Raw genomic sequence first — 461,373 nt, forward strand, 5'->3', positions numbered from 1 at the left:
ACACTCCCGAACGAAGACGTACCGCTGTCAGCGGCTCTGCTGGTAGCTCCGAACCTATCCGCATTGGAAGCCCAATTGCAATGGAGCCGCCTCAGCGGTCCGTGCCACTCCGTCCGCCGTTACCCTGCGGCCGCCAGCTCCCGTCCGGTCTGCAGGGCGGCTTCCCGCAGCTTCTGCGGATCGGGTCCGGCCCGCAGGATTCCACGGCTGGAGGTGGCCAGCACATTGGGATAGGCGGCCCCGAAGGTCACGGCCAGATCTGCTGCCGTGGCCCCCTGCGCACCCAGGCCGGGCGCCAGCAGCGGCGCGCGCGTGGCAGCGAGGTCAATTCCCAGATCCGTGAGCGCGGTACCCACCGTAGCCCCCACCACCAGGCCCACGGAGCCCAGGCCGCCGTCCGCGGTGCACTCAGTGCCAGTGCCGTTCTCTGCCGCTGCGGCGGCCGCAATCCCGGCGGCTACGGAGCGCCCCGCGCCGCCGCCGGCATGCTGCACGGAGGCGCCTTCGGGGTTGGAGGTCAGGGCGAGGACGAACACTCCCCGCCCCGTCCCGGCGGCAAGGTCCAGGGCCGGGCGCAGGGATTCAAAGCCCAGGTACGGGCTGAGCGTCACAGCATCGGCGGCCAGCGCCGAACCGTCCCGCAGCCAGGCATCGGCATATGCGGCCATGGTGGATCCGATGTCCCCGCGCTTGGCGTCGGCGATGCTCAGCACGCCGGCATCCGCGCAGGCGGCCAGGAGTTTCTCCAGCACTGCCAGCCCGGCGGAGCCATGCCGTTCGTACAGGGCCACCTGCGGTTTCAGTGCTGCAGCGTGCTCCCCCACCGCGTCCAACACGGTGAGGGAGAAGCGCTCCAGCCCGGCGGCGTCGTCGTTCAGTTCCCAGCCAGCCAGCAGCGCCGGGTGCGGATCGATCCCGACACACAGCGCTCCGCGGCTGTCCATGGCCGCCCGCAGGCGCGCCCCGAAAGGCTGTACCGGCTCAGGCACTGGCAGCTGCCTTGAGTTTGGCGGCGTGTTCCTGCAGCGACGTGACATCCCATTCGTAGGAGCGCATGGCCTCGATGGCCTGCACGGCGGCCCCGAACTCGGACACGGTGGTCACTACCGGGCAGCCGATGGAGGTGGCTGCGGCACGGATTTCGTAGCCGTCCCCGCGGGCCTGGCCGCCCGAGGGCGTATTGACCACCAGGTTGATTTCCCCGGCAGTAATCAGGTCCGCCACGGTGCCTTCCCCGTTGGGCCCGACGCCCTCACCCACCTTGCGGACCACGGTGGCAGTGATGCCGTTGCGGCGCAGGACATCCGCCGTGCCGCCGGTGGAAAGGATCTCGAACCCGAGATCGCTCATCAGCTTCACGGGCATGATGATGGAGCGCTTGTCCCGGTTGGCTACGGAGACAAAGACCTTGCCCGCGGTGGGAAGCGCACTGTTGGCCGCTGCCTGGGACTTGGCGAAGGCCGTGTCGAAGTACTTGTCGATGCCCATGACCTCGCCGGTGGAGCGCATTTCGGGGCCGAGGAGGGAATCCACCACGGTGCCTTCGGGGGTCCGGAACCGGCTGAACGGCAGCACGGCTTCCTTCACGGCTACCGGTGCGTCCAGCGGCAGGGTGGATCCGTCGCCGGTTTCGGACAGCCGGCCGGCCGCGCGCAGCTCGGCGATGGTGACGCCGGTACCGATCAGGGCCGCTGCCTTGGCCAGCTGGACACCCGTGGCCTTGGACACGAAGGGCACGGTGCGGGAGGCCCGCGGATTGGCTTCGATGACGTAGAGGATGTCCGAGGCGAGGGCGAACTGGATGTTGATCAGGCCGCGGACGCCGACGCCGGCGGCAATCACCTGCGTGGCCTTCCGTACCCGGTCGATCACGTCGGTGCCCAGGGTGATGGGCGGCAGCACGCAGGCGGAGTCGCCGGAGTGGATGCCGGCCTCCTCGATGTGTTCCATGATCCCGCCCACGTACAGGTCGGTGCCGTCATAGAGCGCGTCGACGTCGATCTCGATCGCGTCTTCCAGGAACCGGTCCACCAGCACGGGGTGGTCAGGGGTGATCTCGGTGGCGTTGGTGATGTACCGGGAAAGGTTCTCCTCGTCATAGACAATTTCCATGCCGCGGCCGCCGAGCACATAGGAGGGGCGGACCAGCACCGGGTAGCCGATCTCGTCTGCCACCTTCTTGGCGTCTTCGAAGGACACTGCGGTGCCGTTCTTCGGGGCGGTCAGCCCGCCCTGGTCCAGCACCCGCTGGAAGGCGCCGCGGTGTTCGGCCAGGTCGATGGCCTCCGGGGAGGTGCCCAGGATCGGCACGCCGGCGTCCGCCAGGGCCTGCGCCAGCTTCAGCGGGGTCTGCCCGCCGAGCTGCACGAAAACTCCCAGCACGCCGCCGGTGCGCTGCTCGGCAGCGATCACCTCGAGGACGTCCTCCAGGGTCAGCGGTTCAAAGTAGAGCCGGTCGGAGATGTCGTAGTCGGTGGAGACCGTTTCCGGGTTGCAGTTGATCATCACGGTTTCGTGCCCGGCTTCGCGCAGGGCCATGGTGGCGTGCACGCAGGAGTAATCGAACTCGATGCCCTGCCCGATCCGGTTCGGCCCGGAGCCCAGGATGATGATGGACGGCTTGGCGTGTTCGGCCACCTCGTCCTCCTCGTCGTAGGAGGAGTAGTGGTACGGGGTGTAGGCGGCGAATTCGGCGGCGCAGGTGTCCACGGTTTTGTACACCGGGCGGACATTCAGCGCATGCCGGACACCGCGGATCACCGCTTCGGGGGTGTTGGTCAGCTTGCCGATCTGCTCGTCGGAGAAACCGTGCCGCTTGGCCAGGCGCAGGATGTCCTCGTTGACCGAGGGCGTGGCACGGATCTGTTCTGCGGTTTCATTGATCAGGGCCAGCTGGTCCAGGTACCAGGGGTCGATGCCGGTGGCTTCGTAGAGCTGTTCCACGGAGGCCCCGCCGAGCAGTGCCTGCTGGACCTGCTTCAGCCGGTCGGTGGTGGGCCGTTTTGCGGCTTCCACGAGCGCGGGCACCCCTGCCGGATCCACCGGATCGAAGGAGAGCGTGGCGCCCTTCTGCTCCAGGGAGCGCAGCGCTTTTTGCAGGGCCTCGGTGAAGTTGCGCCCAATGGCCATGGCCTCGCCCACCGACTTCATGGTGGTGGTCAGGGTCGGGTCCGCCGCCGGGAACTTCTCGAACGCGAAGCGCGGCACCTTGACCACAACGTAGTCCAGCGTCGGCTCGAAGGACGCCGGGGTCTTTTTGGTGATGTCGTTGGGAATTTCGTCCAGCGTGTAGCCCAGCGAGAGCTTGGTGGCGATCTTGGCGATGGCGAAGCCGGTGGCCTTGGACGCCAGCGCCGAGGACCGGGAGACGCGCGGGTTCATTTCGATGACGACAACGCGTCCGGTGTCCGGTTCGATGGCGAACTGGATGTTGCAGCCGCCGGTGTCCACGCCCACTTCCCGGATGACGGCGATCGCGATGTTGCGCAGTTTCTGGTACTCGCGGTCGGTCAGCGTCATGGCCGGTGCCACGGTGATGGAGTCGCCGGTGTGCACACCTACCGGGTCGAAGTTCTCGATGGAGCAGACCACCACGACGTTGTCGTTTTTGTCCCGCATCATCTCCAGCTCGTATTCCTTCCAGCCGAGGATGCTCTCTTCGAGCAGCACCTCGGAGGTGGGGCTGTACTGGATGCCGGCCCCGGCGATGCGGCGCAGGTCCTCGGCGTTGTAGGCCAGGCCGGAACCCAGCCCGCCCATGGTGAAGGAGGGACGGACCACCATCGGGTAGCCGAGCTGCTCCGCGGCGGCGAAGGCCTCGTCCATGCTGTGCACAATGATGGACTTGGCGGATTCGGCGCCGCAGCGCTCGACGACGCCCTTGAACTTCTCCCGGTCCTCACCGAGTTCGATGGCGGCGATGTTGGCGCCGATCAGCTCCACGTTGTACTTCTCCAGCACGCCGTTTTTATCCAGGGCGATGGCGGTGTTCAGCGCGGTCTGCCCGCCCAGGGTGGGCAGGACGGCGTCGGGGCGTTCCTTGGCGATGATCTTTTCGACCACCTCGGGGGTGATGGGTTCCACGTAGGTGGCGTCGGCGAACTCGGGGTCGGTCATGATGGTGGCCGGGTTGGAGTTCACGAGGATGACCCGCAGGCCCTCCTCCTTCAGGACCCGCAGGGCCTGCGTGCCGGAGTAGTCGAATTCCGCGGCCTGGCCGATCACGATGGGGCCGGAGCCGATGACCAGGACGGACTGAAGGTCGGTTCTGCGGGGCATTAGATGCTCTCCTTGTTCTTGCTGGAGGCCATAAGCTCCACGAAACGGTCAAAGAGGTAGGCGGAGTCGTGCGGTCCGGCAGCGGCTTCGGGGTGGTACTGCACGGAGAAGGCCGGGATATCCAGGCAGGCGAGGCCTTCCACCACGTTGTCGTTCAGGGACACGTGGCTCACCTCCACCCGCCCGTAGCGCTCTTCCGGTGCGGTGACGGGTCCGTCCAGCGGCGCGTCAACGGCGAAGCCGTGGTTCTGGCTGGTGATCTCCACCTTGCCGGTCCGGCGGTCGAGCACCGGCTGGTTGATGCCGCGGTGTCCGTAGCGCAGCTTGTAGGTGCCGAAGCCCAGGGCACGGCCGAGGATCTGGTTGCCGAAGCAGATGCCGAAGAACGGGATCCGGTGGTCCAGCACCTCGCGCAGCATGGCGACCTGCACGTCCGCGGTCGCCGGGTCGCCGGGTCCGTTGGACATAAACACGCCGTCCGGGTCCAGGGCCCGCAGGTCCTCGAAGGTGGTGGCGGCGGGCAGCACATGGGTGCGGATGCCCCGCTCGGCGAGGCGTACCGGGGTCATGGACTTGATGCCCAGGTCAATGGCGGCGACGGTGCCCAGCGGTTCGCCGGCCCAGCCGTGGTCGGCGGGGTCAATCACATAGGCTTCGTCCACGCTGACCTCTTCGGCCAGCCGCGCCCCTGCCATGCCCTGCTGCGCGCGGACCTCGGCAAGCAGCTCGGCGTCCGGACGCCCGGCGTCGGCACCGGAGAAAATGCCGGCCTTCATGGCGCCGCGTTCACGCAGGTGGCGGGTGACGGCGCGGGTGTCGACGCCGGAGATTCCGACCACGCCCTGTTCCGCCAGCTGTTCGTCCAGGGTGGATTCGGACCGCCAGTTGGAGGGGCGCCGGGCGGCGTCGCGCACAATGTAGCCGGCCACCCAGATGCGCCGGGACTCGGCGTCGTCGGCGTTGACGCCGGTGTTGCCGATGTGGGGTGCCGTCTGCACCACCAGCTGACGGGCGTAGGAAGGATCCGTGATGGTTTCCTGGTAGCCGGTCATGCCGGTGGCGAAGACCGCTTCACCCAGGGCTGTTCCCTGCGCGCCGTAGGCACGGCCGCGGAAGGTGCGCCCGTCCTCCAGCATCAGGACGGCGGGCGTGGGGTTGATGATCTCGTGCACTGTCACAGTTGTTCCTCGCTAGGGGTCGCCGATGCCGGCAGAAGTTTCGTGATTGCGTTTACCAGGGGTGTCTTCTCATCGGCGGCGCGGGTGCGGAAACCGGTGTCCACGCGTTTGGGGCCCAGCTGCCATGTCACGGTGACGAGTCCGTCCTTTTCAACGAACTTGCCGGCCATGCCGCGTTCCAGGCGGACGCCGATCAGGTCCCCGCGCGGGATCCACAGATCCTCCGCGCCGGAGCGGGCGAAGAGCACGCCTTCGGGGAAGACGGCGGCGGTGGCGTTGGACTTTACGCCGAGCCCGTAGAGGGCCACGCGGTCCAGCCAGTCCCCCGCACTGGTGGTCACCACGTACTGGCCCAGGGCCTGGAACGTCGGCTCCTCCAGTTCCGCGGGCAGGGCCCTGGGCCGGGGAATGTCCTGCTGCCGGCGTCGTCGGCCCCTCCAGCCCAGGGCGAACAGGCCCAGGACAAGGATGAGGAGGGCGGCCAGGCCCAGGAAGAAGTACAACAGTTCCATCAGGATTCCTTTGCGGCAACAGGGTGGGGCGTATTGAGTCTGCCGTCGCGGACCGTGGGGTGTCCGTTATAGAAGACGGTCTGCACCACTCCGGGCAGTTCCAGCCCGGCGAACGGACTGTTGCGCCCCTTGGTAGCCATCTTAGAAGGGTCCACCGTCCGCGACGCAGTCGGGTCCACCAATATGACGTTGGCCGGTTCGCCCGCTGCAATGGGCCGTCCCTGGCCGGGGACGTCACCGATCAGCGCGGGCGTAAAGGACGTGATCCGGGCGAAGTCCGCCCAGCTCATCAGTCCGGTGTCGATCATGGTGTGCTGCACTACGGACAGGGCGGTTTCCAGTCCGGTCATGCCCATGGCGGCCTGCGCCCATTCGCATTCCTTGTGCTCGCTCGGATGCGGGGCGTGGTCGGTGCCGACAATGTCGATGGTCCCGTCCGCCAGTCCGCGCCGGACGGCGTCGACGTCGGCCGCGGTGCGCAGCGGCGGGTTCACCTTGTAGACCGGGTCGTAGCTGCGCACCATCTCGTCGGTCAGGAGCAGGTGGTGCGGGGTGACTTCGGCCGTGACGCGAATGCCCTGTGCCTTGGCCCAGCGGAGGATGTCCACGGATCCTGCGGTGGAGACGTGGCAGACGTGCAGGCGCGAGCCGGTGTGGCGGGCCAGCAGTACGTCGCGGGCAATGATGGCTTCCTCGGCGACGGCGGGCCAGCCGGCCAGGCCGAGGACCGCGCTGACGTCACCCTCGTTCATCTGGGCGCCTTCGGTCAGCCGGGGCTCCTGCGCATGCTGGGCGATGACGCCGCCGAAGGCCTTGACGTATTCAAGGGCCCGGCGCATCAGCACCGGGTCCGAGACGCACATGCCGTCATCGGAGAAGACCCGGACCCGGGCCCGGGAATCCGCCATCGCGCCGAGTTCGGCCAGGCGTTCGCCGGCCAGCCCGACCGTGACGGCGCCTACGGGGCGGACATCCACCCAGCCGGCGCGTTCGCCGAGGCTCAGGACCTGTTCCACCACGCCGGCGGTGTCCGCCACCGGCATGCTGTTGGCCATGGCGTGGACGGCGGTGAAACCGCCCAGGGCTGCGGCGCGGCTGCCGGTTTCCACGGTTTCAGCGTCTTCCCTGCCGGGTTCACGCAGGTGGGTGTGCAGGTCCACCATGCCGGGCAGGGCGATCAGGCCGCTGGCGTCGATCACCTCGGCGCCGTCCGGTGCCTGTGTCTCAGCTTCCGGGCCGACGGCGGTGATGGTCCCGTTTTCCAGCAGGATGTCCGCGGTTTCGAGCCCGAGGATGGTCGCGCCGCGGATCAGGTAGGAACCGGTCGGGGACGGGTTTCCGGGGTTGCTCATCGCTTCTGCTCCTGCAGTGTACGTTCGGAGCTGCTCTCGCCGGAGAGCAGCAGGTAGAGGGCGGCCATACGGACGGAAACGCCGTTGCTGACCTGGTCCAGGATGGTGGACCGCGGGGAATCGGCGGCACGGGCTGAAATTTCCAGCCCGCGGTTCATCGGCCCCGGGTGCATGATGATCGTGTCCTCCAAGCCCAGGGTGTCGAGACGGTCCAGGCGGACGTCGTCCAGGCCCCAGCGGCGGGAGTATTCGCGGACGGACGGGAAGAAGGCGGAGTGCATGCGTTCGCCCTGCACCCGCAGCATCATCACGGCATCCGGCCGGGCGGCCAGCGCTTCATCCAGGTCATAGCTGACCGTGCACGGCCAGGACTCGACGCCGAACGGCAGCAGCGTGGGCGGGGCCACCAGGGTGACTTCCGCACCGAGGGTGCGCAGCAGCCAGAGGTCCGAACGGGCTACCCGGGAATGCAGCACGTCCCCGACAATCACCACCTTCATGCCGGCCAGGTCGGTGCCCGCCGAGTCGGTGCCGTGCAGCCTGGCCCAGTGCCGGCGCATGGTGAAGGCGTCCAGCAGGGCCTGGGTGGGGTGTTCGTGCGTACCGTCTCCGGCGTTCAGGACGGCGGCATCAATCCAGCCCGAGGTTGCCAGGCGCGCCGGTGCCCCGGAGGAACCGTGCCGGATCACCACGGCGTCGGCGCCGATGGCGGCGAGGGTCTGGGCGGTGTCCTTCAGCGATTCGCCCTTGGAGACCGAGGACCCCTTGGCGGAGAAGTTGATGACGTCTGCGGACAGGCGTTTGGCGGCGGCCTCGAAGGAGATCCGGGTGCGGGTGGAATCTTCGAAGAACAGGTTCACCACGGTGCGTCCGCGCAGGGCGGGGAGCTTTTTGACCTCCCGCTCCCCCACCGCCGCCATCTGCTCCGCTGTGTCCAGAATCGCCAGGGCGTCGGCCCGGCTCAGGTCCAGTGTGGAAAGCAGATGCCTCATGCAGTGCCCTCGATAACCACTTCGTCGACGGCGGGAAGGTCGCTTTCGACCAGGCGGACGCGTACCTGTTCGCGGGAGGCGGTGGGCAGGTTCTTGCCTACATGGTCGGCGCGGATGGGCAGCTCACGGTGGCCCCGGTCCACCAGAACGGCCAGCCGGACGATGCGGGGGCGGCCGAGGTCCACCAGGGCATCCAGGGCGGCGCGGATGGTGCGGCCGGAGAACAGGACATCGTCCACCAGCACCACGACTTTGTCGTCAATCCCGGAGACCGGTTCACGGGTGGCATACGGCGGCCGGGTGGGGCGGCGCGAGAGGTCGTCACGAAACATCGTGACATCAAGCTGGCCGGTAATGGCTGCGGGGTCAACGCCCGGTGCCGCCGCAGCGATTTTCGCTGCCAGGCGTTGTGCCAGCGGATATCCGCGGCGGGGAATGCCCATCAGGACCAGATCTTCCGGGCCCTTGTTGGCCTCGAGGATCTCGTGGGCAATGCGCGTCAGCGCGCGGTCAATGTCAGCTGAAGACAGAACGGTACGGCTGGGTACCTGGACGGCATCTGTGCCAGTCATTTCCGCTTCCTCCTTCCCCGCCTCACAGGACGGAATTTAAAGGTTGAATGCGTGCAAGACGCTATCACAGGACGCGCGGCGGTCCCCTGCCGGCGGCCGTGTGCGACCTTGTGTGACTATTCTGACTGCTATGGACAGCCCTCCTTCGCCGACCGGCCAACAGCACCCCGTTCAGCCGGCCCCTGCACCCCTTGGCCACGGGCCGGCCGGCAGTGCTGCCGGCCCGCCCCACGGGGCCCGGAGCCACGGTACTGCGGTTGCACCGGCCTGGGCCCGCCCGGCACCGCGCCGGGACAGGGGCCTGACGGCCACGGTGGTGATGATTGTGGCCTCCTCGGCCGTGCTGGCGTGGGTTGGCATGTTCCTGCTCGACCGGCTTGGCCCGCCGGCCTTTATTATCTGCGGGATCCTCGCCCTGGTTCCGCTGGGCATTTGTGTCCTGGGCATCTGGTGGGTGGACCGGTGGGAGCCGGAGCCGCGCAGCACCCTGGTGTTCTGCTTCCTGTGGGGCGCCGGAGTATCCGTGGGCATCGCCCTGCTGGTGGGGCCCTATTTCACCCTGGCACTGCTGGAGCTGGTGCCCTCCGGTTCGGCGGACCTGCTGGGCATGGTGATCCAGGCGCCGGTGGTGGAGGAGATTGCCAAGGGCATGGGTATCCTGCTGCTCCTGCTGGTCCGCCGGCGGATCTTCGACGGGCCGGTGGACGGCATTGTCTTCGCCGCCGCGGTGGCTGCGGGATTCGCCTTTACCGAGAACATCCTCTACTTCGGATCAGCGCTCCTGACCGCGGGCGGGGCCACGGTCTATCAGCTGGGCTTCACCTTCATCCTGCGCGGTCTGCTCTCCCCCTTTGCACATGTGCTGTTCACTGCCTGCACCGGCCTGGCCCTGGGCCTGGCCGCCCGGCGGGCGGGCAACGCCTGGATCGCTCCGGCGTTTGTGCTGGGACTGGTTCCGGCCATCCTGGGCCACATGCTGTGGAACGGCGGGCCGGCGCTTCTGTTCGGGGATTTCTTCGTTTTCTATTTCCTGCTCCAGGTGCCCTTTTTCGTCCTGGCGGTCACCGGCGTCTGGTTCCTCCGCCGCAGTGAGCAGCGCCTGACGCAGCGCCGGCTGGGTGAATACGCCGGGGCAGGCTGGTTCAGCGACGCCGAGGTGCAGATGCTGGCCACCGGCGCGGGCCGGCGCAGGGCCATGGCCTGGGCACGGGCACATCACACGGCGGCGCCCATGAAGGAGCTGATCCGGCGTTCCACGCGCCTGGCCCTGACCCGCCAGCAGATTGTCGCAGGACGGGAGGTGGAGGCCAACCGGGAATACGAGCGGACCCTGCTGGGTGAAGTCTCCGCCATCCGCTCCGCCCTGCTGGCTGGAACCGCCTAGCGGCAGGACGCACGAAAGGACCGGCCCCGAGGGGCCGGTCCTTTCAACATTGAGGCGTACGGATCAGGCGAGCAGCGAGGGCTTCAGTTCCTGCAGCCGTCCAAGCAGTCCGTTGATAAAGGCCGGGGACTCGTCCGTGGACAGGGTCTTGGCCATTTCCACGGCTTCGCTGATGGCAACCTTGTCCGGAACGTCGTCGTTGTAGAGCAGTTCCCAGGCGCCCAGGCGGAGGATGATGCGGTCCACCGAAGGCATGCGTTCAAGCGTCCAGCCCTGCGAATACGTGCTCAGGAACTCGTCAATCTGTTCCTGCATCGCAACCACGCCTTCCACCAGGTCCATGGTGTAGGGGTTGATGGTCTGGTCGGTCCGTTCGCGGCGGGCCCGGATCACATCGAAGGCTGAAGCCGAACGCTGTTCGGCTTCGAAAAGGACCTCCAGTGCGCGGGTCCGTGCTTTACTGCGTGCACTCACTCGTTAACGCGTCCCAGGTAGTCGCCGGTGCGGGTGTCAACCTTGACCTTGGTGCCCTGTTCCAGGAACAGCGGCACCTGGATCTCGTAGCCGGTCTCGATGGTGGCGGGCTTGGTGCCACCGGTGGACCGGTCACCCTGCAGGCCGGGCTCGGTGTAGGTGATTTCCATGGTCACGGACGGCGGCAGCTCGATGTAGAGCGGGGAGCCTTCGTGGATGGCGATGGTGACCATCATGGATTCGAGCATGAAGTTGGCGTTATCGCCAACGATCTTGCCCGGAACCGTGAGCTGGTCGAAATCGGAGGTATCCATGAAGACGTAGTCTTCGCCGTCCTGGTACAGGTACTGGTAGTCGCGGCGGTCCACCGTGGCGGTCTCGACCTTGATGCCGGCGTTGAACGTCTTGTCCACAACCTTGCCCGAGGTCACGTTGCGCATCTTGGTACGGACGAACGCACCACCCTTGCCCGGCTTCACGTGCTGGAACTCAATGATGCTCCAGAGGTTGCCTTCAAGCTTCAGCACGGTGCCGTTCTTGATGTCGTTGGTCGTCGCCACAGTTTCTCTTCCGTTGTCCGTCTATATGTTGTTCGTCAAAGTACGTTTAATTCAAGTCCGTCGACTATTCTACCCGCTTCGGAGAACTACAGGCTGAGCCGGATCCCGCCCTGCGGCTCGGAGGCGATTTCCTGGTACGCGGCGAACAGCAGCGAGGTGTCCGGGACCTCCAGCATGGACGGCTTCGCCAGCCCGTCCAGCACCACGAAACGCAGCAGGTCACCGCGGGATTTTTTGTCCCGGCGCATGCCGTCCAGCAGGGCGGACCAGCGGTCCTTGCGGTAGCTCACGGGCAGGCCCAGTGAGGTGAGAATCTCCTTGTGCCGGTCCGCTGTGGCATCATCAAGCCGGCCAACCATACGGGCCAGTTCGGCAGCGAATACCAGCCCCACGGATACGGCAGCGCCGTGGCGCCACTGGTAGCGCTCTGCCAGTTCAATGGAGTGGCCCAGTGTGTGGCCGTAGTTCAGGAACTCCCGGCGTCCGGCTTCCCGCAGGTCGGTGGAGACTATTTCGGCCTTGACTCCGATGGAGCGTTCCACGAGTTCGCGGACGACGGCGGAACCGCCGTCCGCCACTGCCTCGGGATTGGCTTCCACCAGGTCCAGGATTGCCGGATCGGCAATGAAACCGCACTTGATGACTTCGGCCATACCGCTGAGCAGTTCGTTCTTCGGCAGGGTGCCCAGTGCGTCCAGGTCCGCCAGCACTCCGGCCGGCGGGTGGAAGGCGCCCACCAGGTTCTTGCCCTCCGCGGTGTTGATGCCGGTTTTCCCGCCGACCGCTGCATCCACCATGCCCAGCAGGGACGTGGGGATGTGCACCACCTTGATGCCGCGCAGCCAGGTTGCGGCAACAAAGCCCGCAACGTCGGTGACGGCGCCGCCGCCCACGGCCACAATGGCATCGGAACGGGTGAAGTCATTCTGTCCCAGCACCTGCCAGCAGAAGGAGGCCACCTGGATGTGCTTGCCTTCTTCGGCATCCGGGATTTCCGCGGTGACAGCAGTGAGCCCGGTCGCGGCGAGTTCGTCCCGCACCGTGTCACCGGTGGTGCGCAGTGCGCGGGGGTGGATCACCAGCACGCGCCGTACGCGCTCCCCGAGCATTGCCGGCAGCCGGCCCAGCAGGCCGTGGCCCACCACGACGTCGTAGTTTTCTGCAGGGTTGGAGCCGGTCACCGGGATGATCGTCGGTTCGGAGGGCATCTAGTCTTCTCCTTTGGTGAGGACGGAAGTCAGCCGGTCAATAATGGCCGGAACAGTGAGTCCCCTGGTGTCAATGGTGATGTCGGCCAGGGATTCGTAAACGGGACGGCGTGCCGTGGCCAGCTCCTGCCAGCGCCGGACGGGGTCCGGGGCGAGCATTGGACGGTGTCCGGAACGGCTGATGCGTGGAAGCACTGTGGCAAGGTCCGTATCCAGAAACACTACAGTGGTCCCGGCCAGGAGTTGCTGTGTGCCGGAGTCCAGCACCGCTCCCCCGCCCAGGGAAATGACTGCCGGAACCGGTGATTCCAGTGCTGCCGCGACGGTCCGCGCTTCCACTTCCCGGAAATACCGTTCGCCCCTCGCGGTGAACAGGTCCGCGATGGACCCATGGCGTTCCACCACCAATTCGTCAGTGTCCACAAACGGCAGTCCTGCCCGGGCTGCATAGCTGCGCCCGACCACGGATTTGCCGGCGGCCATAAACCCGATCAGGACCAGGTGCCGGCGGATGCTGTGTGGTTCGGGAAGGTGCGGGTCAGGACTGCGGGACATCGGTACCAGCGGATTCCAGCGACTGCGGAATTGCCTCCAGGTAGGCACGGAGGTTCCGGGCCGTTTCGGGCACCGAATCGCCGCCGAACTTCTCGATCACGGCTTCGGCCAAAACCAGGGCGACCATTGCCTCTGCGACCACACCGGCGGCGGGTACGGCACAGACGTCGGAGCGCTGGTGATGGGCGCGGGCAGGCTGGGACGTGCTGACGTCCACGGTGCGCAGGGCGCGGGGCACCGTGGCGATCGGCTTCATGGCCGCACGCACGCGCAGCAGTTCGCCAATGCTCATACCGCCCTCGATGCCTCCGGCACGGTTACCCGAACGGATCACGCGTCCGGAGGCGTCCTGCAGGATTTCGTCATGTGCTGCGGATCCGCGGCGGGTGGCGGTGAGGAAGCCGTCCCCCACTTCCACGCCCTTGATCGCCTGGATACCCATCAGGGCACCGGCAATCCGTGCATCGAGGCGGCGGTCCCAGTGCACGTAGCTGCCCAGTCCCGGCGGAAGGCCGTAGGCCAATACCTCAACCACTCCGCCGAGGGTTTCGCCCTCCTTGTGGGCGGCGTCGACTTCGGCCACCATGGCCGCGGAAACCTCCGGATCGAAGCAGCGCATCGGATCGGCGTCCAGCGCGTCGACGTCGGCAGGCAGCGGCAGCGCTGCGGTCTCGGGGGCCATCACGCCGGCAATTCCGACGGTGTGGCTGACAAGTTCAATACCGAGCTGGTTCAGGAAGGCGGAGGCAACCGCGCCGAGGGCTACCCGGGTGGCGGTTTCCCGGGCGCTGGCACGTTCCAGGACGGGCCGGGCCTCATCGAACCCGTACTTCTGCATACCGGTGAAGTCGGCGTGGCCGGGCCGCGGCCGGGTGAGCGGCGCGTTGCGGGCGGAATCGGCCAGCGTGGCCGGGTCCACGGGATCGGCGGCCATGACCTGTTCCCATTTGGGCCATTCCGTGTTGCCGATCTCGATGGCCACCGGCCCGCCCTGAGTGAGGCCGTGGCGGACCCCGCCGAGGATGCGGACGGCATCCTGTTCGAACTTCATCCGGGCGCCGCGGCCATAACCAAGCCGGCGGCGGGCCAGGGCAGCCTGAATGGCGGCGCTGTCCACTTCGATTCCTGCAGGGACACCTTCAACAATTCCAACCAGTGCAGGTCCATGGGACTCACCGGCGGTCAACCAACGCAACATGGTTTCAATACTGCCATGACCGGCGCGGCCGTTCAGCGCCGCGGGATACCCACAGCGTCACACATTGCATTTGTGACGCCGGCTTCGTCATGGAAGGCGTCCCCGGTGAACAGCCGAACCTGTTCCACCGCCTGGTACAGGAGCATTTCGACGCCGGCCACGACGGTGCCTCCGGCGCCGGACCAGGCTGCGGCGATACGGCTGGGCCAGGGGTCGTAGGCAACGTCCAGCAGGACGCCGCCCGGCACCACGCGGGCGAGCTCCCCGGCCAGCCCGTCCGCCGCGCGGGGCGGCAGGGTGGATATCACGACGTCGGCCTTCGAGCAGGCCTGCGCAGCATCCTCCCAGTGCCGTGACTGAACCCGGATGCCCGTGCGCTCCCCGGCCGCATGTACGCCCGCGGTGCCGGGCGCAGGATCGGGGAACCGGCGGGCGCAGACCTCCACGCCGGCGGCACCAAGCTCGGCCAGGGCCGCCACCGCGGCGCAGGCGGTACCGCCGGCGCCAAGCACCACGGCGCGCGGACGTTCGCGGACACCGGCATGGCGCAGGGCCCGGACAATCCCGTCCACGTCGGTGTTGTGACCGGTCAGGACGGTGCCGGAGCCCGCACGCGAAAACGTCACGGTGTTGAGTACGCCCAGGGCCTGGACGCGACGGTCCAACCGGTCCATTTCGCCGACCATTACTGCCTTCAGCGGCATGGTGACCGACAGGCCGGCCCAGCCCCCGCCGTCGTGCAGCGAGGCTGCGAAGGCGGGGGCTTCGGCGGCGGTGAGGTCGATCGCCGCATAGTCGCAGGGGTAGCCCAGGTGGTCATACGCTGCCTGGTGGAGCAGCGGCGACTTGGAGTGGCTGATCGGGTGCCCCAGGACGGCTGCGCGCAGCCGGGTCCGGTCCACCTATCCGCACCGCCCCGGCTTCTGGGTGCCGCACCAGTCCTGGTATTCCTGCACGTACTTGGCGTGTTCAGCCAGGGTGGAGGAGAACTTGGTCTCGCCGCTGTCCAGGTTCACCGTGACCCAGTAGAAGTACGGGACATCCGCCGGGTTGGCAGCTGCATCAATGGCCTCGCGGCTGGGTGAGCCGATCGGGCCTACCGGCAGGCCCGGGTTGGCGTACGTGTTGTACGGGTTGGACTTGTCCGCCTTCTCCTCGGGCGTCAGCTCATAGCTCTTCCGGTCCAGGCCGTAGGTTACCGTTGCATCGGACTGGATCAGGCCGTTGGTTTCGGTGTTGTTCGGGCCCAGCCGGTTTTCGATGGAACCGGCAACCGTGGCGTAGTCAGCCTCCCCCGCCTCGGCCTGGATGATGCTGGCCTTGGTCAGGATCCGGTACTGCTCCGCCGGATCGGTGATGCCTGCCTCCTCGAGCTGCGCGAAGGTGTTGGCGGTCATCTCCTTGACGATCTCCTCGGCCGTCATTTCGACGTCGAACCGGTATTCGCCCGGGTGCAGGTAACCCTCCAGGGATACGGCCTGCTCCGGCAGTCCGAACTGCTGCGGGTTCGCGGCCAGCGCCTGGAATTCGGAGAGCGGGATACGCGTGGAGGTGTTAAGGATTTCGAAGACCTCGCCCTGTCGGAGGTCGCGTGCAACGGCGGCATAGTGCACCTGGCCGCTGCCGTCACCCAGCAGGGCATCCACCGCTGCGGAGGAGGACATCTGGTACTTCATTTCGTAGGTGCCGGGCTGGATCTCCCGGCCGTCGGACTGCGCGGTGAACGCGTTCACGAATTCCTTCGAGGTGGCCACGATGTCTTCGGCCTCAAGTTTGCCGCCGATCAGCAGCGGGCCGTCGCCCTCGGCCACCGTGAAGGCCACGGAACCGTTACCGGCACCTTCGTAGTCCTTGATTTCGTTCATGCCCAACAGATCCCGCAGGAACATGGTCAATCCGAAAACGACGCCGGCGAAGAGTGCCAGCACCACCACCATCACAATGGTGCGGCGCCGGCGCCGGCGCTGCTTTTCCCGCGAAGGCCGCTGGCTCCGGCGGGTGGGAGCTTCAGCGGGTTCGGTGAAGAACTGTCCTACGGGAAGCTCCTCTGCCTGGCGCTGCCCCGGTTCATATTCCGGTTCGGCCATGGCAGGGTACTCGGGATACCTGTGGCTCATGGCGTGTTACCGCCGTCGCGCTCGATGTCCTGCGAAATTGTGAACTCCTCATTCGGGGCCGGCAGCGTTCCGCAGGTGCGGTGCGGCCGGCGCGGTGTAACCAGCTCCCCCACGTCCCTGTTCAGGGATCGTTGTGTGTCAATAGACTGCTGCAGAATAGCTACAGCTGCCGCTTGATCAACCACTGTACGGTGGTTTCGGCTGTTCATTCCAGCTTCGTGCAGTGAACGGTGTGCGGAAACCGTTGTGAGACGCTCGTCCACAAGCCGTACCTGCTGGGTCTGCCCGGCATCTGCCAGGGCCTGTGCCAGGGCCTGCGCGTAGTCCCGGGCCATTTGCGTGGAGGCGGTTTCTCCCCCGCGCATACTGCGCGGGAGGCCCACAAATACCTCCACTGCATTCCGCTCGGCGGCCTCACGGACCACCACGCGGATGTCGCTGTTTTTCTTTGCGTCCCGCTTCAGCGTCCTGACCGGCATGGCCAGGACGCTGTCGGGATCACTGGCTGCCAGGCCGACCCGTACCAGGCCGACATCAACACCCAATTTGACCCCTGCGGGGGGCGCAGCACCGGACAAGTCAGCTTCGCCCGGCCACGGCCCCGCGGATCGCCGTGAGGGCCTCCGCGATCTTGCCTGCATCGGAGCCGCCGCCCTGGGCGACGTCATCCTTGCCCCCGCCGCCGCCGCCAAGCACGCCGGCAGCGGTCTTGACGAGGGCTCCGGCCTTCACGCCGGCAGCGCGTGCGCCTTCGTTGGTGGCCACAATGACCACCGGCCGGTTGTTGGACACCCCGGCCACGGCAACGGCAGCGGGTTCGCTGCCGAGCCGGGAACGAAGATCCAGGGCCAGGGTGCGCAGGTCATCGGCGCCGCCAACTTCGCCGGCGTTGTGGGCCAGCAGGCGGACCCCGTCCACGTCTGCCGCGGTGCCGACCAGCGCCGCTGCGGAGGCGGCCAGCTGCTCACGGCGCAGCTTCTCGAGCTCCTTCTCCGTCGCCTTCAGCTTGGCCAGGGTGGCGGCCAGGCGGTCCGGCAGCTGCACGGAGGGAACCTTGAGCATTTCGGAGAGTTCGTTCACCAGTGCCCGCTCGGCGGCCAGGTGGCGGAACGCGTCCATGCCCACGAAGGCCTCGACCCGGCGGTTGCCTGATCCCACGGACTGTTCGCCCAGGAGTGTCAGGCTGCCGATGCGGGAGGTGGACGCCACGTGCGTGCCGCCGCAGAGTTCCCGGGACCAGTCGCCGTTCATCTCCACCACACGCACGGTGTCGCCGTAGGCTTCCCCGAACAGTGCGGTGGCGCCCAGTGCCTTGGCTTCGTCGAGCGACATGATCTTGGTCTCGACCTGGTAGTTGCTGCGGATCGCGAGGTTGGAGACCTCTTCGATCTCGGACTTCGCGGCGTCGGAGAGTCCCTCGCCCCAGGAGAAGTCAAAGCGCAGGTAGCCGGCCTTGTTGAAGGAACCGCGCTGCAGCGCCTCCGGGCCGAGGATCTGGTGCAGGGCGGCGTGCACAATGTGCGTGCCGGAGTGTGCCTGCTCCGCCTCGTGGCGGCGCTGGGCGTCGACGGCGGCCAGCACGTTGGCGCCGGCGGCGATTTCGCCTTCACGGACAATCGCCTTGTGCACGCTCAAACCCTTGACCGGACGCTGGACGTCCTGCACTTCCAGCACAAAACCGTCACCGGTGATCAGGCCCGTGTCAGCCGCCTGGCCGCCGGCTTCGGCGTAGAACGGGGTTTCGTCCAGGACCAGGGAGATTTCCGATCCCTGGCCGGCGTATTCCACGCGGGAACCGCCGGAGATGATGCCGCGCACCTTGGACTCGGTGCTCAGCTCGTCGTACCCGGTGAAGACGGTGTTTCCGGCCGCGAGCATTTCGTTGAAGACGGAGAGGTCCGCGTGGCCGTGCTTTTTGCCGCGGGCATCGGCCTGGGCGCGCTTGCGCTGCTCGGACATCAGCGACCGGAAGCCGGCCTCGTCAACCTTCAGCCCGGCTTCCTCCGCCATTTCAAGGGTGAGGTCGATCGGGAATCCGTAGGTGTCGTGCAGGGCGAAGGCCTCTTCGCCGCTGAGCGGGGTGCCGGCGGCCTTGGAGACCTTTACGGCTTCCTCCAGGCGTTCGGTGCCGGAGGCAATGGTGCGCAGGAACGCTTTTTCCTCGGCATAGGCAATGCGGCTGATCCGGGCGAAGTCGGCTTCCACCTGGGGGTAGACACCCTTCATGGCGTCCCGGGAGACGGGCAGCAGTTCAGGCAGGACGGCCGTTTCCACACCCAGCAGGCGCATGGCGCGCACCGCACGGCGGATCAGGCGGCGCAGCACATAGCCGCGGCCTTCGTTGGACGGGCTGACACCGTCGGAGATGAGCATCAGGGCCGAACGGATGTGGTCGGCCACCACGCGCATGCGCACGTCATCGGTGTGGTGCGGATCCGAGGGGTCTTCGGCGCTGGTGTAGGTCCTGCCGGAAAGCTCGGCGGCCTTGTCCAGGACCGGACGGACCTGATCCGTCTCGTACATGTTCTCCACGCCCTGGAGGATCATGGCGAGGCGCTCGAGGCCGAGGCCGGTGTCGATGTTCTTCTGCGGCAGTTCGCCGGCCACGTCGAAGTCGGTCTTGGACCGGACGGCGGAGAGCTGGTACTGCATAAAGACCAGGTTCCAGATTTCGATGTAGCGGGTCTCATCGACGGCGGGGCCGCCTTCCTGCCCGTACGCCGGTCCGCGGTCGTAGTAGATCTCCGAGCAGGGGCCGCCGGGGCCGGCCTGGCCGGTGTTCCAATAGTTGTCCGCCTTGCCGGTGCCGATGATGCGTTCGTTCGGGACACCGATCTTGTCGCGCCAGATCGAACGCGCCTCGTCGTCGCGCTCCTCGCCGTCTTCGTAGACAGTGACCCAGAGACGCTCGGGGTCCAGGCCGAAACCGCCCTTTTCGACGTCGGAGGTCAGCAGCTCCCACGCGTAGGTGATGGCTTCTTCCTTGAAGTAGTCGCCAAAGGAGAAGTTGCCGGCCATCTGGAAGAACGTGCCGTGGCGGGCGGTCTTGCCCACTTCCTCGATATCCGCGGTGCGGATGCATTTCTGCACGCTGGTAGCGCGGCTGTAGGGCGCCTTTTCCCGGGCCGTGAGGTAAGGGATGAAGGGCACCATGCCTGCCACGGTGAACAGCAGCGAGGGATCGTTGGAGACTAGTGACGCCGAGGGCACCACCGTATGCCCCTTGGAGCTGAAGTAATCCAGCCAGCGGCGTGCAATCTCGTGGGACTTCATGGTGCTTCTATACCCTTCCGGTAATTCTGGTTTCGCACGGCAGATGGGGCGTCGTGCGGTACTGCTGGTGCCGCGGCTTAGCGGCGGACGGTCCGCATGCTGTCAACGGCCGAGTCGGGGGTGTCCAGGCCCAGGGCGGCGCGCAGGTCTCCCTCGCGCTGGCTCATGCCTTCGCGCAGGGCCTCGGCAAAGCTCTGCACCGCATCCGCGGCAGTGTCCACGGCACGGTTGATCCCGGCCTGCTTCAGGTTGGTCTTGGTTTCCGAAACCCGGCGCACGGCGATCACACCGATAGCGACGCCGATGGACATCCAAAATACGCGCTTAATCATGGCTGGCTCCTGATCTGTGGGGATGTGCTTGCGTGCTAGCGGCTGCGGCGGCCGCGGCCGCTGCTCCGGCGGGAGGCGATGGCGGAACGCACGCCGTAGCTGAACGCCGAGACCTTGATCAGCGGCGATCCTACGGTGGCTGCCACCAGGGAGGACAGGGCGGAGAGGTTGGCCGAGGCATCGGAGACATTCGAGGAAATGCCGTCCACCTTCTGCAGCTGCAGGTTGGTGGTGGACACCGTGGTGGTGACCTCGTCAATCAGCGGGGTGGTCTCCTCGCTGAGGGTTCGGATGGCACCGCGCATCTCATCGAAAACCTTCCCGAGTTTCCAGACGGGCACGGCCAGCAACGCAACCAGCACGGCAAACACGCCCGCTGCAATCAGACCGGCTATATCTCCACCCGACATGGGACTCCTTCGGAAAAAACTTTCATGATTTACAGAACTCGGCTGGTTCCGCCATAAGTACCTTACCTACTGCAGCGCTGCGGCACTTACTTTTGCCGCATGCGCCACGGCGTGCAAGGGGTCCGGATAACGGAACAGCCCGCGGCACGGGGCCGCGGGCTGTTCAGTAAACGGGGATAGTCCCGTTATTAGCGTGCGTAGTATTCCACCACGAGCTGCTCTTCGCAGGTCACGGGGACTTCCGAACGCTTCGGGCGACGCACAAGGCGTGCCTGCAGCTTGTCCAGGGAAACATCGAGGTAACCCGGAACGGCGGGCAGGACGTCGCGGTGGGCGCCGGCTGCGGCAACCTGGAACGGCGTCATGGTCTCGCTGCGCTGGTGCACGTGGATGAGCTGGCCTTCGGAAACGCGGAAGGACGGGCGGTCCACGCGGGCACCGTCAACCAGGATGTGGCGGTGCACAACCAGCTGGCGGGCCTGGGCGATCGTGCGGGCGAAGCCTGCACGCAGCACGAGTGCGTCGAGACGCATTTCGAGCAGTTCGATCAGGTTTTCACCGGTCAGGCCTGCGGTGCGGCGGGCTTCTTCGAAGACACGGGTCATCTGTGCTTCGCGGATGCCGTACTGGGCGCGCAGACGCTGCTTTTCGCGCAGACGTACGGCGTAGTCGCTGTCCTGCTTGCGACGGGCGCGGCCGTGCTCACCCGGGGGGTAAGGCCGACGCTCGAAGTACTTTGCTGCCTTGGGGGTCAAAGCAATGCCGAGGGCGCGCGAAGCGCGGGCCTGACGGCGTGCACGTGTGTTGTTAGCCACGTTCACCTTTCACTGTTTGGCGGTTTGGCCACGGCAGAAATAAATCCCTGCTGTGACTGCTGCGAAATATGCTGGCCTCCATGTGGGAGAGCTCCGGCCAACCGCTGCCGTCTGCTACAGACCCGGACTCCGGACGCACCGCTGCCGCCATAATTTTCACTACGGGGAAGAGGGGGCCGGCGTTTGGGCTTGCCAGTCAACCATCAATGCTAACACGGCCGTACCGCCGTCCCGGTCAGGGCTTTTCGCCCCGGATGATTCCGCGCAGCCGTTCCAGCCGTGCCGAGATGTCGCGTTCCACGCCGTTGCCGGTGGGCTCGTAGTAATTCCGTCCCACCAGGTCATCCGGCGCGTACTGCTGCCGGGCCACACCGTGCGGGGCGTCGTGGGAGTATTTGTAGCCCTTGCCGTGGCCCAGCTGCTTGGCGCCGGGATAGTGGGCGTCCCGCAGGTGAGACGGGACCCCCTGGCCGCGCCCGGCCCGCACATCGGCGATTGCCGCGTTGATGCCGTTGTAGGCGGCGTTGGATTTGGGGGCGGTGGCAATGTGTACCACGGCCTCCGCCAGGATGATCCGGCCTTCGGGCATGCCGATCAGCTGAACCGCCTGTGCCGCGGCGACGGCGGTCTGCAGCGCCGTTGGATCCGCCATGCCAACATCCTCGGAGGCTGAGATGATCAGGCGCCGGGAAATGAACCGGGGGTCCTCCCCCGATTCCAGCATCCGGGCCAGATAGTGCAGCGCGGCATCGACGTCCGAGCCCCGCAGGGACTTGATGAACGCGCTGGTGATGTCATAGTGCTGGTCACCGGCACGGTCATAGCGCAGTGCCGCGACGTCCAGGGCCTCTTCCGCGTGCTTGAGCGTAACTTCGGGAACCTCTGTGTCCTGGTCGCGCTCCGAGTAGGCGACACCTGCCGCGGCCTCCAGTGCGGTCAGCCCGCGCCGGGCGTCGCCCGCTGCCAGCCGGACCAGGTGCTCCAGTGCCTCTCCGCTGAGGGTCACCCGCCCGGCGAGTCCGCGTTCATCCTCCACGGCACGCAGAAGCAGGGCGGAAATATCCGCCTCGGTCAGCGGCTTCAGGGTCAGCAGCAGGGAACGGGAGAGAAGCGGTGACACCACGGAGAAGGACGGGTTTTCCGTAGTGGCCGCCATCAGGACCACCCAGCGGTTTTCCACGGCCGGCAGCAGTGCGTCCTGCTGGGCCTTGTTGAAGCGGTGAATCTCGTCCAGGAAGAGGATGGTGGTGACACCGTGCAGGTCCCGGTCTGTCAGGGCCTGGTCCATCACCCGGCGCACGTCCTTGACTCCGGCCGTAATGGCAGAGAGTTCCACGAATTTGCGTCCCGTGCCGCGTGCAACCACATGGGCCAGCGTGGTCTTTCCGGTCCCCGGCGGGCCCCAGAGCATCACCGAAGACGGTCCGGCCGGGTTGCGTTCGTCTGCGGACTGCGCCAGCGTCCGCAGCGGCGAGCCTGGTCCGAGCAGGTGCTGCTGTCCCACCACCTCGTCCACCGTGCGCGGGCGCATCCGCACGGCCAGCGGGCTGCGCGGCCGCAGCCGGACAGCTCCCGGGGACCCGGCGTCGTCGTACTCTTCGTCGTCCCCGTCAGCGCTGAACAAATCATTCCCCGGCAAACCATTCACGCTTCAAGGCTACTCGTGCCGTAACCTGAGCTGGTCCACCCCCCGCCGGCTGAAAGCAGACTCCGCCATGCCTGGCTCGCGCACCGTTTATGTCACCGCCGAACGGCTGGCCGGCTGGGTGGAGCGGTTCGGGGCGGCCCAGGGCGGGATCGGCCTCGTGCCGGAACACGACGGTTTCTCCCTGCAGGCTGCCTCCGGCGCGCGGGCCCGGTTGTACGCGCCGTGGCCCGCGGACGGGCGTCCGGGGCGGGGAGCCGACGACGTCGAACGCCTGGTCTCCCTGGCTGCACAGGCACGGACCGTGGGCCTGGTGCTGGTGCGCCGCGGCGGTTATGCCGTGGGCGTGGCCCGCGAGGGCAGGCTGACGGCTTCGAAAACCGGTTCCCCCAATGCCCGGCGCGCCAATGCCGCCGAAGCCCTGGCCGGCACTGCGGCGGAGCAGGCGGGGCTCATTTTTGCAGGCACACAGCCTGAGTACGTGGTGACCGGCGGGGACCGGACACTGGCCGATCTGGTGGCCAGGCAACGGGCGTTTTCCCGCTGGGCCGGGCTCCCCCGGCTGCGCCCCCTGGACGTTCCCGACCCGAAGGCCGCCGTCCTGGCCCGGGCTGCCCGGGACGCCTGCTCGGTACTGGTCAGGATCACCCTGCCCTAGCCGGGGCTCCCCTTACGTCAGGAGTTCCCGCCGAGCCGTTGCACCACTGCTGCCGCGGGTTCGGCGGCCGCGCTCCGCCAGCCGGTTCCGGCCCAAAGGCTGGTCCCGTGCGGATCCCCGGCGGCGGCCGAGCGGGCCCGGATGGTCCTGGTGATCTGGTTGACCAGCGGGTAGGCGGCCGGGGCATGGGGATACGCGGCCATGAAGTTATTCGCCAGCCCGCGGGCAGTGCGGCCGGAAAAGGACCGGCTCAGCGCCGTCGTGGCAAACTGCGGGTCCTGCAGGGCCGCCCGGTGCACGGCAGCGGTGCCCGCTTCGGGGCTAAGCAACAGGGCGGTGCCAATCTGGACGGCGTCCGCTCCGGCATCGCGCAGCATCCGGGCATCCCGGGCCGTGCTGATGCCTCCGGCAGCGATCAGTTCCGTCCGGGCCCCCGTATGTCCGCTGTCCAGCTGCGCACTGTCCCGCTGTGCACCGTCCAGATGTCCACTGTCCCGCTGTGCACCGTCCAGATGTCCACTGTCCCGCTGTGCACCGTCCAGCTGCGCACTCCCCCGTTGTCCACTGTCCAACAGTCCGCGGACAGTCCGGACCAGCTCGAGCAACGGCTGGTCCCCGGGCTCCGCAGCAGCGTCGAAGCTCCCGCGGTGGCCGCCGGCGTCCGGGCCCTGCAGGCAGAGGATGCGTGCTCCGGACGCGACGGCAAGCTCGGCTTCGGCGGCTGTGGTCACAGTGACCGCCACGGCCGTGCCGGCGTCGGCCAGTGACGCGATGATGTCCCGGCCCGGCAGCCCGAACGTGAAGGAGACCACCGGGACCTGCAGCCTGCGGACCAGGTCCAGCTTGGCCTCCCAGCCGTCGGTATCCGCGGGGTCCGGCATCGGCAGCAGGTCCGCAGGGTACCTGCCGGCCAGCTCCGTCCGGTAAGCCAGCGCTGCGGCCAGGTTTCCGGCGGTGCCGGCGGCAGCCGTGTTAGCCGTATCCGGCACAAACAAATTGACGCCGTAGGCGCCGCCGCCTCCGGTGAGCTCCCGTACGGCGTTGATTTCAGCAGCCGTCGCCTCCGCGCTTTTATACCCGGCGGCAAGGAAACCCAGGCCGCCCGCGTTGCTGACGGCGGCGGCCAGCGCGGGCGTGGACGGTCCGCCCGCCATCGGGGCACCGACGACGGCGTGCTGCAGTGAACCGAGAGTGAACATATGGCGGCTAGATCCGGACGGTACCGTCGATGCAGGTTGCGGTTTCCCCGCCAATCCAGATTTTCCGGTCCCTGGAGAAGATTCGGATCAGCCCGTCGCGTCCCAGCACGGTTCCCTGTGTAACGGTGTACCGGTCCGGGGCCAGGCCCGCGCCAATAAGCCACTGCGCCAGCCCGGCATTGAGGCTTCCAGTGACCGGGTCTTCGGGAACTCCGTGGCCGGGGGCAAAGGCACGGACTTCGAAGTCCGTGTCACCGCCGTCGCGCTGCGGACCGATCACTCCCACCGCGAGGGAGCCCAAGGCTGCGGCGTCCGGTTTGAGGGACAGGACAGTCTCGGCGTCGGACAGCAGCAGGCCGAGCCAGCCGGGACCGTTATCTATCCAGTTCGAAGCCTTCACCTGTTCCGGCTTGAGCCCGAGCGCCTTTGTGGCCTGGGCCAGCACGGAGTCCTCCAGGTCTCCGGAGCGGATCAGCGGAGGTGCACCGAAGGCTGCCATCCCCGCCGAGGCGTGCAGCGTCACCAGTCCCACGCCGCACTCCTGGATAACCACGCCCGGGTAGTGCGGGGTGTTGCCGGCTTCCAGCCATGCGTGGCAGCTGCCCAGGGTGGGGTGGCCGGCAAAGGGAATCTCTCCGCCCGGGGTGAAGATCCGCACCCGGTAGTCCGCCTCACTCTGGGTGGGCGGCAGCAGGAACGTTGTCTCGGACAGATTGGTCCACCGAGCGAACGCGGCCATGGCGGACTCGGAGAGCCCGTCCGCGTCCAGCACCACGGCCACCGGGTTACCCAGATAGGGCCGGGTGCCAAATACATCCACCTGCTTGAACCAGCGATCTCTCATGTGCAAACTCTAGCGGTTACCCCGGTCCGGCACCGGGCAAGGACCCGCTGGCGGCCGGCAGTGCAGTGCCGGCAGTGCAGTGCACGGGAGAACGCGTACAAAAAAGAAGTGCCCGGCCCGCCAATGGCGGGCCGGGCACGTACGCAGTGCTGCGTCCTACTTCTTTTCGTCGGCCTTCTTTTCGTCAGCCTTCTTCTCCTCGGCCTTCTTGGCCTCCGGCTTGAAGTCCACACCGGCTTCCTTGCGCTGCTGGGCGGTGATCGGTGCCGGAGCGGCGGTCAGCGGATCGTAGCCGCCGCCGGACTTCGGGAACGCGATCACGTCGCGGATGGAGTCGGTACCGGCCAGCAGGGCCACCACGCGGTCCCATCCGAAGGCGATACCGCCGTGCGGCGGGGCACCGTACTTGAAGCCCTCGAGCAGGAAGCCGAACTTCTCCTGGGCATCTTCCTGGCTCAGGCCCATCACCTTGAAGACACGCTCCTGCACGTCCCGCTGGTGGATACGGATGGAACCGCCGCCAATCTCGTTGCCGTTGCAGACAATGTCGTAGGCGTAGGCCAGGGCGGACTCAGGATCCGTGTCGAAGGTATCCATGAACTCGGGCTTGGGCGAGGTGAAGGCGTGGTGCACGGCCGTCCAGGCCCCGCCGCCCACGGCTACGTCGCCGGCAGCTACTGCTGCCGAGGCAGGCTCGAACATGGGGGCGTCAACAACCCAAACAAACGCCCAGTCCTTGGGATCGATCAGACCGGTGCGGTGGCCGATCTCCACGCGGGCGGCGCCCAGCAGGGCACGTGCCTCGCTCTTGTCGCCGGCAGCGAAGAAGATGCAGTCGCCCGGGTTGGCGCCCACCTTTTCCGCCAGGTTCTCCCGCTCGAAGTCGGTGAGGTTCTTGGCGACGGGGCCGGTCAGCGTACCGTCTTCCTGGACCAGCACGTAGGCCAGGCCCTTCGCGCCGCGCTGCTTGGCCCATTCCTGCCAGGCATCCAGCGTGCGGCGGGCCTGGGAGGCGCCACCCGGCATCACCACGGCACCCACGTACGGGGCCTGGAAGACGCGGAAGGTGGTGTCCTTGAAGAACTCGGTGAGTTCGGTCAGCTCCAGGCCGAACCGCAGGTCCGGCTTATCCGAGCCGTAGCGGGCCATGGCATCGGCGTAGGTCATGCGCGGGATCGGCGTCGTGATCTCGACGCCGATCAGCTTCCACAGCGACTTCACGATCTGCTCGCCGAGGGCAATGATGTCGTCTTCCTCAACGAAGCTGGCCTCGATGTCCAGCTGCGTGAACTCCGGCTGGCGGTCCGCGCGGAAGTCCTCATCCCGGTAGCAGCGGGCAATCTGGTAGTACTTTTCGAAACCGCCCACCTGCAGCAGCTGTTTGAACAGCTGCGGGGACTGCGGCAGGGCATACCAGGAACCCGGGGCCAGGCGTGCCGGGACCACAAAGTCACGGGCGCCTTCCGGGGTGGAACGCGTCAGCGTGGGGGTTTCGATTTCCACGAAACCTTCATCATGCAGCAGTTCGCGGGCAACCCGGTTGGCTTCGGAGCGCAGGCGCATGGCTGCGGCGGGTGCCGGGCGGCGCAGGTCGAGGTAGCGGTGGCGCAGGCGCGCCTCTTCGCCAACTTCCACGTGCTCATCGATCTGGAAGGGCAGCGGATCCGAGGTGTTCAGGATGACGGTCTTGTCCGCAATGACTTCAATCTCTCCGGTGGCCAGCGCCGGGTTCTCGTTGCCCTCGGGCCGCTTCTGCACGGTGCCGGTGATCTGCAGGACGTACTCGTTGCGCAGTCCGTGGAAGACATCCTCTTCACGCACCACTACCTGGGCCACGCCGGAGGCGTCGCGCAGGTCAAGGAAGGCGACACCGCCGTGGTCGCGCCGCCGGGCGACCCAGCCTGCAAGAGTAACGGTCTGTCCAATATGCTCGGCCCTCAGGGAACCAAGGGCATGAGTGCGCAGCACAGCTGTCCTTTCGAAAAACTTGCGGAAACCATTGTTTCCGCCCATTGTGAATACACTGTCTCCTTCAGAGTTTACCGGTGAACCACCCCCCACCCTGCCAAGTCCCTACCGATTGGAAGGTCATTTGTCCGGCAACACCCAGCCGCGCGTTCCCCTCGGCGGCTTTGATGCCACCACTGCCGGCATTGGATCCATCGTAGGTGCAGGTGCATTTGTCGCCTTCTCCCCCGCAGCAGCCGCCGCGGGGCCGGCCCTCGCGCTCTCGCTAGGCATCGCCGCTTTCGTGGCGCTGCTATGCGCCATGTCCACGTTCCAGCTCAGCCGGGCGGTGTCCCGCCGGCTCCCCGAAGACCGGGGCGGGGACGCAACGGCCCGCACGGCCGCGAGGATTCTGCTGGGCCCTTACAGCGGTTTCTTCTCCGGCTTCACCCTGCTGTGGGGGCTGCTGCTTTCCACCGCCGTCCTTGCCCTGGCGTTCGGCGCCTATATTGTCCCCGAGCATCCGGTTGCCGGGGCCGTGGGCGCCGTCGTCCTGATGTCCGCGGTGAACCTGGCAGGCGTGAGCCGGGGGAACTGGGCCACCCGTTTTATCCTGGCGTTCGTTTTCGCCGTCCTTGCCTTTACGGTGGTGGTTCTCTTCAACGAGGCGCCCAACCAGCCGGTCCGGGTCGGTGCGGAAATTGAGCCGTCCGCGGCAGGGATGCTGCAGGGCGCCGGCCTGCTGTTCTTCCTCTTCTCCGGCTACACCAAGCTCGCCACCCTGGGCAAGGGTGTGCGCAATCCCTCCCGCAACCTCCCGCTGGCCATCCCGGCTGCCATTGCCGTCTCGTTTGCCCTGTATCTGCTGATGGGGCAGTCTCTGCTGGCCTACTACGGGGCGGCGGCGCTGGCAGCGGAACCCGCCCCGCTGCTGGAGCCCCTGCAAAGCGTTGGCGCAAACGTCGGGACCGGGGCCCTTGTCCTGGCCGCTGCGGCCGCGGCGCTGGGCGGGATCTGGGTACTGCTGGAATCGGCGGGCCGGACTGCTGCCGCCATGGCAGCGGACCGTGACCTCCCCTCCCTGTTCGGCCGGAGCCGGCCGGGCCGCGCCGGGTCGGATATCCCCTGGGCTGCGGAGATTTCGGGCGCCGCCGTAGTGATTGTGCTGGTGCTGATCGGGGACCTGGACGGCCTGATCGGGATGGCCTCGTTCGCCCTGCTGTTTTATGCCGCCATCACCACGGTGTGCGCTTTTATGCTCAAGGACCGGAGCCGGTACGCTCCCCGTGCGCTGAACGTTGCGGGCACGGCCGGGGCACTCCTGCTGGCGCTGGCGCTTCCGCCGCTGTCCATTTCGCTGATGCTGATCATCCTCGTGGCCGGCCTGGTGGTGCGGCTCAGCTTCCGCCGGCCGCGTTCCACCAAGCCGGACCCGACCCTCTAGGCGCCTGCGGCCTCCCAGCGGCGCACTTCGTGCAGCAGTTCCGCCCGGCGTCCCGGCGGGGCGAAGGACGCCTCGATGGAATTCGCCGCCAGCAGGCCCAGCTGCGCCCGGTCCAGCCCGAAGGCTTCCTGCACGGCCCGGAAGTTGTCATCCGCGTAGCCGCCGAAGTACGCCGGATCATCGGAGTTCACGGAAATGTTCAACCCGTGTTCCAGCATCTGCGGCAGGGGATGCGCAGCAAGGCTGTCCACCGCCTGCAGCCGCACATTCGACAGCGGGCAGATGGTCAGCGGGATCTTCTCATGCACCAGGCGCTGCACCAGCTCCGGATCGTCAAGGCAGCGGATGCCATGGTCGATCCGGTCCACCAGCAACAGGTCCAGGGCCTGCTCAATGTAGTGCGAAGGCCCTTCCTCCCCGGCGTGTGCAACGGTCCGCAGGCCGGCCTCCCGGGCCCGCCGGTACAGCCCGATGAAGGCTTCGGGCGGGTTGCCCACCTCCGCGGAGTCCAGCCCGATGCCGATGATGGGTGCCTCCATGGCGAGCAGGTCCTCCAGAACATCCAGCGCCTCTTCTGCCGGGCGGTCCCGCAGGAACGCGGCGATGAGGGCGGTGGAGATCCCGAACTCCTCCTCACTGGCGGCCAGGGCGGCACAAACGCCCCGTACGGAGGTTTCCAGCGGTATGCCACGGACCAGATGCGCTTGGGGGTCCATCATCATTTCCACGTGCCGCACACCGGCAGCTGCCGCGCGGCGAAGGTACGCGCGGGTCATATCGGCAAAGTCGGCCTCTGTACGGAGCACATCCATGTTTGCGTAGTAGAGGTCCAGGAAGGACTGCAGATCAGTGAACCGGTAGCGTGCCCTCAGCTCGTCCAGTGATGCATACGGCAGGGTGATGCCGTTGCGCCCGGCCAGCTCGAAAATCAGTTCCGGTTCAAGGGTTCCCTCAATGTGCAGATGCAGCTCGGCGCAGGGCGGGGTGGAGGAAAGTGCGGGAGTGGTAGGCATGCTTTAAGCCTAGGCTTCCCGCCCGGCTGCAGCTAAACCGCGCGGCTAAACTCCGCGGTTAAACCCGGCGGCTAAACCCCGCGGCTGCGCCCAAGATGCGGGGCGTCTCCCAGGGTGCGGGCGGCCATTACCTACCGGAACGGCCGCCCGTCCTTCGGGCCGCTGACGCTAGGCCGGGGCAACCGTCACGGTCAGGTCCTCGGCCGGCGGGGTCCACAGCGCCGGATCGGCGGGGACCTGCTCGCCGGAGCGGATGTCCTTCACCTCATGGCTTCCGTCTTCGGCAGTGAACCAGACAAACGGGATGCCGCGGCGGTCCGCGTACTTGATCTGCTTGCCGAACTTCTCCGCCTTGGGCGCAACCTCCACGGAAATTCCCCTGCCGCGCAGCTGCGCAGCTGTGTCCTGGGCTGCGGACCAGGACTCGTCAGTGGCCAGGGTCATCAGCACTGCGGTGGGTACGCTGCGTGAGGCCTGCGCGAAGTCCTGGCTGAGGATCCGCATGACCAGCCGGGTGACACCGATGGACAGGCCCACGCCGGGGAAGGTCCTGCTGCCTTTGCTGGCCAGCGCGTCATAGCGGCCGCCGGAGCAGATGGAGCCCAGCGCCTCGTGCCCCACCAGGACAGTTTCGTACACGGTACCTGTGTAGTAATCCAGGCCGCGGGCAATACTCAGGTCTGCCAGCACCCGGCCCGGTGCCCGCCGGGATGCTTCCCTGATGACTTCCGCCAGCTCGCCGAGTCCCTCTTCGAGCAGCTCGTTGCTGACGCCGAGGGCACGGACCTCATCCACGAAGGAGACGTCTTCGGCGCGGATGGAGGCCAGTTTCAGGGCAGCGGCTGCCTGCTCCGGGGTGGCCCCGAGTTCCTCCTGCAGCAGTTCGGCAACCCTTTCGGCGCCGATTTTCTCCAGCTTGTCGATGCTGCGCAGCACCCCGGCGGTGTCTTCCAGCCCGATGCCGCGGTAGAAGCCTTCGGCAAGCTTGCGGTTGTTGACCCGGATCTTGAATTCGGGGATGGGCAGGGCACCAAGCGCCTCAGCGATGACCAGCGCCAGCTCGACGTCGTACCGGAACGGCAGCGCGCCGTCGCCCACCACGTCAATATCCGCCTGGGTGAACTCGCGGGCCCGGCCTTCCTGCGGGCGCTCCCCGCGCCAGACCTTCTGGATCTGGTAGCGGCGGAACGGGAAGGAGAGGTGGCCGGCGTTTTCCACCACGTACCGGGCAAAGGGCACGGTCAGGTCAAAGTGCAGGGCCAGCTGGTTCGGATCCTCCTTGCCGGAGGCCTCCCCCTCTTCTGCCTGCAGCCGGCTCAGTGCGTAGACTTCCTTGTCGATTTCGCCCTTGCGCAGCAGCTGGCCCACCGTCTCCACCGCGCGCGTTTCAATGTTGGAGAAGCCGTGCAGTTCAAAGGTGCGGCGCAGCACGTCCAGGACATGGAGTTCAACCAGGCGCTCCTGCGGTAGCCATTCGGGGAAACCGGACAGTGAGGCCTTGCGTGCCATGGTGGCGAACTCCTTAGCTGGGCGATGGCACGGGCAGCAGCGCTCCCGGCCGAAACAGAAATGCACACGCTGACGTGCGTAAACTATGTGCGGCACTCATTTTAGCCTCTTGGATGCAGACCGCGTTTCTGCCAGGGCGCGGACCCGGGAGGCCCGACCCTGCTCAAGGAGGCAACGGTGGCGGCAAACCGCACCAACCGCGAAGACAGGCGCCGGGTGGCCCGGATCCAGGCCCGCCGGGCGTTCGACGCATCGCGGACCCAGCGCCGGAAACGGGACAACCTGTTCGCGGGTGCCGCTGCGGCCGTGGTCCTGGCCCTGGCCGTCTCCCTGCAGATCAGCTGGTTCAGTTCCAACCCCACGGCCGAGGAACTGGCGCTGGTGAAGGAACAGGCCGCGTCGGGGCTGCCGAGGGAGATCCCGGATAAGTCGCTGGCAGAGGGCAGGACCTTCACCGGGTCACTGGCATTGGGCCAGGGCGAGGTGGGAGTGGAGCTGGACGGTAATGCAGCCCCGCAGGCTGCAGCAGTGTTCAAGACCCTCGCGGATGACGGGTACTTCGACGGCAAGGACTGCCACCGCCTGACGGCCACCGAGCAAATGGGTGTGCTGCAGTGCGGTTCCGAGAACGGTGACGGCAAGGCCGATCAGGACTTCCTTTGGGGGCCGGTGGAGAACACGCCGGAGGATGGTTTCTACCCGGCAGGCAGCATCGCCGTGGCCCGCGGAGCTGACGGCGACAGCCACGGCACACAGTTCTTCATCGTTTACAAGGATTCGGTGATAACGCAGGAAACCGGCGGCTACACGATAATGGGTAAGGTAACGTCAGGTCTTGACGTAGTGGAGTCCATCGCATCCCGGGGCATTGCTTCCGGGGCGGACGATGGGCAACCGAATGACCGGGTGACGATCAATTCGTTCACCCTGAATTAAGTGGCGGCGCGGGCTTCGCAAACTGCCATCCATCGAGTGAAAGACTTTTAGCGGTGACAGACAGTCAGAAATCCGACGAAACAGCAGGCCAGACCGCTCCGGAGACGAGCCGGCCTGCCGCTCCCAGCCCGGCAGCCCTCGCAGGTCGCCGCCCCACCCCTGCCGCCGCGGGCCCCCGGCCCGCCGCTGCCGCACAGCCGGTGGTAGCGGCTCCCGCAGCCCACTCCACGCCGCTGGCGGAAGCAGCCCGGTTTGCCCGCGTCGAAGAGGACGGCCACGTCTTCCTCCTGGTTGACGGCGAGGAATTCCCCGTTGGCCAGTTCCCCGATGCGTCCAAGGACGAAGCGCTGGCCTACTTCGTCCGCAAGTACGACGACGCCGCCAGCCAGCTGCTGCTGCTGGAACAGCGGATCCAGGTCAAGGCCCCGGCCGCCGATATCCGCAAGACCCTCAAGCACCTGGCCCAGCAGATCGCCGAGCGCAAAATGGTGGGTGACGTGCTGGCACTGGACGCCCGGGTCGAGTCGCTGGAAACCGCCCTGAAGGAGGCCGAGGCCGCCGAGCGCGCCGAAGCCGAAGCCATCAAGGCCCGGGAGCTTGCCGCCCGCGAAGCCATTGTTGCCGAAGCTGAAGAGATTGCTGCCAAGGACCCGGCGAGCATCCAGTGGAAAACCAGCAGCAACCGGATGAACGAGCTCTTCGACGCCTGGAAGTCCGCGCAGAAGAACGGTCCGCGGCTGGGCCGCAGCGCCGAGGATTCCCTCTGGAAGCGTTTCCGCTCCGCCCGGACGGTGTTCGACCGGCACCGCCGCGCCTACTTCTCCCAGCTGGACAGTGAAAACGCCTCCGCCAAGTCCGCGAAGGAAGCACTGATTGCCCGTGCGGAAGAGCTGTCCACCTCCACGGACTGGGGCAACACCGCCGCTGAGTACCGGCAGCTGATGGACGAGTGGAAGGCCTCCAAGCGGGCCAGCCGCAAGGACGACGACGCCCTGTGGGCTCGTTTCCGTGCTGCCCAGGACAAGTTCTTTGCCGCCCGCCAGGCCGCGAATGAAGTCATCGATGAGGAGTTCGCCGCCAACCTGGTGGTCAAGGAAGAACTGCTTGCCGAAGCCCAGGGGCTGCTGCCGGTCACTGACCTGGCCGCCGCCCGGAAGGCTCTTCAGTCCATCCGTGAGCGCTGGGAGGACGCCGGTAAGGTGCCCCGCGCCGACATGGGGCGAATGGAAGCCGGAATCCGCAAGGTGGAAGAGGCAGTAAAGGCCGCCGAAGACGAGCACTGGCAGCGAAGCAACCCCGAGACGAAGGCACGCACCAACTCTGCGCTGTCCCAGCTCGAGGCGACCATCGCGTCCCTGGAGCAGGATCTTGCCGATGCCGAGAAGGCCGGCAACGCCAAGAAGATCGCCGACGCACGCGAGGCCCTCGAGGCCCGTCAGCAGTGGCTGGCCATGCTGCAGAAGTCCGCACAGGACTTCGCCTAGCAGCTACCTCCGAAGCATCCGGCCCCGCCTCTCCGTTATCCACAACGGAGGGGCGGGGCTTTCGCATTGCCGGGCCACGGACCACGCTGGTGTCCATGCCGGTCCAGCTTTTCCCTTCGCCGGGAGCACTCCCCCAGGTCACGTCCACGGGCGGGGCCCTGTTTACCGCGGGTGTGCCGTTCGGCCACGCCGAACTGCAGGCAATGGCCATGGATGGCTTGCTGCGGCATGTGTACGCCGAGACCTACGTTCGCTGGGATGTCCGGCCGGACCCGGTGATTCGCGCTTTGGCCGCTTCCCGGGTACTGCCCGCCGGACTGCGGCCGCGGCTGACCATGGGCAGGATGACGGCGGCATGGATCTTCGGATGCGCCCCGCGGCCGCTGCGGCTGGATGTGATGGCGGACCGGCGCAGCCGCACGGGTGCGCTGCGCCCCTTCAGCACGGCGGTCCTGCACGAAGTGCTCCTCGGTCCGGCGGACCGTGTCCTGGTGGGAACGGTGCCGGTGACGTCTCCGTTGCGAACCGCCGTCGACATAGCCCTGCATGCGCGCACCGTGGACGCTGTCCCGGCACTGCGCCGGCTCGCTGCCCACCCCGCGCTGGGCTGCCGGCTGGAACTGGTCCGGCGGGCGCTGGACGCAGGCCGGCGGGTGCCGGGCAAAGCCGCCGCGCTGGAACGCATCGATGCCGCGTCGGCGCCGGGCGGATAAGCCGGCACCGTCATCCGGCGGCTAGACCCGGCGCTGGGACCCCGTGGTGCGGTAGACGTCGAACACGCCGTCGATCTTCCGGACGGCGCTGAGGATGTGGCTGAGGTATTTCGGATCGCCCATCTCGAACACGAACTTCGACATGGCCACCCGGTCACTGGAGGTATTCACGCTCGCAGAGAGGATATTCACGTGGTTCTCGGACAGCACCCGCGTGACGTCCGAGAGCAGGCTCTTGCGGTCCAGCGCCTCGACTTGGATTTCGACCAGGAAAACACTGGACTGGGTCGGAGCCCATTCCACCGGCACAATGCGGTCCGGCACGGCCCGCAGTTCCTGGACGTTGCGGCAGTCGCTGCGGTGCACCGAGACGCCGGAGCCCCGGGTCACGAACCCGATGATCGGATCCGGCGGCACCGGGGTACAGCAGCGGGCCAGCTTGATCCACACATCGCCGGCACCGCGCACCGTAACGCCGGAGTCGGTGAACTTGGGACGCCGGGCGGCCGTGGACACCGGCGTTTCGGCCAGGTCCTCTTCGGCGCCCTGGTGCCCGCCCATCAGGTTGACCAGATGCTCAATGACATTCTGGGCCGAGGTGTGCCCGTCGCCGACGGCTGCGTAAAGCGCGGAAATGTCCTGATGGTGCAGTTCCTCCGCCACAGCCACCAGCGCGTCATGGGTCATCAGGCGCTGCAGCGGCAGGTTCTGCTTGCGCATACCGCGGGTGAGCAGGTCCTTGCCCTTTTCGATCGCCTCTTCACGGCGTTCCTTGGTGAACCACTGGCGGATCTTGTTGCGTGCCCGCGGGCTCTTGACGAAGCCCTGCCAGTCCTGGCTGGGACCGGCACCTTCAGCCTTGGACGTGAAGATCTCCACCCAGTCGCCGTGCTGGAGTTCGCTGTTCAGCGGAACCAGCTTCCCGTTGACCCGTGCGCCAATGGTCCGGTGACCCACCTCGGTGTGCACCGCGTACGCAAAGTCCACCGGCGTCGACCCGGCAGGCAGGGCCATAACCTCGCCCTTGGGGGTAAAAACAAACACTTCACGGGCATTGATTTCGAACCGCAGGGAGTCCAGGAACTCGTCCGGATCCGAAGTTTCCTGCTGCCAGTCCACCAGGCTGCGCAGCCAGCCCATGTCATCAGCGGTTTCGGGCGCCTTGTTCCCGTCCTTGTACTTCCAGTGCGCGGCCACACCGTACTCGGCACGGCGGTGCATGTCATGCGTACGGATCTGGATTTCCACCGGCTTGCCGCCGGGCCCGATCACCGTGGTGTGCAGCGACTGGTACATGTTGAACTTCGGCATCGCGATGTAATCCTTGAACCGCCCGGGCAGCGGATTCCATCGCGCGTGCAGGGCACCCAGGGTCGCATAGCAGTCACGCACCGAGTCCACCAGGACGCGCACGCCCATCAGGTCATGGATATCGTCGAAGTCTTTGCCCCGCACAATCATCTTTTGGTAGATGGAGTAATAGTGCTTGGGCCGGCCCGTAATGGTGGCCTTGATCTTCACCGCGTGCAGGTCATCGGCAATCTGGGACCGCACGGTGCTTAGGTACTTCTCCCGCTCGGGGGTCCGGTCGCCGACCATTCGCACAATTTCGTCATACACCTTGGGGTGCAGCGCTGCGAAGGAGAGATCCTCCAGCTCCCATTTGATGGTGTTCATACCCAGGCGGTGTGCCAGCGGGGCGAAGATTTCGAGGGTTTCGCGGGCCTTTTTGGCGGAGGACTCCGGGGAAACGAAACGCCAGGTCCGGGCGTTGTGCAGTCTGTCGGCGAGCTTAATAACCAGGACGCGGATGTCCTTGGCCATGGCGACCACCATTTTGCGGACGGTCTCGGACTGCGCGGCGTCGCCGAAGGTGACCTTGTCCAGCTTGGTCACGCCGTCCACCAGCATGGCCACTTCGGGGCCGAACTCGCGGCGGAGCTCTTCCAGCGTGTAGCTGGTGTCCTCCACGGTGTCATGCAGCAGGGCGGCGGCCAGTGTTGTACCCGTCATCCCCAGTTCAGCGAGGATGGTGGCTACGGCAACGGGGTGGGTGATGTAGGGATCGCCGCTCTTGCGTTTCTGGCCCTCGTGGCTGCGCTCGGCCACCACGTACGCCCGCTGGATCAGGTCCAGGTCTTCCCTCGGGTTATTGACCCGGACAGTGCGCAGCAGCGGCTCCAGCATCGGCGAGTAGCCGGGGTTGCCGCGGCCGGCCAGGCGGGCAAGGCGCGCCCGGGTGGAGTGGCGCCGGCCTGCTGCCGGCCTGGGAGCAGGCTCCACCGCCGCAGCCTCAGTACCTGCGGCGCTCTCCGTGCCACTGGCAATCCCGGTGGTACGGCCGTTTCCTGCCTCATTGGCAGGCGTTGCACTGTTGGCCACTGCCGACCTTTCTTCCATGCTTTAAAAGCTGGTGCTCAACGTTCACGTGACGGCTGCACAAAAATGCCCTGTCCACCAGTCTAAGCCTGCCTGTGCCGCACTTAAACCGCAGGTTCCGTACTCCTTGGGCGGAGTACGGAACCTGGCAGGTGGATTGATGCTCCCGGGCTAGGCGTTGACCGTCTCGGTCTTTGCTTCCAGGGCCCGGCGTTCGGCTACCCGCTTGGCCTGCTTGCGGATATCCGGCTCGTTCCGGCGCAGCCATGCATACATGGGCGCCGCAACGTAGATGGTGGCAATGGTGCCCAGGATGATCCCGACAAACAGTGCCAGGGACAGGTCCTTCAGGGTGCCGGCGCCCAGCAGCAGGGCACCGATGAACAGGATGGATGCCACCGGTAGTACCGCCACCACGGAGGTGTTGATGGACCGGACCAGGGTCTGGTTGACGGCCAGGTTCACCTCCTCGGCGAAGGTGCGCTTGGTTCGCTTGTCCAGGTCCTTGGTGTTTTCCCGGACCTTGTCGAAGACCACCACCGTGTCATAGAGCGAGTAGCTCAGCACCGTCAGGAAACCGATAATGGCGGACGGCGTGACTTCAAAGCCGATCAGCGCGTACACCCCGGCGGTCACCACCATCACCACCAGCAGTCCGGTAACGGCAGCCAGGGACATTTTCCAGGTCCGGAAATACAGCGCCATCAGCACCGCGGCCAGGGCCACGAAAACAATCAGGCCCACCAGTGCCTGCCGGCTCACATCACTGCCCCAGGTGGGGCCGATGAAGGTCGAGGTCACCTCGTCCTGGCTGACATCGTAGGTGTCCGCCAGCGATTCCTTGACCTGGATGGTCTGGTCATCGCTGAGCTTTTCGGTCTGGATCCGCATGGTGCCCGGGGCGATGTTCGTGACCTTGGGGTCGGAGCTCCCGGCCACTTCGGCGACGGCTTCCTCACCGCGGCTGACGTCCGTATTGCTGACGTTGGAGACGGTGAACTCGGAACCGCCGCGGAATTCGATACCGAGGTTGAATCCACCCTTGGCTACCGGGATCAGGATGGAAAGCAGTACCGCGGCAGCCGCGATCAGGAACCACAGCTTCGCTTTGCCAACGAAGTTGTAGGAACGCTTTCCGGTGTACAGATCATTGCCGAATGCGGCGAAACTGGGGAGCTTGCTCATTACTCGCCGTCCTTTTCGGAGCTGCGGCCGCTGCCGGCCATGGAGTTCTGCTTCTCGGCAAGCCGCCGCTCTGCGATGGTCAGGCGCCGTTCAGCTTCCTTCGCGGCGGCCTTGTTCTTGCCGCGCAGTGCCGGAGAATCTCCTGGCTCACGCAGGCGTCCGGCACCCCGGTACAGCGGCACCGCGCCGAGTTTGGTGGTATCCAGGCCGGAGAACCGGTGCCCTTCGCCGAAGAACCTGGTCCGGGCCAGCAGCACCATGGTCGGGTGGGTAAACATAAACACCACAATGAGGTCGGCAATAGCCGTCAGCCCCAGGGTGAACGCGAACCCGCGGACATTGCCAACGGCCACGAAGTAGAGCACGACGGCGGCAAGAATGTTTACTGCCTTGGACGCCAGCACGGTGCGCTTGGCGCGCTTCCAGCCGTTGTCCACTGCCGAGACCAGGCTGCGTCCGTCACGGAGCTCATCACGGATGCGTTCAAAGTAGACGATGAACGAGTCAGCGGTCTGGCCGATGGCGACAATCAGACCGGCCACCCCGGCCAGCGAGAGCCGGTAGTTCTGGCTCCAGCCCAGGATGGCGATGGCCAGGTAGGTCAGCACACCGGCGACCACCAGCGAGGCGATGGTCACCAGCCCGAGGGCCCGGTACTGGAACAGGGAGTAGACGGCCACCAGAATCAGGCCGATCAGGCCGGCAATGATGCCCATCCGCAGCTGGTCGGCACCGAGGGTGGCGGAGACCTGCTGTTCGCTCTGGATTTCGAAGCTGATGGGCAGTGCGCCGTACTTCAGCTGCTCGGACAGCGCCTCGGCGCTTTCCTGCGTGAAGTTGCCGGTGATCTGCGGCTTGCCGTCGGTGATGACGGCGTTGACCGTGGGGGCCGAGATGATCTGCCCGTCCAGGACAATCGCGAACTGGTTCCGCGGATCGCCCTGCGGGAACGCGAACAGCCGCTCGGTGACCTGGCGGAAGGTGTCCGTACCTTCACGGTTGAACTCGATGTTGACGGCCCACTGGTTGGTGGAGATGCCGTTGTTTCCCTGCGCCATACCGAAGCTGGCCGTGGAAATCTCGGCACCGGGAACTTCCACCGGGCCGAGGATGTACTTGCCGGCGGTGCCGGGCTCGCAGGCGACCATGGGCTGGTCGGCAGCGGCCTGTTCAGCATTGGCCAGGGTGTCCGGGTTCAGGCAGTCCGTGGTTTCGAACTCGGTCTGCAGTTCCGGGGAGATCCAGTTCGGATCGGATCCGTCCGTGGGCTCCGCCGTGGGCGTGGGCAACTGCTCCGCCGGTGTCGGATCGGTGACTGCCGCACCCTGCCCGCCGCCGCCGGCCAGGACCGGGCGGAACTCCATCTGCGCCGAGGCCTGGATCAGCTCACGTGTCTCTGCATCGGGAACACCCGGCAGGGAGACCACCACGTTGCGGTTGGACTGCGTGCTGATCTCGGCTTCGGAGACACCGCTGCCGTCCACACGCTGGCGGATGATCTCCACCGCCTGCTCCAGCTGTTCGGCGTTGATATCGGAGCTGGCTCCCTGAACCTTGGGAGCAAGGATCATCTGGGTGCCGCCCTCGAGGTCGAGGGCAAGTTTTGGGGTCCAGCTGGCGTTGCTCCACATGGAGCCGCCACCAAGCAGGAGGGCCAGGGCAGCAAAAATGACGCCCAGCCAAATGAGCGTCTTTTTCGCGGCCGAGCCGGGGCCGGTACGGGGCATAGGGAATTTTCCTTTGGGGCGAAGATCACCGGCGCCGAGCGGGCTCCGGTGAGGCAAGCAGGGCGGCAATGCCCTGCTTAGCTCGTGGAGAGTCTAGTTCTCTTTTGTATCGTCGCGGCTCAGGCGCTTGAGTGTTTCTTCAGGCGTCTCATTCCGGGCGGAGGCATCCTGATTGGCGTCGGCATCCCGTGCCGCACCCTTGCCCAGGGTCAGGGAGGACGCATCGTCGGGAACCTGCGGGGTTTCCTCGGCCTCTGCCTCTTCAGCGGGCTGCTGCACAACTACCTTGGTCAGCGCCTGCAGGTGCACGGTGGCGGTGTTGCCCGGGGAAAGTTCCAGGACTGCCTTGTTTTCCTCCTGGTCCACGGAAACGATCCGTCCGAAAAGCCCGAACTGGGTCATGACCTCGGTGCCCGGAACCATCTGGGAGCGCTGCTGGGCCACCGACTGCGTCGTCTTCTTCTGCTTGCGGAACATCATGATGACGAAGACCGCCAGAAGCAGGGGAATGAAGAGATCAGCGATATTCACGTGGGGAAATCCGTTTCTTTTGAGGAAGGTTGTGGCAGATCCGGGCATCCGGGCCGAGACCGTGCCTAGGGCCAGTCTAAGGGGAAAACGTGAAAGGCTCCTGTTAAGTTTCCGGGACCAGTCCGTCGCCGGGCGAAGAGGACGTGTTTATCCCCGGTCCGGAGAACATGTTTGCCGGCATTGCCGCAGCGACGTGTTCAGGCATCTGCAGCCCCAGGTGCTCCCAGGCGGCACGGGTGGCAATCCGTCCGCGCGGGGTCCTGCCCAGCAGGCCTTCGCGGACCAGATACGGTTCGGCGACGGTTTCCACGGTCTCGGGTTCCTCGCCGACGGCAATGGCCAGCGTGGACAGCCCCACCGGTCCCCCGTTGAACTTGGTGATCAGCGCCGTCAGCACAGCCCGGTCCAACCGGTCCAGGCCCAGCACATCCACTTCATACATATCCAGGGCGGCACCGGCCGAACGGGCGTCAATCTGTTCGACCCCGTGCACCAGGGCCCAGTCCCGGACGCGGCGCAGGAGCCGGTTCGCGATTCGGGGCGTACCGCGGGAGCGGCCGGCCACTTCGGCAAAGCCGGCCGAGTTGACCTTCATATCCATCAGCATGGCCGAGCGGCGCAGTACCAGTTCCAGCTCGTCGGTGGAGTAGAACTCCAGGTGACCGGTGAAACCGAAGCGGTCCCGCAGCGGGCCCGGCAGCAGGCCGGCCCGCGTGGTGGCACCGACCAGGGTGAACGGGGGAAGCTCCAGCGGGATGGCAGTGGCTCCTGCTCCCTTGCCCACCACAATGTCCACCCGGAAATCCTCCATGGCCATGTAGAGCATTTCCTCGGCCGGGCGGGACATCCGGTGGATTTCATCCAGGAACAGCACCTCCCCCTCGGTCAGGGAGGACAGAATCGCGGCGAGGTCGCCGGCATGCTGGATAGCGGGGCCGGAACTGATCCGCAGAGGTGCGTTCATTTCCGCGGCAATGATCATGGAGAGCGTGGTCTTGCCCAGGCCGGGAGGGCCGGAGAGCAGGACGTGGTCTGCGCTGCGGCCGCGCAGGCGGGATGCTTCCAGGACCAGGGAGAGCTGTTCGCGGACGCGTTTCTGCCCCACGAAATCATCAAGATTCTTGGGCCGAAGGGCCGCTTCAATGGCTTTGTCGTCCGGATCCGGGCCGGGGGCAACCAGGGAATCAGCGGTAGGCACGTCAGCCGGCCTTCCGGCGCGAAGCGGTCCGGGCGCCGTCGGTACCCAGCCGGCGCAGGGTCAGTTTCAGGATTTCCCCGACGTTCCCGGCGGCCGCGATGTCCGGGTATTCAGCGGCGGTGTCCTCGATGGCGGCGGTGGCATCCTTCTCGGACCAGCCCAGTCCGGTCATGGCGGCAAGGACCTGCTCCTGCCAGCGCGGGGCGGCCGGGTTCTCCACGGTGCCGTGGGGCACCAGCTTGTCCGCCAGTTCCAGGACAATCCGGCGGGCTCCCTTGGGCCCGATGCCGGAGACCTTGCTGAAGGCTTTGTCATCCCCGCTGGACGCCGCCACCCGGATGGCTTCGGGGGTATGCACGGCCAGGACGGCCAGCGCGATCCGCGGTCCGACGCCACTGACGCCCAGGAGGATTTCGAAGACCTCCCGCTGGTCCGCGTCGGTGAACCCGTAGAGCGTCATGGAGTCCTCACGGACAATCATGGCGGTGTGGATGAACGCTTCATTGCCCGTGCGCAGGGTTGCCAGGGTCTGCGGGGTGGCCTGGATCAGCATCCCGAGCCCGTGCACATCAATGACGGCGGAGGTGAGGCCGACGTGCGAAACGACCCCGCGGAGGGAACTGATCATGAAGGAACTCCAGAGGCTGTATAGAACATATCTACGAATACCCTACTTGCTGGCGCCCGCATTGCCGTGCTGATCAGTAGCTTCCGCGTTTTGCCCGGGCTTCCGCCTCGGCCCACAGCCGCTGGGCCGGGGTCTGTCCCGATGCCGGCGCGGCACCCCTGGAGGCCGAACCTGCCGTAGGTCCGGGGCCGGCGACGCCGCGGCGCCAGGCGTGGGTGATGGCCAGGGCCAGGGCGTCGGCGGCGTCGGCCGGTTTGGGCATTTCATCCAGCCGGAGGATCTTGGTGACCATCTTGCCCACCGCGTCCTTATTCGCCGAGCCGGACCCCGTGACCGCGGCCTTCACCTCGGTGGGGGTGTGCAGCGCCACGGGGATCCCGCGCCGTGCCGCGGCGGCAATAACGACGCCCGAGGCCTGGGCGGTGCCCATGACGGTGCTGACGTTGAGCTGGCTGAACACCCGTTCCACGGCGAGGACATCAGGCCGGTGGGTGTCCAGCCACAGTTCGATCGCTTCGGAAATCACCAGCAGGCGGGCGTCCAGCGCCGTTCCTGCCACTGTGCCGACAACTCCCACGGCCACAAGGGTGGCCCGGCGGTTCCCTTCGACCTCTACTACTCCGAGGCCGCAGCGGGTCAGGCCGGGGTCCACCCCCAGGACGCGTAAAGACACTGAGCGGGCTGCTTAGTCGTCTTCTTCAAGCTCGGCCATCACGGCGGCCGGGATGTCTGCGTTGGAGTACACGTTCTGGACGTCGTCGAGGTCTTCGAGCGCGTCAACCAGCTTCAGGAACTTCCGGGCTGCATCGGCATCCAGGGACACGTGCATGGACGGAACGAACTCCGCTTCATCCGTTTCGTAGTCGATGCCGGCTTCCTCCAGGGCACCCACGACGGCGCGCAGGTCCTGCGGCTCGGAAATGATCTCGAAGTTCTCCCCGGATTCCTTGACCTCATCGGCTCCGGCGTCCAGGACGGCCATCAGCAGATCATCCTCGGTCAGGCCGTTCTTGGGCAGGTTGACCACACCCTTGCGGGTGAACATGTAGGCCACGGATCCGGGATCGCCCATGTTGCCGCCGTTGCGGGTAACCGCCAGGCGCACCTCGGAGGCGGCACGGTTTTTGTTGTCCGTGAGGCACTCGATCAGCAGGGCCGAGCCCTGGGGTCCGTAGCCTTCGTACATGATGGTCTGGTAGTCGACGGCCTCGCCGAGCAGGCCGGCGCCGCGCTTGACGGCACGGTTGATGTTGTCGATCGGCACGGACGTCTTCTTGGCCTTGGACACGGCCAGTTCAAGGGCCGGGTTGCCCGCCATGTCGGCTCCGCCGGCACGTGCTGCAACTTCGATGTTCTTGATCAGCTTGGCGAAGGACTTGGCGCGCTTGGCATCAATTACGGCCTTCTTGTGCTTGGTGGTTGCCCATTTAGAGTGGCCCGACATGCTCTACGCTTCTCCTCTGATCATCTGGATAAATAGTTCATGGATGCGGAGCTCCCCCGTTATTTCCGGATGGAAAGAGGTTGCCAGCAGATTCCCTGAACGCACTGCCACAATTCTAGCGACCGAATCCGGTTCCGGCGCCGAAACCATGCCCGGATCCGCTGACCGGTTCATGGAAGGGAGCGGAACGGGACCAGGCTGCGCATCCCGGACCCGGGCCAGGACGCGCACCGAGTCGCCTGCCTTCTCCACTTCGGGTGCCCGGATAAACACTGCCTGGACCGGGGGCGGCTCTGCGCCGGGAGGCAGTGAAGGAAGGGAATCCAGGCCGTCGAACACAAGCTGTGTTTCAAAGGACTCGCGCTGGCGCCCGAAGGCGTTTCGGCGCACCAGGATATCCAGTCCCCCAAGGGTTTCCTGTGGACGCCCGTCACGATCAGTGGCCGGATCCACCAGATGGTCCGCCAGCAGAATCAGCCCGGCACAGGATCCGTATACCGGGAACCCTCCGGAGATGGCATCTTCGAGCGGGTCCGCCAGACCGTAGGCGCGCAGCAGCTTGCCTATGGTGGTGGATTCCCCGCCCGGCAGCACCAGCCCGGACAACCCCTCCAGGTCGCCGGGACGGCGGACGGGAACAGCGGCTGCCCCCGTCGCCGCGATGGCCGCCGCATGTTCACGCACGCCGCCCTGCAGTGCCAGGACCCCCACCAGCAGGCCTGTGCCGGGGGAACCTGTGAAGTTGGTCATTGCCTTATTCTAGGCAGCCCGGCGCACGCCCACGGTACCCCGGCCGGGCAACGGCCCGCAGCGTCCGGAGATATGGCCGTGCGCTATATTCAGTAACCATGAGTTCTTTCTCCATCCTGGTCGGAAAACTGGTCCGCAGTGCCTCCAAACTGCGCGGCGGCGGTTCCGCCCTGCCGGGCCTGGTGGTGGAGAAAATCGATCCCGACTTCATCCGCCGCACCCTCGCGGACCTGCCGCTCGGCGTCGCCGTCGTCTCCGGAACCAACGGCAAAACCACCACCACCAAAATGGTGGTGGAGCTGCTCGAAAGCCAGGGCCTGAAGGTCTTTACCAACCGCACCGGCAGCAACTTCACCCGCGGTGTGGCGGCCGCCCTGCTGGGAGAGGTGAACCTCCGCGGCCGGCTCGATGCCGATATTGCCGTCCTGGAACTGGATGAGGCACATGCGGTGCACTTCGTGAAGCTGATCCGGCCCCGCTACAGCCTGCTGCTGAACGTACTGCGGGACCAGCTGGACCGGTTCGGCGAAATCGATAAGACCACCCGGCTGCTGGAGCAGATTGCCCGCGCCACCACCGAGACCGTGGTGCTGAACCGCGAAGACCCCCGGGTGGCCGGCATTGCAGAGTCCCTGAACGGACAGCGCGCCGTGTACTTCGGACTGGACGCATCACTGCGCAGCACCTTCCCCAACGACGACGAGATGCGCGGCAGCCTGGCCGAGGCCCTCGCGGCCACCCAGGAGGCCGACGTCGTCCTGCAGCGCGTGGGCGAGGCCGACGCCGACTTCCTGGTGGACGGCCAGGTGCGGTCCTCGGGACTGAAGCTGCGCGGGGTCTACAACATCTTTAATGCCGCAGCCGCACTGGCCTTTGCACGGACCATCAAGGGCGCCGACCTGGATTCCGACGCCCTGTTCGAGGCACTGGCCAATGTTGAGCCGGCCTTCGGGCGCGGGGAATCCCTGACCGTCAACGGCCAGCCGCTGGAACTGGTGCTGGTGAAGAACCCCAGCGGCTTCCGCCTTGGCCTGAAGTCCTTCGCGGCGCACGGGTACTCGACCATGATCGCTATCAATGACAACTACGCCGACGGCCGGGACATGTCCTGGCTGTGGGACGTGGACTTCGAATCGCTGGCCGACGGCGGCGTCGACGTGGTGAGCGGCGTGCGGGCCTACGACATGGCGCTGCGCCTGAAGTATGACGACGTGCCCGTCCGCACCATCGAGCCGGACATTACCGATGGCCTGAAACGTTTTATCAAGGACTCCCCCGGGGTCCCCATGCGGATCTTCTGCACGTACACCGCCATGCTGGCCGTGCGTCGGGAGCTCTCCAAGATCACGAAGGTGGAGGTGGTCTCATGAGTGCGGACCGTACGATCAGGATCCTGCAGCTGTACCCGCGGGAAATGAACATTTACGGGGACTGGGGCAATGTCCTGGTGCTCAAGCAGCGGCTGAAGTGGTACGGCTACTCCCCAGTCGTCGAGGAATACAACGCCGGCGACGAGTTCCCGTCCGACGTCGACATCATTGTGGGCGGCGGCGGCCAGGACAGCGGACAGGTAGTGATCCAGCAGGACCTCCAGCAGCTTGCCCCCACCCTCCGTAAGCTGGCCGACGACGGCCTGCCGATGCTGGTGATCTGCGGGCTCTACCAGCTCTTCGGAAAGTTCTTCAAGACCCACGAAGGGACGCTGATTCCGGGGATCGGGATCCTGGATCTGGAAACCCACGGCGGGGATGTCCGGCTGATCGGCAACGTCCTCTCGGTCAGCAGCGAGTTCGGCGAGATCCATGGCTACGAGAACCACAGCGGCCAGACCTTCCTCGGTCCCGGCGTCGAGCCGTTGGCCGAAGTCCGCAAGGGCGAAGGCAACAACACCAAGGACAGCACCGAGGGCGCCCGGTATAAGAACGTGGTGGCCAGCTACCTGCACGGTTCACTGCTGCCGAAGAATCCGGCCATTGCGGATTTCCTGATCGAGCAGGCAGCGGTCCGGAAGTTCGGCAGCTTTGCGCCGGTGCCGCGGTCCGAAGAGGATCTTGCTGACCTGTCCAAGCTTTCCGACCTGGCCCGCCAGCACGCCGGGCAGCGTCCGCGCTAGCGTCCGGGGCGCCTTCGGGACTCCGTCCGGGCAGCGTCCGCGCTAGCGTCCGGGCAGCGACCGCGGTAGGGTCCGGGGCGCCTCGAGCCGGCGTCGCGGCTTTCCTAGTCCGTGCCGGTTCCCGGGCCCATGCGTCGGCTCCGCGAGGCGGCGACCGCGAAACAGAGTGCACCGGCAGTCAGGACCAGGACTGTGACGAGCCGGACGGACCCGAAGTTCTCGAACAACCCCGGTGTCAGGATCACGGCCAGCGCCCCCAGCAACGCTGCACCGATAATGAAGAAAGCCGGGCGGTACTCGCGGGTCGTGTTCATGCCCGCAGCCTATCCGCCCATGGTGGAGCCGGCGAATCTCCTGCCCCCGGTCCGGGCACGCACCGGGCGCTCGTGCTGGCGCACGTGCCCGCGGCCGCCCCTGCCGCCGCGTCAGTAGCCGCCCCTGCCGCCGCGTCAGTACCCGTCGGAAGTTCTGCGCTTCAGATACCTGCCGGCATAACCCGCCAGGAGCGCCGTCGTGATTCCGCTCAGAAGGCTGAGCCCGATACCGATGAAAAGGAGTGCGAGAGCCGATCCCCCGCCCGGACGCACCAGGGCGGCTGCGGCGGCGGTGAACATACCGGCTCCCATTCCGGCCGCCGAAGCCGGAGACCTTCGCGAATGTCCCGGGCGTACCGTGTCCTGCACCAGCAGTCCTATGGCTGCGCCAAGAAAGCTGACCAGTGCGGCGCCCGCACCAACAAGCGCGCCCGTGACCGCATAGACCACCGCCACTCCCGGCCACGACGTCCCGGAACTCCAGCCCGCAAACGAGGGGTGGGAACGTGCCTGGAATTCGGACGCTATGCTCACCGCTGCTCCCGCCAGGCCGCCTGATACGGTTCCGCACAGCAGCATCGCGAGACCGAGCAGGCCTAAGAGCTTCCCCACCCTCATATCTCCGCCTTCCCCCGGGTGCCAATACTAGCCGCGTACGCAGCCGGGACCCGATGCGTGCCGTTCCGAAAACTGTCAGACATTCCAGCACCCCACCGAGTCAGACCAAGGCAGCAGTCATGGCGGCGTGGGCCCGTTTGCCGGGATCCCGGCGCGTTTCCACCTCAAGCACCTCGAACCCCGCTTCGGCTAGTAACTGTCCCATCGCTTCGACGGACCAGTAGTAAGCCGTGCTCACGGCATGCGGAAAAGGTGTCCCGGGAGGTCCGTCGAAGAATCCGATGAGAATCCGTCCGCCCCGGACCAGGGCGCGCCCCATCTCCGCGAACACCAAAGAGAGCTCGTCAGGCGGGACATGAATGAGCGAATACCAGGCCAGCACGCCGTGCAATGAATCATCAGGTACGCCCATCTGGCGGAACGAGGCGACGCGAAAAGGCACACCGGGAAAGCGCAGGCGGGCACTCTGAATGAATTCGGGGACAAAATCGATCCCCTGGACCATCGTTCCGCCCCGGTGGAGGAAGTCGGTCCACTGGCCGGGCCCGCACCCGGCGTCCACTACCCGGCCCTCAATATCTGCTGCCCAATCGCCGATGCGCTGCCGATCCAGCTCGTGCGTATCCTCGATGGATCCCAGCAGGCTGGTGTATTCGGCCGCCCGCGCCCCATACGCCGATCGGGTGGATTCATCACTGCCCATGCCGTTGAGCCTAGCGGGCAGCTGACGGCGCGCCCCGGAACTCAGGAGAGCCGCTCCGAAACCGATACGACGACGTCGTCGCCGATGTCCTTCCCGATCTTCTTCCGCAGCTTGGCGCTGACCGAGAGCATGTGGCCTCCGGTGCCGGTAGGCATCAGGGCCGCGCGTACCGGTTCCCCGTCCACCGTTGCAGCGACCTTGACGGCTTTGCCCGTGCCGAACAGATTCTTCGAGTCCGGGATTTCGACGCAGGACCAGACATCACCCTTGATGTGCATGCCGATCGGAGCTGTGAAGTGCAGATCCATCGGTCCTGTCTCAGTGCTCATAAGCCCCCCTGCAGTTGGAACCGCCGCCTGTAAGCGCCGTGGCGGCGCCCCGGCGTCGGCCGACGTTTCTGATGTGCTAGCCCAACAGTGCTGCTGTCCATATCTTCTGATGGACATGAACATAGTCCGTGGCAGCCCGCCAGTGTTCCCCGTGGCCCTGAACGTACATGGATCCCCAGGGTTCACGGCCCGTGGCGTGCGAAGACTCCAGCAGGTGGTGCATGGCCGCAGCGCGCTGGTGCATTGCTTCCGGCAACTGCTCCCGAAGGCCCCGTTCCGCCCCGTAACCGTCAACGAACGCAACCAGATTTCCCGCCGCCCGCTCCGGTGCCAACGTCGTGTCTGAGAGCGTAAACGCCTGGGCAGCATAGGCGAGATCCCATAGTCGCGTGCTGGGTGCGGCAGCATCCCAGTCAATGAACACCCAGCGGTCACCGATAAGGAGGTTCCAAGGAGCCAGATCGTTATGACAGACCAGGTTGTTTCCCGGGGACGGGATTGCTCCGGCCCATTTCGCTTCAGGGGAGGGCACGAACGTTTCGCTCGCATCATGGATGGCACGGACTATTGCTCCAACCCGGCGAAGCTCCGCATGCGTGAGCGGAGGCGATTCGAGGGCAAGCCGTCCGGGTATGAATTCGGTGATTTGCCGGCCCTGCTCATCCCTGCCCAGGACCGCGGGGACGTCTACGCCGGCCTTCCGGACCGCGGTCATCAGTTCGAATACGTGTGGCGTCGATTCTGTCCACGGCTTTCGGACCGTATCCCCAATCCGCACAACGGCGGCCGCGACGTTGCCGCCTTCGAGTAGCTGCTCCCCATCCATCACCCGATGCTAGCCGTCACTCCTCCAGGGAATGCCCTGGACACACGGCGTTCAGCACCGTGCCTCCGGCAGAGCCATAGCCGTGCGCCGCACGTAATCCAGCCGTTCGTGGAATCCCTTCGGAAGCTGGGCCGGCAATTCGCTGACCGGGAACCAGCGGTTGGCCTCGCTTTCATCGCTCACAGTGGTTACGGCATCCGGGCTGATGACCGCAGCGAACCCCACGTCCCAATGTGCTGAACAGGTGAAACCGCCCTGCAACTCGTGCCGGTCGAGATCAATGATTGCTGGCGAGAGCAGGGCAAGAGCGCCAAGTCCGGATTCCTCGCGGGCCTCCCTTTGGGCGGCTTCGGCCACCGTTGCGTCTTCCGGCTCGATATGGCCGCCGAACTGCACCCAGAAGCGGCCCTTGCGGTGGAAACACAGGAGAACGTGCTCGAATCCGGGTGAAAAGACGAAGCAGGACCCGGTGACATGTTCCGGGCCGCCATCCTTGCGTAGCGCGGCGTCTCCCATTGCATTCAGGAAGCGCAGATACGCTTCTTTCTGCTTTGAATCGGGAAGGGTCCGCAGATGGGTAAGTAGATCTTCGAGGGGCATACTGTCATTTTGCCGCACACGGCAATGAGTCACTGAGCAGCAGAGTTTCGGCTCAACCGCTCCGAAGCGGATACAGGGACGTCGCCGATCACCCGATAGGTCATGCAGGGAGGGGCGGGGCCATGGAACGGTAGCTGTGCCCCGTTGGCGTAGTGATTTCCACAGTATGCCGTTCCGGAAAACGGCCGATCGGCGGACGGGCAGTGGACTCCATCACCGCCGCTGTCCAACCTGGGGATTCTTTCGCCTGATTGCAGGCTTCGCACAAACCCTGCAGATTAGCTGTATCCGTGCTTCCGCCGGACCTGTGCGCCCTGACGTGGTCGCGGTGGCGGATAGGTGCACTGCACCACGGTGTCCGGCAGAACTGATCCCGTGTTTCAATAAACCGGGCAAGGGATTCCGGAGCATAACGCGCCTTGGAATCCATTGCCACGAGGTCACCGGAACCGGGCGCGGTGTACAGCCGCCGGAGCCAAAGACCTGCCGGACCGGCAACTTCCGCGGCGACGTCCCGCGGGTGAGATGCCGTATTGTCCGGCAGTGACGGTGCGGCTCTGTCTCCCAGAGGCGCTGCGGAACTGCCTCCCAGAGGCGCTGCGGAACTGCCTCCCAGAGGCGCTGCGGAACTGCCTCCCGGCATGACTCCCGGATTGCTGTCTCCACTGGATGCCGCCAAGGCTGCGGCAGCCCGTGCCGATCCGGCAGGAACGATCCCGTATCCCTGCAGATGCGCAGGCTCGCCGGATCCGCTGAGCAGCGTGCGGTCGGTCATCACCAACTGGACTTCCAGCGGAACGCGGTCAGCCCTGGCCTGCCCGGTGATCCGTTCCACCATGGTGTCGGCCATGATCTGTCCGCGGCCCCTCGTATCACCACGCGCCCGCAGCGAATCTGCGGCACGGCTTAGCGCGGCGTAGACGGCGACGCCTTGGGCGACAGGCAGCAGGCCGGTCAGATACGTCATCGTGTCCGGTGCGGGCCGGCAGGAGACATACCGGTCCGCCGCTGCTTTGGCCGCCCGGCGCACCAAGGCCTGCTGGTCGATGCGGTAGGTGAGTTTACGGATCCGGGCAATCAGGCGCCTGTCGCCAAGTCCTTCCAGCAGGGCCGGGTCCCCGGCCACTTCCCGGTCCACGGTGCTGCGGTCTTCCACCGACAGGCAGGCGGTTTCGCGCACGATCAGGGTGGCCCGCCATTCACTGATGATCCCCTCGGACAATGCCCGCAGCGTGCAGGGCATTTCCTTCCCGAGGGCATTGGCGAAGCCCAGGATCCGCCCGCCCCGCGCCGGTGATTCCCGCCGGGCCAGCGCAAGCTGGGCGGCAACTCCCCTGCCCTGATGCTCCGGCGGAATCCCGGCCTGCGCATGCGCACCGCGCACGGAGGCGTCAAGCGCGACGGCGATCCGGGCCTGTGCGGCGCTGGCGGCCGCCTTAAGTTCTTCCAGGAGGCGAAGGCGATCCACCAGCCCTGCATCAGTCTCCTCGGCGACAGCCGTGAGGAAAGCGCGATTCGACAATCTGCCGATCCATGCCGAAACAGTGGCCGGAGACGCCTCAGCATCGGTCAGGGGCCTGGCATTTGGTGCTCGGAACGGGGCACGGGGTGGCTGAGGAACTTCCGCGGCGTGTGTCGATAATTCGAACATGTGTTCGAGTTTATGGTTTGATCACGACGCCTGGAACACGAAACTGTCCCCTGTTGGTAAGTCGTGGCCGCCGCGCGCCTGTGGAGGACGGGCCGCACCTTGGAGCGGCCACGCCACCCGGATCGCCCCTACTCCCCCGCCCGCGACACCCGGCTCCGCCAGCCCGGCACCCGACACCCGGCCCCGCCAGCCCGGCACCCGGCACCCTACACCCGCCGGCGCCTACTGCGGATCCTGCGTCACCAGCCATTCTTGTGCCCCGGCCCCGGCAGCACCCATGGACTCGACCACCGGAATGGTCCGCGCCCGCACTGCTTCCCGCTGCGCCGACGACGCACACTCGCCCTGCGGCAGATCGGCGGCCACGGAACACCAGCGGTACGGGTCGCGCACAATGACCGACGGGGCCCAGGCCAGATCGCTCACGGTCCATGCGCCGTCGTCGTCGCGGGCAAACTGGGCCCGCACGATCAGGCCTTCGTTGTTCACGTCGTACCAGGGCGAAAGCTCCGTGACGGCATTGCCCAGCCCGTACACAATCCACGTGCCGTTGTAGTTCTCGATCGGCAGCACCGAATGCGTGTGGTGGCCGTAGATAAAGTCGAACTCCCCGCTGTCCGCCAGGGCATGCGCCGTTTCCACCTGCTGGGTGTTGGGCGCGGAGGCATATTCGTCTCCGGCGTGGATGGCACCCACAACGACGTCGGCGCCCTGGTCGCGTGCGGTACGCGCCTTGGCGATCATCATGCCGGCGTCGAGCATATCCACCTGCCAGGGATACTCGGCCTGAAGTCCGTTCAACCCATAGGTGGCCTCGATGACGGCCACGCTGCCGCCTTCCGTTGGAAGGATCATTGGTTTGCCCGCATCGGCCTCCGATGCGTAGGACCCGGTGTGCTCCATGCCCAGCGAATCAAGCACCCCCAGCGTCCGGTTCAGTCCCGCCGTGCCGGCATCCATTGTGTGGTTGCTCGCCGTAGTACAGGCCTGATACCCCGCAGAGGCGGCAGCGGTGAGGATCTGTGGCGGAACGTTGAACATGGGGTAGCCGGCGTAGGGCCCGTCCGGTTCCGCCACCGGGGTCTCCATATGGCACACCGCCAGATCGGACGCCGCAATATAGGCTTCCTGCCCGGCCAGCAGCGGTTCATAATCCAGCGGACCCTTGCCGGTGGCCGCAGCGTCCGCCGCTGCCTGGTCCCACAGCTGCGGGTGGACCAGCAGATCCCCGGCCAGCATCAGCGAAAAGCAGTTTGCCGTCGGGCACGCCGGTCCCTTGCCGGGAATGGACGGATCAGCGGTAGGCGAGGGTGGGGTCGGGGCAACCGACGACGACGGCGCCCTGCCGGATGGCTCTCCCGCACCGTCGGGCTCCGGCGCTCCCATGCAGCCGGCCAGCACCAGTGCCAGCAGGAGCGTTCCTGTCACCGTTGATCTGACCGAACGGCCCGGTACCCCCGTACCCAACCTACGTTTCATGTCTTCCCCCACGGAATCAGCCCCAGGCCTGCGACTGCCGGCGGCGGGGAATCGGACTGATCCTACGCCACGGTCACATTGGTTTGGGCCGGCCCGCTGTGCCAGTCTTGGGGCTTATGGACAACCCTTTCCTTTCCGCCAGCAGCCTCCCCTATCAGCTTCCCCCGTTTGAGCAGGTCTCCGAAGATGATTTCCTGCCTGCATTCGACGCCGGCATCCGGGAACACGCTGAACAGATCCGGGCCATAGCGGGCAACCCCCAGGCCCCTGATTTCGACAACACCATCGCAGCACTCGAGTCCTCCGGGCAGGCACTTGGACGCACCGCCGTCGTGTTCTTCACTCTGTGCGCCGCCCATGCCACCGACGGAGTGCAGCGCATCCAGCAGGAGATCAGCCCGAAGCTCGCCGCCCACGAGGACGCCATCTACCTCAACCGCGCCCTCTTCGAGCGCGTACAGGCGGTTGCCGGGCAGGAGACGGGCTTGAACGAGGAACAGGCACGCCTGGTCTCCGAGTACCGCCGCCGCTTCGTCCGCGCCGGGGCGGAGCTCGACGACGCCGGGCAGGCGCGTATGCGCGAACTGAACGCACGGCTGTCGGAGCTCTCCACGGACTTTTCCCAGCGGCTGCTCAGGGACACCAACGATTCGGCCCTGGTGGTGGAGTCCGCCGCCGAGCTGGACGGCCTGCCGGATGACGACATCGCCGCAGCAGCGGCGGCCGCCGACGCCGCAGGGCACCCGGGCAAGTACCTGCTGTCCCTGGTGCTTCCCACCCCGCAGCCGGCGCTTTCCGCACTAACCAACCGGGAAACCCGCCGCCGCCTGCACACCGCTTCACTCCAGCGCGGATTCCGGGACAACGGCAACAACACCCTGTCCATCGCCGCGGAAATGGCGGCTCTTCGGGCGGAGAAGGCAGCCCTGCTTGGGTTTGCGAACCACGCGGAGTACGCCACGGATGACCAGACCGCACCGTCCCTCGCCGCCATCCACGAGATGCTGGACAAGCTGGCGCCGGCCGCGGTGCGCAACGCGAAAGCCGAGGCGGAGGAGCTGCGCGAGGCTGCCCGCCGCGACGGGAACGAGCTGGAAGCCTGGGACTGGGCGTACTACTCCGGGCAGGTGCGGAAGGAGAAGTTCGACGTCGACCTCGCCGCCCTGCGCCCTTATTTCGAGCTCGAGCGTGTGCTGCAGGAGGGTGTTTTCTACGCCGCCAACCGTCTGTACGGGCTGAGCTTCACCGAGCGCACCGACCTGCCCGGCTACCACCCGGACGTGCGGGTTTGGGAAGTAAAGAATGCCGACGGCACCGGACTGGGCCTGTTCCTGGGTGACTACTACACGCGCGACACCAAAAACGGCGGCGCGTGGATGAATTCCCTGGTGCACCAGTCGCGCCTGCTGGATGAACCGCCAGTGGTCATCAACAACCTGAACATCCCGAAACCGTCGGCCGGGGAACCCACCCTGCTCACCTTCGACGAGGTGGTTACCGCATTCCACGAGTTCGGCCACGCACTGCACGGACTCTTCTCCGATGTCACCTATCCGCAGTTCTCCGGCACCGCCGTACCGCGGGACTTTGTGGAATACCCTTCCCAGGTCAACGAAATGTGGATGCTTTGGCCGGAGGTCGTCGCCAACTTCGCCCGGCACCACGTCACCGGCGAGCCGCTGCCGCAGGACGTCATCGACAAGGTTCTGGCTGCCGCCGTGTGGGGCGAGGGCTTCGCCACCACGGAGTACCTTGGTGCCACCCTCCTGGACCTGGCCTGGCATGAACTAACTCCCGGGGAGACGGTTGCGGACCCGGAAGCGTTCGAGGCCCGGGCCCTCGCGGACGCCGGGGTGGACCTGGAACTGGTTCCGCCGCGTTACCGCACCGGCTACTTCAAGCACATTTTCGCCGGCGGGTACGCAGCGGCGTACTACGCCTACATCTGGAGCGAAGTACTCGACGCCGACACGGTGGAGTGGTTCAAGGAGAACGGTGGCCTGACCCGGGAGAACGGGGACCGGTTCCGCACCGAACTGCTCTCGAAGGGCAACAGCATTGACCCGCTGCAGGCCTTCCGGAACTTCCGCGGCCGGGATGCAGACATCCAGCCGCTGCTTGAACGCCGCGGACTGGCCTAGTCCCCGGCAGGTCCGCAAAAACGTGCAGGCGGGAACCGCATCCGGTTCCCGCCTGCGCGTTTATGCACCCGGGTGACGCCGGACCGCTGCTACCAGCCGCGCTCCGCCAGGCGGTGCGGCTGTGGAAGCTCGTCCACGTTGATGCCCACCATGGCTTCGCCCAGTCCGCGCGAGGCTTTGGCTATTTCATCCGGATCGTCGTAGAAGGTAGTGGCCTTCACGATCGCGGCAGCCCGCTGTTCCGGGTTTCCGGATTTGAAGATGCCCGAGCCCACAAACACCCCGTCGGCGCCAAGCTGCATCATCATGGCCGCATCGGCGGGGGTGGCGATTCCACCGGCGGTGAAGAGCACCACGGGAAGTTTGCCCGCGGCGGCCACTTCCTTCACCAGCTCGTAGGGCGCTGCCAGTTCCTTGGCAGCCACATACAGTTCGTCCTCCGGCAGCGAGGAGAGCCGGGCGATCTCCGAGCGGATGACCCGCATGTGCATCGTGGCATTGGAAACGTCTCCGGTGCCGGCTTCGCCCTTCGAACGGATCATCGCGGCGCCCTCGTTGATGCGCCGGAGCGCCTCGCCCAGGTTGGTGGCACCGCAGACAAAGGGAACCGTGAACTTCCACTTGTCGATGTGGTTGGCATAGTCGGCCGGGGTCAGGACCTCGGACTCGTCAATGTAGTCGACGCCCAGGGACTGCAGCACCTGCGCTTCCACGAAATGCCCAATCCGGGCCTTGGCCATCACCGGGATACTGACGGCACTGATAATGCTGTCGATCATGTCCGGATCACTCATCCGGGATACCCCGCCCTGGGCACGGATATCGGCCGGAACCCGTTCCAGCGCCATCACGGCCACGGCACCGGCATCTTCGGCAATCCGGGCCTGTTCAGCGGTGACGACGTCCATAATGACGCCGCCCTTCAGCATTTCGGCCATCCCGCGTTTAACGCGGGTGCCGCCGGTGAGGACGGAGGACTGGGGCTGGCCGGCTTCGTTTGGCATCTGGTTCTCTTCACATAGAGGGCGTTCTGGGACTATGGGATAGATTACGCGGCACGCTTCGGGACCCCGTGTCCCGTGACTTCCCGTGACAGGCAGCCGGGCGGGATTTGACGACCGGTGGCACAGCGTGATCCGCGGCACAGCTGACGCCCGGCATAAAAAATGTGCCGCGGCCGGTCCGGCCGCGGCACATCTCAGCGGGATTCCCGCAGGTTTGTGGAACTGATTAAGCAGGGTTTCCCAGGCGCGCCTGTTTGCGCACCGCATGCATGCGCTGGCCGATGGTCACGCAGCTGGCCAGCGTCAGCAGCACCAGGACCACCAGCAGCAGGACCTCGGGCACCCCCAGCCCCACCAGCCCGGTGGCCACGAGCAGCGACACCAGCCGTTCGGCCCGCTCGGCAATACCCACGTTGGCGTTGAAGCCCAGCGATTCGGCCTTCGCGCGGATGTAGGAGACCAGCATGCCGACCACCAGGCACAGGACGGCGGCGATGCCGATCGCGTCGTTGTCGCCACCCGTGAAGAACCAGATGGCTACGCCGGCAAACAGTGCGCCGTCGGCAAACCGGTCCAGCGTTGAGTCGAGGAACCCGCCCCAGCTGCCCTTGCGCTGCTGCTGCCGGGCCATGATCCCGTCAATGACGTCGGAGAAGATGAACACCGTAATGAAGATGGTGCCCCAGAACAGTTCACCCAGCGGGTAGAAGACCAGCCCGCCGATCATCACTCCAAGTGTGCCGGCGATGGTGACCATGTCCGGGGTGACCCGGTGCCGGAGCAACCAGGTGGCCAGCGGGGTGAAAACGGCAGTGAAGAATCCCCGTGCGTATTTGTTGAGCACGGCTCAGTCCTCGCTGTCCCGGCCGGAGCCGTCCGGCCAGGCCTCGGCAACCTGGCGGCGGACGTCACCCAGGGTCTGGGTGATGGCCTTGGTCTGCGCAATGATCGGCAGGAAGTTCCCGTCTCCGCCCCACCGCGGCACAATGTGCTGGTGCAGGTGCGCGGCAATCCCGGCCCCGCCCGTCTCCCCCTGGTTCATGCCCAGGTTGAAGCCGGAGGGACCCGATACCTTCCGCAGCACGCGCATGGCGGTCTGTGTCAGCGCCGCGATTTCCGCGGTTTCCTCCGGGTCAATGTCCGTGTAGTCCGGCACGTGCCGGTACGGGCAGACCAGCAGGTGGCCGGCGTTGTACGGAAAGAGATTCAGGATGACGAAGGCGTATTTGCCGCGATGGACTATCAGCGATTCCTCGTCCGTCCGCCCGGGGGCAGCGCAGAACGGGCAGGTCTCCTCCGAGGACACCTGCTTCTGCCCGCCCTTGATGTAGGCCAGGCGGTGCGGCGTCCACAGACGCTGGAAGGCGTCGGGAACACCGGGAAGTTCAAACGTGTCCGTTATGTCCGTGTCGTCTGTTTCTGCCATGGTGTCCCGCTGCCCCTACTTGTCCCGGTTCCGGACGGCTTCGACAATCCGCTTGACGGCCTCTTCAACGGGAACGCCGTTGTCCTGGCTGCCGTCGCGGAAGCGGAAGGACACCGCGCCCGCCTCGGCGTCGTCGCCTCCGGCAATGAGGACAAACGGGATCTTGTCCTTGGAGGCGGTGCGGATCTTCTTCGGGAAACGGTCGGTGCCGGTATCCACCTGGGCACGGATGCCGTGCGCCTTGAGCTTGTCGACGACGTCGAACATGTAGTCGTTGAACGCTTCGGCTACGGGGATGCCCACCACCTGGACCGGTGCCAGCCAGGCGGGGAACGCTCCGGCGTAGTGCTCGGTGAGCACTGCCATAAACCGTTCCACGGAGCCGAACAGCGCCCGGTGGATCATGACCGGGCGCTGGCGGGTGCCGTCGGCGGCCTGGTATTCAAGTTCGAAGCGTTCAGGCAGGTTGAAGTCCAGCTGGATGGTGGACATCTGCCAGGTGCGGCCAATGGCGTCGCGGGCCTGGACGGAGATCTTCGGGCCGTAGAACGCGGCGCCGCCCGGATCCGGCACCAGGTCCAGGCCGGAGGCTTCGGCTACCTCGGCGAGGGTGCGGGTGGCTTCCTCCCAGACCTCATCCGAGCCGACGTACTTCTCGGGGTCCTTGGTGGAGAGCTCCAGGTAGAAGTCATCCAGGCCGTAGTCCTTGAGCAGGTCCAGCACAAAGTTCAGGGTGGTGGTCAGTTCGTCCTTCATCTGCTCGCGGGTGCAGTAGATGTGGGCGTCGTCCTGGGTCATGCCCCGTACGCGGGTCAGGCCGTGGATCACGCCGGACTTCTCGTAGCGGTATACGGAACCGAATTCGAACAGGCGCAGCGGCAGTTCGCGGTAGGACCGTCCGCGCGAGCGGAAGATCAGGTTGTGCATGGGGCAGTTCATCGGCTTCAGGTAGTAGTCCTGGCCGGGCTTGGTGACCTCGCCGGTCTCCGGGTCGGTGACCTCGTCAACGTGCATGGGAGGGAACATGCCGTCGCGGTACCAGTCCAGGTGGCCGGAAACCTCGTACAGGTGGCCCTTGGTGATGTGCGGGGTGTAGACGAATTCGTAGCCCGCTTCGGTGTGGCGCTGGCGGGAGTAGTCCTCCATGGCCTTGCGGATGATGCCGCCCTTGGGGTGGAACACCGGCAGGCCGGAGCCAAGCTCGTCCGGGAAGGAGAACAGGTCCAGTTCGGTACCCAGCTTGCGGTGGTCGCGGCGCTCGGCCTCGGCCAGGCGCTCCTGGTAGGCCTTCAGCGCGTCCTTGGTGGGCCAGGCCGTGCCGTAGATGCGCTGCAGCTGCTGGTTGTTCTGGTTGCCCAGCCAGTAGGCGGCGGCGGAGCGGGTCAGCGCGAAGGCGTTGGAGATCAGCTTGGTGTTCGGCAGGTGCGGGCCGCGGCAGAGATCACACCAGACGACGTCGCCGGACTTGCGGTCCACGTTGTCGTAGATGGTGATTTCCCCGGCGCCGACCTCGATGTTCGCGCCTTCGCCGGCTTCCTCGGCGCCGTCCTTGGTGCCCAGCAGTTCGAGCTTGTACGGCTCGTTGGCCATGGCTTCGCGGGCTTCGTCTTCGGACACCACGCGGCGGACGAATTTCTGGTTCGAGTTGACGATCTTCTGCATCATCTTCTCGAGGGTCTTCAGGTCCTCGGGGGTGAACGGCTCGGCGACGTCGAAGTCGAAGTAGAAGCCGTCCTTGATGTACGGGCCAATGCCCAGCTTGGCGTCGGGGCGCAGCTGCTGCACGGCCTGGGCCATCACGTGGGCGGTGGAGTGGCGCAGGACGTTCAGGCCATCCTCGGAATCGATGGTGACCGATTCCACGACGTCGCCCTGCTCCAGCGGGGTGTCCAGGTCCTTCAGGACCGAGTTCACACGCATCACGACGACGTCGCGGCGTTCGAAGAAGAGCTGCGCACCGGTGGTGCCAGTATCCACCGTGGTCTCTTCGCCGTCGACGATGAGGGTGAACTTCTCTGGCACTGACACGGTTGTCTCCTAGATTTCGTTGTACGGCGTCTTCTGCACGGCCGAACCCGGCCGGCTCCTTCTTTGCGCCCGTACCGATGTTATCCGCTGCGCTTGTGCCCCACCAACATGCCGCGCTGACTGCCCGGCAGGGGAAGCGAGGCAGTGTCCGCCAAATTCCAGGCTTCGAGGGCCTGCAGGCTGATGCCCCGGGGCCCGGTGCGGCGGGTCAGCCCGCGGACAAGCAGCAGCTCGGTGCCGAAGAGCAGCGGACCGGATTTTTCCTGCGCCTCATGGAAGAACGTGCAGTCCACGCAGCCGGTGCCGTCATCAAGGCTGATGAACACCACCCGGCGGCCGCCGCGCATGGGCGGGGTCTGGGTGGCAACCCGGATCCCGGCCACCAGCACTTCGGAGCCGTTGCGCAGATCCATCAGCGCTTCGGCAGGTGTCACCCCCAGACTGCGCAGCAGCGGCCCGTAGCTTTCCATCAGGTGTGCACTCACGTCCACGGAGAGCAGATCCAGTTCGGTGCGGACCTTCTCCCGCAGCCCCGGTTCGGGCAGCTCCCGGTGCAGGTTCGCCAGTTCGGTGTCCCCCAGTGGCAGGGCCAGCTGCCCGGGGATCGGCTCGTACTTCCGGGATGACGAGCGGGCCGGGGCGGCGTCGAGGTAATGGATCAGATCCGCACGGCTGCCCCCGGAGCCGGTTTTTTGACTCAGGGAATCGAAGGCCCCCAGCTGGGCGAGGCGGCGCAGCGTGGGCCGGGAAACCCGTGCCCGGGCACGCAGATCGGCCAGGGAGTCATAGGGCTGCCCGGCGGCAATGCGCCGGAGCTCGACGGCGGAGAGCCCGTAGATCCCGGCCAGGGACAGCCGAATGCCCAGCTTGCCCTGCTCGGTGCGTTCCACCCGGTACTGCTCGCCGCTGCGGTTGATGTCCAGGGGCAGGATGGGAATGCCCATCCGCCGGGCCTCGGCCACCAGCAGCCGGCGCGGATACATCCCCGGATCGTGTTCGAAAATCCCGGCCAGGAACGCTTCGGGATGGTGTGCCTTCAGCCAGGCCGACTGATAGGTGGGCACCGCGAAGGCCGCCCCGTGGGCCTTGCAGAAACCGAAGCTGCCAAAAGCCTTCAGGGTGTCCCACACCTTATTGATGGTCTCAGGCGTGTAACCGCGCTCTGCAGCCTTGCTGCGGAAGTACTCCTCCACCCCCGGCTCCGCTGCTTCATTGCCCAGCAGCCGGCGCAGTTCATCAGCCTTGGCCAGCCCGCAACCGGTAAAAACGTTCAGGGTCCGCAGCACCTGTTCGTGGAAGACGGTGACGCCGTGCGTTTCCGCCAGCACCGGGCGCAGCGCCTCGTGCGGGTACACCTCGGGCGAGAACCCGTGCCGGTATTCCAGGAACGGCCGGACCATGTCGGATTTCATCGGTCCGGGCCGGAACAGGGAAATGTCGATAATCAGGTCGTTGAATTCCCGCGGTGCCATCTTTCCCACCAGTTCGCGCTGGCCAGGGGATTCAATCTGGAAGCAGCCCAGGGTGTGCGTACTACGGATGAGCTCATAGGTGGGTTCGTCGTCGAACGGCACCGCGTCCAGGTTGATCCGGCCGTCGGCTTCGATGAACTCAGGATCCGGGCTGCCGGGACCCTCCCGGTGTGCGCCGGCGGCAATGACTTCCTCCCGGGAGGAATGCACCCGGACCACTTCGCGGACGGCGAAGGCCATGGCACTTTGCATCCGCACCCCGAGGACGTCCAGCTTGAGCATGCCCATCGGGTCCATGTCGTGCTTGTCGAACTGGGACATGGGCAGGCCCAGCCCGCTGGGCTGCACGGGGGTACGGTCCAGCAGGGACTTATCCCCCAGGATCACCCCGCACGGATGCATGGAGATGTGCCGGGGAAGGCGGTCCAGGCGTTCGGTGAGATCCACCAGCAGGTCCAGCTGCCGGTTCTTTTCCACCTGCCCGGAGAATTCACGCAGTTCCGGCTTTTCGGCGAGCGCCTCACGGAAGTTGCGCGCCGAGAAGCGCCACAGCTGCTTGGCCACGGCACCGATGTCCTCTTCGTGCATGCCCAGCGCCAGTCCGGCGTCGCGCACGGCGCCGCGTGCCCGGTACCCGTTCTGCATGCTCATCAGGGTTACCCGTTCGGAGCCAAAGCGTTCAAAGATGCGGTGGTAGACGTTATGCCGTTCGGCGCTCTCCACGTCAATGTCGATGTCCGGCAGGGTGGAGCGGTCCCGGGACAGGAAACGTTCAAAGATCAGGTCATGGTCCAGCGGATTCACATGGCTGACGCCCAGCAGATAGTTCACCAGCGACGAGGCTCCCGAACCGCGTGCCGCCGCGCGCACCCCCATGCCGGTGATCATGGCCGAGACTTCGGCAACCGTCAGGAAGTAGGAGGCGAAACCCAGGCGGTCAATAATGCCCAGCTCATGGTCAAGCCGGTGCCGCATCTCCGCTTCGGCAACCGAGTCCCGTGACCTCAGCCGGCGGGTGATCCCGGCTTCGCACCGCTGGCGCAGTTCCTGCATGGGTTCTATGTCTATGCCGATGACCGAGGCTTCGGGTACTACGGGCTGCTTCCAGCCCATATCCCCCACCGGGTCCATCCGGCAGCGGTCCGCGAGCGCCGCAGTGTCGGCGAGCATCCGTGCCGCCGAGCCGCAGCCTGCCTCGGAGCTGATCTCCCGGGCCAGCGCCGTCATCTCACGTGTCCCCTTGAGCCAGCCCTGCCCGTTGGGCTGTCGGTCCGGCAGCCGGGACAGCGAGGTCAGCGAGCGCGCGGCGTCGAGCACGTCGGCGGTGGCGGCGCCGTCTTCATCCACGTAGCGCACGGCGTTGGTGAGGATGGCCGGTATCCGCATCTCATCGGCCAGACGGAACATCCGTACCGCGTGGGCAAGGCTGAGGTTCTCCCCCGGCGGAGCCAGATGGGTGACTACTTCCACGGCGAGCGCCCCGGCAGGAATGGCCGCACGCCAGTGTCCGAACAGGGTACGCGCGACGGCGTAGCTGCGGCTGCGCATGGCCAGGCCGACGTCGGACTGCGGGCCCACCAGGACGGTGAGCAGGGGTTCGCCCTCCTGCCCGGAAGCTGCAGGCGCCGTCCGGGAGTCACTGTCTCCGGTATCCGGGCTGCCGCTGACGTACCGGGCCAGCTGTTCCATAGTGACTCCCACGGGTTTGCCGGTCCGTGCCCGGGACGCCGAGGTGGAGGCATGCGCGGCGGAAATCAGCCGGCACAGGGCGCTGTAGCCGGCTCCCCCGTTATGCCCGTGGGCAAGGATCACTACCCTGCCCGTGACAGCGTTCCCACTGTCCAGGACGGCAAGGTCCACCCCGACAATGGGATCTATGCCCGCCTCCATGCAGGCACGCAGGTGCTTGACCGTTCCATACAGCCCGTCCCTGTCGGTGCAGGCCAGGGCGTCGGCGCCGTCCGCTGCCGCGGCGGCTGCCATCTCCTCGGGCCAGGAGACCCCGTAATGCGCGCTGAAGGCCGTAGCCGCGTGCAGATGGATAAAGCTCATGGGCGCATCAGGCACCGTTCTTCATCAGGCACCGTCCTCATCAGGCGCTGTCCTTCAGGGCGTCGTGAATCCGGATCAGGCGCCAGCGGTCAGTGTTGACATGGTGCGAGAGGTCCAGGGTGCGCAGGTCGGAGCGGTCGCTGACCCTCGCCTGGACGCGCCAGATCTCGGTATCCACCAGGCCGGCGCCGCGGCCGCGTTCTGCCCGCATTTCCTCTTCCCACCAGTTGCGGCGTTCATACCAGCGCACGGGGTCAGCTCCCACCTTGTAGGTGCGCCCGCCCCATACCAGCCGCAGTGGCTTACCCGCAGGCGAACACACCACCTCTATGCCTTCGCTGAAGACACCCATTTCAGCTCCCTTCCCCGACGGACCCGCGCACACCGCAGGCGAATCCGCGCCCGTGGCCTCCCACAGGGGACCAACTGGTTATCAACTGCCAACTAATTCGAACATATATTCGAACACTTCCTTTTCAGTGTACGGCTGGCTGCTGACAATCGGCACCGCGTAGTGCCGATCCGATGGCCGGCCCACCCCTACGGCCCGTTCATCCGCCACAGGTGAAGAGGTTCCGGCAGAAGCGCGCCATCCTGGTGCACACTGGTTCCAGATTCCCGCCCACCGATGGAGCACACCTTGGATCCCGATATCCCGTACCGGAACCCGTACGCCACCCCCGCGGAAACCGGGGCCCCGAAAACCGACCCCACGGAAACCGAAACCCCGGACCGGTCCGGAACCCAAACGGCGCGGCAGCGCTTCAGCAAGCCGGCCATCACCGGCATGGTCATCGTCACGCTCGGCTGGGCCCTGGCACTGATGCCCTTCTACTTTTGGATCCGCAGCTTAGGCAGTGTCAGCGCCGGCGTGGGCGGCGTTCTAAATCTCATCGGCTTCCTCGGTATTACCGCCCTGATTGCCTCAGTGGCAGGCTTCACTGCCTCGCTCCGGGCCGGCAATAAGAAGCTGGCCGCCCGGCTGTACATCATTCCCTCCCTGCTGTGGCAGCTGCCCATGGCTGCGCTGATCGGCTGGGTCCTTTTCCTTCTGTCCACTTACGACGCAACCTAGGCCTCCTCTGCAGCCTCACTGCGCACCGTGGTGGACAGCGGTACTTCCCGGATAAACAGGCACAGCACCAGGGCGACTGCCACCACGGGCACACTCAGCAGGAAAATCGGCGGCAGGGCGTTGCCGAAAGCAGCAGCAATGAAGTCCTGCGCCGGTGCGGGCAGCCCGCGCAGCATCGCCGGACTGAGCGAGTTGATGTCCCCGCCCACCGCTGCTCCGGCACCGGCCGGCGCCCCGGCCAGCTCGTTGCCCAGCCGGTGGATAAAGATCGAGCCGAACAGGGCAATACCAAAGGACGCGCCAATCTGGCGGAAATAGTTCGCCGCGGAGATCGCTGCTCCCATGTCCCGCCCGGGCACACTGTTCTGCACTATCAGCACCAGGTTCTGCATCAGCATGCCGATGCCCAGTCCCATCACCAGCATCCCGAGCGCCGTGAAGCTGTAGGGGGTGGTGTCAGAAATCCGCGAGAGCAGCACCAGCCCGGCAATGATCACCGCGCAGCCTAGCACGGGGTAGATCTTGTACCGGCCGGTCCGGGAGATCAGCTGCCCGGTGCCAATGGAGGTCAGCAGCAGGCCGCCCATCATCGGCAGCATCATCAGCCCGGACTGGGTGGCGGTGGCCCGGTTGACCATCTGCAGGAAGGTGGGCAGGTAGGAGATGGTGGAGAACATCGCGATTCCGACGGCGATCCCCACCAGCACGGGCAGCAGGAAGTTCCGGCGCCGGAACAGGGCCGGCGGGAGGATGGGTTCGGGAGCACGCCGCTCCACCGGGATAAACGCTCCGACGGCCGCCAGGGTCACGGCGGCCAGGACAAGGATCTGCGGACTGGACCAGGCATACGTGGTCCCGGCCCAGGTGGTCAGCATGATCAGGGCAGCGCTCGCGAGCGCCAGCAGCCCCGCGCCGGCGTAGTCCAGCTTCGGGCGCCTCCCCTTGGGCTTGGGCAGGTGCAGTGAGGTGATGACGACGGCGAGCGCCACCGCTCCGATGGGCAGGTTGATGTAGAACACCCACCGCCAGGACCAGGCATCGGTGATCCAGCCGCCCAGCAGCGGACCGCCCACGGAGGCCAGTCCGAAGGCGGCACCGATCAGGCCCATGTACTTCCCACGTTCGCGCGGAGAGACCAGATCCCCCAGGATGGCCTGCGCCCCGATCATCAGTCCGCCGCCGCCGATGCCCTGCAGGGCACGGAAGCCGATCAGCTGGCCCATGTTCTGCGCCAGCCCGGACAGGACCGATCCGGTGAGGAAGACCGCAATGGCGAAGATGAAGATGCTCTTGCGGCCAAACAGGTCACCGAGCTTGCCGTAGATCGGCAGGCCTATGGTCGCAGCCAGAATGTAGGCGGTAACCACCCAGGACAGGTGCTCCAGGCCGTTGAGGTCCCCCACTATGGTGGGCAGCGCAGTTGCCACGATGGTCTGGTCCAGGGCAGCCAGCAGCACCGAGAGCAGCAGCCCGGTCAGGACCAGGGCGAGATTGCGCTTGGGCCCGGCCTCTTCCGCTGCCTCCACCCGGTGTTTGGGCACTGCGGGTACCGGACGGTCGGGGATCGCCGCGATACGCGGCGTTAACGCTCTATGCGACATAGGGGGTTGGTGCTCCTCGCTGATTTGCGTCCTATTCCACTTCCGCTTCCACCCGGGCGGTTCTGGACAGCGGCTGCTGCACAATAAAAAACGTCAGGATGAAGGCTGCGGCCAGAAAGGGAACGCCCAGCAGGAAAATGGGCGGCAGGGCTTCCCCGAAGGCGGACTTGACGAAGTTCTGGGCAGCGGCGGGAAGTGCCTTGATCGCGTCCGGACTGATTGAGTTCGCCCCGCCGGACGCCGCATCCCCGGCTCCGGGAGGCGCCGAGGCCAGCTGATTGTTGAGCCGCTTGATGAACAGCGACCCGAACACCGCAATACCCAGCGACGCGCCCAGCTGCCGGAAGTAGTTGGCGGTGGACACCCCGGTGCCCATGTCATTGGGCGGAACACTGTTCTGCACAATGAGTACGGTGTTCTGCATCAGCGCGCCGATGCCGAGTCCAAGGACCAGCATGCCTGCGGCAGTGAACGAATACGGCGTCGTACTGGAAATCCGCGAGAGCATAACCAGCCCGAGGATCATGATTGCCGACCCGAGGATCGGATAGATCTTGTACTTGCCGGTGCGCGAAATCAGCTGCCCGGTACCGATGGACGTGATCAGCAGGCCGGCCGTCATGGGCAGCATCATCAGCCCGGATACAGTGGGGGACGCGCCGTTGACTATCTGCAGGAACGTCGGCAGGTAGGCAATGGAGCCGAACATCGCCACGCCGACAGCCAGTCCTACCAGTGTGCAGATCAGGAAATTGCGGATGGCGAAGAGCCGCAGCGGAAGGATGGGCTCCCGGGCCCGCAGCTCCACGGGGATGAACACCGCCACGCTGACCACAAACACTGCGGCCAGGGTCAGGATGGTGGGCGAGGTCCAGGCGTAGTTGTTCCCGCCCCAGCTGGTCAGCAGCACCAGCGCCGCGCTGCCGATGGCCAGCAGGGCGGCGCCGGCGTAATCCAGTGAAATGCCCTTCGCGCTGTTCCGGGGCAGGTGCAGGGCGCCGATGATGACGGCGAGCGCAAGGACCCCGATGGGCAGGTTGATGTAAAACACCCAGCGCCAGGACCAGTTGTCCGTCAGGTACCCGCCCAGCAGCGGCCCGCTGACAGAGGCGATGCCGAAGGCCGCCCCGATCAGACCCATGTACTTGCCGCGCTCGCGGGCGGACACAATGTCTCCGATAATCGCCTGTGCGCCGATGATGAGCCCGCCGCCGCCCACGCCCTGGATGGCGCGGTAAGTGATCAGCTCGGCCATGCTGTGCGACTGTCCGGACAGTGCCGAGCCGGCCAGGAACACCACAATGGCGAAAATGAAGATGTTCTTGCGTCCCAGCAGGTCACCCAGCTTGCCGTAGACGGGCAGCCCGATGGTGGAGGTCAGCAGATACGCGGTAATCACCCAGGACAGATGGTCCAGTCCGTGCAGGTCCCCCACGATGGTGGGCAGGGCTGTGGACACGATGGTCTGGTCCAGGGCGGCAATCAGCACGGCCAGGATCAGTCCGGTGAAAATGAGGGCGACCCGGCGGCTGGAGTGCTCAGGGGCGCCCTGCCGCCCGGAGGGCAGGTCCGGGGACGCAGGACCGCCTGTCGAAGCACCCGGGGGCGCCGGAGCAGCGGCGGGACGTGCCAGCGTCGCGCCGGAGTGGGCAGCCAGCGATACGGTATTGACCGGGGCGCCCATGGCGCCGGTCATCCCTGCGGCGGGGTGGGCTGCTACTGTTCCGCGGGCGGTAAACCTCTCTGCCATACGCATCTCCTAGGAAATTTCCGCCGGAAGGTGGCAGTCCGGGTTGCCCTTTCCATTCGACGCCCGCGGTGCCGCCAAGTCAACGGTCCGCGGCGGCGTCACCGCTGCGGAAAACGAAGCCGCACGGAGACGGAGCGGCTCCCCGCTGACAGCCTTGTTCCGCGCGCACAGCAAGTGCACACTGGGCCTCAATACGGACCGTCATGATGCCGAAGCCCGCACGATCCACGATGTCTTTCGGGGTACGCCATGAACCGCACCATCAGTATTGTTTTTCGCGCGATACCGCTTCTGATGGGCGCTGTCTGCCTGTCCTATGGCCTCTACATTCTGGCCGGGCCCGACGATGCCAGCCATTTTGTCGCCGGACACGTCAACGTCGGGCTGACCGCCATCTGCTATGCACTGTTCACGACGGCCGCCACCATCATCCGGCAGCTCATCAACCGTTACGGGCGCGTGTGGGGGATCATTCTGCCGCTCTCCGGCTATATGGCTGCTGCCGCCGCCATTATCTGGGGCATCATCCTTGCCAACCGGGAGAACACCGCAGCGCACCTGACGGCGGGCTTCGTAGTAATCGGTGTCGGCTTCGTCGCCGCATGCGTCAGCACCGTCGCGGCTGCATCCACGAAATTCACCCTGATCCAATCTGCACAGTTGCTCGATCCGCTGGGCGGACCGCCGGAGGGTGCCCACTCCCGTGCCGCCGGCGCCGCACTGATCGCGGTTCCGGCTGCCGCCGCCATCACCGGTTTTTCCCTGGCTGCCGGCCTGCTGATGCGCGGAGACATTCCCGGATTCGTGGCCGGCCACGTCATGATCGGACTGTCGGTGATCTGCACCGCACTGATCGCCCTGGTGGCGAGCATCGTGCGCCAGATACGCAATGCCTTCAACGACAGCGAGCGTTTGGCCTGGCCCTGGCTTGTGGCTGCCGCGGGAGCCGTCAACCTGCTGCTCGGATTCTTCGTGCTGTTCAGCTCAGGTGAACCCGCCAGGCTGGCCCCGGGATGTGTGCTGATCGGCCTAGGGTTGATCTGCTTCAGTATCCTGTCCAAGGTGCTGCTGCTCGCCCTCGTCTGGCGCCGCTCGTTTGCCCTGGCCAACCGCATCCCGCTGATGCCCATCGGAACAGCGCTCACCTGCCTGTTTTTCGCGGCATTCCTTTTTGAAGCCGCCGGCACGGACCCGGCGTTCTTTGTCCCCGCGCACGTGCTGGTGGGACTCGGAGCCGTCTGTTTTACGCTGTTCTCCATCGTCTCGATCCTCGAGGCGGGAACGGAGTAGCGGCGGCTGTTCGTCCGGCGGCCGGGCCCGCTGCCTCGGGTCCGGCAGAGGAGAGGCGGTCAGGCAAAGTCCATTCCTTCGGCCGGGCGGGGGCGGGTGAGCCAGTACCGGGTGCCGGCCGGATCGCGGGCCACAATGCCCTCGTCCACCAGATAGCGGCGGATGGCCGCGGGATCGGCGGTGTACCCGGCCAGTCGGGCCGTCAGGTCCTTTTCGGACAGCACCGGCCGAAGGCCCGGCTCCGGCGGTACAGCGTGTTCAAAAACCTCCCCGGCCACCAGATGCAGCAGTTCGAGCCGGTCGGAGCGTTTGCGCGGGTACGCCTCGATCCTGCCGTTCACCAGGAACCGGCGGGCGGAGGAGTCCGGCGGCTGGACGCCGGCGGCGAGCAGGTCGCGGAAGAGGGACGGCGAGGGCTCCACCCGGTTCTCCCGCACGGTCAGCAGTCCCGCTTTTTGCAGCACCGCCAGCGACTTGGCTTCGGCGGAGGTGAGGTGTGCCGGGTCCAGCGGGGCCCCGTCGTCGGCCGCCAGCACGGCGCGGGCGTACAGGTGCAGCCGGCGCGGGTCCGCGAGCGCCGCGGCAACGGGACGCCAGGCGTTTCCGGCGGCCGGGGTGGTCTGGTTCATGCGCCACAACATACCGCACGCGGCTCAGCCGCCCCGGCCGGAGCTCCTAGCTGCGGCTGAACGCGTCCAGCTTGCGCTGGGTTTCCATCTGCTGGCGTACCTTGAGTTCGTAGTCCACGAAGGCCTCGATCATGGCCTTGTACGTGCGTTCAACCACGTTGCAGTCGCTGTCCTGGTCCTCGGCAGCCTGCCGGACGTGGGCAATCACTTCCTCCATGCGCTTGGGTGACCGTACGGCGTCGTCGTTTTCCTTGAGCCCCCCGGCGAGACGGACCAGCCGTTCCCGCCGCCAGATCAGCGCAACGATTTCCTCATCGATTTCGTCAATTGCTGTCCGGACATCATCTAGCTGTCCCGAAACGGATTTCTGCTCAGCTGTTTCCATGGTTTAAGAGTATCCAGTACCCGCCGGCACCTTGGGCGCAATTGCCGCCCCGCGGCGGGGCTTACCCGTTTTCCGCGCCACAATGCGCATTCCACCGCGTTCAATGGCAGGATCAAAACGTGAACCCCCATGTATCCGTGGTGACCGTAGGCGTACGGGACCTCGAAGTAACTTACGCGTTCTATGCTGCCCGGCTGGGTTGGACGCCGCTGCAGTACGTTCCGGAGGAAGTGCTGTTTTTCCAGGTGAACCACGGCCTGGTGCTGTCCTTCTTCCGCGCCGACCATCTGGCAGCGGAGGCCGGGCCGTTGGGCGATATCCGCGACGCCCCCTTCACCCTGGGCCACAATGTGGAGTCTCCGGCCGATGTGGACGCCGTGCTGGCCAAGGCCGCCGGCGCCGGCGGGCAGATCACCGCGCCGGGAAGCCAGATGAGCTGGGGCGGGTACTCCGGCTACTTCACCGATCCGGACGGCGTGCGCTGGGAGGTCTGTTGTAACCCCGGGCTGACCGTGGGCACCTCCGGGCAGGTCACCCTGGCAGTCCTCGGGCCGGATATGAGCGGCTAGAAGAGCACCTCTTCCACCGTGCCGGCCGGTTCCCCGGGGTGCAGCAGGTATTCCCCGTCGTTGCGGACGTTGCCGACGGCGGGGTGGGCCGGGTGCAGGGCCCAGTCCGACGCCGCCGCATACGCCTGTGACACAACCGCGCCCACCAGCTCCGGGGCATCCCGGCGGGAGGGATCCAGCCAGGCGGCCATCGCGGCCGGCGAGAGCGGCAGCGGCAGCCGGTCATGCAGGTCCGCCAGGTCCCGAAGCACCGGTTCGGTGTGCTCCGCCGGGGGTGAGGCAACGGTCAGGATGGACGTGGAGAGCAGCCACCGCTGGGGATCGGCCTGTCCCCTGGCCGGATCGCGCCACCATTCATAGAGTCCGGCAAAGAAGATGGGCCGCCCGTCCGGCCGCGAGACATAAAACGGGCGGCGGGTTTTACCGGGCCCGGTTTTCCATTCGTAGTATCCGTCCACCGGGACAGCGCAGCGGCGGGCGGCGACGGCGTCGCGGAAGGTCGGTTTCTCCAGCACCGTCTCGGTCCTCGCATTGAAGGCCCGCACCCCCACCGATGCGTCCCTGGCCCAGCCCGGCACCAGACCCCACTTCGCCACGTGCACCTGACGGACCCGCCGGCCCTCCACGAAGCGTTCAAGCACCACGGGCACGTCCGACGTCGGTGCAACGTTCCAGGAGGCACGCAGCTCAAGGTTCGCATCGGCTTCGGCCTCCGCCTCGGCGACCAGGTCCGCTGAAGCCCGGGCCATCACGTATCGTCCGCACATGCCACCAGTCTGCCACCGGGAATGGAGCCGCCCCGAATACTGTTGGAGTAGGCAACCCGATCATTTCAACCGTCAAAAGGAGCACCCCCGTGGCCGCCACAGCCGAAGCCTTCACCCCCGCCGCCGGAACCATCACCATGTTCTCCACCTCCTGGTGCGGATACTGCCGCCGCCTGAAGTCCCAGCTGGACAGCCAGGGCATCGGCTACACCGAGGTGAACATCGAGGACGTCGAGGGAACCGCGGATCTGGTCGAAGCACTGAACGGCGGCAACCAGACGGTCCCGACCGTCATCTTCCCGGACGGCTCCTCCGCCACCAACCCCTCCGCCTCCGAGGTCAAGTCCCGCCTGGGCCTCTAGCGCTCCGCCGCCGCGTTTGGCCCGGTCCCGCGCCGGGCCAGCCGCGAGGGCCACCAGATCCGCTGCCCGATGTCATAGGACAGGGCCGGCACCAGCAGCGAGCGCACCACCAAGGTGTCCAGCAGCACGCCAAAGGCGACGATAAACGCCAGCTGCGCCAGGAACAGTACCGGGATCACGCCCAGCGCCGCGAAGGTTGCCGCCAGCACAATACCGGCGCTGGTAATCACGCTGCCGGTGATCATCAGCCCGCGGATCACCCCTTCCCGGGTGCCGTGGCCAATGCTTTCCTCCCGCACCCGGGTCATCAGGAAGATGTTGTAGTCAACGCCCAGGGCCACCAGGAAGATGAACCCGTACAGGGGCACCGCCGGATCCGCCCCCGGGAAGTGGAAGACGTGGTTGAACACCACGGCGGAAACACCCATGGTCGCCCCGAAGGACAGCAGCACCGTCAGGATCAGCAGGAACGGTGCCAGCAGCGACCGCAGCAGCAGCATCAGCAGGAACAGGATCACCACCAGGACCACCGGGATGATCAGGTTCCGGTCATGGGCGGCCGAGGCATTGGTATCGATAGTGGTCGCCGTGACCCCGCCGATCAGCACATCCCCGATGCCGGCCGTTTTGTCCCGCATCTCGGTCACCGTCTGCTCGGCGGAGTCCGATTCCGCCGATTCGGTCAGTGTCGCCTCCAGCAGGACCTTCCCCTCCACCACCTTCGGCGCGCCTGAGGTACCGGGCACGGGCGAGGCCTGCACGCCGTCGGCCGTCACCGGCAGCGTTCCGGCCGGAGTACCCGTGGCGTTCACCGCCAGTGCATCGACGCCGGGCACCGACAGGACGGTCCGGGCAACGGCGTCCAGTTCACCTTCCGGGGCGACAATCAGCGCGGGGCTGCCGGAGCCGGAGGGAAAGTGCTCACCCAGGACCTGCTGGCCTTCCTTGGCCGCGGTCTCGCCCAGCACAAAGTCGCTCTGCGGCACCCCGGAGGCACGCAGCTGCAGCAGGCCGCCTGCCGCAATCAGCAGCACCAGGGTAGGCACCACCCAGACCCGGCGCGGATGGCCCTTGACCGTGCGGGCCACCCGTGGCCAGAACCCCTTGGCCGAGTTGCCGTCCCGGTCCGGGTGTTCCGAACCGAACGCCGGCCGCCGCGGCCAGAACGCCGCCCGGCCGGTCAGCATCAGCAGTGCCGGCAGCAGCGTCATGGCGGCCAGGAACGCGAAGCCGATGCCGATGGCTGCCACCGGTCCGAGCGCCTTGTTGGAGTTGAGGTCGCTGAGCAGCAGGCACAGCAGGCCGGCCACTACGGTGGCGGCGGAGGCGAGTACCGGCTCGAAGGTTCCCTTCAGGGCCGCCTTGGTAGCATCCCAGCGCCCCTCATGGTCGCGCAGGGATTCCCGGTACCGGGAGACATAAAGCAGTGAATAGTCCGTTGCGGCGCCGATGCCCAGGATGAACAGAATCCCCTGTACCTGCCCGTTCAGGGTCAGCGCCCCGGCCTTGGCCAGGTAAAACACCACCAGGATGGCTGCCGAGAGGGCCAGGATCGAGGTCAGCAGGACCAGGAACGGCAGCAGCGGGGAACGGTAGACCACCACCAGGATCACCAGCACCGCCAGCGCTGCCACCAGCACCAGTGAGGTGTCGATGCCGCCGAAGGCTTCGGTGATGTCCGCCAGCTGCCCGGCCGGCCCGGTCACGTAGCCGTCCAGGCCGGGCGGAATGCCGTCCTTCACCACACTGTTCAGGTTCTCCACGGTGGCCGCAGCGCCGTCGTTATCCTCCACGGGCACAAAGAGTTCTGCTGCCTTGCCGTCCTCAGAGAACTGCGGCGGGGAGACCTTGCCTGCGACGCCGTCAACCTCCGCCAGGGCGGATGCCCGGCCGGTGACGAACGTCCGGTCCGCTTCGTTCAGGCCGCCGTCGTTGACGTACACCACCACGGCGGGGATGGCGTTGCTGTCCGTGAACTTCTCCTGCAGCTCCGCCACCTGCGTGGATTCGGAGCTGGCCGGCAGGTAGGAGGTCTGGTTGTTATCCGCCACTTCACTGATCTTGCCGAAGTACGGGCCTCCGACGCCGCCGACCGCCAGCCAGGCCAGCACCAGCAGCACCGGCAGCAAGAAGACGCGCCAGCCGGTGCGCGGCCTGCTTCCGGGAGAGTGGCGGGTGCTGCCGGATGCTGAGGCGTTCATGGGCCGTCCTAGGGCTAGGTGGCACTCCGGGAATATCAGCCGCGGCATGTACACGCTGCAGACCCTTTTCCGCCTTCCATCGTAGGACTGCGCCGTCGACGGCGGCAGTCCCTGCACGGTTGCGCCGGAAGCGGAAGCGTAATTCCCGGCTTCGCTCCGGGCCGGATCGCTTCATAGGATGGAAACCGGGACGCCGGACGTCGGCGCCCCGCCGAACATCGCAGGAGGCAGCACCCCATGGTCCATAAGGTTCAGGCCGTAGTCGTCAAGGAAAAGAACGCCCCCGTCTCGCTGGAGACCATCCTGGTGCCGGATCCCGGCCCCGGGGAAGCGCTCGTGGACATCCTCACCTGCGGTGTCTGCCATACCGATCTGCACTACAAGCAGGGCGCTATCAATGACGACTACCCCTTCCTGCTTGGCCACGAGGCCACCGGCGTGGTTTCCGCCGTCGGCCCCGATGTCACCGAGGTGGCCCCCGGGGACCGCGTGGTGCTGAACTGGCGCGCCGTCTGTGGCGAGTGCCGCGCCTGCCGCAAGGGCGAGCCGCAGTACTGCTTCAACACCGCCAATGCCACCCAGAAGATGACCCTGGAGGACGGCACCGAACTGACGCCGGCCCTGGGTATCGGCGCGTTCGCTGAAAAGACCCTCGTGGCCGCCGGCCAGTGCACCAAGGTGGACGACGACGTCGATCCCGCCGCCGTGGGCCTGCTCGGCTGCGGTGTGATGGCCGGCATCGGCGCAGCCATCAACACCGGCGAGGTGCAGCGCGGTGAGTCCGTGGCCGTCATCGGCTGCGGCGGTGTGGGCATTGCCGCGGTCGCCGGAGCCAAGCTGGCCGGAGCCACCACCATCATCGCGGTGGATATCGACCCCGCCAAGGTGGAGATGGCCAAGGCGCAGGGCGCCACCCACGGGATCAATTCCAAGGAAGAGGACCCGGTCGAAGCCATCCGCGCGCTCACCGGCGGTTTCGGCGCCGACGTCGTCATTGACGCTGTCGGCCGTCCGGAAACCTACAAGCAGGCCTTCTACGCCCGTGACCTCGCCGGCCGCGTGGTGCTGGTGGGCGTACCCAACCCGGACATGAAGATCGAACTGCCACTGGCGGACGTCTTCGGCCGCGGCGGCTCGCTGAAGTCCTCCTGGTACGGCGACTGCCTGCCGTCCCGGGACTTCCCCATGCTGGTGGAGCAGTACAAGCTCGGCCGGCTGGACCTGGATGCCTTCGTCACCGAGCGCATCGGCCTGGGCGACATTGAGGAAGCCTTCGCCAAGATGCACGACGGCAAGGTCCTGCGTTCGGTGGTGGAACTCTAATGTTCCGCATCGACAACGTAGTCACCTCCGGCACCTTCTCGCTCGACGGCGGGACATGGGACGTGGATAACAACGTCTGGATTGTCGGTGACGACGCCGAAGTGATCGTCATCGATCCCGCGCACAACATTGACGCGATTGCCGACGCCGTTGGCGACCGTGAGGTCATGGCCATCCTGCTCACGCACGGCCACGATGACCATATCCGCGCGGTGGAACGGGCCCGGGACCGCTTCAGCGCCCCGGTGTTCCTGCATGCCGCGGACCGGATGCTCTGGGACGCGGTGTTCCCGGACGAGGGCCCGGATGACGTGATTGAGGACGGCGACACCTTTGAGGTCGCCGGGCACACCCTGCGCGCCCTGCACACCCCGGGGCACTCCCCCGGATCGGTCTGCTTCTCGCTGGCCGCCAGCGAGGACGTCCCGGAGCCGGTGGTGTTCAGCGGTGACACGCTGTTTAACGGAGGCCCCGGAGCCACCGGACGCTCCTACAGCGACTTCCCCACCATCATCGAGTCCATCAGGGAACGCCTGCTGACGCTCCCGGCGGAAACCAAGGTGCTCACCGGGCACGGCGATGCGACGTCGATCGCCGCCGAGGGGCCGCACCTGCAGGAATGGATCGACCGGGGGCACTAGGAATGGTGTCCCGCCTGTTGCACCGCTGCTGACCGCCCGGAGTTAGGCTTGGGCAATTGAACAGCCTGGCTCGCGAGCAGAATCGAGGCAAAGCGATGGATCGCAAAGTGATTAATCGGATAGGCCCGCCGGTATTGTTCCTTGCCGCAGTTTTCATTTATGCGGTGATCCTGGGCGGCCCCGTCAGCCTCGCACAGCTGCTCATTACCGCTCTGATCATCCTTGCCGCCTGGGCAGTCGCTGCACGTCTCATCACACCGAAGCAGCAGCGGGATCCGTAAATACCGGATCCGGAGTGGAAGCACACCGAAGGCCCGTGCACACCGCACGGGCCTTCGGCATGTCCCGGCCGTGTCCGGGACTTGATCAAATCCGCAACCCCTTGTATCCGCTTTCACCCCGCAAGAGACTGGTTTCATGGCACTGCAGATCAGCCCCGCATTCTGGAACTTCCTCCCCGAGCTGCGTTTCGAGCCCACGCCGCGGCGCATCCGTGCACAATTGGGCGACAACACCGTGGTGGATTCCAGCAGTGCGGTACTGGCGTACGAGCCCAGACGGGTCACGCCGCTCTATGCTGTCCCTGCCCGCGACATTACCGCTGAGCTGACCGCCGCCGATCCCCCGGACCGGGACCCGCTGGATGCTGTCCCGCCTGCGGCATTGATGGATCCGCGCTATCCCTTCGCCGCACATACCGCGCCCGGCCAGCGACTGGATCTGCGTGCCGGATCCCATGACCTGCCGGGCGCAGGCTTCCGTCCGGATGACCTGGATCTTGCCGGCTACGTGCTGCTGGACTTCGACGCCTTCGACCGCTGGCTGGAAGAGGACGAGGAAATCAAGGGGCACCCCCGCGATCCCTTCCACCGGGTGGACGCCCGGCAGTCCTCGCGGAACGTGCGGGTGCACCTGGGCGGACAGTTGCTGGCGGAAACCCGCAAACCGGTCTTCGTGTACGAAACGATGCTGCCGGTGCGCACCTACTTTCCCCGGAGCGACGTGGACTGGGATGCCCTGCAACCGTCACTCAAGCAGTCGGTCTGTCCCTACAAGGGAACTGCGACCTACTGGTCCGTGGCCGGGCAGCCGAACGGCACCGACCTCGCCTGGTCCTATGAGACCGTGTTACCGGATTCGGCGCAGCTCAAGGACCGGGTCTCGTTCTTCGACGAACGCACCGACGTGTACGTGGACGACGCCAAACAGGACATCAATTCCCTGTTCCGCTTCTGAGCCGCGCTACTGCTCCGGTATCAGCCAGGCTGTTCGTTCAACGATGGTGAACCCCAGCCTGGCAAGGTTTCGGATACTTGGCGCTCCAGGAGCTGCGGTAGCAGTCGCCAAGGGGATACCGAGAGCTCTTGTCTGTCGAAGGCGGTGTGCCAGGAGGGCGGCTTGGGCACCAGCACCTCGAGCAGCTGAAAGGGTGGAAGCACCGCCAAATACCGCCCCCGTGGGGTGCACTGACATGGCAGCTGCGGCGAGGGGCTCGTCGTTGCGGGAGGCGATGAAACCACGGACCATCGGGTGGGCGTGCTCCGCCCGGATCAACTCCCCGACCTCCCTTGACGCGGCGTACCCGGCGTCAAGAAGGTCCAGAAAGAGGCTCGTATCCCTCTTTGTGGAGACCTGGTGGATTTGCCACTCGTCACTAGCGGTGCCGTCCAACCGGTTGTTTGAGCTCGGGCATACGTAGGCAATCGGCCGGGTAGGTGCCGGCGTGTATCCGTCCTCTAGCAGTCGGTCGGTGAGGCTTAGCGATGGCGTTGTCGCGATGAGGGTTGGTTGATGCGGGGCCGGGAACTGTCCGAGGACGTCAGGCAGAGCCAGAACAGACTGATCGTCCAGACCCTCGACAGTGTTAAGGAACCCATATTGGTCCCCGGTGGCCATGCTCGCCCGCAGTCCACCATGTAAAAATGATTCGAATCTACCCACCAGTCCTGCGGCCGCGGCTGCAGCCAGCGATAGCGATTTACGCTGGAATATAGCCAACTCCGCAGCTTGAATAGACTCTTCGACGGTATCGGGCATACCCGAAGCCTAACTTCAGCTGATCAACCACGTGGAGTGAACCGCAGCGGTAAACGGCATAGTTCCTGTAGCTGTTTGTGGCCGACCAGTCTCGTACGCTCATCGTTCAACGGACCCACGCCGACCGGCTGGACCACCGCCAATTCACCGCCACTCAGGCGACCAAGGACGACAGCGGTTTATATAACTTCGAACACCAGCCGCTACGAACATATATGGGGTGCATTCAGGAGGTAGTCCGACTAAGTTCGCACAATGCGAGATGATGTGCAGCATGGTTTACATGCCCCACGCCACACAGGCTGACCTGCAACTTCTGGTGTCTATCGTTAATCAGGTTCGGCGCTGGACGGACGACAAACAGCAGCCCATGGAGGTATGGCCCGGCAGCGAAATGGAAGCGGACGAAGCAGCCTGTGCACCCGATTGTTCTCCGGCACACCTGGTTCTGTGGACTATCAATAGCGCCACGGACAGTCTGCATGCCATCACGGAAATGATTTGGACCCGCGGTAAGTACATCCCTACTGCTTTCTATCCGCTGATGCGTACTGCGTTGGTCAGCGTAACGAGGGCTCTCTGGATTCTTCTGCCGGACGATCCTGGGGAACGTCGTAAACGAGCATTCGGGGAGGCGCTTAAGGAGGCGACCAGTGAACGTCAAGCACTTGTCGAGTTCAACACGTTGCCAAGCGTAAGCCGGATGTTAGAGACGCCGCCGGGCGAACTCATCGCGGACTTGGACATACGGATAAAGAAGTTGTCGGCAAGGCTGGAAGGTGAGAAGCCGAAGGGCGATACCCGCATGATTAAAGCGCTTGCTGAGCAAGTCTCACTTCAGTCTGATCTCCCCGATGCCGACGAACTAGTCGGTAGATACATGCTTATGTGGCATGCATTTAGCGGCACTGTGCACGGTTTTACTTGGCAGGACCAGTTCGCTGCAGTTGTCGATGAAGATCCTGGCACCGAGATAATAGGTGACTTCCTCCAAAACTTGCTTCACGTTGCGTCGGCGGTCGAGGAGGCCCTCGACCTTTACATGCGACGGGCCGGTCAGGCGAGACTGTTGCCCTCGTGAGTAAGGACCAGCTTTACAACCGCGCAGTCCATCTCTCTACAAGATCCACCACCCCTACGGTTCCAGAGCACCCACCGACGCCTGAAACTCGCCAAATCGGCCGCATGGATTCCAGTAAGACTCGCCCACAATAGCGCCCGGTGAGGGCGGGCTAAAACGCTACAGCCCTACAGCCGCATGGGTCTTGCTGCCTCCACACGCGCGGGCCCTTAGCGGCATGGCCGCTGTCAGCCGCGGAGGAAGGTCAGCCGTCGCTTTCGGCAATCTGGATAAGGTTGCCCACGGTGTCGGAGAAAACCGCCGTCGTCACCGGTCCCATCCGGGTGGGCGGCTGCGTGAAAGCCACGCCCAGGTCCGACAGCCGCTGATATTCATCCTGCACACTGTCCACGGCGAACGACGTGAACGGGATCCCGTCCGCTGCGAGGGCCTCCATGAACGGCGCGACGGCGGGATGCCCGGCCGGCTCGAGCAGCAGTTCCACCCCGCCGTCCTCCCCCGGCACCCCCACGGTCAGCCAGCGCGCCCCGCCCGCCGGCACGTCCTGCCGCGGTTCGAAGCCCAGCACACGGGTGTAAAAATCCAATGCCCTGTCCTGGTCGTCTACAAAAATGCTGGTCACTACAATCCTCATGTATGTTCCCTGCCTGTTCGGGTTTTCGGGGCCGGCTGGCCGGCGGATCCGGGTGTGCACGGCCAGTATCCGGCTTCACACGCGAAGGCGGGAGGGTGGAAGGCAGGTAATATAGTTCGGCGCAGCTTAGTCCAACCCCTCGAAAACATCACCGAGCACCGGCGCCCCCGGTGGCCGCGGCGGCCATGCGATGACCAGCGGCTCTGCCCCCGACGTCCGCGACCACCCCGCGTCCTCCTGCGCGTCCGAAGGCACACCCGGGGACACCGCGTAGCGTTGGGTGCGGTGTTCCATCAGCCCTGCCACCACCCGCCCCGCGACGCTTCGGACGTCCACCTCGATCCCGATCAGCTCGTCCGGGACCGGACGCAGGTCATACACGCGGGCCTCGTTCCAGGGCTCCAGGCCGTGCCGGATACGGCCGCGGTTCCAGCGTTCCCAAGTGGAGCGCCGCATGGCGCCGTGCAGCAACCGCCGCAGCCCCGGTCCGCCGTCGGTACGCAACAGCTCGAAGGCTGCGTCGGTGGCAGCGCCGACGGCAATGTGATCGGGATGACCGGTGATCCCATCCGGACCAAAGGTAGCCACGACGTCGGGCCGTTCCTGCGCCAGGATCCCGCCGATGCGTTCCACCAGCTCGGTGCGCGGGACATCGCTGAGCGTCCCGTCGTCGTAATCCAGCCATTCGTGGCGGTCCGGAGGGCGGCCGTGCGCGGTCCACGCGGCCTCCATTTCCCGGCGCCGGACCTGGCCAAGCGGCTCATTCAGGGGAGGATAGGCAGGGTCTACTCCTCCTGCACCGCCGTCGGTCGCGTGGATGAGGACAAACCGGAAACCCGGATCGCGTTCATGCAGCGCCACCGTTCCAGCGAGTCCGTACGCGTCATCGTCGGGATGGGCGACGACGAGGGCAAGAACATGGGAACCACCCATGCCGGCACCTCCTGCAGTCCGCGGTTCCGCCACCGTTCCAGCCTAGGACTTCCTCCGCAGTCCGGCAGGGGTTTCCCGAAACCGGTTCGGGTATTCCGTTGCGTCGGGAGCTAGGCTGGACTGCCATGGAGTGGTTCAGCGCCGGGGGCGATGAATTCGCGCGGCAGGTGCTGCAGCGCGGAATCGCCGCCGTCTTCCTGATCGGGTTCCTGAACGCGGCCTTCCAGTTTCCGGCCCTGCTGGGGGAACGCGGCCTGCTGCCCGCTCCCCTGTACCTGGACCGGATCAGGGGCCGCGGTATTCCCACACTTTTCCATTGGCGCTACTCGGACCGTCTCCTGCTGACCGTGGCCTGGTCCGGGGCTGCGGTCTCCGCCCTGCTGGTGGCCGGAGTGCCGCAGTCCGGGCCGTGGTGGCTGCCGATGGCGGCTTTCCTGCTGATCTGGGGGCTCTACCTGTCCATTGTGAACATCGGCCAGACGTTCTACGGGTTCGGCTGGGAATCACTGCTGCTGGAGGCAGGCTTCCTGGCCGCGTTCCTCGGGTCAAACGACGTCGCAGCACCGGTGACGGTGCTCTGGCTGTTCCGCTGGCTGGTGTTCCGGCTGGAATTCGGCGCCGGGCTGATCAAAGTGCGCGGCGATCGTGCCTGGCGGGACCTTACCGCCCTGTACTACCACCACGAGACCCAGCCCATGCCGAACCCGGCCAGCTGGTTCTTCCACCACCTGCCCAGGCCGCTGCACCGGGTCGAAGTGCTCGGCAACCACTTCGCCCAGCTGGTGGTGCCCTTCTTCCTGTTCTTCCCGCAGCCGATCGCGTCGGTGGCGGCGGCCATCATCATCATTACGCAGCTGTGGCTGGTGGTCTCCGGCAACTTCGCGTGGCTGAACGTGCTGACCATCCTGCTGGCCTTTACGGCGGTCAGCGATTCCGCCATCCAGGCAGTACTGCCGTGGGCGCAGTTCGGTTCACCGGACCCCGCAGCCACACCGGCGGTGTTCGTCGTCGTGGTGCTCGCCGCCACTGCAGCGGTGCTTTACTGGGCCTGGGCACCGCTGAAGAATCTCTTCAGCCGCAACCAGCTGATGAATGCCAGTTTTAACCGCTGGCACCTTTCCAATGCCTATGGTGCCTTCGGCAGTATCACCCGGCACCGCAACGAGGTGGTCATTGAGGGTACCAATGACCCGCCGGGACCCGGCGCCCGCTGGCGCGAGTATGAGTTTCGGGGCAAGCCCGGGGATCCGCGCCGGCTGCCCCGCCAGTTCGCGCCCTATCACCTGCGCCTGGACTGGATGATGTGGTTCCTGGCCCTGGGCTCCTACGGCGCCTGGTTTCCCGAACTTCTCCGGAAGCTGCTCGCCGGGGACGCACGGACCCTGCGCCTGTTGCGCAGGGACCCGTTCAACGGCGAACCGCCCCGCTGGATCCGGGCGCAGATGTACCGCTACCGTTACTCCACTGCCGCTGAACGCCGCAGCGAGGGTGTCTGGTGGGTGCGCGAACCGGCCGGGATCCTGGTGGATCCGATCGAGGGGCCGGGGCCGGTCAGGCGCCGACCTCCGGCTTGGTAAGAACCGTGTGCGTGGCGTGGTCGTAGAGGAAGCTCAGCGGACCGCCGGCATGCTCAATCTGGATGTTCCCGCCGTCGCGGTGTGCTCCGAATCCGTAGTTTTCCGCCCAGGAACCGTTCAACGCCACCTTGTACTCGTAGCTGCCGGCAGGCAGGTCCAGGGTCAGCTTCCACAGTTCGTCATGACGGTCAAAGCTGAACGTTGCTCCGGCCGGATCCCAGTCACTGATACCCAGGGCGCTGCCGAAGCTGCCGGCAAGGGCAACGGATTCGGGCTGCGGGAAGGACGGTTCGTAGCCGTTGCCGCTGTCCTGATGTGAACCGTTCGGCTCAGCGGGCACGGTGGGAACGGAAACTGCGTCCCGCACCACTTCCTCCAGCACTTCCGCAGCGCGCGGGGTCTTCCGCGCTGCCGACGGGGCGGCACCGTTGCCCTGCAGAGCGGCGGCGAGCCGGGTGGGTTCGGGGAAGTCCACCAGCGCCTGGCGTCCTCCGCTGGTGATGCTCCAGCCGGACCGGCCTTCCTTGAGGATCCAGCCGGCTTTGACGAGCTTGGTGGTGGCGTTGACCAGGGCACGTTCCCCGCGGGTGGTGCCGCTGGCCAGTTCTTCGGCTTCCCGCCCGGTCAGCGGGACGCGGTGCAGGGCGGCGGAGATGACCGTTCCCCGGCTGACCTTGCCGGACGGGTCCTCTGCAGCGAGGATCTCGAGGACCGCCCGAAGCCGCAGTGCTGTGTTTTCAACGGTGTCTGAACCCAATGGAAATCCTTTGTGACGTGTGTACTGATCAGCCTGCTGTCAGTTTCCTACCCTAGTCCGGGCACTTCCAGGCGGGAAGCACCGCCGGGCCGGTGTTGCGTCACACCACCTGCCGCAGCGCCTCGAAATCCCCGCCCGCCAGGCGGGCGTACCCGCCGTAGGCCTGCAGGACCGCGTCTTCCACGTCCGCCACCGACAGGCCGGGCACCAGGTCCCGGGCGGCGCCGGCGGTCCGCGGATCCCAGCCCAGTCCCAGTTCGGCATAGCAGTCGGTCAGCACCCTGCGCAGCGGGGTCCCGTTGCCTACCACCAGCACCGTGGAGAACAGCCAGGCGCCGGCCACCACCCGCTGGGCGGTGCCGGCGAGCTTAATACGCTCCCCCGCCGGGCCCTCGCCGTACACGGTGAACTCGCCCGGACAATACTCACCGGGGATTTCGCCGACGCCGGTCTTCAGCCCGGCCTTCTCCAGTGCCCCGGCCAGCAGGACGCCGAAGTCCGCAAACCGGCCGCGCGAGCCGGTGAGGGCGTCGGCGTCGGGTTCCACATGGTCCAGGACCAGACAGTCGGAGTGGTAGGCGGCGGCCCGCCCTCCGGCTTTGCGAACCAGGGGCTCAAAGCCGTGACGCCGGCAGGCAGCCTGGGCGGCGGCGAACCCGGGCAGTTTCGCGTCCCGCTGCCCCAGCGCCACCGTGGGGCGGGGCCGGTAGATCCGCAGGGTGGGTTCCAGCGCCCCGCGGCGGGCGGCATCGAGCATCGCCAGCGCGAAGTCCAAATCCGCGGCGGCGCCCAGCGATTTCTGCTGGCGGACCACCGTCAGGGCGCCGGACACTGTCTAGGCTCCGCCGAGCGGCCGGACGGTGAGGATCTGCTCGCTGCGGCCGAACGGGCCGTGCTCGTCATGCAGGATGGCCGAGGTCAGCCCGATGCCGTCGGTGCCGAAGGTAACCTGCGTGTCCAGACCCAGCCATTCGCCCACCGGGTCGCGGTGCAGGTGCAGCTGCAGGTCCACGTTGGGGAACATGTAACTGTCCCCGCCCGGCGGCACACGGGTGGAAATGCCGTTGGCGGTGTCCGCCATGCCGATCAGCCGGACCAGGTCGGAGGTGGGCATACCCTCCACCATCTCGTGCGGGGTCCGGAGCCAGGCCCGTCCGCGGCCGGGGCGGAGCCCGGGCAGGGCACGCATCTCCACCGATTCGATGAAGGCGCCCGGCCATGCGGTCAGGCCCTCGCGGGTGCCCGCCTCGGCGGGGCCGGGCATGGTCCCGTCCTCCACCGCGGCCACCTCCGACGTCGTGCCCCGGGCCAGCCGCCATGCCGTCGCCCGGACCGCGGTGCGGCCGTCCGCGACCATTTCGGCCTGCAGCAGTTCGATGGTGCGGCCGGGGCGCAGGAGCGAGGTCTTCACCTCGAACGTGCTGCGCGGAATCAAACCCAGGATGTCATAGCTGATGCGGGCCATCCGCAGGTCCGGCCGCGGCTGGAACTGCTCCAGGCAGTGCGCCAGCAGACCCGAAATGGGCGCCATGTGCTGCTCCTGCGGGTTCCAGGCACCCTGGGTGTGGATGGTTGCTTCATAGACGCCGTTGCCCAGTGAGCGGTAATACGATTCAGCCACGTGCTTTGCTTCTCCCTGCCGTTCGGAATGGGCTTTCAGGCTACCCCAGCACAGTGACCGGTCTGGCCTGGGGTTGCGGTGCGGGTCACAATGGCCCGATGGAATACACCCATCTCGGCCGCTCCGGCCTGTCCGTTTCCCGCTTCTGCCTGGGCACCATGAACTTCGGCCCCAAAACCGACGAGGCGGACGCGCACGCCATCATGGATTCCGCCCGGGACACCGGCATCAATTTTTTCGACACCGCCAACGTTTACGGCTGGGAGCGCAAGGGCTGGACGGAGGAGATTGTCGGCCGCTGGTTCGCCAAGGGCGGCGGCCGCCGCGAGGACACCGTTATTGCCACCAAGCTCTACGGCTCCATGAGTGAGCGCCCCAATGACACGTTCCTGTCCGCCCTGAACATCCGCCGCGCCCTGGACGCCAGCCTGAAGCGTCTGCAGACGGACTACATAGACCTCTACCAGTTCCATCACATCGACCGAAACACTCCCTGGGACGAGATCTGGCAGGCCATGGAAGTGGCCGTGACCCAGGGCAAGATCATCTACAACGGCAGCAGCAATTTCGCCGGCTGGCACATTGCCCGGGCACAGGAGAACGCCGGGCGGCGGAACTTTGCCGGCCTGGTCAGTGAACAAAGCATCTACAACCTGATCAACCGGACCGTGGAGCTGGAAGTTATTCCCGCCGCCCGCCAGTACGGGCTGGGCCTGCTGGCCTGGTCACCGCTGCAGGGGGGGCTGCTGGGCGGGATCCTGCAGAAGGAGGCCGACGCCGGCGGGCGCCGGGCCGAGGGCAGGGTACGTGACCTGCTGGAGAAGCACCGGGGGCAGATCCGGCAGTACGAGGATCTGGCCGCCGAACTGGAGATCCCTCCGGGGGTCCTGGCCCTGGCCTGGCTGCTGCATCAGCCTGCGGTCACGGCTCCGCTGGTGGGACCGCGTACCCAGGAACAGCTGGATGAGGCGCTCCTGGCCCTGGACGTGACCCTGGACCAAAAGACCCTGGACCGGCTGGACGAAATCTTCCCCGGCCACCGCACAGCACCGGAGGACTACGCCTGGTAGCCGGCCGGCTCAGGCGCTCGCAGGCACGCGCTCACCCTCAGGCGCTCGCAGGCTCAATCAGTTCCGGGCCGTTGTTCCGCACGGAGTTGACCTGACTGGAGACCACCCGCGGGGTCAGGACGGGTTCGGGCACGGCGTCGAGCAGCTGCGCAACGTCGCTGCCCCCGGTCAGCTTCGGGTCGAGCCAGTCCGCGTAGAGGTCCGGCGCGATGATCAGCGGCGTCCGGTCGTGGATGTGGCCCAGGGCGTCGGTGGCCTGCGTGGTGATGATGGTGACGCTCAGCAGCCACTTGTGCTCGTGGTCTTCGGGCAGTGCCGGGTCGGGCCAGAACTCGTAGAGACCGGCAAAGGCCAGCGGATCCTGTTTCTCCGAGTACAGGTACGTGGGGATCTTCCCGTCGGCGGTTTTCTCCCACTCGTAGTAGCCGTCCGCGGGCACCAGGGCCCGGCGCTTAACGGCGGCTTTGCGGAAGGCGGGTTTCTCCAGGATGGTTTCCCGCCGGGCGTTAATCATCCGTGCTCCGATTTTGGGATCCTTGGCCCAGACCGGCACCAGGCCCCATTTCGCCGTCGCCAGCCGGCGGACCGGCTCCTCCTGCCGGAACCGTTCAGTGACAATCCGCACGTCATCCGTGGGCGCCACATTCCAGGACGGCAGCACATCCGGGCCCACCGACTGTTCGACGGCGAACGCTGACACGAGGTCCGACGTCGCCCTGGCCATGACATAGCGTCCGCACATGGCACCCATTGTGCACCATGGTCCGCCCCGGCCAGGAGCGGCAGCCCTCCCCCGCACGGCAGGAACGGTTACTTTCTTTCGAACATATGTTCTATTTTTAAAGCATGAACCAAAACGCTGCCGAGCGGCTCGCTTCCCGCTTGGTCCGGCGGGCAGAGCCCATCGGCCTGACGCCGGAGGAGCTGGACTTCGAGCACAATCCGGTCACCACGTCGGTGCCCGGTGTGCCGGTGTGGGCCTGGATCAGGTTTCCCGGAGCGGCCGAACGGGTAAAGGGTGAGGCCTGCAGCTGGTCCTCCCGGGCAGTGCAGGTGCTGTGGGAGGACGCCGGGCTGCGGCGGGCCACCTGGGTGTGGGCCTCTGCCGTGACCCGGCGGGAAAACAACAGCCGCAAACAGGCGCTGGGCGACAGGACGGCCCGGGACCGGATGCAGGGCTGAAGGACGCAGGGCTGAAGAACGCAGTGCTGAACGACCCAGCGGTGAAGGACGCAAACCGCTAAGGTGCCGCCGGGCAATTGATTTCATGCAAACCCGGCCAGACTGGATCACCGTTGCTGTGAAGGAGGAGCGAACCGCCGTCGGAGTGCCACTTGAGCTCATAATTTCGACTGCTAACCGGCTCGTACCCGTCATCGGCTGTCCAGGAACTGACCTTCCAGCCGATGCCGGCGGCGTTGACGACGTAGACCGTACCGCTGCCGGCAAACAGGAACGAGACTTCGCGCACTGCCACACGGCAACCATCGCTGTTGGCCGGTGAGAGGACGTGATACTTGGCGCTGGAAACATCATCCAGTGCGCCCAGCCCGCTGAAGAGGACCGAGACAACCGCCGGCAGAGTCACGAACCAAGGCCACCGGTTGCGCCGGTTCCGGCCCCTGAAGGTAATTGATGATCGCCGTCTGGACGAATCCACTTTCAGCAACACCATGGCGGTCAGGAAGAGAACACCGCCGACGGCCCACCCGGGCACCGCCTGCTGACCAAGGACGAACAGAAATCCGGCCCAGCCCATAACACTGCACAGTGGGGCGAGCACGAGCAAAATAACTGAAGCCCGGAAGAGCCTGGACGAAGGCTCCGCCCCAACCCCGACTGGTCCCGCGGCCCCGGCTGTTGCGGAAGCCCCGTCTAGTCCTGAAGCCCCGGCTCCACGGGCATCACCTGGTCCCACAATCCTCCTTCATCAGCGGTGGCAGATTCCCGACCCCGGACACGTATGCCGGGCGCCGTCCCTCAGTATTGGCTGAAATCGGCCGTCGCCGGGTCCGCACCCAGCCGGCTGCCCTCGTCCAGGCCGTCCAGGACGTCCAGGTCCTCCTGCGCCAGGTCCAGCTGTGCGGCGGCCAGGTTTTCCCGCATCCGCGCTGAATCCGCCGACTTGGGAATGACGATCCTGCCCAACCCCAGATGCCAGGCCAGCACCACCTGGGCCGGTGTGGCAGCGTATTTATCCGCGAGCGCGGCAACTTCGGGCGCGTCGAGGCCGGTGCCCTGCCCCAGCGGCGAGTACGCCTGCACCGCTATCCCCCGCGCCGCTGTCTCGGCGGCGAGCGCTGCCTGGCGGAAACCGGGATGAAGTTCAATCTGGTTCACGGCCGGCAGTATCCGGCTCTGCTCGGCCAGGGCGTCAAGATGCTCCACCAGGAAATTGGAGACGCCGATGGCCCGCATGAACCCGTCCTGATAGAGGCCCTCAAGTTCCTTCCAGGCCTGGACGAAGCGGCCCTGCGACGGGACCGGCCAGTGGATCAGGTAGAGGTCCACGACGTCGAGGTTCAGAGTATGCCGGCTCTCCAGGAACGCCGACCGGGCCCGGCCCTGGTCCCCGTTGCGCAGTTTGGTGGTCACAAAGATCTCCGAGCGCGGAATGCCCGACGCCGCGATGGCCGCCCCCACTCCGGCTTCATTGCCGTAGGCTGCCGCGGTATCGATGTGCCGGTATCCGGCGGCGAGCGCGTCCTCGACCACTTCCTGCGTCCGCTCCGGCGGAACCTGGAAGACACCGAACCCAAGCTGCGGAATGGGCACTGAATTGCCCAGTGTCAGATCCGGGACAGGGATGCCTGGGCTGTCGGTCATTGCGTCGCCCTTCCTGGGAGTCCGCCCCGGCCTGTGGCTTAGGCTGGGTGCAGTTGGGTGCCGGGAACCTCCACCTAAGCCCGGCTTCCCGACCCCGTCAAGGAGCGGGCCGGAGGAACTTCGGTCATGGAACTCTCGAGTAAGGCATCGCGTGGCATTGAATCTGCTCTTCATCGGCGGGACCGGCGTGATCAGTTCCGCCGCCGTCGCCCGCGCTCGCAGCCTGGGGCACCGCGTGGCCGTACTGAACCGGGGCGTCTCCGGGGCGCGCCCGGCACCGGCCGGCGTCGAGCATCTCAGCGCCGATGTGCGGGATCCCGCCGCCGTCCGCGCCGCCGTGGGGAACCGGGAGTTCGACGCCGTGGCGGACTTCGTTTCCTACACTGCCGACCATGTGGCCGCTGCCGTGGAGCTGTACCGCGGGCGTACCGGGCAGTACGTCTACATCAGTTCCGCCTCGGCGTACCAGAAGCCGCCGTCGCAGTTGCCTGTCCGGGAGTCCACCCCGCTGCGTAATCCGTTCTGGCAGTACTCCCGGGACAAGATCGCCGGTGAGGATGTCCTGGTGGAGGCTTACCGTGCGGAGGGGTTCCCGGGAACCATCGTGCGCCCTTCACATACCTATGACGCGACCAAGGTGCCGCTGATCGGCGGCTGGACCGATATCCACCGGATGCGGGCGGGGCTGCCGGTTCTGGTGCACGGTGACGGCACGTCCCTGTGGACGCTGACGCACAGCCGGGACTTTGCCACGGGGTTCGTCGGACTGTTGGGCCGGCCGGCCGCCGTCGGGGAGAGCTTCACCATCACCTCCGACGAGTTCCTGCCGTGGGATGCCGTCTACCGCACCCTGGCCTCAGCGGCGGGGGTGCCGGAACCGCAGCTGGTGCACGTGGCGTCCGAGACCATCGCGGCCCATGATCCGGGGCGCGGCCCGGGACTGCTGGGAGACAAAAGCCATTCCTCCGTCTTCGACAACACCAAGATCAAGGCCCTGGTTCCCCAGTACTGTGCGGCCATTCCCTTTGCTGCCGGCGCCCGCGAAATCCTGGGCTGGTATGACGCCCATCCGCAGGCGCAGGTTCCGGACGCGGGCTGGATGGATGTCAGCGACCGCCTGGCTGCGTGGGCCGGCGCCGGCGCGGCCGACGGCAAGCGGCGAAAGAAGTCGCCGGCACCCGGTGTTTGACTGTTAGAGTGCCTGCAAGAGGCCAAATGAAAGGCAACAGCATGTCGGATAAAAACCCGTTTGCGGGACTGGGTGACGGAGCACGTTCCAATTCCGGTCCCGACGGCGACCAGTACGCCTACCCGCAGTCCAACGAACCGCGGCCGGCACCGCGGCCTCCGGAGTCCCCGGCCCCGCAGCAGGCACCGTATCAGCAGTACCCGAACCAGCAGCAGGGCCAGTATCCGGCCCAGCAGTACCCGGGCCAGCAGCAGGGCCATGCCTACCCCGGCCAGCACCAGACGCCGCCGCAGTACCCCGGCTATCCCGGCGGCCAGCCCCCGCAGGCCTACCCGAACCAGGTCCAGAACTACCCCGGCCCCGGGCAGCACCACCCGCAGCCCGGATACGGCCAGAACCAGTTCGGTCCCGCCCCGTACGGGCAGGGACCCTATGCACAGGGTTACCCGTCCCAGAAGTCCCGGGTGGTTGCCGGTCTGCTGGGCGTATTCCTCGGCGCCTTCGGGGTGCACCGCTTTTACCTGGGCAACTCCGGCATCGGCGCAGCCCAGGTGGTGGCGACCGTGTTCACCGGCGGCTTTGCCGGCGTCTGGGGATTTGTGGAAGGCATCATGATCCTCTGCAACGCCCAGCCCTTCCGCACGGATGCACGCGGCATCCCGCTCAAGGGATAACGCGACGCAGGACTGTCCCGTCCGACGACGGCGGGACAGTCAGCCCTGCATGTTACGGCGGTAGCGGTGCTCCAGCAGCAGGCGGGCTCCGTTGACCACCAGCGTTTCGACCGGCACCCCCTGTTCCTCGGCCAGTTCCTCCAGTTCCCGTCCCAGCTTCGGCGGGATCTGTACCTCAATGATCATGGCTTAAATCGTATAGCCGCCGCTGGCCCCTTCCTGACGGAACGTCCGTCAGCTGCGTCACCCGGCAGTGTGCTCCGGCCGGATATGCCTGCCAGTCAGCGGCACGGATACCCGAAGACGGACCCGCCCGGCTGCCGGACCGCCACCGCTGCCCCCGCCCCGACGTCGGCGGTGCTAGTCTGGACATTCGAACGTTTGTTCTAGTGCAGCCCGGCGGGAAGGCGGATACATGGCGGTGTTTTCAGCAGACCGTTCCCGCAGGACAACACCGCCGGCGGAGTCCGACGCCGCAACGGCAGCCGGCTTCCCCAGCCCCGCCCGCGACTATTTCGACGGCCGGATAGACCTCAACCGGCACCTCATTCGCGACCCCACTTCCACCTACGTGGTGCGGGTGGACGGCGATTCAATGGCGGGCACCGGTATCTGCAGCGGCGATGAACTGATCGTGGACCGTTCACTCACTCCGCGGGACGGCGCCGTCGTGGTTGCCGTGGTGAACGGCGAGCTGGCGGTACGCCGGCTGCTGCTGGACGGCGGCCGGATCCTGCTGCGGGCGGACAGCCCGGGGTATGCGGACATCGAGGTGGCGGAACCGTCCGAACTCTCGGTATGGGGCGTTGTGACGCGCTGCCTGCACCATGTCTGACGCGCCCGGGACGGCCGCTTCCGGCGAACGGATTGCCCTGGTGGACGTGAACAGTTTCTACGTCTCCTGCGAGCGCGCCTTCGACCCGAAGCTTGCCGGTGTGCCCGTGGTGGTGCTCTCCAACAATGACGGCTGCGTGGTGGCCCGCTCGGATGAAGCCAAGGCCCTGGGCATCAAGACCGGGACCCCCTGGTTCCAGCTCGCCGAATCCGCCCCGCAGGTGGGCCTGATCCAGCGCTCCAGCAATTACGAGCTCTATGGCGACCTGAGCTCGCGGGTGATGGAACTGCTGGGCCGTTATGCCCTCTGGCAGGAGGTCTACTCCATTGACGAGTCCTTCCTTGGACTGGCCGGCACCCCAGCCGAACTGGACGCCCAGGGTGCGACCATCCGCGCCGCCGTCGCCCGGCACACCGGCCTGCCCGTCTGCGTGGGCATCGGCAGCACCAAAACCCTGGCCAAGTTCGCCAACCGGATCGCCAAACAGAACCGGCACCTGCAGGGCGTGTGCAACCTGGACACCATGGACCCCGTCGTCGTGGACACCATCATGTCCCGGGTACCGGTGACCGGCCTGTGGGGTGTGGGCTCCCGGCTGGGGGTCAGGCTCGCGGCACTGGGAATCGAGTCCGTGGCGGACCTGCGGGCGGCAGACCCGGCAATGATCCGGCGCAAATTCTCGGTGATCCTGCAGCGCACGGTGCTCGAACTCAACGGGACCTCCTGCATCCCGCTCGACGACGAACGCGCGGACCGCAAGCAGCTCATCTTCTCCCGCAGCTTTTCCACGCCCGTGACCACCCTGGCGGATATGCGCCAGGTAATGAGTATCTACGCGCAGCAGGCCGCAGCGCGGCTGGAGCGGGAAGGCCAGCAGGCCTCCGTTCTGACCGCCTATGCGGGAACCTCGCACTTCAGCACCTCCGCTGCGTCCTTCCCGTCCGCCACCGTCCGGCTGGCCGCCCCGACGTCGGACCCGGTCCTGCTCAGCCGGGCCGCGGTCAACGCTCTGGACGCCCAGGTGGTCGAAGGCGTGCCGTACACCAAGGCCGGGGTGATGCTCAGCGGGTTGGAGGCCGCCGGAGCGCAGCCGCTCTTCGAGGAATTCGTCTCCGCCCAGGAACGCCGGAACCTGGGCGAGCTGCTGGGCCGGGTCACGGACAAATACGGGGCGGCGAGCATCGGCCTGGGCATCGCCGGGATGGCAACCGCCAAACCCGAGTGGACCATGTCCCGCAAATACTCCTCCCCGCGCTACACCACCGAGTGGAGCGAGCTGCCGGTAGTGAAGGCGAACTGAGCGGATACCTGCACCCTCCCGCCCGCATAGGTAGTTCCTGACTGAGTGCCGCTGACAGCCCATGGCCCGGCGGGGTAGCCTGCCGACTCAGGAGCAGGGCGGACTCCATCCGCCCGCCGGCTCCTGTCTCGCAGCCGTCCCGGGGGTTCACATGGAAGTATTCTGGCCCGGCGCCGTCATCGGCCCGGTAGTTATGCTGCTCTGCTTCATCGGCTTCAGGAAACGCGAGGCGCTGGCCCGGGGTTTCTTTGCGGGGCAGGAAGCCCTCCACGGAACGCAGCGGGCCAACCGCATCATGGGCGAACCCGCGGCACGGCCGGGCAGGCTCACGGCTCCCCTGCTGGGCGGCATGGCGCTGGGCGCAGTGTTCTTTGTCCTCTCGGTCACCGGAGTCCTGGCGAGGGACAGTCCGGCGGCCCCGGCCCCTCCCCCGGGCTTTTTCCTTCTCGCGGCTGCGGGCATCGGCTTTGGCGCGTCCGCCATGGTGTATGTGCTGACCCGGAAAGGACGCAAACCCGTCAGGGCGCTGCTGTGGGGACTGGTCCTCGCCGGGATGGCCTGCATCCTCCTCGCCGGGGTGCTGTTCCTGCGCCAATGATGCTGCCGGCCGCTTGATATCCCGGGACGGCTGATATCCGGGTACGGCCGGTTCCATGCGAGGCTGTAACCATGGATCTGGTGGTATCGCCTGCGCTCACAATCCCGGCAGCGGAGCTCACCTGGCGCTTCTCCCGCTCCTCGGGTCCGGGCGGCCAGCACGTGAACACCTCCGACAGCCGGGTTGAGCTGTTGTGGAATGTTGCCGGGTCGGCGGTGCTTACGGAGGAACAGCGCGGGATGCTGCTCGGGCGCCTGCAGAACCGGCTGGTTGCCGGCGTACTCACCGTGACGGCGTCGGAACAGCGCTCGCAGCTGCGCAACCGCGAGACCGCCCTGGCCAGGCTCGCAGCCCTGGTCGCAGACGGGCTCGCCCCCGCACCGCCGAAGCGGCGCAGGACCAAACCCACCCGGGGCTCGAACTACCGGCGGTTGGATGCCAAGAAACAGCGCTCAGCGACCAAGCAGCAACGGCGGCGTCCCCCACGGGATTAGCATCATCGCCAGGCCAGGTCCGCGCTGCCATAGCGCGGCGGAAGCCAGGGATACTCAAGCTGGTGACCGTTGATCTGCAGCGGCGGCGGTACGTAGGTCAGCGACCCATAGTCTGCAAACCCGCTGCGCAGCACCGGACCGGGCAGCGCCGCAGGCTCTGTCCCCGGCGGCGGACCGGGCAGCGCCAGCAGTTCCTGCGCCGTCCGGGCCAGCGAGAGGTGCGCTGAACCCGCGGCCCCCTGCCGGCGGGCCGCCACCAGGGCGAGCGCGGCAGCGGACATTCCCAGTCCGGTCGCGTAGTCCAGGGCCTGCACCGGGAGCGCGCCGGGCCGCCAGCCGCCGTCGTCCCCGGCACCGCCGTACAGGTACGAGATACCGGTGGCAGCCTGCACGATACTGTCAAAACCCCGCCGCCCGGCCCACGGTCCCCGGTCGCCCCAGGCGTCCAGGGACACCACGGCCAGCTGCGGGTACTCCGCCCGCAGCGAGCCGGCATCCAGGCCCAGCCGGGCCATCGATCCGCCGCGGTAGGCGGTCAGGACGACGTCGGCCTGCGCCAGCAGGGCACGCAGCCGGCGGCAGGCCTCCGCACCGCCGAGGTCCGCAACGGCGCTGCGCTTGGCGAATCCGGTGTCCACGTACTGGTCCTCCAGTTCCGGAATGGCCGGCGGATCCACGCGCAGCACATCGGCGCCGAGTGCGCCCAGAAGGCGGCTCCCCGAAGGGCCGGCGATGACCCGGGTCAGGTCCAGCACGCGCAGCCCGTCCAGGGGCCCGGCGTTTCCGGGGCGGGGCAGAGCAGGATCCACTGCGTCGAGCTCCAGCCGCAGCCAGGGTTCGGCCTGCAGGACACGCCCCTGCTCCGAGTCCGCCCATGCCTGCGGTGTCCGCACCTCGGCTGCCAGCCCGCCGTGCGCTGTTACCACCGCTTCCACCTCCGCCGAGGTACGGCCCCGGACCGCGGCGTCCACCTCCCCGGGGCGCTCCGCCCCGAGTGCCGTGAACAGGGCCCGTTCATGGTGTGGATAGTTCGCATGCAGCCGCACCCAGCCGTCGGCGGTGGGCCGGAATCCGGAGAGCGGAGCGAACCCCTGGACGGGCCTGTTGTTGATCCGCAGGTGCGCGTAGGAAGCGAAGGCGGCAGCAGCGCCGTCGGACGTAAAACTGATCCGCGTCCCGCCACCAGTTGACGACGCGTAGGCGGCGACGGCGGCGGCCAGCATCTGCAGGGAACCCAGCGCGAGCCCTTCAACGTCCAGCCGGCCCGCCCACCACCAGCGCCGCCCGGACCAGGACACGGCTTCCCGGGCCTGCTCCGGCAGCAGGCGGGCCAGGCTGTGCAGCAGCGGCGGTACTCTCCCGGGCAGGGTCATAAAAGGATTATGCACCCGGCACAGCTTCCGGAAACCACCGGGTTTAGGCTTGGCACATCGGGGCGGTTCCCGACCCTCTAAAAGGCATTCCCGGACAAAGGAGCATCATGGCAGCGGATGTACTGGTAATCATTGGCGTGGGCGGCATGGGACTGGCCGTGCTGCGCCGGTCCGGGGCCGGCCGGAAGGTCCTCCTGGCCGATTTCAACGAGGACCTGCTCGAAGTGGTGCATGCCGCAGCGCTCGGCGAGGGGTTCGACGTCGTCTCCGCCCAGGTGGATGTCTCCTCCCGCGACTCGGTGGCGTCCCTTGCCGCCACTGCGCGCGAGCTGGGCACCGTGACGGGCGTGGTGCACACGGCCGGGCTCTCCCCCGTCCAGGCCCCGGTGGAGGCCATCTGGAAGGTGGACCTGTTCGGTGTGGCCGTGGTGCTGGAGGAATTCGAGAAAGTGATCGCTCCGGGAGGTTCCGGCGTCGTGATTTCGAGTATGGCCGGATACCTGGGCGGCGGCGGGCTTTCCGCAGAGGATCTGGCCAGCCTCGCGGCCAAGACCGCCGATGATCTCCTGCAGCTTCCGCTGGTTGCCGGCATCGATAACCCGGGATATGCCTACAGCGTGGCCAAGCGGGCCAACCAGGTCCGGGTCCAGGCCGCCAGCCCGCGCTGGGGTGCCCGCGGGGCACGGGTGAACAGCATCAGCCCCGGGGTCATTGCCACCCCGATGGGCCAGCAGGAACTTGCCGGAGAATCCGGCGCGCAGATGCGCGCCATGATCGAGGGGTCCGGCACCAAGCGGGTAGGCACCCCGGCAGACATCGCCAATGCGGCTGCCTTCCTGCTCAGCCGCGACTCCAGCTTCATCACCGGCACCGACCTGCTGGTTGACGGCGGCGTTGTGGCCGCCGTCGAAACCGGCGGGCGCAGCAGGCTGGCCGGCTAGGTGTACTGAGGCGGCCAGGAAGGCGGCTCCATGACTGAGCAGCAGGGACCGGATGCGGAGCACACCCCGTATCTGGTCCTGCTGCGCGGCATCAACGTTGGCGGCCGCAACAAGGTGCCCATGAAGGCCCTGAAGGGACACCTCGAGGACCTGGGCTACCGGGACGTTTCCACGTACATTGCCAGCGGCAACGTCCTGCTCTCCTCGGATCAGGACGCTGCCACGGTGGGGCGGGGCATCGAGGCAGCGCTGACCCGGCACTTCGACCTTGACGATGAACTGATCAGGGTCCTTGTCCTGACCCGGGATCAGCTGCAGGCGGTGGTGGACCGGAAGCCGGAGAACTTCGGCGAACGTCCGGACCTGTACCACTCCGATGCGGTCTTCCTCATGGATATCGACGCCGGAACCGCCATGGGTGCCTTCCGCCCGCGGGAGGGCGTGGACACGGTCTGGCCGGGCGACGGCGTGATCTACTCCCAGCGGCTCAGCGCCGAGCGTACGAAGAGCCGGCTGAGCGCGATTGTTGCGTCCCCGCTGTACAAGTCCATGACCATCCGCAGCTGGAACACCACCATGAAGCTCAGGGACCTGTTCTAACCGCTCAGTGCTAGGGTCCATGCATGGATCCGATGCCGACCGAGAATACTTTTGACCACAGGCGCAGCTGGGACGGCGAACACGTCGGGTACATCCATGTCACCGAGGACGGAAGGTTCGTGCCTTTCGACCTCCTGCACCGCATGCGTACCGGCCCCGGGGATCTGGATGCTGCCGAAACCCTGCTCGATGATCTGGGGCTGCAGATGTTCACCGAGGACTGGTGGCTGGACGTCGACGGCGGACAACGGCTCCCCGTGCTGATCCAGGAAGTCCACCGGGACCGGATCACGGTGGCGCCCACAGCGGAAGGCGCCATTGCGAAGGCAGTCGATATGACTGCCGCCACGGTCCTCCTGCTCCCAACCGACCGGCTGCATCAGGCCGGGCGCTAGGACCGTTTTTACGGGATCACGTTGCCGGAGATCCGGGCGCGAAGCTGCTCATTTTCCGCATCCCACTGTCGAAGCCCCGCGATAATCTTCTGCAGGAAGTCGTCCACTTCGTCCTGGTCATAACCCTCCCGGAATTTTGTGGGCGAGAACTTCTGGTTAATGACCTGATCTGCGCTCATGCCCGGGTTCGCGGTGAACACCGGCTGGCTGAGCGGATTGATGATGTGCCGTTGAAGCAGCTCATTTTCTTCCTGGAGCCGGCGCAGTTCCCCGACAATCGTGTCCAGGAACCTGTCCACTTCATCCTGGTCATATCCTTCCCTGAATTTGGTCGGCTGGAACCGCTGCGCCACCACGTCCTCGGCCGTCATTGCCGAGTTGCCCTGCGCCGCTTTTTGCCCTCCCGGCTGCTTATCCGCCGCTGTCTTGGACTTTTTGACCAGTGAAAACACGAAGTAAATCAGCAGGGCAATTCCCAGAGCCCACCAAAGGATTACGGAGCCGCCGTCGTCGCTGCTTTCCTGGGCCATTGCCGCAATATTCGCCAGGAACATGATGTGCTGCCTCTCCTCGGTCTGCCAAAACAATTCGCCCTGAATACTACCGGCAATACCGGATTCCTTTCAGCAATCCCACAGGTTTTATTTTAGCTATTCCGTGCCGCCGTTAGTGACGAACCTGCCGCCCATCGCGTCAGCAAGTTCGGAGACTTCGTTGCTGCCCGGAACTGTACCGTCGCGGCCCGGAAGGACCAGCACATGCCAATTGTTCCCTTCGGCAAAATAGCCGGGCCCGTTCTCCGCACCCTCGATCAGTTCCGTGGCCTCCATCCGGTCCGCCTCGTTGTCGTAGCGGATGATCTCGACCGTTTCAGTGCACATACGGTACTGGGGCAAATAGCCGTCAATCTCCACGGTCACAGGCTCGGCCGTGGTGGCTGGATCGCAGTCCAGGGTCGCGGCAACGGCGTCGTAGGCTTCATCAACGGAGGCGAAGGAGGACAGGGCCGGTTCCGTGGAGGAAGCAGCGGTGCAGGCAGCCAACAGGAACGCCGCAGGCAGCAGCACCAGCGCAGAAGCAGTCCTTTTCATTCCATGTCCCCCGTCCGCGGCAATTTCGCATATCCTCGCACGCTTCGGCGCGTATGCCCACCACCTTCTGCCCGCCGGCGAGGCCTGCCGGGACGGCCGGCGCACCGGAAGAAACGGATAGCGTAGAGACATGAGCTACGCGTACGACGTCGAGATCCTGCACTTGCTCGTCTCGGGCGGACACGCCTACTTCGGCCGCGCCAAGGACGGTCCCGCCGATGTTGAGACCGCCGACGCAGATCGGGCAGAGGTAGTGGCGGGCAAGGGCATTGTGGGTGACCGGTTCTTCGGCAAGGCAGCCCACATGGACGCCGCCGTGACCCTGTTTGCCGTCGAGTCCCTGGAAGCCATCGCGGCCGATCTTGGTGCCGGCCCCTTCGATCCGCTGCTGACCCGCCGCAACGTGGTTCTTCGCGGCGCCGAACTGGTGCCGCTCATCGGACAGGACTTCACCCTGCGGACCCCCGGCGGCAGCGTGGACTTCCACGGCGGCCGGCACGCGCACCCCTGTGCGTGGATGGATACCGTCCTGGCTCCCGGCGCACACAAGGCGATGCGGGGCCGGGGCGGGCTGCGCTGCCGGCCCGTGAGCAGCGGCCTGCTGCAGCGGGGACCTGCGGTGCTGATCAGCCCGGTCCCGCTAGACCCTGCCCGGGCGGGAGACCCCTCGCTGCTGCGCCCCGGCCGGCTGCCCTAGGTGCCCTCCTGGTTTGTGGACGGGGCCCGCAAGTGATTGAATCCCCCGGCTTCGAGCACGGCGGCAAGACGCTGACGGGTGCGTGCAACGTCCCCCATCACAGCCTGACCATAGCTGGGTTAAAGCAACGCGCCGCAGCAGGCCTCGAAGGCCCGCCGCGGCAGTGCTTATGAGATTCCGCATTACTTAGCCATATCCCGAGATAGATGGTCAGCCTCCAGTGTCGTTGGCCAACCGTTCTGCCGGGAGTCCATCTGGGCTGCCGCCGACCAGCCTCCTGATTACGAGGAGGTAATCGCTGATCGGACGCGAAGCCCCCGCAACGAGTGCGCCGGCAATAAGGGCGCTGCACAGGTCCAGCAGAGGAAAGACAGGCGAACGCGTTAGGATGGCGCCCACGCCGAAAAATTACACAATGGGGGAAGCATGATTTCGGAAAGCCAATTCTCGACACTTATGACAGAGGACGTCTTCGGCAAAATCGAAGCTCCCGACTGGCTTGTCTCAGAACCGGGCGGCCCTTTCAGCCAGCACGCGAGCTGGGCCGTCTGGAGCAAGCGCACAGATGTAGGCCCCGTAAAGGCATCCCAGGACATGACGGTGGTGGAATCCTACGACGCCCTCAAGGACATCATCCATAACAACGTCATCCTGCTTGGCTTCAACAGCGGGACGCACGCACCCGGTGCGGGTGCCGGACAGCCCTGGGCAAACTTCCACTGCGGCAGCCGTGACTACCTGACGGCCTACGGCACTGCTGGAACGCCCTTGGAGGGTGCCTACATCACCGACTTTTACAAGGGACTTCCAACCAGAAACTCGAAGGAGCTTAAAGACAAGCTCAAGGCGGGCGGTCCGGAATACGAAGCCGGTATCAACAAGCTGATGACGGCTGTCTTTGATCGGGAAATGGAGATCATCGGCGCCGCTCCCGAAGTCCCCGTTATTTGCCTCGGTTTCGATACCTACCAGGCATTCAGCAAGGCGTTCGGCGACAGCCGACCGGCTTTCCGTGCACCCCACGCCGGCCATGTTGCGCTCAACAAAGCGGACTTTGCCGACGAAATGCGCCCGGTCATCGCTGCCGCCGGCCTGTAGATCCCACTGCACCCCAGGCCGCCGAAGGGAAACGGAACTCTGCACAGGCGTCCGCCCCATCGCCCCGCCCCGCCCGGAGCCTTCTGGGACCGAGCGGGGCGGTCGTGCGTCTAGGCACACCCGGGAGATGCCCCTGGTTCAGGCTCGTCGCCTGGGCATCCGAATCCCGCCGCGTTTCATTGACTGTGCCGCACACATGTAGACACAAAGAGCAGCCGCGACTGCAAGCGCTGAATATTCAGAGTCTCCAGAAACATCAATATTTTAGGGCTGGCACTCCTTGAGGGAATCAAGCATCGCCTTTATTGAGTCCCCGCACCGGAAGATTGCATTGAAAACCTTCACTAAGTTCCTACTCCTCATCGCCACGGTCAGCGCTGTGATTACTGTCGCTATACTTTTCTCCGATCAAACCCGTGCGGTTGATGAACGGCTCCCTGTCCCCGCAGAGTTCGCCACCTCAGAGCACAGGGTCAGGGAAGTCGCACCAGACAGCGGAAGGAAGAGAGATTGGGAGTACGAGGATTCTTCAGGCAATAGCATGAAAATGTCGAAATGTGATGATTCCGGCTTTCTCTCGTCGTCCAAGACCTGCTTTGTAACTGAAGATAAAATGGTGTGGTTCGAATATATAGACACCAGAGGCCAATCCCAGGAAGTAATCACTTACGACGGAGTTGAGTACAAGGCAGAATGTATCCGGAACGGCAGTTTCTGGGACTGGAATGTCAAAATGTACTGCGGATCAGAGCCGCGCTGAATCTCCCCTCCCGCGGTGGTGGACACTGGGCCTGGCCGTCACCCGGCAGCTCCGAGACGGCCGCGATGATCACCGCCACCCGGCCGCCGGGCTTCAGTAAGTTGCCTGACACTGGCCAACTAAGTTGTCAGCTCATAGTAAAAACCCGCGGCACCGGACCTTTCGATCCGGTGCCGCGGGTTTTTACTGCGGATTTTTTAGTTCTTCAGCAGCCAACCACCCGGGTGCTGAAAAACGGAACTAGAAGTCCCAGTCGTCGTCTTCCGTGTTCACGGCCTTGCCGATCACGTAGGAGGAACCGGAGCCGGAGAAGAAGTCGTGGTTCTCGTCGGCGTTCGGGGACAGGGCGGAAAGGATGGCCGGGTTCACGTCCGTCAGGGTGGACGGGAACATGGCCTCGTACCCAAGGTTCATCAGCGCCTTGTTGGCGTTGTAGTGCAGGAACTTCTTGACGTCCTCGGCCAGGCCGACGCCGTCGTAAAGATCGTGCGTGTACTGGACTTCGTTTTCGTACAGCTCGAAGAGCAGCTCGTACGTGTAGTCCTTCAGTTCCTGCCGGCGTTCCTCCGGCAGGGTCTCCAGTCCGCGCTGGAACTTGTAGCCGATGTAGTAGCCGTGCACGGCCTCATCGCGGATGATCAGGCGGATCAGGTCTGCAGTGTTTGTCAGCTTGGCCCGGGAGGACCAGTACATCGGCAGGTAGAAGCCGGAGTAGAACAGGAAGGACTCCAGCAGGGTGGAGGCAATCTTGCGCTTCAGGGGATCATCACCGCGGTAGTACTCGGTGACAATCTGCGCCTTCTTCTGCAGGTTCTCGTTCTCGGTGGACCAGCGGAACGCCTCGTCAATCTCCTTGGTGGAAGCCAGGGTGGAGAAGATCGAGGAGTAGCTCTTGGCGTGCACGGACTCCATGAACGCGATGTTCGTGTAGACCGCTTCCTCGTGCGGGGTGAGCGCATCGGGGATCAGGGACACGGCGCCAACCGTGGCCTGGACGGTGTCCAGCAGCGTCAGTCCGGTGAACACGCGCATGGTCAGCTGCTGCTCTTCCGGGGTGAGCGTGTTCCAGGACTGGACGTCGTTGGACAGCGGCACCTTCTCGGGGAGCCAGAAGTTGTTGACCAGACGGTTCCAGACTTCTACGTCCTTCTCGTCCTGGATGCGGTTCCAGTTGATCGCCTGCACGTGGTCGATCAGCTTCAGCTTCTCGGTCATGAATGATTCCTTGTCTTCAAAAGTTCCGGGGAGGGAGTGCGGTTGGTGCAGGCCTTACAGCATGCAGGAAACGCAGCCCTCAACCTCGGTGCCTTCCAGGGCGAGCTGGCGCAGGCGGATGTAGTAGATGGTCTTGATGCCCTTGCGCCAGGCGTAGATCTGCGCCTTGTTGATGTCGCGGGTGGTGGCGGTGTCCTTGAAGAACAACGTCAGGGACAGGCCCTGGTCCACGTGCTGCGTGGCAGCGGCGTAGGTGTCGATGATCTTCTCGTAGCCGATTTCGTAAGCATCCTGGTAGTACTCCAGGTTGTCATTGGTCAGGTACGGGGCCGGGTAGTAGACACGTCCCAGCTTGCCTTCCTTGCGGATCTCGATCTTCGACGCCACCGGGTGGATGGAGGAGGTGGAGTTGTTGATGTAGGAGATCGAGCCGGTGGGCGGCACGGCCTGCAGGTTCTGGTTGTAGATGCCGTGGGCCATCACCGAATCCCGCAGCTCGGCCCAGTCAGCCTGGGTCGGGATCTTCACGCCGGCGAACAGTTCGCGCACCCGCTCGGTCTGCGGTACCCATTCGGAGTTGATGTACTTCTCGAAGTACTCACCCGTGGCGTACTTGGACCGCTCAAAGCCGGCGAACTTGCGGCCGGTCTCGATGGAGAGCAGGTTTGAGGCCCGCACGGCGTGGTAGACCACCGTGTAGAAGTAGATGTTGGTGAAGTCGATGCCCTCTTCGGAACCGTAGTGGACCCGCTCGCGGGCCAGGTAGCCGTGCAGGTTCATCTGGCCCAGGCCAATGGCGTGGGACTGGTCGTTGCCCTTGGCAATGGACGGAACGGAGCCGATGTGGCTCATGTCCGAGACAGCGGTCAGCGCACGGATGGCTGTTTCAATGGTCCGGCCGAAGTCCGGGGAGTCCATGGTCTTGGCGATGTTCAGCGAGCCAAGGTTGCAGGAGATGTCCTTGCCGGTCTCGTCGTAGGACAGGTCATCCTTGTACGTGGTGGGCTCGGAGACCTGGAGGATTTCCGAGCACAGGTTGGACATGATGATCTTGCCGTCGATCGGGTTGGCACGGTTTACCGTGTCCTCGAACATGATGTACGGGTAGCCGGACTCGAACTGGATCTCGGCAAGGGTCTGGAAGAACTCGCGGGCACGGATCTTGGTCTTCTTGATCCGGGCGTCGTCCACCATCTCGTAGTACTTCTCGGTGACCGAGATGTCGGAGAACGGCATGCCGTAGACCTTCTCGACGTCGTACGGGGAGAACAGGTACATGTCCTCGTCGCGCTTGGCCAGTTCGAAGGTGATGTCCGGAACGACGACGCCGAGGGAGAGGGTCTTGATGCGGATCTTCTCGTCCGCGTTCTCACGCTTGGTGTCCAGGAACCGGTTGATGTCCGGGTGGTGGGCGTGCAGGTACACGGCACCGGCGCCCTGGCGGGCACCGAGCTGGTTGGCGTAGGAGAAGCTGTCTTCGAGGAGCTTCATCACGGGGATCACGCCGGAGGACTGGTTCTCGATCTGCTTGATCGGCGCGCCGACCTCGCGGATGTTGGTCAGCGCGAAGGCCACGCCGCCGCCGCGCTTGGAGAGCTGCAGTGCGGAGTTGATGGAGCGGCCAATGGACTCCATGTTGTCTTCGATGCGCAGCAGGAAGCAGGAGACCAGCTCGCCGCGCTGGGCCTTGCCGGCGTTCAGGAAGGTGGGGGTGGCGGGCTGGAAGCGGCCCTCGATGATTTCATCCACCATCTGCACGGCCAGCTTCTCGTCGCCGCGGGCAAGGTGCAGCGCAACCATGCACACGCGGTCCTCGTAGCGCTCCAGGTAACGCTTGCCGTCGAAGGTCTTCAGCGTGTAGGAGGTGTAGAACTTGAACGCGCCCAGGAAGGTCTCGAAACGGAACTTCTTCTTGTAGGCACGCTGGTAAAGGTCCTTGATGAAGTTCATGGAGTACTGGTCGAGCGTTTCGCGCTCGTAGTACTCATTCTTCACCAGGTATTCCAGCTTCTCTTCCAGGTCGTGGAAGAACACCGTGTTGTTGTTAACGTGCTGGAGGAAGTACTGGCGCGCAGCAGCGCGGTCGGCGTCGAACTGGATCTCGCCGTTCTTGCCGTACAGGTTCAGCATGGCGTTGAGCTCGTGATAGCCCAGGTCCTTGTAAGCCTCGGGGAGCTCCTTGGAGGCTGTCATGCCGGCTTCTGCGACTGATGTGTCCAAAACTTTTCCAATCCTTCGTTAACCTTGGCGACGTCCTCGGACGTGCCCATGAGTTCAAATCGATACAGCACGGGGACCTGGCATTTCACGGCGATGATGTCCGCCGCGAGGCAATAGGAGTCCCCGAAGTTTGTGTTGCCCGCCCCAATCACTCCCCGGATCAAGGAGCGGTTGCGCTCGTTGTTCAGGAACTTGATGACCTGTTTGGGCACGGCGCCCTTGGCCGCGGCCCCCGGCTGTGCTGCGGTTCCCCCGTAGGTGGGGAGCAGCAGCACATAGGGCCGGCGGGCCAGCAGGGTGGGCCGGGGAGTGTGGAGCGGGAGCTGGGCCGCGGGGACCCCGAGCTTTTGTACAAAGCGTCGGGTGTACCCGGAGGCCGATGAGAAGTAAATCAGGGACGCGTCCGTTTCCGGGTGCCTCTCTTCTGCGGATGCCTCTGCCGGAATGCCGGCCTGGTCTGCCATCCCCAGTGTCATGGTTGCTGCGCTCCTGACGGGTTCTGCGCGGGTGGTGCGTGGTGCATGGTGCGGTGATGCGAGGTGCTGCTAAGGGAAACCGTGGGCCGCAGGGCCCGTGGGATTCTTAGGCGACGGAGGAGACCTGCGCCTGGGCCAGCTCTTCGATCTTGTCGGGACGGAAGCCGGACCAGGAGTCCTGCTCGGTGACGACAACGGGGGCCTGCATGTAGCCCATGGAACGGACGCGCTCAAGGGCCTCGGGGTCCTGGGACATGTCCACGCTCTGGTACACAATGCCCTTCTTGTCGAGGGCGCGGTAGGTGGCGTTGCACTGAACGCAGGCGGGCTTGGTGTAAACCGTAACGGTCATGGTCTGGTCTCCCCTAGTGAAGCTGTGAAAGCTGTTCTGTTGCTGGGTTTTGGTTGCTGGTTGTAGCCGGGTGAAGTCTGTTGCTGCGGTGATGCGGGAGCTTTCTGTGAAGCTCGAAGTCTGTTCCTAGATACTACATCCAGTTACCTGCCCAGACACTACATCTAGTGCGCACCTCTAGGGGGAACCCCCACATGATGTATTACAAGTATGTCATTACAGGGGGTCTTCGTCCACAGTTTGTGCACAGGGATTACCGCGGTATTCGTGAGGTTTACGCGGTTCCGGCAGGGTTCTCCACAGCCTGTGCAGAACCGAATGCACATGTGACGAGATCGGCAAGATGCTTGCGTGTCGCGTACCGTGGGCGTGTCGCCTCTAGTACCCCCGAACACTAGATATTGTGGTCGACGCCCCGGGGCAACGAAGAAGGAGCTGGCATGGTGAACCCGATCCATTTGAAGACCCTCCTTGAGGTGCTCCGTACCGGCTCCTTCGCCGCCGCAGCCCTGCGCCTGGGGTACACCGCCTCCGCCGTGTCGCAGCAGATGTCCGCCCTCGAGCGGGACACGGGCACCCAGCTGTTTGTCCGCTCTGCCCGCACGGCCTCCCCCACTGAGGCCGCCGTTGTGATGGCCCGGCACGCCGCGAAGGTGCTGACGGACATGGACGCACTTCTGGCCGCAGCTGCGCGGACCGGCCAGGACACCGGACACGAACTGCGGTTGGGTATCTTTCCCAGCCTCGCCACGTTCGCCCTGCCGGAGCTGCTCTCCTCCCCCGGCTGGCAGGAGCTGGGCATCAGCCTGAAGCTCTCCGTTGCCGAGCCTGCCCAAACCATCCAGGGACTGCGCACCGGCGGGGACCTGGACGTCGCACTGGTGTACCAGGTGGGTCAGGGCGGACTTGCCTGGCCGTCCACGATCAGCCGCCAGTGGCTCGGGGATGACAATTTCAGGGTGGTGCTGCCGGAGTCCTGGGGAATCCGCGACGGCGCGGAAGTCACTGCCGAGCAGCTCGCCGGCATGCCCTGGATCATGCATCATCCCGGCACGCCGGATGCACTGGTGATTGAGCGGCTGTTTGCCAGCTGCAGCCTGCACCCCCGGGTCTCTGCATGGTGCGATGACTTCAACGCCAGCCTGGCCATGGCCGCGGCAGGCCTGGGCGCGGCCCTGGTGCCGGAACTGGCCATGCTGAACCGGCCCGCGGGGACGGTGGTGCTGGACGTGCCGGAGATCCGGCTGGCCCGCAGCATTTTCGCCCTTCTTATTCACGAACAGAACGTGCAGGTGCGCCTGTTCCTGGACCGGCTGGCGGACGTTTTGGGCAGTCGGAGCATTGTGCCGCTGCCCACATCCGGCAGCCGGGACGGCTGAAAAATCGTCGTCCCGGCACCGCCGGGGCAATACTGGCCTAATGACCACCGGCGAACAGTCCCTCTACAAACGGTCATTCAGTGCCGTCACCAACCGGGTTACCGGCTTCCTGCGCTACACGCGCCTTCAGCTCGCACTGAAGGCTGCCATCGCCGTCGGCATTGCCTGGACCCTGGCCCCGCACGTCCCCGGGGTGGCATCACAGTACCCGTACTACGCACCGCTGGGCGCGCTGGTGAGCATGTATCCCACCGTCTTCGGTTCCCTGCGAACCGGCCTGCAGACCCTGGCCGGTCTCGTGGTGGGCATGGCCCTGGCCCTGGGCGCGCTGCTCTTCGGTGCCCCGAATGTCCTGACCATTTCCCTGATTGTGGGACTCGGCGTCCTGCTGGCCGGCCTGCCCCATCTGGGCGCCTCGGGCCGGGATTACGTGCCTGTCGCCGCACTGTTTGTACTGGTACTAGGCGGTGATGATCCGGACGGGTATTCCTTCGGCTATATGGTGCAGATGCTGGTCGGAGTCGTCGTCGGGCTGGTCGTCAACGCCACCGTGTTCCCGCCGCTGCACCTGAACGGCGTCGTGAACGGACTCGTGGCCCTGCGCCAGTCACTTGCCAGGCAGCTGCGGGACATGGGCAGCGCCCTAGGAGAAACCTGGCCGCCGGAGCATGAGGAATGGTCCCGTCGCGAAAGCGAGCTGGACGGGCTTACCGGCGAGGTTCGGGAGGCCGTGGAACTGGCTGACAGCAGCCGCCACGGAAATATCCGCAGCCGCAAGTACCGGCGCGACTTCGACGCCGACTACCGGGCCCTGCGGGCGATGGAGCGCGCAACGGCACACGTTAAGGACATGACAGACGTGCTCACGGACGCCATCTGGCGCAACCCGGAGAACGTGGCAGTCCCGGCGCCGCTGGCCGAGCCGCTGGCCAGGGCCGTGGCGGCGTGCGCTGAAGCCGTGGAGGTTTGGGATCCGGAAAGCGACGAGCATGCGGCGGCCACCGAGTCCCTGGTCGAGCTGGTGCGCCTGGTGAACACCTCGGGTTCCGCCGACAGTCCGGTAGATGCCACCGCGGCAATGGCCATGGACCTTCGCCGCATCCTGCGCACCGTTAGTACGGTGGCCGAACAGTAGTTGCAGGACATCGGGAACAATTCTTTCCAATGTCTGAATGCCGCAGCAGCGCTGGGAAGGGCGGCCCTCAGGGAACCCTGCACCCGCAGGCAACGGTTGACACTTTTCCGCACAGTGGCAGACTCGCACTACATAGTGGAAAGTTGACGCACCATCCGTTGGGGTCGGCCGCCCGTGAATCCGGGCAGACATTTATGGTGGGCCTCCCGAGTACAGGGGGAACCAAATGCCAGCGAAAATGCACAGGAGTACAGGCACGATATTCGCTGCCATGGCGGTGACCGTCATGGCCGCCTCCGGATGTTCCGGAATGGAGACAGACGGCGGTTCCACGGACACCGCCGCCACTGAAGTCCCGGTGACAGAGCAAACCCGATCGGTGACCGGTACGCCTGCCGCTGAACCCCGGGACAGGGGCCCGCTCGTCACGCGGATCAAGACCAACGACGACGGCGCGCCCGGCTCCATGACGGTCGAAGGACTCACCACGGATTCGGAGGCCCTTGAGTTCGAGGTGGCCTGCGACCGGGAGGACACCATCAGGGTAGAGGTTGCGCGGATCGGTTTTGTGCAGATGACCTGCCCCATGACCGAGGGCCTGACCCATACCACCACCATGGACATCAGCGGCTTGGAACAGGACATAACGACGGGTGAGCGTGAACTGCAGATCACGGCCACCGGGACCGAAGGCACGGTTTGGGAAGTAGCGGTCACCAAGGCGGACCGGGCCTGACTCCGCGGCGGACCCGCGGCGCGGCCCCTCCCCCTATTCGGCCTCGGTGAGCAGGCCCAGCTCGGCCAGCTGCCGTGACATTCCCGCCCCGTCAGGTGCATAGATCCACGGCACGTCAACCGGTGTCTGGCCGGGACGGCCCGTCCGTCCGCCAGCCAGGACGGCTTCGCCGGCGGAGAGCTGGCGGATGGCAATAGCCCGCACCTTGTCGGGGTGTTCCTGCGCGAAGGCGGCATAGATCTCTTCATCATGTTGGCCGTCGTCGCCGATCAGCAGCCACTGGATGTCCGGGAATTCCTCCGTCAGGCGGGCCAGCTGGGTGCGCTTGTGTGCCTGGCCGCTGCGGAACCAGCGGTCGGTGGTGGGGCCCCAGTCGGTGAGCAGCAGGGGGCCGGCAGGGTAAAGGTTCCGCGTGATGAAACGGGTCAGTGTTGCTGCCACGTTCCATGCTCCGGTGGAGAGGTAAAAGACCGGGCCTACCGGATTCTGGCGGGCGAGCCTGTCCATCATCACGGCCATGCCGGGGGTGGGGGTGCGTGCGTGTTCATCCAGCACAAAGGTGTTCCAGGCTGCCAGCATCGGCCGCGGCAGGGCGGTGACCATGATGGTGTCGTCAATGTCTGAAACCACACCCACCCTGGCCGCAGGATCCACCACATAGACCGGGGCCACCGTTTCTTCCCCGTCCTCGGAATGCAGGGTCACGGTGGTCCAGCCGGGCTCCATCTGCGCTGGCAGGCGAACATCAATCACGCCGCCGCGGTCCGCGGTGACTACGTGTTTGCTGTCCCCCACCTGAACAGTGATGGTGGCCTTGTTGACCGGGGGGCTGATGAAGTTGCGCCAGCCGCGGATGCCGTCGGCAATGGCCTTGGACGCCAGGGACTTTTCGTTTCCGCGGAAGTATCCGGGCTTGGCCAGGACGACGCGGCCCAGCACCCGCACCCAGGTGGTGGAACCGTACCCGGTGAACGGCAGGACAGTCTGAACGTCTCCCCGCTTTCGGGCATGTTCCTCACGCCACGCATGCAGGGAATCCTCCAGGCGCATACCGAGGTGGGCAACCGGGGTTTTCCCGGCGGGACGGTCCGTCGTGTTGTGTGCCATTTTCCCAGTCTGTCAGAAACGGGCGGCCGCCGTTTCCGGCGGCCGCATCGGCTTCCCTGCGTTAGACCCGGTATTTCGTTGTCACCGGGCAGTCGAACGGATCGCGGGCGGCAAGGCCCACCTTGTTCAGATACTTCACCACAATCCCGTAGGACTGCAGCAGGGTGGTTTCCGTATAGGGGATGGAGTGCTTGGCGCAGTGTTCCTTGACCAGTTCGCTGGCCCGGGCCAGGTGCGGCCGGGGCATGCTGGGGAAGAGGTGGTGCTCCACCTGGTAGTTCAGCCCGCCCATCAGGGTGTTCATGCCGCGGCCCACGATGTTGCGTGAGGTCAGCACCTGCCGGCTGAGGAAGTCCACCTTGGAGTCCTTCGGAATGATCGGCATGCCCTTGTGGTTCGGGGCAAAGGAAGCGCCCATGTACACGCCGAACACTGCCATCTGGACACCGATAAACGCGAACGCCATACCCACGGGAAGGAAGAAGAAGACAGCTGCCAGGTAGAGGCTCAGCCGCAGCAGGACAACGGTGATTTCCCAGGCCCGGCCCTTGACCGCGTTCTTGGAAAACAGGTGCCGGATGGAGGTGACGTGCAGGTTGATGCCTTCAAACATCAGAATCGGGAAGAACAGCCATCCCTGCCGGCGTGCAAACCATGCCATAAAACCCTTTTGCCGCGCGGCCTGTTCCGGCAGGAAGGAGATGGTGTCCATCTCGATGTCCGGGTCCTTGCCCACGGTGTTCGGGTTGGCGTGGTGCCTGCTGTGCTTGTTCATCCACCACTGGTAGCTGATGCCCACCACTGCGTTGGCCAGGAAACGGCCTGCCCGGTCATTTGCCGGACCGGATTCGAACACCTGGCGGTGCGAAGCCTCGTGTGAAATGAAAGCGAGCTGGGTCAGCAGCACCCCCAGTGCGGCGGCGATCAGCAGCTGGAACCAGCTTTCCCCAATAAAGAATGATCCCGTTGCAGCGGCAATAAGTCCGGCGAACAGGAATGCGGCGGTGGTGATGTAGAAAGACCGCCGGCGCTTCAGCAGGCCCTCGTCACGGACGGCCTTAAGCAGTCCGGAGTAGGTGCTGGTGATACTGGCCCGGCGGGGCTTCTTTTCACTCGGCTCATCATTTACGGGTGCAGTGGGGGGTGCGGTTATGCTCATTCGGCCTTCTGGTCGTCTGCGACTTCCCAGCCGAGGTGGTGAACGGATTCGTTCTGTAGATGTGACCACCCTAACCCGGAATGCTGGTATTTCGCTGTGACCGTTCCGTAATCTGCGCCGCCGTATTGACTCCCGGGGTGTCCGCGCGCCTGTCTCCGCACCGCTGGACACTGCGTTTAGGCTGTTCCAAACGGAGGAGGGCATATGGCCGGCGACGTCAGCGGCGGAAGCCGGAAAGGCGGACTGCAGTTCTTTCCGCAGTCCGCGCAGGAAAGCAGCAGTGCCCCGCCCCGCCCCTGGCTGACTCCCGCGGCGTACTGGCCTTCCCTGTCCGATGCGACAGCCGGGCTTCCGGCGCCCGTGGCAGTGCTGGGCATGGAGGCCCTGCGCTTCAACGCGGCTGACCTGGTTCGGCGTGCCGACGGCGTCCCGCTGAGGATCGCCAGCAAATCACTGCGTGTCCGCGGCATTATTGAGTCCCTGCTGCGGGCTCCGGGGTTCCGCGGCGTTTTCGCCTACACACTGGCGGAGGCCTTATGGCTGGCGGAGACTTGTGCTGACGTCCTGGTGGGCTATCCCAGCACGGACCGTGCGTCCCTGAGCCGCCTGCTGGGTGACGACCGGCTCGCTGCACGGGTAACCCTGATGGTGGATGAGGAATCCCAGTTGGACCTGGTGGATTCCCTGGCTCCCCCCGGCCGGCGCGCGCCTGTGCGGATCTGCCTGGATGTGGACGCGTCCTGGCAGGCGCCGGTCCTGGGTTTTATTGGAACCCGCCGCTCTCCCCTGCACCGTCCGGACGACGCCGTGGGGCTGGGCGCCCGGATAGCCGCCCGCCCGGGGTTTCAACTGGTGGGCCTGATGATGTACGAAGCGCAGGTCGCCGGCGTGGGCGATGCCGTTCCCGGCGCCCGGGCGGGAAATGCCCTGATGCGCCGCATCCAGTCCCGGTCCATGGCGGAGCTCCGCGCGCGGCGGGGCAGGATTGCCCGGGAGCTGCGGAACCTGGCGGATCTTGAATTCGTCAACGGCGGCGGCACCGGCTCCGTGGAGGCAACCCGCGAAGATGCCTCCGTGACCGAGATCACCGCGGGGTCCGGCCTTTTTGCCGGGCACCTCTTTGATACCTACCGTTCCTTCTCCCCCGCCCCCGCGGCGGCCTTCGCGTTCGACGTCGTGCGCCGGCCCGCACCGGATACCGCCACCATACTGGGCGGAGGGTGGATCGGTTCCGGACCCCCGGGAGCATCCCGCGTCCCGCAGCCTGTCTGGCCGCCGGGACTGAGCCTGCTGCCGCGGGAAGGAGCCGGTGAAGTGCAGACCCCTTTGCGCGGCGGTGAAGCACGTCGGCTGCGCCCCGGGGACCGGGTCTGGTTCCGCCACCCCAAGAGCGGTGAGCCGGCCGAACACGTCAATGAATACCATCTGGTGGAGTCCGGGGAGGTAGTCGGAGTGCTGCCCACCTACCGTGGCGAAGGGAAGGCGTTCCTGTGAGCGTGGATAACGTGTGGCGGAACTGGGGGCGGAACGTCACCGCTGTACCGCTGCGGAGCGAACGTCCCGCCGGAATGGCAGATCTGCAACGCAGCGTGGCCCGGGCGTCAGCTGCCGGACTGAGGGTGAAGGCGGTGGGCGCCGGACACAGCTTTACGGCTGCTGCCGCCACCGACGGAGTCCAGCTGAACCTGGACGGCCTGCAGGGGCTGGTCAGTGCAGACACCGAAACGGGCAGGGTACGGCTGCTGGCCGGCACCCGGCTGTACCAGGTCCCGGCGCTGCTGGCACCCTATGGGCTGGCCATGCCCAATCTCGGGGATATCGACCGGCAGTCACTCGCCGGCGCCATCTCCACCGGCACTCACGGTACCGGTGCGGCGTTCGGCGGGCTCTCAACGCAGGTCCGCGGCCTGACCCTGGTCCAGCCTGACGGCGGGCTTCTGGACCTGACCCACGATGATCCGCTGCTTCCGGCCGCCGCACTGGGCTTGGGTGCGCTCGGGGTGATTGCCGATGTGACCCTTCAATGTGTACCTGCCTTTGTCCTCCGCGCCGAAGAACGGTCCGAACCGCTGGGGGAGGTCCTTGCCGGACTCACGGACCGGGTGAAGGCGGCGGATCATTTCGAGTTCTACTGGTTTCCCCACACAGACCGCGCCGCCACTAAAACCAATACCCGCCTGCCGGGCACGGCACAGCGCAGGCCGCTGTCCCCTGCGGGGCGGTGGCTGGACGAGACCGTACTGTCCAACACCGTCTTCCGTGCCACCTGCGCCGCAGGCCGGGCAGCGCCGGCAGTCATTCCGGCAGTGAACCGCGCAGCCGCCCGGATGCTGGGTGGCCGGGAGTACGCTGACGCCTCTGAGCGGGTATTTGCGCAGCGGCGCACGGTGCGGTTTCGGGAAATGGAGTACGCCCTGCCGGCGGCACGGCTGGAGTCCGCCTTCACGGCCCTGCGACAGCTGGTCCGGGAGCGCCGGTGGCGGATTTCGTTTCCGGTGGAAGTGCGTTGGGCGGCGGCCGACGGACTCTGGCTATCCACTGCCCACGGACGGGACACCGCCTACATTGCCGTACACCGGTATTACCGGGAGGAGTACCGGGACTACTTCGACGCCGTCGAAGAGGTGATGCTGGCACACGGCGGGCGGCCCCACTGGGGGAAGCTGCATACCCTTACCGCGGCGGACCTGGCCGGCCGGTATCCGCACTTCACGGATTTCCTGGCGGTTCGGGACCGGTTGGATCCGGACCGGGTTTTTGCCAACGCCTATCTCGACCGGGTGCTGGGGCCATGACGACGCAGCATGCGGCTCCACTCCGCCTGCCCGTTATCCAGCCGGCCGCACCCTAGGATGGGGGCAGCCCGAGCCAAAGGAACCTTCGTGACATCAATGCCCGCCCATGATCGGACCCCTTCCCTCCCCCGGAGATGGTGGTGGGGCTTCGTGCCCTTTATTGCGCTCTCCGTGATCCATGTGGGTGCCAGGTTCGCCGGTGCTGCCGACATAGCGGATCCGACAAAGCTGACCCTGATGCCGCTGCTGGCGGTCGGCGCAGTCTGGGCATTCCGGGGAGCCGGTCCCCGGACCGGGCGCTCCCTCGCGGTGCCGGCAGTGCTGCTGCTGGCAGCCCTGCTGTTCTCCTGGTTCGGTGACGGGGCAGCAACCCTGTTTCCCTTTGCACCGGAACTGCCGGTAATGCTGGCATCCTTCGGGATCGCCCATATCTGCTACATCTGGCTCATGACCCGACACATCGCGGACCGGCCCTTTCCCCGCTGGGCACTGGTATTTCCACTGTGGTGGATAGCCATGCTGGTGGCGCTGTGGCCGGCCCTCGGCTCCCTCGCCCCGGCGGTGGCAGCGTACGGAATTGTGCTGGCCGGAACGGCGGCGACGGCGGCCCGCTGCGGCAAGGCAGTGGCTTCGGGCGGCCTGCTGTTCCTCGCCTCGGACACCATCCTCTCCTTCCGGATCTTTATGCCGGAGGCCATGCCGGACTGGACAAGCGGCATGGTGATGCTGACGTACTGCGCCGGGCAGGGCCTGCTCGTAGCGGGAATTGCACTGCACCGTACTTCGCCCCGCACCGCGGAGGGGAAGCAGGCCGGTCTGGCAGCGCGGCCGGCGAGGCCGCTGGCATCCTAACCGGCCGCTAATACCCAAGCCGTTCACGGAACAGACCGGCACTCATGACCGAAGCGCCCGCCCGGCGGCTGCGTTCGGCCAGTTCCCGGTCACTGGTGGCCACCGTGACACGGTGTCCGCTCCCGGCCAGCTGATTGGCCAGGAGGGCGACGGCGTCGTCCCCGGATCCGTCCGCCCGGACCAGGCGGAGCGGCGGTTCCGGTTCGGCGACCGCGCGGGCCGCCCCTTCCACAACAACCACGAACCCGGGAAACCAGAGCCCTTCCGGCAGATCAAGCACCGGACCCGGCATCCCGCGCGCTTGCAGGTCCCCGACCGCGGCCAGCAGCCGGGCAGCGGCACCTGCACGGTCTTTCCACCATCCGTCAGGGACGGAGCCGATAACGTTGGCTGCGTCCACCACTACCACCGGCCGGATCTGGAGCAGTGCGGCAAGACGCGGCCAGGAGCGCGCGAACGCAGGGTGCAGGGGGAAGGACTCCACCTCCCCCACCGGCACCCACTCCAGCGCCAGGCTCTCGGGATCGCTGATGACCGGCTCGAAGGCCTGCACCACGTCCCCCAGCAGGGTGGAATACGTCCAGACACCAAGGTCCAGGACGCTCATCATCCGCGGACGGATCGACGCCTGCGGTACCCCTGCCTCCTCCGCGGCTTCACGCAGGGCAGCGGCCTGCGCCGATTCATTCCGGTGCCTGGCTCCCCCGGGCAGCGCCCAGGTCCCGCCGTGGTGGCTCCAGCCCGCCCGGTGCTGGAGCAGGATTCCGCGCTGCGGATCAAAAGCGAGGAGCCCCGCCGCACCGAACCGGCCCCAGTAACGCCGGCCATCCGGCGCCGTCGTCCAGGCGTCTCCTGAATCGCGCGGCGGCCGGCCCGCTCCGCCCGGCGCAGAAGGTCCAGTACTCATGCGCCCAGCCTGCCATAACCGGCCGGAAACAGCTGCCGCGCAGCCCCGCCCGGACAGCGGGCTGCGCCTAGTCCCTTCGTGCGGGCCGGACCAGGGGCGGGCTCAGGTGCTCGTCCGCAACCGTGTAGACGGTGGCCGGTGCACCCTTGGCCCGGCCGGCCTTACGGCCCGTATCGTGCAGCGCGCCCGCCATTTTCCGGGTGAAGTTCCCGGGATCAAGCCGGGGAACGTTCCACACGGCCTGATAGACACGGCGCAGCTGATTCAGCGTGAATTCCTCCGGGAGCAGCTTTGCACCGGTAAGTGTGTACTCGATTTTGCCCGCGAGCCGTTCAACGGCAGCCGTGAGGATGTCCCGGTGGTCGAAGGCCGGCTTCTCATTGGCCAGGACGTCGTACGCCGGCATCCACTGCGCCGTTGCGGTCCCTGTGCCGGCGCTCAGGACCGGCAGTGCCCTGCCGTCGGTTTCCAGCAGCGCCAGGTGCGCCACAGATACCACGCGCATGCGCGGGTCCCGCCGGGGGGAGCTGAAGGTCGCGAGCTGCTCAACGTGGGCGCGGTGCTCCCCCAGCTCCAGGCCGGTCTTTTCCCGCAGCACACGCCAGGCTGCCTCGAGGGCGTCCTCCTCCGGTCCCACAAAGCCACCGGGCAGGGCCAGGGCCCCCTCCCAGGGCCGGTCGCGGCGGCGCACCATTGCCGTGTACAGCGTTCCGGCCGAGACGGCGAAAACCACCAGGTCCGCTGCCAGGGCAACCGACGGGTAGGCCCGCGGGTCATAGTCCCTGAGGAAGCGGTATTCATCGTCAGACATCAGACTCCTGCCAGTACCGTGCGCGTGGCCCAGGGCGGGGACGAAAAGCGGAACCGGTCCTCGATGATCAGATCAGTGATCCGGGTGGCCGTGGCCAGGCGTTCGGCGTGGTCCCCCGACATCAGGATCCATGAGTGTCCGGCCGTGGTGAGCTCTTCCTTGAACCACTCCGTCATCTCTTCCCGGGGGTGCCCGGCTTCCCGCCACCCGTCGTCCTCGAAGGCAACGCCGTCGTGGTCCGTAACGAGGTAGAGATCGCGTCGGGGCAATTGCTCGACGGCGCGGTAGGACCCGTAGCTCTGTTCACCGATGTAGACGCGTTCGAAGAGTGCGGTGGTGATGACGTCGGTGTCGGCTATGACCAGGGGGCACCGGGCCGCTGCATCGTTTTCCAGCTGATTCTGCCGTTCACCGATGTGGGCAAAGTCCGCGGCGGTCCAGATCATGTCGGAGAGCGCGGACCCCGGACTGGCAGCCTGCGCCGCAGCGAACTTCTCGTAGGTGTACTGCCGGCCGTATTCCGGAACGTCGGCAAGCTCCGGATAGCGGGAGCGGTAGTGCGCTGTCAGGGCACGGGCAAGGGTGGTGGTGCCGGTGGACTGTGCGCCCACCACAATGATCCGGACGGCCAGATCCTGCCGGGCCGCTTCAATAATGTTGGGCCAGGCCGCGGCAAGGTCATCGCGGCACAGAGTGCCACTGACCGGGTGGGTCACGCGGGAAGGATCCACCGGCACATGGGCCGCACCGAAGTCGCCGGCGAGCTGCCAGCCGTACTCCTCCGAGCTGAAGACCGCGTCCACTGAGGTGATGCCATGCATCTTCAGGGCCAGGCGGAGCGACTCGTTGTGGGCCTTCCACATGGCCGCCGAGGAATAGTCCACGGGGGCATCATTGGGCATGCCGACGACGCTGACGTTCCCCTGCCCGAATTCCGCGGTAAGCCACTTCACCCGGTCCTCCAAGGTGATGCTTTCAAACCGGCTGCCCAGCACTACCACTGCCAGCCGGTCCGACTGCTCCGCTGCACGGGCGATCAGGTGCCGGTGGCCGGCGTGGGGCGGGTAGAACTTGCCGATGATGACGCCCTGGCCATAGCGGTTCATGCCGGGACCTTTCCTGCCGCGGCGGCGGGGGCCGCAGCATTGCGTGTGCGCTTCCAATCAACGAGCCCGTAGATACAGAGGGCCAGGAATCCCATGTACAGGATTGCGGTGAGGTTCAGGCCCCGGGAGAAGTACAGCGGAATGCTGACCAGATCAATGACAATCCAGGCGTACCAGTGCTGGAAAATCTTCCGGGCCTGTCCGTAGGTGGCCAGGAGCGATGCGGCAAGGACAAAGGCATCAGGCCAGGGAACCTCGGAGTCGGTTCCATGGGTGAGGATCATGGCTATGGCCACCGTGGCCAGGGCTACGGCCCCCACCCCGCACGCAAGCTCCCTGGGGCCTGCGTCCCGGATCGGCAGGTCCCCGGTGGAGTTGGTCTCCCTGGCTCCGCGGACCCAGTTGTACCACCCATATACGGAGACGGCTGCGAACACAGCCTGCAGCAGGGTCTCCCCGTAGAGGCCGGCCCCGAAGAACAGGATCATAAAGGCTACGTTGTTGATGATGCCGATTGGCCAGTTCCATGCCCGCTGCCGGGCGACGCCGTAGACACAGGCCGCACCGGTAACAAACCCGATAACTTCTATCCAGCTGACGGGCGCTCCGAGCAGATCTGCTGCCGGGGCATTCATCCAGTCCAGTATTGCGTCCATGGCGTCCACGTCCTTATTTATTGTCACTATGACAATTAGTAGCCTAGACCGGCTGGACAGGAAGGGATAGGCCCCAGGTGAACCGGATGTGTGACCTCAGCCACCATCCGGACCAGCGGCCGCGCATGGGGCCGGGGCATTCCGGCAATAAAAAAGCCCCGCCCGAAGGCGAGGCACTTTCCATGAATATTTGGTGGAGCTGAGGGGACTCGAACCCCTGACCCCCTGCATGCCATGCAGGTGCGCTACCAGCTGCGCCACAGCCCCAAATATTTCAGTGTTGTAGTAATCCAGAGGATTTCTTTCCACCGCAAACCCTTCGGTTTCCCGAAGGTTTTGGTGGAGCTGAGGGGACTCGAACCCCTGACCCCCTGCATGCCATGCAGGTGCGCTACCAGCTGCGCCACAGCCCCAAAACTTGAGTTGTTCGCCTCACTTTTCCGGTGACCGGGGCGAAGCAACTCCTCTACCTTAGTACAAATCGGCAGGAGCGCAAAATCCAGCCCGGGCCCGGTTTAACGGGCCGTGCGGCGGGGTTTTCAGCCCTCTACCGGTCCGGTGGGGAGGGAGTCCAGGCCCACGTTGTGCTGGGTCAGATGCCAGGCCGGACGGCCATGCCGGTCCGGGGTTTCCTGCAGCACTGACCAGTGACAGTTGGAGACACCGGAGATGACTGCCCAGGATTCAGTGGGCAGCCCGAGCAGGGCACAGATCCCCGCGCGGATCGCTCCCCCGTGGCTCACGGCCACCAGGGTTCCACCGGCCGGCACGTCCTGCACGGCCTCGTTCACCGCTTCTGCAACGCGCATGCCGACGTCGACACGTGTTTCGCCGCCGCCGGCGCGGACGCTGCCGACACCGGCAGACCAAGCTGCCAGCATCGCAGCGTCCTGCTCGGCTATTTGGGCGAAGGTTTTCCCTTCCCACTGCCCGGCGTAGGTCTCCCGCAGCCGTTTGTCCTGAACTACCGCCGGTGCCGTATGCGCGGCCAGGGCCAGGGCCGTGTTCAGGGCACGTCCCAGGTCGGAGGAGATGATGGCATCGGGCTGCAGATGGCGCAGCACCTGCGCGGCGTGGGCCGCCTGCCTTTCACCGCCCGCGTCCAGGGCAATGTCCTGCTGGCCCTGGAACCGTCCCACCCGGTTCCACTCGGTACGCCCGTGCCGCCAGAACACCAGCCGGCGGGAAGCGGACCCGGGATCCCAGGGGGCAGGGGCACTCATGCTCTGTGCTTACTCGCCGCCCGCAGGGGCGTCTTCCAGCTGAAGGTCAACCGCCGGGCAGTCCTTCCACAGGCGCTCCAGTGCGTAAAACACCCGGTCCTCCTCATGCTGGACGTGCACTACAACAGTTGCGTAGTCCAGGAGCACCCAGCGGCCCTCGCTGCGTCCTTCGCGGCGGACCGGCTTGAGGTCCATCTTGGACAGTTCCTCTTCGATGCCGTCAACGATGGAGTTGACCTGGCGTTCGTTCGAGGCTGAGGCGATGAGGAAAACGTCGGTGATGGCAAGCCGTTCACTGACGTCGATAGCAACAATGTCATCGGCAATCTTGGCAGACGCCGCTTTGGCCGCCGCCCGTGCAATGGCGATGGATGATTCGGTGGCGCTCAAAGTGGTTCTCCTTGGTGTAATCGGTCAGCCGCCAAGGCCGCCGACGATCATTAGTACTCCGACGATCAGGGCAAGTGTGCCCAGACCTGCAACACCGAAAACGGCAAAACGCAGTTTCCGGGTACGGCCGAGTCCGGCCGTCATAACATCAAGTGGGTCCAGGCCGAAGGCGTTGCGGGCACCGACGGGCCGTGCGGCCTCTTCGGACGCCAGGGGCGGATTCACCAGCGCATCGGCGCGGGCCAGTATCCGGGAATGCCGCACATCCGCGGCGTCCGCAGTGCGGCGCGGGGCGCCCGCAGGCTGCCTGGTCGGCGCCTTGCCCGGGACCACGGGAAGGGACCGCGCCGGCGGGGCATCCGCCTTGGGAGTGGATGACGTCACAATCGGCACATGGGAGGTGGGTGGTGCCTTCATGACGGGATGTTCCATCCCGGGCACCTTCACAAACTCCAGCGGTGTGACCATGGCCAGATTGTGCGCCGTCGACGGATCGTTGGAGGAAGGCCTGCGCTCCTCGTTTTCCCGGGAGAGTTTCTGCATGGCCTCCGTGCGGCGGTTCAGGACCTTTGCACGCTCAGCCAGGGCTTTCTGCTGCGCCAGCAGTTCAAGGTCAACCGCGTGCGGATCATCCGCCTGCATGGCTTCCATGGCGGCGATCTGGTTACGGGCCTGGCCCTCGAGTGCCTCGCGGGCGGCCAGTGCCTGCTCAACGGTCATGCCGGCAATGTCGGCGTTGGGATCACCGGCGGTCTCACCACCCGCGGCACCCTTGGCCGGCTTGGCGGTTCCGGGCCGGCCCTTGCCTTCCCGGGCTGAGCGGGTCTGGGCTTCAGGGGTCTGAGCTTCGGGGGTCTGGGCTTCAGGGGTCTGGGCTTCGGCGGTTGGCGCCGCCGGGCTTTCCGTTTCGGGGCCGTCCGCTGCCGGGGCAGCAGAACCCGCACCGGCATTACGGGCCCGACGCCGGGACTCGACTCCGTGCGCCGGCTTCCCGGGGGTCTTCGGCGAGTCGGTCTTCTCCCCGGCATGCACGGGCTTTGCCGATACAGCCTCTTGCGCTGAACCACCGCGGGCGGATGCATCGGGTCCGGTTTCAGCCCTGGTCCGGCCCTCGGAAGCCTGTTCCCTGGCAGCATCGGCAGCCGGCTGGCGGCGGCGTTCACGGCGCAGGGGCGCCGCGTCAGCGGAGGTAGCAGCGGCCGCCGGTTTCGACGGTTCCGGGACGGAGGTCGCTTCCGGAACCGGTGCTACGGCGTCATTCCCGCCCAGCGCCGCCGGTGCTGAGGACCTGGTGTTCGCCGCTGCAGCCCGCTGCTGCTGCTGCAGCCGAAGCTGGCGGCGGGTGGGAGGAGCGGTTCCGGAGTCACTGCGTTCCGGCGTTTCGGCCAGCGCCTTGTAGGCACGCAGTGCTTCGCGGTCGCGGGCACGCTGCTGGGATTCACGTTCCCGCGGGCCGGCCGGCGAATCCACCGGTGCGTCAGCCGCCCTACGGCTGCGCCTCGGCGCTTCTGCAGACTCTGGACCGTTAGTCATTTCCTACCCATCCGGTATGTGTGTTTACGCTACTGGTTCTGTTTTGGTTTCCACGTGGTTTGCCGCCTGGCCGGCGGGGGCATAGAGGCGGTGCTTAGCTATGTACTGAACCACGCCGTCCGGTACCAGGTACCAGACCGGCTTCCCCTCAGCCACCCGCCGTCGGCAGTCCGTGGAGGAGATGGCCATGGCCGGCACCTCCATCAGCGAGACATCCTCGCGGCCGACGTCTTCAAGCACATGCCCGGGACGGGTCACGCCTACAAAATGCGCCAGGGACCACAGTTCCTGGATGTCCTTCCAGGACAGGATCTGGGCCATGGCATCGGCACCGGTGATAAAGAACAGTTCGGCATCCGGCCGGGCCGCCTTTAAGTCACGCAGCGTATCGATTGTGTAGGTGGGGCCGGGCCTGTCGATGTCCACCCGGCTGACCGTGAAGCGGGGATTGGAGGCGGTGGCTACCACGGTCATAAGGTACCGGTGCTCAGCAGGGCTGACCTGCTGGGCGGCCGGCTTGTGCCACGGTTCGCCCGTGGGCACAAAAACGACTTCGTCCAAGTTGAACATGGACGCCACTTCGCTGGCCGCTACCAGGTGGCCGTGATGGATCGGGTCAAAGGTTCCACCCATCACGCCCAGGCGAACCCTGGGTGTACCGTTCCTATCGGTGCTCTGCGGTTCACCCATGGGGAAGAACGCCTCCGCTGACTCCACGTGTCAGGTCAGTCCTGAATGGCCTGGCCGTGATCGTGCTTGTTGGGGAACTGCCGCTGCGGATCTACGTGCTCTGCCTCTGCCTCATGCCGGTTGCCGACGTTGGTGAAGGACACCGTGATCAGCATCATCAGCAGGAACGCCGCGAAGATCACTCCGCCGTAGACGTACGGTGACGCCGGCAGTTCGACGTGGTGTTCCTCGGCCATTTCCGCAGCAGTAAGCACGGCGCCCGTAAGCTGGATCAGCATGTATCTCCCCTAGAGAGCAGTAGTCGCCGGGTAGCCGGCGGGGTCGGTTTCTAAGTCAATGGTACGCGTAACGCGCTGCACATCGCAGCCGGACGCCACCGGGGGCGGCCGGAGAGCATCTGCGGGTCCGTCAGGCGCGGGTGTGCCCGTCGCCCTGGATGATCCATTTCGTGGTGGTGAGCTCCTTCAGCCCCATGGGTCCGCGCGCGTGCATCTTCTGCGTGGAGATGCCTACCTCCGCGCCCAGGCCCAGTTCACCGCCGTCGGTGAAGCGTGTGGAGGCGTTGACGATGACGGCGGCCGAGTCAATATCGGCGATGAACCGTTCCGCGTTGGCCAGGTCATTGGTGATGATGGCCTCAGTGTGTCCCGTGGTCCACCGGCGGATGTGTTCCACTGCCTCGTCCATGGTCCCGACCACGGCCACGGCCAGGTCCATATCCATGTATTCGCGCCCCCAGTCGCCGTCGTCGGCAGGCTCGGCGGTGACTCCCGCCGGCAGCAGTGCCATGGCGCGCGGATCGGCATGGAGGCGCACCCCGGCCCCGGCCAGTGCGGCCAGCACATCGGCCGCTGCCGGGGCGTCCTGGTGGATGAGCAGGGTTTCGACCGTGTTGCAGACGCTGGGCCGCTGCGTTTTGGCGTTGAGGAGGATGTCCACGGCCATCTCCACCGGCGCGCTGCGGTCCAGGTAGATGTGGACGTTGCCCTCCCCTGTTTCGATCACGGGGACCGTGGCGTTGGTGACCACTGACTGGATCAGTGACCGCCCGCCGCGCGGGATCAGTACATCCACCCGCCCGCGGGCCTTCATCAGGATGTTCGCTCCCTCACGGCCGAACCGGTCAACGCTCTGTACCGCGTCCGCGGGCAGTCCCTCGGCCTCGAGTGCGTCGCGGATAATGTCCACGAGCACGCCGTTTGTCGCAGCTGCAGCAGAGCCGCCGCGAAGAATCACGGCGTTGCCGCTCTTTAGCGCGAGTCCGGCAATGTCCAGGGTGACGTTGGGGCGTGCCTCGTAGATGGCGGCCACCACGCCCATGGGCACGTGCACCTGGCGCAGCCTCAGGCCGTTGGGCAGGGTCTGCCCGCGGGCCACGGACCCCACGGGATCCGGCAGCCCGGCAAGGTTCTCCAAGGCGCCAACCAGCGCCGTGATCCGTTCCGGGGTGAGCGACAGCCGGTCCAGCAGCGCCTGGGAGGTGCCGTTCTCCCGGCCCGCGGCAACATCCTTGGCGTTGGCTGCCAGGATGGCTTCCTGCTTTTCCTCCACGGTCCGGGCGATCCGCACCAGGGCACGGTCCTTCCAGGCCCGGTTGGCACGGGCCAGGTACCTGGCCGCGCTGCGTGACCTGTCGGCCAGGGCATTTACCTGTGCCTCGACGCCGGTGTCACCGGATTCCGGAAGGCCGGTATCCGCGCTGCTGCCGGCGGTCGGCGTTTCCAGGTTCGCTGTGTTCACTTCAGATGTGTTCACGGAAGTCATTCCCCCAGTGTAGGTCCAGTACCGGCGTCCGTCTCGGGGGCCGGTGCCTGCTGCTGGCGCAGCAGAACGAGGTCGTTGACGTGTACTACGGCGCGCTCGTAGCCGCGTCCCAACTCGCGGGAGAGCTCCCGGGTGGACCGGCCCAGCATGGAAGGCAGCTCGTCCGATCCGTAGTTGGTCAGCCCGTGGGCGATCACGCGTCCCGCGGCGTCCTGCAGGGCCACCGCGTCACCGGGCTCAAAGGAGCCCTTGACGGCAACAATTCCGGCGGCGAGCAGTGAGCGGTGCCGGTCCCCCACGGCCCGGGCGGCGCCGTCGTCCAGCACCAGGGTTCCCTGGATCCGGGCGAGGTGGGCCAGCCACAGCAGCCGGATGGACTGGCGGCGGCCGCGGGTGGTGAACCAGGTGCCCACGTCCTCTCCGGCCAGGGCAGCGGCGGCGTTGGCCGTGGACGTGACGAGCGCCGGGATGCCCGACTCCGCGGCAATGGTTGCGGCTTCGACCTTGGTGGCCATGCCGCCGGTTCCCACGCCGGCCTTGCCCACGCGGCCAATGCGGACATCGGCAAGGTCCCTGGGACCGGTCACTTCGGGAATGCGGCGGGCACCTTCGGCAGGCGGGCCGTCATAGAGTGCGTCGACGTCGGAAAGCAGGATAAGGGCATCGGCCTTGACCAGGTGAGCCACGAGGGCGGCGAGCCGGTCATTATCGCCGAACCGGATTTCGTGGCTGGCAACCGCGTCGTTTTCGTTGACAATGGGCAGCACGCCGAAGTTCAGCAGCCGCTCCATGGCCCGGTGGGCGTTGGCATGGTGGGCACGGCGCATCAGGTCCTCGATGGTGAGCAGCACCTGGCTTACGGTGACACCATGCTCGCCGAAAGCTGCGGTGTAGCGGGCCATCAGCAGTCCCTGGCCCACGCTGGCGGCAGCCTGCTGGGAGGACAGCTGGGTGGGGCGTTTGCTCAGCCCCAGCGGGGCCAGTCCGGCACTGATGGCCCCGGACGAGACGAGGATAATCTCCGTTCCCTGGGCGTGCCGGGCGGAGAGCACATCGGCCAGGGAACGCAGCGCCGTATCGGAGATTCCCCCCACCACGGAGGTCAGGGAGGAAGAGCCGACCTTGACGACAATGCGGCGGGCACGTGCCAGTCCGGACCGGGAGGTAAGCGCACGGCGGGCAGGAGCGGCGAATTCGGTGTGTTCACTCATATCCTGCCCAGCCTATGCGTTAGTTCCGGCCGCCTGCCGGTGTGTGAAGCCTTTAGTCCGCTTCATTACCCTCGGTGTCGGCCGGCCGGGACGAGTGCTTGTAGTTGACCGATTCCGTCCAGATACCGGCCCGGCGCTCGTTTTCCAGCTCCTCGCGGGCAGCAGCCCGGGCATCCCTGCGCTTCTGGTGGTCTTCGCGCTTCTCCTCGCGGGTGGGGCGGGAGAATTCCTCAATGCGGATATCGCTGCCACGCGGCGAGGCTGCGAGCAGTTCCGCGCCGCCGATCATCGTCGGCTCCCAGTCAAAGACCACGCCGTCGCCCTCGCCAATCACTACGGCGTCGCCGGGCTTGGCGCCTTCCTTGAACAGCCGTTCCTCCACCCCGAGCTTGGCCAGGCGGTCTGCCAGGTAGCCCACGGCCTCGTCGTTGGTGAAGTCGGTCTGCTGCACCCAGCGGACCGGCTTTTCACCGAGGACACGAAAGAGGGGCTCCAGGTTCCGCTCCTCGCGGCGGATGCTGAATCCGCCCTTGCCGTTGACCGATCGCGGCTTCAGGACCGGCGGCTGGACGCGCGGCGGAGCCTGCTCGACCGAGTCGCGGGCTTCCTGCACAATCGCGGCCATGGCGAAACCGAGCTCGCGCAGGCCTTCGTGGCTGGCTGCGGATACTTCAAACACGCGGTAACCGCGCTCTTCCAGTTCGGGGCGCACGAATTCGGCCATGTCGCGGCCGTCCGGCACATCCACCTTATTCAGCGCGACCAGGCGCGGACGGCGGTTCAGCGGTACGACGTCGCCGTCAGCGCCCGCGTAGCTCATGTCCACTTCGTACTTCTCGAGTTCCTGCTCGATGATTTCAAGGTCACCGATCGGATCCCGGTCGGTTTCCAGTGCGGCGCAGTCCAACACGTGCACCAGTGCCGCACAGCGTTCCACGTGCCGCAGGAAGTTGTGCCCCAGGCCCTTGCCCTCGGACGCGCCCTCGATCAGCCCGGGCACGTCGGCCACGGTGAAGCGGACATCGCCGGACTGCACCACACCCAGGTTCGGGATCAGGGTGGTGAAGGGGTAGTCCGCAATCTTGGGGCGTGCCGCTGACATCGCCGCAATCAGCGAGGACTTACCGGCTGACGGGAAGCCGACCAGAGCAATGTCGGCAATGGACTTCAGCTCCAGGACAATGTCCCGCTCCTCCCCCGGGATGCCCAGGAGGGCGAAGCCGGGAGCCTTGCGCTTCTGCGAGGACAGGGACGAGTTGCCCAGGCCGCCCTGGCCGCCGGCAGCGGCAATGTACTCGGCGCCCTGGCCAACCAGGTCCGCGAGGACTTCGCCGTCCTTGCTCTTCACCACGGTGCCGTCCGGAACCGAGAGCACGAGGGTTTCGCCGGTCTTGCCTGCACGCCAGTCACCCATACCGTTGCCGCCGTTGGTGGCGTGGCGGTGCGGAGCGTGGTGGTAGTCGAGCAGCGTAGTGGTCTGGCCGTCCACGCGCAGGATGACGTCGCCGCCGTCGCCGCCGTTGCCGCCGTCGGGTCCGCCGAGGGGCTTGAACTTCTCACGCTTGACGGACACGCAACCATGGCCGCCTGTACCGCCCGAAACATGCAGCACTACGCGGTCTACAAAACTGGCCATGGTTCTCCTTCAAAGGAACTTCTTGATCATGCCAATTCTACTTGGCTTAAAAAACGACGGGGCGGGCCATCAAGGCCCGCCCCGTCGGAAAAGCTAATTGCCGGTGATTACTCGGCGGCTGCAGCAGCCACGATGTTCACGACGCGGCGGCCGCGACGGCTGCCGAATTCAACTGCTCCTGCTTCCAGGGCGAACAGCGTGTCGTCGCCTCCGCGACCAACACCCTCGCCCGGGTGGAAGTGGGTGCCACGCTGGCGAACGATGATTTCGCCTGCCTTGACAACCTGGCCGCCGAAACGCTTTACGCCGAGGTACTGGGCGTTGGAGTCGCGACCGTTGCGAGTGGAACTCGCACCTTTCTTATGTGCCATTTCTTTGCCTGCCTTTACTAACTGATATTGAAACCCTCAGGCGGGATCACACCCGCGTTCCCGGCCCTGGGGCCGGCAGGAGAATCAGGAGTTGATGGACGTAACCTTGACCTTGGTCAGCGAGGAGCGGTAGCCCTGACGCTTCTTGTAGCCGGTCTTGTTCTTGAACTTCTGGATGACAATCTTCGGACCCCGGAAGTTCTCGACGATTTCTGCAGTCACGGTAACCTTGGCCAGGTCCTGTGCAGCAGAGGTGACCTTGTCGCCATCAACCAAAAGCAGGGCAGGCAGCTCAAAGGTGCTACCGGCTCCACCGGGGACGCGGTCCAGGGTTACGAGGTCTCCGACGGAAACCTTTTCTTGGCGGCCGCCAGCGCGGACAATCGCGTACACCACTTGGGAACTCACTTCTCTCGACGTTTAATACTTGGATGCGCATTTAGCGGGGCCAGATTTGTGCCCGCCTTGCGCCATGCAGTCACGCCCTGTACCGAAAAACGGATTCGAAGGCGTTCGCACCGAAGTTCAAGGCTACGCTAAGGGGCCACAACCCGCAAATGCGCTCGGTGGATACACCCTGCACATATACGGTGAGCCCCCGCCACCGACTTCCGGTGTCACTGCTCGGAGTCTACTTTATCCCATGGAAGCGCGGTTCCGGGCATTCACGCGCCGAAGCCGGCCGCTAACAGCCTTAAAACGCGGCGGGCGGCCCGGTCCGAGGGGACCAGGCCGCCCGTCGGCGGTTTCGGGGGGAGGCGGCTACAGCTCCGAAGCCGGTACGCCTACGCCCAGGATCACCGGAGCGGGGCTGCCCGCGGTTTCCTGACGGACGGCCTGCTGCCGGGGCTCGGCCGTCACGGTGTGGCGTGCCTGGACCTGCGGCGCAGAGTCCCCTGCCGGAGCCGTCACTTCAGCGGCACCCTGCGGGCTGCTGGCTGCACGGCGGCGGCGTGCCCGGCGCACGGGCGCCTGCTCCTGCTGCGGCGCCGGTGCCTGGCGCACGGCCTTGGGCTGCTGCGCCTTCACCTCCGGTGCGTGTGCCGGCGCTGCCTTATCCGAGGCTGCGCTGTCCGGCCCTGCACTGTCCGAGACTGCCTTGTCCGAGACTGCACTGTCCGCTCCGGCGGTTTCCTGCGCAGCCGGAGCGACGACGGAAGCCACCTCGTTGAAGGCTTCCGTGAGGCTCTCCAGCGTCAGTGCGGGTTCCTGCTTGGCGGGACGCCGGCGCTGCCGGCGCGGAACCACCACCGTCTCCCCCTGGATGTTCAGGACCGCTCCGGGTTCGGTATCGGAACCGTCGGAGTCGTTCCCGGCGGGTGCCGCAGTTTCGTCGGTTGCTCCGTTGCCGGCAGCAGCGGCATCCACTACCTCATGGGCAGCGGCTGTAGCTGCGGCAATGCTGGCCAGTGCGGCACGCGCGGCCTCGGCTTTCGCCTGGCGCTCTGCGTCCTGCTGGACCGGTTCCTCCACCGGGGCGGGCTGCTGCTCGGTCGCCGGAGCACCGGCGTTCTGTCCGCGGTCCCGGTTCCGGTTCCGCTTGCGGTCCCCCCGGGTCTGCTTTTCCTGCCGGAGGTGCTGCTGGTGGTTGTCCTCGGTGACGGCGTGGCTGTGGCCCGACGGCGTGTGGCTGGTGCTCCGGCGGTGTTCCACGGGAACATCCTGCGTGACAACGCCGCGGCCGTCGCAGTGCTCACAGGTCTCCCCGAAGACCTCCAGCAGTCCGGTGCCCATCCGCTTGCGGGTCATCTGGACCAGGCCAAGCGAGGTCACCTCGGCCACCTGGTGCTTGGTGCGGTCCCGGCCCAGGCATTCCACCAGGCGGCGCAGCACCAGGTCACGGTTGGCTTCAAGGACCATGTCGATGAAGTCGATGACGATGATGCCGCCGATGTCGCGCAGCCGCAGCTGGCGGACCACTTCCTCCGCCGCTTCCAGGTTGTTCTTGGTGACGGTTTCCTCCAGGTTGCCGCCGCTGCCGGTGAACTTACCGGTGTTGACGTCCACCACGGTCATGGCTTCGGTACGGTCGATCACCAGGGAACCGCCGGAGGGCAGGAACACCTTACGGTCCAGGGCCTTGGCGATCTGCTCGTCGATGCGGTGTGCGGCGAAGATATCTTCGTCCTTGGTCCACTTCTCGAGCCGGCCCACCAGATCCGGAGCCACGTAGGTCACGTAGGCCTCGATGGTGTCCCACGCCTCGTCACCGGAAACCACAAGCTTGGAGAAGTCCTCATTGAAGACGTCCCGGACCACCTTGATGGTCAGGTCCGGTTCTCCGTAAAGCAGTTCCGGCGGCAGCGTCTTGGTGGATTTGGATTTGGCTTCGATGGTCTCCCACTGGGCGCGGAGCCGGTTGATGTCATTCATCAGCTCCTCTTCGCTGGCTCCTTCGGCCGCGGTGCGCACAATGACGCCGGCGTTCTCGGGCAGGTGGTCCTTGAGGATCTTCTTAAGCCGGTTGCGCTCGACGTCGGGCAGCTTGCGGGAAATACCCGTCATCGAGCCGCCGGGAACGTACACCAGGTAGCGGCCGGGCAGGGAGATCTGGCTGGTCAGGCGTGCACCCTTGTGCCCCACGGGATCCTTGGTGACCTGCACCAGGACCGAATCACCGGATTTCAGCGCCAGTTCGATCCGGCGCGGCTGCCCGTCCAGGCCGGCAGCATCCCAGTTGACCTCACCGGCATAAAGCACGGCGTTGCGGCCGCGGCCAATGTCGACGAAGGCGGCTTCCATGCTGGGAAGCACATTCTGGACCTTGCCAACGTAGACGTTGCCGATCAGGGAGTCCTGCTGGGTGTTGGAGACAAAGTGCTCGGCCAGCACGCCGTCCTCGAGGACGCCGATCTGGATCCGCTCATCGCGCTGGCGGACAATCATCTGGCGGTCCACGGACTCGCGCCGGGCCAGGAACTCGGCTTCGGTGATGACGTGGCGGCGGCGGCCGGATTCGCGGGACTCGCGGCGGCGCTGCTTCTTCGCTTCCAGGCGGGTGGAGCCCTTGACGCTGGTGACGCGGTCCGACGCCGGTGCGTCGGCATGCGCACGCGGTGCCCGTACCCGGGTGACCGTGTTGGGCGGATCATCATCCGCTCCCCCGGTCAGTTCCAGGTCCGCGTCTCCGCGGCGGCGGCGCCGGCGGCGGCGCGACGTTACGCCGTCGGACCCGGTGTCCTCGGGGCCGGTGGAAGTACCGTCTTCGCTGTTGCCGGACGTGCCGGCCTCGGTTTCGGCTCCTTGGCGGCTGCGGCCACGACGGCTGCGGCGGCGGGACCGGCCCGAATCGGCAGCGGCATCGTCTTCGTCTGTTTCATCCGCGGCGGCCGGCTTGGCCACCGGTACGGAACGTACGGCGCTCAGGTCGGGAGCATGGAACAAAACGGAGGTAGGCGATTCCGGCACCGTGAACGGATCCAGGGCGGACGTGGGGCCGGCGGCGGCTGCTTCTTTGGTCTGCGCCGCTTCTTCTGTCGCCGCTTCTTCTGTCGCTGCGTCTTCTTCAGCCTGCACTGCCGGCGCCTCTTCGGCGGCCGACGGCAGGACCGGCTCCGCGGCGGCAACGGTTTCCGGTGCGCTTTCAGCTGAGCGGGCCGGTCCGGTAGGCGTGCTTGCCCGCCGGCGGGTGCGCTTCTTGGGGGCCGCCTTGGCGGAGTCCCCGGCGTCGCCGCTCACGGAAGCGTCAGTGGATTCCTCGGTAACCGGGGTGGCCGGCGCGGTGTCAGCCGCTGCAGCGTTCTCCGAGTCAGGGGCTTCGGTATTGGTGGATGCCGGTCCGGCTGCCAGGGTCACTTCTTCTGCGGCGCTGTCAGTGGCTGCCGGTGCCTTTTTGGCCGGTGCCCGGCGCCTCCGGACTGCCTTGACGGGCGCTTCAGCGCCGGGTTCTGCGGATGCTTCGGTGCTGTCGGCGGCAACCGGCTGCGCATCGGCGGGCGTCTCGGCAGCGGGAGTCTCGGCAGCGGGAGTCTCGGCAGCGGGAGTCTCGACAGCGGCGGGCTTCCTGCGGGGTGCGCGCACCCGCTTGGGCTTTTCTGTTGCCGCCGGCTCAGCGGGAACGTCCGTCTGCGGCGCTGCGGGGGCGGACTGTTCCGGCGTGTTTGCTGCAGCGGTGGTTCCTGCACCCGTGTCAGCGGCGGAAGACGCCGTTGGCGATGATGCCGGAACGGACTTGCGGCGGCTGCGGGTCGCTTTCTTTACCGGCGCGGTGCCCTCAGCATTCAGGGCATCGTTCTGGTCATTCACAATGTCTGGATTATTCATTTAGGCCTATGCTCCGGCCCTGCGGCACTGGCCACATTCCAATGCCAAAGGGCAATGAGTCGGCTGTACGGTGGCATCGCAGCCTGCCCGCCAGCCGGAAGTCGTCTGGATGTCATTCGAGGTCGTGCCAGCTGTGGGGCGCGGTATCACTCGAAGACCAGCGGCGCTTTTCCTGCTACCTATGCGGAACGGATAACTACGTTTCGGCTATGGGTAGGTCTGGCCGGCGGATTCCCTGGTTCCCATCCGGATTGATGGGCTAGCTACATGGGAAGCATCACCGGAAGAACCGGAAGCCTGTCGCTGGACCGGTGACGGAATGTGGTTCCGCCATCAGCCAAAGTCATTATCTCATACGGCCGCGTTTTTGGCCCTCCCCAACGCATAGACTCGACGCAGACAACTACTCGGCTAAGGAGCTTCCGTGCCATCCAGTGCAGCCCGCCCATCTCCGGGCAACGTATCCCCGGAACCGTCCCGCGTTCGGGGCGGCGAAGCAGAAGCGGTCCCCCGCGAACGCCGCTCGTTTATGTGGACGCTGCTGATTACGGCAGTGGTTGGCTGGATAGCGTCAGGAATCCTGGTCATTGAACGCCTGCGTGTTTACGCGGACGCCGGCTACATCACCAGCTGCGACATTAACCCGTGGGTTTCCTGCGGCACGGTGTTCCAAACCTGGCAGGCCTCCATCTTCGGCTTCCCGAACCCGCTGATAGGCATAGTCGCCTTCGCCGTTGTCATCACCACGGCCATGGGCCTGCTGGCCGGTGCGCGTTTTGCCCGCTGGTACTGGATCGGACTGCAGATCGGTGTCACCCTCGGCATGGCATTTGTGGTCTGGCTGTGGAGCCAGGCGCTCTTCGACATCTACGTGCTGTGCATTTACTGCATCGTTGTCTGGGCCGCCATGATCCCGCTGTTTGTCTTCACCACCATCCGCAACCTGGCATCCGGTGTTATACCCGCCTCTGCGGGGCTGGTCCGGTTCCTGACCGATTGGGCCTGGGCCATTGTCGTGCTCCTGTGGGTGGCGACGGCAGCATCCATCTTCTTCCGGTTCCTCAACTCCTTTATAGGCGGCTAGGAACCCCTTTCAGCCCGCGGCCGGTGTGCGCTAGCGGCCGCCCTGAACCGGCATTCCCCAGGCAAACACCACAGGTATCTCCTGGTCCTGCCAGGTGGCTTCCAGTGAGGGATCCGGTGCGGTTCGTCCGTCCAGGTCCAGCAGCCGGACCACTGAGAATTCCCAGCCGCCGTGCTCCAGCACGGACACGGTCCAGTCCTGCGGCTCATACGGAGGTGCATCCACCAGTTCGGCGCCGTCCGGCATTCCGCTGCTGCGTACCTTCATGGATTCCGGCAGGAGTTCGCGGACGCCATTCTGTTCGGTGTACTGGGCTGCCTGGCCCTGCTTGGAAAAAAGCGCCGCTTCGAGCGCCTGGGCGTACGCCGGATCCCCCAGTGCGTCATAGACCCAGCGCCGGCCAAGGACGGAGTGGTCCATCTCGGTAATGAGGAACCGCTCGGCACCGGCCAGCGGCGCACCGCGGTAGGTGAGCGGTACCTGCACCGTCACCCCGCCCGCTGCGACAATGAGGGTTTCGATCCCCACGGCGCCTTCCGGATCGTCAAACCGGAAGGCACACAGCTTCTGCGCGGTCACCGGTTCCTGCGTTGGGAACCACACCGTTGTGGGCAGCCAGTCTGAAATAAGGTCCATCTTGCCGGGACGCAGCTCGGCGTCATAAATGAGTGCCATGGGCACAGCTTAGGCGTAACCGGCTAACCGGTGCGGAATTTCCGGCACCCGTTTCCGGTTCCCGCCTTAACCGCCCGGAGGATATTTACGGGCGGTCCCGCACCATCCAGAGGAGTTCCATGCGTCGAACGAACGCTGCCCAGCCACCCCAAACCACACCCCGCACAGCATTGGTAGCCGGGGCTACCGGCATTGCCGGTGCTGCCCTGGTGGACCTGCTCACCCGGGAGGCATGGACCGTCCTGGCCCTGTCCCGCAGCGGCGGCGCCGCCGACCCGGCGCGCCCCGGCGTCGTACCGGTGGCAGCGGACCTGACGTCTCCGGACAGCCTGGCGGCAGCGCTGGCCGGCACCCGGCCCACCCACGTCTTTTTCACCTCCTGGTCCCGGCAGGAGACGGAGGCGGAGAACATTGCCGTGAACTCGGCAATGGTGCGCAACCTGCTGGCCGCGCTGACCCATGCACAGTTGGAGCACGTGGCCCTGATGACCGGCCTCAAGCACTACATGGGACCGTTTGAGGCGTACGGCGAGGGCCCGATGCCGGACACGCCGTTCTCCGAAGACGAGCCCCGGCTGCCGGTGGACAATTTCTACTATGCGCAGGAAGACGAACTGATGGCTGCCGCGGAACGGCAGGGCTTCGCCTGGTCCGTCCACCGCGCCCACACCGTCATCGGTTTCGCTGTTGGCAATGCCATGAACATGGGCCAGACACTGGCGGCGCAGGCCACCCTCTGCCGCGAACTCGGGATGCCGTTTGTCTTCCCCGGCTCCGAAACCCAGTGGAACTCGGTCACGGATATGACCGACGCAGGCCTGCTGGCCGAGCACATGCTCTGGGCAGCCACGGACCCCGAGACGGCCAACGAGGCGTTCAACGTGGTCAACGGCGACGTGTTCCGCTGGCGCAGCCTGTGGCCGCGGCTGGCTGAATGGTTTGGCGTTGAGCCGGAGGGCTTTGAGGGACACATCCGGCCGCTGGAGGAGCAGATGGCCGGAATGGGTGACACCTGGAAGGAACTGGCTGTCCGGCACAATCTGGCCGAAACCGACCTCGGGCGGCTGGCCTCGTGGTGGCACACGGACGCGGACCTGGGCCGCAAGGTGGAGGTACTGACGGACATGAGCAAGAGCCGGCTGGCAGGCTTTACCGGCTACCGGCGCACCGAAAACGCTTTCAAGGATCTGTTCCTGCGGCTGCGCAGCGAGAACCTCATTCCCTGATCCCGCTGCGTCCGGCGCACAGGAGACGGAAAAGGCCGGCACCGCAAACGGTGCCGGCCTTGAGAACCTCAGGCTATTTGAACCAGATGCCGATTTCGCGTGCTGCGGACTCGGGCGAGTCTGAACCGTGAACCAGGTTCTGCTGGACTGCCGTTCCCCAGTCGCGGCCAAAGTCGCCGCGGATGGTGCCCGGAGCCGCCGTCGTCGGATCGGTGGTGCCGGCCAGTGAACGGAATCCTTCGATGACCCGCTCGCCTTCCAGGACAGCGGCAACAATCGGGCCGCTGAGCATAAACTCCACGAGCGGCTCATAGAACGGCTTGCCCTGGTGCTCCTCGTAGTGCTCTTCGAGGATGGCCCGGGTGGCTTCGGTCTTCTTCAGTTCCGCCACGGTGTAGCCCTTGGCTTCGATCCGGGCCAGGATGGCGCCGGTGAGGCGGCGCTGGACGCCGTCGGGCTTGATCAGGACGAGTGTGCGCTCGGTGCTCACGGTTGTATCTCCTAGAAAGTTCGGGTGTCTGGTCTAAGCCTAGTCGGTGCCGGGAGCGGTTTCCGGGCCGCTTGCGGGGCCGGTCTCCCCCGGATGCGCTTTTTCCCATTCAGCCTGCTGTCGGTCCCGTTCACGGTTTTCCCGGTCCAGCCGCATTCCGGCCCGCAGCCCGTACCACCAGGTGAGGGCGAAGAGCACACCCACCAGGAACATCATGGGTTCCAGGAGACCGGTGGCGATGATGACCAGCTGCAGGATCCAGCCGATCACCGGCCCGGCAGGCTTGGACAACAGGGCGCAGGTGCCCACCAGCGCTGCTGCCAGCAGCACACCGCCACCCAGCAGCAGCGCCGGGGAGATGGTGCCGCGGTGCAGGCCAAAGACCGCCAGGGTGCCGAACAGCACCACGAAGGCTTCCAGCGTCAACACTGTGGAGGCGAACATAACCTTCACGGAGCGGCGCTTTTTGGGCATACCCGGGCGCCATTCACGCTGGGCCTTGGTCAGTTTTGCCATAACCGGCTGCCTACTTTCCGAGGAGGGTGCGCGCTTCGGCGACCACGGTGATGGATCCGACAACCAGTACGCCGCCGGACAGGTCATTGTTCTCTTCGGCCTTTTCCACCGCACGTTCCAGGGCGTTGTCCAAGCCGGCCTCCACTTGGATGTCCTCGTCCGCGAACCCGGCATCCACCGCGTCCTGGACAAGTTCCTCGGCCGGGATGGCGCGCGGCGAGCTGGACTGGGTGAGAACAACACTGCTGACCAGGTCCCCCAGCTGCTCGCGCAGCTCACTCAGGATGCCGACGGCGTCCTTTTCCGCCAGGATGCCGACCACCAGCACCAGCGTGCTGAAGTTGAACGCTTCGCGGAGCGCTTCGGCGGTGGCTTTGGCCCCGGCAGGGTTGTGCGCGGCATCCACCACGATGGTGGGGGCGGTCCGCACCACCTCGAGGCGGCCCGGAGAGGTCACGGTGGAGAACCCGGTACGCAGCAGTTCGACGTCGAGCTCCTTGGTGCCGCCGCCAATGAAGGCTTCCAGCGCCGCCACGGCCACGGCAGCGTTCTCCGCCTGATGCGCCCCGTGCAGGGGAAGCAGGAGGTCCTCGTAGCGTCCGGCCAGGCCGTTGATGGTGACCATCTGGCCGCCCACCGCCATAACCCGGGAGTCAACGCCGAATTCGACGCCTTCGAACCGGAACGGGACGCCGGCCTCGTGCGCCTTTTCCAGCAGCACCTGCGCAGCTTCCATCGGCTGGGCGGCACTGATGAGGAACCCGTTCTCCTTGATGATTCCGGCCTTTTCATAGGCAATATCGGCAACGTCGTCACCGAGCAGGTCCGTGTGGTCCAGGGAGATCGGGGTGACCACCGAAACCTGTCCGTCGCCCACGTTCGTCGCATCGGTGATTCCGCCGAGGCCCACTTCAATCACGGCAACATCCACGGGCTCGTCGGCGAAGACGGCAAACCCGAGGATGGTCACAGCCTCGAAGTAGGTCAGCCGCGGCTCTCCTGCCGCCTCCAGTTCGGCGTCGACAATGTCCAGGTACGGGCGGATTTCATCCCAGATCCGGACAAACGTTTCATCGCTGACGGGTTCGCCGTCAATGCTGATCCGTTCAGTCACGCTGGTCAGGTGCGGACTGGTGTAACGGCCGGTGCGCAGCCCGTAGGCGCGCAGGCCCGCCTCGATCATCCGCGCCGTGGACGTTTTGCCGTTGGTGCCGGTGATGTGGATGATCGGGAAGGCCTTGTTCGGCTCCCCCAGCACCTCCATGGCCCGGAACAGCGGAGCCATGCGCGGCTCCATCTTGTTTTCCGGGGCACGGCTGAGCAATTCGGCGTACACGCTTTCCACGGAGAAGCCGTCAATGGATCCGGACGGACGGTCTGCTGCACTCATTAGATCTTCTCCACGGTGACGATGTACTTGTCGGTGTCCTTGTCGTCGTCGGTGACCGTCAGGTCGCCGACAACAATCAGTTCACCGGTCAGGGTCTCCCTCTTGATCAGCTCGGCATTGGCCGCCAGCGCTTCGGCTTCGGCCTCCCCCGTCCGAACCGTGGTGCGGATGCGGTCGCTGATGTGCAGGTCCGCGTCGCGGCGGGCCTGCTGGATGGCACGGATGCCGTCGCGGGCCACGCCTTCGGCCGCCAGCTCGGGCGTGACCTCGGTGTTCAGGACCAGGAAGCCGCCGCCGGGCAGCACTGCAACCGCCTTCGCGGATTCGCCGTCGCCGGACTCCACGACGGTTTCCAGGGTGTACTCATGTTCTTCCAGCGGCAGGCCGCCGGCGGTGACCGTACCTGCGTCGTCCACCGACCAGTCGCCGGACTTCGCAGCCTTGATGGCGGTCTGGACGTTCCTGCCCAGGCGCGGGCCGGCGGCCCGGGCGTTGACCACCAGCTTCTGGCTGATGCCGAACTCGGCCGGATCTGCGGAGGCAGCCTCGACCAGGCGCACGTTCTTCAGGTTCAGTTCATCGGCGATGATCGCGGCGAACTGGCCGGAGAGCGCTTCGGCGTCCGGGGCGACGACGGTCATTTCGGACAGCGGCAGGCGCACCCGCAGGTTTGCCCCCTTGCGCAGGGAGGAACCCACCGAGGCGATCCGGCGAGTGAGGTCCATGCGCTCGACCAGTTCCGGGTTGTTCGGGAACAGGTCCGCATCCGGCCAGTCGGTCAGGTGCACCGAGCGGCCGCCGGTCAGTCCCCGCCAGATTTCCTCGGCGATCAGGGGCAGCAGCGGTGCGGCGACCCGGCAGACCGTTTCCAGGCAGGTGTAGAGCACGTCGAAGGCCTGCGGATCCTCGTCGAAGAACCGGGTGCGGCTGCGGCGGATGTACCAGTTGGTCAGGGTGTCGGTGTAGGCGCGCAGGATCTCGCATGCCACGGACACGTCGTAGGTGTCCAGGGCGCCGGTCATGTCCCGCACCAGGTCGCCGGTGGCGGCCAGCAGGTAGCGGTCCAGCGGCTCGGTGGAGTCGTAGCGGGCCTTGGCCTCGTAGCCGTTGCCGTTGTTGGCGGCGTTGGTGTAGAGGCTGAAGAAGTGCCAGACGTTCCACAGCGGCAGGATGGCCTGCCGGACGCCGTCGCGGATGCCCTGTTCGGTGACAATCAGGTTGCCGCCGCGCAGGATGGGCGAGGCCATCAGGAACCAGCGCATGGCATCGGATCCGTCGCGGTCCAGCACCTCGGAGACGTCCGGGTAGTTGCGCAGCGACTTGGACATCTTCTGCCCGTCCGAGCCCAGGACAATGCCGTGGCTGATGACGTTGCGGAACGCCGGCCGGTCAAACAGGGCGGTGGCGAGCACGTGCAGGGTGTAGAACCAGCCGCGGGTCTGGCCGATGTACTCCACGATGAAATCGCCCGGGTTGTGGCTTTCGAACCACTCGGCGTTCTCATGCGGGTAGTGCACCTGGGCGTAGGGCATGGAGCCCGAGTCGAACCAGACATCCAGCACGTCCTCCACGCGGCGCATGGTGGACTGGCCCTCTTCCGGGGTGCGGGGATCGTCGGGGTTGGGCCGGGTCAGCTCGTCGATGAACGGGCGGTGCAGGTCCGGCTTGCCCTCCTTGTTCAGCGGCAGCCGGCCGAAGTCCGCTTCCATTTCGGCCAGGGATCCGTAGACGTCGGTGCGCGGGTAATTGGGGTCATCCGAGACCCAGACCGGGATGGGGCTGCCCCAGTAGCGGTTGCGGCTAATGGACCAGTCACGGGCGTTTTCCAGCCATTTGCCGAACTGGCCGTCCTTGACGTTGTCCGGGATCCAGTTGATCTGCTGGTTCAGCTCGACCATGCGGTCCTTGATCTTGGTGACCTCCACGAACCAGGAGGAAACCGCCTTGTAGATCAGCGGGTTCCGGCAGCGCCAGCAGTGCGGGTAGCTGTGCTCGTAGCTGGCCTGGCGCAGCAGCCGGCCGTCGGCCTTCAGGGCGCGGGTGATCGGCTTGTTGGCGTCGAAGACCTGCAGGGCAGCGATATCCTCCAGGGCGGTCTGCGCGAACATGGGCAGGAACTTGCCGCCCTCGTCCACGGAGAGGATCACGGGGATGCCGTTTTCCTCGCACACCTTCTGGTCATCCTCGCCGTAGGCCGGAGCCTGGTGGACAACACCGGTGCCGTCGGTGGTGGTGACGTAGTCAGCCGTGACAATCCGCCAGGCGTTCTCCGTCCCCCACTTCTCCGTGTCGGTGTAGATGTCCCAGAGCGGCGCGTACCGCAGTCCGGCCAGGTCCTTGCCCAGGTGCACAGCGGCAACGGCCGCGCGGGCGGAGTCGGCGTCGTCGTACCCCAGGTCCTTGGCATAGGAGCCCACCAGGTCCTCGGCGAGCAGGAAGCGGCCTTCGCCGGCCTGGGTGCCGTTGGGGCCGGCGGGCACGACGGCGTAGCTGACCTCGGGTCCGACGGCCAGGGCCATGTTGGTGGGCAGGGTCCACGGCGTGGTGGTCCAGGCGATGGCCTTGACGCCCTCCAGCTCGGCGGAGAGCGCGTTGTCACCGGCGATCAGTGGGAACGTCACAGTGACGGTCTGGTCCTGGCGCATCTTGTAGACGTCGTCGTCCATGCGCAGCTCATGGTTGGAGAGCGGAGTCTCGTCCTTCCAGCAGTACGGGAGCACCCGGAAACCGCTGTAGGTCAGGCCCTTGTCATGCAGGGTCTTGAAGGCCCAGATGACCGATTCCATGTACTCGACGTTGAGCGTCTTGTAGTCATTCTCGAAATCCACCCAGCGGGCCTGGCGGGTGACATAGTCCTGCCACTCGCCGGCGTACTTCATAACCGAGGCACGGCAGGCATCGTTGAACTTGTCGATGCCCATCTTCTCGATCTGGACCTTGTCGCTCATGCCCAGCTGCTTCATGGCTTCCAGTTCGGCCGGCAGGCCGTGGGTATCCCAGCCGAAGCGGCGCTCAACCCGGCGTCCGCGCTGGGTCTGGTAGCGGGCCACCAGGTCCTTCACGTAGCCGGTGAGCAGGTGGCCGTAGTGCGGCAATCCGTTGGCAAACGGCGGGCCGTCGTAGAAGACGAACTCGTTGTCGCCATCCTGACCGGCGGAACGGGCGTCAATGGAGGCCTGGAAAGTGCCGTCCTTGTCCCAGTACGTCAGAACCCGTTCTTCGAGTTCCGGAAACTTGGGCGAGGAGGGAACGGCAGCGCCGTCGCCTGTGCTGGCCTTGGGGTATACAGAGGGCATAATCGTCATCCTGTTAGCGGCAAGTAAATCTGGCTGTGGAATTCAGGATGCGAGGGCGGCTGTCCCGTTCCGGCCCGAAGACCGGCGGTAAACCGCGGTACCACCTCGCTTGCCGCCGTGTGTGCCCCGCTGAGTGCCGGGGAACGCGCGACTGCCGCTCGTTGACTGCTGTGACGGGCTTACCCGTCCGGTTCTACTGGGCCCTCCGCGCCGGAGCGGGGTGGCTGTTCTTCCGGAAGCTCACCGGTGATAGCCGGGTCGAAGCTGCTTCGCACAAGTTTAGGCCACGCCCGCGCCGGTTGTCGAAGCACCGCAGCCTGTGCGGGCCTGACCGCGGACCTGACCGCGGGCAGGGCCGCGGGCCGGGCCGCCGCCACGGGGACGGCCGGCCCGGCTGCGGGGACGGATTAGCTGCCGGTGCGGATGACCTTGTGCTGGGCTGCCTGCGCCAGCGGCCGCAGCACCACCTGGTCCAGGTTCACGTGGTGCGGCAGGTTCAGGGAGAAGGCCATGACCTCGGCAACGTCCTCGGCGGTCAGGGGCTTCTCGACACCGGCGTACACCTTATCCGCCGCGTTCGGATCCCCCAGCCGGTTCAGGGAGAACTCCTCGGTCTTCACCATCCCGGGAGCTATCTCGATCACCCGGACGTTGTGTTCAGCCTCTTCCAGGCGCAGGGTGCGGGCCAGCATTTCCTCGCCCGATTTGGCCGCGCAGTACCCGGCGCCTCCTTCATAGGCTGTTGAGGCCGCCGTCGAGGTGAGCAGCAGGACGGAACCGCGGCCGCTGGCCCGCAGCGCCGGCAGGAATGCCTGTGTCATCCGCAGTGCGCCGAGGACGTTGACGTCATACATCCGCTGCCAGTCACTGATGCTGCCCCCGGCAACGGAGTCCAGCCCGAAGGCCCCTCCGGCGTTGTTGATCAGCGCATCCACTCCCCCGCCGGCCAGCACCGTTTCCGCCAGCTGCGCCACGGACGCATCGTCGGTAACGTCCGCGGCCACAGGGACGGCGCCTGTCTCATCCGCGAGCGCCTGCAGCCTGTCCACACGCCGGGCCACCGCGACCACATCCCATCCTGAGGCCCGGAGCGCCCGTACAGCGGCGGCTCCAATGCCTGAACTTGCTCCGGTAACTACTGCCCGCTTGGGTGTGATCTCAGTCATGTGAGCTACTCTAGCCACGGTTTGCGGCCTGCCCCGTGTTCGTTACGGACCGCTTAGCCTAGGCGTGGGCGGGACTGTTCCTGCCCAGCGCCGGTTGGTTGCCGGGGCCGGTCGGTTTGTGCCGGTCCGGTTCGAGGGCCTACCAAGCCCCCACCTGCCGCCTCCGGGCCCCACCGCGGTAGAGCGGACGCCAGGTCCTGCACGTGCGATGTACGAGTTCAATGAAGCTGCCAGGACTGTGCAGGATCATCTCGGCAGTAACGCGCAAGGTGACCAATCCGCCGGAGGTCGAACAGTTCCAGCGCTGCCGGTCTTTCCGGTATTCCGTCCGCCCACTGTGGAAGGCGTAGCCGTCAATCTCAATGATCAACCATCCGTCGATGAGGAAGTCAACGCGGCCGACTCCGGGCAGCATCACCTCCTCCTGCGGGAGGAAACCGGCGGCAAGGAGGTGGAAACGGGCACAGACCTCCAGAGGGGAAGCGGTCGTCCGGCGCACCGTTTCCAGCAGTCGGGCGATTCTCCAGTCCCTCAGTCCTGAAAATTCCTGTTTCAGGGTTTCCAGCCCCACGGCGTTGCAGACCACGGCGGACTCAGCGATCACCAGGGCTTCCACACTGGGAAGACAGCAGAATGCGTCGCGGACGATCTCCCGGGGTGCTGCTATCAGCCGGTGGCCCGAGCGGCGCCCCCGATGCAGCACTGTGTCCGGGAGGGTGAGCGCCCTGTCGCACCGGAGATGAACCGGGCCGGGAGGTGCCAGCACCCACCAGTCCAAAAGGGAGGCTGCGGACACGCAAGACAGCGATGCCCCATTGCGGGCCGCCCGAAGCAGGGCAGGATCGGCACCCTCCAACGCCAGGAGGCCCCGACCAACCCGCCGAAGCAACCCGGAACGCACGGCCGCATCCACCTGCCGCTGGGAAAACCCGTTTGCCACCAGTGTGCCTTGCCGGGCCAGCCAGTGCCTGGACCTGAGGAATGCTTCGAGTTCCTGCATTCCCCCACCCTCGCCGTCGCACTCAACCACGAGTCGAGCAGTGAACTGTCATGTGAAGGATCGGACTGCATCGTGGCCTATTCTTCTGCTCTGTGGAGGGACAGTCGCAACTGAGTTCTTCCCGGCCGCCGGCTCAGTCCACAATTGCGTACTTTCCCACCTCCGTCGGCTTCCTTCGCCAGTCGCACCTGACCCCTTTCCCCTCTGCCGGCAGCTTCCCTACCCGAACTTCCCACACTCCGGGGCTGGTGTTACTGATGGGGTCACGGCAGCCACATCCGTACCGAAGCGTGGGAAATTCCAAGAGCCCTCGGCCCGGAGAGGCCCTGGCAACAAGCCGGCCCCTGCCTCCGACACCCCTGGGCCGGGAATGGGCCCCGCACGGGCCCCCGGCCTCGCACGGACACCCGGCACCGCACGGACACCCGGCACCGCCCCGCCGCGCCCGCGCCCGCACCCGCACCCCGGGAACCCTACGCCCCGGGTGCGGGCCCGGAGAGCAGATAGTCGCGCAGGACCACCGCCTCGTTCTCCTTCTCATTCCGCGCCCCGAACAGCAGCACTGTGTCCGGCCGGGACCGGCACTCGAGACTGAAGTCCGCCACCTCGGGATTCTGCTCCAGCTCGCCGCGGTACCGCTGGACAAACTCTTCCCAGCGCTCCTCCCGGTGACCGAACCATTTGCGCAGGTCGGTGCTGGGGGCCAGGTCCTTCAGCCATTCATCCAGGCTGGCCCTTTCCCTGGACACCCCGCGCGGCCAGAGCCGGTCCACCAAAACCCGGAAGCCGCCGTCGGGAGGTGCGTAGATCCGCCGGATACGTACATTCCATGACGGGGATTCGCTCGTGGACGCCATACCGGGATGCTACTGCCGGCGAACCGTGCCCGGACAGTGCCTCAGACCATAGCGCTGCATGGAAGAATGGAAAGCATGGCTGAACATATCCCGGGCACAGACACGCCCGACAACGCACCCAAGACCGTATCCGTCCCCGACAAGCCCGCCCTTGAGGGGCTCGAGTCCAAGCTGAGCGCCCGCTGGCGCGAGGAGGGAACGTACGCGTTTAATCCGGACACGGTCCGGGAGCAGGTCTACTCCATCGACACTCCCCCGCCCACGGCGTCCGGTTCCCTGCACGTGGGGCACATGTTCTCCTACACGCAGACCGACGTTATGGCCCGCTACCAGCGGATGACCGGCAAGAATGTCTTCTACCCGATGGGGTGGGATGACAACGGCCTGCCCACCGAACGCCGTGTGCAGAACTACTACGGTGTCCGTTGCGACCCCACCAAGCCGTACGACCCGGATTACCGCCCCCCGGCCAAGGCTGCCAAGAACCAGCGCGATTTCGACGTCGTCTCCCGCCGCAACTTCATTGAGCTGTGTGAGGAACTGGCTGTGGAGGATGAGAAGGTCTTCGAGGACCTCTTCTCCACCCTGGGCCTGTCCGTGGACTGGAACCGCACCTACCGCACCATTGATGACCATTCCCGCGCCGTCAGCCAGCGCGCGTTCCTGGAGAACCTGCGGGACGGCGATGCCTACATGGCCGAGGCGCCGACCCTCTGGGATGTCACCTTCCGCACCGCGGTGGCCCAGGCCGAACTCGAGGACCGCGAGCAGCCCGGCGCCTACCACCGGATCAGCTTCCACGCCCCCGACGGCGAGAAGATCTACATCGAAACCACCCGTCCGGAACTGCTGCCGGCCTGCGTGGCCCTGGTGGCACACCCCGATGACGAGCGGTACCAGCGCCTGTTCGGCACCACGGTGAAGTCCCCGCTGTTCGACGTCGAGGTGGAGGTTAAGGCGCATCCGCTGGCCAAGCCGGACAAGGGTTCCGGCATTGCCATGATCTGTACCTTCGGCGACCTGACCGACGTCACGTGGTGGCGGGAACTGAACCTGCCCACCCGCGCCGTCATCGGCCGTGACGGCCGCATCCTGGCCGAGACCCCGGAATGGATCGCCACCGAGGCGGCGAAGGAAAACTACGCCGCCCTGGCCACCAAGACCGTCTTCAGCGCCAAGGAAACCGTTGTCGAAATGCTCCGTGAAAGCGGAGACCTCGACGGCGAGCCCAAGAAGATCACCCACCCGGTCAACTTCTTCGAAAAGGGAGACAAGCCGCTCGAAGTTGTGACCAGCCGCCAGTGGTACATCCGCAACGGCGGACGCGATGAGGAACGCCGCGAACGCCTGATTCGCCGCGGCCGGGAGATCGATTTCCATCCCGCGTTCATGCGCTCCCGCTACGAGAACTGGATCGAAGGCCTGAACGGCGACTGGCTGGTCTCCCGCCAGCGCTTCTTCGGTGTTCCGGTGCCGGTCTGGTACCCGCTGGACGCTGCGGGCAACCCGGATTACGACAATCCGGTCCTCCCGGATTCCGCGTCCCTGCCGGTGGATCCTGCCGCCGAAGCCGCGCCGGGGTACGAAGAGTCCCAGCGCAACCAGCCCGGTGGCTTCATTGGCGACGCGGACGTCCTGGACACCTGGGCCACTTCCTCCCTGACCCCTCAGATTGTCGGCGGCTGGAGCGTGGATGAGGACCTCTTCGCCAAAGTCTTCCCGTTCGATCTGCGTCCGCAGGGCCACGACATCATCCGCACCTGGCTGTTCTCCTCCGTGGTGCGCGCCGATGCCCTGAACGCGGCCGCGCCGTGGAAGCACGCCGCGATTTCCGGCTGGATCCTGGACCCGGACCGCAAGAAGATGTCCAAGTCCAAGGGCAACGTGGTGGTCCCCACGGATGTGCTTAACGAATATGGTTCCGACGCCGTGCGGTACTGGGCGGCCTCCGCCAAGCTCGGCGCGGACACCGCCTACGAGATTGCGCAGATGAAGATCGGCCGCCGGCTGGCGATCAAGCTGCTCAACGCGTCCAAGTTCGTCCTGAACCTGGGCGCGACGGAGGCGAACGTGGCACTGGATGACACCTCGGTGATCACCAACGCGCTGGATACGTCCCTGCTCGCCCAGCTGACCGAGGTCGTTCAGGCCGCTACGAGCGCGTTTGAACGCTACGACTACGCCAAGGCACTGCAGCTGACCGAGTCCTTCTTCTGGTCCTTCACGGATGACTACGTGGAGCTGATCAAGGACCGCGCCTACGGCGCCGCCGGCGAGGCCGAGCAGGCATCGGTGCTGGCCACCCTGGCAACCACCCTGGATTCGCTGCTGCGCCTGTTCGCCCCGTTCCTGCCCTTCGCCACCGAAGAGGTCTGGGGCTGGTGGCGCAGCGGGTCCGTGCACCGCGCGCCGTGGCCGAACGTCGACGGCCTTTCGGCCGCTGTGGCCGACGCCGACGCCGCGATCCTGGGCACGGTTGCCGCCGCACTGGGCGGCATCCGCAAGGCAAAGTCCGAAGCCAAGGTCAAGCAGCGCACCGAGGTCCTCAAGGCCACGGTGACCGCTCCGGAGGGCGCCGTGGCACGTCTGCGGGCAGGACAGGCCGATCTGAAGGCCGCAGGCAACGTGCGCGAGCTGAACCTGGCGGTCGGCGAGGGTGAGCTCAGCGTCTCCGACGTCGAGCTGGCACCGCCGGCCGAGTAGCGGCACATACAAAGGGCCCGTCCGGACTTTTCCGGACGGGCCCTTTTGCTGTGCTCAGCGGATACTCACCGCTCAGCTGCCCCGCATTCCGGAGCAGATGGGAATCAGTCGAAGCGCGGGCTTTCGGTGCGGCTGCGCTTAAGTTCGAAGAAGGCCGGGTTCGAAGCGAGCATCACGGCGCCGTCAAACATGGTTCCTGCTTCCTCGCCGCGCGGGATGCGGGTGAGGACCGGCCCGAAGAATGCGGTGCCGTTGAAAGCAACAATGGGGGTTCCGACCTCGTCGCCGACCTTCTCGATGCCTTCCTTATGCGAAGCACGCAGCTGGGCGTCATATTCGTCAGTCTCGGCATAGCGGGCCAGCTCCGCGGGAAGTCCCGTCTCCTCAAGGGCCTCGCGGATTACGGAGGGGAAATCCTCATTGCCGCCGTCGTGGATCCGGGAACCCATGGCGTCGTAGAGCTTTTTGACGTACTCATCGCCGTGGAGCTCCTGTGCAGCGATGATGACGCGTACCGGACCCCAGGCCTTGTCCATCCGCTCCCGGTAGTCCGCCGGCAGGTCGCGTCCCTCGTTGAGGACGGCAAGGCTCATCACGTGCCAGTTGGTGCGCACGTCGCGGACCTGCTCCACCTCGCCCATCCAGCGGGAGGTGACCCAGGCGAAGGGGCACATCGGATCGAACCAGAAATCTGCGGTGGACGCGGAAGCGGTAACGCTCATGGAAATCTCCTTTGATGGCAGTCCGCGGCTTTGCCCGCCGCGCTCAGTACCGGATAACAACCGCGGATCAGGCTGATTTGTTCCGACGCTTGGTGGCCACGGCGTGCGAGATCAGCGTAGGTTCGCTCTTGTTCTCAACGGTGTCTGCCGTGATCACTACGGTGGCGACGTCGTCCCGGCTGGGCAGGTCGAACATCACCGGCAGCAGGACTTCCTCCAGGATGGCACGCAGTCCGCGGGCACCGGTTCCCCGGGCCAGGGCCTGGTCCGCAATGGCGTCGAGGGCACCCTGCTCGAAGGTCAGTTCCACACCGTCCAGCTGGAACATTTTCTGGAACTGCTTGACCAGAGCGTTCTTGGGCTCGGTGAGGATCCGGATCAGGGCGGTCCGGTCCAGGTTGGACACGGTGGTGATGACGGGCAGGCGGCCGATGAATTCGGGGATGAGGCCGAACTTCAGCAGGTCCTCCGGCATCACTTCGGCGTAGGAATCGGTACCCTTGGTGGTTTCGTTCAGCGGTGCGCCGAACCCGATGCCCTTGCGTCCGGACCGTGAACCGATGATCTCCTCGAGCCCGGCGAAGGCGCCGGCCACGATGAAGAGCACGTTCGTGGTGTCGATCTGAATGAACTCCTGGTGCGGGTGCTTGCGGCCGCCCTGCGGCGGTACCGAGGCGACCGTGCCTTCCAGGATCTTCAGCAGTGCCTGCTGCACACCCTCGCCGGAGACATCACGGGTGATCGAGGGGTTCTCGCTCTTGCGCGAAATCTTGTCGATTTCGTCAATGTAGATGATGCCCTGCTCAGCCTTCTTGACGTCGTAGTCGGCGGCCTGAATGAGCTTAAGCAGGATGTTCTCCACGTCCTCGCCGACGTAGCCCGCTTCCGTCAGGGCGGTGGCGTCGGCGACGGCGAACGGAACGTTCAGGCGCCGTGCCAGGGTCTGGGCGAGGTAGGTCTTGCCGCAGCCGGTGGGGCCGATCAGGAGGATGTTGGACTTGCCGATTTCCACCTCGTCGCCGGCGACGGCGTCTGAGAGGTTCCCGGTGGCGCGGGTGGCATGGCCTGCCTGGATGCGCTTGTAGTGGTTGTACACGGCCACGGCGAGGGACCGCTTCGCGGGCTCCTGGCCAATGACGTACTCCTGCAGCGCGTCGAAGATCTCCCGCGGCTTGGGCAGCTCGAAAGTGCCCAGATCAGCAACCTCCGAGAGTTCCTCTTCGATGATCTCGTTGCAGAGATCAATGCACTCGTCGCAGATGTATACGCCGGGACCGGCAATGAGCTTGCGTACCTGCTTCTGGCTCTTTCCGCAGAAAGAGCACTTGAGCAGATCCGTGCTCTCACCAATGCGAGCCATAGTTCAGTCCCCTTAGATGGTCCATCAAAAATACGGTTTACCGGCCAGGCGCAGTCAACCATGTTCCACTCTAGGACACTTGCCGGAGCTATTCAGCAACCAGAGAGCCCGTGGTGCCGAATTACGCACCACGGGCCGTCTGTTGCCAGCTGCTTCTATTACATTTTGTTGATGGCCGGAGTCTTGATCTTGCGGGAATCCAGCACCTGGTCGATGAGCCCGTACTCCAGGGCTGCATCTGCGGTGAGGATCTTGTCCCGCTCAATGTCCGTGTTGACCTGCTCCGACGTGCGGTTTGAGTGCAGGGCCAGCGTGTCTTCCAGCCAGGTGCGCATGCGCATGACTTCAGCGGCCTGGATTTCCAGGTCGGAAGCCTGTCCACCCTGTCCGCCGGAGAGCGACGGCTGGTGGATCAGCACACGGGCGTTGGGCAGTGCCAGGCGCTTGCCCGGCGTGCCTGCGGCCAGCAGGACGGCTGCAGCGCTGGCAGCCTGTCCGAGGCAAACGGTCTGGATTTCCGGGCGGATGTACTGCATGGTGTCGTAGATGGCCGTCATGGCCGTGAACGAACCGCCCGGGGAGTTGATGTACAGGGTGATGTCGCGGTCCGGGTCAGTGGACTCAAGCACCAGCAGCTGGGCCATGATGTCATCAGCGGACGCGTCATCCACCTGCACGCCGAGGAAGATGATGCGGTCTTCGAACAGCTTGGTGTACGGATCCTGGCGCTTGAAGCCGTAGGGCGTACGCTCTTCGAACTGCGGCAGGACGTAGCGGCTGGTGGGCATCTGCGGTGCTGCGGCGGAGCCGGCGGTGCCGAAATTGTGGTTCATGAATTACTCCTGAAGTCTGCAAATGGAGGGGCGGGGTCCGGGACCTTAGTCCTCGTCCTTGCCCTCTGCCTGGTCCTGGTTGGTTCCGCCGCCGCCTGTGACGCCGCCGGCGTGGGCGGAGATCTTGTCGAAGAAGCCGTATTCCAGGGCCTCCTGCGCGGTGAACCACTTGTCGCGGTCATTGTCCCGAAGGATGGTTTCAACGCTCTGGCCGGTCTGCTCAGCGGTCAGCTCGGCCATGACGCGCTTCATGTTCAGGATCAGCTCGGCCTGGATCTTGATGTCCGATGCGGTGCCGCCGATGCCGCCGCTGGGCTGGTGCATCAGGATGCGGGCGTGCGGGGTTGCGTAACGCTTGCCCTTGGTGCCCGAGGAGAGCAGGAACTGGCCCATGGAAGCGGCCAGGCCGGTAGCCACGGTCACAACATCGTTCGGGATGAACTGCATGGTGTCGTAGATAGCCATGCCGGCAGTCACGGAACCGCCGGGAGAGTTGATGTAGAGGTAGATGTCCTTCTCAGGATCCTCCGCGGAGAGCAGCAGAAGCTGGGAGCAGATCGCGTTGGCATTCTCGTCCCGGACTTCCGAGCCCAACCAGATGATCCGCTCTTTGAGCAGGCGGTTGTAGATGTAGTCGTCCCGGCCGGCCGGGTCCACCGTAGCCATGGTGGGGGTATTCGGTGCAGTTGCCATACTGAGTGACCTCTCGCTCTGGCAGGAAACAGATGCTGGCCGTGCCAGTTGCTCCTGCCGGTTGTCTCTTCTAGGACACTAGCCTGTCCACGCCCCGCCGGGCTGCCGTTTAGCGGGCTGTTCGCTGACGGCGCACGATGCAGATCACACGCTTCCCGCCACGGATGGTCCCCGGTGCCGACGCTTAACGCACCGCGCCGCCGGCCCTTTCGGACCGGCGGCGCGGCTGGCCTTCCCTGCGGAACAGGGAAGGACGGGACAGGCTAGGCCTTGTCTTCGGTCTGCTGCTCTTCGACGTCGCCTGCTTCGGCTTCTTCACCGGCGGGACGGACGAATTCGCTCAGGTCAATCTCGGCACCGGTGGTGTCGGTGACCTTGGCGAGCTCCAGCACCTTGGCGAGGGCCTTGCGGCGGCGTACTTCGCCAACCATCATCGGGACCTGGCCGCTCTGGTCGATCAGCTGGGCGAACTGGTTCGGGTCCATGCCGTACTGGCCGGCGGTGGAGACGATGTAGTCAATCAGTTCGCTCTGGTTGACGCCTACTTCTTCCTTCTCCGCTACGGCGTCGAGGATGATTTCGTTCTTGAAGGCGGCCTCGGTGTTGGCGCGGACCTCGGCACGGTGTTCTTCCGTGTCGTGGTCTTCACCGGCAGTGTGGGCGCTTTCGGAGTTGAAGTGCTGCTCAAGCTGCTCTTCAATGACGGATTCCGGAACCGGAACCTCAACGAGCTCCAGAAGCTTCTCCAGCACCTTGTCGCGGGCTTCAACGCCCTGCTCCATCAGCTTGGATTCGGCTGCACGCTTGGTCAGGTCCTCGCGCAGTTCACCGATGGTGTCGAACTCGCTGGCGAGCTGGGCGAAATCATCGTTGGCCTCGGGGAGCTCGCGCTCCTTGACGGCCTTGATGGTCACGGTGACCTCAGCGTCGGCACCGGCGTGCTCGCCGCCGGCCAGCTTGGTGTTGAAGGTAGCGGATTCGCCGCTGCTCAGGCCGGTGACGGCTTCATCCATGCCCTCGAGCATGGTGCCGGCGCCCACCTGGTAGGACAGGTCCGCAGCGGAATCCACTTCTTCGCCGTCAACCTTGGCCACGAGGTCCATGGTCAGGAAGTCATCGGCTACTGCGGGGCGGTCAACAGCCTTCAGCGTGCCGAAGCGGCTGCGCAGTTCTTCCAGGGCCTTCTCGACGTCGGCGTCGGAAGCTTCTGCGGGCTCAACGGTGACCTCGAGGCCTGCGTAGTCCGGCAGCTCGATTTCCGGGCGGACATCCAGCTCAACGGTGAAGAGCAGCTGGCCTTCATCCGAGGCGGGGTCCGGAACTTCGGTGATCTCGACCTCGGGGCGGCTCATGGGGCTGATGCCGGTCTCGCGGACGGCTTCCTGGTAGAAGCCGTTCAGTCCGTCATTGATGGCCGTTTCGAGAACATAGCCGCGTCCAACGCGCTGGTCGATGATGCGGTTGGGAACCTTGCCCTTGCGGAAGCCGGGGACCTGCACCTGGGTGGCGATGGTCTTGTAGGCCTCGTCGATGCTCGGCTTCAGTTCCTCGAACGGAACTTCAACGTTGAGCTTTACCCGCGTGGGTGTGAGGTTTTCTACGGCGCTCTTCACAGCGTAAGTTCTCCTGAGGGTTCTGGGGTTGGTCTGCACCATGGTTATACAGAGTCGGGGTGACAGGATTTGAACCTGCGACTTCCTGCTCCCAAAGCAGGCGCTCTTCCAAGCTGAGCTACACCCCGTCAGTGCACCTGACAGCCTACCTGCCCGGCGGCGGGTATGACGAATTTCAGGGCTGACCGACGTGATCCGCAGCCGGCAGGGAGCCGGTTGCGGGCCGATTACTCACAGCAGGTTTTCCCATGCTAAGGTAAAACCTGCCTTACGGCGCCGGGGATGTAGCTCAATGGTAGAGCCTCAGTCTTCCAAACTGATTACGCGGGTTCGATTCCCGTCATCCCCTCCACAATAGAAGGGCCTTTCGCACAGCGAAAGGTCCTTTTTGTTTTTCGGTGCGGACGTACCTTCAAACACGGCCGCGGATATACCTCCGCGGCCGTGTGGCTGGCCCGGTCAGTGGGCGACTGAATTGCGCGACTCAGCGGGCCTGGCAGGTGGGGCACCAGTAAAGTTTCCGGGCCCCCATTTCAGTGCCGGCGACGGCGGTACCGCAGCGGCGGCACGGCAGCCCCGTCCGCTTGTAGACGTAGTGCGCCTCGGACACGGGAACCGGTTCGCCGGCGTCCTCACGGTCCTGCGGCTCGGTGGTGATAATCCGTCCCTGCCGGACTCCGTCATTCATCAGCGTTACAGTCTCCGCCCACACCTCGGCCGCCTCCGCCTCGCTGATATCCCGGCCGAGCCGCCAAGGGGAGATGCGCCGGCGGAAAAGTACTTCAGCCCGGTAGACGTTGCCGACGCCGGCAAGTACTTCCTGGTTCATCAGCAGCAGGCCCACTGGTGAGCCCTTGCTGCGGAGCCGTTCCGAGAACTCCCGGCCGCCGTCGCCTTCCGCGGCATTTGCGGCGAGGGGGTCGGGCCCCAGACGGGCGAGCACCGCCGCCCGTTCCGGTTCCGTGATGACCTCGCACGCCGTCGGGCCCCGCAGATCTGCCCACCCGTGGTCGGATACCAGCCGGACCCGCACCGCTCCCCGGGGCGGCGGCGGCCCTGCGTACGCGGTGTCCTCTGCGGCGCCGTCGCCGGCTATCTCCCGCTCCCCCACCCGCCGCGGTGCGCCGATGCTGGAAGCACCGGCGAAGGTTTCATCCCCGCCGAAGTCGAAGGCGCCATAGAGGCCAAGGTGGATCCGCAGGTACAGGTCATTATCGAAACGCAGGAACAGCTGCTTGCCGTGGGCTTCGGCGCCTTCAAGGACCTGCCCGTCCAGCCTGGCGGCACCGGAACTGAACCTGCCCTGCGGGCTGGTCACCGCCAGCCGGCTGCCGGCAAATACGGAAGAAAACTGCCGGGCGAGCCGGTGGATGGAATGGCCCTCGGGCATCAGGCCACGGTGCCGCTGGTCTCGTAGTCCGCAATCTGCCCGATCCGCCGGATATGGCGCTCCGCGCCGCTGAAGGGTTCGGCCAGGAAGGCATCAATGATCCGGGTTGCCTCCTCCACGCTGTGCTGGCGGCCGCCGACGGCCACAACGTTGGCATCGTTGTGCTGGCGGGCCAGTTTCGCGGTGTCCAGGTTCCAGGCCAGCGCCGCCCGGATACCCCGGACCTTGTTGGCGGCAATCTGCTCTCCGTTTCCGGAACCGCCCAGCACAATACCCAGCGCCTGCGTGCCTGCAGCCTGGTCGGCGGCCACGGCCTGTGCGGCGTTGATGCAGAAGGCCGGGTAGTCATCTTCGGCGTCATATTCGCGCGGCCCGTGGTCAATTACTTCGTAGCCGCCGTCCGTGAGGTGCTTAATCAGATGGGCGCTGAGTTCCAGGCCTGCGTGGTCGGTTGCAATATGGACGCGCATGTCAGATAGGTCCGTTCACTTTTGATCGAGGGAAGAAATGGCATGTCCAGCTTAACTTTCCTGACGTCCGGGCTGACAAATTTGGGACATCCGGCCGCAAACGCTAACCCGGCGCCTGTCCATGCCGATAACTCCAATAGGATTGTCCCGCCTCGGCGGATCAACCGATCCCAAGCAACGGGCGCTGCTTGCTGCGTCCCAGGTCTCGCTCGCTCGCTCCACAAGGATTTCCATTGAAAAGTGCAAAACTCGCGCTATTGGCCCTGCTCGCTACCGCCTTGACGGCCGGCGGGCTGCCCGCCCAGAGTTATGGTGATCTGACTCCCGGGCCTTCCGCCAGCCCGGTACCTGCCACCGCCCCGTCGCCGGTTGCCCCGACGCCCGGCGTCGGCGGACTGCCCGCCGATCCGGCGCCCGAAGAATTGCCCGTGCCGGCAGAGGCACCTCCGCTGACTGCACCGGATGCCGCGGAGACCGAACCCGCCGAGCCGACGCCAGCCGCAACTGAACCGGAAGAGCAGGACGCGGAGCACACCGAAGCAGAAGAAGATCCGGGCTTTGATCCGGTAGTGGGCGGCGGCTTCCCTGTGCCGGGTCCCAACACACCGATGGTGACGGATCCCGACGGAACAGTACGCTCGGCCGTCGAGACCGACATCTCTGCCATGCACGACCACGATCACGGCCAGGCACAGAGCTTCAGCTCTCAGAGTGGCGGCGCCTCGACCTTGGGGGCTGCGGCCCGCAGTGGCACCATCCAGGTGACCCTGGTCTTCGCCACCCTGACCGACAACCGCGGCGGTGTTGACCAGGCAGCGGCAAAAAACTCCATCGTAAAAGCCAACGAGTACTGGCGGGCCGCGTCCAATGGACGGCTCGGTATGTCAATCGTTGAAACCAAGACGCTTAAAAGTACTGCCAATTCCCGTCAGGATTACGGGGCGATGATGAATACCATCAGGAAGGATCTCCGGTGGTACGAAGAGGCGAACGAAGCACTGGTGGTCTTTGTTCCGGCTCCGGAGCTGCGAAGCGGCGGGTACGGGGGCATCCTGGGCGGCGGCTGGACCAGCGGGCCTACGAGCGGCTCGGTGCTTATGCCCAAGCCTTCAGGGTTTACCAACAACGTAGTCACCCATGAGCTTGGCCACGTTCTCGGTCTGCTGCATGCAAACAGCCTTAAGTGCAACAACGGACGGTCCGATATTTGGATCAATTCCTCCGGGAAGTGGGCAGATGGGGCCTGCACATCCCGTGAGTATGGCGACACCTCCGATCTAATGGGATACGCCCAGTACAACCTGCCCATGATCAATTCTTATTTCTGGGATTCAGGCGCTTTCGGGCGCGGTGACGAAATCCTCGATGCCGGGACCCCGACCCAGGCAAAGACATACAGCCTTCGCCCTTGGGCTGGCAGTGCGTCCAATCGTGCAGTGAAGTTCCGGGACATCTCCGGAGAAACCTACTATCTCGAGCTCAGAATGCCCGTCGGGTATGACACCGCGACTGCAACGGGGGGAAACCGCGGTGTGAAGATCGTCAAAGCAGACCTTGCCAACAGCTGGGCAGTCAACTCCCTGATCGTCTCGCCCAACACCCGGGACTTCGCCGGCTACGTCAACACGAACAGCACCTGGCAAGCCGGCCAAACGTTCACAACGCATGCAGGCACGACTGTGAAGATCAACTCCGTAAGCAGCTCGTCTGCTTCCATCACCGTCACGCCCAAGACAGCGAGCCTCTACTTCAACTCCACACCCGTAGCGGGAACAACCCTGGGTACATCCGATGATCAGTTCCTTTCCTGCGACTGGGACGGCGACGGCATTGCGACTCCCGCTATGTTTCGCAACGGAGTCTGGACGTTACGCAAAACCCTGACTGGGTCCGCATCGTTCCCCACGTTCGCCTTCGGTGCAACAGGGGACCAGCCGATTTGCGGTGACTGGGATGGGGACGGGCGCGAGACCGTGGGGGTCTACCGAAAGGGAAAGGTTTTCCTCAAGAATTCCAACTCCAACGGTCCGGCAGACGGCCAGATCTACTTCGGTGCGTCCGGCGATACTGCGGTTGTGGGTGACTGGGACGGGGATGGTTGTGACACCCTGGGCGTGGCCCGGTCCGAACGTGGGAGCAATCGCTTCTATCTGACCAATAGCAACATCCGACCTAATGTCCACGGGACATTTCTTCTGGGCAACGCCGGAGATATCCCCGTCTCCGGCGACTGGAACCGGGACGGGTTCGCAACCGTCGGGGTGATGCGTCGAAACGTGTGGTACCTGAGCAATAGCAACCTGAAAGTCAAGGCGGATCAGACCCTGGCCTTCGGCAATCCCGGCGATTCGCCGATGACCGGCCAATGGAGCCGCAATTCAGGAACGGGTCTCGGCGTGGCACGCTGAGTCAGGATTCTCGTCAATACCCGAAGGGCGGATTGCGGTCAGCAATCCGCCCTTCAGCACTTGGCAGGGTGCTTAGCAATGAGAGAATGTTGCAGAAGATCAATAGTGTCCGGTGTCTCCCGCAGAATCAGGGGGAATTTCCGGTCTCCTTTTCCGTCTGAAAGGCCTTACCTTGCCAGGTATGAATCTCACGCGCTCCGAAGCCCGTGAACGTGCAGAACTCCTCGACGTTCAGTCATATGACGTCAATCTCGACCTGACGCGGGGGGATTCGGTATTCGGCAGCACAACCGTTGTCCGGTTTACCGCCCGGCCCGGTGCCTCCACGTTTATCGATGCTGTCACCGACGCCGTTCACCGGATCACGCTGAACGGTGTGGCGCTTGACCCCGCCGAGGTGTCCGACGGCGTGCGCATCTCGCTGCCGAACCTCGCAGAGTCCAATGAGCTCGTAGTGGAGGCCGATGCACGCTACATGAACACCGGTGAGGGCCTGCACCGATTCGTGGACCCCGTGGACAACGAGGTCTATCTCTACTCGCAGTTCGAGGTCCCGGATTCCCGGCGGATGTTCGCCGTCTTCGAACAGCCTGACCTGAAGGCGACCTTCCGCTTCACCGTCACCGCGCCGTCGCACTGGGATGTCATCTCCAACTCCCCCACGCCCGAGCCCCTGCCCGCCGGGGACCTGACCGAGGACAGCCCGCGCTCCACCTGGTCCTTTGAGCCCACGCCGCGGATCTCCTCCTACATCACCGCACTGATCGCCGGACCGTACCAGTGCGTCCGCAGCGAGCTGACCAGCTCCGACGGCCGGGTCATTCCGCTGGGTGTCTTCGCCCGCCGTTCGCTCATGCAGTACATGGACGCGGAGAACATCTTCGAACTGACCCGCCAGGGCTTCGCGTTCTACGAAGAGCAGTTCGGTACCCCGTATCCGTTCGAGAAGTATGACCAGCTGTTTGTCCCGGAATTCAACGCCGGTGCCATGGAAAATGCCGGCGCCGTTACGTTCCTGGAGAGCTACGTCTTCCGCTCCCGCGTCACCGAGGCCACGGTGGAGCGCCGCGCAGTAACCATCCTGCACGAGCTGGCGCACATGTGGTTCGGCGACCTGGTCACCATGCGCTGGTGGAACGACCTGTGGCTGAACGAGTCCTTTGCCGAGTTCATGTCCACGCTGGCCGCAGCCGAAGCCACCGAGTTCAAGCAGGCATGGACCACCTTTGCCTCGCTGGAGAAGGCCTGGGCCTACCGCCAGGACCAGCTGCCCACCACACACCCCATCGTTGCGGAAATCCGGGACCTGGACGACGTACAGGTGAACTTCGACGGCATCACCTACGCCAAGGGCGCCTCGGTACTCAAGCAGCTGGTGGCGTGGGTCGGGCAGGACAGGTTCATGGCCGGGGTGCGCGAGTACTTCGGCAAGCATGCCTGGGGAAACACGGAACTCTCCGATCTTTTGTCGGAGCTGGAAACGGCCAGCGGCCGGGACCTGAAGGACTGGTCCGCCAAGTGGCTGGAAACCGCAGGCGTGAACACCCTGCGGCCCGAGTTCGAAACGGACGGGGACGGAAACATCACCTCCTTTGCCGTGCTGCAGAGCGCCATCGATGAGTATCCGGTGCTGCGCCCGCACCGCCTGGCCATTGGCTTCTACAACCCGGATGAAGAGGGCAGGCTGCAGCGCACCCACCGTGTGGAGCTCGACGTCGACGGCGAACGCACCGAGGTGCCCGAACTCGCCGGTCAGCCGCGCCCGGCGCTGCTGCTGCTCAACGACGATGATCTGGCCTACGCGAAGATCCGGCTCGACGACGTCTCGCAGCACACCGCGACGCGGAGCCTGCGCAACATCGCCGATTCCCTGCCCCGGACCCTGGTCTGGGCCGCGGCCTGGGACGCAGCGCGCGACGCCGAGATTCCGGCCCGCAACTATGTGGAACTGGTGCTGCAGAACATCGCTTCGGAATCCGATTCCACCGTGGTGCAGGTCCTGCTGCGCCAGCTGGCCACCACGCTGGCCTTCTACGTGAATCCCGAGGACCGGGAGCCCATGACCATAGCCGCCGCTGAAAGCCTCTGGGAACTCGCCGCTGCCGCGGAACCCGGCTCGGATTCGCAGCTGCAGTTCGTGAAGGCCTTTGCAGCCCACGCCTCCTCCGATGAACACCTGGATACCCTGGCGGAGCTCTTCGCCGGCACCCGTTCGCTCGAAGGGCTGTCCATAGACGCGGACCTGCGGTGGGAACTGCTCACCGGCCTCGTGGCCGGCGGCCGGCTGGGCGAGACGGACATAGCCGCCGAACTTGACCGCGATGCAACGGCCACGGGCGCCCTTGCCGCCGCCATGGCCCGGGCCGCCATTCCCACGGCTGAAGCCAAGGCCGCCGCGTGGGAGGCGATCGTCCAGCGCTCCGACATGCCCAATGCTGCCCAGCGTTCCGCCATTGCCGGCTTTATGCGGGTGCACAACACGGATCTGCTGGAACCGTATGCGCAGAAGTACTTCGACGCGATCCGCGACGTGTGGGCCAGCCGCACCCACGAAATCGGGCAGCAGATCGCCGTCGGCCTTTACCCGTCCCGCCTGGCCCGGCAGGACACGGTGGACCGCACCGATGCGTTCCTGGCCGAATTGGGCGAGGACGCTCCATCACTGCGCAGGCTCGTCCTGGAAAACCGTGACGGCGTGGTCCGTGCGCTGAAGGCCCAGGCAGCGGACCGCTAGCAGTTCCCGCCGCGGTTTCCCTCCCCAGGTCAGGGCACACGGTACCTTGGAGAACGTGAATCTCTCCGAACACCGTTACACCCTGGACCTGGAATGGACGGGAAACCGCGGCGACGGGACCTCGTCCTACCGCGGCTACGGCCGCGACCACATGATCCGGGCAGCCGGACTGCCGGACCTGCCCGGCACGGCGGACCCGACCTTCCACGGCGACCGCGACCGGTGGAACCCCGAACAGCTGCTGCTGGCAGCGCTGGCCCAGTGCCACATGCTCTCCTACCTGCACGTGGCGGTCCGCAACGGGATCCGCGTGCTCGCCTACACCGATGCGCCCGAGGGCACCCTGCGGCTGAACCGCGACGGCAGCGGCGAATTCACCTCGGTGGTGCTTCATCCCCGCGTCACCATTGCCGGCGGCGGCCCGAAGGAAACCGATCTGGCCACGGGCCCCATGCACGCCGACGCGCACCGCCTGTGCTTCATTGCACGCAGCGTCAACTTCCCCGTCGATTTCCGGCCGGAGACCATTGCCGCCGCCCGGATGCAGGGTGAGGCCCCCCTCCCCGGGTAGCCTTAACCGGAGATCTCCCGCCCGGCAACAAGAAGGATGTTCAGCAGCCAGTGGTTTCAGCTTCCGAAATCGACCTTTCCACCGTGACCGTCGAGGACTTCGACTGGTCCGGTCTGATCCAGGCCGGCCTGATTATCCTGGCCGCCTCCATCGTCTGGTTCCTCGCCCGGTTCCTGATTAACCGGCTGGTCGCCCGCGCCCAGAAGGGCTATTCGCTGTTCAGCGCTTCCAAGCTGAAATGGGCCCAGCCGGTCATGCGGACGCTGGACAAGAAACGCCGTGCCCAGCGGGCCGACACCATCGGGGCGTTGCTGCGCAGCGCCGTCAACCTCTCCATTTGGACCGTGGCGATCATCATGGTCCTGGATGCCATTGGCATCAACATCGCCCCGCTGCTGGCCAGTGTCGGCATTGTCGGCATCGCGTTGGGCTTCGGCGCCCGTGAACTGATCCGCGACGCCCTGGCCGGTTTCTTCATCACCATCGAAGACCAGTACGGCATCGGTGATGTCATCGAGGTGGGCGATACCGTTGGAACGGTGCAGTCGGTGGGCATCCGGATCACCCGCATCATCGATGACCGCGGTGTCATCTGGTACATCCGCAACGGCGAACTCGCGAAGGTCGGCAACCGCTCCCAGGGCCGCTATACCGGTGACGCGGAGGCCGCCGGCGATCCGGCCAAATCGGACGCCCTCAACGACGGAATGGGAAGCAATGACTGAACCGGCACCCGAAGCACCCGGAAGGCCGTCCCTGCCGCTGCAGCCGCAGGGCTTCTCCCAGCCGCAGTACAACTTCTATGAGGCCGTTGGCGGCCATCCCACCTTCGTCCGGCTGGTGGACGTGTTCTACGCAGGGGTGGCCGAGGATCCGCTGATGCGTCCCATGTATCCCGAAGAGGACCTGGGACCGGCCAAGGAACGCCTGCTGCTGTTCCTGGAACAGTACTGGGGCGGACCGAAGACCTACGGCGAGCAGCGCGGGCATCCGCGGCTGCGGATGCGGCACATGCCCTTTGTAGTTACCCCCGCAGCCAGGGACGCCTGGCTGCGCCACATGCGGGCCGCCGTCGATTCCCTGGACCTTGCTCCCCTGCACGAGGCGACACTCTGGGACTATCTGGAGCGGGCGGCCCACAGCATGGTCAATTCCGCCTGACGTTCCGGTTCCCGGATACGGGCCCGGAACCCGCCTGGCGGTTCCTAACCGCCAGGCGCCTCACAGGATGGCGGGGCTGCGGACCAGAACATGCCCGTGCGGGGTACTCAGCCGCAGCCACCGGCCGTTGCTGAACAGTGCCGCTTCCGCTCCCACCGTTCCCTGGCCTGCCGAGGGCAGGAACCCCAGGGACAGCGCTGCAAAGGCTGCACCTGCAGGTACGGGTATCTGCGTGTTACCCATCGGCTGGGCCCACACCCTCGCCCGGGCACTGTGGACCACGGCTCCCCCGGCGCTCTGCGGCAGCATGGCCGCCACTTCCCGGATACCGCGGTGCGCGGCCTGCTCGAGCAGGTGTACGGGAGCCCTGCCCGCCGGCCGCCACCCGGACCGCGGGGCGGTGATACCGGCCCATGTTTCCCGCACGGTCACCGGCGGCAGCGGCAGGGACGTATCACTGCCGTCCATCCGTGCCAGCCTGTCACCGACAGCAGCCAGGGCAACGGTGGTGTCCACCGATGCCTCTTCAGCCAGCGGCATGGTCCTAAGTCCCAGCACCGTGGGCGTATCTTCGCCCAGGATGCGCGGGCCAAGCACACACACGTACGCAGCCAGCACACTGCCGACGGCCTGCAGCCGGATAGCGCCGTCGTCGGCAGCCCTGGCACGCACGACAAAGTTGCGGAAATCAGCAGTGACCTGGGGATCAGCCAGCCGTAGTTCGGTATCCATGTCAGTTCCCCCGCCCGGCGGTCACGGGAGTCCGGAAAGGAACCGGGTCCCCCATCCACCCCTGGAGGACCTCTTGCTGGGCATCAGTGAGCGGGACGGGCCTGCCTTCGGCCGAGTCCACCTGCACCATCACTGCCTCTGCGTACGCGTAGACCGAGCCGCCGGTTTCGTCGGCCAGTCGGAACCCGTAGGTCAGGCTGGTGGAGCCAACGCGGGTCACCCACACGTCCACCCACACGGGCTCATCCCCGTGCAGCAGGGGCGCAAGGTATTCGATTTCCTGCCGGGCCACATAGGTTGATGTCCGGTCACCGGTCAGGTCCCGGAAACTGCCCGGGCTGCCCGCGCCGCTCTCCAGGGGCAGCAGTCCCAGCCGGACCCGCGCCTCTTCCAGGAACTGGATGAACTTAACGTTATTAATATGGCCGTTGGGATCTTGGTCTCCGTAGCGGAGCTGGACAGGAAATCGGTGCATGCCTTCCATCCTCCCAGAGAGTGAGGTTTGCCCTAAAAAGACGGTGCCCGGGACGGCGGGCGCCGGGAAACGTGTTACTGAACGGTAAGTTTGGACTACGAGTTTTTTCGCGGTTGCCGCCGTTGACGGTGCCGCCTTCCTGCTAGGAGATAGTTCCAGATGTCCATTGATGAATCCTTCGACCCGACAGCGTCCCTGCTGGAGCTGCTGGACCTGAGCTGGGCCGGCGGCGCAAAGACGGATGAGGATATCTTCGTCGGAGGCTCGCAGGCCGAACCCCGCAAGCGGGTGTTCGGTGGCCAGGTCCTGGGCCAGTCACTCATCGCAGCAGCCCGGACCGTCCCGGAGGACCGAGTCATGCATTCCATGCACGGGTACTTCCTGCGTCCCGGAGACACCGAGGTGCCGATTACCTTCGGCGTGGAGCGGCTGCGTGACGGCCGGTCATTCTCCGCCAGGCGCAGCCACGCCTATCAGAACGGCAAGCCGATCCTGTCCATGATCACGTCCTTCCAGATCCCCGACTCGGGCGTGGACCATCAGGAGGAAATGCCCTCGGGCATTCCGGAACCCGAGTCCCTGCCCACTACGGCGGAGCTGCTGAAGGATTTTGACCATCCGGTGGCCGAGGCATGGTCCCACCGCCGCCCCATGGATATCCGGCACGTCATGGATCCCGTTTACGTGGGTCCCGGCCGGGAAAAGACCCCGCACAACGCGGTCTGGATGAAGACCTTTAAACCAATGCCGGACGGCGAGAACCTGCACCGTGCCGCCCTGGCCTATGCCAGCGACTACACACTGCTGGAGCCTGTCCTTCGCGGCCACGGCCTGGCCTGGACCACACCGGGCATGAGCATTGCCAGCCTGGATCACGCCATGTGGTGGCACCGCCCGGTGCGGGTGGATGACTGGCTGCTGTACGTCCAGGAATCCCCCAGTGCGTCGGCCGCCCGCGGTCTGTCCACCGGCAGGATCTTCAACCGCGCCGGTGATCTGGTGGCCACGGTGGCACAGGAGGGCATGGTGCGGGTGCCGCAGTAGCTCCTGCGCTCCGGCGATAACTGCGTCCACAGCAGAGAAGCCCGGCTTCCCCAAGGGGAAACCGGGCTTCTTTGCTGCCGGCAGGCTTAGTCGCGCGTCAGGCGGCGGTGGGTTACGCGGTGCGGCTTGGCCGCATCCGGTCCGAGACGCTCAATCTTGTTCTGCTCGTAGGACTCGAAGTTCCCCTCGAACCAGTACCAGTTCGCCGGGTCCTCTTCCGTGCCTTCGAAGGCAAGGATGTGGGTGGCCACGCGGTCAAGGAACCAGCGGTCGTGCGAGACCACCACGGCACAGCCTGGGAATTCCAGCAGCGCGTTCTCGAGGCTGGACAGGGTTTCCACGTCCAGGTCGTTAGTGGGCTCATCGAGCAGGAGCAGGTTTCCGCCCTGTTTGAGGGTCATGGCCAGGTTCAGGCGGTTGCGCTCACCACCGGAGAGGACACCCGCCTTCTTCTGCTGGTCCGGTCCCTTGAAGCCGAATGCCGACACGTAGGCACGCGAGGGCATTTCCACCTGGCCCACCTGGATGAAGTCCAGGCCGTCGGACACAACTTCCCAGAGCGACTTCTCCGGGTCGATGCCGCCGCGTGACTGGTCAACATAGGAGATCCGGACGGAATCGCCGATTTTCAGTTCGCCGCCGTCCAGCGGTTCCAGGCCAACGATGGTCTTGAAGAGGGTGGTCTTACCCACACCGTTCGGACCGATGACGCCGACAATGCCGTTACGCGGCAGGGAGAAGGAAAGCCCGTTGATGAGCTGGCGGTCGCCGAACCCCTTCTGCAGGTCCTTGGCTTCCAGCACCAGGGAGCCCAGGCGGGGGCCCGGCGGGATCTGGATTTCTTCGAAGTCAAGCTTGCGGGTGCGCTCTGCCTCGGCAGCCATTTCCTCGTAGCGGGCCAGACGGGCCTTGGACTTGGTCTGGCGTCCCTTTGCGTTGGACCGGACCCAGTCGAGTTCATCCGAGAGGCGCTTGGCCAGCTTCTGGTCCTTTTTGCCCTGCACTTCGAGGCGGGCACGCTTCTTCTCCAGGTACGTGGAGTAGTTGCCTTCGTACGGGTAGAGGTGCCCGCGGTCCACTTCGGCGATCCACTCGGCCACGTGGTCCAGGAAGTAGCGGTCGTGGGTCACGGCGAGGACGGCGCCGTGGTAGGAGGAGAGGTGCTGTTCCAGCCACAGAACGCTCTCGGCGTCCAGGTGGTTGGTGGGCTCATCGAGGAGCAGCAGGTCGGGCTTCTGCAGCAGCAGCTTGCACAGGGCAACCCGGCGGCGCTCACCACCGGAGAGCACAGTCACGTCGGCGTCCGGCGGCGGGCAGCGCAGTGCGTCCATGGCCTGCTCGAGCTGGGAGTCAATGTCCCACGCGTCGGCGGCGTCAATCGCTTCCTGGAGCTTGCCCATTTCTTCGAGCAGGGAATCGAAGTCCGCATCCGGCTGGGACATCTCTTCGGAGATTTCATTGAAGCGCTGGATCTTGCCGTAGATCTCGCCCACGCCCTCCTGGACGTTGCCGAGAACCGTCTTCTCCTCGTTCAGCGGCGGCTCCTGGAGCAGGATGCCGACGCTGTAGCCGGCGCTGAGCCGGGCTTCGCCGTTGGAAGGAGTGTCCAGTCCCGCCATGATCTTGAGGATGGTGGACTTACCGGCACCGTTCGGGCCCACCACGCCGATCTTGGCGCCGGGGTAGAAAGACATGCTTACGTCGTCGAGGATTACTTTGTCGCCAACGGCCTTGCGGGCCTTGGTCATCGTGTAGATAAATTCCGCCATATATCCAAGGCTAATGTGTCAGCGCCGATATATACCATTTACGCGCTCAGGGACGGGATTTCCCCGGCCCGCGACAGCCGGCGCACACGCAGTTCAAGTGCGGTGGTTCGGGACCTGCCGGTCCGGAGGCTAGTCTCCGATGAAGCACCGGCCGCTGGAAAGGACCGGCAGAACGGTCACGGTGACCGTGCCATCCCGCACCTCCCCGAAAATGCACTGCGAGTCACTAACAACCGCGGCCCGCATTGCGTCCACCTCGAGTCCGGTGGGGGTTCGGTCCGCAGAGACTTCCACCGTAGCGGGGTCAAACCCTGCGGCGGCGAAGGCACCGGTCATACCGGCAGAATCCGGCTCGGGGTCCAGGCCGGCCAGTTTCCGCAGTTCAGTTTCCACTGCTCCCACAGCCGGATCCCCGCTCACCGCAGGCGCGGAAGCCTCCGTGCCGGGGGCCGTTGCACCGGCGCCGGTAGCGGGCACGCCCGCGTCCCCCTCCGGCGTCACGCTGCAGCCGGCCAGGCCCACGGCGAGCGCCAGCCCGGCCACAAATGTGACAGGGGCGGCCGGGCTGGCATTACGCAGGAGTCTCACCCCGCGATTGTGCCACGCACAGGACAGCCCGCCAAAGGCCGTGCCCGGCCGGGCGTCCAATGCTCCGAAAGGTACCGGGCATCCGGGCAGACGCATCCGAGACGCGGTTGCCCCTCACTCAGCTATCCCTAATATGGCGCCGCTGCGGCCATCCGCGTGGTATCTCCATTGGAGGACTCGACAGTGCTCTCCTCGCCGGCGTCCGGGAGCTCCCCCGTCAGCGGGTCGGCCAGCCTGTCCAGGGCGTCGGACAGGTCCGGGTCAGCGCCGGCGCCATGATCCGTTTCCCCGGTGTTCGTTGCATGGGCCATGCCCGCGCTGCCTGACGCACCCTCCCCCGTTCCGGAAACGGTGCGTCGAAAACTCGCCGTGCCCCACATCAGGTCATGGCCCACGGTATCCGCATCAATGTCAGCGCTCGTGCCGCTGCGGCCATCCTCGGTGGCCCACTGCCGAAGCCTCAGCCTGCCCGTAACCACAACCCGGTCACCCTTATGAATACTGAAGGCCGCATTGGTGGCGAGTTGCCGAAACAGGCTCACGGCGTACCAGTTGGTCTGCCCGTCAGTCCACCCGCCGGTATCCCGGTCATACCGGCGCTCGGTGGTGCACATCCGAAAGCTGGCGACAGCCAGCCCTTGATCAGTGGTGTTCTGGCGGAGTTCGGTGGCCACATAGCCCCGGAGCGTAATGGTGTCACTCATCATTTCCTGCCTTCGGCTCGGTGCGGCAGCGGGTCCGCGCCGTCTGCAACAGCGCAATCCCACCCGCACGGGGTCCGGCTCATCCACCGGTCCGCCCAGTTTTTACCGTCCAGGTACGGCGTGGGGTCTGGTGGACATCAGGTGTGGATGACGGAGAGCCGGTCCCCGGGTTTCCTGTGCTGTGGAGGGAATGAGGAAGGGCTGCACACGGTCCGGCGCTGCATCGGAGGCGTTGCAAACCGGCGGTGTCCGCGCCGCAGACGGAACGCGGCGGGCTCTTCGCGCCGGTCCAGGGAAAAGGTGCAGGTTGGGAAACCCGGAAGTGCCCCCGGCGCGACTCGAACGCGCAACCTACGGATTAGAAGGCCGTTGCTCTATCCATTGAGCTACGGGGGCAACCAGTCGATGATACTACGGACCCCGCTCCCCACCGTTCAGGGCCCCTCCGCGCCCGCGCTCCAATGCCGCCCAGCGGGTGCCCGCCACACCCGATTCCGGCCGTTCCAAAAAAGTTTTCATGTTTTTGCATCCAAAACGCCGGCACCGGAAGTAGTAGGGGTGTAAGTCAAACGAAACCCGTACCGGTGGGTGCGGCAACTGAAGGAGCACAGATCATGCGTAAGACCGCTTCCGCCCTCGCGGCCCTCGGAGTAGGCGCCGCCGCAGTTCTCTCGGCAATGCCGGCGCAGGCCGCTGACACCGATATGGCAAAGCTTTCGGTGCTGCACGGCGTCCCGGACACCCCCGTGGATGTCTACGTCAACGGCACGCTCACCCTGGATGACTTCATGCCCGGCGAACTCGCAGGGCCGCTGGACCTTCCGGGCGGCAGTTACGAGCTCGCCATTACCGCTGCAGATGCCGCGGACGCTTCCGCACCCATCATCGGCCCGATCTCCGCCGATCTGGCAGCCGGCGGGAATTACACTGCCGCCGCTAACCTGGATGCCTCCGGCAAACCCACGGCAAACCTCTTCACCAACGACACCTCCGCCATCGAAGCCGGCAAGGCACGCCTGACCGTCCGGCACGTGGCAGCGGCGCCGGCCGTGGATGTCCTGGCCAACGGGTCCCCTGTCATCGAAGGGCTGACCAACCCCAACGAGAAGATGCTGATGGTTGACCCGGGTACCGTATCTGCATCTGTTGCTGCAGCCGGCACCACGGACCCGGTGATCGGCCCGGCCGATCTGGCACTGATGGAAGGAACCAACACCATCGTGTACGCATGGGGCTCCCTTGAGGCCGGAAACCTGGCCCTGGCCACCCAGACCATTGAGGGTATGCACTCCAACCCTGCAGCGGTTCCCGGTGCACTGGAGCAGGTCGGCCAGTCCTCCAACCAGGGCATGATTGCAGCCGCCGCCACGGGTTCTGCTGCCGTCCTCGCCCTGGGCGCGTTTATGCTTCGCCGCCGTTCCGTCGCCGCCTCCGCAGGGAGCCGGTCCGAGGATAACCGCAGCTAGCAGTTCCGCCACCCCTTGATCCCCCGGGGCTGCAGCGCGTTCCCGCCCCTTTGAACGCTGCAGCCCCGGGGTCACCCCGTCCCGGAGGTTCCGCACCATGTCCGTCAAACCGTTCCGCAGGCTAGCCGCAGCAGTATGTCTTTCCGCCGCGGCCGCCATGGGGACCGCAGCTTGCGGTGGAACCGCAATGCAGCCCGGGCCTGCACCCGAATCCATACCCGCTACAGCCACCGAGCAGCCCCCAGCTGCTCCGGCCCCCGGCGCTACTGCACCGTCAACGCCCGTGCCGGTCCGCCCCGCAACGCAGGAACCCGTTGAATCGGTTCCCGATCCGGTGAGTGTAAGTGTGGAGGGCACTGGAATTGACTTGGAAGTAATCCCCGTGGGCCAGGAAGACAACGGTGCAATGACCTTGCCGGATAACCACTACCAGGCAGGGTGGTACCGGTTCGGGCCCGCACCGGGATCGACGAGTGGATCCGCCGTACTCGCGGCCCACGTTGATTCACGGACCGAACAGCTTCCTATTGCAGACCTGGACGAGGTTCCTGCCGGAACACCGCTGACGGTGACACGCAGCGACGGCTCGGTGCTGCGCTACACCACGGAGAAAGTAGAGAACATCCCGAAGGCGTCCCTGGGCGACTTCGATCTGTTCAACCGCGAGGGGGAAGCCCGTTTGAAACTGGTGACCTGTGGCGGCGAATGGCTCGATTCCGTGGGCGACTACGAAGATAACGTCGTACTCACTGCGGTTCCCGTACCATAGTGTCATTCCCAGACAGCTGCCGGGTTCCTGAGGCAGCCGTTCCTGAGTACGGCAGGAGTACGGCACTGATATCACCGGGCGGAAACCACCCAGATACCGCGATGGACCATGCCTTCGCGGCGGGGGACGAGGTGGCGCTGGCGGAGGCTTACCGCCGTTTCTCCCCGCTGATACGTTCCCTCGCCCAGCGGAAGCTGCTGGACGGCGGCGCGGCCGACGACGCCGTGCAGGAGGTCTTCATCCGGGCCTGGAAGTACCGCGAAAGCTATGCTCCCGATAAATCCACGCTTGCCGCGTGGCTGGTCGGAATCACCCGGAACGTGGCCGCAGGCATGGCCTCGTCCGCCGTACGTACTCCTGAAACACTGGTGGACAGCCCGGTCCAGCAGGGATCCCGTGCCGGTCAGGCCGGTAGCTCTCCGCACCCCGACCATGTGGCAGACCGCGTGGTACTCGATGCCGAGCTGGATCGTCTGGGCGAACCCCAGGGATCCATCCTGCGTCTTGCTTTCCACGAAGACCTCACACACCAACAGATTTCGGAGACACTGAAACTACCGTTGGGCACTGTCAAAAGCCATATTCGAAGAAGCCTGGTCCAGCTACGCGAGCGATTGGAGGTCAGCGATGCAGCATCTGCCATCTGAGACGCTGGCCCTGAATGCCTTGGGCGAGGCCAGTCCTGAGGAAACCGCCCACCTTGAGCAGTGTGCTCAATGCTCCGCCGAGGTGGCCGCCATGCAGCGTGTCGTCCATGCCGGGCGCATCCCCTCAGGTCCCGACGTGCTGCCCAGGCCGCCGTCGTCGGTCTGGGAGGGAATCCATTCCAGCCTTGGCCTAAGCGACGCCGTCCGCAGGGATCCTTTCGAGTCCGAACCCGGGCGCGACGACGACGCCGCCGGACTACGGGACACGCCGGAAGGTTCGCGCGCCCCTGAGCATGAGGCCGCTCCCCCGGCAGGGAAGGAGCGTTCCGACGCAGCTGCCACCTCCAATGCCCCTTCGTCTCCGGTTACGCTAAGTACCTTCCGGGACCGCCGGAACCGGCGCCGCACCCGTTTGCCGCAGATCCTGGGCGCAGCGGCAGCAGCTGTAGTGCTCGCCGCCGCAGGGACGTGGGGAATCTCCCGGATTCTCACCGACCGCTCAGAGGTGGTTGCCGCCGTGGACCTGACGCCGCTTCCCGCCTATGAGGACACCGGCCGTGCGGAGGTGGACCAGCGCCCGGACGGCGCACGGGAACTGGTGGTAACTGCCACCGGGTCAGACGCGCAGGGCTTCCGTGAGGTGTGGCTGATCGCTCCGGACATCACTCGCATGGTCAGCCTCGGCACAATGGAGGGCACCGAGGGAAGATTCACCATCCCGGCTAACCTTGACCTCGATGAGTATCCAATTGTTGACATTTCAGACGAGCCGTTCGACGGCGATCCCACGCACTCGGGCGACTCGATCCTCCGGGGCGTGCTGGAGCTCTAGCGGAGCGGGCCCGGTGCTGATGCCGGCAAACCCGAGCCGTGGCTAACCGGTGGAGCTGTTATCCGGCATCGGTGCCGAATGGTGGTCTCGGGTGCTGGCGGGATTCAGCCGGGTGCCGGCCGTGGAACCGGACCCCGCCGTGCTCCTGGCCGTGGCGGCTGGCGCGGCGCTGCTGAGCATCCCGCGGGCCACCTGGCGCTGGTTCGGGTTGTTCGTAACCTTCGTCCATGAACTCGGACATGCCTTTGCCGCTCTGATGACCGGACAAATGGTCAAGGGAATCCGGCTCCGCTTTGACCACTCCGGTGAAATGCGCTCCCTGGGCCGCGGCGGGTTCCCTGCCGCCTGGGCCGGCTTCTGGGGTTACCCGGTGCCGGCGGTCGTGGGAGCGGCGCTGATACTGGCCGCGTTCAACGGCTGGGCAGGTGCCGCACTGTCAGTCGGCGCGCTGATCCTGCTGACGGCACTGGTGTTCATCCGCAACGGGCAGGGATTCCTTATCGCCATCGCCTGTGCCGCTGTGTCGGTGCTGCTTGTCTGGTTCGCCGCCCCGAAAGTGGCAGGTTATGTTGCCATGTGTATGGGCACTGCCCTGCTGGTGGGTGCGGCGCGGGACTGGCTGAACGTCCTTGCGGTGCACACAAAGCGACGCCGTAACCTGGAGAGTTCCGACGCCTACATCCTCTACCGGCGCACCGGGGTTCCTTCTGCCGTTTGGCTCACGGGATTTGCACTGGTGATAGCAGCATCCCTGGCCGCGGTCCTCCTGGCCGCCGTGGCGGGCTACTCGGGACCCTGAATCCGGGGCCGCTGCGGGGTACGCCTCAGGCCTGTGCCGGGAAGGTCACGCGCAGCTCGAGCCGGTGCTGGCCGTCCTCTTCCTGAGTGTAAATCGCCTTGCCGGAGATTCCGGCCAGGTCATCTGTGCCGGATCCGGGAATGATGTGACCGGAGCTTGCCGTGGCCGTCCCTTCGGCCAGACCCCAGTGCTGGATGACCATGGTGCCCGTGCGGCCGGCGACGGTGCCGGCGAACACCTCGGATCCCACGTAGCCGGCGCCCACGGAATTCCCGGCCATAATCAGGTCTGCGACGCTGGTGCCGGTGATGTCGCCTTCAAAGATCTTCACTGCCCGGACAGTGGAGAGTTCGCTGTTGGTGCCCTCCACCTGGTAGGGGGTCGGTTCCCACTCCGAGACGTCAAAATCGGCCACGATCACTTCTTCAGTTAGGTCGGTCATAACACCAGTATCCCGTGTCCGGCGCCGGATTGCATGCCGGGCGGTGCGCGCCGGTAGCCTTATCGCTGTGCCCGGACGCGGCACGGCAACGGTTTCAACTAAGGAGCACCACCCTCGCATGTCCCGGAATTCGGCTTCCCTACAGCGGCGGGTACTCCGCCCGGCAACTCTCTGGACGTTTTTTGCGGTGGTGCATGCCGGCTTCCTGGCGGCCCTCTCGACGCGGATCCTGAACGGCGATGTCCTCAGTGATGTGTCCTTCTACCGCCAGTGGGCGTTCGACGGCCTGCGTGACGGCTACTGGGTGGGGATCGACGCCGGCTGGGTGTACCCCATCGGTGCGCTGGCACCGATGGTCCTGGCTGCTGTCTTCGGTTACTCCGCGTACATGTTCACCTGGTTCCTCCTGTTTACCGCACTTAATGCCGCCGGCGTCGCCGTGCTCAGCCGCCGGGCCGGCACCCGCGGCATCCACGCCGCCTACTGGTGGCTCGCGGTGACGGCCCTGCTCGGCCCCGTGGCTGTCGGCCGGGTGGACGGCCTAACCGCACCGCTGGTGATTATGGGGTTGCTGTTCCTGGCTACCCGCCCCGTTCTGGCCTCGGCGCTGCTGTCCGTGGCGACCTGGATCAAGGTCTGGCCAGCAGCCGTCATCCTTGCGGTGTTGGTGGCGTGGAAGAAGCGGCTGGTCCTGCTGTCCACCGGCGCTGCGGTGTCGGCCGTGATCGCAGTGGTGGTTGCTCTCTCCGGCGGCATCCGCCATCTGCTCAGCTTCTTTGGGGAACAGGGCGCCCGCGGCATGCAGATGGAGGCCCCGTTTACGACGCCGGGACTTTGGCAGGCGATCACCGGCACCTCAGACGCGTATATCTTCGAGGACAAAGTCATCAATACCCGCGAGGTCCGCGGCGCCCTCGGCGAGCCGGTGGCTGCGATGATGACGCCGCTGCTGGCGCTGGCCGCTCTTGCCGTCGCGCTGCTCCTGATCTGGGCCCTGCGCCGCGGCGCAGATTCACGGGCTCTGCTGATTGCCGGCTCGCTCGCCCTGGTCAGCGCCTTCATCGTCTTCAACAAGGTCGGCTCGCCGCAGTTCATGCTGTGGCTGGGCGCTGTGACCGCCGTCGGGCTGGCGTGGGAGGGCCGGGACTGGAAGGTCCCCGGCATCCTGATGGCGGCCATCGCAGCGTTGACCACCCTGGTCTATCCGATGTTCTATTCGGCGCTGTACAACGACCTGAACATTGCCGTGGCCCTGCTCCTGACCCTGCGCAACATCCTGCTGCTGGTCCTCTTCGGCTGGTCCCTGGCCCGGGTTATCAGGCTGACCAGGGCCGGCGGCGGACAGGTCAGTGCCGCAGCTCCCCCGGTGCAGGCGCCGTAAGCTTTTTGCGGAACAGCACCTTGGTCTTCGGATCCACAAAGATCAGGTAGAGGGCGAAGCCCAGTGCGGTCACCGCCGCAATCTGCCGGGCAGCAGTGAGGCTGAACTCGAAGTACGGCCAGATGTCCAGCTGGTCGCTGATGGCGTAGACCATAAAGAAGGAGACCAGCAGGTAGAGGGTCTTGGCCTGCCAGTCATCGCGCAGCCCGGTGACGGCGAACAGGGGAATCAGCCAGACCACATACCAGGACTGGATCATCGGGGCCAGCATCACGATGGCGGCGAAGGCCAGCGCCAGCCGGCGGATCAGCCGGCTGTACTCGCCTACGAACATCTGCCACAGCACAATGCCCACCGAGGCCAGCCGGCCGATGGTGTGCACGATGTCGGCCAGCGTCCAGCCCGGCAGCCCGAGGGCGTTGCCCAGCGTGGCCACGAGCATGCCGGCAAAGCCGACGGGCGCGTACCAGATCCATACGCTGCCGGGCGTGCTGAGGGCGCCCACCCAGCCGAAGCCGAACCCGTTGATCAGGCCCATGATCCACAGCAGCCCCAGGGAGATTCCGGCGGTCATGAACCAGTAGCCGAATTTCCGCGGCCAGGAGGCATTTTTGCCGGCCCACAGCAGGCCGATGAACGGCAGGAAGATGATGGTGATGGGCTTGATGCCCACCGAGAGTGTCACCAGCAGGATGCCGGGCAGGACCCGCTTCGTGGCGGCCAGATAAAGCCCGGCCAGCGCCAGGCCGATCATCAGGGCATCGTTGTGGATGCTCGCAATGAAGTTTGTGAGGAACAGCGGGTTGGCTGCGGTCAGCCAAAGGGCGCGGTTGGGGTTGATGCCGTGCAGTTCGGCCAGTTTCGGCACAAAGTAAATACACATCGCCACACCGACTACGGCGATGAGCCGGAACAGCAGGATGGAGGACTCCACCTGTCCCCCGGTGACGCGGACCACGAGTTCCTCAAGCCAGAGGAAGACGGGGCCGTACGGCGTCGGGCTCTGCGCCCACAGATCGTCCGCCCCGATCTGCAGATAGTTGGAGATCTGCGAATAGCCGTCCTTGTAGGGATTCAGCCCGCTCACCATCACCAGCCCCTGGGCGATGTAGGCAAAAACGTCGCGACTGAAGAGCGGCAGGGTCAGGCACATAGGCGCGGACCAGGCGATGATGGCCCGCATCACCACCGGCCGGGAGTCGGGGCCCCAGCCCTTCATGCGCTGCCCCAGGCGAAGCCAGGAACGGACCAGCAGCATGCCGCCCGTAGCCAGCAGCAGAACCGCTGCCACCGCACCGATCGGCTGGTCGAAGCGCAGCCAGATGATAACCGGGTTGGTCCGCAGGCCGGAGGCCAGGGACAGCCATCCGACACCGAACGAACCGGCCAGCATCATCATCGAACCGATGAACCCCTGGATGATTGCGACGTTCGGGCGGTCGGCTTTCGCTGTCTCCGGGCCAGGAGACGAAGGCTCGGTCGCAGGGACCTGGGCGGTCATCTACATGGTTCCAATCTCTGGGGGTTTCTGGTTCTGCGGGCCCCGGGCAGTTACATTCCTGCACCGTTCCGGCACCGGTTCTGAAGACGGGCACAAGAATGCCCGGGCACCGTCAATAGGCTGATATTAGCACCGCCGCCCGCACCTTCCCCGGCCGAATGCGACGCGGCCGCACTCAATCCTGTGAGCCCCGGCACGGTCGCATAGACTGAAGGTCCAGTCGTGACTAATGAGGCAAGGCGGTATTGGCTGTGGGGCGCCACCGGGCAGAACCTGTAGGGAAACCTTTTTCAAAACCACCGGGGAAAAAGGTCAGTACGTCCGGGCCGGACACGGCCCGCCGAACGTCCCGGCGCGCGGCCGGGGGCACCTCTTTGTCCGCCCGCAACCCCGAACTCATCTTCTGGGGCGCTTTCCTCACTGCGGTGGGCGCAGGGGCCATGGTGTGGGTCCAGGTCCCTCCCGGCATTGTCGCAACGGTTTCCGGGCTGCTTCTGTTCGCTTTTGGGATCACCTGGTATTTCAGCTCCACCCAGGATCGCTCCCCCGCCGCGCGGCCGGGTGCGGCACTGCCCGGTTCGGCACTGCCCGCTACGGCGCCACGCCCTGAAGCAGTACAGCCCTCCCCTGCGGCATCGGGACCGACGGCGGCCGACGGCGCCGCCGCAGCAACTCTGCCCGCCGCAGCAGCTCCGGCCGCCGCGGCAACTGCCCCGGATGATGCGCAGGTTTCCTCTCCGTCTCCGTCGACTACGGCAATTCCGGTACCGAACACGCCAGTACCGGATCTTTCGACTCGGGTGCCCGGCACCCGCCGCCACGCCCGCATGGGCGCGGTTGCAGTCCCCCCGCCCTCTCCGGGCCCCGTACGAATGGGCGCCGGGATGCCCGCAGCCGGGGGACGGCGCGCAGCGGCTGCACCGGTCTTTCACGAGATGCCGGCCGAGCCGAGCCGCTGGACCCGGACCTTTGGGCCGCCCGAGACCGGCCAGATCCCGCTGCAGCCCTATCTCTCCGGCGCTCCTGCCTCTTTTGCCACCGCAGATGCCGACCTGCCGGACAGGCGCCAGCGCAGCCACTCAAGCCTGTAGCCCCTCCGTCCCGCGGCGTACGAACGCGGTACATTGGGATTGTGCCGATAACTAATGAACGTATGGTCTGGATCGATTGCGAAATGACCGGTCTGGACATTAAGAATGATGCCCTGATTGAAGTGGCCGTCCTGGTCACGGACTCCGAACTGAATATCCTCGGTGACGGAGTGGACGTGGTGATCAAGCCGGACGACGCCGCCCTGGCCCAGATGGGGGACTTCGTGTGCCAGATGCACACCACCTCCAAGCTTCTGGACGAACTCCCGAACGGCATCACCATGGCCGAGGCCGAGGCTGCCGTCATCGAATACATCACCAAGTGGGTCCCGGAGCCGAAGAAGGCACAGCTGGCGGGCAACTCCGTCGGTACCGACAAGATGTTCCTGGCCCGTGACATGCCCGAGGTCATCGACTATCTGCACTACCGGATCATCGACGTGTCCACCATCAAGGAACTCGCCCGCCGCTGGTACCCGCGCGCCTACTTCCAGGCTCCGGCCAAAAACGGCGGACACCGCGCCCTGGGTGATATCCGGGATTCCATCAATGAACTCCGGTACTACCGTGAGGCCGTTTTTGTCCCGGCTCCGGGGCCGGACTCGGCGACCGCCAAGAAGATTGCCGCAGGGATTCAGGGTTAGCTCCGTCACAAAAGGCCCCTTGGAGGGCCAACGTGTCAGAAGCACTCAAAAAACCGTGTAAGCTTGATTCCGCTGCCTCAGATAAATGAGTCCGCAAGACCACTCGCCTGGACTTCGCGGATGAACGTTTGAGGCACATGGTGGGTATAGCTCAGTTGGCAGAGCGCCTGGTTGTGGTCCAGGAGGTCGCGGGTTCAACCCCCGTTACTCACCCCAATGAGGCTGGCGGTTACAGCTTCGAAAGGCCGCCTCGGATGATTCCGGGGCGGCCTTTGCTGTTTGTGTTTCACTGTTAGCGGCTGGCGTTCGCCTGACGCAGCCGTCGTGTTCCGGGCCCCGAGCCGGAACCGTCAGAACCACTACGCCTATGCGTGGCTTATCAATGAGGAGGCGCCGCCTTGGAGCGCAGACTGTTCGAAGAGGACCATGAGCTGTTCCGGGACGTCGTCCGGGAATTCGATGCACGCGAGGTCGCCGCCGGTTACGCGGAATGGGATGCGGCGCACATGATGCCGCGCCGCATGTGGAAGGCGGCCGGTGAGCAGGGCCTGCTGGGCCTGGCGGTTCCTGAAGAGTTCGGCGGAGCCGGAATGCCGGACTACCGTTTCCGCGCTGTTATGGACGAGGAATTTGCCCGGTCCAGCCACCTGGCCGTAGCCTTGGCGTTCCACCTGCATGATGATCTGGTCCTCCCCCACCTGCTGGCCTACGGGTCCGAGGATCTGAAGCAGCGCTGGCTGCCGGACATGGTTTCCGGTGACAAAGTCACCTCCGTGGCGTGGACCGAGCCAGGGGCCGGCAGCGACCTTCGCGGCATCCGCACCAAGGCGGTCCGTACCGACGACGGCGACTGGGTGATCAACGGCCAGAAGACCTTCATCGGCAACGGGATCTCCGGCGACGCGTCACTGGTCCTGGCCCGCACCGACGGCGGTGCCGGGCGCGGACAGCGGGATTCCTTCAGCATGTTCATGGTGGAGAAGACCGAGGGGTACAGCACCGGCCGCCAGCTGGACAAAATGGGCCTGAAGGCGTCGGACACCGCTGAACTGTTCTTCGACAACGTCCGCGTTCCCGCCGGCAATCTTGTCGGTGAAGTCGGACGCGGCCTGGAATACGCTGCCGGCCAGCTTCCGCAGGGTCGGCTGGCTATCGCTGTTGCGTCCTCCGCCGTGTCCCGCGCGGTTTACCAGGCAACCCTTGAGTACACCCGGGAGCGCAACGCCTTCGACAGCCGGGTGGCGGACTTCCAAAACACCCGCTTCGCGCTGGCGGACATTGCCACCGAAGTCGAGGTCACCGAAGCCTACGTCGACTCAGCCATCACGGCCTTCAACGAGGGCAAGCTTGACGCCGTCTCCGCCGCGAAAGCCAAGCTGTGGGCCAGCGAACGCGCCAAGTCCATTACCGACCGCTGTCTGCAGCTCCATGGAGGCTACGGCTACATCATGGAATACCCCGTGGCACAGGCGTTCCTGGCCGCACGGCTGCTGACCATTTTCGGCGGCACCAGTGAAATCATGCGGGACGTCATCGGACGCGACATCGCCCGCTAAGCCGAGCTCCTCCCGTTCAAACCATACGAAAGAAAGACAGCAATGACCGTTCGTCCCATCGTCATCCACGGAGAACCCGTCCTGCACCGCCGGGCGGCCGAAGTGGAAGAGTTCAATGACGAACTGCGTGCCCTGGTCGCAGACATGTACGAAACCATGGACGTTGCCAACGGCGTGGGCCTGGCGGCACCGCAGATCGGCGTCGGACTGCGTCTGTTTACCTTTGCCTACGAGAACGACGACGACGCCCCGGACCGCGGCGTCGTCATCAATCCGGTGCTCATCACCTCCAAGGTGCCCGGTTCGGCGCCGGACCCGGACGAGACCTCCGAAGGCTGCCTGTCCGTGCCGGGTGAGAATTTCCCCGTCAACCGGGCGGAGTGGGCCAAGATCAAGGGCTTCGACGAACACGGCTCCCCCGTGGAGTTTGAGGCGACCGACTGGTTCGCCCGCGTCATCCAGCACGAGTATGACCACCTTGACGGCAAGCTCTACGTGGACCGGCTGACGGACCGCTGGAGCCGGAAGGCACGCAAGGCCATCAAGGCGCAGGGCTGGACCGTTCCGGGCAACACCTGGATGCCGGGTGTTGATCCGGATCCTTTCGGCCACTGATCCGCGGGGGTGTCCCGACCCTAAGCCAGCTGCACCAAAAGCCGGGTGCACCAAAATCCGGCTGCACCACAATGAAAGGCCCGCAGGTTTCCCTGCGGGCCTTTCATTTCCAGTGCTCTGCTGCAGCTAGCCGGCGATGGAGGCCAGCGACTGGGCCTTCGGGTAGGCCGGCGGATTCACTTGTGCCATTTCCTCCAGCACACGGACCACCTGGCAGCTGTAGCCGAACTCGTTGTCATACCAGACGTACAGCACCAGGTTCGTGCCGTTGGAAATGGTAGCGAGGCCGTCCACGATGCCCGCACGCTTGGAGCCCACGAAGTCGCTGGACACCACTTCGGGCGAGTCGATGTAATCGATCTGCTTGTGCAGGGGCGAGTTCAGCGAGGTTTCGCGCAGGAAGGCGTTGACCTCATCCTTGTCCGTGGCCGTTTCGAGGTTCAGGTTCAGGATGGCCATGGAGACATCGGGGGTGGGCACCCGGATGGCATTGCCGCTGAGCTTTCCGGCCAGTTCGGGCAGCGCCTTGGCCACAGCCTTGGCGGCGCCGGTCTCGGTGATGACCATATTCAGGGCAGCGGAGCGTCCGCGCCGGTCCCCGTTGTGGAAGTTATCGATGAGGTTCTGGTCATTGGTGAAGGAATGCACGGTTTCCACGTGCCCGTTCACGATCCCGTACTTGTCGTTCAGGACCTTCAGCACCGGCGTGATGGCATTGGTGGTGCAGGACGCGGCCGTGATAATCCGGTCTTCATCGGTAATGGACCCGTGGTTGATGCCGTGGACGATGTTCTTCAGGTTTCCCTTGCCCGGCGCGGTCAGCAGCACCCGGGAGACGCCCTTGGCGGCCAGGTGCTGGGAAAGTCCTTCTTCATCGCGCCAGCGCCCGGTGTTGTCCACCACGACGGCGTTGCTGATGCCGTAGGAGGTGTAGTCCACCGTTGCGGGGTCGTTGGAGTAGATCACCTGGATCAGGGTGCCGTTGGCGAGGATGGTGTTCTTTTCCTCGTCTACGGTGATGGTTCCGTTGAACGCCCCGTGGACGGAATCCCGGCGCAGCAGGCTCGCCCGCTTGACGAGGTCATTCTCGGAGCCCTTCCGCACCACGATGGCCCGCAGCCGCAGTCCCTGACCACCTCCGGCCTTTTCCACGAGGATCCGGGCCAGCAGGCGCCCGATGCGGCCGAAGCCGTAGAGGACAACGTCAGTGCTGGTCCGCGCATCCGCCCCGCGCCGGCCGGCGACGTCAGCGAGTTCGGTGCGCAGGAATTCGACCAGGTCTCCGCCCTGTTCCTTGTATTTGTTGCTCATGCGGGCCAGGTCAATGGATGCCGCGCCGAGATCGAGCTCGGTCAGTGCCTTCAGCAGCGGGTAGGTCTCGGAAACCGGAAGTTCCGTCTCATCGATCTGGCGGGCGAAGCGGTGGGCCTTGAGGATATCGATGACCGATTTGTTGACGAGCGGGCGCCCGTGGACCGAAGTAACCACGCTGTTCTCCCGGTAGAGCCGCCCGATCAGCGGGATCATCGCCTCGGCGAGGGCCTCCCGATCCATCCAGGAATCAAGGCACGTATCGGAATTGGAGCTCACAGATCTTCACATCCTTTTCTCAGCCGGCACTGCGTTGTGCCGGTTGGCGGTATTCCCTACAAGTGTATTAGGACACATCAACCCCGCCGGACAGCCAGACGAGACGTTTGTCACAATGCGGAGGGACGGATCTGGCTGGACTGTCCCGTTGCCTTGTCCGCGGGCTCCAGGTCAGCCAGCTCGCGAACGCGTCGCAGCGGCCCGAACGCGGCAATCAGCGGCGCGAGGGCGGCAACCAGGACGCCGGTGAGGATTGCCCCCCGGATTCCGACGAGGTCCACCAGGAGCCCGGCGGCGAATGCGGCGATGGCGAGCATGCCCCACGTGACCATACGCAGGGCCGAGCCGAGCCGTCCGAGCATCTGCGGCGGGCACACCCGTTGGCGGAAGGTCGTGGAGACAACAATGTTGAGGGAAATGGAAAAACCGGCGATAAACAATCCGATAAAGCCTGCGGCCATGCCCCACCCCGGCGATATAAGAAGCACGCTCGCATAACCTGCCACGGCGGGAAACATGGAATAGCGCCATACCCGGCCGGAGCCGAAACGCCCGGCAATCCATCGCACGGAAAGTCCGCCGACAGTTCCGCCCACCGCTGTTGCTGCCGTCAGCAGTCCCAGCATGGCGGGGGTTTCCCCGAGGGACCGGATCACCAGCAGGACCAGCAGGGAAACCACTATGTTTCCGCCGAGGTTCCACAGCGCACCGGTGAACAGCAGCATCCGCAGGGCCACCGTGCTGAAGATGTACCTCAGGCCCTCCCCCATCTCCCGCAGGACGCGGTACTCCTTCGAGCGGGCGGGTTCCGGTTCGGAGAGGTCCAGCCGGATGATCGCTGCCAGCGAGGCCAGTGAGGCCGCCACCTGCAGCAGCATCGCGTTGGATGCTCCCCAGGCTGCGGTCACCCAGCCGCCCAGGGCCCGTCCGCCGGCGTCGCCCATGGCGCCGGAGCCGGTCATCAGGCCGTTGCCTTCAACCAGTTCCTCGCGGTCCACTGCAGCGGGGATAAGTGCCTGCTCGGCCAGGGTAAAGAAGACGGCGGCCAGTCCGGCGAGGAAGGATACCGTAAAGAGCTGAGTCACGGTCAGCACGTCCAGCCACCAGGCCACCGGCAGGCTGGCCAGCAGCAGCGTCCGCAGGGCCAGCGAGAAAACTATTATCGGCCGCCTCCGGTAGCGGTCCACCAGCACACCGATGGGAAGGCCGAACAGCAGCCATGGCAGGAAAGGCATACCGGCCAGGATTGCCACTGTCGCATTTGAGGCGTCCAATTCAGTGACCGCAATAACGGGCAGCGCGACACTTGTCACTGCGACACCGAATATGCCGGCCGTCGATGAAATCCACAACCGCCGGAAATTGGCGTTGCGGAATACCAACGGCCTGCGTGCCTCCGCGGTATTGGACATTGCCACAGAATAGCGGAGCGATGAGGAAAACCAGCCAGTCTGCGCCGGCGAATCGGCACATTGGCTGAAAGCCGCGGGAAAAAAGCCCGTTTTCGGCGATTACCCTTGCGCAGCCGGGCTTCCTGCTCCGAAAGGCACGGAGGGTGGACGGGTTGGCCGGTAAGCCGGGTTTTGTACACCGGATCCGTTACCGGAAAGGGTGCGGCAATCATCCATCTAGGACCGCCGTTGCCGGCGGCCTCAAGCGGCCTACCCGGACACATCGGGCGGGCAGCCCTCAAACGTGTCCTGTATGGCCTTGCTCCGGGTGGGGTTTACCTAGCCGTCCCGGTCACCCGGGACGCTGGTGGTCTCTTACACCGCCTTTTCACCCTTACCTGCAGACCTGCAAAACAGGCCGCGGGCGGTTTGTTTTCTGTGGCACTGGCCTGCGGGTTTCCCCGAGTGGGCGTTACCCACCACCCTGCCCTGCGGAGCCCGGACTTTCCTCGGCGGCAGCGGTACCCGTAAAGGCAGCCGCGCCAACGCGATTGCCTGGCCAACCCGTCCACGGTCAACTCTACCGTCCCGCAGCGGTTGCCCCGGACAGGGGCGCGTGCGCCCACTCGCGTACGATTAACCGGTGCTTATTCTGCTGCCGCCCTCCGAAGGAAAAACGCCCGCCGAAGCGGGGCCTGCCCTTGACCTGTCCCGGCTGCGCTTTCCGGTGTTGTCCGAGCCCCGGAGCCAGGTACTGAAAGCCCTGGCGGAAACCAGCCGCTCCGAAGACGCCCTTGCCGTCCTCGGCGTCGGAGCCACGCTTGCCGCCGAGGTGCAGCGCAACACGGTCCTTGACAGCGAACCCTGCGCTCCCGCCCACCGGGTGTACACCGGCGTGCTCTATGACGCCCTCGGCTACGACTCGCTTTCCGAGGAAGGCCGGCGTCGGGCTGATGAGGCTGTCCTGGTCGTGTCCGCACTGTGGGGAGCCATTGGCTTTGCCGATCCCATCCCTGCCTACCGTCTCTCGATGTCCGCCCGGCTCCCGGATACCGGACGGCTGGCGGCGTTCTGGAAGCAGCACCTGAGCGGGGTACTGGGCGGATATGCAGCCGACTCGCTGGTGGTGGACTGCCGCTCCAGCACCTACGCCGCAGCCTGGACACCGGCTCCGGAGGACACGGCAGCAGTAAACGTGTTCCAGGTCCGCGACGGGAAACGCAAGGTGGTTTCCCACTTCGCCAAGCACACTCGCGGCGAGCTGGCCCGCCACCTGCTGCTGCGAGGGGGAACCGAGCCGGCCACCCCGGAGCAGCTGCTGCAGGCAGCACAGGAAAAGTGGGAGGCCGAGCTGGTGGCTCCTGCCGGGCGGAAGCCCTACCAGCTCAACATCATTCTTCCGGAACAGCCTTAACCGGCAACCAGCTCCACTTCGAAGCCCTCTTCGTTCTCCAAATAGGCGGCATAGTGTTCCGCCCCGCCGGCGTGCGGGTGGCGGTCAGCGAACAGCAGGGTCCAGCCGTGGCTTGCGGCGCGCCTGGCCAGGAGCTCGACGTCGGCCTCCGAGCCCGCGCTGAAGGCCAGATGGTTCAACCCGGCCCGGCGGCGGGAGTACGGACCGGGCTCGACGTCGGAGCCCGATTCCAGGACGATATAACCCTCTGCACCCTGCCAGCTGGCGCCGGTGGACCAGGTGTCCCTGCGGACGTAGCCGAGGCGTTCCAGCAGCCAGCCCAGGGACTTTTCGGCTGCAGGAAAGTCGTTGACCCAGATCTCGGTGTGGTGCAGGCGTCCAGTGGGAGACGGCGCCGGGTCCGGAACCGGCGTCGCAGGCACCTCTGACAATGCCTGTTTCTGTGTCTGTGCCTGTGTCTGTGCGGCGCCCCGCGGCTTCCAGGGTACCCCCGCCGTCCCGGCGTCCATGGCCTCGTTGGAGAGCCTGTCCGCGTCCTTGTTCAGTTCGCGGGGAATCCACTCGTATTTCACCCGCCGCGGATTGACCACGGACCGGGCTTTGGCGGCGAGCTTCTGCATGTCCGCGTGCTTGATTTTCCAGCGCCCGCTCATCTGCTCCACTACGAGCTTTGAATCCATCTTGGCCAGGATCCAGCAGTCGGGGTCAATCTCGTGGGCCAGTTCCAGCGCGGCAATCAGACCGGAATACTCGGCGACGTTGTTGGACACCTTGCCAACGTAGGCGGCTTTCTCCGCCAGGATCTCCCCGGTCCCTGGGTCGCGGACGAGGGCTCCGTAACCGGCAATGCCGGGATTGCCGCGGGAGCCTCCGTCGGCCTCGACAATCAGGGTGCGCCGGGTCCCCGCGGCGGGTTCCCGGGCGGTGTCCTTTTCCCCGCCGGAAGCAGGCTCCGGGTCAAACAGTGTCACTTCCTAGCTGCCCCACTCATCGGAGCGAACGAGGATGCAGCCGGAATCGGGGCAGTACACAATCTCGTCATCGGCTGCCTTGCGGATGTCCGCCAGGTCGCCCGGGCTCAGCTGCATCCCGGAACCCTCGGAGGTGCCGTGGAACAGCCGTGCGGCGCCGATGCCGTGCTTGGACAGCGTCTTTTCGTAGGCAGCAAGCAGCGCCGGGTCAAAGCTGGACGCGAGCTCTTCGCGGCGTGCCTCGGTATCGGCCTGCTCAGCCCCGATGACTGACAGTTCGGCGTCGCGCTTTTCCTCGAGCTCCCGTCGCTTCCCGTGCAGGGTTTCCAGCTCTGCCGCGGCTTCGGACTGCCGTGTCCGGGCTGTTTCGAGGCGCTCCATGACTTCGAGTTCAACGTCTTCCAGGTCCGAGCGGCGACGCTGCAGCGAGACAATCTCGGCCTGCAGGGCGGTGAGCTCCTTCGAGCCGACCTTGCCGCTGTCCAGGTGCTGCTGGTCCCGTGTCATGCGGGCCACCACGGAGGCAACATCGGCTTCCGCGCGGGCGAGCTCGCGTTCGACGTCGGCTACCTCTGTGCCCGCGCTCACGCGTGCGCTCTCGGCGGCGGCAACGGCGTCGGCAAGTGAGGCGATTTCAGGATTGTTGCTTATGGTGCGGGCCTGGTTGCGCAGGGCCTTGATCCTGCTGTCCAGGGCCTGCAGATCCAGCAGCCTCAGCTGCTCCGCGGGCGATGCTTTTGCCACCGATTACCTCCGTGTATATCCGGACCGACCTGGCCCGGCACTCCTAAGCCTATGCCACGCAGCCGCATCACTTCAGTCCGGGAGTCAGGACAAAGTCCCAGGGATCGGTGTTCACCCCGCTGACGCGCACGTCAGCGACGAACCCCTGGTCCGTCAGGACGTTCTCCAGTGCCCCGGCGGCCGGGGTCAGCCACAGCCATTCGCTCCCGAAGTGGGAGACATCAATGAGGTAGGGGCGCCCGTTTCCGGTGAGTGCACGTTCACGCAGTTCCGACGCCGGATGGTGGCGCAGATCGGCCGTGACGTAGACGTCGGCACGCTGGGCACGCACTGCGTCGAAGAGGCTGTCGCCGGCACCGCCGCACACTGCGACGCGCCGCACCAGCCCGTGCGGGTCTCCTGCCACCCGCACGCCGCCGGCGACCGCGGGAAGAATGCCGAACACCCGCTCGGCGAAGTCCGCCAGGCTCATCACGTCGGGAAGCTCGCCCACCCGGCCGATTCCCTCCTCGGGCAGTCCCTCCGGTGCCGGTACCAGCGGAGCCACATCGCGCAGGCCAAAGGCGTCCGCAAGGACGTCGGAAACACCGCCGACCGCGCTGTCCCCATTGGTGTGCACGGTCAGCAGCGCGCATCCACCTTCTATCAGGCGGTGCACGGCGTCACCCTTGAACGTGGTGGCCGCGACGGAGGTCACCGGCTTCAGCAGCAGGGGGTGGTGGGTGATCAGCAGGTCCGCACCCCAGTCCAGGGCTTCGTCTATAACCTCGCTGGTGGGATCCACGGCGAACAGGATCCGCCGGACCTCACGGTCGGCCCGTCCGGCAACCAGGCCGGGGGCGTCCCAGTTCTCGGCCAGGGATTCGGGCCACAGCTCCTCCGCGGCCAGCAGCACATCCCCCAGCGTGGGTATGCTCCCGCTGCCGGCCTCTGCCGGCTGGATATCTTGATCGGCGGTATCCGCGCCGGCCCGCTCGTTGGGGTGATCCGCTTCCATAGGTTTAGTTCTACCCCGATGCGCGGGCGGTGCTCAATTCCGCCGCACCCGCGGTGATGGACTGCACACCGCGGAATCCCGCTCCCGGGATTCGGGAATCAATACGCCGCGCACCGCATTGTTAAAGGCATGAAGACGTACGTACTCGGCGGAGGCTGCTTTTGGTGCCTCGACGCCCTCTACCGCAAGGTCCGCGGAGTCACCGATGTGGTTTCCGGCTATACCGGCGGTTCAATCCCCGACCCCGACTATGACAGTGTCTGCACCGGCACCACCGGCCATGCTGAAGTGGTGGCCGTAACCTTTGATGAAGAGGTAGTGCCCGGAGAGGTGCTTCTGGATATGTTCTTCTCCCAGCACGATCCCACCACGCTGAACCGGCAGGGATACGACGTGGGCACGCAGTACCGCTCATCCATGTTCTACCGTGATGAGGACCAGCGCAGGGAATTCGAGTCCGCGCTGGAGCGGGCACGCGGTAACTGGAAGGATCCGATCGTCACCGAGATCACTCCCCTGCCGAGGTTCTACCCGGCGGAGGATATCCATCAGGACTTTTATGCCAAGCGTCCGGGCACCGGGTACTGCCAGGTCATTATCAATCCGAAGCTGGCCAAGGCCCGCAAGTATTACTCCGAATGGCTTCAGGACTAAGGGCTCCACAGGCCGCCGATAGGCTTGGACGGGCAGATGTCCGTCCGGCATTTCGAAGAACGTTTGAGGAACAGAGGAAAACATGGCTCGTATATATGACGATGTAACCCAGCTTGTGGGCGGAACCCCGCTGGTCCGGTTGAACCGGCTCGCGGCCGGGCTGCCCGCCCAGGTGGCAGTGAAGCTGGAGTTCTACAACCCGGCCAACAGCGTCAAGGACCGGATCGGTGTGGCGATTGTTGACGCCGCCGAGAAGGCCGGCGCCCTGAAGCCGGGCGGAACCATCGTGGAGGGCACCTCGGGCAACACGGGTATCGCCCTGGCCATGGTGGGCGCTGCCCGCGGTTACAAGGTGATCCTGACGATGCCCGAGACCATGTCCACCGAGCGCCGCGTTATGCTGCGTGCCTACGGCGCCGAGATTGTCCTGACCCCCGGTGCCGAAGGCATGCGCGGTGCGGTGGAGAAGGCCAAGGAGATTGTTGCCACCACTGACAACGCCATCTGGGCCCAGCAGTTCGCCAACGAAGCCAACCCGGCGATGCACCGGGCCACCACTGCCGAGGAAATCTGGGCAGACACCGACGGCCAGGTGGACATCTTCGTCGCCGGCATCGGCACCGGCGGCACCGTTACCGGCGTCGGACAGGTGCTGAAGGAACGCAAGCCGGGCGTACAGATTGTTGCCGTGGAGCCCAAGGACTCCCCCATCCTCAACGGCGGCTCCCCCGGGCCGCACAAGATCCAGGGCATCGGCGCGAACTTTGTCCCTGAGATCCTGGACACCACCATTTACGACGAGGTTTTCGACGCCTCCATTGAAGACTCCGTTGCCACCGCCCGCGCACTGGGCACCCAGGAAGGCATCCTCGGCGGCATTTCCTCCGGTGCCATCGTCTGGGCCGCCCTGGAACTGGCCAAGAGGGAAGAGAACGCCGGTAAGCTGATTGTCGCCACGGTCTGCGACTTCGGCGAACGCTACATCTCCACCGTGCTGTACGACGACATCCGCGGCTAGAGCATGTCCGCCCCGACGGGGCACTGAAAAACCGAGCAGAAAGTTCTCTGTGAGTCTGTTAGCCCGACTGCGCGAAGACCTCGCCGCCGCCGCATCCCATGATCCGGCGGCACGGGGCTCGCTCGAAAACCTCGTTGTCTATTCCGGCCTGCATGCCATTTGGATGCACCGGCTGACACACCGCATGTGGTCCCGTCCGGGCCTGCAGTTCCCCGCCCGTGTCCTCTCGCAGATCACCCGCTTCGCCACCGGCATCGAGATCCATCCCGGTGCCACCATCGGCCGGCGGTTCTTTATCGACCACGGCATGGGAGTGGTCATCGGCGAAACCGCCGAAATCGGTGACGATGTCATGCTTTACCACGGCGTCACCCTCGGAGGACGCTCACTGGCGAAGGTCAAGCGGCATCCGACGATCTGTGACGGCGTCACCGTGGGCGCCGGCGCCAAGATCCTGGGGCCGGTAACCATCGGGGCCCGCAGTGCCGTGGGAGCCAACGCCGTGGTGGTCAAGGACGCTCCGGCGGATTCGATTATCACCGGCATTCCCGCCAAATGGCGGCACCGGGACACCAAGATGACGCAGCCCGCGGTGGATCCGGCCGAATACGTGGATCCTGCGATCTACATCTAGCCGAATTCCCGGCTGTCCCCGGATCCTCCCGGACACTCAGGACAAAGCAAAGGCCCGCAGCAGATGCTGCGGGCCTTTCCTTTGTAACCTGCCTAGTGCGTGTCCACTGCCTCTACTTCGGCGCGGTCCTCGCCCCACATGGTGTGGAAGGTGCCCTCGGCATCCACGCGGTGGTAGGTGTGCGCACCGAAGAGGTCGCGCAGCCCCTGGGTCAGGGCCGCGGGAAGACGCTTGCGGCGCAGGCCGTCGTAGTAGGCCAGCGAGGAGGAGAACACCGGGACGGGGATGCCCAGCTGCACGGCCACGGAGACCACCCGGCGCCAGGCCGGAACGGCGGCGGCAATGGATTCGGCGAAGGCCGGCGCGAACAGCAGGTTGGCAGGGGCTGCGCCGTCTGCGTAGGCCTTCATGATGTCATCCAGCAGTTCCGCGCGGATGATGCAGCCGGCCCGCCAGAGCGAGGCGATTTCATCGAGCTTCAGGTCCCAGCCGTACTCCTTCGCGGCTGCGCCCAGCATGTCGATGCCCTGCGCGTAGCTGACCAGCTTGGACGCGTAGAGGGCCTGCCGGACGTCCTCCACGAACGTCTCGGGCAGCTCGACGGCGGTTTCCTCGCCCTTGAGCGTTTCCTGCGCAATCCCGCGCTGGCCGCGCTGGGAGGACAGTGCGCGGGCGAAAACGGACTCGGCGATGGCGGAGACCGGCGAACCGAGATCCAGGCCGGAGACGACCGTCCAGCGGCCGGTGCCCTTCTGCCCTGCGGAGTCCACAACCACGTCCACGAACGGCTTGCCCGTCTTCGCGTCCACATGGCCCAGGACCTCGGCCGTGATCTCGATCAGGAAGGAGCTGAGCTGGCCGGTGTTCCACTCGGTGAAGATCTGCGCCTGTTCGGCCGGTTCGATGCCTGCGGCCGAACGCAGCAGGTCATAGGCCTCTCCGATAACCTGCATGTCGGCGTATTCAATGCCGTTGTGCACCATTTTGACGAAGTGTCCGGCGCCGTCGGTGCCGATCCAGGTGCAGCAGGGCTCGCCGTCGTACTTCGCTGCGATTTTCTCCAGCATGGGCCCCAGGGAGTCGTAGGACTCGCGGGAGCCGCCGGGCATGATGGACGGACCCAGGAGTGCGCCCTCCTCGCCGCCGGACACGCCCACACCCACGAAGTGGAGGTCCTTTTCCGCCAGCGCGGCTTCGCGGCGGCGGGTGTCCTCATAGTGTGAGTTGCCGGCATCGATCACAATGTCGCCGGGTTCCAGCAGCGGCACCAGCTGGTCAATCACCGAGTCCACGGGTGCGCCGGCCTTCACCATGATCAGGACGCGGCGGGGCTTTTCCAGCGAGTCAACCAGTTCCTGCAGCGACTCGGTGCGGATGAAGTTTCCTTCATCGCCGTGCGCGGAAAGCAGGGCATCGGTTTTCTGGACGGATCGGTTGTGCAGGGCCACCGTGTAACCGTTGCGGGCAAGGTTGCGGGCAAGGTTTGCGCCCATGACGGCAAGGCCGGTTACACCAATTTGTGCACTCAAGTTCTCTCCAAGGATCTTTGGGGTGCCCCAGCGGGCACGGGCCGGCGCGGGCTCATCGCGCCGCGTTTCAGGCTCCAGCCTATGCTTCCGGGCCGCCTCGCCGCCACACGGCGCCGGATCAGCTGCCGCCGGTATACCCGTTGACGGTGGATGCCACACTCTCGACGACGTCGATGCCGTCAGCCAGGGTGGGGTTGCGTGCGCTCAGCACAACAATGCTGTAGTCATTCCCGCCGGCCCGTATGAAGCCGGCGCTGCCCACGTTCCACGCGGCCTCGTCATCCTGCAGCCAGCCGTTCTTCAGGCCAATCTGCGCGTCGGGGGCGCCCACTCCGGCCGTGATGCCCCATGACTGCTCCGGGCAGACGTTTTCCATTAGCGCGACGCCGAACGCGAGGAGGTCCGGGTCCAGCCAGTCGGCGCCTTCGGCCACGGTCCGGGAAATGCGCAGCTGGTCCTCGGCAGTGGTCTCACTGGCGCCCCACATTTCGCCCGCTTCAGTGGCCTCCACCCCAATGAGTTCGTAGGTGCGCTGCAGCTCGGGCCTGCCGCCCAGGCCGTCATACAGCGCGCTGGTCGCCTCGTTGTCGCTGTACTCGATCATCAGCGTGGCCAGGTTTACTTCCTCGGCGGTGAGGTCCCGCCCTTCCGCAGTGGCCTGGCGGATCAGGGTCAGCAGGATCGGCACCTTCACCAGGCTCGCCTCGAGGTAGCGCTGCTGTGCGTTGTACTGCCAGGATTCCCCCGAGGCGTTGTCCCGGACCGCCACGGAGAACTCGGCGTCAGTGCCGGCGGCCAGAAGGTCCAGAGCCGCAGCTACCGGGCCGGCGGGCTGCCCTGTACCGTTTTCCGCCGCTCCCGGGCCTCCGTCGGACGGGACCGCCGCGGGCGCGTCCGCTTCGGGCAGGCCCGCCGTCGTTGCTCCCGAACAGCCCGCTGCAGCAAGAAGCAAAAATGCCGCTGCTGCCGCGCAGGTACGCTTCCTCCACCCGGATCCGTTGATCCTCACTCTCACCGTCCTGTCCCGGTTCCTCTCGTTGTGTCTGTCCTTTTCGGGGCGTACCCCCATTCGTAGCAGCGGACTTAAACGAAAACGGCCGCCGTTGCCTTCCGCATCTGCGGAAGGCAACGGCGGCCTATCTGTGGGTCCTACCGGGATCGAACCGATGACATCCACGGTGTAAACGTGGCGCTCTACCAGCTGAGCTAAAGACCCTCATCGTGCTGCCGTACCGCCCGCATAATCCGGACCGGCCCTGCATCACGAGGAACTACATTACCCCAGGGAAGCGCCCCGTACCTAATCGGCACTATCCGGGGTACCGGCTGCGGCTTCTGCGGCGGAAGCCGGAAGGTCCGGCAGATGCCTGACGAGCCAGGTCAGCGCCGTACTGACTCCCATGTCGATCTTCAGGGTTGCCAGCGGATCCCCGCGGGTGGCGCCCCGGTTAATAATGACCACCGGCTTGCCCGCCTTGACCGCATAGCGGACAAACCGGAGTCCGCTCATGACGGTCAGTGAGGACCCGGCAACCAGCAGTGCGCCGGCTGCGTCCACCATGGCAAACGCCCTGGCCACGCGGTCCTTGGGTACGTTCTCTCCGAAATAGACAAAATCCGGCTTGAGCATGCCTCCGCAGACCGGACAGTCGGCCACGACAAAATCGTCTGTGTCAGCGATCTCGGCATCGGCATCCGGGGCAATCTCCCCGCCCTCGCGTACGCGGTCCAGGTATCCCGGATTCAGGTCCTGGAGCAGGTGCGCAACCTCTTCGCGGGAAAAGCCGGTGCGGCAGTCCAGGCAGATCACCCGGTCGTAGCGCCCGTGCAGGTCAATGATGTTGATACTGCCCGCATCGCTGTGCAAACGGTCGACATTCTGGGTAATCACGCCCGAGAGAAGTCCCCGGCGCTCCAGGGCGGCCACCGCTTCATGTCCGGGATTGGGCTCGGCATGACGCAGATGATGCCAGCCAACATGGTTGCGTGCCCAGTACCGCCGCCGAAGGTCGGCATCGCCAACGAACTGCTGGTAGGTCATGGGATTCCGGGGCGGGGCATCCGGCCCCCGGTAATCCGGTATCCCTGAATCGGTGCTGAGGCCCGCACCCGTGAGGAGGGCGATCCGGCGGCCGCCGAGAAGCCCTGCAGCCCGGCGGAGGAGCCGCACCTCTTCCTCAGTGGGTTCGGGGACCTGTTCCAGTGCGCCGCCGCTGGCGAAGCCTGTCAGGCCGAGCCCCGGACGCTGCCCGGTTTCACTCATAGTTCCTCCAAGGCCGAACGGTACTGCTCCAGCGGACGCGGCAGGCCGGGGTCCGAGCGGATACAGCCGCGCAGGACCCCGGCGCCGTCGATAAGGAAACTTGCGCGGGCGGCCTGCCCCTGCCGGTCGTCAAAAACACCGTAGGCCCGTGAGGTGTGGCCGTGGGGCCAAAAATCCGACAACAGGTCGAAAGTGAACCCTTCGTGGTCTGCCCAGGCCCGCAAGGTGTATTTGGAATCACACGACACTGCCAGCAGGCGCACCCCTGCGTCGGTGAACATTGCCCGTTCGCGCTCCAGTTCCGCTAGCTCTCCCCGGCATACCGGAGAGAAGGCGAAGGGAAAAAAGACAAGGGCAACACCGGACCCGCGCAGGCCTGACAGTCGGACTGCTTCACCGAACTGGTTCGGCAGGCAGAAGTCGGGTACCGCAGTACCCGCCGCCGGCAGGTCTGCGAACAGCGTCACTTCTTGCGTCGGCTGACCAGTCGGGTGGCTGTCCAGTCATCGCATACGCCCGGCGATGTGGTGACGTGCAGTCCCGCGGTGGGGGCTGCTTCCTCAATGTCCGCCGGGGGCACGTACCCGTCCCGGCCGGATTTGGGCGTCAGGACCCAGACAACACCGCCGTCGTCGAGCGTGGTCAGGGAATCGACCAGTGCATCCACGAGATCACCGTCATCGGCCCGCCACCAGAGGATGACCCCGTCTACTACGTCGTGGTCTTCTTCGGTGAGCAGTTCACCTCCGATGAGGTCCTCAAGGTCGTCGCGGAAGTCAAAGTCCACGTCGTCGTCGTAGCCGAATTCCTGAACCAGGTCCCCGTCCTTGAAACCCAATCTGCTCGCCACGTTATCCTCGGTGACGGCCTCGGCCTCGCTCACTTCACTCCTCCTGGTTGACTGCATAAATACAAGGGAATCACACATTTGCCCGATCCGCGCGGTCCCGGACCCAACGAAACACCTTTAACCGGCAGGCATCAAGGCCCCGCGGCTTGTCCGCCTTTAGCGATGCCTCCGGGTGCAGGCTACGCAACAGAGCCAACCCGGGACTACAGTGGAGGAAAAGCAGATTTGGGCGCCCTGGCGCGCATCCGTGCGCAAGCGAAGATCCGGCGGACACCGGCTGGATCCCACTGAAGAATCTGGCAGACACAATCTGTACTTAAGAGAGGTTGGCCGTGGCCGCAGAAGACACAACGGACATCCTGAGCGGGTTAACCAACCAGCTTCCGGACCGTGATCCTGAGGAAACCGCAGAATGGATCGAGTCGCTTGACGAACTCATCCGCTCGCAGGGCACCGAACGCGCGCAGTACATTATGCGTTCGCTGCTGCAGCGTGCCGGTTCCCAGAGCGTGGGCGTCCCGATGGTAACCACCACGGACTACGTCAATACGATCCCCGTGGACCAGGAACCCGAGTTCCCCGGCGACGAGGAAATTGAACGGCGTTACCGCGCCTGGCTGCGTTGGAACGCGGCCATCATGGTGCACCGGGCGCAGCGCCCGGGAATCGGCGTCGGCGGGCACATTTCGACTTACGCCGGTGCCGCGACCCTGTACGAAGTGGGCATGAACCACTTCTTCCGGGGCAAGGACCACCCGGGCGGCGGAGACCAGATTTATTTCCAGGGTCACGCCTCCCCCGGTATGTACGCCCGCGCCTTCCTCGAGGGGCGGCTCAGCGAAGAGGACATGGACGGCTTCCGCCAGGAGAAATCCCGCGAAGGCCACGCCCTGTCCTCCTATCCGCACCCGCGCAGCATGCCTGATTTCTGGGAGTTCCCCACCGTGTCCATGGGCATCGGGCCCATGAACGCGATCTACCAGGCGCAGTCCAACCGCTACCTGGAGAACCGGGGCATCAAGGACACCTCGGACCAGCATGTCTGGGCCTTCCTGGGCGACGGCGAAATGGACGAGCCCGAATCGCGCGGCCTGCTCCAGCTGGCCGCCAACGACAAGCTCGACAACCTGACGTTTGTGGTCAACTGCAACCTGCAGCGCCTCGACGGTCCCGTCCGCGGCAACGGCAAGATCATGCAGGAACTGGAAGCCTTCTTCCGCGGCGCCGGCTGGAACGTCATCAAGGTTGTCTGGGGCCGCGAGTGGGATGACCTGCTGCAGCGGGACAAGGACGGCTCGCTGGTGGACATCATGAATGCCACCCCCGATGGCGACTACCAGACCTACAAGGCCGAGTCCGGCGGGTTTGTGCGCGAACACTTCTTCGGCAAGAGCCCGGAGACCAAGGAACTCGTAGCCAACCTGACCGACGAGGAGATCTGGAACCTCAAGCGTGGCGGGCACGACTACCGCAAGGTGTACGCCGCCTACAAGGCCGCCATGGAATTCAAGGGTGCCCCCACGGTCATCCTGGCGCACACGGTCAAGGGCTACGGCCTGGGTACGCACTTCGAGGGACGCAACGCGACCCACCAGATGAAGAAGCTGACCCTGGATGACCTCAAGGCCTTCCGCGACCACCTGCGCATCCCGATCAGCGACGAGCAGCTCGAAGCCGATCCGTACCAGCCGCCGTACTACAACCCGGGTGCAGACGCTCCGGAGATCAAGTACATGCTGGAGCGCCGCCGCGAGCTCGGCGGCAACGTGCCCGAGCGCCGGGTTCAGCACGAACCGGTACACCTGCCGGACGAGAAGGCCTACGAAGTAGCCAACCGGGGCTCCGGCAAGCAGCTGGCAGCCACCACCATGGCCTTTGTCCGCCTCCTCAAGGACCTGATGCGGGACAAGGAATTCGGCAAGCGGATTGTGCCGATCATCCCCGACGAGGCCCGGACCTTCGGCATGGACTCCTTCTTCCCGACGGCGAAGATCTACAACCCCAAGGGCCAGAACTACCTGTCCGTGGACCGGGACCTCGTCCTGGCCTACAAGGAGTCCCCGCAGGGCCAGATTGTTCACGTAGGCATCAACGAGGCCGGCTCCATCGCAGCGTTCACGGCCGCGGGCACCTCCTACGCCACGCACGGTGAGCCGCTGATCCCGGTCTACGTGTTCTACTCGATGTTCGGGTTCCAGCGCACGGCTGACTACATCTGGGCGGCCACCGACCAGATGGCACGCGGCTTCCTGATCTCGGCCACGGCCGGTCGCACCACGCTGACCGGTGAAGGCCTGCAGCATGCCGACGGCCATTCGCCGATCCTGGCCTCCACCAACCCCGCGGTGAAGACCTACGATCCGGCGTACGGTTACGAGATCGGGCACATTGTGCGCCACGGGCTGGAGGAGATGTACGGACCGGATTCGAAGGATCCGAACGTCATCTACAACCTGATGGTCTACAACGAGCCCATCCAGCAGCCCAAGGCCCCCGAGGACCTTGACGTTGAAGGCATCATCAAGGGCATCTACCTGCTCGCCCCGGCGAAGATCGACGGGCCGCGCACGCAGCTGCTGGCCTCCGGCGTCGCCGTGCCGTGGGCACTGGAGGCGCAGAAGCTGCTCGCCGAGGACTGGGGTGTTTCGGCCGATGTCTGGTCCGTGACGTCCTGGAACGAGCTTCGCCGCGACGGCCTGGCCGCCGAGGAGGAAGCGTTCCTGAACCCGGGTTCGGAACCGCGCGTGCCGTTCGTGACCCAGCAGCTGGCCGGGGCCACCGGTCCCATCGTGGCGTCCACGGACTACATGAAGGCCGTGCCGGACCAGATCCGCCAGTTCCTGCCGAACGAGTTCGCCAGCCTCGGTGCTGATGACTTCGGTTTCGCTGACACCCGTGCCGCAGCACGCCGGTACTTCAAGATCGACAGCCACTCGATGGTGGTGCGGGCACTTGAGATGCTTGCCCGCCGCGGCGAGGTCGACGCCAATGCCCCCAAGGAGGCCATTGAGAAGTACCGCCTGCTGGACGTCAACGCCGGTACCAGCGGTAACGCCGGGGGCGACGCCTAACCGGCACCTGCTTCGCAGCCACGGACGCCGGTGTTGGCACCGAACAGGTCCGTGACACCGGCTCCAAACAGAGGAACCGCCGCACACGCGGCGGTTCCTCTGCCTTTAAGCCGTGATCCCCTGCCTCGCCGCCCCTCACCCGGCAACTAGCGAACTTGTAGCCTTCGCACAAAATGGCCGATCATCGGCGCAGGCCGTAAGCTCGCCTGTATGCCAGTGAGTTCCAGTAAGCCAGCCGCCTCCGCACAGCGGCCGGCGGCAGACGCCACCACGGTGGACCGTCTCAAAGCCAATATCGGCAGGTTGTCCACTGCCACCTTGCAGCAGCTTGATATTTCGCTGCCCTGGTATCGGGGCCTGCGCCCGGACGAGCGGTCAGCACTGGGCATGGTGGCACAAAAAGGCATCGCCTCCTTTGTCAACTGGTACCAGCGCCCGGCCTCGCCGGCCTGGGTGCTGAGCGACGTCTTCGGCACTGCGCCCACGGAACTGACCCGCTCCATCAGCCTGCAGAAGGCCCTGCAGCTGATCCGGGTGGTGGTCCAGGTGGTGGAGGACCGCGTGCCGGAGCTCGCTGCCAACGAAGTGCAGGCCTCGCTCCGTGAAGCAGTGTTGCGCTATTCCCGGGAAGTCGCTTTTGCCGCTGCCGACGTTTACGCCCGTGCGGCTGAAACCCGCGGCGCCTGGGACACCCGCCTGGAGGCACTGGTGGTGGACGCGATCCTGCGGGGCGAGAGTTCGGATGCCCTGCGCTCCCGGATCGCCGCGGTGGGGTGGACCTCGACGGCGCCGGTAACCGTAATGGTGGGCGGCTCCCCTGCCGAAGCCAACGCCTCCTTCGTCAACGAACTGCGCCGCGCCACGGGGCGGCTGGCCGAGGACACCCTGGTGGGCATCCAAGGTGAACGGCTGATCCTGGTGCTGGGCGGTCTGGAGGACAAATCCTTCTCCTACACCCGGCTGTCCGAACTGTTCGGTCCGGGACCGGTGGTCTACGGACCACCCGCAGCATCGCTCGTGGAAGCCGGGCCCTCCGCGCAGGCAGCCTTTGCCGGGCTTACGGCTGCGCGTGCCTGGCCCGCGGCTCCACGTCCCGTTGCTGCCGACGATCTCTGGCCCGAACGGGTGATGTCCGGCGACGACACGGCACGCCAGGCACTGGTGGAAAGCATCTACCGGCCCCTTCTGGGCGCATCCAACGGACTTGCCGAAACACTCGGCGCCTACCTCTCACTTGGCCACTCCCTCGAGGCCACCGCCCGGGAACTCTTTGTCCATGCCAACACCGTGCGGTACCGGCTCCGGCGCGTCTGCGACGTCACCGGATGGGATCCGATGCTGCCGCGTGAGGCCTTCGTGCTGCAGACGGCCCTGGTTGTCGGGCGCCTGGCGCCAGCGGGCAAAGCGGCACCGGAAAAGCCTCCGGCACGCCTCTAAACCCTGCCCGGAGCCCTACCGGAGCTTGTAGACTTCCTACAAGCCCGCCCCGGGAGCTTGGTTTACCCAAACACCCGATCCCGCCCCCTATGTTTGGAAAGCTGTATACGTGCTTGCAATTGTCTGCCCCGGCCAGGGGTCCCAAACGCCAGGATTCCTCGCACCGTGGCTGGAACTGCCCGGCGTAAGGGATCACCTCACCGCGCTCAGCGACGTCGTCGGGCTGGACCTGATTGCCCACGGCACCGTTTCCGATGAGGAAACCATCAAGGACACCGCCGTGGCGCAGCCGCTTATCGTGGCGGCCGGACTAATGGCGGGCCGGCTGCTGCTGGACCCTTCTGCCCTCACCTCGGCCACCGTCCTTGCCGGGCACTCCGTCGGTGAGATCACCGCATCCGCCATTGCCGGAGCCCTGCCGGAAAAGGATGCCCTGGTGTTCGTCAGGGAGCGGGCCAATGCCATGGCCCGGGCGGCGGCCGTGGAACCCACCGGCATGAGCGCCGTCCTGGGCGGCGACCCGGATGATGTTGCTGCCGCGCTCGAAGCAGCGGGCCTCACCGCGGCCAACGCCAACGGCGGCGGCCAGGTGGTAGCGGCCGGAACCCACAACCAGCTCGAAGTGCTCACCGCTGCCCCGCCGGCCAAGGCCAGGGTCATCCCGCTGAAGGTCGCCGGCGCCTTCCACACATCACACATGGCCCCCGCAGTGACTGTCCTTGAAGCCCTGCGTCCGTCCCTGTCCCCCCAAGACCCCCTGCCGACCCTGCTCTCGAACCGCGACGGTGCCGCCGTGGTCTCCGGTGAAGCAAACCTCGACAGCCTGATAGCCCAGGTATCCCGGCCCGTACGCTGGGACCTTTGCATGGAAAACATGGTTGCCATGGGCGTAACCGGCATCCTGGAACTGCCGCCGGCCGGAACCCTTACAGGACTGGCCCGCCGCGGCATGAAGGGTGTGCCGACCCTGGCCCTGAAATCCCCCGAAGACCTACCAGCTGCCCGTGAGTTCATCCTTGAACACTCAGGCACGGCAGCTACAACCGGAGAAGGTAACGCGTGAGCACGCCCACCCTGAAGCAGTCCCCCGTCAACGAGTTCAGCCGCATTCACGGCATCGGCGCGTTCCGCCCCGACGTCATTGTCAGCAACGACGATGTGTGCCAGTGGATTGAGTCCTCCGACGAATGGATCCGCCAGCGCACCGGCATCATCACCCGGCACCGTGCCGACAAGGGCACGTCGGTGATCGACATGGCCGAGGCCGCCGGCCGCGAAGCCCTGGAAAACGCCGGTATTGACGGCTCGCAGCTGGGCGCCGTCATTGTTTCCACCGTGACCCACCCCTACGCCACCCCCTCCGCCGCCACGCAGATCACCGAACGGCTCGGAGCCACCCCCGCCCCGGCCTACGACGTCTCGGCCGCCTGCGCCGGATACTGCTACGGCATTGCCCAGGCAGACGCTCTGGTGCGCTCCGGCGCCGCCAACTACGTACTGGTCATCGGTGTCGAAAAGCTCTCTGACATCATCGACAACACCGAGCGCACCATTTCGTTCCTGCTGGGCGACGGCGCCGGCGCCGTCGTTGTCGGCCCCTCAGACACACCCGGCATCGCGCCCTCGGTCTGGGGATCCGACGGCAGTAAGTCCGGGGCGATCGGCATGACCCACTCCATGCTGGACGTCCGCGAACTCTCACTTGCCGCAGAGTCCGATGGCGGCGTCAGCGCCGCGGAGCTGCGCGAAACCAAGCTCTGGCCCACCCTGCGCCAGGACGGCCAGACCGTCTTCCGCTGGGCAGTCTGGGAAATGGCCAAGGCAGCCCAGCAGGCTCTTGATGCCGCCGGCATTACCGCCGAGGACCTGTCCGCGTTTGTACCGCACCAGGCGAACATGCGCATCATCGACGAAATGGCCAAGCAGCTCAAGCTGCCCGAGTCGGTCGTCATCGCCCGCGACATCGCCGACGCCGGAAACACCTCCGCAGCGTCCATCCCGCTGGCCACCTACCGGCTGCTGAAGGAACACCCTGAACTGAGCGGCAAGCTTTCGCTGCAGATCGGTTTTGGTGCCGGCCTCGTGTTCGGCGCCCAGGTAGTGGTCCTCCCCTAGCTGCACCATCCGCCGTTGCTGCCCCGGCAGGAACGGCCCCACTAACCACACCGCTTCGGCGGCTGGAAACCCGGACCGGTCACATACCGGCACAACAAGAAAAGGAGCCAACATGGCTAGCAACGAAGAAATCCTGGCCGGCCTCGCCGAGATCGTCAACGAAGAGACCGGCCTGGCCCCCGAGGCCGTCGAGCTGGATAAGTCCTTCACCGATGACCTGGACATCGACTCCATTTCCATGATGACCATCGTGGTCAACGCTGAAGAGAAGTTCGGCGTGCGCATCCCTGACGAAGAGGTCAAGAACCTGAAGACCGTCGGCGACGCCGTGGACTTCATCTCCAACGCCCAGGCCTAACCTCCGGCGGCCGCTGCCACGCGGCGGCCGCTGCCACGCGGCGGCCGCCCGGCACCGCCGGTACCCCGGCACCCCAACAGCAACTGTTTCAAGAGAGTGAATCATGGCCCGCAAAGTAGTCATCACAGGCCTTGGCGCGACCACGCCCATCGGCGGGGACGTCCCCACGATGTGGAAGAACGCACTGCAGGGCGTCTCCGGCGCCCGGACGCTGGAAGACGAATGGGTGGAGAAATACTCCCTGCCCGTCACCTTCGCCGCGCGGGTCACCACTCCCGCCACTGAGGTCCTCTCCCGGGTTGAAGCCAAGCGCATGGACCCGTCCACCCAGTTCGCCGTCGTCGCCGCCCGCGAAGCGTGGGCCGACTCGGGACTGGAGGACGTAGACCAGGACCGGCTCGCCGTCACCTTCGCCACCGGCATCGGCGGTGTCTGGACCCTGCTCGATGCGTGGGACACCCTGCGTGAGAAGGGTCCGCGGCGTGTGCTGCCCATGACCGTTCCCATGCTGATGCCCAACGGTCCCGCCGCTGCCGTCTCCCTGGATCTGGGCGCCCGTGCCGGCGCACATACCCCCGTTTCCGCCTGCGCATCCGGCACCGAGGCCCTGCACCAGGGCCTGGAACTGATCCGCTCAGGCAAGGCCGACATTGTCGTCGCCGGCGGTGCCGAGGCCTGCATCCACCCGATGCCGATGGCTTCCTTCGCCTCCATGCAGGCGCTGTCCAAACGCAACGATGATCCGCAGCATGCCTCGCGGCCTTATGACCGGGACCGTGACGGCTTTGTCATGGGCGAAGGCGCCGGCGCCCTGGTGCTGGAGAGCGAAGAGCACGCCATCGCCCGCGGTGCGCGCATCTACGCCGAACTGGCCGGCACCGCGGTGACCGCCGATGCCTACCACATCACCGCACCGGATCCGGAAGGACTGGGCGCCACCCGGGCCCTGAAGGCCGCACTCTTCGATGCCCGTGCCCAGGCCGAGGACGTAGTCCACGTCAACGCGCACGCCACGTCCACCCCGGTGGGCGACAAGCCCGAGTACACCGCTCTGAAGGCCGCCCTCGGCAGCGCCCTGGACGGCGTGGCGGTCTCCGCGACCAAGTCCCAGATGGGCCACCTGCTGGGTGCCTCGGGTGCCGTGGAAGCGGTCCTGACCGCACTGGCCGTGTACGAGCGCCAGGCCCCGGTCACGATCAACCTGGACAACCAGGACCCGGAAATCCCGCTGGACGTGGTGACTGCCGAACGCAAACTGCGCGACGGTGACATTGTTGCGCTGAGCAATTCCTTCGGCTTCGGCGGCCACAATGCCGTAGCAGTGCTCCGCAACCACTGATAAGGGCGTGCCGGCTACTGACCGGCAGACAAAACCAAAAGGAACAGGCATCCGCTTCCCTCACCGGGAAGCGGATGCCTGTTCCTTTTGCTATGGAAGGTCTACGGGCGCCGGAACGCCCGGTCCGTCAGGTTCGTCAGGTTCGTTAGCCGACCTGGTGCAGCCAGCGCACCGGAGCGCCGTCGGCAGCATGACGGAACGGCTCCAGTTCCTCGTCCCAGGCTTCGCCGAGGGCCAGGGACAGCTCGTGGTAAACCGCCGAGGGGTCTCCGGCGCCGTTCTCGTAGGCGTAGCGGATGCGGTCCTCGGAAACCATGATGTTCCCGTGGACATCGGTGGCGGCGTGGAAGATCCCCAGTTCGGGGGTGTGTGCCCAGCGGCTTCCGTCGGCGCCCGGACTCTGGTCCTCGGTCACTTCATAGCGGAGGTGCGCCCAGCCGCGCAGGGCGGAAGCCAGAAGGGAGCCGGTCCCCTGCGGCCCGGACCATGCGATCTCGGCGCGGACCATTCCGGGCGCGGCAGGCTGAGGGGTCCACTGTAGATCCGTTCGCTTTTCAACGACGGATCCAATGGCCCACTCAATATGAGGGCACAACGCGGAAGGGGCAGAGTGCACAAAGAGTACTCCGCGCGCCATCACAACAGACATTCCATCCTCCATAGCTGTAGGTACGTCTTCCCCAACGACCTGCTGCATGGACGGATAACCGGTCCGCGTGTCCGCTGTCCATCATTGTGCCGCATGTTATCGGAATGCGCCAATGAGCCGCACGTACCGCAAGTGTCCTATGGGTCCTAGGCCCGCGGATGTGCCTGGCTGTAGCTTTGCCGCAGCCGGTCCACGGAGACATGCGTGTACAGCTGTGTGGTTGCCAGCGAGGAATGGCCCAGGATTTCCTGCACTGCGCGCAGGTCCGCGCCACCGTCCAGGAGATGTGTGGCCGCCGAGTGGCGCAGTGCATGCGGACCCGTGGCGGAGGTGTCCGGCAGGGCCTCCAGCAGTTCGGCGACGACGCCGCGGACCTGCCGCTGGTCCACCCGGCGTCCGCGCTTCCCGAGGAACAAGGCCGGACCGCTTTCGGGAACGGCCAGTGCCGGGCGTCCCCGGCGCAGCCAATCGTCCACGGCAAGGGCAGCCGGCAAACCGTAGGGCACCGTGCGCTCCTTGTTGCCTTTGCCCAGGACCCGCAGTGTCCTGCGATCGGGGTCCAGGTCATCGATGTCCAGGCCGGACAGCTCTCCCACACGGACTCCGGTGGCGTAGAGCAGTTCCACCATGGCCCGGTCCCTGAGGGCAACAGGCTCCCCTTCGGCAGCCGCTGCCTGCATGGTCTTGAACAGTTCCTCCACCTGGCCGCTCCGCAGCACACCGGGAAGGGTTTTTTCCTTCTTTGGCGCCCGAAGCCGCAGCGCAGGATTCTCGCTGATCAGTTCTTCGCGCAGCGCCCAGTTGGCAAAGCTGCGGGCCGTGGCTGCCCGCCGGGCCAGGGTGGAACGTGCCTGGCCGCTGCTGCTCAGTTCCCCCAGCCACCCACGCAGAACACTCAGGTCCAAATCCTTGAGCGCAACAATCCCTGACCCCAGCGCGAAGTCCAGAAGCTGGGTGACGTCCGATTCATAGGCCCGGACCGTGTGTTCGGACCGCCCCCGTTCCGACGTCAGGTACCGGCAGAAGCCCTCAAGCGCTGACCGGAATTCTGCCGGCCACGGCACGGTGTCTGCGGTTCCCTTGGTTCTCACCCCTTTACTGTTCTCTTATTGCCCCCTTCCTTCAAGCAGGCACGCGGTCCTGAGGGGAAGTCCTAGGCAGGCACTTTGTCCGTGTGACTGCAGGATCGTCGGAGTGCCTCGGTGCCGGGTGACTGTTCGAGCTCCAGAAGATACTGTTTCGCTTCCAGCCCGCCGGAATATCCCGTCAGTGCTCCCCGGGAACCGAGAACTCTGTGCGTCGGTACAACGATGTTGAGCGGATTGCGGGACAACGCCGCCCCTACGCTGCGCGCCTTGGCTGCATCTCCCAAGCCCAGTGCCAGCGATTTATAAGTGGCGGTTGAGCCGTAGGTAATGCTTCCCACCCGCTCCCAGACGCTGCGCTGGAAGTCAGTGCCCCTGGGAGCAACGCGCACTGTGAAGCAGCATCGCCTGCCGTCGAAGTACTCCGCCAGTTGCCGCTCCACGTCTTCAAAGCCCTGCTCAGCTGCCAGGCCGTAGGGTGTACCCGCTCCGGTCAGTTCAGTCGGCGGGCCCAGCCTCAACGCGGAGAGGACACCGTCGGTCGCGACGAGGCTAAGCACCCCGACGGGCGAAGTAATGATCTTGTGAGTCATCATGATGGGTTCTTCCTTTTTTGGTTGGGACGGGTCGGACAACAAGGATGGGACGGGCTGAATCCCTAGCGTTTACCGCGGCGCCACCCGTCGGGTCCGGCACGGATTGCGAGGCCTTCCAGTTCCAGCCTGGCCAGCCCTGCACGCACTCCCGCCACCGGCAGCCCGGCCACCGAGGCGAGTTTGTCGATGGAGGTGTCGCTGCGTACGGGAAGGGCGTCCAGAAGGAGGAGATCTTCGACTGCCAAACCATCGTGGTCTGATCTCTTCTCCCGGGCCCGTGCGGCCGACCCGGGCCCGGACTGCGATGCGGATTCCACAGCTTGGGCCACCTCGGGTACTTCCTGCGTCAGCGGCCCGGCCAGCTCGGCGACTTCCTGGGCATCAGTTACGCAGACGGCGCTGCCGTCACGCAGCAACCGGTGGCAGCCGGCGGAGTTGGCTGAGTACACCGATCCGGGAACCGCCCCGACCTCCCGTCCCAATTCTGCCGCGTGATGTGCGGTGTTCAGTGCCCCGGAACGCCACCGTGCCTCGACCACCACTGTCACCGCACTCAGTGCGGCGATGATGCGGTTCCGCTGCAGGAACCTCCACCGTGTCGGTGCTGACCCGGGCGGTACCTCCGACAGCAGCAGCCCGTGTTCCGCAATTGCACGGAGCAGGTCTTCGTTGCCCGCCGGATAGAACCGGTCCGCACCGCAGGCCATTACCGCGATGGTAGATATCCCGGAGCCGGCTGCCTCCGGAAGTGTTGCGGCGAGCGCAGCACGGTGTGCCTGGGCATCAATGCCGTAGGCGCCTCCTGAAACAACGGTGTATCCCCGGCTGGCCAAACCCGCCGAGAGATCCCCAGTGATGGACAGGCCGTAGCCCGTGGCGTCCCGGGATCCGACAAGAGCCACCGTACGTTTCATATCGGGGAGCCCGCCCGCCAGCTGTCCCCGGACCCACAGGCACAGCGGCATCCCGAGCTCCAGATGGGACAGCGCCTCAGGCCAACGCGGGTCCTCCGGGATGAGCAGCTCACCACCCAGCCGCCTGATGGTTTCCAGATCTCTGTCAGGAGCCAGATCAGCAACCCGCGGACGCCAGCGTTTCAGTCCCTCTGCGAGGGCGTATCCCTTTCCGGCCACGCCCACTGAGGTCAGGATGCCGGCGGTTTTGTGTATGAGCGCTGAGGAAACCTGCCGTCCCCCGGTGGCTATCTGCAACGCCTGCTCCGGTCCGGCTGCAGACACCAGGGCAAGACCCACCATGTCCGAAGGTTCGAACAATCTGGACAGTGCGGCGCGGGCACGGAGAAGGTCGACACTCATGCCGCAGCCCCCTGGGTCCGGAAGCCCAACGCCTGACCGACGTCGTCGGCGTCCGGGGTGCCATGACCGGCGAGGTCTGCGATGGTCCAGGCGACGCGGAGTACACGGTCATAGCCGCGCGCCGTCAGCAGCTGCCGCTCCATGGCCCGGTCCAGGGCGGCGGTAGCTTTGGGCCGGGGACGCAGCGCGTCCCGGAGCAGCCCGCCGGGAACCTCGGCGTTCGTTTCGCAGTTCAACGGCCTCAGCCGTTCCTTTTGGAGGTGCCTGGCCCTGTGTACCCGCTCCGCAACAGTTGAGCTTGTTTCCGGTGTCTCAGTGGAAAAGTAATCGCCCAGCGCAACCCTCCGCACGCTGAGCTGCAGGTCTACGCGGTCGAGCAGCGGACCGGAGAGACGGCTAAAGTACCGTCGCCGCTGCTGCGGGGTGCAGGTACATTCGATGCCTTTCCCCGTCGCCAAACCACACGGGCAGGGATTCGCTGCCAGTATCAGCTGGAAACGGGCAGGGTATACGGCAGTGCCGGCGGCCCTGTGCAGCACGAGCTGCCCGCTTTCCAACGGCTGACGCAATCCGTCCAATACCCGTCGCTCGTATTCAGGTGCCTCATCCAGGAAAAGCACACCCCTGTGGGCCCGGGACGCTGCGCCGGGGCGGGGAATGCCCGAACCGCCTCCAATCACTGCAGCAGTGGACGCCGTGTGATGCGGGCTTTGGAACGGCGGCCGGCGCAGCAACTCACGGCACGGGCGTCCCTGCCAGGCCAGTGAATGAATTGCGGTCACTTCCATCGCCTGATCGTCGGGCAGGTCCGGGAGGATACCGGGCAGCCGCTCGGCCAGCATGGTTTTCCCCGCTCCCGGGGGTCCGGTCATCAGAAGATGGTGAGCGCCGGCGGCCGCAACCTCGATGGCGAACCGTGCCTCCTGTTGTCCGGACACATCGGAAAGATCCGGTACCGCTGGCACTCCCGGGTCCTCTTCCGCTTCGGCGCCGGCCCCGCCGGCGACCGGAGCGGGGAATGCCAGCAGTTCCGGGTCAGCTCCCAGGCCGGCAGCGACCTGTGCCAGGGAGGAGCAGCCCCGCACCCGGGCGGAGGGAACCAGTGCCGCTTCCGCTGCGTTCTCCTCGGCCACGACGAAATCCGTATACCCGGCGGCTACCGCCGCCATCACGGCCGGAAGGACGCCGCGGATCGGCCGCAATCTGCTGTCGAGTCCCAGTTCTGCAAGAAAAACGCACCTTCCGGGGCTGCGGAGCGCACCGCCGGCGCACAGTGCGGCCACGGCTATGGCCAGATCGAAACCTGATCCGTGTTTTGGGACGTCCGCGGGCATAAGGTTCACCGTGATACGGCGCCTGCTCAACGGCAATCCGGCATTCTTCGCGGCAGACTTCACCCGGTCGCGGGACTCGTTCAGCGACGCATCCGGCAGGCCGAGCAGAATAAACGAAGGGAGGGACTGGCCGATGTCCGCCTCGACTTCCACCATCCTGCCCTGGAGACCCACGAGTCCCACGCCATAGGTGCGGCCCAGACTCATGACGCCACCGCTGCAGGGCTGACCGTACTACCGTGTATTCGGCGTTCCTGTGCATTCATGGCACCACCCTGCCCGGGGCTGCGGTGTCAGGGGATTCCTCTGCCGGTCGCTGTGCACAAGCGGTTATGCCTGAGGGAGAAGCTCAGCGGTGTGGAGGAAAGGTGTCAGGGCTGGAGGAACGCCGCACACTCCGGTGATACGTTTCGACCATCTCGACCACGGTGGTACTGCGGTGGTTGAAGAGCATCGGGGACCAGCTCAGGTCCCAGCCGGTGGTACTGCGGGTCCACTCCATGATCGCCACAGGATCCTGCCGGGGTACGGACCGGAGTGCTTTCTGACCCGGATGCCTGCCGGCCTGCAGGGCAAACCCTGCTGCCCTGCCTACCCTGGCGGCACCGCGCATGAGGCGTTGCTCCTGCGGACTCATCGTTTCCACGAGCTGTTTCTGGGATTTCACCCGGATACCGATGATCTTCGCTCCGTATGGACCGTCCGGTGTCCGGCCCACGCCGACGGCGTCGAGGTTAGCCCATGGGATAAACCCGGCAGACTGCACCCTGATCCCGGCCGGAGTAAGGGTCAGCACAGCGGGTTCCCTCAGCTTTTTCCAGACAATGAAGGCCCCGCCGGCGCCGAAAAAGACGCATCCAATGGCGCCGACCACTACGGCGGTGAAGCGGTCGCCCGCCGTGTCACTGTCCAGGAAGCTAGATCGTGCCGGTGCCGTGCAGCGGCGCGTCCCGGGCTCGCGGGAATCAGGAAATCCCCCTCAGGTGCTCGAGCACGGGCGAACCGGTGCCGTCATCCAGCACTGCCACCGCGTCTATCCGTCGATGCGCATAATATCTGTTATGCGCCCGCACCCACGCTGCACCCAGATGGTGCAGGCGTGCCAGTTTGGCGGGGCTGATGGCTTCAAAGGGGTGGCCGAAGTTCAGGGACGAGCGCGTCTTGACCTCCACTATCACCAGGGTTGCTCCGTCCACCGCCACCAGATCTATCTCCCCGTCCGGGCAGCGCCAGTTCCGGTCGATAACACTCAGCCCTGCCTCGGTCAGATACCGTGCCGCGAGTTCTTCGCCGCGGCTGCCTAGTATGTCTTTGGCTCTCATGTCATCACGCTTGCGGCTAACGGCCCGCCCTGCAGGCGTGGAGCCCGGGCATGTGGAGAGCACCGGGTGCGCGACACTTCAAGGGGTCCTGTGGAGGCACCGCGAACCGCTTACACGGGGAACCAGCCGTCACCGTTCGGGGAACGGCGCCAATACTGCCGTGGTTCGCCGGTTTCGCGTACCACGTCGGTAAGCCAGATGGTCCGGTCCGGGTCCCAGCCTGCAATCACGGATCCGGTCCTCTCGTCCACGGCCAGCGCCCTACCGGCGCAGCTGAGATACCCCGGCACCGTCAAGTGGACGGCGTCCCACTCCCTTGCCACGAGTTCCCAGTCCGGAATAACCCAGCGGCCCTCACGTCCGGTGGTGCGCAGCCAGACCCAGCGCCGTGAAGCGGACACTTCCAGCGGGAACCGGCGGCACAGCAGAACCCAGTCCTCCTCGCTGCGGATTTCAAACGTCCTGCCTGCCCCGTCGACCGGAATAGTGGTCGCGCGCTCCCAGCCCGGATAGTCCTCCACCAGGTTCAGCCCCGCCGGAATACGGCCGACTGTGCCGGTGAGGCCAAGCGGAATGGACCACCAGTCCCCCGTCCATTCCGGCCCGCGCCGACTTTCCCGCCACGTTAGCTCATCGGCACGTATGGCGCGGCCCCACTTGGCCAGTGTCTTTTCCGGGTCCCTGCCCAGCGGTGCCGGATCATCCGGTCCCCGCCAGTCGATGGCCCACTGCCGCTGCGTCCGCGAATCCGCCCGAAGCACCTCCATGACCACCGCCCGTTCTGCGACGCGCTGCAGAGCCCGGCGGATAGCCGGTATGGCAGCAAGCACATCCTCCCCCTCAGGTTCCTGCCAGTATCGGGCGCTCATCACCGACCGTTGCAGTGCATCGAGGATAAGGTCCTCGGTCAGGTCCGGTACGTCCATGGAGCCAAGCAGAGCTGCGAGTGTGTCCGCTGACGCTGCCGGGCGGGAACCGGCGTCCTTCGACAGATCGCCGAACATCACCACGGAAGTGCCCCGGCCGGGGTCGAGTTCGTAGCCCAGCTGGAACACTGCGTTCCGGACATCGGGATCCAGTTCCGCCGCCACCTCCAGACACAGGCGGCGGCCCCGCGGTCCGGCGAGCAACACCTCGGCATTGAAAGTCATGCCCCATCCTCACACGGGCGATTCATCAGCACACGGGCCCGGGCCACATCGTCCAGGCATCAACAGCCGAGAGATTAGCCCTCCAGCGGGCCGGGCAACAGCGTTATTTCCGCCCAAAACTACTTGCTTTTATCTGAAAGCTACTCGGTTTCGAGTATCTTGCGCTGATCTTGCGGGCTCCCTGTGTTAATCCCCGAATACTGCGAAAGGCGCGTCACGCTGTGGCCGCAAAAGCGCCGACTTCCAAACCACGAGAAGGAAACCATGCACATCCGCAAGACGCACCGAACCGCTTTCGTAACGGGGATAGCAGTGCTCGCCGGCTTATCTGTGGCCACCGGAGCCCCCGCACTGGCTACCGGAACGGGGCAGCCGAATGAACATCCCACCGCTGGCACATCGACGCCGGCCCAGGACCCGTCACCGGGTACGCCGTTTCAGGAAACGGGTATCTACCTGTACGAAAAGAAAGATAAGGACCAGCCCGCCGCCTGGGAGAATTCGGGACCGCAGACCCTCCTGGACACACAGGTGGGGCATCGCTGGTTTACCGACATCACGGCTCTCCTTCCCGCGGAGGTCTGCGGGGACGGGTGGGCGGTGCAGCAGGACCAGCTGGAGTCGCCGGGAGCCATTGCATGGCCGGAAACGATCACTTACCCCGAGGGGTTCCCGGGCAACGTAACACTGGTGGAGGCCAAGCACCAGGAGCTCGCGGACGTGGCCCTGGTACCGGCCTGCGGGCCAACCGAGCAGCCCTCACCGTCGCCGTCAACTCCCTCCGACAAGCCCAGCGAGCCGAGCAAGCCCGGCGAGCCCGGCGAGCCCCCAACCGGGACGCCCACGCCGACAGGCTCTGCCACCCCGACGCCGACCGGCACTGCGCCCGCCCCCAAGGGCACGGCTACCCCGACACCGACCGGGTCGCCGACAACCAACCCGGCCGCACCTCCTGCCACGAAAACCCCCGCAGGCGCCAGCACCCCGGATCCCGGAACAACTGAGCCCGGATCCTCAGGTCCCGGATCATCCGGCCCTGCAGGGACCGACACATCGGCAACCGACCCGGCACTGGCCGCCACGGGTGCGGACGGACTGTTCCCCGCACTGGCAGGAGCCGGGATCCTGGGCCTCGGCACGGCCGTTGTGCTCCTGACCCGCCGCCGCGGCAACCACAGCTAGCCCGCTGGCCGGTATCAGCCGGCGCCTCACGGTGTACCCCGGCCTGCTCAGCGCCCGGGGTACACCACACGCATGGGAATCAGCGTCACACGCCCCAGCTCCAGGCCCGGCGGCGGCCCGGTATAACCTCTGACCAATGTGATGTGCGGCCGGAGGGTTCGGGCAAACATAAAGTTCGGGTCACCGGCCATGAACGACGCCGTACCCGCAATTCCGCAGGCGGCCAGGAATCCCTCCAGCTCTTCCAACAGCCCTGCATGCAGCGCGGATAGCTCCGGAGTGGGCGCATACTCCACCGCGAGGGTGCGTCCGTGGGCACCGAACCCGGCGGTCCGCACCGGCTGCAAATGGAACGCTGCAGCGGGCAGGAGCGACTCTGTCCGCTCGATATAACCTTCCAGCAGCCGGGCATAATCCGGCAGCGAGATACCCGTGGCAGCAGTGATGACCCGGTACACATCCAGCACTTTGCCGAAGTGGATGAGCGTCAGGTGCAGTTGCCGCGACGGGACCGGACGGACGCCGCGCGGCGCCGCGGCGGCGACCGCCTGTTGGAGGGCCAGCAAATGGGCCAGCGACCCGCCGTCGGGCCGCATTTGGGCATGCAGCCGCCGGTTCGCGTCGAAACCTGTACCGGATCCAGGCATGCCGGCAGTATGCCCCCGGGCTAGAGTTCGTCCGCCTTCGGCAGCGTGAGGTCGTCGTTGCGGGTCAGTTCCTCGACGTTGACGTCCTTGAAGGTAATCACGCGCACGCTTTTGACGAAGCGCGCGGAACGGTAGACATCCCAGACCCAGGCGTCCTGCAGGGTGAGGTCGAAGTAGATCTCACCGTCGGCGGAACGGGCCTGGAGGTCAACATGGTTGGCCAGGTAGAACCGGCGCTCGGTTTCCACCACGTAGCTGAACAGGCCTACAACGTCCCGGTACTCCCGGTAGAGCTGAAGCTCCATGTCCGTTTCATAGTTCTCGAGATCTTCGGCGCTCATGGTCCTATCATCCCCCCAACTGGGCTTAGGTCGTTCCCGGATTCCAACGCGCCTGGCCGTTCCCTGGAGCCAAGGCGCCAGGACATCCGGTGCAGCGGCGTCGGTCCGTGGACATCTATGGCCGCACGATGCGAGCCGGTGGCGTAGCCCTTGTTGATCTCCCACGAGTAGTGCGGGTGGGCAGCGGCAAACTCTACCATCATGGCGTCGCGCTCCACTTTCGCCAGAACACTGGCGGCGGCCACGCTCAGGCACTGCATGTCCGCCTTGATCCGGGTATGCACCTCGGCCGTACAGCCACCGTCGTCCGCCCCGGAAGCATCCGCGCCGTCGAGCTCGTCGAAGAGACTCCCCTGGCGCTCCGGGGAGAGCCAGTTGAAGTTGCCGTCCAGGAGCACGACGTCGGGGCGCAGGGTCAGGCACACCTGGTCCCAGGCGCGTGTCCCGGCCAGGCGCAGTGCAGCGGTGAGTCCGTGAAGATCGATTTCGGCGGCACTGGCGTGGCCGACGCCCCAGGCGAGGGCCCATTTCTTGATTTTGGGGACCAGTGCATTCCGGTCAGCGACGGACAACAGTTTGCTGTCCCGCACGCCTTTGAGCGAACGCACCGTGGCCAGGTCCACGGCCACCAGCCCTACGGAGACCGGCCCGGCGAGTGCTCCGCGGCCCACTTCGTCGCAGCCGGCGAGGATGCGGTGCCCGCGGGCGGCGAAGGTGCGTTCATAGCGCAGGGTCGGCGCCTTGGACGCGGCCCGGCGCGCAGCAGTCCGCGCTGCTGCGTGGCTGGTCGCCGGGACGGTTTCCGTGCTCATTGACCACTGTTTTCGGTCGGGGCGGGTATGTCCTTGAAAACCTCTTCATAACTGCTGACGCCGCCGATGCGGTTCAGCGGCCAGGCAGTCACAACGGCTTTGCCTTCAATGTCGTCGACGTCGACGAAGCCGCCGCCTTCGCCGTTCTGGTGTTCCCGCGAATCGGCAGAGGCGTTGCGGTGATCCCCCATCACCCAAACCTTTCCTTCCGGCACCACTACGTCAAAGGGGATGTCCGAAGGGGTTGCCCCGGGGTACAGGTAGGGCTCGTCCAGCGGTTCGCCGTTGACCGTGATCCTGCCATCGGCATCGCAGCAGACAACGTGGTCCCCTTCGGTGCCGATGACGCGTTTGACCAGGTGCTGCTGTGATTCATCGGGCAGCAGTCCCACAAAGGTGAGGGCATCACGGACCGGGTTCGATTCCTTGGCGACGGTCTCGGGCAGCCAGCCCTTGGTGTCCTTGAACACCACAACATCGCCGCGGTTCAGGTCGATCGGTTCCGGGACCAGAAGGTTCACGAAAATCCGGTCGTTGATCTCGAGCGTCTCCTCCATGGACCCTGACGGGATGTAAAAGGCCCGGAAAAGGAAGGTCTTGATAAGGAAGGACAGCAGCAGGGCGATGACCACAATCGTGAGGACTTCGCGCAACCAGGCTCCGAGGCCGCGCTTCCTGTCCTTGGGTGCCTTATGTGCTGCGTGATCCCGCTGTTCCCCGGAGCCGGGTGTCCCGTCCTGGGACTGGTCCGGATTCTGCGACATTGCGTTTCCTCTTATTTCTCCGTGTTCCACTCGGCTCCTAAGGATAGCCGGTCAATATTGGTACTGCGTTCGAGCGGCCAGAGAATCTTCCGGGCTTCGCCGATCACCCTCTCCGTGGAGATCAGGCCGCCGCCCGGGGCTCCCAGCAGGGACCGTGAATCAGCGGACTCGGACCGGTGGTCGCCCATCAGCCACAGCCGCCCCTCCGGTACCGTTACGTCGAACCCGTGGTCGCTGGCTGCATCTCCCTCATAAACGTACGGTTCATCCAGCGGAGTTCCGTTAACCGTGATTCTTGGATCGTCGTCGGTGCAGCAGCTGACCCGGTCCCCGGCAACTCCGATGACGCGTTTCACATAGACCGTGTCGCTGCCGGCCAGTCCGAGCCAGCGTCCTACGGTGACCGCAGCGTCGGCCAGGGCCGGGCGACCGCTGTGCAAGGGGGCCAGGGAGCCGCGGCCGTCAAAAACCACCACGTCGCCGCGGCGGATGTCCTCGGAGGAGTACGCCGTACGCGACACCAGCACCCGGTCTCCGGGTTCCAGCAGGGGCTGCATGGAGTTGGAGGGAATGTAGAAGACGTCGAAGAAGAAAGCCCGGACGACGGCGGCGAGGATCACTGCGGCGGCGAGAGCACATAGCACAAAACGCCAGCCCACAAACCGGGGCCGGCGTTTCGTGTGCTTCGCGGAGGGTTCCCCGGAGGCGGATGCTGCAGACAAGTAAGTTACTTGGCGGGACGGAAGTCGCGCTTTTCCTTGATCTTGGCTGCCTTGCCGCGCAGATCGCGCATGTAGTACAGCTTGGCGCGACGCACGTCACCCTTGGAGACAACCTCGATCTTGTCGATGACCGGGGAGTGTACCGGGAAGGTACGCTCAACGCCGACACCGAAGGAGACCTTGCGGACCGTGAAGGTCGCGCGGAGGCCATCACCCTGGCGCTTCAGAACGAAGCCCTGGAAGACCTGAACACGGGTGTTCTTGCCTTCGATGATGTTTACGTGAACCTTGACGGTGTCACCGGCGCGGAACTCGGGGATGTCCGTACGCAGGGAAGCTGCGTCAACAGAATCTAGGATGTGCATTGTTTATCACTCCTGGTGAACGCCACAGGTCATCCACTTTGGTAACGGCAGCAAGAATGCGGCCCGGACGGGCGGCACGGATGCTGTCGAAGTTAGAAAGACCGACTGGACCCGAGGATGGGTTGCCGGTGTGTCATGGCTGTTGGCCGCGCTCCCCCTGTGGCAGGTACGGGCCCAGATGACACAGTGTCTTATTTTGCCACATCGGCATCCCCGGCACCAATCACCGGTACCGGGTTCAGGCTCCGCGGCTGATCCTGCCGTCACGGACCTCGTAGCCGAGCGAAGCCAGCGTGGCACGGTCGGCTTTATCCAGGCTCGCGGCGTCGAACTTTTCGATCAGGTCGGGACGCCGCGCAGCGGTGCGCCGCAGCTGCTCATCCCGGCGGAAACGGGCAATCTTCGCGTGGTTGCCGCTGAGCAGAACCTCGGGCACCGGACGCTCGCGCCAGGCGGAGGGCTTGGTGTAGACGGGGTATTCGAGCAGTCCGTCGGAATGGGATTCCTCCACCAGGGATTCCGGATTGCCTACGACGCCGGGCACGAGGCGGCCCACGGCCTCCACCATCGCCAGCACGGCCACTTCCCCGCCGTTGAGCACATAGTCACCCAGGCTGACCGGCCGGACGTCGAAACGCTCGCCGGCCCATTCCAGCACCCGCTCGTCGATGCCTTCGTAACGTCCGCAGGCGAAGACCAGGTGCTTTTCCTCGGCCAGCTCGTACGCCATGGCCTGCGTGAAAACGGCTCCGGCGGGTGAGGGAACAATCAGCACGGGACGGTTTTCCCCCTCACCGGCCACGGACTCAAGTGCCTGTGCCCACGGCTCGGGCTTCATCACCATGCCGGCGCCGCCACCGTACGGGGTGTCATCCACGGTCCGGTGACGGTCGGTGGTGAAGTCGCGCAGATCGTGCACGGCCAGATCCAGCAGTCCGTCCTGACGGGCCTTGCCGATCAGGGACAGCTCCAGGGCCGCCAGGTACTCGGGGAAAATGCTGACAACGTCGATGCGCACTTACTGTCCGGCTTCCTTCGGATCGGCCTTCTTCTCTTCAGGCTTCTTCTCTTCGGAGGTGTTCAGCTCGAAGAGCCCCTCCGGCGGCGTCAGCAGCACGTATCCGCCATCCACGTTGACCTCGGGAACGATTGCCTCGACAAACGGCACCAGGATTTCCTCTCCACCGGTGCCCTCGACCACCAGCAGGTCCTGCACCGTCAGGGTGCGCAGCCCGCTGACGGTGCCCACGACGTCGTCCCCCACGCGCGCCTGCAGGCCCACCAGCTCGTGTTCATACCAGCCCTCGTCGTCACCATCCTCATCCACCGTTTCGGTGTCGATGAACAGCTTGGCTCCGCGGAGCTCCTCGGCACCGTTGCGGTCCGCGACCTCCTCGAACCCGAGCAGCAGGATGTCCTTGTTCCAGCGTGCGCTGAGGACGGTCAGCGGCCCTTTGGAGGCCGGTTCCACCGTGAGTTCGGTGCCCGGGACAAAGCGGTCCCCGGGGGCGTCGGTCAGGACCTGGACGGTCACTTCGCCGCGAATGCCGTGCGGCTTACCGATACGTGCCACCTGCAACTGCATGGTTTCTCCTCTGTCAGGGATAGGGTGCCGGCGGGAGCCCGCCTCACAAAAAATCCGGCCCCTGCACCATTATCTGGTGTCGGGGCCGGATCCTGTGTACTGCTTTTACTGCTGGTACTGCAAGGAAGAACTGTTCGCTTCCGCAGCGCCGGTAATCATCAGATCAGCGGCGCCGGTCGGTATCCACAACGTCAACCCGGACCTGCTCACCGTTGGCCAGGGCGGCGATGACCGTGCGCAGTGCGCGGGCCGTCCGTCCCTGCCGGCCGATGACCCGGCCCAGATCGTCCTGGTGAACCCGAACCTCGAGGGTTTCCCCCCGGCGGTTGCTCTTGGCGGAAACCTTGACGTCCTCAGGACTGTCAACGATGCCGCGCACGAGGTGCTCCAGTGCTTCAGCGAGCAAGTTACTCAGCCTCAGCCTCGGCGGGAGCCTCGGGGGCTTCCTCCTTCTTGGCCTTGGGAGTGATGGCCTCGGGGACAATCACCGACTTCTTTTCGGGAGCCACGAAGGGCTCCTTCGGGGCCTTGGTACGCAGGGTACCTTCCTGGCCTTCGATGTTCTTGAACTTCTGCCAGTCACCGGTGATCTTCAGCAGTGCTGCGACCTGCTCGGTGGGCTGGGCGCCGACGCCGAGCCAGTACTGGGCGCGGTCGGACTTGATGTCGATGTACGACGGCTCTTCGGTCGGACGGTACAGTCCGATTTCCTCGATGGCACGGCCATCGCGCTTGGCACGGGAATCCATGACAACAACGCGGTAGTGTGCTGAGAACTTCTTGCCGAGGCGCTTAAGGCGAATCTTTACGGCCACTTTTGTGGTCACTCCTGATCTGAAATGGGGCGAACCCGTACTTCTGCTCCCGTGGGGCGGGCCATAACGTTGGGGTTCAAAAGGACAAGATGCATGCACGGAGAGAGGGGCCGCGCAGATCGAGTACCTGACCATTGTGCCAGATGACTCCGCCTTTTGCGACTTGCCGACCCGCCGGGCCGGCAAGTATCTCCCGCGGGGACCGGATCAGCGCACTGCAACCCGCAGGCGGTTGCGCCAGGGATCCTCAAACACGAGCTCCGCACCCGTGTGGTGACTGGATACGCCGGCAACCTTCAGCCGGTCCGCCAGCGCCGCGACGTCGTCGGCCGAGGGTACGCCGATGAGCACCTCGCCCAAGCCCAGGGTGTCCCGCCGGGGGCCCGCTCCGCGACTGTTCCACACATTCATGGCCATGTGATGGTGATAGCCGCCGGCGGAGACAAACAGTGCCTGGCCATGGAAACCCGCTGTGCGCTCGAAGCCCAGCGTCTCCACATAGAACGCCCGGGCTGTCGCCGTATCCCCCACCTGCAGGTGCACGTGTCCGACGCCGGCGGCTGTTTCGCTGAGCCGGTCCGGTTCCGCTTCGGCCAGGTGGTCCCGGAGATAGGCCTGCGGGGACAGGGCGAGGGAAGCCATCTTCACCTCGCGGCCGGCGGCCGTAGTGGCCCACTCCCAGTCCTCGCGGGGCTTGTCGTAGTACAGCTCGATGCCGTTGCCCTCGGGGTCGGTGAAGTAGAACGCCTCGCTGACAAGATGGTCGGCGGATCCGACAAAGGCCGCGGGATCATACCGGGCGGCAGAGGCAACCGTAGCGGCCAGGGATGCCTGGTCCTCAAACAGAATGGCGGTATGGAACAGTCCGGCTTCACCCCGCGAGGCAACCTGCAGGCCGGGGGCCGGGGCCAGATGCACCAGCGGGACGGCGCCCCTGCCCAGGTACAGGCCGGCGTCAGCTTCGGCGACCACCTCCAGACCCAGGGCGCCGCGATAATAGGCGGACACCTTGGCCATGTCCCCGACCTTGAGCATTACCGTCCCCATGGACAGGTCGGACGGCAGCAGGTCATTTACTTGAAGGTTCATGTAAACAGCTTACTTGAAGCTTCATCTAATAGCGAGCTGTCGGTTGTTCATCCGTCATACCGGCCAGCAGTTCGCTGACCACCGGCGTTTTCGCCTGGGTGTAGGCGTCCCAGCCTGACGATCCGTCCGCTGCGTCTCGCTTGGCTGCCAGATACCGCTCCCGCGCCTGCGGATCACTTCGGAGCAGGTTCCGGAAAGCGAGGCGCCGCTGCCAGGGCCTGCCGCCGAATTCGACCACGTGCAGCACATATCTTCGTTCTGCACGGACGGGATAACTGAGCCAGCAGTGCCCGGGAAGAGTGCCCTCCAGATCGAACCCGGCAGCTGCCAGTTCCGCGGCGACGGCCGGAATCCGGTCCTTCCCAACACCAACCAGCAGGTCCACCACATCCTTGGCCGCGAGATCCGGCACGGCGGTGGAACCGATGTGCTCCACCTGTGACGCCGGTGCCAGCCGGTGGATCCTGCGTGCCATCCCGGCTGCCATGGCGGCCCAATCGGCGTATCTGCTGGGAACCAGGACCACTGGTTGCTGTTCGCTCATAAGCGCGTCATTCCCCCGCGGAGGCGGGCAGCAGGCGCACCCGCATTGCCACCCGCTTCCCCATGGCATCGAGCCCGAGTGCCGCTTCGTGTTGTCGCAGTGCCCCCAGTTCTGCCTGAGGGTCCTGCACAACCTCGAAACCGCAGCTGGCATAGAACGGCGCGTTGAAGGGCACGCCGGCAAACGTGCAAAGCGTCATGGTGGCATAGCCCTGCTCCCGGGCCCATTCCAGGGCCGCTTCCACCAGTGCCCGCCCCAGCCCGGCACCGGCGGCGTCAGGATGGGCCGAAAGCTGTTCCAAATGTGCCTGCCCGTCGATTTCCTCCAGCCGGGCGAACCCGGCGGGCGGACGTCCGGCTACCAGGACCCGGCGGGCAGCAATGAACTCGGGCAGAGTGGCCACCGGCGGGAGTGCCGCCTGCGAGGCCCGCACACCCGGCGCCGCGGCCAGCAGAGTGTCGGAAGCGGCCTCCAGGGCCGGCAACAGCGGATAATCACGGGCGTCCGCCGGCCGCACATGGACTCCCCGCCCAGATGAAGGTTCCCGCTTCATGTCCGCTCCCGGTGTTCGAGAACCGCGGAAAAGTCCTCCAGCGGCGGCATCATCCTGCGCAGCGGTGGCGGGCATACCGCTTCCGTCGGCACCTGCACCCCGTCCACCAGTTCCACCGTCGTACCCAGTTCCAGCCCCAGCAGCGCACCGGCCAGCTGCTTACCAGTGACGCCGTCGAGCATCTGGCGGCACTCAGCCGCAGGAAGGAACCGCGCTTCAAACCCGCCGCCGGCACCGGTGAAGGCCGCCACCGTGGTCGCCAGGGTTCCGCCGTCGAAGAGGAACGCGATGGAATCGCCCCGGCCCGGGCCTCCCTGCAGATAATCCACGGCCAGGACCCGGCCGACGTCGAACCCGGGATCCAGCGTTTCCCGGGCGATGCGGCGGGCGGCGGTGCGTGGATCCTCACCTGCCTTGACCACGCCCGCCGGCAGCTGCCACGGGCCGGTCCCGTAGCGCAGGAGGAGGATCCCGCCGCCCACGGTGCGGATGACGGCACCGGCCGTGGTGCTCCGCTTGAAGATTGAACCGTAGTATCCGCTCAGTCCCGGTGCTGCCATAGTGTCCTCTTTCCGTGGTGCCGGACTGCTGCAATGGAACCATGCAGGACGGTTAAACACGCAACGCCGGACAGGTAGTCCGGCGTTGCGTGCATGGCGGAGTTACTTGCCGAGGAACTTATCAAAGCCCTTGGGCAGGTTCAGCGATGACGGATCGAAGTCCGTGTCCTGGGCGCCGAAGGCGCTGCCGGTGGGCAGTGCCTTGCGGGCGCCGGACCGCCGGGCCTCCGCTTCGGCGCGTTCCTGCGCTGCCTTGGCGGGGTTGCCGGACTTGGCCTTCTTCTTGCCCTTGGCAGCCTGCTGTTTCTTGCGTGCGCCGCCGAAACCGCCGGGGCCGGCCATGCCTGGCATCCCCGGGATGCCGCCGCCCTGGGCCATCTTCTTCATCATCTTCTGGGCCTGGACAAAGCGCTCCAGGAGGCCGTTGACCTCGGAGACGTGCACGCCGGAACCGCGGGCAATGCGGGCGCGGCGGGAGCCGTTGATGATCTTCGGGGCCACGCGCTCGTGCGGCGTCATGGAGCGGACAATGGCTTCGACCCGGTCGATCTCGCGCTCGTCGAAGTTCTCCAGCTGCTCACGCATGCCGGCAGCGCCGGGCATCATCATGAGCATCTTCTTCATGGAGCCCATCTTGCGGATCTGCTGCATCTGGGCGAGGAAGTCGTCGAGGGTGAAGTCTTCCTGGTCGGCGAACTTCTTCGCCATCCGGTTGGCTTCGTCCTTGTCCCAGCTCTGTTCGGCCTGCTCGATCAGGGTCAGGACGTCGCCGAGGTCCAGGATACGGCTGGCCATGCGGTCCGGGTGGAAGACCTCGAAGTCGGTCAGCGCCTCACCGGTGGAGGCGAACATGATCGGCTTGCCGGTAACCGAGGCCACCGAGAGGGCGGCACCGCCGCGGGCATCGCCGTCGAGCTTCGTCAGCACGACGCCGGTGAAATTCACGCCTTCGTTGAAGGCCTGGGCCGTGTTGACGGCATCCTGTCCGATCATGGCGTCGATGACGAAGAGAACTTCGTCCGGGTTGATGGCGGCGCGGATGTCCGCGGCCTGCTGCATCAGTTCCGCGTCCACGCCCAGGCGGCCGGCGGTGTCCACGATGACGACGTCGTGCAGCTTGGTGCGTGCTTCCTCGACACCCTGGCGGGCAACGGCTACCGGATCACCGGTGGCGGCTTCGAATTCGGAGGAGACGCCGGGGTGCGGTGCGTAGACCGGTACGCCGGCACGTTCGCCGTTGACCTGGAGCTGGCGGACGGCGTTGGGCCGCTGGAGATCCGCTGCCACGAGCAGGGGGCTGTGGCCCTGGGACTTCAGGTGCTTGGACAGCTTGCCTGCGAGGGTGGTCTTACCGGCACCCTGGAGGCCTGCCAGCATGATGACCGTCGGAGGGTTCTTGGCCAGACGCAGCCGGCGGGTCTCGCCGCCGAGGATGCTCTTGAGCTCCTCGTTGACAATCTTGACCACCTGCTGGCCCGGGTTCAGGGCCTGGGAAACTTCCAGTCCCAGGGCGCGTTCCTTGACCGACGCTGTGAAGGCGCGCACTACCGGAACGGCGACATCGGCGTCCAGCAGGGCGCGGCGGATCTCGCGTACGGTGGCGTCGACATCGGCCTCGGTGAGCCGGCCCTTGCCTCGCAGGTTTTTGAAGGTTGAAGTCAACCGGTCAGACAGTGAATTGAACACGTGCCGCGCACTTCTTTCGTCAGTTTCTTCGCCTTGTTTGGCAGGCCCAGCTGTTAAGGGTACCAAGCCGGTCCGGCAAATTGCCGCCACAGCCTTACTCGGAAGCGGATGCAGTGGGAGGCTGGATAAATGCCGGATCCTGAGCACGTGCGCACCCTGCTGATCCTTGGCGGCACCGGAGACCTTTCCGGCCGGCTGCTGCTTCCCGGGCTGGCCCGGGTGGTCGGCCAGGGCCGGGCACCGGGAATCACGGTGATCGGTTCAGGGTCCCGGGACTGGACCCGTGAGCAGTGGCAGGACCGGATGCGCTCCAGCTTCGACTCTGCCTACGAGGCAGCGGACAGTGCCGGGCGGGAGCAACTGCGCGAAACAGTGGACCGTTCCCGCTACCTGAGGCTGGATCTCTCCTCCGGAACCGAAGTGAACGAGCGCATCCGGGAGCTGCCCGGCCCGCTGGCCGTCTACTTCGCGCTTCCCCCGGCACTCACCGCGCAAACGGTGGACCGCCTGCGGGACCTGCCACCGGGTACCCGCCTGGTCTTGGAGAAACCCTTCGGCAGTGACCGGGATTCGGCCGTTGCCCTCAACCAGGCGCTGTCCCGCCTGGTCCCGGAGGCGGACGTCTTCCGGGTGGACCATTTCCTGGGCATGACCACGGTGATGGACATCCTGGGGCTCAGGTTCACCAACCGGCTGCTGGAGCCTGCGTGGAACAACCTGCACATCGAAAAAGTGGAAGTGGTATTTGATGAGCAGCTGGGGCTGGAAGGACGGGCAAAGTACTACGACAACGCCGGTGCCTTGAAAGACATGATCCAAAGCCACCTGCTGCATGTGATGGCTTTTATGGCCATCGGCGTGCCGGCCACCCTCGGCGAGCGCGATCTGCGTGACCTCGTGGCCGCCACCCTGCGGGCAGCAACCATCGATCCGGCGACCGGCAGCCGCCGTGCCCGCTACACTGCCGGAGCCGTGGACGGCGAGGAACTGCAGGCCTATGCAGACTCCCCCGGCGTCGATCCGTCCAGGGGCACCGAGACCCTGGCCGAGGTGGTGGTCCACATCAGCAATGACCGCTGGGCAGGCGTCCCGTTCATCCTGCGTTCCGGGAAAGCGATGAACCGGACGCGCAAGGAGGTGCTGGTGACGTTCCGGCCCGTGAGCCATCTGCCGGCCGGATTCACGGGGGTGACGGATCTGCCCTCCCGGCTGCGGATATCCTTCGGCCCGGCGGAAATTGAACTCGAGCTGAACGTCAACGGCCCCGAGAATGTCTTCCGGCTCGAGCGCACCGGGCTGAAAGGACCGACCCACGTGTCGCACCTGACTCCGTACGGCGAGGTAATTGAATCCGTACTGGACGGAGACCCCCTGCTCTCCGTGCGTGCCGACATTGCGGAGGAATGCTGGCGGATAGTGGATCCGGTGGTGCGGGCCTGGGCCGCGGATGAGGTGCCGCTGGAGGAATACCGGGCCGGAACGCAGGGACCGCCCGGCTGGGATACCAGCCGGGCGGACCTGTAGCGGTATTAGAGGGCGCTGTCCCCGCGCTCCCCGGTACGGACGCGCAGCGCCTCCTCCACGTTCACCACCCATACCTTCCCGTCGCCGGCGCGCCCGGTGTTGGCGGTGGACACCAGGACATCAACAATGTCATTGACCCAGTCATTGGCCACCAGCACCTCCACCCGGACCTTGGGCAGCAGGTCCACGGTGTACTCCGCGCCGCGGTAGACCTCGGTGTGGCCGCGCTGGCGGCCGTAGCCGTTCGCGGAGCTGACCGTAAGTCCCTGGACTCCGTAGCTCTCCAGGCTCCCCCGGACGGCGTCCAGCTTCTCCGGACGGACAATGGCGGTTACGAGTTTCATGAGTTGACCGTCTCCTTGGTGGTGGTGCGTGCTGTTTCGGGGAAGGGCGTAAAGGATCCGCCGGTGCCCAGGCCGCCGAATTCGTAAGCGGTTTCCGCGTGTTCGCTCAGGTCCACACCGTTGACCTCGGCTTCTTCGGATACCCGGAAGCCCATGGTCTTGTGGATGGCCAGGCCGATCACCAGGGTCATCACCGCTGCGAACACGATGGCGATCAGTGCTGCGGCGAGCTGGGCGCCGAGCTGGGCAAGTCCGCCGCCGTAGAACAGGCCGCCGCCGGCGCCGTCAACCGGCAGTGCAATGAAGCCCAGGGCCAGGGTGCCCACCAGACCCGCAACGAGGTGCACGCCGACAACGTCCAGCGAGTCGTCATAGCCGAAACGGTACTTGAGCCCGACGGCCAGGGCCGCCAGCACACCGGCAACCAGTCCAAGCCCCACGGCGCCCAGCGGGCTGACGTTGGCGCAGGCCGGAGTGATGGCGACAAGGCCGGCCACAACTCCCGAGGCGGCCCCCAGCGAGGTAGCGCGTCCGTCGCGGATCCGTTCGGTCAGCAGCCAGCCGAGCATGGCGGCTGCGGGAGCGGCGAGGGTGTTGATCCAGATAAGACCTGCCTCTTCGGCAGTCCCGGCCGCGCCGCCGTTGAACCCGAACCAGCCGAACCAGAGCAGGGTGGCGCCGAGCATCACGAAGGGGATGTTGTGCGGCCGCTGGCTGGGGTCCTTGCCGAATCCCTTGCGCTTGCCAATGATCAGGGCCAGTACCAGGCCTGCGACGCCGGCGTTGATGTGGACCACGGTGCCGCCCGCGAAGTCGATGGCTTCGCCCACCACGGAGCCCACCGCTCCTTCAGCGCCGAGCAGCCCGCCGCCCCAGACCATAAAGGCCAGCGGGCAGTACACCAGCGTTACCCAGATGGGTACAAACACCGCCCAGGCGCCGAACTTTGTGCGGTCCGCTATCGCCCCGCTGATCAGGGCCACGGTGATGATGGCAAAGGTGGCCCCGTAGCCGGCACTGATCAGATCCTCCGTACCGAGGATGTCCTCCAGTCCAAAGGAGGTGAAGGGATTGCCGAACAGGCCGGCGATGCCGTCGCCGCCCGTCATGGAGAAGCCCCAGAGCACCCAGACCACACCAACGAGCCCAATGGATACGAAGCTCATCATCATCATGTTCAATGCAGCCTTGGCGCGGGTCATGCCGCCGTAAAAGAATGCCACCCCCGGTGTCATAAGCAGCACGAGCGCCGCCGAAACCATCACCCAGACGTGACCTGCTGACAGATCCATCTTCACGTCCCTTCACCTGTGGCGGGTCTTTCCCGCCTGGAAAGAACTTTGCCGGGGCCAGATTTCCGGGTGTGCCTGATGGTGTTGCCGGGAGGTTACAAAGCCGCCGCTCCGGTAAAAGGCCCGTGTCGGAACGGTTTCGGGCAGGTTTCCGCCACCGGGTACCGGACAGCACAATGCCCCGCCCTCCTGATCGGAGGGCGGGGCATTGTCTTTGGCTGGCTGCGTCGTCGGCCGGCCGGACCTAGCTCAGCAGTGCGTCCACGAAGCTCTCGGCTTCGAAGGGTGCCAGGTCATCTGCGCCTTCACCCAGGCCCACCAGCTTCACGGGGACACCCAGGGTGCGCTGGATGGCGACGACGATGCCGCCCTTGGCGGTGCCGTCCAGCTTCGTCAGGACAATGCCGGAGATGTTGACCACCTCGGCGAAGACCTTCGCCTGGGTCAGGCCGTTCTGGCCGGTGGTGGCGTCCAGGACCAGCAGGACCTCGTCCACGGCGGCCTGCTTCTCGATGACGCGCTTGACCTTGCCGAGCTCGTCCATCAGGCCGACCTTGTTCTGCAGCCGTCCGGCGGTGTCGATAAGGACCACGTCCACTTCGCCGTCGATGCCGGCCTTGACCGCTTCGAAGGCCACCGATGCCGGGTCCGCACCGTCAACGTCGGAGCGCACCGTGGGGACACCCACGCGCTGGCCCCACGTGGCCAGCTGTTCGGCCGCTGCGGCACGGAAGGTATCCGCGGCGCCCAGCAGCACATCCTTGTCCTCGGCCACAAGAACGCGGGCCAGCTTGCCCACGGTGGTGGTTTTGCCGACGCCGTTGACGCCGACCACCATCACCACGGCCGGAGTCTCGGCGTGGCGCTCGACGGCGAGGGAACGGTCCATGGTCGGATCAACCAGCTTGATCAGTTCCTCGCGCAGCATCGCGTGGACTTCCTGCGGATCCTGGCTGCCGGAAACCTTGACCCGCGAGCGCAGCGCGTCCACCAGTTCCATGGTGGGCTCGGTGCCGAGGTCTGCCAGGAGAAGGGTTTCCTCAATCTCGTCCCAGACGTCTTCATCGATCTTGTCGCTGGAGAGCAGGGCCAGCAGCGCCTTGCCCAGGGCATTGTTGGATTTGGCCAGCCGGGCCCGCAGCCGGGCCAGACGGCCCTGTACCGGTTCCGGGGTTTCAATGGTCCGGGCCGGCGGGGCGGGGGTTTCCTCCAGGTCGCGGAGGTCGTCGGGAACAACGACGTCGGTCTCCCCCGGCGGCGCTTCCAGCGTGTCGGTGCCGGCGGCGGATCCGGTCACCGGATCATTGGCGTCGCGCCGGGTGGGATACATGCTCTTGGGTGTGCGCCGGGTCCTTACCAGCAGCGCAGCCACAGAGCCGACCACCGCCAGGGCGACGAGGACGTAGATCACTATCGATAGGGTCTCATTCACGCTTCCAAGCTTCTCATATGCCGCTCACGGGCCACCCGGGCATCTGAGAGAATCAGCTTATTATGGTGCGCACTCCCCGAATCCGAATCCCGCAGGAAATCAAGGTCCTTATCGCGGCCGCCTTCGTCATTGCCCTCGGCTTCGGCATAGTGGCCCCTGTCCTGCCGCAGTTCGCGCTGAGTTTCGACGTCGGCGTCACGGCATCGTCGGTGATCGTCAGCGCCTTTGCCTTCACCCGGCTGGTGTTCGCCCCGGCCGGCGGCGTGCTGCTGGAAAAACTCGGTGAACGCCCGGTGTATATCGCCGGCCTGCTGATCGTGGCGCTGTCCACGGCCGCCTGCGCTTTCGCCCAGAGCTACTGGCAGCTGCTGATTTTCCGCGGCCTCGGCGGCATCGGCTCGACGATGTTCACCATTTCCGCCATGGCGCTCATCATCAGGCTGGCTCCTCCTGAAGTCCGCGGCCGGGTGTCCAGCGCCTATGCCTCGTCCTTCCTGCTCGGCAATATCGGCGGGCCGCTGCTCGGCGGCCTGCTGGCCGGTTTTGGCCTGCGCGTTCCGTTCCTGGTGTATGCCGGCGCCCTGGTAGTGGCGGCCGGCGTGGTGTTCCTGCGCCTCAAGGACGCCCGGCCCGCCCCCGGCGCGGAGGAGACCAAGCCTGCCGCCCTGCCGGCGCTGACCGTGCGGGAAGCGCTGCGCGATTCGGCCTACCGGGGCGCCCTGGTCTCCTCCTTCGCCAACGGCTGGTCCTCTTTCGGCGTCCGAAACGCCCTGGTGCCGCTGTTCGCCGCTGCTGCCCTGTCCGCCGGCCCCGAGGTGGCCGGCATTTCCCTGACCGCCTTTGCCGTGGGCACCGCCGTCGTCCTGACCTTCTCCGGACGGCTGGCCGACAGCTGGGGCCGCCGCCCGCTGCTGCTGATCGGGCTGGCGGTGAACGCCGTGGCCACCGCGATGATCGGTTTCAGCTCCAGCGTGACCGAGTTCCTGATCATCTCCGTCATTGCCGGTATGGGCACCGGCCTGCTCAACCCCGCCCAGCAGGCCGCGGTCGGTGACATCATCGGCAACGGACGCAGCGGCGGCAAGGTCCTGGCCACCTTCCAGATGGCCAGCGATACCGGAGCCATTGCCGGGCCGGTGCTGGCCGGTATGCTGGCGGATTCGCTGGGCTACTCATGGGCGTTCGGGGTGACCGGCGGCATCGTGGCCATGGCCTTCGTGGCCTGGCTGGCGGCGCGGGAAACCCTGCCTTCGCGTAAGGCAGCCGAGGCCCGCACTACCATCGAGGAATGAAGCCTTTCCTGCTTGTTGCCACCCGCGCCGAAGACGACGCCGCGGATGAGGAGTATGCCTCCTTCCTGCGCTTCGGCGGCCTCGCGGAAGAGCAGCTGCACCGGGTCCGGCTGGAGAAGGAACCGATGCCCCCGGTGAACCTGGCGGACTACAGCGGCATCATTGTCGGCGGCAGCCCGTTCAATTCAAGTGATCCGGAGGAGTCCAAGTCCGCTGTCCAGCTGCGGGTGGAGGCCGAACTCGGACAGCTGCTGGACGACGTCGTGGCCCGCGACTTTCCGTTCTTCGGCGCCTGTTACGGGGTGGGAACGCTGGGCCGCCACCAGGGCGGGACGGTGGACCGCACCTACGGCGAGCCCATTGGACCGGTGGAAATCCGACTGACCGCCGAGGGCCGGCGGGACCCGCTGCTGGACGGGGTGCCGGAGCGTTTCTCCGCGTATGTGGGGCATAAGGAAGCGGTGGCCCAGCTGCCGCCGCATGCGGTGAACCTGGCGGGATCGGCCACCTGCCCGGTCCAGATGTTCCGGATCAAGTCCAACCTGTACGCCACCCAGTTCCATCCGGAACTGGATGTGGCCGGTCTGCTGACCCGGATTTCCGTGTACCGGCACGCCGGATATTTCCCGCCGGAGGAAGCGGAGACCGTCATGGAGGCCGTCCGCGGCTCGGCGGTGCACGTGCCTCCGCAGGTGCTGGCCAACTTCACCGCCCGGTACGCCCGCTAGCTAGCGCGGCCAGGCGCGGCCCGCCGTACCGGGGTCAGCTGCCGGTCCCGCGGTCAGCTGCCGGTCCCGCGTTCGATCCGCTGGCTGATGACGGTCGAAACGCCGTCGCCGCGCATCGTCACGCCGTAGAGGGCGTCCGCCACCTCCATGGTGCGTTTCTGGTGGGTGATCACAATCAGCTGGCTGGATTCGCGCAGCTCTTCGAAGATGCCGATCAGCCGGCCAAGGTTCGTATCATCCAGTGCCGCCTCGACCTCATCCATCACGTAAAACGGTGAGGGGCGGGCCTTGAAAATGGCCACTAGCAGCGCCACGGCGGTCAGCGACCTCTCTCCCCCGGACAGCAGCGAAAGCCGCTTGATCTTTTTGCCGGCCGGCCGCGCCTGCACTTCGATGCCGGTGGTCAGCATGTTCTCCGGTTCGGTGAGCACCAGGCGGCCCTCGCCGCCCGGGAACAGCCGCGCAAACACGTGTTCAAACTGTTCGGCGGTGTCGCGGTAGGCGGCCGTGAAGACTTCCTCCACCCGGCGGTCGACGTCCGCAATGATGTCCAGCAGGCCCCGGCGGGTGGCTTTCAGATCCTCCAGCTGGGTGGAGAGGAACTGGTGGCGTTCCTCCAACGCGGCGAATTCCTCCAGGGCGAGCGGGTTGACCTTGCCCAGGGCGGCCAGGTCCCGCTGCGCCCGTTTCAGCCGCTTTTCCTGTTCGGCCCGCACATAGGGGACGCCCTGCATGAGTGGATTGCCGTCCTCGTCCACCGGGATGTGCAGTGCCGCCCATTTGTCCGTTCCGGCGCCTTCGGCTTCCGCCGGCACCGGAACCGGCTGGTCGGGGCCGAAATGGGCCAGCAGGTGCTCGGCGGTGACGCCCAGCTCTTCCAGTGCGCGGGCTTCCAGTGCCTCGATCCGCAGGGCGTGCTGGGCACGGTTGAGTTCATCCCGGTGCACGGAGTCGGTGAGCCCGGCAAGCTCGGCTGCGGCTTCAACGTTGGCTGCGCGCACGGACGAGAGTTCGGCGTCGCGCGCGGCTCGGTTCTCCTCGGCGCGGTCCCTTTCCTCCGCCGCGAGCGACAACGAGTGCTGCAGGCGGGCAAGCACAGTCTCGGCCGCCGCGGCCACGGCTTCAGCCCGGGCCTGCTGCCGGGCACGGTGCCGGGCGCGTTCAACTGCTGCCGCCCTTGCCCGCTGTTCTGCCGCTGCCGCCCGTTCCAGCGATTCTGCCCGCCCGGACACTGCCTTCAGCTGCTCCTCCGCTGACCGCAGCGCCAGCCGGGCATCCATTTCCGCCCGGCGGGCCGAGGCCGCCCGCAGCGCCAGTGCGTCGCGCTCGGCGGCGGACGGTTCCGCGTCGGGCAGCTGTTCCTGCCCGGCGGCGGCAAGCCTGCCGGACACCGTTGCCAGGTGCTCTTCCGCGTCCGCCACATTTGCCTCCGCAGTGGCCACCAGCGCGGCAAGGCGTTCGGCTTCGCCCGTGGCGGCCCTGACCGCGGAGGCCAGTGTGCCAAGGCGCTCGGCAACGGCGGCCAGCCGGGCATCGGACTCGTGCAGTGCGGACAGCGCTGCTTTGCTGCGGGCCCGGCAGGCGTCGACCTGGGCTTCCGCCTCGGCCATGCCTGCACCGGCCTGCTCCGCCCGGGTCCGCGCAGCGGCCAGCCGGGCATCGGTCTCCTCCACCGCGGCCTGGATCGCGATGAGCCCCGGCGCCGAGGCTGATCCGCCGCGGGCCCTGAACACGGACAGCACGTCCCCGTCGGATGTCACGGCGGTGACCCCGGGCCGGGCGGATACCAGTGCCGCGGCATCATCCAGACTCTCCACTGCCACGGTGTCTGCCAGCAGCTGGTTCAGCGCTGCCTGGATCCTGGCATCGGCACTGATCAGGGACAGTAGCGGCACTGCCCCTGGCACAAGGTCAGGGCCGTCGGCGGCGGACAGGACCGTGTGCCCGGCCGGAAGTCCGCCCAGCAACAGCTCGACCTGCCCGTCGCCGGTGTCCTTGAGGTGGCGCAGCGCCCGGGCAGCGGCTGCCAGGTCATCCACCGCGAGCGCTTCCGCGGAAGCACCCAGGGCCGCCTCGACTGCCCTCTCATACCCCGGCTTGACGCTGATCAGATCGGCCAGCGGCGCCAGCACTCCCGCAACGCCGGCCTCACGCAGTGCCCCGCTGCCGTCGCGCCGGTCCAGCCCCACGGCGAGCGCGTCCCTGCGCGCCGAGAGGGTCTCCATTTCACGCACCGCTTCATTGCGGGTGTCCAGCAACTGCTCCAACGCATCCCGGGCGGCCGCCAGTTCTGCCTCGGCCGCCTCATAGCCGGCGTCGAGGTCCGCTTCGCCGGCTTCGTCACCGGCAACGGACACCTCAAGCTGCTCAAACTCCGCCTGCGCGGTTGCCCGGCGCTCCCCCGCTGCCGTGATTGATCCCTGCAGCCGCTCCAGTTCGGCCTGCGCGGAAGCCAGCCGGGAGCGGGCAGCATCTTCCTGCCCGGACAGCCGGGCCAGCCCTTCGCGGCGGTCCGCCGCCGCACGGAGCACGGCCGCGAGGCGTTTCTCCTCGGCAGCCGCCTCCTCCTCGGCGTCCTCACGGATTTCGACGGCGTCCTCCAGCCGTGCCTGCCGGTCGCGGATGTCCGCTTCAAGTGCGGCGGCCTCCGCCCGTACCCGCTCCGCGGAGGCCAGCAGCTGCTCCGGGTCCCGTCCGGAACCGGCTGCGGGCTCTTCGGTCCCCAGCAGCCGGGCACGTTCAGAGGCCAGTGCGCTGAGGGAACGGAACCGTTCCTGCAGCGAAGAGAGCTCATACCAGGTCTCCCGGGCGGCGTTCAGCGCCGGAGCCGCCTGGGCGGCCAGTGTCTCCAGCTCCGCCTGCCGTTGCCGGCCGGCCGCTACCGCTTCTTCAACCTGCGCACGCCGTGCCTTGAGTGCCGCTTCATCTTCAGCTTCTTTTTCGTAGGAGGCCTTCAGGGTGGCCAAATCATCGGCGAGCAGGCGTGAGCGGGCGTCGCGGACGTCCTGCTGCACGGTCTTGGCGCGGCGCGCCACGGCCGCCTGCTTGCCCAGCGGGCCGAGCTGGCGGCGCAGTTCGGCGGTCAGGTCCGTCACCCGCGCCAGGTTCGCCTGCATGGCCTCAAGCTTGCGCAGCGTTTTTTCCTTGCGCCGTCGGTGCTTGAGGATGCCTGCCGCCTCCTCTATAAACCCCCGGCGTTCCTCCGGCGTCGCGTGCAGCACCTTATCCAGCTGGCCCTGCCCGACTATGACATGCATCTCACGGCCCAAGCCGGAATCGGAGAGCAGTTCCTGGATGTCCAGCAGCCGGCAGGGGCTGCCGTTGATGGCGTACTCGGAGCCGCCGGCACGGAAAAGGGTGCGCGAAATAGTGACTTCGGAGTATTCGATCGGCAGCGCGCCGTCGGCGTTGTCGATGGTCAGCGATACCTGTGCCCGGCCCAGGGCCTGCCGGCCCGAGGTACCGGCAAAGATCACGTCCTCCATCTTGCCGCCGCGCAGTGTTTTCGCGCCCTGTTCCCCCATCACCCAGGCCAGGGCATCCACCACGTTGGACTTCCCGGAACCGTTGGGGCCCACCACGGCGGTTACGCCGGGTTCAAACTCAAAGGTGGTGGCCGATGCGAAGGACTTGAAGCCTCGCATGGTCAGGGTCTTCAGATGCACTGGGGTTAATCTCTCCTGCCGGGGTTGATCTCCTAAATCTACGCGGTTAGCGTCAAAATTCCGCTCTACTCGGAGAGCGTAATCCGCCGTTTCCCTGCTGATTCGCGGGGCCGGAAAGTACGCTGATAAATGAGTCATATGATTTTAGGGCGTGGATGCAGGCTTCACGGCGGCCGCCAGCGCGATAGTCACATCATCAGACAAGGCAGGCATTTTGACCGGGAACTTCAACTTCCAGCACTCCAACTCGGCCATCCTCAGCGTTAACAGCGTTGAAGCTCCGGTGGTCATGACGTCAAGTTCCTTCGACGAACGGCTTGAGCCTTCGCTGAAGCGGCTGCGTCTTTCCAAACGGCTGTTGGAACGGGTTGCCGGAGTCAGCGAGCGGCGGTGGTGGGCCCCCGGTTCCGCGTTCGACGACGGCGCGATCGAAGCGGGCGCGAAGGCGCTGGCGGAGTCCGGCGTCGAGGCCTCCCAGATAGGCCTGCTGATCAACACCTCGGTCACCCGCCGGAACCTTGAGCCATCCGTTGCAGTGAAGATCCACAACGGACTGGGGCTGCCCTCCTCCGCGATGAACTTCGACCTTGCCAACGCGTGCCTCGGATTCGTCAACGGCATCACCCTGGCCTCCAACATGATCGACTCAGGGCAGATCAACTATGCCCTGATTGTGGCCGGCGAAGATTCCCAGGGCGTGCAGGAAGCCACCTTCGAGCGGCTCAACCGTCCCGATTCCACCCGCGAGGACTACCTGCGCGAGTTCGCCACCCTCACCCTGGGCTCCGGCGCCGCGGCAGCGGTCATCGGCCGGGCAGATAAGCACCCCGGCTCACACCGGATCCTGGGCGGTGTTTCGCGTGCCGGAACCCAGCACCATGAACTGTGCGTGGGCGGCGTCGACGGCATGTACACGGATACCAAGGGCCTGCTGGACGGCGGGCTCGAGCTGGTAGTGGACGGCTGGAACGAGGCACAGGAAAACGGCTGGAACTGGACCGGCATGGACCGCTATGTCACCCACCAGGTGTCCAACTCCTACACCAACGCCATCATCAAGGCCGTGGACCTGGACCGTGAAAAGGTGCCGATCACCTTCCCGAACTGGGGCAATGTGGGGCCGGCGTCGCTGCCGATGACCCTGGCCCAGGAAGCGCGGACCCTGAACCCCGGCGACCGGGTGCTGTGCATGGGCGTGGGCTCCGGGCTGAACACCACGATGATGGAGATCGCGTGGTAGAAGAGCTCTGGCCCGGCGTTTCCTCAGCCTGGTCCACGTTTATCCGTGTGCCCTCCACCGCCGCCGTCGACGTTCCCGGCCGGGTCCACAAGTGGCACATCCTCGATAACGGGCCCCAGCTCGCCGCCGACGGTATCGAACCTGCGGGGACCCTGCTGTGTGTGCACGGCAACCCCACCTGGTCCTACCTCTGGCGCAGCCTGCTGGCCGCCGCGTCCACGGCGGAGAAGCCGTGGCGCGTGGTGGCCGTTGACCAGCTGGACATGGGCTTTTCCGACCGCACCGGCGTGTTCCGCCGCCTCGAGGACCGGATCACGGACCTTGGCAACCTGACGGATGCCCTGGACATCACCGGCCCGGTGGTCACCGTCGGCCATGACTGGGGAGGCGTGATTTCCCTCGGCTGGGCGCTGCGGCACCGTCGCCAGCTGGCCGGAACCATCCTGACCAACACAGCAGTGCATCCGGCCGGGTTCTCCCTCCCGCCCGCCCTGAAACTGGCCTTGCATCCGGCCGTCCACCCGTGGGGCACCCGCAGCACCGACGCCTTCATCCGTGTCACGCACGCCCTGGCCCAGCCTGCCCTGAGCGCACCGGTAAAGGACGCCTTCGCACTGCCGTACCGCAGTGCCGTGCGCCGGCAGGGTGTGGCCAACTTCGTCGCCGACATCCCGGCCGATGAAACGCACCCGAGCTGGCGTGCGCTCAACGCCGTGGCGGACGGGATCCGCCGCTTGAACGTTCCCTCCCTGGTTCTTTGGGGTCCCAAGGATCCGGTGTTCTCCGACCGGTACCTGCGTGACCTGCTCGAGCGCATGCCGGCTTCTTCCGTCCACCGGTTCGAGGGCGCCAGCCATCTGCTGCCCGAAGACGTGGATATCGCCTCCCCTGTTTTCAGCTGGCTAAAGACTGCCGTGGAAACGCCGGCGAATACCTCGCTGCGACGCAGCGATCCGTTCCGTCCCATGCTGGCCGAACTCGACGAGCGGGCGGGCGACACCAGCGCCGCCGTCGTCGACATGGCGCCGCTGGACGGAAACGACACCGGCGCCGGTCCCCGCACGCTGTCCTGGGCAGGCCTCGCCGAACGGGTCAACGCCCTGGCCGCCGGTCTGGCCGCAGCCGGGGTCCGTCCCGGAACCCGGGTGAACCTGCTGGTGCCTCCCGGCATAGAACTGACCTCGCTGATTTATGCCTGCCTGCGCCTGAACGCCGTCATTGTGGTGGCCGACGCCGGGTTGGGTACCAAGGGACTGGGCCGGGCGATTAAGGGCGCAGGTCCGGCCTTCCTCATCGGCATTGACCGTGCCCTGATCGGTGCCCGGGCCTTCGGCTGGCCGGGGATCCGGATCAGCGTTGATGAGCTCACCCCGGCCCGTAAGCGCCTCCTCGGCGTTCAGCACTCGGTGGCCGAACTGATTGCCGACGGCGCCGGCTCCGACGTTCCGTGGCACCCCGTGGACCCCGACGCCGACGCCGCCGTGCTGTTCACCTCCGGCTCCACCGGGCCGGCCAAGGGTGTGGTCTACACGCACCGGCAGCTGGCTGCGATGCGCGACGCCATCAGGAACACCTACAACCTGCGTGCCGGCACGTCCCTGGTGGCCGGGTTCGCTCCGTTCGCGCTGCTCGGTCCCGCCCTCGGTGCGACGTCGGTGACCCCGGACATGGATGTCACCTCCCCGCGCACGCTGACGGCCGCGGCCCTGGCCGATGCCGCCGTGGCCGTGAACGCCACCACGATCTTTGCTTCTCCGGCGGCGCTGGCCAATGTGCTGGCCACCTCCGGCAGCCTGGACGCGGCGCAGAAGGCCGCACTGGAACAGGTGGAACTGCTGCTGTCCGCCGGCGCCCCCATCGCCGAACCGCTCCTGGCCCAGGTGCAGGAGCTGGTACCCGGCGCTTCCCTGCACACCCCGTACGGCATGACGGAAGCCCTGCCGGTGACCGACATCAGCCTGCAAGGCATCCGTTCGGCAGGCTCCGGTAACGGCGTCTGCGTGGGAACACCGGTGTCCGGTGCCCGGGTAGCCATCGCCGAAGTCCTTCCGGACGGCTCGGTGGGCAGCGAACCGCTGACAGCCCCGAACCGCACCGGTGAAATCCTGGTCAGCGCCCCGCATGTGAAGGACCGGTATGACCGGCTCTGGATTACCGAGTCCCGCAGTTCGTCGATTCCCGGCTGGCACCGCACCGGCGATGTCGGCCACCTCGACGACGACGGCCGGCTCTGGGTGGAGGGGCGCCTCGGACACATCCTCACCACGGCCGAGGGTGTACGGACCCCGGTGGCCGGGGAACAGGCCGCCGAAAGCGTAGACGGCGTGGGCCGTGTGGCCGTCGTCGGCGTCGGCCCCGCCGGCGGGCAGGTCCCCGTGGCCGTTCTGGAAACCTCTCCCCCGGTCCGCCGGGCAGGGCCCGCGGATGCCCAACTGGCTGCTGCTGTGCGCTCCCGGGTTCTTGAGCTCTGCGGGTACGACCTGGCCGCGGTGCTGGTGCTGCCGGCCATGCCGACCGATATCCGGCACAACTCCAAGATTGACCGTACTGCTCTGGCAGGCTGGGCCTCACGGCTGCTGGCCGGTGGTCCGGTGCCGAAGCTGGGAAAACGCGGCAAGGGTGGCCCTGCCGTTCCTGCCGTCGCTCCGGAGGGCAACGCCGCGGTACCGGCTTTTGAAGGAGCATCGCGATGACCAACAGCTCTGCTCCCGGTGTATCTGTATCCAGCGAACCTGCACCCCGCGAACCTGCGCCCAGCGAACCTGCACCCAGCGAACCTGCACCCCGCAATTTTGTCCCCCGCAACGTCCTGGTGACGGGCGCCAGCGGTCTGCTCGGCGGTGCCGTGGCCGACCTGCTGGCCGCCCAGGGGCACAAGGTCCGGACCTTCCAGCGCCGTCGGGGTCTGGATGGCACCGATTTCGTGGCCGGCTCGGTCTCGGATCCTGACGCCGCGGCCCGCGCCGTGGAAGGTATGGACGCCGTCATCCACCTTGCTGCCAAGGTATCCTTCACCGGCGAATGGCAGGAGTTCGAGGACACCAACATCCTGGGGACCCAGATTCTCCTCAAGGCAGCCCGCGCTGCCGGGGTACGCGACGTCGTTTTTGTTTCCTCGCCCTCGGTAGCGCATTTCGGCGAACCGATTGCCGGTGCCGGGGCGGGCACTGCCGATCCGGCACGTGCCCGGGGCTTCTACGCCGCGTCCAAGGCCGAGGCAGAGCTGCTGGCTCTGGCATCCAATTCCCCCGATTTCCGGGTCACAGCCATCCGGCCCCATATTGTCTGGGGTCCCGGCGACACCCAGCTGGTGGAGCGGGTGATTGACCGTGCCAGGTCCGGACGCCTTCCCCTGCTCGACGCCGGAGCCGCCCTGATCGATACCACCTATGTTGACAACGCCGCCGCTGCTATTGTCCGCGGGCTCGACCGGATGGACGCGGCCCAGGGCAAGGCCCTTGTGGTGACCAACGGGCAGCCCCGTCCGGTGGGTGAACTGATTGCCGGTATCTGTGCCGCTGCGGGTGTGAAAGCTCCGGGGTGGAGTGTGCCCGGCAGGATTGCCCGGAAGGCCGGAAGCGTGATCGAGCGTGTCTGGCTGGCTGCGGGAAAGCGCGGGCTGGTCCATGACGAGCCGCCGATGACCCGTTTCCTCGCCGAACAGCTTTCCACCTCGCACTGGTTCGATCAGAGCGAGACACGCGCCGTCCTGGACTGGACTCCCGAGGTGTCCATCGAAGACGGCATGGCCCGGCTGGCCGAGCACTACGGCGGCCGCTCCCCCAACTCCTAGGATGAGTGTTGTGAACAGCCTGCAGAAGATTGATTCCTGGCCGGTGGATAACGCCGCTGCCGCTGTGGTGTCCGCTGACGGTGAGGTGCTGGGAACCGCCGGCGACCAGGACCGCCGCTTTCCGCTGGCTTCCGTCACCAAACTGCTCAGCGCCTACACCGTGCTCATTGCCCTGGACGAGGGGGCGCTGGAGCTTGACCAGCCTGCCGGGCCGGAAGGGTCCACGGTTCGGCACCTGCTGGCCCATTCCGGCGGCTACGACTTTGGCGAGCGCACGGTCCGTTACACGCCGGGCACGCGGCGGCTGTATTCCAACGCGGGCTTTGAAGTGCTCGGTGAAAAGCTGGAAGAAGCTACCGGCATCGCCTTCGCCGAGTACATGCGCGAAGGGCTGCTGGTTCCCCTGGGCATGGCCGCCACTGCGTTGGAGGGCTCCCCGGCGGCCGGGGCGGTTTCTACGGTCGCGGACCTGAGCCGGTTTGCGGCCGAACTGCAGTCCCCCGTCCTGACCGATCCAGGCAGGCTGGAGGAGGCCAGCCAGGTGGTCTTCCCGGGTCTGGCCGGAGTGCTTCCGGGCTTTGGCCGGCAAAAGGAGAACGACTGGGGCCTCGGCTTCGAAATACGTGATCACAAGTCGCCGCACTGGACGGGCACCAACAGCTCTCCCAAAACCTTTGGCCACTTCGGCCAGTCCGGTACGTTCCTGTGGGTCGACCCGGACGCGCAGGCTGCTGCCGTGTGCCTCACCGACCGGGACTTCGGTCCGTGGGCAGCAGAGGCCTGGCCTCCGTTCACGGATGCTGTCCTCGCGGAACTCGCCGGGCGCTAGGCTCCGGTGTAGGCGCCGGCGTCGGTGCCGGTGATTCAGTCCTATGCCGCCCATACGAGATCGGTGATTCCCACTTCGAGGGTCCCGGTGGGCTGATGCTCTCCGCCGCCGCTTCCGGGCAGCGGTGGCGCGGTGGACCGGTAGGTGTGCCCGGTTGGCGTGGTGGTCTCGACGGTGTGGGACCCAAGGACGGTGTGGGATCCCGGCTCGTCAGCTACTCGGGTCTTCCAGCCAGGTGCTTCCTTTGCTTGGTTGCACGCCTCGCAGAGTCCCTGCCCGTTAGCAGCACTGGTCGGACCGCCTCGCTTATGCGGCCGGATGTGGTCCGTGTGCCGGATCGGCGCCCCGCACCACGGCATTCGGCAGGTCTGGTCGCGGGCAGCAACAAACCGTGCCAAGGACTTGGGGAACAGCCGGGACCTGGAATCCATCGCAATCAACTGGCCGGTAGCAGGCTCGGCGTAAAGCCGCTTAATCCAGCGTTCGGCCTGTTTCTCCTCGGTTCCCGCGGTCTCCCGCTCCCTTCTGCGCCTGGACTTCCCGGCCAAGCTCGTGCCCCGCACCAAGTCCCTGGCCCACTGCGCCGGAACCGGACCATATCCCGGTACGATGGCCGGCTCGGAGTCTCCGGCAAGCAGCGTCCGGTCCGACATCACCAGCTGCACCTCGACCTTCATCCCGTTGGCATCCGCCTCTCCGGTAATCCGCTCCACGAGGGTGTCGGCCATGATCTGCCCCCGTCCCCGGGCGTCCCCGGCAGCACGGAGCCGGTCCGCTTCGCGCGATAAGGCAGCGTATACGCCAACGCCCTGGGCCACAGGAAGCAGACCGGTCAGATACGTCATGGTGTCCGGAGCCGGGCGGCAGGAGACGAACCGCTCGGAGGCGGCCTTGGCAGCCCGCCGAACCGCCGACTGCGGATCCAGCCGGTAGGCGGCACTTCTGGCGCGGGCAATAATCTGGCGGTCACCCAGTCCCTCAAGCACACGGGGGTCCCCGGCTGCTTCCTCATCCACCCGTTGCCGGTCCTCCAAGGTCAGGCATGCTGTCTCCCGAACCAGCAACGTTGCCCGCCATTCGCTGATTGTCCCGCTCGTAAGGGCCTGCAGAGTGCAGGGCATCTCGGAGACCAGTGCCTTCGCGAAACCCAGGAGCCGTCCTCCGCGGTTGGCCGACTCCCTACGTGCCAGGGCAATCTGTGACGCAACACCGCGGCCCAGATCTTCGCGCGGGACTCCCGCTGCGGCCTGCTTCCGGCGCTGGGAAGCATCAAAGGCCACGGCGGCCCGAGCCTGGGCAGCAGATGCGGCGGCTTTTAGCTCCTCGAGCGCCCGGATCCGGTCAATGAGTTCGGCATCCTCCGCCAGCGCCGGCGTTACCTGTCCGGCAGGGTCAGACTCAGCCAATACCTCCACCCATCCATACACCGCGGCACTGCCGGCAGTGGCCGGCAGCCGGTGTTCCTGAGGGGAAGAGTATTCGAACATGTGTTCGAGTGTAGTCGTGAAAAGAGCAGCGAAATAGGGCGAAAGTACCTGTTCCGCTACCCGTTTTTCCCGCCTTCAGCGAGTGCGCAAACCCCGAACACCGACGCCGGACCGCGCCGAGACAGTGTGCCGGAAATTGCGACCCCGGGCGGACGTAACTCGAATGCCCTCACCGGGCCCCAAAGACCACTCGTGGGCAACGCCATCTGGCAAAATCGAAGACCTGGACGGGTCACCCGATCCAGTTCGTGCAACGAGCGTAAAAACCTACCAGCGCCCGTTCCGCGGCTTCGGCTGGCAGACCGGACACGAATAAGAGGACCGGTTCATAAAGGAGTCCCGGCGGATCAGGGTGCTCAGCCCCAGCTCAGCGCACCGCGGGCAGGGCTCACCTTCGCGGCCGTAGGCGTTCAGGGACCGGGCGAAATACCCCGAGGCGCCGTTGACATTGACGTACAGCGAATCAAAGCTGGTTCCTCCGGCGGCCAGGGCACGGGTCATCACGTCCCGCACCGCTTCCACCAGCCGCAGCGCGTCGGCGCGCCGCATCGTGTCGGTGGCCCGGGCAAAGTGCATCCGGGCCGCCCAGAGGGATTCGTCGGCATAGATGTTGCCCACACCGGAGATCAGCCCCTGGTCCAGCAGGGCACGCTTGATTCCGGTCCGGCGGGCGCGCAGCCGGCGGTAGAAATCGTCAAAGGAGAAGGCCGGGTCCAACGGATCACGGGCAATATGCGCCGCCTCGGCAGCCACCAGAGGCAATCCGGTCTCGGAAAGCCCGCCGGGTTCACCGTCGGGCGTGGGGACCAGGTCGGTGAGGAACACTCCCCCGAAGATCCGCTGGTCCACAAACCGCAGCTCCGAGGGCATCGGCGTTCCGGCAGCGTCAGTGGCAGGGCTGAGCGTAAAGCGGACCTTGAGGTGCTTTTCATCGGGCAGCGAGGAATCCTCCATCAGCAGCTGCCCGCTCATCCCGAGGTGCGCCATCAGCGCCAGGTGCGGGACGCCGTCGTCGTTCCCGGGGCCGGCGGCGGCGGATTCCTCCACCAGCGGCAGCCACAGGAACTTGCCGCGGCGGACGACGTCGGTGACAACTGCGCCTTCAAGGTTGCCGGCGAGGTCCTCGGGGCCCGCGGCATGGCGCCTCACGGAACGCGGATCCAGGATCCGGACACCGGTGATGGTGCGGCCGCGGACCCATGATGCGAGTCCGCGGCGGACCACCTCAACTTCGGGAAGCTCTGGCACAGCCGGGGGCCTTTAGGAACCGGCAGCCGCGGCGTCGGTCTTTTTGGCGTTGATCATCTTCCAGGAGGCAGCGGCAGCTTCCTGCTCGGCTTCCTTCTTGGAATGGCCGGTCCCGGAGCCGTACGGCTTGTCCCCAATGTGGAGCACAGCCACAAAGCTGCGCGAATGGTCGGGGCCTGAGCCGGAAACCCGGTACTCAATCTCGCCCATTTTCCGGCTGGCGGCTATTTCCTGGATGCTGGTCTTCCAGTCCGTGCCGGCGCCGAGGGCGTCGGCGTCGGCCAGCAGCGGGCCAATCAGGCGCATCACCATCTGCCGGGCGGTTTCAATGCCGTGGTCCAGGTACACGGCGCCGATTACGGCCTCCGTGGTGTCTGCCAGGATGGAGGACTTATCCCGGCCGTTGGTCAGTTTTTCACCCTGTCCCAGCAGGATGTACTCCCCCAGCCCCAATTCGCGGGCAATGCCGGCGAGGGCTCGGGTACTCACGACGGCGGAGCGGCGCTTGGCCAGTTCACCTTCGGAGAGGTCAGGATTATCCCGGTAGAGCGCATCGGTTACCGAGAACCCCAGAATTGAATCGCCCAGGAATTCCAGGCGTTCGTTCGTGGGGATGCCGCCCTGCTCATAGGCATAGGAACGGTGCGTGAGTGCAAGACGAAGCGTCCCGGCGTCGATATCGACACCGAGACGCTTCATAAGCTCTTCAGTATTCTTCACTTTTTGGATACAACCCGAAAAGCAGTATTCACGGACCCGTCTGCAGCAACATCCCTAGGGGTGTACATAGCGGACCCGAACACTGGTCTTAGACGTCCGCGACCTTGCGGCCCTTGTATTCAAGGAACAGCGCGGTGCCGGCGGAGTCGGTTACGACCTTGGCCTGGTGCGGCAGGCTATAGGTGACGCGGCCGTTCTCCACGGTCTTCACCAGGTTGGGCGCGGTCGCCTTCCACTGGGACCGGCGTGCACGTGTATTCGCGCGGGACATTTTCCGCTTCGGAACAGCCACGACTAACTCTCTTCTCTCTCGTCTGACTCTGTACTTGGTGCCGCAGTATCTTCTGCGGCGGTGCCGGTCAGCCCGGCGAGGGCTGCCCAGCGAGGATCCATGACTTCATGGTGGTGACCCGGATCCTCTTCAAGGCGCGCTCCGCATTCGGAGCAAAGGCCTTCGCAGTCTTCCCGGCACACCGGCTGGAACGGCATGGTAAGAACCACGGCGTCCCGCAATACCGGTTCAAGATCGATGACATCTCGCTCGATCCGGCGTTGCTCTTCTTCCTCTTCTTCTTCGAAGGACTCAGCGTCCTCGTAGTAGAAGAGTTCCTGCACATCGACTTCTTGGTCGTACGCGAGTGGCTTCAGGCAGCGGCCGCATTCGCCCCTTACGGGAGCGATTACGTCGCCGGACACCAAAATCCCTTCGTGCACGGCCTCCAACCTCAGATCAAGCTCGAGGTCGGATCCTTCCGGAACGCCGATAAGCGCAACACCGAAGTCTTTCGGTGCCGGTACATGTTCATGCATGGTCCGCATCGTTCCCGGGCTGCGCCCGAGGTCCCTGACGTTGATAGCCAGGGGAGAATCCGGATTGGACCGCGAAAATTCGCTAATGAGAACTCCTGTAGAACATAGACCGACATATCATCTTAGCCTGACTTGCCGGTATCTCTCAAACTGCGGCTGGCAGGCAGCCGAAGAACGCGTGCATGCACGGTGTTCCGAGACCAGTTTACCCGTCCCCGGCCGTGGCGCTAACCGGACGTCCTGCAGGCCTGCCGGGCCACCGTCGCCTAGGGTTGGTACGTGCCTTCCCTCCACCGGTTCCTGCGCCGCCGCGTCCTCATACAGCTGACGACGGCAGCCCTCTGCGTGGGGTTCGTCTGGCTGCTGGTGGCTGTGAACCTGTTTGTGTTTCCGTCGGGCGCTTCCGACGAGCCTCCCCGGGCCGACGCCGTCGTTGTCCTGGCCGGCGCCAGCAGCGAGCGGCTGCCCGTGGGACTGGGCCTGCTGAGCGGGGACCGTGCACCGGTGCTGGCGCTGTCCGCCACCCATACGCCGGGGAATGCGCGGACCGACTATATCTGCACGCACAACGTGAACCCGCGGGTAATGTGCTTTTCCCCGGAGCCCATGACCACCCGCGGCGAGGCCCGGGCTGTGGCACGGCTGGCCAGGGACAACGGATGGAGGAACATCATTGTGGTGACCTCCAGCTATCACGTTGCCCGTGCCGGTCTGAACCTGGAACAGTGCAGTTCGGTGGACATCACTTTGGTGGCATCGCAGCCGGATATTGGCCTAACCAACTGGATGGGCCGTTTCGTGGAGGAAACCGGCGGAATCGCTGCGGGCTTTATCCGCCCGGCCTGCGCCAATCCGGTCTAGCGCGGAGTCAGCAGCCGCTTCAGCACGGTTCCCGGCACGTACTCCGAGATATCGCCGCCCAGCCCGGCCACTTCCTTGATCAGGGAGGATGAGAGGTGGGTGTAGCTGCCCTCGGCCGGCAGGAACACGGTTTCGACGCCGGTGAGGTGCCGGTTCATCACGGCCATCGGCAGTTCGTACTGGTAGTCCTGGACGGACCGCAGGCCCTTCACAATGGCGTTGGCACCGTATTCGCGGCAGAACTCAGCCAGCAGGCCTTCCCCCATCGGAACAACTGATACTCCGCGCAGCGAGCCCAGGGTTTCCGACGCCAGTTCCAGGCGCTCTTCGGCGGAGAAACGGTACTTCTTCGCATAATTGGTGGACACCGCCACGATCACTTCGTCGAAAAGACTCGCGGCACGGGCAATCACCTCCACATGGCCGTTGTGGATGGGATCAAAGGAACCGGGGCATACAGCGCGTCGCATAAGTCGAATCTACCGGGTGCGGCGGGGTAATACTTGGTGGATGAGTTCTTCACCAGCCGCGTCCCTGCTCCGCTCCCGGCAGGCTCCGGGCCCCGCCCCCTGGCAGCGCACCGCCGCCGGTGCCAATCTCCTGGCTCCGGACGGCAACCTGGGCGTGACCATTTTCGAGGAAATCACCGCCCTGGCCGGACGTCACGGGGCGATTAACCTTGGCCAGGGTTTCCCCGACGAGGACGGCCCCGCGGAAATGCTCGACGCCGCCCGGGCTGCCATTGCAGGCGGCGCCAACCAGTACGCCCCCGGCCAGGGTCTTCCGGTGCTCCGCAACGCGGTGGCGGCACACCAGAAGCGGTTCTACGGCCTGGACCTTGACCCGGACACCGAGGTGATCGCCAGCACCGGCGCCACCGAAGCCATTGCCTCCACCCTGCTGGCGTTCACCGGCCCCGGCGACGAGGTGCTGACCTTTGAGCCGTTCTACGATTCCTACGGCGCGGTGATCGGCCTCAGCGGTGCCACACACACCACGGTTGCCCTTCAGGCACCGGATTTCCTGCCCGCCGACGGCGCCCTGGAGGCGGCCTTCACCGACCGCACACGGGTGGTCCTGGTCAATAATCCGCACAACCCCACCGGGACGGTGTTTCCGCGGCGGGTCCTGCAGCAGATAGTCGATCTGGCCGCCCGGCACAACGCCGTCATTGTCACTGACGAGGTTTACGAACACCTCACCTTCGACGCCGCGAAACACATCCCCGTAGCCACGCTGCCGGGGGCCGCGGAGCGGACACTGACCATCTCCTCCGCCGGCAAGACCTTCTCCGTGACCGGCTGGAAGATCGGCTGGGTGACCGGTCCGGCGGCCCTGGTGGCAGCGGTGCGGACCGTCAAGACCTTCCTCAGCTACACCTCGGGCACACCGTTCCAGTCCGCCGTCGCCATCGGCCTGAAGCTTCCGGATGAGTACTTCACCGGCGCCGCTGCCACCCTGCAGGCCAAACGGGACCTGCTCAGCTCCGGCCTGCAGGCTGCGGGTATGGCCGTGCTGCCCTCACAGGGCACGTACTTCGTCACGGCGGATACCTCCGCGCTGGGCATCACCGATGCCACGTCCCTGGCCCGCCGGCTGCCGGAACTGATCGGGGTGGCGGCCATACCGGTGGCCGTTTTCTGCCACGACGACGGCGCGCGGCGCACCCGCTCGCTGCTGCGGTTCGCCTTCTGCAAGAAGACCGAGGTCCTGGAACTGGCATCCGAACGCCTCGCCGGACTGGGCGGTGTGCTGTGAAAACGTCAGGACGCGGCGGCTCCGGGCGGGGCGGTGTGACCGCGTCACGGCTGCTGCGCGGCATCGGTGCGCATGCCGCCATCACTGAGGACGGATTCACCCCCGGCGCTTTTGTGCTGAGCATCGGCGGAGCGGAGCAGTCCCACGTGGATCTGGCGCGGCCGGAGGAGATCTTCTACGAATACCTGCGGCGGATGGGCAACGTGCTGGATCTGGCCGCAGCGCCCGGGCAGCCGCTGCGGGCACTGCATCTGGGCGCGGGGGCACTGACCCTGACCCGATACCTACAGGCCACAAGACCCGGCTCCGAGCAGGTAGCCGTTGAACTCGAACGCGAACTGCTGGACTTTGTCCTGGCGCATCTGCCCCTGCCCGAAGGCACCCATCTGGAAACCGTCATCGGTGATGCCCGGGAGTCCCTGGACCGCTTTGCCGGCCGGCAGTTCGACGCCGTCGTCCTGGACATCTTCGCCGGCGCCGACGCGCCGGGACACCTGACAACGGCGGAGTTCTACGCAGAGCTGGCACGCCTGCTCTCCCCCGACGGCGTGCTGCTGGTGAACGTGGGCGATGATCCGCCGCTGGCCTTCGCCCGCCGGCAGATCCGCGAGCTTCTGGCCGGCCTGGCAGCGGCAGGCTGCAGCAACGGCGACGTTGCCGCACTGGGCCCGGCCGACATGTTCACCGGCAGGTATCCGGGCAACATTGTGCTGGCCGCAACACCGTTCGGGTGGCCGGAGGAATGGACCCGGAGCCTGCTGGCGGCCGGACCCCACCCGGCGGCGGTGCTCACCGGGGAGGAACTGGACGTCTTCGCGTCCGGGGCCTAGGCCTGCTCCGGCCGGGCTTCCGCTTCGGCGTCGGCGTCCGCGTCCGCGTCCGCACCCTGGGCCGGCTCGGCGAACCAGAGCGTGGTTTCGCCGTATTTCTTCTCGCTGAAGCGCTCCAGCCCGGCCGGCCATACCGGTTCCGGTGAACGCGTGGACCGTTCCAGCACCACCACGGCCCCCTCGGCCAGGTGGCCGGCCAGCGGGGTCAGCACGGCGTCGAGCTCACCTTCGGTGAGCGCGTACGGCGGGTCGATGAACACCAGGTCCCAGCGGACGTCCGCCGGCACCCGCATCAGGTAGGTCTCGGCTTTGGCCCGGTGCACGTTCACGCGGGAATGGCCCAGGACCTTTGAAACCAGGTCCGCGTTGCTGCGGCAGGTGGCGGCAGCCTTGTCAGCCAGCTCCACCAGATCCACACTGCGGGCGCCGCGGCTGGCGCTTTCCACGCCCAGTGCCCCGGAACCGGCGAACAGGTCCAGCACTCTGGCGTCCTGGAGGATGTCGTAGGACTCGAGCCGGGAGAACAGTGCTTCCTTCACCCGGTCGGTGGTGGGACGGGTTCCGTCCCCGGGAACGCTGTACAGGGTGGTTCCGCCGGCGGCTCCGGCAATAATGCGGCTCATGCTTTCACCTTATCCGCCGCCGGGCAGCGGGCCGGAACCGGAGGGTGCCCGGGGCGCCTGCTAGCCCCGCTCAAGGAACGCTTCGGCCTCGGGGTTCAGGTACGCCTCGATGGCTTCGTCCAGGGCCGGATATCCACGGAGGTCCGGATCCTCGGCCACCAGCGCCACCGCGTCGGCACGGGCCTTTTCAATGAGGGCTTCATCCTGGACGGCGCGCAGCAGTTTCAGGGTGGATCGGCCGCCGGATTGGCTGGCACCAAGGATGTCGCCTTCGCGGCGCAGCTCCAGGTCCTTGCGCGAGAGTTCAAAGCCGTCGGTGGTGGCGGCCACCGCCTCAAGCCGTTCCCGGCTCGGGTGACCCGGTTCCAGCTGGGTAACCAGCAGGCACGTTCCGGGCAGCCCGCCACGGCCTACCCGGCCGCGCAGCTGGTGCAGCTGGGAAATGCCGAACCGGTCAGCGTCCATAATCACCATCAGCGAGGCGTTCGGAACGTCCACGCCCACCTCGATGACGGTGGTGGACACCAGCACGTCGATATCCCCGCGGTTGAACGCGGTCATGGTCTCGTGCTTGTCCGCCGGGTCCAGCCTGCCGTGCAGAGGGGCAACCACTTTTCCGTCCAGCGCCGGGACGGTGGTGAGGTATTCGGTCAGCTCCGTGACGGACGTCAGCTCCTGGCGCTGCGCCCGCTCCCGGGTGCCGCCGTCGTCATCGAACAGCGCGACGTCGCTGCCCGACTCATCTTCCCGGGCACCGATCTTGGGGCACACCACGTACACCTGTCGGCCGGCGTCGATCTCTTCCCGGGCGCGGGCCCAGATCCGCTGTTCCCACTGGGGGTTCTCCGCCAGCGGAGCAACGAAGGTGGAGATGGGTGCCCGGCCGGCAGGAAGCTCGGTGAGCGTGGAGACCTCCAGATCGCCGAAGACGGTCATGGCGACCGTCCGCGGAATGGGGGTGGCGGTCATGACCAGCAGGTGCGGGGTGCTGTGCCCCTTGGTGCGCAGCACGTCACGCTGCTCCACGCCGAACCGGTGCTGTTCATCCACCACCACCAGGCCAAGATCAGCGAAACTGACATGCTCGGACAGCAGTGCGTGTGTGCCGATGATGATGCCGGCGGCTCCGCTGGCGGCATCCAGCATGGCGGCACGGCGGCCGGCGGTGTTCATGGATCCGGTCAGCAGTGTCACCCGGGTGCCGTCCGGGTCCCCGTCCAGCTGCCCGCCCCTGCCCAGAGGGCCAAGCATGGCGCTGATTGATTCGTAGTGCTGCGCCGCCAGGACCTCGGTGGGGGCGAGCAGGGCTGCCTGTCCCCCGGCGTCGATCACCTGCAGCATGGCACGCAGGGCCACCAGTGTTTTACCGGAGCCCACCTCACCCTGCAGGAGCCGGTTCATCGGATGGTCCCCGGCCAGTTCCGCAGACAGCTCCCGGCCGATCTCCGCCTGCCCGCTGGTGAGGGTGAACGGCAGGGACTGATCGAAGCGGTCCAGCAGGCCGCCGGGCACCGCCGGCCTGGCGGTTGCCTCCTCCTGCGCAGTCAGGGCACGACGGCGGGCCAGTGCCGTCTGCAGGACCAGCGCCTCCTGGTAGCGGAACCGGTGGCGGGCCTTGTAGGCGTCGGCGACCTCGGCGGGGCGGTGGATCTGCTCATACGCCTCGGTCAGGCCGAGGAGGCGCTCCCGGTCCCGGATCGACTCGGGAAGGGGATCACGCAGCCGTTCGGTTTGCAGGGTGTCCAGCAGCATGGCCACGGACTTGGCGATGGTGGGGCTGGCGACCTTGGCGGCGGCCGGGTAGACGGGGATAGGCCGTTTGGCTTCCTCTTCATCCACGGCGTCTTCGTCCAGCAGCACATAGCTGGGGTTGGTCAGCTGCAGCTGCCCCTTGTAGGCGCCGACCTTGCCGGAAAACATGGCCCGGCTGCCCACGACGAGCTCCTTGGCGGCATTGAACCCATTGAAGAACGTCAGGTGAAGCTGCCCCAGGCTGCCGTCGGTGTCATCGGTGTCATCGGTGACCACTACTTCAACGATCATCCCCTTGCGGGCCCGCATCTGCCTCCGGTTGTTGCTTTGCACGCGGGCAATCAGGGTGACGTCTTCATCGAACGGGATCTCGGCGATGGGTGTCAGCTCGCCGCGTTCCAGGTAGCGGCGCGGAAAGTGGTGGAGCAGGTCCCCCACGGTCTTCAGGCCCAGATGTTTTTCCAATGCCTTGGCGGTGGTCTTGCCGATCCGCCGGTCCAGAGGGAATTCGAGTTCCCCGGGGAGCCTAGAGTCCATGTGCCTTGGAGGTCTCCCCTGCCCCCGGGAAGCCCGGGAAGTCAGGGTTAGGCGTGATGACGGGAAGTTCCCGGGTCTCGTGCCCGTCAGCCGAAAGCTCGGTGATGGACAGGTTCATGGGTTCACCCAGCCGGCGCAGCAGGTCAATAGTGGCGCCGGCGTCCGGCGTGTGCACGTGCACCCGCCAGCGGTAGCCGTCCTCCACGGGGCTGACGGCGCTCATGATCACTGAGTCCCCCATCTCGTCCAGCTGAAGCCGCAGGGTGGCGGCATCCAGCGGGCTGAGGTTGATGGTGCACATCACTTCCACGCCTTCCATGCGGGGCATGTGCGCGTGGATGTGCGGGGCCTGGACGTCGTAGCCGTGCAGCCCGTCCAGGAGTTCCTCCTGCAGCTCCTCTCCCAGTGCCGCCGCGCGCAGGGCATCCAGGATGAGCAGGAAGCCGACGCCGCCGGCATCCACTACCCGTGCTTCGGTCAGCGCATCGAGCTGGTTTTCGGTATCCACGACGGCGGCCAGCGCGGCATCCATCATGGCGCGCAGGGTCAGGGCCAGCCCTGCGTTGCTGTCATCTCCGGTGATCGCGGCTTCACTGTCCGAGGCGGCGTGTGCGGCTGCCTCAAGGACCGAAAGCATGGTGCCCGGAACCGGGTCGCTGAGAACGGACCAGGACCGCAGCTGGGCACGCTGCAGGGCGGCGCCCAGCAGCGGTGCGGAGAGCCGGACGGCGCCGGCGAGGGGCTCGGCCATGGAGGTGAGGAAAACGGAGAAGAGGGTGCCCGAGTTTCCGCGGGCGGATTCCATCGCGGCGCGGCCTGCCAGGCCCAGGAGTTCACCGATGTCAGCGGTGTCGGCCTCGGCCGCCGCTTCCGTAGCCGCACACAGGGTCAGGTACAGGTTGGTACCGGTATCGCCGTCGGCCACCGGGAAGATGTTGATGGCATTGAGGCGGTCGCTGTGGTTGCCCAGGGACACCTCTGCGTTGCTCAACCATCGCTTCAGCGCTTGCGCGTTGGCGGTGATCTTAGTCTGCAAAGTAATCCCGATTCCTGCTTATGGGGCTCATCTGGGCCATCCCGTCCGGTTCCCGCCGTCCTTGCCGCTAACCGTTTATGTCATTAGGAAGCCTACCGCAGGGCACTGACAGACGCCGATAACGATTTGCCGCCGGTTCGGGAGGGAATGTGGAATGGTTGACCCATGCCCCAGAAGCACTATCCGGACATTGCCGCTGCCCGGCACATGCGCGATCCCTATGCGGAGACCGGCCCTAGGAGTTCGCAGGACCGGGCTGCGGATGCTCCCGTCCGCCCCGGGGCACGCCCGAAAGGCTCCAGACGGAAGGACAAAGCGGCTCCGGTTGCGACGCCAAAACCTCCGCAAGATAAGTCGTACCGTCGCAAACGATTCATTGCGCTCCTGATCAGTACAGCAGTTTGTATTTCAGTGCCGGCACTGATTGTGCTGCTAGTGCTCTTTGGCTAAAAAAAACCTCGCGAAGCTCTTGGGTGCCTAGCGGCGCGACTACGGATTAGCACCAAAACACAGTTCCGTGATGCCGTCCGCTAGACTGACGACGAATATTAGCCAGGGGAAAGTGTTCGTGGGGAAATTATGCCGGTAGTTATGCCTATTTACGGGACCCGGCCCGAAGCCATCAAGATGGCCCCGATCATCGCCGAGCTTCGAGCATCCGACACTTTGACCTGCTTCGTTACCGTCACCGGCCAGCACCGTTCCATGCTGGACCAGGTCAACACCCTTTTTGGTATTAGCCCGGACCATGACCTCAACATTTTTGAACCAGGACAGTCCCTTAACGACATCCTCGTGCGGACGATCAGCGGCCTGGACAAGCTTTTTGCGGTGAACCGTCCCGATGTGGTTCTCGTGCAGGGCGATACCACCACGTCCACGGCTGCAGCACTGGCTGCCTTCAACTGCGGAATCCCTGTGGTTCACGTTGAAGCCGGCCTCCGCAGCGGAAACCCGCTGTCTCCTTTCCCCGAAGAAGGCAACCGGAAGATCACCTCCCAGATAGCGAGTCTGCATCTAGCGCCAACGGAAACCAGCCGGGCGAACCTGCTGGCCGAAAACATTAACCCGGAAATCATTGTTGTCACGGGCAATACGGTTATTGATGCCCTGCTGGCCACCGTTCGGAAACAAGTTCCCTTCGCTGATCCGGGTCTTGAGACCTTGGCATCCTCCGGCCGGCGAATCCTGCTGGTCACAACCCACCGGCGCGAGAACCAGGGCGACGCCATGACCGGCATAGGCCGTGCGCTTGCCCGTATAGCTGCTGCCGAGCCCGACCTGACGATAGTCTTTCCTGCCCACGCTAACCCGGCTGTCCGCGACGCGGTGCTACCCCCGTTGGAAGGCCTGCCGAACGTGCTGGTTACCGAGCCGCTCGAATACGGCGAATTCACCCGGCTGCTCTCGCTGGCCCACATCGTGCTAAGCGATTCCGGTGGTGTGCAGGAAGAGGCCCCGAGTCTGGGTACCCCGGTCCTGGTGATGCGGGACAACACCGAGCGGCCGGAGGCTGTAGAGGCCGGCGTGGTGAAGCTTATTGGGACGGATGAGGACCGGATTGTGACCGAGGTGGACAGTCTGCTGCATAACGCTGACTCATACAGGTCCATGTCCGAACCTATGAACCCTTACGGCGACGGGACAGCGGCTGCGCAGAGCGTGGCAGCATTTCTACGTTTGATAGCCGGATAGTCTGGCATCAATATCTCATGAAGGTTAAACAAAAGGAAACTCACACTTGACAGTATCCACCGCTCTTTGGAAAACCGCAGAAACAAGGTCTTTGTTGAACGGAAGCTCTATTGAAATTCTCGTTCTGCCTACCCAAGATATTGATGAGGACGTCGAAATAAGAGCATGAACTCCTCGGACACTCTGATATGCAACCTCGAAGCGCCCGTCCATGAAATTTTGATTCAGCTAAAGCATAAGAAGTATCCTTTTATTGAGCTGATGGATGAAGCAAATGCCCTCGCCGGACGAACCATACTAGCCGCGGCACATAAAGATCCCGGCATAAAGGAGCTGATTGTAAAACTCGCTCGGGAAGGGTATTACGTATACAAACAAGCAGACGAAGCGGTACGATTTGTGTACGAATACCATATAGATAAATTGTGGCACAGTATAAAAAATGGAGACTTTCAGGTATCGGATGAAGGCGTCGTCTACAAACTGCATAAACCCACCGTAAGTGGACGGGCGCGGAATCTTGTTGTTGTCTTCTCCTCGATAAGCGCCGATATTTTCGGTACAGGACTGTCCAGGTACTTCACGCAAAACTTTAAGTCTATACAAAAATATCTACCGGGCGACACAGCAGTTCTTCGCGTTGCGGATATAGGCGGAGTTGTTGGCTCGTTTTACCTCGATACCGTTTTTGTCCCGCAGAACACTAAGAGGATTAATGGCCTAATCGAGACCGTCCGAACTGATCTCGATCTGAAGAAAACCTCGGTGATTACCTACGGAGCGTCAAAGGGTGCAACCGGAGCGTTAGCCCATGCCCTTATCGGCGATTACAGGTGTGTTTGCGTCGAGCCGGTGATTAACGATCATTATTATGAAACTAAATTCGGAGATACTCACTTTACTGCCGATGGTCTTTTCGCAGAGAAGAAAGAGGATACTTTCTCCCGGATGCTGGAGCAACACAAAAGAGATACGCTTTCCCGTCCCGGGATACCGAACGTCAACTTTGTCGTCGTTTACTCCGCTCAATCACCACAGTCGCCTTACATCAGGGAAATCCTCGGTTCTCGTATAGCGGCGGACACCAGCCTTATCGACTTCCGCCACCCGTCAATATCTGACCACCCGGATGTCAGTCCACAATCACTAAACTTGATATCCATGTATTTAAATATGATGTGCTATGGCTATCCAGCCAGCAGCTCCGGACATTTTGCACTTGAATGCTACCCGCAGCAGCTGGAACAAACAGGATCCTAGAGAATCCGCTAAGCCTGGAGACGGCTGGCCGGAACAACATGCTATCTTTGCAAAAATTACTACCTATAAGGAGCCCCTATGGATAGGGAAATACTGACCGCGCTAGAAAGCCAGCAACGGATACTGCAGGAGCAGAATAAAAACCTTTCTGCAATCCGAGCAAGTCTTGGTGAGCAGAATAGGATGCTGGAAGTCCTAGGCCGAATCGGAATGCGCGACGTCTTGGTGGAAGTTCGAGCAGTTATCCAGGACCGCCAGATGAGCATGCTGGAAACAATGCAGCAGATTGAGTCTGGTAGGTCCATTGCCCGATGGGGTGACGGTGAGCTCAAATTGATGATGCAACCGGAATTTCAGCTCATGTTTCAACAGTCGTCACCGGCTCTCGCTCGGGACCTCCAAAACATGCTTTTTGACCACGACATGAATTCGGATCGATTGATTTTGGCCCTTCCGACTGTCTTTACAACCCGCCTTTGGATGGGTATATGGGCGGAAAACTGGCATGTTATGGGTCCGCTTTTAAAGGCTTCGCGTGCAAAATGGGGCAACACGCACGTAAGCAGGCCCGTATTCTTCGAGCGGCATGGAAAAGATGCAGTTGCTGCATGGAGGCGAGTATGGGATGGAAAGCGGGTGTGTATCATTTCGGGAAGGGGTTCTCGTTTCGAACTGATACCGGAACTGTTCGATAACGTTGCTCATGTGAGCCATATATATTCCGAGCCCACAAACGCCTATGCACACCTTGAAACGATTAAGGCAGATGTGAAGGACGTCATGCCGGAAACAGACGTTTTTCTTATCGCCCTTGGTCCGACGGGTTCAGTACTTGCGGGTTATCTGTCATCGGAGGCTGGCGGTGAGTGCCATGCGGTCGATATAGGACATCTTTCGGCGAGTTATTCGAATGTTTTCCACAAGACCGCCAACCCAGAACAACTGCCCATTGTATCTGCGTCCCGGTCCAATTAGGCCTTCTGTTTTATCGGCAATTTGTCCAGCAAGATGTGAGACTGCGTTTCTGCAGGCCTATGCTGGTCTTAGGGGACCGTTTAGATAGGGAATATGCTGTGAGGGGTCTGATCTCGGTACTGTGCCGGCTCAGGCCCCTCAATCTTGTCGACAAGCACTTCGCATTGGGCCACCCCATCCTCGATTACAGTCTGGCCGTGGTAGAAGGCCCTGGAGGCCAATGCTGATATATGCCATCGAATCCAGAATAAGTGTTCAGGAATGACTAGTCCCGATGAAGAAGCCACTGCCCGTCGTCGGGTCAGCGGGCACCAGCCGAGATACTCTCAAACAGCTTGCGGCCACGTTTAGAATCGCTCGCATCAACCGGGTAGTCGGGACTTTCCAATCCGAGAAGAACCCACTAGACAGGACCCAACGCGCATTACCGGTTTCGTCGTGAATCGGATTCAGGTTTGGTAATGCAGCCCCTTTTCTGCTACGCCCGTTGCTGTGGGCGCAAACCAACCGTGAGCGGTTGTAGAGGAAAAGCATCCCACTGGAGAGTGGGTATGGCCTAAGCGACTAGTAATTACCTGTGTTCGGGCCCAGGGGTGCCCAGCCCTAAATACTGGAGTGCTAGCGGCCACATCAAAGCCGGATCAAGTCTATAGTGCAATACGAGCGAACTTGTCCAATGCCTCCTTCTGATAGGCCTCATAATTAAACGCTTCTCGGGGCACATCACCCCGGAAGAAACGATGGAATCCGCGGGTCAATCCATCCACCGAGTTCTCGACAAGAAGCCCATAGCCGCCCTCGAGTACGCTTCGTGGCCCGACGACGTCCGTGGAAATGACTGGCCTGTCCAGAATCAAGGCTTCTAAGACCACGAGTCCTTGCCCCTCGTAGTCAGAGGAGAACACAAAGCAGTCCGCATTCTTCAGGATCGCGAAGGGGTTCATACGGCGGCCTGCCAGTAGAACCTTCTCCTGCAGTCTGAGCCGGTCTATCAGCTGTTGTAGTTCTTCGTGAAGGGGGCCATCACCAAGGATCGCCAACTTTGCGCCGGGATAGTCTTTAACAATGTCGGCAAAGGCATGGATTAGCTTTGCGTGTCCTTTTTCGGGTGAGAGGCGACCCAAAGTCACAAAAAGGCTATCTCCCTCATTGACCCACGCGGCTATATCCGCGTCCAAGGGTTCCTCGGCCATCCGGAGAGTCTCTTCTGGGTTCACCAGGTTGTTGCAGAAGGTAAACGCGTTCTTGTCTAGGCCAAACTCGTCGGATAACCGGAGTGCGTTTTCTTCTCCCACGCTTTGCGTTACTGATATCAGGGAATCAAAGTTCTGGAAAAGCCTAAAGTTCGCCTCCAAGTATTCAAAGCGGCTCTTCCATTCTCTGTACATATCATTGTGTAGATACACTGACTTCTTCGCACGCTCAATCGGTGCGTTGCCTAAGAGAGCCGTCCAGAATCGAGCATACCCCTCAAAACAAATCACTGAGTCGAAGACAGCTGCGCCGAATACACGACGAAATTCCCTAGCAAAAGCCCTGTTAATAATCTCCCACATTTCGACAGTACTGACGTTGTGCTGTGTGTTCATCTTATCGATAACCCAGCGTTCTTCTGGTGTAAGGACATGACTTCCTACGCGAGCCAATACTCTGATATGGGAAGGGTTCTGCGCAAACTTCTCAAGGCGCTCAGGCTTCGATGCCAAGGCGTCTGGATCCACCACAACGTAAACATTGTTCTCTTCTTGATCGATGTGGGAAACCAAATTCAGATAACTGGTAGTAATTCCGTTCGGCAGGAAAGACCCTTGGAACATCAAGACCTTGCGTTTTCCGTCTTGGTGGTTGGGTACAAGGCACTCCTCACTTCCGAAGAAGAAGAACTCCAAGACGCGTATGGATGCCTGCCCATCCTCGCGAGGACAAAACTCAAGTTCTTTCTGAACGTCCTCGTCGGTCCTGGATGGTAGATGGGATGACGAAACGGCGTCATTCACTGCCCCAATCACCGCGCCCAGGTCACGGCATACCGTTCCCGGCATGGTGGTGATATCGAAATAAAGACCCCTCTCGCGCTCATAAGACTCTAGGTCGTAGGTGTAATAAATGATCGGGCGCCCAGTCGGAATAAAATCAAAAAAGATGCTGGAATAGTCGGTAATCAATACATCTACAATGGCCAAGAGGTCATTGGTATCTACCGTCGCCGGGACACTGTGCATGTCAAACAATGCACCCTTCGCCCTGTCGCTCGTCATGGTGTGTCCCCTATAAAGGAAGTGCCAATCACCCGCCCCAAGTGCTTCAAGGTCTTGCAGAAGCCGGTCGCTATCGAGACTTCTGTCGGCCAACGAACCCCGCCACGTCGGGGCGTATAGAACCACTTTCTTTCCTAAAGGTATGCCTAGCCTGTCACGCAGGTCCCGGCGCGACTCATCAGTGGCGTTAAGGATGGCATCCACCCGTGGATATCCAGTGACAGCTAGCTTGCCGTTGAACAATCCAGCAACGTCGTACTTATCGATTAAACAGTCTGCAGTGAACTGGTTTGGGGCGATGATATGAGTTGCATGGAGGAAGTTGCGCGCCGCATTCTTGTGGTCCATGAGGCCGCTCTTGATGTCGCGACCCAACGTCTTTATGGGGGTACCGTGCCAAGTGTTCAGGTAGCACTGCTCTTCTCTGCGTATGAAATACGGCGGGAAGGTATTATCGTTGATCAGGTATTTCACTGATGCGAGGTAGCGCAGGTAAAGATCGCTGTCTCTCGGTGCGAAGATAACGTCGCGACGGCCAGCGAGTTCCTCCGGAATATTCTTCTCGCTATTGAGCACCCAAACGTGTTTAAAACCTGAGAACCGTGGATCGTCGATAGCGGCGCGGAATAAGTGCAATGGATTGCCAGCGACTGTTGCCCCGTGACCGCTCTCATAAAGAATAGTATGGTCCTGGATGCTGAGAGTCTCCATGTATTCGGTGTAGAACATCGCCTGCTTCTGCGTCTTGTTCTTCATATATTGGGTTGTGTCGACGGCATGGGGACGTTTAAACTGCCGAATCTCGGCGAAGGCAGAGGCGGCTTCTTCGTGTCGTCCTCCCAACATGTACATACGCCCGACCCTAAAGAACAAGTCTGCGTCATAGTTTGAACTGCGCTCCGCCGCAGCGGCATAAGCATCGGCGGCCGCGATATTGCACCCCAGCGCTTCTGCCCTGACTCCAAACTGTTTCAGATTCTGTGCTGACTGCGTCGACTCAACAATTTCAATATCTCGTGCGAGAACCTGTTCGAGATAGGAATCTCCAAGGCCGCTCGAGGCCGATGAAGCTGGGTCATCCTCCCTGGACAGGTAATAAGCAATCGAAGCCTCTTTGTATTTCCCTTGCTGCCGCAAAACATGGCCGAGACGGTACTTCCAGTACCGACTACCTGGAAGTACACTGCTTAGGGAACGAGAATAGTTCTCCTCCGCTTTCCTCAGGTCGCCCATCCGCTCATAAGAGAGTCCCAAGCGCCAATACAGGCGTTCAGATGCGGGGTTGACCTTGAGGCCCGCTTGGAAAGCGTCAACTGCGCCTTTCCAGTCGTACGTCTTCTGGCGTGCCAAGCCGAGCCGGTAGTACACCTCTGTCGTGTCTCTACCAGAACTCAGGGTTTTTTCATAGCTCAAAGCCGCGAGGGGCCATTGGCCTCTTGCTTCGAAAAATGCGCCTATGCCGACCTCGCGTGCGCTAAAGCGTGCGTCCAGGGAAACGGCTGTTTTATAGGCACTCTCAGAGGAACTCTCGTCACCTGCTAATTGCCACGCCCAGCCCTCTTTGAAATGATACTTAGCTTCCTCAGGGCGGATCCGTGCACATCTTGCATAGGCATCAGCAGCTTGGGCATATCTGCCCATCTTGAAGTGCGCGTCCCCTAAACGTTCAGCCCAACCAGGATCAGCACTATGGGACGCCAGACCTGCTTCCAGTATCTCAGCTACTTGCCAAGTGGGCCCCTTGCCTTTCAGCGCCATATCAAGACGGGACTTCGAAATATGCCCTTCACAAGTCTCGATGCGATGAAGCCAGGCCGTCTGTGTCGGGTCAATCTCCAACGCGCGGCGGTAGTAGCGGATCGCTTCAGCGAAATGATTTTGCCGTTCTAGCACAAATCCCACGCGGTAATGCCAAGCAGCATTTTCCGGTTGAAGAGCTACAGCTCGTGCTAGGAGTGGCTTCGCCTCATCCAGTCTATTCAATCGAAAGTAGGCGTGCCCCAACCGGAACAATACCTTCGGATTCTCATTCTCGCCTCCGCGAAGGAGGCGTTCATAAGCCACGGCCGCTGCTTGCCAATCATTCTTTTTCTCTAAATTCCGTGCATGCGCGTATATTGCCTGCCAACCCAGCATTCTTCCCCTTATCAAGCCTGGTTTGTCTATTCTTGCGCCCCTAAGAGCTCATTAGTCCTGTTGCCGACCTAGGCCTTAACAATCTGCGCGTCTATCATCTCTTGGTTTGCCCGTACCAGGTCTTCTGCGAAATCTACTTCTACAGCGTAGAAACGGCTGATATCCATAGGGACATATTTTGCCCCGTTCTTAGCAATTGCCAGCTCGATTCCCCGTTCGAAATAATCTTGGTCATCCACACTCGCGAGCTGATTTATTAGAAGTAACTTGTCAGTAGATGAGACGTAGTTGATACCGACTGCCTCACCAAGTGCCTGACGGACCTGCTTCGATAGCTGGTTGATGTAGCCGCTTTCGTCTACCGTGTACTTGACCTCTTCGTCTGAGACCGATGAGGTGTCCACTGCGATAAACGACCGATCCTCGTCAATTGCGGCGCGGAGGTACTCAAGCATGCCGGGATCAAACACGACATCCCCGTTCATCCAAAGGACTCCCCCGTCAGCAGAGTTCCGAAGCGCCTTCAAGAGGCTCTTGGAAGTATTCGTCTGATCGAATGCCTCGTTGTAAACGAAAGACGCATCAGGCACATGCTCCAAGATTTGCTCAAGCTTGTACCCGACGACGATGGTAAGCCGAAGCTCATCCCCAAATGCTGCGCGCAGGTTCTCTACCTGCTGCGTCATGATGGTCCGCCCGTCGTCCAGCTGGGTCAGCGACTTGGGATGCGGTCGCGCGAGCCTGGTGCCCATTCCGGCGGCGAGTATTACAGCTTGAACAGTCATTTCATGTCCTGTCGATCAGAGAGGCGTGCTTGGGGGAAATACCCAACCAGTACTCGCAGCTCCCCTGCTGCACGCCGCCAATCGTCAGATGTAACGCGTTCCCCGGGGACAGAATACGCGCAATATGAATAAAGGGTTAACTATTGATGGACGTCGTGCCCTCCGTCAAGCTCCACACAGCATTCACCACCCTAATAGCCGCAGCACCATCATCGGCAGTGAGATATCGGAGCGTGAACTTCCGGTGGCGGCTACGGTATGGCTCCGCGGCGGCTTCCGCAGCCCTAATTGCAGCGACAAGCTCCTCCGTGGTTTCTACCAGTGGTCCGGGGGCCTCAGTCTCCAAATCAATGTAGAAACCTCGCTCGGAGTCGCGGTAACGAGCCAAGTCCGGGGTCAGGAAATACATCGGTTTGCCGGTCACACAAAAATCAAACATAGCCGATGAGTAATCGGTGACCAGCAGATCGGCGGCCAGGTACAGGTCGTTGATTTCCGGATGAGCAGTGACGTCCAGATAAAAATCCTGCCCGGTGGTCTTCCGCTTACCGGCAATTTTGTGGTGTCCGCGGTAGAGCATCAGGTAGTCCTCGCCCAGCCCTGCTGCTGCGGCTTCAAAATCCAGGTAGGGATTGGCTGCGTCTCTGTTATCCCTCCACGTAGGGACGTACAGCAATACTTTCTTACCGCTTTCAATGCCCAGCCGGCGCCGGGCCTCGGCACGCCGGGCGGGCGCCGTGTCAGCAGCCAGGGCATCATTGCGCGGATATCCGAAGACGGCGGGTTCTCCGCGATATCCAAAAGCAGCTGCCAGAGTATCGGCCGCAAACTCGTTCTGCGCCAGCAGCATGTCCCAGACTGCTCCCTCACGCGAGATGAGTGCCCGGTAGGAGGCGGTTGTGCCGGCTATCGGTGTGTCCGTTCCTACGCGTTTGAGCGGGGTACCGTGCCAGGTCTGCAGGTAGAACTGTCCCGGCCGTTTGCGGAAGTAATGCGGGAAGTTGTTGTTGTTGACTAAATAGCCGGCGGTTGCGAGGAGCTTGAACCATTCCGGGCTCTCCCTTAGCACGGGTGTACAGCCCGGCGGCACCGGCACCGAGAAATCGGCAATCGTCCAGTAACGCTGAAGCCGGGGGATCCGCTCGCCGAGGACATTGCTGATCGCCCGCCCGCTGTCGGATGACGACTTCCCGTCGAAGGATTCGAACAGGACGATCTCGCTGTCCACGGGATCGGCGGTTTGGGCATAATCCGCGATCGCCTGGCTGCGGCGCAGCGCCGTGCGGTCGTCGGGGTTTCGAGGTGCCGCTACCCGCAGGACCAGATCCTGTTCATTGCCCTCACCTACGAGCTCCAAGTGCATCAGATCATGCCCCAGATGCAGGGGCAGGGATGTGAGCAGCCCTCCGAGGGCGGGCACCCGGGCAACACCGCCTCCGCATTCCTCTGGTATTCGGTGAAGGACGCGGTAGTGGCCGGGTTCCAACGCAGACTCCCCGTACCCCCATCTATCCTGCACCAACGGAAACTCCGCTTGGAACCGGCCGGCATTATCCAGCCAGCGGGCAGATGATGCGCGCACCTCGTTACGGGCAGTCAACAGCATCAACATCGGAACGGCCGCATCCTTGTGCCCGTACCCTCCACCGGTCTGTCCTTCCAGGATGACTGTGCCTGCGCCGTCGACCATCCGCGCGCTGCTCAATGTCAGTCGAAGCGGACGGAGGGACACCTGCAGGTACCCGTAGCCGGTGCACTCCATGCGCAGCGCCGCCGAGGGCGCCGAAACCGCGGACAAATCTGATCCCGAGCCCGCCCAGCCCACCGGTACTGTCCGGCCGTTGGGCAGAAGTGCCTTAACCGTCCAGCGCTTCTCCTGGTTGCCGGGAACTTCGTCCCTTGACATGTGGAGGGTGAACGTCGGTTCATTGGCTTCCTGCCGAAATTCCTGTGCGTTTTCCCCTTCTGCCTCAAGATAGAGTGCCGCCGGCACAACGTCGCCCGTTCGGCCGAAGCCGACGGTTACTACGTTGCCTTCAACGTGAACCGTGGAAGCAGCGCACGAATAACGGATTGTTTTGAGCCGCAGTCCCTTGTCGGCGTCCATCAGTGCGATCGCCCGGGTGCGGGCGTTCAGAGAAGCCCCTACCGGAAGGCGCCTCGGGACCAGATCCTGGTTCCGGACCCGGATCCTATCCGAAGCAGTGAAATCCTCGGAGAGCAGGGTGACGTGGAAGAACCATTCCGAGGACCGGCCGGACTCCTGCACGCCCGGCAGGGCAGGAGTATCAACCTCAACGGTAAACGCTGCGCCGGCATAGGACCGGAAGCGGTCCGCTGCCGTGGTGTCGACCCGCTGGTCTGTCCCCCTTGTGACAGCGAGCGCCACGGCCGTGGCTGATTCCTGCTGCCTGAGTTCCACCCGCAGCTCACAATCCGCCGGGTTGATCCCGGGCAGATAGGCCCACGCTCCTATGGTCAGCGTCCCCTGCTCTGCCCACTCGAAGCGGGTGAGTTGCGCCTTCACGGGCAGATCAACGGCCCCCAGGCTAAGCAACCGGGAATCAATCGGTTCCGAAAGCAACACAAGGTACCCTGGTGCGGCTGCCCGGCTGCCGGCCACCTGCGGATCTGATGTTGCTTCGGTGCGATAGCTCCTGCCGTTGTCCTGTAAGTCCGCCAGCACCAGCAGGAGGTCGCCGCGCCGTCCATCGGCGGTCAACGAGAGCAGTACTCGTTGGTGAACGCCCAGCGACCTCAGTACCTCCGTGCCGCCTACCCCTTGAATCACTGCGGCGATGAACTTCTGGAGGAGCATAAAATGCTCCTCTCCGCTGTGTTGGAGATACTCCACGTGGGGTTGCAGGTCTTCTAGGCGATCAATACACCATTGCCGGGCCCGGGCTTCGGTTGTTTCCGCGTTCACGGCCTCGGCAATGGCTGCAGCCTCCTGCAGCCACGATGCCAGCGCAGCAGTGTCGGGACCGGGCACTGGGACCGGCGGCAGTTCCGGTGCAACCCACGGTGACGTTGAAGAGACTTCAAGCGTCTGCCGCGGCGCCCGGCCCAAGAGGCCCCTGACACCCTGTTTGAGCCAATGTGTGCCCTTCATACGGACCGCCCTTCGGTGTGCGGCAGTTCTTCGACGGAAACCTGCCGGTTCCAAGGACGTCCAAGATTCTCGACGGCTGCGGTAATCCTGGCGCAAGACCCCGAATCCCAGAAGGGGAAGGTTTCCCGTACCCGGTCCTCGTACAGTTTCTCGCGTCTAAGTTCCCTTTCAACTACGCGTTCGAGTTCGGCCAGTGCCCCGGGTGCGTCCTGTACAACGGGTCCGAAGCCGTGCCGGGCGTAGTCGAAGTACCCCTTGCGGTAAACGTGCTTGCCGCGGAAGATCTCGTCCCCGTCGAACTGCATGTAGATGAGGTTGCTGCCGGCGTAAGCGGCGTCAAAGGCGATTGAGGAATGGTCTGTAATCATGGTGTGCGCCTCGACGAGTTCGGCCTGCACACTGACATCGCGGTACCGGACCGGTTGTACGTATTCCGGCAGGTCCAGATGGGGAACCACGAATTCCAACTCAGGATGCGGCATAAACACAACGTCCAGACCCTGGTTGGCGCTGAGTTCCTTCAGCTCCGGTGAACGCAGCAGCGCCATCCAGGCTGCTCCAAAATCGGTCGATTCGAAGGCAGCAGCGGCTTCCTCGGGGGTGGCGCAGACTTCGATGACCTTCTTCACATACTGGCGCCAGGTGGGCGCAATCAGTACTTTGCGGCGTTCGGATACAGGGCTTTGAAGGGCAGCCGTCCGCAGCGCGTCGTAGCGCGGCAGTCCGGTGAGTTTGGCCTGATGGGTTGACAGACGGTAGACGCTGTTGTTGCCAGCAATGGACTCATGTTCGTCCCGGGTGGTGGTCACCATAATGGAGATGTTCTTCCCGTTGATCCATCGGGACATGTCATCCTTGATAACGCCATGCTGAAGATAAACGAACTTCGCGTTTCCGTCGCCAAACCGCTTCCGGTGCACGGGATACTCCACATACCAGTTGGCGTGCGAAGACAATTTGTAGATGGCGTTCAGATACAGCAGCACCAGCTCATCTGAGCCGTACGGGACCATCCGGAACCCCTCTGATTCCAACCGTGCCCAGTCCGGGCAGTCTTTTTTGATGACGAAGAAAGCGTTGATATCCGGGCGGTGCTTTTTCAGGTATCTGTAGAGGTGCTCAGCATTGTCATCGGCCCGGTCAGTCCTGTCCATGAGCAGCCATGCGTCTTGGTAGAGCGTGCGGGCCTTTTCGCTGTGTGCCTTGCGGATCAGGGCAGCATCAGCCGCAGTCTGTCGTTTCGCTTTGATGCCTGCAAACTGGCGCCGGACAAGCCTGTCGGCAGTCTCGGCCGCAGTCCGCGGACGGGAATGCCCGGTGAGGACCCGCCGGATTGTGAGGCTGGTTCGTGCCCTGGCCAGTTTCCTGCCCACCCGCCCAGTTCCAATCGAAGACGTACCGTTGCGGGCCGGGGTGGCTGCCGCCAGACGAAGGTAGGGCGCAGGTTTGGGTTTGCGTCCGGGCAGCAGCGGCACGCCGCGGTCCGTCGTAACATGCCCCGGTGAGCCATCGAGCGCAATCCTGGTGTCTTTGCCCATCGGGAGCACCAGGATGCGTTCCCGCAGGAGCACCCGTCCAAGCACCCGGTGTTCCAGCACCTTTGCTGACACCGGCACCGCTGGAAGACCGTCTACTCTGAATTCTTCGTCGGGTAAGGAGCCCTGAAAGAGGTAGTGGTAGGTGGTGACTTGCTGGTCCGGGTCCGTAGTTCCCTGCAGGACCGGGTGTTCGGCGTCCTGCAGCCCTTTGTAATAGCCGCGAAGAATGTTGTGGAACAGCCATCCCTGGCTCACCACGCTGAAGGTATCGATGACTTCGAGGTCTATTAGGGCGATGATTCTCTCCAGCAGACGGTGCATGCTTCCCTGCTGCTCAGGTGTGGCGGACCCGGTATCGCTGTGCATCCGCTTGTCATCTATGTAGAACCACACCAGGTCATAAAGCACCATGTACTGTGCCCACTGCGGTATCCGGCCCCGGCTGCGTTGCGTGGCCTCCAGCATCCCCAACCAGCCATGTTCGGGCAGGTCGCTGTACGCACGGGGATCACCCCATGTGCCTTGGACAAGGGATGCTCCGCTGTTGCGCTGACGGCGGTAGTAGTAGCTGGCTGACGCAACCAGCCCGATGACGGGACGTTCGGCTGCAGCCAGATACCGCCCGATCAGGTGTGCGTCCTCGAATTTCGGTCGGATCCGTTCATCAAAGCGAAGCTTGTGTACTTCGAGAACCTCGCGTCGGAGGAAAGTCGTGGGGCCGTGCATATGGATGTACTCGGGGTTGAGGTCCAGATCCACCAGTTGGTCCCCGAGACGGAATTTTCGGTTGAGCAGGTGCCCCTGCGATGTCTCGAGCGAAACGTCGTTAAACTGCACCAGCCGTCCGGCCAGCATTTGTGCGGATTGCTGTGTGTCTCGTGCAATGAAGGCCGCAATCCGCTCAAAATACTCGGGATGGAAGGCATCATCGGGATCGCAGAAGGTTACCCACGTGTTCTTCACCAGATCGAGGGCGACATTGCGGGCGGACCCCGGCCCGCCGTTGACTTTGCGGACCAGACGGACGTTTTCCCGGTTTTCGGCCCACCGGGTCACCAGGGCAGCCGATTCATCCGTGGAACCGTCGTCCACAACAACAATGTCCAAATCCTGCACGGGATAGGTCTGGATTTCCAGCGACTTCAGAAACGTCGGTACGTACTCTGCGACGTTATAAAGCGCTACTACCAGGGAAAATTGGCCTTTAGCCACAATGGTCTCCGGTTGCATTCTTGGGGCAGGCAGCGGCAGCCGTCAGCAGGGCTTCCGCTGCCACCGCAGCGGATACGCCCATACTGATGGATGCGAAATTCGTGTCCGACGTCGGCGCCTGCGACATGGAGTCATACTGGGGTGCCTGTAGCGCCATGACCAACCCAACCGTCGTGGATACTACCGGCAGCCGGCCCAGGTCAGCGGCAGGCTCCAGGTACAACCCCCGGGTCCGACGGTACTCGTCCAGATCAGGGACCAGCAGGCAGGTCGGGCGGTTGAGCACCGCGTAGTCGAAGAGCGCGGATGAATAGTCGGTGACAAGGGCATCCGAAGCGAGGTACAGGTCGTTGAGCTCGGGATACTCCGTAACATCAATGACCGCGGGGTGCGGATCAATATTCCGCTGACCAGCCACGTTGTGGTGCCCGCGGATCAGGAAGCGGTAGTCCGGTCCCAGTAGGCGGCTGGCTTCCTCAACGTCCAGGAAACCTATCCAGTCGGACCGGCCCGCCCCGTCCCGCACAGCGTCCCGCCAGGTGGGGGTGTACAGCAGCACCTTATGGTGGGGTGCAACCCCAAGCAGTGTCCGCACCCGGAGGCGTGTCTCTGCGGCATCCGGGGCAAGCAGTGCGTCGTTCCGCGGATATCCTGCCGTCAGTACTTCACCCGTATAACCGAGGGCCTTCGGGAGGACACCGGCCGCAAACTTGTTCTGCGCCAGCAGCAAGTCCCACCACTGGGACTCGCGTTCCATCAGGTCCCGGTAGGACAGGGAAAGCAGGTGCTGCGGAATGTCCAGGCCTATCTTCTTCAACGGCGTCCCGTGCCAGGTCTGCAGGTAGAACTGGCCTGGTGACTTACGGAAGTACCAGGGGAAGTTGTTGTTGTTGACCAGCACCCGGACGGACGCCAGCTTGTCGTACCACTCCGCAGATCCCTGCAGCAGCGGCACCGCGTACTCCGGCACCGGAACGGACCGGTCGGCCACGGACCAGTACAGCGGCTCGTCGAAACCTTCCCCGGCCAAATAATCGGAAATGGCCCTCGGACTGTCCGTGCAGTTCTTGCCACCGAAGCTCTCAAAGAAGATGCCGGGGCGCGTGCGGCGCACGGCCGCGGGGCCGAAACTTTCCCGCCGCAGGCGGTACTGGTGGAAGGTACCGGTCTCTTCATCGGCCAGCGGGGCGCCGATGCTCACGGCCATCGCACCGGAGGCAGTCCTGAGTCCCCGGACGCGTGCTCCCGGAAGCAGTTCCGATCGGAAGCTTCGGGCGGTGCTTTCATCCACCCGAACGGCCGGATCGCCGGGGCCGGCCACTCCCCCCGTGCGGCTCAGGCGCAGGGTGTAGGAGCCCGACGGCGGTGCCGGCAGTTCCCTCCCCCAGCGTCGGGTGGCCAGCGGCACCCGGAGTTGAAGCGTCCCGTCATGTCCGTCCAGGACTTCGGCCGGAAGGGTGAACCGCGCCGTCGCCAGTGCATACGAGGCATCTGCCGGCGCCCCCTCGACGATGAACCGGAGCTCGTCCACACCGTTGCGGGTCAACACAGACAGCGCGGTCACCGCGGGTCCGGAACCGGGTTGCCGCTTCACCGCCGGTCGCGGAACGGGAACCAACCGTTCCACTCGGTGACCGGCCACCTCGGCGCCTACGATCAGTTCCGCTCCCGGGGCGTTCAACTCCACCGTGAACGCGGAGGCCGCATAGCTGCAGTTCCGGTCCCCGGAGAACAGATCGATGTCAGGATCGGTCCGGCGCGTGAACAACAGGACTTCGGCCTCCGGGGCGGTGACGTGCAGGTCCAGAGTGTTACTGTGCAAATCCACGTTGCGCAGGTAGGCGTGCCCGCTGACCGAGATCCGCCCCGAGACTGCCGGCACGGGTTCGTCCAGCTCCACCACCAGCTCGAGCAGGCTGGGCTGCACCTCCAGGAGGTCCCGGTCTATCGGTGTGGAAATCGCGTCCAGCAGCGGCGGCTCCGCGAAGATCCGCCCGCCGTCAAACGTCAGCGGACTGGCTGTACCGTTGTTGATCCGGTCCACCACGGCGCACCGGATGTCCTCCCTGTGACCGTTGGCTGCAAGAAAGAGAAGCACCCGTGCCTGCGGGTCGATCCGGGCCAGGTGTTTCTGTCCGGCGGCGTAGAGGTCCTGGACGCCGTGGCGGAGCAGCTGCCAAAACTCGTCGGAGGCATCCGGCACCTGCTCAATGTAGGGGACCATGTCGCTGCCCAGGAGTCGCTGATACCAGTGCTCCTGCACCGCAGGGATCCCTTCGGCGCGGAACAGGGCAGTGACGTCCCGGGCCACGGCGAGCCGGTCCTGCAGGTCTTCCAGCAGGTGTTTGGCCTGCGTGATGGAGGACCCGTCCTCACGGATCCGCCACCAGTAGACCACGGGGCGCAGGATGTCGAAGCTCTCGGCCCGGAGGTAGGCGCGGCTGGTGGTTTCCTGGTCTTCGTAGCGTATGCCTTCGGGGATGGGCCCTACGCAGCGGTTCCAGAAGTCGCGGCGGAATACCTTGTTCCACAGGAACACATCATCAATTGCCTCGGGGCAGTCCTCCAGCCGGATCCCTGTGAGCTCCTGCGAATGGATCCGTTCGGCCAGACGCACCGGGGTGCGTTTATTGCCGCGGATCCGCCCGTAGGATCCCACACAGAACTCCGAACCGCTGCGGGCAAGGTGGGCGACCATGGTCGCGTACGCATCGGAGGGTACGACGTCGTCGGCGTCCGCAAAAGTGAGGAACCGGCCGCTGGCGGCACGGATACCCTCGTTGCGTGCGCGCCCGTTGCCGCCGTGCGCCAGTTGTACCAGTGTGATCCGGCCGTCATACCGGGCGTAGCCGGCGGCAAGGGCCGCCGTCCCGTCCGTGGAACCGTCATCCACCAGGATGATCTCCAGGTCCCGGTAGCTCTGCGTCACGAGGCTGGTCAGGCACCGCTCCAGGTACGGGGCAACGTTGTACATGGGCACAATGACGCTTAGCAGCCCGTGCCCCGCCACCCGGTTGCCCGGGGCATCCAGCCGGCGGAGCCGCGCGCGCAGTGCAGGGTGGAGTCTGCCGGCCAGGCTGCTCAGGGCAGGGATGGATGCGTTCGGCATATCAGTTCCGCCAGAAGCCCCGGGTGTCCACGATCTTTTTGCCCGCGAGCTGCTCGGGGGTGATCTCCCGGAATGCATCGTGATCAACGAGAAGAACGACGACACCAGCCTCCTTGACCGCGGTCTCGCCGCTCACCACACTGATATTCCCCAACCCGGCCAATTCCTCCGGCAGGGGCGTGTTGGCAAAAGCGGTACCGGCCAGGATGCGCAGGGACGGGTTGGCCGCAGCCAGGCGGCGCACAATTTCCGCTGCCGGAGATTCCCGGGTGTCGTCCACATTGGCTTTGAACGCCAGGCCCAGGGCTGCAACGGTGGTGGCGCCTGTTTCCGCCAGGGCTGCCTCAACTGCGGCCACCACGTAGTCCGGCTTTGCATCATTGACTTGACGGGCGGTGCGGATCAGCTTGGCGTTTTCGGGGTCGGCCGCCACGATGAACCAGGGATCAACGGCAATGCAGTGGCCGCCGACGCCGGGACCGGGCTGCAGGATGTTCACGCGAGGATGGTGGTTGGCCAGCTCGATCAGGTTCCACACATCGATGCCGAGGTTGTCGCTGATCACGGAGAGCTCATTGGCGAACGCGATATTGACGTCGCGGTAGGCGTTTTCCACCAGCTTGGCCATTTCCGCGGTGGCGGCGTCGGTGAGGTGAATGCCGCCCTGGCAGAAAGTGCTGTAGAGGGCGGCGGCCGTGGTGGCCGCCGCGGGGGTCAGTCCCCCGATGATGCGGTCATTGGTGACCAGTTCGATCATGATGCGGCCCGGCAGGACCCGCTCGGGGCAGTGTGCAAACATGACGGCTGCTTTGCCGCCGTTCGCATCCGGAGCGAGGTCGGGGCGCAGCCCCAGGATGACCTCAGCCAGGTGTTTGGTGGTACCCGGAGGTGACGTGGATTCCAGGATGACCAGGTTGCCGGCCTTGATGCGCGGGGCGATGTTACGTGCCGCTTGCTCTACGTAGACCAGGTCGGCGGTCTTGTCCTCTTTGAACGGTGTGGGTACCGCCACGATGTAGGCGTCGGCTTCGGGAACGGTAGCCTGGGCGACGAGGTGGCCCTGGCTGACGGCGCCGGCCACATGGATCCCGAGATCGGGTTCCACGAACGGCACGCGGCCTTCGTTCACAGCCTCCACCGTGTACGGATTGACGTCGACGCCGATCACATGCAGGCCCTTGCCCGCAAGGATGGCGGCGGTGGGCAGGCCGATGTAGCCCAGGCCGATGACGGCAACGGTGGCGACGGCCGTTGTGGTCTCGCCGGCGCTATATGTCTGTGTGTTCATTCGGTTCCCCATAGAATCGGAGGTCGCCCGAGGCCAGCAGAGTGGCGTCGTCGACCTTCCATGTATGTCCGCTGGCTTCACGGACCTGGTAGTAATTGAAGCGGTCCGCCGAGTAAATCCGTTTTCCGGCGGCGGCAGCCTGTTTCAAGAAACCCGTGTCCTCGCCCAACCCGAGTGATGGAAAGGGTAGTTCACGGGCAAGAGTACGCCGGGTGACAATGGTCGGTCCCATCACGAAGTCCGTGTAGCGGTGTTCGCGGTGTCCGAAGCGGAGGACGACGGCGTTGGAGCTGCGCAGGTGCATGTAGTGGGCCTGCTTGCCCACCACGTCGGCACCCGAATACTCCAGCGCATAGAGCTGGTCGCTGAGGTAGTGCGGCCCGTAGTGGTCGTCGTCGTCCATCTTCGCCACCACCTCGCCCGACGCGGCCTCGACGCATCGGTTCAGGCACTCCCCCAGTGATACTTCGGTTCCGGCGGAGAGCAGTCGGACCCTTTGCAGTCCGGTGGCCGCGGAAAGCTCCTGCAGGCGTTCGGGCGCCAGGACGAAGCCGTGGGTCAGCAGTACCAGCTCCACGTCCACGTCCTGCTGGGCGGCAATCGTGCGGAAGACGTTCTCCAACTGGTGCGGCCGGATGGTCGGAACCAGGGCGGACACCGTGGGACGGGCCAGGGGAACGGACTTCAGCGGCACGGCTGCTGCCACGATGGTTTCGGCGCGGTGAGCATAAGTATGCCCCGACCAGATCCGGCGCTGGGCGCGGTGAACGGTGCGGTCATTGTATTCGGCGTTGCGGACCAGCCCGGCGCTCAGTGCCGCGGCCGCTTCCCGGGTGGCGGCGACGGGTACTTCGTCGGGCGCAAAGAACCGGGCGACGGCGTCGCTGGGCGTACTGATCACGGGAGTCCCCGCCGCACTGATCTCGAAGATGCGCCGGGCACACATGCTCGGTGAATCAACCACGGAGTTGACGTTCAGGAACACCTTGTAGGCCTTGTACGCGGACAGCATCTGCGCATAGGACAGTGATCCGACCACCCGGGAGTCCAGGGGCGCCGGGAACTGGTAGTTGGCGTCCCCGCCAAGTTTCCGGGAGAAGATCTCCAGGCCGACGGGGAGCTTGGCGTCCATCGCTCCGCCAAGCAGCATATCCATCTGCTGACGGCGTTCGGGATACTTGTGCGCGAAATACATGCCCGCGAAGGCAATGTCCCGGGCGTGCCGTCCGTGTTTGGGGCGTGCAGGGTTGTGGATTGCCGGCTGGGCGGCGAACGGAAGGACACCGATGTTGTTGTGTCCCAGATCCCTGCGGTAGTGCTCCACCCGGCGCACATCGGAAGTGAAGACGTGGTCGAACAGCGCCGCCGCAGGGAGGAAATCCTCGTAGTGCGGCGGGTCTTCCTTGTTCCAGAAGACGGTGGGAATACCCGAACTGCGGGCGAAGGCGAGCAGTTCAGCCAGCTGCGGGGCGGGGCCGTTGGGACCGGCCAGCTTGCCGCGCCAGAGCCTGTTGTTGCCGGCCCAGGCAGACTCCACGAAAATCAGGTCCAGCGTATGCTCCCTCAGCTGCTGCCGCCAGCCGGCCGGGTCCAGCGCCACCGTGTTCCACTCGAAGGCGAAGGCCGCGGCGGAGAACTCGTCGAGGATGACGCCAACCGTCAGGTCGCCGCGCCGGGGCAGACGTCCCGGAACGGTGGCGGCGGGGATCGACAACCGACGCCGTGAACCCCGGCCGATCCAGCCCGCCTCCACGCCGCGGGAATTCGCCGGGTCGGCGAATCCCTGTTCCGCCCGCCGGCGCACGTTCCATTCGCGCAGCTCCGCCGGCCCGCCGGAACGCAGGTGCCAGAGGCCGGTGCGGAAATCCTTCAGCGACGCCATTTACTGCACCTTCGCGCTGCGGCGCCCGGTGGAACGTTCCTGGATCCGGGTGACGGTGAGTGCTTCCATCGCGTCAGTGCGGATTTTGGCTGCACTGATGTTGTTGCCCTTGGACAGGTGCCTCGTGAAGTCCTTATAGGCCTTCACCACGTCCCGCGGTTCGCCGTCCATCAGCAGGTCACCCTTATCCATCCACACCACCCGGGAACACATCTCGGTGATGGTTTCGAGGCTGTGGCTGACCAAGAAGACGCAGCCGGCGTTTTCCCGCAGCTCGTCCATCCGCTTCCGGCTCCGGTCTGCGAATTGCGCGTCGCCGGTGTTCAGGGCCTCATCAATCAGCAGGATCTCGGGGTCGATGCTCGCTGCGATGGCGAAGCGGAGGCGGGAGGACATACCGGAGGAGTAGGAGCGCATGGGCAGGTGGATGGCCTTTTCCAGGCCGGAGAGTTCGACAATCGACTCGTACCGTTCGGCGATCTGGTCATAGGTCAGTCCCATGGCAAGGCAGCCAAGGACAACGTTGTGGTCACCGGGAAGCTCGGGGACGAGGGCCGCATTGACGCCCAGCATGATAGGTGTGCTGGAGGCGTACACAGCGCCGGTGTCCGGATTGGCCTGACCGGCGATGAGTTTCATCAGTGTGCTCTTGCCGGAACCGTTGCGGCCGACAATGCCGATCGATTCGCCCCGGACCGCCACCAGGGACATCGGCTTCAGGGCATTGACTGTCACCAGGTTCGGTTTGCCCGTGATGCGTCGCATCAGGCCACCAATGCCGTTCCGGCTCCCAGGGACGGTTTCGCTCGAGGGCACACGGTACCTCATGCTCACCTCGTCGATCACCACGCAGGGCTCCTCCGCGAGGAACTGGAGGTCTTCAGGCGCGTCCATAGCTCTCCTCCGCCCGCCAGAAATACACGGCCCCTACCGCAAGTGCGCCCAGCGCCCAGCAGCTCAGGATGGCCCACGATTGCCAGGACGGGACCGTCGCATAAAGCAGGCAGTCCCGCACAATATCCAGCACCTGGAACAACGGGTTCAGCTCGAGGATATTGAGCACCACGGGGTCGTCGATAAATCGGTCAAAACTGTAGAAGACGGCGCTGGCGTACATCCACGCCCGCAGCGCGAAGCTCAGGAGGTGCACGACGTCGTTGACCTGGGAAATGATCCGGGCCAGGATCAGACCCACGCCCAGGTTGAAAATCCACTGCAGGGCAAGCGCCGGGATCACCAGCAGCCACCGCCACGTGACGTCCTCCGTGGGTGGGACAAGAAGCACCAGCAGCATCATCACAATCAGCACCGGGATGTTGGCCAGCAGCTCGCGCAAGTTGACGGAAATGGGCAGGGTGGCCCGCGGGAAACTGAAGGCCTGGATCACGGCGCGGTTCTGCTGGATGGACCGTGCGCCGTTGGTGATGGCCCGGGAACTGAACTGGAAAAGGAAAATACCGATCACCAGGTAGCCGATGAAGTTCTCGATCCCGCGGCCGGTGTTCAATAACAGGCCGAAGATCAGGTAGTAGGTCAGACCGTTCAGGATCGGGTTCAGGATCAGCCACGCGCTGCCAAGGCGGTCCCTGCGGTTGCCGCTCTGTACCCGAGATTTGGCATCGTAGGCGATGAAGTGCCGGTAGTTCCAGATCTGGACGAGGTAGTCGACAAATCCGGGGCGGGCGCCGACCCGCTGCAGTCCCCTGAGGTCTACGGAAAGAGGCTGAACCGCCGCCAGCGCGTCCTCATTGGTCCGGGCCATTAGGCTGCACCTGCGAGCGCGCGGTACCACTCCGTGGTCTGCTCTGCGGCTGATCCCCAAGTGCGCGTGGCGAGAACGTGGCTGCGCCCCCTGCTTCCGAGGACGGCGCGGTACGCGGGGTCGGACATCAGGGCATCGATCGCGTCAGCCAGGTGCGCCGGATCGGAGGGCCGGACCAGAAGCCCGTTCTCTGCATGCCGAACCAGCTCGCCCAGCGCCGGCAGGTGGCTGGCTATCACCGGCCGTGAGCAGGCCATGGCCTCCACCGGCTTCAGCGGAGTTACCACTCGTGTCACGTTCAAATCCTTCCGAGGCACCACAAAAACGTCGAGTGCCTGATGGTACAAATGGGCCTGTTCCCGGGGCACCCGGCCCGTGAAGATGACGCGGCCGGTTAGTCCGAGTTCGGCGGTGAGCGCCTTCAACCCCGGCGCGGCCGCACCGTCGCCGACAATGAGGCAGTTAAGGTGCCGGTGCTGGCCAGCGACCAGGCCGAAGGCTGCAATGAGGTCATCGAGCCCCTCATAGTCAACCAGACTGCTGACCGTTCCAATTAATTCCGTGTCTGGATCCAGCCCGAGGGCACGGCGGGCCTCGGCGGGCGGCAGGGGTGTTTCGAGGTATCCCTCCCCCACGGCGTTGGGGAGGAGGCGGATCCGCTCCCGCGGAACTCCGCTGCTGGAGATTTGTTCGGCCATGACGGTTCCGAGCGTGGGCACCAGCGCGGCCCTGCCCATCACGTCCGCTTCCCGTTCGCGGAAGAGCCGGTACCGTTCGCTGCGGCGTGCTTCCTCCGGGCGGGTCGAGGCCCACGTATCTGCGAGCTGGCCGCGGACCTCGTAGATCCAGGGAATACGGAGGGCCTCGGCAACGGCGGCAGTCACCAGTCCGTTGACGAAATGCGTGGTGGTATGCAGAATCGCCGGCCGCGTCTTCAGTGCCAGCGCGAGCGTCAATTCCGCCTGCTGCTGCAGCCGTTGCTGCATGCCAAAGGGTAGCCGCGCAGGCAGCAACCTGTTATAGGTGACGCCGTCAATGCTGTCGATGTCCCGTGCCAGCAGCTTGCCCACCTGCACGGGGTAGCCTGGCCGGGTGACCGCATGGACTGACCAGCCCCGCTCGGACTGTGCCTTCAGGATTGAGTGCGTGCGCTGGGCATAGCCGCTTCCGGTATGCGGGAGGCTGTTGGTGAGAACGTGCAGTACAGTCTCGGGGTTCGGGACGTAGCCCTTCACCGGATCCAGAATCGGCTGCCATCCTTCAAAAACGGCGAGCTCCGAGGCGAGCCGGCGCTGCTGTCTACGCTCCGCCCGGCTCCCGGACTCGAGTACCTCCACAGCACCGGTCATGTCGCCGTCGTACCATCGGCGGCGCGCGAGCGTCCCGGGCAAACCGCGGGTGCCGGGTTCCGCTGCGGTAATGAGCCGGTCAGCCAGGTCCCCGAACCCGGCAGCCGTAGCAACGTCCGCGAAGTGCAGGGCCCGCCGGCCTGCAGCCCCTTCGGATAAGGCCGCGGTAAGCCTGCGTTCGGCGGTTTCCTTTTCACCCCGTACGACGGCGGCCAGCGGTCCCAGGACTGTCCCTGCTGCAACTCTTTCCACTGTGCGTACCAACGGATCCAGCACCCGGCCGGGTATTCGTCGGGACACCTGCAGTCCCAGGACCACCGGGTCATCGCCCAGATGCTCAAGTACGGTGCCCGCCGCTAGGGAGGCATTACGGGCCGCTGTCCGAAACTTCATGCTTGCGGCCGGCCTGCCGCCACGCTGCGCAGCAGATCAGCATAGGCCACCGCCAGTGAATCCACGTCGGCATTGTCCTGTACCCAGTCCCGACCGGATGTACCCGTAAGGAGCCGGCTCCTGTCACCGTGGAGTTCCTTCCACAGCTGGGCTATCGATTCAGGGGAAGACTCCACAACGTCGCCGGCGCCCGATTCCTCGATGATCGAACGTGCCTCGCCGCGAACGACGGCGGTGACGTGCCTGCCTACAGCCAGGACTTCGTAGGTCTTGGAAGGGATGGTGGTTTCAAATGATTTCCAGTCATCGCGGAGGGAGACCACGCAGGTGTCCGCCGCCCGGTAGTACTCCATGACTTCACGCCGCCGGGCCGGGCCATGGAAGCTCACGGGTGCATCGAGTTCCCGCGCCAGCGCCATCAGCTGCCGGCGCTGGACGCCGTGGCCCACCATCGTCAGGTGGACGTAGTCACGGGCCAGCGCAGCGGCCCGGATCACCAGGTCCAGCCGCTGGCTTTCACCGTGGTTGCCGAGGTAGAGCACCTCCAGCCGCTCCCGGTTTTCCGGCGGTGGAGGCAGCAACTCCCGTACCGAAATATCGACGCCGTTAACAACCGTGGCCACGTTCTTCAAACCGCGTTCCCGCAGGGTGGAGGCGAAGCCGTAAGTCACGGTCACCACCAGGTCGGCACGTTCCTGGAACGTGACTACCGCCCGTTCCGTCAGGCTCTTGGCACTTCCCCGGACAATCCGGGCATCGCGGGCAATATCCGGCCATGCATCGCGCATGTCCACGACGAAGGGAACACGTCTCAGCCGGGACAGCAGGTATCCGGCGCCGAGGATGGGGAGACTGGGAACAGTAACAATGACCGCGTCGGGCCGCCGGGTCAGCATGCCGGCCGCTACTGATGCCGCAGCGCTGAAACAGTGGTCCATCAGCCGCCCCAGCCGCGTGGTGCGGTGCCAGAGATAGGGAACCCGCAGGATCCGTTCACCAAACATGCCCACGTCCCAGCGGAACGCACGCCCGGCTTCAGATTTGGGGAGTGTCCGCCGACCGTTTGGTGCGTGGGCAACCGGCGTAATAACTAGAACCTCCCAATCGAGGCTCCGGAAATATCGGTTGAATTGCGTCCAGCGGCGCTGGGGCGGGCTGTGTTCCGGCGTATATGAATGGGTAAGCAACTGAAGCCGCACCGATATTTCCCCCATACCAAAAAGTCGCCGCGTGCTTCACGACAGAAAGACGGAGCCAATTCTACTCCTCGGTTTTACCTGTCCGGACCGGAACCGCCGGGCCCGATCCTCGAAGTTTCAGATAATACAGCGCTCCCGCTCCAATGAGGAGAACAACGACGCCACCCCTCATCGCCCATCCGTTTCCGCCGCGGGAATTTGCAACCTCGGCTGAAAGCCCCGTAGCGCTGGGTGAGGCGGTAGGGCCAACCGCAGCGGTGGCACTGGGTGAGGACGAGGGTGAAGTGGAAGCTGTCGGTGTGGCCGACGGGGTGGGAGTGGGCGAGGGCTCTGCGCTGGGGTCGCGGGCTTCTCCGGTCTCCGGGTCCCATATCAGGCCGGTGTACTCCCAGGTCGTGGGGTTGACCAGGTTACCGGTAACCGGCTCAATCAAGTAGCCGGTGCCCGGGTGGATGAGGTAACCGGTGGAGGTATCCACTTGATAGCCGGTCACGGGATCCGTTCCGCGGGGCGCCGGAGCCTGCTCCGACGGAGCCGAAGGGTTCACAGGAGCGGGTTCGGGGTTACCAGGATTTGGGGCTGGCTGCTGAGCCGGTGGCACAGGCGTGGCCGGCTGGGGTGCAGGCTTCGTCATGGGAGGGGGATCGACCGGCTGTTGGCCGCCCTCATCCGGCGTTTCCGGAGAAGGGACCACCGGCTCGGAGGGAGGTTGCTCCGACCCCGTTGCCGAAGCCGGGCCGGCTCCAAGGAGACCGGCGATGATCACCGCCGCCCATACTGCCGCAACACCTTCCCTGCGCTTTCCCATGGTTTTTAGTTCCGGTTCTCGATGGTCTCCAGGTATCCCGCCATGTCATCTGCATCCAGAGCGGCCGCTATGTCAGCAATGGCATCGGTATCCGGAACAATGATCGACTGGCCGTCTGCCGAGGTGCCCACCCCGGAATTGGGCAGCGTAAACATGGTGATGTCGGAGGACCTGACGTTCCGCAGGCTGAAGCCGAGTGAACCCGCCGCAACGGAATCCAGGTCTTCATCCACGCTGAGATACGGCGAAATCTGGCCGACAATATTGCTGATCTTCACGGGATCGGTCAGCGTTCCCTTATTCAGGACCCCGGAGATCACTCCCCGCAGGAATACCTGCTGGTTGCGCACGCGCTGGTAGTCTCCGTCTGCAAAGGCGTACCGCTCACGGACAAATTTCAACGCCGATTCGCCCTGCAGACTAATGCTTCCGGCCTCAAAGTACTCGCCCTCTGCACCGGAAGACGTGAAGGCAACGTTGTTGCTCACGGTGACACCGCCCAGGGCATCCGTCAGGCCTTTAAATCCTTCAAAATCGATGATGGCCACGTGGTCGACAGGAACATCGAACAAATCCTGCACGGTCTCGACAGTCAGGGCAACACCGCCCAGCGCCATTGCCGCATTGATCTTGTGCTCTCCCTGCCCCGGGATATCCACCCAGGTGTCGCGCATGATGGACATGACGTAGACCCCGCTGCGGTCACCGGGGATATGGACCAGCATCATGGTGTCACTGCGGGCATTGTCCGAGTCCGGGTTCCGGGTATCGCTGCCGATCAGGAGAATGTTCCGGGACTCGCCGGCAGCGGGATCCCTGTCCGGCGCGTTCGCAGGCAAGGCGTTCGCGATGGTACTTGTACCCTTGTCGAAGGTCCGGGCAAGGTGCCAGACATAACCTCCGGCAGCCAGCCCCGCTGCCAGGACAATGGTGACCATAATAATCAACGTGGTCCGGACAGGACGGGATTTCCGCCCTTGGGCACGCCGGGAGACGCGGCCCTCCTCGGCAAACAGGTTCTCGCTCAACTATGGTCCTCACTCGGTTGGGGCGGTTGGGGCGGTTTGAGTCTATACGGCGTCCCCCTCCTCCGATTCCATCGGTTCAGGGCGCGCCGGATACGCTTGTTCCATGAAGCTCTACCGTTTATCCGCGGCCTTCCTGCTGGCCGCCGTCGCCGTCGCCGTCGCAGGCTGCACCCCGGCGGCCGATGTCGATTCCGCACCGGACGCGGCAAATCCGGAGTGTGCTGCCGTGATGGTTGCCTTGCCGGGGGAAATGGCCGGGTACGAGCTAAGGGACACTGACAGCCAGGCGACGGCAGCATGGGGCAGCCCCTCCAAGGCCATCCTGCGCTGCGGAGTTCCTGTGCCTGGTCCCACGACTGACCAATGCGCCACAGTCAACGGTGTGGACTGGATACTCCGTGAGGGTGAGGAAACCTGGACGGCCACTACCTACGGCCGGGATCCCGCTGTGGAAGTGATTTTCAACCCGAATGAAGTTGCCTCGTCGACGGTGCTGGTTCAGCTGCAGAACGCTGTATCCAATATCGAGCCCACTAGGGAGTGTCTCAGCCCCGAAGACACGCTGGAGCTGGAAGGCAGTTAGTTCCTCACCCGGGGTTAGCGGGCCGACGCCGCTGCGGGCAGATATCCTCCCAGATTGTCCACCGCAAGAGCAGCGGATATGTCCTCCACTGCCGTCGGGTCCGGGACCGCAGCCAGGATTCCCCCAGCAGATCCTCCCTGACCTTCGACAGGCAGCGTGTACATGTGCACGTCCGCGGGCCTGATCTGTCTCAGGCTGAATGCCAGAGTCCCTGCCTCCTTCGAATCGAAGTTCTCATCCACGCTGAGGTAGGGGGATATTTCGTTGACAACCCCGCCGACTGTTCTCGGGTTGGTGAGCGTCTCGCGGTCCAGGAGTCCGGAAAGGATACCGGCAAGCAGGGCCTGTTCATTCCTCATCCGCCAGGGTGCGCTATCGAAGCCTTGCTGTTGCCGGCTACGGACGTAGTTGAGCGCTGATTCCCCTTGGACCGTAATCCGCCCCGCAGCGAAGAACTCGCCGTCAACTCCGTCGGAGCGGAAGGGTTCATCGTTATGCAATGTGACCCCTCCCAGCGCAGTGGTCAGGCCTCGCAGGCCTTCGAAGTCGACGACGGCTACGTGGTCAATGGGAACGTTGAACAGGTTCTGCACCGTCTCTACAGTTAGGGAAACGCCGCCAAGCGTCATGGCTGAGTCAATGGGCCGGCTGCCGTGGCCCGGTACGTCCACCAACGTGTGGGGCAGGATCGACAGCACATAGACACCGCTGCGGTCCCCGGGAAGATGCAGCAGCATCATCATGTCCGGTGTGGCATCCCCGCTGGCCGGGTTCCGCGTGTCGCTGCCCATCAGGAGAATGTTCCGGGCGTTCTCTGCGGCTTCTGTCCGGGGTGGTTTATCCACCGGAAGCGCCCCGGCGATGGTGGTCCTGCCCTCATCGTAGGCAGTGCCCAGGTACCAGAGGAATCCTCCGGCGGCGACAGCTACGGCCAGCACCACACCCAGCATTGCCAGGGCGGTATTGCGGATACGCTTCCTTCGCAGGCCCATCCGCCGGCGCCCGTGTTCCGGAGGGGGCGGCGTGGTTTCCGGTGAAAGGCGCTTGCGCATGCCGGGTCCTTGCATCATGTCCGGTCCTCGCATCATGTCCGCGGTCAGTCCTAGAGGCCTGAGTGTAACCGTGCGGGGACTGCCGGACAGAGGAACCTGCAGCGGGAGGAATACCCTAAAAGACCGGAGCCCTACGCGCTCCGGAGCCGGTCTTAGCGCAGCCCGGTGGGCCGAGCAAGTGCCAGCGAAATAAGTTCGTCGATCAGCTCGGTGTACGGCAGCCCGGATTTGGCCCACATCTGCGGATACATGCTGATGGGAGTGAACCCGGGCATGGTGTTGATCTCGTTGATGATCAGCTCGCCGCCGGGGGTATAGAAGAAGTCCACGCGGGAGAGTCCTTCGCCGCCCACGGCGTCGAAGGCGACTCCTGCCAGCCGGCGGACCTGTGCGGAAATGTCCGGCGGCAGATCGGCCGGGCAGCTCAGCTCCGCCGCAGTCCCGTCAACGTACTTGGCTTCGAAGTCATACCACTCGTGTCCGCCGTCCTGGACGGCGATCTCGCCGGGCTGGCTGGTGCGCGGATCTTCCGTCCCGCGGCCCTGGAGGACAGCAACCTCGATTTCGCGGCCGACTATCCCGGCTTCTACGACAACTTTGGGATCGTGCAGGCGGGCGGTTTCAATGGCCGCCGGCAGCTGCGCCGGATCCGTCACCCGCGTGATGCCCATGGAGGATCCCGCCCGGGCCGGCTTCACGAACAGCGGGAAGGCCAGAGAGCCTGCACGGTCAAGACAGGCCTGCGGATCCCGCAGCCACTGCCGGTCGGTGATGACTTCGTAGGGTCCCACCGCCAGGCCGGCCGATTCAAAGACAACCTTCATGTAGTGCTTGTCCATCCCCACCGCGGAGGCCAGCACGCCGGCTCCCACGTACCGCACGTCAGCCATTTCGAGCAGTCCCTGCAGGGTACCGTCCTCGCCGAACGGTCCGTGCAGCAGCGGCAGCACAACGTCGATCCGGCCCAGGCTGCGCGGCAGGCTGCCGGGGGCGTGGGCCACCAGTTCACGGCTGTTGTCCTGGGATGAGAGCACCACCGATTCCTCGGACGCAGGAACTTCGGGCAGGGTTGCGGAGCGCAGGGACCACTGCGCAGGATCAGCCGAGACGAGGCTCCACTGCCCGTTTTTCGCAATGCCGATGGGAACGACGTCGTACTTGGCGGTATCGATGGCCTGCAGCACTCCCGCTGCAGTCACGCAGCTGACCGAGTGTTCGCTGGAGCGGCCGCCGAAGAGCACGGCTACGCGCGGCCGGTTTGAAGCGCCGGCCGGAGCGGCAGCAGATGGGAATTCAACACTCACTGGGCGGACACACCTTCGGATTTCAGTTCGCGGGCCAGCAGCCGCGGGCCCAGTTCATCCACACTAATTGCGCCCTGCAGTACGGCGACTACGTTTTCGGTAATGGGCATGTAGACGCCCAGCTGGGTAGCGCGGTCCAGGACGGCCTGGGCTGATTTGATGCCTTCTGCGGTCTGCGTCATGGACGCGTTGACCTCGTTGAGGCTCAGGCCCTGGGCCAGCAGGGTCCCCGCAGTGTGGTTACGGGAGAGCGGCGAGGAGCAGGTGGCAATCAGGTCACCCATGCCGGCCAGGCCGGACATGGTTTCAGCGCTGCCGCCCAATGCCAGTGCCAGCCGGGTGGTCTCGGCCAGTCCCCGCGTCATCACCGACGCCTTGGTGTTGTCACCCATTTTTTTGCCGTCACAGATGCCGACGGCCAGGGCGATCACGTTCTTGACGATGCCGCCGATCTCCGTCCCCACGACGTCGGTGTTGGTGTACGGCCGGAAGTAGGGGGCGGTGCAGGCTTCGGCAATCCATCCGGCGGTGTCCAGGTCCGTGCAGGCCACCACGGAGGCAGTGGGCTCCTGGCGGGCGATTTCCATGGCCAGGTTGGGGCCTGAAACCACCGCAATCCGGTCTGCCGGCATACCGAGTTCCTCGGCGATTACCTGGCTCATCCGGGCATCGGTGCCCCGCTCCAGCCCCTTCATCAGGGATACAACGACGGCGTCATCCGGAATCAGGCCGGCAACGTCCCGCAGCTGGGCACGCAGGGACTGTGCCGGGACGGCGAGGACCACCAGATCGGCGCCGGTGAGCACCTCCGCCAGATCGGTAGAGGCACGCAGGTTCTCCGGAAGGACGGTGTCCTTCAGGTACTGGGTGTTGCGGTGGCGGCCGTTGATGTCCTGGGCCACTTCGGGGCGGCGGGCCCACAGCCGTACGTCAGTGCCGCGGCGGGCACCGGAATCTGCGGCAATCTTGGCGAAAGCCGTACCCCAGCTTCCTGCGCCCAGGACGGCGACAACGGCGGGGTGTTCACTGCGGGCGGTCACTTTGGAGCCTCCGGTTTGATGTGTGTGGTTGGTGTGCCGGAGACGTTGCCGCCGGTCTCGAAAGACCGGCCGATCTGCCGCTGGCCGTTTGCCACCGGATCCCAGCGGGCCTTGGGCGGCTCGGCTCCGCGAAGTTTGGAGACCATGTCGGTCAGGTCCGACATGATCCGGTCGGTGGCTGCGTCCAGGACGGCCTTACTCAGCGGCTGGTCCGCGAAGTCGGACAGGTCCACCGGCTCGCCCACCACCAGCTGTACGTGTTTACGCGGGAAGAGTGAGGGACGCTTGGCATAGCGCGGAAGCAGTTCCTGGTCTCCCCAATGGGCGATGGGGATTACCGGTACCCCGGTGGTGAGGGCAAGCCGTGCCGCACCGGTCCGGCCTTTCATGGGCCAGAGATCCGGATCGCGGGTCAGGGTGCCTTCGGGGTAGATCACCAGGGCGCGCCCGGCCGCCAGGGCCTCTCGGGCAGCGTCCAGGGACCCGGCTGCACCAGCGGTCACGCGTTCCACCGGAACCTGGTTCGTGGACGAGAGCGCAGGCCCCAGCACGGGGACCTTGAACAGCGACGCCTTGGCCAGGAAGTGCGGCGGGTGGCCCTGGTTGTAGAGGAAATGCCCCACCACCACCGGATCGATTTCAGTCACATGGTTCGGGCAGACAATAAACCCGGTGTCCTTGGGAAGGTTCTCCGCGCCGTGCCACTGCTTTCTGAGGAAGACATTAAACACCGGGCGCAGGGTCCCGGCGAGCAGCGCGAAGACCACCCGTGACCTTCTCGATTCCTTCATGGCGTCAGGCTACCGGAGTCCGGCGGATACGCCGGAAGCCACGTCAAAGTCAGCGCCGAGTCCCTCCAGCTTGCCCTGGAAGTGTTCGTAGCCGCGGTTGATGAGCTCGATCCCGGTGACACGGGACGTGCCCTCGGCTGCCAGCGCGGCTATCAGGTGGCTGAAGCCACCGCGCAGGTCCGGGATGTCGATTTCCGCACCGCGCAGCTGCACGGAGCCTGCGATGACCGCCGAGTGCAGGAAGTTCCGCTGCCCGAAACGGCATGGGACGCTGCCCAGGCATTCACGGTGCACCTGGATATTGGCACCCATGCGGACCAGGGCGTCGGTGAAGCCGAAGCGGTTCTCGTACACAGTCTCGTGCACGATGGAGACGCCCTCCGCCTGGGTCAGCGCCACGACAAGCGGCTGCTGCCAGTCGGTCATAAAGCCCGGGTGGACGTCGGTTTCCAGCACCAGCGGGTTCAGCGCGCCGCCGGGGTGGTAGAAGCGGATGCCGCCGTCGTCGACGTCGAACGCCCCGCCGATCTTCCGGTAGGTGTTCAGGAACGCGGTGAGGTCCTTCTGGTCCGCGCCTTCTACGTAGATGTCTCCCTTGGTGACCAGGGCCGCCGAGGCCCAGGACGCGGCCTCGTTGCGGTCGGGAAGGGCACGGTGGTTGTACCCCGTCAGCTCTGCGACACCTTCAATGCGGATGACCCTGTCCGTCTGCACGGAGATGATGGCGCCCATCTTCTGCAGGATGGCGATCAGGTCAAGGATTTCCGGCTCCACGGCTGCGCCGCGCAGCTCGGTGATTCCCACAGCCTTCACGGCCGTCAGGAGAACCTGTTCGGTGGCGCCGACGCTCGGGTAGGGCAGTTCCAGTTTGGCACCGGTCAGGCCCTTGGGCGCGGAGATGGAAATGCCGCCGGGGCGCTTTTCCACCACGGCACCGAAGTTGCGGAGCATCTGCAGGTGATAGTCAATGGGGCGGTCGCCGATTTTGCAGCCGCCCAGGTCCGGGATGAATGCCTCGCCCAAGCTGTGCATCAGGGGTCCGCAGAGCAGGATCGGAATACGGGAGTCCCCGGCGTGGGCGTCGATGTCCTTGGATGCCGCCGTCTTGGCGTTCTTCGGATCCATGGTGAGGTCACCGGTGACGGGGTCCTTGGAGACCTCCACGCCGTGCAGCTTCAGCAGCGATGTGACAACCTCGACGTCCTTGATTTCCGGAACGTTGCGCAGCAGGGAAGGGCCGTTGCCGAGCAGGGCGGCAACCATCGCCTTGGGGACAAGATTCTTCGCCCCGCGGACCGGCACCTTTCCGGAGAGAGGAACCCCGCCTCGGATCGTAAGGACGCTACCCATGAACACCTGATTTCTTAACTAGATTGGCCCCGAACGCAATAAGAGACTGCAACCAAGCATAGGAGGAAGCGCCTACTTACTGAAATGACTCCGCTCCCCGACGGGGGCCGTGCCGGGGTGATTCCGGTCATGGCTGGCGGAGTGGAAAGCAGATAGGCCCCGCCGTCGCGGGGCCTATCGATTGTATCGAGATCCGGGGACGCCCACGAAACCGGGCGGGGCGCAAATCAGCAGTACCCTGCTGAACAGTTAGCCGGGAAAAACGCCCTGGTAAAGGGCAGGAAGCGTGGTCGGCTTGTAGGACGGGCGCTGCGCTTCGAAGCTGGTGATTTCCGACTCATGCCGCAGGGTCAGCGCGATGTCGTCCAGGCCTTCGAGCAGCCGCCAGCGCGTGTACTCGTCAATGTCGAACGGCGCGTTGACGCTGCCGCAGACCACGGTGCGGGCCTGCAGGTCAACGGTGACTTCCGTGCCCGGCGCCTCCTCCAGCACCTTCCAAATGAGCTCAATGTCATCCTGGGCCACTTGGGCGGCCACCAGGCCCTGTTTGCCGGAGTTGCCGCGGAAGATATCGGCGAACCGGGAGGAGAGGACGGCGCGGAACCCGTAGTCCTTCAAAGCCCATACGGCATGCTCGCGGGAGGAGCCGGTACCGAAATCCGGTCCGGCCACCAGCACCGAGCCGCGGCTGTAGGGCTCCTGGTTGAGGATGAATTCCTCGTTCTTCCGCCAGCCGGCAAAGAGGGCGTCTTCGAAGCCTGTCCGGGTGATCCGCTTGAGGTAGACGGCGGGGATGATCTGGTCCGTGTCCACGTTGCTCTGGCGCAGCGGAACACCTATGCCGGTGTGTGTGGTGATCTTTTCCATAACAGGTTCTCCTATGCAGCGCTGACGGCGTCGACGGCGGCACCCGGCAGCGGGTCCAGGTCAGAGGGCGAGCTGAGGGTTCCGCGGACGGCCGTGGCGGCTGCCACCACCGGCGAGACCAGGTGGGTCCGCCCGCCCTTGCCCTGACGGCCTTCAAAGTTCCGGTTGGACGTGGAGGCGCAGCGCTCCCCCGGCTCCAGCTGATCCGGGTTCATGCCCAGGCACATGGAGCACCCGGCGAAACGCCATTCCGCGCCGAATTCCTTGAACACCCGGTCCAGGCCTTCGGCCTCCGCCTCCAGCCGCACCCGCGCAGAGCCGGGCACCACCATCATGCGGATATCCGGATCCTTCTGCCGGCCGCGGATAATGTCGGCGGCAATGCGCAGGTCCTCAATGCGGCTGTTGGTGCAGGACCCCAGGAAGACAGTGTCCACCCGGATCTCCTTCATGGGCGTACCGGCAGCCAGGTCCATGTAGGTCAGGGCCCGTTCGGCCGCGGCACGGGCGTTTTCATCCGCGAAGTCCTCCGGGGCAGGCACGGCGTCGGAGAGTGAGACGCCCTGCCCCGGGTTTGTTCCCCACGTGACGAAGGGCTCCAGCTCATCGGCGTCCAGGAACACCTCGGCGTCGAACTGTGCGTCTTCATCCGTTGCCAGGGACCTCCAGTGCTCGACGGCGGCGTCCCAGTCCCGGCCCTGCGGTGCGTGCGGACGTCCTTTGAGGTAGGCGAAGGTGGTGTCATCCGGCGCCACCATACCGGCGCGGGCACCGGCCTCGATGGACATGTTGCAGATGGTCATCCGTGCTTCCATGGACAGCGAGCGGATAGCAGAGCCGCGGTATTCCAGCACGTAGCCCTGGCCGCCGCCGGTGCCGATCTTGGCGATCACGGCAAGGATGATGTCCTTCGAGGTCACCCCGGGACGCAGAGTCCCCTCCACGTTGATGGCCATGGTCTTGAACGGCTTCAGGGACAGTGTCTGGGTGGCCATGACGTGTTCCACTTCAGAGGTTCCAATGCCCATTGCCAGAGCGCCGAAGGCTCCGTGCGTGGAGGTGTGCGAGTCTCCGCAGACCACCGTCAGCCCGGGCTGCGTCAGGCCCAGCTGGGGGCCGACCACGTGCACAATGCCCTGCTCGGCGTCGCCGAGGGGATGCAGCCTGACTCCGAACTCGGCGCAGTTGGCCCGCAGCGTTTCAATCTGAGTGCGGCTCACCGGGTCTGCGATCGGCTTGTCGATGGCCAGCGTGGGCGTGTTGTGGTCCTCGGTGGCGATGGTCAGGTCCGGGCGGCGCAGCCCCCTGCCGGCCAGGCGCAGCCCTTCAAAGGCCTGCGGGGAGGTCACCTCATGGATAAGGTGCAGGTCAATGTACAGAAGGTCGGGGGCGCCGTCCTCACCCTTGTGCACTACGTGCTCATCCCAGACTTTCTGTGCAAGCGTCCTGCCTGCTACATGCTCAGCCATGCCGGTACCCCTCGTTGAGATCTTGTGCTGCGTTCCTTAAGGGAACCAGCCCGCGGAGCCGGCGGTCCAGCTTTTCAACTTGCATCTCAGATAGTGAGACGGCAGTATCAGTGTATGGACACTGCAAGCGGGGTAGGCGTTATCGACAAGGCGGCAATGGTGCTGGATGCACTTGAAGCGGGACCGACCACCCTTGCACAGCTGGTGTCTGCCACCGGGCTTGCCCGCCCCACCGTGCACCGGCTGGCATTGGCGCTGGTCCACCACCGTCTGGTGGGACGCGATATCCAGGGCCGCTTTGTCCTGGGCGGACGCCTCGTGGAGCTGGCCTCCGCCGCCGGAGAGGACCGGCTCATCGCCTCCGCCGGGCCCGTATTGCTGCAGCTGCGCGATATCACCGGCGAAAGCTCTCAGGTATTCCGCCGGCAGGGTGAATGGCGGGTGTGTGTCGCCTCAGCAGAGCGGCCCATCGGCCTCCGCGACACCATCCCCGTGGGCACCCAGCTCTCCATGAAGGCCGGCTCGGCCGCCCAGTGCCTGCTGGCGTGGGAGGACCACGACCGCCTGCTGGAGGGGCTGCACAATGCCCGCTTCACCCCCACCGTGCTGGCCGGCGTGCGGCGCCGCGGGTGGGCCCAGAGCCTGGGCGAACGCGAACCCGGCGTTGCCTCGGTTTCGGCTCCCGTGCGTGGACCGTCCGGCCGGGTGATCGCCGCTGTGTCGATTTCCGGCCCGATCGAACGCCTGACCCGCCAGCCCGGACGTATCCACGCCGAAGTGGTAGCCAAGGCCGGCGCCCAGCTCACCGAGGCGCTGCGCAAGAACGCGGACTAGGCCTATTCTGGGAGCCTCCAATGCACGGGAGGCACCATGAAGCGGATGCGTGTGCTGTGGAACATTGTCCGGGTGACCAACGCGGATTACGTGCTCTACGGCTTCCTGATTGCCCTTGGCACCGCGGCTTTGTTGCTGCCCCGGTTCGAGCCCGGCATTCCGGATTTCGGGGACAGCCTCTGGTACCTCTTCAGTTCCTTTACCACCATCGGGTTCGGAGACTATGTAGCGGTCACCTTTGCCGGCCGGCTGATAACCGTAGTGGTGGCGCTCTACGGCATCCTGGTGGTCGCCCTGCTGACCGGCATCATTGTGGGCTTCTACAATGAACTGCTCCGAATCCGCTCCCGAACCTCGCTGAACGATCTCGTGGATGAGCTTGAGCACCTCCCGGACCTGTCCCGGGACGAGCTGGAATCCCTGGCCCGACGTATCCGGGAGCGGCATATCCTGCGCTGACCGGCTGGATCAGTTTGGCCCGGAAGGATCATCCGGCGAAGTGGTCCCAGCCCGTGGTCTGTGGAGCCACGCCGCCTACCGTTACACCGCCGCCGTCCTGCACAATGCCCATCCGGACAAATCCTTTGGGCAGCACGGCACCGGGCGGGAATGTGGCCAGCAGGCCATGATCCTCTCCCCCGCCCAGCACCCAGTCCAATGGATCGGCTCCCAGCCGCGCTGCTGCGGGGGCGAGCAGTTCGGCACGGGTACGGACGTACTCCGCGTCCAAGTCGATTCCGACGCCCGATGCCAGGGCTATTCGGCCGGCGTCCCGCACCAGCCCGTCGGAAACGTCCAGCATCGCCGTTGCGCCCGCCGCCGCCGCCCGCGGGCCCAGGTGTATCGGCGGATGCGGCCGGTTCTGGGACGCGACCAGGGTGGCAAGAAGCTGGTCCGGCTCTTCCCGGACGGTTGAATAGTCCAGACTGCTCTCCAGCACCGCCAGCCCACCGGCTGCGGCCCCCAACGCTCCGGTAAAGGCCAGGACGTCGCCGGGCCTCGCTCCGGAGCGAAGGACGGGTGCCCGCCCTTCGAGGTCACCGGTCACGGCTGCGGTGACAACAATCTGGCTGCCGCGGCCGAGGTCTCCGCCCACAACCGAGCACCGCCCGGTATCGAACATCAAGGACGTCACTGCCCCTGCGAGGCCGCTGGCCAGGTCCTCCACCCACGCGACCTCAGTGCTTCCGGGCAGGGTCAGGCTGACCACGAGGGAAGTGGGCACAGCACCCATGGCATTGATGTCGGAGAGATTCTGGGCTGCGCATTTCCAGCCGACTGTGTATCCGCCGGTACGGTAGCCCGAGGGCCACAGCAGGCGGAAATCCGCATCCTGAACCAGGGTGTCGATGGAGATCACCGTACGACCGTCGGGGGCGGCGATCACCGCGGCGTCATCGCCGGGACCAATGAGGGCGGTGGTGGGACCGAGCCTGGGGAAGATCCGTTCCAGCAGTGCTTTCTCATCGAGCTGCTCCACGGTCAGGATGTCAGACGGCACGGGCTCTTCCTTTGGTTTCCGCCGGGGTTGGTCTTTGAAATTACCATGGCGGCTTAACGAAAAAGCCGGCCCCGGACATGTTGTCCGGAACCGGCTGATGGTGACCCCAGCGGGATTCGAACCCGCGTTATCGCCGTGAGAGGGCGACGTACTAGGCCGCTATACGATGGGGCCGGGTACAGTGCTCCAAGCACTCCACGCGTCCGTCTTTGATACATCGGACGGGAGTGAGCCTGTGCACTTCCTTTGCCGGTTTCGAAGAACCGGCCTGAAGAGTATTTCATATTCTTCAGATGGACACCAATCGGGCATTTTGCCGCGTATTGGTTACCGCTGGGATACCAGGACTCGAACCTAGAATGACGGTACCAGAAACCGTTGTGTTGCCAATTACACCATATCCCAATGTGCTTCAAGCTACGCTCTTGCGGGTTTCCCCGCGGCGTTCCTTTGGGGTTCAACCCCTCAGCACGAGTTATTACTATACACGGCTTTCGGAGCAAGTACAAAACCGGCTCCTTGTCCGATCCGGGGCACCTGTCAGAGCAGGCCAAGAACCTCCATCAGCGTGCCAACCGTGAACACCCCGGCGGGGACCGCCGTATTGTCTCCCCGCACCGGTGAGGGGTTGTCCTCGCGGTCCAGCCAGACGCCGGTCAGGCCGGCGTCGTGGGCGCCGATGGCGTCCACAATCAGGTTGTCCCCCACATACGCCGTCCGTGCCGGCAGGCTGCCGACGAGCCGCGCTCCTTCGTGGAAGATAGCCGGGTCCGGTTTGGCGGCACCAACGGTATCGATGCCCACCAGCACCCGGAGCCGCTCCAGTCCGGCGGCGTCCAGCTTGGCACGCTGGTAATCGTGGACGTTGTTACTGACCGCCCCATAGGCGATGCCCCGTTCATCCAATGCGTCCAGCAGCGGAACCACGTCATCAAAGGCGCAGAAATGACGGGGAAGTATCTGCTCATAGGCATCGTTCCAGGCCCTCGCGGCATCGCTGTCCAGCGGTGCCAATCCAGCCCGTTCGCGGGCATGCTGCAGCCGGAGCACCCGCTGGTCGGCGAAGCTCAGGTGCCCGGCAAGGTAAGCGTCGTAGTGACCCTGCGGGTCGGCGGCGAACAGGGACGTATACGCGTCCCAATCCGCCGCCGTGAAATGTGCCAGGTCTTCCGCACTGACTGCCTGCAGCGTGGTGCCCATGGCAGCCTGCAGGTCCACCAGTGTTTCATCAATGTCGAACAGCACCGCGTCGACAGACCTGGCCATCCTCATGTCCCTACGCGGCGGCGCGGAAGGAACGAATCCGGGCCAAGGAGGAGTCCCGGCCAAGGATAACCATGGACTCGAACAGCGGCGGTGAAATGCGGCGTCCGGAAATGGCAGTACGCACAGGTCCGAAGGCCAGCCGCGGCTTGATGCCCATCTCTTCCACCAGAGCCTGGCGCAGTGCCGCCTGGATGTTTTCCGCGGTCCACTCCTCCACTCCGTCCAGAGCGGTCAGTGCCGCATCTAGCACCTCGGCCAGGTTAGCCGGGAGGCCCTTGCGCGCGTCGTCGGCAACGTCAACGGCGTCGTCGGCCTTGAAGAGGAACCCGAGCATGTCCGGAGCCTCGCCGAGCAGCGTGATCCTTTCCTGGACCAGCGGGGCGGCTTCGGTGAGGATTTCCTCTTCCCGGGCGGTCAGAGTCTCCCCCACCAGGCCGGCGTGCTGCAGGTACGGGACCAGCCGGTTGCGGAAGTCTTCGGCCTCGAGCATCCGCACGTGTGTGCCGTTGATGGCTTCGGCCTTCTTCAAATCGAACCGCGCCGGGTTGGCCAGCACGTCGTGGATGTCGAAGTTTTCCACCAGCTGCTGCACGGTGAAGATATCCTCATCCGCGGACAGCGACCAGCCCAGCAGGGACAGGTAGTTCAGCAGGCCTTCGGGGATAAAACCGCGTTCGCGGTGCAGGAAGAGGCTGGACTCCGGATCGCGCTTGGACAGCTTCTTATTGCCGGCGCCCATCACGTAGGGCAGGTGCCCGAACAGCGGCATGTATTCGGCAACGCCGACGTCGATCAGTGCCCGGTAGAGGGCAATCTGGCGGGGCGTGGAGGACAGCAGGTCCTCGCCGCGCAGCACGTGGGTGATCCCCATCAGGGCATCGTCCACCGGGTTCACGAGGGTGTAGAGCGGGGCACCGTTGGCGCGGACCACCACAAAGTCGGGAACCGTGCCGGCCTTGAACGTGATGTCGCCGCGCACCAAGTCAGTGAAGGTAATGTCCTCGTCCGGCATCCGCACGCGCAGCACCGGGGAACGGCCTTCGGCTTTGAAGGCTTCGATCTGTTCGGGCGTCAGATCGCGGTCATAGTTGTCATAGCCGAGCTTGATGTCGCGGCCAGCAGCACGGTGGCGCGCCTCAATCTCCTCCGGCGTGGAGTAGGACTCGTAGACGTAACCGGCGTCGCGCAGCTTGGCAATAACATCCTGGTAGATCTCACCCCGCTGGGACTGGCGGTACGGCTCGTGCGGGCCGCCCACTTCCACGCCTTCATCCCAGGTGATGCCGAGCCACTTCAGCGCGTCGAGGAGCTGGAGGTAGCTTTCCTCGCTGTCACGGGCGGTATCCGTGTCTTCGATGCGGAACACCATGGTGCCCTTGGTGTGCTTGGCGTAGGCCCAGTTGAACAGGGCGGTCCGGATCAGGCCGACGTGCGGGGTGCCCGTGGGGGACGGGCAGAAACGCACGCGCACGGGCGTGGCATCGGTAACGGTGGGAAGGTCAGCTAAGGGTGTGGGCGCATTAGTCATGATGCTTCCCAGTTTAGTCTCTTCTGCCTCTACGCATGGCCTAACGTGCGTAGGCGAGGAGCCAAAGGAAGATACCGCCGCCCGCCGCGGTGCCGGCGGCTGCCCCGGCAAGGTGCTGCAGCGGAGATCCTGCCCGCGCGCGCCGCAGGATCACGACGAGCAGTATAAGGACCACGGCAGCAGCCAGCGCTGTCCCCACCGGCCCTGTGAAGAGCAGCGCGGCCAGCGACCCGAACATGACGATGCCGGCACCGAGCGTGACATCCAGCCATGACCAGGCGGTGAATGCGTTGGCCACCAGCAGCACCATAGCGGCCGCCAGCAGCGCAAACACGGCTGCGGAAAGCGCCAGCGGCCCGTCCAGCCACAGAATGAGCCGCTGGAGCATAAAGCCCAGCGCGGCCGCGCCCAGCACTACCGGAGGCAGCGACGACGGACCGAACCGGCGCAGGTCATTGCGCTTTTTCAGGTATGCCACCAGGACCGGTGGAAAGACTCCCAACAGCAGGGCAGCCCCGAGCCCCCAGGGAAGCGCCTGCGCCGGCGCAAAGCTGAGGAACGGAACGGCCAGGAGCGCGGCCGACCATATCAGGGCAGCCGGCGTTGCTCCGGCATGAAGCCGATGCCGGTCCCTGCCCGCTCCGCGACGCATCAGCTGCGGACGGTGTTTACCAGCCGGCCGATTCCTTCAATGTCGACCTCAAAGCGCTGTCCGTCGCTGATGATTCCGACGCCGGCAGGCGTGCCGGTGAGGATAACGTCGCCGGGCAGCAGGGTGAAGGCCTGGGAAACGTAGGAGACCAGCTCCTTGACACCCCAGATCATCGAACTCGTGTTGCCGTCCTGCACCAGCTCGCCGTCCAGGTAACCGCGGACCTCGGTGTTCTCCGGGTCCAGTTCGGTTTCAATCCACGGACCCAGCGGGCAGGAGGTATCAAAGCCCTTGGCGCGTGCCCACTGGTCGTCGGTCCGCTGGGCGTCGCGTGCCGTCAGATCATTGGCGCACGTGTAGCCGAAAATCACTTCGTTCACGCGTTCAACCGGGACGTCCTTGCAGATACGGCCGATGACGACGGCGAGCTCGGCTTCATAGGACACCTCATCCGAGAACGAGGGCAGCACCACGGGATCGTTGGGTCCGATGACCGAGGTGTTGGGCTTGAGGAACATCAGCGGCGCCGGAGGGACGTCGTTGCCCATCTCCGCAGCGTGGTCGGCATAGTTGCGGCCGATACCCACCACCTTGCTGCGCGGAATAATCGGGGCCAGCAGACGTACGTCCTCGAGCTTGTGCCGCTCCCCCGTCAGCTGGACACCCGAAAAGAACGGGTCTCCCTTGATAACGGCAATTTCTTCGTTGCCTTCTTCTCCGCCGACCACGCCGTAGGCGGGGTCACTGTCCTGTACAAATCGAGCAATACGCATGCTTCTAAGCCTAGTGGAGAAACTGCGCCGGCATGCAGGTACGGCCACGCACACAGGACCCCTCCAGCAGAGAAGACATTCGTGATTTTGCGCACCAGGGCCGCCGGCATCCCTGGTGTGGGGTTAAACAAGTGAGGCCCGTACCAACACTGGTACGGGCCTCACCCTTCACAATTTGTCCGGCGGTGACCTACTCTCCCACATCCTCCCGGATGCAGTACCATCGGCGCTGTGGGTCTTAGCTTCCGGGTTCGGAATGGGACCGGGCGTTTCCCCCACGCTATGACCGCCGTAACCCTACTACCCGCACCCGCACAACCACCGGCCAAAAAACCGGGTGTGCAGAGGGGAAAACATTGGGTCACGAACGTCCTTAGACGAAGTGATATTCAGTTTTTTTGTTCCACGGCCAACAACCAGGGTTGTTATCCGGGAACCACATAGTGGACGCAAGCAGCATGATCAACAACACCCTGTACGTTGGGAAACCGTTTGAAGTCGTGTTTCCCCAGATGTTGGTGTGGTGTAAGTTATCGGCCTATTAGTACCGGTCAGCTTCACGGGTCTTTAGTCCCCGCTTCCACATCCGGCCTATCAACCCAGTGGTCTGGCTGGGGGCCTCTCACACACAAGGTGTATGGAAATCTCATCTCGAAGCGGGCTTCCCGCTTAGATGCTTTCAGCGGTTATCCCATCCGAACGTAGCTAATCAGCGGTGCACTTGGCAGTACAACTGACACACCAGAGGTTCGTCCGTCCCGGTCCTCTCGTACTAAGGACAGCCCTTCTCAAATTTCCTGCGCGCGCAGCGGATAGGGACCGAACTGTCTCACGACGTTCTAAACCCAGCTCGCGTACCGCTTTAATGGGCGAACAGCCCAACCCTTGGGACCTACTCCAGCCCCAGGATGCGACGAGCCGACATCGAGGTGCCAAACCATGCCGTCGATATGGACTCTTGGGCAAGATCAGCCTGTTATCCCCGAGGTACCTTTTATCCGTTGAGCGACGGCCATTCCACAATGTACCGCCGGATCACTAGTCCCGACTTTCGTCCCTGCTCGAGATGTCTCTCTCACAGTCAAGCTCCCTTGTGCACTTACACTCGCCACCTGATTGCCAACCAGGCTGAGGGAACCTTTGGGCGCCTCCGTTACTCTTTAGGAGGCAACCGCCCCAGTTAAACTACCCATCAGGCACTGTCCCTGACCCGGATTACGGGCCGAAGTTAGATATCCAGTATGACCAGAGTGGTATTTCAACGATGACTCCACCCGAACTGGCGTCCGGGTCTCACAGTCTCCCACCTATCCTACACAAGCCACACCGAACACCAATACCAAACTATAGTAAAGGTCTCGGGGTCTTTCCGTCCTGCTGCGCGTAACGAGCATCTTTACTCGTACTGCAATTTCGCCGAGTTTATGGTTGAGACAGCGGGGAAGTCGTTACTCCATTCGTGCAGGTCGGAACTTACCCGACAAGGAATTTCGCTACCTTAGGATGGTTATAGTTACCACCGCCGTTTACTGGGGCTTAAATTCCCAGCTTCGCCCGTAAGGGCTAACCGGTCCTCTTAACCTTCCAGCACCGGGCAGGAGTCAGTCCGTATACATCGTCTTGCGACTTCGCACGGACCTGTGTTTTTAGTAAACAGTCGCTTCCCCCTGGTCTCTGCGGCCCCGATCCCCTCCGGACAGCAAGTGTCCATCAAGGTTGGGGCCCCCCTTCTCCCGAAGTTACGGGGGCATTTTGCCGAGTTCCTTAACCATAATTCTCTCGATCGCCTTAGTATTCTCTACCTGATCACCTGTGTCGGTTTGGGGTACGGGCGGCTGGAACCTCGCGCCGATGCTTTTCTAGGCAGCATAGGATCACCGGATCCCCCCGTGAGGGGGTCCCGTCGGATCTCAGGATCGTCATCAAAGACACCGTGACGGATTTACCTATCACGGACCCTACATCCTTAGACCAGGTCAACCATCGCCTGGCCCGGCTACCTTCCTGCGTCACACCTGTTAATACGCTTACCTCCCAGGATCAGGTCCCGTGCTCGGCCAAAACCCTCACACCACAAGGATGCTCGGGCAGGCTCCGGACGGTTAGTGTCCCCTGCTTGGTATGGGCGGTTCTTCGCCGGTACGGGAATATCAACCCGTTGTCCATCGACTACGCCTGTCGGCCTCGCCTTAGGTCCCGACTTACCCAGGGCAGATTAGCTTGACCCTGGAACCCTTGATCATTCGGCGGACGGGTTTCTCACCCGTCTTTCGCTACTCATGCCTGCATTCTCACTCGTGTAGGCTCCACCACTGGTTTACACCGCAGCTTCACTGCCCACACGACGCTCCCCTACCCATCCAGACGACTGAACCACGAAGGCTTATCTATATCTGAATGCCACAACTTCGGCGGTGTACTTGAGCCCCGCTACATTGTCGGCGCGGAATCACTTGACCAGTGAGCTATTACGCACTCTTTCAAGGGTGGCTGCTTCTAAGCCAACCTCCTGGTTGTCTGGGCAACTCCACATCCTTTCCCACTTAGCACACGCTTAGGGGCCTTAGTTGGTGGTCTGGGCTGTTTCCCTCTCGACTATGAAGCTTATCCCCCACAGTCTCACTGCTGCGCTCTCACTTACCGGCATCGGAGTTGGCTGACGTCAGTAACCTTGTAGGGCCCATTAGCCATCCAGTAGCTCTACCTCCGGTAAGAAACACGCAACGCTGCACCTAAATGCATTTCGGGAGAACCAGCTATCACGGAGTTTGATTGGCCTTTCACCCCTACCCACAGCTCATCCCCTCCATTTTCAACTGAAGTGGGTTCGGTCCTCCACGACGTCTTACCGTCGCTTCAACCTGGCCATGGGTAGATCACTCCGCTTCGGGTCTAGATCACGCCACTGCAACGCCCTGTTCAGACTCGCTTTCGCTACGGCTTCCCCACACGGGTTAACCTCGCGACGTAACACTAACTCGCAGGCTCATTCTTCAAAAGGCACGCTGTCACAGCTACAAGGCTGCTCCAACGGTTTGTAGGCACACGGTTTCAGGTACTATTTCACTCCCTCCCGGGGTACTTTTCACCTTTCCCTCACGGTACTTGTCCGCTATCGGTCATCAGGAGTATTTAGGCTTACCAGGTGGTCCTGGCAGATTCGCACGGGATTTCTCGGGCCCCGTGCTACTTGGGATCCTCTCCAAGCGGCAGCATACATTCCGGTTACGGGCTAACACCCTCTACGGCCTGGCTTTCAAACCAGTTCACCTATGCATCTGCACTCACCACCGATCCGGCAGAATCGGTACGGAAAGTCCCGCAACCCCAGTGATGCAACGCCCGCCGCTATCACACACCACTGGTTTAGCCTCTTCCGCGTTCGCTCGCCACTACTACGGAATCACTGTTGTTTTCTCTTCCTGTGGGTACTGAGATGTTTCACTTCCCCACGTTCCCTCCACGCACCCTATGTGTTCAGATGCGGGTCACCCGGTCACTCGCGCGCCGGGCGGGGTTTCCCCATTCGGACATCCTGGGATCAAAGTTCGGTTATCAACTCCCCAGGCTTATCGCAGATTCCTACGTCCTTCTTCGGCTCCTGATGCCAAGGCATCCACCGTGTGCCCTTAAAAACTTGACCACAAAGATCAATAATTAATTATCGCTATCGAGAAAACCACGGTCACACCCCGCCACCGCCCCGCAAGGGGACAGCACCGGGATCTACCAGGTTTTTCTGAAATTGCACTTAATAATTTTTAAGATGCTCGCGTCCACTATGTAGTTCTCAAACAACAACCCCGTCACACCCATCCACACCCGGACACCCCCGCAAAGAGGCGAAACCCGTGATGTATCCGGCATGCGCAGGAACAAACAGAAACAAACCACAACCATGAACAACCACCCCGGCCGCAAAGCCCGGATCATTACCCACGGTCCTGTTGTCTCAGGACCCAACAGTGTGCCAAACGGTCAACCGGCATACCCGCCCGAACCAACGCTTTCCAGGACCCCCAAGGGGAAGACCGTACTCACCGATCCGGGCATCACGCCGGCGCCTATCCATTGATATTCCACCCTTGAGCACCCACCGGAGAACAGATGTCTCCGATATGGGCATCTCCTGCAGGAGACACATCCGACGCTGTGGCCGGACATACCGTCCTGAGGTGCTCCTTAGAAAGGAGGTGATCCAGCCGCACCTTCCGGTACGGCTACCTTGTTACGACTTAGTCCCAATCGCCGGTCCCACCTTCGACGGCTCCCTCCCACAAGGGGTTAGGCCACCGGCTTCGGGTGTTACCAACTTTCGTGACTTGACGGGCGGTGTGTACAAGGCCCGGGAACGTATTCACCGCAGCGTTGCTGATCTGCGATTACTAGCGACTCCAACTTCATGAGGTCGAGTTGCAGACCTCAATCCGAACTGAGACCGGCTTTTTGGGATTAGCTCCACCTCACAGTATCGCAACCCTTTGTACCGGCCATTGTAGCATGCGTGAAGCCCAAGACATAAGGGGCATGATGATTTGACGTCGTCCCCACCTTCCTCCGAGTTGACCCCGGCAGTCTCCTATGAGTCCCCGCCATAACGCGCTGGCAACATAGAACGAGGGTTGCGCTCGTTGCGGGACTTAACCCAACATCTCACGACACGAGCTGACGACAACCATGCACCACCTGTAAACCGGCCACAAGTGGGGGACCTGTTTCCAGGTCTTTCCGGTTCATGTCAAGCCTTGGTAAGGTTCTTCGCGTTGCATCGAATTAATCCGCATGCTCCGCCGCTTGTGCGGGCCCCCGTCAATTCCTTTGAGTTTTAGCCTTGCGGCCGTACTCCCCAGGCGGGGCACTTAATGCGTTAGCTACGGCGCGGAAAACGTGGAATGTCCCCCACACCTAGTGCCCAACGTTTACGGCATGGACTACCAGGGTATCTAATCCTGTTCGCTCCCCATGCTTTCGCTCCTCAGCGTCAGTTAATGCCCAGAGACCTGCCTTCGCCATCGGTGTTCCCTGATATCTGCGCATTTCACCGCTACACCAGGAATTCCAGTCTCCCCTACATCACTCTAGTCTGCCCGTACCCACTGCAGACCCGGGGTTGAGCCCCGGGCTTTCACAGCAGACGCGACAAACCGCCTACGAGCTCTTTACGCCCAATAATTCCGGATAACGCTTGCGCCCTACGTATTACCGCGGCTGCTGGCACGTAGTTAGCCGGCGCTTCTTCTGCAGGTACCGTCACTTTCGCTTCTTCCCTGCTGAAAGAGGTTTACAACCCGAAGGCATTCGTCCCTCACGCGGCGTCGCTGCATCAGGCTTTCGCCCATTGTGCAATATTCCCCACTGCTGCCTCCCGTAGGAGTCTGGGCCGTGTCTCAGTCCCAGTGTGGCCGGTCACCCTCTCAGGCCGGCTACCCGTCGTCGCCTTGGTGGGCCATTACCCCAACCAACAAGCTGATAGGCCGCGAGTCCATCCAAAACCGCATAAAGCTTTCCACCCCCATGGCATGCGCCAGGAGGTCGTATCCGGTATTAGACCCGGTTTCCCAGGCTTATCCCGAAGTCAAGGGCAGGTTACTCACGTGTTACTCACCCGTTCGCCACTAATCATTCTGTGCAAGCACAGAAGTCATCGTTCGACTTGCATGTGTTAAGCACGCCGCCAGCGTTCATCCTGAGCCAGGATCAAACTCTCCGTAAATGTTTTACAGACACAATGCCGGGGCCAAGGAAAATTGGCCGCCAGGCACTGCACTAAATTCGAAACCGGCTAAAAAAACCGTTCCATACCCACGGGGTGGGCGGACACGGTCGATTCAACCAATCAAAATAAATTGGTATCAATAAACTTGGCACACTATTGAGTTCTCAAACAACAGACGCAATCCGAAAATACTCGGGAAAACAATGTTTTCCTTTTCTTCTTCGCTGCAATGTTTTATTATCTTATTCCATTCCGGCGTTATTTGCAATTCGCGGTTTTCCTGTCGGAATCCCGTGAAAAGCGTTTGTACCGCCGTTCCGGCCCCAGCGTGAACCGGAGTCTTTTCCGCCGGCCCGGTGAAGGGCACGGGAGTTGGACTCTGATTTTCGAAGGGGTTTGGCCGCCATGCTCGGGCGCTTTCTCAGCGTCCCTGCCGCGGCGACTTCAATTACTTTACACACCCCGCCCGGTCCTTGCAAACCGGATCGAAGTGACCTGCCGCACGCTGTCCGCAACACTGCAAATCCGGCTGTGCGGGCCAGTGTTTCGGCCGGTGTATCCATCGTAAAACCTGCAGCTCCCCTCTACGCAAGCCGGTACCCGGTCAGCCTCGTCACATTAACCCTCGTCGCATAAACAGGCCGGCCACCGGACGGCAAAGCGGATCATCTGGCGGCCGGGTCCCATCCCCTGCCGGGCGCGCGCCCATCCCCTGCCGGGCGGGTGCCTATCCGTTGCCGCGGAGGTACGCCAGCTGTGCAGCCACCGACAGCTCGGCGGCGGCACGCACGTTGGCCGGCACATCCGCGTAGACCAGGTCTGCGATGTCCCCGGCGCCGGCGTTGGAACCGATGTGGTCCAGGGCGGTACGAATCTGTTCCAGCCGCTCTTCCCGGTGGTCCCGGTAGGTCAGGACCAGTGAGCTCAGATCCGGTTGAACGGGCCCGTGTCCGGGAAGAACCGTGGCGGCACCGAGGTCAGCCAGCATCTCCAGTGTCTGCAGGTAGTCCCCCAGGGTCCCGTCCGGATAGTCCAGCACCGTGGTCCCCCGCCCCAGGATGGTGTCTCCGGTAAGCACGGAGCCGTTGCCGCCGTCGTCGGGAAGCCAGAAACACACCGAGTCCGAGGTGTGCCCGGGCGTCGCCAGGACCCTGATCTGGAGTCCGGCGGCCTTAATGCTTTCATCGGCGCCGAGCGGATCCGCTCCGATGCAGTACTTCGGATCAAGTGCGCGGACCGGTGCACCCGTCAGCTCCGCGAACCGCCGGCTCGCCTCGGTGTGGTCAGGGTGCCGGTGGGTAATCAACACCAGTTCCACGGTTCCGGCGCCGGCCAGGGCCTGCAGATGCTCCTCGTCCAGCGGACCCGGGTCCACCACCACCGTGCTTCCGGATCCCGGGGCAGCCAAAACGTAGCTGTTGGTGCCGTCAAGGGACATGGGCCCCGGGTTCGGGGCGAGCCGGACGCGGCTGAGCTCGCTGCTGCGGACCAGCCCGGAATCCGGAAGCTGTTCGGTGGTTGACATGGGTTCCTAGGCCAGGCGGGTCAGCCAGCCGTGGGTATCCTCCACGGTGCCGGTCTGGATGCCGAGCAGCTGCTCGCGGATGGACATGGTGACTTCTCCCGGCTTCGCGTCCGCGGATCCGATGACCTCAGTTTCAGACTTCAGCTGGCCCACGGGAGTGATGACCGCTGCCGTGCCGCACGCGAAGACTTCGGTGATTTCACCGGAGGCAACGCCGTCGCGCCATTCATCCAGGGTGATCTTGCGTTCCTGAACGTCCATGCCGCGGTCCCGGCCCAGCTGCAGAACGGAAGAGCGCGTGATTCCGTGCAGGATGGTGCCGGAGAGTGCGGGGGTGACCAGGCGTCCGTCCTTGAAGACGAAGAAGACATTCATGCCGCCAAGCTCTTCCACGGCGTTGTCGTTGAATTCATCCAGGAACAGCACCTGCTTGCAGCCGTTGGCTTCGCCTTCCATCTGGGCGATGAGTGAGGCAGCGTAGTTGCCGCCGCACTTTGCTTCACCGGTGCCGCCGCGGCCGGCGCGGGCGTACTTGGAGGAAAGCCAGATGGAAACCGGCTTCAGTTCCCCGCCAAAGTAGTTCCCCGCCGGCGAGGCAATCACGCGGTAGGACACCTCGCGGGCCGGACGGACACCCAGGAACGCCTCGGTGGCGATCATGAACGGGCGCAGGTAGAGCGCGGCGCCGTCGCCGTCCGGGATCCAGTCCTGGTCCAGGGCCACCAGCCGGCGGATGGACTCCAGGAAAAGTTCCTCGGGAAGCTCGGGCAGCGCAAGCCGGCGGGCGGAGAGGTTCAGGCGTGCAGCATTGGCTTCGGGGCGGAAACTCACCACGGAACCGTCTGCGTGCCGGTATACCTTCAGGCCCTCGAAGATCTCCTGCCCGTAGTGCAGGACGCCGGCTGCCGGATCGATGGAGATGGGTCCGTAGGGCTCAATGCGGGCGTTCTGCCACTGGGCTTCTCCGCCTTCGGCCGCCTTCCAGTCAATGACGGCGGTGTGGTCGGTGAAGTAGTCGCCGAATCCGGGGTTCGCCAGGATGGTGGCCCGCTCGGAGGCGGACTTCGGGTTGGTGGAAAGCTCCTGGGTGAATTCCAGTGCGCTGACGGTCATGATTCCTCCACGGTGAACGGCAAAAACCCGTTCGACGACTACTTATTGGCTATGACTGAGCTTATGACACCGCGGCGGCGATGGCATCGCCCACTTCGGCGGTGGTACGGCGTTTTCCGCCCCGGTTGGCGAGATCCGCGGCGACGGCCTGCTGTATCCGCGCGGCTTCATCATCGAATCCCAGGTGCTCCAGCAGCAGGGCAGCCGAGAGGATGGCTGCGGTGGGATCAGCTTTCTGCTGCCCGGCGATGTCCGGGGCAGAGCCGTGTACGGGTTCGAACATGGACGGGTAGGTGCGGTCCATGTTGATGTTGCCGGAGGCCGCCAAACCAATGCCACCGGTGATCGCGGCAGCCAGGTCGGTGATGATGTCGCCGAAGAGGTTGTCCGTGACGATGACGTCGAACCGTGAGGGATCACTCACCATAAAGATGGTGGCGGCGTCCACGTGCAGGTAGTCGTGGGTGACCTCGGGGAATTCCGCGGCCACCTTTTCCACGGTTCGCTTCCACAGGCGCCCGGCGTTCACCAGCACGTTGTGCTTATGCACCAGCGTCAGCTTCCGGCGCGGCCGCTGCGAGGCCCGGCGGAAGGCATCACGAACCACGCGCTCGACGCCGTAGGCGGTGTTGAGCGAAACTTCGGTGGCGATCTCCTGCGGGGTTCCCTCACGGAGCACTCCCCCGTTGCCGGCATATGGCCCCTCGGTTCCTTCGCGAACCACGATGAAATCGACGTCTCCGGGATTGGCCAGCGGGCTGTCAACTCCCGTGTACAGCTTGGACGGGCGGAGGTTTACGTAGTGGTCCAGGCTGAAGCGCAGCTTGAGCAGCAGCTCGCGTTCAATCAGCCCCGAGGGCATGCTCGTGTCCCCGGGCGCCACACCCACGGCTCCGAAAAGAATCGCGTCATGGCCCTTGAGTGCGTCCAGTGTCTTATCCGGCAGGGTCTCCCCCGTTGCCAGCCAGTGCTCAGCCCCGAGCTCATACTCGGTCAGGTCAAACCGGGCTGGTCCGCCCGCGGTGACCTTGTTCAGCACCTTCACTGCTTCGGCCGTAACCTCCGGGCCGATTCCGTCGCCCGGGATCACGGCCAGGGAAATGACTTTGGACTGTTCTTCGCTCATAACGCCCATCATAGAAAGACGGTCCGGATGCCGGACAACCCATCTCACATGCTGAACACTGCGGCGAGAATTCCACCCCTGGCATGACGCGCCGGAGGAACGAGGGGCCTAAAGTTGTTGTCCATGCTCCTGCACCGACGTATCTATGCCTGGATGCAGGCAAACCCCGCCAAGGTGGACCTGTGCTCCGCCCTGGGCTTCACCCTGTTCCTCGCGGTGCCGGTCCTGCTCATCGGCCGCTGGCAGCCGGTCGAATTCCTGTTGTCGACAGCCATCTGCATGAGCATGGCCTGGCGCCGCACCAGGCCCGTACCGGCAGCGGCGGTCCAGGCCACCGCCTGCATCCTCTCCCTGTTCCTGGTCCCGGAGACGGGGTTGCCGGCTGACATTCTTGTCCTGGGCATGGTCTACTCGCTGGCTGCCTTCGCTCCACGGTGGGCAAGCCTGGCCGGGCTGGGGCTGGCGCTGGCTGGCGGCATGGCCTTTGTGCTGGTGTATTTCATTGCGCCGGCCATGGGAGGCAGCCTTCCCGGGACTACCGGGTTCATCCCGATGCTCATATTGGTCATCGCCGTTGATGCGGTGGTCCTGGTCTTCTGGACCTTCGGGGACCTGGCCCGCACCCGGCGCCTGGCGATGCAGGCGCTCCAGGACCGCGCCCACCGCCTGGAGATTGAACGCCAGCAGGAGCGGGACCTGGCCGCCGCGGACGAACGCAGCCACATTGCCCGGGAGATGCATGACATTGTGGCGCACTCGCTCTCGGTGATCATTACGCAGGCCGACGGCGCGCGGTATGCAAGCGCCGACGATCCGGACGTCGCCCCGCGCACCCTGGGCGTGATCGCCGAAACCGGGCGGAGCTCCCTGCGCGAAATGCGCCGCCTGCTCGGCGTGCTCCGCGGCGACGAAGCAGCCTCCACCCGCCCCCTGCCCTCTCTGGCAGATGTTGATGCGTTGGTGGACTCTGTCCGGCGCGGCGGGGTGGATGTTTCCGTGCAGGTGGACGGCGCGCCCCGCCGGCCCCTGCCGCCGGGCGCTGAGCTCAGCGCGTACAGAGTCATCCAGGAATCCCTGACCAACGTGCTGAAGCATGCCGGTCCCAGCGCCCGGGCGGCTGTTGACCTCCAGTGGTCACCGCGGGGGCTGGCCCTCACTGTCACGGACAACGGGATAGGTGCCGCTGCAGCCATCGACAGCGACGGCGCCGGACAGGGCATCAAGGGGATGGGCGAGCGGCTGGCGCTTTACGATGGAACCCTAAAGGCTGCTCCGGCGGCCGGCGGAGGATTCCGCGTTGAAGCATTCATCCCCTACACGGAGGCCTAGGCATAGTGCCGGATTCCCCCTGGACCGCAGCGTCCGAAACACCGCTCCCTTCCGCCGACCCCATCCGGGTGGTCCTGGTGGATGACCAGCAGCTGGTGCGCGGAGGTTTCCGCATGCTGATCAATTCACAGCCGGATCTCGAGGTGGTTGCCGAAGCCGGCAACGGACACGAGGCACTGGCCGCACTGGCCGCCGTACGGGCCGACGTTGTGCTGATGGACGTCCGGATGCCGGGAATGGACGGCATCGAGGCCACCTCCCGGATCCTCGACGCCGGAAACGGCGGGGAGCGTAACGAAGACGTGAAGGTGGTGGTGCTGACCACCTTCGACCTGGATGAGTACGCGCTTTCCGCCATCCAGGCCGGCGCCAGCGGCTTTCTGCTCAAGGACGCCCCGCCCGAGGAGCTGTTGGAAGCCATCCGCACCGTGCACCGCGGTGACGCGGTGATTGCGCCGTCCACCACCCGCCGCCTGCTGGACCACGTTGCCCCCATGCTGCGCACCGCCGGAACACCCGGAAGCCCGCATGCCGCCGCCGTCGAAACCCTGACGCCGCGCGAACACGAGGTTTTCACCCTGATAGCCCAGGGCCTCTCCAATCCTGAGATCGCAGCGAAGCTCTTCCTCTCGGAGGCAACGGTCAAAACCCACGTGGGCCATATCCTGGCCAAGCTGGGCGCCCGGGACCGGGTGCAGGCCGTGGTTATTGCGTACGAGACGGGCATAGTCGCACCCTAGGGGCATGGAACGGGGACGGCGCACGGCCACTGTCGAGGACGTCCGTCAGGTCTGCCTCTCCCTGCCCGGCGTCTCGGAACGGCTCAGCTGGAAGCAGCCCGCCTGGTTTGCCCGCACGCTGATGGCCCGGATGTGGGATGAAGACTCCCTGACGGTCAAAAGTGCGGAACGGGAGGCACTGGCGGCGCTGCACCCGGACATCTACTTCTGGACCCCGCATCACGAGTCCTCTCCGCTGCTGGTCCTGGTGCGGCTGGCATACGTTCCGCAGGATGAGCTGGCAGAAATGCTGCACGAGTCCTACCGGCTGGCCGGCGCCCTTCCACCCACGGTATGAGGCCGGTTCCCCGGGAACCGTCCCCCGGCTCGATGTGGCCCATGACGCCGCGGGCATAGCGTGGGAACCATGACAACACTCGCACAGCAGAATCCTGTCCCCGGCACGGGGAAAACCCGCCTGGCCGCAGCCGCGCAGAAGCTGAACAAGACGTACGGCACCGGTGAAACCCGGGTCCACGCCCTTCGGGATGTGGACGTGAGCTTTGAAACCGGCACCTTCACGGCCATTATGGGTCCGTCCGGCTCCGGAAAGTCGACCCTGATGCATTGCCTGGCCGGCCTGGATACCTCCGACTCGGGACGCATCTGGATTGGCGGCACCGAACTCACCGGACTTAACGACGCCGCACTGACCCGCCTTCGCCGGGACTCCGTGGGCTTCGTTTTCCAGTCCTTCAACCTGGTCCCCACGCTTACCGCCGAACAGAACATCACCCTCCCCGTCGCGCTGGCCAACGGCAAGGTGGACCGGGCCTGGCTGGAAAGCATCACCGAAACCCTGGGCCTCACCGGCCGGCTGAAGCACCGGCCGCATGAACTCTCCGGCGGCCAGCAGCAGCGCGTGGCCGTAGCCCGTGCCCTGCTGACCCGCCCGGACGTGCTCTTCGGAGACGAGCCCACCGGCAACCTGGATTCCAAGTCCGGAGCCGAGGTCCTTTCCCTGCTCCGCCGTTCCACCAAGGAGATGGGCCAGACCATCATCATGGTCACCCACGATCCCGTGGCCGCTTCCTACGCGGACCGGGTTGTGCTCATGAATGACGGCGCACTGGTGGGCGAACTGGCGAATCCCACCCCGGACACCGTACTGGCCGCCCTGACCAAGCTGGGGGCGTAAGGCATGTTGCAGGTAGCGCTGGCGCAGGTGCGCCTGAACGCCCGCCGTTTCATAGCGGTCTCCCTGGCGGTCCTCATCGCCGTCGGCTTCCTGACGGCCACTCTGATCATTAATTCCTCCTCCAAGGCCTCGCTGACCCAGAGCGTCGGCCAGAGCTACCGCAACGCGGATCTGATCCTCAACGGCAACCTGTTCCGGTCCGATCCGCTGGTGCTGGACGAGGACACCGCCGCCATTGTCCGTGACCTCCCCGGAGTGGCGGGAAGCTACGAGGTGCAGCAGGGATACGTCAGCTTCGGCACGGGCCGGGACACGGTGTACGGCAAGCTGGACAGCATTCCCGAGTACACGGGGCTCTTCCCCGGAAAGGTCACCGACGGTTCGCTGCCGGTGTCCGACGGCGAGGTGGCCGTGGACAGCGACACCGCCGAGCGGGCGGGCCTGTCGAAGGGCTCCGTACTTAGCCTCACCGGTGGAACGGACGATTCAGCTGCCGTGGAGCTGACAGTCACCGCACTGGTAGCCCCGTCCGATGACCCGACCAGCATGGGCAATGCCCAGCTCTATGCCACCGGCGCCACCGCGGCATTATTCGCCAACGCGGAAGACGGCTTCGACACCATCCAACTGGCGCTGGCCGACGGCGCCGACGTGAACGAGGTGCGGGCCGCCGTGGAGCAGGAGCTTTCCGCCGCGGGCATGGGTGAGGTGGTTGTCCGTACCGCTGCCGAGCAGACCGATGTCCTGGTGGCCATGTACACCGGCGGAGACGATGCCCTGACCATCATCCTGCTGGCCTTCGCCGCGGTGGCGGTGCTGGTCTGCGCGTTGGTGGTTTCCAACACCTTCTCCGTGCTGGTGGCCCAGCGCACCCGCGAACTTGCCCTGCTGCGCTGCATCGGTGCCGAACGTTCGCAGATCCGCCGCTCCGTCATCGTGGAAGCCCTGATTGTGGGCATAGTCGCATCCGTTGCCGGTGTCCTGGCCGCCGTTGCCCTGGTGGGCGGCATCATTGCCTACCTGCAGACCATTCCCGAAAGCGGCTTCGCCACACTGGCGGTCTCCCCCGGCTCGGTAGTCGCCGGACTGGTGGTGGGTGTCCTGCTGACCGTCCTGTCCGCCCTGGTTCCGGCCCGGGCCGCCACCGCGGTTGCCCCGCTGGCTGCCCTGCGCCCTGCCGAAGATGTTCGGGCCGGAACAAAGCGCGGGCGGGTCCGCCTGGCCATCGGCCTGGTGCTCCTGGCCGGCGGTGCCGCCCTGCTTGCTGCCGGTGCGGTCTCCTCGGACCTCCTGGTGGCGCTGCCCGGCGGCATCCTGAGCTTTGTGGGCGTGCTGATGTGCGCCACGCTGTTTGTCCCGGGTCTGGTGCGGGCCGTCGGCAGGATCGCTGCTCCGCTGGGAGTGCCCGGCAAACTAGCAGCGGTCAACGCCGTCCGGAACCCCCAGCGTACGTCGGCAACATCCTCCGCCCTGCTGATCGGCGTCACCCTGGTCACCATGATGATGACCGGGGCCGCCACGGCGCGGACCTCCCTGGACGACGTGTTGGCGGGAGAGTTCCCGGTGGATGTGAGCGTTGCCGGCCAGGACCGTCCGTTCACCGCCGCCGACGCGGACACCGCACGTGCCGTTGACGGTGTGCAGGACGCTGTCCTGGTGCCCCTGGCCGGTACCACCGACACGGAGGAATACGGCGCCTACGACGTGTACGCGCTGGATCCTGCTGAAGCGGCGAAGGTCCTGCAGGATTCCGACCTGGTCCTCACGGACAACACCATCCTGATGCCGCAGGGCATCAAGTCCGAAACGCTGACGGTAACCGGGGCGAGCTCCACCGCGGAGCTGAAGGTACTGGAATCGAACAGCAAACAGCTGCGCCCGCTCATCAGTGCCGACACGGCGGCGAAGCTGGGTGGCCCTGCACCGCTGCCCGCTTCCGCTGACTACGTTCCGTTGCCGGAGCTCTGGCTGTCCGTGGAGGAGACCCTGAATACCTCCGCCCTGATAGACCTGCGCGCCGATCTGGCGGAACGGCTGGATGTGGAGGAGTACACGGTGAACGGTTCCGCGATTGAGCGTGCCGCGTTTGACCAGGTCATCGACGTCCTGCTGATGGTGGTCACCGGCCTGCTGGGAGTGGCCGTGGTGATTGCCCTGGTGGGTGTGGCCAACACATTGTCCCTCTCGGTATTGGAACGCACCCGCGAGTCGTCCCTGCTGCGGGCACTGGGCCTGACCCGCGGACAGCTACGCGGCATGCTGGCACTCGAAGCCGTGCTGATCGCCGGGGTGGCTGCCCTGATGGGCACCGTGCTCGGCTCGGTTTACGGCTGGCTCGGAGCGCAGTCGGCGCTGGGCTCCTTCGCCTCGGTGGAGCCGTCGGTTCCGTGGCTGCAGCTGCTCGGTGTCCTGGCCGTGGCGCTGCTGGCCGGCCTCGCGGCGTCGGTCCTCCCGGCCCGTCGCGCCGCCCGCCTCTCGCCGGTGGCCGGACTCGCTGCCGACTGACCGGACCCGTTGAATCAGGCCGGGACCGGTCTGCGGCTGATCTGCGGCCCGGCCGCGGGGCATGTGCCTCGCGGTCGGGCCGCAGATCTGCAAGGATACTGGGAAGGACAAATTACTAAGCACGCTTATGCCGGACCGTTGGCCCGGCAGGCTGCAGGCGTAAGGAGATCAGCATGACCCAGCAGGATGCCGCCCCCGGACATTTCACCCCGGGACGGGAATCACTCGCCGCGTACCTGGATGACCACCTCATTGGCGCAGAGACGGGCGTCCGCCTGTTCACCGCCGCGCAGCGCACATGGGAGGGATCACCGTACGAGGAGACCTTCGCCCGCCTGGTGGAGGAAATTTCCGATGAACGGGATGAACTTGAATCCCTGATCCATGCCCTGGGCTATGCAAGGAGCAAGGCCAAGGCTGCCGCAGCGGCCGTGGGCGCGGCAGCCGGGAAACTGGGTCCGCTGAATCCGCTGAGCACCGGCGGCGGCGCCACCGGGCAGCTGGAGCTTGAGTCCCTGCAGTCGCTGGTCCGGATGAAGGAATCCCTGTGGCGGACACTGCTGGTGCTTTCCGGCACCGACCACCGGTTCAACGCGGCGCGGCTTCAGGAACTGATCGAGATGGCCCGCGGACAGCAGGAGGCCGTGGCCGAGGTGATGGAGAAGACAGCCGTGGAGCGGTTCCTGGCTACGGACTAAGCCGGGCCCCGCTAACAAAAGAACACCCCCGACGAATCGTCGGGGGTGTTCTTTTGTGTCCGCCTATTCCGCCGGCTCCTCGTACTTCGGGAAGATGGGTGTGGGCGCCGGCAGCGCAGTGCCCGGCACCAGCGGCGTGCCGATCGCGCTGAACTGCCGCGCGGCGTCGTCGTCCTGGCCAAGGACCGTCAGCAGCTTGGCCGCACTCTCCGGCATCACCGGCTGGATCAGGATGGCGACAATCCGCAGCACCTCGAGCGTCACATACAGCACCGTGTTCATGCGTTCGACGTCGGTCTTCCGCAGCACCCACGGCGCCTGCTCGGCAAAGTACGCGTTGGTGTCCCCCAGGACCTTCCAGGTAGCTTCCAGCGCGCCGTGGAAATCCTGCACATCGTACGCTTCACGGGAGATCTGCAGGAGGTTGCCTGCAGCTTCCAGCAGGGCGGTGTCCTCCGGCGTGAAATCACCGGGCTGCGGCACCGCTGCGCCGCAGTTCTTGGCCACCATGGACAGGGAGCGCTGGGCCAGGTTGCCTAGGTTATTGGCAAGGTCGGAGTTCATCCGGCCGACGACGGCGTCGTGATTGTAGGAGCCATCGGCACCAAACGGGACCTCGCGGAGCAGGAAGAAGCGCACCGAGTCCAGGCCGTACTGGTCAGCCCAGTCCTTAGGGGCCACCACGTTGCCCAGCGACTTGGACATCTTGACGCCCTTGTTGTGCAGGAAGCCGTGGATCATGATCCGCTTCGGCAGCTCCAGCTTGGCGGACATCAGGAACGCCGGCCAGAAAATGGCGTGGAAGCGTGAAATGTCCTTGCCGATCACGTGGACGTCGGCCGGCCAGTACTTCTTAAAGGTTTCGCTTTCGGTATCGGGGAAACCGACGCCGGTGAGGTAGTTGGTCAGCGCGTCCACCCACACGTACATCACGTGGTCCGGGTTGCCGGGCACGGGCACGCCCCAGTCGAAGGTAGTGCGGGAAATGGAGAGGTCTTCCAGTCCGCCCTTCACAAAGCTGATGACCTCGTTGAACCGCGAGCGCGGCGCGGCGAAGTCCGGCTGGGACTCATAGAGGGCCAGGAGTCGATCCTGGTACGCGGAGAGCCGGAAGAAATAGCTCTCCTCCTCGGTCCAGGTCACCTCCGTGTCGGTTTCCTTGGAGTAGCGCACGCCGTCCTCGCGGACTTCGGTCTCGTCCTCGCTGTAGTAGGCCTCGTCGCGGACGGAATACCAGCCGGAGTACTTGGAGAGGTAGATGTCCCCGTTGTCCTCCATCCGCTTCCAGATGGCCTGGGCGGCGGCATAGTGGTCGGCGTCGGTGGTACGGATGAAGCGGTCATAGGAGTTCCCCATGTCCGCTTCCATCTGCTTAAACGCGGCCGAGTTGCGGTCCGCGAGTTCCTTGGCGGTAATGCCTTCCTTGTCCGCGGACTGCTGCATCTTCAGCCCGTGCTCGTCCGTACCCGTCATAAAGAACACGTCGTAGCCGTCCAGGCGCTTGAAGCGCGCCATGGCGTCGGTGGCGATGTGCTCATACGCATGCCCGATGTGGGGCTCGCCGTTGGGGTAGGAGATGGCTGTGGTGATGTAGAACGGAGTCTTGGAATCGGAAGAAGTCACATAAGAAAATTACCCTGTTTCGGCAGGGCTTGTCGCTTTGGGGCCGGCAAGGCGCGCGAGGCCGAGAAGGATGACGGTGTAGAAAACGCTGATGGTGCAGGCCGTCCCGACGATGCTGCGGTATGGCAGCCAGGACTCCCCCTGCGGCAGGATGACGAACTCGGCGGCGATACACGCCGCCAGCAGCACCGCGAGGAGGACCTCCATACCCATCCTGAGCCTGCTGCCCCGGTACCGGCGGCGCAGAAGCAGGGCAACCGGCAGCAAAGGCATGAGCCACACCAGTTCGTTGAACCACACGGTCGCGATCAGCAAACACGCGGCCACCCCGGCTGCAGGATAAGCGGCCGTATAACCCCACCCGGCGGGTAGCCCTCCCTTCACCCCGTACAGGGCCGTGAGCAGCGCCCAGGGCAGCAGAAGGGCGGCCATGAACTCCACCGACCCCGTCGGAAGCTGAACAAGCAGCAGCAATCCGATCGGAACGGCATAAACAGCGACCCGGAGCGCCCGTGCGGGCGGGCTGGCCGGCACAAAGACCATCAACCCGGTGAGGATTGCTGCCACCCCCAGAACCAGCCCGTTCACCAGCATGCTGTCCCATTGGTCCTCCCTGCCCTGCGGGAACAACGCATTGATGAAGACGCCTGCATAAGAGGCTATTCCTACCAGCAGCCAGGCGGCTGGAATCCAGGACCGCTGCAGTGCTGTTGGTGACGGCTCGGGCGGAGGTTGGGACATTGGGACAGCTTAGTGCCCGTCCTCCAGCACCGAGGTCAGCACCGGAGCCGTGACGGCAAGCCCTGCCCGCACCAGCCCCACTCCCACGGCAACGGTTGCCGCGAGGATAACCATCGACGCCGGAGCGAAAAGCAGCGCGGCGCCCACCAATGGGAACAGCAGGACCGCCGACACTGTCACGGAAGCGGTGCATACGAGCAGCAGGGGCTGCATCACCGCCTTGATGCGTGCGCCCTCGATCACTCCCCTCGGCATGCCCATCCGGTCCAGGCTGCGGTAGAGCTCACCGCGGTCCAGGACCGTGGCTGCCTGGTTGATGCCAGCGGAGCAGGCGACCATCAGGAACCCCGCAACAACCGTGATCAGCACACCGGTCATGAGGTCCTGCAGCAGGAAGTCTTCCGGTCCCTCCGACTGGCTGCCCTGCACGGCCGCCGCGGCCGAACCGGCAACCACGGCAGTGAAGCAGACCAGGGCCAGGGCACTGACCTGGCGCCACGCGGCCTTGGGGGAATCCAGCACGATCCGGGCGGCAAGCAGCGCCTCCGGCGTCTGTGCCCTCCGCAGGCGCCGGGTGGCGGAGCGGGCAACCAGCCAGGGTCCGGCCAGGTTGAGGACTGACATCCCGGCCGCAAACACGCCGAAGATCATCATGATGGCCAGCACCGCTCCGGCGCCCGGAATCGTCAGGGCCAGGCTGCCCGCAACCAGAACCGCCACGGCAATCCCGGCCCGGCTCCAGTGGACCTTTTGGGCTGCGGCCCGGGTCCGCACCCCGAGGGGTGACACCACCACTTTCCGCAGGCCGGCCGCGGAGCTGACCGCGGCCAGCAGAACCACCGCCAGCACTGTGGCGAGTCCAGCCGCCGGGTGCAGCCAATAGGCAGCGCCAAGGGCTGCGCCGCGGAAGTGGATCAGCTGGACCAGCGGAGCGAACAGCAGATACCCGGCCACCCCGGCGACGGCGCCGGCCAGTGCCTGGGCAGTGGCCTCCAGGACCGTCACCTGCCGCACCGTCCTGGCGGAGCCACCGAGCAGGCGCAGCGTTGAGAGGTGCTCGTCCCGCCGGCGGGCGGAAAGGCGCGCCGCGGAACCACCAAGGGTGATGAGGGGCAACACCAGCAGCAGCAGCGCGAAGCAGGCCAGCAGCAGATACAGATCCCCTTCAGCGTCCCCCCACTGCAGGAAGGACAAGGCGCCGGACAGGACGGTCAACAGCAAGGTGGTGACCACGGCAAACGCTGCGACAGGCAGCAGCGCCTTCTCCCATCCGGCGGTGCCGGGACGGTTCAGCAGCCAGGTGAGGCGGACGGCCACCGGAGAAGAGTCCAGAAGACGGTCAATGGCGGACAGACGTGCGGGCAGGGGCGCGGGGGCGGTCATCGGGTCCGTCCCGCACCGGCCGTGTCGGCAACAATCCGGCCGTCAGCCACGGTGATCACTCTGCCGCACCAGCGGGCCACTGACGGGTCGTGGGTGACCACCACCAGGGAGCGCCCCGTCCCCTCGACGGTGCGCAGCAGCAGCCCCATCACTTCCGCGGAGGTGTGCGAATCCAGCGCACCCGTGGGTTCGTCCGCGAACAGGACCCGCGCACCGTTGACCTGTGCCCGCGCTATGGCCACCCGCTGGGCCTGTCCGCCGGACAGCTCCCCGATGCGGCGCTGTTCCATTCCGGCCAGTCCGAGAGCGGCCAGAGCCTGCACGGCTGCCTGTTCCGCTTCCGCCCGCGGCGCCCCGTTGAGCATCAGGGCCAGCGCCACATTTTCCCCGGCCGTCAGCTCGGGGATCAGCAGGCCCTGTTGGAAAACGAAACCGAAGTCGCTTCGGCGCAGTGCTGAGCGTGCGTCGTCGTCCAGCGCCGTGACCTCCACGGGTGCACCGCTGCGGAACAGCCGGACGCTGCCGGTGTCGGGGCGGATAATGCCGGCCAGGCAGTGCAGCAGCGTGGTTTTTCCGGAACCGGAAGCGCCCATCACGGCCACGGCCTCCCCCGGATATACGGCCAGGCTGATGCCCGCCAGTGCAGCGGTGCTTCCGTAGGTTTTGGTCAGGTTGTCGGCGGCCAGCAGAGGTCCGCCCGGCATGGATGAAGTCATGCCTTCCATGCTGCCGCGGCAGGGGTGCGGTGCGCGTCGGAGGCGGGCATGATCTCCCCTGCGGTACCTCCTACCCTGGGGGGAGGCTTAAACACACAGGACCGGTCCCGCGGTGGCGGAACCGGTCCCGGTGCGGTGCTGCTAGTCCTGCAGGTCCACTTCGCGGGCCACGGAGGCGCCGATTTCCTCGCGCAGCTTCTCCAGCACGTCCTGCGGCACGGAGGAATCCACGGTCAGCAGGGACAGCGCCTGGCCGCCCTCGGTGTTCCGGGCCACCTGCATGCCGGCAATGTTGATGTCCTTCTCGCCCAGCACCCGGCCCAGGGCGCCGATCACGCCGGGACGGTCCTGGTAGATGAGCACAATCAGGTGTTCGCTGATGGGGATTTCCAGGTCGTAGCCGTTCACTCCGACGAGCTTCTGGATCTGCTTCGGTCCGGTCAGCGTGCCGGAAACCTCCAGCCGGGACCCGTCGGAGAGGGCACCGCGGATGGTAAGCAGGTTCCGGTAGTCATCCACGTCGGGGGTGGTCAGCAGGCGCACCTCGATGCCGCGCTGTTCCGCCAGCACCGGTGCGTTCACGTAGGAGACCTGTTCGGAGACAATGTCGGTGAAAATGCCCTTCAGTGCCGCCAGCTCCAGTGCCTTGACGTCCAGGGCGGCAATCTCGCCGGCCACTTCGATGTCGATGGCGGTCACGGAGTCGTGGGAGAGGGCAGTGAAGATGCGGCCCAGCTTTTCGATCAGCGGGATACCCGGGCGCACGTCTTCGGCGATGACGCCGCCGGCAACGTTCACGGCGTCGGGGACCAGTTCCCCGGCCAGGGCCAGCCGGACGGATTTGGCAACGGACACGCCGGCCTTTTCCTGCGCTTCCGCGGTGGAGGCGCCCAGGTGCGGGGTGACCACTACGTTGTCCAGCGCGAAGAACGGCAGGTCGGTGCTGGGCTCCTTGACGAACACGTCCACGCCGGCACCGGCAATTTTTCCTGCCTGCAGGGCTTCATAGAGCGCAGCCTCGTCCACGAGTCCGCCGCGGGCCACGTTCACCACGTAGGCGGTGTCCTTCATCTTTTCGAAGGCTTCGGCGCCGAGCATGCCCAGGGTCTCGGGGGTCTTGGGCATGTGGATGGTGATGAAGTCCGATTCCTCAAGGAGTTCGTCCAGGGTGACCAGGCGGACGTTCAGCTGCGCGGCGCGGGCGGAGGTCACGTACGGGTCATAGGCCAGGATCTCGGTACCGAAGCCCTGCAGCCGGGCCGCGACCAGGGCACCGATGCGGCCGAGGCCGATAATGCCGATCTTCTTTTCGAACAGCTCGATGCCGCTGTACTTGGAGCGCTTCCATTCGCCGTTCTTCAGGGCAGCGCTGGCCTGCGGGATGTTCCGGGCCAGGGAAAGGATGTGCCCCACGGTGAGCTCCGCGGCGGAAATGATGTTCGACGTCGGGGCGTTGACCACCATCACGCCGGCCTGCGTGGCGGCCTTGATGTCCACGTTGTCCAGCCCCACGCCGGCGCGGGCAATGACCTTCAGGTTCTTCGCCGCCGCAATGGCTTCGGCGTCCACCTGCGTAGCCGAGCGGACGAGGATGGCATCCACGTCCGCGATCGCGGAAAGGAGCTGGGAGCGGTCCGCACCGTCCGTGGAGCGGATCTCAAAGTCGGGGCCCAGGGCCTCGACGGTAGCGGGCGAGAGTTCCTCCGCGAGGAGTACGACTGGTTTGGTGGCAGACACCGGTGACCTCTTTAGCTGTGGACGATTCAGGTGGGGTTTCGCGCAGGAGGCCGGACCCGAGGGGTCCGGCCTCCTTGCCGATTCGGCTTGCCTTTCGAGCCTATCGCCTGCTCCCGGGGGCGTGGCGAATCGGTGCGGATATTACGGTGGCGACTAGCGGGCTACGGAGCCTTCGGTGTAGTCGTCCTCATTCTTGATCCAGGAGAAGAGCTTGCGCAGCTCGCGGCCGGTGGCCTCGATCGGGTGGTCCTCACCCTTCTGGCGCAGTTCCTTGAACTCGGGTGCGCCGGCATCCTGGTCATCGATGAAACGCTTGGCAAAGGCGCCGCTCTGGATGTCCGCGAGGACGGCCTTCATGTTCTCCTTCACGCTCTCGTCGATGACGCGCGGGCCGGAGACGTAGTCGCCGTACTCTGCCGTGTCGGAAACGCTCCAGCGCTGCTTGGCGATGCCGCCTTCCACCATGAGGTCGACAATCAGCTTCAGCTCGTGAAGTACCTCGAAGTACGCCACCTGCGGCTGGTAGCCGGCTTCGGTGAGGGTTTCGAAGCCGTACTGGATCAGCTGCGACGCGCCGCCGCACAGGACTGCCTGCTCACCGAAGAGGTCCGTTTCGGTTTCTTCGGTGAAGGTGGTCTCGATGACGCCGGCACGGGTGCCGCCGATGGCCTTGGCGTAGGACAGTGCCAGTTCCTTGGCCTTGCCGGATGCGTTCTGCTCCACGGCAATCAGGTCAGGGACGCCGCGGCCGGCTTCGAATTCGCGGCGCACAATGTGGCCCGGACCCTTGGGTGCGACCAGGGCAACGTCGACGTCGGCCGGCGGCTGGATGTAGCCGTAGCGGATGTTGAAGCCGTGGCCGAAGAACAGTGCGTCGCCGGACTGCAGGTTCGGGGCGATCTCCTCGGCGTAGACAAAGCGCTGGACCTGGTCCGGGGTAAGGACCATGATCAGGTCGGCTTCGGCGACGGCGTCGGCGACGTTGAGTACGCGAAGGCCCTCAGCCTCGGCCTTGGCCCGGGAGGCGGAGCCTTCCTTCAGTCCCACACGGACGTCGACGCCGGAGTCGCGGAGGCTGAGTGCGTGGGCGTGGCCCTGGCTGCCGTAGCCGATGACGGCGACCGTGCGGCCCTGGATGATGGACAGATCGGCGTCGTCGTCGTAGTACATGTCAGTCACTGTGGTTATCTCCTACTGGTTTCCTGGATGAAGGTCTGGGGTGGAACTCAGGCGCTGCGCAGGGCGCGGTCGCTCATGGATTTTGAGCCGCGGCCTACGGCCAGAGTTCCGGATTGGACTATTTCGCGGATGCCAAAGGGCTCAAGCACTGACAACAGCGCGTTGAGCTTCTCGGCGGTGCCTGTTGCCTCGACGATGAGCGAGTCTGTGGACACGTCCACCACTGAGGCGCGGAACAGCTCGGCTGCCTGGGTTACCTGCAGCCGGGTTGCGGCATCCGCGCGAACCTTGACCAGGATGTGGTCGCGTTGCACGGAGGAATCGGGAACAAGCTCAACAATCTTGATGACGTTGATGAGTTTGTTCAGCTGTTTGGTGACCTGCTCCAGCAAGTCACCCTCGGCGTCGACCACCACCGTGATCCGGGACATGCCCGGCACCTCGGAGGGGCCTACGGCCAAAGAATTGATGTTGAAGGCCCGGCGGGCGAACAGTGAGGCTACGCGGGTCAGTACGCCGGGAACGTCTTCTACCAGCACGGAAAGGGTGTGGCGGGCCATGTCCTAATCCTCCTCTTCCCAGGTGGGGGTCATGTTGCGGGCAATCTGGATCAGGTCATTGCTGACCCCGGTGGGGACCATCGGCCACACCATGGAATCGCGGCTGACCACGAAGTCGATGACCACGGGGCGGTCATTGATCTCCAGGGCCTTGGCGATGGTGGCATCGATGTCCTCGTCGCGTTCGCAGCGCAGGCCCACGCAGCCATAGGCGTCGGCCAGCTTCACGAAGTCCGGAACCCGGACCGTGTCATGTCCGGTGTTGAGGTCCGTGTTGGAGTAGCGCGACTCGTAGAAGAGGGTCTGCCACTGCCGCACCATGCCCAGCGAGGAGTTGTTGATGATGGCAACCTTGATCGGGATGTTGTTGATCAGGCAGGTGGCCAGTTCCTGGTTGGTCATCTGGAAGCAGCCGTCACCGTCAATGGCCCAGACCACGCGGTCCGGGTTGCCCACCTTGGCCCCCATGGCCGCCGGCACGGAGTAGCCCATGGTGCCCAGCCCGCCGGAATTCAGCCAGGCGCGGGGACGCTCATACTTGATGAACTGCGCGGACCACATCTGGTGCTGCCCGACGCCGGCCACGTAAACGCCTTCGGGACCGGTCAGGGCTCCGATGCGTTCAATGACCTTCTGCGGCGCCATCAGGCCGTCTTCCGGCTCGGCGTAACCGATGGGGTACGTTTCCCGCAGCCGGTCCAGCACGGCCCACCAGGCCGAGATGTCCGGCTTCTCGGTTTCGAACTGGCTCCGCACGGCATCGGTGAGCTCGGGGATGATTTCCTTCACCGAACCGACAATCGGCACGTCCGCGGCACGGTTCTTGGAGATTTCCGCGGGGTCGATGTCCGCGTGGATGACCTTGGCGCCGGGTGCGAAGGAGCTGAGCACGCCGGTGACCCGGTCATCGAAGCGGGCGCCGAGGGTGATCAGCAGATCGGACTGCTGCAGTGCGGTCACGGCGGAGACCGAACCGTGCATACCAGGCATGCCCACGTGCTGCGGGTGCGAGTCGGGGAACACACCGCGGGCCATCAGGGTGGTGACCACCGGGGCGCCCACCAGTTCGGCCAGTTCCAGCAGTTCGGCCGAGGCGTTGGCCTTGAGCACACCGCCGCCCACGTAGAACACCGGCCGCTGCGAGGCCGTGATCAGGCGTGCCGCTTCGCGAACCTGCTTGGAGTGTCCGCGCACCACGGTGCGGTAGCCCTGCAGGTCGATCTTGGGCGGCCAGGAGAAAACGGTTTTGGCCTGCTGGGCGTCCTTGGAGACGTCCACCAGCACCGGACCCGGCCGGCCCGAGGTCGCAATGTGGAAGGCCTCAGCCAGCACGCGCGGAATGTCCGCGGCGTCGGTGACCAGGTAGGAGTGCTTGGTGATGGGCATCGTGATGCCCACAATGTCGGCTTCCTGGAACGCGTCCGAGCCGATAAACGCACTGGAGACCTGCCCGGTGATGGCGACCATGGGCACTGAGTCCATGTGCGCGTCGGCAATGGCGGTGACCAGGTTGGTGGCACCGGGGCCCGACGTCGCGATGCAGACACCCGCGCGGCCGGTCACCATGGCATAACCTTCGGCAGCGTGTCCGGCGCCCTGCTCATGCCGGACCAGGACGTGGCGGATCTTCTTCGAATCCATCAGGGGATCATAGGTGGGCAGGATGGCGCCGCCGGGCAGTCCGAAGACCTCGTCTACGCCAAGCTCCTCCAGGGACCGGACTAGGGCCTGGGAACCGGTCATTTCGATGGGCGGAACAATGTTGTTAGGCCCTTGGATCCGATCATCCACGGCATAGGCGGAGGACATGGAACTTGCTACGTCTTTGGTCTTGGCTGCTGCCGCGCGTGCGGCGGCGTTTGCCTTCGAGGCCATCAGCGAAGGGCTGATTGGCGATCCCTTACTCATTGGAACTTCCTTTGCGGATACTGATCCATTGTCTGTGCGGCGGCCTGCCCGGGTTGTGCCCGGTTGGGCTTTTTTATGCTTAGCGAAGCCAAAACTGACGAAGCCAATAAAAAAACCCCTCGTGCCGGTTGGCTCCGTAGGGGTTCGCGCGTGACGTCTTAGACAAGTCGGGCTATTACGCCACGCGCTTGATAAGGACGACGGGTACGATCTGCATACCGTTCAGTCTTGCGGTCCCCTGCGGGGGTGTCAATCTAATGAGACGCCCGTCTCACTATGTGGACGTGGTGTCTGTCTTTTGGACATGCCTGTCCGGTACCCCTCCATGCCAAGCCGGCATGGTACTCCCCCCACCCGGTTCTGCCGCCCACACGAGGCGGCAGGGCTTAATAAGGCTGCAAGGCCTTAGGGGCCCCGGTGGCCAGGCGCTCCAGCGCCTGACCACCGGGGAGGCCTATCAGCCGCCGCAGTAAGCGCCGGTGGAGGCCGAGTTGACCATCTTGGCGTACTTGGCCAGGACACCCTTGGTGAACTTGGCCGGCAGAGGCTGCCAGCCGACCTTGCGGGCCTCGAGCTCCTCCGGCTCCACCAGCAGGTCGAAGCTGCGGGCGGCAATGTCCACGCGGATCCGGTCGCCGTCCTTCACGAAGGCGATGGGACCGCCGTCGACCGCTTCCGGGGCCACGTGGCCGATGCACAGGCCTGTGGTGCCGCCGGAGAACCGGCCGTCGGTGAGCAGCAGGACATCCTTGCCCAGGCCGGCGCCCTTGATGGCACCGGTGATGGCGAGCATCTCGCGCATGCCCGGGCCGCCCTTGGGGCCTTCGTAGCGGATCACGACGACGTCGCCGGCGTGGATCTGTCCGGCGTCCAGGGCATCCAGGGCGCCCTGTTCTCGTTCGAAGACGCGGGCGGTGCCCTCGAAGACGTCCGCGTCGAAGCCGGCTGACTTAACGACGGCGCCTTCGGGAGCCATGGAGCCCTTCAGCACGGTGATGCCGCCGGTCTTGTGGATGGGGTTGTCCATGGCGCGGAGCACCTTGCCGTCCGGATCCGGCGGGTTGATCGATGCGAGGTTCTCCGCGACGGTCTTGCCGGTGACGGTGAGGCAGTCGCCGTGAATCAGGCCGGCGTCGAGCAGTGCCTTCATGATCACCGGCACGCCGCCGATCTTGTCGACGTCGAACATCACGTAGCGGCCGAACGGCTTCAGGTCCCCCAGGTGCGGGATCTTGTCGCCGATGCGGTTGAAGTCGTCCAGCGTGAGGTCCACTTCAGCCTCGCGGGCGATGGCGAGCAGATGCAGGACCGCGTTTGTGGAGCCGCCGAAGGCCATGGTGACCGCGATGGCGTTTTCGAAGGCCTTCTTGGTCATGATGTCCCGGGCGGTGATGCCCTTGCGCAGCAGGTTGACCACGGCTTCGCCGGATTTGCGGGCGAATTCGTCACGGCGGCGGTCGGCCGAGGGCGGTGCGGCGGAACCGGGCAGGGACATGCCCAGCGCCTCGCCGATGCAGGCCATGGTGTTCGCCGTGTACATGCCGCCGCAGGCACCTTCACCCGGGCAGATGGCCCGTTCAATGGTGTCCAGGTCCTTGAGGCTCATCTTTCCGGCGGCGCAGGCGCCGACGGCTTCGAAGGCGTCAATAAGGGTGACTTCACGCTCGGTGCCGTCTTCCATCTTGGCGAAGCCGGGCATGATGGAGCCCGCGTAGAGGAAGACGCTGGAGAGATCCAGGCGCGCTGCGGCCATCAGCATGCCGGGCAGGGACTTGTCGCAGCCGGCCAGGAGCACCGAGCCGTCGAGACGCTCGGCCATCATCACGGTTTCCACGGAGTCGGCAATGACTTCGCGGGAGACCAGGGAGAAGTGCATGCCTTCATGGCCCATGGAGATGCCGTCCGAAACGGAGATGGTTCCGAACTGCATGGGGAACCCGCCGCCGGCATGGACGCCTTCCTTGGCGCCCTGGGCCAGCCGGTTCAGGGACAGGTTGCAGGGGGTGATTTCGTTCCAGGAACTGGCGATGCCGATCTGCGGTTTGGCGAAATCATCGTCGCCCATACCGACGGCTCGGAACATACCGCGGGCGGGTGCTGCATGAATCCCGTCCGTGACGACACGGCTGCGGGGCTTGATATCCGGTGTATTTTCCACGCTCATAGCTAAATCCTAGGACTTAAGCCGGCGGCGTTCGCTCTGTGACGGGCGCGTGCTCCCCTTGTTACGGCCCGTGAACAGGAGATGAAGTTCCCGGCACCCGCCGGGGCGGGGTTCCCGGATAGGGGGAGCGTGTTCATAGACTGGGGAAATGACATCGGATAGAGAATCCAGCAGTCCGGACGCCCACGCGGATACGGGAGCCAGCGATCAGCTCAAGCTCGTGCTCCGCCGCGTCTTCGAAACCCAGATTCCGAATTACGGTGACTACAACCTGGTCTGCGCCACCCCGGGGCTCGACGGCGAGACCGGGTTTTATGTGCTGGGCTACCGCTGGCGCCCGGCCGAACTGGTCTTTGCCCCGTTCGACGTCGACTCCCTCGCGGCACTTGAAGCACCCACAGCCATCAACACTACGAATCTGTCCCACACTGATGAACTCGGCACGGATGCGTACGAGGTGGGCACCAACACCGGACGCATCTTCCGCTTCAGCGTCCTTCCGCAGGCCGCGCTCCCGGCCGAAGGCTCATCCACCCTGCTGGAGCAGGCTGCTGACTGGACCGATTTCCGTTCCTTTGTGCAGTCCTACCTGGACCTCGCGTAGCACCGCGACCACTGACCGGCTGCGGTCCGCTGCCCGCGGACCGGATCTTCGGAAGCTATTCCCACGGACCGCGCCGGACCAGGTTCATTGGTTCCCGGCCCTGAGCCAGCAAGGCGACCTGCTTACGCAAAAAGGCCTCGATCCGCGGCTGGAAGGCTCCCGTGTTCCCGCCCCAGTGCGGGGTGATGATGGCTCCCGGCGCACTTCGGAGCGGATGGTCCGAGGGCATGGGTTCAGGATCAAAAACATCCAGGGCGGCCCGCAGCCGGCCGGAGGACACCTCCTTGGTCAGTGCTTCACTGTCCACCACCGCCCCGCGTGCCACGTTCACTACGAGGGCGCCGTCCGGCAGTGCCGCCAGCACGCGGGCATCCACGAGGTGCCGGGTCTGGCCGTTCAGGGGCGTGATCACCACCAGGATGTCCGCGCCCGCAGCGAGGTCGATCAGTTCGTCGGTGCCGTGAACCTTCCCGTCCTCATCAGTGCGTGCGCTCCGGCCCACCCGGGTCAGTTCAACCTCGAAGGGCCGAAGGCGGGCAGCAATCTCATTCCCGATGCCGCCGACGCCCACCAGCAGTACCCGGCGGTCCGCCAGTCCGGGCCAGCGAATGGCTTCCCAGCGTCCCTCTGACTGTGCCCGGACGGCCTCGTCGATTCCCCGTTGGGACGCGAGCATCAGCGTGAGTGCCATTTCAGCCGTGGCAGCGGCGTGCACGCCTGCGGCGCTGGCAATGGCAGTGCCCGGTTCCACCAGTTCGGGCAGGCCGTCATACCCGGTGGACTGTGCCTGGAGCAGGGCAAGGTCCGGAACCCGGGACAGTGCGGCACCGTAGTTGCCCGGAAGGTAGGGAAAGACCACGGCGTCAATCTCGGAGTACTCCGCACCCTCGGGCTCACCGTCCAGATCCCAGAGCACCGCGCGGATTCCCTCCGGCAGGGGCTGCAGGGCGGAGAGCAGTTCAGCGCTGGGAACGGTGAGGACACGTACGGGGCGGGATTCGACGTCGGCCATGCGTGCCAGCCTAGCCGGATGCCCTTCATCACCGGCTATGGACACGGCCGGCCACCGGCCGTAACGTCGGACTGTGCCTTCCGCCGACCGAAGGAGGCCCCGTGGCTCGGAAATCGGTTCTTTTCACCGCCCTTGGACTCGGATCAGCCGCCACCGTGTGGACGGCCCGCCGGCTGCGCATGCTGCTGGCACACGGCGCGGTGCAGATGGCCGCGGGCCCCGCCCCCGGTCCGGAAGCCGAACGGACCGCACCGCAACCGACGGCGGCAAACGGAGCCCCGCCCCAGGCGACCACGGTGACCACCGGGGATCCCGCCTCGAACCTGCCGGCCCGGACCTGGGTAGTGGATAACGGCTCGGATTGGGACGGAAATCCCGGCGAACTGGTTATCCTCCCCTGCAACCGGACTGCCCGGGGCCACGAATCCAAGTGAAACAGCCCACAAAACGGGTCCGGATTTCATTCTTCGGCAAAACTGCTGGTAGTGTTTCATGTCGTTGCTGATGCAGCCACGGAGGAATATCCGCGGTTTACACGGCATCGAATGCGCACCTCTAGCTCAATTGGCAGAGCAATTGACTCTTAATCAATGGGTTCCGGGTTCAAGTCCCGGGGGGTGCACCAACTGCCCCGTCCGATCAGGTTATTCGCCTGAACGGGCGGGGTTTTTTGTGCTTCGCCACTGCTGTCCCGAGGTCTGCGGCGGTTTCGCGCTCCGGGTCGGGACGTGGTAGTGTTTCATGTCGTTGCGGAGATCGAACCGCGCTTCACGGCGCAGCGAGTTCGTCTCTGTGAAGATGCACCTCTAGCTCAATTGGCAGAGCAATTGACTCTTAATCAATGGGTTCCGGGTTCAAGTCCCGGGGGGTGCACAGCGAGAAACCCCGTCCGGCCAGGCCCAGTGCCCGGCCAGGCGGGGTTTTCTGTTGCCGGCGCCGGGTGCCGAACCCTAGTCGCCTTTTACGTTCACGATCTGCCGCAGCACGTGCCGCACCGACACCAGGTCCTTCGCATCCGCCATCACCGTGTCGATGTCCTTGTACGCAGCCGGGATTTCGTCAATGAAGGCGGCAGTGTCACGGTATTCAATGCCGGCCATGGCCTGCCGCAGCTGGTCCCGGCTGAACGTCCTGCGCGCCCGGGTGCGCGAAAACTGCCGGCCTGCTCCGTGCGGGGCCGAGTTCAGGGACGGAGCATAGCCCTTGCCTTCCACCACGTACGACGCCGTGCCCATGGAACCGGGGATCAGGCCGGCACGGCCGGGCGAGGCGTCAATGGCGCCCTTGCGTGAGAGCCAGACCTTCCTGCCGTAGTGTTCTTCCACTTCCGTGTAATTGTGGTGGCAGTTGATCCGCTCCCGTTCCAGCACCCGCTCCCCCGTCCACGCACCGAAGCACGCCAGGACGCGGTCCATCATTTCCTCCCGGTTCAGGAGGGCGAATTTCTGCGCCCACATCAGTTCCGCTATGTAGCGGTCAAACTCCGGGGTGCCTTCCTCCAGGTAGGCAAGGTCCCGGTCGGGCAGCTTAATGGAGCGTCCGGTGCAGTAGGTCTGTGCAGCCTTGATGTGCCGCTGTGCGATTTTGTTTCCCACCCCGCGGGATCCCGAGTGCAGGAACAGCCAGACCGACTCTTCCTCGTCCAGGGATACCTCGATGAAGTGGTTGCCGGAGCCGAGGCTGCCAAGCTGCAGGCGCCAGTCCCGGAGATAAGCTGCAGGATCAAACCCGGCCGCGGCGGCGTCGTCGGCCAGTTCCCCTGTCCGGGTCCCGGCGGATGCGGTGAGGACCTTGTTGTTATGTCCGGCGGAAAGCGGAACGGCCCGTTCAATGGCCTCCCGCAGTTTCCGGTGGTCCAGGCCCGCTATGTCCGAAGCCCGGTGTCCGGTCCGGACCGCGATCATGCCGCAGCCGATATCGACGCCGACGGCGGCCGGAACGACAGCACCCAGTGCAGGGATAACGGATCCCACGGCCGCGCCCTTGCCCAGATGCGCGTCCGGCATGGAGGCCAGGTGCGGATAGATAAACGGCATCTGCGCGGTCAGCCTGTTCTGTGCCAGCGTTGCCTCGTCAATGACACTGGCAAAGTTCAGGTACTTTTCGCTGATTCTCTGTTCCATGAACCGCCTTCCGGATCAGGGCTACGGCTTAAAGCAAAGGAGGCACATCCGGCGGATGTGCCTCCTATAAACATAGGTGCCCGTGGAGTCAGCGGCTCTCGGCCGCGGCCTCGGGAATAATCTCCAGGCCGGCGCCGGGCGGGAGGGGAAGCCCGGGGACATCCACCGCAACCTGCCAGCGCGGGCTGCCCAGCTCTCTGATCACCTTGCGCAGCTGGCTCCGCAGGTCCTCGGACATAAGCTCACCGTCATCGAGCAGCGTCCGCTCAATGTTCTGGGCCTCGGTCAGTGCTTCTTTGCCCTGAGCAGTAATGGTCACCATGTGACTGCGCTTGTCCAGGTCATTGCGTACGCGCGTCACGTGGCCGTGGGCTTCAAGGCGTGCCAGGGTTTTCCCCATGGTCTGCGCCTGAACACGCACCAGCTGCGCCAGACGTGCCTGTGTCATTGGTCCCTGCGTCTCCAGAACACCCAACGCGATGACACCTGCATGGGTCAGTCCGATGCTGACCAAACGTTCATTCCAGGCGTGCTCTACGAGGCGTGCTGCTGTAGACAGCAGGCGACCGGTGGGCCAACGCTCCATATCCGGCATAAAATAAAACTCTTCCTCTCGGCTTCGGACTCGCAGTAACAGTCAGTTTGCTGATAACGCGCGGATCCACAGACTAGGATAGCCACCCTGCGTTGGAATGTCGCGTTCGGACGCACCGAACACGAAATCTAGATCTTAGGAGAGACACAATGCCCCGCCTCAGCCCGGCCGAAACAGCACCGGATTTCACCCTGTCCGCCTCCGACGGAAGCACCGTCTCGCTGGCCGATATGCGCGGCAGCAACACCATTGTGTACTTCTACCCTGCCGCCGCCACTCCCGGCTGCACTACCGAGGCGTGCGATTTCCGCGACAACCTGAACAGCCTCAAGAGCGCCGGGTACACCGTCCTGGGCATCTCACCCGACCCGGTGGATAAGCTGGCGAAGTTCGCCGACTCCGAGGGGCTGAACTTCCCGCTGCTCTCCGACGAGGACCACGCCGTCGCCGAAGCGTACGGCGCCTGGGGCGAGAAAAAGAACTATGGCCGCACCTACGAGGGTCTGATCAGGTCAACGGTGGTGGTGGATCCCGAGGGAAAGGTTTCCCTCGCCCAGTACAACGTCAAAGCCACCGGACATGTTTCCAAGCTGCGCCGTGATCTGGGGCTCGATTAACCTCGGGTACACTGGAGGCTGGTTTCCCGGCCGCGCCTGCGGCAGGCCGGCGACCACGCGCGAGTGGCGAAATTGGCAGACGCGCTGGATTTAGGTTCCAGTGTCTTCGGACGTGTGGGTTCAAGTCCCTCCTCGCGCACCAGCAAAAGCCCCGGTCTTCGGACCGGGGCTTTTTTGCTGCCCTCCGCCAGCCCTGCCGCACCCGAACCGCAAAGGCGTGACCAAATCGTGACCGCGCCGGGGGTGTCGTATTTCACGTAACAGAAACACTTCGCCATTAGGCTCTGTCCATACGTTTGTGTCCGAGGACACATTCGGCCGGTATGCCGGCCGCAGGCAACACTCGCCTTAGCGTTTACCCGCCCTAGAGGAGTACCGAATATGTTCCCAGCAGACAGAGTCCGGAAAGGCCGTTCCGCGAAGAAACGCGCGTCCGCCCTGACCGCAGGCCTGGCCCTGAGCGCTCTTGTGCTCTCCGGCTGTGCCCAAAGCAACCGTGAAGAAGGCGACGCCGGCAACTCCGGCGACGTTGACGGCACCTTCGTTTTCGCCGCGTCCTCGGACCCCAAGTCCCTGGACCCCGCTTTCGCCTCCGACGGCGAGTCCTTCCGCGTCAGCCGCCAGATCTTCGAAGGGCTGGTGGGCGTGGAGCCCGGAACGGCCGACCCGGCACCGCTGCTGGCCAAGTCGTGGGAAAACTCCGAAGACGGCATGACCTACACCTTTGATCTTGAAGAAGGCGTCACGTTCCATGACGGCACCGACTTCAACGCCGAAGCCGTCTGCGCCAACTTCGAGCGCTGGTACAACTTCAGCGGCATCCAGCAGGCGGAAAGCCAGGCGTACTACTACGGCATGCTCTTCAAGGGCTTCTCGGATTCCCCCGAAACGGCTACGTACAAGTCCTGCGAGGCGCCCTCGGACACCGAGGCCGTTATTACGCTGAACAAGCCGTTCGCCGGTTTCGTTGCCGCCCTGTCCCTGCCGGCATTCGCGATGCAGAGCCCTGCTGCCATGGAGGAATTCGGCGCCAATGAATCCTCCGGCACCGCTGAGGCACCTGAACTGACCGAATATGCCAAGAACCACCCCACCGGCACCGGACCCTACAAGTTCGACGCCTGGGATGTCGGCAGCCAGCTGACGCTTTCCCTGAACGAGGATTACTGGGGCGGGGAAGAAGCCCAGGTCACCGACATCATCTTCCGCGTGATCGATGATCCGCAGGCCCGCCGCCAGTCGCTGGAATCCGGCGACATTGACGGCTACGACCTGGTGGCACCGGCTGACACCGAATCCCTGGCCGCGGCCGGTTTCAAGGTTGTTCCCCGGGATCCCTTCACCATCCTTTACCTGGGCATGAACCAGCAGGTACCGGAACTGGCTGATGTAAAGGTCCGCCAGGCCATCTCCCACGCCATCGACAAGGACGCCCTGGTTTCCCAGACCCTTCCCGAAGGCACCAAGGTGGCCACGCAGTTCATCCCCGAGGTAGTCAACGGCTACAACGAGGACGTCACCACCTACGAATACGATCCCGAGAAGGCCAAGTCGCTCCTGGCCGAAGCCGGTTACCCTGACGGTTTCACCATCGACTTCAACTACCCCACCGGCGTCTCCCGTCCGTACATGCCCACCCCGGAGCAGGTATTCACCAACCTCAGCGCCCAGCTGGGCGAGGTAGGCATCAAGGTCAATCCGCTGCCGAACAAGTGGTCCCCGGACTACCTTGACCGGGTCCAGGCCGGACCCGATCACGGCCTGCACCTGCTGGGCTGGACCGGCGACTACAACGACACCGACAACTTTGTTGGCGTGTTCTTCGGCCAGGAGAAGCCCGAATTCGGCTTCAACAACCCGGAAATCTTCGCCTCACTGGAAGAAGCACGCCAGGTGTCCAAGCTCGAAGAGCAGACCCCGCTCTACGAGCAGATCAATGAAGACATCGCCCAGTTCGTGCCGGCAGTACCGCTGGCCCACCCGGCGCCGTCGCTCGCGTTCTCTGAGCGGGTGGATTCCTACCCGGCCAGCCCCGTGAATGACGAAGTGTTCAACCAGATCAAGCTCAACAAGTAGCGCAGCGAAGGCCGGGGACCCCAGCGGTCCCCGGCCTTTATGCGTGTTCCAGTCTTTTTCCCCACCAGATCCTCCAGCTCCCACGGCTGGGAAAGGACGCTCGTGCTACGAGTCATCGGCAAACGCCTGCTTATGCTGATTCCCACCCTGATAGGCCTCTCCATCCTGCTGTTCCTGTGGGTGCGCAACCTGCCCGGCGGGCCGGCCACCGCCCTGCTCGGCGATAAGGCCTCACCTGAAGCCATCGCCAACATCAATAAGGCCTACGGATTCGACCGCCCCCTGATCGAGCAGTACTTCACTTACGTGGGGAAGCTCCTGCAGGGCGATTTCGGCACGTCCATCGTCACCGGCCGCCCCGTCCTGGAGGAATTCGCCACACGCTTCCCGGCCACCGTGGAACTGGCGGTCGTGGCCCTGATCTTCGCGATCGGCATCGGCATTCCCCTCGGCTACCTGGCAGCCCGGCATTACGGCCGCTTCTGGGACCACGGCTCGGTGGTCCTTTCCCTGATCGGAATCACCGTTCCGGTGTTCTTCCTCGCCTTCATCCTCAAATGGGTACTGGCCATTCAGCTCGGCTGGTTCCCCACCGACGGACGCCAGGATCCGCGTATCAACGCCACCCATGTGACGGACTTTTATGTGCTCGACGGTTTACTGACCCGGGAATGGGACGCCTCCTGGGACGCCATCATGCACCTGGTGCTTCCGGCCATTGCCCTGGGCACCATCCCACTGGCGATCATCGTACGTATTACGCGTGCTTCAGTCCTGGAAGTCCAGGGTGCCGACTACGTCCGTACCGCCCGGGCCAAGGGCCTGATGGAAAAAACCATCCGCGGCCGGTTTGTCCTGCGCAACGCCATGCTGCCGGTAACCACCACCATCGGCCTGCAGACCGGGCTCCTGATCTCGGGGGCGGTGCTCACCGAGACAGTCTTCGCGTTCAGCGGTATAGGCCGGTTCCTGCGGGATGCCATTTTCGCCCTCGACTATCCCGTCCTGCAGGGCTTCATCGTCTTTATCGCCATAGCGTATTCACTTATCAACCTGCTGGTTGATGTGTCCTATGGCTTCATCGATCCTAGGGTGCGTGTCCAGTGAGTACTACTCTGCCTCCCGCCGCGGGCGGGTCCGTTCTTCCCGAAGGCGCACCCACCGCCAAGCCGGCCACCGGAAGCGGCATGTGGAAGGATGCCTTCCGCAGGCTGCGCCGCAACCCGGCCGCTATTGCCGGTGCCGTCATTGTTGGCCTGTTTGTCCTCGTGGCCATTCTTGCCCCGCTGCTGGCCCCGTACGGCGGCAATGACTTGCCCGGCCGGACCGAAATCACGCCTACCAGCATTCCGGGACCAGGTGATATCGACGGATATCCGCTGGGCCTGGACCGCTTCGGCGGAGACGTGCTCTCCAAGCTCATCTGGGGCGCCCGGGCATCGCTGATCATCGGCGTGGTCTCCACGGCACTCGGCCTGCTGGGCGGAATGCTCCTGGGCGTCATTGCCGGCGGCCTGGGCGGCTGGGTGGACAGCGTCATCATGCGTTTTGTGGACATCCTGCTCTCCGTGCCGAACCTGCTGCTCGCAGTAAGCATTGCCGCGCTGATGGGCCAAAGCTCCATGGCGATCATGATCGCCATCGGCGTTTCCCAGGTGCCGATCTTCGCCCGCCTGCTGCGTTCGTCGATGATTTCCCAGCGCAGCGCGGACTACATCCTCTCCGCGCAGACCCTCGGCCTGAGCCGGCGGACCATCACCATGAGCCACCTGCTGCCCAACAGCACGGGTCCGCTGATTGTGCAGGCCACGCTGACGCTGGCAACGGCCGTCATTGACGCCGCAGCCCTGTCCTTCCTCGGCCTCGGCGGCGGACTGCCGCAGACCGCCGAGTGGGGCCGGATGCTTACCTACGCCCAGGCTGAACTGGCCGTAGCCCCGCAGCTGGCGTTCCTGCCCGGCATTTGCATCGCCATTACCGCGCTTGGCTTCACCCTGCTGGGTGAGTCACTGCGTGAAGCTCTGGATCCAAAGACCCGGCGCAAGTAACAGCACGCGCCGGGCCGGTCCCGGGTATTAAAAGGGAAGGTCCCCTCCGGCTGGAGGGGACCTTCCCTTTTAATGGGCGGTTCTTCTTAATGGGGCGGTTCTTCGTCGAGCGACACGAGGTACTCGGCGTTTCCCCGGATGGCCGGCACATACCGCTGCAGTTCCGGGGAATCGACATGCTCGGCCATCAGGAACAGCAGGCCGGCCAGGGCACGGTCCGCGCGGCCTGCTGCGTGCAGGGTCAGGGCCTCGAAGACCCCCAGCGACACCGAGCCGGGAAACTCCTGCCGGGCACGGGCAAAAACGGCCAGGGACTCCTCCATGCGCCCCAGGTTCCGCAGGGTGCTGCCGTACTGAAGGCAGCACCTGCGCAATACGTCCCCCGAGAGGCCTGCCGCCAGGGCCTGTTCGTAGTACCCGGCGGCTTCCTCCTCCCGCCCGGCGGTGTCATGCGCCCCGCCGACCTCATAGAGGACCCGGGCGTTGCCCGGGTGCCGCCGCAGTACGCCCAGAAGGGCGGTGATGGTCGGCGCCATGTCCGCCCGGTCCCGGGCCGCGAACAACCCGTCCAGCTCGGCTTCCAGGGCACCGTCCAGGTCCTCCGCCGGCGCCCCGGCCGGCCGATCTGTTGGCTCCCCGGCCGGTTTCCCCGGCGCCCGGTCCCCCGCCGGACCCGACGTCGGCATCATGACTAGGAGGCCAGCTCGCCGTCGAGCTCTGCATCGCCCTGGATGTTCAGTTCATTACCGGGGATGGAGGCCAGCAGCTTGCGGGTATACGGGTGGCGGGGGTTGGAGAAGACTTCCTCCGATGTGGCAGCCTCCACCAGTTCGCCGTCCTTCATCACGCAGACATAGTCCGAAATCAGGCGGACCACTGCCAGGTCATGGGAGATAAAGAGGTAGCTCAGCCCGAACTCGCGCTGCAGGTCCCCGAGCAGTTGCAGGATCTGCGCCTGGACCAGCACGTCCAGCGCCGAGACCGGTTCGTCGCAGACAATCAGCTCCGGCTTCAGGGCCAGGGCACGTGCAATCGCCACACGCTGGCGCTGGCCGCCGGAAAGCTCGGCAGGATAGCGGTGCAGCATGTCATGCGGCAGTGCCACCTGGTCCATCAGCTCCAGGACGCGGCGACGGCGCTCCGCCCGGTCCCCGCGCTTGTACGTCTTCAGCGGTTCCTCCAAGATCCGCTCAATGGTGTACATGGGATCAAGGGAGGAGTACGGGTCCTGGAAGATCGGCTGCACCCGCTGCCGGAAGTCCCGAAGCTGGACCTTGTCCAGCTTCGCAACGTCCATTCCGTCAAAGGTCATGGATCCGGACGTGGGCTCGATCAGCTTGAGCAGCATGCGGGCGGTGGTGGTTTTGCCCGAACCGGACTCCCCCACAATGGCTACGGTCTTGCCGCGCGGGATATCCAGGGTGACGTTCTTTGCGGCATAGAAATCATCGGCACGTCCGCGGATCTTGAAGACCTTGGTCAGGTCGCGGAACTCCACAATGTTGTCCACGGCTGCGGTGTCCGTTGCCTTGTCCTCCGCTTCCGCGGCGGCGGGCAGGTCTGCCGTTCCGGGAGCCCCGGCGAAGGCACCGGGCCGCAGCCGGACGGCGGCAACACTGGGGGCTGCCCGGACCAGGGACTGGGTGTAGGGATGCTGCGGGTCCTCCAGCAGCTGCCGTGCCGGACCGGTTTCCACCACTTCACCGCGGTGCATCACCACCAGCTGAGACGCACGCTCTGCGGCAAGGCCCAGGTCATGGGTAATCAAAAGGACCGAGGTCCCCAGCTCTTCGGTCATGCGGTCGATCTGGTCCAGGATGGTCCGCTGCACGGTCACGTCCAGGGCGCTGGTGGGTTCGTCGGCAATGAGCAGCCGCGGGCGGCAAGCCAGGCCAATGGCGATCAGGGCGCGCTGGCGCATACCGCCGGAAAACTCATGCGGATACTGCTTGGCACGTTCCTTGGCGTTGGGCAGCCCGGCCGCGGTCAGGACCTCCACCACTTTCCGGTCCACGTCCTTGGACGTGGCCATCCCGTGCACCAGCAGCGTTTCGGCTACCTGGGTCCCGATCCGGGTTACCGGGTTGAGGTTGGACATGGGGTCCTGCGGTACCAGGCCGATGGAACGGCCGCGGATGGCGCGCATCTTTGCTTCCGGCAGCCCTACGAGTTCCTGCCCGTCGAAGCGGATACTGCCGGAGGCCACCTTGCCGTTGCCGGGCAGCAGGCCGATCACGGCCATGGCCGTAGTGGATTTTCCGGATCCCGACTCGCCCACAATGGCCAGGGTCTCCCCGGCGGGAAGCGAGAATCCGGCATTCCGCACCGCGGCCACTTCGCCGTCCATGGTACGGAAATTCACCGCGAGGTTGCTCACCTCGAGCAGGGGGGAATCAGTGCTCAAATCAGTCATTTCCCCATCCTGCCCCACTCTGGCCCCATGTGACGCGTGTCTCTGCGCTGTTTACCTGTTTTTAATCATTTAGAATGGAAAATCCACGAAACAGAGGGATGGAGCGTCCCGGAGGAGTATCACGGTGACACGATCCGGCGCAGCACAATCCGGCGCAGCAAACCCCGCCCCCGGCCCGGACCGTCCCGCACTTTCCCGCCGTTCCCTCATCCGCGCAGGCGCGGCCGCCGCAGCCTTGATGCTCGCCGGCTGCACAGCCGAAGCCGCCGGCGAGGACCCCACTGCGGGACCATCCGCCACCGGCGGAAGCGGCCCCACGGCCCGCTTCACCTTTGCGACGGCGGCCCGCCCGGTCACCTTGGACCCCGCTCTCGCCTCCGACACCGAATCCTTCCGGGTCAGCCGCCAGGTACTGGAAGGCCTGGTGGGCGTAGACGCCCTGACCTCCGCACCGGTGCCCCTCCTGGCCACCGGATGGACCCAGTCCGAGGACCGCAAGACCTACACCTTCGAATTGCGCCGCGACGTCATGTTCCACGATGGTGAACCCTTCAACGCGGAAGCGGTCCGGCGGAACTTCGAACGCTGGTACCACCTGCCCGAATCGGTGCGGAGCGGCGGCTCCCTGATGTACAAGTCCGTGTTCCGGGGCTACTCGGACACGCCGGCCACCGCCGTCTACAAGAGCTGCGAGGTGGAGGACGAATACACCGTGCGGGTGGAGCTGAACACTCCGATGGAAAGTTTCATCGCTGCGCTCGCCGCGCCTCCCTTCGCCATCTCCTCCCCCAAGGCACTGGCCGAGGCCGGTGCGGATTCCCTGACCCGGGAACTCAACGGCCGCAGGGTCTCCGGGTACGGCGTCCACCCTGTGGGTACCGGGCCCTTCCGCTTTGTGGCCTGGAATGAAGACACCGTGGAACTCGCTGCCAACCCCGGGTACTGGGGTGAAAAGGGACAGATCGGTTCGGTGGTCTTCCGCACCATTTCCAGCCCCGAGGGCCGGCTGCGTGCCCTGAAGAAGGGCGAGGTGGACGGCTATGACCTGGTTACCGTCAACGACGTGGGCGACCTGGCCCGCAACGGGCAGCGGATCCAGCAGCGCGACCCGTATTCCGTACTGTATCTGGGCATCAACCAGAACTTCCCGGGGCTGGACAGCGTCCTGATGCGCCAGGCAGTAGCCCACGCCATCGACAAGCCCGCCGTCCTGGACGGACTGTTCCTCAACGGCACCAAACCCGCCAATCAGTTCATGCCGGAAAAGCTGGGGCTCACCTCGGATTCGGTCACCGGCTACGGCTACGATCCGGAGAAGGCCCGGGAACTGCTGGAAGAAGCCGGCTACGACGGGCGCGAACTGCCCTTCTACTACCCCCGGCGCGTCACCCGCAGCTACCTGCCCGCACCGGAGAAGGTCTACGCCCGGCTCAGCGCACAACTCACCGCCGCCGGATTCAACATCCGCCCGGTGCCCGTGGACTGGTCCGAGGGATACCTGGAAAAGGTGCAGGGCAAGGAGGACCGGGCATTCCACCTGCTCGGCCTCGCCGGCAGCTACGAAGGCGGAGACAACTTCCTGGGCACGCTGTTCGGCCGCTACACCGAAGAGTTCTCCTTTAATGACCCCGAGGTCTTCACCGGCATTGAAAAGGCTGCCCGCCTGCCGGAAGGCCAGGACCAGACCGACGCCTACCATGCCGTCTCCGACCGCATTTCCCAGCGCGTGCCGGCCGTGCCGCTGGCCTTCCCGATTTCCGCTCTGGCCCTCTCGCCCCGGGTTTCCTCCTACCCCACGAGCCCGGTTCTGCACGAGGTCTTTAACCGGGTCAGCCTCACGGACCGCTGACCAGGCTCCGAACAGCTATCGGAGCCGACCTCCAAAAGCAGTATTCGTACTGCGATAATTTTAGGAAGGCACCCGCTCGGGGATACGCTTCTATGGCTAGCGCCCACGCGACTGGAGAAGAAGTTGACTGCTAATAGCCCGGCGGAGAATTCCGCAACGAAAACTGATGTACTGCTGATCGGCGGAGGCATCATGAGCGCTACCCTTGGGGCGTTCCTGAAGCAGCTGGCTCCGGACTGGGACATCTCCCTCTACGAGCGCCTCGATCGCGCGGGGCTGGAAAGCTCCGATCCCTGGAACAACGCGGGTACCGGCCATGCCGCCCTCTGCGAACTGAACTACAGCCCGGCCGCGGCCGACGGCTCCGTGGACCCGGCCAAGGCGGTGGGAATCAACGAGCAGTTCCAGGTCTCCCGCCAGTTCTGGTCTCACCTGGTCTCCGAGGGCCATATTGGCAATGACTTCATCAACCCGCTGCCGCACATGAGCTTTGTCTGGGGCGATGCACATTCGGAGTACCTGCGCCGCCGGCACGAATCCCTGAGCGCCCAGCCGCTGTTCAAGACCATGGAGTTCTCCGAGGATCCGGCCAAGCTGGCCGAATGGGCTCCGCTCATCATGGAAGGCCGCGATCCCGGGCAGCGGGTGGCCGCCTCCCGCGTGGCCGGCGGAACCGACGTCGACTTCGGCAACCTGACCCGGCAGCTGACCAACTACATGGGTGCCAACGGCGTGCACCTGAACTTCGGCCACGAGGTCGGCAACGTTACCCGCTCCTCCAACGGCGGCTGGGACGTCAAGGTCAAGGACCGGGCAACCGGAACTACCAGCACCGTGTCCGCCAAGTTCGTGTTCATCGGCGGCGGCGGCGGTGCCCTGCACCTGCTGCAGGCCTCGGGTATCCCCGAGGGCAAGGGCTTTGGCGGCTTCCCCGTCTCCGGCCAGTTCCTGCGTGCCACGGATGAATCCATCATTTCCCGGCACAATGCCAAGGTCTACGGCCAGGCTTCCGTCGGTGCCCCGCCCATGTCCGTGCCGCACCTGGATACGCGCTTCGTCAACGGCAAGCGCTCCCTGCTGTTCGGCCCGTACGGCGGCTTCTCGCCGAAGTTCCTGAAGACCGGTTCCCTCCTGGACCTGCCGCTCTCGGTCCGCCCCTCCAACCTCGTGCCCATGCTGGCCGTGGCGAAGGACAACATGAGCCTGGTCAAGTACCTGGTCACCGAGGTTCTGAAGACCCGCGAAGGCAAGACCGCAGCGCTGCAGGAATTCATGCCGCAGGCACAGACCGAAGGCTGGGACCTTATCACCGCCGGTCAGCGCGTCCAGGTCATCAAGAAGGACCCGAAGAAGGGCGGTGTGCTGCAGTTCGGCACCGAACTCATCACCGCCGCCGACGGCTCCATCGGAGCCCTGCTGGGCGCGTCACCGGGTGCTTCCACTGCGCCGCCCATCATGATCAATCTGCTCAAGCGGGCCTTCCCCCGGCAGTTTGACGGCTGGGAGCCGAAGATCAAGGAAATGATCCCGGGCTACGGCGTGAAGCTGAACGAAAATGAACGCCTGGCTGAAGAGATTGAAGCCGATACCAGCCGGGTTCTGGGCCTGTCCTAGTCTCCGTTTAACGCGGCTTACCGTTTTACGCGGCGCAGACCTGCTCCTCCGGCAGGTCTGCGCCGCGAACCAGTTATACCGCCGGTTTCCGGCGCCGCTCCGTTGCGCACCGCCCTTCCTTAAGGCAGGATCATGGATCGTTTGGCCAAGCTGTCCCTCTCGAACAGGGCCCTCATTGCCCTGATCACCGTGTTTGTAGCTGTTTTCGGGGTGATCTCCATGAGCTCCCTCAAACAGGAACTGATCCCGTCGCTGGAGTTCCCGCAGATCAGCGTCATAACGGCACTGCCCGGCGCCTCCCCCGAGGTGGTGGACGCGCAGGTGAGCGAACCCCTCGAAGGTGCGCTGACAGCGGTGGAGGGACTCGAGTCCTCCTCGGCGACGTCGCGCTCAGGCATTTCGACCATCGCCCTCACCTTTGCCTACGGCACCGATCTGGACCGGGCCCGCGGCCAGGTGGACCGTGCCATTTCCAACGCCCGGCAGCTCCTGCCCGAGGATACGAATCCACAGTCCCTTGCCGGCAGCATCAGCGACTTCCCCATCGTTTACCTCGCCGTCTCCTCCGATGAGCCGCTGGCCGAGCTGAATGCGGACCTGCAGCGGCTGACCGTTCCCCGCCTGCAGAAGATCGAAGGCGTGCGGACGGCCGAGGTCACCGGCGGATCCACCCGCCATGTGGCCATCCTCCCCGACCCTGCCGCGCTGGCCGCCCAGGGTGCCACGCCGTCGTCGATTGTGGATGCCCTGGAAAACAGCGGCGCCCTGCTTCCCGCGGGCACGGTGGATGAGGAAAGCCGGACGCTGTCCATCCAGGTGGGAGCACCGCTGGACAGCCTGGAGAAAATTTCCGCCCTGCCGATTGAATCCTCCTCCGACAGCGCCACGCCGGTAACCATTGGCGACGTCGCCTCCGTGGAGATCACGGAGGACGAAGCCACCTCCATCACACGCACCAACGGACAGGCCACCCTGGCCGTCTCCATCACAAAGACCCCTGCCGGGGACACCGTGGGCATTTCACATGAGGTCACGGACCTGTTGCCTTCCCTCCAGGACGAGTTGGGCAACGGTGCGAAATTCACCGTGATCTTCGACCAGGCGCCCTTCATCGAAAAATCCATTTCGGACCTCACCACAGAGGGGCTGCTGGGACTGGGCTTCGCCGTCCTGGTCATCCTGGTCTTCCTGCTCTCGGTCCGTTCCACCCTGGTCACCGCCGTCTCAATCCCGCTGTCCCTGCTGGTGACCTTCATCGGGCTGCTGGCCTTCGGCTATTCCCTGAACATCCTCACCCTCGGCGCGCTTACCATCGCCATTGGCCGGGTGGTGGATGACTCGATTGTCGTCATCGAGAACATCAAGCGGCATCTGGGCTACGGCGAGGACAAACGCACCGCCATCCTCACCGCCGTGCGCGAGGTGGCCGGTGCCGTCACCGCCTCCACCCTCACCACGGTGGCCGTGTTTGCACCCATCGCCTTTGTGGGCGGCCTGGCCGGGGAACTGTTCCGACCCTTCGCCGTCACCACGTCCCTGGCCCTGCTGGCCTCGTTGCTGGTGTCTCTGACCATTGTTCCGGTGCTGGCGTACTGGTTCCTGAAGTCCTCTCCGCCGGTGGCGGATCCGGAGGCCTACCGGGCCGAAGCCGAGGAAAAGGAGACCCGCAGCTTCCTGCAGCGCGGCTACCTCCCCATCCTGCGCGGCACGCAGCGCCACCCCGTCTACACGGTGGTGGCCGGGCTGATCATCCTCCTCGCCACCGCCGCCATGACACCCCTGCTGCCCACCAACCTGCTCGGCGATACCGGACAGAACACGTTCAGCGTGCGGCAGGAACTGCCTGCCGGCACCTCGCTGGAACGCACGTCCGAAGCAGCCGAACAGGTCGAGGAAGCATTGTCCGGCGTGGACGGGGTCAAGGATGTCCAGGTCACCATGGGCACTTCCACATCCGGCATTGCGGCATTCACCGCCGGCGGGTCCTCGGTGGCCAACTTCACCGTAATTACCGAGGAAGGCGAGGACCAGGTGGCCCTGCGGGATGCTGTCCGGGCGGCCATTGAGGACCTTGACGACGCCGGCGACGTCACCCTGGGCAGCACCGGCGGCGGTTTCGGTACCTCGAACACCGTGGACATCAACCTCTCCGCCGGGGATCCCGCCGAGCTGCAGCCGGCCAGCGACGCACTGGTGGAAGCCATGTCTGACCTTCCCGGCGTCGCCCAGGCCAGCAGCAACCTCTCCTCCTCGCAGCCGGTGGTCCAGGTGACCATTGACCGCGCCAAGGCCGTGGCGGCGGGTCTGAACGAGCAGCAGATCGCCGGCCTGGTTGCCTCCACCATCAGCCCCCTGCCGGCCGGTTCGGTCCGGCTGGGCACTGATGACCTGCCCGTGCTGATCGGTGAGGGTACCCCCATCACGTCCCTGGAACAGCTCAATGCCGTCTCGGTGCCCGCAGGCGCCGGCTCGGTGCCGCTGAGCGAGCTGGCCACCGTGGAGGAGGTCTCCGTGCCGACGTCGGTCTCCTCCTCAGGCGGTGAACGCACCGCCATTGTGTCCGTCTCCCCGGACGGCGACAACCTGGGCGCCACCATTACCGAGGTCCAGGCGCGGCTGGCCGATGTTGACCTGCCGGCCAGCGTCACCGCCGAACTCAGCGGCGCCGCCACCCAGCAGAACGAGTCCTTCACCCAGCTGGGCCTGGCCCTGCTGGCCGCCATCGCCATTGTGTACGTGATTATGGTGGCCACGTTCAAGTCCCTCCTGCAGCCGCTGATCCTGCTGGTGTCCATTCCCTTCGCGGCCACCGGCGCGATCCTGCTGCTGCTGATCAGCGGCATCCCGCTGGGGCTGCCGTCCCTGGTGGGCATGCTGATGCTGGTGGGCATTGTGGTGACCAACGCCATTGTGCTGATGGACCTGATCAACCAATACCGCCGTCCGCGGGGCAGTGAGCCCGGCATGAACGTGGAGGACGCCATCTTCCGCGGGGCACGCCAGCGCCTGCGCCCCATCCTGATGACGGCGCTGGCCACCATCTTCGCCCTGACGCCCATGGCGCTCGGCGTAACCGGTGAAGGCGGCTTTATTTCCCGGCCGCTGGCAGTGGTGGTGATCGGCGGGCTGATCTCCTCCACGGCCCTGACCCTGATCCTGGTACCTGTGCTGTACCGGCTGCTGGAAGGATCCAGGGAAAAGCGGGCGCAGCGCAAGGAACAGGTCCCTGCTGCGGCCGACGCCTAGGCCCCTGCTGCGTTAGCCGGTCCCGGGAATGAACCGGGGCCGGCAACGGTTGGAACAAAAGTCTATGCATATGCATATAGTTTAAGAACATTCCAACATCGGAGGCCAGCATGCAGATCGGCGTCTTCAGCGTCAGCGACATCACCCGGGACCCGGTCACCGGCCGCATCCCCACCGAGGGCGAGCGAATCAAGGCCGCCGTGGCCATCGCCAAAAAGGTCGAGGACATCGGGATGGATGTCTACGCCACCGGCGAGCACCACAACCCGCCCTTCTACGCCAGCTCCCCCACCACGCTGCTGGGTTACATTGCCGCGCAGACCGAGCGGATCATCCTCTCCACGACCACCACGCTGATCACCACCAATGACCCGGTGAAGATCGCCGAGGACTTCGCCATGCTCCAGCACGTTTCCGACGGCCGCGTGGATCTGGTCCTGGGCCGCGGCAACACCGCCCCGGTCTACCCCTGGTTCGGCAAGGACCCGCAGGACTCGGTGGAACTGACGGTGGAGAACTACAACCTGCTCCGCCAGCTCTGGGACAAGGAGACAGTGAACTGGGAAGGCAAGTTCCGCACCCCGCTGCGCAATTTCACGGCCACGCCACGCCCGCTCGACGGCGTCGCCCCCTTTGTCTGGCACGGCTCCATCCGCACGCCGCAGGTGGCGGAAATTGCCGCCTACTTCGGTGACGGATTCTTCGCCAACAACATCTTCTGGCCCAAGGAGCACTACATGCAGCTGATCGGGCTCTACCGGGAACGGTACGAGCACTACGGCCACGGCCGTGCCGACCAGGCCATTGTGGGCCTTGGCGGACAGTTCTTTATGCGGAAGAACTCCCAGGACGCGGTGAACGAATTCCGCCCCTACTTCGACAACGCCCCGGTCTACGGGCACGGGCCGAGCATGGAGGACTTCACCGCGCAGACCCCGCTGACCGTGGGCAGCCCGCAGGAGGTGCTGGAGAAAACCCTGAGTTTCCAGGAGTACTTCGGCGACTACCAGCGCCAGCTCTTCCTGATCGACCATGCCGGCCTGCCGCTTAAGACGGTGCTGGAGCAGCTGGATCTGTTCGGCGAGTATGTGCTCCCGGAACTGCGCAGGGAATTCGATTCCCGCCGCCCGAAGGACGTTCCGGACGGTCCCACGCATGCCGGCCGCGTTGCCGCACGCGACGCCGCCCGTCACGCCGGGGCCGGGGTGCCCGCAACAGCCTCCGCCGTTCAGTAGGCTGGAACCATGCACTCCTCGAACAACCCGACCCCCAAGCAGGCAGCCGAAGCGTGGGAATCCCTGTTCCGCGTACAGGTAGGCGTGATGCGCCGGCTGCAAAAGGACGCGGAGTTCAAGGACCTGACCATGCGGGAATACGATGTGCTGTTCAACCTGACCCGCTGCCCGTCCGGCTGGACCCGGCTGAACGAGCTCAACGAGCACCTGCTGATCAGCCAGCCCAGCCTCAGCCGGATGGTGGACCGGCTCGAAGCCCGAGGCCTGGTCAAGCGCCGGCCCGCGGAGCAGGACCAGCGCGGCGTGGAGCTGTCCCTCACCGATGAAGGCCGCGAGGTGCAGAAACGCCTGGGCAGGATCCATGTGCGCGGCATCCATGACCTGCTCACCCCGGCGCTGGACCGCGACGAGCTGGCCACACTGAAGGAACTCACGGACAAGGTGCTGGCCAGCCTCACCGATTAGGTCCCGCCCGGGCACTGCCGGCCCGGACTAGACGGCGTTCTCCTCCGCACCCAGCGGCGGGTCGGCGAACGCCAGCCGGGGAACCAGCAGCAGCACGGCCGCGGCCACGAACGCCGTCACCGAGCACACCGTCCACACCGTCAGGTAACCCTCCAGCGGCGCGGCGGTCACTGCGGTTCCGCCGGAAAGCGCATTCGCCGCTGTGCTGGCCAGGGCGATGCCGAACACTGCCGAGGCGAAGGACCCGCCAATGGTCTTGGTGGTGTTGGTGAGCCCGGTTGCCATTCCGGTGCGGTTCAGCGGCGCGGCCGCTGCCGCAGCCGACGGAAGCGCCGCCACCAGGGCTCCGGAGCCGAGTCCGGCCACCACCATGTTGGCCAGCGCCTGCGGCAGCGAGTCATGGAAGGGCAGGAACATGGCGTATCCGACGCCGACCAGCAGTGCCGCCCCCACCAGGGTGTTGCGCGGGGTGGTGCGCCGGGCGGCCACCGGGAACAGCAGTGCACCCACCAGCAGGGCCAGCACATAGCTGCCGATGATGATGGACACCTGGGATGCTTCCAGCCCCAGCCCGTAGCCGTGCTGTGCCGGGTCGGTGCGCGCAAAGGTGGACATGGGCGCCTGCGCACCCAGCACCGAGATGCCGAACAGGCCGGCGGTCAGCTGGACCGGCCACATGGACGGGCGGCGCAGCATGGCGAAGTCCACCAGCGGATCCCTGCGGCCGAGCTCGTAGCGGACAAAGGGAATGAACGCCGCAACGCCGGCGGCCAGCACGGCCCAGGCCCACCAGGTACCGGGTCCGTTGATCCGCAGGAACGTCAGGCCGGAGGTCAGGGTCAGCAGCCCAACAGCCAGCAGCACAAATCCCGTGCGGTCCACGGTGCCGCCGTCCAGCGAGTCGGACTCCGGGACGCCGAAGTGCACTGCGAAAATACACAGGGTCACGGCCATTGCGGGGAAGGACAGCGTCAGCCAGAGCATCCCCGCGAACCGTTCCACCAGCACGCCACCCAGCAGTGCCCCGCCGATCACCCCCAGTTCCAGCGCGCCCACCAGCAGGCCGGCGGCCTTCCGGGTCAGCACGGCCCGGTTCGGGGCGTGGCGGAGCCGGCTGAAAATCAGAGCTATTTCCATGGGCAGCCAGACCACGTAGAACCCCTGCAGGGACCAGGCCGCCAGGAACGTCCAGAAGCCGGGCGCGAAGGCCACGCCCCAGGAGGCGGCGGCCGTCAGGACCGTGGACACGAGCAGGATGCGCTTGTGCCCGTAGATATCCCCAAGCTTGGCCAGGAGGGGCACCGCGAGGGCGCTGAGCATCAGCTGGGCGGATTCGAACCAGTTGACGTCGCCGTCGTCGATCCCCAGGTGCCTGGCGATGTCGGTGAGCATGGGGGTGTAGTAGCCCTGCAGGATGCCGCTGGTCAGTTCCACCAGCACCAGGAATCCCACTACGGGTCCGAGCATCCGCAGCCCTGCCGCCGGCAGAGCGGTCATCAGAGTGCACCCATCAGGGCGCGGTAAAACAGAATGCCCTCGCCGAAGGTTTCAATGCCCAGCTTTTCATTGTCGGCATGGATGCTTGCCCGGTCCGCTGCACTCATCCGGAACGGGGCAAACCGGTAGACCGCATCGCAGATGGTGGTAAAGCGGCGGGCATCGGTCCCGCCGAGCATGATGTACGGCACCGGGACGGCATCCGGGAACGTTCCGCTGATGGTCTCTTCCAGCAGCGCAAACTGGGCGTTGGTGGTGGCCGAGACCGGTGAGGGCTCATTGCCTTCCACCACATGCAGGGACACTTTGGGGTCCCGGATGACCGTGCGGAGGCGGGTAAGCGTGGATGCCACGCTCTCCCCCACAGCTACCCGGATATTCGCATTGGCGCTGGCGCGGGTGGCCAGGACGTTGGATCCCTTGCTGCCGCGCAGCTGGGTAATGGCCACGGTGGTGCGCGTCATGGCATTGGGCTCCCCGCCGAGCAGTCCGAAAACCCGGGTCAGCGGACGCCGCAGCCGGCGCACATTCCCCAACACCAGCCGGGGAAGCAGCGGGGCGGCCGCGGAGAGCCGCTCCACCATTTCCACGGTCACCTCGGGCAGGGCTGCGGGGAAGGGGCGGCGCTCCAGGCGGAGGATCGCCCGGGCCAGGCGCGCGGTGGCTCCCATCCGGTTCGGCGTGGATGCGTGCCCGCCGGCATCTTCGGTGGCCAGTTCAACGTCGAGGATCCCCTTTTCGGCCACGCCCACCACGGCCAGCGGTGCCTGGACGAAGGGAAAGGCGCCGGAGGCGACGGCGCCGCCTTCATCCAGCACCAGCCAGGGCCGGATGCCGCGCCCGGCGAGCAGGGCTGCGGCCGCGGCGGCCGTGTCACCGGCGGTTTCCTCGTTGTTGCCGAAGGAGAAGTAGATGTCCCGTGCCGGGGTGAAGCCTTCCGCCAGCAGCTGCTCGGCGGCTTCGAGCACGGCGGCCAGGGCGCCCTTGTCATCCAGGGCCCCTCGTCCGCAGATGGAGGTGTCGGTGATGGTGCCGGCGAACGGCGGATGCTCCCAGGCTGCCGGGTCCTCCACCGGGACCACGTCATAGTGGGCCATCAGCACCGCGGGAGCGCGGGCATCACCGGTTTCCGCACTGCCGCCCGCCCAGCGGTAGAGCAGGCCGTGCCCGTTGACCCGTTCCAGTTCCAAGGCGGCCGCGACGCGGGGAAAAAGTTCGGGCAGGGCGGCGATAAACGCGTCGAACTGGTCTGTTTCCACCTCCTCCGGGATCCGGGAGGAGACGGTGCGGAAGGTCAGGAGCCGGGCCAGTTTCGGTGCCGCGTCCCTGCCGGTCCGGAGTGCGGAAGGCGCAGGCGCGGCGGAACCGGTCCGCGGGTCAATGGTGCTGTGCATGGGCCGAGTGTAGCGGCGGTGTGGTGCAGCTCACGCCCGGGACGCGAACCTGCAGTTACATTACGACGGCGGCCTGCCGGGCACCCGGCGTCGTCCTGCCCCTGGACTGCTGTCCCTGGACTGCTGCCCCTGTACCGCTGCCACCGCGTCGATGACGGCGCGGGCTGCGTGCTCCATGTCCGCCGGCGTGGTGTGCGGGGAGAGGGTGAAGCGCACGGCCGTCTGTGCAGTTTCCCGGTCCAGTCCCATGGCGGTCAGTACGGCAGAGGGCTCATCGGAACCCGCCGCGCAGGCCGAGCCGGAGGAGCACAGCACTCCGCGGCGCTCCACCTCCAGCAGCACGGCCTCACCTGCGGTGCCGGGAAAACAGAAGGATGCATGTCCGGGCAGCCGCTGCACGGCCGGCCCGGTCAGTAATGCGCCCGGCACACCGCCGAGCACCTCCCGGATGAAGCGGTCGCGCAGCCCGGCGGTGCGGCGGGCCGCGTCATCCTGTTCGGCGACGGCGAGCGCCAGTGCCGCGGCAACGGCGACGGCACCGGCGACGTTTTCCGTCCCCGACCGTTTCCCGCGCTCCTGCCCGCCGCCGTGCAGCAGCGGTTCCAGCGGCAGTGCACCCCGGACATACAGCAGGCCGCAGCCGGCGGGGGCGCCAAGTTTGTGCCCGGAAATGCTCATTGCGTCCACCCCCAGGTCCCTCACCTGTACCGGCAGCCAGCCGGCCGCCTGCACCGCATCGGTGTGGAACGGGACGCCCAGGGACCGGCAGGCACCGGCGACTTCGGTCACGGGCTGAAGAGTTCCCACCTCGTTGTTGGCATACATGATGGTGCACAGCGTGGTATCCGGCGTCAGGGCCGCGGCCGCTGCCGCCGGGTCCACCCGCCCGTCGCCGTCCACGGGCAGGAGTGTCAGGCGGAATCCGTGGGACCGTTCCAGGTAGCGCAGGGATTCCAGCACGGCGGGGTGTTCCACCTGGCTGGACACAACATGGCGTCCGCGGGGTGCGGCAAGCGCCAGCCCCTTGACCGCCAGGTTGTCGGCTTCGGTTCCACCGGAGGTGAACACGATGTCGCCGGGCCTGCAGCCCAGCGCCGTGGCCGCCGTGGTTCGTGCGTAGTCCAGGGCGGCCGCCGCACCCGTACCGCGCAGGTGCCGGCTGGAGGGATTACCGAATTCCGTGGTCAGGAGCGGCTTGATCAGCTCCAGGATTTCGGTGCGCACCGGAGCGGTGGCCGCGGCATCGAGGTAAATCACCGGGGGTCCGCCATGTCCAGTCCAAGGTCCAGTGCCCGGACACTGTGGGTGAGGGCCCCGGCGGAGATCAGGTCCACTCCGGTGGCGGCTATGGCGGCCACGGTGTCGAGCCGGACATTGCCGCTGGCTTCGGTCAGGGCCCGGCCACCGATCAGCTCCACGGCGCGGCTCAGCTGCGCAGGAGTGAAGTTATCCAGCAGGACGGTATCCGCTCCTCCGGCCAGGACTGCCTCGATCTGGTCCAGACGGTCTACCTCCACCTCAAAATGGACGGTGTGCGGGAGCTGCGCGCGGGCCCGGCGCAGCGCCCGGGAGAGCTCCTCGCCGGTGCCGAGCAGTGCCAGATGGTTGTCCTTGGCCATCACGGCGTCCGAAAGGGAGAACCGGTGGTTGAAGCCCCCGCCGCAGCGCACGGCATGGCGTTCCAGGATGCGCAGCCCGGGGGTGGTCTTGCGGGTATCGGTAATCCGTGCCGATGTACCACGGGTTTCCGCCACGAACGCCGCCGTCACCGTGGCGATTCCGCTCAGCCGCTGGGCCAGGTTCAGTGCCACCCGTTCGGCGGTGAGGATGGCGCGCGACGGGCCGCTGATCTTCGCCAGGACGGCACCGGCGTCGAACGCTTCACCGTCCCGGACCCGGAGCGCCACACGGGTTTCCGCCGAGGTGGCCCGGAAGGCTGCTTCAAGGACCTGGCTGCCGCAGAAGACTCCTGCCTCCCGTGCGGTCAGCTGCGCCGTTCCGTGAGCCTCCGCCGGGATCAGCGCCGTGCTGGTCAGGTCTCCCCATGGTGCGTCCTCGGCCAGGGCCGCGGTAACAATGCGTTCGACGGCGGCCGGATCCGCTGCCGGGATCTCCTGGGTGTTCATACTCTTACGTCCGTTCTCTCCCGCCGCGCAGGGATATGCGGGCTGTCCGTTCGGTAATGTGCCCCGAGCGAGGTGTGCCGCTGCAGGGCAGCACCCACCAGCAGCCGGGCGCAGGTGAGCAGGTTCGCGGTTTCCCGCTCCGCCACGGAGCTTCCTGCCGGCGGCAGCCAGGACGCCAGCTGCCGGGCAGCAGCGGCCAGGCCGTCGGCGTTGCGCAGCACTCCGGCGGAGCCGGACATCAGTGCCTGCAGCCGGTCCCGGGTAACCACTGCATACCCGCCGCCCTCCGGCCCGGCGGGACCCTGCGCGGCTAAACTCTGCAGCACTGAAGCCGGGAGAACCGGGGCCTGTGGAACTGATGCCTGTGGAACCGAAGCCTGTGGAGCTGATGCCTGTGGAACCGAAGCCTGCGGAACTGAAGCCTGCCGGCCGACCGTTCCGGGCATCAGGGCTCCGGGCTGTGGGGGTCCGGATTGCTGGGCTCCGGTTTCGGCTTCGGCTGCGGCTTCGGGCCAGGGCACGCCGGCCCGGACTGCGGCAGCGGTACGTGCCCCGAACACCAGGGCCTCGAGCAGTGAGTTGGAGGCCAGCCGGTTGGCACCGTGCACGCCGGTACAGGCGTTCTCCCCCACGGCGTAGAGACCGGGGACCGAGGTACGCCCGGCAAGGTCCGTACGGATTCCGCCCATCCAGTAGTGCGCCGCCGGTACCACCGGTACCGGCTCCCGTTCCCAGTCAAAGCCATGGGCTGAGGTAAGCGCGTCCAGGCCCGGGAAACGGCGGGCGAGGTATCCCGGACCGTGCCGGTGCCCGAGGCCGGTGGCGTCCAGGAAAACGCGGTGCGCTCCTGTCTCCTGCAGATGGAGCGCAATGCCGCGGGCCACCACATCCCGGCCGGAAAGCTCGGCTCCGGATTCGGCTCCGGATTCGGCTCCGGACCCTATGTCCGAGTCCGTATCGGAGCCGGATCCTGCGACCAGGCCTGTATCGGCGCCTGCCCCCGCGAGGAACCGGATTCCGGCAACGTCCCGAAGTACTGCACCCTCGCCGCGCACAGCCTCGGACACCAGCGGATGGCCGGGGACGTCCAGTGCCGTGGGATGGAACTGGAAAAACTCGAGATCCGCCAGCGCTGCCCCCGCACCGGCGGCGAGCGCAACACCGTCGCCGGTGGCAGAGGCGGGATTGGTGCTCTGTGCGTAGAGCTCCCCCGCACCACCGGTCGCCAGCACCAGGGCAGTGACGGGCAGAATGCTCAGTACGCCGTCGGGATCCTGCACCTGAAGCCCCGCAACCCGCCCGCTTGCCAGCACAATATCCGTGGCAAAGGTGTGCTCGCGGATGCCGATTTTCGGTTCGGCACGCACCGCAGCCGTCAGCGCCACCGCAATCCCGGCGCCGGTGGCGTCTCCGTTCACGTGCAGCACGCGCCGGGCACTGTGTCCGCCCTCCAGCCCGGGTTCGGGATCAAAGTCCACCCCGAGCCGGACCAGTTCGGCAATGTGTTCGGCGGCCTCGGTGCACAGCGCAGCGACGGCTTCCGGGGTGTTGGTGCCTGCGCCGGCCTTCAGCGTGTCCTGGATGTGGAGGCGGACGGAATCCGGACCCCGGAGCACAGCGGCAATCCCGCCCTGCGCATACGGAGTGGCACCGCTGAGCAGTTCGCCCTTGGTCACCAGAGCGACGTCCAACCCGGCGCGCGCGGCACACAGTGCGGTGTAGAGCCCGGCAACTCCGCTGCCCACAACCGTCAGGGGCAGCGTCACGGGCGGACTGCCAGCATGCGCTCCAAGGCGGTGCGTGCGGGGGCGGCGACGTCATCCGGCACGGTGATGCGGTTATGCTGCTCACCGCGGACCAGACCCTCCAGCACCCACGCCAGGTAGCCGGGATGGATCCTGTACATAGTGGAGCAGGGGCAGATCACCGGGTCCAGGCAGAAGATGGTGTGCTCCGGGTGGGCGGCGGCGAGCCGGCGGACCATGTTGATCTCCGTGCCCACGGCAAAGGTGCTTCCCGGTTCGGCGGCCTCGATCGCCTTGCGGATGTAGTCGGTGGAACCGGACTCGTCAGCGGCATCCACTACCGGCATGGGGCACTCGGGATGCACGATCACCCGCACCCCCGGGAACTGCTGCCGTGCCGCGGTGATCTGGTCCGTGGTGAAGCGCTTGTGCACTGAGCAGAAGCCGTTCCAGAGCAGGACCCGGGAGTGCCGCAGTTGTTCTTCCGTGTTGCCGCCCAGCGGCAGGCGCGGATTCCACATGGGCATGGCCTCCAGCGGGATGCCCATGGCCTTGGCGGTATTGCGGCCCAGGTGCTGGTCCGGGAAAAACAGCACGCGCTGCCCCCGCTCGAACGCCCAGGCCAGAACAGCCGCAGCATTGGAGGAGGTGCAGACAATCCCGCCGTGCCGGCCGCAGAATGCCTTCAGGGCCGCCGAAGAGTTCATGTAGGTCACAGGAATGACGGGCGCCGCTCCGGCAGTCTCCCGGCCGCGGAAAACGGCCTCCAGCTGCTCCCAGCACTCTTCCACTGAGTCAATGTCCGCCATGTCCGCCATGGAGCAGCCCGCTGCCAGGTTGGGCAGGAGTACTGCCTGCTCCGGCCCGGACAACAGGTCCGCGGTTTCCGCCATAAAGTGCACGCCGCAGAACACGATGGCTTCTGCCTCGGGGCGGGAAGCAGCAGCCTGGGCCAGCTGGAAGGAATCGCCCACGAAATCCGCATGGCGCACCACTTCATCCCGCTGGTAGAAGTGCCCAAGGATCACCACGCGGTCCCCCAACCCGGATTTGGCCGCCGAGATCCTGGCCTCCAGTTCCTCGTCCGAGGCCTCGAGGTATTCCGAGGGCAGCGCACCCTGGCGCGGTGTTGCTGCCGGCGCGGGATCAGCGGCAGAGGCCCCTGGTCCGTACTGCGGCAGGGCGGCGCCGTCGAACGCCCAGGGCGGCGAGGCCAGGCCGGGCCCGCAGGTCGAGGACGCGGCTGCTGCCTTGTCGCGGCTGATCAGCCGAATGGCTGTTGCCACGCTGGCGCCGGGAGTAGCTTCCATGCTCATTCGGTGCTCCGTTGCGGTGTTGAGGGAACAGGACCGGGCACCATGTCCGGGTCCGGGGTGTAGCGGTAGAGACGCGGCGGGCGGTGCCGGCCGCCGGCGAGGTAGTGCTCGGTCGCGGAGATCTGTGGTGTTGCCCGCAGCTGGCGGCGGAAATTTCCAGGGTCCAGTTCGCGTCCCAGAACCGCCTCGTAGACTTCGCGCAGCTGCGCCAGGGTAAACAGCTCCCCCAGAAAGGCATAGGCCGCCTGCCCGTACTCGGTTTTGTTCCGCAGCCGCCACAGGGCGTAGTCCACGATGGTGTTGTGGTCAAAGGCCAGCTCCCCGACGGCGTCGGCCCGGAACCAGCGCACGTTGTCGCTTTCCCTGGCAAGCGCCGCTTCGTCCGGCTGGACCAGCGCCCAGTAGACAATCGAGACCACCCGGGGCGACGGCGAGCGCTCCGGACCGCCAAAGGCGTAGAGCTGCTCCAGATAGCGCGGAGTGAGCCCGGTGGTGTCAGCCAGATTCCGGGCGGCTGCGTCCTGCAGGGATTCCCGGGCTGCCAGCGGACCGCCCGGAAGTGCCCACCGGTCCCGGTAGGGTTCCCGTATCCGCCGCACGAGCGGGAGCCAGAGCTCCGGGCGCCCTGTGTCCCCGTCCCGGCGCAGAGCGAAAATGACGGTGGAGATGGCCAGGGACGGCGGTGCCAGTTCACGCTCGGATACGTTGGCGTAGGGGGAATACACGGCTCCCCTTTCCGGGGCACTAGTAAAAGTCAGAATGACTGTAACTCATCCGGGCCGAAAAGATGGCCTTCATCACAGTGCGCCCGGTGCCGGCCGGACTCAGGGATCCGAGACGGCTGCCGCGTTCAGCAGCGGCAGCATCCGGCCTTCGAAATGCGTGTTGAGCACAATCACCGAGGACGTCCGCAGCACGGTATTGGTGGCCACAATTGCGTCGATGACCCGCTGCAGGTCCGAGTTGGACCGCGCCGCCACCCTGGCCAGGAGATCACTTTCACCGGACACGGTATGCACTTCCTGGATCTCCGGAATCCGGGACAGTGCCTGCACCACCGCATCGTGGCCGGTATCCTGGCGGATGGTCAGGGAGCAGTACGCCACCACGTCATAGCCGAGGGCTTCGGCATCAATCCGCGGACCCCAACCGGCGATCACGCCCGTCTGCTGCATCCTGTCCAGCCTCGCCTGCACAGTGGCCCGGGCCACCTCCAGCCGCCGGGATGCCTCAAGCACCGACATCCGGGGGTTGTCGGTAAAGAGTGTGACAATGCGGGCGTCCAGCGCGTCGGTTGGCATGGGGTCCTTTACTTAGAGAAGTCTGCAGCCGCGAACAATGATTGTCAGTGTACAAATTGTAGAGCCGACGTGGGTCACAGTCGGACATGACTGGACACAAACCGGTCCTAAGATGGAATCCGGTGTACATTCCCGCCAGCCGCCTGACGCCGGTCCAGCAGATGCACCGGCAGCCGCCCCAACGTTCTAAGGCCTTTTCCTTTTATGCCCGGTTCCGCCCTCCCGTCCCGTACCGATACGCCTTCTCCGGCCGGGAAAGACTCCGGGTCACAGAAAAAGATGCAGCCGCGGCACCTGGTTCTGATGAGCCTGGGCAGCGCCATCGGCACGGGACTCTTCGTCGGCTCCGGCGCAGGCATTGCGGCAGCCGGCCCGGCCGTGCTGATCTCCTTCCTGGTTGCCGGAACGATGGTGATCCTGGTGATGCGCATGATGGGCGAAATGGCCGCTGCGGATCCCAACAGCGGCGCGTTTTCCGTTTATGCGGAAAAGGCGCTTGGCCGCACTGCCGGGACGACCGTCGGCTGGCTCTGGTGGATCCAGATAGTCATTGTCATTGCGGCCGAGGCCACGGCGGCCGCCGCCATTGTCACGTCCCTGATCCCCGGCATCGAGCAGTGGATCCTGGCCCTGGCCTTCATCGTTGTCTTCACAGCCATCAACCTGGCAGGGGCCGCCAGCCTGGGCGAGTTTGAGTACTGGTTTGCCATCCTGAAGGTGGCAGCCATCATCATTTTCCTGGCGGTGGGAGCCGCGTTCATTGCCGGCTGGCTTCCGGGCGCTGACTCCCCCGGGGTGGACAACCTCTTCAACAACGGCGGATTTATGCCCAACGGCATTACCGGGGTGGCCGCGGGCCTGCTGCTCGTGGTGTTCGCGTTCGGGGGTACCGAAATTGTCACCATTGCTGCCGCGGACACCGAGGAACCGTCCAAATCCATTGCGGGGGCCATCACCTCGGTGATCTGGCGGATCCTGATCTTCTACATCGGTTCTGTCCTGGTGATGGTCACGGTGCTGCCCTGGGACAACGAGGCCCTCAACACGGGCCCCTTTGTGGCCGTGCTGCATGCAGCCCAGGTGCCTGGAGCAGACACCGTGATGGCCGTGGTGATCGTGATCGCCCTGCTCTCGGCCATGAACGCGAATCTCTACGGGGCCTCACGGATGATCTACTCGCTCGGCGACCGCGGGCGCGCACCGGCCGCCCTGGCGAGGCTGGGCCGCGGCGGGGTCCCGCGGCGCGCGGTTGTGGCCTCGGTGGCCTTCGGGTTCATTGCCGTGGTGCTGAACTACCTCTACCCGGACACCGTGCTGATGATCCTGCTGAACCTGGTGGGTTCCACCTGCCTGGTGGTGTGGGGCATCTCGATTGTTTCGCAGATAATCCTGCGCCGCCGGGCCGATGCCGCCGGAGTGGAACTGACGTTCCGGATGTGGGCGTTCCCCTGGCTCTCCTACTTTGCCCTGGCACTGCTGGCGGCGATTGTGGTGCTTGGTTTCTTCGACGCGGCCGTCCGCGTGCAGCTGGTGGCCACGGCCGGTCTGACGGCCGCGCTGGTCCTCCTGGCCTGGCTGTTCGACCGCCGCACCACCCGCCGGTCCCGGACAGCAGCGGCGGACCCGGCAGAATAGCCCCGGCCCGCCGCTGCCCGGCCATCCGGGCAGCCGTCCCGGCTACCGGCCCTTGCGCCGCTTGGGCAGGAATTCTGCATCAACCGCGCTCTTCGCCCGCTTTTCGGCGCGCTTTTCCTTTAGTGCCTTGCCGTGCTTCTTTGAAGTGGATCCCTGCGGAGATTTACCTGACATGTCCGGCTCCTGACTCAAGGGGATGGATGTCTGGAAACCATACGCGGATACCGGAGGGATTCCAGCCCTTTTCCGAAACCTGATGTCAGCACCGCCGCATACCGGCTGCGAACAGATTGCCTAGGCAAAGGCGGGAGGGAGTGGAACGTTTGTACAGAATGTGCAGCGATTCCGGGACGAATTGCCCAGCGTGATGCAAGCCACTAGATTGCCCCTATGGATAACTCTATGGATCCGGCGCCCCTGGCGCCGGAGGAACTGCGCAGGCTTTACCGCCTGATCACCGCCGCACGGCAGCTGGATCTCGCCGCCGTGGCCTGGCAGCGTCAGGGGATTATTCCCGGCTATGCCCCTGCCCTGGGCCAGGAAGCCGCCCAGGTGGGCAGCGCCTTCGCCATGGACCCTAAACGCGACTTTATCTTCCCCACCTACCGGGAAATGGGTGCGGCGCTGGCCCTGGGCGTGGACATGACCGAGTACATGTCCACCCACAAGGCCAGCTGGCATGGCGGTCTCTACGATCCGGTGCGCACCGGATTTGCTCCAATCCAGGCAGTGGTCGGCGGTTCAGTGCTGCACGCGGTGGGTTGGGCCCACGGCCAGACCCTGAACGGCGGCACGGGCGGCGTGGCACTGACCTATTTCGGTGACGGCGCCAGCTCGCAGGGTGATGTCCATGAGGCCATGAACTTTGCCGGCGTACTGAAGGCCCCGGTGATTTTCTTCGTCCAGAACAACGGCTGGGCCATTTCGCTGCCCACCGAGGCACAGGTGGCGGGCGGCACGGTTGCAGCCCGCGCTGCCGGGTACGGCATGCGTGCCATCACTGTGGACGGCAATGACGCCCCCGCCGTCGTTTCCGCCACCCGCGAGGCGGCAGCCCATGCCCGCGCAGGGCATGGTCCGGTGCTGATCGAGGCCATGACTTACCGCCGCGGTCCGCACTCCACCAGCGACGACCCCGGGCGCTACCGCAGCCTGGATGAGGAACGCCGCGACGCCGGCCCGGATCCCGTCCAGCTGCTGGCCGACCGGCTGCTGGCCGGAGGCCTGGCGGACCGGGACTTCCTGGATGCCGCCCTCGAAGAAGCAAAGGACAACGCCGAACGCATCCGCGAAGGCGTGGAGGCCCTGGGCCCGCGGCCGGGCACGGAGATGTTCGACTTTGTCTATGCCGAACCCACCGAAGCACTCAAGGCCCAGGCGCGTGCCTGGCGGGAGGAATCCGAACATGTCTGAGCAGCTTACCGAGGCAGTACCCTCCTCCGATCTGGCCGAAGCGGCCCGCAACACCGAAGACACGGCTGCCACCCGCCAGTCTGCCGCCACGCCGCCCGCGCCGTCCGGCCGCGGCCAGGTAGAGCAGCTTTCCATGCAGCAGGCCCTCAACCGTGCCCTGGCCGAAATCCTGGCCGAAGATCCCAAGGCCCTCGTCCTGGGCGAGGACGTAGGCCGGCTGGGCGGGGTTTTCCGCATCACGGACGGCCTGCAGAAGCGTTTCGGTGTCGACCGGGTCATGGACACTCCCCTGGCCGAATCCGGCATCCTGGGTATGTCCGTGGGCCTGGCCATGGCAGGCTTCCACCCCATTCCCGAAGTGCAGTTTGACGGGTTCGCTTATCCGGCCGTCAACCAGATCATCACGCAGCTGGCCCGGATGAACTACCGCAGCCGCGGCACCCTGCCCATGCCGGTGACCCTGCGGGTACCCAGCTTCGGCGGAATCCGCGCCCCCGAGCACCACGGAGAATCGCTGGAAGCACTGTTCGCCCATGTTCCGGGGCTGAAGGTCGTCTCCCCCTCGAGCCCGCATGAGGCCTACCACCTGCTCAGGCATTCGGTGGCTGTTCCGGACCCGGTGATCTTCATGGAACCGAAGTCCCGCTACTGGCAGAAGGGCGAAGTGAACCTTGGCCACGCCGGCCCGGTGGAGGGCGCCAAGGTGGTCCGTCCGGGCAGGCACGTCACCCTCGTGGCGTGGGGCGCCATGGTGGCACGCTGCCTCCAGGTGGCCGAACTGGCCGCCGAAGACGGCATTGAGGTGGAGGTCCTGGACCTGCGCTGGCTGAAGCCGATCGACGCCGCCGCCCTGGCCGAATCCGTCGGCCGGACCCGGCGCGCCGTCGTCGTCCATGAGGCGCCGCTGACCTCCGGCCTGGGCGCCGAGGTGGCCGCGCTGATCACCGAGCACTGCTTCGACACCCTGCGCGCCCCGGTTGGGCGGGTCACCGGATTCGACGTACCGTATCCGTCAGGAGACCTTGAAGACGAATACATCCCGAACATCGACCGCATCCTGTTCGGGATCCAGCGAGTATTGGAGTACCGGCGTGGCTGAAATTTCCTTCCCCCTTCCCGACCTCGGCGAAGGACTGATCGAAGCCACCGTGCTGGAATGGCTCGTGGCCGAAGGCGACCAGGTGGAGCGCAACCAGCCGCTGGTGGAGGTGGAAACGACCAAATCCGCAGTGGAACTCCCCTCCCCGCAGGCCGGGAAGGTAGCCCGCATCTACGGGGAACCCGGCGACAGGATCAATGTGGGCGAGCCGCTTATTGTGTTCGAAGTGCCGGACAACACCGCCGGCATTGTCGGTACCGTTCCGCAGGAGGCCCCGGCGAAGCGCCGGGTCCGGCTGAGCGCCGTCCTGGACGAGGACTGACCGGTGTCCGGCCACGGCTCCCTGGTGGAAGGCACCGATCCCCGACTGGATGTCCAGGTGTTCGCGGGCGACGACGACGGCGCGGACTCCCGCCGTCCGGTCCTGCTGCTGCATGGATTTGCCTCCGACTCGCAGTTGAACTGGCACAATTCCGGCTGGGTGAATGCCCTGCTCGCCGCCGGCAGGCAGGTCATCACGGTGGACCTGCCCGGCCACGGCGCCAGCGCCGCGCCGGCGGACCTCGACGCCTACCGTCCCAGCCGCATCCGCGCGGACCTGCTGCAGGTGGTACAGGACGCGGGTGTCCGGCCGCTGGCCAACGCCGACCCGGGGAGCGGGCTGGACGTAGTGGGCTATTCCCTGGGCTCACGGCTGGCATGGGAGTTCGGGGCCACGCAGCCCGAGCTGGTGCACCGGATGGTGCTGGGCGGGCCCGGCTGCGGTGATCCGCTGGCTGATTTCGATCTGGACGCCGCCCGGGAGGCTGCCGCAGGCGGAGCGCCGGTAGCGGATCCGCGTACCGCCGAGCTGCTCCGGATGGCGCAGCTGGTCCCGCAGAACAACCTCGCTGCGCTTTTCCGTATGGTCGAGGCCATCAAGGAGGAGCCCTTCTCCCCCGCAGCCGCCGTGCCCGGGATGCCGCTGCTGCTGGTAGCCGGCGAGCGGGATGATCTGGCCGCCACGGCGCCCGAGCTGGCAGCGCTGAGCGGACAGGCAGACATGCTCACCCTCCCCGCCCGTACGCATGCCAATGCCGTCACGTCCCGGGCGTTTAAGACCGCCGCACTGGACTTCCTGGCGGGCTGAGCGGGCGAAAAGTTACGAGTTGGTCACGTAGGGGGCAATCTGCACCGGGACCACGCCGCGCCACGCTACGATGGAGAGGCTAGTGGACTAGGTTGGTTTTAATCAGCCTACTGATTGTTTTTCGGCTGATTCCGGGCCCCACCGGCCTTCACCTTTTATCCCCGTAGGGAGGACACCCGTGGATGTACTCCTTGGGCACCGATACCGCACCACTGAACTCATAGGTTCCGGCGGTGCAGCTTCGGTGTACCGGGCCGTCGATGAGAATCTCGGCCGCGAAGTAGCCGTCAAGCTTTTCAGTGCCGGCTTCCACGAGGATGACGAGACGCGCCGCCAGCAGACCGAAATGCAGCTGCTGGCCACACTGAACCATCCCGGTCTGGTCACCCTGCACGATGCAGGCGTGAGCGTGGACGAGGAAGGACGGGCGTCCAGCTACCTGGTGATGGAACTGGTGGACGGACCGGATCTGCGCGGCAAGCTCAAGGAGGGCCCGCTCTCCTCCCCCGCAACGGCTGCACTGGGGGCAGACCTGGCCGATGCACTGAACTACGTCCACAGCAACGGTGTCATCCACCGCGACGTGAAGCCTGCCAACATCCTGCTCTTTCCGCAGGCAGAGCAGGACACCCGCCTGTATCCGAGGCTCACAGACTTCGGCATTGCGCGGATGGTGGAAGCAACAGTTGCCACCGCCCACGGTGCCACCATTGGAACGGCGAACTACCTGAGCCCGGAACAGGCCCAGGGAGCCGCAGTGGATCCGCGGACCGATATTTATTCGCTGGGCCTGGTACTGCTGGAATGCCTGACCGGCGAAAAGGCCTTCCCGGGTCCGATTGTGGAAGCTGCCGTTGCGCGCCTGCTGCGGGACCCTGAGATCCCCGAGTGGGTGGGCCCGGACTGGACGGAGATCCTGCGCGCCATGACCGCCCGCCTGGTGGACGCCCGCCCCGAAGCCCATGAGGTGGCAGTAGCGCTGCGCACCCTTGCGGCGGAACGCACCGTCCTGGACACACCCGAGTCCGTGCCGGCATCTGCCGACGCCTCGGCAGGCCGCGAACCGGTCACCGGCGACTCCACGGGCGGCATCACCACGGGCAACATCTACATTCCCGCCCCGCCGCTGCACTCTCCCAGCCTGGGCTAGGAAAAACCCGCCAGGCGCGGACAGCAAAACGGGGCCCGCGGTAATCCGCGGGCCCCGTTTCAGTTCCTGACTGCATCCGGACTGCCGGACGCCCTACTTGCCGTCGCCGGCTGCTTCGTCCTCTTCAGGTTCAAAGTTCGAGGCTTCCTCGGTGCTCGCAGCCGCAATACCGTCATCGCTCTGCGGGATGGTTCCATCGGGGCCTTTTGAACCGGTCTCCTTCGGATCCTGGCCGGCTTCCTTCTCTCCCATGGTGTCTCCTTAGTGGTACTGGTAACTGCGGCGGATAGTTCATGCTTCACTGCCCGACCTATCCTTCGATACTAGGCCAACTGTGGCACGGCTGACACCTGCACGGGCTCCCGTACGGGCTCAGGCATTCCGCCGCACGGCGGCTGCGCGAACCGCCACCAGCCCCAGCAGCAGCAGCGCTCCGGCGGCAGCGGCCGGAACAATAAACGCATGCTGGTAGCCGCCTGAATCCGCAAGGCGCCCTGCCACGGACGAGCCCAGTGCCGTGCCCGTCACCACTCCGCTGGCCAGCAGCGTCATAACGGTGCCCATCAGTTCCCGCGGTGCCACGATGGCGCCGATGCCGAAGATGCTGACCATGGTCGGCCCCACGGGGATGCCCAGCACAAACAGGACCACCAGCATGGTGGCAATATCCGCGGGCAGGAACAACAGCAGGGCAAGGACCGTCATTGCCCCGGCACAGAGGAGCCAGCGCGCTGCGGAACCGAACCGTTCGGGCCAGAAGGCCACGGACAGGGCCGCTGCGGCCGAGCTCAGGCCCATGACCGCATAGAGCAGACCCGCGGACGATGCGACACCGAAGCTGCCGGCGAATGCCGTCAGGCTCGTCTGGGTGGAGCCGAAGAAAGTGCCCATGGCAACCATGCCCAGCACCGGCAGCATGATGAGCAGCCACTGCGGACGGGCACTGCCCGAAGTCCTGTCCTGCTGCTTTGTTCCGCGCGCGGTTTTTGGCCTCCCGCCGCCCGGGCGGCGGGAGGACGGAACCACGTATTCCACCGTGGGGTGGACGGCGAAGGCCGCCACCATGGTGGCTGTGAGCACTGCGGCCAGGGCCAGCGGGAGCCAGGGAGCGACGGCCGCGGCCAGCAGGCCCACGAGCGCCGGTCCCAGCACGAAGGTGAGCTCATCCGCCGTACCTTCGTAGGACAGGGCAGTGTCCATTTCGCGTCCCCGCGGACGCCGGGCTGTCATAGCCATCCAGCGCACCCTGGCCATCGGTCCGACCTGCGGGCAGGAGGCGCCCATGGCGAAGGCGGCGATAAGCATCCAGACGGGAGAGCCGGCAGGGTCCAGCAACGCGGCGGTCAGCAGGAACAGTCCAATGGCCACCGGATTCAGGACCGCCGTGGAGAGCAGGATGGGACGCTGTCCAATCCGGTCGGCGAGATAGCCGAGCAGGGGCGCGCCGACGGCCGAGCCGATTCCCACTCCGCCGGCGGCGAACCCGCCAAGTGCGTAGGACCCGGACACTTCGGTGATCAGGGTCAGCGCTCCGACGGTCAGCATGGCCAACGGCAGCCGCGCGAGGAAGGCGACCGGGAAAAAGGACCTGCCGGCGAGGGCGAAAATGGCCTGGTAACGGCCGGCGGGAGGTGCCCCCGCGGCTTCGTCAGCGGGCGTGGAGGGGGTTGGGGAGGGCGTGTTTGGAGTCATGGTGCGGTATCCGAATACGTTGAACCGCGCACCGTCCCCCCTCCCGGTACGCCCGACCCTTGCTACCCCCCAATTTTACCCACGCCCGGCTGCGGTGCCTAACTGCCGCTCCCGTATGAGCGTGGCCCGGGTTCAGCGCAGCGTCCTCACCCGGTTCAGCGCAGCACCGCTTCCCCCAGGCTGTAGCGGATGGTGGATCCGTTCCGTCCCTTCAGGATCTGCAGCTGGGCCGGTATCCGCTGCTTCATCTCGCCCACATGGCTGACCAGGCCGACCACCCGGCCGCCGTCCCGCAGTCCCTCCAGCGCGTCCATGACCTGTTCAAGGGACTGGTCATCCAGGCTGCCGAAGCCCTCATCAACAAACAGGGTCTCGATGTTCACTCCCCCGGCTTCCTGCTGCACCACATCGGCCAGTCCCAGCGCCAGGGCCAGGGAGGCCATAAAGCTTTCGCCGCCGGAGAGCGTGGAGGTGTCCCGCCGCTGGCCGGTCCACTCGTCGGCGACGTGCAGCCCCAGTCCCGCCTTGCGGTTACCGGACTTGGAGTCGCTGTGCACCAGGGCATATCTGCCGCCGGTCATGGCGGCCAGCCGTTCCGTGGCAGCCGCAGCAACCTGTTCCAGCCGTGCCGCCAGGACGTAGGTGCTCAGTGTCATCTTGTACGTGTTCTCACCGGCACCGCGGACGGTGTCTGTGACCGACTGCAGCAGGTCCCGGCGGGCCCGCAGCGGAGCCGTCTCTTCCAAGGCGGCTGCGAGTTCGGCTGAGTATTCCGACAGGCGGACGGCCGAACCGTCCAGCAGGCGGACCAGCAGCGCTGCGTCTTCCTGTTCCTTCCGTGCCGCTGCCGCCTGCTCGGCGGCCTCGGCAATGTCTTCCTCATCAGGCACCGCGGATGAGCCCGTGTCCTGGTCCTCCGGGGCAGATGCATCCTGGCCTTCGCGCCGCAGCGCCAGCCGGCGGCCGGTCTCCTCCCACTCCTGCACGCTGTGGTCATAGGCATCCCTGGTTTCGGGATCCAGCAGTGCTTCACGGACGTCGGCAGCGGAGGCAAAGCCGGTGCCGGCCAGTGCCGTGTCGAGTTCGCGAAGCAGCCGGTCCAGCTCCTCCCCGGCCGCGTCGGCGGCCGCCCGTGCCTCGCGGGCAGCAGCGGCCAGCCGGCGGAACTGCGTCAGCGCCTCCACGCGCTCGCCCGCACCGGCAAAACCATGCAGCGCGGCACCCACCTTTGCCTCGAGGTCCGCAGCCTGTGCGCGGGCCGATTCAGCGCGGGATTCCGCCTGGGCGGCCTGGATCAGGGCCTGGGAACGGCCGGCTTCCGTGGCGGCCAGTTCCTCACCGATGCCTTCGAGCCGGTGCCGGGTTTCCAGCAGTGCCCCGGCCGCGCTGCGCGCCCGTTCCAGTTCCGCACGCGCGGCGGCCAGCTGCTCTGCCGCCACTCCGGGATCGCCGTCGCCGCCGCGGGCACGCAGCCCGGCGGCCTCTTCGGCAGCAGCTCCTGCCTCACGCCGTGCAGCTTCAAACGCCTCTTCTGCGCGGCCCGCCTCCGCCTTGGCCGCCTGCTCCTCCTCCCGGGTCACCGCTGCCTCGCCGTCGCCCAGCGTTGCCGGGTGCGGATGTTCGACGCCGCCGCACACCGGACACGGTGCATCCTCCGCCAGACCGGCGGCCAGCTCCGCTGCGGCCTGGTCCAGCCTGGCCTGCAGCAGATCCTGCCAGGCTTCACGGAGGTCCTGGTATTCCTGCCGGGCCTGGGCGGCTGCGGCATCCGCGGCCTCGGCATGTTCCCGTGCCGAGGCATAGGCTGCGATGGCAGCCGCCAGTTCCTCAGCGCGCGCGACGTCGCTGCCGGCACGCTCCTGATCTGCTGCCAGCCGTTCCAGTTCCGCCGCGGCGCCGGCGAGCGAGGTTTCCTCGGCGCGCAGGGCTTCCAGCCTGGCTGCGGCAGCTTCCGCCCGTTCGCGCAGCCCGGCAGCCGCCGTTTCCTCATCCCGGGCCAGTACCCGCAGCTCCCCGATCCGTTTCTCATCCTCCAGCGCCGCCGTGGCCGCGGCGAGATCAGCGCCGATGAGTGCTTCCAGCCCTTCCGGCAGTTCGGGGCTTGAAAGGTATTCTTCCGCCAGCGCATGTTCCGTTAGCTCCGTCAGGGCAGCGGCAGCGGCCGTACGCCTCGTCTCGGTGCGCTGCGCTGCCGCGTCCGCTGCCCTGACCGGGCCTTCCACGGCAGCCGCTGCGGCGTGCACCTGCAGTGCAGCGCGCCGGGGGGCAATCTCCGCTTCCGCCCGGCGATGCTCGTTTTCATCCCGGACCAGCTGCTGCAGGGCCAGTCCCCGGGCACGGCGGTGTTCCAGCTCGTGCAGCTGCCTTTCGGCGCGTTCGCGTTCGGTACCCAGCTCGTCGAGCTCTTTCCGGGCAGCGGCCGCGCGGGAGTCCAGCTCCGCCCGGAACACGGCAATTTCCTCTTCGGGACGGTCCGCTGCGGGACTGTCCTGTCCGGAGCCCGGTGCGGGGCTGTCGCCGGATTCGGCGCCCTGTTCCGTCCGGTAGCGCCGGATTTCATCGTCGGCGCGGCGCAGGACGTGTTCGGACCGTGCCTGCGCAGCGTCGAAGCGTTCGGTGGCTGCGGCCAGATCCAGCTTCAGCTGCCGCTCAATGTCTTCGAAGCGGGAGGTACCGAAGAGCTGCTGCAGCAGCTGTTCGCGGGACGCGGCATCAGCACGCAGGAATGCGGCGAAATCCCCCTGCGGAAGCATAACCACCCGGGTGAACTGCTCCCGGTTCATGCCCAGGAGTTCCGTGATTTCCGTCGATGCTTCGTCATTGCGGGAGGACTTCTCCACCCAGGCACCGTCAACGTACTCGCGCAGCAGGGTTTTTGCCTGTTCGGTGACGGTGCTTCGTCCGCCGGCGCGTTTTGCCGGGCGTTCCCACTGCGGGCTGCGGACCACTTCGAACCGCCGGGTGCCGGAGCTGAATTCGCACACTATCTCCGGTGCCGTCTGCGGGTCCGCGTGGTCGCTGCGCAGCCTGCGTGCCTGCTGCCGGGCCCCCGGTACGGCGCCGTAGAGCGCAAAACAGATGGCGTCCAGGACACTGGTTTTCCCGGCGCCGGTGGGACCGTTCAGCAGGAACAGCCCGTGCTCCCCGAGCTGGTCGAAATCGATGACCTGCCGGTCCGCGAACGGGCCAAAGGCCTGCATTTCCAAGCGGTGGATTCTCATTTGGCTGCCTCGGCTTCCCGGACCCTGTCGAGGACTTCGATAAAGAGGCCCTTCTCTTCCTGAGCGGCGCTGCGGGACCGTACGTGCTCCAGGAAACCGCAGCAGATATCCAGGTCATCGGTGGCACCGGCCAGGCGCTGGCTGTAGGTGCGTGCCGGCCCGGCAGCCCCGCCTTCGGGTTCAAAAGCCAAGACGAGGGTATCCAGGAAGCGGGTGCGCACCTGGTCCATGGCCTTGGCCGGCCGCTCACGGTCTGTCAGGGTGACCTGACAGTAGGCGGTTTCGGCATCGGCAAGGGCGGGGTCAGCCAGCAGATCGGCCAGCCGCCCGCGCAGCACGGCAAGCCTGCGCCGGGCAGGCCAGGTGACCGCTTCCACCGAGACCGGCACGCCGTCGTCGAACTCCAGGAGCCAGCCGCCTTTGTCCTGGCGGGCCTCCGAGAAGGAATACGGCAGCGGGGATCCGCTGTAGCGTGCATCCTCCCTGAGCTGCTGCCGCCCGTGCAGGTGGCCCAGGGCGGTGTAGGCGAAGCCGTCAAAGAGGTCCAGCGGAACAGCTCCAAGGCCCCCGACGGCGAGGTCACGTTCGCTGTCGCTGCTGATGCCGCCGCTGGCGAAGGTATGCGCCATGACCACCGCCGCAACCGGGGCGCCGGCCTGTTCCCGGGCCAGCAGATCCGCACGGATACGTGCCACTGCTGCAGCGGTCACCGTAAAGTGGCTCGGTTCCTGAACCTCCAGTTCGGCCGCTGCCAGCCGGGGCTCGAGGTAGGGAATGCCGTAGACCGCTACCGGCATGCCGCCAGCGGGCAGGATCACCGGCCGGGCAATGTCCGCGTAGCGGGTCCGCAGGTGGACTCCGGCGCGCTCAAAAAGCGCGCTGCCGAAACCGAGGCGGGCCGCGGAGTCGTGATTGCCGCTGGAGAGCACAACCACAGCCCCGGCGGCAGTGATGCGTTCAAGGGCCGAATCCAGCAGGCGGACGGTGTCCACCCCCGGAAGGGCACGGTCATAGACGTCGCCGGCAATCAGCACGGCGTCCACGCGCCGTTCCCGTACCGTCTCCACCAGACGGTCGATGAACTCCGCCTGCGCGGGGAGCATCCCTACGCCGTGGAAGGATCGGCCCAGGTGCCAGTCTGAAGTGTGCAGTATCCGCATGCCTTCAAAACTACCCGCCGGCTCCGACAGTTAACGGATCGGGGGCAGCGGCGTTCGCCACTGCCCCCGGAGGTTGCTACGGTTTTGCGGTCCTAGCCGCGGGTGCCCGGCGTCCCGTCCTGCGGGTTCTCCGGCGAACCGGCCGCGGGCTTGTCGAAGAAGCCGCGGGCTTCCTCATCCACGACGGGGGCCTCTGTGTCCCCGGTCCGGGCGGCCGGCTTGCCGGTGCTGCCCGTGGCGGGTGCGGGTGTCTCAGCGGCTGCAGGGGTCTCATCCGCTGCGTGGGTGTCCGGCTCCACAGCATAGAAGGCGGGATCGGAGCTGCGTGCTGCCAGCGTCATGTCCACACTGCGGAAAATCAGGCCTGCGATCACGGCGCCGAGCAGGGGCGCGGCCCAGAACAGCCAGAGCTGCTGCAGGGCCCAGCCTTCAGCGAAGATGGCAGTGGCCGTGGAACGTGCCGGGTTGATGCCGCCGTTGGTCACGGGGGCAAGCACGGTCAGGAGTACGGCGTAGGTCACGCCGACGGCGAAGGCACCGGCGACTGCGCCGGACCGGCGTGCCACGGAGCCGAGGAAGACGGCGGTCAGCAGGGCGCCGGCAATAACCTCAAGCAGCAGGGCGCTGGGCAGCGGGAACAGGTTCACCGAGTGATCCCCGTAGCCGTTGGAGACGCCGGTAAGGAACTGGCGGGTCTGCTCGCCGATCTGCTGGTGGCCGGTAATGGCCACCCAGAGGATGGCGACGGCGAGGATTGCGCCAAGCAGCTGTGCCAGCACGTAGGGCAGCACGTACTTCCACTGGGTGCGTCCGGCAACCGCGCTGCCCAGGGTGATGGCCGGATTGAAGTGCCCGCCCGAGATGTAGCCGAAGGCGACCATGGCACCGGCCAGCGCAAGCCCGAAGGCGAGCTGCGGGCTGATGCCGCTGCCGGCGGTGAAGATGCCCACTCCGATGCCCGCGAACACAAGCAGGAATGATCCAATCCCCTCGGCCACGGTCCGTCCCACGAACCCGTAGTCGTGGCCGCGGGTGTCGGACGCTGCGTCGCGGACGCGCGTTACGGCCCGGGCTCCGCTGGTTGATAAGGGCTCAGATGACATGGGAGAGACATTCCTAACGTGTGGTGGGCGGCGTGAACAGGCATGCCGCCGATATATAAGTCTTCTTATCGAACTCACAACAAACTACCCCACCGTGTCAGTGCAGTCTGTTAACCCGCTGAATGCCCGCTGTGTGGCAGGTGAATCGAGTCTTTCCGGCCCAGCCCCGGCACCTATGCTGGAACAGTGAGCTCCGAACCGTATTCCGCACCCTTGTCCTCTTCCCATACAGCCCTTGGCGCCAAAATCCGAGCCTGCCTGCTCGGCGGGGCTCTGGGCGACGCACTGGGCACAGCCGGCCCGGAGCGCCTGGAGGACACGCTGTCGGTTTCTTCGGCTACCCAGCTGGCCCTGTATTCACTGGACGGGCTGCTCGAAGCCGTCGAATGGGCGAATTCGGGAGTGGGAGCCGATGAAACCGCCTGCATCTGGCTCGCCTACCTTCGCTGGCTCCGGGGCCGCGGCATAGCCCTCCCCGAGACCGGACTGGTTCCCCTCCCCCGGCCCATTGATGCTGAGGAACTGCTGCACCCGACGCCGGCCGGCACGGCGGACGCGGGCACGGCGGACGCCGGCCTGGATCCGGAGGTGGTATCCGCCCTGTCCAGCGGTGAAATGGGGACACGCCAGCGGCCCGTGAACACGGAATCGGACAGTCCTGCCGCACTGGTGCGCTCGGCGCCGTTCGGCCTGCTGCCCTATGTACCCACCGAAACCGTCTACAAGCTCGTACTGGATGCCGCTTCGCTGACCCACGGCCATCCTGCGGCCCGTCATGCGTCTGCCGTTTTCGCTGCGACCGTGCACGGGCTGCTGTCGCCGGGAACTACTCTGGCCGCAGCAGCGGAGAAGGCCCTGGCACCGGCAGACGCTGCGGCGGATTCCGACGGCGGCGTCCCCGGACTTGCTGACCGGCTCCGCTCGGTCATCTCCGGACCGGACTTCGCGACCGGCGGCACGGCGGCCAGCGGGGCGGCGGCCGGCGGGACGGCGGCCGGCGGGACGACTTCCGGCAGCGGGGCAACCGGCGGGACGACTGCGGAAGGTGCGTTGACGCTTGGACTGTCGGCGGCACTCAGGGCAGAGAATGCGCTCGCCCGGCAGGCGGCGGCGGGAGCCCCTGCCTCACCGGAAGACACCGTGACGGCGGCCCTTCGCGAAGCTGCCGCTGCCGGCGGGGCGCCGGCCGCCGTCGTCGCCGGCAGCCTGCTGGGCGCGCTGTACGGTGTGCTGCCCGGCCCCCTGCTCGCGTCGCTGCGTGAACGCGCAGCGGTCGAGCGGCTGGCCGACAGCTACGTCTCTGCGACAATCGCGCCCTAGCCCGCGGCTCACGGACCGGTTACTGCGAGCCTCGGGGCCAGATACCGCCCAGGGTTTGCAGGAACTCGGCTTCGGAGAGCACCTCGATGCGCTGGCCCCGCTCGTGCAGGTCCAGGACCCTGCGCGCCTTACCGGTGAGGCGTCCGCTGCGCAGGTCCGCCGGTTCAAAGCCGTCCCCCACCACCAGCACCGTGGTGGCGCGGGTGACGTTGCTGGCGGTGCGGGCTCCGGCCTCGGCCGCGCGGTCCTTGGCGGTCTGGCGGGGCATGCCCAGGTTGCCGGTGAAAACGATCGTCTGGCCGAACAGCGGATGGCGCGGATCCGCCAGCGGGTTGGGCGGCGGGTTCTCCCCTTCGGACGGCCAGCCCTGCCAGGGTGTTCCGGCAGCCGCCACCGCGGCTGCGGTGCCGGTACCCCGGGCCAGTGCGTCCCGGGTGGCCTTGGACAGCTGATGAGTGCCCGGCACATACGCGGGCAGGTGGGATGCCTGCAGCCCCTGGCGAAGGAAAAAGTCCGGCATGGACACGGCTCCGGCCCGGCGGGCAATGTCAATCATGATGCCCGCGCAGGCGCGGGCATCCTCGGTGGCATCGTGATGGTTCAGGAGCGGAACACCCGCTGCCTCGGCAGCGAACGGCAGCGAATGTGAGGGCAGCTGATAGGTGCGGCGGGAATGCACCACGGTGCAGGTGTAGTCATAGGCGGGGCCCGCCAGCTCGGAGACTTCCAGCGCGGAGCGGATCACGCCCAGGTCGAACGCGGCGTTGTGCGCCACGAGCAGGTCGCTGCCGATGAAGGCACCGATTTCCGGAAAGAGTTCACCGAACCGCGGAGCCCCGGCCACCATGTCCGGTTCGATCCCGTGGATGCGCACATTGCGCCGGTCAAAATAGTCGTGCCCCTCCGGGGGACGCATCAGCCACGAGGCTTCCTCGACAACCTGCCCGTTCCGGACCCGGACCAGGCCCACGGAGCAGGGCGAACCGCGGAAGCCGTTGGCGGTTTCGAAATCTATTGCGGTGAAACTAAGCCCGGTTTCAGGCATCGGTGCCGGACACCGGCTTCCGCCGCCTGCTGCGGATCTTGGCGGTGATGAACCAGACCGCTGCGATGATGACCGCCGCGATGACAATCTTCTGGAACACGCCGGCGTAGGCCTCAACAACGTGCCAGCTTTCGCCCAGGTAGAAGCCGGCGACGATAAAGATGGCATTCCAGATCAGGCTGCCGGCGGTGGTCAGTGCGGTAAAGGTCAGCAGGTGCATGCGTTCAATGCCCGCGGGGATCGAGATCAGGCTGCGGAACAGCGGGATCATCCGGCCGAAGAACACGGCCTTGTACCCGTGGCGCTCAAACCACGCCTCGACCTTGTCCACATCCTCAAGGTCCACCAGGGGAACCTTCTCCACCAGGCGGCGCATCCGGTCCCGGCCCAGCCATGCCCCCAGGCCGTATAGTGCCAGCGCACCCACTACCGAGCCGAGCGTGGTCCAGAACAGTGCCGCCGCCATGGAGAAATTGCCCTGGCTGGCGGTGAAACCGGCCAGCGGCAGGATGATTTCGCTCGGCAGCGGGGGGAAAAGGTTTTCCAGGGCGATGGCCAAACCGGCGCCCGGGGCACCGATGGCCTCCATCACCCCGACCGCCCAGTCGGCCACACCGCCGAGGGCCGACGGCTCGGCAGTAGTAGAAGAGGTGGCTGCGGGAACGGCTGCTGTAATAGTCATCTCGCGGTCAATTCTGCCCTAGGCCCCCGGCCCGGGAAGAATCCCCGCGCGTCCCCGCGGCGTGTTTGGGACGCATCACACATCCCCCGGCCTGTGCCTAGGCGCCGGTTTTTTCCTCCGCCAGGGCGGCAACAAGGGCCGGAACCAGTGCCCGGAACGCCTGGCCGCGATGGCTGATCGCGTTCTTTTCGGCTCCGCTGAGTTCGGCGCAGCTGCGCTCCTCTCCGGCCGGAAGCAGGATCGGGTCGTAGCCGAAACCGCCTTCGCCGCGCGGGGCCTGGAGCAGGGTGCCGCGCAGCTCGCCGCGTTCCACGGTTTCGCTGCCGTCGGGAAGTGCCAGGGCCGCAGCACAGACAAACGCCGCACCGCGGTGCTCAGCGGCGATATCCGCAAGCTGGGCCAGCAGCAGGGCCAGGTTGGCGGCGTCGTCGCCGTGCAGGCCGGACCAGCGGGCGGAGAAAATGCCAGGGGCCCCGCCGAGGACGTCCACCGCAAGGCCGGAATCGTCGGCGACTGCCGGAAGGCCGGTGGCAGCCGCGACGGCGTGGGCCTTGAGCAGTGCGTTTTCCTCGAAGGTCACGCCGGTTTCGGGAACGTCGGGAACTCCCGCCGCGGCGGCGTCGATCACCTGGGTGTCCACGTCGAGGCCGGGAACCTGCCCGCGCAGCAGTTCGCGCAGCTCACGCAGCTTGCCGGGGTTGCGGGTGGCCAGGACCAGGCGGGGTGCCGGCGCCATTTATTCGCCGCCCAGGGTCCGGCGCTGGATTTCGGCCAGCTCCGCGGTCCCCTGCAGGGCGAGGTCCAGCAGCGCATCCAGCTCGGCCCGGTCGAAGGGTGCGCCTTCCGCGGTGCCCTGGACCTCAACGAACTTCCCTGATCCGGTCACCACCACGTTCATGTCGGTTTCCGCGCGTACGTCCTCCACGTAGGGCAGGTCCAGCATCGGGACGCCGTCGATGATGCCAACGCTGATCGCGGCCACACTGTCCGTCAGCGGGTTGGCGTTGCGGGCAATCAGCTTGTTGTCCCTGGCCCAGGCCACGGCGTCTGCCAGCGCCACGTAGGCGCCGGTGATGGCTGCGGTGCGTGTGCCGCCGTCGGCCTGCAGGACGTCGCAATCCAGCACAATCGTGTTCTCACCCAGTGCCTTGGTATCGATAATCGAACGCAGCGAGCGGCCGATCAGCCGGGAAATCTCGTGGGTGCGCCCGCCCAGCTTTCCCTTGACCGATTCGCGGTCATTCCGGGTATTGGTGGCACGCGGCAGCATGGCGTATTCGGCAGTGACCCAGCCCTTGCCTTCACCCTTGAGCCAGCGGGGAACCCCGGGGGTCAGGGAGGCGGTGCACAGCACGCGCGTATTGCCGAACTCGATCAGTGCCGAGCCTTCGGCCTGCTTGGACCAGCCGCGGGTAATGGTAATGCTGCGCAGCTGGTCCGGGGTGCGGCCGTCGGCGCGCAGGCTTGATGCAGGGGTGGGTGCGGTAGTCATGGGTTCAGTCTATCGCCGGGGCCGTACGGGCCCGGACAGGACCTAGACGCTGCGTGCCTTCTGGACCGCCAGCGGGGCGGTAAAGGGGGAACCGACGTCGTAGGAGACGCCGGCGACGGCGACGGCCAGGTCACCGCTGTAGGACCGGCGTGCTTCGGCGACGCTGACGCTGGCATCGTTCCACACCGGAAGGTGGGTGAGCAGCAGGCGGCGGGCGTTGGCGGCTGTGGCGGCGGCTCCGGCGCGCAGGCCGGTGAGGTGCACACCCTCGATACCGTCATCGCGGCCCTCGTGGAATGCGGCCTCGCAGAGGAAGACGTCGGTATCCCGGGCGGCTGCCTCCAGCCCGGGACAGGAATCGGTGTCCCCCGAGTAGGCCAGGGTCCGCAGTGTTTCCACACCGTCCGCGTCGGTGCTGCGGGCTTCCACCCGCAATGCGTAGGCTTCTTCGGCAGGATGCCGCACCGGGTACGGAGTGACGGTGAACGGGCCGATCTGCTGCGGCTGGCCCGGCGTCCAGTGGGAGAATTCGAAGTCCTCGTGCATGCCCGGGTCCAGTTCCAGGCCGTAGGCAGTGGCCATCCGGTCCGCGGTGGCGGCCGGGCCCCATACCTTGATGCGGTCCCGGTTCCAGCCCGCGGGATCCCAGTGCACGGCCACATGCAGCCCGCACAGGTCCATGCAGTGGTCCGGATGGAGATGCGTCAGGAGCACCGCGTCAATATCGCGCAGGTCCATGTAGCGCTGCAGCGCGCCCAGGGAACCGTTACCGAGGTCCAGCAGGATCCGCCAGTCACGTTCGCCGTCGTTGGCGGTGACGAGATAGCAGGACGCCGGAGACGCCGGGCCGGGGAAGGAGCCGCTGCAGCCTACGATGGTCAGTTTCATGCTGTGCCGTTCCAGAGGGCACCCTGTGGCGCCCCCATGCGTTCGGGGGCGTCTGCCCGGGCTGCGGCAATCATCTGCGGAGTAACCCGCGCCATGCTGCCGGTGGGGTAATGCGCTGATACGTGGTCCACCTGCTGGACGCTGAGCACTTCGGGTCCCAGGAAACGCCGGGCCAGAAGTTCAAAGGAGGCCGCATCGCCGGTGGCGACAAAGGTGTGCTGGGGCGCCGTCCGCTCCTGCCGTTCAATGCCGTGGCTGATCAGGGCCCGGTAGACATCCTTGGCGGTTTCCTCGGCGCTGGAGACGAGGGTGACGCCGTCCCCCATGACATAGGAAATCACGCCGGTCAGCAGCGGATAGTGGGTGCAGCCCAGCACGAGCGTATCGACATCCTGTGCCCGCAGCGGCGCGAGGTATTCCTCGGCCGTTGCCAGCACGTCCGGCCCCGAGGTGACCCCGGCTTCCACGAATTCCACGAAGGCAGGGCAGGCAACCGAGGACACCCTCAGGTGGGGTGCGGCCGCGAAGGTGTCGTCATAGGCCCGCGAGCCCACAGTGGCAGCAGTGCCAATGACGCCGATCCGTCCGGTGCGGGTGGCCGCCACGGCGCGCCGTACGGCCGGCTGGATGACCTCGATAACCGGAATCCCGTACCGGTGTGTGTAGCGTTCGCGGGCGTCCCTCAGCACAGCGGCCGAGGCGGTGTTGCAGGCGATGACCAGGAGCTTGACTCCGGAGTCCACCAGTTCGTCCATAACGCCCAGCGCGTTGGCGCGGACCTCGGCAATCGGGAGGGGGCCGTAGGGGCCTTTGGCCGTGTCCCCCACGTACATCACGGCCTCGTTCGGCAGCTGGTCCAGGACGGCCCGGGCCACGGTCAGTCCGCCAACGCCGGAATCGAAGATACCGATGGGTGCATCCGGGTTCCGGACGCGGACTGAAGGCTCAGCGGACGTCGCGGGCACCTGCCCCTGCGGCGTCTCCGGGGAGCCGGATCCGGGTGCCCCCACGGGCTGCCCCGGGGACCTCTCCCCTGAATGTGCGGACGGATGGACCGGGTTTGAAATCATAATGTACTGACAATAGTCCTCCCTGCAGCGAGCGCACATTCACTGCCGCGTGCCCTTGCTCACAGGTACACCGGCAGGAATCACATGTGATCCTGCCGGCCCGCGCAGTGCCGCGGCGGAACCGGTATCAGGGCAGGGATTTCAGCAAAGCCTGCATCAGTGTGTCCTGCAGCCATGTGACGAAGTTGTAGACCAGCGCCAGGTATCCGTCCACGTCACGGGCCCGGGCCGGGTCCGTAATATCCTGCAGGCGTTCGGCATCTTCATCGCTGGCCAGGCCCAGCCGGTCCCCCAGGACCAGCCGGACGTCATTCAGCGCGCGGGCAAAAAGCTGCGCCTGGGCCGGGTCCAGCCGGAGCGGCGCCGTTTCGAGCTGCAGGGCCGCGGCGCGCAGGGCCGCCTGCTTGGACTCGCGCAGGGAGCGTTCAGTGAACCGGCGGAATTCCAGGGCGTCCTCGTCATTGCCCTCAATCCCGTTGGGAAGCAGTCGCTGCAGGGCCGTGTCCTGCGGGACGGCGGCGCTCATGTCAATGCCCACCATCGCTGCCAGGGGATCGCTGTCCGCCGCCGTCTCCGGTTCCAGCAGTTCCTGCACATCGGCGAAGAGCTTGCGCAGCAGATCCCGCTCCCCCGGTTCCAGGTTGGCGGTAATGCCCTTGCGGGTGAGCTTGAATCCGGTTGCCACTACTGTCCGTTCCTGTTGACGCGATGTTCAAAGCCTGCTGCCCGGCACCGGCTCACGCGGCGTCCGCCTTCTGGAAGGTGGCCCACAGCCCGTAGGAGTGCATCGCGAGGGTGTCGCGCTCCGCTGATTCCCGTGACCCGGTAGCCACCACCGACCTGCCGGCCTGGTGGACCTCCATCATGAGCCGGTGGGCCTTGGCTTCGGAGTAGCCGAAGTAGCTCTGGAAGACGTAGCTGACGTAAGTCATCAGGTTCACCGGATCATTCCAGACGATCACGACCCACGGGACGTCCGCAGCCACCAGGGACTCCGTCTCCTCATATGTCAGGGTGTCCGTGCCGGGGGCAGTGCTGGTAACCATGGGTTCAATTGTAGTGAGGAATCCTTGCGGACCCCGCCCGGGTCCCTCTTCTACTCAACGGGGATGCGCGGGTTAGAGTTTTGCCTGTGAACAGTCCCGCCGCTTGGCACACCCCAAACTCCGCCCTGTATACGGATCACTACGAGCTCACGATGCTCCAGGCTGCCCTCCATTCGGGCACCGCCTCCCGGCGGTCCGTCTTCGAAGTCTTTGCCCGGCGCCTGCCGGACGGCCGCCGCTACGGCATCACCGCCGGGACCGGCCGCATCCTTGAGGCGCTGGAAAGCTTCCGCTTCGAGGCACCGCAACTGGAATTCCTGGCCCGCAACAACGTTGTGGACCGGCGGACCCTCGACTGGCTGGCGGATTTCCGGTTCTCCGGGAACATCTACGGCTACGCCGAGGGTGAAGCCTACTTCCCCAACTCCCCGCTCCTGATTGTGGAGTCCACTTTCGCCGAGGCCTGCATTCTCGAGACCATGGTGCTGTCCATGCTCAACCACGACAGTGCCATTGCCTCTGCCGCGTCCAGGATGACCTCCGCCGCGGACGGCCGGCCCTGCATCGAGATGGGTTCGCGCCGCACGCACGAGGAGGCAGCCGTCGCGGCAGCCCGTGCGGCAGTGATTTCCGGCTTCCACAGCACCTCCAACCTCGAAGCCGGGCTCCGGTACGGGCTGAAGACCGTGGGAACCGCGGCGCACTCCTTCACCCTCCTCCACGACTCCGAGAAGGAAGCCTTCACCGCACAGACCGGTGCCCTGGGCCTGGACACCTCGCTGCTGGTGGATACGTACGACGTCGAACGCGGCGTGCGCAACGCCGTGGAAGTGGCGGGGCCCGCCTTGGGCGGGGTGCGGCTGGATTCCGGCGACCTGGTGGCCCAGGCACGCTGGGTGCGGGACCTGCTTGATGACCTGGGCAACACCAACACCCGCATCATGGTGACCTCGGACCTGGACGAGTACGCCATCGCCGCACTGGCCTCGGCACCGGTGGACGCCTACGGCGTCGGCACCTCGCTGGTGACCGGGTCCGGCGCACCCACCGCCGGCATGGTCTACAAACTGGTCAGCCGTGAGGGTGAGGACCATGAGTTTGTTTCCGTGGCCAAGGCGGCCAAGAACAAGATTTCCCGCGGCGGACGCAAGTATGCGCTGCGGCGGCTCGACGAACGCGGCAAGGCTACCGCTGAAGTCATCGGAGTCGGCCACGCGCCGGCCGACGACGGCAACGACCGGCCCCTGCTGCACCAGTTCGTGGCCGACGGACAGATCCTGCCCGGCTGGACCGGGCCGGAAGCCGTAACCCGCGCAGCGGAGCGGCATGCACTGTCCCTGGCCGAACTTCCGACCTCGGTAAACCGCCTGCAGCGCGGCGAACCGGCTATCCCCACCGAATACGAGGAGTAAGCATGGCCCGCGCCCTGATTATTGTCGACGTACAAAACGATTTCTGTGAAGGCGGTTCGCTGGCAGTGCCCGGCGGGGCGGATGTGGCCGGTGAGATCACCGACTACGTCGAAAGTTCCGCAGGACGCTACGATCTGGTGGCTGCCACACAGGACTGGCACATTGATCCGGGAGCACACTTCTCCGAAACACCGGACTTCGTGGACTCCTGGCCGCGCCACTGCGTCGCGGGAACCCAGGGAGCCCAGCTCCACCCGGATCTGGATACCGAGCTGGTGGACGCGGTGTTCCGCAAAGGCCAGTACGAGGCCGCCTACTCGGGCTTCGAGGGCGTCCTGGCCCCGGAGGAAGAAGTTCCCACGGGAGATCCCGAAGCCGAGCCGGAGTCAAACGAGGAAACCCTGAGCCTGGATGACTGGCTGCGGGAAAACGACGTGGATGAAGTAGTGGTGGTGGGCCTGGCCGCGGATTACTGCGTCCGTGCCACCGCACTGGATGCCGTGGCAGCCGGTTACACCACTGCCGTGATCCCCGAGCTGACCCGCGGCATCACCCGGCAGGGCGCCCTGGCTGCCTGGGCCGAGGTTGAAGACGCCGGCGTGGAGATCATCGACCTCTAGCCGGCCCCTTGGCGCAGGAACACCACCGCGGGAACACCACTGCGGGAGCACCACTGCACTGAAAACGCCCGCCGCACCGCGGCGGGCGTTTTCAGCACCTGACACTATTTCCGGCCGATGAACCAGTCCTGGAGCTTCTTCAGCCGCTTGTTCAGCTGCTCCTCGTTGGCCTGGGCCACCGGCGGTCCGCCGCATGTCCGGCGCAGCTCACTGTGCACCACGCCGTGGGGCATACCGGAGCGGGCGGACCAGGCGGAAACGTTCTTCGCCAGTTCCCCGCGCAGCTCGGTGAGCCGGCGGTGGTCCACCACCTCGGGAGCTTCCGCCGGCACCTGGGCCTCGGCACCGGCGCGTTTGCCCCGGCGGGAGAGCTGCTCATGCTGGCGCTGGCGCAACAGCACGCTCATCTGCTCCGCATCCAGGAGCCCGGGAATACCCAGGAAGTCCTGCTCCTCCTCGCTGCCCAGCGCGCCGCCGGTGCCGAACTCGCCGCCGTCAAACAGGACCCGGTCAAAGGAGGCCTGGGATTCCAGCGCCTCGAACTTCTGCTTCATCAGCTCACCGGAGGCTTTGTCCTCGCGATTGGCCGCCTCCATGAGGCTGTCCTCGAGCCCGAAGCCTTCCTCTTCCAGATGGTTCTCCGGCCGGTCCAGGGCGTGGTCGCGTTCGACTTCCATCTGGTTGGCCAGCGCCATCAGGTTCGGCACCGAGGGCAGGAACACGGACGCCGTCTCGCCGCGCTTGCGGGCACGGACAAACCGGCCCACGGCCTGGGCGAAGAACAGCGGCGTGGCGGTGGAGGTGGCATACACACCGACCGCCAGGCGGGGCACATCCACGCCTTCGGACACCATCCGCACTGCCACCATCCAGCGCTGGGTGCCGGCGGAGAACTCCTCAATCTTCTCCGAGGCCTTCGCATCGTCGGAGAGGATAACCGTTGGGGATTCCCCCATGATTTTCTTCAGCCAGCCCGCGTAGGCCCTTGCGTCGTCGTGGTCGGTGGCAATCACCAGGCCGCCGGCATCGGGGACGGACCGGCGGACCTCCGTAAGACGCTTATCCGCGGCCGCCAGAACGGCCGGGATCCACTCGCCGGTAGGGTTCAGTGCGGTGCGCCAGGCCTGCGCCGTGATGTCCTTGGTGACGGCCGCTTCGCCCAGCGAGGCAGCCATTTCGTCGCCCGCACTGGTGCGCCAGCGCATCTGTCCGGAATAGGCCATAAACATGACCGGGCGGACCACATGGTCCTTGAGCGCCTGGCCGTAGCCGTAGGTGTAGTCGGCCTTGGACCGGCGGATCCCGTCCCGGTCCTCGACGTACTCCACAAAGGGAATGGCCGCGGTATCTGAGCGGAACGGCGTACCCGTCAGGGAAAGCCGCTTGACCGCCGGTTCAAAGGCCTCCCGGATGCCGTCACCCCAGGACAGCGCGTCCCCGCCGTGGTGGATCTCGTCCAGAATGACCAGTGTGCGGGCCGCCTCCGTTTTGGCGCGGTGCAGCATGGGCTTGGAGGCCACCTGGGCGTAAGTGACGGCCACGCCGATAAAGCCGTGGCCGTGCCGGCCGTCGGCGTTCTTGAAATTGGGGTCGATCGCCAGTCCCACCTTCGCTGCGGCGTCGGCCCACTGCCGCTTGAGGTGGTCGGTGGGGGCGACGACGGTGATGCGGTTGACGATCCCGCGCTCCACGAGTTCATTGGCAACCCGCAGCGCGAAGGTGGTTTTGCCGGCACCGGGGGTGGCGACAGCGAGGAAGTCGCTGTTGTTGGAGGCAAAGTACTTCTCCAGCGCTTCTGCCTGCCATTGGCGCAGCTTCGGGGCGGTGCCCCAGGCGGCGCGTTCAGGATAGGCGGGAGGCAGGGACGCACCGGCGCCGAAAAGCGTTTCGGAACTCACGCTGGGAACGCAACCTTTCCAGGTACTCGATTGGTTGTTGCCGTGCGGGTGCCGGACGGGGACAGCTGTTGGCGCATGCAAAGGCGCGCAGGGGTTAACACAGAGGTCATGCAGGCATCAGGACTAACTGCCCTCGCAGGGGCTTGAAAACGGTGAACACGTCCGGGCGGACGGACTACTTCTTGTCCTTGGGCTTGTCTCCACCGGGGCGCAGGCCCTCGTAGATTTCCTTGCACGTGGGGCAGACCGGGAACTTCTGCGGATCGCGTCCGGGCGTCCAGACCTTGCCGCACAGGGCAATGACAGGTTCCCCCGACAGTGCGGACTCCATGATTTTTTCCTTGCGCACGTAATGCGCAAAGCGTTCGCTGTCGCCGGGTTCAATCTCTTCGCGCAGTTCTTCGCGCTCGATGGTGGCCGTGGACGTCCCGTTGTCATCCAGGCGGCGGGGATCGGATTCGAAAGGATCTGGGGGCAGGCTCATGGCTTCCATCTTAGTACCCGCCATCTACTTGTTGACGGAGACCTGCTGCAGCAGTTCCGGACCGCGGGCGTCCATCCAGCGTCCGCCCAGCCGGATACCGGCCACCAGCACCGCAGAGCCCAGCACGGTGCCCGCTGCCAGGGTGACAAAGCCCCAGGCCATGTTCTCCGTCACCACGGCGATCACTGCAGGGACCAGCACCGGCACGAGCAGTACCAGCAGCGCCATGGCGAAAATGCCTTGCACAAGGAAGGTCCGTCCGGCCGATCCGGGCGGCGTCTTGAACGCGTTTTCGCCCGGGACCGGAACGTTGTAGGTGTAGCGGGCGGACACGGCACTGGAAACCCCCATACCCACCAGCAGTGCGCCCAGGCTTACGCCGAGGACGGTGGGAGCCAGTTGCGTCAAACCGCTCAGGAACGCCGGCAGGAGCGAGGCCAGCAGCACGGCCGGAACCGCGAATACCGCGCAGGCCAGCACGCGCCCCGCCCGGTCCGCCCGGCCGCTGACACCGGTGGCGAGGTGCAGGGCGAAGGCGGTGTTGTCGTAGGAGACATCGGCGTGGAGGGTATACCCCAGCAGGAACCCGACCAGAGGTCCCATCACCAAAGTGACCAGCAGCCCGGCGCTTCCGTCCGGCCCCGCATTGTTGGCCATAAACACCACCAGCACCGGCAGGATCGGAATAATCAGCAGCGAGGCGCTGTACCGCGGATCGCGGAACCAGTAGGTCAGGGCACGGGCCGCTACGGCGCCGGTGGGAGTGGCCGGGAAACGGGCAAAGAACCCGACCCCTGCGGACTTGCGTCCGCCGGCTGAGACCTGCGGCGGGTTTACCAGCGCCCGCAGCAGCAGCGCCTTCCACAGGAGAACCAGCACCGCCAGAAACACGACGCTGATGACGGTTTTGGCCGCTGCGGCACCGAAATGGCCCAGGGCAATATCCCCCGGGACGGCCCAGACTGCGCCCAGCGGTGTCCAGGAGAGTCCGTCAGCCAAACGGACGAGGAAGTCCCCGTTCATGCTGATGCCTTCACCCACTGCGGACAGCAGCGGGCCCACCAGGATGAGAGGGACAATCAGCAGCAGTCCGGTCACGTCGCGGAACCGGCGGGATCCGGTGAGGGAAACCGCTGCCGCCACGGTGACCCGGGCGGCTATCAGGCAGGTGAACAGAGCGACGCCGGCCAGCACCAGCGCGGCGGCCAGGGCGGGCGGCGAACGGAACCAGCTCAGTGCCTGCACCAGTACGGCCAGCAGCATGGTTGCCCCGGGGATGCCGATCAGGCCGCCCAGAGCCAGCCCCGTGAGCAGCTTGGGCACCGGAATGGCGAAGGTGGTGAACCGGGCGGGGTCCAGGGTCAGGTCCAGGCCGGAGAACACCACCGGTATCAGTGCCCAGCCGAGGACGGCCAGCGCGCCGCCCAGGATGACACCGGTCCGGGCAAGGGCAGGATTCGAGCCCGCCACAAACAGCGCACCCAGCAGCAGGGCCAGGATGCCGACCCCGTAGAGGCCGCCAAGCACAATGCCGACCAGCTGCCACGGGCTGCGCCGAAGCGAGTTGCGCAGCAGAACCAGTTTCAGCCTTAGGAGGTGCGCAACCATTCCAGCCCTTCCGAGTGGGTCCGTCCGCCTACCAGCGAAACGAAACGGTCTTCCAGGCTTCCCCCGCCGCGGACCTCGTCCACGGTCCCCGCTGCCAGCAGGTTGCCGCCGGCCACCACCGCCACGTGGTCACACATACGCTGGACCAGGTCCATGACATGGCTGGAAACAATGACCGTGCCGCCCGAGGAAACATAGCCGGCGAGGATGTCGCGGATGTTGGCGGCCGAGACGGGGTCCACCGCCTCGAACGGCTCGTCGAGGACAAGCAGGCGCGGGGCATGGATCAGGGCCGAGGCCAGGGCGATCTTTTTCGTCATGCCTGCCGAGTAGTCCACCACGAGTTTCCCGGCGTCCGCGCTGAGGTCCATGGCGGCAAGCAGGTCCTTGGTCCGGGACGAAACAGTATCGCGGTCCATTCCCCGCAGCAGGCCGGCGTAGGTGACCAGCTGCTCACCGGTGAGCCGGTCAAAAAGACGCACGCCGTCCGGCAGAATGCCCATCAGCCGTTTGGCTTCGACAGGCTGTGCCCAGACATCGGTTCCGTGCACCCACACCTGCCCCTGGTCCGGCCGCAGCAGGCCGGTGGCCAGGGACAGCAGGGTGGTTTTACCGGCACCGTTCGGCCCCACCAGCCCGTAGAAGGACCCGGCAGGAACATCCAGGCTGATGCCGTTGACGGCCGTCTTCGGGCCAAAACGCTTGGCCAGGCCCCGTATAGCCAGGGCCGGCGCGGCCGCCGATGGATCTGTTACAGGCGCGGAATCTGTCATAGGTTCAGACTAGCGGCCGCCGCTTTCGCTGACCTCCGCAGCAGGGACCAGATCCGGCGCCCGCGGGCGCCGGCCCCTCCCCCTTGCGGACTACCGCCTTGTTGCTAGAACCCGCCGGGGCGCCTGCCCCGTTCATACTGCGGCACCCAGGGCAGCTTCTGGTCCAGCTCGGCAGCCGCGCGCAGCCACCAGTGCGGATCGCGCAGGGCTGCCCGGGCGATCAGGGCGGCGTCCGCGGACCCTGCCTGCAGGATTTCCTCGGCCTGCGTGCCGGAGTCGATCAGCCCGACGGCGGCGGTGGGGATCCCCGCGCCGTGCCGGACGGCCGCGGCGAATTCCACCTGGTAGTTGGGGGCGACAGGGATGGTTGCTCCCGGTACGGCACCTCCCGTGGAAACATCCACCAGGTCCACGCCGTGCTCACGGGCCTGGCGGGCCAGCACAACGGAGGATTCAGCGTCCACTCCCCCGGGCAGCCAGTCAGTAGCGGAAATCCGGAGCAGCAGCGGCATGGATTCCGGAATGACCGCCCGCACGGCGTCGATGACTTCCAGGGTCAGCCGGTTCCGGCCTGCTTCGTCGCCGCCCCAGGCATCGGTCCTGGTGTTGACCAGCGGGCTGAGGAACTGGTGCAGCAGGTAGCCGTGCGCCCCGTGGATCTCGATGGTGTCGAACCCGGCATCCACCGCGCGCACGGCGGCTGCGGCGAAGTCGCTGATGACGCCGCGGATGCCGTCCTCATCCAGCTGCAGGGGTGCGGCGTAGCTGCCGAACGCATCGGCGGTGGGGCCCACGGTCTGCCAGCCGCCGTCGTCGGCCGGAACGCTGCCGTGCCCGGCTGCGAAGGGGGCATAGGTGGAGGCCTTGCGGCCGGCGTGTGCCAACTGGATGCCGATCCGCGCGTCCACGGCGCCGTGCCGGTGCACAAAGTCCGTGATCCGCTGCCAGCCGGCGGCCTGCTCGCCGGTCCAGATCCCGGCGTCCTGGGGACTGATCCGGCCTTCGGGGCCGACCGCTGCTGCCTCGGTGATGATCAGGGCCGCGCCGCCGGCGGCGAAGGAGCCAAGGTGCATCAGATGCCAGTCGTTGGGCACACCGGGGGCGTTGCCGGGTACTTCCGGCAGCACCGGGTCAGCTGAATACTGGCACATGGCGGCGACCCAGCCGCGGTGGGCCAGGTCCAGGCCGCGCAGGGACATGGGGTCAAACAGTGACGCTGTTTCCATGGGGGTGCCCGCCGCCTAGAAGAGGGCCCGGGCCAGCGCCGAGCGGGCCTTGGTCACCCGGGGATCGCTGACACCCACAATTTCGAACAGATCCAGCAACCGCAGCCGGGCGGTTTCCCGCTCCTCACCGTGGACCCGCCCGATCAGCGAAATGATGCGCCGGAAGGCATCATCGACGTGGCCCCCGGCAATATCAAGGTCGGCCACGGCCAGCTGCGCCGCCACGTTGTCGGACTCGTCGGCACCGGCCCGGCGCACCGCCTCGGCGTCCGCGCCGCGGAGCCGGATCATCAGTTCCACCTGGGCCAGCCCTGCCTTCGCCTCGGCGTCTGCGGGCTGTTCGGCCAGTGCCTTGCGGTACGCTGCCGCGGCGCCGTCATAGTCCTCGGCGTTAATGGCGTCGAAAGCTTCCTGATGCAGCGGCGGCAGGGGTGCTTCGGCAGCCGGATCCTCCGGCGCAGCGCCGTCCAGGGATCCGTTCACCCCGTTGGCGGCGGCCACCTGCAGCAGCTCGGCCACCACGGCACGGATCTGTTCCTCGGGCAGTGCGCGGTCAAACATCGGCACCGGCTGGCCCTTCAGCACGGCTGCAACGGTGGGCACGGCAATGGCCTGGAAAGCCTGGGCAATCTGCGGATATGCATCCACGTCCACCCGGGCCAGGAGCATCCGGCCGTTCTCTTCGGCGGCAATGCCCGCCAGCACGGCGGACACGTTCTGCGATTCGGCGTTTGTCCGCGAATACAGGTCAATAACCACCGGCACCTCTGCCGAAAGCTGAACGATCTGCGGGAAGGTCTGCTCCGAAACCTCCACCACGAACGGCGACGGCGCGGCCGGGGCGTTTCCTCCCGACGGGGCAGCCGGGGCGGCCGGCGCGGCGGCGGGCGGGGCTGCGGAACGGGCCTTCAGCGCGGAGAGGTCAACGGCCCCGCGGAGGTTCATGGAGGACGGGGCCGCCGGTGACGGGCGGTGGTTCGGTGTGCTCATTTCTTCACCTTATTACCTTGCGCCCGGTCACCGGCAAGCCTGTCCCCGTTCCGGGGTCCCCGGCTACTTCAGGGTTGCCGAAAGCAGCTGCTGCGAAGCACCCACCACCAGCGCCTTGCCGGTGCCGCCGGAGGCCGGGACATAGATCATTACTGCCTCACCGTGCGTCACATCGATACCGGCATCCGTGTCCGGTGCCCCGGTCAGTGCCTCATAGATCGTCCCGGCCAGGTTCACGGAATCCCCTGCGTCCTTGGGGGTGCTGGAGAAGGTGTTGGAGAGGTAACCGAACACCAGCGCGCCGCCGTCCTCGGTCCGCAGTGCATGCGTGGCCTTCGGATCCGGGGTGTGGCTGAACGTGATGTTGGCGAACTCGTTCTTGGGATCGTTCTTCACCCCGTCCTCGAATTTCACCACGTCATCGCTGAAGCGGTTGGACTCGAAGGTGTCCTTGTTGCCGCCCTGCGGGTTGGAGAGCGAGTCTGCCAGGGCGGTCACGGCTGCCTGGGGCGCCATGGCCAGGCCGTTGTCCGAATCGGCCGGGATCTGGTCCGTTCCGGTCTCGGCGGCGGGAGGCTGGGGGAAGGTGCTGGCCGGCAGCATCTCGACTGCGGAAGCGAGCTTGTAGTTGTCCCTGGCGGATGCCTGGACCAGCAGCAGGGCCTGGGGCACCTCGTTGCCTTCGCCCTGGGTCACCGCCACTACGGTGCGGGGCCAGGAGAAGGTTGAGCTCACGGACTGGGTCAGCAGGTCCTCGGCGGCCACGGGCACGGGCGCCTTGTGGTCGGGGATCTTTGCTGCAGCTGCGTAGTTGGCCTTGCGCATGTCCAGGGCTGCACCCGTGACCCGCTCATCCAGCGCCGAGGCGTCCTTGGCCGTGTCGCCGGCCGCCACGGTGTCAGCAACGGAGGCGAGGATCCGGTCCAGCTGCGAATCCAGGATGACGGGGTTGCCGGCCTCAGCGGATTCCTCTCCGGCGAGTGCCGGTGCGGGTGCGGCCACCAGAACCAGGGCCGCGGCAGCAGCAGCCGCCAGGACCGGACGACGCCGGCCACGGGACGCGGCGGTGAAGGGCGCGGTGCTGCCGGAAACGGTTTCGGTGCTTCGCACGGGGGCGGCACCGGTGTCCGGTCCGGTGCTGCGGCGTCCGCTGCGCGGGCCGTCGCCCCCGCTTCGCAGGAAGCCCAGTGCCAGGCCCAGGACGGCGAGCAGTGCGCCGAGAATGATCAGGGGGACGGCAAACGGGCGGGTTGCATCATTTTCCCAGCTCAGCGTGACGTCGGTGGGAGCCGGGGCGGTGCCGTCGGCGGCAAGCAGGATCTCCCACTCACCCTCAGCCGGCGCTTCCCAGGAATAGGAGAGTTCCCCTTCAGCTGCTTCCTCTGCCACCCACAGGTCAGAGCCTGCCGGGTTCGGGGCGGTAATGCCGGTGTCATCCGTGCCAACCACCAGGCCAAGGCTGCCGTCTCCGGGGCTCAGCCGGGTGGCGGATGCATCCCCCACCCATGCCTGCACGTCATTGGCACGTCCTACGGCCAGCGTGAACGGTGCATCGGAACGGACCGTGATATCCACGCCGTCCGGATACTCGTCCAGCAATTCCGATTCCAGGACGGTGACGACGGCGCCCGGCCCCTCGCTGCCCGACGTGTCCGCGGACACCGACTCGGTCTCCGGGGGTGCCCAGATGGTGCGCTGTCCGATGCCGATCAGCATCAGCAGCACCCCGAGGACTATCAGCGGAACTGCAAATTTGTTTCGCACAATTTACCTATCTTCGGTGAAGTGACATCTCCGGGTCGGCGCCGTCCGGCAGGCAGGAACAAAGCCTGCGGATGTGGTCGGCGGAAGCGCAGCGGTTCATCGGTGTCCTGGCACTTTATAACCCAATGGTAACGAAATCCCTTGACACGGCCCATTCGAGGGGTCCGGCAGAGATGTCCTTCCGGGGCCCGCCAGTGCAAAAACGCCCCCGGGGGCCGGTGCTGCTGATAAGGTTTCGCAACGTATCAGGCACCGCAAACGGCAGAGGAAGAGGCATCGCATGAGCGAAAACGAGGACCTCCCCGTCCACGCACCGCTCCCCGGCCCGGACCAGGTGCCTGCCGCCGGAGACCGGTCCCCGAAGGACGCTCCGGCCGCCGGGGCACCGGCTCCGCGCCGGCTGCCCGGTTTCATCTCCGCGCTGACGGGCCGCCTGCAGCAGGGCTTCCCGGGTGCCCGGCCGCGGCCGCGGTTTGAAATCCCGCCCGACGATCTTTCCGGCCCCGAGGTCACCGTGGACTCCGAGGTCCGTCTGCCCGATGAGCGGCTGGGTATTGGTGGAGCGCAGGCCGCACCGGATTCGGACGCCGGCAGTATGCGTGCGCACCCTATTTACTTCGGATTTATGCTCACGGTTGGCGTGGGACTTGCCCTGCTGCTGTACTTCGTCATCACCAACGTCGGTGAACTTCTGGTGTGGATCGGCGCCGCCCTGTTCATTGCCCTCGGCCTGGACCCGGTGGTCCGCTGGCTCGCTGCGCGGCGGATTCCCCGTCCGGCAGGCATCGCCATTACGGTGCTGGTCCTGGCCGGCGTCGTTACAGCCTTCTTCGCCACACTGATTCCCACCATCGTCAGCCAGACCTCGGAAATTGTTTCCAAGACGCCCGGCTACATCGATAATTTCCTGGCCTCGGACTTCTTCGTCAACATCGACCGGCAGTTCCAGATCCGTGACCGCATTGACGAAGAGGTCACCAAGTTCTTCTCCAACAGCGACGCGGTGGGTGGCGTGTTCGGCGGAGTGCTGAGCGTGGGCACGGTGATTGCCAACGGCCTGTTCGGTGCGCTGATCATCCTGGTGCTCACCCTGTATTTCCTGGCCTCCCTGCCGTCGATGAAAAAATGGGCCTACCGGCTGGCTCCGCGCAGCCGGCGCCGCCGGGTGGAGGCGCTCTCCGAGGAGATCACCGGCAGCGTGGGCAACTACGTGATCGGCCAGGGCTTCGTGGCCCTTTTGGACGCCACGTACGCGTTCATCGTGATGACCATTACCGGTGTCCCGTTCTCCGTACTCCTGGCCTTCGTAGTCGCCCTGCTGGCGTTTATCCCCCTCGTGGGGCCGCCCATCGCCCTGGTGCTGGTGTCTCTCGTTGCGCTGACCGTGGGCTGGCAGACTGCGGTGGTGTTCGCCATCCTTTACATGGCGTACCTGCAGTTTGAGGCCTACTTCGTTTCGCCGCGCGTGATGCAGCGTGCGGTGGCAGTGCCCGGCGCTGTGGCAGTCATCGCCGTCATCGCCGGCGGCACCCTGCTCGGGGTCCTGGGCGCACTCATCGCCATCCCGACGGCGGCGGCCACACTGCTGCTGCTCAAGGAAGTCTTTATCGCCCGGCAGGACCGGCACTAGCGCCCCTTCGGTAACGCGCTGTCCGGACTGCCAGGCCGATCCGCCTGTCCGGTCCGCCGGGACCTTGGCCTATTGGCCTATTGGCCTAGTAGCGCCGGCGGGTCCGCCAGCAGTGGCTGTGCCAGTGGCGCCGGCCTTCCACGGCCGCCTGCCTGCCCAGCAGCGAGTCTTCCTGCCAGACCACCAGGTGGGCGGTGCCGGGCGGGATCAGCACACCGCAGCCGGGGCACCGGTAGTCCTTGGCGGCGTTCTGCGCCGTGATCTGCCGCACTGACCACTCGCCGTCGGGACCGCTTTCATGCCGCGGCAGTCCGGCGCGGGTTCGCTCCAGATCCACTTCCGGCGGCGCGGAGGCCCACTTGCGGCGGGCGTTGCGCCCGGCGGGGCTGCCGGGCGATGGCACACGGCGGGGACGGTTGGAGCGGGGCATAGAAGTCATTTTGCCGCAGTTGAGCCGGTAAAGTGCAACTGTGCGTTTAGTAATAGCCCGATGCTCCGTTGACTACGTCGGCCGCCTCCGTGCCCATCTGCCCCTGGCCGTACGGCTCCTGATGGTCAAGGCCGACGGTTCCGTCCTGGTCCATTCCGACGGCGGATCCTACAAACCGCTGAACTGGATGAGCCCTCCTGCCACCATGCGCAGCGTGGCACCGGACGAGACGGACGCCGAGGCCGGCGTCACCGAAGTGTGGAACGTCCAGAGTGCCAAAACCGATGACCGGCTGATCATCAGCATCCACGAACGCTTCTCCGACGTCTCCCATGACCTGGGAGTCGATCCCGGCCTGATCAAGGACGGCGTGGAAGCGGACCTGCAGCGGCTCCTGGCCGAGCAGATCAACCGGCTCGGCGAGGGGCATACGCTGATCCGCCGCGAATACATGACCGCCATCGGTCCGGTGGACATCCTGGCGCGCGATGCCTCCGGCGCCACCGTGGCCGTGGAACTCAAGCGCCGCGGGGACATTGACGGCGTGGAGCAGCTCACCCGTTACCTGGAACTGCTCAACCGCGATCCGCTGCTGGCACCGGTCAAGGGGATCTTTGCCGCCCAGCAGATCAAGCCGCAGGCACGGGTCCTGGCCGAAGACCGCGGAATCACCTGCCTGACCCTGGATTATGACGCCATGCGCGGAGTGGATGACCGGGATTCCCGGCTGTTCTGACTCTCCCGCACGGCCGGCATGCCTAGAATCGGTGCATGACGTCCACAGCCCCTGACCAGAACCGCGGCTGGATCCGCGGCGCCCTGCTCGCCCCGGATGAACTGGTCAGCGACGGTGTGCTGGCTTTTGAGGGCGACCGCATTGTCTATGCCGGACCGGCTGACGGCTTCGACGGCGGGGGCTGGCCGGATCCGGTCGCCGCCCCCGACGCCAGCCTCATCATTCCCGGGCTGGTGGACCTGCACTGCCACGGGGCGGTGGGCAGCGACTTCACCACGGCGGATGCCGAGGGGATGCGCCGGGCCGCCGGTTTCCTCCACGCCGCGGGAACCACCACACTGCTGGCCAGTACCGTTTCCGCGCCCCGGGATGTGCTGCTGGCGGCCGCCGGCCGGCTGGGCGCCCTCGCCCGGGAAGGGCTGATTGCCGGCATCCATGCCGAGGGCCCCTTCCTCTCCCCCGTCCGCTGCGGTGCACAGGACCCGGCCTCCCTGCTTCCTCCGGACCCCGACTTCGTGGATGAATTCCTCCTGGCTTCGGACGATGAACTGGTCACCATGACCTACGCCCCGGAACTTGCCGGTGCCGATGAGCTGGTGGACCGGCTGATTACCCGGGGCGTGACACCCTCATTGGGCCATTCCGATGCCTCGGACGCCACCGCTGCCGAGTCGCTGGAGTCTGCCCGGGAGGAGATGGAGGAAGCGGGCTTCGACGGCTACGCTCCGCGCCCTACCGTGACGCACCTGTTCAACGGGATGGCCCCCATGCACCACCGCTCCCCCGGCCCCGTGGCGGCCTGCCTGCGGGCGGCGCAGCGCGGTGATGCGGTGGTGGAGCTCATTGCCGACGGCGTGCATCTGGACCCGGCGATGATCCGCACGGTCTTTGAGCTGGCCGGTGCCCAGAACGTGGCGCTGGTGAGCGATTCCATGGCCGCCACCGGGCTGGGGAACGGCAGATACCGCCTTGGGCCCGCCGACGTCGTTGTCAGCGGCGGTACCGCGAGGCTGGCAACCGACGGCGGGCTGGCCGGCGGGACGGCCACCCTGCTGCAGTGCGTCCGAACCGCGGTGGCGGCCGGCGTCCCGCTGGCCGATGCCGTGCTGGCAGCCACCGCCGTGCCGGCGGAGGTGCTCCGGCTTGCGGACGAAGTCGGCACGCTGAGGCGTGGGCTGCGGGCCGATGCCCTGCTGGTTTCAGCGGACCTGGAGCTGCTCGGTGTGCTGCGGAGCGGGAACTGGCTGCGGGCCCCGGAAAACACGTAGGAAAAACTTACAAATATTTCGTTTTCAGCATTGACCAGCGAAATGGCTTATGCGACTCTATTACCAGTCTTTGTGTAGGTGTTTTTTCATGCTCGCAAGACCGTTGCGAGCGAGAAGCTCCTCAAGGAACTGCTGAACGGCAAGAACTTGGGCTTTCTTGCTTCAGTAACATAAGCCGCACGGAGCGTGCAGGTAAGTTCCATTTATGAGGAGAAACAATGGCTCAGGGTACCGTCAAATGGTTTAACGCCGAAAAGGGCTTCGGCTTCATCACTCCGGACGATTCCGACGGCGACGTCTTCGTTCACTACTCCGAGATCCAGACCAACGGATTCAAGACGCTCGACGAGAACCAGCGCGTTTCCTTCGAGATCGGCCAGGGCGCCAAGGGCCCCCAGGCCACCGGCGTCACCGCCCTCTAAGGATTAGCCAGCAGTACATCCCGAAAGGGAAACCAGGAAAGCCTCCGGCATATGCCGGAGGCTTTCCTGTGTCCGCGGGCCTAGCCCCTCCGGCGCACCACGTTCGCGCCGAGGCCGCGAAGGTTTTCCATAAACCTTTCATAGCCGCGGTCAATATGATCGACACCGCGCACTTCGCTGGTTCCGTCCGCCGCAAGTCCGGCGATTACCAGCGCTGCCCCTGCACGGATATCGTTCGCTACCACCGGCGCCCCGGAAAGCAGCGGAACACCCTGAATCAATGCATGATGGCCGTCCAGGCGCACCACGGCGCCCAATCGTGCCAGTTCCGAGGTAAACCCCCAGCGTGCCTCGAAGACATTCTCGGTCACCATGCCGGATCCGGTGGAAACGGCGTTCAATGTGACCACAAACGGCTGCAGGTCAGTGGGGAACCCCGGATAAGGCAGCGTCGAAACGTTGATCGGCTCCGGGCGCTCGGGCCCCTTGACGGTGAATCCGTCCTGCCCGGTTTCAACCTCGCAGCCGGCCTGGACCAGCTTGTCCAGTACTACGGCGAGAGCTGACGCGTCCGCCTGGCGGACTTCAATTTCGCCGCCGGTAATGGCCGCAGCGAAGGCCCACGTACCCGCGACTATCCGATCCGGCACCACACGGTGCTCCACCGGATGCAGCTCCTGCACGCCGTCAATGACCAGAGTGTTGGTTCCCACGCCGCTGATCTTGGCGCCCATGCCCGTCAGCATCAGCGCTATGTCAGTGATTTCCGGTTCGCGGGCGGCGTTGTCGATGATGGTCCTCCCCCGCGCCAGCGTTGCGGCCATCATCAGGTTCTCGGTCGCACCCACGGACGGGAAGTCCAGGATATGGGCGGCACCGTGCAGCCCTTCCGGGACTGAGGCCATCAGGTAGCCGTGGTCGATACCGATGGTCGCACCCATCAGTTCAAGCCCCGCCCGGTGCATGTCCAGGCCGCGTGACCCGATGGCGTCCCCGCCGGGCAACGCCACCTCGGCGCGGCGGCAGCGGGCAACCAGCGGGCCCAGGACCGAGATGGAGGCACGCATGGCCCGCACAAGGTCATAGTCCGCCTGGTGCCCCGGGAGCGCCGGAACGTCCACAGCGACAGATGCGGCGTCGACGTCGTAATCCACCGTGCAGCCAAGCCGGCGCAACAGCTCGGCCATGATCCACACATCCTGGATGTTGGGCACATTGGTGATGACGGATCGGCCCTCGGCCAGCAGCGTGGCAGCCATCAGCTTCAGGACGCTGTTCTTGGCACCCGGAACGGTAACTGCTCCGCGGAGGGTGCTGGGGCCGGTAACAACAATGACGTCTTCCATTACTCCATCCTAGGCGGACGCCGGCGCACCGCTTCGTTCGGCGGCGGGCGGCGGAGGGTGTTTCCGGCGGAGGGTGTTTCCGGGCAGCAAAAAAGGCACAGGGAATTTTCCCTGTGCCTTTTTCACGCCCTGCCGGATCTACCGCCAGGTGCCGATGCCGATGACCGGACCGGCTTCGAGCCAGGAGGAGAGGCCGGTGTAGGTTTCGTACTTCATGGCCACCAGGACCTCGCTGTCCTCGCAGGACAGCTTCACCACCACGGCACCGGGCTGGATGCGGGCACGCTCCGCTTCGGTGGGTTCCCGCCAGCCGTTGATTTCCAGCGAACTTCGCAGGAAACGGTACGGCGGACGGGGACTCAGCGATACAAGGCGCAGCCACTCCAGATGGGTGTCCGTATAACGGCAAACCCCCATCCGCCACCCGGCAGGCGGGAAGCAGATGGAGGCGTCAAAGGTCCCCAGGGTGCGCCGCAACGTGCTGCGGCGCACCCAGAAAAGCACTACTGCCAGGACCAGCAGCCCGAACAGGGCTGCCACAGCAATGAACACGTAGGAGCTGTCCATCGGTGGGGGTCAGCGGATCCCGGCGGTTGCTTCGTTGGTCACCTTGGCATTGTCGGCCACAATGACCACGCGGTTGTTGTCCACGGAGAAGAATCCTCCGTCAACGCTTACCTCAATGCGCGAGCCGGACACAGGCTCGATGGCCATGGTGCCCTCTGCCAGGATGGCCAGCACCGGTGAGTGGCCGGGAAGGATCCCGATCTCGCCGTCGCTGGTGCGGGCCTTGACCATCTTTGCCGCACCGGACCACACGAAGTGGTCTGCTGCAACAATCTCAACTTCGAGTTCAGCAGTGTCCGCCATGGGGCTCACTTCCCGGTCTGCTCTTGGATCTTCGCCCACTGACGCTCAACATCGTCCATGCCGCCAACGTTAAAGAAGGCCTGCTCGGCAATGTGGTCAACGTCGCCGTCGCAGATGGCCTTGAAGCCTTCAACGGTGTCCTTGATGGAAACCGTGGAGCCTTCAACACCGGTGAACTGCTTGGCGGTGTAGGTGTTCTGCGAGAGGAACTGCTGGATGCGGCGTGCACGCGAAACAACAATCTTGTCCTCTTCACCGAGTTCGTCGATGCCGAGGATGGCGATGATGTCCTGGAGTTCCTTGTTCTTCTGCAGGATCTGCTTGACGCGGATAGCCGTGTCATAGTGCTCCTGGCCCACGTACTGCGGGTCGAGGATGCGCGACGTCGAGGTCAGCGGATCCACGGCCGGGTACAGGCCACGGGAAGCGATTTCACGGGAAAGTTCCGTGGTCGCGTCCAGGTGGGCGAACGTGGTTGCCGGAGCCGGGTCGGTGTAGTCATCGGCAGGCACGTAAATGGCCTGCATGGACGTGATCGAGTGACCCTTGGTGGAGGTGATGCGCTCCTGCAGCAGACCCATCTCATCAGCCAGGTTCGGCTGGTAGCCCACGGCGGACGGCATACGGCCGAGAAGGGTGGAAACCTCGGAACCTGCCTGCGTGAAGCGGAAGATGTTGTCGATGAAGAGCAGCACGTCCTGGTTCTGCACATCGCGGAAGTACTCCGCCATGGTCAGGCCGGACAGGGCCACGCGAAGACGCGTTCCCGGCGGCTCATCCATCTGGCCGAATACAAGGGCCGTGTCCTTCAGGACGCCTGCCTCTTCCATTTCAACCCAGAGGTCGTTGCCTTCACGGGTACGCTCGCCGACACCGGCGAATACGGAGGTACCACCGAAGTTGCGGGCAACACGGGTGATCATTTCCTGGATCAGCACGGTCTTGCCGACGCCGGCGCCGCCGAACAGGCCGATCTTGCCGCCCTTGATGTACGGGGTCAGGAGGTCGATCACCTTGATGCCCGTTTCGAGCATCTCGGTGGAACCCTCAAGGTCCGCGAAGTTCGGAGCGGAACGGTGGATCGGCCAGCGCTCGGAGATTTCCAGCTGGTCCTCGGCAACGTCCAGGGGCTCGCCCAGCACGTTGAAGATGTGGCCCTTGACTCCGTCGCCCACGGGCACGGAGATGGGAGCACCGGTGTCCACCACGGCTGCGCCGCGGACGAGGCCGTCGGTGGCCTGCAGGGAAATGGCACGGACGAGGTTGTCACCCAGGTGCTGGGAGGTCTCGAAGGTGATGGTGCGGGTCTGGCCGTCGAGCGTCAGCTCGGTGGTCAGTGCGTTGTAGATGGTGGGGATTGCGTCAGCCGGGAATTCGACGTCGACAACCGGGCCAATGACACGGGCGATACGGCCTGTGGCGCCCGGTGCTACGGAGGTTGCTCCGTGCTCGGCAGTTTGGGCAGTCATCTCTCTCACTTCACTCAGTTAGATGGCGTGTGGACTAAGTTTTGTTTTGCGTTGGAGCTTGCTCGATTGCAGGCGGCTAGGAGGCGCTTAGCGCGTCCGCACCGGCGACAATCTCGGAAAGCTCCTGGGTGATTTCAGCCTGACGGGCGTTGTTGCGAAGTCGCGTGTACTTCTTGATCAGGTCCGTGGCGTTATCCCCTGCGGCCTTCATGGCACGCTGGCGGGCGGCAAGCTCGGAAGCGGCTGCCTGGAGCATGGCTGCGAAGATGCGCGACTCGATGTAGCGCGGCAGCAGTGCGTCCAGGACCTTTTCGGGCTCGGGCTCGTATTCGTAGAGGGGCAGGAACTCAGAGCTTGACTGGGCTTCTTCCTCCACTACCTCCAGCGGCAGCAGTCGGATGACCGCAGGTTCCTGAACAACCATGGACTTGAAGCGCGTGTAGACAATGTGGATTTCATCCACGCCGCCGTCTTCGTAGGCCGTATTGAAGTCATCGAGGAGTGCCTTGCCGATTTCTCGGGCTGTTTCGAACTCAGGTGCATCGGTACCACCGGTCCACACCCGTTCCACGGAACGGTTGCGGAATTCGTAGTACGCCTGCGCCTTGCGTCCGACAAGGTAGGTCTTAACTTCCTTGCCCTCTTCACGGAGCAATTCATTAAGTGCTTCGCCCTGCTTGAGGACACCGGCGGAGTATGATCCGGCAAGACCGCGGTCGGAGGTCATGATGACCACGGCTGCGCGCCGGATCTGCTCCGGTTCGGTGGTCAGCGGATGATCGATCTCCGACTGGGATGCCACAGCAGAAACGGCACGGGTGATCGCATTGGAGTAAGGCAGTGACGCAGCCACACGGGTGCGCGCCTTTCCAATCCGAGAGGCAGCAATCAGCTCCATCGCCTTGAAGATCTTCTGCATCGACGTGGTCGACGCGATCTTCTGACGGTAGACCCGAATTTGGGCTCCCATACTTTTCCTTTCAGTTCCTAGCGTTCGAACTAGGGGCTAAGGCAATGGCCAGGTGTTCCGCTGCCGGGCACCGGGCCCGGCAGCGGAACACCAAACCGCTAGCGCTTCTGCTTGACGATCTTTTCCTGGTCTACGGAGTCCTCGTCCAAGGCGGAGGTCTCTTCGTTGCCGGCGGCAACCATGCGGTTGTCACCTTCACCGAAGAAGCCCTGCTTGAAGTTGGTGATGAGGTTCTTCATCTCATCGACCGTGGAATCCTCGAGCTTGTTCGTCTCGGCCAGGACGGTCATGACGGACGAGGAGTGGCGTACGTGCTCCAGGAACTCGGTCTCGAAGCGGCGGACGTCCTCTACCGGAACGTCATCCAGGTAGCCGTTGGTGCCCATCCAGATGGAGACAACCTGGTCTTCCACCGGGAACGGAGCGTACTGGCCCTGCTTGAGCAGTTCCATCAGGCGTGCACCGCGGGTCAGCTGCTGGCGGGAAGCCGCATCCAGGTCCGAGGCGAACATGGCGAATGCCTGCATGTCGCGGTACTGGGCCAGTTCCAGCTTCAACGTACCGGAGACCTTCTTCATGGCCTTCTGCTGCGCTGCACCACCGACGCGGGACACGGAAATACCGACGTCGACGGCGGGGCGCTGGTTGGCGTTGAAGAGGTCCGACTGCAGGAAGATCTGGCCGTCGGTGATGGAGATAACGTTGGTCGGGATGTAGGCCGAGACGTCATTTGCCTTGGTTTCGATGATCGGCAGGCCGGTCATCGAGCCTGCACCGAGCTCGTCGGAGAGCTTGGCGCAACGCTCCAGGAGGCGGGAGTGCAAGTAGAAGACGTCGCCCGGGTAGGCTTCGCGTCCCGGCGGGCGGCGCAGCAGCAGCGACACGGCGCGGTAGGCTTCAGCCTGCTTGGAGAGATCATCAAAGATGATCAGGACGTGCTTGCCGCCGTACATCCAGTGCTGGCCGATGGCCGAGCCTGCGTACGGTGCCAGGTACTTGAAGCCTGCGGGGTCGGATGCCGGGGAGGCCACGATGGTGGTGTACTCCATGGCGCCCTGGTCTTCCAGCGTGCGCTTGATTTCAGCGATCGTGGAAGCCTTCTGGCCGATGGCAACGTAGATGCAGCGAACCTGCTTCTGGACGTCGCCGGACTCCCAGTTGGCCTTCTGGTTCAGGATGGTGTCCACGGCAATGGCGGTCTTACCCGTCTTGCGGTCACCAATGATCAGCTGGCGCTGGCCGCGACCGATCGGGATCATGGCGTCGATTGCCTTGAGGCCGGTCTGGAGGGGCTCGTGGACCGACTTACGCTGGGTAACGCCGGGGGCCTGGAGTTCCAGTGCACGGCGCGCTTCAGCCTGGATCGGGCCCAGGTCATCCATCGGCTCGCCCAGCGGGTCGACTACGCGGCCCAGGAAGGCGTCGCCTACGGGTACGGACAGGACTTCACCGGTGCGGTGTACTTCCTGGCCTTCTTCGATACCGGCGAAATCGCCAAGTACCACGACACCGATTTCACGGGTGTCCAGGTTCTGGGCCAGGCCCAGCGTGCCGTCCTCAAACCGAAGCAGCTCGTTCGCCATAACGGAGGGCAGGCCCTCCACACGGGCGATGCCGTCGCTGGCGGTGGTTACCCGGCCAACTTCAACGCGCTCTGCGTTTCCGGGTTCGTAGGACGCCGCGAATTCGTTCAACGCATTACGGACGTCGTCGGCGTTGATGGTCAATTCGGCCATCTGCAGTCCCTGCTCTCCTATGTTGTGATCATCGCTTACTTCCGATGACCGTGATTGGTTCTCAATTGTTTCTCTGGCCGTTGCCGGCCCTGAAGGTGACTAGACAGCGAGCTTTCGGCGCAGTTCGGTCAGTCGTGTCGTGACAGTGGAATCAACTACTTCATCCCCCACTGTGACACGGATGCCGCCCAGAATCGTCGGGTCTACGTTGACGTTAATCTTCAGCTCACGGCCATACAGTCCGTTGAGAGAGGACTGCAGACGCTTCTGCTGCTCCTGCGTCAGCGGGCGGCTCGACTGCACTTCTGCAATCCACCGCTGCTGCCGGCCGGCTACCAGTTCCATGAACCGGGTGACCAGTGCCGAAGGACGCAGTCCGCGCGGGGCGGTAACTGCCTGCTTCACCAGCACCTTTGCTTCGGCTCCCATGCCGGGTACCAGCTTCATGGCCAGCGCGGAACGCGCCTCGGCCGAAGCCTGCCGTTCCTGCAGGGCCCGCTGGACCTCGTGGTTGGCTGCTACAACCTGGTTGAACCGGAACAGATCGCTTTCCAGATCTTCCAGGCCGGAGAGGCCGGGGCCCTTGTTTTCCGCCACTGCGGAAACAACCGTTGCACCCAGGGTTTCCAGGGCGTCGCCCATGTCGCGCGGGTTGCGCCACCGGGACTCCACCAGAGAAGCAACAAGCTGCTCGGCGTCGGTCGAAACCTTGCCGCCCACCAGCTTGGAGACCAGGGCTGCCTTGGCAGAGGCTTCACGAGCCGGATCCGTCAGGGCACGCAGCAGTCCAGCATCGCTGTCCAGCAGGCCCAGAATTCCAAAGAGTTCCTCAGCCAGGGACAGGCGTGCGCCGGGAAGCATGGTTTCCAGCTTTTCCTGTGCCGCGGCCAGTGACTCGCTCGATATACCTGCCATTACTGGACCGCACCTGCGTTCTGGGTTTCCAGGTCGTCAAGGAAGCGGTCAACGACACGGGCTGCACGCGCGTCGTCGGCGAGGGACTCGCCAACGATCTTGCTGGCCAGTTCCGTGGCGAGGGTTCCCACTTCGCTGCGAAGCGCAACGACAGCTGCCTGCCGTTCCGCCTCAATGGCGACGTGGGACTGTTCCATGATGCGGGCGGACTCGGCGCCGGCCTTGGCCTTGAGGTCGGCAAGGATCTGGGCGCCTTCGGCGCGTGCTTCCTCACGGATCCGGTTGGCCTCGGTGCGGGCGTCGATCAGCTGCTGCTTGTATTCATCCAGAGCTGCGCTGGCTTCTGCCTGGGCGGCTTCAGCCTTCTTGAGTCCGCCTTCGATGGCCTCGGTACGCTCTGCATACGTCTTCTCGAACATCGGGACGACGAACTTGACCACGATGTACATCAGCGCAGCGAAGCCAAGCAGTGTTACGAGGATCTCCCAGATGTTTGGGACCAGAGGATTCGCGCCTTCTTCAGCGGCGAGGATTAGTGCCTCGTTCATTTACCATCCGTCCTATCTACTTGGTTAGGAAAATACGCGCTGAAGTTAGAGAACGAACGCGAAAACCAGACCAAGGATAGCCAGTGCTTCGGTCAGCGCCAGGCCCAGGAAGGCGATGGGCTGCAGAACGCGCTGTGCTTCCGGCTGGCGTGCAACGCCGTTGATGTAGGCAGCGAAGACCAGACCCACGCCGATGGCGCCGCCGATGGCGGACAGACCGTAGCCGATGAGGTTGAGGTTGCCGTCGATGGAGATTTCCATTATGGATGTTCCTTTCAAGATGCCCGCAGGCAGGTTGTTTGGTTCAGGGGTTTCCCCGGTGAGGGGAGGTTTAGTGTTCCTCGGCCAGGGAGCCTTGGATGTAGATCGCAGTCAGCAGGGTAAAGACGTAGGCCTGCAGGCACTGGATCAAAACTTCGAACAGGAACATGCCAACGCCGCCAACCAGGGTGAGGACACCCAGCGGCTTCAGCAGTCCTTCAGCCTCCAGCAGCAGGAACTCGGTTCCGGTTGCCGCCAGCATGATGATGAGGTGGCCCGACAGCATGGTCGCGAAGAGTCGCAGGCTGTGCGTGATCGGACGGACCAGGAAGGTGGAGATGATTTCGATCAGCACTACGAGCGGCAGGATGGCCATCGGTACGCCGGAGGGAACCACGGCGAACTTGAAGTACGAAATACCGTGCTTCTTGATGCCCAGGATGATCCAGGTGAAGTAGACGATGCCGGCGAGGGCGTAGGCCGTTCCCACGTGTGAGGTGGTCGGCAGCTGTGCCAGCGGAATGCTGCCCCAGAGGTTGTTGATCAGGATGAAGAAGAAGAGCGAGAACAACAGCGGGGTGAACGCCCGGAAGTCCTTTTCACCGATAATGTCCCGGCCGATCGAGTTCCGGACCATGTTGTAGCCGAACTCACCCAGGAACTGCAGCCGGCCCGGCACCAGCTGGCGCTTGCGCGCAGCGGCAATAAAGAACCAGCTGATAATGATGACGGAGATCAGGATAAGCAGCATCTGCTTACCGAAACCCTCACCGGTCGGGGCGCCCCATGGAAGGATCTCAGGGAGGTGCATGTCTTCGAGGGTGGGTGAAACGAATCCCTCGTCATTGGAGGCGGGAAGCGCAAGCGCGATCAACGCGTTTCCTCTCTGCTGTGTCCATCGTTGGGCATATCATTGGCGGGCACGCGCGAGGTGCGCCCTCTATTCAGGTTTTGTGAAGTCAATTCGATTTATCCGTATCCGGCTGTTTTCCGCCCGTGGTGGGCCGGTCCGCACCCGGGGTGCGCCTGTGCGCGGCGGCCACATAGTAGCCACTCACCGCACCCAAGACGATACCGGCCGGTAAAATCCAGCGAGTTCCCAGGAGACTATCCAGGCTCCACCCTATCAAACCCAAGGCGATGATTCCCGCCAGCACATACTGCAGTGCTTCCTTGCGGCGGGACGGCGGTGCCTGGAAGGCCACGGGTACGGGCTGTTTCTTAGGCATGTCCGGCTCCTTTGGTGGTCTCGTCGGGAATGTCTGCGTATATCAGGTGCCGTGTCCGCGAATATGCACGGACCTCAGCAGCCTGCCAAAGCACCACAGCGCCTACGGCTGTGAGGCTGAACCATTCCCGGTGCAGCCATTCCGGGGTGCCCAGACCGAAAAGAATGGCGGCAAAACCGACAATCTTAATGGCATAGGTAACCGCGAACATTCCAATGGCACCTGACGGATTGCTGCGGCCCACGAAATGGCCGACCAAAAGGCTGATGCCGAAGAAAGCCGCAATCAGGAACCACCCCAGCAGCGAACTCGCTGCTGCGCCTGGACCCGTGAGGACTGCGGCCGCCGCTGCGGCGAGAACCGCGGCAGCACCGGTCAGGAGAAACGCCGCCCTGAGGATCCCCAGCCAGGGGGCCGCCGTTGGCCCGGAGGGGGTCAGGTACCCGCCGGAGCGGGAACCGTCTTCGGATCTCATGGTGTGGGCAGTCTTCCTTGCCTGGGCTGTGATGGGTTTGGATAAGGCGCGGGCTACCGCGACCCTTGAATTCTACAGTACATAGAAGAAGCCGTTGACAGCGTGACGGCCGGGCGTGTGCCCTCCGGAAGGCGGTGTCGCGTCCGGGTACAGCTAGGCCACGTACCGGCGGGCAAAGAGGCGCGGGGAGCTCAGGTAGAACACCACCACGGCTACGGCGAAGAGCACCCCTGCGGACGTAGCCCCGGCGCCGGCACCGGCCGTCAGCAGGCCGGTTCCGCCAACGGCGAGGGTGCAGGCCGTGACGAACAGGGAAACCTGGATGTGGCTAAGCCCGCAGTCGGTGAGGCGCTGGTACACGTGCTGGCGGTGCGCGGTATACCAGCGCTCCCCCCGGCGCACACGCCGAAGAAGGGTGGAGAAGGTATCCACCAGGTAAATGAGGATCGGGAACAGCAGGTACTCGATGTACACGCCGGCCAGGAACGCGGCAACTGCGGTGCCGGCGATCGCGGCTCCCAGGAGGTAGCTGCCGACGTCACCCAGGAACACCTGTCCCCGGCCGAGGTTCCACGGCAGGAACGCGGCAAAGGCGGCAGCTGTTACGGCGCCGGCCACGGTAAGCCACATATGGTCTGAGAGCACGCCGCTCACGGAGTACAGCGCTCCAACGGCCACACCGTGCAGCCCCGAAATGCCGTTGATGCCGTCCATGAAGTTGGCCACGTTGATGTAGCCGGCAATGGCAAGTGCCCCGACGGGAACCCACCACCAGCTCTGTTCCATGGTCCAGGCGAGGGCTGCTGTTCCCGCCAGTCCGATCAGGACCTGGCTTCCGGCCCGGGCGCGGACGGAAACTCCCCGCCAGTCTTCGATCCAGCCCAGCAGGGACGCCAGGCCGATGATTGCAATAAGGATGGCAACGATGGAACGGTCCACGGCCACCACGCCCGTGAGCAGGGACAGCACCAGTCCCGCCAGCAGCCCGGCGGCCACGGTAACCCCCACCCCGCGGATCACCACGGTGGAGTGGGAGGAACGTTCATTGGGCACGTCGAGCACGCCCAGCCGGCGCAGCAGCGGAATAAAAAGGAACGGCAGCAGCAGGCTCGCGAAGAACGCGACGGCTACGCACAGCACCAAAAGCATCAGCCTGTCCGCCGTTCATGGTAGGAACCGTCGGCGTCGGCGTCCGCACCGGTGTCGGGCATACGGACCACACCGCCGGGCGGGGTGTCGAGGCCGCAGCGCTGCAGCCAGTCGGAAAGGTCCAGCTCCTCCGGGTCAAGCACGGCCACGGAAGCGTGGGAGATCTTGGGATGGAAGGGCCGGGAATCCTCCTCACCGGTGCCCACCAGGATTTCGTGCATCTTTTCGCCCTGCCGCAGACCGGTGAAGACTATCTCCACGTCCTTACCGGACATGGCAATCATCCGGCGGGCGACGTCGAGGATTTTCACGGGCTCGCCCATGTCCAGGATCATGACCTCGCCGCCGCGGCCGATGGCTCCGGCCTGGATCACCAGCTGGCAGGCCTCGGGGATGGTCATAAAGAAGCGCGTCACCTCGGGGTCGGTCACCGTCACCGGGCCGCCCTGGCGGATCTGCTCGCTGAACAGCGGCAGCATGGAGCCGCGGCTGCCAATCACGTTGCCGAAGCGGACGGAGACGTACCGCTCCCCCGTGGCCCGGGCCATCCACGCAGTGAGTTTCTCGGCCACGCGCTTGGAGTGGCCCAGGACGGTGGTGGGGTTTGCCGCCTTGTCCGTGGAGATGTTCACGAAGTGGCGTACGTCCGCCTTGCGGGCGGCTGCCAGGACGTTGGCGGTGCCCAGCACGTTGGTCTTCCAGGCTTCGTGCGGGTACTGCTCGAGCAGGGACACATGCTTGAGCGCGGCAGCGTGGAAAACGACGTCGGGACGGCGTTCGCGGAAGATCTTCTCCAGCGCGTCGGGGTCGCGGATGTCCGCAAGGACCGTGTCCCGGCCGTCCAGCAGGCCGCGGCCGGTGATGGAGAGCTGGGTGAGCTGCAGGCCGGTTTCATCCCGGTCCACCATGATCAGCTCACCGGGGTTGAAGGCCGTGATCTGCCGGCAGAGCTCGGAACCGATGGAGCCGCCGGCACCGGTTACCAGCACCTTTTTGCCCGAAAGGTAGCCGGCCACCTCGTCCACGTGAATATCCACGGGACGCCGTCCGATCAGGTCCTCCACGGCGACGTCGCGGAAGTCGGTCAACCCGGCGCCGTCGCCCTTGGCCAGCATGTCCTTGAGCGGGGGAAGCACCAGCACCCGCAGGTCCAGGCCTTCGGCTCGGTCGGAGATTTCGCGCACCTGCTTGGCCTCGATGTCCGCCATCGCCACGATCAATACCGTGGCACGGGTCCGGTGCACCAGCTCGGGGAGGTCAACCAGCTTGCCCAGAACGGGAACGGTGGCCAGCCGCAGGTGCTTCTTGGCCGGATCATCATCAACCAGGCCGACGGGGTAATACGGGGATTCGGGATCCTTCATCATCCGCGAGACCAGGGAGTTGCCGAGGAAGCCTGCACCGTAGACGAGCGCACGCTGTGCTTCCTCGCCCGGCCGGGCACGGCTTTCCACATACATCCGCTTCACGTACCGGATGGCAGCCATAAACAGGCAGGCGAACGGGAACGCGATCATGCCGGTGCTGCGCGGAATATCGATGACCAGGCCGAACAGGGCGCTGGCGAGGACCAGGATGGCGGAGACAATCAGCGTAACGACGGCCAGCAGGCGCATCTCATGGAAGCTGCCGAAACTGTAGCGTCCGCGGTACAGCGCAAACGAGTAGCCGACAATGAGCTGGGTCAGCACCGCGACGCCGCAGAAGACCGCAAGGCCGCCGGGGCTGATCTGCTCCACGGTCAGTTCATAGCGCAGCACCAGGGCAAGCACGATGGACACGATCCATGCCAGCGAGTCCAGCATGTACTGCGACCAGAGCCACAGAACCGGCTTTTCCCCCCGGGGAAGGCTCTTGTTGTCCGTAGGTTTTTGCCTCATGGTCCTCAACGGGTCGATACCCGGCTCTCTTCTCGGTGGTGCATAGAACTGGTGGAAGAATCCGGTGTAATAGACTGGAATCTATTCAGCATACTAACTGCACACCCTCTCCTGTTTCGGCTTTGGCCGATGCTCCGGGGTGCTTCGAAAGGAACATCTTGCCGGACTCAGTGGCGGTAGCGGCGGTCACCTTCGACCGCCCCGACGACGTCAAGACGCTCTTGGAAGCCCTGGCCGCGCAGACCGGAAACATCACATCCGTGGCCCTGGTGGACTCCGGAAAGAGCCCGGTTAAGGATATCGCCGAAGACTCGTCCGCCCCGGTCGACTACATCCGGTCCAACACCAACCTCGGCGGTGCCGGCGGATTCTCCCTGGCTATTCTCTCAGCAATGGCTTCAGGGGCCGAATGGATCTGGATCATGGACGACGACGCCCATCCTGAAGATCCCGAATGTGTCGCCACTCTTCTGGCAGCGGCAAAGGAACGCGGATTGGACGTTGTCCTGCCGCTGGTGGTCGCTCCCGGCGCACCCGACACCCTTTCCTTCCACTTCCGCATCGACGGCAAGCTCACCCACGACCGCGCGCTGGTGGCCGAACGGGGTTTCCTGCCCAACGTGGGTCATTTCTTCAACGGCGCATTGATCCGTGCCGATGTGTTCTACCGGGTGGGCCTCCCGGACCTGCGGCTGTTCATCCGCGGCGACGAAACAGATTTTATGATCCGGCTGCGGCGCGCCGGCGTGGAGTTCGGCACGGTCACCACGGTGGCGCTGACCCATCCTGCCGCCTGGGCCGAGGTCCAGCCTGTGCTGGGTGACCGGATGCACGTGCTGGTTCCGGAAAACGCGTTCAAGCAGTTTTATTTCTACCGCAACCGGGGCCACCTGACCCGCCGGTACCGGCGGGTCAGGTCACTGGTTGCCGACACCGTGGGCTACCCGGTCCACTTTGCCCGGACGAGGGATCCCAAGGGATTTGTCAGCTGGCTGCGCGCCTACGCAGCGGGCCTGGGCGGCCGCCGCTTCGGACCTCCGTCGGACTTCGGGTTCTAGCCATGTCCGCCGTGCAGGGCCTGGCGGCCGAAGAGGCCGCACTGACCATTGTCATCGCCACGTTCAACCGTTCCGGTTTCCTGGCCGGCCTGCTGCAGAGCATCCGTGCGCTCGATCCGGCCCCGGCCGCGGTGCTGGTCGTGGACAACGCCAGCACCGATGACACCCCCGAGGTGGTGGCGGCAGCCAGGGCGGATTTCCCCGTTCCGCTGCAGTCCATCCGGCTGGAGACCAATACCGGCGGCGCCGGCGGATTTGCGGCCGGCACCGAGGCCGCACTGGCCGCCGGGGCGCAGTGGCTGTGGCTTATGGATGACGACGTCGAGGTCCTCCCCGGTGCCGTGGCCTCACTGCGCAAGTGGACCGGCCGTTACGAATGCATCCACGGCCGCCGGTACGACGACGCCGGGGCGCCGTTCTTCTGGCAGCACCGCTTTGTGCCGTTCCTCGGCGTGCACCTGCCGGTGCGCGGCAACGTCTTCCGCGACTCCCCTGTCTTCGAAACCAACGTGGGCTGCTTTGAAGGCATGCTCATCAGTGCCGCGCAGGTCCGCCGGATCGGGCTGCCGGACGCACGGTATTTCATCAACGGCGATGACCTGATGTACGGCTGGCTGGCATCCCTGGACCGGCCCGTGGCGTACGTCAACGAGTTTGTACTGCGCAAGGTCCGCCCGCAGAAACAGATCGACCTCGGCATCCGCCACCTGAACGATTCCAGCAATCTGGGCCGTTTCACCTCCATGCGCAACCGCGGACACACCGCCCGCTATCTGCAGGCGCACGGCCGGTTCAGTCCGGTGGGCTTCGGGATAGGTACGTTCCTGACCGCTGCCAAGGAACTGCTGCGCCTGATGGCAGTGGAGCACACGCTGCACGGCGTGGAACGGCTTTGGGCCGGGTGGCGCGGTTCGCGCCGGATCCTGCGGGATCCGGCCTGGACTCCCATGCCGCCGCTGGAAGAACCATCACCACGAAAGCAGCAGGTTTGAGCACTCCCTCCACACCGCAGTCCCCCGGTTCCGCCTCCGTACCGTCCTCCGCACCCGTCTGGGTAGTGGTGGGGGCCTCAGGGTTTATCGGTTCCTCCGTGCATGCCGCACTCACCGCACGCGGTGCCCGCGTCAGATCGGTTGCCGCACCCCGGTTACGGACGGACGCCACCGATGCGCGGGCTCTGGCAGCCGTTGCGGCCGGCCTGGTTTCGGAGCGGAAGGCACTAACCGAAGCCTTCGCGAATGCGGACGTAGTGATCAACGCCGCCGGACTCGCTACTCCCGGTGCCGGGGATTCACCCGAACTGCGTGGCGCAAACGCCCTGCTGCCCCTGCTGATCGCCGACGCCGCCGACGCCGCCGGAGTCCGCCGCTTTGTCCATCTGAGCAGTGCTGCCGTCCAGGGGCATCGCCCGTTCCTGGACGAGAGCAGCCACGTTGAACCCTTCTCCGCCTATTCGCGGGCCAAGGCGCTGGGCGAACAGGCACTGGCCGTCAGGCAGTCCGGGCCATGCAGCGTTGTTACCGTCCGGGCAACCTCGGTACAGGGCCCCGGCCGGCCAACGACGGCGAAGCTGGCCAGGCTGGCAGCTTCACCGCTCGCGTCTGTGGCCGCGCCCGGCACCGCACCGAGCCCGGTCAGTTCCGTGCATGCGCTGGTGGATTTTGTGCTGACCGTCGCCGGGCATATGGGCCCGGTGCCGCCGGTGGTCCTGCAGCCCTGGGAGCAGGCCTCGGTCTCCTCCGTACTCGAGTCCGCGGGCGGACGGCGCCCGGTCCGGCTCCCCGCCTGGTTCTGCCGCGGCGTGCTTCGTACCGGGTACGCTGTCTCATCACTCGCCGGGGAACGTTTCCACGGCCCGCTGCGCCGGGTGGAAATGATGTGGTTTGGGCAGCGCCAGGAACCGGGCTGGGCTGAAGCCACCGGCAACGTGCCGGAACCGCGCGTGCAGCACGTTCTCGAGTCCTCCCGCAGCTAGCGGGAGGACTGTTTCCGAACGGTTTTATTCCTTGGTCAGGGAGGGCGCAGCCGCCTCCGGTGCCGGTTCCGGTTCGGGTTCTTCGTCCAGGTCCAGGATGCCGGGCACCACGGCCCGCAGCGCTTCCAGGCTCACTGCCCCGCGGCGGACCACGCGCATCGGCTCGCTGGTGGCGTCCACGATGGTGGACGGGATCCCGTCTTCCTTGGCCGCCGGGCGGTGGCCGGCCTCCAGGTAAACCTCAACCGACTCGGCCAGCTGGCCCTGTGCCTCGGCCGCGGTCTGTGCCGCCGGGGATCCGGTGCGGTTGGCGGAGGAGACCGCCAGCGGGCCGGTGACCCCGAGCAGGTCCAGCGCTATCCTGTCATCGGGCATCCGCAGCGCCACGGTTCCCAGGGTGTCCCCCAAGTCCCAGCTCAGCGAGGGCTGGGCATGGAAGATCAGCGTCAGGCCACCGGGCCAGAAGGCTTCGGCAAGGCGCCGGGCATCCTCGGGGATGTCCGAGGCGAGTCCGTCCATGGTCTGCAGCCGCGGGATCAGGACGGGCGGGGGCATGCTCCGCCCGCGGCCCTTGGCGGCAAGCAGGGTGGCTACGGCCTGCGGGGAGAACGCGTCGGCGCCGATTCCGTAGACCGTGTCAGTGGGCAGGACTATGCATGCCTTTGCGGCAATGGCCTGCTGCGCGGCAGCAAGTCCTTCGCTAAGTTCTTCGGGGTTGGTGCAGTCATAACTGGTGCTCACGGCAACATTCTTTCACGTGTGGATGCCATCGGTTCTTCTCTCACGGGTTCGTCCGTGACGGTCCGCCGGATGCCTGATGTGGCGCGGGGCCGGTCATTGAGGTCCAGGTGGGTACGGACGTCCGTCCATGCCGGGTCCGCGGCCAGCAGGCGGGCGACGGCCGGTGCCTGCACTTCGGCATGTTCCATGACGAAGTATCCGCCCGGGACCAGCAGCCGTGCTGCCGTGCGTGCTGCAGCTGCGGGCAGTTCCATCCCGTCCGCGCCGCCGCCGTAGAGGGCCATCGCCGGGTCATGCTCGGCGGCCTCGGGTTCGTTGGGTACGGCTTCTGCCGGAATGTAGGGCGGGTTGGAGACCACCACGTCGAAACTGGCGCTGTGCTCCCCCAGTGCGGTGCGCAGGTCCCCCTGTACCAGGTGGACGCCCAGCGGTGCCAGGTTCCGCTCCGCCCAGGCATAGGCGAGCGGGCTGAGCTCCACGGCATGCACCTCGGCGTCCGGAACTTCGGACGCCACGGCCGCTGCGATGGCCCCGGAACCGGTGCCGAGGTCCACGACCTTCGGTGATGGGGTCCGCCGGGCAGCATCAATGGCCAGCTGCGCCACGGTTTCGGTTTCCGGACGGGGCACAAACACACCGGGCCCCACGGCGAGTTCCAGATAGCGGAAATGGGCCTTGCCGGTGATGTGCTGCAGCGGAACCCGCGCAGCGCGTTCCGCCACCAGATCGGAAAACCCCTCCGGAGGCGGGGCATCGGTAAAGGCCAGTGCCCGTACCCTGCCCACGGTTTCACCCAGCAGGTGTGCGGCAAGCAGTTCGGCATCCACCCGGGGCGAGGGCACACCGGCCTCTGCCAGCCGTGCCGCCGCGCTCCGAAGTGCTGCGTCCAGGGTTTCCCCGGCGGTTCCGGCCGGGTTAGCTTTCGTCACCGATGGCGTCCAGCCGGGCCTGCTCATCCATTTCAATGGCAGCCTGGACCACGGCTTCCAGTTCACCGTTCAGCACGGTATCCAGGTTGTAGGCCTTGTAGCCGGTGCGGTGGTCCACAATCCGGTTTTCCGGGTAGTTGTACGTACGGATCCGCTCGGAACGGTCCATGGTGCGGATCTGCGACTTCCGAATGTCGGAATTCGCGGCGTCGATCTTCTCCTGCTCGTGCGCCAGGATGCGGGAGCGGAGCACGCGCATGGCGGCTTCACGGTTCTGCAGCTGGGATTTTTCGTTCTGCATGGCCACCACAATGCCGGTGGGCAGGTGGGTGATGCGCACGGCGGAGTCGGTAGTGTTCACCGACTGGCCGCCCGGGCCGGAGGAGCGGTAGACGTCGATCTTGAGATCGTTCTGGTTGATCTCGACTTCTTCGGGCTCGTCGACTTCGGGCAGCACCAGCACACCGGCAGCGGACGTGTGGATCCGGCCCTGGGATTCAGTGACGGGGACGCGCTGGACGCGGTGCACGCCGCCTTCGTACTTCAGGCGGGCGTAAACGCCCTCGGCCGGGTCATTGGAGGAACCCTTGATGGCCATGGAAACGTCCTTGTAGCCGCCCAGGTCGGACTCGGTGGCGGAGATAATCTCGGTGCGCCAGCCGCGGTGCTCCGCGTAGCGGGTGTACATGCGCAGCAGGTCCCCGGCGAACAGGGCGGCTTCGTCGCCGCCTTCGCCGCCCTTGACCTCGATGATGACGTCGCGGCCGTCGTTCGGGTCGCGCGGGATGAGCAGGCGGCGCAGTTTCTCCTGGGCGTCGGCCAGCTGTTCCTTCAGGACAGGCACTTCGGCGGCGAATTCCGGATCCTCATCTGCCATTTCGGCTGCGGCGGCGAGGTCATCCTCGAGTCCGTGCCACTGGTTGTAGGCATCCACGATCCGGCTGAGCTCGGCGTAGCGGCGGCCCAGCCGGCGGGCCAGACCCTGGTCCGCGTGTACTGCCGGATCGGAGAGACGCAGCTGAAGCTCAGCGTGCTCATCCAACAGACCCTGAATGGACTCAAACATGTTTTAGGTTCCTCTTTCGACTGTGTATCCCACAGGCAGTTTATCGGCCCCGGCGGGGTGCGGGCGCGCGGAGTCTCCGCCGTCCTGCGTTAACGGACAAACCGCCCAGGCTCCGGCCCCGGGTTAACCGGGGGCCGGAGCATGAGCGGCTTGTAAGGCAGCTAGTCGTCCTTGCTGCCCAGGGTGGTCTTCTGGACCTGCATCAGGAACTCCACGTTGGACTGGGTTTCCTTGATCTTGCCGGTCAGCAGTTCCAGCGCCTGCTGGGTATCCAGGCCGGAGAGAACGCGGCGCAGCTTCCACATGATCTTGACTTCATCCGGAGACAGCAGGTTCTCTTCGCGGCGGGTACCCGAGGCGTTGACATCCACGGCCGGGAAGATGCGCTTGTCCGCCAGGTTGCGGGAGAGGCGCAGTTCCATGTTGCCGGTGCCCTTGAACTCTTCGAAGATGACTTCATCCATCTTGGAGCCGGTCTCGACAAGCGCGGTGGCCAGGATGGTCAGCGAGCCGCCGTTTTCGATGTTGCGGGCAGCACCGAAGAAACGCTTCGGCGGGTACAGCGCCGAGGAGTCAACGCCGCCGGAGAGGATACGTCCCGACGCCGGAGCGGCCAGGTTGTATGCACGGCCCAGGCGGGTCATGGAGTCCAGCAGCACCACCACGTCATTGCCCATTTCCACCAGGCGCTTGGCACGCTCGATGGCGAGCTCGGCCACGGTGGTGTGGTCATCGGCGGGACGGTCGAAGGTGGAGGCAATGACCTCGCCCTTGACCGTGCGCTGCATGTCCGTAACTTCTTCGGGCCGCTCATCAACCAGGACCATCATCAGATGGACTTCCGGGTTGTTAATGGTGATCGCGTTGGCAATGGACTGCAGGATGAGCGTCTTGCCCGCCTTCGGCGGGGAGACGATCAGGCCGCGCTGGCCCTTGCCGATCGGGGCCACGAGGTCAATGACACGAGGACCGATCACCTTGGCGGAGGTCTCCAGGCGCAGGCGCTCGGAGGGGTACAGCGGAACCAGCTTGGAGAAGTCCACGCGGTCCTTGTTGTCCTCGGCGGGCTTGCCGTTGACGGAGGTCAGGCGAACCAGTGCATTGAACTTCTGGCGCTGGTTGCCGCCCTGGTTTTCGCCCTCGCGCGGTGCACGGATGGCGCCAACCACGGCGTCGCCCTTGCGCAGGTTGTACTTCTTGACCTGGGCCAGGGAAACGTAAACGTCGTTCGGGCCCGGCAGGTAACCGGAGGTACGCACAAAGGCGTAGTTCTCCAGCACGTCCAGGATTCCGGCTACGGGCAGCAGGACGTCGTCATCAGTGACCTCGACGTCGTCAACCTCGGGGTTCTGGTTACGGTTGCGGCGGCGCTCGTTGCGGTCCCGGAAACGGTCGTTGCGATCGTTGCGGTCATTGCGATCGTTGCGGTTCCGGTTGCGGCGGTTACGCCCGCGGCCGTTCTCTTCGTTGTCGTCGCGGTTGTTGTCGCGGTCGCGGTTGTTCTCGCGGTTGTTGCCGCCGTCGCGGTTGTTATCGCGGTCGCGGTTGTTCTCGCGGTTGTTGCCACCGTCGCGGTTGTTATCGCCGTCGCGGTTGTTGCCGCGGTCGCGGTTGCGGCGCTCACGGCGTTCGCTGCGCTCGTCGTCGTTGGAGCGGTTCTCCGAACCGTTGCCCTGGGACGCGCCATTGGAGGACGCTGCCTCATTGCTGCCGTTGGAGGAAGCGTTGCCGTTCGAGGAAGCGTTGCCGCGGTTCTCGCCGGCGTCCTGTGCTTCTGCGCCGGAGGTGCTGGTCTCGCTGCTGTCGCTGCGGCGGCTGCGGCTGCGGCGGTTGCCGCGCTCACGCTGGTTCTCGTCGCGGGCGTTGTCCTCGCGGGCCGGGCGCTCAGGGGCGGTCTCGGCCTGCGGAGCCTGCTGTGCAGCCTCCGGAGCGGGGGTTTCGGCCGCAGCTGAGGTGACAACACCGTCACTGGCCGCGCGGCGGTTGCGGTTCCGGGTCCGCGTGGGACGCTCGGTGGCGGTGCCCTGTGCCGGGGCATCCGCGGACTTCGCCGGAGCTGCCTGGGCTGACTCGGACCCGGCAGCGGCGCCCTTGCCTGCGGCGTCTTCGCCGGAACGGGATCCCCGCACCGGGCGGTCGGCTACTGCGCCGCCGCGCTGGTGGTTGGAGATGGCCGTGACCAGGTCTCCCTTGCGCATCCGGGAGCCGCCGGTGATGCCGAGCTGACCGGCAAGCGCCTGGAGCTGCGCAAGCTTGAGACCGGCAAGACCGGCACTCTTTGAAGTGTTCTCGCCGGTGGAACCGGCGGATGCTGAATCCACGCCTGCAGTCAGGCTGGTGGTATCTGTCACGAAGGATCCTTCCCCCTCGTCGGGCGGTCCGGCGCATTGCCGGCCGCGGTGATTGACCCCGGACCGATGATCAGACATAGGACCGGGTCCGCCACAATCCGGCCGGGGCCGGAAAAGGGGCGATTCTGCTGGGTGCCTTGTTTAGAAGAATCCACACGGAGTTTCGTCAGCTTTGCTGCCGAACACGCGGCATTCAATGGGACTCGCCGCTTCTTGGCGGTACCGGATGAAGGCTACACCGAAGACCGTACTTCCGCGGGTAAGGCGATTGCGTCAACTAAATCACCGGAACGGGTGCAGTTACACCAGGGGCGGCGAAGTGTCTTCAACGAAAGCCCGGGCGGCCCGAAACGGACGGCCATGCCTGCGGGAGCACAAGAACGGTAAAATTACCGCTGGTGCACTTCCACTCTAGCACCATCTCGCTCCACGCCAAGCCGGAGAACCCGCCAGTTTTCACCGGCTGCCTGCAGCTGGCGGGCCATCAGCTCCTCTGCCGCTGCGGCGGCGGATGCTCCGTTGGCAAGGCACAGGACGGTGGGGCCCGCTCCGGAAACCGCTGCGGCAAATCCTGCCGAGCGCAGTGCCTGGATCAGCGCAGCACTGGCGGGCATGGCAGGGGCGCGGAAGTCCTGGTGCAGGAAATCCTGCGTCCCCTCCGGCAGGAATGCCGGATCCATGGTCAGTGCATGGACCAGAAGCGCGGCACGGCCCGAGTTCGCGGCGGCGGTACGGTGCGGAACGGTGGCAGGGAGGAGCCCTCGCGCCCGTTCCGTGGACAGCTCGGTGGCAGGTATTGCCACCACCGGCACCACGTCGGGATGGACCGCGGCGCGGGCCGAGCGGAAGACGCCGTCGGTCTCCCATGAAATCGCGAGGTCACCTGCCAGTGCCGGTGCCACATTGTCAGGGTGGCCCTCCAGTGCTGAGCAGGCGTGCAAAACCTGTGCGGCGTCCAACCGGTCCGCGTCCGGCAGGAGCGCATTGGCGGCAAGGACGCCGGAGACGATCGCCGCGGCGGAAGATCCAAGCCCGCGGCCGTGCGGGATGACGTTCTCCGCACTCAGGTGCAGTCCGCGGACCGTGTAGCCGGCGTCCGCCAGGGTGGAGAGGATGGTGCGCACCACCAGGTGCGAGGAATCCAGCGGGACCTGGTCCGCGCCCTCCCCCGCCACCTGCACCGTGATTCCCGGTTCATCGGTGGTCCGTACCCGGACTGTGTCATACAGCGAGAGCGCAAGGCCCAGGGAATCAAACCCCGGGCCGAGGTTGGCACTGGTGGCCGGGACCGTTACGGCCACCTCCCGGCCGGGGGCCAGGAGTGTGGCGCCGGGAAGCTGTCCGGGCAAATCCACCTGCATGGCGGTCCTACTTGGTACCGGCGGCAGGTGCGGCTGCTTCCAGCCCCAGTGCCGCAGCAACGCTGACGACGTCGAAGTCCACCTTGGTGGGCTCCACCTCCGAACCGTCGGCGGTGCGCAGGGCCCACTGCGGATCCTTCAGGCCGTGCCCGGTGACCGTAATGACAATGGTCTTGCCCGCAGGCACCTCGCCCGCGGCGTGCTTCTTCAACAGTCCGGCAACGCCTGCGGCGGAGGCCGGTTCCACGAAAACGCCCTCGCGGGAGGAGAGCCAGCGGTGCGCCTCCAGGATCTCGGTGTCCGTGACGGCTTCGATAAGTCCGCCGGATTCATCGCGAGCTGCGATGGCGGCATCCCAGGATGCCGGGTTGCCGATCCGGATGGCGGTGGCAATGGTGTCCGGGTCCGTCACCGGATGGCCCTTCACCAGCGGCGAGGCGCCTTCTGCCTGGAAGCCCCACATGTGCGGGGTTTTGGTGGCTACCGGCGCAATTTCCTCACCGGCCACGTTGGTGTAGGGCGCGGCGTACTCCGTGTAGCCCTTCCAGTACGCGGTGATGTTGCCGGCGTTGCCGACGGGCAGCAGGTGGTAATCCGGGGCGTCCCCGAGGTAGTCCACCACTTCGAAGGATGCGGTCTTCTGTCCCTCGATGCGGGCCGGGTTCACGGAGTTCACCAGGAAAACCGGGTACGCCTCGGCGAGCTTGCGGGCCACCTCAAGGCAGTTGTCGAAGTTGCCGCGGACCTGCAGCAGCTGGGCGCCGTGCGCGATGGCCTGGCTGAGCTTTCCCATGGAGATCTTGCCGTCCGGAACCAGGACGGCACAGGTGATGCCCGCCTGCGTGGCGTAGGCGGCAGCGGAGGCACTGGTGTTGCCGGTAGACGCGCAGACAACGGCCTTGGCACCGGATTCCACGGCAGCGGTCATGGCCATGGTCATGCCGCGGTCCTTGAAGGACCCGGTGGGGTTCATGCCCTCGACCTTGAGGTAGACCGTGGAACCGGTCAGCTCGGAGAGTGCCTTGGCATGGACCAGCGGGGTACCGCCCTCCCCCAGGGTGATGACTTCGGTGCTGTCGGTGACCGGCAGCCGTTCGGCGTATTCGCGGATAACGCCGCGCCATTGGTGAGCCACGGCTCAGACTCCTTCTACCCGCAGTACGGATTTGACGTTCGTGATGACATCGAGGTTTTTGATGGCCTCGACGGTGGCCGCCAGTGCGGCCTCGGATGCACGGTGCGTGACGAAGCGCAGCTCGGCGCTGGCTCCTTCACCGTGGATGGTCTGGCGCATGGTCTCGATGGAGACGCCGTGTTCGGAGAAGACACGGGCGACGGCGGCCAGCACACCCGGCTGGTCTGCCACCTCCAGGCCAATCGAGTAGCTCGTGGTGACCTTCTCCAAAGGCAGGGCCGGCAGGTGCCCGGAGGCCTGCCCGGCCGGCACGGGACCGCCAAGGACCAGCCGCCGGGCCGCGGTGACGACGTCGCCCATCACGGCCGAGGCGGTGGGTGCACCGCCGGCGCCCTGCCCGTAGAACATCAGTTCGCCGGCATTCTCCGCCTCGACGAACACGGCGTTGAAGGCTCCGTGCACGGCAGCCAGCGGATGCCGGCGCGGCAGCAGGGTGGGGTGCACCCGCACGCTGACGCCTTCGCCGTTGTCCCCGTCGGAGAATTTCTCCGCGATGGCGAGCAGCTTAATGACGAAGCCGGCGTCCTTCGCGGCGCTCATGTCTTCGGCCGTGACCGAGCTGATGCCCTCGCAGGACACGGCTGAAAGGTCAAAGTCTGTATGGAAGGCCAGGGACGCGAGAATGGCGCCCTTGGCGGCGGCGTCGTGGCCCTCAACGTCGGCAGTGGGATCCGCTTCCGCGTAGCCCAGCCGCTGGGCCTCGGCCAGGGCGTCGCCGAACTGGGCACCGGTGGTGTCCATGGCGTCCAGGATGTAGTTGGTGGTGCCGTTGACAATGCCCATGACCTTGGTGATCCGGTCGCCGGAGAGGCTGTCACGGATGGGCCGCAGGATCGGAATGGCGCCGGCCACGGCTGCCTCGTAGGAAAGCTGGACGCCGGCGGCGTCGGCCTTCTCATACAGGGCCGCGCCGTCGGCGGCCAGCAGTGCCTTGTTGCCGGTGACCACGGCGGCGCCGTGGCCCAGGGCATGCAGGATCAGGGTGCGCGCCGGCTCCATGCCGCCCATCAGCTCAATGACAATGTCCGCGTCCTTGACCAGCGCCTCGGCATCCGTGGTGAACAGCTCCGCGGGCAGGTCAACATCGCGGGGAGCATCAACGTTGCGCACGGCGATGCCGGTCAGCTCCAGGCGTGCGCCGAGGCGGGCGGTGAGGTCCGCGGCGTCGTCAATGAGGATCCGGGCAACCTGCGATCCCACGTTTCCGCATCCCAGCAGGGCTACTCTCAGGGTCTTCAATGTGCGTGCCAACTCCTCTAACGGTTAGGAAACGTCGCGTGCCAACAGGTCGTCTTCGGTCTCGCCGCGCACAATCAGCCGCGCGGTTCCGTTCCGCACTGCGACAACGGGCGGACGGGGTACATAGTTGTAGTTGCTCGAAAGCACCCAGCAGTAGGCTCCGGTACCCGGAACGGCCAGCAGGTCCGACGCGGCTACGTCACCGGGCAGGTAGACGTCCCGCACTACTATGTCCCCGCTTTCGCAGTGTTTGCCAACCACCCGCGAAATAACCGCGTCATGTTCGGAGACGCGGGAGGCCAGCACCGCGGAATAGTCCGCGCCGTACAGTACCGGACGGGCGTTATCGCTCATGCCGCCGTCCACGCTTACGTAGCGCCGCGGGGAGGTGCCGCCGTCGGGCGTGTCCACCCGCACCGTTTTGATGGTTCCGGTGCGGTAGAGCGTGAAGGTGCTCGGCCCCACAATGGCCCGGCCGGGCTCAATGGAAATCCTCGGCACTGAAAGGCCCAGGTCAGCGCAAGTGCTGCCAACGACGGCGGCCATCGCATTGGCGATCTCGGCCGGCGGGCGCGGGGTATCGGCTTCGGTGTAGGCGATGCCGTAACCGCCGCCCAGGTCCAGCTCGGCCAGTTCGACGCCGTAGGCAGCTTTGACCTCGGCCAGGAAACCCAGCAGCCTGCGTGCGGCCTCCTCGAAGCCGGCCGCGTCGAAGATCTGCGAACCTATGTGGCAGTGCACGCCCACCAGGTTCACGCCGTCGTGCTTCAGCGCCGTTTCCACCGCCGTCAGAGCCGGGGAACGTCCGTCCAGCTCCGGATCGGCGACCATGGACAGGCCGAACTTCTGGTCCTCGTGGGCGGTGGCAATGAATTCGTGCGTGGAGGCATGCACGCCCGGGGTCAGGCGCAGCATCACGTTGGCGCGTTCGCCGCGGGACGCCGCCAGCTGCCCGAGCAGTTCCAGCTCACCCAGGCTGTCCACCACAATCCGGCCCAGCTCCATGTCCAGAGCACGGGTCAGTTCGGCCACCGACTTGTTGTTGCCGTGCAGGCCCAGCCGGCTGCCGGGCAACCCGGCGCGGCGGGCCACAGCCAGCTCCCCGCCGGAGCAGGTGTCCAGGCGCAGCCCCTCGGAATCGACCCAGCGGGCCACCTCGGTGCAGAGGAAGGACTTGCCCGCGTAGTAGACGTCCACTCCCCCGCACAGCGGTGCGAACGCGGCGTCAAAGGAGTCCTTGAAGTCACGGGCCCGGGCGCGGAAATCATCTTCGGACATCACGAAGGCCGGAGTGCCGAAGTCCTCCGCAATCCGGGAGACGGGAATGCCGGAGATTTCCAGCTCCCCGGCCTCCCCCCGCCGTACGTCGCGCGCCCACATCTGCGGGCGCAGGGCATTGGGGTCCTCCGGGTGGCTCAGCCAGGCGGGGGCCAGGGGTGAAGCAGTCATTACTTACATCCGTTCGGGTGCGGAAACTCCCAGCAGGTCCAGGCCGTTGGCCAGGACCTGGCGTGCGGCGAGGTTCAGCCACAGCCGGGTGCGGTTGGTGTCGGTGATTTCCTCGTCACCCTGGGGTGCGATCCGGCAGGCGTCATACCAGCGGTGGTAGGTGCCGGCGATGACCTCCAGGTGGCGGGCCACGCGGTGCGGTTCACGGAAGGCGCTGGCCTGGGCGACGACGCCGGGGTACTGGCCCAGCGCGGCAAGCAGTGCGCTTTCGGTGGGGTGGGTCAGCAGCGAGGCGTCGAAAGCGGAGTCATCCACGCCGGCGGCCTCGGCGTTGCGGGCCAGGGCGTGCGTGCGGGCATGGGCGTACTGGACGTAGAACACAGGGTTCTCGTTGCTGCGCTTGGTCAGCAGGTCCAGGTCCACGTCGATGTTGGAATCTGCGGAGAAGCGGGCCAGTGTGTAGCGGGCTGCGTCCACGCCCACGGCGTCCACCAGGTCTTCGAGGGTAACCACGGTGCCTGCACGCTTGGACATACGGACCGGCTTGCCGTCCCTGACCAGGTTGACCATCTGGCCGATCAGGACCTCCACGCATTCGGGGTCATGGCCCAGTGCGGCGGCGGCGGCCTTCAGGCGGGCCACGTAGCCGTGGTGGTCTGCGCCGAGCATGTAGACGTTCAGATCGAAGCCGCGCTCGCGCTTGTTCTGGATGTAGGCAATGTCGCCGGCAATGTAGGCGGCGTTGCCGTCCGACTTGATGACCACACGGTCCTTGTCGTCACCGAACTCGGAGGAGTTCAGCCACCAGGCGCCGTCCTTTTCGTACAGGTTTTCCGAGCCCTTGAGCTGTTCCAGGAGCTTCTCCACCTGGCCGCCTTCGTGCAGGGAGTCCTCGTGGAAGAAGACGTCAAAGTCCACGCCGAAGTTGTGCAGGGATTCCTTGATGTCGCCGAACATAAAGTCCACACCGACGGCACGGAAGCGTTCCTGCGCTTCGTCGTCGGGCAGGTCCACGATGCCCGGCTCGGCGGCCAGCACGCGGTTGGCGATGTCCACGATGTATTCGCCGGCGTAGCCGTCTTCCGGCGCGGGTTCGCCCTTGGCCGAAGCGAGCAGGGAGCGGGCGAAGCGGTCGATCTGCGCGCCGTGGTCATTGAAGTAGTACTCGCGGGTGACATCGGCACCCTGGGATTCGAAGACCCGGGCCAGGGCATCGCCGACGGCGGCCCAGCGGGTGCCGCCGAGGTGGATCGGGCCGGTGGGGTTGGCGGAAACGAACTCCAGGTTGATCCGGGTGCCCTTGAGGATTTCGGAGGTGCCGTACGCGGGACCGGCGTCGACAATCGTCTTGACCAGTTCACCCGCGGCACCCGCGTCGAGGGTGATGTTCAGGAAGCCGGGGCCGGCGATGTCCACCTTGGCCACGCCGTCGATCTGCTCGAGGCGGCCCTTGAGGATTTCGGCAAACTGGCGGGGATTCATGCCGGCCTGCTTGGAGAGCTGCAGGGCAATGTTGGTGGCCCAGTCACCGTGGTCCCGGTTCTTGGGGCGCTCCACGCGCACCTCCCCCGGCAGTTCAATGCTGAAGTCACCGGCATCGATGGCGTCTTGGAGGCAGGCAGTTACGGCGGAGGAAAGTTCTTCAGGAGTCACCGGTTAAGCATAGCCGGGTACGGCCGTGCCCCCGTTGACTATGACGGGCCTTACCCTGTGCCGGCTCAGCCGCTGCCGCCATGATGCGATGTAATAAAGAGGAAGCCCGGGTTTGACCCCTGCAGAGATTCCCATCCGGGGAACCCCCACCACCGAGGAGAACCGTGAACCGAGCGAGCAAGTCCCTGCTGTGTGCCGCCGCCGGCCTGTCCCTGCTGTCCGCGGCAGGATGTGCCGCTGGCGAGGAAGCCGATACTGCCGCACCCGCCGGCCCTACCAGTGAATCCCCTGCCCAGTCCCCCGCGCAGTCCCCCGCCGTGTCTGATGCCTCCGGGGCTGCCGGTTCCGGATCCGCTGCCTCAGGAAAGTACACCGACGGCGAGTACTCCGGCACCGGCAGCTACATCCCGCCGTCGGGCACTTCCGAAGACGTGGACGTGAAGCTCACGCTCGAGGGCAACGTGGTCACCGAGCTGGAAGTGGAAACCTCGGGCAAGAACCTGCAGTCCAAGCAGTACCAGCGCGAGTTCACCTCCAACATCCAGAAGCAGGTGGTGGGTAAGAACATTGACGAGCTGGACGTGGACAAAGTGGCAGGTTCCTCGCTGACCAGCCAGGGCTTCAACCGGGCACTGGACGCCATCCGCTCCGTGGCGGCGTCCTAGCCCATGCATTCCCTCGGGTTCGAAGCCATCGGCACACAGTGGACGCTCTCCACTGCCGAGCCGCTGGACGCTCCGACCCAGGCGGCTGTGGCGGAACTGGTCGAGGGCTATGACCGCACCTATTCGCGTTTCCGCAGCGATTCCACCGTGGCGCGGATGGCGGAGGGCGCCGGAAGCTTCGAGCTGCCCGCTTCCGCTGCCCCGCTGCTGGAGCTTTTCGACACATTGCACCGGCTCACCCGCGGCGCCGTTAATCCCCTGGTCGGGCGTTCACTGGAGGTTCTGGGGTACGACGCCGGGTACAGCTTCCGTGCCTCGGGCGCCCCTTCTCCCGCTGCTGACTGGACTGACACCGTGTCCTGGTCGGCCGGTCGCTCCGTGGTAGAGGTCAGGACCACCGCGCCGGTGACCTTGGACATCGGAGCGGCCGGCAAGGGCCAGCTGGTGGACCTGGTGTCCGCCGTGCTGGAATCCGCCGGGCACCGGGAGTATGTGGTGGATGCCGGTTCGGATCTGCGCCATGCCGGCGGCACTGCCCTGCGGGTGGCCCTGGAGTATCCCTATGACGCGGCGCGGGCTGTTGGCGTCCTTTCCGTCAGGAACCGTTCCCTGTGCGCCTCGGCGGTGAACCGCCGGCAGTGGGGGGACGGGCTGCACCACGTCCTGGATGCCCGGACCGGGGCTCCGGTCCAGGCAGTGGCAGCAACCTGGACGCTGGCGGCCGATACCCGAACCGCCGATGGCCTGGCCACCGCCCTGTTCTTCGCCGAACCGCGGGAGCTGGCTGCCGAATTCGAGTTTGATTATGTCCGGATGTTTACCGACGGCCGGGCCGACTATTCCCCTGCAATGGCTGGAGTCCTGTTTACATGAGTGTTTCCGCCCCGGCGCAGCCGCGCACCCTCAATACCTTCCTGGGCCGCTGGACCATGTACCGGCTCACGGTCTGGCTGCTGCTTGCCTGCGTGCTCTGGTCCTTTGTGCTCTCGCTTACCGGGGTGCTTTTTTACACACCTACAGAGCTCGCCGCGACCGCCGCCACGGCAGTTGCCTCCGCCCTGGTGACCAGCCGGGTGGCCGGACTGCTGCTGCGTACCCGGCCGCAGACCGACTCCTCCCTGATCACGGGCCTGATCCTGTACTTCCTGTTCTGGCCGGGCACCGACGGTGCCCAGCTGGGCATTGTGGCGCTGGCGGCGGCCGTGGCAACCGCGTCCAAATATGTGCTGGCCGTCCGGCGCCGGCACATTTTCAACCCCGCGGCAGTAGGCGCCTTTGTGGTGGCAGCGGCCGGGTTGGGCGGCGCGGTCTGGTGGGTGGCCACTCCGTGGATGCTCGTAGCCGTATTACCGGCCTCCGTCCTGATCCTGTACCGCAACCGGCTGCTGCCGATGGCCGGAGTGTTTGTCCTCACCGCCGCGGCGATCATCTTTGTCCGCTTCCTTGCTGCCGGTGAAGCACCGGTCGAGGCGCTGACCATCATTGCCGGTTCCTATCCCATCGTCTTCCTGGCCGGCTTTATGCTCACCGAACCGCTGACCCTGCCTCCGCTGCGCTGGCAGCGTCTGGCCGAGGCCGCCGTCGTCGGCGTGCTGTTTGCCGTGCCGTTCTCGCTGGGGCCGGTGGCCATGTCTCCCGAACTCGCGCTGCTGATTGGCAATGCTCTGGCCTTCGCGACGGGTCAGCGCGGAGCTGTGCGGCTGCGGCTGAAGTCATCCCGGGCGCTCACGCCCACTGCACGCGAACTTGTTTTCGAACCAACGCGTCCGGTCCGGTACCGTGCCGGCCAGTACCTGGAGCTTGCCGTGCCGCATTTCGAGCCGGACTCGCGCGGCTCCCGCCGCATTTTCAGCATCACCACGGCCCCGTCTGCACCGGACACCGTAGCGGCGGGGCTGCGGGTGGCAGACCCGTCCAGCAGCTTCAAGAAGTCGCTGCTGAAGATGCGTCCGGGTGCCGAAGTGACAGCTACCGCTGTGGCCGGGGATTTCCTGCTGCCCCGGGACACGACAAAACCGGTGCTCATGATTGCTTCCGGTATCGGCATTACGCCGTTTATCAGCCAGTTGCGGCAGGCCTGCGGAGAGGGCCGGGACGTCGTCCTGGTGTATGCCGCTTCCTCCATTGACGAGCTGGCCTATGCAGCCGAGCTGCAGGAGCTGGACGTCCGGGTCCTGATCTGTACGCCGACAGATCCCGGTTTTGCCGGCGGGACCTGGCTTGGTCCGGGGCTTCCAGGTGCGGACGTGCTGAAGCGGGAAGTTCCCGATCTTGCATCGCGGGCGATATATGTTTCCGGCTCACCGCAGGCCGTAGCCTCAGCGCGCAAGGCGGTCCGCGAGGCCGGTGGCCGGCGTGTGAGAACGGATCCGTTCCTGGGGTACTAGTTTCGGGGTGTTGTGGTTCCGGGGTATTGCTCGCCAGCAATGCACCGGGCCATGCCAGGACCCCGCACCACGCCAGCACTGCCGCCGACTACCGACCGCGCAGCGACATCCGTCCCACCACAGCCGAACCCGTACCGCCGGCCCTACTATTACCGGCCGCCTACTACCGGCCGCGTGGCGCCAACCGTTCCTACGCCACACGTCCCACCGCTGCCCGGCCCGCACCTCCCACTCTGCGATCACCGACAGCGGGCATCCAACCTCCTTCCGCTGCCGGACGGCTTCGACGTGGGACGAACCTCGTCAGAACGGGGGTACCTCTTCCGGTCCGTGGACAGAGCGGGCGTTTGGATCCGCGCCCGCCAGTTCCAGGAAGGGCTCGGTCCGGTAGACCCGGCCGGTGGGCGAAGTCCATTCCAACACCCCCGGCGAAGGTTGGCAGGCCTTCCAATAACCCAGAGTCTTGAACCGGTGATGCCTCCGGCACAGGTGAGCCAGGTTCGAATGCTCAGTGTTCCCGCCCTTGGCCCAATCTTTGGTGTGGTCAATCTCGGTCACCCCGGTACTGACCCGGCATCCCGGGAACCGGCAGGTCCCGTCCCGTGCCCGGAGCCAGCGGGCGAGTCCGGCGGGGACTTTCCGGCGCCTGCCCACACCCAGGATCTCTCCGGTGCGCGGATCCCGGACGAGTCCGGTCCAGCGGGTAGCGTTGCGAGCCAGCCGGCGGGCCGCTTCGGCGCTGATGGGTCCGTAGCCGTGGAGCTCGGCGGGTTCCTCGTCAGCACCGAAGAGGGTTTCAGCGCTGATCAGCACCATGATCTCGGCCCGCGGGATGCTGCCAATATCGTCCGGATCGGTGAGCCCGGCACCGGTTTTGTCTTCGTGGCCTCCACCGTCGGGCCTGCCCGGGTGATCTCCACCGTCGGTGCAGCCCGTGTGACCAGCACCGTCGGCCGCGCCTGCGTGCCCTCCACAGCCGGGCCTGCCCGCGCGCTGGCTGCGGGCTGATCCCATGCCGCCCATCAGCAGTTGGGCCAGGATGTCGGCACGCAACTGGTCCCTGCTCCGCGGGTCCCCGTCCGCCTGTTCTCCCTGGGCGGAGGTGCTCAGGGCAGTGTAAATCTGCTGGGCTTCCGGTGCCGGCAGAAGGGCCGAGAGCCAGGACATGCCGTCCTCAACCGGATCCAGGGTGACCTTCCGTTTCTCGAACGCGCTTTGGTGCCGAGCAGGAATGGTTTGCGGATATTTCTTCTCCCGCAGTCTGCGGGCTTTGGCGGAGAACTGTGCCCGGGTCTGACCTTCGGCAGCGCTGAGCAGGTCCGCTTCGAGTTCCGGCAGGTCAGCAGCGGGAACGTTCTCGCACTGCTCCAGAACCACTTGCGCATGCGGGTAGCCGAGCGTGCCTTCCTCCAGGGCGGTGAGGGTGGCGGCGTGCGGGCCGCAGAGCCTGCAGGCCTCGTCCATCAGCCGTTGTGCCGTCATTTGCGGGACTCTTAGGATGGCCGCGCACTCGGCGGAGGCGAGGCTGAAGGCCATGCCCGGTTCCAGCCGGCCGGAGGCTTCCCGGTAGCTGTCCCGGAAGGCCTCCTGCATGCGGTTCATCAGCCGGGCTTGCTGCGCCTGCGCCCAGGCAATCAAATGTGCCATTCGGCCCAGAGCTTCGCCCGTGGTCACTTCGTCGCAGGACTCAAGATTCGCCAGAGCCAGGGTTCCGGTAAATCCGTCCGGATAAATGTTGCCTGAGCATTCCGCATTGCCGGGGGCGCCCGCGGGACTGGTGGAAGCAGTGCCGCTGGCTGTACGCGTGGAACTTGCAGCGGGCATGGCATCTGAAGCTAAGGGACTGGCTGCACCCATGGGACTCTCGGCGGGCATGGCGTCCGCGGACCGTGCGACAGCTTCGCCTGCAGGGTCGGCACGATATACCGCGAGACTGGTCGGGGCCGGGGACGGTTTCCCGGGCGCATCCGCATTGTCGGCCGCCCCTTCCCGTGGAAGGTCCGTGCCGGCCGGTATTCCGGTTCCGCACCCGGATTTCCTGTCCTGATCCATGCTTCAGGATTTCATCCGGCACTGACATTTCAGGGTCAAAAACCGGCGCAAAACGGCACCTCGGAAAACTCCAGATACCCGTCTTTTTGCCAGCCGCTACCTGCCCGAAGCGGATTGGACAGCGCTCGAGAATTTCCGGCGCATAAAGACCTGGGAGGCTCCCCCGCTACGGTTCCTCGCATCCCCCGCCAGGAATCCCGGCGACGTGTCCTATGAGCCCGCGCACCATCCTGGACCTTCTCCACATTTCGCCTCAGCCTGCGAGGTTTTCCCCGACCCGCGGAAACCTGCTAAGCTTCTTGAGTCCCACAGGACGTCCGGTTTACCGGTGTCCTTGCCCTCGTAGCTCAGGGGATAGAGCGGTTGCCTCCGGAGCAACAGGCCGTAGGTTCGAATCCTATCGAGGGCACTTTGAGACACAGAGAGACCCCGCAGCCCAGCTGCGGGGTCTCTCTGCTTTTTATGGTTCCCGGGGTTGGACAGCCCTAGAGGACTTCCTCCGACCCATAAAACCTAGAAAGCTCCCAGTGTTGAAAAGCACCGGAGAACTTTAGGCGCATAAAGACCTGGAAACCCCCGCCACGATTCCCCGCGCCCGGCCGGCAAGCGCAAGGGACCGGATCAGTAGCGAATCGCGTCGATGACCTTTACCCTCACCGCCACCAGCGCCGGGACAAGCCCGGCCAGGGCACCTACCAGCGTCGCCGAACCCAGCCCTATCAGCGCGGCTTCCACGGGGAACGGCGGCAGCTCGGCGATGCCGCCGCCGATCACCCGTTGGACCACTGGCAGCTTCACCACCGCCACAGCGGCCATAACGCCCACAACACCCGCAGCAAAAGTGGCAACAACGGACTCCAACATGACGCCGAAGAAAATCCGTCCGGAGGTAGCTCCGAAACTGCGCCGGATGCCGATTTCCCTGATCCGGTACTTCACGGTCACCATCGAAATGTTCAACAGACCGACTGCCCCGAGCAGCATCACCAGCGCGGCAATGCCGCCTACCGCCCAGGTCAGACCGCCCAACGGATCGCCGTAAGCGGCATAATCCGTCCGGTATGCGTCCACGTCGGCGCCCGGAAACTGTGCCGCCAGATCGCCCGTTATCGCGGGAATCAGCGGTTCTCCCAGTTCCTCCGGGACCCACAGCTCCAGGCTTGGCGCCTCTACGTTCAGCCCCAGCCCCGCAAACGCATCGCTGAGCAGAATGGCTGCCGGAGGTTCGTCAGAGTACTGGTCACGCCGCACGCCCACAACGACGGCGTCCAACGGCCTGCCGGATTCGATGCGGACCACCGGATGGTGCCTCAGGTCCGGACTGCCCATCTGCCGGTGGAACGCCTCATTAACGACGACGGCGGGAGCCAGTCTCTGCGCGTCTTCCGCCGTGAACCAGGCACCTTCGACCATCGGAATGCGACGCATCTTGGCATAGGCGGGGTCCACAACCTGCGTCTGCACCGGCATCACCCCGTTCGGCAGCTGAAACGGCACAAGAGCCTGATGGGTCAAAGAGGAATACTCCACCGAATACCGCTGTGCCACGTCCCGGAAAGCAGCAGTCACGCTCTCGGCATCCATGGCGGAGCCGTCGCGCTGGTACACCACCACCGTCAGGGTCGCCGGACGGCCGCTCTGCGCTTCGCTGCCCTGCGCAATCGATTCGCGCACCATATTGCCCAGCGCGACAACCGAGGTCAGCGCGGCAACGGACAGAGCGACACCGATCAGCGCGAGCAGCACGCGGGTTTTATGAATCCGAAGCTCTGTCCAGGCCTCCGCAAGAGAGGCGACAACACCGGAAAGGCTCATGCCGCCGCCTGCCGTCCAGGTTCCAGGACGCCGTCCTGAAGCAGATAGTGCCGGCTGGCCAGGGCTGCCACCTTCGGGTCGTGCGTGATGGTCACCAGGGCGGCCCCGGATTCCGCTGCCACCTCCGCCAGCAGGGCCATCACGGATGCACCCGTGGCGATGTCCAGGGCGCCGGTGGGTTCATCGGCCAGGATCAGCCGGGGCGAACGTACCAGGGCACGGGCAATCGCTACGCGCTGCTGTTCTCCACCCGAAAGCCTCGCGGGCCGGTCCTGCAGCCGCTTCCCCAGGCCCACCCGCTCCAGCATGGCGCCGGCGAGCTGCTCCCGCTGCCAGAACTGCCTGCCGCGGGCGTACAGCAGCGGGGTCATGACGTTTTCCAGCGCCGTGCGTTCAGCCAGCAGGTTGAACTGCTGGAAAATGAACCCTACTGACGCTCCCCTGGCTGCGGCTCTGCGGCGCTCACTCATCCTTTCCACCGGTTCCGTGCCGAAGACCATCTCACCGGCACTGGGCACATCCAGCAGGCCAAGAATGTTCAGCAGGGTGGACTTGCCCGAACCGGACCGGCCGACAATTGAAACATGGTCCCCCGGATACACGGTCAAATCCACCCCGGCGAGGATCTGCAGCGGGGCACGCCCGGGAAGACTGACTACCCGTGCCACTCCCGAGAGTGACACCAATGCACCGTCCTCATGCAGGGACACCGGCATCCCCTCATCATCGATGCGCCCGACACGCTGTCGCCGGTCACGCTGTCGCCCGACACACCGCTCGCGGGCAGTGTGTTCACCTTCCGTATGTTCACCGGCAGTGTGTTCACCGGCGGACTCGGCGATGCTCACCCGCCCATCACTCCGGGCATACCCGTCATCGGATCAATGTCTGCTGCAGCGCCGGGAACAAACTGCAGGACCATTTCCCCTTCTGCCAGTCCGGAGACAATTTCCACTGTGCTGCCGTCATTCAGGCCAAGGCCCACTTCCCGTTCCACCGCGTCTCCGGCGCTATCCGGTCCCGCCTCGCCGGGAGCGACCCATACGATCCCCGTCTGCACACTGCCCCGGACCGCCGTCGTCGGCACCGTGACCACGTTTTCGGCGTGACCGGCAGTGATCTCGATGGTGGCACCAAGCCCGGCGAAGACGGGAACATCGGCCGGCACGGTGCAGCGGACGCTTCCGGACGCTTCCGGCTGTTCCTGGCCCGACCCGGCGGGAACACGCTGGGCCTGGGCGCTGACCCCGGTGTCCGTCGCCGGCGTGCCGCCCATGCTCACGTTGCTGCAGGGGAAGGGCGCCGGACCGCCGTTGATACTCACCCGTGCGGTATTTGTCCGGTCGAGGATCCGGAACTGCTGGTCGCTGGTCAGGGTGCCCGTGACCGAATATGTCCCCGGGTCCAGGGACGCGGCCTCCGCTCCCACCGTGAGTTGTTGTTTGGGCAGGACCATCAGTTCGGCGACTGTCCCTGCCGCGGTGGCAACGACGTCGTTGTATGCGTAAGCGGGCGGCGCGGCAGGTCCCCGTTCATCTCCCACCGGTTCCGGGAGCTCCAGCAGCGTTTTCACCTGGAACAGCGGCTCCCCCTTGAGCACGTTCTGTCCTGCCTCGACGTAGATGAACTCGACGGTGCCCTCAGCCGTGCTCCTGACGCTCACGAGCGGATCACTGATAACCGAACCCTGAACAGCCACGAGGTTGGTTACCGTGCCCAGCGCAGCAGGCACCAGCGGCGTGGTGAGCTGCGCCGACGGCTGCTCACCGACGGCTGCGGCATCAGCCCGCATCCCGTCAATGAAAGCGAGCTTGAACAGAGCGGCGGCGATAACGGCAAAGACCACCAGCCACAGAATCGGAAAGACGTAGCGCCGCACAGCAGCCATCGGTTCCCCCATAGGAAGTGACCGCGGCACCGGTCGCCGGCAGTCTGTTCGGGAGGCTACCAGCGAATATCAGGCCCAACCGCGTCAGACACGCTCAGGAAACATCCCGGGCTTCCGTTCCGGCACGGCCGGCACTTTCCACTACTGCCCGGACATGCGGAGGGGCCAGGAAGAACCTGGGCTCCAGTTCTTCCCACCCGGGATGCTTCGTTTTCATTCCGTACGCAAGGTGCGCCTGATCCAGGGAATTGTCCGGAATGAGCCCCGGACTGTCCTGTCCTCTCAGCTGGAAGTGGTACATCCACCACGAACCGTCTGCTTCCTGGTTCAGGAACGTCGCTTCCACAGCCATCAGCTCACGCTCGAGCGTGGCCAAACATTCGTCGTAGCGTTTATGCAACATCTCCATCCAGTCATCGAAGGATGACTCTGCACCGTCCAGCAGCCGCGCCCTGCTCAACTCCATGCGCATTCCGCGGGGTACGGACGCTGGCATGTTCCAGCCCGGGAATCCCGGCCCGGCCGGGGTAAAGGGAAGGGGCGGGTGGGGAAAGTTCGACATTCACCAAACCCTAGCGGCAGCGCCTGCTTGGCCGGCCGGCCGCCCCGCCGAAAACAAAATTCCCAAAAACCTTGCGCAGAACCGGCCTGCCGGGGTTATGGTGTTCGCACATACCAACCGGTCGGTCCGAACTGGAAACCGCCGGGCCACGACACGAGAACCCGGACACTGCTGCATGAAGACCATGAATATCAAGGAAGAGCTGGCACGGACATCCGTGGAGCTCTTCGCGCGGCAGGGCTACGCCAAAACCAGTGTCCAGCAAATCGTGGATGCAGCCGGCGTGACCAAAGGGGCGCTCTATCACTACTTCAATTCCAAGGATGACCTGCTCTTCGACATCTATGACCGCATCCTGACCCTCCAGCACGAGCACCTTACCGAGATCATCAGCCGCGGATTGCCGGCAGCCGAAACCATGCGCCTGGTCTGCGAGGACCTGGTCAGCACGTCCATTGACTGGATCCGGGAAGGGACGGTGTTCTTCCGCTCCCAGCACATGCTCAGCGAAGACCGGCTCGAAGAGGTGCAGCGCAGACGGCGCGAGTTCAACAAGGCGTTCACCGGCATCCTGGTCCGTGGCCAGGAAGACGGGGTGTTCCGCACCGATATCCCCATTCCGGTCCTCGCAGCGAATTTCTTCTCCGATCCGCACTACCTCTCCTACTGGTACTCCCCCGGAGGGGCCATCAGCCGCGAGGCAGTGGCGGCGCAGTTGACCGACCTCTACCTGGCGGGACTGCAGGCGAAGTAACCCCAGCCCGCCCAGCACCACGGCACCACGGCACCACCGGCACCACCGCACCACGGCACCACCGCAAAACCAGCACCACCGCACCTCCGGCACCACCGCAAAACCGGCACCACGGCACCACCGCAATACCGCATTACGGGCACCACGGCACCACCGGCACCACCGCACCTCCCTCAGCACCGCAGCACCGCAGCACACGCGCCACCCGAGCACGGAAAAGCACGCAAGGTAAGAGCAGAGACGATGGAGTACTCATGCAGGAGCAACATACCGACCGGTCGGAACCACCCCGCCTCCGGTTGGACAACATCACCGTCCGGTTCGGCGGGCTGACCGCCCTGGACTCGGTGTCCCTGGACATTCCCGCCGGCCGGATCATAGGCGTCATGGGCCCCAACGGCGCCGGAAAGACCACGCTTTTCAACGTGATTTGCGGCGTCTTTCCCCCCAGCGGAGGCAGCCTGGAACTCGACGGGAGCGGGTTCACGCCCAAACCGCACCGCCTGACCCGCCACGGCGTAGCCCGCACGCTGCAGGGCCTGGGCCTGTTCCCGGGGCTTTCCGTCCGGCAGAACGTTGCCGCCGGGCTGGCTGCAACATCGCACCGCGGACTGGGGCTGCTGGCACTGCCGGGAGCCGTCCGGGACGAAAAACGCCTCGCCGTCCGCGCCATGGAAGCCCTGGACCTGCTCGGCGTCGCCGCATACGCCGACGCCCTGCCTGACACCCTGCCCTACGGCATCCGCAAGAAGGTGGCCCTGGCCCGTGCCCTCGTCTCCGAACCGAGGCTGCTGCTGCTCGATGAACCCGCCGGCGGACTGGGCCACGAAGACATCGAGGAACTCGCCAACATCATCCGCACCGTGCCGGGTGACGGATGCTCGGTTGTCCTGGTGGAACACCATGTGGACCTGGTGATGGCAGTCTGTGACCGCATTGCCGTCCTGGACTTCGGCCGACTGATCGCCGAGGGGACACCGGCGGAGATCGGTGCCGACCCCGCCGTCGCGGATGCCTACCTGGGAGTTGAGGTGGCATGAGCGGCGGACTGGTCCTGGCGGATATCAGCGCCGGCTACGGTGCCGTCCAGGTGCTGCACGGCATCAACCTGAATGTGGAGGACGGCTCCATCACCGCCGTCGTGGGGGCCAACGGGGCAGGGAAAACCACCCTGCTGCGCACCATCACCGGCCAGGTGCGCCCCACCGCAGGCACTATCCGCCTCGGCAACGGTGCAGACCTCAGCCGTGTCCCGGTCGAGGACATGGTCCGCCACGGTGTGGCACTGGTTCCGGAGGGCCGCGGGGTCATTACGGAACTGACCGTGGAGGAGAACCTGCGTCTGGGCGGCCTGTGGCGCCAGGACCGCAAGGCGGCAACTGCCGTGCTCGCGGACATGTACGACCTGTTTGAACCGCTGGCCCGCCGTCGGAAGGCAGCCGGACACCAGCTCTCCGGCGGCGAGCGCCAGATGCTTGCGCTCGGCCGGGCGCTGATGGCTGCCCCGTCGCTGCTCCTGCTGGATGAGCCCTCCCTGGGGCTTGCCCCCAAAGTCACCGCCCAGATCCTGGGCATGCTGCGCCGCCTCCGGGACGATACCGGACTGACCGTCCTGCTTATTGAACAGAACGTCCGCAGCGCGCTCGCCGTCGCCGACCACGGTGTTGTCCTCAACCTGGGCCGGGTAGTCGCCTCCCGGCCTGCCGCCGAACTGGCCGGGGACACCGACCTCCGCCACACCTACCTGGGGTTCTAATGGACAGATTCCTTTTTCTCACCTTTGACGGGCTCGCACGCGGTGCCGTGCTGGCAGCCTTCGCGCTCTCCCTGGTCCTCATCTGGCGTGCGGCGCGGATAGTGAACTTCGCCCAGGGCGCCATGGCAGTGGCGGCAACGTACATTGCCTTCACCGTCACCGCACTGACCGGCAACTACTGGGCCGGGCTGGCCGCCGCGCTCGCCGCGGGTTTCCTCATCGGCGCCATAGTGGAACGCGGAGTCATGCGCTTCGTGGGCAACACCTCCCCGCTGAATCCCGTAATCGCGGGGCTGGGACTGCTGATGCTGATCCAGGCGGTCCTGGGCATGATCTTCGGAAACAGCTACCGAACCATGGTGACCCCGTTCAGCTCCAATCCGGTGGAAATCTTCGGCATCACCGCCGTCTCCTCCTATGACCTCTTCGTCTTCGCCTGCATCGCCGTACTCGTAGGCGGACTGGTACTGCTGTTCACCAGGACCCCGCTCGGCCTGCGGCTGCGCGCCTCAGCCTTCGCTCCGGATCTCGCCCGGCTGCTGGGGGTGCGCACGTCCCGGATGCTGACGCTGGGCTGGGCCATGTCCTCGGCCCTGGGCGCCCTTGCCGCCCTGCTGGTCATCCCCACCGAACTGGGCCTGAACCCCCATGCCGCGGACACGGTGTTTGTCTACGCCTTCACCGTTGCGGTGATCGGCGGGCTGGATTCACCGGCCGGGGCCGTGCTGGGCGGGCTCGCCGTCGGCGTGCTGCTCAGCTGGGTCAGCGGCTATCTGGGCGCCACCCTGGCTCCCGTGGCCATCCTTGTACTCCTCCTGGCCGTGCTGCTGATCCGGCCCGGCGGCATCTTTTCCATGACGAAGGAGCGAACAGTATGAGCGTCCCCAAACGGTATCTGTTTGCCGCCGTCATTGCTGCCGGGCTGATCGGGCTGACGTTCGTCATACCGTCCTTCACCTCCTACCAGCTGGCCACCGTCTGCGCCTACCTGTGCGGAATCGCCGGCCTCACCCTGCTTACCGGCGCCGGCGGACAGCTCTCCCTCGGGCAGGCGGCACTGATGGCAGCGGGCGCCTACAGTTACGCGCTGAGCGCCAACACGATGTCCGACGCCGGCGTGGAAGGCCCGCTGCTGCTGGTCCTTCCGTTGCTGGCCGCGGTGCTGGGAGCAGCGCTGCTTGGCCTGGTGATCGGACTCGCCGCGGGGCGGTTGCACGGGCCTTATCTGGCCGGCTTCACCATGGCGCTGGTGGTGGCACTGCCCGCAGTGACCAGCACGTTCTCCGCCGTCCTCGGCGGCGACCAGGGGCTGTGGATCACCGTGGAAAAGCGTCCGACGTCGCTGCGCGGCACCGTCTCCAATGAGGCGTGGCAGGCGTGGCTCGCCGTCATCTGCGCCGTACTGGTTCTCACCGTGCTGGCAAACCTGCTGCATGGACGCTTCGGCCGGGAGCTGCGGGCAGTTCGGGACAATTCCGTGGCCGCAGCGCTCGCCGGGATCAACCCGGCACGCACCAAGGTCACCGCCTTCGTGGTCAGTTCCGCAGCGGCAGGCATGGGCGGCGGCCTGCTGGCCTACACCACGCAGAGCGCCAGCCCCGGCGCGTACTCCCTGGTCTTCTCCCTCTTCCTGCTGATGGCCGCCGTCGTCGGCGGTATCGGTTCCCTGACCGGCGCGGTCTGGGGCGCCCTGCTCCTGGTGGCCCTGCCGCACCTGATCAGCAGTGCCACGGCGCGGCTGGCATTGCCTGCGGACCTGGCCCAACGGCTGGACGGCAACCTTTCCGTAGCCATCTTCGGACTGGTCCTCATCCTGGTGATCCTGCTTGCCCCGCAGGGCATCCAGGGCCTGCTCCTGAAACTTCGGCGCAGGCCCGGAGCCGGATCTGCCCGCTCGTCAGCCCCCTCATCAGCTCCGGCAGCCGCGGCCGCCGACCAGCTGCCTGCCCCGTCTCTTCCGCTATCCGACCGGCACCAGTCGGCGGAGCTACCCGCAACCCAGAAAGGTCAATGATGACTAGTTCTCCGCTCCGCATAGGTGCCGCTGTCCTGGCAGCTGCAGCCCTTGGTCTCGCCTCCTGCGCTTCACCGGAAGGAGGTTCCGACGCCGCAGCCGAAGACGTGCCGGGCATCACGGACACCACGGTCACCGTGGGTACCCACCAACCGCTGACCGGCCCTGCAGCCGCCGGCTATGCCACCATCTCCCCCGCCACGAAGGCCTACTTCGACTATGTGAATGAAAACGGCGGGGTGAACGGCCGCACCATTGAATACATCGTCAAGGATGACGGCTACAACCCCGCCAACACGCAGACAGCCGTACGCGAAATGGTGCTCCAGGACGAAGTATTTGCCCTGGTGGGCGGGCTCGGCACGCCGCCGCACAGCGCCGTGCTCGACTTCGTCAACGACAACGAGGTTCCGGATCTGTTTGTCGCATCCGGCAGTCCCACCTGGAACCAGCCCGAGGATTACCCGTACACCTACGGTTTTATGGTGGACTACCCCACGGAATCCCGGATCCTGGCCACCCACGCCATGGAAGAGTTCCCGGATGCGACCTACTGCTTCTTTGGCCAGGATGACGACTTCGGCGAAGAGTTCCAGGCCGGGGTGGAATCCGTGGTCGGCGCCGACGGCCTGGCCAGCACCCAGGTCTACTCCACCGCCAACACCGACATTGCAGCCCAGATCAGCGCCATGAAGGCAGCGGGCTGCGAGGTCAACTTCCTGGCCACGATCAACGGCTTCAGCGCGCAGGCAGTGGGCACGGCAGCAAAGCTGGACTACTTCCCGCAGTGGATGGCCTCCTCCGCCGGCGGCGATTTCAACACCCTCTCCGGCTACCTCGGCGAAAACACCAACGCACTGCTGCAGGGCTTTGTCAGTGCGAACTACCTTCCCGGCTACTCGGACACCGAGGACGAATGGACCGCAAAGTTCAAGGAGATCAACGAGGAATACAACGGCGGGGCCGCCTTTGACGGGAACACTATCTTTGGCATGTCCATCGGCTACCTGTTTGTCGAGGCGCTGAAGGAAGCAGGCGAGAACCCCACCCGCGAATCCCTGCTCGAGGCACTTGAATCCGGCAATGTCACCGGTAACGGCCACACGCCGCTGGGATTCAGTGAGGACAGCCACCAGGGGTACACCGGCGCGATGCTGACCGAGGTGCAGGACGGCGTACAGTCCTATTTCGGCACTCCGTACGTGGTCTCCGGCGACGAGGTCACGGAGTACACCGAAGAGCGCCCGGCCATGCCGGCCGACGGGCTGCCGGAGTAGGTCCGGGCTCACAGTAGTTCCGGACCCACAGCGTAGTTGCGGACCCACAGCGTAGTTCCGGACCCACAGCGTAGTTCCGAACCACAAACAGCCGGGGCCCGTCCAAACGGACGGGCCCCGGCTGTTTGTGCTTCCTTCCGGTCCGCGGGACGGGAAGATTACTGCTAGCCCAGGACGTAGAGGGAAATGGACTCCGCCACGGCTGCCGGCTTGTCCACGCCCTCAATCTCGATGGTGACCAGCAGCTTCACCCGCACCCCCTGGGCCACGGGCTCCACGGAAGCGATCTCCGAATGTGCCCGGACCCGGCTTCCCACGGGTACGGGATGCGGGAAGCGTACCCGGTCCAGGCCGTAGTTCACGCCCATCACCATCCCGTCCACCCGGAAGCGGCCCGAGGCGAGCGCCGGCAGCAGTGCCAGGCTCAGGTAGCCGTGGGCTATCGGTCCGCCGAAGGGACCCTGTTTGGCGCGTTCCGGGTCAACATGGATCCACTGGTGGTCATCGGTGGCATCGGCAAATTGGTTCACCCGTTCCTGGTCAATGGTGATCCAGTCGCTGGTTTCCGTCTGACCCACCGCAGCTTTGAGCTCCTCCACGGAGCTGAACCGGGCCACCGCTAGGCCTTCGGTCCGCCGGCGACGTAAAGGACCTGGCCGGAGACAAAGGAGGCATCATCCCGTGCGAAGAAGGATGCTGCCGCAGCAATGTCCTCCGGTTTGCCCGGCCGGCCCACCGGGATCTCCTTGGCAGCGTGCGCCACGAAATCCTCAAACGGCACGCCTATCCGCTCCGCCGTCGCCCGCGTCATGTCGGTTTCAATGAAGCCGGGTGCAATGGCATTGACCGTGACGTTGTACCGGCCCAGTTCTATCGCCAGGGTCTTGGTGAATCCCTGGATGCCCGCCTTGGCGGCGGCATAGTTCGCCTGCCCCCGGTTGCCCAGGGCCGAGGTGGAGGAAAGGTTGATGATGCGTCCCCATTCCTCCTTCACCTGATGTGCCTGCACCGCCCGGCTCATCAGGAACGCCCCGCGCAGATGGACACCCATCACGGCATCCCAGTCCGTCTCGCTCATCTTGAACAGCAGGTTGTCCCGGAGGATCCCGGCATTGTTGACCAGGATGGTGGGCGGACCCAGCTCCGCGGCGATCCGCTCCACCGCCTGTTCGACGGCGGCTGCATCGGAAACGTCGGCGCCGATGCCGAGCGCCGTGCCTCCGGCCGCGCGGATGGCCTCGACGGTCCGCTCCGTATCCTGCTCCCGCAGGTCGATGACGGCGACGGCGTTTCCGTCAGCGGCAAGCCGCATGGCGACGGCGGCACCGATCCCCCGTCCGGCACCCGTCACAACGGCTACACGGCGGATGGTGCTGTTTGGTGTTTCAGACATGGCTCTCCTAGGTTGCCGCCCGTGCGTCGGTGCACGGGCCGGCGTGGCAGGTCTGGCAGTGTGGGGCCGACAATACCGACCAGACGGTATGCAGCGCAATGGTTGGCAGCAGCGCAAAAGTGCGTGTCCGCTGCCGCGCCTGCGCCGGAGCGCTACCGCAGCCCGTGGGCGTACAGGTCGCGCAGCAGCGCGATCTCGGCCAGATGGTGGATCATTTCCCGGTTGATATGCAGCACCAGCGCGGACATGGGAGCCTCGGCCCAGCTGCCCTCCGCCTCACCGGCCGGCGCGTCCAGTTCCTCGGGACTCAGCGCCAGCACCCCGCTGATCCAGTGGCTGTAATAGGCGTCCAGCAGTTCCAAGGCGCCGTCAGCAGTGCCGGGGTAGTCGAAATCCTGATAGCTCACCGGCGGGCCGCCGAAGTGGGTGGCATTCCGCATGCCCAGGACACCCACAAGGAGATGGGCCAGCCGCCACGCGATGGTGGTCACCGGAGCGGGGTCGGGTTCGGGAAACGCAAAGTCGATGGTGTAGTCCCCCGCACCGCCCTGTACCGGAGCATTGCCCGTGCCCCGCGGATGCACGTTCCAGCAGCCGGGCACCGGTTCCCAAAAGTACTCGGCGTCCGTGAGCCCGGCCAGCCGCGGCCTCGCCTGGCTGTCCCAGTGCCAGGTGAGCTGCTCGGCAAGTGCCGCCGCCGGTTCCTGCAACCCGGGGCCGGTCCGCGGCTGGTGATCGTGCTGGTGTTCCTGCTGTTCCTGCTGTTCCTGCGTCATGGCTGACACCTTTCGATAGGGGAATTTACCCAGCGTAAAAAGAAATCAGGACAGCTTTTGACCTCAATCCGGCGTAACTTGAAGTTCATGTTGGAAACCTCCGCGCGGCTGCTGCAACTGCTCTCCCTGCTGCAGATGCGACGTGAATGGACCGGTGCTGCGCTGGCGGAACGGCTCTCCATTACCGAGCGCACGGTCCGCCGTGACATCGGCAAGCTGCGCAGCCTGGGCTATCCCATTTCCGCGTCCCCCGGAATCGCCGGCGGGTACCAGCTCGGCGCCGGTGCACAGCTGCCCCCGCTGCTGCTCGATGACGAAGAAGCCCTCGCCGTAGCGCTGGGCCTGACCGCGGTGGCCACCGGCCCGGTCACCGGGATCGGGGAGGCCTCGGTTCGTGCGCTGGCGAAGCTGGAACAGGTGCTGCCCGGGCGGCTGCGGCCCAAGTTCTCTGCGCTCCGCCAGTCCGTATCCACCCTCGCCGGGCCGGGCGGCGGAGTGGACCCGGAGATCCTGACAGCATTCTCATCCGGCATCACCGAACGCCGGGTGGTGGCCTTCCGCTATACCGCGGCCGACGGCGGTTCCGCACGCCGCATGGTGGAACCGTACCGGCTGGTAAGCACCGGGCGGCGCTGGTACGCGGTGGCCTGGGACCTGGAACGCGCCGACTGGCGGACCTTCCGGGTGGACCGCTGCAACAGCACCCCCTCCCAACGGGAACGCTTTTCACCGCGGCCCCTGCCGGCCACCGATCTGGCCGCCTATGTGCAGGAATCCATCACCCGCAATCCATACCGCTACTCCGTTGTGGTGCGGCTGGCGGCACCGCTGCATGCCGTAGCCGAACAGGTCCCCCCTGACGTTGCCCATGTCTCCGCTGACGGGCCCGGACACACCATCCTGCGCGGGGGCTGGGATTCCCTGGACCTGCCCCTGATCCGCCTCACGGCCTGGGGCGTCCCCTTTGAGATCCTTGAACCGCCGGAAATGCGTGAGCGTGCCCGCCGTGCCGCAGCCCTGCTGCAGCAGGCCGCGGAAATCCCGCCGACGGCGGAATCCGGGAAGCCGCACAGCCCGAGCCACTAGACTGGTGGCAATCATGGCACTGACAATTTCCTATCCCGCACAGCTGCCCGTTTCGGAGCGCCGCGAAGACATCATGGCTGCCATTGCGGCCAACCAGGTCACCGTCATCGCCGGTGAAACCGGCTCCGGTAAAACCACACAGATCCCCAAGATGTGCCTGGAACTGGGTTTGGCGGAAAAGGGCCTGATCGGCCACACCCAGCCCCGGCGGCTTGCCGCACGCACCGTTGCTGAGCGCATTGCCTCCGAGCTCGACGTCGAAATAGGCGACGAGGTGGGCTTCCAGGTGCGGTTCACCGGGGAAACCAGCCGAAAAACCAAGGTCAAGCTGATGACCGACGGCATCCCGCTGGCCGAAATCCAGCATGATCCGAAGCTGAAGAAGTACAGCACCATCATCATCGATGAGGCCCATGAGCGCAGCCTGAACATCGACTTCATCCTGGGGTACCTGCGCCGGCTGCTGCCCGAGCGCCCTGACCTGAAGGTGATTATCACCTCGGCCACCATCGACCCGCAGCGCTTCGCCGAGCACTTCGCCCTGGACGGCAAACCCGCACCCATCATCGAAGTTTCCGGCCGCACCTTCCCGGTGGAAATCCGGTACCGGCCGCTCAACCAGCCCGCCGACGGCGGCAGCGACGACGACGGCATCGAGGATGAGCTCGAAGAGGACCGCGACCCGGTGGACGCTGTCTGCGACGCCGTGGATGAGCTCTCCCGCGAGGCACCCGGCGACGTCCTGGTGTTCTTCTCCGGCGAGCGCGAAATCCGCGACGCCGCCGACGCCCTGCGCTCCTCCGTCTCCCGCAACCCGCGGCTGGCCAACACCGAAATCCTGCCGCTGTACGCCAGGCTCTCCCTGGCCGAACAGCACAAGGTCTTCTCCCCCGGGCGGAACCGCCGGATTGTGCTGGCCACCAACGTGGCTGAAACCTCGCTGACGGTCCCCGGCATCAAGTACGTGATCGACACCGGCACCGCACGCATTTCGCGTTACTCGCACCGCACCAAGGTCCAGCGGCTGCCGATCGAACGTATTTCCCAGGCCTCGGCCAACCAGCGCTCGGGCCGTTGCGGCCGTGTCTCCGACGGTATTGCCATCCGTCTGTATTCGCAGGAGGACTTCGAATCCCGGCCGGAGTTCACCGATCCGGAAATCCTGCGCACCAACCTCGCCGCCGTCATTCTGCAGATGGCCGCCATGGGCGTGGCCAAGGGCCCGAAGGACGTCTCCGACTTCCCCTTCGTCCAGCCCCCGGATTCCAAGGCGGTGAACGACGGCGCGGTGCTGCTGCGCGAACTCGGCGCCCTGCACCCCAAGGGCGGCATCACCCCGGTGGGGCGCAAGCTTTCCCAGTTGCCGGTGGATCCGCGGCTGGGCCGGATGATCGTTGAAGCCGGACAGCGCGGCTGCGCCAAGGAAGTCATGGTCCTGACCGCCGCGCTGACCATTCAGGACCCGCGCGAGCGCCCCTCCAAGGATGATCCGGCCCGGGCGCAGAAGGCCGCGGAAATGCACAAGCGTTTCGTGGATGAGAAGTCGGACTTCACCGGCTACCTGAACCTGTGGCGCTACATCCAGGAAAAGCAGAAGGAACTCTCCTCCTCCGCGTTCCGGCGGCTGTGCAAAAACGAGTTCCTCAACTTCCTGCGGATCCGCGAATGGCAGGACCTGTTTGCCCAGCTGCGCCAGCTGGCCAAACCGCTGGGTATCACGCTGTCCCCGCACCCGGTGGACCCGGTGGGCCGGCACAAGGAAATCCACATGTCGCTGCTGGCCGGACTGCTGAGCCACATCGGCCTTTATGACCAGCGCAAACGTGAGTACGCCGGTGCCCGCGGCACCCGCTTCGCGGTCTTCCCCGGTTCGGCCCTGTTCAAGAAGTCCCCGGACTGGGTGATGGCCGCCGAGCTGGTGGAGACCTCCCGGCTCTGGGCGCGGGTGGCAGCGTCCTTCGATCCGCTCTGGGCCGAGGAAGTGGCCCCGCACCTGGTCAAGCGCACCTACAGCGAACCGCACTGGTCCAAGAGCCGCGGCGCGGTGATGGCCTATGAGAAGGTCACCCTCTACGGTGTGCCCGTGGTTCCGCAGCGCAGCATCAACTACGGCCGGATCGATCCGGTGCTCTCCCGTGAGATGTTCATCCGGCATGCCCTTGTGGAGGGAGACTGGCGCACGCACCACAAGTTCTTCCACCGCAACCAGGCATTGCTGGCCGAAGTGGAGGAACTGGAGAACCGTGTCCGCCGCCGGGGCCTGCGCGTGGATGACGAAACCCTCTTCGAGTTCTACGACGAGCGCGTGGGCGCCGACGTCGTCTCCGAACGGCACTTCGACAAGTGGTGGAAATCCGCCCGGCATGAGAACCCGGCGCTGCTGGACTTTGACCCGGATGCTCTGCGCACCGACGACGCCGCCGGCCTGGATGAGAACGACTTCCCCAAGTCCTTCTTCTACGGTTCCTTTGAACTGCCGCTCTCCTACGAGTTCACGCCCGGGGTGCCCTCCGCCAATGACGGCGTCACCGTGGAAGTACCCGTGCTGTTCCTCAACCAGCTCACTCCCGGCCCCTTCGCCTGGCAGATCCCGGGCCTGCGCGCCGAGCTCATCACGGCGCTGATCAAGTCCCTGCCGAAGGCCGTGCGGAAGAACTTCGTCCCGGCCCCCGACGTTGCCCGCGCCGCAGCCGCCGCACTGGCAGCCGACTTCGACCCGGCAACGGATGAGTTGGAACCGTCCCTGGAACTGGTGCTGCGCCGGCTCAAGGGCTCCATCATCCCGCCCGGTTCCTGGAACTGGGATGCCGTCCCGGGACACCTGCGCATGACCTTCACCGTGGTGGACTCCTCCGGACGGGTGCTGGACGAGGGCAAGGACCTGGCCGCTTTGCAGGAAGCCCTGGCCCCGGCCACCCGCCGCGCGATCGCCGAGTCGCTGGGAGCAACGCCGTCGACCGTGCAGCCGCGCGGACCCAAAGCGCCTCATGGGCCCAAGGGCGCCAAGGGTACGGCAGCGGCGAAGGGCGGCACCCCGGTCTCCGCCGCTGCCGACAACGGTTCCTCCGTGGCGGAGCGGACCGGGCTCACCGAATGGAGCGTAGGCACTCTGGAGAAGCAGGTGCAGCGGCTGGTGGCAGGCCACACCGTCACGGGTTACCCGGCCCTGGTGGACGAGGGCAGTACCGCCGGCGTGCGGATCTTCCAAAGCCCCGGCGAACAGCAGGCGGCAATGCGCGCCGGTGTCATCCGGCTGCTCGTACTGCGCGTGCCCAGCCCCGCAAAGTATGTGCTGGAGCATCTGAGCAATACCGAAAAACTGACCTTCAGCCAGAATCCGCACGGCAGCGTGGCGGCCCTCATCGAGGACTGCACGCTGGCTGCCGTGGACAAGCTCACTCCGGAAGCACTGCCGTGGTCCCGGGCGGAGTTTGATGCACTGTATGAAACCGTACGGGCCGAGCTCATCGATACTGTTTTCACCGTCACGGCGATCGTGGAGAAGATCCTTTCCAGCACCCGCCGGATCAACAAGGCACTGAAAGGCACCACGTCCCTGGCCCTGATCAGCGCCCTGAATGACATCAGGGCCCAGTTGGAGAACCTCGTTTATCCGGGGTTTGTGGCCCGTACCGGGTACGCCCAGCTGATGCACCTGCCGCGGTACCTGGCAGGGATCGAGCGCCGGCTGGAGAAGCTGCCGAACAATGTCCAGCGCGACGGATTGCAGATGGCCGTCGTCCAGGGGCTCGAGGATGACTACGACGACGCCGTAGCGGCCCTGGCGCCCGGCCGCGGGACTCCCCCGGAACTGGCGGAGGTGCGGTGGATGATCGAGGAACTCCGCATCAGTTTCTTCGCCCAGGAACTGGGAACGGTGCGCTCCGTCTCGGAAAAGCGGATCCGGACCGCACTGAACTCGGCGCTGGCACCGGCGTAAGTCCCGGGCCGGAAACACCAGCGGCAGCCCCGCCCCCAGGGGCGGAACTGCCGCTGTGCTGTCCGTGCAGCCTCAGGCTGCGGGCACAAACTCCGCATACCCGGCATCCTGCAGCGCGGCCCTGATCTTCTGCGCGTTCCGCTCCATCCGGTCCGGGTCCGGATTCGTTTCGGCGCGGCTGAAATCGAAATCCTCCAGCGAGTTGGCCGGCCAGACGTGCAGGTGCAGGTGATCCACCTCGAACCCGGCGATGCTCAGGCCCGCACGCTCGGAACCGAAAACCTCCACCTGGGCCTTCCCGACAGCCTGGGCCACAGTGATGAGCTTCTGCATGAGTTCGGCAGGGGCATCCGTCCACTTGTTGATCTCCTGCCGCGGAACCACCAGTACATGGCCGTCGCTGAGCGGACCGATGCTCAGGAACGCCACGACGTCGTTGTCCTTCCACACGAAACGGCCGGGAATCTCGCCGTTGATGATCCGGGTGAACAGGGTGGGCATGGGTTCTCCTTTGGGGTGTTCCGTCCGGCGGGCGGCGGGCAGGGGCGCCCGCAGCGGCGGCGGGACGGGTCGGCCGGTAAACATGCTTCGACGCTACCCTTTTTCCGGCGGCACTTCAGCACGGCCGGCCCCCGGGCCCGTGGCCACGGGGGCGCCGGGCGTATTGGACCATTGCGACCAGGAGCCCGGATACAGGGCCGCGGGGATGCCGGCGTAGGCCAGCGCGGCCACTTCATGGGCAGCGAAGATACCCGAGCCGCAGTACGCTGCCACCGGGGCGCCGGGACGCACACCCAAAGCCTGGAACTCGCTCCGCAGCTCGTCCGGTGCACGGAAGGTGCCCTCCGGTGCCAGGTTGGCTGTGGACGGGCGGTTGACGGCTCCGGGAATGTGCCCGGCACGGGGGTCCACCGGCTCGGTTTCACCGCGGTAGCGTTCCGGTGCGCGGGCGTCGATCAGTGTTCCCGCCGCAGCAACCCCGTCCACGTCCGCAAGGCCGGCTACGGGCATGTGGCCCCAGGAGAGCTGCGCGGTTCCCTCCGTTGCCTTCACCGGCCCGCTCTCCAGTGCCAGGCCTGCAGCCCGCCAGGCGCCCAGCCCGCCGTCGAGAAGGCGCACCTCGTTCCACCCCGCGTGCCGCAGCAACCACCAGGCACGGGCAGCTGCGGTGCCGCCGGCGTCGTCGTAAACAACCACCGCATCCCCCTGGTTCAGCCCCCAGCTGCGCGCGGCATCCGCAAATGCAGCCGGATCCGGCAGCGGGTGGCGGCCCTCCGCGGGAACGGCAGGTGCGGACAACTCGGTATCCATATCCACGTAGACCGCGCCCGGAAGGTGCTCCCGCAGGTACTTCCCGCGGCCGTCACTGGCTCCAAGCACCCACCGCACATCCAGCAGCACCGGCGGACGGTCCGAGCCGAGGGCCTGTGCCAGTTCCTGCACCGACATTACTACGTCCACTACAGGTCCACGGATTCGCAGGAGTCCAGGTGGCGGAACTCGGTGCCGTAGGTTTTCCCGAAACGGGTAACGTGCCCCTCGACCATGCCCAGTCCGGTCTCGTTCAGGAGTGCGTCGTGGATGTTGTACGCCCGCTCGGCGCCGGTGGCGATCACGAAATCGAGCACCTCCCCCACCTTGGACCACGGGGCATGCACCGGTACCAGCACGGTCCGAGGACGCAGCCCGTTGGGAACAACAAAGGAATCACCGGGGTGATAGACCCGCCCTTCCACAAGGTAGCCGATATTCGCCACCATCGGAATCAGGGGATGGATGAGGGCATGCTGGCCGCCAAAGGACTGGATACCAAAACCGGCTATGGTGAAGCTCGCGTTGGGCTCCACGTCATGGATGCGCCCGGCGAGGTCCCCGGCTTCCGCGCGCAGGGAATCTGCGAGGGACTTCGGTGCGTACAGCTCCAGGCCCGGCGCATCATGCATCTGTGCAAACACACGGGTGCGGTCCAGATGGTCTGCGTGCTCATGGGTGACCAGGATGGCGTTCGCATCCTCGAGGGCAGTCTCGACTTCGGAAAAAGTCCCGGGATCCAGGACAAGGACATTGCCGCCTTGCTCGAAGCGGACACAGGAATGCGTGTACTTCGTCATTTTCATAGCGCCACCCTACTCTGCGCTGCCCGGGCCCGGCAGGTTCCGGCCGCCCGGGGATTCACCTCCGCCGGCTGATAATCTAGACGGAGTGTCCGTACACCTATTGCCGGGAGGGGAATCCGTGTCATCCGAGACATCCCGGCCGTCCAAACGCGCACCGGAACAGCGAATGACCCGCCAGCGGCTTGCCGTGGGGCGCACCTTGGACGAGCTGGACGATTTTGTCAGTACCCAGGAGCTCTTCCGGCTGCTGCAGGAACGCGGGGAACGCGTTTCGCTGGCCACCACCTACCGCATCCTGCAGTCCATGACGGATGAAAACCTGGTGGATGTGCTGCGCAACGGTGACGGCGAGGCAATCTACCGGCGCTGCGCCGTCGAGCACCACCATCACCATCTGGTCTGCCGCGACTGCGGAAAGGCCGTGGAAGTGGAGGCCCCGGCTGTTGAGACCTGGGCGGCGGGCCTCGGCGCCCGGCACGGCTTCACCGATGTGGCCCATACCGTGGAGGTTTTCGGGCTCTGCCCCGAATGCAGCGCCCGTAAGGCCTAGTGCAGCACGAGGCCTGGCGCAGCGCCGCAAGGCCTGGCGCAGCAGCGCACGAGGCCGGCGGGCCGCAACAGGCTCAGTCAGGCGCCGGCAGTGGCGGTGTTCCTGCTGAGTTCCCGCCGTCCGCGCCCGGTCCGGAACCGGCGGATAAGCCGGCAGACCAAGTAGATGGCAAAGGACACGGTGGTTACGTACGGGCTGATCGGAATGCGGCCGCCCAGGGCCAGCAGGATCCCGCCCACGGACGAGACCAGGGCAAAGGCGACGCTGAGGAACACCACCAGCCGTGGCGAGGAGGTCACCAGCAGGGCCGCTGCGGCCGGGGTAATCAGCAGCGACAGCACCAGCAGCGCCCCCACCACCTGGATGGACAGCGCCACGGCCAGTCCAAGCAGGAACATAAAGACAATGGAGAGCACCCGTACCGGCACGCCACGCGCTTCGGCCAGGTCCGGGTCAGCGCTGGCAAAGGTCAGCGGACGCCAGATGAACAGCAGGGCGGCAACCACCACCGCGGCAACACCCGCCAGCAGGTTCAGCTGCACGGTGTCCACCGCCACGATCTGGCCGGTGAGCAGGCCGAATTTGTTGGCTGAGCGGCCCTCGTAGAGGCTCAGGAACAGGATGCCCAGGCCCAGGCCAAAGGGCATAATGACGCCGATGATCGAGTTGCGGTCCCTGGCCCGCAGACCCATCACCGCCAGCAGCACGGCCGCTGCCACCGAGCCGGCAAGGGACCCGATCACCACGTTGACGCCGATCAGCAGGGCAAACGAGGCCCCGGCGAAGGACAGCTCGGCAATGCCGTGCACCGCGAAGGCCAGGTCCCGCATCAGGACGAACGTGCCGATCAGCCCGCCGACAAGGCCCAGGATGGCGGCTGCCCAGATGGAGTTCTGGACCAGGGGCAAAAGCTCCCCGTAATCACTGAAATCGAAAACCGCCTCGAAGAAGCTACGCAGGTCCAAGATCACCCTCGCTTTCTCCGTGGTGGTGTGTGGTGGCGTCGGGGATACCCAGCACCACTATCCGTCCGTGGCTGCGCAGCACTTCCACGCGGCTGCCGTACATTTCCGAGAGCACGTCGCTGCGCAGCACCTCGGACGGTGTTCCGGTGCGGAACTGGCCCCCGGCCAGATACAGGACACGGTCCACATATTCGATCACCGGGTTGATCTCATGGGTCACGAAAACCACGGCAGAGCCGTCGTCGTGGCAGCGCCGTTCGATGAGGGAACTGATGGCCTGCTGATGATGCAGGTCCAGGGAAAGCAGCGGTTCGTCGCAGAGCAGCAGATCGGGGTTCGTTGCCAGTGCCTGGGCGGCGCGCAGCCGCTGCAGCTCTCCTCCGGAGAGGCGTCCCACGGGTTCGTCCGCATAGGCCAGTGCGCCCACCTGCTCCAGCAGCCGGTCCACCCGGCGGCGCACCGGCGCGCGGCGCAGCCGCAGCCCCCAGTGGTCACCGTCAACTCCGAGGCCCACAAGGTCCCGGCCGCGCAGCGGGGTGCCGGGGCTGAAGGACTTCTGCTGCGGAATGTAGCCGATGTCCCTGCTGCCGCGGTGCACATTGCGGCCGTTGATGGTGACGGTGCCGCCGCTGAGCGGCTGCAGGCCGAGCAGGACTTTCAGGAAACTGGTTTTGCCCGAGCCGTTGGGGCCCAGCACTGCCAGGAATTCGCCGGCGTTAATGTCCAGGTCGAGGTTCTTCCAGAGCGTGCGCTCACCAAATGAGAGCCCTGCGTCGCGCAGGCGCACTACCGGCGACGGAGCCGCTGCGGGCGTCACTGCAGGACACCTTCAATGGCCCCGGTATTCGCTGCCATCCACTGCAGGTAGTCCTGGCCCTCGGGCAGGGTCTCGGAGAAGTCCAGCACGGGGACGCCTTCGGCCAGTGCCGCTTCGCGTACGGCTTCGGTCTGCGGGGTGGAGGTTTGTTCGTTGTAGCCAAGGAAGACGATGGAACCACCGGTGACCAGGTCCTGCATCTCCTTGAGCACCTGCGGCGGCACGTCGGCGCCCTCTTCCACGGCTTCGGTGAAGTCGGACGGGGTGGCATTGTGGAGCCCTGCTTCCTCCACCAGGTAATCCGGCACCGGCTCGGTCAGGGCCACGTCACGGCCGTCCGCCACGGGACGCATGGCGGCCAGGGCAGCATTGATGTCCTCGATCCCCGCGTTGAAGTCCGCGGCATTGCTGCGGAAGGTTTCGGCGGCGTCGGGGTCGAGCTCAGCGAGCCGTTCGGCCGCTGCCTCAGCGAGCAGGCCCATCGCCTCGGGGCTGTACCAGACGTGCTCGTTGAAGGAACCGTGGCTGTGCCCTTCGTGGGAGTGCCCAGCATCGGCGTGGTCCTCTTCGGCGTGGTCCTCTTCCGAGTGGCCCTCTTCTTCGGAGTGGTCAGCTTCGGAACCCTCGAGTCCGGAGATCTCCACCGCGTTGAGGATGTCATCCTCCGGAACGCCCTCATCGGCAGCCAGCTTTTCCATGAAACTGTCATACCCTCCGCCGTTGAGCACCACCAGGTCAGCCTTGGACACGGCGAGCCGGTCCCTGGCCGTGGCCTCATAGGAGTGCGGATCCTGGCTCGGCCGGTCAATCAGCGCGGTGACTTCAACTTTGTCCCCGCCGACGCTGGAAAGGATGCTGCCGTAGACGTCGGTGGAAGCCACCACGTTCACCGTGCCGCCGTCGCCGGAACCGCCGGAGGCATCGCCGCCTCCGCCGCTGCAGCCAGTAAGGACCAGTGCTGCTGCGGCAAGGACGGTTCCGGCCAGGCGGGCGGGGGTACGGCGCATAAGTTCAATATCCCTGGGTTAGGTGGTGGCATGGACGGCAGGACAGGCCGGCGCCGGCGCCTGACGGCAGCGCCGCAGACTGCCGGCCCGGCAGCGAAAGCCTCTACAGCATAACCTAAACGCGAACCATTCGCATCTAGACTTCCCGCCCTTTAGAGGCTTTCCCCGGTGCGGCGGAAGCCCTGCGCCTGGGTGGCGTCCCGGATCTCGCCCACCAGCTGTTCAATGATGTCCTCAAGGAACAGCACTCCCCGGGTGCTTCCGTCCGGTGCCAGCACACGGGCAAGGTGCGAACCCGTCCGCTGCATCACCGCCAGCGCGTCTTCTATTTCGTCATCGAGGCGCAGGTTCGCCAGGGTGCGCACCTTGTTCTCGGTGATCGGCCGTTCGTACGCCTCCGGCGGGATGGACATGATGTCCTTCAAGTGCATGTAACCGGTCAGGTTGCCTGCTTCATCCACCAGCACAAAGCGGGAGAAGCCGGTCCGGCCCACTGCCCGTTCAAACTCTTCCGGAGTGGAATCAGTCCGCAGCGTCACCAGCTCATCCAGCGGCACCATGACCGTTCCGGCGCTTTGCCCGGAAAACTCCAGCGCACCCGAAATCACGCCGGAATTATCCGCCACGGTGCCAAGCTTCGTGGATTCCTCCACGATGGACTGCATCTCCTCAAGCGTGAAGGCCGAGGCAACCTCATCCTTGGGCGTAATGCCCACCACGCGCAGGGCATGGTTGGCGAGCCAGTTCAGTGCGGCAATGACCGGCCGGACAAGTTTGGAAATGAAGACCAGCGGCGGCGCGAGCAGCAGCACGGCCCGGTCCGCCACGGACACCGAGATGTTCTTGGGGACCATCTCGCCGATGGTGACGTGCAGGAAAGTGACCAGCAGCAGCGCCACCAGGAACCCTGCGCCGTCCGCGGCCTCAGTCGGCAGCCCCACTGCTTCCAGCGGAACCGAGAGCAGATGGTGGATGGCCGGCTCGGCTACGGAGAGGATCAGGAGGGAGCACACAGTAATGCCCAGCTGGGCGCAGGCGAGCATCAGGGAAACATGCTCCATGGCCCACAGTGTTGTCCTGGCCCGTTTGGAACCGGCTTCCGCATAGGGCTCAATCTGGCTGCGCCGGGCGGACATCACGGCAAACTCGGCACCAACGAAGAAGGCATTGCCCAGCAACAGGACGACCAGCCAGAAAATCCCTGCCAGATCGCTCATCGGATGCCCTCCCTTCGTGCCGAACGGTCCTTACGGGCCTCGGCCCGCGGTGCTTCCATGTTGTCCTGATGCTCGGTGGGATGCTCCCCTTCGCTGTCTTCCGCAACGGGGATAAAGCTGACCCGGTCAATCCGGCGGCCGTCCATGCGTTCCACTTCCAGCATTCCGCCGGGAACCTCCACACGGTCCCCCGCTTCCGCAATGCGGCCGAGTTCGGCCATGATGTAGCCGCCCACGGTTTCATACCCGGCTTCGTCGGGCATCCGCAGCAGCGGCACCAGTGCGGAGACCTCATCCGGACGCATGATCCCGGGGAAGTACCAGGCACCGGATGCACTCTGCAGCACCCCGGGCTTGGCTTTGTCGTGTTCGTCCGAGACTTCCCCGACGATCTCCTCCACGAGGTCCTCCAAGGTGGCGACGCCGGCGGTTCCACCGTATTCATCGAGCACGACGGCGAGCTGCAGGTTGGCGTTGCGGAGTTCGGAAAGCAGCGAATCCAGGTGCACCGTTTCCGGCACCCGGAGAATGTCGCTCATGATCGCGGCGGCAGGCAGCGTTGCGCGTTTGCTGCGGGGCACCGCCACAGCCTTTTTCACATGCACGACACCGCGGATGTCATCCGGGGAATCCCCCAGCACCGGGAACCGGGAATAGCCGGTCCGGCGGGCCGCTTCAATCACGTCTGCGACGGGCTGCTCGGCGTCGATGGTCTCGAGCCGGATACGCGGGGTCATAACATCCGCCGCAGTGCGCCCCGCAAAGGAGAACGTCCGGGAGAGGAAGGCCGCGGTGTTTTTATCCAGTGTGCCCATCTCAGCGGACCGGCGTGCCATCGAGGACAGTTCAGCCGGGGTGCGTGCACCACTGACCTCTTCCTTGGCTTCGAGGCCGAAGAGATGCAGGATGCGGTTGGCGAACCCGTTCAGCAGCAGCACCGCGGGCTTGAAGACCACGGTGAAGGCCAGCTGCGGGCGTGCCAGTGCCTTGCCTACCCGGAAGGGCATGGCGATGGACATGTTCTTGGGGATCAGTTCACCCAGCAGCATGGACAGGAACGTAGCCAGGATCATTGCGACGGTAACCGAGACCGAGTCAACCAGCAGGGGCGGCAGTCCCAGCCCGGCCAGCGGGCCTTCCAGCAGGCGTCCCACGGACGGCTCCATGACGAAGCCGGTCAGCAGGGTTGTCAGGGTGATGCCCAGCTGGCAGCTCGAGAGCTGGGTGGAGAGGGTGGTCAGGCATCGAAGCAGGGGTTCAGCGGCCTTATCGCCGTTTTCCACCGCGCGGCGTACGGCCGGCTGGTCCAGGGCGACGAGCGAAAATTCCACGGCAACGAAAAAACCGGTACCGAGAATAAGGAGCAGACCGAAGAAGAGGTAGAGCCATTCCATATCAGGCCCTCACCGCCACTTCGCCGCAGCGCCGGGCCGGGATTGCGGCGGGCTGCCTTAAAGAAAGAGGCAAGGCCCGGGGAAACCGGGAAACAGGCGCTGCCGGGATACGTTCAGACGGAGGGTGGTCGGCTAAGGCCGAACTGGAAGGCTCCGATGAAGCGGCAGGCGAATGCTGGGTGGATCGGGCGCGGGATTTGCCGGCTCGGGGCGAACCGGCAGCGGGAGCCGCAGTCCGGGACGCAGGCCGGCGCCTAGAAAAACTGTCCATAGGAGAGTCAGTTTACAGGTTCGGGGCACGCCCGCCACAGGTGCCTGCTACAACGCTTGCCGGCAGATCGCGCCGGGTGTCCTTCACGCAACCCGGCGGGATTGGCCAGTTCTTCGAATATGTCACTAGACTGGCATGAAGTCTCGGTCACTGCGCACCGGGCCGCACCAACAAGTTCTTGTAGCGGAACCGCTCAGATCATGGTGCCATCAGGGCAAACGGCAACTCATGGAAGAGGCGTATATCTAGTGCCAGACCAATCCAACCACCGCCTGCCGGAAGAATTCGGCGGCAACGAGTGGCTTGTCGATGAACTGTACGAACAGTATTTGTCGAACAAGGATTCCGTTGACAAAAAGTGGTGGAGCATCTTCGAGTCCTTCAAGGCTGAAGACTCCCAGTCAGACAACGGCTCCAACGGGAAGGCATCCGGCTCTCCCTCAGAACTCGGCGCAAACCCGGTAACCAGGCAGCTGCCCGTAGTGAAGGCCGAGTCCACGGCCCCCAACGCGCCCAAGGCGTCCGGTGAGTCCCCCGCTGCAACGCAGCAGTCGGGCAAACCGCCGGTAGCCAAGGAAAAGCCGAAGGCCGAGCCCGCCCCGCAGCAGGCCGCCAAGAGCGATCCGGCCCCCAAGGCTGCGCCTATCCCGGCCCAGCTGCCCAAAACCCAGCCCAGCGACGCTGCTGCGGAAGAGGACAAGGTCACCGTCCTGCGCGGACCGGCCAAGGCCATCGCCACCAACATGGACCTCAGCCTGAGCGTTCCCACGGCCACCACGGTTCGCGCCGTGCCGGCCAAGCTGCTCATTGACAACCGCATTGTCATCAACAGCCACCTGGAGCGGGCACGCGGCGGCAAGGTGTCCTTCACCCACCTCCTGGGCTACGCCATCATCCGCGCCGCAGCCCAGTTCCCTTCCATGAACGTGCATTACGACGAAGTGGACGGCAAGCCCGTTGCCGTCCAGCCGGCGCACGTGAACTTCGGCCTGGCCATCGACATGCCCAAGCCGGACGGCACCCGCCTGCTGGTGGTGCCGAACATCAAGAAGGCCGAAACGCTGAACTTCTCGGAGTTCTGGCACGCCTACGAGGATCTGGTCAAGCGCGCCCGCGCCGGCAAGCTCGGCGCCGACGATTACCGCGGCACCACCATTTCCCTGACCAACCCCGGCGGTATCGGCACCGTGCATTCGGTTCCCCGCCTGTCCAAGGGCCAGGCCGCCATCATCGGCGCCGGCGCCCTTGAGTACCCGGCTGAATTCCAGGGTGCCAATGAGAAGATCCTTGCCCGCAACGCGATCAGCAAGATCATCACGCTGACCTCCACGTATGACCACCGCGTCATCCAGGGTGCCGGCAGCGGCGAGTTCCTGCGCATCATCCACCAGCTCCTGCTCGGCGAGCAGGGCTTCTACGACGAGATCTTCGAATCCCTGCGGATTCCGTACGAGCCCGTGCGCTGGAGCCCTGACATCCAGGTGAACCCGGATGAGCAGATCAACAAGGTTGCCCGCATCCAGCAGCTCATCCACGCCTACCGTGTGCGCGGCCACCTGATGGCCGACACGAACCCGCTGGAATACGTCCAGCGCCGGCACGCCGACCTGGACATCCTGAACCACGGCCTCACGCTGTGGGACCTGGACCGGGAGTGGCCGACAGGTGGCTTCGGCGGCAAGCCGATGCTGAAGCTGCGCAAGATCCTCGGCGTCCTGCGGGACGCGTACTGCCGCACCGCCGGCATTGAGTACATGCACATCCAGGATCCCGAAGAGCGCCAGTGGTTCCAGGACCGCCTGGAAACCAAGTACACCAAGCCGAACCGCGAAGAGCAGCTGCGCATCCTCAGCAAGCTCAACGCCGCGGAAGCGTTTGAAACCTTCCTGCAGACCAAGTTTGTTGGCCAGAAGCGCTTCTCCCTGGAGGGCGGCGAATCCCTGATTCCGCTGCTGGACGCCGTGATTTCGGGGGCAGCCGACGACGGCCTCGAAGAGGTCGGCATCGGCATGGCCCACCGCGGGCGCCTCAACGTCCTGACGAACATTGCCGGCAAGACCTATGCCCAGGTCTTCCGCGAGTTCGAAGGAACCCAGGATCCGCGCAGCGTGCAGGGTTCGGGCGATGTGAAGTACCACCTCGGCACCGAGGGAACCTTCACCTCCGATAACGGCAACCAGACCAAGATCTACCTGGCCGCCAACCCCTCCCACCTTGAGGCCGGAGACTCGGTTCTTGAAGGCATTGTCCGCGCCAAGCAGGACCGGTTGGACAAGGGCGACGAGTTCCCCGTCCTGCCGATCCTGATTCACGGCGATGCGGCGTTCGCAGGCCAGGGCGTGGTGGCGGAAACGCTGAACCTCTCCCAGCTGCGCGGCTACCGCACCGGCGGCACCATTCACGTGGTGGTCAACAACCAGGTGGGCTTCACCACCTCCCCCACCTCCTCACGCTCCTCGGTTTACTCCACCGACGTGGCGAAGATGGTCCAGGCACCGATCTTCCACGTCAACGGAGACGACCCCGAAGCAGTGGTCCGGGTGGGCCAGCTGGCTTACGAATACCGCCAGCGGTTCCATAAGGACGTTGTCATCGACATGGTCTGCTACCGCCGCCGCGGCCACAACGAAGGCGACGATCCTTCGATGACGCAGCCGATGATGTACAGCCTGATCGAGGCCAAGCGCTCGGTGCGCAAGCTCTACACCGAGTCCCTGATCGGACGCGGCGACATCAGCCAGGAAGAGGCCGAGCAGGCGCTGCGCGACTACCAGGGCCGCCTCGAGCGGGTCTTCGCTGAGACGCACGCTGCCCAGACCTCCCCGATCCCGGTCATCACGAAGGACTCGGAAGCGGTTTCCGACCTGGAGCGGCCCGCCGCCCAGCAGGAGGGCACCACCATCATCAAGCCGGCCAGCACGGCGGTTTCGGCAGAGGTCCTGGCCCACATCGGCAAGGCCCACGTGGCGGTGCCGGAGGGCTTCACCATCCACCCGAAGCTCAAGTCCCTGCTGGAGAAGCGCGAGCAGATGTCCCGCGAGGGCAACATCGACTGGGGCTTCGCCGAGATTGCCGCCTTCGGCACCCTGCTGATGGAGGGTGTCCCGGTACGCCTGGCCGGGCAGGACTCACGGCGCGGAACGTTCACCCAGCGCCACGCCGTCTTCCATGACCGCGCCACCGGCGAAGAGTGGATGCCGCTGGCCGAGCTGGACCCGAACCAGGCGAAGCTGTGGATCTACGATTCCCTGCTGTCCGAATTCGCTGCCATGGGCTTCGAATACGGCTACTCCGTGGAGCGTCCGGATGCACTGGTGCTCTGGGAAGCCCAGTTCGGTGACTTCGTCAACGGTGCACAGACCATCATTGATGAGTTCATTTCCTCGGCCGAGCAGAAGTGGGGCCAGCGCTCCTCGCTGGTGCTGATGCTCCCGCACGGCTACGAAGGACAGGGTCCGGACCACTCCTCCGCCCGGATCGAGCGTTTCCTGCAGATGTGCGCGGAAGACAACATGATTGTTGCCAACCCCACCACGGGTGCCTCGCACTTCCACCTGTTGCGCCGCCAGGCCTACAGCCGTCCGCGGAAGCCGCTGGTGATCTTCACACCGAAGCAGCTGCTGCGCCTTAAGGCTGCCGCGACGTCGGTGGATGAGTTCACGCACGGCGAGTTCCAGCCGGTCATCCCCGAGCATGCGGAACTGGATGCAAACGCCGTGGACCGGGTCCTGCTGGTGTCCGGGCGCCTGTACTACGATCTTCTGGCCAACCGCCAGAAGACCGGCGACGAAAAAACCGCAATCGTCCGCGTGGAGCAGCTCTACCCGCTTCCGGTGGAAGAGATCCGGGCTGCCGTTGGCAAGTACCCGAATGCGGAGATTGTCTGGGCACAGGACGAGCCGGCGAACCAGGGTCCGTGGCCGTTCATCGGGCTGAACCTGCCGCAGTACCTGGACAGCCGGCTCCGTCTGGTTTCCCGTCCGGCGTCGGCGTCCACCGCTACGGGTTCGGCCAAGCGCCACGCCGTGGAGCAGGACATCCTCGTGAAAAAGGCCTTCGAACGGCAGTAGGCTACGTTTGGGTGGGGCGCTTCGGCGTCCCACCCTGTTTTTTGACCCGAGAAGGTGACTAGTGGAACAACGCAGAATCCGGCTTGCTGCGGTAGGTGACGAGCTGTTGGCCGGACACGGGGATCCGCGGGCACTTGGCTGGCTGGGCCGTGTCCTGGCCCGGACCTCGCCGGAGAACGTAAACCTGCAGGCATACAGCCTCGCGGCCCCGCACGAAGGCACCGAGGCCCTGGCCAACCGGTGGCTCGCCGAGGCCGGACGGCGCTTTGATGACGGCTGCGAAAACCGCCTGGTCATTGGTCTCTCCGACCGTGACCTGGACCTGGAACTCACCACCGCACGGAGCAGGCTGAACCTGGCCAACATCCTCGACGGTGCCGCCCAGATGAGCATCAAGGTTTTCGTCGTCGGGCCTCCCCCGGGACTGGACCCGGAACGTAACCGGAAGCTCGCGGACCTCTCCGCAGCCTTCGGCGACGTCACCACCCGCCGCAAGCATGTCTACGTGGACACGCTGAGCCCGCTGCTGAACCACGAACAGTGGCGCAACGACCTCGCTGCGAACGGCGGCACCCCCGGACAGGCCGGCTATGGCCTGATGGCCTGGCTGGTGCTGCACCGCGGCTGGTACCAGTGGCTGGACCTCCCCGACATGAATTAGCGGGCACGAATAAGCCCGGCATGACGATGAGCCTGCACGGCAGGCACTGGCTCCGTAAGAGATCACGGACCCGGACAGGCAGGCCCCTGCGGAATATATCCGCAGGGGCCTTTTTGTCACTACTGGCAGCTTTGCGTCTTTTTGTTCCCCCGGTTGACCACGATCAGGTAACGATCAGTTAACAACATGTAACTTGTCTCACAGCCGAAACATTTAGTGGCTAGTGTTTCTCCACATGTGGCGGCTATCACTGGCCGCTTGGGGGGCCATCTTTGGTGGTTCCTGACTCCTCATCACCAGTTAGGACTACAGATGCGTACTAAGCGCACGGCAGCTCTTGCCGCACTTTCCGTGGGGGCCCTGTTCCTTGGCGCCTGCGGATCCGCCGGGGGCGGAAACGAAAGCGACGGGGAAACCGCTCAGGCGGAGAACCTTGCCTCAACCATTACGGTTGCCATCAGCCAGGCACCAGATGCCTACAACTCCGGCACGGCCAACACCAACAGCTCGTACAACAGCTACGTTGACAACCTGGTGCACAGCAACTTTGTGGAATACAGCCCCAACGGCATCATCCACGACGAGGAGTTCGGCACCTTCGAAAAGACCAGTGACGATCCCCTGACGGTGAAATACACCATCAACGAGGACGCCAAGTGGTCCGACGGCACCCCCATCGACTTTGATGACGTGCTGCTGAACTGGGCCGCCTACTCCGGCAAGACCGTGGGCGCTGACGGCGAGAACATCTTCCAGCCTTCCTCCACCAACGGTTACTCGCAGACCAAGATGATCGAGGGCGAGGCTGGCGCCAAGGAATTCGAGATGGTTTTCGAAACTCCTTACGCTGACTGGGAAGCCATGATGATCGGCCCGATCATGCCGGCTCACATTGCTGCCGAGCAGGGCGGCCTTAGCGTTGAAAACAACGGCGAAGCCCTGGTCAAGGCCATCCAGGACAACGACACCGCAGCGCTGACTCCGGTCGCCGAGTTCTGGAACACCGGCTGGAACTATGAAGCCGACCTGACCGCCCTCCCGGATGCCGCACTGATCCCCTCCTCTGGTCCGTACGTGCTGGACAATGCCACCGACGGCACGTTGACCCTGAAGGTCAACGAAAACTACTGGGGCGAGGCACGCAAGGGCCAGACCGAGAACATCGTCTTCAAGGCCATCGAGGACACCGAAGCCGTGCAGGCACTGCAGAACGGTGATGTTGACATCATCGAGCCGTCCGGCCCGACCGTCGACACCAAGACCTCCATCGAGAACATCGGTGAGAGCGTCACCATGCTCACCGGCCCGGAACTGACCTTCAGCCACATTGACCTGGACCAGTCCGAGAACGGCGTCTTCAAGGACCTGGCCGTACGCCAGGCCTTCGCCAAGTGCGTACCGCGCGAGGACATCGTCGAGAAGTTCGCCAAGCCCATCGATGAGAACGCCACCGTGGACAACCTGCGCGAATACCAGCCCGGCCAGGAAGATTACGAAGACGTCCTGGCAGGCGCACCGTCCGCCAGCGAGTACGACGAAGTCGACATCGAAGGTGCCAAGAAGCTCCTTGCCGACGCCGGCAAGACCGAGCCTGTTTCGGTCCGCCTGATGTTCTCCTCCACGAGCCAGCTGCGTGCGGACATCGTGACCCTGATCAAGACCTCCTGCGACCAGGCCGGGTTCGAGATTGTTCCTACCCCGGACAAGGACTGGAGCGCCAAGCTCAATGAACCCGGCGCCTGGGATGCCATCCTCTTCGCCTGGGCCGGTTCCGGCCTGGCTGCCAGCGCCCAGTCCATCTACGTCTCCGACGGCGAGCAGAACTACGGCAAGTTCGCCAGCGAAGAACTGGACAAGATCTGGGACCAGATCGCCCAGTCCACTGACGACGAAGAAGTCAAGGAACTGAAGACCCAGGCCGAGGAAATCCTCGCTGCCGAGGTCTACAACGTGGTTCTCTACGCGAACTCCGGAGTGGTTGCCCACTCCTCCAAGATGGAGAACGTTGAACTGAACCCGAGCCAGAACGGCATCACCTGGAATGCCTACAAGTGGACAAAGCAGGCCTAGCAAAAGCACCACGCTAGCCGTGTGAGAGGCGGGGATGGTCAGACCTCGGTCTGCCCATCCCCGCCTTGTGCACGCGGTGTCCAGTCCCACCCCCAAGGAGCCTTCGGTGTTCTACTTCATTCTCAAAAGAGCGGTGACCTCGTTCTTTATCCTTCTGGCCGCCACGGCGCTGATGTTCGTCCTGGCCGTCAATTCAGGCGATCCGTTCTGGGATCTGGCCGAACTGCGCAGTACGGACAAAGAGTCCCGCATGGCCGCCCGGACCGAGGCCATGCACCTGGATCAGCCCGTGTATATCAGGTACCTGCTGTGGCTGCAGGAGATCGGCCGCTGCATCATCCCCGGCGGCGCCCAGTGCACCCTTGGCCTGGACCGGGTAGGGAACCCGGTGATCGACCAGCTGCAGTCCGCTGCCGGTTCCACCTTCCGCCTCGTACTCGTCGCCACGGTCCTGGCCATCATTCTCGGCGTCCTGGTAGGCGTCGTCACCGCCCTGCGCCAGTACAGCGTGTTTGACTACTCGATTACCTTCGTCGCATTCCTGCTCTTCTCCATGCCGCTGTTCTGGCTCTCCACCCTGCTCAAGCAGTACCTGGCCATCGGCCTCAACACCTGGCTCGCGAATCCGGCAATGTCCTATCTGGGCCTATTGATGATGGGACTGATAGCGGGCGTTATCTGGATGATCGTGATCGGCGGAGACCGTAAGCGCCGTCTGCAGGTATTCGCCATAGCCGCAGTGGCTACCTCGGGCACCTTCCTGGTGCTGCTGGAAACCAACTGGTTCAAGACCCCCGGATTCGGTCCCGTGGGTATCCTCGTCAGCGCATTCGCCATTGCCGTGGGCGTCACCGCCCTCTTCGCGGGCTTCCGCCGCCGCAGGATCGTGTATGCCGCTCTTGCCACTGCAGCCACGGGGTTTGTCGGTTACTTGGTCACCATGAACATCATGGAAGATCCCAACTGGCTCACCATCGCCGGCCTGGCCGTCGTGACCCTTGCGGTCTCCGCCGCCATCGGCCATTTCGTGGGCGGCCCGTATGCCAAGCAGGCCCGCACCCTGACGGCCGTCATCGGTCTGCTGATCGGCTTCATCGTTTTCGTGGATTCCCTGCTGCACGCCTACCCCTCGCTTTCACAGAAGAACGGCGGCCGTCCGATTCCCACCACCGGATCCTCCACCCCCAACCTGGAGGGCACGTTCTGGGAGGTGAACCTGGACTACGCGCTGTACCTGGTGCTGCCAACGATCGCCATCATGCTGATTTCCTTCGCCATGTACACCCGCTACACCCGGGCAAGCCAGCTCGATGTGATGACCCAGGACTACATCCGCACCGCGCGCGCGAAGGGCCTGAGCGAGCGCACCGTGATTGTCAAGCACGCCTTCCGCAACGCGATGATCCCCATCACCACGCTGATGGCCTTCGACTTCGCCGGTGTGCTTGGCGGAGCAGTCATTACGGAGGCCGTGTTCGGCTGGAACGGCATGGGCAAAATGTTCACCGACGGCCTGTCCAACGTGGATCCCAACGTGATCATGGCATTCTTCCTCGTCACGGCTGTTGCCGCCGTGACCTTCAATATGCTGGCCGACATCGCCTACGCGTTCCTCGACCCGCGCATCAGCCTGAACTGATTGGTAGTGCAATGACTGACAACAACAACTCAGCAGACGGGCCGAAGGACAGCAGTCCGGAACTGGCTGCCATGACGCTGGCAAGCCAGCGCACGGTCACCGCGGACGCACCCGCAACCCGGGATGTCGTCGCCGAACCGAAAATCACCGAGGCAAAAAGCCAGTCCCGGCTGGTCCGGGAACGCTTCTTCCGGCACAAAGGGGCCATGGGCGGCATGATCGGCCTGGCCCTTATTGTGGTGCTTGCCTTCTCCTCCATCGGCTTCAACATCGGTCCGCTGCACATCCCGGGCTGGTGGAAGCACTCGTTCACCGATGTTATGCCCACGGTCGAGGGCGGCAAGCCCACCCTGTCCTGGACCGGACTGGGCGAGCACCCCTTCGGCCAGGATGCCCTGGGCCGGGACTACTTCGCCATGACCATGCGCGGTGCGCAGATCTCCCTGATCATCGCCTTCATCGTCGGGATCGTGGGCACCATCGTCGGAACCGTCATCGGTGCCCTGGCCGGCTACTACCGCGGCAAGGTTGAAGCCGTGCTGATGCGTTTCACCGACGTCATCATCACCATTCCCCTGCTGGTGGTGGCCGCCGTGCTCGCCACCATCGTATCCAAGGCCGGCATCGTGGTGTTTGCCATCTTCCTGGGCATGCTCACGTGGACCGGGCTCGCCCGTATTGTCCGCGGCGAGTTCCTTTCCCTGCGCGAAAAGGAATTCGTCGAGGCGGCGAAATCAGTGGGCGCAAGCTCCTCCCGGATCATCTTCAAACACATCCTGCCCAACACTGTGGGCGTCATCATCGTCTCGGCCACGCTGGCCATTTCCGGTGCCATCCTGCTCGAGACCGCGCTCGGCTTCCTGGGCCTGGGCGTGCAGGAACCGGACACCTCGCTGGGCAAACTGATTAATGAGAACCGGTCCGCGATGACCGTCCGGCCCTGGGTCTTCCTGTGGCCCGGCGTGTTCATCGTGGCCATCGCCCTCACCGTGAACTTCATCGGTGACGGCCTCCGGGATGCGTTTGATCCCCGACAGACAAGGAACAAGCAATGACCTCCACACCGGTATACAGCGACACCCCGGCCACCGGAACCGGGACCCCCATCCTGGAGGTCTCCGGACTCGGCGTCGATTTCAATGTCGACAACGAATGGGTCATGGCCGCCGAGGACGTCAACTACCGGGTCTATCCCGGCGAAATCCTGGCCATCGTGGGCGAATCCGGATCCGGCAAAAGCATGTCCTCCATGGCCCTGCTTGGCCTGCTTCCCGGCAACGGCCGCTCCAAGGGCAGCGCCAAGCTGCAGGGTAGGGAACTCATCGGAGCACCCCAGTCGGCACTGCGGAAGGTCCGCGGCAATGACATTGCCATGATCTTCCAGGAACCCATGACGGCACTGAATCCCGTGCTGACGGTCGGTGAACAGGTCAAGGAGATCATCGAGCAGCACACGGACGCATCGCCCGCCCAGGCGAAGGAACGCGCCATCGAGCTGCTGCGCATGGTGGAGATCCCCGATCCGGAAACCCGTTATGAAAACTATCCGCACCAGTTCTCCGGCGGGCAGCGGCAGCGGGCGATGATTGCCATCGCCATCGCCAATGACCCGATCCTGCTTATCGCGGACGAACCCACCACGGCTCTGGACGTAACAGTGCAGGCCGAAGTCCTGGAACTGCTGCGCAAGCTCAACAAACGCCTGAACAGTGCCATCCTGCTGATTACCCATGACATGGGCGTGGTGGCGGACCTCGCGGACAACGTGATTGTGATGCAGAACGGCCGGATTGTGGAAGCCTCCTCGGCGACCGACCTCTTTGGTGCCCCGCAGCAGGACTACACCCGGGCACTGCTCGACGCCGTACCCCACCTTGGGTCAAAGGTGGGTGGTGTGCTCACTGCCGTGGAGGTCGAGGACGACGGCTCACTGCAGATCACCGAGGCCCCCCGCTCCGTGATGGCCGCTTCCGAGGAGGTAGCCGAGCCGACGTCGTCGCAGACGCCCGCCCTTCAACTGGAAAACGTCGCCATCGAGTACCCGGGGCGGTTCCGCCAGCCCGCCTTCCGTGCTGTGTCCGATGTTTCCTTCACCATCATGCCCGGCGAGGTCATGGGCCTGGTGGGCGAGTCAGGTTCGGGCAAGTCCACCATCGGCCGCGCCGTCACCGGCCTGCTTCCGGTGGCCGACGGCAGCGTGCGGATCAACGGGACGGACATTGCCGGACTCTCACCGAAGAAGATGCGTCCGCTGCGCAAAAAGTTCGCCATCGTCTTCCAGGACCCTGCAGCGTCCCTGAACCCGCGCATGTCCATTGGTGAAAGCATCGGAGAACCGCTTTTCCTGCATGAGAAGCTCAGCAAGGCCGAGCTGAACAAGCGGGTGGAGGGGCTGCTTGACGACGTCCAGCTGCCCAGGGCGTTCCGGAACCGGTATCCGCATGAGCTGTCCGGCGGCCAGCGCCAGCGTGTAGGCATTGCCCGCGCGCTCTCGCTGCGCCCCTCGCTGCTGGTGGCGGACGAACCCACCTCGGCCCTGGACGTGTCAGTCCAGGCACGGGTGCTCGCGCTGCTGCAGGACCTGCAGCGCGAATACGGTTTTGCCTGCCTCTTCGTCAGCCACGACCTTGCCGTGGTGGAGATCCTCGCCAGCCACATTGCGGTGCTGAACAAGGGCCGCATGGTGGAGCAGGGGTCCACCGAGCAGGTCCTGAAGTACCCGCAGGATCCGTACACCCGCCGCCTGCTGGCAGCGGCCCCCGTGCCGGATCCCGCCGAGCAGGCCTACCGCCGCGAGCAGCGCAACGCCCTGCTCGCGGCCGGCAGCACCGACTAGCCGGCTCACCGGCATAAGACGGCGGCGTCAGTGGCGGAAGACAATCTTCCCCATGACGTCGCCGTCGTGCATTTTCCGGAACCCCTTCTCCGCTTCCTCCAACGGCAGGACCGAGTCAATCTCCGGCCGCACTCCGGTTGCCACCAGGAAGTTCACCAGCCGCACCAGCTCGGCACGCGTGCCCATGGTGGAGCCAAGGACCCGCAGCTGCAGGAAGAAAACCCGGTTCAGGTCCGCCGGCGGGTTGGGGCCGCTGGTGGCGCCGCAGGTCACTACCGCACCGCCGGGCTTCAGGGATTTCAGCGAGTGCGCCCAGGTGGCCTCACCCACCGAATCAAACACCGTGTCCACCCGCTCCGGCAGCCGTGCCCCGGCCTCGAAGGCCTGCTCGGCGCCCAGCTTCAGCGCGTGCTCCCGCTTCTCGGCGCTCCGGCTGGTGGCCCACACCCGGTAGCCGGCCGCCGAGGCAAGGCTGATGAGTGCTGTGGCCACTCCCCCGCCGGCGCCCTGGACCAGGATGGTGGAGCCCGGTGCGGCGGGATTGACCGTGAACAGCATCCGGTAGGCCGTCAGCCAGGCCGTCGGCAGGCAGGCTGCCTCCTCAAAGCTCAGCTCCGCAGGCTTCGGCACCAGGTTGCGGGCGGGAACCCACACCTCATCGGCCATGGCTCCGGGCAGGCGTTCGGAGAGCAGGCTGCGCTTCGGGTCCAGGGTCTCGTCGCCTTCCCAGCCCGGGGAGGAAATGACGCCGTGGACAATCACCTCGTTGCCGTCGTCGTCGATCCCGGCTGCGTCGCAGCCCAGCACCATCGGCAGGGCGTCAGCAGCGAGCCCCACCCCCTGCAGGGACCACAGGTCATGATGGTTCAGTGCCGATGCCTTAACCCGGACCCGGCGGAACCCCTCCGGCGGCTGCGGGGCGTCGAATTCCCCGACTTTCAACCCGCTGATCGGATCTTCCGCGGACTGCGTCTGCGCGTACACTGCTCGCATCGTGAACTCCCTCACTTCTGGCTCGGTTATCTGGCGTGCCCTCCATCCTAGGGGACCGTGCCTGCGGCCGCCCGAAACGCGTTAGGCGTGCGCATGAGGCATGTGGGACACTGGAGGGCAGAACTTTTCGGAATCAAAGGAGGCAGCTATGAGCAAGCGTGCACGCAAGCGTCGTGACCGTAAGCGCGGCGGCGCTAACCACGGTAAGCGTCCCAACACCTAAGCAGTGCTTTGGTAGCCGCGTGGCCTAACGGCCAGGCAAAAAGAACCCCCGGAACCTAACGGTGCCGGGGGTTCTTTTCTGTTGGACTGCGGCCGGCTAGTGGTCCGCGGTCTGGATCTGGCTGATGCGGTTAAGGATGCTGGCCTTCAGTGTTGCGGGGGCCGCTTCCGTGCACGAACGCTTGACCACCGACCGGATAACGCATTCCAGGTCGTGTTCCTGTGCGCACTCCGGGCAGCCTTCCAGATGCTCCTTGATCTCCACGAGATCCTCGTGGGACAGGGCACCGTCCAGGTATTCGTACAGCCGTTCAATGCGGGCGTCTTCGCAATCGCCCAGGCTCTGGCAATCGCTCATAGCTCATTCCCCTGTTTCTTGGTTGATGCGCCAACGGCTTCGGCTGCGGGCACCTTACCTTTGATTCCGCGCTCATGGGCGTATTCCGCCAGGAGCTCGCGGAGCAGCTTGCGCCCGCGGTGCAGCCGTGACATCACGGTGCCGATCGGCGTGTTCATGATTTCTGAAATTTCCTTGTACGCAAACCCCTCCACATCGGAGAAGTACACGGCCAGCCGGAATTCCTCCGGGATGGACTGCAGGGCGTCTTTGACGTCTGAGTCCGGCAGGTGGTCCAGGGCAACAGCCTCAGCCGAGCGTAGCCCGGTGGAGCTGTGTTCTGCTGCCCGTGCCAGCTGCCAGTCCTCAACACCGTCAGAATTGGCCTGCAGGGGCTCCCGCTGGCGCTTCCGGTAAAGATTGATGTAGGTGTTGGTCAGGATCCGGTACAGCCATGCCTTCAGGTTGGTACCCGGGCGGTACTGGTGAAAAGCGGAGAAAGCCTTGGTGTAGGCCTCCTGTACCAGGTCCTCCGCGTCCGAGGGGTTCCTTGCCATGCGCATGGCCGCCGAATAAAGCTGGTCCACATACTGCATGGCGTCCTGCTCAAAACGCAGCTTGCGTGCCTCGTCCGTTTCGGTGGCAACGTCGAGCTCGAAGTTTTCCACGTGGGGGCTGCCTTCCGGCGCGTCAGTTCTCATCACCTCCCAGTCTACGGTGCGGGCGGGCACCCGTAGGCGTAGCTTCGGCTCTCGGTCGGTCCGCGCCTGTCTCAGCGTGGCGGCTGGCACTATGCGTCTCCTGAAGGTTGATTGCCTTGCGATATATGTGCCAACGGTCTGGCGGGGCCCGGTATTCCCGCAGCCCGCCGCCCGGGAACAAAGGACCACCGGCTGTGCCCTGCACGGCGGAATGCCAGACTAAGGTGGAGGCAGCACCAAATGTTGTTCTTTCGCGTAATTTGTGGATTCACCAGGAGGCCTTTATGTCGATAGTCCGTTTGTTTGCCCGCCCGCTTCTCGCCACCGGCTTCGTTGCCGTGGGCGTGGAGCGCCTGAGGAACGTTGACCAGACGGCGGAGCAGCTGGCGCCGACCCTGAAGCGGATCGGAAGCACGGTGCCTTCCGCAGCTTCGCTGGCCGCCAATCCCACTATGGTTGCCCGCGTCCTCGGCTACACCCAGGTGGGAGCAGCATCCCTCCTCGGCATGGGCAAGATGAGCCGCCTCGCGTCGCTGCTGCTGGCAGGTACGGCCGCCCTGAACGCTGTGGTGGAGTACCGCAACGCCGATGCGTCCACCGCGCAGGAGCGCAAGGACCGGCGCTACCAGCTGCTCAAGAACCTCTCCCTGATCGGCGGCGTCCTGCTGTCCGCCGTGGATACGAATGGACGTCCCGGCCTGGCCTGGCGGGCCAACCACCTGGCAACGGACACCGGCCGGAAGACCCGGGCGGTCTCCAAGTCGGTGAAGAAGAGCACCCGCAAGCAGCTCGCCGCGGTTTCCAACGCCGCTTCGGACATCGTGGGTTCCTAGCAGTAATGAATGCTCCAAACGCCGGGGCGCCGGCACTGTGGCCGGCGCCCCTCGCCCCCTCCCCCGTCGACGCGGTCCTGTCCGTTCCCGGCTCCAAGTCCCTGACCAACCGTTACCTGGTTCTCGCTGCCCTGACGGAGGGCCGGTCCAGGCTGCGGGCTCCGCTTCATTCACGGGATTCGGAACTGATGGTCTCCGCCCTGCGGGCACTGGGCGCCACGGTCACCGAGGCTGAAGGAACCGGAGCTTTCGGTCCGGACCTGCTGATTGATCCGCCGCAGGCAGCCGCCTCCGCCGATCCGCGGCACGTGGACTGCGGGCTGGCCGGAACCGTGATGCGTTTCGTTCCGCCGCTGGCCGCCCTGCTCCGGGGCAGCACCTCCTTCGACGGTGACCCGCACGCCCGCACCCGGCCCATGTCAGCCATCATCGACGCACTGCGCACCCTGGGGGTGGGCATTGACGACGGCGGCACGGGCTCCCTGCCCTTCACCGTGTCCGGTTCGGGACAGGTGGCCGGCGGGAAGCTGGAGATCGATGCCGGCGCATCCTCGCAGTTCGTCTCCGCCCTGCTGCTGGCAGCGCCCCGCTTTGAACAGGGATTGCACCTGATCCACACCGGCAGTGTCCTGCCCAGCCCGGACCACATCGCCATGACTGTCTCGGTACTGCGCAGCGTCGGTGTCGAGGTGGATGATTCCGTACCCTTCCAGTGGCGGGTTGCCCCCGGCCCCGTGGCGGCCTTCGACGTCACCATTGAACCTGATCTTTCCAATGCCGGGCCGTTCCTGGGCGCCGCCCTGGTGACCGGCGGCACCGTCCGGGTGACCGGCTGGCCGGAGAAGACCGACCAGGTGGGCGATAAGTGGCGCAGCATCCTTCCGGCCCTGGGCGCCAGTGTTTCGCTCTCGGACGGGACCCTGACGGTCACCGGCACCGGCACCATCCACGGCGCGGAGCTCGCGGACACCAGCGAACTCGCGCCCACCGTCGCCGCGCTCCTTGCCCTGGCCGATTCGCCGTCGGTCCTCACCGGAATCGCGCACCTGCGCGGGCATGAAACTGACCGGCTCGCTGCGCTGGTCACTGAAATCAACCGGCTCGGCGGAGACGCCGAGGAAACCGCTGACGGGCTGCTGATCCGGCCGGCGGCCCTGCACGGCGGGACATGGGAAACCTATGCCGACCACCGGATGGCCACGGCAGGTGCGCTGATCGGCCTGGCGGTACCCGACGTCGTCGTCCGGGACATCGGCACCACGGCAAAAACCCTGCCGGAGTTCCCCGAGCTGTGGCAGCAGCTGACCGATTCGGCGGTGTCCTGACATGGCGCGCAGCACCTCCGGCTGGGACGAATCCGATGTCCGGGTCCGGCCGAACAAAAAGGGCTCCCGCCCACGGACCAAGGACCGGCCGGCGCATGAGGACGCCGTGATCGGCCGCATCATCACCGTGGACCGGGGACGGTACACGGCGGTTGTCGATGAGGACACTCCGCAGGAACGCACGGTAATCGCCGCCAGGGCACGGGAACTGCGCCGCACCCCGGTGGTGGCCGGAGACCGGGTGGCGCTGGTGGGCGACGTGTCCGGCGCCCCGGACACCCTGGCCCGGCTGGTGCGGGTAGAGGAACGCGACACCGTGCTGCGGCGCAGCGCCGACGATACCGATCCGGTGGAACGGGTGGTCGTGGCCAACGCGGACCAGCTGGTCATTGTGGTGGCAGCCGCCAACCCGGAGCCTCGCACCGGATTTATCGACCGCGCGCTCGTGGCGGCCTACGACGCCGGCATTTCCCCCGTCCTGTGCATCACCAAGGCGGACATCAGGGATCCTGCCGAGCTGCTGGCCAATTATGAGCACCTGGATATGGACGTCATCATCAGCCGCACCGCGGCCGCCGACGCCTCCGGCATCGATGCCCGTTCCGATGACGGCCTGTCTGCCCGGTTGCAGGGCACCGCCGTCGAGGCCCTGCATGAAGTGCTGAAGGGCAACGTCAGCGTATTGGTGGGCCCATCCGGCGTCGGCAAGTCAACGCTCGTCAACGCCCTGACCGGTTCCGCCCGTGCCACCGGCGGCGTCAACGCCGTGACCGGACGCGGCCGGCACACTTCCTCATCCGCCCTAGCACTGCGCCTGAGTGATTCCCCGGCGGGCAGCTGGATTATTGACACCCCCGGCATCCGGTCCTTCGGCCTGGCCCACGTGGATCCGGACCGCATCCTGCAGGCCTTCCCCGATCTGGAGCCCGGTACCGCCGGCTGCGAACGGGGATGCCGGCATGATGCGGCCGCCGTGGGCTGCGGGCTGGACCCGTGGGTGGAGGAAGGCCACGCCGGACCGGCCGGACCTGCCCGGCTGGCGTCGCTGCGACGGTTGCTGGTCACCGGCAGCCGGACCGAAAACAAATCCTCCGCCAAGGAGCTTGGCGAACAGTAGCGGCACGGGCTCCTGCCCGTCCCGTCCGCAGGACACTGCCCGGTTGCGGGCGTAATGCCGGGCAGTGCCCGCCGAATAAGGATAAGTTGAACAGTATGCCGTTCGTTCAGAACTACAACGATGACCTACGCCTGGCCCACGTCATGGCCGACTCCGTGGATGACCAGACCATGTCCCGGTACCGGGCCCTGGACCTGAAGATCGAGACCAAACCCGACTTCACGCCGGTCACCGACGCCGACAAGGCCGCCGAAGACGCCATCCGGGGCCAGCTCTCCCGCGCCCGCCCTCGGGATGCTGTCCTGGGCGAGGAATTCGGTTCCTCGGGCTCCGGCCCCCGACGCTGGATCATCGACCCGATCGACGGCACCAAGAACTTCATCCGCGGCGTGCCCGTCTGGGCAACCCTGATTGCCCTGGTGGACGACGGCGTTCCCGTTGTCGGGCTCGTCAGCGCCCCGGCGCTGGGCAAGCGGTGGTGGGCGGCCACCGGCACCGGAGCCTACATGGGCCGCTCCCTGGCTGCGGCCACCCGGCTGCACGTCTCGAACGTATCCAACCTGTCCGATGCGTCCCTCTCCTACTCCAGCCTGGGCGGCTGGAAGGACCGGGGAAACCTGGAGGAATTCCTGGACCTTACCGAGTCGGTGTGGCGCACCCGTGCCTACGGCGACTTCTGGTCCTACTGCATGGTGGCCGAGGGCGCCGTCGACATTGCCTGCGAGCCCGAGCTGAACCTTTATGACATGGCAGCCCTGGTGCCGATCGTGACCGAGGCCGGCGGGCGTTTCACGTCCTTGGACGGCGAGGACGGACCGTTCGGCGGGAACGCGCTGGCTACCAACGGGCTGCTGCACAGCGAAGTGCTCCAGCGCCTGAATCCCGACCTGGACGACCTGCTGTAACAGTGGGTACCACCGGACCACGGCTCGAGGCGCTGAGGCGCCGGCAGCTGGCCGACAGCTACCGGGAGGGCGGCGAGCACTACGACCGCATCCGCCCCGGTTACCCTGCCGAAGCCGTTCACTGGCTGGTTTCCCGTCCCGGTTCTCCGATCGTCCGGGACGTGGCGGATGTTGGCGCCGGCACCGGAAAGTACACCCGTGAGCTGCACGCCGCCGGGTTGAACGTCCATGCGGTGGACCCCTCAGCTGACATGCTGTCCCAGCTTTCCCGGTCGCTGCCCGGGGTACCCGCGGGCATCGGTACGGCAGAGCAGACCGGGCTGCCCGATTCCTGCGTGGACGCCGTCACCGTGGCCCAGGCCTGGCACTGGTGTGATCCCAAAGCCGCGAGCCGCGAGTTTGCGCGCATCCTGCGCCCGCACGGCGTCCTCGGCCTCGTCTGGAACCAGTTGGACGTCAGTGTGCCCTGGGTGCACCGCTATTCGCGCATCATCCACGCCGGTGATGTCATCCGCCCGGGCTTCCGGCCCGTCATCGGCCCGGAATTCGCCCTCGACGACTCCTCCACTGTGGCCTGGAACCAGCCGATGACCCCCGAAGACCTGTTCGAGCTGGCCAAATCCCGTGCGTTCTATCTTTCCGCCGGACCGGAGGCCCGCCTGCGGCTGGAGTCGAACCTGACCTGGTACCTCTACGAGCACCTTGGCCACCGGCCCGGTGACCGGCTGGACCTGCCGTACCTGACCCTGACCTGGCGGGCGCTGCGCGCCTGAAGTTCCCTCGCGGATGCCCCGATGGATTCGCCGCGGCCGCCCGGCGGACGCGGGCCGACGTGCCGCAGCGCCTGAACGTAGTGCTTTCCATCCGCCGCGCTACGTAGAATTGTCGGGGTCCGGCGTTTTCCTGGCGCAGGGAGATATTGAGATGGTCTCCACTTTCGGCATTGAAGAAGAGTTCCTGCTTATTGATCCGCTGACCGGGTTCCCTACCGGTTCGCCGCAGGTTATGCGCACGCTCAGGGCCGCTGTACGCCCCAACTTTCATTCCTCGGTGGAGCTGCTGGATGCGCAGGTGGAGAGTTCCACGCCTGTGTGCACCAGCAGGGAGGAAGCAATGGATTCCCTCCTGGCGTTCCGTTCCCTACTGGCATCGGCGTCATCAGCCGCAGGCGTACGGGTGGCTGCCACCGGCGCGGCTCCGCAGATTCCGGACACACCGGCCTCGCTGACCGCTACGGACCGTTACCGGAAAATGGGCCGGCTGACCGGCGGGATCGCCCACGAACAATACGTTAACGGCACCCACATCCACGTAGGCATACCGACCCGGGACGCCGGTGTCCGCGTGCTCAATGGGCTGCGGCCATGGCTGGCCCTGCTGGGCGCCGTTGCCGCCAACTCCCCCTTTTGGCGGGGACGGGACACCAGCTTCGCCAGCTGGAGGATGGTCCATTACCGGCGCTGGTCCGTGCAGGGCTGCCCTCCAATCTTTGCCGACGCCGCCGATTATGACCGGCGGCTGCAGGGCCTGCTGGAGACCGACGTGGTGCTCGACGCGGGCCACGTGGGCTGGGCGGCGAGGCTCTCGGAGAGCTACCCCACCGTGGAGGTCCGTATTGCCGACGCGCAGCTGGAGGCCGGCGACTCCGTACTGCTGGCAACCCTGGTCCGCGGACTGGTCAGCTCCCTGGCGGCAGCCGGGGCGGCGCCCCGCCCGCCGGACCCGGAACTGCTCGACGCCGGGCTGTGGCAGGCTGCGCGCTTCGGGCTAGGGGCGAATCTGGTCTCCCACCCCGGCGGCAGCGTCCCGGCAGCCAGCCGTCTGGCGGCACTCCTGGATTTCGTGGCCCCCGCCCTGGAGGAGGCAGGAGATACCGAGTTCGTCGCCGCCGGAATCCACCGCGTCCTGGGCGGACACGCCGGCTCGGCCGCCGGGTCTGGAACCGGTGCCGAACGGCAGCGGAGGGCTGTCCGGCAGGGCGGCGAGCCGGCCCTGGCCGAGCTCTTCACCCGCTCCCTGGTGCTCGAACCCTGAGGAACCCGCCCCGCCGCGTGGCTCCTGCACCAGGAGCGCAGGCCGGACAGTGCCGCTTCACGCTGCAGATGCGGATTTTCTGCTGGAGCCCGGCGGAACTACTCTCGGGGAGGAACAAAAACTGCGGTGCCGGTTGGGGCCCGGCTCGAAAACCCACGGGAGAACACACATGGCGACATTGGGCATCGAAGAGGAATACCTTCTCCTTGATCCATCCACCGGGCTGCCGGTGCATAAGGCTGCCGAGGTCGAAGCCTTCCTTCACCGTTCGCCCCGGATCACCGAGGGCGAAATACAGCGGGAACTGCTGAGCTGTCAGCTGGAAACCGCCACACCCGTGTCTGCCACCCTCACGGAGGCCGAAGAGTACCTGCTCAATTTCCGCACCCAGCTGGAGGCCGGGGCCCGCAAGGCGGGCGTCATCGCAGCCGGTACTGCCAGCGCGCCGCGCATCGAGGAGCACTATCCGGAGCTGACGGACAAGGACCGCTACCGTGACCTGCAGGCCAGTGCCCCGGGAATCGTCGGAGACCAGTTCGTCAACGGACTGCACGTCCATGTGTCCGTCCCGGACCGTGAAACCGGCGTGCAGGCCCTGAACCGGATCCGCGAGTGGCTGCCCGCCATCATCGCCCTCAGCACCAACTCGCCGTTCTGGCTGGACCGGGACAGCGGCTTCGGCAGCTGGCGGGTGGTGCACTACCGCCGCTGGCCGGTACAGGGCTGCGCTCCCGTCTTCCGTGACGCGGCGGATTACGAGCGCCGGATCCAGCGGCTCGTGGACTCCGGCGCCATCATTGACCGTGGCGTACTGACCTGGATGGCCAGGCTCTCGGACAGCTATCCCACTCTGGAGGTGCGCGCCGGGGATGCCCAGCTCCAGGCACGCGACAGTGTCCTGCTCGGCGGCATCATCCGCGGACTGATCAGTACCGCAGTGGCCGAGGCCCGCGCCGGCGTGCCGTACTCAACTCCGGACGATGAGCTGCTCGACGCCGCCATGTGGCAGGCGGCGCGGGACGGTCTCACCGGAGATCTGGTGGACCCGCTCTCCGCCCGGCTCGTCCCCGCACGGGAACGCGTGCAGGCGCTGATGGCGTTCATAGCCGGGGCCCTGGAGCAGGAGGGGGATACCCAGTGGGTGAAGGCCGGCCTGGCCGGGCTGTGGGAGAAAGGCACCGGCGCGCAGCGCCAGCGCCGTGCGATGCAGGAAGGCGGCATGCCCGGGCTGTTGGAGCTTTATTCGTCGACGCTTACGGGTGAGCTGTAGCGTCTCCTCATCCGCCGGGGTAAATGGACACGTCCAGGATCCTCGCTTCCCACGGACGCAGCAGACGGTGGTCCCCCGGGGTGATGTAGTTACCCAGGACCAGGTCACCTGACTCCAGGTTGGCGGGCACACCGAGCTCTGCCCCGGAGACATTGCCCAGGACGAGAAGTGCCTGGTCGCCGCGCGTGCGTTTGAAGGCAAACAGCGTCGGGTGTGCCGGGTCGAGCATGTGGAAGTCCCCCAGGGATACCAGCTCCGACTCGTGCCGCAGCCGGATAAGCCGCTGGTAATAGCGAAAAACGG

At 65.4% G+C, this 461,373-nt stretch carries 414 protein-coding genes, 13 tRNA genes, 3 rRNA genes, 1 other RNA gene and 1 pseudogene (1 of these 432 only partly in view); 150 read left to right on the forward strand and 282 right to left on the reverse strand.

Annotated features, from left to right (window positions below):
- Positions 1-119 precede the first annotated feature (119 nt).
- The 7 genes from pyrF to pyrR are packed head-to-tail and all read right to left on the reverse strand — an operon-like array spanning position 120 to position 8,884.
- Positions 120-1,037 (reverse strand): orotidine-5'-phosphate decarboxylase, encoded by a 918-nt coding sequence (gene pyrF / locus MUK71_RS09295; protein ID WP_423724589.1) that lies wholly within the window; start codon positions 1,035-1,037, stop codon positions 120-122.
- A complete protein-coding gene (gene carB / locus MUK71_RS09300) occupies positions 982-4,278 on the reverse strand; it encodes a carbamoyl-phosphate synthase large subunit (RefSeq protein WP_227927753.1) in 3,297 nt (1,098 codons plus the stop codon). The genes pyrF and carB overlap by 56 nt, the downstream gene beginning before the upstream one ends.
- Positions 4,278-5,414 carry a glutamine-hydrolyzing carbamoyl-phosphate synthase small subunit gene (gene carA / locus MUK71_RS09305; RefSeq protein ID WP_227928075.1) on the reverse strand — a complete coding sequence of 379 codons (1,137 nt, stop codon included), beginning with the start codon at positions 5,412-5,414 and terminating at the stop codon, positions 4,278-4,280. Before carA ends, carB begins: the two co-directional genes overlap by 1 nt.
- A gap of 38 nt (positions 5,415-5,452) precedes the next feature.
- Positions 5,453-5,968 carry a PH-like domain-containing protein gene (locus tag MUK71_RS09310; protein ID WP_227901767.1) on the reverse strand — a complete coding sequence of 172 codons (516 nt, stop codon included), beginning with the start codon at positions 5,966-5,968 and terminating at the stop codon, positions 5,453-5,455.
- Positions 5,968-7,320, reverse strand: a complete 1,353-nt coding sequence (locus tag MUK71_RS09315) for a dihydroorotase (protein WP_227901766.1) — start codon at positions 7,318-7,320, stop codon at positions 5,968-5,970. The genes MUK71_RS09310 and MUK71_RS09315 overlap by 1 nt, the downstream gene beginning before the upstream one ends.
- Entirely contained in the window at positions 7,317-8,312 is a 996-nt protein-coding gene (locus MUK71_RS09320; protein ID WP_227927752.1) for an aspartate carbamoyltransferase catalytic subunit, read from the reverse strand. Before MUK71_RS09320 ends, MUK71_RS09315 begins: the two co-directional genes overlap by 4 nt.
- Positions 8,309-8,884 (reverse strand): bifunctional pyr operon transcriptional regulator/uracil phosphoribosyltransferase PyrR, encoded by a 576-nt coding sequence (pyrR, locus tag MUK71_RS09325; RefSeq protein ID WP_227927751.1) that lies wholly within the window; start codon positions 8,882-8,884, stop codon positions 8,309-8,311. The genes MUK71_RS09320 and pyrR overlap by 4 nt, the downstream gene beginning before the upstream one ends.
- Positions 8,885-9,014: 130 nt before the next feature.
- Here pyrR and MUK71_RS09330 point away from each other — a divergent pair, with 130 nt between their 5' ends.
- Positions 9,015-10,268 (forward strand): PrsW family intramembrane metalloprotease, encoded by a 1,254-nt coding sequence (locus MUK71_RS09330; protein WP_227927750.1) that lies wholly within the window; start codon positions 9,015-9,017, stop codon positions 10,266-10,268.
- A 63-nt stretch (positions 10,269-10,331) separates the two neighbouring features.
- On the opposite strand, the gene nusB is transcribed toward MUK71_RS09330, so the two are convergent.
- The 13 genes from nusB to MUK71_RS09395 all read right to left on the reverse strand — a co-directional run bounded on the left by nusB (position 10,332) and on the right by MUK71_RS09395 (position 22,858).
- Positions 10,332-10,742 (reverse strand): transcription antitermination factor NusB, encoded by a 411-nt coding sequence (gene nusB / locus MUK71_RS09335; RefSeq protein WP_227901762.1) that lies wholly within the window; start codon positions 10,740-10,742, stop codon positions 10,332-10,334.
- A complete protein-coding gene (efp, locus tag MUK71_RS09340) occupies positions 10,739-11,302 on the reverse strand; it encodes an elongation factor P (RefSeq protein ID WP_227901761.1) in 564 nt (187 codons plus the stop codon). Before efp ends, nusB begins: the two co-directional genes overlap by 4 nt.
- A gap of 86 nt (positions 11,303-11,388) precedes the next feature.
- Positions 11,389-12,510, reverse strand: a complete 1,122-nt coding sequence (gene aroB / locus MUK71_RS09345) for a 3-dehydroquinate synthase (RefSeq protein ID WP_227901760.1) — start codon at positions 12,508-12,510, stop codon at positions 11,389-11,391.
- Positions 12,511-13,065 carry a shikimate kinase gene (locus tag MUK71_RS09350; protein ID WP_227927749.1) on the reverse strand — a complete coding sequence of 185 codons (555 nt, stop codon included), beginning with the start codon at positions 13,063-13,065 and terminating at the stop codon, positions 12,511-12,513.
- Entirely contained in the window at positions 13,049-14,263 is a 1,215-nt protein-coding gene (gene aroC / locus MUK71_RS09355) for a chorismate synthase (protein ID WP_227927748.1), read from the reverse strand. Before aroC ends, MUK71_RS09350 begins: the two co-directional genes overlap by 17 nt.
- A gap of 32 nt (positions 14,264-14,295) precedes the next feature.
- Complete coding sequence (locus MUK71_RS09360; protein WP_227901757.1) at positions 14,296-15,165, reverse strand: shikimate dehydrogenase family protein; 870 nt, start codon at positions 15,163-15,165, stop codon at positions 14,296-14,298.
- Positions 15,166-16,380 (reverse strand): endolytic transglycosylase MltG, encoded by a 1,215-nt coding sequence (mltG, locus tag MUK71_RS09365; RefSeq protein ID WP_227901756.1) that lies wholly within the window; start codon positions 16,378-16,380, stop codon positions 15,166-15,168.
- Positions 16,377-16,925, reverse strand: coding sequence for a Holliday junction resolvase RuvX (gene ruvX / locus MUK71_RS09370; RefSeq protein WP_231709660.1), 549 nt, complete (start codon positions 16,923-16,925; stop codon positions 16,377-16,379). The genes mltG and ruvX overlap by 4 nt, the downstream gene beginning before the upstream one ends.
- Positions 16,926-16,959: 34 nt before the next feature.
- Entirely contained in the window at positions 16,960-19,653 is a 2,694-nt protein-coding gene (gene alaS / locus MUK71_RS09375; RefSeq protein WP_227927747.1) for an alanine--tRNA ligase, read from the reverse strand.
- A 77-nt stretch (positions 19,654-19,730) separates the two neighbouring features.
- Positions 19,731-19,982: a hypothetical protein gene (locus MUK71_RS09380; RefSeq protein WP_341482019.1), complete on the reverse strand. Its 252-nt coding sequence runs from the start codon at positions 19,980-19,982 to the stop codon at positions 19,731-19,733.
- A gap of 38 nt (positions 19,983-20,020) precedes the next feature.
- Positions 20,021-20,395, reverse strand: a complete 375-nt coding sequence (locus MUK71_RS09385; RefSeq protein WP_227901752.1) for a DUF948 domain-containing protein — start codon at positions 20,393-20,395, stop codon at positions 20,021-20,023.
- Positions 20,396-20,583: 188 nt separating this feature from the next.
- On the reverse strand, positions 20,584-21,210 hold the full coding sequence (gene rpsD / locus MUK71_RS09390) for a 30S ribosomal protein S4 (protein ID WP_146361840.1): 627 nt from the start codon (positions 21,208-21,210) through the stop codon (positions 20,584-20,586).
- Positions 21,211-21,445: 235 nt separating this feature from the next.
- Complete coding sequence (locus tag MUK71_RS09395) at positions 21,446-22,858, reverse strand: replication-associated recombination protein A (RefSeq protein ID WP_227901751.1); 1,413 nt, start codon at positions 22,856-22,858, stop codon at positions 21,446-21,448.
- A 67-nt stretch (positions 22,859-22,925) separates the two neighbouring features.
- On the opposite strand from MUK71_RS09395, the gene MUK71_RS09400 reads away from it, so the two are divergent.
- Positions 22,926-23,513, forward strand: coding sequence for a Vms1/Ankzf1 family peptidyl-tRNA hydrolase (locus MUK71_RS09400; RefSeq protein ID WP_227927745.1), 588 nt, complete (start codon positions 22,926-22,928; stop codon positions 23,511-23,513).
- 17 nt (positions 23,514-23,530) lie between these two features.
- Here MUK71_RS09400 and MUK71_RS09405 read toward each other — a convergent pair whose 3' ends face one another.
- The 3 genes from MUK71_RS09405 to aspS all read right to left on the reverse strand — a co-directional run bounded on the left by MUK71_RS09405 (position 23,531) and on the right by aspS (position 27,524).
- Positions 23,531-24,712, reverse strand: a complete 1,182-nt coding sequence (locus MUK71_RS09405; RefSeq protein ID WP_227927744.1) for a nitronate monooxygenase — start codon at positions 24,710-24,712, stop codon at positions 23,531-23,533.
- 7 nt (positions 24,713-24,719) lie between these two features.
- Positions 24,720-25,556 carry a PhzF family phenazine biosynthesis protein gene (locus MUK71_RS09410; RefSeq protein WP_227927743.1) on the reverse strand — a complete coding sequence of 279 codons (837 nt, stop codon included), beginning with the start codon at positions 25,554-25,556 and terminating at the stop codon, positions 24,720-24,722.
- Between the two features lie 156 nt (positions 25,557-25,712).
- A complete protein-coding gene (aspS, locus tag MUK71_RS09415) occupies positions 25,713-27,524 on the reverse strand; it encodes an aspartate--tRNA ligase (protein ID WP_227927742.1) in 1,812 nt (603 codons plus the stop codon).
- Between the two features lie 124 nt (positions 27,525-27,648).
- On the opposite strand from aspS, the gene MUK71_RS09420 reads away from it, so the two are divergent.
- Positions 27,649-28,947, forward strand: a complete 1,299-nt coding sequence (locus tag MUK71_RS09420; protein ID WP_227927741.1) for an APC family permease — start codon at positions 27,649-27,651, stop codon at positions 28,945-28,947.
- Here the strand turns inward: MUK71_RS09420 and MUK71_RS09425 are convergent.
- Positions 28,944-29,960: an adenosine deaminase gene (locus tag MUK71_RS09425; RefSeq protein WP_227927740.1), complete on the reverse strand. Its 1,017-nt coding sequence runs from the start codon at positions 29,958-29,960 to the stop codon at positions 28,944-28,946. The two genes, MUK71_RS09420 and MUK71_RS09425, sit on opposite strands and share 4 nt — an antisense overlap.
- A 168-nt stretch (positions 29,961-30,128) precedes the next feature.
- Complete coding sequence (gene hisS, locus MUK71_RS09430; RefSeq protein ID WP_227927739.1) at positions 30,129-31,469, reverse strand: histidine--tRNA ligase; 1,341 nt, start codon at positions 31,467-31,469, stop codon at positions 30,129-30,131.
- 177 nt (positions 31,470-31,646) lie between these two features.
- On the opposite strand from hisS, the gene MUK71_RS09435 reads away from it, so the two are divergent.
- The 3 genes from MUK71_RS09435 (at position 31,647) to MUK71_RS09445 (ending at position 34,602) form a co-directional block, all read left to right on the forward strand.
- On the forward strand, positions 31,647-32,405 hold the full coding sequence (locus tag MUK71_RS09435; protein ID WP_227927738.1) for a peptidylprolyl isomerase: 759 nt from the start codon (positions 31,647-31,649) through the stop codon (positions 32,403-32,405).
- A 53-nt stretch (positions 32,406-32,458) separates the two neighbouring features.
- Positions 32,459-33,889: a DUF349 domain-containing protein gene (locus MUK71_RS09440; protein ID WP_227927737.1), complete on the forward strand. Its 1,431-nt coding sequence runs from the start codon at positions 32,459-32,461 to the stop codon at positions 33,887-33,889.
- Positions 33,890-33,984: 95 nt separating this feature from the next.
- The gene (locus MUK71_RS09445; protein WP_227927736.1) at positions 33,985-34,602 is read left to right on the forward strand and encodes a type IV toxin-antitoxin system AbiEi family antitoxin; all 618 of its coding nucleotides are present in this window, start codon (positions 33,985-33,987) and stop codon (positions 34,600-34,602) included.
- 21 nt (positions 34,603-34,623) lie between these two features.
- Here MUK71_RS09445 and MUK71_RS09450 read toward each other — a convergent pair whose 3' ends face one another.
- The 9 genes from MUK71_RS09450 to pdxT all read right to left on the reverse strand — a co-directional run bounded on the left by MUK71_RS09450 (position 34,624) and on the right by pdxT (position 44,444).
- A complete protein-coding gene (locus tag MUK71_RS09450; protein ID WP_269436284.1) occupies positions 34,624-37,002 on the reverse strand; it encodes a RelA/SpoT family protein in 2,379 nt (792 codons plus the stop codon).
- 150 nt (positions 37,003-37,152) lie between these two features.
- Positions 37,153-38,166 carry a protein translocase subunit SecF gene (gene secF / locus MUK71_RS09455; RefSeq protein WP_227901732.1) on the reverse strand — a complete coding sequence of 338 codons (1,014 nt, stop codon included), beginning with the start codon at positions 38,164-38,166 and terminating at the stop codon, positions 37,153-37,155.
- On the reverse strand, positions 38,166-39,893 hold the full coding sequence (gene secD, locus MUK71_RS09460) for a protein translocase subunit SecD (RefSeq protein WP_227901730.1): 1,728 nt from the start codon (positions 39,891-39,893) through the stop codon (positions 38,166-38,168). The genes secF and secD overlap by 1 nt, the downstream gene beginning before the upstream one ends.
- Positions 39,894-39,986: 93 nt before the next feature.
- Positions 39,987-40,424, reverse strand: coding sequence for a preprotein translocase subunit YajC (locus tag MUK71_RS09465; RefSeq protein ID WP_341482008.1), 438 nt, complete (start codon positions 40,422-40,424; stop codon positions 39,987-39,989).
- Positions 40,425-40,527: 103 nt separating this feature from the next.
- A complete protein-coding gene (gene ruvB / locus MUK71_RS09470; RefSeq protein WP_227901727.1) occupies positions 40,528-41,622 on the reverse strand; it encodes a Holliday junction branch migration DNA helicase RuvB in 1,095 nt (364 codons plus the stop codon).
- Position 41,623: 1 nt separating this feature from the next.
- A complete protein-coding gene (ruvA, locus tag MUK71_RS09475; protein ID WP_227927735.1) occupies positions 41,624-42,250 on the reverse strand; it encodes a Holliday junction branch migration protein RuvA in 627 nt (208 codons plus the stop codon).
- Positions 42,251-42,323: 73 nt separating this feature from the next.
- Positions 42,324-42,923, reverse strand: a complete 600-nt coding sequence (ruvC, locus tag MUK71_RS09480) for a crossover junction endodeoxyribonuclease RuvC (protein WP_227901725.1) — start codon at positions 42,921-42,923, stop codon at positions 42,324-42,326.
- Between the two features lie 12 nt (positions 42,924-42,935).
- Positions 42,936-43,694, reverse strand: a complete 759-nt coding sequence (locus MUK71_RS09485) for a YebC/PmpR family DNA-binding transcriptional regulator (RefSeq protein WP_227927734.1) — start codon at positions 43,692-43,694, stop codon at positions 42,936-42,938.
- 3 nt (positions 43,695-43,697) lie between these two features.
- Positions 43,698-44,444: a pyridoxal 5'-phosphate synthase glutaminase subunit PdxT gene (gene pdxT, locus MUK71_RS09490; protein WP_227927733.1), complete on the reverse strand. Its 747-nt coding sequence runs from the start codon at positions 44,442-44,444 to the stop codon at positions 43,698-43,700.
- A gap of 98 nt (positions 44,445-44,542) precedes the next feature.
- Here pdxT and MUK71_RS09495 point away from each other — a divergent pair, with 98 nt between their 5' ends.
- Complete coding sequence (locus tag MUK71_RS09495; RefSeq protein ID WP_227927732.1) at positions 44,543-45,814, forward strand: Mur ligase family protein; 1,272 nt, start codon at positions 44,543-44,545, stop codon at positions 45,812-45,814.
- Positions 45,811-46,557: a type 1 glutamine amidotransferase gene (locus tag MUK71_RS09500; protein ID WP_227927731.1), complete on the forward strand. Its 747-nt coding sequence runs from the start codon at positions 45,811-45,813 to the stop codon at positions 46,555-46,557. The genes MUK71_RS09495 and MUK71_RS09500 overlap by 4 nt, the downstream gene beginning before the upstream one ends.
- A gap of 104 nt (positions 46,558-46,661) precedes the next feature.
- Here the strand turns inward: MUK71_RS09500 and MUK71_RS09505 are convergent, their stop codons facing one another.
- From MUK71_RS09505 to MUK71_RS09540, 8 genes are all read right to left on the reverse strand, one after another.
- Positions 46,662-46,871, reverse strand: a complete 210-nt coding sequence (locus tag MUK71_RS09505) for a hypothetical protein (RefSeq protein ID WP_227927730.1) — start codon at positions 46,869-46,871, stop codon at positions 46,662-46,664.
- A 135-nt stretch (positions 46,872-47,006) separates the two neighbouring features.
- Entirely contained in the window at positions 47,007-47,405 is a 399-nt protein-coding gene (locus MUK71_RS09510) for a hypothetical protein (RefSeq protein ID WP_227927729.1), read from the reverse strand.
- Positions 47,406-47,589: 184 nt separating this feature from the next.
- Positions 47,590-48,192 (reverse strand): class I SAM-dependent methyltransferase, encoded by a 603-nt coding sequence (locus tag MUK71_RS09515; protein WP_227927728.1) that lies wholly within the window; start codon positions 48,190-48,192, stop codon positions 47,590-47,592.
- A gap of 41 nt (positions 48,193-48,233) precedes the next feature.
- On the reverse strand, positions 48,234-48,521 hold the full coding sequence (locus MUK71_RS09520) for a DUF1905 domain-containing protein (RefSeq protein WP_227927727.1): 288 nt from the start codon (positions 48,519-48,521) through the stop codon (positions 48,234-48,236).
- 76 nt (positions 48,522-48,597) lie between these two features.
- Positions 48,598-49,347 carry a phosphotransferase gene (locus MUK71_RS09525; RefSeq protein ID WP_227927726.1) on the reverse strand — a complete coding sequence of 250 codons (750 nt, stop codon included), beginning with the start codon at positions 49,345-49,347 and terminating at the stop codon, positions 48,598-48,600.
- 51 nt (positions 49,348-49,398) lie between these two features.
- Entirely contained in the window at positions 49,399-49,947 is a 549-nt protein-coding gene (locus tag MUK71_RS09530) for an NUDIX hydrolase (protein ID WP_227927725.1), read from the reverse strand.
- Positions 49,948-50,047: 100 nt separating this feature from the next.
- Positions 50,048-51,469: an HNH endonuclease gene (locus MUK71_RS09535; RefSeq protein WP_227927724.1), complete on the reverse strand. Its 1,422-nt coding sequence runs from the start codon at positions 51,467-51,469 to the stop codon at positions 50,048-50,050.
- A gap of 351 nt (positions 51,470-51,820) precedes the next feature.
- Positions 51,821-53,026 (reverse strand): CapA family protein, encoded by a 1,206-nt coding sequence (locus MUK71_RS09540; protein ID WP_227927723.1) that lies wholly within the window; start codon positions 53,024-53,026, stop codon positions 51,821-51,823.
- Between the two features lie 167 nt (positions 53,027-53,193).
- Here MUK71_RS09540 and MUK71_RS09545 point away from each other — a divergent pair, with 167 nt between their 5' ends.
- Positions 53,194-55,218, forward strand: a complete 2,025-nt coding sequence (locus tag MUK71_RS09545; protein WP_227927722.1) for a M3 family metallopeptidase — start codon at positions 53,194-53,196, stop codon at positions 55,216-55,218.
- A gap of 89 nt (positions 55,219-55,307) precedes the next feature.
- On the opposite strand, the gene pdxS is transcribed toward MUK71_RS09545, so the two are convergent.
- The 6 genes from pdxS to MUK71_RS09575 form a co-directional block, all read right to left on the reverse strand.
- Complete coding sequence (gene pdxS, locus MUK71_RS09550; protein WP_227901702.1) at positions 55,308-56,222, reverse strand: pyridoxal 5'-phosphate synthase lyase subunit PdxS; 915 nt, start codon at positions 56,220-56,222, stop codon at positions 55,308-55,310.
- Positions 56,223-56,448: 226 nt separating this feature from the next.
- Positions 56,449-57,066 (reverse strand): phosphatidylinositol phosphate synthase, encoded by a 618-nt coding sequence (gene pgsA / locus MUK71_RS09555; protein WP_227901699.1) that lies wholly within the window; start codon positions 57,064-57,066, stop codon positions 56,449-56,451.
- A gap of 3 nt (positions 57,067-57,069) precedes the next feature.
- A complete protein-coding gene (locus MUK71_RS09560) occupies positions 57,070-57,648 on the reverse strand; it encodes an HIT family protein (RefSeq protein ID WP_227901697.1) in 579 nt (192 codons plus the stop codon).
- Positions 57,649-57,663: 15 nt separating this feature from the next.
- The gene (thrS, locus tag MUK71_RS09565; RefSeq protein ID WP_227901695.1) at positions 57,664-59,676 is read right to left on the reverse strand and encodes a threonine--tRNA ligase; all 2,013 of its coding nucleotides are present in this window, start codon (positions 59,674-59,676) and stop codon (positions 57,664-57,666) included.
- An 80-nt stretch (positions 59,677-59,756) separates the two neighbouring features.
- Positions 59,757-63,200, reverse strand: a complete 3,444-nt coding sequence (locus MUK71_RS09570; RefSeq protein ID WP_227927721.1) for a DNA polymerase III subunit alpha — start codon at positions 63,198-63,200, stop codon at positions 59,757-59,759.
- 40 nt (positions 63,201-63,240) lie between these two features.
- A complete protein-coding gene (locus MUK71_RS09575) occupies positions 63,241-63,552 on the reverse strand; it encodes a DUF6504 family protein (protein WP_227901694.1) in 312 nt (103 codons plus the stop codon).
- 288 nt (positions 63,553-63,840) lie between these two features.
- Between MUK71_RS09575 and MUK71_RS09580 the strand changes: the two genes are divergently transcribed.
- Positions 63,841-64,275, forward strand: coding sequence for a hypothetical protein (locus tag MUK71_RS09580; RefSeq protein WP_244802766.1), 435 nt, complete (start codon positions 63,841-63,843; stop codon positions 64,273-64,275).
- On the opposite strand, the gene MUK71_RS09585 is transcribed toward MUK71_RS09580, so the two are convergent.
- A complete protein-coding gene (locus MUK71_RS09585) occupies positions 64,272-65,876 on the reverse strand; it encodes an MDR family MFS transporter (protein WP_227927719.1) in 1,605 nt (534 codons plus the stop codon). The two genes, MUK71_RS09580 and MUK71_RS09585, sit on opposite strands and share 4 nt — an antisense overlap.
- Before the next feature lie 31 nt (positions 65,877-65,907).
- Complete coding sequence (locus tag MUK71_RS09590) at positions 65,908-67,626, reverse strand: MDR family MFS transporter (protein ID WP_227927718.1); 1,719 nt, start codon at positions 67,624-67,626, stop codon at positions 65,908-65,910.
- A 249-nt stretch (positions 67,627-67,875) separates the two neighbouring features.
- Between MUK71_RS09590 and MUK71_RS09595 the strand changes: the two genes are divergently transcribed.
- Positions 67,876-68,916 (forward strand): DUF2776 family protein, encoded by a 1,041-nt coding sequence (locus tag MUK71_RS09595; protein ID WP_227901689.1) that lies wholly within the window; start codon positions 67,876-67,878, stop codon positions 68,914-68,916.
- Positions 68,917-68,975: 59 nt separating this feature from the next.
- Here the strand turns inward: MUK71_RS09595 and MUK71_RS09600 are convergent, their stop codons facing one another.
- On the reverse strand, positions 68,976-69,545 hold the full coding sequence (locus tag MUK71_RS09600) for a DUF2087 domain-containing protein (protein ID WP_227901688.1): 570 nt from the start codon (positions 69,543-69,545) through the stop codon (positions 68,976-68,978).
- A 46-nt stretch (positions 69,546-69,591) separates the two neighbouring features.
- On the reverse strand, positions 69,592-69,930 hold the full coding sequence (locus MUK71_RS09605) for a chorismate mutase (protein ID WP_227901687.1): 339 nt from the start codon (positions 69,928-69,930) through the stop codon (positions 69,592-69,594).
- Between the two features lie 119 nt (positions 69,931-70,049).
- Here MUK71_RS09605 and MUK71_RS09610 point away from each other — a divergent pair, with 119 nt between their 5' ends.
- Complete coding sequence (locus tag MUK71_RS09610) at positions 70,050-70,499, forward strand: VOC family protein (protein WP_227927717.1); 450 nt, start codon at positions 70,050-70,052, stop codon at positions 70,497-70,499.
- Here MUK71_RS09610 and MUK71_RS09615 read toward each other — a convergent pair.
- Positions 70,496-71,266, reverse strand: coding sequence for an SOS response-associated peptidase (locus MUK71_RS09615; protein ID WP_227927716.1), 771 nt, complete (start codon positions 71,264-71,266; stop codon positions 70,496-70,498). The two genes, MUK71_RS09610 and MUK71_RS09615, sit on opposite strands and share 4 nt — an antisense overlap.
- Before the next feature lie 137 nt (positions 71,267-71,403).
- Here MUK71_RS09615 and MUK71_RS09620 point away from each other — a divergent pair, with 137 nt between their 5' ends.
- A complete protein-coding gene (locus MUK71_RS09620; protein ID WP_146361879.1) occupies positions 71,404-71,628 on the forward strand; it encodes a mycoredoxin in 225 nt (74 codons plus the stop codon).
- On the opposite strand, the gene MUK71_RS09625 is transcribed toward MUK71_RS09620, so the two are convergent.
- Complete coding sequence (locus MUK71_RS09625; RefSeq protein ID WP_227927715.1) at positions 71,625-73,829, reverse strand: MMPL family transporter; 2,205 nt, start codon at positions 73,827-73,829, stop codon at positions 71,625-71,627. The two genes, MUK71_RS09620 and MUK71_RS09625, sit on opposite strands and share 4 nt — an antisense overlap.
- 237 nt (positions 73,830-74,066) lie before the next feature.
- Here MUK71_RS09625 and MUK71_RS09630 point away from each other — a divergent pair, with 237 nt between their 5' ends.
- From MUK71_RS09630 to MUK71_RS09645, 4 genes are all read left to right on the forward strand, one after another.
- Complete coding sequence (locus MUK71_RS09630) at positions 74,067-75,152, forward strand: S-(hydroxymethyl)mycothiol dehydrogenase (RefSeq protein WP_227927714.1); 1,086 nt, start codon at positions 74,067-74,069, stop codon at positions 75,150-75,152.
- Entirely contained in the window at positions 75,152-75,793 is a 642-nt protein-coding gene (locus MUK71_RS09635) for an MBL fold metallo-hydrolase (protein ID WP_227927713.1), read from the forward strand. The genes MUK71_RS09630 and MUK71_RS09635 overlap by 1 nt, the downstream gene beginning before the upstream one ends.
- Positions 75,794-75,900: 107 nt before the next feature.
- Positions 75,901-76,074: a hypothetical protein gene (locus MUK71_RS09640; RefSeq protein WP_227927712.1), complete on the forward strand. Its 174-nt coding sequence runs from the start codon at positions 75,901-75,903 to the stop codon at positions 76,072-76,074.
- Positions 76,075-76,210: 136 nt separating this feature from the next.
- On the forward strand, positions 76,211-77,029 hold the full coding sequence (locus MUK71_RS09645) for a DUF427 domain-containing protein (RefSeq protein ID WP_227927711.1): 819 nt from the start codon (positions 76,211-76,213) through the stop codon (positions 77,027-77,029).
- Between the two features lie 6 nt (positions 77,030-77,035).
- On the opposite strand, the gene MUK71_RS09650 is transcribed toward MUK71_RS09645, so the two are convergent.
- The gene (locus MUK71_RS09650; protein WP_244802767.1) at positions 77,036-77,830 is read right to left on the reverse strand and encodes a hypothetical protein; all 795 of its coding nucleotides are present in this window, start codon (positions 77,828-77,830) and stop codon (positions 77,036-77,038) included.
- A gap of 283 nt (positions 77,831-78,113) precedes the next feature.
- Here MUK71_RS09650 and MUK71_RS09655 point away from each other — a divergent pair, with 283 nt between their 5' ends.
- Positions 78,114-78,911 carry a hypothetical protein gene (locus tag MUK71_RS09655; protein ID WP_227927710.1) on the forward strand — a complete coding sequence of 266 codons (798 nt, stop codon included), beginning with the start codon at positions 78,114-78,116 and terminating at the stop codon, positions 78,909-78,911.
- Positions 78,912-79,155: 244 nt separating this feature from the next.
- Here the strand turns inward: MUK71_RS09655 and MUK71_RS09660 are convergent, their stop codons facing one another.
- Both MUK71_RS09660 and MUK71_RS09665 read right to left on the reverse strand, forming a co-directional pair.
- Positions 79,156-79,533 (reverse strand): VOC family protein, encoded by a 378-nt coding sequence (locus MUK71_RS09660; protein WP_432418047.1) that lies wholly within the window; start codon positions 79,531-79,533, stop codon positions 79,156-79,158.
- A gap of 138 nt (positions 79,534-79,671) precedes the next feature.
- Positions 79,672-80,478, reverse strand: a complete 807-nt coding sequence (locus MUK71_RS09665; RefSeq protein ID WP_227927708.1) for a PIG-L deacetylase family protein — start codon at positions 80,476-80,478, stop codon at positions 79,672-79,674.
- 125 nt (positions 80,479-80,603) lie between these two features.
- Between MUK71_RS09665 and MUK71_RS09670 the strand changes: the two genes are divergently transcribed.
- The gene (locus MUK71_RS09670; protein ID WP_227927707.1) at positions 80,604-82,055 is read left to right on the forward strand and encodes a lipase maturation factor family protein; all 1,452 of its coding nucleotides are present in this window, start codon (positions 80,604-80,606) and stop codon (positions 82,053-82,055) included.
- Here MUK71_RS09670 and MUK71_RS09675 read toward each other — a convergent pair.
- The 3 genes from MUK71_RS09675 to MUK71_RS09685 all read right to left on the reverse strand — a co-directional run bounded on the left by MUK71_RS09675 (position 82,030) and on the right by MUK71_RS09685 (position 84,433).
- A complete protein-coding gene (locus MUK71_RS09675) occupies positions 82,030-82,812 on the reverse strand; it encodes a pullulanase X25 domain-containing protein (RefSeq protein WP_227927706.1) in 783 nt (260 codons plus the stop codon). The two genes, MUK71_RS09670 and MUK71_RS09675, sit on opposite strands and share 26 nt — an antisense overlap.
- A 100-nt stretch (positions 82,813-82,912) precedes the next feature.
- Positions 82,913-83,644 carry a lipoate--protein ligase family protein gene (locus MUK71_RS09680; RefSeq protein WP_227927705.1) on the reverse strand — a complete coding sequence of 244 codons (732 nt, stop codon included), beginning with the start codon at positions 83,642-83,644 and terminating at the stop codon, positions 82,913-82,915.
- A gap of 3 nt (positions 83,645-83,647) precedes the next feature.
- Entirely contained in the window at positions 83,648-84,433 is a 786-nt protein-coding gene (locus MUK71_RS09685) for a thioesterase family protein (protein WP_227927704.1), read from the reverse strand.
- A 98-nt stretch (positions 84,434-84,531) separates the two neighbouring features.
- Here MUK71_RS09685 and MUK71_RS09690 point away from each other — a divergent pair, with 98 nt between their 5' ends.
- Positions 84,532-85,503 (forward strand): aldo/keto reductase, encoded by a 972-nt coding sequence (locus tag MUK71_RS09690; RefSeq protein ID WP_227927703.1) that lies wholly within the window; start codon positions 84,532-84,534, stop codon positions 85,501-85,503.
- A 37-nt stretch (positions 85,504-85,540) separates the two neighbouring features.
- On the opposite strand, the gene MUK71_RS09695 is transcribed toward MUK71_RS09690, so the two are convergent.
- The gene (locus MUK71_RS09695) at positions 85,541-86,245 is read right to left on the reverse strand and encodes an SOS response-associated peptidase (protein ID WP_227927702.1); all 705 of its coding nucleotides are present in this window, start codon (positions 86,243-86,245) and stop codon (positions 85,541-85,543) included.
- Between the two features lie 104 nt (positions 86,246-86,349).
- Between MUK71_RS09695 and MUK71_RS09700 the strand changes: the two genes are divergently transcribed.
- On the forward strand, positions 86,350-86,685 hold the full coding sequence (locus MUK71_RS09700; protein WP_227927701.1) for a hypothetical protein: 336 nt from the start codon (positions 86,350-86,352) through the stop codon (positions 86,683-86,685).
- A 58-nt stretch (positions 86,686-86,743) separates the two neighbouring features.
- Here MUK71_RS09700 and MUK71_RS09705 read toward each other — a convergent pair whose 3' ends face one another.
- On the reverse strand, positions 86,744-87,091 hold the full coding sequence (locus MUK71_RS09705) for a hypothetical protein (RefSeq protein ID WP_227927700.1): 348 nt from the start codon (positions 87,089-87,091) through the stop codon (positions 86,744-86,746).
- 392 nt (positions 87,092-87,483) lie between these two features.
- Positions 87,484-88,329, reverse strand: a complete 846-nt coding sequence (locus MUK71_RS09710; protein ID WP_227927699.1) for an aldo/keto reductase — start codon at positions 88,327-88,329, stop codon at positions 87,484-87,486.
- A gap of 151 nt (positions 88,330-88,480) precedes the next feature.
- Here MUK71_RS09710 and MUK71_RS09715 point away from each other — a divergent pair, with 151 nt between their 5' ends.
- Positions 88,481-89,518, forward strand: a complete 1,038-nt coding sequence (locus MUK71_RS09715; protein WP_227927698.1) for an NAD-dependent epimerase/dehydratase family protein — start codon at positions 88,481-88,483, stop codon at positions 89,516-89,518.
- Between the two features lie 41 nt (positions 89,519-89,559).
- Positions 89,560-90,192: a TM2 domain-containing protein gene (locus MUK71_RS09720; protein ID WP_227901641.1), complete on the forward strand. Its 633-nt coding sequence runs from the start codon at positions 89,560-89,562 to the stop codon at positions 90,190-90,192.
- A gap of 39 nt (positions 90,193-90,231) precedes the next feature.
- Here the strand turns inward: MUK71_RS09720 and MUK71_RS09725 are convergent, their stop codons facing one another.
- Entirely contained in the window at positions 90,232-90,378 is a 147-nt protein-coding gene (locus MUK71_RS09725) for a hypothetical protein (RefSeq protein WP_227901639.1), read from the reverse strand.
- Positions 90,379-90,607: 229 nt separating this feature from the next.
- Here MUK71_RS09725 and MUK71_RS09730 point away from each other — a divergent pair, with 229 nt between their 5' ends.
- The 4 genes from MUK71_RS09730 to arfB all read left to right on the forward strand — a co-directional run bounded on the left by MUK71_RS09730 (position 90,608) and on the right by arfB (position 93,419).
- Positions 90,608-91,027, forward strand: coding sequence for a LexA family protein (locus tag MUK71_RS09730; protein WP_227901638.1), 420 nt, complete (start codon positions 90,608-90,610; stop codon positions 91,025-91,027).
- Positions 91,020-92,327, forward strand: a complete 1,308-nt coding sequence (locus MUK71_RS09735) for a Y-family DNA polymerase (protein WP_227927697.1) — start codon at positions 91,020-91,022, stop codon at positions 92,325-92,327. The genes MUK71_RS09730 and MUK71_RS09735 overlap by 8 nt, the downstream gene beginning before the upstream one ends.
- A gap of 151 nt (positions 92,328-92,478) precedes the next feature.
- The gene (locus MUK71_RS09740; RefSeq protein ID WP_227927696.1) at positions 92,479-92,925 is read left to right on the forward strand and encodes a CPP1-like family protein; all 447 of its coding nucleotides are present in this window, start codon (positions 92,479-92,481) and stop codon (positions 92,923-92,925) included.
- A gap of 71 nt (positions 92,926-92,996) precedes the next feature.
- The gene (gene arfB / locus MUK71_RS09745; RefSeq protein ID WP_227927695.1) at positions 92,997-93,419 is read left to right on the forward strand and encodes an alternative ribosome rescue aminoacyl-tRNA hydrolase ArfB; all 423 of its coding nucleotides are present in this window, start codon (positions 92,997-92,999) and stop codon (positions 93,417-93,419) included.
- A 2-nt stretch (positions 93,420-93,421) separates the two neighbouring features.
- Here the strand turns inward: arfB and MUK71_RS09750 are convergent, their stop codons facing one another.
- Complete coding sequence (locus MUK71_RS09750) at positions 93,422-94,792, reverse strand: CoA transferase (RefSeq protein ID WP_227927694.1); 1,371 nt, start codon at positions 94,790-94,792, stop codon at positions 93,422-93,424.
- Between the two features lie 107 nt (positions 94,793-94,899).
- Here MUK71_RS09750 and MUK71_RS09755 point away from each other — a divergent pair, with 107 nt between their 5' ends.
- The 3 genes from MUK71_RS09755 to MUK71_RS09765 are packed head-to-tail and all read left to right on the forward strand — an operon-like array spanning position 94,900 to position 96,728.
- A complete protein-coding gene (locus tag MUK71_RS09755; RefSeq protein ID WP_227927693.1) occupies positions 94,900-95,733 on the forward strand; it encodes an SDR family oxidoreductase in 834 nt (277 codons plus the stop codon).
- A 30-nt stretch (positions 95,734-95,763) separates the two neighbouring features.
- Positions 95,764-96,333 (forward strand): DUF1697 domain-containing protein, encoded by a 570-nt coding sequence (locus MUK71_RS09760; RefSeq protein WP_227927692.1) that lies wholly within the window; start codon positions 95,764-95,766, stop codon positions 96,331-96,333.
- A 23-nt stretch (positions 96,334-96,356) separates the two neighbouring features.
- The gene (locus MUK71_RS09765; protein ID WP_227927691.1) at positions 96,357-96,728 is read left to right on the forward strand and encodes a serine/threonine protein phosphatase; all 372 of its coding nucleotides are present in this window, start codon (positions 96,357-96,359) and stop codon (positions 96,726-96,728) included.
- A gap of 8 nt (positions 96,729-96,736) precedes the next feature.
- Here MUK71_RS09765 and MUK71_RS09770 read toward each other — a convergent pair whose 3' ends face one another.
- The 3 genes and pseudogenes from MUK71_RS09770 to MUK71_RS09780 form a co-directional block, all read right to left on the reverse strand.
- Positions 96,737-96,907, reverse strand: a complete 171-nt coding sequence (locus tag MUK71_RS09770) for a DivIVA domain-containing protein (RefSeq protein ID WP_227928074.1) — start codon at positions 96,905-96,907, stop codon at positions 96,737-96,739.
- A gap of 39 nt (positions 96,908-96,946) precedes the next feature.
- Positions 96,947-97,099: pseudogene (locus MUK71_RS09775) on the reverse strand (DivIVA domain-containing protein); the annotation flags it as partial.
- Between the two features lie 279 nt (positions 97,100-97,378).
- Positions 97,379-97,819: a hypothetical protein gene (locus tag MUK71_RS09780; protein ID WP_227927690.1), complete on the reverse strand. Its 441-nt coding sequence runs from the start codon at positions 97,817-97,819 to the stop codon at positions 97,379-97,381.
- A gap of 130 nt (positions 97,820-97,949) precedes the next feature.
- Here MUK71_RS09780 and MUK71_RS09785 point away from each other — a divergent pair, with 130 nt between their 5' ends.
- The 3 genes from MUK71_RS09785 to MUK71_RS09795 all read left to right on the forward strand — a co-directional run bounded on the left by MUK71_RS09785 (position 97,950) and on the right by MUK71_RS09795 (position 100,374).
- Positions 97,950-98,516 carry an MOSC domain-containing protein gene (locus MUK71_RS09785; RefSeq protein ID WP_227927689.1) on the forward strand — a complete coding sequence of 189 codons (567 nt, stop codon included), beginning with the start codon at positions 97,950-97,952 and terminating at the stop codon, positions 98,514-98,516.
- Between the two features lie 426 nt (positions 98,517-98,942).
- Positions 98,943-99,614, forward strand: a complete 672-nt coding sequence (locus MUK71_RS09790) for a hypothetical protein (protein WP_227927688.1) — start codon at positions 98,943-98,945, stop codon at positions 99,612-99,614.
- Between the two features lie 280 nt (positions 99,615-99,894).
- Positions 99,895-100,374 carry a hypothetical protein gene (locus MUK71_RS09795; RefSeq protein ID WP_227901619.1) on the forward strand — a complete coding sequence of 160 codons (480 nt, stop codon included), beginning with the start codon at positions 99,895-99,897 and terminating at the stop codon, positions 100,372-100,374.
- A 240-nt stretch (positions 100,375-100,614) separates the two neighbouring features.
- On the opposite strand, the gene nrdF is transcribed toward MUK71_RS09795, so the two are convergent.
- The 4 genes from nrdF to nrdH form a co-directional block, all read right to left on the reverse strand.
- Positions 100,615-101,589: a class 1b ribonucleoside-diphosphate reductase subunit beta gene (gene nrdF, locus MUK71_RS09800; protein ID WP_227901618.1), complete on the reverse strand. Its 975-nt coding sequence runs from the start codon at positions 101,587-101,589 to the stop codon at positions 100,615-100,617.
- Between the two features lie 54 nt (positions 101,590-101,643).
- The gene (gene nrdE, locus MUK71_RS09805) at positions 101,644-103,782 is read right to left on the reverse strand and encodes a class 1b ribonucleoside-diphosphate reductase subunit alpha (RefSeq protein WP_227901617.1); all 2,139 of its coding nucleotides are present in this window, start codon (positions 103,780-103,782) and stop codon (positions 101,644-101,646) included.
- The gene (nrdI, locus tag MUK71_RS09810; RefSeq protein ID WP_423724588.1) at positions 103,779-104,285 is read right to left on the reverse strand and encodes a class Ib ribonucleoside-diphosphate reductase assembly flavoprotein NrdI; all 507 of its coding nucleotides are present in this window, start codon (positions 104,283-104,285) and stop codon (positions 103,779-103,781) included. Before nrdI ends, nrdE begins: the two co-directional genes overlap by 4 nt.
- A gap of 106 nt (positions 104,286-104,391) precedes the next feature.
- Positions 104,392-104,637: a glutaredoxin-like protein NrdH gene (gene nrdH, locus MUK71_RS09815; RefSeq protein WP_227901614.1), complete on the reverse strand. Its 246-nt coding sequence runs from the start codon at positions 104,635-104,637 to the stop codon at positions 104,392-104,394.
- A gap of 440 nt (positions 104,638-105,077) precedes the next feature.
- Between nrdH and MUK71_RS09820 the strand changes: the two genes are divergently transcribed.
- The 3 genes from MUK71_RS09820 (at position 105,078) to MUK71_RS09830 (ending at position 107,887) form a co-directional block, all read left to right on the forward strand.
- Positions 105,078-106,016: a LysR family transcriptional regulator gene (locus MUK71_RS09820; protein WP_227901613.1), complete on the forward strand. Its 939-nt coding sequence runs from the start codon at positions 105,078-105,080 to the stop codon at positions 106,014-106,016.
- A gap of 40 nt (positions 106,017-106,056) precedes the next feature.
- A complete protein-coding gene (locus tag MUK71_RS09825; protein WP_227901612.1) occupies positions 106,057-107,151 on the forward strand; it encodes an FUSC family protein in 1,095 nt (364 codons plus the stop codon).
- A gap of 271 nt (positions 107,152-107,422) precedes the next feature.
- A complete protein-coding gene (locus MUK71_RS09830) occupies positions 107,423-107,887 on the forward strand; it encodes a hypothetical protein (RefSeq protein ID WP_227927687.1) in 465 nt (154 codons plus the stop codon).
- 33 nt (positions 107,888-107,920) lie between these two features.
- Here the strand turns inward: MUK71_RS09830 and MUK71_RS09835 are convergent, their stop codons facing one another.
- Together MUK71_RS09835 and MUK71_RS09840 are read right to left on the reverse strand one after the other, a co-directional pair.
- The gene (locus MUK71_RS09835; protein ID WP_227927686.1) at positions 107,921-108,994 is read right to left on the reverse strand and encodes an App1 family protein phosphatidate phosphatase; all 1,074 of its coding nucleotides are present in this window, start codon (positions 108,992-108,994) and stop codon (positions 107,921-107,923) included.
- 61 nt (positions 108,995-109,055) lie between these two features.
- Positions 109,056-110,153, reverse strand: a complete 1,098-nt coding sequence (locus tag MUK71_RS09840; RefSeq protein ID WP_227927685.1) for a fatty acid desaturase family protein — start codon at positions 110,151-110,153, stop codon at positions 109,056-109,058.
- Positions 110,154-110,357: 204 nt separating this feature from the next.
- Here MUK71_RS09840 and MUK71_RS09845 point away from each other — a divergent pair, with 204 nt between their 5' ends.
- The 3 genes from MUK71_RS09845 to MUK71_RS09855 all read left to right on the forward strand — a co-directional run bounded on the left by MUK71_RS09845 (position 110,358) and on the right by MUK71_RS09855 (position 113,800).
- The gene (locus MUK71_RS09845; protein WP_227927684.1) at positions 110,358-111,647 is read left to right on the forward strand and encodes an alanine racemase; all 1,290 of its coding nucleotides are present in this window, start codon (positions 110,358-110,360) and stop codon (positions 111,645-111,647) included.
- On the forward strand, positions 111,644-112,948 hold the full coding sequence (locus MUK71_RS09850; protein ID WP_227927683.1) for a D-arabinono-1,4-lactone oxidase: 1,305 nt from the start codon (positions 111,644-111,646) through the stop codon (positions 112,946-112,948). The genes MUK71_RS09845 and MUK71_RS09850 overlap by 4 nt, the downstream gene beginning before the upstream one ends.
- A 96-nt stretch (positions 112,949-113,044) precedes the next feature.
- Positions 113,045-113,800, forward strand: coding sequence for a lysoplasmalogenase family protein (locus tag MUK71_RS09855; protein ID WP_227928072.1), 756 nt, complete (start codon positions 113,045-113,047; stop codon positions 113,798-113,800).
- A 7-nt stretch (positions 113,801-113,807) separates the two neighbouring features.
- Here the strand turns inward: MUK71_RS09855 and MUK71_RS09860 are convergent, their stop codons facing one another.
- From MUK71_RS09860 to MUK71_RS09940, 17 genes are all read right to left on the reverse strand, one after another.
- A complete protein-coding gene (locus tag MUK71_RS09860; protein ID WP_227927682.1) occupies positions 113,808-114,707 on the reverse strand; it encodes an NUDIX domain-containing protein in 900 nt (299 codons plus the stop codon).
- 67 nt (positions 114,708-114,774) lie between these two features.
- Complete coding sequence (locus MUK71_RS09865; protein ID WP_227927681.1) at positions 114,775-115,518, reverse strand: NUDIX hydrolase; 744 nt, start codon at positions 115,516-115,518, stop codon at positions 114,775-114,777.
- A complete protein-coding gene (locus MUK71_RS09870; RefSeq protein WP_227927680.1) occupies positions 115,518-116,624 on the reverse strand; it encodes an AAA family ATPase in 1,107 nt (368 codons plus the stop codon). Before MUK71_RS09870 ends, MUK71_RS09865 begins: the two co-directional genes overlap by 1 nt.
- Positions 116,621-117,307 carry a nicotinamide riboside transporter PnuC gene (pnuC, locus tag MUK71_RS09875; protein WP_227901599.1) on the reverse strand — a complete coding sequence of 229 codons (687 nt, stop codon included), beginning with the start codon at positions 117,305-117,307 and terminating at the stop codon, positions 116,621-116,623. Before pnuC ends, MUK71_RS09870 begins: the two co-directional genes overlap by 4 nt.
- Positions 117,308-117,471: 164 nt before the next feature.
- A tRNA-Ala gene (locus MUK71_RS09880) sits at positions 117,472-117,547 on the reverse strand.
- A gap of 70 nt (positions 117,548-117,617) precedes the next feature.
- Positions 117,618-117,693: transfer RNA gene (locus tag MUK71_RS09885), tRNA-Ala, on the reverse strand.
- A gap of 126 nt (positions 117,694-117,819) precedes the next feature.
- Positions 117,820-118,503: a histidine phosphatase family protein gene (locus MUK71_RS09890; protein WP_227901598.1), complete on the reverse strand. Its 684-nt coding sequence runs from the start codon at positions 118,501-118,503 to the stop codon at positions 117,820-117,822.
- Positions 118,504-118,512: 9 nt separating this feature from the next.
- Positions 118,513-118,893, reverse strand: a complete 381-nt coding sequence (gene rsfS / locus MUK71_RS09895) for a ribosome silencing factor (RefSeq protein ID WP_227901596.1) — start codon at positions 118,891-118,893, stop codon at positions 118,513-118,515.
- A 24-nt stretch (positions 118,894-118,917) separates the two neighbouring features.
- Positions 118,918-120,426, reverse strand: coding sequence for a hypothetical protein (locus tag MUK71_RS09900; protein WP_227927679.1), 1,509 nt, complete (start codon positions 120,424-120,426; stop codon positions 118,918-118,920).
- 24 nt (positions 120,427-120,450) lie between these two features.
- Positions 120,451-121,116, reverse strand: coding sequence for a nicotinate-nucleotide adenylyltransferase (gene nadD, locus MUK71_RS09905; protein ID WP_227901965.1), 666 nt, complete (start codon positions 121,114-121,116; stop codon positions 120,451-120,453).
- 35 nt (positions 121,117-121,151) lie between these two features.
- Positions 121,152-121,394: a hypothetical protein gene (locus MUK71_RS09910; RefSeq protein WP_227901593.1), complete on the reverse strand. Its 243-nt coding sequence runs from the start codon at positions 121,392-121,394 to the stop codon at positions 121,152-121,154.
- Positions 121,395-121,524: 130 nt separating this feature from the next.
- Entirely contained in the window at positions 121,525-122,880 is a 1,356-nt protein-coding gene (locus MUK71_RS09915) for a glutamate-5-semialdehyde dehydrogenase (RefSeq protein WP_227927678.1), read from the reverse strand.
- Entirely contained in the window at positions 122,877-124,091 is a 1,215-nt protein-coding gene (gene proB, locus MUK71_RS09920) for a glutamate 5-kinase (protein ID WP_227927677.1), read from the reverse strand. The genes MUK71_RS09915 and proB overlap by 4 nt, the downstream gene beginning before the upstream one ends.
- 52 nt (positions 124,092-124,143) lie before the next feature.
- Positions 124,144-125,727 carry a GTPase ObgE gene (obgE, locus tag MUK71_RS09925; protein WP_227901589.1) on the reverse strand — a complete coding sequence of 528 codons (1,584 nt, stop codon included), beginning with the start codon at positions 125,725-125,727 and terminating at the stop codon, positions 124,144-124,146.
- 107 nt (positions 125,728-125,834) lie between these two features.
- Positions 125,835-126,098: a 50S ribosomal protein L27 gene (gene rpmA / locus MUK71_RS09930; RefSeq protein WP_104053918.1), complete on the reverse strand. Its 264-nt coding sequence runs from the start codon at positions 126,096-126,098 to the stop codon at positions 125,835-125,837.
- An 84-nt stretch (positions 126,099-126,182) separates the two neighbouring features.
- Positions 126,183-126,494: a 50S ribosomal protein L21 gene (rplU, locus tag MUK71_RS09935; protein WP_146361875.1), complete on the reverse strand. Its 312-nt coding sequence runs from the start codon at positions 126,492-126,494 to the stop codon at positions 126,183-126,185.
- Positions 126,495-126,860: 366 nt separating this feature from the next.
- A complete protein-coding gene (locus tag MUK71_RS09940; RefSeq protein ID WP_227927676.1) occupies positions 126,861-130,361 on the reverse strand; it encodes a ribonuclease E/G in 3,501 nt (1,166 codons plus the stop codon).
- Between the two features lie 529 nt (positions 130,362-130,890).
- On the opposite strand from MUK71_RS09940, the gene MUK71_RS09945 reads away from it, so the two are divergent.
- On the forward strand, positions 130,891-131,445 hold the full coding sequence (locus tag MUK71_RS09945) for a vitamin K epoxide reductase family protein (RefSeq protein ID WP_227901587.1): 555 nt from the start codon (positions 130,891-130,893) through the stop codon (positions 131,443-131,445).
- Positions 131,446-131,475: 30 nt separating this feature from the next.
- On the opposite strand, the gene MUK71_RS09950 is transcribed toward MUK71_RS09945, so the two are convergent.
- Positions 131,476-132,120, reverse strand: a complete 645-nt coding sequence (locus MUK71_RS09950) for a maltokinase N-terminal cap-like domain-containing protein (RefSeq protein WP_227927675.1) — start codon at positions 132,118-132,120, stop codon at positions 131,476-131,478.
- A 119-nt stretch (positions 132,121-132,239) separates the two neighbouring features.
- On the opposite strand from MUK71_RS09950, the gene MUK71_RS09955 reads away from it, so the two are divergent.
- A complete protein-coding gene (locus MUK71_RS09955) occupies positions 132,240-133,346 on the forward strand; it encodes an SDR family oxidoreductase (protein WP_227927674.1) in 1,107 nt (368 codons plus the stop codon).
- A gap of 73 nt (positions 133,347-133,419) precedes the next feature.
- Here the strand turns inward: MUK71_RS09955 and ndk are convergent, their stop codons facing one another.
- From ndk to MUK71_RS09990, 7 genes are all read right to left on the reverse strand, one after another.
- On the reverse strand, positions 133,420-133,836 hold the full coding sequence (ndk, locus tag MUK71_RS09960; RefSeq protein ID WP_227901569.1) for a nucleoside-diphosphate kinase: 417 nt from the start codon (positions 133,834-133,836) through the stop codon (positions 133,420-133,422).
- A gap of 39 nt (positions 133,837-133,875) precedes the next feature.
- The gene (locus tag MUK71_RS09965; RefSeq protein WP_227927673.1) at positions 133,876-134,352 is read right to left on the reverse strand and encodes a DUF4233 domain-containing protein; all 477 of its coding nucleotides are present in this window, start codon (positions 134,350-134,352) and stop codon (positions 133,876-133,878) included.
- 10 nt (positions 134,353-134,362) lie between these two features.
- On the reverse strand, positions 134,363-135,742 hold the full coding sequence (locus MUK71_RS09970; RefSeq protein WP_227901567.1) for a bifunctional folylpolyglutamate synthase/dihydrofolate synthase: 1,380 nt from the start codon (positions 135,740-135,742) through the stop codon (positions 134,363-134,365).
- Positions 135,742-139,038: an isoleucine--tRNA ligase gene (ileS, locus tag MUK71_RS09975; protein ID WP_227927672.1), complete on the reverse strand. Its 3,297-nt coding sequence runs from the start codon at positions 139,036-139,038 to the stop codon at positions 135,742-135,744. Before ileS ends, MUK71_RS09970 begins: the two co-directional genes overlap by 1 nt.
- A gap of 407 nt (positions 139,039-139,445) precedes the next feature.
- On the reverse strand, positions 139,446-140,204 hold the full coding sequence (locus tag MUK71_RS09980) for an SDR family oxidoreductase (protein ID WP_227927671.1): 759 nt from the start codon (positions 140,202-140,204) through the stop codon (positions 139,446-139,448).
- A gap of 139 nt (positions 140,205-140,343) precedes the next feature.
- Entirely contained in the window at positions 140,344-140,820 is a 477-nt protein-coding gene (locus tag MUK71_RS09985; protein ID WP_227927670.1) for a hypothetical protein, read from the reverse strand.
- 857 nt (positions 140,821-141,677) lie between these two features.
- Positions 141,678-142,061, reverse strand: a complete 384-nt coding sequence (locus MUK71_RS09990) for a DUF488 domain-containing protein (RefSeq protein ID WP_227927669.1) — start codon at positions 142,059-142,061, stop codon at positions 141,678-141,680.
- A gap of 75 nt (positions 142,062-142,136) precedes the next feature.
- Between MUK71_RS09990 and valS the strand changes: the two genes are divergently transcribed.
- Positions 142,137-144,764: a valine--tRNA ligase gene (valS, locus tag MUK71_RS09995; protein ID WP_227927668.1), complete on the forward strand. Its 2,628-nt coding sequence runs from the start codon at positions 142,137-142,139 to the stop codon at positions 144,762-144,764.
- A 104-nt stretch (positions 144,765-144,868) separates the two neighbouring features.
- Here the strand turns inward: valS and MUK71_RS10000 are convergent, their stop codons facing one another.
- The 6 genes from MUK71_RS10000 to MUK71_RS10025 all read right to left on the reverse strand — a co-directional run bounded on the left by MUK71_RS10000 (position 144,869) and on the right by MUK71_RS10025 (position 150,113).
- Positions 144,869-145,486 (reverse strand): mycothiol-dependent nitroreductase Rv2466c family protein, encoded by a 618-nt coding sequence (locus tag MUK71_RS10000; RefSeq protein WP_227927667.1) that lies wholly within the window; start codon positions 145,484-145,486, stop codon positions 144,869-144,871.
- Positions 145,487-145,553: 67 nt separating this feature from the next.
- The gene (gene clpX / locus MUK71_RS10005) at positions 145,554-146,846 is read right to left on the reverse strand and encodes an ATP-dependent Clp protease ATP-binding subunit ClpX (RefSeq protein ID WP_227901556.1); all 1,293 of its coding nucleotides are present in this window, start codon (positions 146,844-146,846) and stop codon (positions 145,554-145,556) included.
- 158 nt (positions 146,847-147,004) lie between these two features.
- Complete coding sequence (locus MUK71_RS10010; RefSeq protein ID WP_227901554.1) at positions 147,005-147,679, reverse strand: ATP-dependent Clp protease proteolytic subunit; 675 nt, start codon at positions 147,677-147,679, stop codon at positions 147,005-147,007.
- A 45-nt stretch (positions 147,680-147,724) separates the two neighbouring features.
- Positions 147,725-148,345 carry an ATP-dependent Clp protease proteolytic subunit gene (locus MUK71_RS10015; RefSeq protein WP_227901586.1) on the reverse strand — a complete coding sequence of 207 codons (621 nt, stop codon included), beginning with the start codon at positions 148,343-148,345 and terminating at the stop codon, positions 147,725-147,727.
- A 290-nt stretch (positions 148,346-148,635) separates the two neighbouring features.
- Positions 148,636-149,985, reverse strand: a complete 1,350-nt coding sequence (tig, locus tag MUK71_RS10020) for a trigger factor (RefSeq protein WP_227901553.1) — start codon at positions 149,983-149,985, stop codon at positions 148,636-148,638.
- A gap of 54 nt (positions 149,986-150,039) precedes the next feature.
- Positions 150,040-150,113 (reverse strand) — tRNA-Pro (locus tag MUK71_RS10025).
- A 150-nt stretch (positions 150,114-150,263) separates the two neighbouring features.
- Between MUK71_RS10025 and MUK71_RS10030 the strand changes: the two genes are divergently transcribed.
- Positions 150,264-150,337, forward strand: a tRNA-Gly gene (locus MUK71_RS10030).
- Positions 150,338-150,469: 132 nt separating this feature from the next.
- Here the strand turns inward: MUK71_RS10030 and MUK71_RS10035 are convergent.
- Entirely contained in the window at positions 150,470-151,375 is a 906-nt protein-coding gene (locus MUK71_RS10035; RefSeq protein ID WP_227927666.1) for an Fpg/Nei family DNA glycosylase, read from the reverse strand.
- Positions 151,375-151,845 carry a ribose-5-phosphate isomerase gene (locus MUK71_RS10040; RefSeq protein ID WP_227901550.1) on the reverse strand — a complete coding sequence of 157 codons (471 nt, stop codon included), beginning with the start codon at positions 151,843-151,845 and terminating at the stop codon, positions 151,375-151,377. The genes MUK71_RS10035 and MUK71_RS10040 overlap by 1 nt, the downstream gene beginning before the upstream one ends.
- Positions 151,846-152,078: 233 nt before the next feature.
- On the opposite strand from MUK71_RS10040, the gene MUK71_RS10045 reads away from it, so the two are divergent.
- The 5 genes from MUK71_RS10045 to MUK71_RS10065 all read left to right on the forward strand — a co-directional run bounded on the left by MUK71_RS10045 (position 152,079) and on the right by MUK71_RS10065 (position 158,719).
- Complete coding sequence (locus MUK71_RS10045; protein ID WP_227927665.1) at positions 152,079-154,253, forward strand: zinc metalloprotease; 2,175 nt, start codon at positions 152,079-152,081, stop codon at positions 154,251-154,253.
- A 181-nt stretch (positions 154,254-154,434) separates the two neighbouring features.
- Positions 154,435-156,987, forward strand: coding sequence for an aminopeptidase N (pepN, locus tag MUK71_RS10050; protein WP_227927664.1), 2,553 nt, complete (start codon positions 154,435-154,437; stop codon positions 156,985-156,987).
- A 55-nt stretch (positions 156,988-157,042) separates the two neighbouring features.
- Positions 157,043-157,558 (forward strand): OsmC family protein, encoded by a 516-nt coding sequence (locus MUK71_RS10055; RefSeq protein ID WP_227901546.1) that lies wholly within the window; start codon positions 157,043-157,045, stop codon positions 157,556-157,558.
- A gap of 50 nt (positions 157,559-157,608) precedes the next feature.
- Positions 157,609-158,283 carry a mechanosensitive ion channel family protein gene (locus tag MUK71_RS10060; RefSeq protein ID WP_227901545.1) on the forward strand — a complete coding sequence of 225 codons (675 nt, stop codon included), beginning with the start codon at positions 157,609-157,611 and terminating at the stop codon, positions 158,281-158,283.
- Positions 158,276-158,719, forward strand: coding sequence for a globin (locus MUK71_RS10065; RefSeq protein WP_227901543.1), 444 nt, complete (start codon positions 158,276-158,278; stop codon positions 158,717-158,719). Before MUK71_RS10060 ends, MUK71_RS10065 begins: the two co-directional genes overlap by 8 nt.
- A 60-nt stretch (positions 158,720-158,779) precedes the next feature.
- Here the strand turns inward: MUK71_RS10065 and MUK71_RS10070 are convergent, their stop codons facing one another.
- Positions 158,780-159,451: a DUF8185 domain-containing protein gene (locus MUK71_RS10070; protein WP_227927663.1), complete on the reverse strand. Its 672-nt coding sequence runs from the start codon at positions 159,449-159,451 to the stop codon at positions 158,780-158,782.
- A 1-nt stretch (position 159,452) separates the two neighbouring features.
- Complete coding sequence (locus MUK71_RS10075) at positions 159,453-159,926, reverse strand: acyl-CoA thioesterase (protein ID WP_227901540.1); 474 nt, start codon at positions 159,924-159,926, stop codon at positions 159,453-159,455.
- 159 nt (positions 159,927-160,085) lie between these two features.
- Between MUK71_RS10075 and MUK71_RS10080 the strand changes: the two genes are divergently transcribed.
- Entirely contained in the window at positions 160,086-160,970 is an 885-nt protein-coding gene (locus MUK71_RS10080; RefSeq protein WP_227901538.1) for an acyl-CoA thioesterase, read from the forward strand.
- Between the two features lie 86 nt (positions 160,971-161,056).
- Here MUK71_RS10080 and ettA read toward each other — a convergent pair whose 3' ends face one another.
- The 4 genes from ettA to MUK71_RS10100 all read right to left on the reverse strand — a co-directional run bounded on the left by ettA (position 161,057) and on the right by MUK71_RS10100 (position 164,427).
- Entirely contained in the window at positions 161,057-162,739 is a 1,683-nt protein-coding gene (gene ettA, locus MUK71_RS10085) for an energy-dependent translational throttle protein EttA (protein WP_227901535.1), read from the reverse strand.
- A 129-nt stretch (positions 162,740-162,868) separates the two neighbouring features.
- Positions 162,869-163,327, reverse strand: coding sequence for a DUF6993 domain-containing protein (locus MUK71_RS10090; protein ID WP_227901533.1), 459 nt, complete (start codon positions 163,325-163,327; stop codon positions 162,869-162,871).
- Positions 163,328-163,455: 128 nt separating this feature from the next.
- Positions 163,456-164,031, reverse strand: coding sequence for a single-stranded DNA-binding protein (locus MUK71_RS10095; RefSeq protein WP_227901532.1), 576 nt, complete (start codon positions 164,029-164,031; stop codon positions 163,456-163,458).
- 323 nt (positions 164,032-164,354) lie between these two features.
- Positions 164,355-164,427 (reverse strand) — tRNA-Arg (locus MUK71_RS10100).
- A 218-nt stretch (positions 164,428-164,645) separates the two neighbouring features.
- Between MUK71_RS10100 and MUK71_RS10105 the strand changes: the two genes are divergently transcribed.
- The 5 genes from MUK71_RS10105 to MUK71_RS10125 all read left to right on the forward strand — a co-directional run bounded on the left by MUK71_RS10105 (position 164,646) and on the right by MUK71_RS10125 (position 168,544).
- Positions 164,646-165,497: a DUF4397 domain-containing protein gene (locus MUK71_RS10105; protein WP_227901530.1), complete on the forward strand. Its 852-nt coding sequence runs from the start codon at positions 164,646-164,648 to the stop codon at positions 165,495-165,497.
- A gap of 187 nt (positions 165,498-165,684) precedes the next feature.
- Positions 165,685-166,266 carry a class F sortase gene (locus MUK71_RS10110; protein ID WP_227927662.1) on the forward strand — a complete coding sequence of 194 codons (582 nt, stop codon included), beginning with the start codon at positions 165,685-165,687 and terminating at the stop codon, positions 166,264-166,266.
- Between the two features lie 101 nt (positions 166,267-166,367).
- On the forward strand, positions 166,368-166,913 hold the full coding sequence (locus MUK71_RS10115; RefSeq protein ID WP_227901529.1) for an RNA polymerase sigma factor: 546 nt from the start codon (positions 166,368-166,370) through the stop codon (positions 166,911-166,913).
- Entirely contained in the window at positions 166,894-167,745 is an 852-nt protein-coding gene (locus tag MUK71_RS10120; RefSeq protein WP_227901528.1) for an anti-sigma factor, read from the forward strand. Before MUK71_RS10115 ends, MUK71_RS10120 begins: the two co-directional genes overlap by 20 nt.
- A gap of 49 nt (positions 167,746-167,794) precedes the next feature.
- On the forward strand, positions 167,795-168,544 hold the full coding sequence (locus MUK71_RS10125; RefSeq protein WP_227901527.1) for a M50 family metallopeptidase: 750 nt from the start codon (positions 167,795-167,797) through the stop codon (positions 168,542-168,544).
- Positions 168,545-168,569: 25 nt separating this feature from the next.
- Here MUK71_RS10125 and MUK71_RS10130 read toward each other — a convergent pair whose 3' ends face one another.
- Positions 168,570-168,986, reverse strand: a complete 417-nt coding sequence (locus MUK71_RS10130; protein ID WP_227901526.1) for a DUF3224 domain-containing protein — start codon at positions 168,984-168,986, stop codon at positions 168,570-168,572.
- 118 nt (positions 168,987-169,104) lie between these two features.
- Between MUK71_RS10130 and MUK71_RS10135 the strand changes: the two genes are divergently transcribed.
- Positions 169,105-170,367 (forward strand): glycosyltransferase family 87 protein, encoded by a 1,263-nt coding sequence (locus MUK71_RS10135; RefSeq protein WP_227927661.1) that lies wholly within the window; start codon positions 169,105-169,107, stop codon positions 170,365-170,367.
- Here the strand turns inward: MUK71_RS10135 and mptB are convergent.
- Positions 170,333-171,868, reverse strand: coding sequence for a polyprenol phosphomannose-dependent alpha 1,6 mannosyltransferase MptB (mptB, locus tag MUK71_RS10140; protein ID WP_227901522.1), 1,536 nt, complete (start codon positions 171,866-171,868; stop codon positions 170,333-170,335). The genes MUK71_RS10135 and mptB overlap by 35 nt on opposite strands.
- Positions 171,869-172,242: 374 nt before the next feature.
- Here mptB and MUK71_RS10145 point away from each other — a divergent pair, with 374 nt between their 5' ends.
- From MUK71_RS10145 to MUK71_RS10165, 5 genes are all read left to right on the forward strand, one after another.
- Positions 172,243-172,959, forward strand: coding sequence for a hypothetical protein (locus MUK71_RS10145; RefSeq protein ID WP_227927660.1), 717 nt, complete (start codon positions 172,243-172,245; stop codon positions 172,957-172,959).
- Between the two features lie 41 nt (positions 172,960-173,000).
- On the forward strand, positions 173,001-173,603 hold the full coding sequence (orn, locus tag MUK71_RS10150; protein WP_227927659.1) for an oligoribonuclease: 603 nt from the start codon (positions 173,001-173,003) through the stop codon (positions 173,601-173,603).
- Between the two features lie 140 nt (positions 173,604-173,743).
- Positions 173,744-173,819: transfer RNA gene (locus MUK71_RS10155), tRNA-His, on the forward strand.
- 182 nt (positions 173,820-174,001) lie between these two features.
- Positions 174,002-175,159, forward strand: a complete 1,158-nt coding sequence (locus MUK71_RS10160; protein ID WP_227901520.1) for an acyl-CoA dehydrogenase family protein — start codon at positions 174,002-174,004, stop codon at positions 175,157-175,159.
- Positions 175,160-175,201: 42 nt separating this feature from the next.
- Positions 175,202-175,774, forward strand: coding sequence for a peptide deformylase (locus MUK71_RS10165; RefSeq protein WP_227927658.1), 573 nt, complete (start codon positions 175,202-175,204; stop codon positions 175,772-175,774).
- A gap of 126 nt (positions 175,775-175,900) precedes the next feature.
- Here the strand turns inward: MUK71_RS10165 and MUK71_RS10170 are convergent, their stop codons facing one another.
- The 3 genes from MUK71_RS10170 to rnpB all read right to left on the reverse strand — a co-directional run bounded on the left by MUK71_RS10170 (position 175,901) and on the right by rnpB (position 179,322).
- Entirely contained in the window at positions 175,901-177,364 is a 1,464-nt protein-coding gene (locus MUK71_RS10170; RefSeq protein ID WP_227901518.1) for a glyceraldehyde-3-phosphate dehydrogenase, read from the reverse strand.
- 110 nt (positions 177,365-177,474) lie between these two features.
- Positions 177,475-178,776 carry an MFS transporter gene (locus MUK71_RS10175; protein WP_227927657.1) on the reverse strand — a complete coding sequence of 434 codons (1,302 nt, stop codon included), beginning with the start codon at positions 178,774-178,776 and terminating at the stop codon, positions 177,475-177,477.
- A gap of 144 nt (positions 178,777-178,920) precedes the next feature.
- An RNA gene (gene rnpB / locus MUK71_RS10180) (RNase P RNA component class A) lies at positions 178,921-179,322 on the reverse strand.
- A gap of 76 nt (positions 179,323-179,398) precedes the next feature.
- Here rnpB and MUK71_RS10185 point away from each other — a divergent pair.
- Positions 179,399-180,169: a YaaA family protein gene (locus MUK71_RS10185; RefSeq protein WP_227927656.1), complete on the forward strand. Its 771-nt coding sequence runs from the start codon at positions 179,399-179,401 to the stop codon at positions 180,167-180,169.
- On the opposite strand, the gene MUK71_RS10190 is transcribed toward MUK71_RS10185, so the two are convergent.
- From MUK71_RS10190 to MUK71_RS10200, 3 genes are all read right to left on the reverse strand, one after another.
- Positions 180,166-181,140: a reverse transcriptase-like protein gene (locus MUK71_RS10190; protein ID WP_341482006.1), complete on the reverse strand. Its 975-nt coding sequence runs from the start codon at positions 181,138-181,140 to the stop codon at positions 180,166-180,168. The two genes, MUK71_RS10185 and MUK71_RS10190, sit on opposite strands and share 4 nt — an antisense overlap.
- 3 nt (positions 181,141-181,143) lie before the next feature.
- Complete coding sequence (locus MUK71_RS10195; protein WP_227927655.1) at positions 181,144-181,884, reverse strand: zinc ribbon domain-containing protein; 741 nt, start codon at positions 181,882-181,884, stop codon at positions 181,144-181,146.
- Between the two features lie 67 nt (positions 181,885-181,951).
- Positions 181,952-182,881 carry a Nif3-like dinuclear metal center hexameric protein gene (locus MUK71_RS10200; protein ID WP_227901514.1) on the reverse strand — a complete coding sequence of 310 codons (930 nt, stop codon included), beginning with the start codon at positions 182,879-182,881 and terminating at the stop codon, positions 181,952-181,954.
- 129 nt (positions 182,882-183,010) lie between these two features.
- On the opposite strand from MUK71_RS10200, the gene msrA reads away from it, so the two are divergent.
- The 3 genes from msrA (at position 183,011) to epsC (ending at position 185,187) form a co-directional block, all read left to right on the forward strand.
- On the forward strand, positions 183,011-183,535 hold the full coding sequence (gene msrA, locus MUK71_RS10205; RefSeq protein ID WP_227901513.1) for a peptide-methionine (S)-S-oxide reductase MsrA: 525 nt from the start codon (positions 183,011-183,013) through the stop codon (positions 183,533-183,535).
- Between the two features lie 82 nt (positions 183,536-183,617).
- Positions 183,618-184,553: a cysteine synthase A gene (cysK, locus tag MUK71_RS10210; protein WP_227901512.1), complete on the forward strand. Its 936-nt coding sequence runs from the start codon at positions 183,618-183,620 to the stop codon at positions 184,551-184,553.
- Between the two features lie 49 nt (positions 184,554-184,602).
- On the forward strand, positions 184,603-185,187 hold the full coding sequence (epsC, locus tag MUK71_RS10215) for a serine O-acetyltransferase EpsC (RefSeq protein ID WP_227927654.1): 585 nt from the start codon (positions 184,603-184,605) through the stop codon (positions 185,185-185,187).
- 92 nt (positions 185,188-185,279) lie between these two features.
- On the opposite strand, the gene gndA is transcribed toward epsC, so the two are convergent.
- The 6 genes from gndA to MUK71_RS10245 form a co-directional block, all read right to left on the reverse strand.
- Positions 185,280-186,716, reverse strand: a complete 1,437-nt coding sequence (gene gndA / locus MUK71_RS10220) for an NADP-dependent phosphogluconate dehydrogenase (RefSeq protein WP_227927653.1) — start codon at positions 186,714-186,716, stop codon at positions 185,280-185,282.
- A 118-nt stretch (positions 186,717-186,834) separates the two neighbouring features.
- A complete protein-coding gene (locus MUK71_RS10225; RefSeq protein WP_227927652.1) occupies positions 186,835-187,725 on the reverse strand; it encodes a serine hydrolase in 891 nt (296 codons plus the stop codon).
- Positions 187,726-187,859: 134 nt separating this feature from the next.
- Positions 187,860-187,932 (reverse strand) — tRNA-Val (locus MUK71_RS10230).
- A gap of 84 nt (positions 187,933-188,016) precedes the next feature.
- Complete coding sequence (locus tag MUK71_RS10235; RefSeq protein ID WP_227901508.1) at positions 188,017-188,979, reverse strand: NAD-dependent protein deacetylase; 963 nt, start codon at positions 188,977-188,979, stop codon at positions 188,017-188,019.
- A complete protein-coding gene (locus MUK71_RS10240; RefSeq protein ID WP_227901507.1) occupies positions 188,976-189,446 on the reverse strand; it encodes a peroxiredoxin in 471 nt (156 codons plus the stop codon). Before MUK71_RS10240 ends, MUK71_RS10235 begins: the two co-directional genes overlap by 4 nt.
- The gene (locus tag MUK71_RS10245; RefSeq protein ID WP_227901506.1) at positions 189,443-189,862 is read right to left on the reverse strand and encodes a DUF3052 domain-containing protein; all 420 of its coding nucleotides are present in this window, start codon (positions 189,860-189,862) and stop codon (positions 189,443-189,445) included. Before MUK71_RS10245 ends, MUK71_RS10240 begins: the two co-directional genes overlap by 4 nt.
- Positions 189,863-190,155: 293 nt before the next feature.
- Between MUK71_RS10245 and aceE the strand changes: the two genes are divergently transcribed.
- From aceE to fabF, 6 genes are all read left to right on the forward strand, one after another.
- On the forward strand, positions 190,156-192,900 hold the full coding sequence (aceE, locus tag MUK71_RS10250; protein WP_231709656.1) for a pyruvate dehydrogenase (acetyl-transferring), homodimeric type: 2,745 nt from the start codon (positions 190,156-190,158) through the stop codon (positions 192,898-192,900).
- A gap of 210 nt (positions 192,901-193,110) precedes the next feature.
- Complete coding sequence (locus tag MUK71_RS10255) at positions 193,111-194,337, forward strand: PucR family transcriptional regulator (protein ID WP_227901504.1); 1,227 nt, start codon at positions 193,111-193,113, stop codon at positions 194,335-194,337.
- A gap of 109 nt (positions 194,338-194,446) precedes the next feature.
- Positions 194,447-195,400, forward strand: coding sequence for an ACP S-malonyltransferase (locus tag MUK71_RS10260; RefSeq protein ID WP_227901503.1), 954 nt, complete (start codon positions 194,447-194,449; stop codon positions 195,398-195,400).
- Positions 195,397-196,452: a beta-ketoacyl-ACP synthase III gene (locus MUK71_RS10265; RefSeq protein ID WP_227901502.1), complete on the forward strand. Its 1,056-nt coding sequence runs from the start codon at positions 195,397-195,399 to the stop codon at positions 196,450-196,452. Before MUK71_RS10260 ends, MUK71_RS10265 begins: the two co-directional genes overlap by 4 nt.
- A gap of 112 nt (positions 196,453-196,564) precedes the next feature.
- A complete protein-coding gene (locus tag MUK71_RS10270) occupies positions 196,565-196,810 on the forward strand; it encodes an acyl carrier protein (RefSeq protein WP_055240832.1) in 246 nt (81 codons plus the stop codon).
- Between the two features lie 103 nt (positions 196,811-196,913).
- A complete protein-coding gene (fabF, locus tag MUK71_RS10275; protein ID WP_227901501.1) occupies positions 196,914-198,149 on the forward strand; it encodes a beta-ketoacyl-ACP synthase II in 1,236 nt (411 codons plus the stop codon).
- Between the two features lie 145 nt (positions 198,150-198,294).
- Here fabF and MUK71_RS10280 read toward each other — a convergent pair whose 3' ends face one another.
- From MUK71_RS10280 to MUK71_RS10315, 8 genes are all read right to left on the reverse strand, one after another.
- On the reverse strand, positions 198,295-198,798 hold the full coding sequence (locus MUK71_RS10280) for a DUF3145 domain-containing protein (RefSeq protein ID WP_227901500.1): 504 nt from the start codon (positions 198,796-198,798) through the stop codon (positions 198,295-198,297).
- A 146-nt stretch (positions 198,799-198,944) separates the two neighbouring features.
- Entirely contained in the window at positions 198,945-199,889 is a 945-nt protein-coding gene (locus MUK71_RS10285; RefSeq protein ID WP_227927651.1) for a tyrosine recombinase XerC, read from the reverse strand.
- A gap of 62 nt (positions 199,890-199,951) precedes the next feature.
- Positions 199,952-200,479: a methylated-DNA--[protein]-cysteine S-methyltransferase gene (locus tag MUK71_RS10290; RefSeq protein ID WP_227901498.1), complete on the reverse strand. Its 528-nt coding sequence runs from the start codon at positions 200,477-200,479 to the stop codon at positions 199,952-199,954.
- A 62-nt stretch (positions 200,480-200,541) separates the two neighbouring features.
- Positions 200,542-201,795 carry a DNA-processing protein DprA gene (gene dprA / locus MUK71_RS10295; protein ID WP_227927650.1) on the reverse strand — a complete coding sequence of 418 codons (1,254 nt, stop codon included), beginning with the start codon at positions 201,793-201,795 and terminating at the stop codon, positions 200,542-200,544.
- Entirely contained in the window at positions 201,792-203,336 is a 1,545-nt protein-coding gene (locus MUK71_RS10300) for a YifB family Mg chelatase-like AAA ATPase (RefSeq protein WP_227927649.1), read from the reverse strand. The genes dprA and MUK71_RS10300 overlap by 4 nt, the downstream gene beginning before the upstream one ends.
- 142 nt (positions 203,337-203,478) lie before the next feature.
- The gene (locus MUK71_RS10305; protein WP_279326977.1) at positions 203,479-204,042 is read right to left on the reverse strand and encodes an STM3941 family protein; all 564 of its coding nucleotides are present in this window, start codon (positions 204,040-204,042) and stop codon (positions 203,479-203,481) included.
- 52 nt (positions 204,043-204,094) lie between these two features.
- Complete coding sequence (locus MUK71_RS10310) at positions 204,095-204,451, reverse strand: YraN family protein (protein ID WP_227901494.1); 357 nt, start codon at positions 204,449-204,451, stop codon at positions 204,095-204,097.
- Between the two features lie 110 nt (positions 204,452-204,561).
- Positions 204,562-205,602, reverse strand: a complete 1,041-nt coding sequence (locus tag MUK71_RS10315) for a hypothetical protein (protein ID WP_227927647.1) — start codon at positions 205,600-205,602, stop codon at positions 204,562-204,564.
- A gap of 264 nt (positions 205,603-205,866) precedes the next feature.
- On the opposite strand from MUK71_RS10315, the gene MUK71_RS10320 reads away from it, so the two are divergent.
- Positions 205,867-206,784, forward strand: a complete 918-nt coding sequence (locus MUK71_RS10320) for a hypothetical protein (RefSeq protein WP_227927646.1) — start codon at positions 205,867-205,869, stop codon at positions 206,782-206,784.
- Between the two features lie 47 nt (positions 206,785-206,831).
- On the opposite strand, the gene MUK71_RS10325 is transcribed toward MUK71_RS10320, so the two are convergent.
- The 15 genes from MUK71_RS10325 to ffh form a co-directional block, all read right to left on the reverse strand.
- The gene (locus tag MUK71_RS10325; RefSeq protein WP_227927645.1) at positions 206,832-207,431 is read right to left on the reverse strand and encodes a 2'-5' RNA ligase family protein; all 600 of its coding nucleotides are present in this window, start codon (positions 207,429-207,431) and stop codon (positions 206,832-206,834) included.
- A 20-nt stretch (positions 207,432-207,451) separates the two neighbouring features.
- Entirely contained in the window at positions 207,452-207,772 is a 321-nt protein-coding gene (locus MUK71_RS10330) for a DUF2469 domain-containing protein (protein ID WP_227901490.1), read from the reverse strand.
- On the reverse strand, positions 207,769-208,584 hold the full coding sequence (gene rnhB / locus MUK71_RS10335; RefSeq protein ID WP_227927644.1) for a ribonuclease HII: 816 nt from the start codon (positions 208,582-208,584) through the stop codon (positions 207,769-207,771). Before rnhB ends, MUK71_RS10330 begins: the two co-directional genes overlap by 4 nt.
- The gene (gene lepB / locus MUK71_RS10340) at positions 208,581-209,348 is read right to left on the reverse strand and encodes a signal peptidase I (protein WP_227901488.1); all 768 of its coding nucleotides are present in this window, start codon (positions 209,346-209,348) and stop codon (positions 208,581-208,583) included. The genes rnhB and lepB (MUK71_RS10340) overlap by 4 nt, the downstream gene beginning before the upstream one ends.
- A gap of 11 nt (positions 209,349-209,359) precedes the next feature.
- The gene (lepB, locus tag MUK71_RS10345) at positions 209,360-210,070 is read right to left on the reverse strand and encodes a signal peptidase I (RefSeq protein WP_227927643.1); all 711 of its coding nucleotides are present in this window, start codon (positions 210,068-210,070) and stop codon (positions 209,360-209,362) included.
- 5 nt (positions 210,071-210,075) lie between these two features.
- Positions 210,076-210,435: a 50S ribosomal protein L19 gene (gene rplS / locus MUK71_RS10350; RefSeq protein WP_227901486.1), complete on the reverse strand. Its 360-nt coding sequence runs from the start codon at positions 210,433-210,435 to the stop codon at positions 210,076-210,078.
- Between the two features lie 238 nt (positions 210,436-210,673).
- The gene (gene trmD, locus MUK71_RS10355) at positions 210,674-211,453 is read right to left on the reverse strand and encodes a tRNA (guanosine(37)-N1)-methyltransferase TrmD (protein WP_227901485.1); all 780 of its coding nucleotides are present in this window, start codon (positions 211,451-211,453) and stop codon (positions 210,674-210,676) included.
- The gene (rimM, locus tag MUK71_RS10360) at positions 211,454-212,020 is read right to left on the reverse strand and encodes a ribosome maturation factor RimM (protein ID WP_227901484.1); all 567 of its coding nucleotides are present in this window, start codon (positions 212,018-212,020) and stop codon (positions 211,454-211,456) included.
- Between the two features lie 163 nt (positions 212,021-212,183).
- Positions 212,184-212,426, reverse strand: coding sequence for an RNA-binding protein (locus MUK71_RS10365; protein WP_146364407.1), 243 nt, complete (start codon positions 212,424-212,426; stop codon positions 212,184-212,186).
- Between the two features lies 1 nt (position 212,427).
- A complete protein-coding gene (rpsP, locus tag MUK71_RS10370; RefSeq protein ID WP_227901483.1) occupies positions 212,428-212,835 on the reverse strand; it encodes a 30S ribosomal protein S16 in 408 nt (135 codons plus the stop codon).
- Positions 212,836-213,042: 207 nt separating this feature from the next.
- Complete coding sequence (locus tag MUK71_RS10375) at positions 213,043-213,924, reverse strand: VOC family protein (RefSeq protein WP_227927642.1); 882 nt, start codon at positions 213,922-213,924, stop codon at positions 213,043-213,045.
- A 25-nt stretch (positions 213,925-213,949) separates the two neighbouring features.
- Positions 213,950-214,468, reverse strand: a complete 519-nt coding sequence (locus tag MUK71_RS10380) for a GrpB family protein (protein ID WP_227927641.1) — start codon at positions 214,466-214,468, stop codon at positions 213,950-213,952.
- A 7-nt stretch (positions 214,469-214,475) separates the two neighbouring features.
- A complete protein-coding gene (locus MUK71_RS10385; RefSeq protein ID WP_227927640.1) occupies positions 214,476-215,021 on the reverse strand; it encodes a GNAT family N-acetyltransferase in 546 nt (181 codons plus the stop codon).
- Positions 215,018-215,581 carry an NUDIX domain-containing protein gene (locus MUK71_RS10390; RefSeq protein ID WP_227927639.1) on the reverse strand — a complete coding sequence of 188 codons (564 nt, stop codon included), beginning with the start codon at positions 215,579-215,581 and terminating at the stop codon, positions 215,018-215,020. Before MUK71_RS10390 ends, MUK71_RS10385 begins: the two co-directional genes overlap by 4 nt.
- Before the next feature lie 102 nt (positions 215,582-215,683).
- The gene (gene ffh / locus MUK71_RS10395; RefSeq protein ID WP_227901478.1) at positions 215,684-217,267 is read right to left on the reverse strand and encodes a signal recognition particle protein; all 1,584 of its coding nucleotides are present in this window, start codon (positions 217,265-217,267) and stop codon (positions 215,684-215,686) included.
- Between the two features lie 129 nt (positions 217,268-217,396).
- On the opposite strand from ffh, the gene MUK71_RS10400 reads away from it, so the two are divergent.
- The gene (locus tag MUK71_RS10400; RefSeq protein WP_227927638.1) at positions 217,397-218,791 is read left to right on the forward strand and encodes a glucose-6-phosphate dehydrogenase; all 1,395 of its coding nucleotides are present in this window, start codon (positions 217,397-217,399) and stop codon (positions 218,789-218,791) included.
- A 5-nt stretch (positions 218,792-218,796) separates the two neighbouring features.
- On the opposite strand, the gene MUK71_RS10405 is transcribed toward MUK71_RS10400, so the two are convergent.
- The 3 genes from MUK71_RS10405 to ftsY form a co-directional block, all read right to left on the reverse strand.
- A complete protein-coding gene (locus MUK71_RS10405; protein ID WP_227901476.1) occupies positions 218,797-219,135 on the reverse strand; it encodes a P-II family nitrogen regulator in 339 nt (112 codons plus the stop codon).
- On the reverse strand, positions 219,132-220,427 hold the full coding sequence (locus MUK71_RS10410) for an ammonium transporter (protein WP_227901475.1): 1,296 nt from the start codon (positions 220,425-220,427) through the stop codon (positions 219,132-219,134). Before MUK71_RS10410 ends, MUK71_RS10405 begins: the two co-directional genes overlap by 4 nt.
- A gap of 244 nt (positions 220,428-220,671) precedes the next feature.
- Positions 220,672-221,859, reverse strand: coding sequence for a signal recognition particle-docking protein FtsY (gene ftsY / locus MUK71_RS10415; protein ID WP_227927637.1), 1,188 nt, complete (start codon positions 221,857-221,859; stop codon positions 220,672-220,674).
- 62 nt (positions 221,860-221,921) lie between these two features.
- Between ftsY and MUK71_RS10420 the strand changes: the two genes are divergently transcribed.
- On the forward strand, positions 221,922-223,151 hold the full coding sequence (locus MUK71_RS10420; RefSeq protein WP_423724587.1) for an MFS transporter: 1,230 nt from the start codon (positions 221,922-221,924) through the stop codon (positions 223,149-223,151).
- Entirely contained in the window at positions 223,148-223,879 is a 732-nt protein-coding gene (locus MUK71_RS10425; protein WP_227927635.1) for a glutamine amidotransferase, read from the forward strand. Before MUK71_RS10420 ends, MUK71_RS10425 begins: the two co-directional genes overlap by 4 nt.
- A 53-nt stretch (positions 223,880-223,932) precedes the next feature.
- Here the strand turns inward: MUK71_RS10425 and smc are convergent, their stop codons facing one another.
- The gene (gene smc / locus MUK71_RS10430; RefSeq protein WP_227927634.1) at positions 223,933-227,544 is read right to left on the reverse strand and encodes a chromosome segregation protein SMC; all 3,612 of its coding nucleotides are present in this window, start codon (positions 227,542-227,544) and stop codon (positions 223,933-223,935) included.
- A 214-nt stretch (positions 227,545-227,758) separates the two neighbouring features.
- Here smc and MUK71_RS10435 point away from each other — a divergent pair, with 214 nt between their 5' ends.
- Genes MUK71_RS10435 through MUK71_RS10450 form a run of 4 tightly spaced genes read left to right on the forward strand, consistent with a single transcriptional unit; the run spans position 227,759 to position 233,406 of the window.
- Complete coding sequence (locus MUK71_RS10435) at positions 227,759-228,784, forward strand: 3-oxoacyl-ACP synthase III (protein WP_227901580.1); 1,026 nt, start codon at positions 227,759-227,761, stop codon at positions 228,782-228,784.
- Positions 228,778-231,477 carry an alpha/beta fold hydrolase gene (locus MUK71_RS10440; RefSeq protein WP_227927633.1) on the forward strand — a complete coding sequence of 900 codons (2,700 nt, stop codon included), beginning with the start codon at positions 228,778-228,780 and terminating at the stop codon, positions 231,475-231,477. The genes MUK71_RS10435 and MUK71_RS10440 overlap by 7 nt, the downstream gene beginning before the upstream one ends.
- Positions 231,474-232,577 carry an NAD-dependent epimerase/dehydratase family protein gene (locus MUK71_RS10445; RefSeq protein ID WP_227927632.1) on the forward strand — a complete coding sequence of 368 codons (1,104 nt, stop codon included), beginning with the start codon at positions 231,474-231,476 and terminating at the stop codon, positions 232,575-232,577. Before MUK71_RS10440 ends, MUK71_RS10445 begins: the two co-directional genes overlap by 4 nt.
- Positions 232,578-232,587: 10 nt before the next feature.
- Entirely contained in the window at positions 232,588-233,406 is an 819-nt protein-coding gene (locus MUK71_RS10450) for a serine hydrolase domain-containing protein (protein ID WP_227927631.1), read from the forward strand.
- A gap of 41 nt (positions 233,407-233,447) precedes the next feature.
- Here the strand turns inward: MUK71_RS10450 and MUK71_RS10455 are convergent, their stop codons facing one another.
- From MUK71_RS10455 to MUK71_RS10475, 5 genes are all read right to left on the reverse strand, one after another.
- On the reverse strand, positions 233,448-234,893 hold the full coding sequence (locus MUK71_RS10455) for an HNH endonuclease (protein WP_227927630.1): 1,446 nt from the start codon (positions 234,891-234,893) through the stop codon (positions 233,448-233,450).
- A 267-nt stretch (positions 234,894-235,160) separates the two neighbouring features.
- Positions 235,161-236,141 carry a bifunctional DNA-formamidopyrimidine glycosylase/DNA-(apurinic or apyrimidinic site) lyase gene (gene mutM, locus MUK71_RS10460; protein WP_227927629.1) on the reverse strand — a complete coding sequence of 327 codons (981 nt, stop codon included), beginning with the start codon at positions 236,139-236,141 and terminating at the stop codon, positions 235,161-235,163.
- 12 nt (positions 236,142-236,153) lie between these two features.
- Positions 236,154-236,861 (reverse strand): ribonuclease III, encoded by a 708-nt coding sequence (gene rnc / locus MUK71_RS10465; protein ID WP_227901464.1) that lies wholly within the window; start codon positions 236,859-236,861, stop codon positions 236,154-236,156.
- Between the two features lie 88 nt (positions 236,862-236,949).
- Positions 236,950-237,153, reverse strand: coding sequence for a 50S ribosomal protein L32 (gene rpmF, locus MUK71_RS10470; RefSeq protein WP_146364453.1), 204 nt, complete (start codon positions 237,151-237,153; stop codon positions 236,950-236,952).
- A gap of 2 nt (positions 237,154-237,155) precedes the next feature.
- Positions 237,156-237,722 (reverse strand): YceD family protein, encoded by a 567-nt coding sequence (locus tag MUK71_RS10475; protein WP_227901578.1) that lies wholly within the window; start codon positions 237,720-237,722, stop codon positions 237,156-237,158.
- Between the two features lie 228 nt (positions 237,723-237,950).
- On the opposite strand from MUK71_RS10475, the gene MUK71_RS10480 reads away from it, so the two are divergent.
- Complete coding sequence (locus tag MUK71_RS10480; protein WP_227927628.1) at positions 237,951-238,532, forward strand: YdcF family protein; 582 nt, start codon at positions 237,951-237,953, stop codon at positions 238,530-238,532.
- Here the strand turns inward: MUK71_RS10480 and coaD are convergent.
- A complete protein-coding gene (coaD, locus tag MUK71_RS10485) occupies positions 238,529-239,002 on the reverse strand; it encodes a pantetheine-phosphate adenylyltransferase (RefSeq protein WP_227901462.1) in 474 nt (157 codons plus the stop codon). The genes MUK71_RS10480 and coaD overlap by 4 nt on opposite strands.
- Before the next feature lie 40 nt (positions 239,003-239,042).
- Between coaD and MUK71_RS10490 the strand changes: the two genes are divergently transcribed.
- Positions 239,043-240,290: an aminotransferase class I/II-fold pyridoxal phosphate-dependent enzyme gene (locus MUK71_RS10490; protein WP_227927627.1), complete on the forward strand. Its 1,248-nt coding sequence runs from the start codon at positions 239,043-239,045 to the stop codon at positions 240,288-240,290.
- A 35-nt stretch (positions 240,291-240,325) separates the two neighbouring features.
- The gene (locus MUK71_RS10495) at positions 240,326-241,120 is read left to right on the forward strand and encodes a spermidine synthase (RefSeq protein WP_227927626.1); all 795 of its coding nucleotides are present in this window, start codon (positions 240,326-240,328) and stop codon (positions 241,118-241,120) included.
- Here the strand turns inward: MUK71_RS10495 and rsmD are convergent.
- The 3 genes from rsmD to MUK71_RS10510 are packed head-to-tail and all read right to left on the reverse strand — an operon-like array spanning position 241,117 to position 245,035.
- On the reverse strand, positions 241,117-241,743 hold the full coding sequence (gene rsmD / locus MUK71_RS10500) for a 16S rRNA (guanine(966)-N(2))-methyltransferase RsmD (protein WP_227927625.1): 627 nt from the start codon (positions 241,741-241,743) through the stop codon (positions 241,117-241,119). The two genes, MUK71_RS10495 and rsmD, sit on opposite strands and share 4 nt — an antisense overlap.
- A 60-nt stretch (positions 241,744-241,803) precedes the next feature.
- Positions 241,804-244,032 carry an ATP-dependent DNA helicase RecG gene (locus tag MUK71_RS10505; protein WP_227927624.1) on the reverse strand — a complete coding sequence of 743 codons (2,229 nt, stop codon included), beginning with the start codon at positions 244,030-244,032 and terminating at the stop codon, positions 241,804-241,806.
- Positions 244,022-245,035: a DAK2 domain-containing protein gene (locus MUK71_RS10510; protein ID WP_227901575.1), complete on the reverse strand. Its 1,014-nt coding sequence runs from the start codon at positions 245,033-245,035 to the stop codon at positions 244,022-244,024. The genes MUK71_RS10505 and MUK71_RS10510 overlap by 11 nt, the downstream gene beginning before the upstream one ends.
- A 612-nt stretch (positions 245,036-245,647) precedes the next feature.
- Between MUK71_RS10510 and wecB the strand changes: the two genes are divergently transcribed.
- The 3 genes from wecB to MUK71_RS10525 all read left to right on the forward strand — a co-directional run bounded on the left by wecB (position 245,648) and on the right by MUK71_RS10525 (position 248,998).
- The gene (wecB, locus tag MUK71_RS10515) at positions 245,648-246,763 is read left to right on the forward strand and encodes a non-hydrolyzing UDP-N-acetylglucosamine 2-epimerase (protein WP_227927623.1); all 1,116 of its coding nucleotides are present in this window, start codon (positions 245,648-245,650) and stop codon (positions 246,761-246,763) included.
- 165 nt (positions 246,764-246,928) lie between these two features.
- A complete protein-coding gene (locus MUK71_RS10520) occupies positions 246,929-248,023 on the forward strand; it encodes an XcbB/CpsF family capsular polysaccharide biosynthesis protein (protein WP_227927622.1) in 1,095 nt (364 codons plus the stop codon).
- Between the two features lie 78 nt (positions 248,024-248,101).
- Positions 248,102-248,998, forward strand: coding sequence for a GT-D fold domain-containing glycosyltransferase (locus tag MUK71_RS10525; protein WP_227927621.1), 897 nt, complete (start codon positions 248,102-248,104; stop codon positions 248,996-248,998).
- A gap of 647 nt (positions 248,999-249,645) precedes the next feature.
- On the opposite strand, the gene MUK71_RS10530 is transcribed toward MUK71_RS10525, so the two are convergent.
- The 12 genes from MUK71_RS10530 to MUK71_RS10585 form a co-directional block, all read right to left on the reverse strand.
- Positions 249,646-253,392, reverse strand: coding sequence for a CDP-glycerol glycerophosphotransferase family protein (locus MUK71_RS10530; RefSeq protein ID WP_227927620.1), 3,747 nt, complete (start codon positions 253,390-253,392; stop codon positions 249,646-249,648).
- 68 nt (positions 253,393-253,460) lie between these two features.
- Complete coding sequence (locus tag MUK71_RS10535; protein WP_227927619.1) at positions 253,461-254,177, reverse strand: phosphocholine cytidylyltransferase family protein; 717 nt, start codon at positions 254,175-254,177, stop codon at positions 253,461-253,463.
- Positions 254,178-254,313: 136 nt separating this feature from the next.
- The gene (locus tag MUK71_RS10540) at positions 254,314-257,289 is read right to left on the reverse strand and encodes a CDP-glycerol glycerophosphotransferase family protein (RefSeq protein ID WP_244802769.1); all 2,976 of its coding nucleotides are present in this window, start codon (positions 257,287-257,289) and stop codon (positions 254,314-254,316) included.
- Positions 257,286-260,039, reverse strand: a complete 2,754-nt coding sequence (locus MUK71_RS10545) for a bifunctional glycosyltransferase/CDP-glycerol:glycerophosphate glycerophosphotransferase (RefSeq protein WP_227927617.1) — start codon at positions 260,037-260,039, stop codon at positions 257,286-257,288. Before MUK71_RS10545 ends, MUK71_RS10540 begins: the two co-directional genes overlap by 4 nt.
- Entirely contained in the window at positions 260,032-263,148 is a 3,117-nt protein-coding gene (locus MUK71_RS10550) for a bifunctional glycosyltransferase/CDP-glycerol:glycerophosphate glycerophosphotransferase (RefSeq protein ID WP_227927616.1), read from the reverse strand. The genes MUK71_RS10545 and MUK71_RS10550 overlap by 8 nt, the downstream gene beginning before the upstream one ends.
- A 1-nt stretch (position 263,149) precedes the next feature.
- Positions 263,150-264,436 carry a UDP-N-acetyl-D-mannosamine dehydrogenase gene (wecC, locus tag MUK71_RS10555; protein ID WP_227927615.1) on the reverse strand — a complete coding sequence of 429 codons (1,287 nt, stop codon included), beginning with the start codon at positions 264,434-264,436 and terminating at the stop codon, positions 263,150-263,152.
- On the reverse strand, positions 264,417-266,318 hold the full coding sequence (locus MUK71_RS10560; RefSeq protein ID WP_227927614.1) for a glycosyltransferase family protein: 1,902 nt from the start codon (positions 266,316-266,318) through the stop codon (positions 264,417-264,419). The genes wecC and MUK71_RS10560 overlap by 20 nt, the downstream gene beginning before the upstream one ends.
- Positions 266,319-267,212, reverse strand: a complete 894-nt coding sequence (locus tag MUK71_RS10565; RefSeq protein WP_227927613.1) for an ABC transporter ATP-binding protein — start codon at positions 267,210-267,212, stop codon at positions 266,319-266,321.
- Positions 267,199-268,080, reverse strand: coding sequence for an ABC transporter permease (locus tag MUK71_RS10570; protein ID WP_227927612.1), 882 nt, complete (start codon positions 268,078-268,080; stop codon positions 267,199-267,201). The genes MUK71_RS10565 and MUK71_RS10570 overlap by 14 nt, the downstream gene beginning before the upstream one ends.
- Positions 268,080-269,822, reverse strand: coding sequence for a glycosyltransferase family 4 protein (locus MUK71_RS10575; RefSeq protein WP_227927611.1), 1,743 nt, complete (start codon positions 269,820-269,822; stop codon positions 268,080-268,082). Before MUK71_RS10575 ends, MUK71_RS10570 begins: the two co-directional genes overlap by 1 nt.
- Complete coding sequence (locus tag MUK71_RS10580) at positions 269,819-271,036, reverse strand: glycosyltransferase family 4 protein (protein WP_227927610.1); 1,218 nt, start codon at positions 271,034-271,036, stop codon at positions 269,819-269,821. The genes MUK71_RS10575 and MUK71_RS10580 overlap by 4 nt, the downstream gene beginning before the upstream one ends.
- A gap of 798 nt (positions 271,037-271,834) precedes the next feature.
- Positions 271,835-272,857 carry an LCP family protein gene (locus MUK71_RS10585; protein ID WP_227927608.1) on the reverse strand — a complete coding sequence of 341 codons (1,023 nt, stop codon included), beginning with the start codon at positions 272,855-272,857 and terminating at the stop codon, positions 271,835-271,837.
- 103 nt (positions 272,858-272,960) lie between these two features.
- Here MUK71_RS10585 and MUK71_RS10590 point away from each other — a divergent pair, with 103 nt between their 5' ends.
- Positions 272,961-273,440, forward strand: coding sequence for a DUF3515 domain-containing protein (locus MUK71_RS10590; RefSeq protein ID WP_227927607.1), 480 nt, complete (start codon positions 272,961-272,963; stop codon positions 273,438-273,440).
- A 14-nt stretch (positions 273,441-273,454) separates the two neighbouring features.
- Here MUK71_RS10590 and MUK71_RS10595 read toward each other — a convergent pair whose 3' ends face one another.
- The 7 genes from MUK71_RS10595 to leuC all read right to left on the reverse strand — a co-directional run bounded on the left by MUK71_RS10595 (position 273,455) and on the right by leuC (position 281,313).
- Positions 273,455-274,510 carry an LCP family protein gene (locus MUK71_RS10595; RefSeq protein WP_227927606.1) on the reverse strand — a complete coding sequence of 352 codons (1,056 nt, stop codon included), beginning with the start codon at positions 274,508-274,510 and terminating at the stop codon, positions 273,455-273,457.
- A gap of 134 nt (positions 274,511-274,644) precedes the next feature.
- The gene (locus MUK71_RS10600) at positions 274,645-275,796 is read right to left on the reverse strand and encodes a D-alanine--D-alanine ligase family protein (protein ID WP_227927605.1); all 1,152 of its coding nucleotides are present in this window, start codon (positions 275,794-275,796) and stop codon (positions 274,645-274,647) included.
- Positions 275,793-276,836 (reverse strand): NAD(P)H-dependent glycerol-3-phosphate dehydrogenase, encoded by a 1,044-nt coding sequence (locus MUK71_RS10605; RefSeq protein WP_227927604.1) that lies wholly within the window; start codon positions 276,834-276,836, stop codon positions 275,793-275,795. The genes MUK71_RS10600 and MUK71_RS10605 overlap by 4 nt, the downstream gene beginning before the upstream one ends.
- A complete protein-coding gene (locus MUK71_RS10610) occupies positions 276,833-277,627 on the reverse strand; it encodes a lysophospholipid acyltransferase family protein (RefSeq protein ID WP_227927603.1) in 795 nt (264 codons plus the stop codon). Before MUK71_RS10610 ends, MUK71_RS10605 begins: the two co-directional genes overlap by 4 nt.
- A 9-nt stretch (positions 277,628-277,636) precedes the next feature.
- The gene (gene murA, locus MUK71_RS10615) at positions 277,637-278,977 is read right to left on the reverse strand and encodes a UDP-N-acetylglucosamine 1-carboxyvinyltransferase (RefSeq protein ID WP_227901429.1); all 1,341 of its coding nucleotides are present in this window, start codon (positions 278,975-278,977) and stop codon (positions 277,637-277,639) included.
- A gap of 249 nt (positions 278,978-279,226) precedes the next feature.
- Positions 279,227-279,844, reverse strand: coding sequence for a 3-isopropylmalate dehydratase small subunit (gene leuD, locus MUK71_RS10620; protein ID WP_227927602.1), 618 nt, complete (start codon positions 279,842-279,844; stop codon positions 279,227-279,229).
- Positions 279,845-279,855: 11 nt separating this feature from the next.
- Complete coding sequence (leuC, locus tag MUK71_RS10625) at positions 279,856-281,313, reverse strand: 3-isopropylmalate dehydratase large subunit (RefSeq protein ID WP_227927601.1); 1,458 nt, start codon at positions 281,311-281,313, stop codon at positions 279,856-279,858.
- 114 nt (positions 281,314-281,427) lie between these two features.
- Here leuC and MUK71_RS10630 point away from each other — a divergent pair, with 114 nt between their 5' ends.
- Both MUK71_RS10630 and MUK71_RS10635 read left to right on the forward strand, forming a co-directional pair.
- On the forward strand, positions 281,428-282,147 hold the full coding sequence (locus MUK71_RS10630) for an IclR family transcriptional regulator (RefSeq protein ID WP_227901426.1): 720 nt from the start codon (positions 281,428-281,430) through the stop codon (positions 282,145-282,147).
- Positions 282,148-282,183: 36 nt separating this feature from the next.
- Positions 282,184-282,606 (forward strand): potassium channel family protein, encoded by a 423-nt coding sequence (locus tag MUK71_RS10635; protein WP_227927600.1) that lies wholly within the window; start codon positions 282,184-282,186, stop codon positions 282,604-282,606.
- Between the two features lie 28 nt (positions 282,607-282,634).
- Here the strand turns inward: MUK71_RS10635 and thiL are convergent, their stop codons facing one another.
- The 13 genes from thiL to MUK71_RS10700 form a co-directional block, all read right to left on the reverse strand.
- Positions 282,635-283,648, reverse strand: a complete 1,014-nt coding sequence (thiL, locus tag MUK71_RS10640; protein WP_227927599.1) for a thiamine-phosphate kinase — start codon at positions 283,646-283,648, stop codon at positions 282,635-282,637.
- 98 nt (positions 283,649-283,746) lie between these two features.
- Positions 283,747-283,822, reverse strand: a tRNA-Glu gene (locus MUK71_RS10645).
- A 159-nt stretch (positions 283,823-283,981) separates the two neighbouring features.
- Positions 283,982-284,053 (reverse strand) — tRNA-Gln (locus tag MUK71_RS10650).
- Positions 284,054-284,188: 135 nt separating this feature from the next.
- A complete protein-coding gene (locus MUK71_RS10655; RefSeq protein WP_227927598.1) occupies positions 284,189-284,914 on the reverse strand; it encodes an HAD family hydrolase in 726 nt (241 codons plus the stop codon).
- Positions 284,915-284,924: 10 nt separating this feature from the next.
- Positions 284,925-286,442: a glutamate--tRNA ligase gene (gltX, locus tag MUK71_RS10660; RefSeq protein WP_227927597.1), complete on the reverse strand. Its 1,518-nt coding sequence runs from the start codon at positions 286,440-286,442 to the stop codon at positions 284,925-284,927.
- Positions 286,443-286,482: 40 nt separating this feature from the next.
- Positions 286,483-287,094 carry a hypothetical protein gene (locus MUK71_RS10665; protein ID WP_227927596.1) on the reverse strand — a complete coding sequence of 204 codons (612 nt, stop codon included), beginning with the start codon at positions 287,092-287,094 and terminating at the stop codon, positions 286,483-286,485.
- On the reverse strand, positions 287,094-287,867 hold the full coding sequence (locus tag MUK71_RS10670; protein WP_227927595.1) for a fumarylacetoacetate hydrolase family protein: 774 nt from the start codon (positions 287,865-287,867) through the stop codon (positions 287,094-287,096). The genes MUK71_RS10665 and MUK71_RS10670 overlap by 1 nt, the downstream gene beginning before the upstream one ends.
- 177 nt (positions 287,868-288,044) lie before the next feature.
- A 5S ribosomal RNA gene (gene rrf / locus MUK71_RS10675) occupies positions 288,045-288,161 on the reverse strand.
- A gap of 226 nt (positions 288,162-288,387) precedes the next feature.
- Positions 288,388-291,510: ribosomal RNA gene (locus tag MUK71_RS10680) — 23S ribosomal RNA — on the reverse strand.
- 543 nt (positions 291,511-292,053) lie between these two features.
- Positions 292,054-293,580: ribosomal RNA gene (locus MUK71_RS10685) — 16S ribosomal RNA — on the reverse strand.
- Together the 16S, 23S and 5S rRNA genes form the textbook arrangement of a ribosomal RNA operon.
- Positions 293,581-294,310: 730 nt before the next feature.
- The gene (locus tag MUK71_RS10690) at positions 294,311-295,108 is read right to left on the reverse strand and encodes an MBL fold metallo-hydrolase (protein ID WP_227929533.1); all 798 of its coding nucleotides are present in this window, start codon (positions 295,106-295,108) and stop codon (positions 294,311-294,313) included.
- Positions 295,109-295,114: 6 nt separating this feature from the next.
- Entirely contained in the window at positions 295,115-296,221 is a 1,107-nt protein-coding gene (locus MUK71_RS10695) for a branched-chain amino acid aminotransferase (RefSeq protein WP_227929532.1), read from the reverse strand.
- 61 nt (positions 296,222-296,282) lie between these two features.
- On the reverse strand, positions 296,283-297,347 hold the full coding sequence (locus MUK71_RS10700) for a 3-isopropylmalate dehydrogenase (RefSeq protein WP_227929531.1): 1,065 nt from the start codon (positions 297,345-297,347) through the stop codon (positions 296,283-296,285).
- A gap of 123 nt (positions 297,348-297,470) precedes the next feature.
- On the opposite strand from MUK71_RS10700, the gene MUK71_RS10705 reads away from it, so the two are divergent.
- The 6 genes from MUK71_RS10705 (at position 297,471) to MUK71_RS10730 (ending at position 303,796) form a co-directional block, all read left to right on the forward strand.
- Positions 297,471-298,676: a sensor histidine kinase gene (locus MUK71_RS10705; RefSeq protein ID WP_227929530.1), complete on the forward strand. Its 1,206-nt coding sequence runs from the start codon at positions 297,471-297,473 to the stop codon at positions 298,674-298,676.
- 68 nt (positions 298,677-298,744) lie between these two features.
- Entirely contained in the window at positions 298,745-299,416 is a 672-nt protein-coding gene (locus tag MUK71_RS10710; RefSeq protein ID WP_279326978.1) for a response regulator, read from the forward strand.
- A gap of 4 nt (positions 299,417-299,420) precedes the next feature.
- Entirely contained in the window at positions 299,421-299,753 is a 333-nt protein-coding gene (locus MUK71_RS10715) for an MmcQ/YjbR family DNA-binding protein (protein WP_227929529.1), read from the forward strand.
- Between the two features lie 69 nt (positions 299,754-299,822).
- Entirely contained in the window at positions 299,823-300,593 is a 771-nt protein-coding gene (locus tag MUK71_RS10720; RefSeq protein WP_227929528.1) for an ABC transporter ATP-binding protein, read from the forward strand.
- Between the two features lie 3 nt (positions 300,594-300,596).
- On the forward strand, positions 300,597-303,098 hold the full coding sequence (locus tag MUK71_RS10725; RefSeq protein WP_227929527.1) for an FtsX-like permease family protein: 2,502 nt from the start codon (positions 300,597-300,599) through the stop codon (positions 303,096-303,098).
- Between the two features lie 173 nt (positions 303,099-303,271).
- A complete protein-coding gene (locus MUK71_RS10730; protein ID WP_227929526.1) occupies positions 303,272-303,796 on the forward strand; it encodes a hypothetical protein in 525 nt (174 codons plus the stop codon).
- 63 nt (positions 303,797-303,859) lie between these two features.
- On the opposite strand, the gene metG is transcribed toward MUK71_RS10730, so the two are convergent.
- The 9 genes from metG to ilvD all read right to left on the reverse strand — a co-directional run bounded on the left by metG (position 303,860) and on the right by ilvD (position 315,807).
- The gene (metG, locus tag MUK71_RS10735) at positions 303,860-305,419 is read right to left on the reverse strand and encodes a methionine--tRNA ligase (RefSeq protein WP_227903278.1); all 1,560 of its coding nucleotides are present in this window, start codon (positions 305,417-305,419) and stop codon (positions 303,860-303,862) included.
- 9 nt (positions 305,420-305,428) lie between these two features.
- Complete coding sequence (locus MUK71_RS10740; RefSeq protein ID WP_227929525.1) at positions 305,429-306,160, reverse strand: hypothetical protein; 732 nt, start codon at positions 306,158-306,160, stop codon at positions 305,429-305,431.
- 9 nt (positions 306,161-306,169) lie between these two features.
- The gene (locus tag MUK71_RS10745) at positions 306,170-307,543 is read right to left on the reverse strand and encodes an FtsX-like permease family protein (protein ID WP_227929524.1); all 1,374 of its coding nucleotides are present in this window, start codon (positions 307,541-307,543) and stop codon (positions 306,170-306,172) included.
- Positions 307,540-308,259, reverse strand: a complete 720-nt coding sequence (locus MUK71_RS10750; protein WP_227929523.1) for an ABC transporter ATP-binding protein — start codon at positions 308,257-308,259, stop codon at positions 307,540-307,542. The genes MUK71_RS10745 and MUK71_RS10750 overlap by 4 nt, the downstream gene beginning before the upstream one ends.
- Before the next feature lie 141 nt (positions 308,260-308,400).
- Positions 308,401-309,996, reverse strand: coding sequence for a phosphoglycerate dehydrogenase (gene serA, locus MUK71_RS10755; RefSeq protein ID WP_227903281.1), 1,596 nt, complete (start codon positions 309,994-309,996; stop codon positions 308,401-308,403).
- Positions 309,997-310,149: 153 nt separating this feature from the next.
- Positions 310,150-311,175 carry a ketol-acid reductoisomerase gene (gene ilvC / locus MUK71_RS10760; RefSeq protein ID WP_227903282.1) on the reverse strand — a complete coding sequence of 342 codons (1,026 nt, stop codon included), beginning with the start codon at positions 311,173-311,175 and terminating at the stop codon, positions 310,150-310,152.
- Positions 311,176-311,222: 47 nt separating this feature from the next.
- Positions 311,223-311,735 carry an acetolactate synthase small subunit gene (ilvN, locus tag MUK71_RS10765; protein WP_227903283.1) on the reverse strand — a complete coding sequence of 171 codons (513 nt, stop codon included), beginning with the start codon at positions 311,733-311,735 and terminating at the stop codon, positions 311,223-311,225.
- Between the two features lie 3 nt (positions 311,736-311,738).
- Positions 311,739-313,643 (reverse strand): acetolactate synthase large subunit, encoded by a 1,905-nt coding sequence (locus MUK71_RS10770; RefSeq protein WP_227903284.1) that lies wholly within the window; start codon positions 313,641-313,643, stop codon positions 311,739-311,741.
- A gap of 457 nt (positions 313,644-314,100) precedes the next feature.
- Positions 314,101-315,807 carry a dihydroxy-acid dehydratase gene (ilvD, locus tag MUK71_RS10775; RefSeq protein ID WP_227903285.1) on the reverse strand — a complete coding sequence of 569 codons (1,707 nt, stop codon included), beginning with the start codon at positions 315,805-315,807 and terminating at the stop codon, positions 314,101-314,103.
- Between the two features lie 148 nt (positions 315,808-315,955).
- On the opposite strand from ilvD, the gene MUK71_RS10780 reads away from it, so the two are divergent.
- Positions 315,956-316,411 carry a hypothetical protein gene (locus MUK71_RS10780; RefSeq protein WP_227929522.1) on the forward strand — a complete coding sequence of 152 codons (456 nt, stop codon included), beginning with the start codon at positions 315,956-315,958 and terminating at the stop codon, positions 316,409-316,411.
- Between the two features lie 55 nt (positions 316,412-316,466).
- Here the strand turns inward: MUK71_RS10780 and MUK71_RS10785 are convergent, their stop codons facing one another.
- The gene (locus MUK71_RS10785) at positions 316,467-317,423 is read right to left on the reverse strand and encodes a 2-hydroxyacid dehydrogenase (protein ID WP_227903287.1); all 957 of its coding nucleotides are present in this window, start codon (positions 317,421-317,423) and stop codon (positions 316,467-316,469) included.
- A gap of 101 nt (positions 317,424-317,524) precedes the next feature.
- Here MUK71_RS10785 and MUK71_RS10790 point away from each other — a divergent pair, with 101 nt between their 5' ends.
- The 3 genes from MUK71_RS10790 (at position 317,525) to MUK71_RS10800 (ending at position 318,296) form a co-directional block, all read left to right on the forward strand.
- A complete protein-coding gene (locus MUK71_RS10790; RefSeq protein WP_227929521.1) occupies positions 317,525-317,857 on the forward strand; it encodes a hypothetical protein in 333 nt (110 codons plus the stop codon).
- Positions 317,858-317,972: 115 nt separating this feature from the next.
- Positions 317,973-318,048: transfer RNA gene (locus MUK71_RS10795), tRNA-Lys, on the forward strand.
- A gap of 175 nt (positions 318,049-318,223) precedes the next feature.
- A tRNA-Lys gene (locus tag MUK71_RS10800) sits at positions 318,224-318,296 on the forward strand.
- 77 nt (positions 318,297-318,373) lie between these two features.
- On the opposite strand, the gene MUK71_RS10805 is transcribed toward MUK71_RS10800, so the two are convergent.
- Both MUK71_RS10805 and MUK71_RS10810 read right to left on the reverse strand, forming a co-directional pair.
- Entirely contained in the window at positions 318,374-319,546 is a 1,173-nt protein-coding gene (locus MUK71_RS10805) for an RtcB family protein (protein ID WP_227929520.1), read from the reverse strand.
- An 88-nt stretch (positions 319,547-319,634) separates the two neighbouring features.
- On the reverse strand, positions 319,635-320,141 hold the full coding sequence (locus MUK71_RS10810) for a MarR family winged helix-turn-helix transcriptional regulator (RefSeq protein ID WP_227903290.1): 507 nt from the start codon (positions 320,139-320,141) through the stop codon (positions 319,635-319,637).
- A 149-nt stretch (positions 320,142-320,290) separates the two neighbouring features.
- Between MUK71_RS10810 and bcp the strand changes: the two genes are divergently transcribed.
- The 5 genes from bcp to MUK71_RS10835 all read left to right on the forward strand — a co-directional run bounded on the left by bcp (position 320,291) and on the right by MUK71_RS10835 (position 324,882).
- The gene (gene bcp, locus MUK71_RS10815) at positions 320,291-320,758 is read left to right on the forward strand and encodes a thioredoxin-dependent thiol peroxidase (protein ID WP_227903291.1); all 468 of its coding nucleotides are present in this window, start codon (positions 320,291-320,293) and stop codon (positions 320,756-320,758) included.
- 57 nt (positions 320,759-320,815) lie between these two features.
- Positions 320,816-320,900, forward strand: a tRNA-Leu gene (locus MUK71_RS10820).
- Positions 320,901-321,139: 239 nt separating this feature from the next.
- Positions 321,140-322,834, forward strand: coding sequence for an ABC transporter substrate-binding protein (locus MUK71_RS10825; protein ID WP_227903292.1), 1,695 nt, complete (start codon positions 321,140-321,142; stop codon positions 322,832-322,834).
- A 102-nt stretch (positions 322,835-322,936) separates the two neighbouring features.
- Positions 322,937-323,941: an ABC transporter permease gene (locus MUK71_RS10830; protein ID WP_227903293.1), complete on the forward strand. Its 1,005-nt coding sequence runs from the start codon at positions 322,937-322,939 to the stop codon at positions 323,939-323,941.
- Positions 323,938-324,882: an ABC transporter permease gene (locus MUK71_RS10835; RefSeq protein ID WP_423723746.1), complete on the forward strand. Its 945-nt coding sequence runs from the start codon at positions 323,938-323,940 to the stop codon at positions 324,880-324,882. Before MUK71_RS10830 ends, MUK71_RS10835 begins: the two co-directional genes overlap by 4 nt.
- An 86-nt stretch (positions 324,883-324,968) precedes the next feature.
- Here MUK71_RS10835 and MUK71_RS10840 read toward each other — a convergent pair whose 3' ends face one another.
- Together MUK71_RS10840 and MUK71_RS10845 are read right to left on the reverse strand one after the other, a co-directional pair.
- Positions 324,969-325,478 carry a tetratricopeptide repeat protein gene (locus MUK71_RS10840; RefSeq protein ID WP_227903953.1) on the reverse strand — a complete coding sequence of 170 codons (510 nt, stop codon included), beginning with the start codon at positions 325,476-325,478 and terminating at the stop codon, positions 324,969-324,971.
- A gap of 95 nt (positions 325,479-325,573) precedes the next feature.
- Positions 325,574-327,295 carry a dipeptide ABC transporter ATP-binding protein gene (locus tag MUK71_RS10845; protein WP_227903294.1) on the reverse strand — a complete coding sequence of 574 codons (1,722 nt, stop codon included), beginning with the start codon at positions 327,293-327,295 and terminating at the stop codon, positions 325,574-325,576.
- Between the two features lie 124 nt (positions 327,296-327,419).
- On the opposite strand from MUK71_RS10845, the gene MUK71_RS10850 reads away from it, so the two are divergent.
- The 5 genes from MUK71_RS10850 to MUK71_RS10870 all read left to right on the forward strand — a co-directional run bounded on the left by MUK71_RS10850 (position 327,420) and on the right by MUK71_RS10870 (position 335,704).
- A complete protein-coding gene (locus MUK71_RS10850) occupies positions 327,420-329,144 on the forward strand; it encodes an ABC transporter substrate-binding protein (protein WP_341482048.1) in 1,725 nt (574 codons plus the stop codon).
- 123 nt (positions 329,145-329,267) lie between these two features.
- Positions 329,268-330,758, forward strand: a complete 1,491-nt coding sequence (locus tag MUK71_RS10855; RefSeq protein ID WP_227903295.1) for a malate:quinone oxidoreductase — start codon at positions 329,268-329,270, stop codon at positions 330,756-330,758.
- A 132-nt stretch (positions 330,759-330,890) separates the two neighbouring features.
- A complete protein-coding gene (locus MUK71_RS10860) occupies positions 330,891-334,004 on the forward strand; it encodes an efflux RND transporter permease subunit (RefSeq protein ID WP_227903296.1) in 3,114 nt (1,037 codons plus the stop codon).
- Between the two features lie 110 nt (positions 334,005-334,114).
- Positions 334,115-335,239, forward strand: a complete 1,125-nt coding sequence (locus tag MUK71_RS10865) for an LLM class flavin-dependent oxidoreductase (protein ID WP_227903297.1) — start codon at positions 334,115-334,117, stop codon at positions 335,237-335,239.
- A 9-nt stretch (positions 335,240-335,248) separates the two neighbouring features.
- Positions 335,249-335,704 (forward strand): MarR family winged helix-turn-helix transcriptional regulator, encoded by a 456-nt coding sequence (locus MUK71_RS10870; RefSeq protein WP_227903298.1) that lies wholly within the window; start codon positions 335,249-335,251, stop codon positions 335,702-335,704.
- A 27-nt stretch (positions 335,705-335,731) separates the two neighbouring features.
- On the opposite strand, the gene MUK71_RS10875 is transcribed toward MUK71_RS10870, so the two are convergent.
- The 8 genes from MUK71_RS10875 to MUK71_RS10910 form a co-directional block, all read right to left on the reverse strand.
- Positions 335,732-337,201: an MFS transporter gene (locus MUK71_RS10875; protein ID WP_227903299.1), complete on the reverse strand. Its 1,470-nt coding sequence runs from the start codon at positions 337,199-337,201 to the stop codon at positions 335,732-335,734.
- Positions 337,201-338,595, reverse strand: coding sequence for a M20/M25/M40 family metallo-hydrolase (locus tag MUK71_RS10880; protein ID WP_227929519.1), 1,395 nt, complete (start codon positions 338,593-338,595; stop codon positions 337,201-337,203). Before MUK71_RS10880 ends, MUK71_RS10875 begins: the two co-directional genes overlap by 1 nt.
- Positions 338,596-338,655: 60 nt before the next feature.
- Positions 338,656-339,852, reverse strand: coding sequence for a cysteine desulfurase family protein (locus MUK71_RS10885; protein WP_227929518.1), 1,197 nt, complete (start codon positions 339,850-339,852; stop codon positions 338,656-338,658).
- Entirely contained in the window at positions 339,849-340,721 is an 873-nt protein-coding gene (gene nadC, locus MUK71_RS10890; protein ID WP_227929517.1) for a carboxylating nicotinate-nucleotide diphosphorylase, read from the reverse strand. Before nadC ends, MUK71_RS10885 begins: the two co-directional genes overlap by 4 nt.
- Positions 340,718-342,487: an L-aspartate oxidase gene (locus MUK71_RS10895; protein ID WP_227929516.1), complete on the reverse strand. Its 1,770-nt coding sequence runs from the start codon at positions 342,485-342,487 to the stop codon at positions 340,718-340,720. The genes nadC and MUK71_RS10895 overlap by 4 nt, the downstream gene beginning before the upstream one ends.
- Positions 342,484-343,776: a quinolinate synthase NadA gene (nadA, locus tag MUK71_RS10900; RefSeq protein WP_227929540.1), complete on the reverse strand. Its 1,293-nt coding sequence runs from the start codon at positions 343,774-343,776 to the stop codon at positions 342,484-342,486. The genes MUK71_RS10895 and nadA overlap by 4 nt, the downstream gene beginning before the upstream one ends.
- 2 nt (positions 343,777-343,778) lie before the next feature.
- Positions 343,779-344,507, reverse strand: a complete 729-nt coding sequence (locus MUK71_RS10905) for an NUDIX hydrolase (protein ID WP_227929515.1) — start codon at positions 344,505-344,507, stop codon at positions 343,779-343,781.
- A gap of 99 nt (positions 344,508-344,606) precedes the next feature.
- Complete coding sequence (locus MUK71_RS10910; RefSeq protein WP_227903305.1) at positions 344,607-345,083, reverse strand: Lrp/AsnC family transcriptional regulator; 477 nt, start codon at positions 345,081-345,083, stop codon at positions 344,607-344,609.
- A 279-nt stretch (positions 345,084-345,362) separates the two neighbouring features.
- Between MUK71_RS10910 and MUK71_RS10915 the strand changes: the two genes are divergently transcribed.
- On the forward strand, positions 345,363-346,718 hold the full coding sequence (locus MUK71_RS10915; RefSeq protein ID WP_227903306.1) for an amino acid permease: 1,356 nt from the start codon (positions 345,363-345,365) through the stop codon (positions 346,716-346,718).
- A gap of 42 nt (positions 346,719-346,760) precedes the next feature.
- Here MUK71_RS10915 and MUK71_RS16245 read toward each other — a convergent pair whose 3' ends face one another.
- Positions 346,761-346,892, reverse strand: coding sequence for a hypothetical protein (locus MUK71_RS16245; RefSeq protein WP_269436391.1), 132 nt, complete (start codon positions 346,890-346,892; stop codon positions 346,761-346,763).
- Between the two features lie 216 nt (positions 346,893-347,108).
- Here MUK71_RS16245 and MUK71_RS10920 point away from each other — a divergent pair, with 216 nt between their 5' ends.
- The 5 genes from MUK71_RS10920 (at position 347,109) to MUK71_RS10940 (ending at position 351,509) form a co-directional block, all read left to right on the forward strand.
- Positions 347,109-348,131 carry a thiamine pyrophosphate-dependent enzyme gene (locus MUK71_RS10920; protein WP_227929514.1) on the forward strand — a complete coding sequence of 341 codons (1,023 nt, stop codon included), beginning with the start codon at positions 347,109-347,111 and terminating at the stop codon, positions 348,129-348,131.
- Between the two features lie 133 nt (positions 348,132-348,264).
- Positions 348,265-349,230, forward strand: a complete 966-nt coding sequence (locus tag MUK71_RS10925) for an alpha-ketoacid dehydrogenase subunit beta (RefSeq protein ID WP_227929539.1) — start codon at positions 348,265-348,267, stop codon at positions 349,228-349,230.
- On the forward strand, positions 349,223-349,552 hold the full coding sequence (locus tag MUK71_RS10930) for a biotin/lipoyl-containing protein (protein WP_227903308.1): 330 nt from the start codon (positions 349,223-349,225) through the stop codon (positions 349,550-349,552). The genes MUK71_RS10925 and MUK71_RS10930 overlap by 8 nt, the downstream gene beginning before the upstream one ends.
- Before the next feature lie 3 nt (positions 349,553-349,555).
- Positions 349,556-350,359 (forward strand): alpha/beta fold hydrolase, encoded by an 804-nt coding sequence (locus MUK71_RS10935; RefSeq protein ID WP_423724628.1) that lies wholly within the window; start codon positions 349,556-349,558, stop codon positions 350,357-350,359.
- A gap of 178 nt (positions 350,360-350,537) precedes the next feature.
- Positions 350,538-351,509, forward strand: a complete 972-nt coding sequence (locus MUK71_RS10940; protein WP_227903309.1) for a serine/threonine-protein kinase — start codon at positions 350,538-350,540, stop codon at positions 351,507-351,509.
- Positions 351,510-351,602: 93 nt separating this feature from the next.
- Here MUK71_RS10940 and MUK71_RS10945 read toward each other — a convergent pair whose 3' ends face one another.
- The 5 genes from MUK71_RS10945 to MUK71_RS10965 all read right to left on the reverse strand — a co-directional run bounded on the left by MUK71_RS10945 (position 351,603) and on the right by MUK71_RS10965 (position 358,685).
- Positions 351,603-351,761: a hypothetical protein gene (locus tag MUK71_RS10945; RefSeq protein ID WP_227903310.1), complete on the reverse strand. Its 159-nt coding sequence runs from the start codon at positions 351,759-351,761 to the stop codon at positions 351,603-351,605.
- Between the two features lie 120 nt (positions 351,762-351,881).
- Entirely contained in the window at positions 351,882-353,201 is a 1,320-nt protein-coding gene (locus MUK71_RS10950; protein ID WP_227929513.1) for an MFS transporter, read from the reverse strand.
- Between the two features lie 155 nt (positions 353,202-353,356).
- Positions 353,357-356,422, reverse strand: coding sequence for an AAA family ATPase (locus MUK71_RS10955; protein ID WP_227929512.1), 3,066 nt, complete (start codon positions 356,420-356,422; stop codon positions 353,357-353,359).
- Positions 356,419-357,582 (reverse strand): exonuclease SbcCD subunit D, encoded by a 1,164-nt coding sequence (locus MUK71_RS10960; protein WP_227929511.1) that lies wholly within the window; start codon positions 357,580-357,582, stop codon positions 356,419-356,421. The genes MUK71_RS10955 and MUK71_RS10960 overlap by 4 nt, the downstream gene beginning before the upstream one ends.
- Before the next feature lie 92 nt (positions 357,583-357,674).
- On the reverse strand, positions 357,675-358,685 hold the full coding sequence (locus MUK71_RS10965) for an aquaporin (protein ID WP_227929510.1): 1,011 nt from the start codon (positions 358,683-358,685) through the stop codon (positions 357,675-357,677).
- Positions 358,686-358,871: 186 nt separating this feature from the next.
- Between MUK71_RS10965 and MUK71_RS10970 the strand changes: the two genes are divergently transcribed.
- Entirely contained in the window at positions 358,872-360,005 is a 1,134-nt protein-coding gene (locus tag MUK71_RS10970; protein ID WP_227929509.1) for an ADP-ribosylglycohydrolase family protein, read from the forward strand.
- A 19-nt stretch (positions 360,006-360,024) separates the two neighbouring features.
- Here the strand turns inward: MUK71_RS10970 and MUK71_RS10975 are convergent, their stop codons facing one another.
- The 8 genes from MUK71_RS10975 to clpS form a co-directional block, all read right to left on the reverse strand.
- Positions 360,025-361,050, reverse strand: a complete 1,026-nt coding sequence (locus tag MUK71_RS10975) for a 3'-5' exonuclease (protein WP_227929508.1) — start codon at positions 361,048-361,050, stop codon at positions 360,025-360,027.
- Positions 361,043-361,732, reverse strand: coding sequence for a DedA family protein (locus tag MUK71_RS10980; protein ID WP_227929507.1), 690 nt, complete (start codon positions 361,730-361,732; stop codon positions 361,043-361,045). The genes MUK71_RS10975 and MUK71_RS10980 overlap by 8 nt, the downstream gene beginning before the upstream one ends.
- A 97-nt stretch (positions 361,733-361,829) precedes the next feature.
- Positions 361,830-362,468, reverse strand: a complete 639-nt coding sequence (gene rdgB, locus MUK71_RS10985) for an RdgB/HAM1 family non-canonical purine NTP pyrophosphatase (protein ID WP_227929506.1) — start codon at positions 362,466-362,468, stop codon at positions 361,830-361,832.
- Complete coding sequence (rph, locus tag MUK71_RS10990; protein WP_269436389.1) at positions 362,469-363,224, reverse strand: ribonuclease PH; 756 nt, start codon at positions 363,222-363,224, stop codon at positions 362,469-362,471.
- Positions 363,225-363,266: 42 nt separating this feature from the next.
- Positions 363,267-364,112, reverse strand: a complete 846-nt coding sequence (locus MUK71_RS10995) for an MBL fold metallo-hydrolase (protein ID WP_227929505.1) — start codon at positions 364,110-364,112, stop codon at positions 363,267-363,269.
- Positions 364,109-365,077 (reverse strand): glutamate racemase, encoded by a 969-nt coding sequence (murI, locus tag MUK71_RS11000; RefSeq protein ID WP_227903320.1) that lies wholly within the window; start codon positions 365,075-365,077, stop codon positions 364,109-364,111. Before murI ends, MUK71_RS10995 begins: the two co-directional genes overlap by 4 nt.
- A gap of 232 nt (positions 365,078-365,309) precedes the next feature.
- Positions 365,310-365,867 carry a DUF2017 domain-containing protein gene (locus MUK71_RS11005; RefSeq protein WP_227903321.1) on the reverse strand — a complete coding sequence of 186 codons (558 nt, stop codon included), beginning with the start codon at positions 365,865-365,867 and terminating at the stop codon, positions 365,310-365,312.
- Between the two features lie 52 nt (positions 365,868-365,919).
- Positions 365,920-366,228, reverse strand: coding sequence for an ATP-dependent Clp protease adapter ClpS (gene clpS / locus MUK71_RS11010; protein ID WP_227903322.1), 309 nt, complete (start codon positions 366,226-366,228; stop codon positions 365,920-365,922).
- Positions 366,229-366,314: 86 nt separating this feature from the next.
- Between clpS and MUK71_RS11015 the strand changes: the two genes are divergently transcribed.
- The gene (locus MUK71_RS11015) at positions 366,315-367,640 is read left to right on the forward strand and encodes a nicotinate phosphoribosyltransferase (protein ID WP_227903323.1); all 1,326 of its coding nucleotides are present in this window, start codon (positions 366,315-366,317) and stop codon (positions 367,638-367,640) included.
- A 2-nt stretch (positions 367,641-367,642) separates the two neighbouring features.
- Complete coding sequence (locus tag MUK71_RS11020) at positions 367,643-368,260, forward strand: isochorismatase family protein (protein ID WP_227929504.1); 618 nt, start codon at positions 367,643-367,645, stop codon at positions 368,258-368,260.
- A 104-nt stretch (positions 368,261-368,364) separates the two neighbouring features.
- Here the strand turns inward: MUK71_RS11020 and MUK71_RS11025 are convergent, their stop codons facing one another.
- The 7 genes from MUK71_RS11025 to MUK71_RS11055 form a co-directional block, all read right to left on the reverse strand.
- Positions 368,365-370,158, reverse strand: a complete 1,794-nt coding sequence (locus MUK71_RS11025) for a DEAD/DEAH box helicase (RefSeq protein WP_227929503.1) — start codon at positions 370,156-370,158, stop codon at positions 368,365-368,367.
- A gap of 175 nt (positions 370,159-370,333) precedes the next feature.
- Complete coding sequence (locus tag MUK71_RS11030) at positions 370,334-370,642, reverse strand: DUF3039 domain-containing protein (RefSeq protein ID WP_423723748.1); 309 nt, start codon at positions 370,640-370,642, stop codon at positions 370,334-370,336.
- Between the two features lie 24 nt (positions 370,643-370,666).
- Positions 370,667-372,250, reverse strand: coding sequence for a transporter (locus tag MUK71_RS11035; protein ID WP_227929502.1), 1,584 nt, complete (start codon positions 372,248-372,250; stop codon positions 370,667-370,669).
- On the reverse strand, positions 372,232-373,023 hold the full coding sequence (locus tag MUK71_RS11040; RefSeq protein WP_227903327.1) for an ABC transporter ATP-binding protein: 792 nt from the start codon (positions 373,021-373,023) through the stop codon (positions 372,232-372,234). The genes MUK71_RS11035 and MUK71_RS11040 overlap by 19 nt, the downstream gene beginning before the upstream one ends.
- Before the next feature lie 104 nt (positions 373,024-373,127).
- Positions 373,128-374,249, reverse strand: coding sequence for an NADH:flavin oxidoreductase/NADH oxidase (locus MUK71_RS11045; RefSeq protein ID WP_227929501.1), 1,122 nt, complete (start codon positions 374,247-374,249; stop codon positions 373,128-373,130).
- Positions 374,250-374,264: 15 nt separating this feature from the next.
- The gene (locus tag MUK71_RS11050; protein WP_227929500.1) at positions 374,265-375,239 is read right to left on the reverse strand and encodes a tetratricopeptide repeat protein; all 975 of its coding nucleotides are present in this window, start codon (positions 375,237-375,239) and stop codon (positions 374,265-374,267) included.
- Between the two features lie 63 nt (positions 375,240-375,302).
- Positions 375,303-377,003 (reverse strand): DUF8094 domain-containing protein, encoded by a 1,701-nt coding sequence (locus MUK71_RS11055; protein WP_227929499.1) that lies wholly within the window; start codon positions 377,001-377,003, stop codon positions 375,303-375,305.
- A gap of 280 nt (positions 377,004-377,283) precedes the next feature.
- Between MUK71_RS11055 and MUK71_RS11060 the strand changes: the two genes are divergently transcribed.
- Positions 377,284-378,633 (forward strand): AI-2E family transporter, encoded by a 1,350-nt coding sequence (locus tag MUK71_RS11060; protein WP_227929498.1) that lies wholly within the window; start codon positions 377,284-377,286, stop codon positions 378,631-378,633.
- A gap of 85 nt (positions 378,634-378,718) precedes the next feature.
- Here the strand turns inward: MUK71_RS11060 and MUK71_RS11065 are convergent, their stop codons facing one another.
- Positions 378,719-379,063, reverse strand: coding sequence for an Rv1322 family protein (locus MUK71_RS11065; RefSeq protein ID WP_227903333.1), 345 nt, complete (start codon positions 379,061-379,063; stop codon positions 378,719-378,721).
- A 40-nt stretch (positions 379,064-379,103) separates the two neighbouring features.
- On the opposite strand from MUK71_RS11065, the gene nucS reads away from it, so the two are divergent.
- The 3 genes from nucS (at position 379,104) to MUK71_RS11080 (ending at position 381,489) form a co-directional block, all read left to right on the forward strand.
- Entirely contained in the window at positions 379,104-379,799 is a 696-nt protein-coding gene (gene nucS, locus MUK71_RS11070) for an endonuclease NucS (protein ID WP_227929497.1), read from the forward strand.
- A 35-nt stretch (positions 379,800-379,834) separates the two neighbouring features.
- Entirely contained in the window at positions 379,835-381,067 is a 1,233-nt protein-coding gene (locus MUK71_RS11075; RefSeq protein ID WP_227929496.1) for an N-acetylglucosamine-6-phosphate deacetylase, read from the forward strand.
- Between the two features lie 218 nt (positions 381,068-381,285).
- Entirely contained in the window at positions 381,286-381,489 is a 204-nt protein-coding gene (locus MUK71_RS11080) for a cold-shock protein (protein ID WP_146361532.1), read from the forward strand.
- 80 nt (positions 381,490-381,569) lie between these two features.
- On the opposite strand, the gene murA (MUK71_RS11085) is transcribed toward MUK71_RS11080, so the two are convergent.
- The 14 genes from murA (MUK71_RS11085) to MUK71_RS11150 form a co-directional block, all read right to left on the reverse strand.
- On the reverse strand, positions 381,570-382,835 hold the full coding sequence (murA, locus tag MUK71_RS11085) for a UDP-N-acetylglucosamine 1-carboxyvinyltransferase (protein WP_227929495.1): 1,266 nt from the start codon (positions 382,833-382,835) through the stop codon (positions 381,570-381,572).
- Positions 382,836-382,973: 138 nt separating this feature from the next.
- Positions 382,974-383,402, reverse strand: a complete 429-nt coding sequence (locus MUK71_RS11090; RefSeq protein WP_227903342.1) for a DUF2550 domain-containing protein — start codon at positions 383,400-383,402, stop codon at positions 382,974-382,976.
- 9 nt (positions 383,403-383,411) lie between these two features.
- Positions 383,412-383,705 (reverse strand): F0F1 ATP synthase subunit epsilon, encoded by a 294-nt coding sequence (locus MUK71_RS11095; protein WP_227903344.1) that lies wholly within the window; start codon positions 383,703-383,705, stop codon positions 383,412-383,414.
- 5 nt (positions 383,706-383,710) lie between these two features.
- Positions 383,711-385,174, reverse strand: coding sequence for a F0F1 ATP synthase subunit beta (gene atpD / locus MUK71_RS11100; RefSeq protein ID WP_227903345.1), 1,464 nt, complete (start codon positions 385,172-385,174; stop codon positions 383,711-383,713).
- A gap of 76 nt (positions 385,175-385,250) precedes the next feature.
- Positions 385,251-386,144 (reverse strand): F0F1 ATP synthase subunit gamma, encoded by an 894-nt coding sequence (locus MUK71_RS11105; protein WP_227903346.1) that lies wholly within the window; start codon positions 386,142-386,144, stop codon positions 385,251-385,253.
- Positions 386,145-386,242: 98 nt separating this feature from the next.
- Positions 386,243-387,880 carry a F0F1 ATP synthase subunit alpha gene (gene atpA, locus MUK71_RS11110; protein WP_227903347.1) on the reverse strand — a complete coding sequence of 546 codons (1,638 nt, stop codon included), beginning with the start codon at positions 387,878-387,880 and terminating at the stop codon, positions 386,243-386,245.
- Positions 387,881-387,979: 99 nt separating this feature from the next.
- A complete protein-coding gene (locus tag MUK71_RS11115; RefSeq protein ID WP_227903348.1) occupies positions 387,980-388,795 on the reverse strand; it encodes a F0F1 ATP synthase subunit delta in 816 nt (271 codons plus the stop codon).
- On the reverse strand, positions 388,795-389,343 hold the full coding sequence (locus MUK71_RS11120) for a F0F1 ATP synthase subunit B (protein WP_227903349.1): 549 nt from the start codon (positions 389,341-389,343) through the stop codon (positions 388,795-388,797). Before MUK71_RS11120 ends, MUK71_RS11115 begins: the two co-directional genes overlap by 1 nt.
- 45 nt (positions 389,344-389,388) lie before the next feature.
- Positions 389,389-389,604: an ATP synthase F0 subunit C gene (gene atpE, locus MUK71_RS11125; protein WP_146361523.1), complete on the reverse strand. Its 216-nt coding sequence runs from the start codon at positions 389,602-389,604 to the stop codon at positions 389,389-389,391.
- Between the two features lie 70 nt (positions 389,605-389,674).
- Positions 389,675-390,478 carry a F0F1 ATP synthase subunit A gene (gene atpB, locus MUK71_RS11130; protein ID WP_227903351.1) on the reverse strand — a complete coding sequence of 268 codons (804 nt, stop codon included), beginning with the start codon at positions 390,476-390,478 and terminating at the stop codon, positions 389,675-389,677.
- Between the two features lie 85 nt (positions 390,479-390,563).
- On the reverse strand, positions 390,564-390,833 hold the full coding sequence (locus MUK71_RS11135; protein WP_227903352.1) for an AtpZ/AtpI family protein: 270 nt from the start codon (positions 390,831-390,833) through the stop codon (positions 390,564-390,566).
- Entirely contained in the window at positions 390,826-391,308 is a 483-nt protein-coding gene (locus tag MUK71_RS11140) for a hypothetical protein (RefSeq protein ID WP_227903354.1), read from the reverse strand. Before MUK71_RS11140 ends, MUK71_RS11135 begins: the two co-directional genes overlap by 8 nt.
- A gap of 153 nt (positions 391,309-391,461) precedes the next feature.
- On the reverse strand, positions 391,462-392,457 hold the full coding sequence (locus MUK71_RS11145; RefSeq protein WP_227929494.1) for an MraY family glycosyltransferase: 996 nt from the start codon (positions 392,455-392,457) through the stop codon (positions 391,462-391,464).
- A complete protein-coding gene (locus MUK71_RS11150; RefSeq protein ID WP_227903356.1) occupies positions 392,457-394,337 on the reverse strand; it encodes a polysaccharide biosynthesis protein in 1,881 nt (626 codons plus the stop codon). The genes MUK71_RS11145 and MUK71_RS11150 overlap by 1 nt, the downstream gene beginning before the upstream one ends.
- A gap of 158 nt (positions 394,338-394,495) precedes the next feature.
- Between MUK71_RS11150 and MUK71_RS11155 the strand changes: the two genes are divergently transcribed.
- Genes MUK71_RS11155 through MUK71_RS11165 form a run of 3 tightly spaced genes read left to right on the forward strand, consistent with a single transcriptional unit; the run spans position 394,496 to position 397,370 of the window.
- The gene (locus MUK71_RS11155) at positions 394,496-395,395 is read left to right on the forward strand and encodes a glycosyltransferase (protein WP_227929493.1); all 900 of its coding nucleotides are present in this window, start codon (positions 394,496-394,498) and stop codon (positions 395,393-395,395) included.
- 2 nt (positions 395,396-395,397) lie between these two features.
- A complete protein-coding gene (locus MUK71_RS11160) occupies positions 395,398-396,387 on the forward strand; it encodes a glycosyltransferase (protein WP_227929492.1) in 990 nt (329 codons plus the stop codon).
- Positions 396,384-397,370: an NAD-dependent epimerase/dehydratase family protein gene (locus MUK71_RS11165; RefSeq protein ID WP_227929491.1), complete on the forward strand. Its 987-nt coding sequence runs from the start codon at positions 396,384-396,386 to the stop codon at positions 397,368-397,370. The genes MUK71_RS11160 and MUK71_RS11165 overlap by 4 nt, the downstream gene beginning before the upstream one ends.
- A gap of 24 nt (positions 397,371-397,394) precedes the next feature.
- Here the strand turns inward: MUK71_RS11165 and MUK71_RS11170 are convergent, their stop codons facing one another.
- The 9 genes from MUK71_RS11170 to argS form a co-directional block, all read right to left on the reverse strand.
- Positions 397,395-398,111 (reverse strand): L-threonylcarbamoyladenylate synthase, encoded by a 717-nt coding sequence (locus MUK71_RS11170; RefSeq protein ID WP_227929490.1) that lies wholly within the window; start codon positions 398,109-398,111, stop codon positions 397,395-397,397.
- Positions 398,108-399,067 (reverse strand): peptide chain release factor N(5)-glutamine methyltransferase, encoded by a 960-nt coding sequence (gene prmC, locus MUK71_RS11175; protein ID WP_423724626.1) that lies wholly within the window; start codon positions 399,065-399,067, stop codon positions 398,108-398,110. Before prmC ends, MUK71_RS11170 begins: the two co-directional genes overlap by 4 nt.
- On the reverse strand, positions 399,027-400,106 hold the full coding sequence (gene prfA, locus MUK71_RS11180; protein ID WP_227903363.1) for a peptide chain release factor 1: 1,080 nt from the start codon (positions 400,104-400,106) through the stop codon (positions 399,027-399,029). Before prfA ends, prmC begins: the two co-directional genes overlap by 41 nt.
- Positions 400,107-400,267: 161 nt before the next feature.
- Positions 400,268-402,457 (reverse strand): transcription termination factor Rho, encoded by a 2,190-nt coding sequence (rho, locus tag MUK71_RS11185; RefSeq protein ID WP_227903364.1) that lies wholly within the window; start codon positions 402,455-402,457, stop codon positions 400,268-400,270.
- A 389-nt stretch (positions 402,458-402,846) separates the two neighbouring features.
- Positions 402,847-403,818, reverse strand: a complete 972-nt coding sequence (thrB, locus tag MUK71_RS11190; RefSeq protein ID WP_227903365.1) for a homoserine kinase — start codon at positions 403,816-403,818, stop codon at positions 402,847-402,849.
- Positions 403,819-403,825: 7 nt separating this feature from the next.
- Positions 403,826-404,953, reverse strand: coding sequence for a threonine synthase (thrC, locus tag MUK71_RS11195; RefSeq protein WP_227903366.1), 1,128 nt, complete (start codon positions 404,951-404,953; stop codon positions 403,826-403,828).
- Positions 404,954-404,956: 3 nt separating this feature from the next.
- Positions 404,957-406,252 (reverse strand): homoserine dehydrogenase, encoded by a 1,296-nt coding sequence (locus tag MUK71_RS11200; RefSeq protein ID WP_227929537.1) that lies wholly within the window; start codon positions 406,250-406,252, stop codon positions 404,957-404,959.
- Positions 406,253-406,276: 24 nt separating this feature from the next.
- Positions 406,277-407,701, reverse strand: a complete 1,425-nt coding sequence (lysA, locus tag MUK71_RS11205; protein WP_227929488.1) for a diaminopimelate decarboxylase — start codon at positions 407,699-407,701, stop codon at positions 406,277-406,279.
- 3 nt (positions 407,702-407,704) lie between these two features.
- Positions 407,705-409,354: an arginine--tRNA ligase gene (gene argS / locus MUK71_RS11210; protein ID WP_227929487.1), complete on the reverse strand. Its 1,650-nt coding sequence runs from the start codon at positions 409,352-409,354 to the stop codon at positions 407,705-407,707.
- A 164-nt stretch (positions 409,355-409,518) separates the two neighbouring features.
- On the opposite strand from argS, the gene MUK71_RS11215 reads away from it, so the two are divergent.
- Genes MUK71_RS11215 through MUK71_RS11225 form a run of 3 tightly spaced genes read left to right on the forward strand, consistent with a single transcriptional unit; the run spans position 409,519 to position 412,406 of the window.
- Entirely contained in the window at positions 409,519-410,019 is a 501-nt protein-coding gene (locus tag MUK71_RS11215; protein ID WP_227903373.1) for an FMN-binding protein, read from the forward strand.
- 3 nt (positions 410,020-410,022) lie between these two features.
- Positions 410,023-410,892, forward strand: a complete 870-nt coding sequence (locus MUK71_RS11220; protein WP_227903374.1) for an FAD:protein FMN transferase — start codon at positions 410,023-410,025, stop codon at positions 410,890-410,892.
- The gene (locus MUK71_RS11225) at positions 410,889-412,406 is read left to right on the forward strand and encodes an FAD-dependent oxidoreductase (protein WP_227929486.1); all 1,518 of its coding nucleotides are present in this window, start codon (positions 410,889-410,891) and stop codon (positions 412,404-412,406) included. The genes MUK71_RS11220 and MUK71_RS11225 overlap by 4 nt, the downstream gene beginning before the upstream one ends.
- A 303-nt stretch (positions 412,407-412,709) precedes the next feature.
- Here MUK71_RS11225 and MUK71_RS11230 read toward each other — a convergent pair whose 3' ends face one another.
- On the reverse strand, positions 412,710-414,230 hold the full coding sequence (locus tag MUK71_RS11230; protein ID WP_227929485.1) for an HNH endonuclease signature motif containing protein: 1,521 nt from the start codon (positions 414,228-414,230) through the stop codon (positions 412,710-412,712).
- Positions 414,231-414,794: 564 nt separating this feature from the next.
- Here MUK71_RS11230 and MUK71_RS11235 point away from each other — a divergent pair.
- A tRNA-Arg gene (locus MUK71_RS11235) sits at positions 414,795-414,867 on the forward strand.
- Between the two features lie 212 nt (positions 414,868-415,079).
- On the opposite strand, the gene MUK71_RS11240 is transcribed toward MUK71_RS11235, so the two are convergent.
- The 4 genes from MUK71_RS11240 to MUK71_RS11255 all read right to left on the reverse strand — a co-directional run bounded on the left by MUK71_RS11240 (position 415,080) and on the right by MUK71_RS11255 (position 418,627).
- Positions 415,080-416,273, reverse strand: coding sequence for an ABC transporter permease (locus MUK71_RS11240; protein ID WP_227929484.1), 1,194 nt, complete (start codon positions 416,271-416,273; stop codon positions 415,080-415,082).
- Positions 416,270-416,989, reverse strand: coding sequence for an ABC transporter ATP-binding protein (locus tag MUK71_RS11245; RefSeq protein WP_227929536.1), 720 nt, complete (start codon positions 416,987-416,989; stop codon positions 416,270-416,272). Before MUK71_RS11245 ends, MUK71_RS11240 begins: the two co-directional genes overlap by 4 nt.
- 128 nt (positions 416,990-417,117) lie before the next feature.
- Positions 417,118-418,161, reverse strand: coding sequence for an efflux RND transporter periplasmic adaptor subunit (locus tag MUK71_RS11250; RefSeq protein WP_227903381.1), 1,044 nt, complete (start codon positions 418,159-418,161; stop codon positions 417,118-417,120).
- A 94-nt stretch (positions 418,162-418,255) separates the two neighbouring features.
- Positions 418,256-418,627 carry a DUF6176 family protein gene (locus MUK71_RS11255; protein WP_227929483.1) on the reverse strand — a complete coding sequence of 124 codons (372 nt, stop codon included), beginning with the start codon at positions 418,625-418,627 and terminating at the stop codon, positions 418,256-418,258.
- Between the two features lie 271 nt (positions 418,628-418,898).
- Between MUK71_RS11255 and MUK71_RS11260 the strand changes: the two genes are divergently transcribed.
- From MUK71_RS11260 to MUK71_RS11285, 6 genes are all read left to right on the forward strand, one after another.
- A complete protein-coding gene (locus tag MUK71_RS11260) occupies positions 418,899-419,477 on the forward strand; it encodes a TetR/AcrR family transcriptional regulator (RefSeq protein ID WP_227903382.1) in 579 nt (192 codons plus the stop codon).
- 254 nt (positions 419,478-419,731) lie between these two features.
- Entirely contained in the window at positions 419,732-420,517 is a 786-nt protein-coding gene (locus MUK71_RS11265; RefSeq protein ID WP_227929482.1) for an ABC transporter ATP-binding protein, read from the forward strand.
- Positions 420,514-421,233, forward strand: a complete 720-nt coding sequence (locus MUK71_RS11270) for an ABC transporter ATP-binding protein (protein ID WP_227929481.1) — start codon at positions 420,514-420,516, stop codon at positions 421,231-421,233. Before MUK71_RS11265 ends, MUK71_RS11270 begins: the two co-directional genes overlap by 4 nt.
- A complete protein-coding gene (locus tag MUK71_RS11275; protein ID WP_227903385.1) occupies positions 421,233-422,111 on the forward strand; it encodes a branched-chain amino acid ABC transporter permease in 879 nt (292 codons plus the stop codon). The genes MUK71_RS11270 and MUK71_RS11275 overlap by 1 nt, the downstream gene beginning before the upstream one ends.
- Positions 422,108-423,247: a branched-chain amino acid ABC transporter permease gene (locus MUK71_RS11280; protein WP_227929480.1), complete on the forward strand. Its 1,140-nt coding sequence runs from the start codon at positions 422,108-422,110 to the stop codon at positions 423,245-423,247. The genes MUK71_RS11275 and MUK71_RS11280 overlap by 4 nt, the downstream gene beginning before the upstream one ends.
- A complete protein-coding gene (locus tag MUK71_RS11285; protein WP_227929479.1) occupies positions 423,247-424,524 on the forward strand; it encodes an ABC transporter substrate-binding protein in 1,278 nt (425 codons plus the stop codon). The genes MUK71_RS11280 and MUK71_RS11285 overlap by 1 nt, the downstream gene beginning before the upstream one ends.
- A 164-nt stretch (positions 424,525-424,688) precedes the next feature.
- On the opposite strand, the gene MUK71_RS11290 is transcribed toward MUK71_RS11285, so the two are convergent.
- The 3 genes from MUK71_RS11290 to MUK71_RS11300 all read right to left on the reverse strand — a co-directional run bounded on the left by MUK71_RS11290 (position 424,689) and on the right by MUK71_RS11300 (position 426,693).
- Positions 424,689-425,141 (reverse strand): MaoC family dehydratase, encoded by a 453-nt coding sequence (locus MUK71_RS11290; protein ID WP_227903389.1) that lies wholly within the window; start codon positions 425,139-425,141, stop codon positions 424,689-424,691.
- Between the two features lie 2 nt (positions 425,142-425,143).
- Entirely contained in the window at positions 425,144-425,917 is a 774-nt protein-coding gene (fabG, locus tag MUK71_RS11295; RefSeq protein WP_227929478.1) for a 3-oxoacyl-ACP reductase FabG, read from the reverse strand.
- 152 nt (positions 425,918-426,069) lie between these two features.
- Positions 426,070-426,693: a DinB family protein gene (locus tag MUK71_RS11300; protein WP_227929477.1), complete on the reverse strand. Its 624-nt coding sequence runs from the start codon at positions 426,691-426,693 to the stop codon at positions 426,070-426,072.
- Between the two features lie 87 nt (positions 426,694-426,780).
- Here MUK71_RS11300 and MUK71_RS11305 point away from each other — a divergent pair, with 87 nt between their 5' ends.
- Positions 426,781-427,779, forward strand: a complete 999-nt coding sequence (locus MUK71_RS11305) for a helix-turn-helix transcriptional regulator (protein WP_227929476.1) — start codon at positions 426,781-426,783, stop codon at positions 427,777-427,779.
- Positions 427,780-427,792: 13 nt separating this feature from the next.
- Positions 427,793-431,719: an ATP-dependent RNA helicase HrpA gene (hrpA, locus tag MUK71_RS11310; RefSeq protein ID WP_227929475.1), complete on the forward strand. Its 3,927-nt coding sequence runs from the start codon at positions 427,793-427,795 to the stop codon at positions 431,717-431,719.
- 72 nt (positions 431,720-431,791) lie between these two features.
- Here the strand turns inward: hrpA and MUK71_RS11315 are convergent, their stop codons facing one another.
- The 3 genes from MUK71_RS11315 to MUK71_RS11325 all read right to left on the reverse strand — a co-directional run bounded on the left by MUK71_RS11315 (position 431,792) and on the right by MUK71_RS11325 (position 433,836).
- Positions 431,792-432,220 carry an HIT family protein gene (locus MUK71_RS11315; RefSeq protein ID WP_227903395.1) on the reverse strand — a complete coding sequence of 143 codons (429 nt, stop codon included), beginning with the start codon at positions 432,218-432,220 and terminating at the stop codon, positions 431,792-431,794.
- Between the two features lie 93 nt (positions 432,221-432,313).
- Positions 432,314-433,180 carry a sulfurtransferase gene (locus MUK71_RS11320; RefSeq protein WP_423723750.1) on the reverse strand — a complete coding sequence of 289 codons (867 nt, stop codon included), beginning with the start codon at positions 433,178-433,180 and terminating at the stop codon, positions 432,314-432,316.
- Complete coding sequence (locus MUK71_RS11325; protein WP_227929474.1) at positions 433,180-433,836, reverse strand: MBL fold metallo-hydrolase; 657 nt, start codon at positions 433,834-433,836, stop codon at positions 433,180-433,182. The genes MUK71_RS11320 and MUK71_RS11325 overlap by 1 nt, the downstream gene beginning before the upstream one ends.
- A gap of 166 nt (positions 433,837-434,002) precedes the next feature.
- On the opposite strand from MUK71_RS11325, the gene MUK71_RS11330 reads away from it, so the two are divergent.
- Positions 434,003-434,386 carry a Fur family transcriptional regulator gene (locus tag MUK71_RS11330; protein ID WP_227903971.1) on the forward strand — a complete coding sequence of 128 codons (384 nt, stop codon included), beginning with the start codon at positions 434,003-434,005 and terminating at the stop codon, positions 434,384-434,386.
- 77 nt (positions 434,387-434,463) lie between these two features.
- On the opposite strand, the gene MUK71_RS11335 is transcribed toward MUK71_RS11330, so the two are convergent.
- From MUK71_RS11335 to MUK71_RS11355, 5 genes are all read right to left on the reverse strand, one after another.
- Positions 434,464-435,351: a metal ABC transporter permease gene (locus MUK71_RS11335; protein WP_227929473.1), complete on the reverse strand. Its 888-nt coding sequence runs from the start codon at positions 435,349-435,351 to the stop codon at positions 434,464-434,466.
- A complete protein-coding gene (locus tag MUK71_RS11340; protein WP_423723751.1) occupies positions 435,338-436,168 on the reverse strand; it encodes a metal ABC transporter ATP-binding protein in 831 nt (276 codons plus the stop codon). Before MUK71_RS11340 ends, MUK71_RS11335 begins: the two co-directional genes overlap by 14 nt.
- Entirely contained in the window at positions 436,165-437,175 is a 1,011-nt protein-coding gene (locus tag MUK71_RS11345; RefSeq protein ID WP_227929472.1) for a metal ABC transporter solute-binding protein, Zn/Mn family, read from the reverse strand. Before MUK71_RS11345 ends, MUK71_RS11340 begins: the two co-directional genes overlap by 4 nt.
- A 152-nt stretch (positions 437,176-437,327) precedes the next feature.
- Complete coding sequence (locus MUK71_RS11350; protein ID WP_227903401.1) at positions 437,328-438,392, reverse strand: hemolysin family protein; 1,065 nt, start codon at positions 438,390-438,392, stop codon at positions 437,328-437,330.
- Entirely contained in the window at positions 438,389-439,786 is a 1,398-nt protein-coding gene (locus tag MUK71_RS11355) for a hemolysin family protein (RefSeq protein WP_227903403.1), read from the reverse strand. The genes MUK71_RS11350 and MUK71_RS11355 overlap by 4 nt, the downstream gene beginning before the upstream one ends.
- Before the next feature lie 519 nt (positions 439,787-440,305).
- On the opposite strand from MUK71_RS11355, the gene MUK71_RS11360 reads away from it, so the two are divergent.
- From MUK71_RS11360 to MUK71_RS11385, 6 genes are all read left to right on the forward strand, one after another.
- On the forward strand, positions 440,306-444,127 hold the full coding sequence (locus MUK71_RS11360) for a multifunctional oxoglutarate decarboxylase/oxoglutarate dehydrogenase thiamine pyrophosphate-binding subunit/dihydrolipoyllysine-residue succinyltransferase subunit (RefSeq protein ID WP_227903404.1): 3,822 nt from the start codon (positions 440,306-440,308) through the stop codon (positions 444,125-444,127).
- Positions 444,128-444,188: 61 nt separating this feature from the next.
- A complete protein-coding gene (locus MUK71_RS11365; RefSeq protein ID WP_227903405.1) occupies positions 444,189-444,788 on the forward strand; it encodes a GDSL-type esterase/lipase family protein in 600 nt (199 codons plus the stop codon).
- A gap of 312 nt (positions 444,789-445,100) precedes the next feature.
- Complete coding sequence (locus tag MUK71_RS11370) at positions 445,101-446,858, forward strand: ABC transporter family substrate-binding protein (RefSeq protein ID WP_227929471.1); 1,758 nt, start codon at positions 445,101-445,103, stop codon at positions 446,856-446,858.
- Between the two features lie 106 nt (positions 446,859-446,964).
- A complete protein-coding gene (locus MUK71_RS11375; protein ID WP_227929470.1) occupies positions 446,965-448,497 on the forward strand; it encodes an ABC transporter permease in 1,533 nt (510 codons plus the stop codon).
- A gap of 11 nt (positions 448,498-448,508) precedes the next feature.
- Positions 448,509-449,552 (forward strand): ABC transporter permease, encoded by a 1,044-nt coding sequence (locus tag MUK71_RS11380; protein WP_227929469.1) that lies wholly within the window; start codon positions 448,509-448,511, stop codon positions 449,550-449,552.
- Positions 449,549-451,333, forward strand: coding sequence for an ABC transporter ATP-binding protein (locus MUK71_RS11385; protein WP_227929468.1), 1,785 nt, complete (start codon positions 449,549-449,551; stop codon positions 451,331-451,333). The genes MUK71_RS11380 and MUK71_RS11385 overlap by 4 nt, the downstream gene beginning before the upstream one ends.
- A 27-nt stretch (positions 451,334-451,360) precedes the next feature.
- Here the strand turns inward: MUK71_RS11385 and MUK71_RS11390 are convergent, their stop codons facing one another.
- Complete coding sequence (locus MUK71_RS11390; protein ID WP_227903415.1) at positions 451,361-452,326, reverse strand: zinc-binding dehydrogenase; 966 nt, start codon at positions 452,324-452,326, stop codon at positions 451,361-451,363.
- 148 nt (positions 452,327-452,474) lie between these two features.
- On the opposite strand from MUK71_RS11390, the gene MUK71_RS16335 reads away from it, so the two are divergent.
- Complete coding sequence (locus MUK71_RS16335; protein ID WP_369299106.1) at positions 452,475-452,549, forward strand: 50S ribosomal protein bL37; 75 nt, start codon at positions 452,475-452,477, stop codon at positions 452,547-452,549.
- Between the two features lie 96 nt (positions 452,550-452,645).
- Here MUK71_RS16335 and rsrA read toward each other — a convergent pair whose 3' ends face one another.
- Both rsrA and MUK71_RS11400 read right to left on the reverse strand, forming a co-directional pair.
- Complete coding sequence (rsrA, locus tag MUK71_RS11395) at positions 452,646-452,906, reverse strand: mycothiol system anti-sigma-R factor (RefSeq protein ID WP_227903416.1); 261 nt, start codon at positions 452,904-452,906, stop codon at positions 452,646-452,648.
- A complete protein-coding gene (locus MUK71_RS11400; protein WP_227903418.1) occupies positions 452,903-453,586 on the reverse strand; it encodes a sigma-70 family RNA polymerase sigma factor in 684 nt (227 codons plus the stop codon). The genes rsrA and MUK71_RS11400 overlap by 4 nt, the downstream gene beginning before the upstream one ends.
- A gap of 284 nt (positions 453,587-453,870) precedes the next feature.
- Here MUK71_RS11400 and MUK71_RS11405 point away from each other — a divergent pair, with 284 nt between their 5' ends.
- The 7 genes from MUK71_RS11405 (at position 453,871) to MUK71_RS11435 (ending at position 461,070) form a co-directional block, all read left to right on the forward strand.
- Positions 453,871-454,419 carry a DoxX family protein gene (locus MUK71_RS11405; protein WP_227929467.1) on the forward strand — a complete coding sequence of 183 codons (549 nt, stop codon included), beginning with the start codon at positions 453,871-453,873 and terminating at the stop codon, positions 454,417-454,419.
- 5 nt (positions 454,420-454,424) lie between these two features.
- Positions 454,425-455,744, forward strand: a complete 1,320-nt coding sequence (gene aroA, locus MUK71_RS11410) for a 3-phosphoshikimate 1-carboxyvinyltransferase (RefSeq protein ID WP_227929466.1) — start codon at positions 454,425-454,427, stop codon at positions 455,742-455,744.
- Between the two features lies 1 nt (position 455,745).
- A complete protein-coding gene (gene rsgA, locus MUK71_RS11415; RefSeq protein ID WP_227929465.1) occupies positions 455,746-456,861 on the forward strand; it encodes a ribosome small subunit-dependent GTPase A in 1,116 nt (371 codons plus the stop codon).
- A 95-nt stretch (positions 456,862-456,956) separates the two neighbouring features.
- Positions 456,957-457,766, forward strand: a complete 810-nt coding sequence (hisN, locus tag MUK71_RS11420) for a histidinol-phosphatase (RefSeq protein WP_227903430.1) — start codon at positions 456,957-456,959, stop codon at positions 457,764-457,766.
- Between the two features lie 2 nt (positions 457,767-457,768).
- Complete coding sequence (locus MUK71_RS11425) at positions 457,769-458,539, forward strand: class I SAM-dependent methyltransferase (RefSeq protein ID WP_227929464.1); 771 nt, start codon at positions 457,769-457,771, stop codon at positions 458,537-458,539.
- 151 nt (positions 458,540-458,690) lie between these two features.
- The gene (locus MUK71_RS11430; protein WP_227903432.1) at positions 458,691-459,800 is read left to right on the forward strand and encodes a carboxylate-amine ligase; all 1,110 of its coding nucleotides are present in this window, start codon (positions 458,691-458,693) and stop codon (positions 459,798-459,800) included.
- Between the two features lie 169 nt (positions 459,801-459,969).
- On the forward strand, positions 459,970-461,070 hold the full coding sequence (locus tag MUK71_RS11435) for a carboxylate-amine ligase (RefSeq protein ID WP_227929463.1): 1,101 nt from the start codon (positions 459,970-459,972) through the stop codon (positions 461,068-461,070).
- Positions 461,071-461,077: 7 nt separating this feature from the next.
- On the opposite strand, the gene MUK71_RS11440 is transcribed toward MUK71_RS11435, so the two are convergent.
- A protein-coding gene (locus MUK71_RS11440) for an alpha-glucosidase (protein ID WP_227929462.1) crosses the window boundary here: on the reverse strand, positions 461,078-461,373 show its 3' end. 1,408 nt of this gene lie beyond the right edge of the window; the window shows 296 of its 1,704 coding nt (coding positions 1,409-1,704); the start codon falls outside the window, past its right edge; it ends in the stop codon at positions 461,078-461,080.

Source organism: Arthrobacter zhangbolii (assembly GCF_022869865.1).
Taxonomy (GTDB): domain Bacteria; phylum Actinomycetota; class Actinomycetes; order Actinomycetales; family Micrococcaceae; genus Arthrobacter_B; species Arthrobacter_B zhangbolii.

Coding starts and splice junctions, on each gene's coding strand:
- MUK71_RS11050 (WP_227929500.1), bottom strand. CDS start 375,239: ATGAGCACACCGAACCACCGCCCGTCACCGGCGGCCCCGTCCTCCATG.
- MUK71_RS09845 (WP_227927684.1), top strand. CDS start 110,358: ATGGCCGGCGACGTCAGCGGCGGAAGCCGGAAAGGCGGACTGCAGTTC.
- MUK71_RS11020 (WP_227929504.1), top strand. CDS start 367,643: ATGGCCCGCGCCCTGATTATTGTCGACGTACAAAACGATTTCTGTGAA.
- MUK71_RS10590 (WP_227927607.1), top strand. CDS start 272,961: ATGAAGCTCTACCGTTTATCCGCGGCCTTCCTGCTGGCCGCCGTCGCC.
- MUK71_RS10980 (WP_227929507.1), bottom strand. CDS start 361,732: ATGACTATTACAGCAGCCGTTCCCGCAGCCACCTCTTCTACTACTGCC.
- MUK71_RS09695 (WP_227927702.1), bottom strand. CDS start 86,245: ATGTGCGGACGCTATGTCATGGCCAGGGCGACGTCGGACCTCGTGTCA.
- MUK71_RS10690 (WP_227929533.1), bottom strand. CDS start 295,108: ATGTCAACCACCGAACAGCTTCCGGATTCCGGGCTGGTCCGCAGCAGC.
- MUK71_RS10995 (WP_227929505.1), bottom strand. CDS start 364,112: ATGAAACTGACCATCGTAGGCTGCAGCGGCTCCTTCCCCGGCCCGGCG.
- MUK71_RS11300 (WP_227929477.1), bottom strand. CDS start 426,693: ATGACGCAGGAACAGCAGGAACAGCAGGAACACCAGCACGATCACCAG.
- lepB (WP_227901488.1), bottom strand. CDS start 209,348: ATGTCGCAGAATCCGGACCAGTCCCAGGACGGGACACCCGGCTCCGGG.
- rimM (WP_227901484.1), bottom strand. CDS start 212,020: ATGCAGTTGCAGGTGGCACGTATCGGTAAGCCGCACGGCATTCGCGGC.
- MUK71_RS10525 (WP_227927621.1), top strand. CDS start 248,102: ATGGATAGGGAAATACTGACCGCGCTAGAAAGCCAGCAACGGATACTG.
- MUK71_RS09600 (WP_227901688.1), bottom strand. CDS start 69,545: ATGAACCAGACCACCCCGGCCGCCGGAAACGCCTGGCGTCCCGTTGCC.
- wecC (WP_227927615.1), bottom strand. CDS start 264,436: ATGAACACACAGACATATAGCGCCGGCGAGACCACAACGGCCGTCGCC.
- MUK71_RS11035 (WP_227929502.1), bottom strand. CDS start 372,250: ATGGTTGCGCACCTCCTAAGGCTGAAACTGGTTCTGCTGCGCAACTCG.
- coaD (WP_227901462.1), bottom strand. CDS start 239,002: ATGCGACGCGCTGTATGCCCCGGTTCCTTTGATCCCATCCACAACGGC.
- MUK71_RS10740 (WP_227929525.1), bottom strand. CDS start 306,160: ATGTCCCAACCTCCGCCCGAGCCGTCACCAACAGCACTGCAGCGGTCC.
- MUK71_RS11150 (WP_227903356.1), bottom strand. CDS start 394,337: ATGAGGCAAAAACCTACGGACAACAAGAGCCTTCCCCGGGGGGAAAAG.
- pepN (WP_227927664.1), top strand. CDS start 154,435: ATGAATCTCACGCGCTCCGAAGCCCGTGAACGTGCAGAACTCCTCGAC.
- MUK71_RS10575 (WP_227927611.1), bottom strand. CDS start 269,822: ATGAAGTTTCGGACAGCGGCCCGTAATGCCTCCCTAGCGGCGGGCACC.
- MUK71_RS09665 (WP_227927708.1), bottom strand. CDS start 80,478: ATGGGTGGTTCCCATGTTCTTGCCCTCGTCGTCGCCCATCCCGACGAT.
- MUK71_RS10810 (WP_227903290.1), bottom strand. CDS start 320,141: ATGCCGGATATGGAGCGTTGGCCCACCGGTCGCCTGCTGTCTACAGCA.
- MUK71_RS09820 (WP_227901613.1), top strand. CDS start 105,078: ATGGTGAACCCGATCCATTTGAAGACCCTCCTTGAGGTGCTCCGTACC.
- MUK71_RS10445 (WP_227927632.1), top strand. CDS start 231,474: ATGACCAACAGCTCTGCTCCCGGTGTATCTGTATCCAGCGAACCTGCA.
- MUK71_RS10165 (WP_227927658.1), top strand. CDS start 175,202: ATGACCGTTCGTCCCATCGTCATCCACGGAGAACCCGTCCTGCACCGC.
- MUK71_RS10860 (WP_227903296.1), top strand. CDS start 330,891: ATGGATCGTTTGGCCAAGCTGTCCCTCTCGAACAGGGCCCTCATTGCC.
- MUK71_RS10580 (WP_227927610.1), bottom strand. CDS start 271,036: ATGGGGGAAATATCGGTGCGGCTTCAGTTGCTTACCCATTCATATACG.
- MUK71_RS11120 (WP_227903349.1), bottom strand. CDS start 389,343: ATGAACGAGGCACTAATCCTCGCCGCTGAAGAAGGCGCGAATCCTCTG.
- MUK71_RS09720 (WP_227901641.1), top strand. CDS start 89,560: ATGTCGGATAAAAACCCGTTTGCGGGACTGGGTGACGGAGCACGTTCC.
- MUK71_RS09590 (WP_227927718.1), bottom strand. CDS start 67,626: ATGGCAGAGAGGTTTACCGCCCGCGGAACAGTAGCAGCCCACCCCGCC.
- nrdF (WP_227901618.1), bottom strand. CDS start 101,589: ATGACCGAGAAGCTGAAGCTGATCGACCACGTGCAGGCGATCAACTGG.
- ettA (WP_227901535.1), bottom strand. CDS start 162,739: ATGGCGGAATTTATCTACACGATGACCAAGGCCCGCAAGGCCGTTGGC.
- MUK71_RS09955 (WP_227927674.1), top strand. CDS start 132,240: ATGCGTCGAACGAACGCTGCCCAGCCACCCCAAACCACACCCCGCACA.
- MUK71_RS10825 (WP_227903292.1), top strand. CDS start 321,140: ATGTTCCCAGCAGACAGAGTCCGGAAAGGCCGTTCCGCGAAGAAACGC.
- MUK71_RS10635 (WP_227927600.1), top strand. CDS start 282,184: ATGAAGCGGATGCGTGTGCTGTGGAACATTGTCCGGGTGACCAACGCG.
- clpS (WP_227903322.1), bottom strand. CDS start 366,228: ATGGTTACCAGCACTGCCCCCGGCACGGACACCCTGACATATGAGGAG.
- MUK71_RS10535 (WP_227927619.1), bottom strand. CDS start 254,177: ATGACTGTTCAAGCTGTAATACTCGCCGCCGGAATGGGCACCAGGCTC.
- MUK71_RS09950 (WP_227927675.1), bottom strand. CDS start 132,120: ATGGCACTCATTTATGACGCCGAGCTGCGTCCCGGCAAGATGGACCTT.
- MUK71_RS09410 (WP_227927743.1), bottom strand. CDS start 25,556: ATGAGAGATCGCTGGTTCAAGCAGGTGGATGTATTTGGCACCCGGCCC.
- MUK71_RS10610 (WP_227927603.1), bottom strand. CDS start 277,627: ATGAAGGAATCGAGAAGGTCACGGGTGGTCTTCGCGCTGCTCGCCGGG.
- pdxT (WP_227927733.1), bottom strand. CDS start 44,444: ATGACCAACTTCACAGGTTCCCCCGGCACAGGCCTGCTGGTGGGGGTC.
- MUK71_RS09690 (WP_227927703.1), top strand. CDS start 84,532: ATGGAATACACCCATCTCGGCCGCTCCGGCCTGTCCGTTTCCCGCTTC.
- MUK71_RS09485 (WP_227927734.1), bottom strand. CDS start 43,694: ATGTCGGGCCACTCTAAATGGGCAACCACCAAGCACAAGAAGGCCGTA.
- MUK71_RS09765 (WP_227927691.1), top strand. CDS start 96,357: ATGGATCCGATGCCGACCGAGAATACTTTTGACCACAGGCGCAGCTGG.
- MUK71_RS09785 (WP_227927689.1), top strand. CDS start 97,950: ATGAGCTACGCGTACGACGTCGAGATCCTGCACTTGCTCGTCTCGGGC.
- aroA (WP_227929466.1), top strand. CDS start 454,425: ATGAATGCTCCAAACGCCGGGGCGCCGGCACTGTGGCCGGCGCCCCTC.
- MUK71_RS11315 (WP_227903395.1), bottom strand. CDS start 432,220: ATGCCCACCCTGTTCACCCGGATCATCAACGGCGAGATTCCCGGCCGT.
- nadA (WP_227929540.1), bottom strand. CDS start 343,776: ATGGAAGCTACTCCCGGCGCCAGCGTGGCAACAGCCATTCGGCTGATC.
- MUK71_RS11075 (WP_227929496.1), top strand. CDS start 379,835: ATGACGTCCACAGCCCCTGACCAGAACCGCGGCTGGATCCGCGGCGCC.
- MUK71_RS10490 (WP_227927627.1), top strand. CDS start 239,043: ATGAGTTCTTCACCAGCCGCGTCCCTGCTCCGCTCCCGGCAGGCTCCG.
- hrpA (WP_227929475.1), top strand. CDS start 427,793: ATGGCACTGACAATTTCCTATCCCGCACAGCTGCCCGTTTCGGAGCGC.
- MUK71_RS11255 (WP_227929483.1), bottom strand. CDS start 418,627: ATGGAGTTGAGCAGGGCGCGGCTGCTGGACGGTGCAGAGTCATCCTTC.
- mltG (WP_227901756.1), bottom strand. CDS start 16,380: ATGAGCCACAGGTATCCCGAGTACCCTGCCATGGCCGAACCGGAATAT.
- thrB (WP_227903365.1), bottom strand. CDS start 403,818: ATGCAGGTGGATTTGCCCGGACAGCTTCCCGGCGCCACACTCCTGGCC.
- rplS (WP_227901486.1), bottom strand. CDS start 210,435: ATGCACATCCTAGATTCTGTTGACGCAGCTTCCCTGCGTACGGACATC.
- MUK71_RS09770 (WP_227928074.1), bottom strand. CDS start 96,907: ATGAGCGCAGATCAGGTCATTAACCAGAAGTTCTCGCCCACAAAATTC.
- MUK71_RS09760 (WP_227927692.1), top strand. CDS start 95,764: ATGACTGAGCAGCAGGGACCGGATGCGGAGCACACCCCGTATCTGGTC.
- MUK71_RS10875 (WP_227903299.1), bottom strand. CDS start 337,201: ATGACCGCTCTGCCGGCGGCAGGGCTGCGGATGCTCGGACCCGTAGTG.
- MUK71_RS11105 (WP_227903346.1), bottom strand. CDS start 386,144: ATGGGAGCCCAAATTCGGGTCTACCGTCAGAAGATCGCGTCGACCACG.
- wecB (WP_227927623.1), top strand. CDS start 245,648: ATGCCGGTAGTTATGCCTATTTACGGGACCCGGCCCGAAGCCATCAAG.
- MUK71_RS09315 (WP_227901766.1), bottom strand. CDS start 7,320: ATGAGCAACCCCGGAAACCCGTCCCCGACCGGTTCCTACCTGATCCGC.
- MUK71_RS11220 (WP_227903374.1), top strand. CDS start 410,023: ATGCATTCCCTCGGGTTCGAAGCCATCGGCACACAGTGGACGCTCTCC.
- MUK71_RS10400 (WP_227927638.1), top strand. CDS start 217,397: ATGCCGGATCCTGAGCACGTGCGCACCCTGCTGATCCTTGGCGGCACC.
- MUK71_RS09560 (WP_227901697.1), bottom strand. CDS start 57,648: ATGGCAGAAACAGACGACACGGACATAACGGACACGTTTGAACTTCCC.
- MUK71_RS09700 (WP_227927701.1), top strand. CDS start 86,350: ATGAACCAAAACGCTGCCGAGCGGCTCGCTTCCCGCTTGGTCCGGCGG.
- MUK71_RS10950 (WP_227929513.1), bottom strand. CDS start 353,201: ATGACTCCAAACACGCCCTCCCCAACCCCCTCCACGCCCGCTGACGAA.
- hisS (WP_227927739.1), bottom strand. CDS start 31,469: ATGGCACGCAAGGCCTCACTGTCCGGTTTCCCCGAATGGCTACCGCAG.
- MUK71_RS10700 (WP_227929531.1), bottom strand. CDS start 297,347: ATGAGCGAAGAACAGTCCAAAGTCATTTCCCTGGCCGTGATCCCGGGC.
- MUK71_RS11240 (WP_227929484.1), bottom strand. CDS start 416,273: ATGAGCCTTTCCGGTGTTGTCGCCTCTCTTGCGGAGGCCTGGACAGAG.
- MUK71_RS10975 (WP_227929508.1), bottom strand. CDS start 361,050: ATGCCTGAAACCGGGCTTAGTTTCACCGCAATAGATTTCGAAACCGCC.
- MUK71_RS10270 (WP_055240832.1), top strand. CDS start 196,565: ATGGCTAGCAACGAAGAAATCCTGGCCGGCCTCGCCGAGATCGTCAAC.
- MUK71_RS10010 (WP_227901554.1), bottom strand. CDS start 147,679: ATGAACCACAATTTCGGCACCGCCGGCTCCGCCGCAGCACCGCAGATG.
- MUK71_RS10130 (WP_227901526.1), bottom strand. CDS start 168,986: ATGACCGACCTAACTGAAGAAGTGATCGTGGCCGATTTTGACGTCTCG.
- clpX (WP_227901556.1), bottom strand. CDS start 146,846: ATGGCTCGCATTGGTGAGAGCACGGATCTGCTCAAGTGCTCTTTCTGC.
- MUK71_RS10560 (WP_227927614.1), bottom strand. CDS start 266,318: ATGGCGTCGCTGAAGGATTTCCGCACCGGCCTCTGGCACCTGCGTTCC.
- MUK71_RS10115 (WP_227901529.1), top strand. CDS start 166,368: ATGGACCATGCCTTCGCGGCGGGGGACGAGGTGGCGCTGGCGGAGGCT.
- MUK71_RS10665 (WP_227927596.1), bottom strand. CDS start 287,094: ATGCGTCGCGGAGCGGGCAGGGACCGGCATCGGCTTCATGCCGGAGCA.
- MUK71_RS10530 (WP_227927620.1), bottom strand. CDS start 253,392: ATGCTGGGTTGGCAGGCAATATACGCGCATGCACGGAATTTAGAGAAA.
- MUK71_RS10280 (WP_227901500.1), bottom strand. CDS start 198,798: ATGTCTGTTGTGATGGCGCGCGGAGTACTCTTTGTGCACTCTGCCCCT.
- secF (WP_227901732.1), bottom strand. CDS start 38,166: ATGAGCAAGCTCCCCAGTTTCGCCGCATTCGGCAATGATCTGTACACC.
- MUK71_RS09405 (WP_227927744.1), bottom strand. CDS start 24,712: ATGTTCACTCTCGGTTCACTGCAGCACGCCGTCGTCGGTGCCCCGATG.
- MUK71_RS10015 (WP_227901586.1), bottom strand. CDS start 148,345: ATGGCTACGGTGGACCCGGCCGGCCGGGACGACTACATCTACAACCGC.
- MUK71_RS09545 (WP_227927722.1), top strand. CDS start 53,194: ATGGACAACCCTTTCCTTTCCGCCAGCAGCCTCCCCTATCAGCTTCCC.
- murA (WP_227929495.1), bottom strand. CDS start 382,835: ATGGAAGACGTCATTGTTGTTACCGGCCCCAGCACCCTCCGCGGAGCA.
- alaS (WP_227927747.1), bottom strand. CDS start 19,653: ATGAAGTCCCACGAGATTGCACGCCGCTGGCTGGATTACTTCAGCTCC.
- MUK71_RS11350 (WP_227903401.1), bottom strand. CDS start 438,392: ATGAGCGATCTGGCAGGGATTTTCTGGCTGGTCGTCCTGTTGCTGGGC.
- MUK71_RS09330 (WP_227927750.1), top strand. CDS start 9,015: ATGGACAGCCCTCCTTCGCCGACCGGCCAACAGCACCCCGTTCAGCCG.
- MUK71_RS09625 (WP_227927715.1), bottom strand. CDS start 73,829: ATGAACGCCTCAGCATCCGGCAGCACCCGCCACTCTCCCGGAAGCAGG.
- MUK71_RS10320 (WP_227927646.1), top strand. CDS start 205,867: ATGCACATCCGCAAGACGCACCGAACCGCTTTCGTAACGGGGATAGCA.
- MUK71_RS10845 (WP_227903294.1), bottom strand. CDS start 327,295: ATGACTGATTTGAGCACTGATTCCCCCCTGCTCGAGGTGAGCAACCTC.
- MUK71_RS11435 (WP_227929463.1), top strand. CDS start 459,970: ATGGCGACATTGGGCATCGAAGAGGAATACCTTCTCCTTGATCCATCC.
- nrdE (WP_227901617.1), bottom strand. CDS start 103,782: ATGACAGCCTCCAAGGAGCTCCCCGAGGCTTACAAGGACCTGGGCTAT.
- MUK71_RS09890 (WP_227901598.1), bottom strand. CDS start 118,503: ATGAGTGCCCCTGCCCCCTGGGATCCCGGGTCCGCTTCCCGCCGGCTG.
- MUK71_RS10655 (WP_227927598.1), bottom strand. CDS start 284,914: ATGGCCAGGTCTGTCGACGCGGTGCTGTTCGACATTGATGAAACACTG.
- MUK71_RS10035 (WP_227927666.1), bottom strand. CDS start 151,375: ATGCCCGAGGGCCATTCCATCCACCGGCTCGCCCGGCAGTTTTCTTCC.
- atpE (WP_146361523.1), bottom strand. CDS start 389,604: ATGGAAATCTCCATCGACGGCAACCTCAACCTCATCGGCTACGGTCTG.
- MUK71_RS09575 (WP_227901694.1), bottom strand. CDS start 63,552: ATGGGTGTCTTCAGCGAAGGCATAGAGGTGGTGTGTTCGCCTGCGGGT.
- rsmD (WP_227927625.1), bottom strand. CDS start 241,743: ATGAGCCGCATTATTGCCGGAGCCGCCGGCGGAACCACCCTGTACAGC.
- murA (WP_227901429.1), bottom strand. CDS start 278,977: ATGGGTAGCGTCCTTACGATCCGAGGCGGGGTTCCTCTCTCCGGAAAG.
- MUK71_RS10310 (WP_227901494.1), bottom strand. CDS start 204,451: ATGAGAGCCAAAGACATACTAGGCAGCCGCGGCGAAGAACTCGCGGCA.
- MUK71_RS10630 (WP_227901426.1), top strand. CDS start 281,428: ATGGACACTGCAAGCGGGGTAGGCGTTATCGACAAGGCGGCAATGGTG.
- MUK71_RS09655 (WP_227927710.1), top strand. CDS start 78,114: ATGCCCCACGCCACACAGGCTGACCTGCAACTTCTGGTGTCTATCGTT.
- ruvA (WP_227927735.1), bottom strand. CDS start 42,250: ATGATCAGTTCCCTCCGCGGGGTCGTTTCGCACGTCGGCCTCACCTCC.
- MUK71_RS10750 (WP_227929523.1), bottom strand. CDS start 308,259: ATGACTTCATCCATGCCGGGCGGACCTCTGCTGGCCGCCGACAACCTG.
- MUK71_RS09570 (WP_227927721.1), bottom strand. CDS start 63,200: ATGAGCTTTATCCATCTGCACGCGGCTACGGCCTTCAGCGCGCATTAC.
- MUK71_RS10770 (WP_227903284.1), bottom strand. CDS start 313,643: ATGAGTAAGGGATCGCCAATCAGCCCTTCGCTGATGGCCTCGAAGGCA.
- MUK71_RS09735 (WP_227927697.1), top strand. CDS start 91,020: ATGTCTGACGCGCCCGGGACGGCCGCTTCCGGCGAACGGATTGCCCTG.
- proB (WP_227927677.1), bottom strand. CDS start 124,091: ATGAGTGAACACACCGAATTCGCCGCTCCTGCCCGCCGTGCGCTTACC.
- MUK71_RS11225 (WP_227929486.1), top strand. CDS start 410,889: ATGAGTGTTTCCGCCCCGGCGCAGCCGCGCACCCTCAATACCTTCCTG.
- MUK71_RS10870 (WP_227903298.1), top strand. CDS start 335,249: ATGCACTCCTCGAACAACCCGACCCCCAAGCAGGCAGCCGAAGCGTGG.
- MUK71_RS11260 (WP_227903382.1), top strand. CDS start 418,899: ATGAAGACCATGAATATCAAGGAAGAGCTGGCACGGACATCCGTGGAG.
- MUK71_RS09915 (WP_227927678.1), bottom strand. CDS start 122,880: ATGACTTCCGTGAACACATCTGAAGTGAACACAGCGAACCTGGAAACG.
- MUK71_RS09310 (WP_227901767.1), bottom strand. CDS start 5,968: ATGGAACTGTTGTACTTCTTCCTGGGCCTGGCCGCCCTCCTCATCCTT.
- MUK71_RS09605 (WP_227901687.1), bottom strand. CDS start 69,930: ATGGAAACAGCTGAGCAGAAATCCGTTTCGGGACAGCTAGATGATGTC.
- MUK71_RS11265 (WP_227929482.1), top strand. CDS start 419,732: ATGCAGGAGCAACATACCGACCGGTCGGAACCACCCCGCCTCCGGTTG.
- MUK71_RS11280 (WP_227929480.1), top strand. CDS start 422,108: ATGAGCGTCCCCAAACGGTATCTGTTTGCCGCCGTCATTGCTGCCGGG.
- MUK71_RS10235 (WP_227901508.1), bottom strand. CDS start 188,979: ATGAGTGAAACCGGGCAGCGTCCGGGGCTCGGCCTGACAGGCTTCGCC.
- fabG (WP_227929478.1), bottom strand. CDS start 425,917: ATGTCTGAAACACCAAACAGCACCATCCGCCGTGTAGCCGTTGTGACG.
- MUK71_RS09450 (WP_269436284.1), bottom strand. CDS start 37,002: ATGGAAGAAAGGTCGGCAGTGGCCAACAGTGCAACGCCTGCCAATGAG.
- MUK71_RS11430 (WP_227903432.1), top strand. CDS start 458,691: ATGGTCTCCACTTTCGGCATTGAAGAAGAGTTCCTGCTTATTGATCCG.
- MUK71_RS09500 (WP_227927731.1), top strand. CDS start 45,811: ATGAGTGCGGACCGTACGATCAGGATCCTGCAGCTGTACCCGCGGGAA.
- MUK71_RS10315 (WP_227927647.1), bottom strand. CDS start 205,602: ATGACTTTCAATGCCGAGGTGTTGCTCGCCGGACCGCGGGGCCGCCGC.
- MUK71_RS10000 (WP_227927667.1), bottom strand. CDS start 145,486: ATGAGCGTTACCGCTTCCGCGTCCACCGCAGATTTCTGGTTCGATCCG.
- MUK71_RS10105 (WP_227901530.1), top strand. CDS start 164,646: ATGCGTAAGACCGCTTCCGCCCTCGCGGCCCTCGGAGTAGGCGCCGCC.
- leuC (WP_227927601.1), bottom strand. CDS start 281,313: ATGGCTGAGCATGTAGCAGGCAGGACGCTTGCACAGAAAGTCTGGGAT.
- MUK71_RS10385 (WP_227927640.1), bottom strand. CDS start 215,021: ATGAAGCGGGAACCTTCATCTGGGCGGGGAGTCCATGTGCGGCCGGCG.
- MUK71_RS11250 (WP_227903381.1), bottom strand. CDS start 418,161: ATGGCTGCTGTGCGGCGCTACGTCTTTCCGATTCTGTGGCTGGTGGTC.
- MUK71_RS10595 (WP_227927606.1), bottom strand. CDS start 274,510: ATGATGCAAGGACCCGGCATGCGCAAGCGCCTTTCACCGGAAACCACG.
- secD (WP_227901730.1), bottom strand. CDS start 39,893: ATGCCCCGTACCGGCCCCGGCTCGGCCGCGAAAAAGACGCTCATTTGG.
- MUK71_RS11065 (WP_227903333.1), bottom strand. CDS start 379,063: ATGCCCCGCTCCAACCGTCCCCGCCGTGTGCCATCGCCCGGCAGCCCC.
- MUK71_RS09350 (WP_227927749.1), bottom strand. CDS start 13,065: ATGTCCCGCAGTCCTGACCCGCACCTTCCCGAACCACACAGCATCCGC.
- MUK71_RS09320 (WP_227927752.1), bottom strand. CDS start 8,312: ATGAGGCATCTGCTTTCCACACTGGACCTGAGCCGGGCCGACGCCCTG.
- aroB (WP_227901760.1), bottom strand. CDS start 12,510: ATGCCCTCCGAACCGACGATCATCCCGGTGACCGGCTCCAACCCTGCA.
- MUK71_RS09585 (WP_227927719.1), bottom strand. CDS start 65,876: ATGTCGCATAGAGCGTTAACGCCGCGTATCGCGGCGATCCCCGACCGT.
- MUK71_RS10570 (WP_227927612.1), bottom strand. CDS start 268,080: ATGGCCCGGACCAATGAGGACGCGCTGGCGGCGGTTCAGCCTCTTTCC.
- MUK71_RS09645 (WP_227927711.1), top strand. CDS start 76,211: ATGGCACTGCAGATCAGCCCCGCATTCTGGAACTTCCTCCCCGAGCTG.
- MUK71_RS11060 (WP_227929498.1), top strand. CDS start 377,284: ATGAGCGAAAACGAGGACCTCCCCGTCCACGCACCGCTCCCCGGCCCG.
- MUK71_RS11045 (WP_227929501.1), bottom strand. CDS start 374,249: ATGGAAACAGCGTCACTGTTTGACCCCATGTCCCTGCGCGGCCTGGAC.
- pyrR (WP_227927751.1), bottom strand. CDS start 8,884: ATGACTGGCACAGATGCCGTCCAGGTACCCAGCCGTACCGTTCTGTCT.
- MUK71_RS09635 (WP_227927713.1), top strand. CDS start 75,152: ATGTTCCGCATCGACAACGTAGTCACCTCCGGCACCTTCTCGCTCGAC.
- MUK71_RS09790 (WP_227927688.1), top strand. CDS start 98,943: ATGATTTCGGAAAGCCAATTCTCGACACTTATGACAGAGGACGTCTTC.
- MUK71_RS10255 (WP_227901504.1), top strand. CDS start 193,111: ATGCCAGTGAGTTCCAGTAAGCCAGCCGCCTCCGCACAGCGGCCGGCG.
- leuD (WP_227927602.1), bottom strand. CDS start 279,844: ATGGAAAAGATCACCACACACACCGGCATAGGTGTTCCGCTGCGCCAG.
- lysA (WP_227929488.1), bottom strand. CDS start 407,701: ATGACTGCTTCACCCCTGGCCCCCGCCTGGCTGAGCCACCCGGAGGAC.
- MUK71_RS10455 (WP_227927630.1), bottom strand. CDS start 234,893: ATGTTCGAATACTCTTCCCCTCAGGAACACCGGCTGCCGGCCACTGCC.
- MUK71_RS10040 (WP_227901550.1), bottom strand. CDS start 151,845: ATGCGCGTCCATATTGCAACCGACCACGCAGGCCTGGAACTCAGCGCC.
- MUK71_RS09505 (WP_227927730.1), bottom strand. CDS start 46,871: ATGAACACGACCCGCGAGTACCGCCCGGCTTTCTTCATTATCGGTGCA.
- msrA (WP_227901513.1), top strand. CDS start 183,011: ATGAAGACGTACGTACTCGGCGGAGGCTGCTTTTGGTGCCTCGACGCC.
- MUK71_RS10745 (WP_227929524.1), bottom strand. CDS start 307,543: ATGACCGCCCCCGCGCCCCTGCCCGCACGTCTGTCCGCCATTGACCGT.
- MUK71_RS10920 (WP_227929514.1), top strand. CDS start 347,109: ATGGATAACTCTATGGATCCGGCGCCCCTGGCGCCGGAGGAACTGCGC.
- bcp (WP_227903291.1), top strand. CDS start 320,291: ATGCCCCGCCTCAGCCCGGCCGAAACAGCACCGGATTTCACCCTGTCC.
- MUK71_RS10955 (WP_227929512.1), bottom strand. CDS start 356,422: ATGAGAATCCACCGCTTGGAAATGCAGGCCTTTGGCCCGTTCGCGGAC.
- MUK71_RS10715 (WP_227929529.1), top strand. CDS start 299,421: ATGGAACGGGGACGGCGCACGGCCACTGTCGAGGACGTCCGTCAGGTC.
- nrdI (WP_423724588.1), bottom strand. CDS start 104,285: ATGACACTGGGGATGGCAGACCAGGCCGGCATTCCGGCAGAGGCATCC.
- rdgB (WP_227929506.1), bottom strand. CDS start 362,468: ATGGCGCCGGCACCCCGCCTGGTCCTGGCCACCCGCAACCCCGGCAAG.
- MUK71_RS10380 (WP_227927641.1), bottom strand. CDS start 214,468: ATGAGCGAACAGCAACCAGTGGTCCTGGTTCCCAGCAGATACGCCGAT.
- MUK71_RS10065 (WP_227901543.1), top strand. CDS start 158,276: ATGACTGAACCGGCACCCGAAGCACCCGGAAGGCCGTCCCTGCCGCTG.
- MUK71_RS11230 (WP_227929485.1), bottom strand. CDS start 414,230: ATGCCCGCTGCAAGTTCCACGCGTACAGCCAGCGGCACTGCTTCCACC.
- MUK71_RS09400 (WP_227927745.1), top strand. CDS start 22,926: ATGCCTGGCTCGCGCACCGTTTATGTCACCGCCGAACGGCTGGCCGGC.
- MUK71_RS11140 (WP_227903354.1), bottom strand. CDS start 391,308: ATGAGATCCGAAGACGGTTCCCGCTCCGGCGGGTACCTGACCCCCTCC.
- MUK71_RS11305 (WP_227929476.1), top strand. CDS start 426,781: ATGTTGGAAACCTCCGCGCGGCTGCTGCAACTGCTCTCCCTGCTGCAG.
- MUK71_RS09725 (WP_227901639.1), bottom strand. CDS start 90,378: ATGATCATTGAGGTACAGATCCCGCCGAAGCTGGGACGGGAACTGGAG.
- cysK (WP_227901512.1), top strand. CDS start 183,618: ATGGCTCGTATATATGACGATGTAACCCAGCTTGTGGGCGGAACCCCG.
- MUK71_RS11245 (WP_227929536.1), bottom strand. CDS start 416,989: ATGCCGGTGTCCCTGCATGAGGACGGTGCATTGGTGTCACTCTCGGGA.
- MUK71_RS10175 (WP_227927657.1), bottom strand. CDS start 178,776: ATGTCCAATACCGCGGAGGCACGCAGGCCGTTGGTATTCCGCAACGCC.
- MUK71_RS11400 (WP_227903418.1), bottom strand. CDS start 453,586: ATGAGAACTGACGCGCCGGAAGGCAGCCCCCACGTGGAAAACTTCGAG.
- prfA (WP_227903363.1), bottom strand. CDS start 400,106: ATGTTTGAGTCCATTCAGGGTCTGTTGGATGAGCACGCTGAGCTTCAG.
- atpA (WP_227903347.1), bottom strand. CDS start 387,880: ATGGCCGAATTGACCATCAACGCCGACGACGTCCGTAATGCGTTGAAC.
- MUK71_RS09865 (WP_227927681.1), bottom strand. CDS start 115,518: ATGTCTGACGATGAATACCGCTTCCTCAGGGACTATGACCCGCGGGCC.
- MUK71_RS10120 (WP_227901528.1), top strand. CDS start 166,894: ATGCAGCATCTGCCATCTGAGACGCTGGCCCTGAATGCCTTGGGCGAG.
- MUK71_RS10705 (WP_227929530.1), top strand. CDS start 297,471: ATGCTCCTGCACCGACGTATCTATGCCTGGATGCAGGCAAACCCCGCC.
- MUK71_RS09595 (WP_227901689.1), top strand. CDS start 67,876: ATGAACCGCACCATCAGTATTGTTTTTCGCGCGATACCGCTTCTGATG.
- MUK71_RS09970 (WP_227901567.1), bottom strand. CDS start 135,742: ATGAGTGCAGCAGACCGTCCGTCCGGATCCATTGACGGCTTCTCCGTG.
- MUK71_RS10135 (WP_227927661.1), top strand. CDS start 169,105: ATGTCCCGGAATTCGGCTTCCCTACAGCGGCGGGTACTCCGCCCGGCA.
- MUK71_RS11380 (WP_227929469.1), top strand. CDS start 448,509: ATGACTGACAACAACAACTCAGCAGACGGGCCGAAGGACAGCAGTCCG.
- MUK71_RS11145 (WP_227929494.1), bottom strand. CDS start 392,457: ATGCTTTTGGTGCTGTGCGTAGCCGTCGCGTTCTTCGCGAGCCTGCTG.
- MUK71_RS09530 (WP_227927725.1), bottom strand. CDS start 49,947: ATGCCCCTCGAAGATCTACTTACCCATCTGCGGACCCTTCCCGATTCA.
- MUK71_RS10200 (WP_227901514.1), bottom strand. CDS start 182,881: ATGGAAGCGGATCACCCCAACGAGCGGGCCGGCGCGGATACCGCCGAT.
- MUK71_RS11325 (WP_227929474.1), bottom strand. CDS start 433,836: ATGAAAATGACGAAGTACACGCATTCCTGTGTCCGCTTCGAGCAAGGC.
- MUK71_RS10945 (WP_227903310.1), bottom strand. CDS start 351,761: ATGGGAGAGAAGGAAGCCGGCCAGGATCCGAAGGAGACCGGTTCAAAA.
- fabF (WP_227901501.1), top strand. CDS start 196,914: ATGGCCCGCAAAGTAGTCATCACAGGCCTTGGCGCGACCACGCCCATC.
- MUK71_RS10405 (WP_227901476.1), bottom strand. CDS start 219,135: ATGAAACTCGTAACCGCCATTGTCCGTCCGGAGAAGCTGGACGCCGTC.
- MUK71_RS10695 (WP_227929532.1), bottom strand. CDS start 296,221: ATGACCGTCAGCGCACTGGAATTCACCCAGGAGCTTTCCACCAACCCG.
- MUK71_RS09445 (WP_227927736.1), top strand. CDS start 33,985: ATGCCGGTCCAGCTTTTCCCTTCGCCGGGAGCACTCCCCCAGGTCACG.
- MUK71_RS09385 (WP_227901752.1), bottom strand. CDS start 20,395: ATGTCGGGTGGAGATATAGCCGGTCTGATTGCAGCGGGCGTGTTTGCC.
- MUK71_RS09520 (WP_227927727.1), bottom strand. CDS start 48,521: ATGAGCACTGAGACAGGACCGATGGATCTGCACTTCACAGCTCCGATC.
- rpmA (WP_104053918.1), bottom strand. CDS start 126,098: ATGGCACATAAGAAAGGTGCGAGTTCCACTCGCAACGGTCGCGACTCC.
- MUK71_RS10730 (WP_227929526.1), top strand. CDS start 303,272: ATGACCCAGCAGGATGCCGCCCCCGGACATTTCACCCCGGGACGGGAA.
- MUK71_RS10520 (WP_227927622.1), top strand. CDS start 246,929: ATGAACTCCTCGGACACTCTGATATGCAACCTCGAAGCGCCCGTCCAT.
- MUK71_RS11390 (WP_227903415.1), bottom strand. CDS start 452,326: ATGCGAGCAGTGTACGCGCAGACGCAGTCCGCGGAAGATCCGATCAGC.
- rph (WP_269436389.1), bottom strand. CDS start 363,224: ATGACTACCGCACCCACCCCTGCATCAAGCCTGCGCGCCGACGGCCGC.
- MUK71_RS10420 (WP_423724587.1), top strand. CDS start 221,922: ATGGTGCGCACTCCCCGAATCCGAATCCCGCAGGAAATCAAGGTCCTT.
- MUK71_RS09710 (WP_227927699.1), bottom strand. CDS start 88,329: ATGACCGACAGCCCAGGCATCCCTGTCCCGGATCTGACACTGGGCAAT.
- MUK71_RS11090 (WP_227903342.1), bottom strand. CDS start 383,402: ATGGACAGCTCCTACGTGTTCATTGCTGTGGCAGCCCTGTTCGGGCTG.
- pyrF (WP_423724589.1), bottom strand. CDS start 1,037: ATGTCACGTCGCTGCAGGAACACGCCGCCAAACTCAAGGCAGCTGCCA.
- MUK71_RS09990 (WP_227927669.1), bottom strand. CDS start 142,061: ATGGCGTCCACGAGCGAATCCCCGTCATGGAATGTACGTATCCGGCGG.
- MUK71_RS11285 (WP_227929479.1), top strand. CDS start 423,247: ATGACTAGTTCTCCGCTCCGCATAGGTGCCGCTGTCCTGGCAGCTGCA.
- MUK71_RS09870 (WP_227927680.1), bottom strand. CDS start 116,624: ATGAACCGCTATGGCCAGGGCGTCATCATCGGCAAGTTCTACCCGCCC.
- MUK71_RS11095 (WP_227903344.1), bottom strand. CDS start 383,705: ATGGCGGACACTGCTGAACTCGAAGTTGAGATTGTTGCAGCAGACCAC.
- MUK71_RS11030 (WP_423723748.1), bottom strand. CDS start 370,642: ATGAGCCTGCCCCCAGATCCTTTCGAATCCGATCCCCGCCGCCTGGAT.
- prmC (WP_423724626.1), bottom strand. CDS start 399,067: ATGAGCAGGCCCGGCTGGACGCCATCGGTGACGAAAGCTAACCCGGCC.
- MUK71_RS10785 (WP_227903287.1), bottom strand. CDS start 317,423: ATGGCCGACGTCGAATCCCGCCCCGTACGTGTCCTCACCGTTCCCAGC.
- dprA (WP_227927650.1), bottom strand. CDS start 201,795: ATGAGTGTCGACCTTCTCCGTGCCCGCGCCGCACTGTCCAGATTGTTC.
- MUK71_RS09945 (WP_227901587.1), top strand. CDS start 130,891: ATGTGGACGCTGCTGATTACGGCAGTGGTTGGCTGGATAGCGTCAGGA.
- MUK71_RS09730 (WP_227901638.1), top strand. CDS start 90,608: ATGGCGGTGTTTTCAGCAGACCGTTCCCGCAGGACAACACCGCCGGCG.
- carB (WP_227927753.1), bottom strand. CDS start 4,278: ATGCCCCGCAGAACCGACCTTCAGTCCGTCCTGGTCATCGGCTCCGGC.
- MUK71_RS09515 (WP_227927728.1), bottom strand. CDS start 48,192: ATGGGCAGTGATGAATCCACCCGATCGGCGTATGGGGCGCGGGCGGCC.
- rsgA (WP_227929465.1), top strand. CDS start 455,746: ATGGCGCGCAGCACCTCCGGCTGGGACGAATCCGATGTCCGGGTCCGG.
- MUK71_RS09910 (WP_227901593.1), bottom strand. CDS start 121,394: ATGCTGATCCAGCTTACGGGCGCCGTGCTTACTGCTGCGGAAATGGCC.
- MUK71_RS10505 (WP_227927624.1), bottom strand. CDS start 244,032: ATGGACTCTAGGCTCCCCGGGGAACTCGAATTCCCTCTGGACCGGCGG.
- MUK71_RS10410 (WP_227901475.1), bottom strand. CDS start 220,427: ATGGATCTGTCAGCAGGTCACGTCTGGGTGATGGTTTCGGCGGCGCTC.
- MUK71_RS09830 (WP_227927687.1), top strand. CDS start 107,423: ATGGCGGTGACCGTCATGGCCGCCTCCGGATGTTCCGGAATGGAGACA.
- pdxS (WP_227901702.1), bottom strand. CDS start 56,222: ATGCCAAACGAAGCCGGCCAGCCCCAGTCCTCCGTCCTCACCGGCGGC.
- mptB (WP_227901522.1), bottom strand. CDS start 171,868: ATGACCGCCCAGGTCCCTGCGACCGAGCCTTCGTCTCCTGGCCCGGAG.
- MUK71_RS11275 (WP_227903385.1), top strand. CDS start 421,233: ATGGACAGATTCCTTTTTCTCACCTTTGACGGGCTCGCACGCGGTGCC.
- MUK71_RS10540 (WP_244802769.1), bottom strand. CDS start 257,289: ATGAAGGGCACACATTGGCTCAAACAGGGTGTCAGGGGCCTCTTGGGC.
- MUK71_RS11345 (WP_227929472.1), bottom strand. CDS start 437,175: ATGCGCCGTACCCCCGCCCGCCTGGCCGGAACCGTCCTTGCCGCAGCA.
- MUK71_RS10425 (WP_227927635.1), top strand. CDS start 223,148: ATGAAGCCTTTCCTGCTTGTTGCCACCCGCGCCGAAGACGACGCCGCG.
- MUK71_RS09840 (WP_227927685.1), bottom strand. CDS start 110,153: ATGAGCATAACCGCACCCCCCACTGCACCCGTAAATGATGAGCCGAGT.
- MUK71_RS11385 (WP_227929468.1), top strand. CDS start 449,549: ATGACCTCCACACCGGTATACAGCGACACCCCGGCCACCGGAACCGGG.
- MUK71_RS10910 (WP_227903305.1), bottom strand. CDS start 345,083: ATGCCAACCGACGCGCTGGACGCCCGCATTGTCACACTCTTTACCGAC.
- MUK71_RS09980 (WP_227927671.1), bottom strand. CDS start 140,204: ATGACTGAGATCACACCCAAGCGGGCAGTAGTTACCGGAGCAAGTTCA.
- MUK71_RS16245 (WP_269436391.1), bottom strand. CDS start 346,892: ATGTCAGGTAAATCTCCGCAGGGATCCACTTCAAAGAAGCACGGCAAG.
- MUK71_RS11080 (WP_146361532.1), top strand. CDS start 381,286: ATGGCTCAGGGTACCGTCAAATGGTTTAACGCCGAAAAGGGCTTCGGC.
- MUK71_RS10670 (WP_227927595.1), bottom strand. CDS start 287,867: ATGCGTATTGCTCGATTTGTACAGGACAGTGACCCCGCCTACGGCGTG.
- MUK71_RS10080 (WP_227901538.1), top strand. CDS start 160,086: ATGTCCATTGATGAATCCTTCGACCCGACAGCGTCCCTGCTGGAGCTG.
- MUK71_RS10720 (WP_227929528.1), top strand. CDS start 299,823: ATGACAACACTCGCACAGCAGAATCCTGTCCCCGGCACGGGGAAAACC.
- MUK71_RS11135 (WP_227903352.1), bottom strand. CDS start 390,833: ATGCCTAAGAAACAGCCCGTACCCGTGGCCTTCCAGGCACCGCCGTCC.
- MUK71_RS10565 (WP_227927613.1), bottom strand. CDS start 267,212: ATGGACGCGCCTGAAGACCTCCAGTTCCTCGCGGAGGAGCCCTGCGTG.
- MUK71_RS09650 (WP_244802767.1), bottom strand. CDS start 77,830: ATGCCCGATACCGTCGAAGAGTCTATTCAAGCTGCGGAGTTGGCTATA.
- MUK71_RS09780 (WP_227927690.1), bottom strand. CDS start 97,819: ATGAAAAGGACTGCTTCTGCGCTGGTGCTGCTGCCTGCGGCGTTCCTG.
- hisN (WP_227903430.1), top strand. CDS start 456,957: ATGCCGTTCGTTCAGAACTACAACGATGACCTACGCCTGGCCCACGTC.
- ilvD (WP_227903285.1), bottom strand. CDS start 315,807: ATGAGCGTGGAAAATACACCGGATATCAAGCCCCGCAGCCGTGTCGTC.
- MUK71_RS10375 (WP_227927642.1), bottom strand. CDS start 213,924: ATGAACCTTCAAGTAAATGACCTGCTGCCGTCCGACCTGTCCATGGGG.
- MUK71_RS10300 (WP_227927649.1), bottom strand. CDS start 203,336: ATGAGTCTGGGCCGCACCTATGGCGTGGGACTCGTGGGTCTCCAGGGC.
- obgE (WP_227901589.1), bottom strand. CDS start 125,727: ATGGCCAGTTTTGTAGACCGCGTAGTGCTGCATGTTTCGGGCGGTACA.
- MUK71_RS09750 (WP_227927694.1), bottom strand. CDS start 94,792: ATGACCCTGCCCGGGAGAGTACCGCCGCTGCTGCACAGCCTGGCCCGC.
- MUK71_RS11270 (WP_227929481.1), top strand. CDS start 420,514: ATGAGCGGCGGACTGGTCCTGGCGGATATCAGCGCCGGCTACGGTGCC.
- MUK71_RS09835 (WP_227927686.1), bottom strand. CDS start 108,994: ATGGCACACAACACGACGGACCGTCCCGCCGGGAAAACCCCGGTTGCC.
- nrdH (WP_227901614.1), bottom strand. CDS start 104,637: ATGACCGTTACGGTTTACACCAAGCCCGCCTGCGTTCAGTGCAACGCC.
- nadD (WP_227901965.1), bottom strand. CDS start 121,116: ATGGGTGAACCGCAGAGCACCGATAGGAACGGTACACCCAGGGTTCGC.
- MUK71_RS11330 (WP_227903971.1), top strand. CDS start 434,003: ATGACCCGCCAGCGGCTTGCCGTGGGGCGCACCTTGGACGAGCTGGAC.
- rsrA (WP_227903416.1), bottom strand. CDS start 452,906: ATGAGCGATTGCCAGAGCCTGGGCGATTGCGAAGACGCCCGCATTGAA.
- MUK71_RS11355 (WP_227903403.1), bottom strand. CDS start 439,786: ATGGAATGGCTCTACCTCTTCTTCGGTCTGCTCCTTATTCTCGGTACC.
- MUK71_RS10960 (WP_227929511.1), bottom strand. CDS start 357,582: ATGCGGATACTGCACACTTCAGACTGGCACCTGGGCCGATCCTTCCAC.
- MUK71_RS10915 (WP_227903306.1), top strand. CDS start 345,363: ATGCAGCCGCGGCACCTGGTTCTGATGAGCCTGGGCAGCGCCATCGGC.
- MUK71_RS09940 (WP_227927676.1), bottom strand. CDS start 130,361: ATGAATAATCCAGACATTGTGAATGACCAGAACGATGCCCTGAATGCT.
- MUK71_RS10110 (WP_227927662.1), top strand. CDS start 165,685: ATGCAGCCCGGGCCTGCACCCGAATCCATACCCGCTACAGCCACCGAG.
- MUK71_RS09740 (WP_227927696.1), top strand. CDS start 92,479: ATGGAAGTATTCTGGCCCGGCGCCGTCATCGGCCCGGTAGTTATGCTG.
- MUK71_RS09630 (WP_227927714.1), top strand. CDS start 74,067: ATGGTCCATAAGGTTCAGGCCGTAGTCGTCAAGGAAAAGAACGCCCCC.
- MUK71_RS10865 (WP_227903297.1), top strand. CDS start 334,115: ATGCAGATCGGCGTCTTCAGCGTCAGCGACATCACCCGGGACCCGGTC.
- MUK71_RS09670 (WP_227927707.1), top strand. CDS start 80,604: ATGGAGTGGTTCAGCGCCGGGGGCGATGAATTCGCGCGGCAGGTGCTG.
- MUK71_RS10330 (WP_227901490.1), bottom strand. CDS start 207,772: ATGAGCGCCGAAGATCTCGAGAACTATGAAACGGACATGGAGCTTCAG.
- MUK71_RS10780 (WP_227929522.1), top strand. CDS start 315,956: ATGACATCGGATAGAGAATCCAGCAGTCCGGACGCCCACGCGGATACG.
- MUK71_RS10075 (WP_227901540.1), bottom strand. CDS start 159,926: ATGCACCGATTTCCTGTCCAGCTCCGCTACGGAGACCAAGATCCCAAC.
- rnhB (WP_227927644.1), bottom strand. CDS start 208,584: ATGAGCACGGAAACCGTCCCGGCGACCAGCCACGCAGCAGCGCGGACT.
- arfB (WP_227927695.1), top strand. CDS start 92,997: ATGGATCTGGTGGTATCGCCTGCGCTCACAATCCCGGCAGCGGAGCTC.
- MUK71_RS09900 (WP_227927679.1), bottom strand. CDS start 120,426: ATGACTAACGGTCCAGAGTCTGCAGAAGCGCCGAGGCGCAGCCGTAGG.
- MUK71_RS10390 (WP_227927639.1), bottom strand. CDS start 215,581: ATGGCAGCACCGGGACTGAGCGGATACTACGGTTCAATCTTCAAGCGG.
- aroC (WP_227927748.1), bottom strand. CDS start 14,263: ATGTTGCGTTGGTTGACCGCCGGTGAGTCCCATGGACCTGCACTGGTT.
- MUK71_RS10725 (WP_227929527.1), top strand. CDS start 300,597: ATGTTGCAGGTAGCGCTGGCGCAGGTGCGCCTGAACGCCCGCCGTTTC.
- carA (WP_227928075.1), bottom strand. CDS start 5,414: ATGCTGGAGGACGGGCGCACCTTCCGCGGCCGTGCCTACGGCGCGCAG.
- MUK71_RS11405 (WP_227929467.1), top strand. CDS start 453,871: ATGTCGATAGTCCGTTTGTTTGCCCGCCCGCTTCTCGCCACCGGCTTC.
- MUK71_RS09615 (WP_227927716.1), bottom strand. CDS start 71,266: ATGTGCGGACGATACGTGATGGCCCGGGCTTCAGCGGACCTGGTCGCC.
- MUK71_RS10880 (WP_227929519.1), bottom strand. CDS start 338,595: ATGCACAGCACCATTGACCCGCGGACCGGTTCCGCCGCGCCTGCGCCT.
- MUK71_RS09755 (WP_227927693.1), top strand. CDS start 94,900: ATGGCAGCGGATGTACTGGTAATCATTGGCGTGGGCGGCATGGGACTG.
- MUK71_RS11160 (WP_227929492.1), top strand. CDS start 395,398: ATGTCCGCCGTGCAGGGCCTGGCGGCCGAAGAGGCCGCACTGACCATT.
- MUK71_RS09860 (WP_227927682.1), bottom strand. CDS start 114,707: ATGAGTACTGGACCTTCTGCGCCGGGCGGAGCGGGCCGGCCGCCGCGC.
- MUK71_RS10965 (WP_227929510.1), bottom strand. CDS start 358,685: ATGTCATCTGAGCCCTTATCAACCAGCGGAGCCCGGGCCGTAACGCGC.
- MUK71_RS09855 (WP_227928072.1), top strand. CDS start 113,045: ATGCCCGCCCATGATCGGACCCCTTCCCTCCCCCGGAGATGGTGGTGG.
- MUK71_RS10805 (WP_227929520.1), bottom strand. CDS start 319,546: ATGGAACAGAGAATCAGCGAAAAGTACCTGAACTTTGCCAGTGTCATT.
- ileS (WP_227927672.1), bottom strand. CDS start 139,038: ATGCCCTCTGTATACCCCAAGGCCAGCACAGGCGACGGCGCTGCCGTT.
- MUK71_RS09425 (WP_227927740.1), bottom strand. CDS start 29,960: ATGCCTACCACTCCCGCACTTTCCTCCACCCCGCCCTGCGCCGAGCTG.
- valS (WP_227927668.1), top strand. CDS start 142,137: ATGGCTGAACATATCCCGGGCACAGACACGCCCGACAACGCACCCAAG.
- MUK71_RS10325 (WP_227927645.1), bottom strand. CDS start 207,431: ATGCCTGGATCCGGTACAGGTTTCGACGCGAACCGGCGGCTGCATGCC.
- MUK71_RS10550 (WP_227927616.1), bottom strand. CDS start 263,148: ATGCCGAACGCATCCATCCCTGCCCTGAGCAGCCTGGCCGGCAGACTC.
- MUK71_RS09495 (WP_227927732.1), top strand. CDS start 44,543: ATGAGTTCTTTCTCCATCCTGGTCGGAAAACTGGTCCGCAGTGCCTCC.
- ilvN (WP_227903283.1), bottom strand. CDS start 311,735: ATGGCCCGCCACACCCTTTCCGTGCTGGTAGAAGACGTTCCCGGCGTA.
- MUK71_RS10070 (WP_227927663.1), bottom strand. CDS start 159,451: ATGGATACCGAACTACGGCTGGCTGATCCCCAGGTCACTGCTGATTTC.
- MUK71_RS09525 (WP_227927726.1), bottom strand. CDS start 49,347: ATGGATGGGGAGCAGCTACTCGAAGGCGGCAACGTCGCGGCCGCCGTT.
- MUK71_RS11040 (WP_227903327.1), bottom strand. CDS start 373,023: ATGACAGATTCCGCGCCTGTAACAGATCCATCGGCGGCCGCGCCGGCC.
- MUK71_RS09825 (WP_227901612.1), top strand. CDS start 106,057: ATGACCACCGGCGAACAGTCCCTCTACAAACGGTCATTCAGTGCCGTC.
- MUK71_RS11115 (WP_227903348.1), bottom strand. CDS start 388,795: ATGGCAGGTATATCGAGCGAGTCACTGGCCGCGGCACAGGAAAAGCTG.
- MUK71_RS10095 (WP_227901532.1), bottom strand. CDS start 164,031: ATGAGTGACACCATTACGCTCCGGGGCTATGTGGCCACCGAACTCCGC.
- MUK71_RS11370 (WP_227929471.1), top strand. CDS start 445,101: ATGCGTACTAAGCGCACGGCAGCTCTTGCCGCACTTTCCGTGGGGGCC.
- nadC (WP_227929517.1), bottom strand. CDS start 340,721: ATGAACACCCAGGAGATCCCGGCAGCGGATCCGGCCGCCGTCGAACGC.
- MUK71_RS09620 (WP_146361879.1), top strand. CDS start 71,404: ATGTTCTCCACCTCCTGGTGCGGATACTGCCGCCGCCTGAAGTCCCAG.
- MUK71_RS09965 (WP_227927673.1), bottom strand. CDS start 134,352: ATGGCAAAACTGACCAAGGCCCAGCGTGAATGGCGCCCGGGTATGCCC.
- gltX (WP_227927597.1), bottom strand. CDS start 286,442: ATGACTAATGCGCCCACACCCTTAGCTGACCTTCCCACCGTTACCGAT.
- MUK71_RS10925 (WP_227929539.1), top strand. CDS start 348,265: ATGCAGCAGGCCCTCAACCGTGCCCTGGCCGAAATCCTGGCCGAAGAT.
- atpD (WP_227903345.1), bottom strand. CDS start 385,174: ATGACTGCCCAAACTGCCGAGCACGGAGCAACCTCCGTAGCACCGGGC.
- MUK71_RS10290 (WP_227901498.1), bottom strand. CDS start 200,479: ATGATGACTCACAAGATCATTACTTCGCCCGTCGGGGTGCTTAGCCTC.